We start from the raw sequence: 342,422 nt of genomic DNA on the forward strand, positions 1-342,422 counted from the left end.
GCAGATGAGAACCGGGTTCAACGGTCGCGTAGCTATTTCGTGGAAACAAACGGATATTGATGGGCTCGAGGCTGCACCTCTGGCCTATTTGGCTGTTGGAGCGGCATGGTCCTGGCGCGGTCAAGCTATGGTGCTGAGTGAAGCTTTGGAACACAAGCTTGAACAGACCGGGTATGCTGGTGGCGCTGCGTCTCGAATGGGCGGTCGTTTCCCAACGGTCAGACAAGTGCCGGGTCACGTCAGTGGAACAATAGTTTTGACCAACGGTGCTCAGAGCTTTGATGCGGATATTGTTGTCGATGACGACAACATCTACCCGACTTTGGTTTTCGAACATGGATGCCCCCCACGCGATCAGGAGTTCTGGATCAGCGAAGTGACCGAGCAGCCCCTGCCGCAATATGCAGACAAGATAGGCGGATCCGCTGTAATCTCTTTCCCATCCCAAGCCTAGCCTAACAAAAATGTCTTCGGAATTGGTCCCCGCATTTGGGTTGCTCGAATTCGCTATGACAACAGGCCCCTTGGTTTTCTCGATGTTTTTGCCACTACGCGGCTTGGCGTGTTGACTTTGCTGGAGCCGCAGATATAAGCGCCGCTTCATTGGTGTTGGTGGCCCCTGCAAGGGGATGCCTGTCATGAGGGAAACCTCAAGAGGACAACGCCCTTCATAGTTGCCCATTCGGGCTTCGATCAAAACGAAGGAGATCAGCCGTGACCAAACGCACGTCTGCCAAGCACAAAATTGACCGCCGGATGGGTGAAAACATCTGGGGTCGCCCGAAATCCCCAGTCAACCGTCGCGAATACGGACCCGGCCAGCATGGCCAGCGCCGCAAGGGCAAACTGTCAGATTTCGGCATTCAGTTGCGCGCCAAGCAGAAGCTGAAAGGCTACTACGGCGACCTGACTGAAAAGCAATTCCGCCGCATCTACGGCGAAGCCGAGCGTGTGAAGGGTGACACTGGTGAAAACCTGATCGGCCTGTTGGAGCGCCGTCTGGACGCTGTCGTTTACCGCGCCAAATTCGTTGCGACCGTATTTGCGGCTCGTCAGTTCGTGAACCACGGCCACGTCAAAGTAAACGGCAAGCGGGTCAACATCCCCAGCTACCGTGTCAAAGAAGGCGACGTGATCGAAGTGCGGGACAAGTCCAAGCAACTGGCTGTTGTTTTGGAAGCTGCGGCTCTGGCTGAGCGTGACGTGCCTGACTATATCGACGCCGACCATTCGAAAATGACCGCAACTTTCGTCCGCGCGCCGGGCCTGGGTGACGTGCCGTATCCGGTTGTCATGGAACCGAACCTGGTCGTTGAATTCTACGCGAAGAACTAATCTTCGCCGAACCAGTCTGAGTTCAGAGCCGCGCCTTCGAGCGCGGCTCTTTCTTTTTTAAGTACGAATCCGCGTCAGCCCAGCAGAGTGATATCTGATGCGCCAATGCTGTGGCGCAAGGCATGGATTTCAGTCAGTTCGGGATCGTTGATCCAACCAAGCGCGGCCTCCCGGTCTGGAAAAGACAATAGTGCTGCGACGTCCGGCAAATCCGGCGTCCCATCCAGTGGCGTCGGTTCGGCTGTGGCTGTTTCAACCTTGCCACCATGTTGTGCTAGCGCAGCGCCAGCTTTTTCGCGATACGCCGCCAGCGCGCCGGGGTCTTTTACCGTCAATTTCGCAAATGCGTAGATCATGTTCTCAGCTCCTTGGTTGTGCTGAACCAAGTTAGGCGCAGCGCGCTCGAGCAAAAACGCGTGTAAATGCATCTTAGATATGCGAAAACGCATATCATGTTGGCGCATTGGGATGATTATCGAGCGGTATTGGAAGTCGTGCGCGCACGCTCGTTGTCGTCAGCCTCTGACCGGCTTGGGATAAACTATACCACCGTTGCGCGGCGGATCGCGCGGGTCGAAGCGGTCGTTGGCCAAGCTCTGTTCGAGCGTCTGGCTGATGGATATCGCCCAACGGAAGCTGGACTGACAGTGGCCGAGCACGCGGCACATATGGAAAGCGCAGAACTTGCAATGCGCCGCGGGCTTTCAGGGCAGGACACTCGGCTTGAGGGGGCTATGACCCTGACCGCTCCGCAGCTGTTGATCGCTCATGTTCTGGCCCCGGTACTGGATGCATTTAACAGGAAACATCCGGCGATCGACCTGAAAGTACGGGCTGACAATGAGATGCTGGATCTGAACCGGCGAGAGGCTGATATTGCCATCCGTATCAGCCGCAATCCTGGCGACAGCCTCAAAGGGTTGCGCCTGACCGGGCAACACACTGCCAGCTTCGCGACCCAAGCCTGGGTGGAACGCATCAAAGCGGAGCCGCGGGGTGTCGTCGATTGGCTGGTGTATGAGAGATATTCGGAACTGCCGGCTACCGTGCGTCAATCTCTTCCAGGATCGCGAATTCGAATGCGATTTGACGATATGGTCGCATTGTCCGCCGCGGCGCAGGCTGGATTGGGCGTTGTCAGGATGCCGATGTTTTTGGGTCGGTCGCTGCCGGGTTTGGTGCAGATCCCGGGTGTGCCGCCTCAGCCCTACGCCGATATCTGGGTGGTGGCACATCCTGACGTCTGGCCCTCTGCCAAACTTGAAGCCTTCCGATCGATTGCCGTGCCTCATTTTCGCAAGCTGCGGTCGTTATTTCTGAAGTGATTAGATCGGCAGGGGCCGATTTTCAGCGATTGCTTCCATTGCGAAATACGACGTCACGCTGTCCAGTTCGACTTTTTCGATCAGTCGTTGATAGACCTTGTCGTAGCTGGCCATGTCCTGCGTCACCACTTTGAGTTGATAGTCGTAATCTCCACCGATCCGATGAAAATCCACGACCTCGGGGATCGTCAGTACATGACTGCGGAACGCTTGCAGCCAGTCGGCTGAATGGTGTCGTGTTCGCAGCATTACAAAGACCACAAGGGTCAACCCAAGTTTCTCGCGCGCGATCCGCGCATTTGATCCCAGCAACACCCCGTCATCATTCAGGGCCTTTAGCCGACGCCAGCACGCATTTTGAGACAGGCCGACCCGATCAGCCAATTCTCGTTGCGACAGTGTTGCTTCCTTTTGCAGCTCTCGAAGGATGCGCGTATCAATATGATCTAATTTTGAGTTCATATCTGATCATACGACACAAAATTTCGAACGTATACGCAGAAATTGACGAAGTTTCTGCGATCCAGGCCAATCATATTGGTTCTACAGTAAGGAGCCCATGCTATGACCCTGACCAATTTTCGTGCGGAAATCCAATCCACCACTCACAATTCCAGTCTGCGCGATGGGTTGATCGGAGAGAATGTCCTGATCCCGGGTCTGCATGGGGACGTGCCGCTTGTATATGCGGACTACGTCGCCTCGGGCCGCGCGTTGCGGCAGGTTGAAGATTTCGTAGCCGCGCATGTTTTGCCGTTCTATGCCAACAGCCACACCGAGGCCTCTTACTGCGGTTCGTATATGACGCGGCTTCGGCGCGAGGCGCGCGCAGAAATAGCCCGCATTGTTGGCGCACGGGAAGAAGATGCGGTGATATTTGCTGGATCTGGTGCCACTGCTGGGCTCAATCGGTTGGTCAGTCTGCTGGGAGTGCAGGAGGCTGACCAACCGATTGTTTTGATCGGTCCATACGAACACCACTCGAACATCCTGCCATGGCGCGAAAGCAAAGCGCAGGTGATAGAAATACCCGAGGCATCTGGCGGAGGTATTGATTTGCAGGTGTTAGAAGACACCTTGAGTGCAAATTCAGGCGCGGATCTGGTGATCGGGTCGTTTTCGGCCGCATCGAACGTGACTGGGATCATCACCGATCCCGACCCGGTGACACGGCTGCTGAAAGCGCATGGCGCGCTGGCCGTCTGGGATTATGCTGGTGGCGGTCCGTATTTGCCGATGGATATGGGGCCACATGATGCCCGTAAGGATGCAATCGTTGTGTCCCCTCATAAATTTCCAGGCGGGCCGGGTGCATCCGGCGTGCTGGTCGTAGACCGGTCTGTCGTTCAACGCACATGCCCCAGCTGGCCGGGCGGTGGGACCGTTAGCTTCGTCTCGCCCTGGCGGCACGATTACAGCGAAGATCTGTCTGCGCGGGAAGAGGCCGGAACGCCCAATGTCATTGGCGATATTCGTGCGGCACTTGCCTTTATTGTCAAAGACGTGGTTGGCACGGACGAGATCGCCAGGCGCGAAGCTTTGTACAACCGCATGGCGCTGGACGGCTGGAAGGACAATCCGAACCTGACTTTGCTGGGAACGGACAACCCGCATCGCTTGCCGATTTATTCTTTCCTTGTCCGTGACAATGCCGGACAGCCGGTGCATCAACAACTGTTCACACGGATGCTCAGCGATATCTACGGCATTCAGGCACGGGGAGGATGCGCCTGCGCGGGACCTTATGCCCACCGCCTTTTGGACATTGACCAGGCGACCTCGGAAAGATTGCACGCCGAGTTGTCGGCCGGGGAGGAAATGAAGAAACCCGGTTGGGTGCGGCTGAACTTCTCGTATTTGATGAGCGAGGAAACGGTCCAATTCATCATCGACAGTGTCAATGAGCTGTCGCACCGGACCGAAGAGTACGTGCCGTCTTACAATGCTGATCCGGCGACGGCCCGCTTCAAGGCCGCCTGACGGAATTGCCGCTTTTCTCAACGCCTTGAGACAGGTATGAGGGGCTCAATCAACGGAGCCTCTCATGACCCAAATTACCCCTCAACCCGGCATTATGGACATTGCGCTGTATCAGGGCGGCCAATCGCATGTTGCGGGGGTGGAACAGGTTATCAAGCTGAGTTCCAACGAAAACCCGTTCGGCCCCAGTCCCAAGGCGATTGAAGCCGCTCGCGACAGCGCGGCCACATTACATCGTTATCCCAACACAGACCACGCGAGCCTGCGCGCGGCCATCGGTGATGTGCACGGGCTTGACCCGGCACAGGTCATCTGCGGTGTCGGCAGCGACGAAGTGCTGCAATTTGTAGCCCAGGCCTATGCGGGACCGGGGGACGAGGTCATCTATACCGAGCACGGGTTTTCGATGTACCCAATCATCGCGCGTATGGCGAGCGCGACACCGGTTATGGTGGCTGAGCGCGACCGAAAGGTCGATGTCGATGCTATTTTGGATGCGGTGACGCCACAGACAAAAATCGTTTTTGTAACCAACCCCGGTAACCCGACTTCGACCATGATTTCCGAAGCAGAATTGGGGCGTCTGGCCCAGGGTTTGCCTGACCATTGCCTGATGGTGCTCGACGGTGCTTATACGGAATTCGTCGACGGGTTTGATGGCGGTGCGTCATTGGTTGACCGCTTTGAGAACGTGATCATGACGCGGACCTTTTCCAAAGTGTATGGCTTGGGCGGTATGCGGGTGGGTTGGGGATATGCGCGGAAGCCGATTATCGATGTGCTGAACCGGGTACGCCAGCCATTCAACCTGTCGCTGACCGCGCTTGCTGCAGCCGAAGCTGCGATTAACGATACCGAGTTCCTAGAGTTCTGCAAATCTGAGAACGCGCGCCTTAGGGTTTGGATGGCGGATGAACTGGCGAAGATTGGCGTGCCCTCTGATCCATCCAGCACCAATTTCATTCTCGCGCGCTTTGCAGATCAGGCCGAGGCCGAGGCTTGTGACGACCACTTCAAAACGCAGGGTTTGATCGTGCGACGTGTTGCGGGTTACAACCTGCCAAGCGCTTTACGGATCACTGTGGGCGATGAAGAGGCCTGTCGCCGTGTTGTCGCGGCTGTCACTGCGTTCAAAGGGGGCGCTGCATGAGCCAGATTTATGACCGCGTGGCGCTGATTGGTTTGGGCTTGATTGCTTCGTCCATGTACTGGGCGATCAAACGCGCAGGCCTTGCGAACGAGGTTACAGGCTTTGCCCGGTCCACGGCGACCCGGGACACCGCCCGCCGCATTGGGCTGTGCGACCGGGTATGCGACACTGCGCAGGAAGCTGTCCAGGGTGCCGATCTGGTTGTTCTATGCGTACCCGTGGGGGCAATGGCCGCAGTTGCGAAAGACATCGCGCCGGTTCTGAAGCCAGGCGCAACAGTGTCAGATGTAGGGTCTGTAAAGCGCCACGTCATAAAATCTGTGGCTCCGCACATCCCCGAAGGCGTGCATTTTATCCCGGCCCACCCGTTGGCGGGGACGGAACATTCGGGTCCGGAATCCGGCTTTGCCGAATTGTTCGACAACCGTTGGAGTTTGCTGGTTCCAGTCGATGGGTCCGACCCGGACGCCATCGTCCGATTGCGCGCGTTTTGGGAAGGTTTGGGATCAAACGTCGATGAGATGGACGCCGACCATCATGATCTCGTTTTGGCCGTGACCTCTCATGCGCCACACTTGATTGCTTACACGATGGTGGGTGTGGCCGATGATCTGCGGCGGGTGACCGATAGCGAGGTCATCAAGTACTCGGCAGCGGGCTTTCGTGATTTCACCCGTATTGCTGCCTCTGATCCGACCATGTGGCGCGATGTGTTTCTAACCAACAAGGACGCAACACTAGAGATCCTGGGGCGTTTCACCGAGGAGTTGTTTGCGTTGCAACGGGCAATTCGAACCGGCGACGGTGAGCAATTGTTTGACTATTTCACCCGTACCCGCGCCATTCGGCGCGGTATCATCGACGCGGGTCAGGATACCGATGCGCCGGATTTCGGTCGCGGAAAGGCAAGCTGATGAGAGTTTTGGGGGGAAGACTACTAATCGGAGTTGCAGTCATCTGGGCCTCAGCGCCTCAGGCGATGCCATTGGAACAGTCGTTGATACCGGTCGCACGACCGGCGATCTATTCAGGCGGAGCATCAATTGTCCCCGTCGCCGTCCAGAGCGCGTCGGTCCAAGTGATCGCCATCCCCAAATTGCGCCCTGAATTGCGACCAGCCTCGCCGCAGGTAGCGGCCTTTACCGCGCGGCCGTCGGATTTGCCCTTGTTGGCACCCGACACATCTCTGATGCCGTACATGCGGCCCAAGTCGCTGGAACAAGAGGTGCTGTTCAAGAAACGGAAATTGCGTAAGAGCTCGGTGTGTGGCGACATCGCTATTCAAGGCAAAGCCGTTGGAAGGGTTCCGGGGAAAATCAAGGCGTGCGGAGTTAAGGACGCTGTTCAGATCACCTCGATCTCGGGTGTGAAGCTAAGCCGCCCGTCGACAATGGATTGCGGAACGGCAATTGCGCTGAACAAGTGGGTGGATAAGTCAGTCAAGCCAACCTTCAAGCGGCGGGGTCCGGTCGTCCAGTTGCAGGTGGCTGCACATTATGCGTGTCGCACCCGCAACAACCGCAAAGGCGCCCGTGTTTCCGAGCATGGCAAAGGGCGCGCCATAGATATCTCGGGTTTTGTGATGGCAGATGGCGAAGTGGTGAGCGTGTATCAGGGATGGCGTAAGAACCCATCCCAAAAACAACTCAAGAAAGTCTGGCGCGGCGCGTGCGGACCCTTTGGTACTGTGTTGGGGCCGAACTCAGATCATTACCACCGCGACCATTTCCATCTGGACACAGCACGCTATCGCAGCGGTCCATACTGCCGCTAGCGCAGGATCAGGCGAGGGGCAGGCCCAAGTGGCAGCGGCCCCAACGCGACGAATCCATCGCGAAAGTTCAGCTGCAGATCCAGCGCATTGGGGTTGCCACCCAAGCCGGCCAGAAAATTCAGGGCGCGCGTCACTGGGTCAACGGCCTGATCGGGCAGGGCGCCCGCAGCATTCGCCATTGCGATCATATCGCGCCAGTTCTCTGCTTTGATCGCGATCTCGCCAGTTGGGATACCCTGGGTGTCGACATCAAGCTCTCCGGCCGCAAACAATCTTAACTCGCCCCACTTGATTTCAGCCAGATTCAGATCGATTTGCGTCGGCTGCGGGCGGCTCTGCTCTAGCGCGGAGCGGTCCCATGGCTTGTCGAACGTGGCGACCATATCCAACTCCAGCGTATCGAACGCCTGCGGTAGCGATGCGGCTGATTTCATCAGGTTGCGCAGGTCATCCCCGGGCGTGAAGCCGTCCACTTTCCCCGAAATCATATAGGCCTCGGGAACGGCCGTTTGCTCCATGATAAGCCCGAGTGTGCTTCCGGCGGCCAGCGTTTCTGTGTCTTCGGTGATCATCCATGGCCCGGCAGTCAGGGCCATTTTCTCAAGCATCAAGGCAACGCCGGGCTGCAATTGAAGCTCGGCCTGAAGTGCATTTGCCTCAATGGTTGAAGTCTGATCATAGTAGGACAAGCGCTGCGGCGTTTCGGCAAAGCGCAAAACCTGCCGTCCGGGCCAGATTGCGGGGCTTTGGAATTCGATCCAATCCGCGCTCCAGGCCGTGCCGTTCACCGGATCCGCCAGCGCAGGATTGTTCAACCGGGTGAGATGATGCGCGGGATATCCAGCGGTGGCGACATCCGAGAAATCGGCCTGCCAGCCCAGGTCTTGCTGTTGGTCGAACCAGCTTGTGATCGCATTGCGCAGGCCATACCCGGCAACGAACCAGTAGGCGCTCCATGCGAGAGCCGCAAAAATGATCACTCGTATCAGACGGCGCATGCGCATTGGCCCTTTTTCCTGCCTTGGATTTGATGTTTATAGGCCGAAACGGGCAAGGACCAGTGCAATGACGATGTGGGTTTTCGGTTATGGATCTCTGCTGTGGAATCCGGGCTTTCCGGTGGCCCGCAGCGAGCGCGCGACGTTGCACGGTTATGCGCGGTCATTTTGCATGAGCTCGATCCACCACCGCGGGACAGAAGAAAACCCGGGCCTTGTCTTGGCGTTGGACGAACAGGCCGAGGCCCAGTGCAAAGGGTTGGCTCTGGCGGTGGAATCCGGGCACGAAGACCGTACATTGCAAGAACTACGCGAACGCGAATTAATCTCGTCGGCCTATGTTGAACGAATGCTGGATGTTCATCTGGACAATGGCGAGGCTGTGAATGCCGTGACATATGTGATTGATGGCGATCATGTGCAGTATTGCGGCGGTATGCCGTTAGAGGATCAGGCCCAGATCATCGCCCACGCGGTTGGCGGGCGCGGCCCTAACACCGAATATCTGTACAATACAGCCGAACATCTGACCGAGATCGGCTTACACGATCCGGATCTTGAGTGGTTGTCGCAACGGGTGCGCAACCTTACCGCATAAACTCTTGGCGTCACCGGCGTAATTTCGCTAGATTCGGCCCAGAGCAGGCAAATATCGGGAACAACGCGCATGGCGCAGGCACATCAGGGCGCGAGACCCCATTTCTCGCATCCCATTCGGCAGATTGTGATGATGTTGATCGCAATCGGCCTTGCAGGGCTGGGGATATTCATGGCGCTGCCCTATGTGCTGCCGGTGTTTTTCGCGAACCCGTATCTGAACGGGTTTATTCTGTTGGTCTTTGTTATCGGTGTGTTCGCCTGTTTCTATCAGGTCACGCAGCTTATCGGCTCGGTCCGATGGATTGAGGCATTCGTTGGCGGGGTGGTCCGTGAAGACGCCCGCACGCCCCAACTGTTGGCACCGCTGGCGTCGCTTTTGCGGGAACGGGGCGCACGGTCTCAGATCAGTTCAACATCGACACGCTCGATCCTTGATTCCGTGGCGGAACGGGTCGAGGAAGAACGCGAGATTACGCGCTATATCACCAACGTCCTGATCTATCTGGGTCTTTTGGGAACGTTTTTCGGTCTGGCCACGACCGTGCCGGCCATTGTCGACACTATCCGCAGCCTTAATCCGCAAGAGGGCGAAGAAGGGCTGGCCGTATTCAACCGCCTCATGACCGGGCTTGAGGCGCAATTACAGGGTATGGGCGTCGCCTTTGGCTCGTCTTTGCTGGGTCTGGCCGGGTCACTGATTGTGGGCCTTCTTGAAGTGTTTGCCGGGCACGGCCAAAACCGTTTCTACCGTGAGCTGGAAGAATGGCTGTCTGGTATCACCCGCGTCGGATTTGCCTCGGGTGAGGATGGCGGTGCCGAGATTGCTGTGCTGACGCCGGTTCTTGATGCGATGTCAGAACAGATGGATGCGTTGCAGTCGATGTTTATTTCGCAGGAAACTGAGAGGGCAGACGTTTCAGCAAAGCTAAGCCAATTGGTCGATGTAATTGGTGATATGAACTTGCGTCAGGCAGATAGCGAAGGCGTGACTGCCGCGCTGGAACGGATCGCGTTGGGCCAGGACGCGTTGTTGGATCATTTGCGCGATCACGGGTCAGGCGAAGGGATTGATGCCGAAAGCCGCATGCGCTTGCGATCCATGGATGTCCAATTGCTGCGCATTCTGGAAGAGATTTCCGCCGGACGGCAGGAAAGCATGAACGAACTGCGCAAGGATCTTGAACTGTTGGTCAAAGCGATGACCCTGCCGCGCGGCGCGGTGCGCACCGCGCCGGAAGGGGAGTAACCCATGGCGCTCTCCCGCCGTACCGGCCAACGATTCCAAGGCTCTATCTGGCCCGGCTTCGTGGATGCGATGACGGGCTTGCTGATGGTGCTGATCTTCGTGCTGACCATCTTCATGGTGGTACAGTTTGTTCTGCGTGAAACCATCTCGGGGCAAGAAGATGAGTTGACGGCCCTGTCAGATGAAGTGGCTGCGCTAGCGGGCGCGCTTGGTCTGGAAGAACGCGAAAATAGTCGATTGGAAGCTCGACTCGGGGCGCTTACGACGACACTCTCGCAGGCCGAAGGTGACTTGGCGCAAGCGCAGTCACTGATCGCATCACTGACGACCGAGAGGGACCGGCAAGCGGCGGCATTGGATCAGGCACAAACCCGTATCACAGATTTCGAAGCGCAGGTCGCGGCCTTGTTGTCTGATCAGGAACGGGCGTTGGGTGATATTGCTGCTTTGGAAAACCAGCGTGAACAACTACTTAGCGCGCAAGAAGCGCTGAACCTTGCACTTGCCCAAAGCCGGGACGAGATTGACGCACAGGCTGAAGCAGCGCGTTTGGCGGCGTCGCGTCGCGAGGCACTGGAAGCACTGATTGCTGATCTAGAGCAATCCGAAGCGGAACGTGTGGCCCAGATTTCAGAACTGGAACAGAACCTGAGCGACGAAGAAGCGGCCCGCTTGGCGGAAGCTGCAGCTGCGGAAAACCTGCGCAATCGGTTACAGAACGCAGATGCTGAGTTGACGGCCATGACCCTTGCGCTGGAGGCGCAGCGGAAGGAGGCCGAGGAAACCCTGACCTTGTTGGCTGCCGCGCAAGCTGCCAGAGCTGAGCTTGAACGCCAGTTTGGGGAACTGAACAACGAGGAACTGCAAGCGCAGTTGGAGGCCGCTCTTGCGGCGCGGACAAAGGCGCAAGTCGACGCGGATGAGCAAAGATCATTAGCGGATCAACGAGAGGCCCTGCTGGCCGTCGCGCGCGAAACAATTTCGGCAGAGAAGACAATCTCTGCTAAAGCACAACGCGAGGCTGCCTTATTGAACCAACAGATCGCAGCTTTACGAGGACAGTTGGGGTCTTTGCAGGCCCTGCTGGACGACTTCGAAGAGCGCAATGCAGCCTCAGAAGTTCAAATTCAGACATTGGGTCAGGACCTGAACGCGGCATTGGCACGGGCCGCCTCGGAAGAGCGTCGCCGCCGATTGCTGGAAGAGGCCGAGCGTCTTCGACTTGAGGCGGAAGCGGAATCCCTTGCCGGTGAAAATCAGGAGCTGACGGCGCAGGCCGCAGACCTTGAACGCTATCGCTCCGAGTTTTTCGGCAGGTTGCGCGATGTTCTGGGCAATCAGGAGGGCGTCCGGATCGAGGGGGACCGGTTTGTCTTTTCCTCGGAAGTTCTGTTCGATACCGGCTCGGCGGTTTTGTCAGCGGAAGGGCGTCAGGAAGTCGCCAAAGTGGCCAACATCTTGCGTGGTGTGGCGGCCGAAATTCCATCCGGCCTGAACTGGGTCATTCGGGTCGACGGTCATACGGATAACGTGCCTTTGGGCGGTGGTGGTCGATATCGTGACAACTGGGAGCTTAGCCAGGGTCGTGCCTTGTCAGTGGTGCGCTACATGGTCGACGCGCTGGGCATACCGCCGAACCGATTGGCGGCCAACGGGTTCGGCGAGTTCCAACCCGTCAACCCGGCCAACACGCCCGAAGCCAGGGCGCAGAACCGTCGGATCGAACTGAAGCTCACCGAACGATGAAATCGTTGGTTTTCTGAGACTTCAGACTATTGACGCCCAAAACGGAAACTTTTGTCCGGTGTTCCGGCAAAGCACCTTGGGATCACCGGGTAGTTTTCGGTCAGGAAATAGGCATAGGTTCCAGATGGGTATTCGGCTGAAACAGTAAACGCGCCGTTACACTGATCCAATGTCCCGCTGCCCTGAACATAGGCATAGTCCTCGTTGAACGTGCCATCATATCGACCGTCCGGTTGGTTGCCCCCTGGCCGATTGCCGGATTTCAAACGGTAAGATGAGGTCATTTGGATCACCTGGCCGTCAATCACACCAGTCATGGCATAAATCGGATAGCCATCGGCAGCGTACCCAATCAGGGGCGAGTGCTTTACAGGTGACCAGTCATGCAGTTCGATCAATCCGGTCGGGACGCCGTGATAGTGATATTTTCCATTTGGCTGAACATGCGCATAGTTCGCGTCAAGACCCAGAGCAATCGCTCCACCCAAGGCATTGTAAGACCACCCTGAGCGTTGATCCCCGTGCCAGAATTCTGCTGCCAGTGGATCAAACGTCACTCCGGTCAGCGAGACGCCAAAATTCCAACCCATTTGTAACGGTGTTCTGGATCCGGTCGATTTTGGATTTGCCGGAATGTTCAGTTTTACATTCTGAGTGGAAATGCTGTGTGGATTTCCGCGGTTGGGAAACTGCCCAACAAGGTGGTCAGGAATGCCGTTGCCAGTCAGGCGCAGCTTAGATGCCGTTTCTTTGATTTCGGATTGATTGGTGCCTGGGTCGACCGTTGCAGGCACAAGGTTGATCGGTCTGGTTTCGGTTTCGTCATGATAGCGAAACCTATGCTGTGCCGTCGCTACGGCCGCGCTAACAGATGCCAAAATAGCGACACCCCAAATCATGGTTTTTTTCCTGTGCATTCCCAAACTCCTCAGATGACCGTGTACTAGGACTAAACGTATGGAGTTTCAGTTTCCGTCGCGCAGACAAGATACAGTGTCAGATTTGACCCAGACCAAAACGCAAAGCCGCCCGGCGCTGGTCAGCGGCCGGGCGGTTCTTGATAAATTTTGGTCGGTTAGATCAATCTGCCGTCAGCAATGGCGGCTTGTCGCCCGGGATACGCCGCTGATCGGGCCCCAGGATTTCTAGGTCCAGCTCACCTTTCTTGACCGATACCCGCACCACACCGCCTTTGGCCAGCTTCCCGAACAAAAGCTCTTCGGCGAGAGGTTTTTTGATATGCTCTTGAATGACGCGCCCAAGAGGCCGCGCGCCCATCTTGTCATCATATCCTTTGTCGGCCAGCCAGGCAGCCGCCTTGGTCGTCAGATCGATGGTCACACCGCGATCCAGCAATTGCGCTTCAAGCTGCAAGACGAATTTCTCGACCACTTGCAGAATGACCTCTTTCGGCAATGGTGCGAAGGAGATTACGGCATCCAGACGGTTGCGGAATTCCGGCGTGAACATGCGTTCGATCGCTGCGGTATCCTCACCCTCGCGACGATCACGGGCAAAGCCGATGGCGGCCTTGGCCTGTTCCTGCGCACCTGCGTTTGAAGTCATGATCAGGACAACGTTGCGGAAATTCACCGTACGGCCGTTGTGATCGGTCAATTCACCGTGGTCCATCACTTGCAACAGGATGTTGAACACATCCGGGTGCGCCTTTTCGATCTCGTCCAGAAGCAACACACAATGCGGGTGTTGATCGACACCGTCAGTCAGCAGGCCACCCTGATCGAAGCCTACATATCCCGGAGGTGCGCCGATCAGACGGCTGACCGCGTGTTTTTCCATGTACTCGGACATATCAAAGCGCAGCAGTTCGACACCCAAAGTATCGGCCAGTTGCTTTGCGACCTCTGTCTTCCCGACACCAGTTGGTCCCGCGAACAGGTAGTTGCCAATTGGTTTTTCGGGCTCACGCAGACCGGCGCGCGCCAGTTTGATCGCGCTTGAGAGCGCTTCGATGGCCAGATCCTGACCAAACACCACGCGTTTCAGAGATGCTTCCAGGTCTTTCAGAACCTCGGCATCGTCTTTGGTGACGTTCTTCGGCGGAATGCGCGCAATCTTGGCCACCACAGCTTCGATCTCCTTGACGCCGATGGTTTTGCGACGCTTGCTTTCTGCGACCAGATGCTGGGCGGCGCCAGCCTCGTCGATTACATCGATGGCTTTGTCCGGCAATTTGCGATCATTGATGTAGCGCGCAGACAGCTCAACCGCTGTCTTGATTGCATCTGCGGTATATTTGATCTCGTGATGCTTCTCAAAATAGGGCTTGAGGCCGCGCAGAATCTTTACGCTGTCTTCAACCGTAGGCTCGTTTACATCGATCTTCTGGAACCGGCGGGACAGGGCACGGTCTTTCTCAAAGTGCTGACGGAACTCTTTATACGTCGTCGACCCCATGGTCCGCAGCTTGCCGCCCTGAAGCGCAGGCTTCAGCAGGTTCGAGGCATCCATAGCACCGCCTGAGGTGGCGCCAGCGCCAATGACCGTGTGAATCTCATCAATGAACAGCACTGCGTCGGGGTGGTCTTCCAACTCGGTGACCACCGCCTTCAGGCGTTCTTCGAAATCACCGCGATAGCGGGTCCCGGCCAACAGCGCGCCCATGTCGAGCGAATAGATCGTTGTTTCGGAGAGCACGTCGGGTGCTTCGCCCTGTACAATCTTATAGGCCAGACCTTCGGCTATGGCTGTTTTGCCAACACCGGGGTCGCCAACCAGAAGCGGGTTGTTCTTGCGACGGCGGCAAAGCACCTGAATGCAACGTTCCACCTCGTCGGCCCGGCCGATCAAGGGGTCTACATCGCCAGCGCGGGATTTTGCATTCAGATCGACGCAGTATTTTCCCAGTGCGCTTTCTTTCTGTTCTGCCTCGCCGGAACCCGCCTGCGCCTCTTCTTCGACCTGATCCGCACCGGAGACGGACCGGCTTTCGCCATATGCTGGGTCCTTGGCAACACCATGGGCGATGAAATTGACCGCGTCGTAACGGGTCATGTCCTGTTCTTGAAGGAAATAGGCCGCGTTGCTTTCGCGCTCGGCAAAGATCGCAACCAGTACATTTGCTCCGGTAACTTCTGTTCGGCCAGAACTTTGGACATGGATGGCAGCGCGCTGAATAACACGTTGGAAAGCTGCCGTCGGGACGGCTTCGGATCCGTCGATATCCGTGACCAGATTGGACAGGTCCTCATCAATGAACTCGACCAGAGTGCTGCGCAGCTCGTCCAGATCAACGCTGCAAGCTTTCATGACACGGATGGCGTCAGGTTCTTCCAAAAGCGCCAGTAGCAGATGCTCTAGCGTTGCAAATTCGTGGCGCCGCTCATTCGCAGCTGCCAAGGCCGCGTGGATGGCTTGTTCTAATGTGCTCGAGAATGAAGGCACGCGGGTGCTCCTCTGTCTTGGGTCGGAAGGGGCGGGCTTCGGCCGGATCCCCATCCCAACCATGTCCTCATACTATTAGAGTTTGGTTGATCGTGGCCCGGCTTCAAGGGTTTTCTTTCACTTGACAGTCACATTTCCTGTGACCGTGGCCGTGAAGAGGGCGAAATAGGCACTAAAACCTGTCTTTTCTAGACCGGATCTCGGCAAAAACTTTGGCTGGGTCCGAGGTTTCCATGCCTAAATGCGCTTGAATCGCTGGATCTGCCGCCCGCAAGAAGGGATTTGTGGCCTTTTCCAAAGCCAGAATTGAAGGAACAGTGGGTATCCCTGTTGCACGCGCACGATCAATTTCGACTACCCGGTCCTGCAAAGCCAAATTGCCTGGATCGATTGTCAGGGCGAATCTGGCATTGGATTGGGTGTATTCATGCCCCGAACATACCAGCGTGTCGTCGGGCAGGGCGGCTAGTTTGCTTAGAGAGGACCACATTTGAGGGGCAGTGCCTTCAAAAAGACGCCCGCACCCAAGGGCCATCAGGCTGTCGGCTGTAAACACCGCTTTGCTTTTGGGTAGGTAAAAGGCCACATGGCCTACAGTGTGGCCTGAGACGTCCAGAACCTCGACCGGTTCGCCGCCGATTTCAAATCTATCCCCTTCAGCAACCTGCAAGTTCAGGGGCGGCAGGCGGTGGGCATCTGCCGTAGCGCCGACCACTTGTGCCGGATGGGCTTCAAGAATAGCAGCAAGGCCATCTACGTGATCCCAGTGGTGATGGGTCAGAAGAATGTGGCTCAACCGCCAGTTCCGCTCATTCAGCGCGGTAAGAATCGGTTCTGCCTGCGGCGCGTCGACAAGCGCTGTGTCGCCACTGACAGGGTCGTGGGCGAGAAAAGCGTAATTGTCGCTGAGGCACGGGATGGTGACGATCTCAAGAGGCATGGCCTTTTGCCCTTTCGTTGCTAGACTGCACTCAGCTAAGCCGATTGACCAGGTGTCCGCAATGCATCTTGATGTGCAGGATCTGAGGAATTTCTATTACCGCAGCACGTTAGGGCGTGCTGCGCAGGCGGCAATACGTGGCCGCCTGACAGATCTGTGGCCTGAGGCAAAAGGTCAGACTGTTGCTGGTTTTGGGTTTGCGGTGCCGCTACTGCGCCCCTACCTGAAGGAGGCGCGGCGTGTGATCGGCCTCATGCCCGGCCCGCAAGGTGTTATGCCGTGGCCAGCCGGGATGCCGAATGTTTCGGTTCTGACGGAAGAAACGCTCTGGCCCATCGAAACCGGTCATGTGGACAAGTTGGTGGTGATGCACGGGCTGGAAACCTCAGAACGACCTACTCAGCTGTTAGAAGAATGCTGGCGCGTTCTGGGCCCAGGCGGGCGGGCGCTGTTTATTGTGCCGAACCGGGCCGGGTTATGGTCACGATCGGACCGAACCCCGTTCGGCTACGGGCGACCTTATTCGGCCTCACAACTGGAAAACCAGTTAAAGGCCCATCATTTCCTGCCGGGGTCTCATTGTTCCGCCCTGTACATGCCGCCATCCTTCAAGCGCTACTGGCTGAAATCCGGCAGCCTGATCGAAAAAACAGGACAACGATTGCCGACGGTCATGGCAGGTGGCGTCCTGATGGTGGAAGCGACCAAACACATACGACCGCCAGGTGGCAACGTGACCAAAGACACCGAAAAACGACCGATAAAAGCACTCGATGGATTGCTGAAGCCTGCCTGATGAAGCGAGCCTTCATAAGGTCCGTTGAAGGCAAAATCATGAGGGAAAAAAGTCACAGGAATCGCAAAAACCTGCAATTTCGTAACATTTTTCAACTGGTGTGCCTGAACCAAAGGGTCGCACTTGCCTTAAGTGTATGAATTAAAACGTTTTGTGGATAACACTGTGATGGTTATAATATATTGCTAGCTTGGTTCGGCTCTGCTACATCCCCGTTGATTTTGATCCCCGGCCTTTTGGACGGGGTTTCTTCACGCCCCCGGGGTAGCTGCCGCAACGCGAATTCGGGGCCCAAAATATCGGAAGGGTGGACGTGTCCGAACCAGCTTCGATTTCCACAGGCATTGCCATGCGCTATGCCACCGCGATCTTCGAGATCGCCAAAGAGAATAAAGACCTCGCAGGTCTGGAAACCGGCATCAATGATCTGGCAGCAGCTTTGGGCGACAGTGCCGACTTGCGCGACCTGATTGCGTCGCCGCTGGTGTCCCGCGCAGAACAGGAATCAGCCATTACCGCGATTGCCGACAAGATGGGGCTGCATGCCATCCTGCGCAATACGCTGGGCCTGATGGCGCAGAAACGCCGTCTGTTCGTTGTACCGCAACTGGTGAACGTCCTGCGCGACATGCTGGCAGACGAACGCGGCGAAGTGACTGCCGATGTTGCCTCGGCCAAGGCGCTTACCAAGACGCAAATGGAAAAACTTTCCAAGACGCTGTCCGAGCGTGTTGGCAAAAACGTAACAATCAATGCGACCGTTGATGAAAGCCTCATCGGCGGTCTTGTCGTTAAAGTGGGCTCGAAGATGATCGATAGCTCGATCCGGTCGAAGCTCAACTCCCTACAGAATGCAATGAAAGAGGTCGGATAAATGGGAATCCAAGCTGCAGAGATTTCTGCAATCCTAAAGGACCAGATCAAAAGCTTTGGTCAGGAAGCCGAAGTGGCCGAAATTGGTCGCGTGCTGAGCGTCGGTGACGGGATTGCCCGTGTATATGGCCTCGATAACGTTCAGGCCGGTGAAATGGTCGAGTTCCCGGGTGGCATCATGGGGATGGCCCTGAACCTGGAAAGCGACAACGTTGGTGTCGTTATTTTTGGTTCTGACCGTGACATCAAAGAAGGTGACACTGTTAAGCGCACCAACTCGATCGTGGACGTGCCAATCGGCAACGGTCTGTTGGGTCGGGTCGTTGACGGTCTGGGTAACCCGCTGGACGGCAAAGGCCCCATCGAATCCACCGAGCGCGGCGTCGCAGACGTCAAAGCGCCGGGCATCATCCCGCGCAAGTCGGTGCACGAGCCGATGGCAACCGGCCTGAAATCGGTTGACGCGATGATCCCGATTGGCCGTGGCCAGCGAGAACTGATCATTGGTGACCGCCAGACCGGCAAAACCGCTGTTGCTCTGGACGCGATCCTGAACCAGAAGGTCTACAACGAAGCGGCTGGCGACGACGAGTCGAAGAAGCTGTACTGTGTTTACGTTGCTGTTGGGCAAAAGCGTTCGACTGTTGCTCAGTTGGTAAAGAAACTGGAAGAATCCGGTGCGATTGATTACTCGATCGTTGTGGCCGCGACCGCGTCCGATCCGGCGCCGATGCAGTTCCTTGCACCCTACGCGGCGACCGCGATGGCAGAATTCTTCCGTGACAATGGTCGCCACGCGCTGATCATCTATGATGACCTGTCAAAACAGGCTGTATCTTATCGTCAGATGTCGCTGCTGCTGCGCCGTCCGCCCGGACGTGAAGCCTATCCTGGTGACGTTTTCTACCTTCACTCCCGCCTGCTGGAACGCTCGGCGAAGCTGAACGAAGACTTCGGTGCGGGCTCGTTGACCGCTCTGCCGGTTATCGAAACCCAAGGTGGTGACGTTTCGGCGTTTATTCCAACCAACGTGATCTCGATCACCGACGGTCAGATCTTCCTTGAAACCGAACTGTTCTACCAGGGTATCCGCCCCGCTGTGAACACCGGTCTGTCGGTTTCGCGTGTGGGCTCCTCGGCTCAGACCAACTCGATGAAGTCGGTTGCCGGTCCGGTTAAGCTGGAGCTGGCTCAGTACCGCGAAATGGCTGCGTTTGCGCAGTTCGGTTCCGACCTCGACGCCGCGACCCAGCAGCTGCTGAACCGTGGTGCGCGCCTGACCGAGCTGATGAAACAGCCGCAGTACTCGCCGTTGACCAACGCCGAGATCGTCTGCGTTATCTTCGCCGGTACCAACGGCTACCTCGACAAGATCGACGTGTCCGATGTTGGCCGTTACGAAGCTGGCTTGCTGGCGCATCTGCGCGGCAAGCACGCCGACTTGCTCCAGTGGATCACCGACGAAGATCCCAAGATCAAGGGCGATGCTTCCGACAAGATCAAGGCTGCGATTGACGAATACGCCGCAACCTTCGCTTAAGGGAGAGGCGGGCATATGCCAAATCTTAAGGATCTTAAAAACAGGATCGAGTCGGTCAAGTCGACCCGCAAGATCACCAAGGCCATGCAAATGGTCGCGGCTGCAAAACTGCGCCGCGCCCAGGAATCTGCCGAAGCCTCGCGCCCCTATGCTGCACGGTTCAATGCCGTGATGGCGGGGCTGGCGGCATCGGTCGGGGGCAGCGACAGCGCCCCCAAGCTGCTCCGTGGGACGGGCAGTGATGATGTCCATCTGCTCGTCGTCATGACAGCTGAGCGCGGCCTGTGTGGCGGCTTCAACTCGAACATCGCCAAGCTGGCCCGCGCCAAAGCCTATGAGCTGCAAGCAAAGGGCAAGACGGTCAAAATTCTGACGGTCGGCAAGAAAGGTCGCGACGCGATCAAACGCGAATATGGCGATCTGTTCGTGGGCCATGTCGATCTGAGCGAGGTTAAGCGTCTGGGCTACACCAACGCGCAGGACATCGCAAAGGACGTCCTGTCTCGTTTCGACGGGGGTGAGTTCGACGTTGCCACGATCTTCTATTCGAAGTTCGTCAACGTTGTGACGCAGATCCCTACGGCACAGCAGATCATCCCTGCCTCGTTCGAGGATATCGAGGGTGACGACAGCGGCGCGGTGTTCGATTACGAGCCCAGCGAAGAAGCCATTCTGGCTGATTTGCTGCCTAAGGGGGTTGCGACTGCGATCTTCTCAGGCTTGCTCGAAAACGGGGCCTCGGAACAGGGTGCACGGATGTCTGCAATGGACAACGCGACACGCAACGCGGGTGAAATGATCGACAAGCTGACGATCCAGTTCAACCGTTCGCGTCAGGCCGTGATCACCAACGAGCTGATTGAAATCATTTCCGGCGCTGAGGCGCTGTAGAGACAAACCGGAGACGAAACATGGCGAATGCAAAAGGCAAAGTCACACAGATCATCGGGGCCGTCGTTGACGTGCACTTCGATGACGCACTGCCTGAAATTCTGAACGCGCTGGAAACCACCAACAACGGCAAGAAGCTGGTTTTGGAGGTTGCACAGCACCTGGGCGAAAACACTGTCCGCACCATCGCGATGGACGCGACCGAAGGTCTGGTCCGTGGCGAAGCCGTAACCGACACCGGCGCCCCGATCGCGGTTCCGGTCGGTAACGCGACCTTGGGACGGATCCTGAACGTTGTGGGTGAGCCCATCGACGAAAAAGGCCCAGTGGAAACCAAAGAAACCCGCGCCATCCACCAGGATGCGCCGGATTTCTCGGATCAGGCCACTGAATCCGAAGTTCTGGTCACAGGCATCAAGGTTGTGGATCTGCTGGCCCCTTACGCCAAAGGCGGTAAGATCGGCCTGTTCGGCGGTGCTGGCGTTGGTAAAACCGTTCTGATCATGGAACTGATCAACAACATCGCAAAAGTGCACTCGGGCGTGTCCGTGTTCGCGGGTGTTGGTGAACGGACGCGTGAAGGCAATGACCTGTACCACGAGATGATCGAATCCGGCGTTATCGTTCCTGATAAGCTGGAAGATTCGAAGATTGCACTGGTTTACGGCCAGATGAACGAGCCTCCGGGTGCGCGTATGCGGATCGCTCTGTCGGGTCTGACCTTGGCGGAACAATTCCGTGATGCGACCGGAACCGACGTTCTTTTCTTTGTCGACAACATCTTCCGCTTTACGCAGGCGGGTTCCGAGGTTTCGGCTCTTCTGGGTCGTATTCCTTCGGCTGTGGGCTATCAGCCGACACTGGCGACCGACATGGGCGCGATGCAGGAACGGATCACCTCGACCAAGTCGGGCTCAATCACCTCGGTGCAGGCCGTCTACGTCCCTGCGGATGACTTGACCGACCCCGCGCCGGCCACATCGTTCGCACACTTGGACGCGACCACGGTTCTGAACCGTGCGATTTCGGAAAAAGGTATCTACCCTGCGGTTGACCCGCTTGACTCGACCTCTCGTCTGCTTGACCCGGCCATCGTTGGTGAAGAGCACTATACGGTTGCGACCGACGTCCAGCAGATCCTTCAGCGCTACAAATCGCTGCAGGACATCATCGCCATTCTTGGCATGGACGAACTGTCGGAAGAAGACAAACTGACCGTGGCCCGTGCCCGTAAGATTGAACGCTTCCTGTCGCAGCCGTTCGATGTGGCTGAGGTCTTCACCGGTTCGCCCGGCGTTCAGGTCGCTCTCGATGTCACCATCGCGTCATTCAAAGCCGTCGTCGCCGGCGAATACGACCACCTGCCCGAGGCAGCCTTCCTGATGGTTGGCGGCATCGATGAAGTGATCGCAAAAGCCGAAAAGATGGCAGCAGAAGCCGCCTAAGGAGCACACCTGATGGCAAACACGATGCAATTCGACCTCGTCAGCCCCGAGCGGAGCCTTGCTTCGCTTGAGGTCAGCGCGGTCCAGCTTCCCGGCGCCGACGGGGATATGACGGCAATGCCTGATCATGCCGCCACTATCACTACGCTGCGCCCCGGTCTGCTGAAGGTTGAGGCGCCCGAAGGGTCCAGCGAATACCTGGTCACCGGCGGGTTTGCCCAGATCAACGGCGACAGCCTGTCGGTTCTGGCTGAAAAGGCCATTCCAGTGGCCGAAGTGACCCGGTCGCGTCTGGACGATCTGATCGCCGAGGCCCGCACCTCGCATGATGCTGCTAAAGAGGGGCAGGATCAGTCTGTTGTCGACGATGCGGCCAAGCTGCTGGCTGATATGGAAGCTCTTGGAACGCATATGAGCCTGTAAGCGTCTCTGTGCACTATGTTTTCTTTAGACGGCCCTGCATTTGCGGGGCCGTTTTTTGTCGTGCGTTCGCCATAAGGTCGGGGTAGGCTGCAAGAATTGAATGAAAATGATGCAAGAATGAAAACGTTTAAATCCCATCCCATTGGCATTGATCAGGGCGAAGAAGTTCTATTTTCGGAATTCGCCGATGGCGGACAGATGTGGACAGGCGATGGCCCGCGTGAACGTAGGACTGAAATTGCGTTCACCCAGCCTTTCCGGTCAGTTCCGGTCGTCCAGATTGGTGTGTCACTGTGGGACGTGGACACGTCCTCTGCCTTGCGCGCCGAAGTACAGGCCGAGGAGGTTACGGCCGAAGGATTCTATGCTGTATTCCGAACCTGGTCAGACACGCGCATCGCCCGCATCCGAGTCGCCTGGACTGCAATTGGCGAACTGGCAAATGAAGATGACTGGGACATTTCTTAGCTAGCATCTAGCACAAGTCCCGCTCAGCCTCGCAGAGCTGGATCTTTAGTGATGGCGAACGTCCGCCAGCGATCAAAGCAACCTTCACTTCAATTCCGACGTTCATGACAGACAAGAGCGATGCAGCAAACAGGCTGTTCGACACAGCGCAGTTTTGTTGCATCTAAGTCGGAAACAGTCTTTCGGCCAATCCTTTTGCGAAGGCGGACTTGCGATGTGAAATACCGGTCTTGCGAGTACCGGCATCTGCATCGAGCAATGGCAACAGCTTGATGTCGTCGCGCCCATCTCCGTGTGACTGCGGCACAAAAGCAATTCCCAACCCAGCCCCTATCAGTTCCAGTAGTTGCATGTCGTTTGTAGCGTGTGCCGCGACAGACAACCGAGAAGGCACAAGCTCGATGCGATCGGCATTCGGGCAATATGGCCGGTGGATCAGCGGGGCATCCTCGAGATCTGCCAAATGCACTCCTGGCAATGAAGCGAGCGGATGAAAGCGTGCGACGGCGATGCGATATGGTTCTTCTGCCAGCGTGGCAAATACGTGGCCTTCTGGAACACACTTATCAGACAGATAGGCAAGATCGCTGTCTCGGGCATTCTCAGTGAAGCTGAAGATCAGGGTAGGAGTACTTCTCCGCAGACTGCTCATCCCGGGCGCGATCCCTTGGATCAGAATGTCCGGGGCGCAATGAACTCGGACCGTTTGTTGTGGCTGGTCACATAGGCGGGTCTCCAATGTGGACAGATGAGTAACGCTTTGCTCTGCTTCGTAGTAGAGCCTGTGCGCCAGCGGTGTCGGCGTCAGTCCGCTCTTTGATCGCTTGAACAGAGGCGTGCTCAGCCTGTCTTCCAGCTTTTGGATTGCCGCAGAGACCGTTGGCTGGCTGACACCGTTTACACGCGCCGCTTGGCTAAACGTTCCTGTCTCAAACGCGCTCGTGAAGTAGCGCAGGGTGTTCAGATCAATCATAGTCTATGCCTATATCATAGATAGAAATAACGGCAATTTTCAAATACATTGAGCGGCGACAGATTGGCATGGCCACAACAAAGGGAATTTATGACCATGCAGTTGACCTCCGTTAAGCTGGAACAAACAGTCATTGGACAGGCGCTTACAAAATTTATCTTCGGCGATGCCTCGCTTTTTGACTTGATCTCGGATGACATTGATTTTCGCATCGAACATTTCCGCGACGAGACGGACACGAGTTGGCAACGGGCCAATTCTCGCGAAGCCTTGATGGCGGTGATCACGCAACTCGGTCAGGAAGTGTTCCCTAAAGGAACCGAAGCTCTTGGGCTTGAAGTTTTCGCGTTAGGAGATGGCTGGCATCTGACCCGTTTTGAACAGCAGTTTTTCTATGGCTTAAGGCAGCGCGACGTTGTCAGTCGCACAATTATTGTTTCACACGAAACGGATGGTTTGCTGGATTTCTTTCGAGAGACAGTCACAACTGTTACGAATGTTTGACTGACGTATGGCCTCTTGAACCACGAAGCCGACAATGACGATGTAAACGCATAGGTCCGCTTTGCAGGCAATCATTGTCTTATGAAGTCAGAATTTCATAGCGTTGGCGGCGAGGCTCGAAATACTCTGCCGCCCCGCCCGGTTAGTCCATGTGATACATCGACTCATAAATCGGAGTCAGCGTTTTGTCCTCGAACAAGGACGAAACGCTCGTCCCGTTCCAGATGTTCAGGATCGCTTGGGTAAAGATTGGGGCTGTTGGCACGATGCGGATGTTCTTCGCTTTGGTGATGTCTTTGGTCGGCTGGATCGAATCTGTCAGCACCAGCGATTTCATGACAGAATTCGTGACCCGCTCGACTGCGGGGCCGCTCATGACGCCGTGGGTGATGTAGGAATGAACTTCCTTGGCACCGTTATCCATTAGTACCTGTGCTGCCTTGCAGAGCGTTCCGGCTGTATCGCACATATCGTCGACGATCAGGCAGATCTTGTCTTTGACTTCCCCGATCACAGTCATTTCGGCTATTTCGCCCGCTTTTTCGCGGCGCTTGTCTACGATCGACAGCGGGGCGTTGATGCGTTTTGCCAGCTCACGGGCACGAGCCACGCCGCCAACGTCGGGCGAGACGACCATGATCTCGTCGAGTTGATCCTTGAACTGGGTCTTTACATCCAGCGCAAAAATGGGTGAGGCATAAAGGTTGTCTACCGGGATATCAAAGAAGCCCTGGATCTGGGCAGCGTGGAGATCCATGGTCAGAACCCGCTCGATTCCGGCACCGGTTAGCATGTTGGCAACAAGCTTGGCGCTGATCGGTGTACGGGCTTTGGTGCGGCGATCCTGACGGGCGTAACCGAAGTAAGGGATCACCGCAGTGATACGTGAGGCCGACGACCGACGCAGCGCGTCAGCTATGATCAGCAGTTCCATCAGATTGTCATTCGCCGGGTTCGAGGTTGGCTGGATAATGAACATATCCTCGCCGCGGACGTTCTCGAACACTTCGACAAAAATCTCTCCGTCGTTGAACCGTTCGACCCTCGCATCGACCAGACCTTGGTCAACACCGCGATACAGGCTCATGCGGCGGGCAATGGTTTCGGCAAGCGGAAGATTTGCGTTCCCAGCGATAAGCTTGGGTTCGTTGAGTGTCGGCATCGGCTGAAGTCCCCGGGCAGCGTTGGCAATGTGACAGATTCGTGATGTTGACACCGCTTAGCATGGCCTTACCGTTCCGCAAAGATAGCCCAGCGGAGAAAGTGAACATGACCCAGATTGACTACTTTTTTGCGACACTGTCGCCCTATTCCTATCTGGCAGGCCTGCGGTTGGAGGAGATCGCTGCCAAGCATGGTGCATCGATCAATTACAAGCCGCTCGACATCGTCACCCTGTTTGGCCGGACCGGCGGGGTCTCTCCCAAAGACAGGCACATCTCGCGCATCGAATACCGCGCGCAGGAGCTGCTGCGTCAGTCCGAGAGAGTTGGGATGGAGTTCAATCTTCAACCTGCTCACTGGCCAACAAATGCGGCACCGTCGTCTTATGCCGTTATCGCCGCGATCAAGGACGGCTCTGGGGATGTCGGTCAGCTATGCCATTCGGTTCTACGCGCCTGCTGGGCCGAAGAAAAAGACATCGCGCAAGATGAGGTGATCCGGGAATGCCTGTTGAACGCGGGGTTCAACCCGGACCTTGCTGATAGCGGCCTTCTGGTTGGCGCCGAAACCTATTCGGCCAATCTGGAAGAGGCGGTAGATCGCGGTGTCTTTGGCGCTCCGTTCTACATCACCGAAGACGATCAGCGGTTCTGGGGCCAGGATCGGTTGGACGACCTAGATCGACATCTCGCAGTACTGAGTAAGTGACGATCTAAGCTGTGCCGTGTCAGCCGGGACATGTCAGATCGATGGGCAAGGGCGAGCGCAATCTGCTCGCCCTTCACTGTACGATAGCCCATTCTGGCGCATGGTCTGGTCTGGCGTCTGCTCTGAAAGGGCATGTCAGGATTTTCGCTCCTGACATGCTGTCTCATGGCCGCAGTTCAGATTGGGATGGTACAGGTGACTATTTTGATCAGACCACGGCGATGGCAAGGGCGCAATTGAGCGAACCTATGGATGTGATCGGTCATTCGTTTGGGGCGATGATTGCGCTTCGTCTGGCTGTTGAGTACCCGGGCCTGGTACGCAGCGCCGTTTTGATCGAACCGGTGTTTTTTGTGGTGGCGCAACAAAACTCGCCTGCTCTGTTTCAACAATACGAAAACGATGCACAGCCCGTTGATGAGGCGTTGGTAGCTGGTGACAAACCACGCGCTGCCCGATTGTTCAATCGCATGTGGGCTTCCACGCCCAGCCCCAGATGGGCTGACTTGCCGGATCGCATGCGCGCGGCCATGATCCGGGGGATAGACGTTGTGCCAGCCGTGCGAACCGCGTTGTATGACGACAGTGCAGGGCTTCTTGCGCCCGCGTCGCTGCGCCAGGCGTCAATGCCAATCCTGCTGCTGAGCGGATCAAAAACCCATCCTGTCATGCCAACCATCTGCGACGGGCTTGCACAACATCTCGCTTCGGCAAGCCACGCAACGGTCGATGGGGCAGGGCACATGCTGCCGATCTCGCATCCACGCGAAACCGCTATTCTGGTTCAGGACTTCTGGCGTTCAAATGCCCCGCTGCCGGTCACAACAGATCAAGAAACCGATCGATCTCATCCGGCCCGATAGACCAATCGCAAACCAACCTGCAGGCCAGAGCTTCGTTTTCATCCGCCCCAACCAGTTCAGCACCCCACAGGTGATAAGTGGCACCTGCGTCGTGCAAAAGCTTATGTTTGGATCGCGGGAAGGATGCAAAAATCATGTTGGCCTGTGGCTCATGCAGAAACGAGGCGCCTTTCGCGCGCAGGCCATCCGCCAGACGGGCACAGTTCGCATTCGATTTCCGAGCAAGTTTCAGCCACAGATCGTCCTGCAGATAGGCCGCCATCTGGGCCGACAGAAAGCGATGTTTCGAAAACAGATGCGCCCCGCGTTTGCGGCGCAGTTCAAACTCCCAGGCTTTGCTCTCATCGAAAAAGACCACGGCTTCTACGCCCATTAGCCCGTTCTTAGTTCCGCCAAAACTGACAACATCCACACCTGCTTTCCACGTCATCTCGGCGGGCGAGCAATTCAGGGCAACAAGCGCATTGGCAAACCGGGCGCCGTCCAGATGAACCGGAAGGTCATACTCTTTGGCAACCGCACACACCGCTTGCAATTCTTCCAGAGAATAAACCGAACCGCGCTCAGTCACTTGCGTGATCGATACCGGCCCGCGCTGCGGACCGTGCACGCCGCGCGTTTCCTCAGCCAAAATGGAAGCCCGCAGAGCCGTAGGGTCCATTTTGTCGCCGCCGGGGACCAGCGTCAGCTTGGCGCCACTGTAGAATTCGGGTGCATTGCATTCGTCTTCGTGGATATGGGCGACCGGGGAACAAAACACGGTTTCCCAAGGCTGTGACAAGGTCGCCAGAGCCAGCGAGTTTGCTGCCGTGCCCGTTGCCACCAGATAGACGGCAGCCCCCGGAGCCTCAAAAACACCGCGGATGCGATCACGCACTTCATTCATAAGCACGTCTGCCCCATAGGCCATTTGATATCCCTGATTGGCCTCGGTCATTTTGGCCATGACCTGCGGATGAACAGGACCAGAATTGTCGGACGCGAAATGCATCAGGTCGGCTCCTCGATGATGTAGTCTTCCCACTCTTCCATGGGGGTTTCGAACTCTGAAACAGTGCGTCCTTGAACGGAAACACCAGCCGCGCGGACACTGTCTGGGGTACCTGACAACAAAGGGTGCCAATCGTAAAGAGGCTTACCTTCCCACAACAATCGATAGGCGCAGGTCTGTGGCAGCCAGTAGGCGTGTTGATCTATATTGCTGGGTGTCATCACGATGCATTCAGGTACAAATTGGTGCCGAATGTCGTATTGAGTGCAGCGACAACTTTCATCGTCCAATAGCCGACACGCAACACAGGTCAGGGCAACTTCGCCTGAGTCTTCGTCTTCCAACTTGTTCAGGCAACACTTCCCACAGCCGTCACACAGTGCCTCCCATTCGGGTTGGGTCATGTTGCGCAGGGGCTTGCGCTCCCAGAACCGCGCGGGCAGGCCTGCCCGATCAATAGGGTCTTCTGTTGTCATAGTGATGCCAGAATACCGCGCGCCTGGTCGCAATCCGCCTCCATCTGCGCAATCAGCCCATCCAGCCGGTCGAATTTCAGTTCCGGGCGCAGGAAATCGATCAGTCCAACCGAAAGGGTCGCTCCATAAAGATCACCTGAGAAATCGAACAGGAAGGTTTCAATGTTTGGCGTCTCACCTTGGAACATCGGTCGAACCCCGATTGACGCTGCCCCATGATAGCTGCCCTGATGCGGGCCATCCAACACGTCCACTAGTACCGCGTAGACGCCGAACCTTGGGGGATGAAGGCCCTCGATCGACATGTTTGCAGTGGGAAAACCCAGCTCGCGCCCACGCTGCTCACCGCCGATAACCTCGCCTTCGATCCTGTGCCAATGACCCAGCATGGCAGCGGCATCCCGTGGCCGCCCTTCGGTAAGAGCGGTGCGGATTGCGGTAGACGACACAACGTTTTCCGACCGTTCCATCAGCGGGGCGATTGTGACACCGAACCCCATGTCCTGACCAAACCCAACCATATCCTGTGCGGTTCCGCTCCGGCCTTTGCCGAAACAGAAATCAGCACCAACTACGACATGGGACAGCCCCAGCCCGCCGCAGATAACGTTGTGTGCAAATTCCTCGGGCGATAAACCGGCAAGCGCCGCGTTGAACGGCAGTTCATAGAGTTTTTGTACGCCCAGTTTTTGCAACCGATGCGCGCGTGCATTGCCACGCATCAGACGGAATGGGGGGGCTTCTGGCATGAAATACTCGCGCGGATGCGGCTCGAATGTCAGGATGCCCAGCGGCGCATCTGGCGCCGCAGTGCGCGCCAGTTCAATGACAGACTGATGCCCGACATGGACGCCATCAAAGTTTCCGATCGCCACACTGGCCCCGCGATCCTTTGGTTCGATAAACTGGAAATCCCGAATAATCTGCATGACGCGTGGGTACTGTCCAACGAGCCTATGTTCAAGCGTCTCGTTTCGACGTCTATCCAAAATTCCGAACGTCTGTGGTGTCTTGCCTTGCTGATCAAGGCGCATCAGGTCGTTCGCGACCAGAACCGACGCATACTTGCGGCCGATCCTTCCAGTGGAAATCTCTTGGTTAATTGCTTTGACGGGTGATCAGTCGAATTTGCGTGACGGTGCGAGAACCATGGCTTCGCCCACCAGCACCTTCTTGCCGTCGACGGAACAATGGCAGTCCAGCTTGACGCGTCGCTTTGCGACATCCATGTCGATCACCTTGACCTCGGCATAGACCATGTCACCAGGGCGCACAGGGGCCAGAAATTTCAGCGACTGGCCCATATAGACCGTACCATGGCCGGGCAGCTGCTCACCGATCACGGCCGAGATCAGGCCCGCCGTCAGCATTCCATGGGCGATACGCCCCTCAAAGATTGTATCGCGGGCGTAGTCATCATCCAGATGCACCGGGTTTCGGTCAGTGGAGATCTGCGCGAACATCTCGATATCTTCATCTGTCACCACTTTGCGCAGATGCCGGGTCATGCCCATTTCGATGTCTTCGATACAAATCGTTCCGCGTGGAAGATTGTCCAACATGTTGCCCTCACTCGATATCGACCGTGAAAGAAAAAACCATCATCAGGCCAAGGTTGGCAACTTTATTACTTCGCAACTGCAGAAAATCAAGTGAAAAATAACTACCTTAAACGACCGATTGTATAGGTGGGGTTGATATTTTCTTTTTGAATATAATCGGTTAGTGATTCTGCGTGTGGATGGTGCGATGTTTTTGTTTCCGCGGCAGCCAGACCGCCCGAAATAAAGAGGGTATCGATTCCCTCTCCCATTCCGCCCATGATGTCGGTGTGGGGGCCGTCCCCGATGGCCAGAATCTCCGCGTCCGCAACGTCGGTGCCCAGCTCCTGCAGCCGGCGGCGGGCCAGATCGTAGATCGGGGGGTGCGGTTTCCCGAAATAAAGGCTCTCACCACCCATTTCGGTGTACAGCCGTGCCAGTGCGCCAGCACACCATTCGCGAACCTCGCCCCGGTCGACGACGATGTCGGGGTTGGCACATAGCAGTTTGAGGCCCATCTGCTTTGCATACAGGAAATCAGGGCGGTTCACGTCAGGATCCGCCATAGGATCAAACGGCCCGCAACACACGATACCTTCCGCCTGATCCAAAGGAACACGTTCGATGTGGATGGGATGATGGAGCAATTTCAAAGGTTCAAAGAACCCTGCATCGCGTTCCCATTCTCCCATGAAATAGACCTTCTCGCCGACAGCGCTGCGAAACATCGCTGACCGGGCCGAGTCGCCGCTGGTTGCGATGGTGTCATAGGCATCTGGTGGGACATTGAATTGCCCCAACTGGGTCGCAACCCCGGCGCGCGGCTTTGGGGAATTGGTGACCAGCACAACCAACCCACCGCTGGCACGATAGGCCTGCAAGGCGGCGACGGCCTCGGGAAAGGCTGTAATCCCGTTGTGGACACAGCCCCAGAGATCCACAAACAAGGCCTTGTAGCGGTCTGAAATAGTGGCGAGGGAGGGGATGATCTGGGTCATATGTGGCCTCAAGCTGAAACTGCATACGCCTTATGACCGATTGGCAAAAGATTGGCCACTGATCGATACGCGGCGCTGCTCAGTTCGATCTGGCTTGCGGCGACATGGCGCACAGCTTGTTGTTTTACAACCCTATCCAGGTTTGTCTTGTTCCAGGATGGAGACATGAGTGAAAACGCCAAAACACCGATGAGCATTGCTTTGTGAAACAATGCTTAGTCGCCGTTCTTCCGAAAAATATTCGGCGGCACTCGCATCAGATTCAACACTGGGTACAACTGTTGTTGGAGGCCGTCGTTAGAACAGTGTTGCGGGGCTTGACTGCTGCACAGCGATAGGCCCCGCTTATTCTTTAGACTTTAAGGTTGGGGATGATCTGCTTCTTGCGACTCATCACGCCGGGGAGAACGACGCTGTCGCCTTCAACGGATGCCCCAAAGCTCTTTTCTGCGACGCCTTTGACCAGATCGTTGGGCACCAGCAGAGTGGCCTCTTCGTTCAGAATGTCGACGACGAAGAGCAGTACCTGATCAACGCCGTCTTCTTTCGAAACATCCACCATCGATTCAGCCAGGCTGGCTTTTCGGTCCAGCACAACGCCTGGTGCGGTTGTTTCCAGAACCGAGACACGGAACTTGGTGCCGTCGACCTCGTATTCCTTGCTGTCCATTCGGATCAACTCGGCATCCGAGAAGGATGAGACATCGGATTTTGCAGCGAACATGTCTGCGGCATAGGCGGAAACATCCAGTCCCAGATCGGCCGCCAGTTTCTCGGCCACAGCGCGGTCATGCGGGGTGGTCGTCGGTGAGCGGAATTCCAGAGTGTCCGACAGAATGCAGGTCAGTGCCGCGCCCTTGATAGCTTCGGGTATCTTGGCAACGTCATCGCCTATCAGGTCGATCATGATCGTCGCGGTGCAGGCCAGCGGGCGTACAGTGATGTCGATTGGGCCTTTGGTTTCCAGGCCACCAACCAGTTTGTGGTGGTCAATGATCGCTTGGATATCGGCGCTGTTGATGCTGGCGGGCAGCTCAGCAGGATTGTTGGTGTCAACGATGACAACCGCCGCGCCTTCGGCCACATCTTCGATGATCCGCGGCTTGGGCAGGTTCCAGCGGTCCAACATGAACGCTGCTTCGGTGTTCGGCTCGCCCAGCAAAACTGGCTCGGCCGCTTCGCCTTTGACTTCATTCAAGTACCAGGCCCACAGTATAGGAGAGCCGGTGGAATCGGTGTCGGGGGACTTATGGCCGAATACTTGGGTGGTCATGTCGGAATCCTAAAAAATGGGAATTTGCGCGCCTTATAGGGCGGTCCGCTTGGGTTGTCACCCGGCAGAGTTTTTGCTGCGACAGTTGGCCTAAATTTAGCCAGGTCCTGTCAAAACGCTGAGCGGGTCAGGGTGTACCCCGCCTGCTGCAATTGGTTCAACAGGCCGTGTTTGCCGCCAAGATGCGCTGCACCCACGGCTATCACGGCCGTTTGATCCTGAATGTTCAGGAGATGCGACATCCAGTTGTTGTTCCGCTCGATTAGCAAGTGTTGTTCGAATGCACTCCATTCCTCATCAAACACTTCGGGCGACATACCAGAATACTCACGCGCCATAATTCGACCGAGTTCGATGGACTGTGCGTGATTTTCCTCGAAATAAGCATTTGTCACAGTGGCCATCTGATCGTCGCTGTTTTCATACGAATTGACCCACCGCGCCAGCGATTCCGCCTGCTCTTCGATGGTGTAGATTTCGAACATGGCCATCAGTTCCTCAATGCTCTCCAATGAAAATTGGGGAATGCCTTGTTCTTTGGCCAGCTCGGTCAGACGCGCGTCCAGCCCATGATTGGCGTCCGGGTCCTGAACTAAGCACGCAGGCATAGTCAGCGTCATCTCCAAAAACCAGGGGCGCATTTTCGCCCCCATCCAGCTGGGTATGCCACGCTCGGCCAGCGCAGAAGACAGGGTTGTCCAAGCCTCTTCGGGCAGCAGGTCAATCAGGGTCGGGCCGGACGTGATCAAGATCTGGCTTGGGTCCATGGCCAGTTCCTGTTCCCAGGCGTTCATCTCCTCTTGAGTCACTTCGAAATAAAAAGCGTCGGCCTGACTGAGTGTTGGCGTCAGCCGCGCGACGGTCGCATCCATGCGCGGATCGTTCAGGTGCATCGTTCCAATCAGATGCAGCACCGTGTAACCCTTGGTGGCGACCCAATGGTTGCCTTCCGAAAAGGGCCAGTTGATCAGGGCCTGATCCAATTCTGCTTGCAGTTCGGGGGTAAAGTCTTCTCTCAGATCGCGGCCCTCGCAGGCGGCGCGAGCTGTCGCAGGCAGCAGCAGGCAGGTCAGAAACAGGAATAGGCGCATGTGTGGTATCCTGATGGGGTCATCTCTGCACAAGACCTTGCCCCGGCGCAGGGCGGTGTGCAAGGCGAACCAAGGGGTTGCACGCGGCCTCTGGCATTCCGCAGCAAATCGCATAGCATGCGATCATGGACCGCGAGCAGGATCTTTATCCACCCATCAAGGCTTTGTTGCAGCGTCAGGGTTATGACGTCAAAGGCGAGGTCGGCGCGGCCGACATTGTGGCCATTCGCGAAGGCTCTGACCCAGTCATAGTCGAGCTCAAGCTAAAATTCTCTTTGGCGTTGTTTCATCAGGCGATCACCAGATTGAAACTGACCGATCAGGTCTACATCGCGGTGTGCAAACCAAAGGGACGCAGTGCCCGGCGGATGTTGAAGGACAATCTCGTGCTGTGTCGCCGGTTGGGGCTGGGCCTTATCACGGTGCGGATGGATGGAGAGGTCGAGGTGCAGTGCGACCCAGGTCCTTACGCACCGCGTAAGGACAAGAAAAAGACCGCACGCTTGCTGCGGGAATTCGACCGCCTTGAAGGTGATCCAAACGCAGGGGGTGCGACACGGCACGGTATCGTCACGGCCTACCGTCAGGACGCATTGAAGTGTGCCAGCCATCTTGCTGAGTGCGGCGCGAGTAAAGGATCGGACGTGGCCATGGCCACCGGAGTGACCGAGGCTACGCGCCTGATGCGAGACAACCATTATGGATGGTTTGATAAGGTGGAGAAGGGCATCTACGGGTTGACTGATGCCGGGTATGACGGCCTGAAACACTGGGCCTATAGCTGGGAACAGACCGATTGAAGCCAATTCATTTCGGACGAACCAAAAAATCTCTCTCATCTTGTTGACTCGCTGCAATCGACCCCCTAGCTATGCGACGTTATCACTCGCAAGGGTCGAGTGATAACGCCTCGCCAACCGGCGGGGGGAGGAAAACAAACTTTGAGCCCAAGGAGCTGCAAAGATGGCATTGAAACCGCTTCATGACCGCGTGCTGGTTCGCCGTACCGAAAGCGACGAAAAAACCGCTGGTGGTCTGATCATTCCCGACAGCGCAAAAGAAAAGCCCAGCGAAGGCGAAGTCGTCTCGACTGGCGAAGGCGCACGTAAGGACAGTGGAGAGCTGATCGCGATGGCTGTGAAAGCTGGCGACAAAATCCTGTTCGGCAAATGGTCCGGCACAGAGGTTAACGTCGACGGCGAAGAGCTGCTGATGATGAAAGAAAGCGACATCATGGGGATCATCGAGTAAGCCCTGCGCTTTCTCTGATCTCTGGACGCTTATTCTTAAAACTATTTCTCAAGGAGAAAATACATGGCTGCTAAGGACGTCAAGTTTGACACCGATGCCCGTAACCGCATGCTGGCAGGTGTGAACATCCTGGCTGATGCTGTCAAAGTAACCCTGGGCCCCAAAGGCCGCAACGTGGTTCTGGACAAATCCTTCGGCGCACCGCGCATCACCAAAGACGGTGTTTCGGTTGCCAAGGAAATCGAACTGGAAGACAAGTTCGAAAACATGGGCGCGCAGATGGTGAAAGAAGTCGCCAGCCGCACCAATGACGAAGCCGGTGACGGCACCACCACCGCAACAGTTCTGGCTCAGTCCATCGTCAAAGAAGGCCTGAAGCAGGTTGCAGCGGGCCTGAACCCGATGGACCTGAAGCGCGGCATCGACCTGGCAACTGCCAAGGTTGTTGAGGGCATCAAAGACGCTTCGCGCGAAGTCAAAGACTCGGCAGAAGTTGCTCAGGTTGGCACCATCTCGGCCAACGGCGAAGCCGAAATCGGCCAGCAGATCGCGGACGCGATGCAGAAGGTTGGCAACGAAGGTGTTATCACCGTCGAAGAAAACAAAGGTCTGGAAACCGAGACTGACGTTGTCGAAGGCATGCAGTTCGACCGTGGCTACCTGTCGCCTTACTTCGTCACCAACGCAGACAAGATGATCGCAGACCTTGATGACTGCATGATCCTGCTGCACGAAAAGAAACTGTCCTCGCTGCAGCCGATGGTTCCGCTGCTGGAGCAGGTGATCCAGTCGCAAAAGCCGCTGCTGATCATTGCCGAGGATGTTGAAGGCGAAGCGCTGGCAACTCTGGTTGTCAACAAGCTGCGCGGCGGCCTGAAAATTGCTGCTGTCAAAGCACCGGGCTTCGGCGATCGTCGTAAGGCCATGCTGCAGGATATCGCTATCCTGACCGGTGGTCAGGTTATCTCTGAAGATCTGGGCATGAAGCTTGAGTCCGTCACCATGGACATGCTGGGCACCGCCAAGAAAATCGAGATCACGAAAGACGAGACAACCATCGTTGACGGTGCAGGCGAAAAGGCCGAGATCGAAGCCCGCGTTAGCCAGATCCGTACCCAGATCGAAGAAACCACCAGCGACTACGACCGTGAGAAGCTGCAAGAGCGCGTTGCCAAACTGGCAGGCGGTGTTGCCGTTATCCGCGTTGGCGGTATGACCGAAGTTGAAGTGAAAGAGCGTAAAGATCGTGTTGACGATGCTCTGAACGCGACCCGCGCTGCGGTTCAGGAGGGCGTTGTCGTTGGCGGTGGTGTTTCCCTGGTTCAGGCTGGTAAAGCACTGGACACTCTGAAAGGCGCAAACGCTGATCAGGACGCAGGCATCAACATCGTGCGCAAAGCAATCGAATCGCCACTGCGCCAGATTGCTGAAAACGCAGGCGTCGACGGTGCGGTTGTTGCCGGCAAGGTTCGCGAATCTTCAGAAGCAGCCTTTGGCTTCAACGCGCAGACCGAAGAGTATGGCGACATGTTCTCGTTCGGTGTCATCGACCCGGCCAAAGTTGTCCGGACCGCTCTGGAAGATGCAGCATCGGTTGCTGGCTTGCTGGTTACCACCGAAGCTATGGTTGCTGACAAGCCCGCCAAAGAAGGCGCGCCTGCCGGTGGCGGCATGCCCGACATGGGCGGCATGGGCGGCATGATGTAAGACGCCGAACTCGCCTCGGCGAGTTCTGATAGCCCTGGTGGCGCTTGGCCTTTTTGGCCAAGCTGCCAACCGGACACGCGTCAATGCTATTGAACGGGGTCGCCATTGTGCGGCCCCGTTTTTTTAAATTCCGAATTCAATTGGGAATGGTTGCGCCTAGAATCCCAAGTTTTGGCCGCAGATCAAAACGATCGCGAAAGTGAGTATCAATGTCGCGTGCAAGCGGCTATGCCGTTGATATGAGATTGTTTCTGCTAATAGCGCTGACAATGTGCGCCTTTGCGTCGAATTCCATCCTGAACCGTCTTGCAATTGATAGCGGTGCCAGCGATCCAGCCGGCTTTGCCGTTGTCCGGGTTCTTACGGGGGCTCTGGTCCTTGCTGGTTTGGTGAAATTGCGCGGTGGTCGTTTGACCCTGAGCAACCGTAGACGGATCGTCGGGGCTGGGTCTCTGTCGCTTTACATGATCGGGTTTTCCGTGGCCTATCTGACGCTTGACGCAGGGCTGGGTGCCTTGATCCTTTTCGGGGTGGTGCAGATCACGATGTTTGCCGCCACTTCTCTGACAGGAACAATACCGACACCCAAGCAGCTTGCGGGCGCCGGACTGGCGCTGGGCGGGTTGGCCTGGGTCTTGTGGCCATCCGGCGCGATCCAGGTGGATCTGGTCGGGGCGGTCTTGATGGTCATGGCAGGCGTCGGCTGGGCCATTTACTCGCTTGCCGGAAGATCCGAACCGGATGCGTTAGAAGGGACGGCTGCCAACTTTGTTGTGGCACTGCCCGTGACAGCCGTGGCTTTGCTGGCCCTTGGCGATGCTTGGCAAATGAGCGTGTTTGGATACGTCTTGGCCGCGCTGTCGGGTGGTGTGACCTCAGGGCTGGGCTATGCGCTTTGGTACCGCGTGCTGCCACAGCTTGTCCCGTCAACAGCGGCTGTTGTGCAACTTAGCGTTCCGGTTATTGCTATTGTCGCTGGTGTCATACTGCTTGGCGAAACAGCCGGACCACGTTTGGTCGTGGGGGCAGTGTTCGTCCTCGGCGGCATAGCATTGGCCGTCGCGCGACCACGACGTGGCTAGGTCTTTCATTGCCGAAGGATAGGCTTTATCTGGCGGATATGAGATTCCTGTTCGCCTTCCTCTTTTGTCTTTTCCCTGCCGCAGTTAGCGCGAAATGCGTGATCCTACTGCATGGTCTTGCGCGGACCGAGGCATCTTTTTCCGTCATGGAGCAATTGTTCAAAACCCATGGCTACACAGTTGTTCGCCCTGGTTATCCGTCAACCGATATGGGCATTCCCGATTTGGCAAACCAAACCTTGCCCGATGCGTTTGCAGCATGCGGTGAAGATACTGCGAATGTCGTGTCTCACTCCATGGGGGGGATATTGCTACGTTACTGGTTGCAGGACAATCGGCCGAGTAATCTGGGCCGTACCGTTATGCTGGGCCCGCCAAATCAGGGCAGTCAACTGGTTGATGAACTCAGCGCCTGGGAAGTGTTTGGCTATCTCAACGGGCCCGCAGGTTTGCAACTGGGAACAGGGCCAGAAGGTATACCGCGACAATTGCCGCCGGTTGATTTTGAACTGGGCGTGATCGCAGGCAAAAACTCATTAAACCCGGTGTTTTCATCGCTGATTGATGGTCCGGATGATGGCAAAGTGTCGATTGAAACCACCAAAGTAGAAGGGATGGCCGACTACATCATTCTGCCTGTGACCCACACCTTCATGATGAACAATCCACGTGTCATGGCGCAAGCGCTGCATTTCATCGAATTCGGGCAGTTTGACCCGCAAATCACCTGGCTTGACGGGGTGATGGACGTGATTGATGAGATCTGCATCGGAGAAGACTGCTCAGAACCGGACTCGGAGCCGACACAATGACGGCATTGGAGGTGACTTTATCAGGCGCGGATGTCTTGCTGCCAGATGTCGGATTGTCGCGCGCGAACCTGACCATCGCTGACGGGCAGGTGCAAAAGGATCCTGCGGGGCCGCAAGTGGATCTGTCCGGCTACACTGTCTTGCCTGGTATTGTCGATCTGCACGGCGACGGGTTCGAACGCCATATTGCGCCGCGCCGGGGTGCAATGAAGCAGATGGATGAAGGCATCCTTTCAGTTGAGGCCGAGTTGGCTGCCAATGGTATTACCACCGCTGTTCTGGCGCAGTTTTACAGCTGGGAGGGGGGCGTGCGTGGGCCTGAATTTGCCTCTCAAGTCTTTGACGCGATTGCTGCTGTGAAAGGCAGTGTGGTGACAGACCTGATCCCACAGCTGCGTTTTGAGACCCATATGCTGGATGATTATGCCGGATTGCCAGAACGGATCGCGAGATGGCAGGTGCCCTATGTAGTGTTCAACGACCACTTACCGCACGGCCGGTTGGCACAAAGCCGAACGCCACCACGTCTGACGGGACAAGCCCTGAAGGCCGGGCGTAGCCCGGAAACCCATCTTGAGATGTTGCAGACCATGCACGCGCGCAGGGGTGAAGTTCCGGCTGCGCTAGAGGTGCTTTGTTCCGACCTTGCTGATCTTGGCATTCGTCTGGGCAGCCATGATGATGCAACGGCTGAGGCGCGGGCCTGGTGGCGCGCGCGCGGTGTCTCCGTCGCTGAGTTTCCCGAAACGCTGGACGCCGCCGAAGCTGCACGCACAGCCGGGGACTACATCATACTAGGGTCGCCCAACGTGGTGCGGGGTGGCTCGCACAAAGGCAACGCGAGTGCTTTGGACCTGATCGCTATGGGCCTGTGTGATGCGCTTGCGTCGGATTACCACTATCCCAGTCCGCGTCGTGCCGCGCTGATGCTGACCAAAAGCGGTCTGCTGGATCTGGCCGGTGCGTGGGCTCTGATCTCATCCGGCCCGGCCAAGGTATTGGGTCTGACAGATCGCGGAGCGTTGGCACCCGGCAAACGTGCGGACCTTGTCATCTTGAACGCTGAAAATCACCGGGTGGTCGCCACGATGGCTGGTGGGCGTGTCAGCTACATGTCCGGAGACATCGCCGCCAGGTTCATAACCTAACGCCGCGCCAACTCTTCATCTTTTCGCAAATACTCCTGCCAGATGCCTCGCGCGGATGCGCGATTAACCCTAACGAACCATCCGGTTGAAGTGGCCCATCTTACGGCCCGCCTTAACCTCGGCTTTGCCGTAGAGATGCAACGCGACATCGCTCTCCCGTGCCAGCTCCGGCACTCGGTCCATGTCATGCCCGATCAGGTTCTCCATCACCACGTCCGAGTGGCGCTGCCCATCACCCAACGGCCAACCTGTGACGGCACGGATGTGTTGTTCGAACTGATCGACGGCACAGCCGTTCTGTGTCCAATGACCCGAATTATGCACACGCGGCGCAATCTCGTTCACAACTAATCCCTTCGGGGTCACAAACAACTCGACCCCCATGACACCCACATAGTCCAAGGCGTTCAGGATGTTGGCCGCTACTAGGATAGCATCGGTGCGCTGCGCAGGTGGCAGCCGGGCAGGGACGGTGGTCGTGTACAGGATACCATCTCGATGCACATTCTCGCCCGGATCGAAACAGGCGACCTGACCATCCAGACCCCGTGCCGCGATGATTGAGACCTCATGCGTGAACTCAACAAATCCTTCCAAAATGGCTGGTGCTCCGGCCATCTCGGACAATGCTGCTTCGGTGTCTTCTGGTGCGCGAAGCCGCGTTTGACCTTTGCCATCATAGCCAAAACGGCGGGTTTTAAGGATCGCTGGCGCTCCGATCGCATCAATTGCGGCGCGTAGGCTGTCTAGATCGGTGATGTCGGCAAAAGGCGCGGTATTCAATCCCAGCCCCTGAAGGAAGGCTTTCTCGGTCAACCTGTCCTGACTGACCCGCAGTGCTTCGCGTCCCGGGCGGATCGGGCGGTGCGCTTCCAGCACATTCAGCGCTTCGGTCGGGATATTTTCGAACTCGTAAGTGATCACATCGACCGAGGCGGCAAAGGCCGTTAACGCATCCGTGTCATCATAGCCCGCTGTCGTGACGTGATCTGCCACATGTCCGGCGGGTGGGTTCGCGCCCGGCTCGTAGATATGGCTGACAAATCCAAGCCGCGCCGCCGCGACCGACAACATGCGGCCCAGCTGGCCACCACCCAAGATTCCGATTCGTGCGCCGGGTGCCAGTGTTTCAGACATCTTTCGGCTCCTGCGGGATCGAGGCCGAGAGAGCCTCACGCCATGCTTCGAGCCGTTTGGCCAGCGCCTCATCCTGTAGGGCCAGAATGCCGGCGGCCATCAGACCGGCGTTGGCGCCGCCGGCAGATCCTATGGCCATAGTGGCAACCGGAAAGCCTTTGGGCATCTGCACGATGGAATAGAGTGAATCGACACCTGATAGTGCACGCGTCTGCACTGGCACGCCGATCACGGGTATCCAGGTCTTGGACGCCATCATGCCAGGCAGATGCGCAGCACCACCTGCACCTGCGATGATCACGTTCAACCCACGCTCGACCGCGGTTTTCCCATAGTCCCAGAGCCGATCAGGGGTGCGATGGGCCGAAACGATGCGCTTTTCATAAGCGACACCCAATTCATCCAGAATATCTGCGGCTTCCTTCATGGTCGGCCAGTCCGATTGGCTGCCCATGATGATCCCGACTTTGATCTCACCCATCCGCTCATATCCCTGGCTTTTCAAAGAGCGCGAACTATAGCCAAATCCGTCTTCGTGGCAATGCGTTACAGTCAGGCTGTTAGGCGTCAAGCAATGATATCTGGGGTCAGGCGATCCTCGATCAGGCGGATCAGGTCTTTCAGCTTCAGTTTCTGCTTTTTCAGCCGCTTGATTGTCAGCTGATCCGAGGTGCCAGTGGCCTGCAACGCTTCGATGGCTTCGTCCAGATCGCGGTGCTGGCGGCGGAAAACCTCCAGCTCTACGCGCAGAACTTCATCTGTTTTCATCGAAAGATCGGTAGGCGCGTTCATGGGCGACTCAATTTTGAAGGTGGTGCGTTCCACACAAGATAGTGTGTTCAAGTGAATCCGGCCAGACCTTGTGGACATCCTGATTTCTTCCCATATTCTATTATGTGCGGTTGCCGAAACTGGGGCCGCTCAAAACGTCGCTTTGGCAAAAAAGGACGAGAAAACGTGTCAAAACTTACTCTTGGCTCATACCCGCATCTTTTGGGGTTCGAGCAGTTGGAACGCCTTTTGGAACGGTCTGCCAAGGCCGGTAACGAAGGTTATCCGCCTTATAATATCGAACAGACCTCGGACTTTTCGTACCGCATTACCTTGGCCGTGGCCGGTTTTGCAGAAGAGGACCTGTCGATCACCATTGAGGATCGCCAACTGGTGATCCGGGGCCGTCAACGCGACGACAGCGAGGGGCGCATATTCCTGCACCGCGGGATCGCCGCACGCCAGTTCCAGCGCATGTACGTGCTGGCCGATGGGGTCGAAGTGGGCGAGGCAATCATGGAAAACGGTCTGCTTCATGTCGACCTGACCCGTGCCGTGCCCGAAACCGTGGTGCAAACAATCAATATAAAGAAGGGGTAAGAGCTATGAATACACCGGTTGAGATCAATACCGAAGGCGACCGGATCGTCTATGTGAAATCTGTGGATGTCGCTGACCTGCCGCGTGATTTGCGAGAACAGGCCGGCGATCTGGATCATCTGTATGCAGTGCACGACTCGGACGGTCAGCAACTGGCGCTTGTGGCCGACCGTAAGCTGGCCTTTGTCTTGGCGCGACAGCATGACCTTTCGCCCGTGGCCGTTCACTGACGCGACCCGATGGCCAATGATTTGACCGCTAAGATCCGAAAGAAGGTGCATGAGCTGGTTTGAGTTTGATTGGGTGGATGCCTTCAGTGATCGCGCCTTTGGGGGCAACGGGTGTGCTGTTGTCCATGGCGGCGCGGCGCTGACCGAGGATGTTTGCACCGCTTATGTCCGTGAAACCTCGCTGGTGGAGTGCACCTTCACGGGTCCGTCGGACATCGCCGATGTTCGGGTTCGATACTTCCTTGCCAGCCGCGAAATTCCATTTGCAGGCCATCCCACAATTGCCACGGTTGCGGCCATGAAATCTCGGGGGCTTTTTTCAGGTGATAGTCTGATACTGGAAACTGGGGCTGGGCTTGTTTCGATACAGCTGAACGGCGACGAGATTGAAATGACCCAGGTCGCGCCAAAATTTAGCGCACATGTCTCGGCTGACCTTGTTGCCTCTGCGATTGGGCTGAGTGAGGACGCGATCATTTCTCCGCCGCAGATGGTGTCAACCGGGTTGCCGTTCTGCATCACTGTTTTGCGTGATCATGAAGCATTGCGAGCAGCGCGTTTGGCTGAAGGTCCGCTGCGCGAAGTCGCTGCCGCCGCGGGCTATTCGGGCTCGGATATGGCCGAGCCGTTTCTGGTGACACTTCAGGGTGCAACGGCTGGGGGTGACACGTTCTCGCGTCTATTGCTGGCGCCACCTAGCCCGCCGGAGGATCCTTTTACCGGATCCGCGACGGGTGCCATGGCTGCTTATCTGTGGAAATACGGTCTGATGGACAAAGACACGTTCACCGCTGAACAAGGCCACGATATGGGTCGCCCCGGTCAGGCGACAGTAACCCGGGTTGGCCCGCCCGACGCAATGACAGGGATCAAGGTTGCAGGTCGCGGCCATGTCTTGATGCGCGGGCAGGTCAATCTGCCTAATCACTTCTGATGACTCAGGCAGATATGCCATTCTGGGCTATGGCGTGACGATGGTCCCGGGATGGGGCTAACTGTCGCTCGAAAGGACCAAGTTCTGTTCCTTGACCAACTCAGCGAAGCGGGATCTCGTGGGACATTAATTGCGTCATTCGGTCATCGAGTGGGTGTGCGAGAGGGACTATCTCTCACGAGAACTGACCAATGCGGTTCTGTATCTTTCCGTACCGATCTATTGGGAGGGCCCCAACATCGGTGATTTCTTTGACACTGCCTGCATGATTCTGCGCGAAACGCACGACGATATTCAAACAGCCATCAAAACCGCCAGCCCAAAGTATAATAAAATGCGTCTGACGGCGTAAAAAAATGCCCAAACGCAGGCCGTGGACTATTGAGAATTCGAAAGACGAGCGGTGAAAATACTTCGGGCCGAGATTTCATCCTGGCGTGCGACGGATGATTGTCCCTTGGTGCAAGCAATTGCAATGATTGAACGAACTGCAAGCACTGGCTGTTTTTTGCGCGGATAACTTATGAATCTATCGTTTCCACGCATTTCATGGTAACATTGTTTCGCGGTCGTCCCGGTATTTTGCGGGTTCGGGCGGCATTTTTGAGAACTAAATTTTATCAATTTTGCGCCCGATGAAGGGCCGTTTGAATAGTAACGAGTATTATTTTAGGAGCACTTTGATGAGCGTTTCGTCATCCAGGTATGGCATTACCAGCCTCCCCAGATCCAAGAACTACAAAGGTCCATTCGGAAGGTTGTTTCGTGAACTTCCACCGTGGCGGTCCCCCCATGGCGATGACGCCACAGCCGTCGCAGCGTTACGCGATTTTGCGACCAACGAGATGAGCGAAACGGCCGGGCAAGACAACCTGGACAATGCAAATCTGCCCGCGGGTTACACCTATTTTGGTCAGTTCGTGGATCACGACATCACGTTTGACCCAACCTCCTCCCTGATGCGTCAAAGCGATCCTGAGAAGCTTGAAAACTTTCGCACGCCACGCCTTGACCTGGATTGTCTCTATGGCGAAGGCCCGGCAGATGAACCTTTTATGTACGACAAGAATCGTGGTGGCGTGTTCCTGCTTGGGACAACTGAGAAGGACTGGACGGGCGACAAGGACATCGCGGGTTCGAAAGAACCGGACCTTCTGCGCAACCGGCAGGGGCGCGCCATTATTGGCGACATGCGTAACGATGAGAATGTGATCGTTTCCCAGTTCCAGTTGGCCATGTTGCGACTGCACAACCGGGTCATGCAGAAGCTGGCAACCGGTGATCCGGATGATGAGACGACCGAGTTCGGTTTTGACGGCGAAAGGTTTCAGGAAGCGCAGCGCAAAGTGCGTTGGTTCTATCAATACGTTGTGTGGAACGACTTCATTAAACGCCTGGTCAGCGATGCAATTTGGACCAGAGTTCTGGACAAGTCCGACAACCACAAATTCAACGGCACCGTTTATGATTGGAACTATCAGCCGTTTATGCCGGTCGAGTTTTCTGTGGCGGCCTATCGCTTTGGCCATTCGCTGATACGTCCAGGATATCAGGTCAACGTTAACGATGATAACGATACCGGGCTTGGATTTGGAAAAGAGCTGCCGATCTTCCACCCCGATGGCCCCGAGGATGACCAAGGAGATATCCGCCACGACCTACGCGGTTTCCGCTCCTTCCCGCATCGCCACACAGTGCAATGGGATTGGTTCTTCGACATCAATTCGGGCGGACCTTTCCCGCAGCCTGCCAGACGGATTGACACAAAGCTGTCGTCGGCGGTCTTTGCGTTGGATGAAGGCCCGGCACCCAAGCCCAACATGCTGGCCTTCCTGAATCTGTTACGCTCAATGCGTCTGGAGTTGCCAAAAGGCTCTGATGTCGCGCAACGGATGGGTTTGACACCGCATGCGATCAACGATCCTCATGAGGATATCTTGTGGCACTACATTCTGAAAGAAAGCCAAATTCTTCCGGCAAACAACTCGGGTCGCATGCTCGGCGCAGTCGGCGGTACGATCGTTGCTGAGGTGTTCGGAGGATTGCTGGACGGTGACCCGATGTCCTTTGTGCGCAACATGCCGAACTGGAAGCCAAATGATGACGCCGATCTGATGTCGCTGCTGGACAATCCGGCACCCGTGAACGGCGGGGACTGGGAGGTTGGCGATCTATTGCGGGCTTCTGGCGCGCCGATTGATGCCAACGATGTTGCGAATACAATCGCAAACGGCCGAAACTAAAAATGAGAAGGGCAGTGCTTTGTTCAAGCGCTGCCCTTTGATTTCCTCGTCGCGCGGGTCTACTAGCCTGCGATCAGGCCCATACTTTCGAGCTTCAGTAGAACCTGATGGGCGCAATTATCGACTTCGACATTTTCGGTCTCTACGCTCAGTTCGGGGTTGGCTGGAACGTCATAAGGGTCCGAGATGCCGGTGAATTCCTTGATCTTGCCCTCCCTTGCCAACTTGTACAAACCCTTACGGTCGCGGCGTTCGCATTCTTCGATGCTGGTTGCCACATGCACTTCACAAAACGCGCCGAACTGTTCGATGTCTTCACGTACCGCGCGGCGGGTCGTGGCATAGGGTGCAATCGGCGCGCAGATTGCGATACCACCATTCTTGGTGATCTCGCTGGCCACATAACCGATGCGGCGGATGTTCAGGTCACGATGCTCTTTCGAAAAGCCCAATTCCGACGACAGGTTTTTCCGGACGATGTCGCCGTCCAGCAAGGTGACAGGACGCCCACCCATCTCCATCAGTTTGACCATAAGCGCGTTGGCGATGGTCGACTTGCCTGAGCCCGAGAAGCCGGTAAAGAAGACGGTAAACCCTTGCTGGCTGCGCGGCGGTTTGGTCTTGCGCAGCTCGGTCACAACCTCGGGGAAGCTGAACCATTCGGGGATTTCCAGACCTTCAGACAAGCGGCGGCGCAGTTCGGTGCCCGAGATATTGAGGATCGTGACGTTTTCTTTGTCTTCGATCTCGTCATTAGGCTCGTACTGGGCACGTTCCTGCACATAGACCATGTGTTTGAAATCGACCATTTCAACGCCGATCTCATCCTGGAACTGGCGGAACAGGTCCTGCGCATCATATGGGCCATAAAAGTCCTCACCGGCCGAGTTCTTTCCGGGGCCGGCGTGGTCACGGCCAACGATGAAGTGAGTGCACCCGTGGTTGGCGCGGATCAGGCCGTGCCAGACCGCCTCACGCGGGCCCGCCATGCGCATCGCCAGGTTCAGCAGCGACATCGAGGTGGTCGAGGCTGGGTATTTGTCCAACACCGCCTCATAGCAACGTACGCGCGTGAAATGGTCCACGTCGCCGGGCTTGGTCATGCCGACAACCGGATGGATCAGAAGGTTGGCCTGAGCTTCTTTGGCGGCGCGGAAGGTCAGTTCCTGATGCGCACGGTGCAGCGGGTTGCGGGTTTGGAACGCCACGATGCGACGCCAGCCCAGCTTGCGGAAATAAGCACGCAGTTCGTTTGGTGTGTCGCGGCGCGCGCGGAAGTCATAGTGAACCGGTTGCTGGATGCCGACCACGGGGCCGCCCAGATAGACCTTGCCAGCATGGTTGTGCAGGTAGTTCACCGCCGGGTGTGCATCATCGTCGGCGCCAAAGACTTTTTCAGCCTCACGCGCCTTGTTCGGCGTCCAGCGGTCGGTGACGGTCATGGTGCCCAGAATGACACCTTCCTGATCGCGTAGGGCGATGTCCTGACCTAGCTCAATTTTTTCTGCAAAGTCTTCGCTGACGTCCAAAGTGATTGGCATCGGCCAAAGCGTGCCGTCTGCCAAACGCATGTTCTCGACCACGTTGTCGTAATCTGCTTCACCAAGGAACCCTTTGAGTGGGTTGAACCCACCGTTCATCAACAGCTCCAGATCGCAGATCTGGCGTGGGCTCAGGTCCCAACTGGTCAGGTCTGCGGCTTCGACTTTCAATTTCAGGGCCGAGTCATACGACACATAAAGTTCGGGGATTGGGGCCAAATTGCTTAACATCGTCATCAGAATACTCTTATAGCAGTTTTGTATTGCCGGTGATTCCAGGCGGTTTGCAGGGCATTTGCCCCGACTATTAAGCGGAGTCCACCGACGTCAATGAAACAAAGGACGATATGCGCTGATTTTCACCGGAAGGGAAGGAATTTCCGGTCAGGCGCCGAAAACGCGACTTTGGTTCCGCCAAGTGGCAACAATCCAATCAGCCTGAGTATATGTGTTCCATACCATGGACTGATTGGTCCAAGTCTGATGCGCGGGCCACTGGCAGGGCAGGAACAGGTTGCGTGACGCCGCGCAGCTGAAACAAGCGCATCTCATCCGGGTTGATTGCAACGTCTGCTGCCTGAATCAGCTCGTCTGAGACCAGTAACTCTACACCTAACGCCTTGGTTTCGCTCTCAAGGCGGCTCGCAACGTTCACTGCGTCGCCGATGATGGTCCGTGAGGCGTGGCCGGCCGCGCCAATCTCACCCAAGACCAGATCACCCAGATGCAACCCCATCCCGATGCGAATCCGGGGGCTACCTTCTGCTTCCAATTGCTCGTTGAACCTGTCCAGCGCCCGGCTGATGTCGATCGCAGCCTTCAACCCGGCGCGGGCTGAGCTGGAGGCATCACGTTTTTCAAAAACCGCGAGCAGCCCGTCACCCATGTATTTGTCCACAACTCCACCCTCGGCGGTGATCGCCGGGACAATCGCGTCAAAAAAACGGTTCAACAGAAAGACGATGTCATAGGGCAGCTGCCCAGTGGTGCGCGCAGTAAAACCGCGCATGTCCAGAAACAAAACAGCCAGTTGCCGTTCCTGTCCCTGACTTGCGTGCCCGCGATTGCGGCCACCATCGGGTCTGAAAACGCGAAAAACAGTGAGTGGTTCGGTTGGGCGAATTTGGCACGCCAGCCTTGTTTGTCCGGATGCGCCAACGGCAGCCAGGCTGCGCGCTTCGACATCGCCAGCCGGAGGCAAGCTGTCTGCCCCATCCTCGACAATGACGCGACAGGTGGTGCACCGCCCTTTGCCGCCGCATAGCGCGGTGTGTGGAACGCCGTTGGCTTGGGATATCTCCAACAGAGTCATGCCTTTTTCTGCCACGACTTCGGGCCCTCGTGCATAAGTGATACGCACCGAGTGTCTGCGCCGCCACAATTTGCGGCCAACATAGAACAAGGCCGTTGCACCCAACGCGAACCAAAACGCAATCAGAGCATTGTCTTTAATGCTGAACATGGTTTGGAACGCTTCGGGTGACGGCCAATTGTAGTGTTCAACATACTGTTCGCGCAGAAATTCGTCTGAAAAATCGGACCAGATGCGTCGACCCTCGGTCAGCAACCCGGCCAGGGCAAAGGACGGTATGAACACCGCCAACCCGATCAGATAAGGCACCGTGTTGCGCCACCAGTGGGTCAGTCGCAACCACATGTGCAGGCCGATGCAGCCATGTACCCAAACGATTAGTAACAAAAGGCTCTGCATCCATATCGCCGAGTTGGGCCACATCAGGACAATGATATAGCCCATCTCGTCATTGACATCGTAGACCTCATGAGCAACGCGCGTCTGGACGATGTGCGAGATCAATTGCAGCGGGATCAGTAGTCCGAGCACGATCTGCAAAGCGGAACCAATAGGCATGCGCAGGGTTCTGCGCTGAGCGATTGAAGCAAGGGCCAAGCCAGCATGTACGAACAATGCCGCGTAGAAAAGCGCGCTTATTAAGTTGTTGCGGGTGATCGCTTGCCGCCCGTCTTGCATGCCGTGAAGATAGTCGGTGTGAAAAAGGCCTAAGCCAATATTTATGAAATGAAAAAATGCGAAGGTGAATAGAACGAGGCCGCTGCCGATCCTAAGGCGGGTTGTCCACCCGCCGCGCCAAAGAGCGTTGTCCAATGCTGTCACCCGCATTCATCCTGTTCAGCGCAAGTTTGCTGGGCCTCTGCGCGGGGGTCAAGCCAAGCTGCGATTTCAGTCGATTGGAATCGACGCAAAATCATTGCTCATTATGTGAGGCGATGCCCCGTTTCCGATGCGCGGTATCGCTCGAAAGCTAAGCAGGGTTTCCGGACGCGCCCGAGGACCTTGCTGTTGTCTCAGTCTTGCTCAGCCAGGAAGCGTTCAGCATCGAGAGCTGCCATACAGCCCATTCCGGCACTTGTGACGGCCTGGCGATAGATGTGATCCGTCAGATCACCCGCCGCAAATACACCAGGGACCGAGGTCTCGGTCGAGCCGGGCTTGGTGACCACGTACCCGCCCATGTGGCTGTCCAGTTTGTCTTTGACCAACTCGTTGGCAGGCGCATGCCCGATCGCGACAAAAACACCCTTGCACGGGATCTCGGTGACCTCGCCGGTCTTGACGTTTTTCACGCGCACACCTTCGACGCCCAGTGGCGTGTCCGTGCCGACGACTTCATCCAGTTGGTGGAACCAGAGCGGTTCGATCTTGTCGTTCTTGAACAGGCGATCCTGCAAGATCTTTTCGGCGCGCAGCTCATCCCGGCGGTGAATCAGAGTGACCTTGCTGGCGAAATTTGTCAGGAATAATGCCTCTTCGACCGCGGTATTGCCTCCGCCGATCACAACGATTTCCTGTCCACGGTAAAAGAATCCGTCACAAGTGGCACAGGCCGAGACACCAAAACCTTTGAATTTTTCTTCTGACGGCAGGCCCAGCCATTTTGCGCGGGCACCGGTTGCCAGAATGACGGCGTCGGCGGTGTAGGTGGTTCCACTGTCGCCTTTTGCGACGAACGGGCGCTGGTTCAGATCAAGATCGCTGATGATGTCACCGATCACTTCGCACCCCATTGCTTTGACGTGATCCTGCATCCGAACCATCAGATCAGGGCCCTGAACCTCAGTATCGCCGGGCCAGTTCTCGACTTCGGTTGTGGTCGTCAATTGCCCACCGGGCTCGATCCCCTGCACCAGGATCGGTTCCAGCATCGCCCGGCTGGCGTAAACGCCGGCAGTGTATCCTGCAGGACCCGATCCGATGATCAGAACCTTGGTGTGTCGTGTGTCGGCCATGGTACCCCCGCTCGAACTGGCTGAATTGGGCCATTTGCCCGTCGCACCGATATAACGGCGGTCGCGCAGGGCTTAAAGCCCCTTCCTGCGCAACATCAGATATGCAGCTGGGGAATGGGGTCACAAAATCGAGCGTTTTGAAAACAAAGAAAATTGCGCAGATGCGAAACATTATTGCGCATAGGCGGGGTGCTGATATAAGAACCGAAAAATCAGGAGCATTTGATGGTCACGACTCGGCTGGATGAAATCGACCGCAAGATTCTGGCGGAGCTGCAGGCGGACGGTCGTATGACCAACGTCGAATTGGCCAAACGCGTCGGAATCTCGGCCCCACCATGCTTGCGACGTGTTCGTACTCTTGAAGAATCCGGTTATATTACCGGCTATCATGCCGAAGTGAATTCGCGAGAGCTGGGGTTCGAAGTTCAGGTCTTTGCGATGGTCGGGCTGGACAGTCAGGCCGAGACAGAACTGCGTGCCTTCGAAGACCGCTGCCGCGAGTGGCCGCTGGTCCGGGAATGTCATATGCTGAACGGCGAGGTCGACTTCATTCTGAAATGCGTTGCGCCTGATCTCAGCAGTTTTCAACAGTTTCTGACAGGCGAGCTGCTGACCACGCCAAACGTGGCCAGCGTTAAGACTTCGCTTGTTATCCGCGGCGCAAAAGACGAGCCCGGCGTGCCGTTCGACGTTCTGGAAGAACGAATGAACCGGACGGCGTAAACCGCATGCGCTTTGAATGTGCCTCGCAAGGCGGAAGAATAGCGACAACCGCCAATGATATGATCCAGGTTAGTAATAGCTGCATGATGCCCCCACACTTGCAGTAATCGTTAACAACTTACGCAGATATTGCGTCCACCTCTCCATCTCCGGCGCGCGGTATCAAAAGCGGCCCAAAATCGTTCAGTGACTCAATATGCGCGAACAGGTTCAGATAAATCGACCGAAGTGAATGGCTGATCATCCGAACTGCATTGATACCTGGGTGATAGGTTTCAAATTGTAAACCATCCACCCGTATAACGCTGTGCTTTTCCAGGCAAATGTGAAACAATTCGACTGGTGTTGGCGGCATTGTTTCGACAACGCCCATCCCATCCTGAAATTCGGACACAGGTGTCAGGATAGCCTCGTTTCCATGGATATGTCGCAGGTGCGCAGGCGTTCCCAGCAGTCGCGCAGCAGGACCGGCGATCACGCCAGACAACGGCTTTTGCATTCCGAACGTATCTGCCATGATTCGTGTTAGCGGCCGTGTACGGCCACGCGAATCCTCGCGCCCAGGGATCAAAGTGACCGACCCCTTCCACAGCACCTTTTGCGAAGTGCCGTCCTGAGTCAGGACACTGTCGCCAGGCATCAGATCTTCAATCGCAACTGGCCCCAGCTCTGTTTCTACCAGAGATCCTCGCGAAAATGCACAGAATGCATCCTCGAACATTGGCAAGGCGGGCGCGATATGGCGCATTTGCGAAACATCGCCGTTTTTCATCAAGCAGCTGACCTCATAGCGCCGCAGCTGTGCCTTCTGCGTTGTGGCTGGTCGTGGCGACTCTCTCAGTAATGCAGATGTTTTAACAGCGTGGCTGGCCGGGCTGACCAGTGAATTTGGAATAGTCATAATATTCCGTTCCCTTCAAAATTCCGTCAGGCGCGGCGTACCCCATAAAGGCCTGCCTGGCAGATAGGTTCTTTGTCTTGAAACAAGCGGGTAAGACCCGTGCCCCGGCCAATATGGCGCGGCACAGCGAAGCAATTTCGCGTTCCTTTGGTCAACATTATGACCCCCCAGACAAACTCGTACTTTGCAGGCCACAATTGCCTACACACACACTCCAAAAACATGCCGCGGAGTTGATCGCGACCTGTTACGCATCGGACCGGAGCAATTTCCGATGCGCGTTCTCTCCGTCAGGACCGGCAGCTTGGCCCCTCAGGGTTCCTACTTCAGCGTCGTGCGGCCAAACGGCGTGCGACCCTGACAGAATGGCTTGAAACCCGTTTCCAAGGCATTTCCAAATTCTGGTCCCGCGTGGCCGCGACCACTGCGCTGAGAAAGCGAGATTTCGTTTTCATTCCCTGATCCTGCTCTGCTTGGGGTCTGATGCCCCGAATTCCGTATTAACCTACTGTCATGCCCATTTGAGGCAGCGATAAGGCTTTAGCTGGATGATATGCAGGCAGAAAATGAAGTATGGCAGTCCTTCTTATTTTGGATGCCAGATTTCAAAGGTCGGATCGTCAGATAACGTCTGATCTACTGGCAAAAATTCAATACGATTCTTAATAAGATAGACACAATAAATATGGCGGAAAGGTGGCAAACCTGCCTTATTTTCGGCAACTTCTATAATTTAATGACGGAAATCAGGCGGCCATAATCCGCTTCTTTCGCGTGGGTTGAACGGCGATAAGAATAAAACCGTTCAGGGTCTGAATAAGTGCAGTGTCTTGTCCATTCAGCCTGACCGATTCCCGCTTGGCGAAGCCTGTGAAGGCCAAATGCAGGAAGGTCGAATTGCAGCCTATCATCCTGGCCATTTGCAAAAAAACGGGTGTTGTCCGGTGACTCGGCAATGAACTCGTCCATGAAGTCCGGGCCAACTTCGTAGGCCCGTTGCGAGATGGTTGGCCCGATGACCGCGCAGGTGTTCTCCCGTTTGGCACCTAGTGCTTCCATGGCGTCCAAAGTGGTCTCAAGCACCCCGTCCAAAGCACCACGCCAGCCCGCGTGGGCCGCTCCTATTACCTGAGCTTCGCGATCGGCAAAAAGGACCGGTTGGCAATCGGCTGTCAGGATTGTCAGGGCCAGCCCAGGGGTCGCCGTCACTATCGCATCCGCCCTGGGTTTTTCGCCGTTCTGAGGTCCTTCGACCGTCAAGGCGGTGGGAGAATGCACCTGATGCACGCCGATCATCGCATCGGGCGTCACTTCCATTGCGTCGGCAACCCTGCGGCGGTTCAGCGCCACGGCCTCGGTCTGGTCAGATGATCCATGGCCGCAATTCAAACCTGAGAATATCCCGGAAGACGCACCGCCACGACGGCTAAAGAAACCATGGCGAACAGGGGACAGAATATCTGATGTCAAGATTTCCAGTGTCATGAGTCCAGTCCCGGTGGTGGCGCCGATTGTGCCGGATACAGGCCCAGCACTTTAAACAGGTTTCCCATTTCCTCGGGGTGCGTCAACCTGCGATGTGCGGCAATCAACCCTTCCAGCTCAGATCCCTCTAGCGAATTGGCCAATGTCTGGGCCCTTGCCGTGATACCCAACCGTTCCAAAAACACACCCTGCGGCGTCAGACGCGTGTATGCACACCCTGCTGCCCGGGCGGCTCCGGCCAAAGCTTCAAAGTCGACATGTGACGTCAAATCAGCCTGGCCCGGGTTTTCCAGCGGGTCCGAATGTTTATGGTTTTGCATCGCTTGCAATGTATCGCCCAGAGAGCGCCAATCACCGTAGTCCACAATCAGAGCTGACCCGCCACATGTCGCGATTTTTTGGGCGACCGTCGTCAGAATAGGAGTTGCGGCGGAACATAGCTCGACCAGATCGCCATCCGTCGTGTCATCCATCCTGTGCTTGAGCCCGGACTGTTCTGTGCGAGGACCCAAGCCGAACGTCAGCGAGCCCGCTGACACGCCGACCAACCGTTCACACCAGCTGTCGCCATCCCTTAAAAACTGTCGGATCGGTAAGGCGTCAAAGAATTCGTTAGCGACCAAGTACAATGGCAGATCCGGAAACTCAGCGATGTTGCCCAGCCATTCCGGTGCGTATTCACGAAGGGTTTCGGCTTGCTTTTTCTTTAGTTCAGGCGACACTTCCAGCAGTACTACCTTTGCCGCCTGATGGAATCCGGGCACGCGCCGTGTTGCGCGCAAGATATCCGCCATCAGGGTGCCGCGCCCCGGACCAAGCTCACCAAGTATAAACCGAGAGGGTTGCCCCTGATCCATCCAGCTTTGCGCCAGGCACAATCCAATCACCTCACCGAACATCTGACTGATTTCAGGAGAGGTGATAAAGTCGCCCTGCGGGCCAAGCGGGTCGCGCGTGGTGTAATAGCCCAGCGTTGGATGCAGCAAGCACTCGGTCATGTAGGCGGCCACGCTTATCGGGCCATCCTGAAGAATGCGCGTAGTAAGATGGTCCAATAGGCTCATGTTTTCTGGCGTGCGCGCAATGCAAACCAAAGACCAAGCGCGATCATAGGCAGTGACAGCAACTGGCCCATGGTCAGGCCGTAGCCACTGACATGCCACGCCAGCCCCAGGGGGTTTCCTGGTGAGACGAATTGCGCATCCGGTTGGCGGAAGAACTCGACAATGAACCGCGACGCGCCGTAGCCGGCAAGAAACACACCCATGATCAGACCGGGCTTACGGAAGGCTCTGCTGCGATATACCAGAACCAGGAGCAGGGCACCCAGCAGCACGCCTTCCAGTGCTGCTTCGTACAGCTGTGAGGGGTGCCGGGCGCACATGCCCACAACAACGTCAGGGCAGTCCTGCGCGGCTATGCCCGGGAAGACCACTGCCCAGGGTAGCTCGCTTGGTCTGCCCCAAAGCTCGGCGTTAACGAAATTGGCCAAACGGCCTAGCAGCAGCCCAGGCGGCACAGTAAAGGCAACAAGATCGCCTAATGAAAGGGTCGGAATGTTGTGGCGGCGAGAGTACAGGAACGAGGCAATGACGACACCCAACAACCCGCCATGAAAAGCCATGCCGCCTTGCCAAACTTTCAAGATGTCCAAGGGGTTCGAAAGATAATAGGCCGGTTGGTAAAACAGCACAAAGCCTAGGCGTCCGCCCAGAATGACACCAAGAATGATCCAGGTGATCAGGTCATCTAGTTGCTCAGCGCGCATTGGTGGCGTGTCATCCGACCAAAGGGCAGGGCGCCTTAGCACCCTCACGGCCATGCGCCACGCTATCAAGATACCGGCAATGTAAGCCAGTGCGTACCACCTCAGGGCGAACTCGATCCCGAACAATGAGATCGAGAACAACTCGGGCGACAGATCGGGGAAATTCAGAACAGCCTGCATGTGCGCCTCATTGCCCGGGGTTTGCAGGGCAAGTCAACCTTGTGCCCGGGCCATTCTTTACCCATATAGAGACCAACTGCGATACCGGAGTAAAGCCATGCAAACCCGTAACAAGATCCTGGACGATGTCTCTCAGCTGATGACCAACGCCATGGGTGTGGCGCAAGGCGCGCGGGAAGAGGCCGAGAACGCAATGAAGTCAATGGTCGACCGTTGGTTGGCTGACCGTGATTTTGTAACGCGTGAAGAATTTGATGCCGTTCGGGCGATGGCGCAAAAAGCGCGCGAAGAAAATTCGGCACTGGAAGCCCGCATTGCGACGCTTGAGGCTAAACTGGATAAGTAAAGCCGTCGCGTTCCGTATCAATCAGGTTTTTCGGACAAGACTATTGCCGCGCAATCCAAATCTCGGGTTGTGCGATGCGGAGTAGTTTGACGCCTTGCGGAATTTAATCAAGACAAAGCTGCAAGTAATGCCAATATTTTGATCCGCGTTGCCAGCTATCCACAACTTATTGCTGTTATCCCCAAAAATGGGGGTTGCCAGAGTATCGGCCACATCGCACCATATTTAGTACAGGCCAACGGGGGAAGCCCGGCTTGTAGAGCAGGCAACTAGCGCTGGGGCGCTGCCAGCCCCTAAATGCTAGAGAAGAGTGAGGTGGCATTATGGCCCTTTCCGAGCAGTTTCTCGAAGAAGACCTTCATCCAATCGATATTGTTGAACATCTGGCCGAACACCACGACTGGGATTTTGACCGCATCGGCGACGATCAGATTGCAATGGCTGTCGAAGGACAGTGGCGCACATATTCGATCACGCTGGCCTGGTCTAACTATGACGAAACACTGCGGATGGTATGTTCCTTTGAGATGGAACCACCCGCGGACCGCGAAACCGAGCTTTATAAACTTCTAAACAAAATGAACGACCAGTGCTGGGCGGGGGCATTTACGTACTGGGCGAACCAGAAGCTTATGGTTTACCGGTACGGCCTGGTTCTAGCAGGCGGCCAAACGGCCAGCCCGGAACAGATCGATACGATGATCACTGCCGCAGTGCTAAGCGCTGAGCGTTACTATCCTGCGATCCAATTGGTCACCTGGGGCAACCGCGACCCCGAAGACGCGATGCAAGTCGCCATTGCAGAGGCCTATGGCCGCGCGTAAAGCTTTGCCCCGAACCGGCTAGTTAAGGGGAGGGGCAATCATGGACATGTCGCGTATCGCCGAGCAGGGGCTTGTGCTTCTGGGTTGCGGTAAGATGGGATCCGCCATGTTGGCGGGCTGGCTGGATCACGGCTTGCCCGCCGCTTCTGTTTGGGTGATTGACCCCAACCCGTCTAAGTGGTTGAGGGAGCAAGGCGTCAACATCAATACTCCGTTGCCCGAAGCACCGGCAGTTGTGTTGGTGGCTGTCAAACCGCAGATGATGGGTACCGCTTTGCCTGCGATCCAGGCACTTGGCGGCGGCGATAGCCTGTTCATTTCCGTTGCCGCGGGCACCTCTATCGCGACGTTTGAAGACGTCTTGGGTGATAACACCCCAATCGTGCGCGCCATGCCGAACACACCCGCTGCCATTCGCCAGGGGATTACGGCGGTGATCGGGAACTCTCATACGGCGGGCCCAGATCTGGAGTTGGCCGAAAACCTGCTGTCAGCAATTGGCGATACCGTGCGTTTGGATTCGGAATCGCAGATGGATGCTGTGACCGGCCTCAGCGGTTCTGGCCCGGCTTATGTCTTTCACCTGATCGAAACGCTTGCCGCAGCAGGTGAAGCACAGGGCCTGCCACACGCGTTGGCGATGCGATTAGCCAAATCCACTGTGGCCGGGGCAGGGGCGTTGGCGATGGCCTCGCATGAGGACCCGTCACAACTGCGAGTCAATGTGACGTCGCCCAAAGGCACTACCCATGCCGCACTGGAAGTATTGATGCACGAGGAGGAAGGTTTTCCGAACCTTCTGCACCGCGCTGTTAAGGCCGCAACTGATCGATCCAAGGAGTTGTCGCGTGAGTGAGATTTCTTTTGACGACTTTCTCAAAGTCGATATCCGCGTTGGCGAAGTGATCCGCGCCGAACCTTATCCCGAGGCCCGCAAACCGGCGATCAAGCTGTGGATTGATTTTGGTGAAGGGATTGGCGAACGCAAAACCTCGGCCCAGATCACCGCGCATTACGACCCGTCCAGTTTAGTTGGGAAGCAAGTGATGGCGGTAGTTAACTTTCCCCCCCGCCAAATCGGCAAGTTCATGTCCGAAGTTCTGGTTCTGGGACTTCCGGATGAAAACAACGAGATCGTCCTGATCGGCCCGGATGGGAAAGTTCCAATTGGTGGACGGATGCACTGATGAAGCTTTGGATTACCCGTCCGATGACACCAGCGGTTGAAGCCCGCGCGATTCAGGAGTTCAATGCCGAGATTCGCGAAACAACCACGCCTTTAACCCATGACGAGATGACACGTGCCTTGTCTGAATTCGACATGGTGGTCCCGACACTGGGGGATCAGTTTGGGGAGCAGCTCTTCAAAGATGTGCCCGCACCGCAGTGCAAATTGCTGGCGAATTTCGGTGTCGGTTACAACCATATCGATGTCAGCGCGGCGCAGGCCGTGGGAATCGAGGTTACCAACACGCCTGGCGCGGTGACAGATGCAACGGCGGACATCGCGATGACGCTGCTGCTGTCTACCGCTCGTCGCGCGGGTGAGGGCGAGCGTTTGGTCCGTTCGGGCAATTGGCAAGGCTGGCACCCAACTCAGATGTTGGGGCATCACGTCACCGGCAAGCGCGTGGGCATCGTTGGAATGGGTCGAATCGGTCAGGCAATTGCCCGTCGCTGCCATTTCGGATTCGGCATGCAGGTTGCCTATTTGGCACGCAGCGCCAAGCAGCTCGACTTTGCGGCGGATTTCGTGCCGGATATTCTGACGCTGGCATCTGCAGTGGATTTCCTTGTTGTGGCGGTTCCCGGTGGGGCCGACACACGCCACCTGATCAATGCGCAAGTTTTGGAGGCGATGAAAACTTCGGCGATTTTGGTTAACATCGCGCGAGGAGAAGTCGTGGACGAAGCCGCCTTGATATCTGGTCTGCAAGTCGGGCAAATCGCCGGTGCTGGCCTGGATGTCTACGAATTCGAACCAGTCGTTCCAAACTCATTGCAGGATATGGAGAACGTGACCCTGCTGCCTCATCTGGGCACAGCGACCGAAGAAGTGCGCACCAGCATGGGACATATGGCGTTGGATAATGTCGCGGCGTTTGTCCAGGGGCGTGCATTGCCCAGTCCGGTTTAGGCGCCCACAGCCTCACGCCAATGTTTGCGGCACAGCGAAACGTACGTCTCGTTCCCGCCAATCTGCACCTGTGCGCCTTCGGTAATGGCCTGCCCGTTTTCATCCCGGCGAATCACCATAGTGGCTTTGCGACCGCACTCGCAGATAGTTCGGACTTCACGCATTTCATCTGCAAGTGCCAGCAACGCGGCAGATCCCGGAAACAGCTTGCCCTGAAAATCTACGCGTAACCCATAGGTCAGCACCGGCACGTTAAGGTCATCCACCGCGCGTGCCAATTGCCAGGCCTGAACTTCGGACAGAAACTGCGCCTCATCAATGAACACGCAGGCCACTGCCCCGCGGTTCAAGCGATTCTCGATCATCGAAAACACGTCGTCTTCCGGGCGAAATTTGTCCGCCTGTTCCGAGATCCCGATACGCGATGCGATCCGCCCGTCTCCTGCGCGCCCATCGACGGCGGCCGTCATCAGGTAGGTGTCCATGCCCCGTTCTCGATAGTTGTGCGAGGCCTGCAACAAAACGGTCGATTTGCCCGCGTTCATGGTGGAATAGTTGAAATACAGTTTAGCCATGGCGCGGGTCTAAAACGCTTCGGGCATACGAACAAGGCGTCAATTCCCAAAGATAAGCGACGTCGCCATCGCGGTTGCAGAGGCCGAGCGTAAGCTCTTGGGGATGGAACCCCCGCGCTCGCAACAACGACGCCGTTGGCCATCATGCGGCCAAACCTTCGCGAAGCTAAAAAACTTGCCTCGCGTTCACTCTTTACCGGCAGAAACTGCCGCCACTCACTCACAAAATCCCCCGCTTATCTGAGGGATAGCCAATGTATGACATTTCAATTATGAATCGAGTATGGGAATTTTCCCCACGCTTTCCCCCGTATCTACCGTCGGGAAGGCGCGCGCAGGTAACAAAGGTAAAGCAATGGCAGATATCGGGGCCTATCTGAAGAAACATACAGAAGCACTCGTTAAAGATGTCGGAATCGAGGCCGCCTGTGAGATTACGGGCAAGTCCAAAGCAACGTTGGGACGATATTATTCTGACAATGCCGAGCATGCTGATCGATTTATGCCCGTGGATGCAGTGGCCCGGCTTGAAAACGCGGCAGCTTACCCCCACGTCACCTCGGCCTTGGCCGATCTGAAAAACATCACACTGTCTTATGATGGTCGAAATACCGATGCCCCTCGTACAGGTGGCGTGAATTCGGATGTCATCGCTTTGAGCCAAAGATTCGCGATGTTGATGACCGAATATCAGGCGGCAATCGAAGACGGCATCATAACAATGAACGAGGCCAAGCGGTTGTTGAGGGAAACTAGCCTTTTGCAACAGGTTCTAATCGAGATGAAGCTACATCTGGAAGAAGAAAGTGTGAGTTGATCGGGATCAACCTGTTCTGCGCAAGCAGGGCACTGTCGGCATTGGTCGGACCAAAATATTAGGCTGTGCCAACCAACTTGCATCACAAATTCACTGTGCGATGCATCGTCAATCTCCTGCCCTATTGTTGTCAGAAAAGTTGCAAAGACCTGAAGCCACGACACAAAGGGCAGAAAAACATGCAGGAATCGCAAGGATCTTACAACATCCTGGCTGACAGGCTGGTATGCTGGTCGTTCTGCGCGGCATTCCTGATGCTTGTCTGCTTCATGATCCTCATCGGCCCCACGCAAGGCCCGGATGACATCATGCGCTGGGTCTCAGTGTTGGACCTGCAAAACGGGCAGGGCTGGTTCGATCCCTATCAGCACCGTCTCGGGCCGGATGAGGGCACCCTGATGCACTGGTCTCGCATTGTCGATGTTCCGATCGCAGCAATTTACTGGGTGAGCAGCGCGTTTCTTCCTGCAAAAACGGCATTGAACGCAACTGCATTGATCTGGCCGTCGTTTCTGGCCGGGTTAACGCTTTGGGCATTTGCCGCCACGGGAGGGGCATTGGGGAACCGTGCGGGGGCGATCTCAGCTCTGGTCATGGGTGTGTTTGCGCTCATGAATTCCGGCAAGTTTGACCAGTTTTCATTCGATCATCATGGGCTGCAGGTTTTGCTGTTCGTCTACGCGGTGATGTTCTTTGTTCTTAGAAAAGACAAGCCGCATGCCGGGCTGTGGATGGGGTTTTGTCTTGCTCTGTCTGTGTCAATTGGTGCTGAATCCCTGCTACAGATAGGAATAATAGGTTTATTTGTCGCCATTGACTGGGTTTTGTCAGGTTTGGCTGCCCGCCGCCGCAGCATTGAATTCGGCACTGCAATTGTCTTGACGCTGCTAGTGGCGGTAATTGCAACAACAAGTCGCGACAGTTTTTATTATCCAGGGTGTGACGCACTAACTCTTAATGTTGTCTTGCCTGCTGGGCTTGCAGCGGCTGGTTTACCATTTGCGGCCCTTGTCGCTTCGAACCGTGCACTTACCGTGCGAGCAATTTGTCTAGTGGTTTTGGGTGGAAGTGTTGTTGTCGTCGCACAGATGTTTGCGCCGTATTGCCTGGAAAACCCCGTTAACCAAATGGCGCCCGATATCCGCGACTTTTGGCTGAGCCAGGTCACTGAAGCGCAAAACGTCACACTCGTTATCCAACGGTACGCGGGAGAGACCATTGCGCTGATCTGCATCGCCATTTTCTCGATTTTTGCTGCGGCACTTTTTGCATACAAAACCGAGGCAAAGATCGAGTATCTTCTGTTTCTATTTTTGATAGCAGCAGGGTTTGTCCTGTTTCTGTATCAATCCCGGATGATGACCTTTCTGACGGTGTCGCTTGTTGCTGTGCAAGCTCAAGTGCTGCGGGTCATGTACCGAAAGTACAAAGTTGAAGATCAGCGTAGTTTCGGCGTTCTTATGATCTTGTTTGTCGCGCTTATGTCGCCAAAAACAGGGGCTAGCCTGGAAAAAAGCTACAAGGCGATGACTGCGGTTAAGGAAGAAACAAATGGTCAGAGTCACGCTGCGCCCGTTCTTTCCTGCACAACCGAGAACGATTTTCTTCCTCTGAAAGAACTAGAACCGGGTTTGATCGTCGCTGATTTTGACTTCGCCTCGTATATTCTTCTCTACACGGACCACTCGGTTCTTGCTGGCAACTACCATCGCAACGAAGCAGGGATCATTGCCCAAATCGACCTGTTCAGATCAAAAGCATCTGAGATTGGCCCTCGCCTTGATGAACTTGGCGTTGACTACATTATGGTCTGCAAACCTCATCCCCGGGCAGCTTACTGGTCGTTCGTATCCGACGGTGACGGATTGCCGGCGGAGTTGCTGCGTGGAGATCTGCCAGACGGGATAGAGAAAATTCCCGGTAAACCGGACGCGGCGTTCCTGATTTTCCGCGTCAACGCATAGACCAGCAACGCGTTGACTGCTTCAAGAGTGTCTTCTGAGGATAACGGAACCAACCGAATAGCCAGCGCCGAAGGAGCAGATCAGGCCGACATCGCCATCCTCCAGATCATCAGAATACTTTGAAAATGCGATGATGGATCCGGCTGAGGACGTATTCGCATAGTCCTGAAGAATGTTGGGTTGTTCGCCCGCTTCAGGTTCTCGGCCGAGGACCTTTTTTCCGATGAAATCGTTCATCGTTTTGTTCGCTTGATGCAGCCATAGACGCTTTAGACCATCGCTGTTGATGCCTTCGGCACTCATATGATCGCTGATATGTTTGCTGACCATGGGCAGAACTTCTTTGAATACTTTGCGCCCGTTCTGCATGAATTGCATGTCGCGCCGGTCGATCACGCCATCAGGACGCGAGCGGCGCAGGAAACCGTTGTTATTTCTGATGTTGTTCGAGAACGCCGTGGCGCAGCGCGTCGAAAGAATCTCAAAATGAGGGCCCTGAGCGTCTTCCATACGCTCGATCAAAGTAGCAGTCGCCACATCACCGAAAATGAAGTGGCAATCCCTGTCGCGCCATTCCAGATGACCCGAGCAGATTTCCGGGTTCACCACAAGCGCGGCCCTGACTGATCCCGACCGAACCATGTCCGCGGCGGCCTGAATGCCAAACGTTGCCGACGAGCAGGCCACATTCATGTCAAACCCAAACCCGTCGATGCCCAAAGCCTGTTGGATCTCGATTGCAATCGCAGGGTACGCCCGTTCGTGGTTTGAAGCTGCGCAGATCACCAGGTCGACATCTGCGGCTGTACGCCCGGCCTGCGCCAGCGCTTTGGTGCACGCATCCACCGCCATCTCGGTCATTATGCCTGGCTCATCATCGCTACGCTGGCGGAGCGAGGGATGCATGACCCCGGGGTTCAGAATACCTGTCTTGTCCATCACATAGCGGTTCTCGATACCGGATGCCTTCAGAATGAACTCTTCAGACGAATGTTGCATCGGTTCCATCGTTCCGGCGGCGATTGCCTCGGCGTTTTCGGCGTTCTGCTTGTCGGCATAGGCGTTGAAAGCCTGAACAAGTTCGGCGTTCGTTATGATGTTCTCGGGTGTGAAAACACCTGTACCGGTGATGGCGGGCGTATACATGATAGGTCCTGGATGTTTCGGATTCGCCCAAAATGCAGTCACAACGGGATTTGATCAAGTGATCTTGACCCAAGGGAATGTTTGTGGCGCAATGCACTTCACATCTTGAATAGTTCGAAAATTGAAGTATATGGCAACGCAGACTCGCACGAGGGCTTTGAATGCCAGATGATATCCACTCCAGGCTTGGGCGCCTCAGCCCCGAGATCCAGGCGATCATGGGGGTCTATGCCCTGTACTGGAAGCTTGAAGAAACTTTCGATTGCATCGAAACGGACCTGAGCCATCCGGAATGCCATATGCTGATAAAGCTGAATGAACCCAAGCGGATGGGCGTTTTGGCTGCGGATATGTTAAGTGTTCCGTCCACGATCACCGCCACGGCGGATGCTTTGGAGAAGCAAGGATACCTGATCCGCGAACGAGACCCTGAAGACCGCCGCGCCTGGCTTCTTGTTCTGACAGAGCAGGGGCACGAGACGCGGAATATGCTCGTGGCTGAGGCCGGAGACCTGTTCCACAGGGCCTCTGGACTGAACGCAGAAGAAACTGTCGAATTCGCGCGAATGGCTTGCAAAATCCGTGACAACATTCTGAAAACGGGAATTCCCGAGGGATTGAAGAAATGAAACTCCTGACTTCACTGGGCCTTGCTCTGGCCGTTCTGGCGACACCGATTGTCGCACAAGATGTTCCCAAGCCAGTAAAACTGATGCAGGTGAGCGAAACGACACCCGGTTTTTCGCGCCAGTTTTTTGGCCGCGTCGCCGCACGCCAAACCGTTGACCTTGCCTTTCAGGTCGCAGGGCAAATTGTTGAAATGCCGGTGACCGAAGGTTTTGTGATCCCCAAAGAAGGTCTGATCGCCCGCCTTGATCAGGAGCCATTTGAGCTGAGTCTGGATCGTGCACGCCTGCAAAAAGAGCAAGCTGACCGGACCGAGGCCCGCTTGTCGCGTCTGCGCGGAACCACGGCCAGCCAGGTTGCGGTTGATGACGCCGAAACCGAAGCACAACTGGCGGCGCTTGCGCTGCGGGATGCGGAATACGAACTGGAACATGCCACGCTGACTGCGCCGTTTGATGCGCTGGTCTCCAGCCGAGCGGTCGAGGCCTTTACCACCGTTTCGGCGGGCACGCCGGTCGTGCGCATCCACGATATGTCTGAACTTCGGATCGAGGTTGATGTTCCAGAAATCCTGTTTCAGCGATCGGGGCAGAATGACGACCTGACTATCACCGCCAAATTTCCAGTCAGCGATGAAGTCTTTCCGCTGGAAATCCGGGAATTCGACGCGGAAACCTCAAGCGTAGGGCAGACTTTTCGCATTCAGTTTGGTCTGACCCCGCCCGAGGGCATGCAAATTCTGCCGGGGTCCTCCGTCACTGTTAACGTCAAGGTGCAGGATGATCGCAGTGGAATCGTCGTGCCGGCAACCGCCATCGTGGCTGGTGCAAACGGAGATCTGAGCGTGATGGTCTTTTCACCGGTTGGTGCGGATGACGGTACGGTACGATCTGTGCCGGTGACGATCGAACCGACCCAAACCGGCGATGTCCGTGTTTTGTCCGGCCTGTCTGATGGCGACGAGATCGTCGTCGCAGGTGGCGCTGTGCTGACCGACGGTCAGGCTGTGCGCCGTTTTACCGGCTTTGCGAACTGAGGCGCTGACAGATGAATATTGCACGCGCCTCTATCGACCGGCCGCTTTACACGTGGCTGATAATTCTGATTGCACTTTTCGGCGGCATCTGGGGATTTCTGTCGCTTGGACGCCTTGAAGATCCGGCGTTTACGATCAAAAACGCGGTCATTGCGACCCAATACCCGGGTGCCACAGCGGAACAGGTGGCCTTGGAAGTATCGGAACCTTTGGAATCCGCGATACAGCAGATGGGTGAAGTGGATGTGATCACTTCGGTCAATCAGCCGGGCCAGTCCCTGATCGAAGTGGAAATCAAATCAATCTACGACGGCACGGAATTGCCCGACGTTTGGACGCGCCTGCGTGCCAAAGTGCGCGACGCGGCGCGTGGCCTGCCATCGGGGGTCAGCGCCCCTTATGTCAATGATGGGTTTGGCGACGTATTCGGTCTTTTTTATGCGGTGACGGCCGAGGGGTTTTCGGACGCGGAAAAACACGAGCTTGCAACGTTCCTGCGCCGTGAATTGCTAACCGTTGACGGGGTCGCAGATGTTGAGGTGCAGGGCTTACCGGATGAGGCGATCTTTGTAGAACCCGACTTGGCGATTTCGGTTAACCAGAACGTTCCTTTACAAGCGATCAATGATGCGATTGCCAATGCGGACTCGGTCAATTCTTCGGGGTCCTTACGCTCGGAAAGTGAGCGAACCACCATTTTGACCGCTGAAGGCTCGGACAGCGTTTCGGCCATCGCCGGGCTATCCGTGGGCTCTCAGGGCCAGGTCATCAATCTGTTCGATATGTCCGATGTTTATCGCGCGCGGCAAACCGATCCCGACATCATCATCCGGTTCAATGGGACCGAGGCTTTCACCTTAGGGATTGCGGGGCTGGCGACCGAGAACATTGTCGAGGTTGGCAAACTTGCGGATGCAAAATTAGCTGAACTGGATGCGGAAATCCCTTTTGGTGTGGAAATCTTGCCCATCTACCAGCAACACGTTGTTGTCGAGCAGGCCTCGAACGACTTCCTTGTGAATCTTGCCATGTCAGTGGCTATCGTGGTTGCCGTTCTGGGCATCTTCATGGGCTGGCGGGCTGCGGTTGTTGTTGGTTCAACCCTGTTGCTGACCGTGGTCGGTACCTTGTTGTTCATGTCGCTGTTTTCCATCGAGATGGAGCGAATTTCGCTGGGCGCCCTGATTATCGCCATGGGGATGCTGGTAGACAATGCAATCGTGGTGGCTGAAGGGATGCAGATCTCGATGCTGCGGGGCAAATCTTCGCGCGATGCTGCCGAAGACGTGGCCGCCAAAACGCAGATCCCACTTCTTGGCGCAACGGTGATAGGCATCATGGCTTTTGCAGGGATCGGTCTCAGCCCGGATGCGACCGGAGAGTTCTTGTTCTCGCTGTTCGCCGTCATTGGCATCTCGCTGTTGCTGAGCTGGGTATTGGCCATCACGGTGACACCCATGCTGGGTCACTATTTCTTCAAGCAAGGCAAAGAGGGTGAGCTGGACGCCTACAGCGGCATTTTGTTCCGCGTCTATGGTGCAATCCTGCGCTGGGCGTTGCGGTTCCGCTGGCTGGTGGTTGCCGGATTGGTCGCGGTCACCGTGGTCTGCTATGCGGGCTTTGGTTTGATGAAGCAGCAGTTTTTCCCCAACTCGAACACACCTTTGTTCTTTGTTCACTATAAGCTGCCTCAGGGCACACCGATTGAACGCACATCGCAGGATATGGCGGTTTTTGAAGAATGGCTGGCGGCCCGGGACGATGTCGTTTCTGCGACCACTTTTGTGGGGCAGGGCGCAACCCGGTTCATGTTGACCTATTCGGCGGAAAAGCCAAATCCAAGCTATGGTCACATGATCATCCGCACTGAAACCCTAGAGGACATCCCAGCCCTTCAGGTGGACCTTGAGGCGTTTGGATCGGTCCAGTTCCCCGAAGGAGAGTTTGGCACCAAACGTCTGGTCTTCGGCCCAGGTGGCGGGGATCCGATCCAGGCGCGGTTCTCGGGCAGCGATCCGAAGGTTCTGCGTCAGCTGGCTGAGGAGGCCGTCCAACAAATGGCCGCAGCCTCACCCAACGCTCTTTTGGTTCACCACGACTGGCGCGAGCAAGAGTTGGCCGTGCAGCCGATCTATGCCACCGAACGCGCACAAACCGCAGGCGTGACGCGCGAAGATATTGCAGCGACATTGCAGTTTTCCACTGATGGTATCACCGGAGGGGTTTTACGCGAGCGTGACCGCTTGATCCCGATCATCCTGCGCCGACCGGCCGATGGCGAGTATTCGATCGTCGATCAGGTCGTGTACTCGGATCAGTCCGAAAGGTTTGTTCCGATCGAGCAAATGGTGGATGGGTTCGAATACACCTCGCTCAATACGCTGGTACATCGTCGCGACCGGGTTTTGACCATTACGGTTGGGGCCGATATCCCGCCCGAGCTGACAGCGGCGCAGGTTCACGCCGAAGTTCGCGACGCAATAGAAGCAATTGACCTGCCGCCCGGGTACAAGATGGAATGGGGTGGTGAGTTCGAAGACTCGGGCGATGCGCAGGCAAGTTTGGGCAGGCAGCTGCCCCTTAGCTTGCTGATCATGGTTCTGATTTCCGTGCTGCTGTTCAACGCAATCCGTCAGCCTGTGATCATCTGGCTGCTGGTACCAATGTCGGTAAACGGCGTGGTGATTGGCCTGCTTGGGACCGGTCTGCCTTTCACGTTCACCGCGCTTCTGGGTTTGCTCAGCTTATCCGGGATGCTGATCAAGAACGGTATTGTGCTGGTCGAGGAAATCGATCTGGTCCGTGCGACCGGCACACCGTTGCGCGAGGCGATCATCGAAGCCTCAGTCTCGCGTCTGCGCCCGGTCATGCTGGCCGCGATCACAACGATCCTTGGGATGGCACCATTGCTGACAGATGCGTTTTTCGTCTCGATGGCAGTAACCATCATGGGCGGTCTGGCCTTTGCAACGGTCCTGACCATGGTTGCAGCGCCGGTGTTTTACCAGCTGTTCTTTGCGCGGGATGAGAGGAAGCAACTGGCGGTTCAAACCGCCACTTAAGCGGTCACTAAAAGCAAAAAAAGCCCCCGGTTTGTCACCGGGGGCTTTTCGTTTCAAATCTATGGCTGCTCAGCCTTGCAGCGATTTGACCTCGACATCCCCTTCGGCCTGCGCCTTGATCGCCAGCGCCGCGGCGTGGCTGGCGGCGGCGGTCGTGAAGTAAGGGATTTTGTCGTAAAGAGCGATCGACCGGATGACTTTGCTGTCTTCAACAGCCTGTGCGCCTTCGGTCGTGTTCATCACCAATTGCACCTGACCATCTTTCAGCATATCGGCCACGTCCGGGCGGCCCTCGTAGACTTTGTTAACCAGATCACAGGCAACGGCCTGATCTGCCAGCCATGACTGTGTGCCGCGCGTGGCCACCAGCGTGAAGCCTTGCCCTGCCAACACTTGCGCAGTCTCTAGCATAGCCGGGGTTTTATCGGCGTCCTTGATCGAGATGAACGCCCGGCCCGACGATGGCAGGACCATGCCAGCCCCCATCTGCGCCTTGAGGAACGCACGCGGGAAATCCCGATCCCAACCCATGACTTCCCCGGTTGAACGCATTTCTGGGCCCAGGATCGTATCGACGCCCGGGAACCGAGCGAAAGGCAGTACGGCCTCTTTCACCGAGAACCAAGGCATATTGGGATCGGCCAAAGTCATTTGATCTGCGATCTTGGTGTCCTGACCCTCTTGATACGCGGGGCGTATTGGGAAGTTGGAAAGTTTCTCGCCCGCCATCACCCGCGCGGCGATCGAGGCAATTGCGCTGTCCGTGGCCTTAGCAACGAAGGGCACGGTGCGCGAGGCACGCGGATTGACCTCGATTAGGTAGATCTCGTCATCCTTGATAGCGAACTGCACATTCATCAGACCGACAACGTTCAAGGCTTTGGCCAGCTTGAAAGTCTGTTCCTTGATCCGACCAATGACCTCATCCGACAGCGAATATGGTGGCAGCGAACAGGCCGAGTCGCCGGAGTGAACACCTGCCTCTTCGATATGCTGCATGATGCCCGCTACATGCACGTCTGTGCCATCGCACAGCGCATCCACGTCCAACTCGACCGCACCGGCAAGATAGCTGTCCAGCAAAACGGGGCTGTCGCCCGACACGACGACGGCCTCATTGATGTAGCGCCGCAGCTGATCAATATCACGCACGATTTCCATCGCACGACCACCCAGAACGTAAGAGGGGCGGATTACCAATGGGAAACCGATATCTTCGGCAATCTCCAACGCCTGCTCGTCGGTCGAGGCGATGCCATTCTTGGGTTGTTTCAGGCCCAAATCGTTGACCAGAGCCTGGAACCGCTCACGGTCTTCCGCCAGATCAATGGCATCCGGCGTGGTGCCGAGGATCGGGATGCCTTCTTCTTCCAGTGCATTTGCCAGTTTAAGCGGAGTCTGGCCGCCGAACTGAACGATCACACCGTGCAAAGCGCCGTTTTCCTGTTCTTTCGTCAGGATTTCCATGACGTGTTCGAAGGTCAGCGGCTCGAAATACAACCGATCCGATGTGTCATAGTCTGTCGAGACCGTCTCGGGGTTGCAGTTGATCATAATGGTTTCGTACCCTGCGTCGGTAAGAGCGAAACAGGCATGGCAGCAGCAATAGTCAAACTCGATGCCTTGACCGATCCGGTTCGGACCACCGCCGAGGATGACAACCTTTTTGCGGTCTGATGGCCGTGCCTCGCACTCAACCTCTCCCATCATCGGGGCCTCGTAGGTCGAGTACATGTAGGGCGTTTGCGCTTCGAATTCGGCCGCACAGGTGTCGATGCGTTTGAAGACGGCGCTGACCCCCAGATTGCGGCGGGCGCGGCGGACGTTGTCTTCGTCGCGACCTGTCAGGTTTCCAAGGCGAGCATCGGTAAAGCCTAACATCTTGAGCCTGCGGATACCGGCCTCGGTCACCGGCAGGCCGGTTTTTATGATGTCACGCTCGGCTTCGATAATCTCGCGGATACGGGCCAAGAACCAGGGGTCGAACTTGGTGACGCCAAAGATTTCATCGTCAGACAGACCGTGACGCATGGCCTGCGCGATGGTGCGCAGACGGTCCGGGGTTTGCTTGCTGATGGCTTTGATCACCGCCGCTTTGTCAGGGGCTTCTTCCCAGACGCCAACGCTCAGGCCCGGGATTTCGACCTCATCAAAACCCGTCAGCCCAGATTCCATCGAGGCCAACGCTTTTTGCATCGACTCGTGGATGGTGCGGCCGATGGACATGGCCTCACCCACCGATTTCATCGCGGTGGTCAGGTACGGTTCCGAGCCGGGGAATTTCTCGAATGCGAACTTCGGGATTTTGGTGACGACATAGTCGATGGTGGGTTCGAAGCTGGCCGGGGTCACCTTGGTGATGTCATTGTCCAACTCGTCCAGAGTATAACCAACGGCCAGCTTGGCGGCGATCTTTGCGATCGGGAAGCCGGTCGCCTTGGACGCCAGCGCCGAGGATCGCGAAACGCGTGGGTTCATCTCGATCACGACCATACGGCCATCATCAGGGTTGATCGCCCATTGCACGTTTGACCCGCCGGTCTCGACCCCAATCTCGCGCAGAACGGCGATCGAGCCGTTGCGCATGATCTGGTATTCTTTGTCGGTCAGCGTCAGGGCAGGGGCGACAGTGATCGAATCACCAGTGTGCACGCCCATCGGATCAACGTTTTCAATGGAACATACGATTATGGCGTTGTCAGCGGTGTCGCGCACCACTTCCATTTCAAATTCTTTCCAACCCAGCAGGGATTCATCGACCAGAATTTGATTGACCGGCGAGGCATCCATGCCCGATCGGCAGAAATGGATATAATCCTCACGGTTATAAGCCACGCCACCGCCGGTACCGCCCAAGGTAAAGGCGGGGCGGATGATGGCTGGCAAGCCGATCTCTTCCAGCTCGTCCAACGCCATCTGCACGCCGGCGTCCAGATTAGCACTGCCGTTTTCGTTCTTTGGTGCGGTGATGATGGTGGCCTTGGGGTTTTCCAATCCCAGCCGGTCCATCGCCTCGCGAAACAGCTTGCGGTCTTCCGCCATTTCGATGGCGTCACGCTTGGCGCCGATCATCTCGACGCCGAACTTGTCCAGCACGCCCATCTCTTCCAGTGCAAGAGAAGTGTTCAGACCGGTTTGCCCACCCATGGTGGGCAGCAGCGCGTCGGGGCGCTCTTTTTCGATGATCCTGGCGACAACCTCGGGCGTGATCGGTTCGATATACGTCGCGTCTGCGAGACCGGGGTCTGTCATGATTGTCGCAGGGTTCGAATTCACCAGAATGACCCGGTAACCTTCTTCGCGCAGGGCCTTACAGGCCTGAGCGCCCGAGTAGTCGAATTCACAGGCCTGACCGATGACAATGGGGCCCGCCCCGATGATCATGATCGACTGAATGTCGGTTCTTCTCGGCATGGCCTACGTCCTTCGATGTTCGCGAGTCAGGGGCACCGCCCAAGCGCCCAAATTGTCCTGCGTTATAGGGACCGCGCCAAAAGGTTCAAGAGGTATCGGAAACAAGGGCGAAATTGCCGCTTTCCACTCTTCCCCTCGTCTGCGTATTCTCTATACCCCGTTGCACGGCAAATGAGGATGCAATTGCGTATTCGTTTTGATCAGGGGCCGGCCGGTCCGGGAACCCGTTTTGCCCGGCCTTCCCAGATAATCCGCGCTGACATGGCGGAGGACGTGCCCCAGGCAATGACGGCGCTGGATGAGGCACGCGCAAGTGGTGCCTGGGTGGCCGGGTATGCAAGCTATGAGCTTGGGTATGCGTTAGAGGCGCGCCTTCTGGCGCGCCTGCCGCAAGATCGCCGTTTGCCGTTGATGTGTTTTGGCGTTTACGATCATCCGACCCAAAGCGACCTACCAAAAGCGGATGCAGGAATTTCCGATCTCAGATCCAGGTGGGATGATCAAAGATACTCGCGGGCCTTTCAGACGGTTCACGATGCCATAGGCGCTGGGGATATCTATCAGGCTAACCTGACCTTCCCGATCGACATGACCACAAAGGGCGACAGTGCTTCGCTTTATGCCGCGCTGACAGCCCGCCAATCTGTCGGACACGGCGCCTTGGTCGAACAGGATGATCTGCCAGACCTGCTCAGCCGGTCGCCAGAATTGTTTTTTCGAACCGATGCAGCGGGTTGCATCGAAACGCGCCCCATGAAAGGCACGCAGCCCCGCAGCGAAGACATGGCCGAGGATGCGCGTCGGCGGAATTTCTTGTCGATTGACGAAAAGAACCGGGCCGAAAACCTGATGATCGTCGACCTGCTGCGCAATGACATAAGCCGGGTTGCCCTACCAGGATCGGTGCACGTGCCCGAATTGTTCAAGGTCGAAACTTACGCGACGGTGCACCAGATGGTGTCGCTCGTGCGGGCTCAGTTGCAGGTGGGTGCCGGGTTGTCTGATATCTTGTCTGCGCTGTTCCCGTGCGGTTCCATCACAGGCGCACCCAAAATACGCGCCATGGAAATACTGTCCGAGCTGGAGCCATGGGCGCGAGACATCTACTGCGGTGCCATCGGATGGGCGGCCCCGGATGGACGATCCGAATTCAACGTGGCCATTCGCACCCTGATGGTCGAAGATGGCGCGGCGACGCTGAACGTGGGCGGTGGAGTTGTCTGGGACAGCACAGCCCCGTCTGAATATGAGGAAGCGCTATGGAAGGCCCGCTTTGCGCACCAGTTGAGCCTGATTTCCGCCTGATCGAGACGTTGGCCCATCGTCCAGATCAGGGTTTTGTAAGGCGAGGCCGCCATCTGAGGCGCATGGCGCGGACCGCCGCTGCACTGGACTTGCCATTCATAGTAGACGAGGCTTTGGCAGCTCTGGCCGATGTGCCGAATGGCGTACCGTTGCGGTGTAGGCTGACGATGGACATCTTGGGAAAGTTCGAACTGACAACAGCGCCTCTGGCGAATAACCCGCCCCATTGGCGGTTTGCGCTGGCCGACACAAGGCTGAACGCGTCTGATCTTTGGCTGCGTTACAAAACAACGCGGCGCACGGTATATGACTCTGCCCGGGCGGCGATGGTGGACGATATTGACGAGTTGCTTTTCCTGAACGAGCACGATGAACTCTGTGAAGGTACGATCACCAATCTGTTTGTCGTGATGCCAGACGGCAAACGCCTTACTCCGGCGCTGTCGTGTGGGCTGTTGCCAGGCATTCTACGCGAAGAGCTTTTGGAAGGTCATGAGTTTACGGAGGCCAAATTGACCCTGACCGATCTCCAGAATGCGCAAACCGTGTATATGGGAAACTCGCTACGCGGGCTGATACCGGTAGAATTGGTGACCTGTTGACCCGGGCGATGCCGCAGGAGTTGCGGTTTCGGCTTGTTTTTGGCGAAACAACGCAATCCCGCCGGAAGGGCGTGGGGCACAACTGTTGAGCGCCGCCGTGACCGTCGCGGGCGGGCTGTCATACACCCGGGCCTATGATCAGCAAGGCTTGTTTTTACATGCTGCTCTGTTGCGACCAATCTTGGATAATATCATCGTTGCGGTGGGTTTGGGTGTGTATTTCTATTGCGGGAACCTGCAAAGGCCGGTTTGACGGCGCGACCTGCCTTGACTTTCTCAGTCTGACGCGGTGTACCGGCGCGACGAATTTTGCGCCCGAAGGGATATTTCATGCACGCCTATCGCAGCCACACCTGCGCCGCACTGACCGCCACCAATGTTGGCGAAACTGTTCGCCTGTCTGGCTGGGTGCATCGGGTCCGAGATCATGGCGGTGTGCTGTTCATCGACTTGCGCGACCATTTCGGAGTGACCCAGGTGTTGTGTGATGGCGACAGCGCTGCTTTTAGCGAGCTCGAAAAGGTGCGGTCCGAATGGTGCATCCGTATCGATGGCACGGTCAAAGCGCGTGCTCCCGAATTGGTGAACTCCAAACTGCCCACGGGTGAAATCGAGATTTACGTGCGCGAGCTGGAAGTGCTGGGTGCTGCCGACGAGCTGCCCTTGATGGTGTTCGGCGATCAGGAATACCCCGAGGAAACCCGCCTGCGCTATCGCTATCTGGACCTGCGCCGTGAGGCGATGCAGCAGAACATGACACTGCGGTCGGACGTCGTGTCCTCGATGCGCCGTCGCATGTGGGATCAGGGTTTTCGCGAATATCAAACGCCGATTATCACCGCGTCCTCGCCAGAAGGCGCGCGCGACTTCTTGGTGCCCTCGCGCCAGCATCCGGGCAAGTTCTACGCGCTGCCTCAGGCTCCGCAGCAGTTCAAACAGCTGATCATGGTGTCGGGCTTCGATAAGTACTTCCAGATCGCGCCTTGTTTCCGTGATGAAGACCCGCGCGCTGATCGTTCGCCGACTGATTTCTACCAGCTCGACCTCGAAATGTCGTTTGTCGAACAGCAGGACGTTTTCGACACGATCCAGCCTGTTCTGACCGGTGTGTTCGAGGAGTTTGGCGGTGGTCGCAAGGTCGACCAGGATTGGCCACAGATTTCCTACAAAGACGCGGCGCTGTGGTATGGCAGTGACAAGCCGGACCTTCGCAACCCGATCAAGATGCAGGTTGTTTCCGACCATTTCCGTGGCTCGGGTTTTGCGATCTTCGCCAAACTGTTGGAGCAAGAGGGCACCGAAATTCGCGCCATCCCCGCACCCACCGGTGGTAGCCGCAAGTTCTGTGACCGCATGAACGCCTTTGCTCAGAAAGAGGGCCTGCCTGGAATGGGTTACATCTTCTGGCGGGATCAGGGCGAAGGCATGGAGGCTGCAGGCCCGCTGGCCAAAAACATCGGCCCCGAGCGGACCGAGGCAATTCGCCAACAGCTGGGTCTGGGCGTCGGCGATGCCGCGTTCTTCCTGGGTGGCAAGCCAAAAGCCTTTGAAAAAGTTGCGGGCAAAGCCCGCGACGTGATCGGCGACGAGTTGAACCTGACCGAGAAAGACCGCTTTGCCTTTGCTTGGATCGTGGATTTCCCGATCTACGAGCAGGACGAAGAATCTGGCGCGATTGACTTTGAACACAACCCGTTCTCGATGCCGCAAGGCGGGATGGAGGCGTTGCAGGGTAACCCGTTGGATGTACGCGGCTATCAATATGATCTGGCGTGCAACGGGTACGAGCTGGTTTCAGGCGCAATCCGGAACCACAAGCCTGAGATCATGCTGAAAGCCTTTGAGCTGGCGGGTTATGGTGAAGATGAGGTTAAAAGCCGCTTTGGCGCACTCTTCAATGCCTTCCACTATGGCGCTCCTCCGCATGGTGGTTGCGCTGCAGGTATCGACCGGATCGTGATGTTGCTGGCGGATGAGGCCAATATCCGCGAAGTGATGATGTTCCCGATGAACCAGCGTGCTGAAGATTTGATGATGGATGCGCCATCTGATCCGACCTCTGATCAAATGATGGAACTGGGTTTGCGGATTATACCGCAAGACTAGTCATCCATCGCAACCTGAACTGCGTGTAAGGACAGTCTGGTCGTCTAATCGCGCCACTGTTTTGCCGGTGGCGCGGACACCGCTAGGCCCGAATGCCCGCGCTTCCCGAGTGTTGGACTGTTAGCTGAGGTCGAAAACCCCTAATCCAACGGGTTTTTCAGGTCGCTTCTGTTCGCCCGTATTGCTCGTGCAGTGTGGCGTGTCTGTCGGTAGACCCACAGGCACAAAAAGGTTGCTGTGATGAAATAGGCAGTGACCATTCTAGATTGCCTCCCGTTGTTCCAGGCGGTCTTGGACAATACCGGCAACCTTTGCGGCCTGCGCGGTAACCGGTGTGCCATGTGCACGCGACCTGGCCAACTGACGAGCGGCTTCCGCCAGTACATTGTCATCTGCTTCTTGCGCAACGCCGCACAAAAACTGTGCCGCATAGTCTAATGTCCGATGGTCATTCGGCCCCGCCAGCACGTCCGCGATATGGGCCATGTCATCCTGGTAAGCCATGGGATCTGGCCGGATCACCTCGTCGCGAACCGAGTGTAGGCCGCTGGGGCGTCGATCCTCAGGCAGCAATTTCAGGATGGATCTTTGAAAGAACGACATGGACTCTATCGGTTTAGCTAGAAACCCATCAGCCCCGGCGTCCAGAGCGGCGCTTTTAGTGCAATCGTCGCCCGACATCCCCAGAATGACACTGATGCGGGGGCTGGCATTCGAAAGCTCTGCAATCAGATCCGCGCCGGACCCATCCGGCAGTCCCATGTCGATAAGAATGACCGAGGGGCGGTAGATCTGTAGATGCCGACGCGCTGATTTCAGGCAATCGGCGCGCCTGATTCTGGCGCCGCTGTGCATGCACATGAGGCGTATCACATCGCAGGCATATCGGCTGTCCTCGACAACCAGAATGGTTTGCCCCAGCAAGGGCCGGGCCGCGGTTGGCGTAGCGACGGTGGTGGCGAAAGGACCCGAATCGTCCATGGCAGATCTCCTATTCAGCAGATGCCTCACGCTAGGAACTTCTGGCTAACACAGGGTTAACGGGCGATTTGGCGCACTTGTCCTTTAGCAGGTCTGCCCCCATAACCCATGCAACACAGGACTGAGGAGAATGACATGATTGGTCGTCTGAACCACGTCGCTATCGCCGTGCCCGATCTTGAGGCGGCGTCAGAGCAATATCGCAGCGCGCTGGGCGCCAAAGTCGGTGCGCCACAGGATGAACCCGATCATGGCGTAACCGTTGTGTTCATCGAATTGCCAAACACAAAGATCGAATTGCTGTACCCGCTGGGTGATGACAGCCCGATCAACGGATTTCTGGAAAAGAACCCCGCCGGTGGCATTCATCATGTGTGCTACGAGGTGGAAGACATTATCGCGGCGCGCGACCATCTGAAGGAAACAGGGGCTCGTGTTCTGGGATCGGGTGACCCAAAGATCGGTGCCCATGGCAAACCGGTCTTGTTCCTCCATCCCAAGGATTTCAACGGCTGCCTTGTTGAGCTAGAGCAGGTTTGAACCCCAGCCCGGAGGGCCTGAAATGACCATAACAGCCGGTTTGGTGTTGTTCGCCGTGATCTGGTTCATGACCTTGCTTGTCGTGCTGCCCATTCGCATCAAGACACAAGGCGATCTGGGTGAGATTGTGCCGGGCACCCATGCAGGTGCCCCCGAAGTGCATCACATGAAGAAAAAGCTGTGGATCACCACAGGTATCACGGTGATCTTGTGGGTTATCATTGCCGGGATCATTATTTCAGGTGTGATCTCGGTGCGGGACTTCGACTGGTTGAACAACCTCGAACCCCGGTAAGGCCCATCAGGAATTGAGACCGGACAACCGGTGGTAGATGTGGGTGAACGTGGCGACACCGATGATCGGAATCACCAGATTTACCAACGGAACAGATAGTGGAATTGCCATCAGAGTTCCCGCCAACCATATTGTTGGCGAATGCTTCGCCCGGAGTTTTCGGGCATTCTCGCGACCCAAACGGCGCATCGCTGCAAGCGTGAAGTACTCTCGGCCCAGCAGAAATCCGTTCATTCCCCAGAATATGAAGGGCGCAAACGGCGTGAATATTGCATAGAGGATCAGGGCCAGCAGGTTTGCCACGATCAACACACCCATAAAACTCAGACCGTCCAGCAGCGCCTCGCCAAAGGGGATTTTATGGGCACGGGGCAGGCTGGAATAGTGTTTGTCTTCCACAGCCTGCGCGACATCTTCCAGAAAGATCGATGTTATGGCCGAGGCCACAGGCATCATCAAAAACACTGGAAGCACTAGCACCAACAATATGCCCGAGTAGTTCAAAACATCGTTCAACCAGGGCACAGTACCGATGAAGGGCAGTGAAATCTCATTCCCGGACAGCATGTTTATGAACCAGATTGCAACGGCGCAGGCGACAATCAGTAGTAGGATCGTCAGGCCAATGCCGCGCAAAAGAACGGATCGGAACTTTGGATCACCAATTTGACCCAAAGCAGCAAAAAAGGCGTTCAGGATGATCATTCAGAAACCCATTTGGTCAGTGTCGTGACATCCGGGCGTGGACGTTCCGGTGGGGCAGCACTCTCTGTGGCAATGTGGATCATCCCTGCGACGCGCTCATTCTCCGACAGCCCCAGTGCTTTTTCACAGAATCCTCGATCATGAGTTTGCCACCCTGACAACCAGTTCGCGCCCCATCCTGCGGCCAGAGCGGCGTTCAATAGCGCCAGGCAAACGGCCCCCGCTGAGTAGGTCTGCTCGATCGCGGGTATCTTGGCCGAGGGTTTTTGTACTTCAACCACCGCAACGGCCAAATGGCCCAGGTCAAACTGGCTGCGCGCCTTCACGATTTCTTCCGGGCTTTTGTTCAAAGCGCGGCCGGTTTCTTCGGTCAGATTTGCCAGGCGCGGCATGGCGCCTTTCTCAAGAACAACAAACCGCCAGGGTTCCAGTTTTCCGTGATCAGGGCTGCGGGCTGCGGCCGTCAGCAGGGGGATCAGTTCATCCCGGTTAGGGGCCGGCGCGATCAACGTCTTGGCAGGTCGGGACCGACGCGAGTGCAGAAACTCCAGGGCGGCGGGGTTCTTCAAGGTCATATGTTAACTTTCTTTACATCGACGCTACGTATGTTGGTCAGCCGTGCCGCAGTTTCAAGGGTAAGAAGCTGAGTTCAGGCGATCAATTTCATCCCAGGGCAGGTAAAGCAAGATGGTTGGTGGAATACGATGATGCGTGCCGTTTCCAAACCGTGTAAATGGTCTGATTGATGCGAACTCATTGCCCATGCAGAGGCAGGGCACGATTGGAATACTACTTTGGCGCACTGCCCCAGATATCAAACAGGCTCAACGCAGTTGGGTTGTTGCGGTCGGCGTAAATAGCAACATCCATGGGTTCTTTCCCAAGCCGATTTTCCAATGAGATCACGTCTCCGCTTTGCAGTTCGTTGTGCACCATGCTGAATGGCAACCAGGCCACGCCTAGCCCTTTGAGGAGCATCTCACGAATCCCCGTCGAAAATGCCGTTTCGCAAATAGGATTTGTGCTGAAACCAGCGGTTCCGAACAATCTTTCCTTTTTTCGCAATACCTGACCGAAATAGCTGTTGTCTGGATAGACAACGGATGGAGAGTCCGCCGGTATGTTACCACCGTCTTTCACGGCAAAACGCATTGAGCCGCCGACCACGGGTATGAGATAGTCGCGACCCCACGATCCTCTTAACACGTTTGCTCCGAACTCCAGGGGTTCGGCAAGTTCAGACTCGTAGCACAAAAGCATGCTAGCATCCTTGCGCAAGAACATACTCACGCAATCGCTTAGGTTTGCGGGATGGAGGCGAAACTTTATGCCCGGCAGCTTTTTGCGCGCCTTGAGCGCCATATCCGGGAAACGAGAAAACACCTGGGCGTGCTGCGCCGCTATCCTGACCGTGTTTGCTTTGGGATCATGATGAACGATTTTCGTGCGCATCTCGCGTAGTTGTGAGAGAATTGCGCGGATCTCTGACTCGTTCGAAATCAACGCTTCGCCAATTTCGACGCGGTTTGTCTTCCGGTTCAAAACCGGGACACCCAGCCAATCCTCGAACGAACGTATGCGTCGGGAAAACGCAGGTTGTGTGATGTTTCGGCGTGCGGCAGCGCGGCTCAGATTACCTTCTTCCAAAAGAGCAAGGACGTCATCCAGCCATTGCGTATCCATTAATCTCACCTCCAGCCAAAGCAAAAGTATGAGCAGCCATAGAAAAAAGCACTGTTTTTCTGTGTTTCGATAGGAAACGCTTTGAGAAAACCCAAGTTGGAGGACCCCAGAGAATGGCCGAGACAGTAGACATCGCGGAACACGGCGCCGGTGATGCCTTGGATATGACTGTTAGTCTCTGCAAGGAGCTCTCGATCACGTTGGCAGGATTTCCCCGTGTTTCATTCGCACATCTGCCTACTCCGCTTGAGCCGATGGACCGACTGAGTGAGGTTCTGGGTGGTCCCCGTTTGTGGGTTAAGCGGGATGATTGCACCGGTCTTTCGACCGGCGGCAACAAGACACGAAAGCTTGAGTTTTTGATGGCGGATGCCGCAGGGCAGGGTGCTGACGCGATCATTACCCAAGGGGCGACCCAATCGAACCACGCACGCCAAACCGCTGCAGCCGCGGCGAAGCTGGGGATGGACTGTCATATTCTGCTCGAGGACCGAACCGGGTCAAATGATCCCGACTATACTCTGAATGGGAATGTATTGCTGGATCGTCTGCATGGGGCAACTGTGTCAAAACGCGGTGACGGCACAGACATGAACGCCGAGATGGAGGCCCTGTCGAAGCGTTTGCGTGACAAGGGTAAAACACCGTACATCATTCCAGGGGGTGGGTCTAATTCAGTTGGTGCCCTAGGGTACGTGAACTGCGCGAGGGAACTGATTGAGCAGGCCGCCAAGATGGGCCTTTCATTGGATGCGCTTGTACATGCCACCGGTAGTTCCGGTACTCAGGCGGGGCTTGTGGCGGGGTTATCTGCAATCAAAAGCACCACCCACCTACTGGGGATTGGCGTCAGGGCGCCTCGGGAAAAGCAAGAACAAATGGTCTTTGATCTTGCGACGCGCACGGCCGATCATTTGGGAACGGGTGTGGAAATTTTGCGCGGTGATGTGCGTGCAAACTGCGACTACGTCGGACCCGGCTATGGCAAACCAACCGACGGTATGGTCGAGGCCATCAAGTTGCTGGCGCGGACCGAGGGTCTTTTGTTTGACCCGGTGTATTCCGGCAAGGGGCTTGATGGGCTGATCGACCAAATCCGCAAAGGGTATTTTGACGGGATGAACAACGTGGTTTTCCTGCATACTGGCGGAAGCGCTGCCCTTTTTGGCTATTCTGATACCCTCGGGCTTCCCGGGTATGCTTCATAATAACAATAAACAAAAAACCACCAACAAGGAGATCTTTGTAATGACACTGAAGAAAACGTTAAGCGGTTTGGCATTCTTGAGCGCTTTTGGCGCTCCTGCGTTTGCTGAAGATGTCAAGATTGGTGTGCCTTCCTGGACCGGGGCACAAGCCATCGCCTATGTTCTGGGTGAGGTCGTCACCTCGCGGATCGGAGGCACAGTTGAATACGTGCCCGGCAACAATGCCACGATTTTTCAAGCGATGGATCAGGGTAAGGGCGATATCGACGTACACCCTGACGTCTGGCTGCCAAATCAGGAAAGTTTCACTAAGAAATATGTGGATGAAGCCGGCACCGTAACGCTGTCATCGAACCCATACGAGGGTAATCAGGGCTTTTGCGTTTCAAAGGATTTCGGGTCGGCTAACAATATCACCGACGTTACTGATCTGGGTCGCCCAGACGTTGCGGGACTGATGGATAGCGACGGTAATGGGAAGGGAGAGATGTGGATCGGCGCACCGGGCTGGGCCTCGGCAAATGTAAACGAGGTCAAAGTGCGGGATTACGGATTGCTGGACTTTATCGAACCGATCCGGGCCGAGGAAAGTGTGAAAACCGCGCGGATCAAGGACTCGATCGCCAAGGGTGAGGGTTACGCATTCTATTGCTACAAACCCCATGCTGTGTGGTTCATGTTCGACGTCGAAATGCTGACCGAGCCTACCTTTGATCCCGCGAAGTATGTCATGGTGCAGCCTTCAGATGACGCGGATTGGTACGAAAAGTCGAACGTTGCTACAAAGGACGCGCTGAAGCAGGTGCAAATTGCGTGGTCGAACTCGCTTGTAGATCGCTCGCCCGCAATTGCCGATTTCTTTGCCAATTTCGCGCTGACCGCAGATGATGTGAGCGCGCTGGCCTTTGAGATAAGTGCCAATGGGCGCGATCCAGCGGACGCCGCAAAGGATTGGGTAAGCGCCAATTCCGATCGCGTCGACTCGATGCTGGGGCTCTGAGCGCACCCGCAACAACGACAGCACCGGCGATGGCCGGTGCTGGAACCGACCAATCTTACATGCAGGCGCGAAATGACCCCAGAATCTGTCATTGAAATCTCGAACGTCTGGAAGATCTTTGGCGCTAAGCCACAAGTGGCGCTAAAGGCGATCCGCGACCGAAACCTAAGCAAGGCCGAGGTTTTGTCCGAGTACAATTGTGTGGTCGGTGTCGCGGATGTGAGCCTGTCAGTAAACCGGGGTGAAATATTCTGCATTATGGGGTTGTCGGGAAGTGGAAAGTCGACTTTGGTGCGCCATTTCAATCGATTACTGGAACCTACGGCTGGAAAGATTGAAATCGAAGGAACCGATGTCATGGCCCTTGGGGCCAGAGATCTTCAGCATTTTCGCAATCAGAAAATCGGGATGGTCTTTCAGAATTTCGCGCTCATGCCGCACCGGTCGGTGCTGGATAACGTCGCGATGCCGCTAGAGATCCGGCAAGTCGCCAAGAACGAGCGCATGCGACAGGCGGCAGCGATCCTTGATATTGTTGAGTTGGGCGCATGGGGCGCGAAGTTTGCGCATGAACTGTCTGGTGGTATGCAACAACGCGTCGGTCTGGCCCGCGCCCTGGCGGCAAACCCGGATGTGTTGTTGATGGACGAACCGTTTTCTGCACTCGATCCGCTGATCCGTCGCCAGTTGCAGGATGAGTTCATACGACTTTCCAAAATACTGAAGAAGACAACGATTTTCATCACGCATGATCTGGATGAAGCCGTACGGATCGGCGATCGCATCGCGATTATGCGCGATGGAAAGATGGTTCAGATGGGGACCGCAGAAGATATCGTGATGCATCCGGCAGACGACTATGTCGCCGATTTCGTGGCTGGGATTTCACGCCTGAAGGTGGTTCATGCAAAGGTGGTGATGCAGCCCATCGAGAGTTGGATCGAAACTCACGGCCCGTTGCCTGCCGATGTGTACCGCGTGGAACCCGACGAGACGTTGAGCAACCTTATCAACCTTGCCATTGACGACGACAAGCCGATCGTCGTGACCGACGCTGGCGCTGACGTCGGCGCAATTACCCGCGCTGATCTTTTGCGGACCGTTATTGAAGGGACAGAGGTGTCATGAAAGATCAGAACATCAATCCGCTGGAAGACACCGAAAGCGAGGCCGCGCTGGCCTATGCAGAAGAGCGCAAAGAAAACATCCGCGCTTTTGTCCGCACAAGCCCCGACTACTATATCGCAAATTTCGACAAGGTTGGTGCGTCGGCAAGGTTCACGGCAACCTTCAATTTTTTCGCCGGTCTTTTCGGCCCAATCTGGTTTGGCGCGCGGGGGCTATGGTCCTGGGCGTTGTGCTTTCTGATCGTCGAGGCGATTGCATTTGTGCAGATCGCGCGGGGTCTGTTTGGTGATCTGGCCTCGGACGCAATGGCGCGTATCGCCTCGATTGAAGGAACGCTGGAACTACGTCGACAACAATTGGTGGCAGCCATCGAAAGTGGCTCGGATAGGGTGGATGCGTTTCAACGTGCCGTGGATGGGCTGGAAGCCAATATCGGCGGTATTCGCGCCGAAGCCGAGGCGCTGGCCGAGCAGGGCCCGACAATTGCCTTAGCGGGCCTTGCAGTCCTTGTTGCGGTTAAGCTCGTCGAAGCGATAGTCGCCAATTGGGCGCTTGAAGCGCGGTTTTCCGAATGGCTTTCGAACCGTAGTCTCCGCTCGGGCATGCCGATATCCCAAATCGCTTTTAGTGCGATTTTCATGGTCCTGATCGTCGCTGTTGCCATGGTGAACTACAGTTTCCCCGGACGCTTCGAAATCCTGAGCAACTTCCCGACCAACCCGGAAATTCGTCTGGTCAGCATCGAAGGCGTAGAAGCCTTCTTTAACTGGGCGGTGTTGAACGGCGAGGCGTTGTTCGATGGGATCACCTATTGCATTCGGTTGATGCTGGACGCGCTGGAACTGATTTTCGTCAGCACGCCGTGGATCGTGATCGCTGCGCTGATCATACTGCTGACGTGGCTGACCGCAGGTGTCCGGATGGCGATCTATTCCGGGGCGTTTTTGGCCTATATGGGTCTGCTCGGCTTCTGGGAAAAAGCGATGACGACGCTTGCCCTGCTGGGCACCGCCGCCTGTTTGTCGATCATCATAGGCATTCCGTTGGGTATGTTTGCGGCGAGGCGTCCAAGGTTTTACGCGTTTATTCAGCCAATCATGGACTTTATGCAAACAATGCCTGCCTTTGTCTTCATGATCCCGGTGATCGCGTTCTTTGGAACAGGTAAACCCGCCGCCGTCGTCACCACAATGATTTTTGGCGGCACACCCGTCGTTCGCCTGACTGTTCTTGGCTTGCGCGGCGTACCGGAAAGTGTGCGAGAGGCAGCGATCAGTTTTGGAGCCAACAAATGGTACTTGCTGACAAAGGTCGATTTGCCTTTGGCCAGCCCCTCGATCCGGGCGGGGATCAACCAGACGATCATGTTGTCACTGGCGATGGTCGTGGTCGCCTCTCTAATTGGCGCCAAAGGACTGGGCGAAGATGTACTTGAGGCATTGCAATACGCCAACGTCGGGCAGGGCATCCTCGCCGGTTTTGCAATCCTGTTCTGTGCGATGATTTTGGATCGCATAGTTCAGGGTCAACGCAAATGACGCCGCTTGTCCTTGTCCATGGGTTGATGGGGGGAAGCGCACAATGGGATCTGCAACTCAAAGCTCTTTCAGACCATTTTGGCGTCACCGCCCTTGACCTGCCAGGATTCGGCCGCAACCGTCATTTGCCGGCCATAAGTCGCATCGATCAACTCGCTGATTGGGTTCTAAGTGCGCTTCGAGACAAGGGTATAGAACAGTATCACCTCTTGGGTCATTCAATGGGAGGGATGATCGTTCAGGAGATCGCGCGCATGGATCCCGGTGGTGTTCAACGTCTGATACTTTATGCGACTGGCGCGATCGGCGTCCTACCCGGCAGGTTCGAAACAATCGATGAAAGCAAAGCGCGGGTTCAAAGCAATGGTGTTAAAGATACGGCCAGTCGGATCGCTGCGACATGGTTCTGGAAAAACGAGCAGGCAACAAACTTCAAAGCTTGTGAACGTCTGGCGCAAATGGCGTCGATGGAGGCCATCCAAGCAGGTCTTGATGCGATGAAGAACTGGTCAGGTACCGAGAACCTTTCGGCACTGCCTCACGAGACACTCGTAATTTGTGGCGACCGGGACCGAACTTATTCGTGGGAGCAGACCAGCTTGCTCTGGTCGAGCATCCCCAACGCAAGCCTTTCGGTTATCCCAGGATGCGCACACGCAGTACATCTGGAAAAGCCTGAACTGTTTACCAGCGTGTTAGTTGACTATCTTCTGTGACCAGGTACCAGCATCAAAGGCCCGTACCCCAATGGACCCACTCCCAACCATGCAACAACTTTTAATATGGATTACTCGAGTGGGGCTGTTCAATGCCATTCTTCATCAAGGGGACGAGCAGTATGTTAGTGATATTGGACGCATCCACCATTGAAGGTACGACCGGACCGTAACCTTCTTCAGGTCGCTTTGGCCTATATCGTCAAAGACAATGTACGCCCATCCGCATTTGCCCTGTCTCGAATAGATCAATCGCCTCAGAAAACATCCCGATGCGCGATGCCAGTGTCTGAACTCATCTTCAGATGTCCCCGGAATTAGACCTGCCAGAGGGCATTGCGCAGCGCGCAGACGTTTCAGGATCGCATCAAAGACCGGTTTCTCGTCATCGTGATTGTGACTGATGACCTGCAGGACGTCGTGCCATGCGCGCCAGTCAAGTTTAAAGGACACGGAGCTGCGCGGCGGTTTCGATGGGGATCGCCGCCTGAGCGGTGAAGGCTTCAACCAAGGCAATGTCGTCTAAGGAGAAGGGTCTTTATACCCTGCGGTTCAGAATAAAGTTCCCGAACGCACCCCGATCCTGAATAAGCGGAACACTAAGATGCGTGCGAACGCCCTCGATACCCACCAATGTATGTCGCCCTTCATGGCCGCTTTGTAGGGTTCCGTTTCCTTCGAATCGTCGTAGTGAACGGCCCTTGCTTCGGTCACTGCAATGCACATGACCAGTGGAACGGCGAGTTCAAATTCCATCCCGATTGGCAATGAGCTATTGTCGTCCCACGATCCGATTGCGGAGTTGTACAAATGGGTGCCAGTTTGATTGAGCAATTGCAGGCTGCTGCCATTGGCGCCGCATAGATTCTCTACGTGTTTCAGGATTGTGTCGAATACAGGCCGTTTGTCATCGCGGGTTCACAATCCTGCGCAGGATCAAGTTCCAGCCGAAGATGTTGTGTATCTACATGGCTTGATTGTTTCCGCGTCGCTAAAATACTTGTCCGTCAATTCAAAACCACCTTCGAGAAGCTGTGCGTTGGCTGCCAGTATTGCTAAAACTGGCCTGTCTGCACACGGCAGTGCGCCCACGGCTTCACTGAACCTTGATAGCAATCTCAAAGAGTGGCGCGGATCAATTCGCTGGCTTTTTCACCTATCATAATCGCAGGTGCATTTGTGTTCCCACTGACGATCTCGGGCATTATCGAACAATCAGCAACCCGAAGATTACCAATTCCGTTTACTTTCAGGCTGGGATCAACCACCGAGTTTTCGGATGTGCCCATCGAACATGTCCCTGTGGGGTGATAAATCGAGACGGAATTCGATCTCGCCCAATCCAATGTACCCTCGTAGTCGTCGCATGACAGATCCGACGTTGGTCGGAACTCTTCGGATATTTTGGAAGTCAGTGGACTATGACGTGCGATCCCGCGCGCGATATTTACGCCATCGACAATGGTTCTACAGTCCGTTTCGGTCGACAGGTAATTGGGGATGATTTTGACATACTTTGTCGGGTCTGGGCCATCCAGGCGTAACTCCCCTCGGCTTTCCGGTCTCAACTGGCAAACGGACATGGTGAAGGCCGAAAACGGATGTACACCTTCACCTGGGCTATCGGCGGACCAAGGCTGGACGTGGAATTGGATGTCCGGTGTTTGGGCGTCCGGGCGGGTTTTAACGAATCCGGTCGCAAGGCTTGCCGCCATTGTCATGGGTCCGGCGCGGAATAGGGCGTATTTCAGTGCAATACGCGCCTGATTGAACAGGCTTCTCACCTCATCATTCAGGGTTGGTTCGTTGCACTTAAAGACAAGGCGGGCTTGCAGATGATCCTGCAGTCCCTTGCCAACCCCTGGCAGGGCGTGAATGGGCTCTAGCCCGTTGTCTTTCAAATGATCCGGATCTCCGATGCCGGACAGCATCAGAATCTGGGGAGAGTTGATCGCGCCGCCAGATAGTATGATCTCGCGACGCACCTTGAGCGTTTTCATCTGACCTGAGCGATCGCGATAGATCAGTCCGGTCGCACGTTTTCCGTCCAGTTCGATCCGGCTGACCAGAGCATGCGTGATGACGTTCAGGTTCTGCCGGTTCCGAATCGGTTTGAGGTAGGCGACGGCTGCGCTGCAGCGTCGGCCATTGCGGGTGGTCAGCTGAAAATACCCCACACCTTCCTGATTGGCGCCGTTATAGTCTGGATTGAACGGATAGCCCGCCGTCTGCGCCGCGGCGACCCAAGCATCGCATATGGGTCGTTGAATACGCATGTTCGAAACCGCAAGAGGCCCTCCGATTCCGTGGAATTCATCCTCGCCACGTTCCTGATCCTCGCTGCGCTTAAATAAGGGCAACACATCATCCCAGCCCCAGCCGACATTCCCCATTTGGCGCCAGCGGTCATAGTCCTCTTTCTGGCCACGTACATAAAGAAGGCCGTTCAGGGAAGACGATCCACCGAGTACTTTTCCACGTGGCCAGTCAATGGATCGGCCGTTCAGGCCAGGATCAGGCTCGGTGCGGTAACACCAGTCGACCGACGGGTTGTGCATCGTCTTGAAATAGCCAACGGGGATATGAATCCAGGGGTTCCTGTCGGGCCCGCCGGCCTCCAACAGCGCCACGGATGTCTTTGGATCTGCGCTTAGTCGATTGGCAATGACACAGCCCGAAGATCCGGCTCCGACAATCGCATAATCCACTTCCATATCCGGGTCCTCCCAACGTCGTTGAAAAAAACTCTATGCAAGATGGAAGAATTATACTAGCCTTTTTTGATACAAAATGTCTCAATAATTGCGATCAGGGAGGTAAGCAATGGAGATCGGTCGAAAACTAAGTGGTATTTCGCGTCGAGATTTTTTCCGTGTGGCAGGCCGGTATGGCATGAGCTCCACGTTGTTGGCTGCTGGCGGATTCGGTGGTGCCATGAGTATCGCCAATCTGGCGCAAGCTGCAGAATCCACCTATGAAAAGCGGTTCTCGAAAGAGCCGAAGCATACGTTGAAATTCGGTGCATCCGGGTTCAATACAAGAAACCTTTTGATCGAGCGGGCCGGGGCAATTGAATTTGCACGCGACTTGGAAGAACGCACAGACGGCGAGATTCGCATCGAGTTCATTGGCGACAATCAGATCTGTGGCCAGCTAAGTTGTGTCGAAAAAACACAGCAGGGAATCGTCGACATCTATGCGGCGTCGACCCAGAACTCGGCGGGTGGCGCGCCCTATCTGAACGTGTTGGACTATGCATACATGTTCCCAAGCCGCGCGGCGCAGTATCACTTCTTCTATAGCCCCGCGAGCCAGCGCATCCTGCGTGAACCGCTCGAGAAGCGGCACGGGTTGAAGTTCTTGTTTACGCATTGTGAACTGCGTGGCCTGCAGATGGGATCTACCTTTGCTGACAAGCCGACGGTTACGAAACTGGAAGAACTGTTTGGCACCAAAAACCGCGTCACGGGCACGCAGCTGGGCCGGATCGCGATGCAGCTTCTGAACCTGAACCCGGTTCCGGTGGCGTGGGAAGAAACCCTTGATGCGTTGAAAACAGGTCTGATCGATGGTGCAGAAACTTGGGCATCCGCTGTGGCATATGCCAATATGGCACCAGTGGTGTCGCAGTCTGTGAACCTCAAGTTCTTCTGCGGAACCGAGCATACGTCGATGTCTGCCAGCGTCTTCGATGGGCTGGGTGGCGAATTGCAGGATGCGGTCATGGAATCGTCCTACTTCACCCAAGCGCTTATTCAAGGGGCCAACGAAGCGGCCTTGCTGAACACAGTTGGGTTCTCGGATCCGCAATTGCCGAACACGATCTTTGCCGAAAACGGCGTGCGTGCGGCGTTCCTGGCCGACGATCAGATCAAACTGGCCGAAGAGATGTGCGCCCCGAACTACAATCCGGAACCCTGGGCTGAATGGCGCGAGCGCCTGAATAAATGGGCTGGTGGTATCGACACCTATCAAGAGATCTACGACATCGCGCGTGAGATCCCGGCTGATACTCTGCCAGAAAATGTTGAGCCACGCCGTTGGTGGAAGGGCGAGGCCTAATCTAAGCTCTGATGAACCGGCCCATACGGGCCGGTTCACCTAAACACCGACTGGGAGGACGGGGTTCATGTCGTTTTGGGCAGATGTCGGCGCTATTTTCAGCGCCTTGTTGAGCCAGGATTCGTTCGAGATTCAAAGTGCGTTGCGATCCGATGCGGCTTGGGTTGTTGGCACAGTTGTCGCCGCGATCGGCGGATTTCTCGTTATGCTGATCTATCGCAAGGTGCCGTTCATCGAGCGCCATTTTGAACGATCGGTCATGGTGTATTCATATCTTGCCATCGCGCTGATCATCTTTTGGGGCGTAATCGACCGATTTGTCTTTAACGATCAGGAACCTTGGTCCACAACCATTCCGCCGCTGCTGTTCATGGTCATGGCCTGGTTCGGGGCGTCCTACAATGTACGTCTGCGTACGCATCTGAGTTTCAGCGAATTTCGTAGCGCAATGCCGCGTGCCGGGCAGCTAGGCTGTCTGATTTTGGACGCAGTCTTGTGGTTTGTTTTTGCCGTCATCGTGATTGTGACAACCTCGCGACTTGTAGCGTTGTCCGCATCGAACTTCCAAATCGTCCTAGGAACCGACAACATCATGCAATGGTGGTTCCTGCTTGCGGCACCGCTTTCTTTTTTTCTGATGGTCGGCCGTGTGTTTCAGAATTTGGCTGACGATTTGCGCAATTGGAAAACAGGCGAGCCGCTGATCAAGCAGGCCGTGATTGGGGCAGACTGATGACTGACGGAACCATTGTCACACTGATCTCGCTGGGGGTCACGTTTCTATTCATGCTGGGCGTGCCGGTGCTGCTGGTCATCGGTTATTGGGTGATTGGCTGCTCTTTTGTGTTGGGCCTGACACTCGACAACATGGGCGCCGAATTGTTGAACGTCTTCAACAAAGGCTTTGCTCTGTTGGCGATGCCTCTGTTCATTCTGACCGGAGACCTAATCAACAAATCAGGTATCGCGCGACGATTGAGCGATTTTGCCTACTCGTGTCTGGGTTGGATACGCGGCGGGCTGGCGATGGCGTCATTGGGCGCTTGCGGGTTGTTTGCGGCGATTTCCGGGTCGAACTCGGCGACCACAGCAACAATTGGTTCGATGCTGCACCCCGAGATGGTCAAGGGCGGCTATGACGAGCGCTTCAGCGCCGCAACAGCTGCGGCTGGTGGCACCGTCGGCATTATTATCCCACCGTCGATTATCTTCATCGTCTATGGGTTCCTGATGAACCTGCCGATATCCGAGCTATTCTTGGCTGGAATCCTGCCCGGCGCCTTGATGGTCATTGGCATGCAATTTGCCTGTTGGATCATTTGCCGCATGAATGGCTGGGGCTATTTGATTCCGTTGCAACTGAACCGGATCCTTAAAACTGCGTTTGGCGCGTGGCTTGGGTTCTTTGCCATCGGTCTCGTCCTTTGGGGTATTTACACAGGCAAATTTTCCCCAACCGAAGCGGCGGGTGTTACGGTTGGTTTTTGCGTGATAGCGGGATTGGTCAGCTATCCAATCAACCGGATCATGGGCGCTCGCGACGACGTCTCACCTACCGACAAAAGCTTTGCTGAAATGCTGGTCGTCGAAGGCTTCACAATCCCCGAGATCCCTTCGATCGTCATCCGCTCGGCCCAGATTACAGGTATTCTTGCACCGCTGATCGCCATCTCGGTGGTCATGCAGCAAATTCTATCATTGCTGGGTGCACAGCAAACCATCGGCGATTTCGTGACGTCTATGGGCGGGTATTATGCGGTTTTGTTCACGTCTATGGTGATTGTCTTTTTCTCGGGCATGGTGTTGGAAAGCCTGCCGGTGACGATCATCCTTGCCCCGATCCTGGCACCGATTGCTGCGTCGGTTGGTGTTGATCCAATCCACTTCTCAGTGATCTTCCTGGTCGGTGCATCGATTGGCTTCATTACGCCGCCATACGGGCTGAACCTCTATGTCGCATCCAGCGTGACGGGCGTGCCCTATTTCCGGCTGTTGCGTTACACTGTGCCATATCTTGTGGCATTGCTGTCTGTTTGGATTTTGGTTTCACTCGTACCTGATCTGGCCTTGATCATGCTGCCAAACAACTAGAATGTAGCGGGATGGCCTACACGGACACACCAGCAAAAGATACCCAAATACCGACCAACCTGCGCTTGCTGCTGATCTTGGAAGAGGTCGCCAGGCGTGGGGTCGCGGTTAAACCGTCAGACCTGATCGAGGCATTGGGTCTGGCAAAACCAACGATCCATCGCTTGCTGCAAACAGCCGAGGCAGAAGGGTTCTTGCAGCGTGACTTGGATGGGCGGTCTTACGGACCTGGTCCACGGTTGCGGCAGCTCTCCGTGAACACGGTGTCGTCCGAACATTTGCGGACCGCGCGACTTGCGATTCTGCGCGGGGTTGCGGATGAAATCGGTGAAACCTGCAACCTGGCCATCCCAGACCGAGAGGGCATGATCTATCTGGATCGGGTCGAGACAAAGTGGCCACTGCGTATTCAACTACCTGTCGGAACACAAGTCCCTTTTCATTGTACGGCCAGTGGCAAAATGTACCTGTCTACCCTCCGACAAAATACACTTGAAGGATACCTGTCCGCCCGCAAGTTGCACCCACATACTGACCAGACTTTGACCGAAGCAACAGCACTACGCGAGGAGTTCAAACTTATTACGCAAAGAGGTTATTCGACTGACGACGAAGAATTCATGGCCGGAATGGCCGCTGTTGCGGTGCCAGTTTTGGATGAGAATAATAGGCTCGTAGCCACGCTGGCCGTTCATGCGCCAACCCAACGCCGTAACTTGGGCAGTTTAACTCAGTGCTTGGACACACTTCAGAACGGGGCAAGAAAACTCTCGGGTTTGCTCGCACCTTAGGCTCCAGATTCATTGATTTAAAGCTAGAATAACATGACAGCAGCAAGTGCGATCTAGGTTCGGGTGGCGACCCGACGCCAGCACTTCTGGCGCCGAACATGGTTTCGATCCAGATGAAACGGGTCTACACCGCGATTGGAAACAAGAATAGACTAGTGATCTCTGCTCAACACGCGCTCGCTAGCACAGATGTTGTGCTAGGCTCCGCTTCGGGTCTGCCAGCCAACGAGACTGAGAAAAGCAAATAAAACTGCGGCCACGCAGACGATCGACGGCCCCGCCGGTGTGTCAAAGACATAGGCCGCCCGCAGGCCAGCGACCGCTGAAACAGCTCCGATCGCGGCGGCAATCGCCGCCATTGATTCCGGCGACCGCGCCAGGTTTCGGGCGGCGGCGGCAGGAATGATCAACATGGCTGCGATCAGCAGGACACCCACCACCTTGATTGCAACTGCCACAGTGACGGCAAGGGACAAGGTCAACACTAGCTGCTCGCGTTTGGGATCGAACCCGCTGGCATAGGCCAGCTCTTCGTTCAAAGTTGCGGTCAAAAGCCGCGACCAGCGCCATGCGATCAGCGCCACGACCAAGGCTGCTCCTCCCCAGATTACCGCCAGATCCGCGCGCGACACAGCCAGAATGTCGCCAAACAAATACGCCATCAGGTCGATACGAACGCCCGACAGGAATGAGACGGCAACCAGGCCGAAAGCCAGTGCGGAATGCGCCATAACACCCAGAAGCGTGTCCATCGCATAGCCACGGCCAGCAAGCAGTGTCACGGCCAGCGCCATTATCAGAGCCACGGCGAGCGCGCCGGTAAAGATCGACATTTGAAATGTCAGTGACAGCGCCACACCAAGGATTGCAGCATGCGCCGTCGCATCGCCGAAATAGGCCATGCGGCGCCAAACGACAAAGCACCCCAACGGTGCAGCTGCAAAAGCAACGCCAACACCAGCAAGCGTTGCTCGCGTCATGAAGTCATCTAGCATTATTCCGCCGCTTCCTGTGCATTTGTGCTATGGTCGTGATCGTGATCGTGGTCATGGCGATAGAGCGCAAGTGCGCCCCCTGTCCCCGTTCCAAACAAGGCCCGGTATTCCGGGGCCGACGCCACCACTGCGGGCGAGCCCTCGCAACAGACATGACCGTTCAGGCAGATCACCCTGTGTGACGCGCTCATGACCACGTGCAACTCGTGGCTGATCATCAGAATTGCGCACCCCGTGTCACGACGCACGGCTTCGATCTGACGATAGAATGCGGCCGAGCCGGGCTGATCAAGACCCTGAGTTGCTTCATCGAGCAAAAGAACCTCGGGTTTGTTAATTAATGCCCTTGCCAAAAGAACGCGTTGAAACTGTCCGCCCGAAAGCTGTGACATCTGGCGTCTCAAGAGATCCGGCGCACCTGCAGCTACTAGCGCATCTTCGCACTTCCGCAGTGACACGCCATTTGCGAGGCGCATGAAACGCTCGACAGAAATCGGCAGCGTCGGGTCGATATGCAACTTTTGAGGCACATAGCCAATCCTTAGACCCGCCCTTTGCCTGATCCGCCCCTCAGCCGGCTTGGTCGCACCAATAATTGCCCGCAATAAACTGGTCTTGCCCGATCCGTTGGGCCCTACAATTGTAACGATCTCACCTGGGGCAATCGTTATGTTGACATGACGCAGAACGGTGCTTGCGCCATATCGCACCGTAAGATCTTCGACAGTGATGAGTTCCATTTCTACGCCTTTTCGGAGCAGTCGGGGCACAGGCCTTCTGCTTCGACAACTGTCCGTTCTATTTCAAAACCCACTGCGCGCGCGGCGGCCCCCAACGCACCTTTTGCGGGTGCGGAATGGGCTTCTGCCACGGCGTCGCAGCTTCTGCAAATCATGAAAGCAGGCGAATGCGTAGCGCCGGGATGTGAACAGGCGACAAACGCATTCAGGCGCTCGATCTTATGCACGAACCCATTCTCAACCAGAAAATCAAGGGCTCGGTAAGCTACAGGCGGTTGCGATCCGAACCCTTCGTCCCGCAGCCGGTCCAAGATGGCATAGGCTCCAAGCGCTCGATGCTCTTGAAGCAACAAGTCCAGGACTTTACGCCTGACCGGCGTCAATCGCAGTCCGTCTTCTTTGCATCGCGCCTCGGCCGTGGCCAAGCCGGTTTCAACGCAGTTTTCATGATTGTGCTTCTGAAACCCAACGAGAGCCGAGTCTTCGGCGGGCGCGGGTCGAGTCTCTCTTGTCATGTTATTCCATATCATGTATGCGGCTCGTAACGTTATAAAATCACACAGAGGGTCTGATGTCCAGAAAGCTCCTTCCAGTTTCGATCACCACCGCGTTGTTGGGTAGTGCAGCCATAGCAGATGTCCCGAACGTCGCGGTCGACATAGCGCCAGTTCATTCATTGGTGGCCAGGGTGATGGAGGGGGTCGGCACGCCTGATTTGATTGTGCCACCGGGTGCGTCTCCGCATGAATACAACCTGCGCCCGTCCGAGGCTGCGGCCCTGCAGAATGCGGATCTGGTGTTTTGGCTGGGCGAGGAACTGACGCCTTGGATGGCTGGCGCGGTAGAAACCCTCGCCGAAGGCGCGACTGTCACGACTTTGCTGGACTCTGACGGCACCGTCCTTTTGGACTTCCGTGAGGGAGCTTTGTTCGAAGCGCATGACCATGACGATGATCATGGCGACGAAGACCATGCAGGGCACGACAGCCACGATCACGAAGACGAGCATGGCGATGACGATCACACTGACCATGATCACGAGGAACATGCCAAGGACAAAGATCATGACCATGGCGATGACCACAGCAAAGACGAAGAACATGCTCATGACGACGGCCATGATGACCATGCGGATGGCGATGACCACGATCACGAAAAACATGCCGAGCATGAAGGCGGTGACGATCACGATGATCATGGTCATGGCGCACATGACCCGCATGCGTGGTTGTCGCCTGAAAACGCGGGTGTTTGGCTCAACCTGATTGCAGCGCAACTCTCGTCAGCCGATCCGGAAAATGCGGGCGCCTATTTTGCCAATGCTGCAACGGCTCGTGAGGAAATGGATGGGCTTTCGGCGGAAGTGTCGGCGATGCTCGAACCTGCTCGTGGTGGCAGTTTCATCGTGTTTCACGACGCCTATCAGTACTTTGAGAACACCTTTGACTTCCCAGCCTCCGGCGCAATCTCTCTTAGCGACGCTTCAGACCCCAGCCCCGCTCGTATTGCAGAAGTCCAAAGCCGTATTCGTGACGAAGGTATCGATTGTGTTCTGGCCGAGCCACAGTTCAATCAAGGTATTATCGCCACCGTGCTGGACGGGACAAAAGCCAATACCGGTGTGATTGACCCGCTTGGATCTGATCTGGAGCCGGGTCCGGCCCTTTACCCCCAACTCATCAGAAACATGGCTGAAACACTGGCCGGGTGCTTGTGACTCGCCTTGTCCTAAGGTGAACATAGATGAGATTGGCGTCCCTGAAGGCCCTTTACGAAGCAAGGCATGATGGGGCGCGTGGCCACACTAGTTCCGAATGTGAAAACAAATGGCCTGAATTGATCTATCGACACAAGCTTGAGCAAACGAAGCGGGTTCTAGTGCGAAGCTACGGCTATGCTCGCGCATCGAATTGCATGCATCCGCATTGCCAGTCCCGGCGGTACATACATGTCGGCCAATCTGTTCGAACAAGCGAAGCCAAGTTGGATCTCACAATTCAGGACTTGGGCACGCATGAGGCTAAAAACATCTCCGAGCCGGTGCGCGTGTTCGGCCCTGCCTTGGATGATAGAGCTGCAGCCATCGTGCCCCGAACGCGCCCGTCAGGGAATAGTTTGGGAAAAGCGGGCCGTTCATCGCAGCCAGCGTCGCGGCCGCCGTGGTCAAGTTGGTTACTGCGTGGTGGTAACCGTGGTGTTCGACGCGAAATCTTGCCTCAAAGGAGCAAATAGCGCCTGCGTCAGATGAATTCTCCACTGCAGTCATGGCGTTTTTGACCTTAACAATCACCCCAAATTCAGCATTCGTCCTGGCAGATTCCATTGACCCAGTGGTCTATGGCGGCAACCCGCCCCAGACCGTTGAGTGTATGAAACTAGCGATCCGGCTGAACCCGCACCACCAGCACTGGTATTTTTGGAATCTGGGTTGGGTCCGACATTTCGCTGCGAATTATGACGCAGCTAAAGCATCCATCGAACAGATGAACTAAATCCCTGACGGATTGAAACACACCTATACGCCGGTATTGCGGCGTCTCGGGCTCGCCAGTGAGGAGCAGAGGGTTGTCGACGAATTTTTTGGTGGTGAAACCTGATTTCACGATCCACGAGGTAAAAACTGCGCCGTTCGAGAGCGATGCGTATCTCACCCGATGGCCGGATGGTCTGAAAAAAATGGGCGTGCGTGATGTCAGGGAGTGAGCGGTTTCCGCGGATTTGATGCACGCGACACCACAACAAACAGGGCTTTGTATTAGTCGAGGAACACGATCGCTTTGGTCTCACTGCTGAGGCTATTGCGGCATGTCTATGTAAATTGGTAGGAAGGTCCCTTGCTTCTGCAAGCGCTTGTACGACCGCTGCTTGGTGGGGCACGGATGGCAAGCGCCATTCTGCCCGTCAGTTTCTGTATCACTGCATCAATTTACCACGATCCTCCGTAAAGGACCGTCTGGTGATATTGGCGGCAGCTGGCCCGGCCAGAAGTATTTACATCGCGACCATATCGGCGAACCGCATCGACCCGCCCAAGGCCTTTGCTGATGAGATTTGTCCAACCGATCTGCTCGGTCCGGTTTGCGCAGCGCGCTCAAGAACACGCAATTTACGACGGATCTCTCACTGGTCCTCTGTCATCGATTTCATCCTCCTTCTCCAAATTGGAGCTTAAAGAAGATGTCTCGCGGGTACGTACATATCTACAGACGCCGTTAGCGTTCCAACCTGTGCCCTTTGGTCGGATCAAAGAAATGCATATGAGTTGGTGACACCGAAAACCGTATTTTCACATGCTTGCCCTCTATTGGATGGACGCCAGGCAGACTGATGGTAATGGCTGTCTTGTTTGCCGTGAATTGACCATGCAACAGAGTGTTAGCGCCCAGCGGTTCGGATATTTGGATGGCGGCTTCGATCGGGCCATTGTCGTCCTGCACAAGGTGCTCAGGGCGAATACCCAGTTTTACAGCGCCATCCGCTACCGCTGCAGGACCGACTTCGACGTCACCAACCTTAAGCGTGCCGTCTTTGCATTCGGCGTCAAAGATGTTCATCGCTGGGCTGCCGATAAACTGGGCTGCAAACAGTGTTCGCGGTGTTTCATAGACATCCAACGGCGTTCCGATTTGTTCCGCGATGCCCCCGTTCATCACGATCATCCGGTCGGCCATCGTCATCGCTTCGACCTGATCGTGCGTTACGTAAAGGGATGTGATTCCAAGCTTTTCCTGAAGCTCTCGAATCTCCAGACGCATTTGCACACGCAGTTTGGCGTCCAGGTTCGACAGCGGTTCATCGAACAGAAACACGGCAGGCTCGCGTACGATCGCACGGCCCATGGCGACCCGCTGACGTTGACCACCAGACAGCTGCCTGGGTTTGCGGTCCAGCAAGGGTTCAAGTTGCAACAGCTTCGCGGCTTCAGTCACTTTTTGATCGATATCACCCTTAGGCAATCCGGCGATCTTAAGCCCATAGCCCATGTTCTGACGCACAGACATATGCGGGTAGAGCGCGTAGTTTTGGAACACCATGGCGATATCGCGATCCATGGGCTCTTTCTCGTTGGCGCGTTCGTCGCCAATCCTGATCTCTCCCGAACTTACGGTTTCAAGGCCAGCAACCATGCGCAACAGCGTGGATTTCCCGCAGCCGGACGGGCCGACGATGACGATGAATTCGCCATCCGCAATGTCCACATCAATTCCGTGGATGACGTCCGTTTCGCCAAAGCTCTTCTTGACGTTCTGAAGGGTTACTGTTGCCATTTCTTATTTCTCACTATCGACAAGACCACGGACAAAGAGCTTCTGCATTGACACCACCACGATGACCGGTGGGATCATTGCCAGAATGGAGGTCGCCATAATCACAGGCCAATCCGCGACATCATCACCCGATGGGAACATTTGCTTGATGCCCATGACGATGGTGTTCATGTCCGGATCGGTGGTGATCAGCAACGGCCAGAGGTATTGGTTCCAGCCGTAGATGAACAGGATGACGAACAGCGCGGCAATGTTCGTGCGGCTCATCGGTACGACGATATCGATGAAGAACCGCATTGGCCGCGCGCCGTCAACCCGTGCTGCCTCGGCCAATTCATCGGGGATGGTCAGGAAGAACTGGCGAAACAGGAATGTTGCAGTTGCCGAGGCGATCAAAGGAAAGATCAGGCCGTAGTAGCTGTTGAGCATGCCAAACCCGGCGACAACCTCGAATGTCGGCACAATCCGAACCTCGACTGGCAGCATGAGCGTGATGAAGATCAACCAGAAGAATGTTGTGCGGCCCGGAAAGCGAAAATAGACGATCGCGAAGGCTGACAAGAGCGAGATGATGATCTTGCCCACAGCAATGCCGATGGCCATGACGAGGCTGTTGAACAGCATGGTTGCGACAGGAACATTCACACCGGAAAACAGCGCAGCCGAATAGTTTTCCCAGAACCGATCCCCAGGCCAGATCGGCATGGGCGGAGACGTGATTTCCGGCTGCGAAACTGTCGAGGCGACGAATGCCAGCCAGATCGGAAAGAAGATCACAAGGACGCCAAGGATCATCATCACGTGGGTGAGCCAGATACCGGCGCCGCGCTTTTCGACCATTCCGTGTTGTTGGGACGCCATCAGTAATGCACCCTTTTTTCAACGTATTTGAACTGGATCACTGTCAGCAGGCCGACCACAATCAAAAGAATGACGGATTGTGCAGAAGACGATCCAAGGTCCTGGCCCACAAACCCGTCTGAAAAGACTTTGTAGACAAGGATCGTTGTGGCTTGCTGTGGTCCGCCGCCGGTGATCGTGTGGATCACGCCAAATGTTTCGAAGAATGCATAGACCACGTTGACGACAAGCAGGAAGAAGGCTGTAGGGGATAACAGCGGAAGGACGATAGTGAAGAACCTTCGCCAGAAATGGGCGCCATCAATCGCCGCAGCTTCGATCACGGATTTAGGCACCGATTGCAGAGCGGCAAAAAAGAACAGGAAGTTATAGCTGATGCGGCCCCAGGCAGATGCGACCACGACCAACCCCATTGCCTCGGTCCCGTTTAGCACATGGTTCCAGTCGTAGCCCAACTGGCTCAGATACCAGGACACAACGCCAACGCGGGTGTTGAACATGAACAGCCAAAGCACACCTGCAACGGCCGGGGCAACGGCGTAAGGCCAGATCAAAAGTGTTCGGTAGACACCAGATCCCTTGATCAAGCGGTCCGCGATGACCGCCAGAAACAACGCAGGAATCATCGAACAGAGAGTAACAAGGGTCGAGAAAATCGCCGTTGTGACGAACGAAGCGCGGTAGAACTTGTCACTAAGCAGGAATTCGAAATTGCCGAGGCCAACGAATTGTGAGGACAGGCCGAACGGATCAGGAATGAACAGCGATTGCCAGATGGCCTGCGCCGCCGGGTAGAAAAAGAAGACGGCCGAAATGACAACCTGCGGTGCAATCAGCAACAGCGGCAAAAGCCAACCGCGAAATGTGACGCGTTTTTCCATTTCGGCAACCCACCCAAAAGAAGATGTGGGCCGCTAAGGGCCCACATCGATTTCAACGCTATTGATTGGCAGATTCGAAACGGCGCAACAGGGCGTCACCGCGTTCCTTCGCACTGTCCATCGCTTCCTGAGCCGTCTTGTCGCCAGACCAGACGGCTTCCAGTTCTTCATCGATGATGCCGCGAATCTGGTCAAACGACCCAAGGCGCAAACCTTTCGAGTTTGCGGTTGGCTCCTTGGCCGTCATCTGGATCACAGCAATGTCCGTGCCGGGGTTCTCATCATAAAACCCAGCCGCCCGTGTCGCATCTCCAGCTTCGGCAGTGATTGGCAGGTATCCGGTGTTCTGATGCCACGCGGCCTGCACATCTGATGATGACAGGAAGCTCAGGAACTCGCCGACGCCTTTGTATTCATCAGCTTCATGACCTTCCATCACCCATAGGGATGCACCGCCGATAATGGTGTTCTGCGGCTCACTCGTGACAGCCTCCCAATACGGAAGCGGACGCACGTCGAATTCAAACTCGGCTTCCGAACTGATGCCCGCGTAACCAGCGGAGCTTTCGGTGAACAGTGCACATTCGCCCGCCCGGAAATTCGCACCGCCTTCATTTCTGCGGCCTGTATAGATGAACTTGCCGTCTTTGGCCCAATCGCCCATGGCGGTCAGGTGTGCCACCTGGGCAGGGCCGTTCAGCATCAGCTCGGTATCAAGGCCTGCAAACCCGTTATCCTGAGAGGCAAAGGGAACATCGTGATAGGCCGAGAAGTTTTCTAGGTGAATCCAGCTTTGCCAGGCGGTCACAAGCGGACACTCTTCCCCGCCAGCTTTGAGTTGATCCAGAACTACTCCGACATTTTCCCAGGTCGACAGATCAGTGTCAGGGTCAACACCCGCGGCCGTCATCGCATCGCGGTTGACCCACAATACAGGCGTGGAGGAGTTGAAGGGCAGCGAAAGCATATCGCCGTCCGTCGTGGTGTAGTACCCTTTTACAGAGCCGATATAGGCGTCCGGGTCGAATGAAGCGCCGCTTTCCGCCATCACCTCATAGACTGGTCTGACGGCGCCTGCGGCAGACATCATTGTTGCTGTTCCGACTTCGAACACCATCAGGATATGGGGCTGTTCGCTGGCGCGGAACGCGGCGATACCAGCATTCAATGTCTCAGAATAGTTACCCTTGTGACTTTCCACTACGACATAGTCGTTCTGGCTAGCGTTGAATTCCTCAACCTGTGCCGTCACCAGTTCGCCCAAACGCCCTGTAAAGGCGTGCCAGAACTGAACTTCGGTCTGCGCCAATGCCGCCACTGGCGACAACACAGTGGTTACGGCCAATGCGCCGAGTAGATTCTTAGTCATGATTCCTCCCATGCATCATTTTTGATGCGTCAGTTAACACCGTGCGCATCGCGTACACGGTGGACTTGATACTTTTACGACGTTACCGCCGGAAAATCATAATTCAAGTTTTGATTATTGGGTCGGAACATAACATTGCATTATACTATGGTGAAATGCGGCGGCCGACGGGATAGGGAATGCGACAAACACTGAGGGTCAGACAGCTTGAAGCACTTATGGCTGTGACAGTTAACGGTTCTATGACGGCTGCCGCTGCGGGCCTTGGTATCAGCCAGCCAGCTGTAAGTCGTCTTCTGGCCGATCTTGAGAAAACCCTAGGTTTTCAGCTTTTTGATCGCCGCGATGGGCGGTTGGTTCCGTCGCAAGAGGTCCGCTTTCTACAGCCAAGTGTCGAACGCGTTCTAGAGCTGATGACGCAGATCTCCGATGTCAGTCAGGATATCACCCAACGGAAAGCAGGCCATATCCGCGTTGCCTGCCTTCCGGGGTTTGCCACAAGCCACATGCCAAAGGTCATCGCAAACTTTCTGAAAGACCGGCCCGGCGTGACCATGACCATCGAACCCGACAGACCGGAGCGTATCTTGGAATGGATGATAGGCGAGCAATATGACTTTGGTGTCACCGATGGGTTCAACGGGCATCCCGCAGTCGAAAGCCGGGATGTGAACGTCCGAACTGTGTGCGTCTTCAAAAAAGGGCATGCCTTAGAGAATGCTGCCGAGGTTACGCCAGCCGATCTCGCGCATGAGAAGATTATTCACACGCGGCGCGACAGTGATTTCTTTGTTAGACTGTCAAAGGCGTTTCAAAACGCCGAAGTCCCGCTGAATTCTCACATTGAGGTACGCCAATTCACTGCGGCTTGCGAATTGGTGGTTCAGGGCGTCGGGGTTTCGATCGTCAGTGAACTGGATGCTGTCAAATACGTGGATTTGGGGCTCAGCTTTCGCCCCTTCAAACCCTTGCAGCCGCATACCTTGTCACTGGTTCGGCCGGTTCTGAAACAACCTTCCCTGATCACGCTTGAGTTTATTGAACATTTCAGTGAAAGCCTGCGCCCCTTTATGATGTCAGCCGGTGGGGCAAGATAATGCGTTGGTTCAAGCCCGATGTGGTTTTTGCGTTCCATCGCGGGCCAAGCATGTCAGCGGCGCTGCTTTACTCGGCTAAGAGAATGGTATCAAATTGATCCGGTAAGTCGTCTCAGCCCGACGTGCGTGGTGTTCTCCAGTTTTGTGTCACATCTCTGTTGTCAAAAGCATCCAGAAATCGCGTCGATCAAAACTCTGAAAGGTGCCAAATGCCCTACATCCATCCTTCCCCTATTTCGCGCCGTCAGTTTCTTGCAACAACGGCAACCGGCGCCGCTGTCATTGCCTTGCATCCATACTCTGCTTCTGCGGCGAACAATCAGGCGCACCTGCGGATCATGGAAACCACGGACATTCATGTTCACGTGTTTCCCTATGACTATTATGCAGACAAACCGCGTGACACTGTTGGCCTGTCTCGGGCAGCTTCGATCATCAATGAGATCCGGTCAGAAGCGACCAACTCGCTTTTGGTCGACAATGGCGATTTCCTGCAGGGTAACCCAATGGGCGACTACATCGCGTACGAGCGGGGCATGAACGAGGGCGACAGCCACCCGATTATTACCGCCTTCAACACTATCGGGTACGATGCGGCCACTTTGGGGAACCACGAATTCAACTACGGTCTGAGTTTCCTTGAGAAGTCGCTGGCCGGGGCCGAGTTCCCTGTGGTGCTGGCAAACGTCGCCAAGGAAAAGGGCGGAACTCCGCGTGAAGACAAGACACTGGTCAAGCCCTACGCGATTCTCGACCGCGAGATCGAGTTGGGTGACGGGTCCAAGCATCCGATCAAAATCGGTGTTATCGGATTTACGCCACCGCAGATCATGAACTGGGACCGCAAGCACCTGGAAGGCAATGTCGAAGCGCGCGACATTGTAGAAACCGCCAAAGCCTATGTACCGGAAATGCAAGAGCAGGGCTGTGATCTGATCATTGCTCTGTCGCATTCCGGGATCGGTGATGCCGATCATGCCGACGGGATGGAAAATGCGTCGGTTGTGCTCGCCGGCGTTGAAGGCATCGATGCGTTGGTGACCGGCCACAATCACTTGGTATTTCCGTCAGCCACTTTTGCGGATCTTCCTGGCATCGACGTCGACAAAGGCACATTGATGGGCAAACCAGCCGTCATGGGTGGGTTTTGGGGATCGCATCTGGGATTGTTGGATTTGTTGCTGGAACGAGATGGCAATGCGTGGCGCGTGGTCACAACCACGTCCGAGGCGCGCCCAATCTCGCGGCGCAACGAAGATCGCTCGATCACAGCACTGGTCGGAGATGATCAATCTGTATTGGACTCGGTGACCCCTGATCACGAAGAAACCCTGGCGTATGTGCGCCGCGCGGTCGGCAAAACATCCGCCCCGCTGCACAGCTATTTCGCCCTGGTGGCTGATGATCCGTCTGTACAGATCGTCTCCATCGCCCAGAAATGGTATATTGCAGAGATGCTGAAAGGTACCGAGCATGAGGGCTTGCCAATCCTGTCGGCGGCGGCCCCATTCAAGGCCGGAGGTCGCGGAGGCCCAGAATATTACACAGACGTACCGGTCGGCGATGTCGCGATCAAAAACGTGGCAGACCTGTATCTCTATCCCAACACAGTGCGCGCGGTGCGTGTAAACGGGGCACAGGTGCGTGGCTGGTTGGAACGTTCGGCTGGAATGTTCAATCAGATCGAAGCGGGCTCACAAGATGCCATCCTGCTGAATCCGGCCTTCCCGTCGTACAACTTCGACGTCATGGATGGTGTCACCTATCAGATCGACCTCTCACAACCGTCACGTTTTGACCCGGATGGCGAGGATCTGAACCCTGAAGCGGAGCGTATCGTCAACCTCACTTTTGACGGCGCGCCTGTGACGGATGACATGGAGTTCATCATCGCTACCAACAACTATCGCGCCTCCGGAGGAGGGTCATTCCCCGGAGCAAAAGGCGATACCGTGGTGTTCGAAGCTCCGGACACCAATCGCGACGTCATCGTGCGCTACATTGTTGAGCAAGGGACGATTGATCCAAAGGCCGACGGCAACTGGTCATTCGCTCCGCTTGGGGACACCACTGTCTTGTTTGAAACCGGCCCGAACGCGCGGGGGTACATGAGCGACGTTGGTGGCATAGAGATAGAAGATGCCGGTGACGGAGCGGACGGTTTTGCGGCATTCCGCATCAAGCTTTAGAAACGCTTATCTGGCGCGAACAAAGTGGTCGGTCTGAAGCCCTTCGAACTGGTATTCCGATTTCAACACAAAAACCACCTATCGAAGAAGGTGGTGTAGTTCTGTTGTGACTGCCAGCGCCTTCCAAGGCACGAGCTTGGACATTCGCAAGCCTTTCAGCTGTGTTGAAACTGCCGAGCAAGTCGCTGGTAGCGTTCCGCGCGCGATATTCGTATACTGTGGGCGCTTCAAAATCGGCGCCCACTTCGGCATCCCGCTGATGGAAGTACATCTACGCAAGGGGATCCCACTTGCCTAGCAGCCTGCATCGTCCAGCATAGGCTGCGTGAAGAGCTTCCCGAGCGCTTTCATATTCTCTTCCGGGCCAGTCAGTTTAGGCGGATAGTCTAAAGCTGGAACAGTGTCGCCTAACACCAAACCGTCAAGCCGATCCGCACAAGATGAACGCGTTGTGCCTAAGTAATGCCGTCAGTTCGGCCGCCTCGGATGCCGGGCGATCGAATGACGTATCCTCGTAGCCATCCGGTTTGTCTGAGCAGCCATTCCTGGAATGGTCACAGTAGACAACAGTGCATGTTGCGGACCACCAATCGATATAGGGGCGTAGGTACTCGTGGATTGGCCTATTTCGCCGTGTATAGTTAGGAGTGGTGGTCCGTCCCCGATGACCTAATGGTAGAAACTTGCGCCGTGTGCTTCGGCAATCTCTGCAACCGCTGAACTCGCAACTATTGCGGCGATGACGGTGGAGCCCGTTGGAAACCTATCCCCAGTCATGGTGATCCTCTTTTGGGTCTTATCTGGCATAATTAAATTTATTAGCCCAGTTAAGTTTTTGCATAAACTCATTTGGTAGCGGTTTGTGTTTTCACGCGGATTTCCAACTAATAAAACAATATCCCCGATTTTTGATCGCTGACGAGAAAATGGGTTTTGAGCCAAGTCATTTCCTTATCGGCGTCTCCTCGAGAACAAAATTTGGACGCAATGAGAAATTTTAACAATTTGGCCGGCTTTTTGTTTTGGGAACATAGATGTTCCTGTGGCTCAAAGCTGGAATGGGGGCTCCGCATGATGGGGCACATTCCCATCATGTTGTTAAGGTAAAAGGTGTCGATAGATGTTTAAATACAAAAGCCCACTGAGCCGAATTCTCGATGGAACCGGTACGCCCGCTGAAGCAGGCGAAGATGCAACCGGTCAGAAAAAAACGGTTGAAGTTTTCAAAGATACCGACGTTTTGCGTCGGACGCTGTCCGGGGAAGGCCTGGAACAACAGCCTCATGATGACGTCTCGGCTCCGGTGGCGGACGACAATGCGCCAGAAGATGAGGCTGACACGGTATCTGAACAGGCTAACGATGAAGCATACGCCACACCGGCTATCGAACTTGTAGAGGCTTCCGACGGCAGCCTTAAGCAAGAAGAAGTCGCATTCTCTTCTGAGGCCACAACCAACCCTGAACCACCAGTGTTATCCGAGGTTATGCCCGAGCCTGCCGCTGTACCCGAGGCCGCGCCAGCTGTTGCGGAAGCATCGGAATCTCTGGCTGCAAATCGGCGTAAACGGGTTAAAACCACGTTCATTGGATTTGGACAGACAGAAAACCGCGTTCAGGACTTGATGGACAGCGCTCCGGTTGCCAAATCGCAGGCGGCTCGTGCTAGTTTCCCGGTCGGGTGGCTTGTCATTTCCGATGGGCCTGGCCGCGGGACAAGTATTGCTTTGTCGGGCGGTCTCATGCAAATCGGCCGCAATGACGATCAATCCATTCAACTGGATTTCGGCGACAATGGCATTTCGCGTAGCAGCCACGCGGTGATTGCCTATGACCCCGAGGATCGCAAATGCTATTTGGGTCACGGTGGTAAGGCGAATCTTGTGCGATTGAACGATAGTCCAGTGTTGAGCACGGTGGCGCTTGCTAGCGGTGACAGCATTCGGATCAGCAAGACAACGATGCGATTTGCTGCATTCTGTGATGAGACATTTGACTGGCAGGACGAGTAATCGACGCATCCATTTCGAACTCTGGTGTGGACTGTTTGCCAACCTAAGGTAACGTATGTTGCACCAGAGTATTTCGTTGGCATGTTCCGCTGGGCTAGGCGATTTCCAAGACTTCTCCTGGACGACGACAACCCGTCTTTGCAGCGTAATTTCAGAGTAGCGGAGTGTCGAGGCGGCGACCCGATTGAGGGATGCCGCACCGGTTAATTTCAGATCCGTGTCAATTTCACTTTCGTTGTAAGTGGGCGTGAAGAAAACGCCCAGATTGCGCCGTCCAGAAGGCTGGGCGGTGCAACTAGATATTATAAAACAAAGCGTTACGACCAAACCACTGGGCGCACGCCAGTCCTAAAATCACCACATTTTCTTCTTGGGCGGACCACATTGGCGTACGAAATGTCGCAATAGGTAAAAGCGGTGGGTTAACGATTAAAAGGGTAAGGTTGACTGCTATGACACTAAACAGACGCGCGTTCATGAACAGCGCTGCACTAGCTGCGATTGCGACGTTACTGCCGGTTGGCGGGAACGCATTGGCAATGGCCGTTGGTCAGGTTGCGCACAGAATTTTGGCCGCTGACAAGCTGAGTTTTCTGACCGAGAAGGTTGCAAAGGCCGTTGTGCTTCTGAGCCTGGGTGCTGAGGTCGAAAAGGACCTTAAAGAACTGCAGTATGCGCACGATGAATTCGACAACATTCTGCTGGGCTTCAAAGAAGGTAAAGGTACGTCGGGCGTTGACCGTGAACGCTTTGTATCGGTGAACAACGCCTTGAAAGAAGTGGAAGCACTTTGGGCGCCCTACCGTAAAGCTATCGAGGAAATCATCGAGGCCGGCTCGGTCGATGATGAACACCTTCACCTTATCGTCGACAATGATGAGGTTCTGGAAAAAGCCTGCCATGAGGTCGTTCGCAAGCTGGAAGAGGCTTACGGCGACGTAGATATTGATCTTGCGTTGGCCTTGGCATTGGATTTTGCTGGCCGTCAGCGGATGTACACGCAGAAAATCTGCAAAGAGATTGCTCTTGCCGCGACAGGTAAAGAAACTGCCGAGCACCACAAGAAGTTCAAAAAGAACGCCAAGAAATTCGGCAAGATCATCGATGTGTTGATCGAAGGCAGCAGCAGCTCGATCACGATGGCAAAACCGCCTAGCAATGCCGCGCTTGAGGCTCTGACCGAAGTTAAGGTGCATTGGGCGAAATTGCAGCCGGTTGTAGAACAGCTTGACAGCCAGGAAGTGCCGAATATCGATGATGTTGTGCATTTCTGCGAAGAAATGGATGTTCTGGAACTCGAATCAGAAAAAGCCGCCTTGCTGTACGAAGAGGCGATCAAACTGGATTCCTAATTTCCGGCCCGATTTCGACTGTTTCAAGTCTCAGTCGAATACGTAACCGGTTTTCACTTGAGAGAGAAAACATCTTTCAACAGCCATAAATTACCCCTGAAAAACAAAGTGCAGGCTTCGTAATCTTTGGTGGTTAGAAACAGGTGAAGACCAACTTTGTGGTTTAGTCGCTTCATACATCGGAAAAGCAACGAAATCGAAACGATGCCACAATCCCGACCTTTTTGTTGCACAAATTTAGTGCATCAAAAATACATCAAATGAGTGCTGACTCGAGGAGTTAAGATGTTGAGTTCCAAGTTTTCACGGCTCTGTATGGCCGCATCAATCGTCTCAGGTTGCATCGCAACCGGGGCCTTCGCACAAGAGGTGCGACTGGTTGGTAAAGACAGCAATATTGACGTCATCGGCAATCTGCTTTCATCGAAAGATGGTAAGTTCCTAGTCGAGACGGACATCGGCGAATTTGTCATCAACCAAGATCTGGTGACATGTGAAGGCGAAGCCTGCCCAACCGAGCAGACCTACGTCTATGATATGGAGATTTCGGCCCCGGACGAAATCGCTGAGGTTTTGGTGCCAATTCTGGCTGAAGGCTACGCCGCGGCAGCCCTGGAAGCCGAAGCTCAGTTGTATGACGAAAATGGCGAGCCGGTTGATACCGAAACAGTGGATGTTGGCGACCATAAATATGGTGAAGAACACGACTTTGCGCTGGTTCTGACGGATCTCGAAGGCGACGACGTTGCCACCTTCGGAATTCACACGGCGAATGGTGCGCGGCTGTTTGAACGGCTGGCAAAGAATGACGCATCAATCATTTTCGCGGAAACAGCTGCACGAAAGGCGGATCGTTCGATCGTGTCCGAGGGGCAGGGTGGCAACTTGCGCGCCTTTGATCAGGAGCGGGTTATCGCCGTGGACGGTTTTGCAATGATTGTGAACCCGTTGAACCAGATCCCCAGCCTGACTACTAAGCAAGCGCGTGACATCATGGCAGGTGATATCACCAACTGGTCAGAAGTGGGCGGTTCAGATGCACCAATTCACGTGTATTCCTTCGACCCGCAAACTGAGGCATATCATCATATCGAAAAGCTTCTGTTCAAAAAATCCGACAAGACGCTCACGAACGAATCCAGCATCGTGCATGACAGAACCGAGCTTACGACAGCAATCATGGAAGACGTCGCCGGCTTTGGCATCGTAAACTACGCGGCCAAGCGTTCGGCTCGGGCTGTACCGTTGCGGACAACCTGTGGCATCATTCAGGATCCTACTAACTTCAACCTAAAGACCGAAGAGTACTATCTGCAGGAACGTGTTGTGGCTTACAACCGCTCGGATGTTGAAGGGTATGCACGAGAGCTTGTTGATTTCCTGGACGACAGCAGCCTTGACGGTTTGGTCGCCAAAGCTGGCTACATCGACCTGTCGATCGCAGCAGACAACCAGGAACGTGCTGCAGAACGACTGGCTGCAGAGCTTGAAGAAGGTGAGAACGAGTACGAGGCCGAATTGGTCGAGAGCCTTCTCAAGAACATGAACACGCATTCGCGTCTGTCCACGACGTTCCGTTTTGCACCGGGTTCCAAACGCTTTGATAACAAGGCCGAGCGAGATCTGATGCGTATGGTGCGTTACCTGAAAGAGAACAAGCCAAGCGAAGTTGTGGTCGTGGGTTTCACCGACAACAAAGGCCCGTTCGACTCGAACCTGCTGATCTCTCAGGAACGCGCAGAAGCCGCCCTGGAACACATCATCGAAGTTGCGACAGATGGTGAGCTCGATGGGATTGAGATGAAAGCGGCTGGCTTTGGTGAGCTTGAGCCGGTGGCGTGTAACGACAGCCCGCGTGGCCGTGCAATCAACCGCCGTGTCGAAGTTTGGATCGCGGAGTAAATGACGAATGGAAGCCACGGCGCGTATTGCCGTGGCTTCCTAATATCAAGTTCAATGTTTCCAAGGTGTAGTTCGAGTATGAAGACCTGGTTAAAATACACTGCAGTGATTGCTTTTGCCGGATTTGCGTCTGCGGGTCTTGCACAAGAGGTCACCCTGACGGCCAAGAAGGGCACCAGATCGGTTTCTGGTAAGCTTGTCGCCGCGCAGCCCGGAAAGTTCATTATTCGGTCCAATATCGGTGTGCTGTCTTTGGATGCGGATGCATTTGACTGTCAGGGCGCGGCATGCCCTAAGGCTCTGCCAACAAACACGGATCTGGTCGTTGCCGGGGCGGCAGGCCTTGCTGACATCCTGCTGCCGCTGGTTGTTGAAGGGTTTGCCGCTGAACAAGAACTTCTGTCTGATGTGTTTGATCTGCAAGGTTCGCCGCTTGGTGAACAGTATGAATTCAGCACACTAGGTGACCGTAACTCTACCGCTGACGAAAAGACCGCCTTTGACATCCTGATCACGGATGAAGATGCAAACCCTGTTCATAATGTGCTGGTCAAGGAAGCCTCTGGCCAGGGGCTGTTTGACACCCTGATTTCGCGCTCAGGCGATTTGATTATCAGCGAAGAGCCCGTTACGCCCGAGAATTTCGCGCAGGCCAGAAAAAACGGCCTTGGGGAACTGACCGCGTTTGAACAAGAGCATGTTCTGGCCGTCGACGGCTATACCGCCACTGTACATCCGAAGAACACCCTTGGAACTCTGACAATCGAACAGATTTCACAGGTCATGTCCGGTGAAGTTGGCAATTGGCAAGACCTGGGTGGCCCTGATCACAAGATCAACGTCTATACTTTGCCAAAGGCATCAGAAGCCTTTCATCGGATCGATGCTCTGATCCTGTCGCCGCAGGGGCGTCAGGCCCGCTCAGACACAAAAACGGTTAAATCTGTGCGTGAGCTGTCACGCGCTATTGAATCCGATCCATACGGTTTCGGCGTCATGCGGTTTTCCAGCATCCGCGACGCCCGTCCCGTCCCATTGCGCAGCGAATGCGGCATCGTTCATCTGCCGAACCAATTCGCCATGAAGACCGAGGAATATGGCCTGCAAAACCGGGTTACCGCGTACAACCGCCGTGATCTGAACGGTCTTAGCGCATCGTTTGTGAGTTTTCTCGACAGCCCCAAAATCGATGGGCTGGTATCGAAATCGGGTATCACAAGCCTGTCCGTTATCGAACAGGACGAGGTAGAGAAATACCATCAGCTGCAGGCGGACATCGAAACGATGTCGGCTTCGGCCAACGCGACAGAAGTCCGTTCTTTCGTCGCGGACAGGCTTACGACAACACGCCTGTCTACAACGTTCCGCTTTGCGCCCGGGTCCGCCAATTTGGACAACAAGGCCAAACGGGATATCGCCCGGATTGCCGATTACATTGCCGACGTCAAGCCAGACAGAATTGTGCTGGCCGGTTTCGCTGATGCAGGCGGCAGTTTTGGCAAGAACCGCAGCTTGTCGCTGGCACGTGCGAAAAAAGTGCTGAGCGAACTGAAAGACAACGTTGACCAAAACGGGGCAGAAGGCACCGTGATCGAAATCAGGGGCTATGGCGAAATGGCCCCTGTTGCCTGCAACACAAACGCGGCAGGTCGTGCGAAAAACCGACGTGTTGAGGTTTGGAGCGAAGTACAAAGACCCAATGCGGATGGGTTCGCATGGGAAGGTTAGGAATTAAAAGTCAGTGCCTTAACACACTCAGGTAGCGGCGCTGACAAAACAACGGCCAGTCACAGATTGATCTGGTCAAAGTAAGGTAACGATTATTCATGGTACAACCAGTTCACACTAGCCAGCAGTTCCAGGATGAACTTGCGCCGGGAACTCAACTGTTATCCGGTCAGTATACGATCATCCGTTTTCTAAACAGCGGCGGGTTCGGCATCACGTATCTTGCCAAGGACAGCCTAGAACGAACTGTTGTGATCAAGGAGTGCTTCCCCGAGGCAATTTGTCGGAGAAGCGAGACGGCGGTCCGCCCTCGCTCGCAATCGCATGTCTCATCCTATGAGGCACTTGTAAGGTCTTTCGAAAAAGAAGCCCGCAACCAGTCCAAGCTTGTTCATCCGAACATCGCAGGTGTTCATCAGGTCTTCCGGGACAACGAAACAGCTTACATGGCGATCGACTTTATCGAAGGCCAAGACTTGTTGGACACGATAGAAGAACGAGAGAACATCCCACCGGACGAAGTTGAAAGAATGCTACGCCAGACGCTTGAAGCGGTGGGTTTCATTCACAGCAACGGAATGCTTCACCGGGATATTTCTCCTGACAACATTCTGATCAACCAAAAAGGTGAACCTGTCGTTATCGATTTCGGCGCTGCTCGGGAAAGCGAAGCCAAATCTGACCGGGCCATGTCGATGCTGCGTGTCGTCAAAGAAGGTTACTCCCCGCAGGAGTTTTATCTTCAGGGGGGGGAGCAGGATCAATCCAGCGACCTGTATGCGCTGGCCGCCACTTTCTATCACGTCATCAAAGGGAATGCGCCGGATGACAGTCAGGCACGGTTGGCCGGCTTGGCTCAGAACGGAGCCGACACCTACAAGCCGCTGGAAGGCGCAATAGAAGGGTATCGCCCGTCTTTCCTAAGATCAATTGATCGGGCGCTGAGCATTCCACCCGCAGACAGGTTCCAGTCCGTTCAGGAATGGTTGGATGCGCTGAACGAAAAAATGCCGGTCGAAATGAAGGCTGTACCCGCGGATGTCAAAGAGGTCAGCGATACGGTTGAAGTGAACATGGGCCCCGAGCGCAGTGGCGGGTCCAAACCTGTTGCTCTCATCGCGCTCGTTGTTGCTGCGGTGATCGGCGGGGTTGGATTTTTTGTCATGCAAGGCGGCGCTCCAGCTCCGACTGAAACGAATGTGACCAATATTGCAACTTCAGAAGTGGAGCCTGTGGTCGAGGAAAGCGTTGTGGCGGCCGCGGCATCGGCTGAGGAACTTGCATCTGTCGCAGACGCCGCAGTTGTCGTTCAACCCGTGGCAGACGAAGCTGATACAGTGGAGGCTGCGGTTACGCCGGCTGCTCTGAAAACGAGTTGGATTGGGTGGTCGGGGCAGGCAGTTGACCTGCCGTTCACAACCGTTACCACGGCGCAGCCACAAGGCAGCTTTTCGATGGTCACCTTGGTCCGGTCAGACCTTGATCAAAACGCAACGGACTGGTTGAAATCCGGCACCATCATCTATTCGGTCAACGGCCATCTGGTCGTGGATGATGCATCAATCATTCGTGCGATCCAGTCAAAGTCCGATGTCTCTAGCACGGGTGAGAAGCTGGTCGAAATGAGGGTCAAAACCGAGAGAGACGGCCCCATTGTCGAACAGAGTTTGACTGTCCGCACCGGCAAGGCCACCGAACTGACAAATGGTGTGCAATTCATGACGGTTAGCATCGGCGACGACAAGTGGATCACAAAAGTGTCCCGGTCCCCATCCGCAATTTCATCTTTACGCGTTGGCGATGTTGTCGTCTCGGAAGCCGCTTCCAAAGTTACTTTTGAAGGTCAAAACGCTCTTGAAGAAACATTTGAAGCCTTGGGGAATACTGGAGTGGAAACGGCGCTGTTGACGATCGCGCGGAACGGCGAATTGAAGGCCGTCGAGCTTCCACTTGCGCCTTAGTGACTGAATTCAAATAGGAAACTACAGTCAGGCCAACGGTGGATAGGAGGTCGAATGACTTCAAAACGTGTTGATGAAGATCGCGAGAGACCTTTGGGTGCTGAGAGATATTCGAAACTAAGTAACGCGAAAGATCACGAACCCGACCCGTCAAATAGCCCTATGCTGTCGCGCAACGCGCGAGCGTATTCGGGGATTTTTAGAAGGGGCGTGATCCAAACCAGAAAGCCTCTAGGCAACTTCGTCGCAGGTAGCCAAATGAACTTGAAGAACTTATTGGATCCGTACTCAGAAAAGCTAATGGTACAATTTGAAAAAGTGAAACGGCCAAAAACCCGGGGTCAATCTGTCACCCAGCTTGATATTGCAACCGTCATCGACCCAGGAAAACGCGAGTATCAAGAGGACGCGATCCTGATGGATTGCCCCGTGGGTTCTGACATCGGTATCGTGGTTGTGTCTGACGGTATGGGTGGTCACGCGGCAGGGGATATCGCATCCAAGATTGTATCCACTGAAGTGTTCAACTACTGGAAGTTCTCCGGTTTGAATTGCCTATCCTCGGACGCGGAAGTGCGAGAATGCCTTATGAAAGCAGCCGAAGTAGCAAATGGCTGTTTACGCGAGGTTGCTAGTCGTTATTCCGAAACCAGGGGCATGGGCGCGACCCTTTTGGTCCTGGTGCTGATCGAATCTCGGGCCTTCTGGCTGTCCATTGGAGATTCGCCGCTTTATCGCCTACGTGACGGAGAGTTGTGTCAGATGAATGAGGATCATTCGATGGCACCTCAGATCGACATGATGGTCAAATTGGGCATTCTGGACCAGCAAAGCGCTTATGAACACCCCGACCGAAACACGCTGACGTCGGTGATCATGGGAGGCAACATTCCCAAAACAGATTGCCCGGAACACGCTTCCCATCTTGAGCCCGGCGATATCCTGATAGCAGCCAGTGATGGCTTGCAATTCTTGAGCGAAGAACAAATCCAATCCATCGTGGCTGGGAATAGGTCACATCAGAGCGAAGCGATAGCGGGAAGATTGGTTAAAGCTCTAAAGGAACTGGATTCGCCCGACCAGGACAACTTCGCCTTTTCCGTGATCAAGTTTGGCGGATGATGTTCTGCCGTCCAGTGACGTCAATTCCGATGCTTGGATTCAGTTGAAATGACCTTGAAATCAGGCCTCTACCAGATATTTCTCTGAAAGAGGTAAGCTCGCCGCCCCAAGCGAGCGCGCGTCTGGGCCAACAGATCCGGCGTGAATTACCGGTCGCTCAAGACCCGTCAGATTGATGCGGGACAACTGCGCTTCGATCCCTTCAATTAGGCGGGTTTTGATGTCCGGTGGCATCCAGCCGTCTATTTTCACGCAATTAAAATCAATAACACTGCAAGATGAGGCGATGGCATATGCCAGCCCGAGTGACGCTTGTTTCAACCAGTTGTTCAGATGGAGGTCTGGTACGTCCCATCGGCTTGTCGATTCCCACATCAAATTGGCTGCATCACCGCTGCATGCAATCGAACGTTCAAGAACGTAGAGGCTGGCAACGTCGATCAAAGGCTGCACCTGACCTGTTTCCGTTGGCACTGGCAGGGGCCCCAACGCTCCTGCATTTCCTCTCCCTGAAAAGATCGATCTGTTTAGAACCACCCCTCCGCCAATGAAGTAGCCGACATAGAAATACAGGAAATCTCGGGGGCCTTCGGCGGGACCAAAAACCAGTTCTGCCCCGCAGGCAGCTGTTGCGTCATTTTGCAGGAAAACCGGGAAGTCATAGGTCGCAGCCAGAGCCGCTTTGATATCTGTGGTGCGCCATGGGTCCATTTTTTCTTGTGGCACCCGCAGCGTTTGTGCCCAATCCCAAAGAAAGTAGGGCATTGCAATCCCCAGGCCTGAAACTCTGCCCCGCTCGACCGGGGGGAGATTGGACAGCATTTTGTCAAGCGCTTCGCGTGCGAAATCCAGCGTCGCAACAGGCGTGGGATAGTCATATGTCCGTCTTTCGCGCTGGCGGACACTGCCTAGAAAATCTGTCAAAACCAGTTCAGTGCTGCGGCGTCCAATTTTCAAACCCAGAAACAACGCACCTTCAGGGTTCAGTCGCATTGGAACTGAGGGTTGCCCGACTTTGCCGCGGATCGGCTCACCCCGGAGCAATAGCCCGTCTTGTTCGAGCTGGCGCATGATGACGGAAACCGTTTGCGCCGAAAGCCCCGTCATGCGCGCAATTTCGGATTTGGCCAATGCCTGGTGCCGTCTGACAAGGGACAAAACAAGCCGTTCATTGCGCGCGCGCATACCGCTTTGGTTGGTGCCGCGCACGTCTGAAACCCGATCTGACGGGGTGTCGTCTTGCTTCAAGTCCACAGGCAACGCGTTCCCTCCCTTGCCCAACAATGTGAGGATCGCCCTAACCTGTCAATAATAATTAAGAGTGATTTAATTATTGACAAAAATACCGAATCTCAAGATGATTTTTCCTGTGGGGTCGGGTCGTTATCCACCCGATCACCCATATGCCCTTGCGGGCATGGGAGAAACTGGGAGGATTACTAATGAAACTTGCAAATCTTGCGGGAGCTACGGCGCTGGCGGTAATTGCCATGGCCGGTAGCGCGATGGCAGCAGGCGAAACCGTTTGCCTGATCACCAAAACTGACACCAACCCCTTCTTCGTCAAAATGAAAGAAGGTGCCACAGCCAAGGCTGAGGAATTGGGAATGACGCTCAAGGCATTCGCAGGCAAGGTCGATGGCGACCACGAAACTCAGGTGCAGGCGATCGAAACCTGTATACTGGATGGCGCCAAGGGCATTCTGCTGACCGCTTCGGACACCTCGTCAATTGTTCCGGCTGTGCAACAGGCCCGCGACGCAGGCCTGCTTGTGATTGCACTGGATACACCGCTGGAGCCGATTGACTCGGCCGATGCGACATTTGCCACCGACAACTTCCTGGCCGGGCTGCTGATCGGTCAATGGGCAAAAGCGTCCCTCGGGGATGCCGCTAATGATGCCAAAATCGCCACGCTAGACCTTGCGGTCAGCCAACCCACCGTGGATGTGCTGCGCAACCAAGGCTTTCTGGAAGGGTTCGGAGTTGATCTAGCAGACCCGAATGTCATCGGGGATGAAGATGATCCACGCCTTGTCGGCAGTGACGTGACCGCAGGCAATGAAGAAGGCGGTCGCCGCGCGATGGAGAATCTTCTGGCCAAGGACCCGACGATCAACGTTGTTCACACGATCAACGAACCTGCGGCCGCGGGTGCGTATGAAGCGCTGAAAGCCATTGGGCGCGAGAACGATGTGCTGATCGTATCCGTCGACGGGGGCTGCCCAGGTGTGCAAAACGTGGCAGACGGTGTAATTGGGGCAACTTCACAACAGTACCCGCTTTTGATGGCGTCTCTGGGTGTTGAAGCGGTCAAGAAATGGGCGGACGAGGGCGTTAAGCCTGAAAACACGCCGGGAAAAGACTTCTATGATACTGGCGTTGCGCTTGTGACCGATCAGGCAGCTGAGGGCGTTGATTCCATTTCAGTGAAAGAAGGCATGGACCTCTGCTGGGGCTAAAGTAACCTGCAGGAGGCTGCAAATGCGGCCTCCTGACGCCAAACCACCCTCTCACCCAAAAACTTGCTAAAGTGGTCCGTAAACGGGCACTTGACGCTTGGGGGATTCTTAATGTCCGAGACTTCACGACAATCCGATGACTTCGAGGCCGCAGCAGCTGGCAGCCCGGAGCAAGTCGCCGAGTTTGATGACCATCACCGTGGTTTTGTCGGGACGGTTCAGCACTTTTTGCACGTGAACCCATCGTTGGTTCCGTTGATCGTTCTTGTCGCTGCTATTGTTGTGTTTGGGCTTTTGCTCGGCGCAAAATTCTTCTCGCCTTTCGCGCTGACCCTGATCCTGCAACAGGTTCAGATCGTTGGCATCGTGGCCGCAGCCCAAAGTCTTGTGATCCTGACGGCGGGCATCGACCTGAGCGTTGGTGCGATCATGGTGATGTCTTCCGTCGTCATGGGGCAATTCACATTCCGCTACGGGTTGCCGCCCTCTGTCGCGATCCTGTGCGGGCTTGCCGTTGGTACCGCGTTCGGGGCGGTGAACGGATTTCTCATCAGCCGCATCAAGCTGCCACCCTTTATCGTCACGCTTGGCATGTGGCAAATCGTGTTGGCCGCAAACTTTCTGTATTCGCAAAACGAAACGATCCGATCCCAGGACATCGAGACCAACGCACCCATATTGCAGCTGTTCGGAACCAAGTTTAATGTGGGTGGGGCGGTTTTCACTGTTGGCGTTTTGTTCATGCTTTTGCTCATCCTTGGGCTCTCCTATGCGCTGCGCCATACGGCCTGGGGACGGCATGTTTATGCGGTCGGCGATGACCCGGAAGCGGCTGAGTTGTCGGGGGTCAACGTCCATCGGACGCTGATGTCAGTTTACATGTTGTCGGGGCTGATTTGCGCTTTTGCGGGTTGGGCACTGATTGGGCGTATCGGGTCGGTATCCCCGACGTCAGGGCAGTTGGCCAATATCGAAAGCATTACGGCGGTTGTGATTGGTGGCATCTCGCTGTTTGGCGGTCGCGGGTCGATCCTCGGATCGCTGTTCGGAGCGCTGATTGTCGGGGTGTTTACGCTCGGCTTGCGCCTGCTCGGGGCTGATGCGCAATGGACCTTCTTGCTGATTGGCATTCTCATCATTGCAGCGGTCGCCGTTGACCAGTGGATCAGAAAGGTAGCAGCCTGATGGAACCCATTCTCAAAGGACGGAACCTGGTCAAGCGCTACGGCAAGGTAACCGCGCTGGATCAGTGCGACTTCGATCTGATGCCAGGGGAGATCCTGGCTGTGATCGGGGATAATGGTGCCGGTAAGTCGACGCTGATCAAGGCCGTTTCGGGCGCGGTGGCGCCTGACGAAGGTGAGGTCTGGCTTGAGGGCCAGAAGGTGAATTTTCATTCTCCGATTGATGCACGGGGAGCAGGGATCGAAACTGTGTATCAGACACTTGCCATGTCTCCGGCGCTTTCCATTGCCGACAACATGTTTATGGGCAGGGAAATTCGTCGAAAAGGCCCGTTGGGTTCGGTTTTCAGAATGCTTGACCGGCCTGCGATGGAAAAATTCGCCCGGGACAAATTAACGGAACTGGGTTTGATGACGATCCAAAATATCAATCAGGCCGTCGAGACCCTTTCAGGTGGTCAGCGTCAGGGTGTTGCGGTCGCACGCGCTGCTGCCTTCGGGTCTAAGGTGATCATTCTGGACGAACCAACTGCGGCTTTGGGCGTGAAAGAAAGCCGTCGGGTGTTAGAGCTGATAATTGATGTGAAGTCGCGCGGTATTCCGATCATCCTGATCAGCCACAACATGCCGCATGTCTTTGAGGTTGCCGACCGTATCCATGTTCACAGGTTGGGCAAACGGCTTTGTGTGATCAATCCCAAAGACTACACCATGTCTGATGCTGTGGCTTTTATGACAGGCGCGAAAGAACCACCGACCGCGCCTCGGGCGGCGTGAGGGCGTGAAGGGGCTTTAGCGAAGCACTTAGGGCCAACCAAGCAGCAGCAGTACCTGGGTGGTCGATCCTCGCTGACCAAAATAGAAAATGCCCGCATGATCAATGCGGGCATTCTTAGTTTAGCGCTTTTGGCGGCTTTACTGCGGGATTTCGCCTTCCAGCCCTTCAACGTAAAAGTTCATGCCCGCCAATGTGCCATCATCTGCGGTTTCACCGTCCGCCAGCCAGTCACTACCGTCCTGCTTTTTCAGCGGGCCGGTGAATGGGTGATAGCTTCCGTCAGCAAGCGCCGCCGTCATCGCCAGCGCTTCTTCTTTGATATCCGCTGGAACCGCGTCCGAGATTTCGCCAATCTCGACCATACCCGGGCCGATACCGTCCCAGGTGTTCGCCGTTGCCCAGCTGCCATCCATCACGGCCTGAGTGCGCGCGATATAGTAGGGGGCCCAGTTGTCGATGATCGAGCTGACGCGCGGCATCGGAGCGTATTCGCTCATGTCCGAGGCCTGACCAAAGGTGATCACGTTGCCGGCCTCTTGCGCAGCCGCTTGCGGCGCCGTCGAGTCGGTGTGCTGCAGGATCACGTCCGCGCCCTGTTCGATCAGAACCGAAGCTGCATCAGCCTCTTTTGCCGGGTCGAACCACGTGTAAGCCCAGATGATTTTGAACTCGACATCCGGGTTCACCTTTTTGGCGTGGATGTAGGCCGAGTTGATGCCACGGATCACTTCGGGGATCGGATAGGAACCGATGTAACCGATGATGTTCGACTCGGTCATTTTACCGGCGATATGCCCCTGAACGGCACGGCCTTCATAGAAGCGAGCCGAATAGACCGATACATTGTCAGCCGTTTTGTAGCCGGTCGCATGCTCGAACTTCACGTCCGGGAACTTTTGGGCCACGTTGATGGTCGGGTCCATATAGCCGAACGAGGTGGTAAAGATCAGGTCCGCGCCTTCCAGCGCCATCTGAGTCATCACGCGTTCTGCATCCGGGCCTTCGGGCACCGATTCAACAAACACCGTCTCAACCTTGTCGCCGAAATGTTCCTCGACGGCCAGGCGACCTTTGTTATGCTCATAGGTCCAGCCGCCATCGCCGACAGGACCGACATAGACAAAGCCGACCTTGGTTTTGTCTTCGGCCATGGCACCCGAGGCCAGACCCAGCGCCATGGCGGCGCTTGCCAGAAGTGATGTTAATTTCATGTAGTTACTCCCCAAGTTGGTTCAATTGGCCCCGTCTAGTGCGAGGCGTGGAAAATCCGGCCCAGTGAGGCAGGTGCGCTGCTCTTGTCGGCCGAAAGGATCACAAGCACAAGGATCGTGATGATATAGGGTGACATTGCCAGATACTCGACGGGAATGGCAACGCCCGCTGCCTGCAGATTAAGCTGCAAGACCGTGATTCCGCCAAACAAATAAGCACCCAAAAGCGCGCGCCATGGTTTCCAACTGGCAAAGACAACCAGTGCCAGCGCGATCCAGCCGACACCGGCCGTCATACCCTCGGTCCACTGTGGGACGCGGATCAGGCTGATATAGGCACCGCCGAGGCCCGCACAGGCACCGCCGAACAGGATCGCCATGATGCGGATCTTGATAACTTTGTATCCCAGAGCATGGGCGGCGTCGTGGTTTTCGCCCACTGCGCGCAGCACAAGGCCGGCGCGCGTGTATTTGAGAACGGCCCAGACTGCGGCGGTTAGGGCGATGCCAACGTAAAGGATCGGATCATGCTGGAACAGGATTGGTCCGATCACCGGGATATCGCTGATCACCGGGATATGGATTTCTCCCATACTTGGCGGTTTTACCCCAACGTAGCCTTGCCCAAGAAGGGCACTGAATCCCAACCCGAACAACGTAAGGGCCAACCCGCTGGCCACCTGATTGGCCAACGCAACCTGAGTTAGCAGAACGAACAGCAACGACAACACGGCGCCGCCGACCGCTGCTGCAAGGAATCCCAGCCAGGGCGAGCCGGTTTCGACGGATGTCGCAAAACCGCTGATCGCGCCAACGATCATCATGCCTTCGACACCGAGATTCAGCACACCAGCTTTCTCGACCACCAGCTCGCCGATGGCGGCCAGCAGCAGCGGGGTTGCAGCCACCATCAACGAGGCGACCAGAAGAACGGGATTGATTTCACCTAGATCCATGGCTCAGGCTACCTCGCTACGGGCCGCACGGATGCGGTAATTGGTCAAAAGATCAAAGGCCAAGAGGAAGAACAGAAGCATCCCCTGGAACACCTGAATGGCGGCGGCCGGCAAACCCAATTGGGATTGTGCAATTTCACCGCCAATATAGGTCAGCGCCATCAGCCCACCGGCCAGCAGGATACCCACCGGATGCAGACGGCCCAAAAACGCCACAATGATCGCGGTGAAACCATAGCCGACGTTGAAATCTATGCTGACCACACCAGAGGGGCCAGAGACCTCAAACATACCGGCCAACCCGGCCAGCGCGCCGGACAGGCCGAGGCAAAACAAGATTAAGCGGGCCGGGTTCACACCAGCAAATTTAGCGGCGCGCGGAGCCTCACCCGTAAGGCGGATGTGGAACCCCAACATGTGCCGGTTCAGCAGAACATAGGCAAAGATCACGGCAATCAACGCGGTCACGACACCCCAATGCATGCCAGATCCGGAGATCAGCTCGGCGTTATGGGCGGCGTCGTAGGATTGCAGGTTGCGCGAGCCGGGAAAGCCAAAACCCTCGGGGTTCTTCAATAACCCCAGTGAGACTGAGGCCAGCATCTGCTCAGCCACATAAACCAACATCAGCGAGACGAGGATTTCGTTGGTGCCAAACCGCACTTTCAAAAAGGCCGGAATAGATGCCCAAAGCCAGCCACCAAAGGCCCCGGCCAGCACCATGATCGGGAAAACATAGAACGCATCAATTGGATAAAACGCCAGACCGGCCCCCGCCCCAAAGATTGCACCCATGATGTATTGCCCTTCGGCACCGATGTTCCAGATGCCGGCGCGAAAGCCCAGCGACAGGCCGATCGCAATCAGCACCAATGGCGCGCCTTTCACCAGCAATTGCGGACGATAGTAGAACGCAAATTCGCCAAACAGGGGCTCCCAAAAAATGGTGCCAATGGCTTCGATCGGGTTCTTGCCCAGAATGGTGAACAAGATGCCCCCAAACACCATCGTTGCCAGCACAGCCACCAAAGGGGTCGCATAGGACCACGCCTTGGACGGCTGAGGCCGTTTCTCCAACACAATCACACGCTCATCCCCCCGCGTTCTTCATCTTTTTGTAAATACTCTCGCCGAAGGCGATCCCACGGGTCACACATGAGCAACCTCCATACCATGTGCACCGCCCATCATCAGGCCAATCTCTTCCACGGTCAGACCGGTCGTCTCGCGCGGAGCGCTTAACCGCCCTTCGTTCAACGCGGCAAAGCTGTCTGAGATTTCCATGAGCTCATCCAGGTCCTGACTGATGCACACAACCGCGGTGCCTTTGGCGGCCAGATCCAGAATGGCCTGTCGGATCGCGGCCGCCGCGGCCGCATCCACGCCCCAGGTTGGTTGGTTCACCACCAGCACGTCGGGATCTTGCAAAACCTCTCGCCCGATGACGAATTTCTGCAGGTTTCCGCCCGACAAGGACCGCGCCGCGTTCTCGGGGCCGGGTGTGCGAACGTCGAACGCGTTGATGATCTTCTCAGCAAAGCTTTGGGTTTCGGCCCACTTCAGGAAACCGTTGTTTTCCAGCCCTTCGCGGACCGATCCGGTCAGCAATGCGTTCTCGGTCAGGCTCATGTCAGGCGCCGCGGCATGGCCCAGCCGCTCCTCTGGCGCGGTCAGGACGCCCAGCTTGCGCCGCGCGGTGGGTCCAAGCTTGCCAATAGGCTGACCGGCGAATTTAATGGCATCAGCTGCGGTTGGAATTTCACCGGACAGTACGCCCAGCAATTCGTCTTGGCCGTTTCCGGCGACCCCACCGATGCCCAGAACCTCACCTTTGCTTACCGTCATATGCACATTGCGCAGTGCTGTACCGAATTCTGAGGGCGACGGCACCGACAAGCCGCTGACATCCAGTGCGACATCGCCAAACTCACGCCCGCTGCGCTCTGGTGTCTGCAAGGTCGATCCGACCATCATCTCGGCCATATCGCGCGCCGAGGTCTCAGACGGAACACATTCGCCGACGTTCTTGCCTAAACGCAGGATCGTGGCGTGGTCACACAGCGTCCGGATCTCTTCCAGCTTATGCGAGATATACAGGATCGAGGTCCCCTCGGACCGCAACTTGTTCAGGGTCTCGAACAGAATCTCAACCTCTTGCGGCGTCAGAACCGAGGTCGGTTCGTCCATGATCAGCAGCTTTGGATCTTGCAGCAGGCAGCGAATGATCTCAACCCGCTGCCGCTCACCGGCTGACAGGTCACCAACAGTTCGAAACGGGTCCAGCGGCAGGCCATAGGTCTCGGATACCTCCCGGATGCGCGAAGCCAAATCCCCCATCGCAGGTGGGTTCTCCATCCCCAACGCAATGTTTTCGGCCACGTTAAGCGCGTCAAACAGCGAGAAATGCTGGAACACCATCGCGATCCCATCGGCGCGCGCTGCGCGGGGCTCGGATGGTGTAAAGGACTGCCCCCGCAGCAGCATTGTGCCGCTGTCGGGTTTCACCAAGCCATAGATCATCTTAACAAGCGTGGATTTGCCCGCGCCGTTTTCGCCCAACAAGGCGTGAACCTCTCCCTCACCGATGTCAAAGGACACCTGATCATTGGCCACGACGCCGGGATAAGCTTTGGTCAGCCCTTGCAGGCTCAGAAGTGGAGTGGTCACGCGCTCAGGTCCTTCTTCAGTTCGTTCTGCCGGGCTGGGCGCAGGATCTGCGCCGCGGCACCAACGGCGATCATCTGCGGGTGCTTACCCAGTGATGGGTCACCAATTGGGCAGGTGATCCGCCCGATCCGCTCAGGCGAATGCCCAAGGGCCGCCAGTCGCGACCGAAACCGTGCCCATTTCGTAGCCGACCCAATCAGGCCCGCAAAGCGGAAATCGTGCAAAAGCAGCCTGTTGCACAGTTCTAGGTCCAGATTGTGTGAGTAAGTCAGCACAAGATGTTCGGCATCGTGCGGGGCGTGGCGGACAAGCTCGGCGGGTTTCGCCGCGGGCACGGTGGTTACGCCCGCTGGTACCATTTCGGGAAATCGCTCTGGTCCGGTGTCAACCCAGGTAATGGCCAAATCAGGGAGAGGTGCCAGAACATCAACCAACGCGCGACCAACGTGGCCAGCGCCCCAGATCCAAAGATGACGAGTTGGTTTATGCACCGGCTCCACCATCCAGCCATCGATGAGTTGCGGATCTGGCTGCGCACCCTGTCCACGGGCCTTTGCCAGCAAGCGCTTCACCGACAAAGGCATCTCACCACAAGATACCGAACGAGCAATAATGGCGTCGTCCAGGCAGTCTACAGCTGCTCGGTCATAGCTCTCGCTGAGCAGCGTCACCGCCCCTCCGCAGCATTGTCCCATATCTGGCCCAAGCGCGTGTTGAGTCAGGCGGGACTGCGCAGTTTGCAACCGCGCCGCCTCAGCTGCCTGAAATTCCAAAGTGCCGCCGCCGATTGTCCCGCTTTGACCCGTCTTCCAAACAAGCATCGAAGCCCCAACCTCGCGGGGGGACGATCCCTTGATCCCGGCGACCACAACGCGGACCACGGTGCCGTGGTTAATGACCGCCTCCCTCAAAGCCTCCCGATCAAATCCCATCAGGTATCTCCCCTTACCCGTTGGACGCCGTGCCAGATCTGTTCAGCCGTGGTAGGGGCGTCCAGCGCCGGATAACGAGTGCCGCAGGCTGCCACCGCATTCGACAGCGCCAGCCATGCCGATATGCCCAGCATGAACGGCGGTTCACCCACCGCCTTGGACCGATAGATCGTGTCCTCTCGGTTCTCCGCGTTCCAGAGCGCCACGTTGAATACGTCGGGCCGGTCAGAACAGGCCGGGATCTTGTAAGTCGACGGCGCGTGGGTACGAAGGTTGCCCTTGTCGTCCCAGATCAGTTCTTCCGTCGTCAACCAGCCCGCGCCCTGTACGTAGCCACCTTCTATCTGCCCGATATCCAATGCAGGGTTCAGCGACGCGCCTGCATCATGCAGGATATCCGTGCGCAGGATGCGGTTTTCGCCTGTCAGGATATCCACCGCAACCTCTGTGACCGAGGCTCCGTAAGCGAAGTAAAAGAACGGCCGACCGCGCCCCTTGATGCGGTCCCATTCGATCCTGGGGGTTTTGTAAAACCCGGTTGCGGAAAGGCTGACTCGCCCCTGATAGGCAAGCGCCGCTGCCTCGGCAAAACTGTAGCGCTCCTCGCCAACTTCCACATGGCCGTCGGTGAAACGAACGCTTGACGGATCGGCCTGATGGCGTTCGGCCAGATAGTCCGCCATGCGGTCCCGGATCGTATCGCAGGCGGCTTTGACCGCCATCCCGTTCAAGTCACTACCGGACGATGCCGCCGTGGCCGAGGTATTCGGCACCTTGGCCGTATCAGTTGCGGTGATCTTCACCATCTCCAAAGGGATGCCAAAACGCGACGCCGCAACCTGCGCCACTTTCTGGAATAGCCCTTGCCCCATCTCGGTGCCGCCATGGTTCAGATGGACCGAGCCATCCTGATAGACATGCACCAGCGCACCCGCCTGATTTAGATGTGTCAGCGTGAAAGAAATACCAAACTTGACCGGAGAAAACGCAATGCCTTTCTTGATCACGGAATTCTTGGCGTTCCATTGTGCGATGGCCGCTTTACGCGCTGCGTAGTCGCTGGAGGCCAGCAGGGCGGTCGTCATGCCATGCAATTCAAAGTCGCTAACTTCCATGCCGTAGGGCGTCGTGTTACCGCCTTCAGGTACCGGGCGGACCGGCGTGTTTGATGGGGCCATTTCAGCCGCGCCGCGGCTGGTCAGATCTTCGTGCGGATCCGGGTGTCCCAGTGGCTTCGGCGTTGGCGCGAGATCGGCAACCGCATGCGCAGGCTCATAGTAGTTCCGTTGCCGCAACTCGACCGGGTCAAGCTTCAGTTCATGGGCCGCGTGGTCCATGACGCGTTCGATGCCGACCATGCCCTGCGGGCCGCCGAACCCGCGATAAGCGGTGGCGGATTGGGTGTTGGTCTTCAGCCGATGGCTCTCGATCCGCGCATTCGGCAGCAGATAGGCATTGTCTGAATGCAACATGGCACGGTCCGCGACGGGCAGGGACAGGTCCTGCGCCCAGCCGCAGATCGCATAGTGCAAGAAAGAAACCCCCTGAATATGGCCGTGCTCGTCAAACCCGGCGCGGTACGAAATGCGGAACGCATGGCGCTTGCCAGTGATGATCATGTCGTCATCCCGATCATAGCGCATCTTGCAAGCCTTACCGGTCGCACGCGCCGCGATCGCGCAGGACACGGCCAAGGCGTTGCCCTGGCTTTCCTTGCCGCCAAACCCTCCGCCCATGCGGCGGGTCTCGACACGGACCGCGTGCATGGGAACGCCCAACGCATCCGCAACTTTGTGCTGAATCTCGGTGGGATGCTGGGTCGAGCTGTGCACCAGCATATCCGCACCCTCATTCGGCACCGCCAACGCGGCCTGACCCTCCAGATAGAAATGCTCCTGGCCACCAATCTCGAACGTGCCCTCGATCACATGGGTCGCGGTTGAAATGGCGGCCTCCGCATCGCCCTTGGCATAGATGCGTGGGCCATCTTCGAACCGGCTGTCGGTGGCCAATGCCTCTTCCACTGTCAGGATCGGCGTCTCTTCGGCATAGTCGATCTTGCCTAATCTTGCGGCTTTGCGCGCGGCTAGATGGCTGGTCGCGACCACAAGGAAAACAGGCTGACCGATGTAGTGAACGGTGCCGTTGGAAAGCAGGGGTTCATCATGGATAGAAGGGGAGACATCGTTGGCAAACGGCAGGTCTTCTGCTGTCATCACCATCAAAACGCCGTCTGCAGTCTTGACTGCAGACAGATCCATGGTCTTGATCGCACCCTTGGCAATCGGGCTGAGGCCAAAGGCAAGATGCAACGTTCCCTTGGGCGTTGGGATGTCATCCACATAGCGGGCAGTGCCAGACACATGCAGCGGCGCCGCGTCGTGAGGGAGGGGTTTGGTCACGCTCATGCCGACACCTCCAGCACATTGGTCGCTTCGCCCTGATCCTCAAGGAAATAGCGTTCAAGCAATGCCTTGGCCGTTTCAAGCCGATAGAGTGCCGAGGCGCGCATGTCCGTCATCGGGGTAAAGTCGTCGGCAAAGGCGGGGATAGCGGCCCGGATGGTTTCAAGGGTCCAGGGCTCTGCGACCAGCGCGGCCTCGACACATGCAGCCCGTTTCGGAATGCCCGCCATGCCGCCAAAGGCGATCCGTGCGTCGGCAACGACACCGTCCACGACCGAAATCTTGAAACATCCACACACCGCCGAGATATCCTGATCGAACCGTTTGCTCAGTTTGTAGCATTTCAACCGGTCTGTCTGACGCGGGAAGCTGATGGCTTCGACGAATTCGCCGGGAGCGCGGTCCTGCTTGCCATAGTCGATGAAGAAGCTTTCCATCGGGATCGAACGTCGCACGTCGCCCTTACGTAAATGGACGGCAGCACTCAGCGCAATCAGCGCAGGCGGGTTGTCTCCGATGGGGGAGCCGTTGGCGATGTTGCCACCTAGGGTAGCAGCGTGGCGCACCTGTACACTGGCATAGCGGCGGATCATCTCAGCATAAGACGGATGCAGATCCGCCAACGCCTCACCTATCCGGTTCATGTCGACCATGGCCCCAAACCGGATTTCGTCCTCTGTGATGGTGATTTCTTTCAGATCGTCACAGCCATTCAGGAAAATCACCGGATCCAGATCGCGTAGCTGCTTGGTGACCCACAGGCCCACATCGGTCGCACCGGCGACCAAGGTCGCGTCCGGGTATTGCGCGTAGATCCGGGCCAGTTCGTCCGACGATCCGGGCAGCAGGGAAGAAGTCACCTGCGTTGTTACGGGCGTGTCTTTCACCCAAACCGGTACAGGGTGCTTTTCGACGGCTTCGGCGGCGCGAATGATCGGCGCGTATCCCGTGCAGCGGCATAGGTTGCCCGCAAGTTGCGTGTCGTGATCCGTGGCGCCATTGATATGACTGGAGACCATCGACATCACGAAACCAGGCGTACAGAACCCGCATTGCGACCCGTGCAGGTCTACCATCGCCTGTTGAACCGGGTGCGCCTCTCCATTTGGGCCGCTGGCCCCTTCGACGGTGCGCACAGCCCTTCCATGCAACTGAGGCAGAAATAGAATGCAGGAATTCAGAGCTTTCGCGCCGCCCTCATCAGTCACCATGACGGTGCAAGCCCCGCAATCGCCTTCGTTGCAGCCCTCCTTGGTGCCGGTGAGGCCGCGATCTTCGCGCAGCCAGTCCAGCAAGGTCGCTGTCGGATTTACATCCGCCAGCTCCACTGTCTCTCCGTTCAGAAGAAACGTGATGTTCATTCGTGAAACCCGTCGCGTTACCCGGTTGCGCCCCTCGGTGCCCTCCTTCGATGCGACGTAGAAAGAGTGGCGGGCTGGTAGCTTGCCATAAGATGTTAGAAACAGCGTGCGTGATCTGGCAAGAAAAACTACCTGTAATATGCACCATTCCATCAATGCAGCGTAAGATCGTCGTGTGTGTGTAGTGTTTAATTGTTTGGAACTAAAGAATTTTATGCTGGGGGTCGGCGCCGCCTTGCGAAGCACCTTCTGAAAAAGCCGAATAATCAACGATGATTTTTTTGACAGTTGGTGGTTAAGGTTCCGGCTTTTGCGCGACCGCCGGCTGGGATAGCTTGCGTGGTATGAGCAGTATTCCCCGATTCATTCACCTCCGCGTTCACACCGAATATTCCCTGCTGGAAGGCGCCGTACGGCTGAAAAAGCTGCCGGGTCTTTGCGAGAAGATGGATATGCCGGCGGTCGCGGTGACCGACACCAACAGCATGTTCTCGGCGTTGGAGTTTTCGGTGTCCGCCAGCGATGCAGGTGTCCAGCCGATCATGGGATGCCAGGTTGACCTGACCTATGTGCAAGCTCAACCCGGTGAAAAGCCCAAGATCCCGGCACCGCTGGTGCTGCTGGCTCAGTCTGAGGTTGGGTATGAGAACCTGATGAAACTCAGCTCCTGTCTCTACGTGGACAAGGGCGGTCAGTTGCCGCAAGTCACGTTGGAGGAACTGGCAGAACGTTCCGACGGCCTTATCTGCCTGTCCGGCGGGCCGAACGGGCCGGTGGGGCGGCTGCTGCAACAAGGTCAGCGCCCAGCAGCCGAAGCCTTGGTGGATCAGTTGGCGTCGATGTTCCCCGACCGGCTTTACGTTGAGTTGCAACGTCACCCCGGCGAGGATGGTCAGCCCGAGGCCGAACGCTTGACTGAACGCGGTCATGTCGAGATGGCCTATGCAAAGAACTTACCACTGGTGGCCACAAATGACGTCTATTTCCCGACCTCGGACATGTATGAGGCGCATGACGCGCTGATCTGCATTTCTGAAGGGGCTTACGTGGACCAGCAGGCCGGTCGCCGGCGCCTGACCGCGCAGCATTATTTTAAGTCGCAGCAGGAAATGGTCACGTTGTTTGCGGACCTGCCTGAAGCTATCGAGAACACGATAGAGATTGCCAAACGCTGCGCCTTCATGGCCTATCGCCGCGATCCGATCTTGCCTAAATTCGCGGATGATGAGGTCGCCGAACTGCGCCGCATCGCCAATGAGGGTTTGCAAAAACGCCTTGCCGTGATCCCGCATGCGGTGACGCCTGAGGAATATCAGGAACGGCTGGATTTCGAACTCGATATCATCGAAGGCATGGGCTTTCCTGGCTATTTCCTGATCGTCGCGGATTTCATCCAATGGTCCAAGGATCAGGATATTCCTGTTGGTCCTGGGCGAGGCTCTGGCGCGGGCTCTCTGGTGGCCTATGCGCTAACGATTACGGACCTTGACCCGCTGCGCTATTCGCTCCTGTTCGAACGTTTCCTGAACCCCGAGCGTGTCTCGATGCCAGACTTCGACATCGATTTCTGCATGGACCGCCGGGAAGAGGTGATCCGTTACGTGCAGCAAAAATACGGGCGCGACAGGGTAGGGCAGATCATAACCTTTGGTGCGTTGCTGTCCAAAGCTGCCGTGCGCGATATCGGTCGGGTCCTGCAAATGCCCTACGGTCAGGTGGACCGCCTGTCCAAGATGATCCCTGTCGAGGGTGTGAAACCCGTCTCCATCGAAAAAGCACTGAAAGACGAACCCCGCCTGCGCGAAGAGGCTCGCAATGAAGAGGTCGTCGACCGCTTGCTCACCTACGGCCAACAGGTTGAAGGGTTGTTGCGGAACGCTTCGACCCACGCGGCAGGTGTTGTGATCGGGGACCGCCCTCTGGACGCGCTGGTGCCGCTGTATCAGGATCCGCGCTCCGATATGCCCGCGACCCAGTTCAATATGAAATGGGTGGAACAGGCCGGGCTGGTGAAGTTCGACTTTCTTGGTTTGAAGACGCTGACTGTGATCCAGAATGCGATGGATCTGATCTTCAAGTCCGGGCGCGATTTGCACATCGCCCCTGACGGCACCGAGCTTTATGAGCCCGCTGAAGGGGCGGTAAACCAGATCAACGCCATCCCGCTGGATGACGAGGCGACATACAAACTCTATTCCGCCGCCAAGACGGTGGCAGTGTTTCAGGTGGAATCCAGCGGCATGATGGATGCGCTCAAGCGCATGAAGCCGGACTGTATCGAAGACATCATTGCCCTCGTCGCGCTCTACCGTCCCGGCCCGATGGAGAACATCCCCAAGTTCTGCGAGGTCAAGAACAAGCTGAGCGAGCGGGACACGCTGCACCCTTCCATCGACCACATCCTGGACGAGACCCAGGGCATTATCGTCTATCAGGAACAGGTGATGCAGATCGCTCAGGAAATGGCGGGTTACAGCCTAGGCGGCGCGGACTTGTTGCGCCGCGCAATGGGTAAGAAAATCCAGGAGGCGATGGACGCCGAGCGGCCCAAATTCCTCAAAGGTGCGGCTGAAAACGACGTGGATGAAGCCAAGGCGACCGAGGTTTGGAACCTGCTCGACAAGTTCGCCAATTACGGCTTCAACAAATCGCACGCGGCGGCCTATGCGGTGGTCAGCTATCAGACCGGCTGGCTGAAAGCGAACCACCCGGTCGAGTTCATGGCGGGTGTCATGAATTGTGATATCCATCTGACCGACAAACTGGCTGTGTATTTCGAAGAGGTCCGCAAAGGGCTGGAACTGCTGTATGTGCCACCTTGCGTGAACCGATCTCATGCCAGTTTTGATGTTGCCGAGGGGCATCTTGTTTATGCGCTGGGCGCCCTTAAAAACGTCGGCGTCGAGGCGATGAACCTTGTGGTCGAGGGGCGTCGCGCTGGAGGCGCGCAGAACGATGATGCTGACAAGCCTTTCGTCAACCTGTTTGATTTCGCCCGGCGCGTCGACCTGAAGAAGGTCGGAAAACGTCCGCTTGAGATGCTGGCACGGGCAGGGGCCTTTGATGAGCTCGACAAGAACCGCCGCAGGGTTTTCGACAGCCTTGAACAGTTGGTACAATATTCCGCTGCCATTCACGAGCAGAAGAATTCGAACCAGGTGTCGCTGTTTGGTGAGGCAGGGGATGATTTGCCCGAACCGCGCCTGTCGCCGACGCCAGATTGGTTACCGGCCGAGCGCCTGAGCGAAGAGTTCAAGGCAATTGGCTTCTACCTGTCCGGCCATCCCCTGGATGACTACATGCCTGCGTTGAAACGCAAACAGGTTCTGACCTTGGACGAGGTGATGGAAAAGGCGCGATCCGGCCCGTTGATCGCAAAGATGGCGGGAGTGGTTGCGGGGCGTCAGGAACGGAAATCCGCCCGGGGTAACCGCTTTGCCTTTGCGCAATTGTCTGACCCAAGCGGTGCTTACGAGGTCACTCTGTTTTCCGAAACTCTGGAAAAATCGCGCGAGTTTTTGGAAACCGGTGCGCAGGTCGTGCTGACCGCCGAAGCAACGATGGAGGCCGATCAACTCAAATTGCTGGGACGCTCAGTTGGACCAATTGATTCGGTTGTTGCTGACGCAGGCGCCACCGGTCTTCGGATTTTCGTGGATCAGGCTCAGGCGGTGCCAACGCTCGCCAAAGTGTTGGAAGACGCTGCCAGCGCCGCACGCAGCGCGGCCAAAGGCCCAATCCAGCTTTGTCTGCTGGACCCGGGATTGCCCGGTGATGTTGAACTGGACCTCGGTCAGGATTTTCCCATCAATCCACAGATCAAAGGTGCGCTGAAGTCTCTGGAAGGTGTGATGTCAGTCGAAGAGATCTGACCGGCGACGGCTTTGTTGCCAGATAGTCCAGGCCTCGCTAGGCTGAATTCAGAATGTGTATTCAAGGGTCAGATCACAGGAGAGCGCCCAGATGAAAATTGCGGATACCGGTTTCAGAACACTCACTTTGGTCGCGACTGCGTCGCTGGTGCTGGTGTCAGCATCGGTGGGGCTTGCCGACAACAAAAAGAAGAAGAATACGATCGAAGGCGCGTTGATCGGCGCGGGGGTTGGCGCCCTGATCGGAGACGGCAAGGGCGCAGCCATTGGCGGTGTGGCCGGGGCATTTATTGGACACAACTGGAAGTGAATGCGATGCGTATGACCCCCTTAAGAGCCGTATTGGCAAGCGTTTGTGTAGCACTGCCAAGCGTGGCCTTTGCTGATGAGGCCGCCGAACAAATGGTTCAGGATGCGTTGCCCGTGATGTACCATACCTGTGTCTCAGTCGTAGAAGAGGCAGACGGGGATGAAGCCTTTATCTATGCTGTCGTCGAAAAGCTGACCGCCGTATCGATCTATAACCGTCAGATCGATATCAATGACCACGCGGCCTCTGACGAGGAAAAAGCCAAACTGCATCAGGCGTTTGTGGAAGCCCTGCGCGACGGATGCGCGGATGACAAAGACGCATTGCTGGCTGGTGTTGTTGACAATGCGGTGAAATCAACGCTGGGACTATGATGGGCTTATCGCCAGGTCTGTTGCGGCTTAGCTTCGTGACCTCCTAACAGTCCTGACGAAGCGCGGGCAGCCCGACGCCGGTGCTGTCAAACCCGCCATCGGATGCGATCACCTGTCCGGTCACATAGCTGGCCTTGTCCGAGCACAGAAAGCAGATCACCTCGGCGATCTCTTGTTCCGACCCATAGCGGTTCAAGGGGATCGCGTCGTGATAAGCTGCGATGATATCGGGCGTGTGCACGGCCATCGCCAGTTTGGTGCGGACCGGACCTGGACAGACACAGTTGGCCCGGACGCCATACTCACCCAGTTCCGCCGCCTGCTGTTTCGTCAGGTGGATGACCCCCGCCTTTGATGTGCCATATGCCACGCGCAAAGTGCTGGCGCGGAGCCCTGATATTGACGCGATATTGACGATTGCGCCTTTGCTGGTCTTCAAGGGCTGCACAGTCGCTTGACTGACCAGAAATACACCGTCGAGATTGGTTTCCATGACCCGTCGCCAGGTCGCAAAATCCGCCTCTTCGATAGGACCAAAATCCGCTACGCCGGCATTGTTCACAACCGCGTCGATCTGCCCGAAATGGTGGAGTACCGCCTCAACCATTTCGGATACTTGCTCTGGGACCGAGATGTCGTAGAAAAACGGCTGCGCACTGTCCAACCCCTCAGCGGCCAGCTTCAATTCATCCGCGTCCCGGTCTACCATTGCGACCTGCCACCCTTGTTGTAAAAACAGCTTTGTGGTGGCCAAGCCGATGCCACGGGCAGCCCCGGTCACAAGCGCAAGTTTTTGGGTCATCGGCTATCTCCGTCTTCTGCCTTTTGGGGCGGTTTGCGTCGTTCAGGGTGTTGTACAAGTCGTAACATCCACGCTCTGAGTGTTGTACAACTCCTTAAATTCACCGCATCTTCAGTAATGCGGTGGGCGTTCGTCCCCCAGGACGATGCCGCCTGTTCCTTCCTGAGCCCGTTCCCCTTCGCGTCGCATCAGCATCTCAACCCGGCGGGTCAGGTTATCAATCTCGTCTTGTTGCCGGGTGACAACTGCGTTCAAGTCTTCAACTGTGCGGGTCAGATGGGCGATCTGTTCTTCCAGATGCTGCATATCGGGTTCCTGTGGGGGCTTGTGTCTGTCTCGCTCATAGCGGCCCGGCAAGCGCATGACCAGTGAAACCGCGCCGTGCGGCCGCGCGTTGGCTTGCCCCGATCCCGGCCATGAGATAGACCGCGCGCGGAACGACTAACTCCCAAGGACGCCCCAAAATGGCCAAGCCCAAGAAACAGCCCCGCCCCAAGGCCATCACGCCAAAAGGGTTCCGCGACTATTTCGGCCAGGAAGTCACGCAGCGCACCGAGATGCTGCGGGCCATTGCGGACGTCTATCATCGCTACGGATTTGACGCGCTTGAAAGCAGCGCGGTTGAAACGGTTGAGGCGCTGGGCAAGTTTCTGCCCGACGTAGATCGCCCGAACGAGGGTGTGTTTGCGTGGCAGGAAGTTGACGAGAATGACAAGGGCGACTGGATGGCCCTGCGCTATGACCTGACCGCCCCTTTGGCGCGCGTTTATGCGCAGCACCGTAACGACCTGCCGACGCCTTATCGTCGCTATGCGATGGGCCCCGTCTGGCGCAACGAAAAACCCGGGCCAGGGCGGTATCGTCAGTTTTATCAATGTGATGCGGATACGGTAGGCACGGCCTCAATGGCGGCTGATGCCGAGATCTGTGCGATGCTGTCGGATACGCTGGAAACCGTGGGTATTCCGCGCGGCGACTATTTGGTGCGCGTCAACAACCGCAAGGTTTTGAACGGTGTAATTGAAGCAATGGGGCTGGGCGATGATGTCGCTGCCCGCGACAACGTACTACGCACCATCGACAAATTCGACAAAGTCGGAGAAGCCGGGGTGCGCGAGTTGCTGACCAAGGGTCGTCTGGATGCGTCGGGCGCGTTTATCGACGGTGTCGGCCTCAGCGATGATCAGGCGGAACCTGTGATTGCGTTCCTGACCTCCAAAGCTACGGATACTGCGGGAACACTGGCCAATCTGCAGGCTGCTGTGGGTGATAGTAAGATCGGCGCGGATGGTATTGCCGAGCTCGAACAGATTGGTGCGCTGTTGGCTGCGGGTGACTATGGCGCGGATCGGATTGAGATCGATCCATCGGTCGTCCGTGGCCTCGGCTACTACACCGGGCCTGTGTACGAAGCCGAGCTGACCTTTGAAATCTTCGACGAAAAAGGCCGCAAGCGGCAGTTTGGGTCCGTAGCAGGCGGCGGTCGCTATGATGATCTGGTGAAACGCTTTACCGGACAAGAAGTCCCGGCAACTGGTATTTCTATCGGAGTTGATCGGCTACTGGCCGCCCTGCGCGAAAAGGGTCGTATCAGTGCTCAAGCCACTGGACCTGTTGTCGTGACCGTCATGGATCGTGACCGTATGGCAGACTATCAGGCAATGGTGGCTGAACTGCGCAATGCTGGCATTCGCGCCGAGGTCTATCTGGGAAACCCCAAGAACTTTGGCAATCAGCTTAAATATGCAGACAAGCGCAATTCTCCGATCGCTGTGATCGAAGGTGGTGACGAAAAAGCGGGTGGCATCGTGCAGATCAAGGATTTGATCCTGGGTGCAAAGATTGCCGAAAGCGCCACGCTGGAGGAATGGAAAGAACGCCCCAGCCAGTTCGAAGTGCCGCGCGCCGATTTGGTCGCCAAAGTGCGCGAAATTCTGGACAATCAGGACTGAACGATGCCCAACCGTTCTCAGATACAGGCCCGTTCTGCGGCGATGCGCCTGCGGTTCGAGGCCGCCGGGGCGCGGGTTGTGGACCCTCCCTTGCTGCAACCAGCTGAGACGTTGCTGGACCTTTATGGTGAGGACATCCGCGCGCGCGCCTATGTCACCTCCGACGCTCTGCGGGGCGAACAGATGCTGCGCCCCGATTTCACCCTGCCCGTTGTTCAGATGCATATGAACGAAGGCGCAGAACCCGCGCGATATACCTATTCAGGTGAGGTCTTTCGGCGACAGGAACATGATCCCGACCGGGCGAACGAATACGTTCAGGTGGGCTACGAAGTCTTTGATCGCGACGATCCCGCTGGGGCCGATGCAGAAGTCTTTTCGCTTTTTGCCATGCAGTTGCGCGGACTACCTTTGCGCGCCGCCACAGGGGATATCGGCATACTGACGGCTGCGGTGCAAGGATTGCGCACAACGGATCGGCGCAAGGCCGCGTTGATGCGGCATCTTTGGCGCCCCCGCCGGTTTCGCACTCTGCTGGATCGGTTCGCAGGCCGGAAACCTGAACCGGAACACAGAGCAGGTCTTTTGGATGCGAAGGATCCGATGGCATATGAGATGCCAATGGTCGGCAAGCGGCGCGCCTCGGAAATTGAAGCGCGGATCGAAGCGCTGCGCGAGGATCGTGAGACCCCACCCATTTCTGACACCGAGCTTGCCGGTCTCGAGTCCTTGCTGGCCGTGCGTGAAACCATGCCGTTTGCGTTGGAACAATTGCGTGATGTAGCAGTGGATTTGCCGCAGATAACGCCAGCTCTGGACCGGTTGGAGCGTCGGATTGCAGCGCTTCAGGCGCGGGGTGTTGATGTCGAAAAGCTGGATTTCGAAGCGGCTTATGGCCGGACCTCCATGGAGTATTACGACGGGTTTGTCTTTGGGTTTTATGCCGAAGGTCGTCCCGACCTGCCTCCGATTGCAACGGGCGGGCGGTACGACGCCTTGACGCGCCAACTGGGCAAAGGGGCAGAAATCCCAGCGGTCGGTGGTGTGCTGCGACCGGACCTGATGCTTGAGATCGAGGGGGTCGCCTGATGAGCTTGAAACTTGGCGTGCCATCCAAGGGTCGTTTGATGGAAAAGACCTTCTCGTGGTTTGAAAAGCGTGGCATCACCTTGTCGCGCAGTGAATCCGAGCGGGAATATGCGGGCAAAGTCGATGGTATCGACGGAGTTTCTCTGGTTCTGATGTCTGCAGGTGAAATTCCGCGCGACTTGGCTTCCGGGCGCATCCACCTTGGGGTTACGGGCACAGATCTTGTGCAGGAAAAGCTGCCGCGTTGGGAACAGCAGGTCGAAGAGGTTTCTCCTTTGGGCTTTGGTCAGGCTGATCTGATTGTCGCGACGCCTGCCTGTTGGGTTGATGTGGATACACTGGATGATCTGGACGCTGTCGCAGCGGCGTTTCGCAAAACTCACGGACACCGATTGAGGATTGCGACAAAGTACCACCGCCTGGTTCGGGAATTTCTGTCTGACGCTGGGGTGTCTGATTTCACCCTTGTCGACAGTCAGGGCGCGACCGAAGGCACGGTAATGAACGAAACAGCTGAGGCGATCGCGGATATCACCTCGACCGGGGAAACCTTGCGGGCCAACCACCTGAAAATCCTGTCTGACGGGCTGATCCTAAAATCACAAGCAACGTTGTGGCGTAGTCGAATATCCAAATACAGCGCCGCAGAAAAACAAGTTCTGACAGACCTGCTGGATCGGCTTGGCTAAGGCTACAGCACGCCGATTTCAGCCAGCGCGCGGTTAAGGTCATCGGGCAAGGCATCGTCCTGAGATCGACCCTTGGGCAGATCCGGGGGAGTGTCTTCGGGTTTCAGATAGCGCCAGCCTTGAAACGGCCGTTTCTGTGCGTTCTGGGTGCGATGCACTTCGGGCTCCAATACAATGGCGCAGCGGCGGATACCGTCTTCGCCTATGACCTCATCCAGCCTCAGAATGCGCTGGCGGCATTGAACCACGCCTTTAATCACCCAATAGATTGATCCACCGTTCAGAATCTCGGTCTGTCGCTTGGGCCACATGCGTGTGACATGACGCGGCAATCCGTCCTCATAAAGCGGTTTACGGCTGTCTTGCCATTCGATCAGTGTGTCGACGCTTTCTGACCCAACTGAGAGTTTTATGAGGTTTACGTACTTATCCACAGCTTTCCCACAGAGTCGTCCCGAGACCCGTCTTCATATTGTAGCTCATGATCTGTCGTCATCAAGGTGTTGTGGTAAGCGTGCCAAATGAGCTACTCTGGATACCTCTTTCTAAACAGGGAATCACCAATGAGCCGCTTTGCCGCCCCCATCGCCGAGCAGATCTGGGACATGAAATACCGCTTCAAGCAAGCGGATGGCACGCCTATCGACCAGACGGTTGAAGACAGTTGGCGACGTATTGCGCGCGATCTGGCCCGGGTGGAACAAAACCCTGCGCATTGGGAAGAAAAGTTCTACGCGGCATTGGAAGACTTCAAATACCTGCCCGCCGGGCGCATCACTGCGGGCGCGGGTACCGCGCGGCAGGTAACGCTGTTCAACTGTTTTGTCATGGGCACGGTCCCGGACAGCATGGGCGGTATCTTCGACATGTTGAAAGAGGCCGCTTTGACTATGCAGCAGGGTGGGGGGATCGGATACGATTTCTCGACCATTCGCCCGCGTGGCGCTGACGTGCATGGGGTGGCCGCCGATGCGTCGGGTCCGTTGAGCTTTATGGACGTGTGGGACGCGATGTGCCGCACCATAATGTCCGCCGGGTCGCGCCGCGGTGCGATGATGGCGACGATGCGGTGCGATCATCCGGATATCGAGCATTTCATAACCGCCAAATCCGACCCGGCCCGCCTGCGCATGTTTAACATGTCGGTGCTGGTGACCGATGCGTTTATGGAAGCGGTCAAAGCCGATGGCCCTTGGGAACTGGTGTTTGGTGACAAGGTCTATCGCACCGTCCAAGCCCGTGACCTTTGGAACAAGATCATGCACGCGACTTATGACTACGCCGAGCCGGGCGTGATATTCATCGACCGCATCAATGCAGCCAACAACCTAAGCTATGTCGAAACCATTTCAGCGACGAACCCCTGTGGTGAGCAGCCATTGCCGCCTTACGGCGCTTGTCTGCTGGGGTCGATCAATATGGCACGTCTGGTTGCAGAGCCGTTTGAGCGCAGTGCGCATTTGGACGAGACCGCGATGCAGGACCTTGTCGCCACTGCCGTCAGGATGATGGACAACGTGGTGGACGCGTCGAAGTTTCCACTGCCTGAGCAAGCGGCTGAAGCTCAGGCCAAACGGCGCATCGGGCTCGGCGTGACCGGTCTGGCGGATGCGCTGTTGATGCTGGGACTGCGCTATGGGTCCGACGAAGCGGCGCGTCAGACCGAGCGCTGGTTGCACGCGATTGCTCGCGCCGCGTATCTGGCGTCGGTCGATTTGGCACGCGAAAAGGGGGCCTTCCCCCTGTTCGACGCCGAGAACTATCTGGCCAGCGGTACCATGCAGCAGATGGATGACGACGTGCGCGACGCGATCCGCGAACATGGCATTCGCAATGCTCTGCTGACTTCGATTGCGCCGACAGGGACCATTTCGTTGTACGCCGGGAACGTATCTTCCGGAATCGAACCTGTCTTTGCCTATGCCTACACGCGCAAGGTGCTGCAAAAGGACGGCTCGCGCACCGAAGAGGAAGTGGTCGACTATGCCGTGCAGATGTGGCGCGATAAGTTTGGTGAAGCGGAACTGCCAGACTACTTTGTGAATGCACAGACCTTGTCGCCGACGGATCACGTCAAAATGCAGGCGGCGGCGCAAAAATGGATAGACAGCTCGATCTCTAAGACGATCAATTGTCCCGAAGACATCAGTTTCGATGCGTTCAAAGACGTCTACATGCAGGCGTGGGATCAGGGCTGCAAAGGCTGCACCACCTATCGCCCGAATGACGTGACCGGATCGGTTCTGACCGTATCAGAGAGCGAAGACAAGGTGCCGGGCGAAAGTGCTGACGCGCCCCACCAGGTTGATGGCGGCGAAGTCGTTTATATGTCCGAACCGCTGGATCGCCCTCAATCACTGGAGGGGTCGACCTACAAGTTGAAATGGCCGGATAGTGAGCATGCGATCTATCTGACTATCAACGATATCGTCATCGGTGGGCGCCGACGCCCGTTTGAAGTGTTCATCAACTCGAAGAACATGGAGCACTATGCCTGGACGCTTGCGCTGACCCGTATGATTTCTGCTGTGTTCCGTCGTGGCGGGGATGTTTCTTTTGTTGTTGAAGAACTGAAGGCTGTTTTCGATCCGCGCGGTGGGGCTTGGGTCAAAGGCAAGTACATCCCTTCGATTCTGGCCGCGATTGGCGGGGTGATCGAACAGCACATGGTCAATATTGGCTTTCTTGAGGGCGAAGGCATGGGCCTCAAGTCTGACCCACAGGCGCAAGTGGTGAACATGGATGCGCCACGCGGCAAAGCATGCCCGTCGTGTGGTCAATTTGACATGGTTATGATTGAGGGCTGCATGACCTGCCGCAGTTGCGGGCACTCGAAATGTAGTTAGCCATTTGTTAATGTAACTTTTGTGTGGCGTTTCATGCGACATGACCTAAACGTTTCAATAGGTCATTTGACGGGTGATGCGAATGAGTGGTCTCGGGTATCATCTGAGGCCGTTCACAAGCTGCGCCATATTTTCCTAGTGATTGAAACTGCGGTCTGAACGAGCGCAGACAAGCGCGTATTGCTGAAGAGTACGACACCGTGAACGAAATCAGCGCACCCAATGTGACTATGTTCCCCGGACAAGACTCTGAACTGCCCGACACAGCGCTTGGGCGCGCCCAATTGAGAGACTTGCTTGAAACTACCGTTTCCGATCTGCCACCCCATCTGCGACCGCCGTTTCTGCTGTGCGAAGTAGAAGAAATGAGTATTCTCGCCATCGCAAGTCAGCTTCAGATCAACCCGATAACGGTAAGAACACGCATTTTTCACCCCCGCCGCAGGTTGCAAACTACAATTGAAAACCGGGTCCGGGGTGGCTTCGAAGCAATCTTCCCATTTAGCGGCACACGATGCGCCAACATGACCAGTCTCGTAATAGCGCGACTGCAAGCAGTCGGCGCTCTTTGACGCAGCTCTCTCGGCCCGTTGCTGCCGTAGACTGACGCCTGTCAATACTGCGGTTGCAGCCCGCATTTCGGACACTCGCCGCGCACTCGTCGGGTCCCAAATTCGTCTTTGTTTTCACTTTCGATCCACGTTTCATCGACTGGAGCCGAGTGCGCTTAAGCCATCACACCAACCCGACGAGTTTTGCAAACGGGTCCTCATGTGGATTTTGGTGCCATGAATACTCCGTCCCGACTGCAGTCGCCTCGGCCTTTTCGTCTCCATAGAGGTCCGCGAGGACAGCTAGAGCCATATCCATTCCTGCTGAGACACCAGAGGACGTAAAGAACTTCCCGTCTTCCACCCATCGCGCCTCTTTAACCCAATCAACCTTGGGCGCGTGATGGATGGTAGCGGTGAAGTCTTGCTTGTTGGTCGTTGCGCGTCTTTCATTGATGAGGCCGGTCATTCCCAAGACGATTGTGCCTGTGCAAACGGCCATCACACGTTCCGCGGACTCGGAGACATCCCTAATCCACTGAAGCATCTCAGCATTGGTACATTCTTCCAACGCAGCATCCCCACCGGGGATTAAGAGCAAGTCGTAGGTGGAACGTTCAGCTATTGTTGTGTCGGGCACGATCCTCTGACCGTGACGGCTGGTCACCGGGGCGTTCGTTTGTGCGACAGTTATGATCCGGATCTCGTATTTGGGGTCTCCAAGCATCTCCATTGGTCCAAAGAAATCCAGTGTTTGGAAGCCGGGGAAAACCAGCGCGGCGAGCGTTTTCATGGTGTGTCTCCATTACCTGTCGCTCACTGGATACATGATGCGGCCTGTGGCATGAATGACAACATGCCCCCTTTTCATGCCAACTCACCCAATCCCGCACCCGACAAACCGAACGTCGTGTTCGTTGTTTACCCAGGCATCGTCTTGCTCGACTTGGTTGGACCTTTGCATGTCTTCAGTCGAGCGTGCGAGGGTGACACCGGTGATCTTGCCTATAATACCCACGTCGCGTCCATAGCAGGAGGTCCGGTCCCGACCAACACAATCGTTCAGATTGACACCGTGCCGCTCGCCGGGCTTCGGGATGGTGCCAAAGTTGCGAAGATCGACACTTTGGTAGTTGTGGGTGGCGACGGGGCGCGGGTAGCCGAGACCGACACTCGGTTGGTTCGCGAAATCGGAGAATTGTCGAAAAGCGTCAGACGCACTTGCTCGATCTGCTGTGGCGCATTCGTTCTCGCTCAGGCGAGATTGCTCGATGGACGCAGAGCCGTGACGCATTGGGAGGATTGCAGCCAACTCGCAGACCGGTTTCCCAACGTGCAAGTCGAAGAAGACCCGATCTTCATCAAGGATGGTTCGATCTGGACTTCCGCTGGCATTACCGCTGGCATTGACATGGCCCTAGCGCTTGTCCGCGAAGACCTGGGTGCTGCGCCCGCCTTTCACTTGGCCAGATCTCTGGTGACGCCCATGATCCGGTCGGCCGGACAATCACAGTTCAGCTCCGATCTTGCCCGTCAAACGCGCGATGCAGAAGGCGAGTTTGCTCCGCTACATGATTGGCTACGGGGCAATCTGGCCCACTCCATCAGTGTCAGCGATATGGCCGAAAGATGCTCGATGAGTTCTCGCAGCTTTTCGCGTCGCTATGCAGCGAGCGTGGGTTTGACCCCGGCCAATTCGCTAGAGAAGATGAGGGTGGACGCCGCGCGAAACCTTCTGATTGAAACAACACTTAGTTTTAAAATCATCGCGAAGGCCTGCGGCTTTCGTGATCAGGAGAAGATGCGCAGAGCATTCCATAGACACCTTCGCACGTCACCGTCGAGCTATCAGTCGATGTTTCGAGAGGGCTGACACAAGTGACTAGCTTAGTTCGAGCCACTTAAGCTTGGCGCCGACCCTAGCCAGCGTGGCGGTACTTCACTTCCAACAGTAGCGGCGGACGGCCCATGAGAGACATCATGCAGACGGCTGGCATTCTGCATTTGCAAAACTCGGGTTCAGCCGAAGTTACACATCGCGCAAAAATGCTGACTTTTGTTAGTCAATCTCCTATGCCGACTTCGAAAACACTGCGTCACTGGTGCGGTGGATTGCGGCCCGCTTGATTTTCCTGAACTCGCTCAAGCCAAATGGAACTTATGTAGACGAGAATGTCCCAAATATTGTCGTTGGTGAGGGTATCACCAAATCCGGGCATGCCACTTACAAAGCCGTTGGCGCCGCCAGCGCCGCCGCGCCACCCAGCTGGGTGTATTCGAATAGAAGCCGGTTGTCGTGGTGCCATTCATGCCCGGTCTCGTCATGCGGCGGCGCAGGCAGAGTGCCGTTGTCATCGGGCGTCTGCCAATCCGGCTGCCCTTCGAGATTCACGCCATGGCAAGACACTCATTGTTCGGCGTATAGGGCTTGCCCATTGGCCAAATCCCGGTCGTGCAATTCGTGACCAGCGCTTGCGCCCGTTGCGAAGCTAAATAACATGATGATCAAAAAGTCACCCCTGTTCATGGGATACCTCAATTCGGTAGAGTCAAAACGCTAGTGAGCGTCGCGGTTGCTGCAAGCACTACCAGAACGACCGCAGATTCGATTTCAATGGAGCGTGCCAAGTGGCGCGCAGCTTCTCGTCCCGGCCTGCATAGCAGGAAAGAAGCGGAGTTTGTTTGCAACCGCCAACGTCAGGACCGCACCGACAAGTGCAAGCTTGATCAGCAGAGTTTGCCCGTAGCCAGTGGTCGTCAAAGCCCATAGATATCCCAGCGACATCCAAGCCATCAGCAGCTCCGCCACAATCAATGCAGGGATAATAACTGAGGCTGCCTGCCCAAACCGATGCTCCAACACAGCCGCGTTGCTCCGATATTCAGGCCGTTGCGACAGGGCACTCAACAGTCCAAGGACGCCGATCCAAAACGCAATGCCCAGAATGTGCAGGAGCAATAGCAAACGGACGCTCCGTAGTTCCAATTCAGGAACATGCCCGATCTGAACAAATGAGAACAAAGCGATCAATCCACCGACAAGTGCGATCCGTTGGCCGACTAAGGACATGAATACTCCGACGACTATCAGAACCGTGTCGGCAACCCGATAGACCAGAACGTTGCCAACCGGGGTCTGCTACAACAGGTCCAGCATTTCTGGATCGGTCAAACCATCGGCGCCGCCGCGTACGGGCCCGAACGCCACCCGTTCCAACGCCAGCGACATCAGGATCGCCGCAGCAATCGCGCCGCCGATGACGATGAAAGAGTTGCTAAGCGCCAGCGAACTCATTGGATAACGTATGCACAACACTCCCAAGCCCCATAATAAGGATCAGAAACACCGTTAGCACTGTGGGTTTTTTGGTCGAATGTACTTCACGAGGCGAACCCAGCCCGGGTTCAAACCCAATACAGCGCGCGTACCAGAGGGCCGCGCAACGCCCAAATTTCCACTACATGGAGCGGAGTTGAGAGAGCATTGGGCAGGAAACATTCCCACTGTCGCAATTGGCTGTGAGTTCAGTCAATGCCGCTTCCAGCCGCTTAAGCTCCTTTATCTTTTTGCGCACATTGAAGACGTGGTGTTCCGCCAACTCCTTAACAGATTGGCAATCTTCGTTGTCGCCTTCGGAGAGTTCGACGAGCGTCTTCGCATCGGCCAACGGAAAGCCTAGTTCACGGCACTTTTTTAGGAAGCGAAGCCTTCCAATATCCTGCGTGGAGTACATGCGTCTATTATTTGATGCCCGTTCTGGCTTGGGCACGATCTCTTCGCGTTCGTAGTAGCGGATCGTTTCAATGCCAACTCCGCTTTGCCGAGATGCTTCCCCAATCGCAAACATGTGAGATTTCCTACCTTGATCCTGTAGTGACTACAGAAGTTATATAAGACCGGATCGCTTAGACAACTCCTCACAAAAAGGGCCGTAAGAAACGGAAATGCAGAAGTACCTTAGCCTCAGTTACATAGGATCGCTGTCAGCACTTGGGGTCGCGACGTGCTGCATATTGCCCATGACGATGATGCTGATGGGAATAGGCGGCAGTTGGATGGCAATCTTTGGGCAGATAGCAGCGGCAAGCTTCTATGTATTGGCGATTTCAACCGCGCTCGTCATGGTATCTTGGCTGATGTCTTATCAGCGCGGTTCACTGCAAAAGTTGAAGTGGTGGCTTTTGGGCACGACCGCGATGACCGGATTGGCTTGGGTTGTCGTTTTCTATGAGGCTCGGATCAACGATTTCCTAATAATGCAGATGTGAGACAATGACGGACCAAACTGTGGTGCTTGAAAGCACACTGACGTGCCCAGCGTGTGGGCACAGCGAAGCGGAAGAAATGCCTACGGATGCTTGCCAGTGGTTCTACGAGTGCAAGTCATGCAGGACAGTTTTGAAACCCATGGAAGGCGACTGTTGTGTCTACTGCTCTTACGCCACCGTTCCTTGCCCACCAATTCAGTTGGGCGATGACTGCTGCGGATAGTGTGAAGGGGTTCCATGTTTTTTCACGCTGCGTGAACTTGTTACCCGAGAATTTCGACAAAATGTCCAACTGTAGCCCCGGACTATGACTGTGAGAAACCCGTCATTCAGGTTTGCGCAGTATCAAGTGGTTTGGGCATCAAACAGATCTCGTGTGCGCCGCAGCAGTAGTCGCTACTGCTGCCTGCATAGCGCCCTACAACGGCCCTGAGCCGCCATTTAGCCGGCTCCATTCTTGCGTCCGCTTCACGCTCCCAAGTCGGTCGTTCGCTAAGCAACTGAATGATACCAGTCGAAAATACCCGGGTAGCTTGCCCTTAATACGTGTCTTCATACAAACGGCAGCGAGCATCCGTGTCCAATTCTGCAGTTTTTTTAATCTCCGACTGTTTATGTGCGCGATAGACCTGCGCAAAGCCGTCCGAGAACCAGCCTGTCACCACCGGGTTGCTCACGAAACGGTCCAGCGCCTCTTCCAATGTTTGCGGGAGTCTCACGATGCCCCTTTCGGCCAACTCAGAGGCATCCAACAGTGACAAATCATCTTCGGTCGGGGTTGGGGCGGCCAGACCCTCTTCGATTCCTTGCGCCCCTGCGAAAACGACGGCCGCCAGCGAAAGATGGGGCGAGGCCGCCGCGTCTGCCGCGCGGTATTCGATGTTGAATTGCCGCGCGATTGAGGTCGGATCCTTGGCGGTAACGGGACAAATCCGTAAAGAGGCCTCACGGTCACGGAAACCGAGGTTGTTGAAGGCCGCCGACCACCGGTGCGGTGTTAGACGTTCATAAGAAATCACCGATGGTGCGGTCAGAGCCAGTATCGCGTCCAGATACTTGAGAACCCCAGCAGCGAAGGAGGCGGTCAGCGCGGACATGCCGCAGGGCCCGTTTGCATCATAAGTCAATGGGACGCCCTCGTCGTCCACAAAGCTCATGTGTATATGCACCCCGTTGCCGACACTCGCGACATCACGGATCGGGGTATAGGTAGCTTGTTCGCTATAGGCGCGCGCGGTGGCGTAGGTTAATTCGCGCACCATGATGGCAGCGTCGGCGGCCCGCACACCTTGTTCCGGACCGATGACCACTTCGTACTGGTTGGGGCCGTATTCCTTCATGATGGAATCCGGCTGTAATCCGACCTGGGCGATAACGTCGACCAAGGTCTCGCAAAAGTCGCGTTGCTGGCTAAAGCCACCATGACCATAGGCCTGGCCGACCGGTTGTGGCGCGCCTTTTAATTGGAACTCGTGTTCGAACGCGGCCACCAGATGCGCGCCTGCAACCGAGTGCAGCCGGTTTAGCGCTGCGCTGAGCAAACCGCGCGTGCAAAAGTCCCAAGGCTCACCTTCTAGCGTGACGATGTTCCCCATGATGAAATGAAGGCCCGAATCTTCGCCAAATTCAGCCTTCGCCTCAGCCCGCGCATCCGGGATCAGCAGCAGATCGCCCAAGGCGCCAAAGGGGCTTTCGGCGATCTCATCGAAGCAATTGATTTGCACGTTGGTCGGCGTCCACCCAACGCCGCGTTGCAAACGCTTATTGAGCTGCTCGGCTGGAAATGCCTTACCCCGCAGTTTACCGGCAAGGTCGGATGTGGCGACAAAAATCAGTGGCGTTTTAGGTATCGTCATGTCGGATCCTGATTGTGGGATCGCAGGGCATCCCAGGCTTCGATACGGGATTTTGTCTGGTCCCAATTGTCTTCGGCAATACGGGTTACCAGCGCTTCGGTTACGGCCAATGCCGCTGTGTAAGTGTCCCAGAGTGTGCCGCTTTCGATGGGCACTGGCAAGATTTCTGCGGCATGGCGTGATATGGGCGAAAGCCATTTGTCTGTCATCAACACGACACGCACCCCGCGGTCCTGCGCTGCGGAGGCTGCCAGCTGCGCCAGTGCCGGTTGGTAGCGACGAAAATCAATCAAAAACAAGATATCCGCGGGCTTCATCCGAAGCAGGTATTCAGGCCAGACCTCATGGTTTGCAGGCAGATGGTACACGCCTCTGCGGGTTTGACGCAGGTGAAAAGACAGGTGCTGCGCGATGGTGTCGCTGATCCGCCCACCAAGCGTGTAGACATCGCTTTTGGGCTGGCTCAGCAGGGTGCAGATGCGCTGAAACTGCGCCTCGGTGATGCCTTCTGCGGACAACGCCATCTGGGACGAGGCGCGCGCTATGAAATCCCGCAGAAACCCGCCATCGACGCTGCGCCCCTCACCGTGCAGATCGGTAGGCGAGCGTTCCCCTTCTTTCAGTTCGGACAGCAAGGCGCGCTGGAACTGCTGATAGCCGCTCAATCCTATCTTGATCACAAACCGCGATATGGATGGGGCCGAAACCTCGGCCCGGCGGGCCAATTCCTGGATCGATACCAGACCCGCATAGGGATAATCGCTCAGCAAGGCAGCGGCCAACTTGCGTTCACTCGCAGTCATGCTTTCAGCCTTCGCCTCAATTCTTTGCCTAATAAGCACACAGACACCTCCTGATCAAAACGGATCGCATGGAAAGAAAATTTCAGTCAATACATTTTTAATTGACTCTGAAAAAACTTGTTCTCTAACGTGGGGCGCATGACCACAACACTCGCATTCGAGAACCTGCTGACCACGGGGGACCCTGCCCCGGTGGAATGGGTTAATCGCGACAGCGCCGCGCCGGTCGTGTTGTTGTGCGAGCATGCCGGGCAGGCGATCCCGCAAAAGCTGGGCAATCTGGGTGTATCGAAAGAGGTGCGGGCCAGTCACCGCGGCTGGGACATTGGCGCCGAGACCGTGGCGCGGCAACTGGCCGACCGGTTGCAGGCCCCGCTGATTTTGCAGCGTTATTCCCGGCTTGTTATTGACTGCAACCGGCCCTTAGCTGCCCCAGATTCTATTCCGCCGCACAGCTTCGGAGAACAGATTCCGGCAAATCTGAACCTGACCGACCCCGAACGGATCGCACGCCAGAGAGAGATTGTGGCGCCGCTAAATGCCGCCATCGAAAACATGCTCGACCGAATTCCGCGGACGTTGGCCGTGTCGATCCATTCCTTCACCCCGCGTGTTGCAGATGAGTCCCGACCTTGGCACGCAGGATTCTTGACACGTGCGGACCAGGCAACGGGGCAGGCCGTCATCGACCATATCTTGACCAGCCGCCCGGATCTGCTCCTGGCACTGAACCAGCCCTACCAGATCGACAGCGACAGCGACTGGTTCATCCCGCATTTCGTCGAACCGCGCGGCCTGTCGCATTCTCTGGTCGAAATCCGCAACGACCTGATCCGCGATGAAACAGGCGCGGCAGACTGGGCGCAACTTCTGGCGGATGCCTTCACCGGGATATTGGAGACCAAGCCATGACCCTGACTCGCAACGTTCCTCTGATCCCGTCGCAATCCGCGCTTGTGTTTATCGATGTGCAGAATTTCTCGGCCCATCGGAGCGGAGCAGAGTTCAAGGACCTGCCAACGGCCGAGTTTCAGCAGAAATATGGCTGGTACTTCGATCAGTTGGACTCCCGTGTGATCCCCAACATGCAAGCCATTCAGGCCGCCTGCCGCACCGCCGGGGTCGAAGTCATGTATACCAATATCGAAAGCCTGACACTGGACGGGCGCGACCGGTCGCTGGACTACAAGATCACAGGCTTTCTTGTTCCCAAAGGCAGTTGGGACGGAAAAGTGATCGATCAGATTGCGCCCGTGGGGGATGAGATTGTACTGCCCAAATCGTCATCCTCGGTCTTTGTGTCCACGCATATCGATTACATCCTGCGCAATCTGGGCGTCCGGCAGGTGGTTCTGGCCGGGTTGATCACCGATCAATGCGTCGAAAGCGCGATCCGTGATGCCTGTGATCTGGGCTATCTGGTGACGCAGGTCACCGATGCGTGCCTGACTTACACTCCGGAGCGCCACGAAAACTCCCTGCGCACAATCAAGGGCTATTGCCGGCAGGTCACCGCAGCCGAACTGGTCGAGGAGCTGTCGCGTGCTTGACCTGAACGGCATCACCAAGACCTTTGGCGGGATTCACGCGGTCGAGGATGTGACCATGTCCGTCGCCTCGGGCGAGGTGCGCGGCCTGATCGGCCCAAACGGGGCGGGCAAGACGACGCTGGTGAACCTGATTTCGGGCTTGCTGGCCCATTCGGCGGGCAACCTGTCGTTGGATGGCGAACCTCTGGACCGGCTGTGCGCGCATCAACGCGCCGCGCTGGGAGTGGCGCGAACCTTTCAGAACCTTCGGGTCTTTCCCAGCCTCAGCGTGGCCCAGAATATCGACGTGGCCCGCTATTCCGGGCGGGGTTCTGCAATGGTAGACGCTGCAATCGCAGAGTTTGGCCTGTCGGACAAACTGAACCAGAGCGCAGGCTCGCTGGCCTACGGGCAGCTGCGGCGTCTTGAGATCGTGCGTGCACTGGCTCTGAATCCGCGCGTCCTGATGCTGGATGAACCCGCCGCCGGAATGAACGAACAGGAAACCGACGCTCTGGGCCGGTCGTTGAGCTGGGTTCGGTCGCATTCGGACTGCGCGATCCTGGTCATCGACCACGACCTGAAATTCATCATGTCGCTGTGCGACAGGATCACAGTTTTGAACATGGGCACCGTTATCGCCGAGGGCGCGCCCAAAGACATAACCAAGAACCAAGAGGTTATTGACGCTTATCTTGGCGAAACCGATGAACGGGCCGCGTGACGCAGGCGGCTTTCAACAGGAGAGAGAGTATGAAGAAGCTGACCCTTACCACTCTGACCGCCATGAGCCTGGCGCTTCCGGCCGTTGCCGAAGACACGATCAAGATCGGGCTGGGTGTGCCGATGACCGGCGATCTAGCGATTTACTCCGAATATCTGGGCGCGCGCTGCATGGCCGACATCATAAACGCCGAAGGCGGTGCAGGCGGCAAGAAGATCGAAGTGCTGGTGCAGGATTCTGCGGGCGATACGCAAGCGGCAATCTCGCTGGCGCAGAAGTTTCTGGACGAAGGAGTCGTGATGCTGGGCACCACACCGTTCTCGGATACGATGATCCCGGTAGCGCAGATAGCCCAGCCTTACGGCGTGTCGATCTTTCAGCCGCAATCCACGCAGGTCGAGATGCACGCGGGTATCGTCGACAACTTCTTTACCGGCGTGTCACCCGATCCGTTCACCGCAACGGCTGCCGCAAACTATGCGCTGAGCCAGGGCGTCAAGAACGTGGTCTTGCTGACTTCGGACGAAGGCGGTTCGTGGTCCGCGCGCACCCCCTTATGGTTCGGCGATGTGATCGAAGAAGGCGGTGGCAAAGTGCTTGCCAAGATGAATTTCAGCTTCGGAACATCTGACTGGTCTCCGCAGATCGCGGATATGAAAGCGCTGGGAGAAGGAATTGACGCGGTCTATATCTCTTCGATCATGCCGGATATCGGTGTTCTGGTGCGTCAGCTGCGCAGCGCAGGTATTGATGCCTGGGTCGTGGGGTCGGATGGGTTTGATGACCCATCATTGGATGCTGTGGCCGCGGATGATCCATCGATCCTTGACAAGGTGTTTTTCGCAACGCTGGCCCCCAGCCACGACGAAAGCGCGGTGGTAAAGTTTATGTCTGATTGCAAGGAAATCGGCCACGATGTGCCCGGCCTGTTCCCCGCAACCGGCGCTGACACGGTGAAGGCCGTTGCCTGGGCGGTCGAAACCTCAGGCAGCTCGGACCCGGCGGTCATTGCAGAAACGATCCGCAATGCCGAGTCCATCCCGGTCATGACGGTCGATAGTATTTCGTTCAAGGATACCAAGACCTATGCCCAACGCACGATCCCGGTGATTGGCTTCAAGGATGGCAAGCGGGTTCTGATCTCGAACGAGATCCCGGAAAACACGCCGCAGGATTGGAACTGAGCACACAGCCGGGTGCGTTTCCCGCGCCCGGCCCCGAACCGATGCTGAAAGTAGAAAACCTGATAGTAACCCACGGCCCGATCGAGGCCGTGCACGGCATCTCTTTTGCCGTGGACCAGGGCCGCTGTGTGTCCTTGCTGGGCCCGAACGGGGCGGGCAAGACCTCGACCATCTCGGCGCTGATGGGCGTGGCCCGATCGTCGGGGCAGATTGCGTTCGACGGGGCCGACATTTCGGACCTGCCGGTGGAATCACGCGTGCAGGCAGGCATGTCCGTGGCGCCCGAAGGGCGGCGGATCTTCTCAAACCTCAGTGTCGAAGAAAATCTGGTTCTGGGCGGTGCAACCCGCCCTGACCGCGATGGCAAGGACGCCGACATAAGCCGCTGGCTTGAAACCTTTCCGATCCTGGGTGAGCGTCGCGACCAGTTGGCGGGCACCTTGTCAGGCGGTGAACAGCAGATGCTGGCCATTTCCCGTGCGCTGATGACCCGACCCAAGATCCTGCTGCTGGACGAACCCAGCCTCGGGCTGGCCCCCAAGATCGTCACCCAGATCTTTCAGATGATCGAACAACTGAAGGCTGACGGCATGACAATCCTGCTGGTGGAACAGAACGCCACGCAGGCGCTGCGATTGTCGGATTACGCCTATCTTCTGAACAACGGGCGGATCGTGGCAGAAGGAACAAAAGAGACACTGGGCCAAAGCAGCGCGCTGATGGCAGAACTCACGGGGATCGCCTGATATGGAGTATGTGGCCCAGCAGGTTATGAACGCCCTTGCCTTTGGGGCGGAATACGCGCTGATCGCCCTGGGTCTGGCGATTGTCTTTTCGATCATGGGATTGGTGAATTTCGCCCATGGCGAAGTGATCGCGGTTGGCGGCTACACAATGGTGGCCTTTGCCGCGCTGGCGCTGAGCAACCCTTTCATCGTCATCGGCGGCGCGATTGCTGCGGCAGTCCTGATGTCGCTGACGCTGGAACGGGTGGCGTTCAGGCCCGTGCGCTATGCGGACCCAACCACGGGTTTGCTGACCGCCTTCGGCGTTTCGATCATCCTGCAAAACGTGTTTCTTTTGGTAGTGTCGCCCCGGCCGGTGGCTGTCACCTCACTTTATTTTCTGGACTGGCCGGTGCGGCTCATGGGCGTGCAGGTGTCGTCGCTTCAGGTGTTCGAGGCGGTGACGACCGTTCTGGTGATTATCGGCCTAATGCTGTTTCTGAAGCGCACGACGCTGGGTCTGGCAATGCGCGCCGCCTCGCTGGATTTTGAGATGGTCCGCATGGTCGGCGTCAGATCGAACCGGGTCTTTGCCATGGCCTTCATGGTGTCGGGCCTTCTGGCCGGTCTGGCGTGTATCTTTATCATGGCGCGACGCGGGTCGGTTGATCCGCATCTGGGATTCAACCCGGTGCTCAAGGCCTTTGTAGCCTGCGTGGTTGGTGGTTTTGGCAGCCTGCCCGGCGCGGTGCTGGGCGGCTTTCTTCTTGGTGCGATCGAGGTCGCCATGCTGGTCCTGCTGCCACAGGAATACGGCGGCATGAAAGATGCCTTTGTCTTTGGCATCATCGCTTTAGTTCTTGTCTGGAGACCGGACGGCATCCTGTCCCCCCGAACCGAGAAGGGGGACAAGATATGATCCTGAACCCCAGTCAGAAACGCGGGCTGGTCGGAGCCGCGATCCTTGCCGCCGTGCTGATCGCCATTGGCCTGATCGTGACCTATTTCGGCTCGCGTTATCAGTTGCGGTTGGTCTACAGCGCCTTTGTGAACCTGCTGGTCGTGCTGGCGATGCAGGTCTTCATGGGCAATGCGCGTCTGACCAATCTCAGCCACAGCGCGTTCATGGGCATCGGTGCCTATGTTGCCGCGATCTGTGTGACCCCAGTGACGGTCAAAGCCATTTCCCTGCCCGATGCGCCCTGGGGGCTGAATGCCTTTTCACTGGATCCGGTGAGCTCGGCTGTTCTGGCTATCGTGATCACGGCGGTGCTGGCCCTGATCATAGGGTTGTTCGTGGTGCGCTTGACAGGGTCGGGTGTGACCATCTTTTCCCTCGCCGTTCTGGTCATCGTGCATTCGGTTTTTTTGTACCGCACCGATATATTCAAGGGAAATCAGGCGTTTTTCGGCATCCCGCAGGTGTTTTCACTGACCTCCATCGTGGTCCTTTCGGTGATTGTTGTCTTCTTGGTCCGCCTGTTCCGAGAAAGCCGTTGGGGCATCCAGCTGCGCGCCTGCGCCGATGATGAAGTCGGAGCTGCAGCGATGGGCGTGAACATCCGCAGGCTGCGCCTGATCGCCTGGGTCCTGTCGGCGGTCCTACTGGCGGTAGCCGGGATTGCCTATGCGTTTTTCCTCGGCACGATCAGCGCGCGGCCATTCTATTTCAACCACGTCTTCCTGACCCTCGCCATGCTGATCCTTGGGGGCATGCGGACGGTCACAGGGGCGGTGCTGGGCACTTTGCTTATATCCTTCGGTTTGGAATGCGTACGCTGGCTGGAAACCGGTCCAGTTCTGCTGGGCGTTGACCTGCCCGAGGTGTTGGGCCTGTCGGGTATCGCCCTTGGAGTTGTGATCGTGCTGACAATGGCGCTGCGCCCTGGCGGCATCATGGGCGACCACGAAATCGAAGATTTCTTACTGAAAGGACAGGAGTGAGTCATGGGCTGCAACCACACCATCCACAAACACAATCACCATTTCGGTTGGGACAACTCTATCGACCCCGTGCTGAGTGTCGATCCTGGCGAAACGGTCGAGGTCGAGACCATCGACAGCTCGGGCGGTCAGCTGAACGCGTCCTCGACTATGGCTGATCTGGGCAAGCTGTCTTTTGACGAGGTCAACCCGGTTACCGGGCCGATCCACATCAAAGGGGCCGAGCCTGGTGACACGGTCGCTGTTTCTTTTCTGGACTTCAAGCCGTCGGGCTGGGGTTGGACCGCCAACATTCCCGGATTTGGCCTGCTAACCGACCAGTTTCCCGATGCCGCGCTTCATATCTGGAAATATGATGCCTTGGCGATGGACCCAGCCCTGTTCGGCCCCGGTGGCAAGGTACCGCTCAAGCCGTTTGTGGGTACAATCGGGTTGGCACTGGCGGAACTTGGCCTGCATTCGGTCGTGCCTCCGCGACGGGTCGGTGGTAATCTGGATATCCGCGACAATAGCGTGGGCACAACGCTCTATCTGCCGGTTGAGGTTGCAGGCGGGATGCTGTCGTTGGGAGATACCCATGCCGCGCAGGGTGATGGAGAGATTTGCGGCACTGCCATCGAAAGCCCAATGGACGTGGCCATTAAGGTCGACCTGATCAGAGGCGAAAACCTACCCTTCCCGAGGTTCGAGACTAACGGCCCCGTTACCCGCCATTTCGATACCGCCGGGTACAAGGCTACAACCGGTATCGGCGAGGACCTGATGCAGGCTGCCCGCGATGCGGTCTCGGGCATGGTTGATTGGATATCATTGACAACAGGCATGACCGCGCTTGAAGCCTATATGCTGTGTTCGGTCTGCGGAGACCTGCGGATCAGTGAAATCGTGGATATGCCGAATTGGACAGTGTCGTTCTACTTTCCGAAATCCGTGCTGGACTAGAGAAAGAAACAGCGGCCGTATCCTGCTCCAGATCCATACTTGTACAAAATAGGTGCATGGAATACCGGTCTCGGTGAAAGCCTTGGCGTGCGTGTTTCGATCGAGGATCGCGATAATTGCCCTGACCATAAGCTCTGGCTTCGTTGACGAGGTGCGTGTCCTGACTAGACAAGTGCATAGACACTGTTGAACTACGCAATGCCAGTTTTTGAAGTGTTCGAGAAGCGACGACGTTGCTAATGCGGCAGCGTTAGAATAAGCAGATCAGCTGCTTGGGGCTGTGAAGCTATCAAACTTGTGTTTCGCATTGATCTCGGGGCACGGGGCTTTCGAACACTGATCCGCCTGATTGCGGCCGGAGTTCTGGAGCGCGTCGGCCATTAGGTGATTTCTCCTTAGTCCCTTGTGTGGGTAGGGCGCGTTCAATGATTGCAAAAAGACAAGGAGAACTCGGCGGTAAAGTTTTTTGGGACCCTCATGATCGCGTTCGCATCGGCAGTGCTTCTTTCCAAGTCGTGAACGGAAGTTCAGAGGGTCACCTTCTGATCTCAGGGAATGAGAACGCTCTCGCCCAACTATTCACTAGTCGAGACCTTCAGGCGCATAGCGCCGTTGGAAACATCCTTGTTGAAACCGACTTTTTCGCTCTAGCACTCGCTGAGAAAAATAAAGCTAACGTTGAGATGAAAATCGGGTTTTTGAAGCCAGAATACAAAGAGAAACGGGGGGATGACGCAAGTATCGAAGATCATTTCAGTTGCTATGAAGAGGCTGAGCGAAGGAGAGCAGCCAATATTGAGGCCTTCACCGCGTACAAGTCTGCTTGGCGTCCTGTGCATTGCTGCAGCGAGGATGTCGACCGATTACAAGGTACACATATGACGTCGAGAGAATTGATCAGAAGCACTTGGCTTCATCGTACTCACGTTCTCAAACGACTGCTCAACAAAGGTGTTGGACCTGTTCGAGACCCAGACAAAACCAAAATACACGTCTTGGAACGGGCAGCTGCCACAGAGGCGCTACAAAACTAATAAATCACTGAAATGAAGCCGCGCTTAGCTCGGCTTTTTTGTGGCCGTAGTTTTCATAGTTACAACCTTTTGCTGGTTAAAAATGCAAGGTAGTTCGCAATTCTGGAGTCGTGACTTTTGTAAGCGATTGATTTTGTGTGATGTGACTTTCCTGAGTTGCAAACTGATGCTGGTTTTCACATGTGTGTTTGTTTCAGGGCGCATAAAGAACCCAAATTGGCGATTTCGTCGCCCATTTGCCAAGTGATTATCGCCCGCGATCAAGTCAGCCTTTGAGTTTTTGTAAGGGTCTGTTTCACGCTGTTGTGGGCAGGCTGGGCAAGTGAACGACAATCACCTGCTAAACGCGAGATCTATGTCTAAACCTCGGTTCTGATCTTTTGATAGAGCGAACGGAACTTGTGCAGCCGGTCAATCAGGGCAGGCGTTGCTTCAGGTTCAAAAGCCCCTATCTCCGGGGGGGGCTCTCCCAGATCGGCGATGCATAGCGTTTTACCACCGCAAGCCGCCAGCTTTGCCGCCCCCATCGCCGGTCCCGAATCTGCCCCATCAGGCCGAATGATGGATTTCTCGGTGACAGTGGCGATCAGGCTCAGCAGCAGGTCGCTTCGACTGCCGCCGCCAATTGAGGCCAGTTCGGACAGGTTTGACAGAGTATCGCCAAAACTCTCGGCCGCGTCGGCGAAACAGAAAGCAACAGCTTCCACAACCGAACGACAGATTTCTGCGCGCGTCGTCGCATCTTCGAGGTCAAAAAAACAGGCTCGGATATGTGGGTCCCCATGAGGGCTGCGCTCGCCAGTCAGATAAGGGAGAAAAATAGGCACGCGATCGGTTGTGACAGTTTCCGCCAGAGCCACAACCTCGGCCGCCGACAGGCCTAGCTGACCTCCGATCCACGATATAGGTCTCGCGCCGTTCAGCATCGCAGCCATCTGATACCAACGGTCTGGCAGGGTATGCGCAAAAGCGTGCACAAATCTTGCGGGGTTGGGTTTGTATGCCCGACCGGCAACAAAGAGCTGGCCCGATGTCCCTAGTGAGATGAAACCCCGCCCCGGTTCTGTCGCGCCCAGCGATACAGCGCCGGTGGCCGCATCGCCGCCGCCCGCGACGACGGGTACACCAACCCGAAATCCACTTTTCGCAGCGGCTTGAGGGGTTACCGCGCCGACGATGTCGTGACCGTCAAATATTTGCGGAAGCCAACTTGTATTCACGTCCGCGGCCTCGGCGATCTCGCTGCTCCAAGCGCGCGCGGCCTGATCCAGCCATAAGGTTCCGGCGGCATCTGATGTGTCTGTCGCCAACTCGCTGTGAAGACGCAAACCAACATAGTCCTTGGGCAACAGTATCGACGCAATGCGGTTGTAGTTTTCAGGCTCGTTTTGCTTCAGCCACATGATCTTGGGCGCCGTAAAGCCGGGCAGCGGGAGGACACCTGCTATTTGACCGATATCCTGCACTGCTCCGCGGAGTTGCTCGCACGCGTTCGCAGCGCGGCTGTCATTCCACAATATCGCAGGCCTGATAGGCCGTTGATCGGTGTCGAGCAGAACTGCGCCATGCATTTGGCCAGATAGCCCAATGGCTTTCACGTCAGACAGATTGATTTTGCCGCCCAACTGTCGCAACGCATCGCACGTCGCCTGCCACCAGATGTCGGGGTGCTGCTCGGACCAACCCGGCTTGGGCGAAGATGTGTCCAGATCAGCGGATGCCGCGGCCAGGATCTTCACCCCGTCAGTACAGACAACTTTTACGGCTGATGTGCCGATATCAATACCTGCGTACATATGAAACCTGTAGTCTTGCGAAGTTTCTGCGACAAGGGTCCCACTGTTGATTTTTTTGTCGCGCGCAAAGAATATGTAAAAAGTGGTAAGATCGCGACGGTGCGAATCCGCAGGTTAGAGAGCATGACAAAAATTAGAAACATGGAAGAATTTGCTGCGGTCAGTGGTCTCTCTCGACCTACGGTGTCGAAATACTTCCACGACCCAGACAGCGTTCGGGCGACAACCCGGGCTCGTATCGAGGAAGCGCTGGAACGGTTCGACTATCGTCCGAACATCTACGCAGTGAACCAAAACAGAAAGCTGACAAAGAATATTGGGATCGTGGTGCCCTATCTCGCAGACCCGTTCTTTGCAGAAATCGCGCGGTACCTTGAGCAAAGCTGTATCGCGGCGGGCTATCGCCCCTCACTTTTCAGCTCGCATGGCGAACACAAACTCGAAAATGAAATTCTGGACAGCTTGCGATCATTGAAACCCGCAGGCGTACTGCTTGCGCCCTTAGGCAGGGCATCGGACCGCTCAGCGATTGAGAAATTTTGCGAAAACGTTCCTACGGTCTTGTTTGACAGCAATCTTGAAGGGCTTGGCGCGGCCTTCATTGGGTCTGACAACTTCAGTTTTGTATCGCAAACGGTCGAATACATGACCCGAACGGGCGAACCACCCTCTTTCTTCGAAATGCGCACCCCTGCAAACCCGAACGCCAATAAGCGGCGCAAGGCATACATTGAGGTGATGGAGCGGCTTGGGTTCGAGCCGCATGTAATCAAGATCGATGGCGAAGGTTGGGCCTTTGAAGAGATCGGGCGCAAAGGAGCGGCCAAGGTTCTGGGTCGTCAGGAGCTGAAGACAAACTCGGTTCTTTGCAGCAATGATCGTCTGGCGATTGGCTTTCTTTCGGCTTGCTATGAGATGGGGATTCGGGTGGGCCGCCGTGAAGATTGCGCGTTGCGGGTGGCATCAAACGATAACCATCCCTTCTCGCGATTCACCTGCCCGTCGCTGACAACCGCTGCACATGACTATGACAATGTGGCCGGTCGCAGTGTGGAAACCCTCTTTGAACTCATTGAAAACGGAGGGAAACTTGGAAATCGGACAGAAACCTTGTTTCCTGCACGGCTGGTTTTACGGGAGTCTGCATAGGAAAAATTTAACGCGCGTAAAGTTTTTATTGACGGCGCGGCAACTTCTCAACTACGATTGCTGTACGACATCCAAGCTCAGGGAGGACAGGGATGTATTTGAGAAACGCACTTCGTGCGGCGACTGCAATGACACTCGTCGCGACGGCAGCAGCTCATGCGGATACCTTAACAATAGCGACCGTGAACAACGGCGACATGATCCGGATGCAGGGCTACACAGACAATTTCACCGAAGCGACCGGTATCGACGTCGAATGGGTGACACTGGAAGAAAACGTGCTGCGTCAGCGCGTAACCACCGATATTACCACCAAGGGTGGTCAGTTCGACATCATGACCATCGGCATGTACGAGACGCCGATCTGGGGCGCGAATGGTTGGCTGGTGCCGCTGGATGGCCTGTCGGCAGAATACGATGTGGGTGACATCCTGCCAGCCATGTCAGGCGGTCTAAGCCATGAGGGAACGCTGTACGCGGCTCCGTTCTACGGCGAAAGCTCGATGATCATGTACCGCACCGACCTAATGGAAAAAGCGGGTATGGAAATGCCGGATGCTCCAACTTGGGAATTCATCCGCGAAGCTGCTGCGGCGATGACCGATCGCGACGCTGACATCAACGGCATCTGCCTACGCGGTAAGGCCGGTTGGGGTGAGGGCGGTGCCTTCATAACTGCGATGTCCAATTCCTTTGGTGCGCGCTGGTTTGATGAAGATTGGAAGCCGCAGTTCGATCAGCCCGAATGGGCCGACACGCTGAATTTCTACGTGGGTATGATGAACGAATCCGGCCCTGCAGGTTACGCCACTAACGGATTTAACGAAAACCTGTCGTTGTTCCAGCAGGGCAAATGCGGCATGTGGATCGACGCAACAGTTGCGGCATCTTTCGTGACCAATCCGACTGACTCGACAGTCGCGGATAGCGTGGGTTTTGCACTTGCACCTGACACCGGGCTCGGCAAGCGTTCGAATTGGTTGTGGGCGTGGGCTCTGGCAATTCCGGCTGGTACGGAGCAGGCAGACTCGGCCAAACAGTTTATCGAGTGGGCTACTTCGAAAGACTACATCGAGCTGGTGGCCGAAAACGAAGGCTGGGCCAACGTGCCTCCGGGCGCACGTACCTCGCTGTACGAGAATCCGGATTATCAGGCCGTTCCGTTCGCCAAGATGACGTTGGAATCGATCCTGTCAGCTGATCCGAACAATCCGACTGTAAAGCCAGTGCCTTACGTTGGTATTCAGTTCGCTGCGATCCCTGAGTTTGCGGGCATCGCAACACAGGTAAGCCAAGAGTTCTCGGCAGTTTATGCCGGACAACAGACGGTAGAAGAAGCACTTGCCAAAGCGCAGGCCTTCACCTCCGAAGAAATGGAAGCCGCAGGGTACTGAGGCTTTCTCCCAGGCGGGTGGGCAGCTCTCTGCTCACCCGCTCCCAACACACTACTTCCACAACTCGCGTTTTTCTCGCAGGCTGACACGCGCCTGAACAGAGAGGTCTTGCGTCATGGCTACTCAACATTCCCGATCCGTTGCTCGCCTGATGATGGCACCCGCAGTGGTCCTGCTGCTTGGCTGGATGCTCGTGCCGCTGACGATGACACTGTACTTTTCCTTCAAGAAATACCTGCCGCTTCGCGGTGGTGATCTGGGCTGGGTTGGTTTCGACAACTACGTTCGGTTCGTATCCTCCAGTTCCTTCTGGCCCGCGGTTCAAGCGACATTGGTGATCGTTGGCGGCGTGCTGGCGATTACGGTCGTCCTGGGCATTCTTCTGGCGATGCTGCTGGATCAACCCATGTGGGGACAGGGCGTTGTCCGTATCCTTGTTATTGCGCCGTTCTTTGTCATGCCGACTGTCTCAGCCTTGGTCTGGAAGAACATGTTCATGGACCCTGTGAACGGGTTGTTTGCCCATCTCTGGCGCTTTTTCGGGGCGGAACCCATTTCATGGCTGTCCGAAGCTTCCATGCCCTCAATCGTGATGATCGTATCGTGGCAATGGTTGCCTTTCGCGACGCTGATCCTGCTAACTGCAATCCAATCCCTGGATAGCGAACAGCTTGAAGCTGCTGAGATGGACGGTGCACCACCGCTAAAGCGCTTTTATCACATCATTCTGCCGCATCTCGGTCGCGCCATCACGATTGTGATCTTGATCCAGACGATCTTCCTACTGTCGATCTTCGCCGAGATTTTCGTGACCACCGGCGGCGCTTTCGGCACCCGCACACTCACCTACCTGATCTTCCAACGTGTTTTGGAAAGCCAGAACGTTGGCCTTGGATCAGCCGGAGGTGTCTACGCAATCATCTTAGCCAACATCGTTGCGATCTTCCTGATGCGCATCGTCGGCAAGAACCTGGACGCGTGAGGAGACAAAACCATGGCCCGCACCGTCACGACACAACGCAAGACCTTTAACACAGCCTTAGCCTGGATTGTCGGTCTACTGATCTTCTTCCCAATCCTCTGGACCATACTGACCAGTTTCAAGACTGAGGCGCAGGCAATTGCCAGCCCACCGATCTTCTTGAACTTCGACTGGACGCTTGAAAACTACGCCATCGTGCAGGAACGCTCTGACTATATGCGGTTCCTTTGGAACTCGGTAATTATCGCAGGCGGTTCGACGATCCTAGGTGTGATCATCGCCGTGCCTGCTGCGTGGGCAATGGCTTTCGTGCCTTCCAAGCGCACTAAGGACATTCTGCTGTGGATGCTGTCCACTAAGATGCTACCTGCGGTGGGCGTGCTCTACCCGATCTATCTGCTGTTCATCCGGTTGGGGTTGCTGGACAGCCGCGCGGGGCTGGTGGTTGTGCTGATGCTCATCAACCTGCCGATCATCGTATGGATGCTTTACACCTACTTCCGCGAAATTCCTGGTGAAATTCTGGAAGCTGCACGGATGGACGGGGCGACACTGAAAGAGGAAATCCTCTACGTCCTGACACCTATGGCCATTCCCGGCATTGCCTCGACGGTTTTGTTGAATTTCATCCTTGCTTGGAACGAAGCGTTCTGGACGCTCAATCTGACGGCTGTCAATGCGGCACCCCTTACAGCTTTTATCGCCAGCTATTCCAGCCCCGAAGGTCTGTTCTTTGCCAAGCTTAGCGCGGCCTCGACTATGGCGATTGCACCAATCCTGATCCTTGGCTGGTTTAGCCAGAAACAACTTGTCCGAGGCCTGACCTTCGGCGCTGTGAAATAAGGAACACGACACATGGGACGTATTCAACTCAAGTCCGTGACCAAAAGCTTCGGCGACGTACAGGTCATCCCACCGCTGGATCTAACCATCGAAGATGGCGAGTTTACAGTCTTCGTCGGCCCTTCTGGCTGTGGCAAGTCCACATTGCTGCGTCTGATCGCGGGGCTTGAGGACATGACCTCAGGTTCGATGGAGATCGATGGGACGGATGCTACAGATGTGCCACCCGCGAAGCGTGGCCTCGCCATGGTGTTCCAGTCCTACGCGCTGTATCCGCATATGACCGTACGCAAGAACATCGCCTTCCCGCTGCGCATGGCCAAGTTGGAGCAGGCCGAGATCGATCGTCGTGTAGACGGCGCCGCAAGTGTTCTGAACCTGACCGACTATCTGGATCGTCGCCCCGGGCAACTGTCCGGGGGGCAGCGCCAGCGTGTTGCGATCGGACGCGCGATTGTCCGCGAACCAGCGGCTTTTCTGTTCGACGAGCCTCTGTCGAACCTGGATGCAGCCTTACGTGTTGGTATGCGGCTGGAAATCAGCGAACTGCACGAGCGTCTAGCCACCACGATGATCTACGTGACCCATGATCAGGTTGAAGCGATGACAATGGCCGACAAGATCGTGGTTCTGCATGCAGGTGTGATCGAACAAGTTGGCAGTCCGCTGGACCTGTACCGTGCGCCGCGGAACCTATTCGTCGCGGGGTTCATCGGCTCACCCAAGATGAACTTCATCGAAGGGGAAGAGGCTGCGAAGCATGGCGCTCATACGATAGGAGTGCGTCCTGAGCATATTGCGGTGTCCGACAGCGAAGGTTCCTGGTCTGGAAAGGTCAGCGTGTCCGAGCATCTGGGTTCAGATACATTCTTTCACGTGCATGAAACCGGTTTGGCCGAAACGATCACCGTAAGGGCAGATGGCGAAGTGGCCTTTAAGCACGGGGATCGCATCCATCTGACGCCGCGCTCAGACGTAATCCATCGATTTGACGCGAAAGGGCTGCGGATCGAATGACACGGTTGGCAGGTAAGACTGCGCTGATCACTGGCGCCGCGCGAGGGATCGGGCTGGCGTTCGCCAAGACCTACGTTTCTGAAGGCGCGCGCGTGGCCATTGCGGATGTCGATGTCGTTCGCGCGCGCGAGGCTGCAGCCGAGATTGGTGAGGCTGCGATGGCTGTCGAAATGAATGTCGCCGATAAGCAAAGCATTGACGCCGCAATCGCGAACACCGCTAGACAGTTTGGCGCAATCGATATCTTGGTAAATAACGCGGCCATCTTTACAGCCGCGCCATTTGTCGAAATCGACCGCGCCGACTACGACCGGGTTTTTGACATCAATGTCGCGGGTACTTTGTTCACGATGCAAGCCGTGGCGCGGCATATGATTGAACACCATGTAAAAGGCCGGATCATCAATATGGCCTCGCAGGCCGGACGCCGCGGAGAGCCCTTGGTCGCTGTCTATTGCGCAAGCAAAGCGGCTGTCATCTCGTTAACGCAGTCGGCAGGTCTGAACCTCATTTCTCATGGAATCAACGTGAATGCGATTGCACCCGGCGTTGTGGATGGTGAGCATTGGGACGGCGTGGACGCGTTCTTTGCAAAACATGAAGGTAAAGCGCCTGGTGAGAAAAAGCGCGAAGTCGCAGCGGCGGTCCCATACGGGCGCATGGGCCGCGCGGAAGATTTGACGGGCATAGCGGTGTTTCTCGCATCTGATGAGGCAAATTACATTGTGGCACAGACATACAATGTCGATGGCGGAAACTGGATGAGCTAATGGGATCTCTGGCACATGCATCTGTCCAGCTGCGGCGTGATCGACTTGCTGATCTGCCGGCATCCATCGCACGCCCGTCGTATAACCGGTCCGACTTGAAACCTGGCATTGTCCATATCGGAGTAGGGAATTTCCATCGCGCGCATCAGTCATGGTATTTGCATCGCTTAATGCAGCGGGGGGCTGCTCATGACTGGGCAATTATCGGTGCAGGTGTACGTAGCTATGACGCTGCTATGCGCGAAAAGCTCCGCCGGCAGGACTACCTTACGACACTCATTGAGCTTGATCCATCAGGCGTTTCTGCAGAAGTGGTCGGTCCAATGACGGACTACCTGCCAATTGAGGCAGGCAATGCGCCCTTGATCCGACAAATGTCTGATCCCGCGATCCGCATCGTGTCTTTGACGGTGACAGAAGGCGGGTACTTTCTGGATCCCAACACCGGCGCGTTTGATGTGCAGGATGATGATATCCGACATGACGCACAGAATCCGTCCGACCCAAGAACTGTCTTTGGTGCCATCGTTGCCGCTTTTCGTCAGCGCAGGGCGGCCGGGGTGGCCCCTTTTACCGCGCTGAGCTGTGATAACCTGCAGGGTAATGGGAGTATCCTACGCAACTGCGTAGTGGGTTTGGCGCGCCTGTCTGACGCCGATCTGGCAAACTGGATCGATCAGAACGGGGCTTTCCCGAATTCTATGGTGGATTGCATCGTCCCGGCCACCACGGATCAGGTTGTCTCCCAGTGCAGAGAGTTGGGTATCGACGATCTTGCTCCGGTTACGCATGAAAACTTTCGCCAATGGGTGATTGAAGACGATTTTTGTGCAGGACGACCTGCTTGGGAAGATGTCGGCGTGACGATGACGAACAACGTTCATGTCTATGAGGCCATGAAGTTGAGGATTCTGAATGGGGGTCACCAGCTTCTTGCCAATGTTGGGGAAATTCTAAACATCCCGACGATATCTGATTGCATGCAAGACGCCGGTGTGCTGGAATTTTTCCGGAAAGTTCAAGTTGAAGAAATCGTACCGCATGTCGCGGCTGTATCAGGAACAAGACCTGACGAATACCTTAAGCTAGTTGAACGTCGATTTGCGAATTCTACGATTTATGACACAACCCGCCGCGTCGCCTTTGACGGGTCCTCGCGCCATCCGGGATTTTTGCTTCCATCCCTTCGAGACGCGCTCGGAGCTGGTTCGTCTGTTACAGGACTCGCTTTGGCAGCCGCTTTTTGGGCGCGGATGTGCGCCGGCGTTCGTGAAGACGGCACAGAAATCGAAGCGAATGATCCGTTGTGGGCGGAGTTGAAGGCAGCGGCTCTGGCCGCCAAAGATGATCCGCAGGCATGGGTCGGTCAGACCAACCTGTACGGCGAAACCGGGCTCGACGACCGCTTTACGCAAGAGTTTTCCAACTGGTTGTCCTTGATCTGGCAAGAAGGGTGTCGGGAAGCAATCGACATCTACCTGAGATAAGGCTTTTGCAACCGTCTTCAGTTCCCGGATGACCTATCACAAATCATTGCTTCTTTTTTCAGAAGCATCAGGGCAAATTAACCTGGTCGAGATAGCACGCTTTCGTAGTGCTGGGATGTCAGATGAGACTCGCGGCAGTAACAAGGCTAAACGCGCCTGAAAAGGTATTTCTCATGACTCGTGACGTTGAGTTTCCCGAATCTGGTAAACCCCCTCCGGCAGGTCCAACGCAGCAGCCAGATCGCGGACCTGTTCGGGCGATAGGGTTATCTTATGGACTTGCTCTGTGCGCGGGTCCAATTGCTCTAAAGTTACGCACTCAGCGAAACTGTTGATCACGACATCCTCTTGCAAAGGCTTTGGGCCTTCGTCCACCAGAGTAATGACGGTCGAGTCGAATTCATGCTCAATCGAAAACATATTGGCAGAGTGCAGCCGGTTGACGCCCAATGCAAGCCGTTGTGCATTGATCTGTGAGTGGCGACCCCGCATAGGTAACGTTATGCTGGCCCAGCGGCCGGGCGCGCCCAAAGGAAATGTAATGCACCGTGTAATACTCTTCCTGTTTTTCCTGCTGTTGGCGGCTTGTGAAACAGATACTTTTCGTGTTGTGCCGGCTGAAGAATGGGATCAACCCACGTCTGGCACGCCCATCACAGCCGCGACGTTTCGCGAAGTAAGCCGCGCAGTCGGAAGCGAAGCACGAACGCAGTGTTTACGTGAGACACGAAAGCAGAATTGCGATTTCAGGATCATGGTCGACGTGAACCCGCGCGCGCCTGCTAACGCCTTTCAAACCTTGGACGAAAACAACCAACCCCTGATCATTTTTACACGCTCAATGATCCGTTCCGCACAAAACGAAGATGAGTTGGCTTTTGTCATGGGGCACGAAGCGGCGCACCATGTTTTGGGTCACATTGCCCGGCAGTCTAAAAACGCCAGTGACGCGGCAACGAAGTTCGGTGATCAGGAACGACGGCGAGGTGGAAGCGATGCAGAAATCGAAGAGGCGCAAAAGCTGGGCGCCAAGGTTGGCGTCCAAGCCTATGTGAAGGAATTCGAGCTGGAAGCAGACGAACTGGGTACGGTTATTACGTATAAGGCGGGGTACAACCCTTTGATTGGGGCTGAGTTCTTTGACCGCATTCCGGACCCGGGCGATCGGTTTCTTGGATCGCACCCGCCCAATGCGCAACGGGTTCAGAGGGTGCTTGAGACATCCCAAAAACTCGGCTTAACGCAATGACCGACCTGGTCAGGCTTGGGGTGGTCCTGACGGATAGGGGATCGAAATACGCGGTCTCGGGCGCGCGTGTTGCGTCCAGAGCCGAAATCGATGCCGTTTTGAATGAGCTGAAATCAGACAAAACCTTTGCGAAAGCCACGCATAATACCTGGGCTGCGACACTGCCGACCGGGGCACTGAAAGCGGATGATGGGGAAGGCGGTGCCGGGATGGTGATCCTTCGAATGATGCAGCGGGCCGGTCTTGAGAACCATGTGATCATTGTCACCCGCTGGTATGGCGGCAAAAAGCTGGGTGGAGACCGGTTTCGCAGGGTGCAGGACGCAACACGCACCTATCTCGATCAGATCGATGTCGCACATTGACCTGTGTCAAAGGTTTCAGTTTAGGCAGACGGTATTCTTTGGGCAATTCGCTTTAGGGAAAGGACCCAGCATGCCCAGCCGAGAGACCTTGCGACTGCACGCCGGACTGGTGGACGAGATGGCAAAAATGCTCGACGTTGATCTGGAAGAGGCCGCCATTGGCGGTTCCGTTTCTATCGATCAAATCTCTGACGCTGTTGTGCGGTGCACAGAATGCCCAAACCCTGCGCACTGCCAGAGCACGATAAGTGATACGGCTTTTCTGAACCACACGCCCGAGTATTGTCGCAACAGGGATCTTCTTCACAAGCTGATGTCTTAGCTCAGGAGAGGGTTAAATGTCGCGATTGGGGGAGATCATGACCCATCTCCGGCTTGTGTTGCGAATGGCTCAGGTAACCGGAACAGATATTGTGTCGGCCCATCAGCATGGGCACCTGAGCCAAGACAATTGGGCTGACATGGTCCAGTTATGCCGCGGTTGTGCGTGGGCGCCTGACTGCCCGGATTGGTTGGATCTTCACCGCTCTGATGCAAAGGTCCCCGCGCATTGTCTAAACCGGGAACGGTTTGCAGTGCTGCAAGCCAAACTGTTACGAGGATCTGATGTCGCAAGATCTACTCGGGGACATTGACAAGCACTTCTGGCTTACGCGATCTGCCGCCCGTTGCGTGGGTGTTTCGTTGACCGAAGCTTTGGCCGATGGGCAGCTGTCGCCTGAAGGCTACGCTGAGTTAATCACGCGTTGTCGGACGTGCCCCAGCAGTCGGCGCTGCGAGGTTTGGCTGGCGACGCAACAGGAATGGGCGGAAGCGGTGCCCGACTTTTGCGCCAACGCAAGTGCTCTGAATGCGTTGAACGGTGGGTTAAAGGCCCGAATGGGACCCGTCGCAAAGCGGTGGCTTTGAAGTCTGCTTACATCCGCAGAAGAACAATTTTTTGCTGGCATCGGCTGTGTATTTCACAGGTTCCAAATCTGTCCCCTTGTGAGATCCATCACAAAACGGTTGGCGCTTGGACCGGCCGCATGCACACCAAAAATAACTTTTCCCTTCGGTCACCTCGACTGGGAATGGTGATTTCTGGGCTACGATTCGCGGTTCAGACATGTGGCTCCTCCGATTTCGGCTGATGTCGTCAAATCAGTTTAAAGCAACACGGCAAAAAAGACAGCGACGCGCATTTTCCTGCGACAATCGCCGCTGTCCAAGCGTGGTTCCGCCAGCGATCACGGCCAAGTGATCGATTCTGTTGCCAGATTGTCGTTCAGATCGTATTCTGGTTGCGGCCCCGAAAAATTGGGCAATATCAGAAAAGTAATAGAGGACTGATGGACATGAAACTCAAATTTGCTGCTGTTGGCGCATTTGCCCTGATCCTGACCGCGTGCGCGCAGCAGGAAGAACCGACACCGGTTTACACCCAGCCCAGCTATGACAAGTCCGGCTCACCCAGCTGCCCAGGCGGGTATGATCTGGCGACAACCGAAGCAGGCCAAACCGTCTGTAACCCAGTTGGTCAGTAAATTATTCGCAGACGGTCCCAATTTGGGGCCGTCTGCATTCTTTTGACCGTCGTGCCGCCTTCAGGGCGGTTTCTTTATGCTTAGATGTTCAACGGGCGGATTTACGCCGACCCGAGATTAGGCTCAAAGGCAGTTCAGGGCCTTAGACGACCCCAGAGGTCATATTCCCCTGCTTCATCCACCTCAACCGTCGCAATGTCCCCGGGTTTGAGGTCTTCGTAACTGTCATCAATGAACAGGTTCCCATCAATCTCTGGTGCATCGGCTTTGGTCCGGCACGTCGCTGCCTCATCGTCGACTTCATCCACGATCACATCTATGGTCTGGCCTACTTTCGCCTGAAGTTTGGCTTCGGAAATTGTCTGGGCTTTTTCCATAAAACGTTCCCAGCGGTCTTGCTTGATCTCGGCGGGCACGTGATCCGGCAGATCGTTGGATCTTGCGCCTTCGACATTTTCGTACTGAAAACACCCGACGCGATCCAATTGCGCCTCATCCATCCAATCCAGCAGCGTCTGGAATTCATCATCGGTTTCCCCCGGGTATCCGACGATGAAGGTTGAACGCAGGGTGATGTCGGGGCAAATCTCCCGCCACGCCTGAACTTCTTCCAGGGTCTTTGCGGCGGCGGCCGGTCGGGCCATACGCCTCAGGACGTCCGGGTGGGCGTGCTGGAACGGGATGTCCAGATACGGCAATATGTTGCACCCTGCATCCGCCATCAGCGGGATCAGGTCACGGACATGCGGGTAGGGATAGACGTAGTGCAGTCGAACCCACGCATCAAGCTGCCCCAACTCGCGGGCGAGGTCAGCAATATGGCTACGAACCTCGCGGTCTTTCCATGGGTTCACATCGTATTTGCGGTCCAAACCGTAGGCCGAGGTATCTTGGGAAATCACCAATAGTTCGCGCACGCCATTGTCGACCAGCTTTTCTGCCTCGCGCAGCACCGCGTGAGCAGGTCGGCTGGCCAGTCTTCCGCGCATGTCGGGAATGATGCAGAATTTGCACTTGTGGTTACAGCCCTCGGATATCTTGAGATAGCTGTAGTGGCGCGGGGTCAACTGAACGCTGCGGGCGGGTAGCAAATCGACAAAGGGGTTTGGGTCAGCTGGTACGGCGGAATGCACTGCATCCAGAACCTGTTCGTATTGATGGGGCCCGGTTACGGCCATGATGCGCGGATGATGCGCGCGGATATAGTCCGGTTCGGCCCCCAAACATCCAGTGACAATGACCTTGCCGTTTTCAACCAGAGCTTCGCCAATTGCGTCCAGAGACTCGGCCTTGGCGCTGTCGAGGAACCCGCACGTGTTCACAATCACGGCATCGGCTCCCGCATAGTCGGGCGAAATCCCATATCCTTCGGCACGCAGCCGGGTCAGGATACGTTCGCTATCGACCAAAGCCTTTGGGCATCCCAGCGAAACCATCCCGATTGTCGGTTGGTTGCTGCGGGGCGTCTCGGTGATCCGGGCGGCTGGCGCTAGGTCGGGGCGGAGGTTTGGTGGGTTCGTGGTCATTGCGCGGCGTATAGTGGGGAAAGCTTCCCCTTGCAAATGCCGCGCGTCGTTTGAATGATCGTAACGAAGGAAAGCCAAAAAGGCGGAGAGCAGAAAATGAAATGGCTGATACGCATTCTGTTTATTCTGGTGGTGGCGTTTGGGCTGGTCATAGGCGCATTACTTTTGATGCCGGGCGACAAGCTGGCCGCGATTCTGTCTGAACAGGTTCGGGCCCAGACCGGGCGTGAATTGACACTTTCCGGTGATGTTAACCTGTCCTTCTGGCCCATTCTGGGAATGGAGACTGGGCCGGTGACATTCGGCAATGCCAGCTGGGCCGGGCCAGACCCCATGTTGAGCGCCGAGAGCCTTTCCGTTGGCGTCGACGCTGCGGCCTTGATCAAGGGTGACCTGCGGATTAAGCGTGTTTTCGCTAACAATCCAGTGCTGCGGCTTGAGCTGTCTGATGGGCGCGGCAATTGGGAGCTCAGCGCTCCGGCACAGTCCACGTCTACGGGGACTACCCCGGCAAGCTCTGCCACGGCAGAAGCTCCCGGTGCGGTTACTCTGGACGGCCTAGAACTGACAAACGCGCGCCTTGTCTATGTTGAGAACGGTGCGGTTGCACTGGACTTTGCCCAGGTCAATCTGTCCGCCAGCTGGCCGGACGTCACAGCACCTATGGTGATGGAGGCTGATATGGCCGTGCCTGGAGGTACAGTACAGGTCGATCTGAAGATCCCGGATTTGCCCGCCTTTGCATCCGGCACCGTGACCCCACTGGATTTGGCGTTGAAAGCTCCAGGTGGCGAAATTAGTTTCGATGGGCGCGTGAATCTTGTCGGTGAAATGGACGGCAAAGTTCAAGTTATCACAAAGGACACCGAAAAGATGCTGGCTGCGTTTGGTCAATCCGGAGTCGCAGTTCCATTGGGTCTGGGGCGAGCGGCAGATGTTTCCGGCCAGATGACCTATACCCGAGACGGACGTATTTCATTGCGCGACATGGTGGCGAAGCTGGATGCTAATATGTTTACCGGAGAAGCCGATGTGACGATCGCTGATCCACCTCAGATTACCGCGCGCCTGGACGCCGGCAATCTTGATTTGTCGAATTTTGCCGAAAGCGAAGGCGGTTCTGGACAAGGGTCAGGTCAGGCGCCTGCGGTCGATGAAGGATGGTCAAACGACCGGATTGATGCGTCGGCGCTGTCCTTGGCCAATGGTAAGATTCGGCTTACGGCCAAGTCGATCGCGGTGCCGGGCATGACCCTTGGCCCCAGTGACCTCACGCTGAGTCTGGATCGGTCGCGGGCGGTGCTGCAAATGCACCCGGCCACTTTGTTTTCCGGTCAATTGAACGGTCAGGTCGTCGCCAATAACCGCAACGGGCTGTCGGTTGGGGGAAACTTGCAGGTCAGCGGGATCGATGTTCAGCAAGCGCTGACGACTTTGGGCGGGATCGAACGCCTTTCGGGAACAGGCGCGGGCACATTTGAATTTCTGGGTGTCGGCCAGACTGAGGACCAGATCATGCGCTCGCTCAGTGGCAAGGGAAATGTAGAAATCGGCAATGGCGTGATCTCGGGATTTGATCTTGACCGTTTAATGGGGCGCGGTACCGGGTCGGGCGGCACAACAGTTTTCAACAGCTTGACTGCCAGCTACGTCATGGACAGCGGTGTGCTGACCAACAACGACTTGCTGATGACCCTGAAAAACTTCCGTGCGGATGGTGAGGGTATCGTCGATCTGGGTGCGCGTAGCATCGACTATTTGTTCACACCGGTTGCATTGCGCGCGAACTCGGGCGCGGGGATTTCAGTTCCGGTTCGCATCGTAGGGCCATGGAGCGATCCTTCGATCAAGCCAGACCTGACCAAGGTCATCGAAGCAGCGGCGGATGTGAAGGTGAAAGAACTGGAAGACGACGCCAAGCAAAAGGTCTTTGACAAGGTCGGCGATGAGTTGAACACAACAATCACGGATAGCGACCAGATAGAAGACGCCGTCAAAAACAAACTTGAAGAGGAGGCGAAGAAAGGCCTTCTGAAACTTTTTGGTGCCGATTGAAACGCATCGGCACCAGAGTTGGGGCGCGTTGAGCGCCCCGAAACTCAGATCGTCTGGTCGTAGTCACCGACATCAGGTTCGGTTCTGATGACCGCGTCAATATCGGCAAAGATCGCACGCATTTCTTCTTCGCTTTCGCTGCTTTCGCAAACCACAACCAGATTTGGCGTATTTGACGATGCCCGCACCAGACCCCAGCTGCCATTGTCCAGAATGACCCGCGCCCCGTTGACTGTAACAACTTCCTTGATCGCGCGACCTGCGAAACTGTCACCCGCGTCGGCCTTGGCGACCAGCTTGTCGACTAGCCGCTGAAGGATGTCATACTTCTCGGTGTCGGCAGCATAGGGCGACATCGTGGGGGTGGACCAAGTCTTGGGCAGAGCTTTGCGCAGATCGGACATGCTTTGATCCGGATTGCGATCCATCAATTTGCAAATCTCGACCGCAACGCGCATCCCGCAGTCGTAACCACGCCCAATTGGCTCGGCCAGAAAATAGTGTCCGGACTTCTCAAACCCTGCGAGAGCGCCGATTTCCTTCACCCGCCGTTTCATATGGCTGTGGCCGGTTTTCCAATAATCCGCCTTTACGCCGAGGGCCTGCAATTCGGGATCACTGGCAAACAGACCGGTGGATTTCACATCTGCGACGAAGGTCGAGCCTGGGTGAAGTTTGGCCAGATCACGCGCCATGATGACGCCGACCTTGTCGGCAAAGACTTCCTCGCCCTCATCATCCACAACGCCGCAGCGGTCGCCATCTCCGTCAAACCCCAGCGCAAAATCTGCACCACTGGATTTCACGGAATCAGCCATGTCGTGCAACATCTCCATGGCTTCCGGGTTTGGATTATAATGAGGGAAGGTGTAGTCTAGGGCGTTGTGGCTGGGAACAATCTCAACACCGATCCGCTCGAATATCTCGGGGGCAAAGGCCGAGGCCGTCCCATTACCCGTCGCACAGACAACCTTGAGCGGGCGGGACATTTTGAAATCGCCGACCAAATCGTCGATATATGCCTCTTTCACGCCATCAACGAATTCATACGATCCGCCGGCGTGGCCGGTACCTTCACCGTTCAGGACGATGTCGCGCAGTTCCGACATCTCGTCCGGGCCGTGGGTGAGGGGGCGCTCAAAGCCCATCTTCACCCCAGTCCAACCGTTGGGGTTGTGGCTGGCCGTGACCATGGCCACTGCAGGCACATCCAGATGAAACTGCGCGAAATACGCCATCGGACTTAGCGCGGGGCCGATGTCCATCACTTTGATGCCAGCCTGCATCAACCCGAGGATCAGCGCGTTCTTAATGGCCAGTGAGTAGTCGCGATAGTCATTGCCAACAGCGATAACGGGTTCGATGCCTCGCCTGCGTATCTGTGTTCCAAGACCCGCACCAAGGGCTGTCATGCCCGGCAGGTTGATCTCTTCTGGATACTTCCAACGCGCGTCGTACTCCCGGAATCCGGTCGGTTTGATCATCGCGTCGCGCAGAAAGCTCCAGGTGTTTGGTGTCACCTCGGGGTTCGGTTTGGTCATGACAAGTCTCAATCGTTAAATCTGAATAGGATTAGCTTTGGCCAGCGCATCAAAGCGCATCAATGTGTCAATAAGTTGAGGCATTTGGTCCAGATAAATCATGTTCGGTCCATCGCAGGGCGCGTTATCCGGGTCTTGGTGCGTCTCCATAAAGACAGCTGCCGTGCCGACTGCAACGGCCGCCCGCGCCATCACAGGAGCGAATTCGCGCTGCCCACCCGAAGATCCGCCCATGCCACCGGGTTGTTGTACGGAGTGTGTTGCATCCATCACGACCGGATACCCTGTTTGGGCCATCTGGGGCAGGGACCGCATGTCGGCAACCAGGGTATTATATCCAAACGAGGAGCCACGTTCGGTCAGCAGGATGTTCTGATTTCCCGTGCTCTCAATTTTGGCAACGATATTTGGCATCTCCCAAGGTGCCAGAAACTGCCCTTTCTTGACATTGATCACGGCACCGGAATGACCCGCTGCAAGCAGCATATCGGTCTGACGGCACAGAAAGGCAGGGATTTGTAGAACGTCGACCGCCTCGGCCGCGATGGCGCATTGTGCTTCGGTATGGACATCGGTCAGGACAGGGATGCCCATTGTTTTGCGGATATCGTCCAGAACCTTAAGCCCGCCGTCGATCCCCATGCCGCGTTTGCCAGACAACGACGTGCGGTTGGCCTTGTCGTAGGAGGCTTTGAATACATACCGCGCCCCGGCAGCATCACAGGCTTCTTTCATTTTGCCCGCAATCATTTGGGCGTGGTCTGCTGTCTCAAGCTGGCAGGGGCCGGCGATGATGGTCAGCGGAAGATCGTTGCCGACCGTCAGGTCGGAGATTTTTACATGTTTCATTTGTCTTACGAGGATACCTGTTCACGAAGGACCGACGCGGTAAGCGAGATCATCAGGTAGATACCAGCAAACAACAGGAAAGCCAAAATCGTATTTTCGAACTTGCGCGGATAACTGGGTTCCTGGCTTGGGACGGGGTTTACCGACACCGTCAGATAACGCACCTTCCGGTTCGCTTCTGTTCGGGTGGCTTCCATTTGCTGCATTGCCGTTTGCAGCATCATATCCCGTGCCACCAGATCAGCCTGAGCCATCTGGATTCGAACACTCAATCGCGCCAGCGAGTTTTCGCCGGCAGAGGCGTCCAACATCTCTGCGTTCAATTCTTCAAGCACTTTCTCCAACCGGGTAATGTCGGCGCTGACCCCGTCGACCTTGGCCTTGTTGGGCCGTAAATTGTCGAGCAAAGCGGCTAACTCAAGTTCTTTGTCTTGCAGGAGGATTTCAAGCTCGTTGATACGGCCACGCAATCCTGCGATTACGTTTTCCGGGTCCAGAACGGCGCCCTGAAGTTGCAGCTCGATCAAGTCTTCTTGCGCCAACCTGCGTGATTCTTGTGCCGCCTCAAAACTCTGACGGGCTTCGCGCATCTGGTCTTCGCGTTTTTTCCCCGACAGTGTATTCACCCGATCCTCGGCGTAAGAGATCAGACGCTCAGAAAACTCGGTGGATGTCTGCGCGTCGGGCGCCGCGACTTCCATTCGGATAATCCCGTCCGTTGGATCGTAGCCGATCGTAATCATGCGAGTGTAAAGCTTGTACGCGTCTTCCAGTGTCGCATTGGCCTCCAATCTCTGGATTGGGTCGATCCAGTCCTGCTTAAAGACATCGGCAAAACCAGCGTCACGATCCAGCAGCAGCATGGCCTCTTTGGATTCCAGGAAATCCTGAACCGATATGGAATCCTGCGCCGTTGCAAATTGTGTGCCGGACAGCAAACCGCCGATCGAGCCTGCGGCGCCATCGGCCTGCAGTATCGAAAAAGACGAGTCACTGGCGTACATGGGCGTCGCTACACGGTAGAAATAGTAGCCAACGACAAATGTCGGTAAGATCACGAAAGCCGCCAACCGTGCAAAAAGCGCGAACAGTTTGCGCCGCCGCCGCCGTGCGATGTCTTTCTGAATCTCACCGATTTCAAAGTTGCGGCGCTCAGACGGGCTCAGTTCCGGACCCGGCAGATTTTGAGGTCCTTCACGAACCGTCTGCGGCAATTGAATTTGGATCTTGTCTTTCGGTTTGGCCTTCTTGTCGTCATTGGGTTTTGACACGGATGCCAGATCAAGCAGATTTGTGCGCTCGAACGGATCAATGCCCTTTTTGCGCAACAAACGTACAGCGTCATAGTCTGATGTCGCGGCCAACCCGTTTTTCTGGGCCAGTCGTCGCGCGATGCGCAGTTGACGGCCCGTCAAACCTTCGCGCTTGATTTCGTCCAGCTCTGTTCCGGGTTGCGGTTCGTTCACGGCGGCGGGGGATTGCGTTGCGTTGCGGATGCGCGAAATCGCATCCGACCGCGCATCGGCCGTACCCTCGCCCTGACGTTTGCGGCGCCAGTTGTATTTCTTAACCTTGGGTTTCGTAGTCATATAACTGCTTTGCCTCTTCCAAGGTTTCAAACACGTAAAGCTGCCCGTCCAGCAGAACGGCGGCTTGCTGCGCAAATTTCTCAAGGATCGATGGGCTGTGCGACACAATCACGATGGTCGTCGTACGCAGTCTTTCCTGCAAAATCGCACCTGCTTTTTTGTTGAACTCAACGTCGGTCGTTGATGGCATCCCCTCGTCAATCAGGTACATGTCGAAATCCAGTGCCAGCATCAGGGAAAACGTAAACCTTGCGCGCATTCCCGAAGAATAGGTCGCAAGCGGTTGGTTGAAGTACTCTCCTAGACCGCACAGCCAACTGCAATATGCTTCGACGTAATCGGGGTCCATTCCGTAGATCTTGGCGATGTATCGTGCGTTTTCGAGTGCAGACATCTTGCCGGACACGCCGCCCGTGAAACCCATCGGGAACGATACCCTGCACTCGCGCCGTATCACTCCTTCATCTGGCTTTTCCAAGCCAGCCATCATATTGATTAGAGTGGTTTTTCCAGTCCCGTTTGGGGCCAGAATGCCAATAGATTTCCCGAGTTCAATCCGGAATGAGACCTGATCCAGGATCACCTTGCGGCTTGTCCCGGTCCAGAAGGATTTGCTGACATTTTCGAATTCTAGCATTCGCGGCCTGCTGCTCATTCCGTTTGTTTGTCGCTCTTGTAGGGTGGCGATGAAACGTGTTTCCTAGTGTCTCATGTTGGCTACATTATGTCGAATTATGAAACAAATGATCAATGCATACCAACAGTGGCGGGGATCACGTGATGTTTGGTTGCTGCTTAGGACGGAGCGTTAGATCATGTTTCGACGATAAAATCTTTTTGTGCGGATGTGCATAGAAACCAGCTGGGGACGCTTTGCAGTCAAATGAAAAGCTTGGCAGACGAAATCAACGCATGCCGGATTTGCGCTGACACATTTGCGCAAACGGAAACAGCGCATGAGCCGCGCCCGGTCGTGTGGTTTCAGCCGGGAACACCTATTCTGATTGCCGGTCAGGCACCCGGCGTCCGCGTTCATGAATCGGGGCGACCTTTCACTGATCCGTCAGGGGACCGTTTGCGCGACTGGTTGGGGATAGATCAGACAGTATTTTATGACCGGGCGCGTGTTTCCATCGTGCCGATGGCGTTCTGTTTCCCAGGCTATGACGCGCGGAAGGCGGATTTGCCGCCGCCTGCCATTTGTGGCTCTACCTGGCATGATCGGGTGATGCGGGCGTTGGGACAGGTTCCCTTGACCGTGCTGGTCGGAGGGCATGCGCATAAATACCATCTCGGCGTGCGCAGTTCGGTGACTGAAACGGTTCGAAATTGGCAGGACCATGCGCCGCAGGTCTTTGCCTTGCCTCATCCGTCGTGGCGCAATACGGCATGGCTGAAAAAAAACCCATGGTTCGAGGCTGATCTGCTGCCGGTCTTGCGCGCTACGGTTCAAGAGGTGTTGAATGACTGAGACCACGGCGTTGGACGCCGCCCATGCCGCGATGCAGGCTGCCCCGCAGGATGATGCCAGCAGGCTGAAGTTCTTTGAACGGTTGTCGGATAGCGAGCTGTTCCTGATGCTGACCGAAGAAGCGCGGGATGAAAACATCTCGCCCGAAGTGTTTGATGTTGCGGATGGGCGTTTCGTGCTGGCTTTTAACCGCGAGGAACGATTGGCGCAATTCGCGGGTCGTCCCGTACCCTATGTGGCGTTGTCTGGCCGGGTGTTATCGTCAATGCTGGCAGGGCAGGGGATCGGCATGGGGCTAAACCTCGAAACCGCTTCCTCTTCAATGTTGATCCCGGCAGAGGCGCTGGTCTGGTTGGCAACAACGTTGCAGCACGCCCCTGAGGAAGTGCAGGAAAAACTGGCAGAGTTTTTGCCGCCGTCCGGACTGCCGGGCAACTTGTTGACTGCGCTGGACGCCAAGTTGGCGACGGCCGGAGGGTTTGCACAGGCCGCTTTTTTGGTGGCAACGAAATCCGATGAAGGGGTCATGGGACATCTTCTGGGATTTGTTGGCGCAATTGAAGGCGCTGAAACCGCGCTGGCCAAGGCTGCCTCCGAAGCACTGACATTTTCAGGAATAGAAGCGGGCGCAATGGATGTCGGGTTTTTTGCACCCGAAGACGCGGCGGCGGCACAGCTGGCAAAAACGGGCTTAAGATTTGATCTACCGCAGCCGGAAGTGGTTAACCCGGTGCGACAGGTCCCAGGTAGCAACCCCGACAAACCGCCGATCCTGAAGTAACCAAGCTGTAGGTCAGCACATCACGCAGCACCTGCGCGCTGCGTGATGAGGTGTGCGTGATATTACTCGACGCTGGCTTCCAGCTTGTCCTGGGTGCGCGTTTCGAAATCACTGGCTTCGTGACGCTCGTGAAGCTGCGTATGCGGCTCGCCAAAGGGATGATTGACCATTCGGCCGCGTTTTACGGCAGGGCGATCATCAATCAGTTTGGCCCATCGCATGACGTTTTTGTAGGAGTTCACATCGAGAAACTCAGCCGCGCTGTAAAGACGTCCCAGCACCAATTGACCGTACCACGGCCAGATCGCCATATCGGCAATCGTGTAGTCCTCGCCTGCGATATAGGTCTTGTCGGCCAGTTCCCGGTCCAGAACATCCAGTTGGCGCTTAGCTTCCATTGCAAACCGGTTGATTGGGTACTCCCACTTCTCAGGCGCATAAGCATAGAAATGCCCAAAACCACCACCCAGATACGGCGCGCTGCCCATCTGCCAGAATACCCAGTTCATGACCTCGGTGCGCTCGGGGCCGGACTTGGGAAGGAATTCGTCAAATTTTTCAGCCAAATGAAATAGGATCGACGCGCTTTCAAACACACGCAAGGGTTCTTCGCCTGACCGATCCCAAAGCGCCGGGATCTTGGAATTCGGGTTGGCGTCGACAAAACCTGAACCGAACTGATCCCCCTCGCCGATATTGATCAGCCAGGCATTGTACTCGGCACCTTCATGGCCGAGAGCCAACAACTCTTCGAGCATGATGGTCACTTTGACACCATTGGGGGTCGCCAGAGAATACAATTGCAGAGGATGGCGCCCAACAGACAAGTCTTTGTCATGGGTGGCTCCGGCGATTGGTCGGTTTATGTTGGCGAATTGTCCGCCGCTTTCGCTGTCCCAGGTCCAGACGCTTGGAGGAGTGTAAGTGGATTGGTCGCTCATCTTTTGCCTTTCTTGACATTTTCGGGGCCGCGATCCCGACGCATCTACAGCTAGTGTTGCAACTTTCATGTTCCAACCCCGAACATGGGACATAACCTGTAATAATCAGCAGGCAACTTCTCACGTTTTTTCGTCCGTGGTCACAGCGGCGCGAGCAGGACTACGAAGTTGGGAAGAATCGCTTATTGTCTCCGTGATCGCGCCAACACGGCACCCCTGATGCAGATGACATGAAAAGGATTGTCCTTATGAAACGTTTTGCCCTTTCAATCGCAGCGGCCGTTGCCCTTGCCGTTCCGGCTTTTGCCGGTCCGCAATATGTTGATGGAACTGGATTTGCCGTTTCTGGCTATGACGTGGTTGCCTACCGCAGCCTGGATCAGGTTGCCGTTGGCCAGTCTCAGCCTGAACCTGTGCGTGGGCAAGCTGACATCACCGCAGACTATAACGGCGCTACCTGGGCTTTTGCCTCGGAAGAAAACCGCGATAAGTTTCTGGAGAACCCTGCTTACTATGCGCCACAGTATGATGGCCACTGCGCCTATGGCGTGTCGCGCGGCGGCAAAGTTCCGGCGAACCCGAACCTGTGGCGTATCGTTGATGACAAGCTGTACCTCAACATCACTGATGTTGTTGTCGGTTTCTGGGAAGAAGACGTCCCTGGCAATATCAACCTGGCCGAAGGCAATTGGCCCGGCATCGAGCCTGCGGATGCGTCGTCCAGCGTTATTCCCAAGTTCACTTCGGAAGGTCCCGTCACAAACTAAAAGTTTGTAATATGTAATAAGCAAGCCCGGCTCCTCACGAGCCGGGTTTTTCTTTGCGACCTAACTGGCCAACCAGAATTCGTTACGCATGTCTTGATTGGCTTCAAATCTGATCCGAACACTTTTGGCGCCCGGAAATTTGCTTTCGCAGATGGTGTCGGGAACGACGACTTCACCAGCGCCTATGTCTTTTGATTGAAAGCTTAGCACTTCCGTTTCCATATGCCGGTTGTTGGTTAGAACACTTGTTGGCAAAGCCACGCGGTTTGCACCTTCACATACCGAAGTGGTTACGAAATAGGTCAGATTGCGCCCATAGCATCCTATGGCTTCCGGGACGTGATCCGATGCCTTGAAGTGTTCTCTGTCCGGCACGGTCTCACGTAACCCTGAGTCGTGTGAGAGCGCCTGTTCCGGGTTCAGCAGTGCCCGGCAAGACGTGATGTCTTGCTGGGCCAATTCGATCATGCGCTTTTTTAGACGCGGGCGCCGGGGCCGTCGCGCTGCTGAATTCGCGGCACCTTTGACGGTGAGCCCCTGTTTGCGCAGAAAGTCATAGGCAACTTTAGCGCGCGAAAAGTCGGCACAATCACCGCCCGTGTGGTCTGGATGGGCATGGAAGGCAATCTGCCGCCATGCGTTTCGAATGTCATCCGGGCTGGCATTTGCGGCCAGTCCCAAATCCGCCAGCGCGTCAGTGCGCGCATTTATCTTATCTACAGGCTCCATACTCAAATCACTCATTAAACTAAAAACAACTACACATCCTCAGTGTGAGCAGCGCCACATTTTTGTCAATTTTTCCAGAGTTTTGAGGGCAGTTGCCGCTACAATTTAGATGCGATGACCGGATTGTTCCGTCTTTGGAATTCGGCGAAACGCTGAGCTGTGAAATGGATCACACAAATATGGTCGCAAAACACACCCGGGCCGTTTTGTGTCCCGGGCGTTTTGCAGGCAGGCGTGGGAATCAAGCGACGTTTTGCAATTCCGTTTTGGGCGTGATGCCCAACGCAAAGCAGACGTCGCGCGTCAGTTCCGGACGATTGAGCGTGTAGAAATGCAGCTTGTCGACGCCGCCGTCGATTAGGTCCGAGCACAGTTCCGTACACAGGGCGGTCGCCAGCAGGTCCTCACGATCATCGCGGAGGGCCTTGTCGAATGCCTGGTCCAGCCAGTTCGGAATGTGGGCACCACAGCGCTGGGCAAATTTACGCGCGCCTTTCCAGTTCTCGATCGGCAATACTCCCGGAACGATCGGCTTGTCGATACCAGCCTTGGCACACGCATCCCGAAAGCGGAAAAAGGTTTCGGCCTCAAAAAAGAACTGGGTCAGAGCTTCGTCGGCCCCAGCGTCCAGTTTGGCCTTGAGCCAGTCAATCCCGGCACCGACGCTTTGGGCCTCGGGGTGAGTGTCCGGATAGGCGCCGACACGAATGCAGAACATCTCGGTCTCAGCCAGCGCGGAAATCAACTCGACCGAGTTGGCAAACCCTTCCGGATGCGGTTCGAACCGGTCTTGACCTTTGGGGGGGTCGCCTCTCAGCGCAACGATGTCCTGAACACCCGCGCGGGCGAAGGTGTCTGCGATGTCCAATGTCTCCTGCCGAGAGGCATCGACACAGGTCAAATGCGCAGCCACGGGCAGCCCCGAGGATTTGTGCAGAGTTGAAACAGCATCCCGCGTCAATTCTCGGGTCGTGCCACCAGCACCGTATGTGACCGAGACGAACCGCGGGTCTAGTGGGGCCAGCGTTTGCACGGTGTCCCAAAGGCGGAATGACGCTTCCAGAGATTTTGGAGGGAAGAACTCGAATGAAATTTCAGGTTTGGTCATAACGGCCTCATTGGATCAATTAGGCCACTTGTGCCATGTGACGCATTGTGAGACAAACTCATATTGTTCAAGAACAACATGAGCGCAGTAAATTATGCATATTGAATTTCGGCATTTGCGGACAGTTAAAGCGATCCATGAATGTGGTGGGCTTGCGCGGGCGGCAGATCAGCTGAATATCACCCAGTCAGCGTTGAGCCACCAGATCAAAGGCCTGGAAGATCAGGCCGGGGTCGAGTTGTTTCTGCGTCGCTCAAAACCTATGAAACTGTCTGCTGCAGGCTTACGTCTGTTGCGCCTTGCCGAGCAGATTTTGCCGCAGGTTGAGGCCACGCAGCACGAGTTTTCATCGCTCAGGGATGGCCGCACTGGCCGAATGCATATCGCAATTGAATGCCATGCTTGTTTTGAGTGGTTGTTCCCGGTGCTTGAGGCGTTTCGAAAGTCCTGGGGTGACGTGGATGTCGACATTCGTCCGGGTTTGGCCTTCGACGCACTGCCTGCGTTGCAAAAGGAAGAGGTCGATCTGGTTGTATCCTCGGATCCCGAGGATTTGCAAGGTGTCGAGTTTGTCGAACTGTTCGACTATAACGCGGTATTCGTGGCAGCCTCTTCGCATCCGTTGGCGCAAAAGGAATTCATCGAAGCCGAAGATTTCCGTGGCCAGACCCTGATTACCTATCCGGTGGAACGAACACGGCTGGACGTGTTCAGCCAGTTGCTAATCCCTGCACGGGTCGAACCGGCAACGATCCGACAGGTCGAACTAACGGCAGTCATACTGCTGTTGGTCGCATCCAATCGCGGGATTTCGGTCCTGCCGGATTGGGTCGTACGAGAGGTCAAATACAACTCGGACTATGTTACGCGGCCACTGACAAAAGAAGGTATCACCCGCCGCCTGTATGCTGCCGTTCGCTCCGAGGATTTGGAAAAACCCTTTGTGCAAGAGCTGGTGAAACTGGCGCGTGACGAGGCACGTAAGCTGCAGGCTCAGTAGCGGCGTTTCTTGCGGGGCAGCTATGCGCATCATTCCTCTTGGCAAGGGCGCCTAGCGTCAGTATACGCGCGGTTTGACCGGACAGGAGCCTTTGGACAATGGTTGGCAGTGCAAATCTCAACATCATGATCAAGGCCGCGCGCAAGGCGGGTCGTTCTTTGGTCAAGGATTTTCGTGAAGTCGAGAACTTGCAGGTGTCGATGAAGGGCGCGGGTGATTTTGTCTCCAAGGCTGATATCGCTGCTGAAGCAATTCTCAAGGAAGAACTTCTGGGTGCGCGCCCGACTTACGGCTGGCTGGCCGAAGAGGGCGGGTCGATCGACGGTGAAGATCCAACCCGCCGCTGGATTGTCGACCCCCTGGATGGCACGACCAACTTCCTGCATGGCTTGCCGCATTGGGCCGTTTCAATTGCCCTTGAGCACAAAGGCAATATCGTCGCTGGTGTGATCTACGACGCTGCTAAGGACGAGATGTTCTTTGCCGAAAAAGGTGAAGGCGCTTGGATGAACGACATGCGAATTCGCGTGTCTGGACGGCATCGCATGATCGAGTCCATCTTCTCGACAGGGTTGCCATTCGGCGGCCGTTCAGACCTGCCCGCTACACTGCAAGATCTCGCGCGTCTGATGCCCGTTTGCGCCGGTGTCCGCCGTTGGGGTGCTGCCGCGCTCGACATGGCCTATGTCGCCGCCGGTCGCTACGAAGGGTTTTGGGAACGCCGGTTGAACGCATGGGATATTGCGGCAGGGATCATCATCGTGAAAGAAGCGGGCGGTTTTGTGCAGCCTCTGAATCCCGAAGGTGATATTCTGACTGACGGTGAAGTCATTTGTGCGAACGAACCGATCTTTGACACGTTCGCCAAAGTGATCCGAGACTAATCTCGTTACTTGGGCTGGCCACAGTCACTTGCGCGGAATCTTTGGAATTCTCGAACGGGACAAGGGGTATTTTGCCTCTGGATGTGGTGGGTGCCCGTGGGTTTGACTCCAAAACGCCATGCCCCCTCGCTTAAGCCACAGCGGAACGCATAGAAGCAACCCGACGACAAACCCGCCGGTATGTGCCCAATAGGCGACGCCGCCTTCGTCCGGGTTGCTGGACAGGCTGCCAAGAAACTGCATGCCCAGCCAGACGCCAAGCATCACAAAGGCTGGTATCGTGAACACGCGAAAATAGACGATCAGGATCAGCAAGATATCCACACGCGCCTTCGGGAACAGCAGCAGATAGCCGCCCATGACACCAGCAATCGCGCCAGAGGCCCCTATTGTCGGCACAACCGACTCGGGTGCGGTGATCACATGGATCAGACCGGCTCCGATGCCTGCGACGAGGTAAAAGACAAGAAACAGGACATGGCCCATTTCGTCCTCGAGGTTGTCGCCAAAGATCCACAGGAACAGCATGTTGCCCGCCAGATGCATCCAGCCTCCATGCAGGAACATTGACGTCACGAAGGTCTCGAAGGCCACCCCGTCGCTGATCCGCGCCGGGATGATCGCGTAATCGAAATAGAACCTGTTGATCAGTGGCGCGTCATTCATGATCCCGACATAGCTGAGGAAGATCAGAATGTTCGCCGCCATCAGGGCATAGACGACGTAAGGGGTACGCCCCGAAGGGTTATGGTCGCGAATAGGAAACATGGCGCGACGCTGGGCTTTTCCGCGCCCAGCGTCAAGGCAAGGTTATGCCGCACCACCCAACAAGGCGGCGTTGCCACCCGCTGCTGTGGTATCGACGCAAACATGACGTTCGCCCAGTACACGCGTCCGGTCTGGCTTCCCCGGGATCAGGGGCAGGATAGGGCCATCCCGCCGGGCCAGAGACAGCTCGATCTGACGTGCAGTCTCATCATCACCCCACCACAAGACGCCTGAGATTTCGGTCAGGTCTTCCAACCGATGCAGGTCCAGCATGCCCGTCGCTTGAATTGCAGTCCCACCAAGGTTCATCACAGACTCCGCTTGCGCGCGCGCCGCGGTTTCTCCGGGACCCATGCATAACAACGGTGGGCGAGGGTATTCGCTCAGGCGGTTGGACTCGCCGGTTGGACCTGGCAGAGATTGGGTTTTGACCGCGGCAGGTTGCGCCTGCGACGCGGGCAGATCTGCCTTGGCGTCCCAAGTACCCGTCGCAGCTTGGCGATCCGGTGCACAGAACCGGGCCATATAGTTGGGTCCGCCTGCCTTCGGCCCGGTGCCGGAAAGACCTTCCCCACCAAACGGTTGCGATCCGACAATGGCTCCGATCTGGTTGCGGTTCACATAGATGTTGCCCGCGTGGATCGCTTCGGTGACGTGCTGCACCCGGTCATCAATCCGGGTATGGAGGCCAAAGGTGAGCCCGTAGCCGGTAGCGTTGATATCGGCGATGACCTTGTCGATTTCCTGAGCTTTGAAGCGTGCAACGTGCAAGACGGGACCAAAGATCTCGCGTTCCATGGCCGAGATACCCGAGACCTTGATCAATGTGGGGGCAACAAATATTCCTTTGTTAGGTGCGTCAAGTTCCTTGAGAACCCGCCCCTCGCTGCGCGCCTGTGCGACATGATCCGCGATGCCCTGACGTGCCAGTTCGTCAATGACCGGACCGCAATCGGTTGAGATCATCCATGGGTTCCCAACCGACAAGGCGTCCATCGCGCCTTTGAGCATCGTCAGTACATCCTCGGCGATGTCTTCCTGCAGATACAGGCAGCGCAGCGCTGAGCATCGCTGACCTGCCGACTGAAACGCGCTCTCAATGATGGACTGAACGGCCTGCTCGGGCAGGGCCGTGCTGTCGACGATCATTGCGTTAAGACCACCGGTTTCCGCAATCAGCGGCGTTCCGGGGCGCATGTTCTCGGCCATTGCCGTTCTGATTTTCAGCGCCGTGACGGTTGATCCAGTAAAGGCCACACCGGACACGCGCGCATCCGAGGTCAATGCCGCGCCAACAGCCGGGCCACCCGGCAGCAGTTGCAACACATCGCGGGGCACTCCGGCCTCATGTAAAAGCTGAACTGCACGGTGTGCGATCAGAGGTGTTTGTGGCGCAGGCTTTGCCAAAACTGCATTGCCCGTGGCCAAGGCTGCCGCGATCTGACCGGAAAAGATGGCCAATGGGAAGTTCCATGGGCTGATACAAGTGAACGTACCAGCTGGATCGGAATCCGGGATATTGGCGGCGTAGTAGCGTAGAAAATCGACCGCTTCGCGCAGTTCCGCAACCGCATCGGGCAGAGATTTTCCCGCTTCACGTGCCAAAAGGGCAAAGAGTTCACCGTAATGCGTTTCGTACAGATCCGCTGCAGCGTTCAGGATACGGGCGCGTTCGGTGGCCTGAACCCGCCATTGGCTTGCCGACGCAAGCGCCAGCTCGACATCTTCAGCGCTCGCCTGCGAAACAGTACCAGGCACGTCTTGGGGATCGGCTGGGTTGACGATGGGTTCATCTGACACCGGCTTGGCTTTGTCTGACAATAGCGGTCGAGCATGCCAATCAGAGCTTCGGAACTGGTCCCGCGCGGTGTCGATCATGTCAAGCGTCGGGGTGTGATTCAGATCGAAGCCGTTTGAGTTTGGTCGTTCAGGCTGGTACAATTCTGGTCCGGTCGGCAAAGGGGCAGGCGGTGTCTGAATGGTGCTAAAGGGATCTGCAGCGACCTCCTCTGGCGGCACGTTCTCGTCTACGATTTGATTGACGAAGGACGAATTTGCCCCGTTTTCCAACAGCCGTCGGACCAGATAGGCCAGCAGGTCACGGTGTGCGCCAACCGGAGCGTAAATGCGGCAGCGCGTACCCCGTTGGTCCTTCACAATCTGATGCAGTGTCTCACCCATGCCATGCAGGCGCTGGAATTCATACTGTTGATCCTCGGCCATGTGTGCGATCGCGCTGACGGTATGCGCATTGTGCGTGGCGAATTGAGGATAGATGCGGTCGGTCATACCCAAAAGCTTACGGGCGTTGGCGATGTAGGACACATCGGTTGCAGCCTTGTGGGTAAACACCGGAAAGCCGTCGACACCTTCGACCTGCGCGCGTTTGATTTCGGTGTCCCAATAGGCACCTTTGACCAGACGGACCATGAGTTTGCGGTCGTGTCTTTGGGCCATCTCGTAAAGCGTATCCAGAACCAGCCCGGCACGCGGGCCGTAAGCCTGAACAACAATGCCGAAGCCATCCCAACCGGCCAGCGCCGGTTCGGCCATCACCGTTTCGATCACCTGCATTGACAGCGACAGGCGATCAGCTTCTTCGGCGTCAACGTTCAAGCCCATTCCGGCCGATTTCGCCAGCAGTGCAAGAGAGCGCAGGCGCGGGACCAAATCCTTCATCACCCGTTCTTCCTGGGCCAATTCGTATCTTGGGTGCAGTGCCGACAGCTTGACCGAGATACCGGGATTGGCACGGATGTCGTCATGTGTGCAAGCTTCGGCAATCGCGGCGATGGCCCGGGAATATGACAGATGATACCGCGCCGCATCCGCGTCTGTCCGCGCAGCCTCGCCCAGCATATCATAGGAGTAGGTATAACCTTTCTCCTCCATCCCGCTGGCCCGTTTCATGGCGGACTGGATCGTTTCGCCCAGCACAAACTGGCGTCCCATCTCTTTCATGGCGCGTCCGACGGCGGTTCGGATCACCGGCTCGCCCAGACGCTTGATCGCGCCCCGCAATGCACCGACCGGCGATGCCTTGCCTTCATCCAGGACTTTGCCCGTCAGCATCAACGCCCAAGTTGATGCGTTAACTAAAGATGATGAGGACTGTCCCAGATGTTTACCCCAGTCCGATGGCGCGATTTTATCTTCGATCAGCGCGTCGATCGTATCCGCATCGGGAACGCGGAGCAGCGCTTCGGCAAGGCACATCAAGGCGATGCCTTCGTCTGTGGACAGGCCATACTCGGCCAGAAAGACCTCCATCATACCGGGTGATGTGTTCGATCGGATGTCTCGAACAAGCTGCGCGGCTGCATCGCAAACTGCGCTGCGATCTGCGTCCGTAAGGGCCGCCTGATGGATCAGGGCATCAAGAATTGCGGTCTGGTCCGCATAGGTCAGGGTATCGATACGGGTACTCAGGTTATGTGACATGGTTTCTCCGGGCTTTTTGTTAGTATATTCGCTAAATGACAGGACAACGGACCGAGTTTTGCTGTATTGTGGTCCAATCGCCTGAAGATTTAGGGGGCTGAGATGCAAAAAGACTTTCCAACGTTGGATCGGTTTGACCGCTCTATCGTTAAGGTGCTTGCCGAAGACGGACGTATTTCAGTTGCGGATCTCGCCCGAAAGATTGGGCTGTCCAAATCGCCCACGCAGGCACGTCTGAAACGGTTGGAAGCCGATGGAATCATCACCGGTTATCGCGCCATGTTGGACCCGATCCGTCTTGGGTTGGATCACGTTGCCTTTGTCGAGGTGCGTTTGGCAGACACGCGTGAAAAGGCGCTGGCTGAGTTCAATGCGGCGGTTCGAAAGGTAGCTGAAATAGAACAGGCGCATATGATCGCCTCGAATTTCGACTACCTATTGAAAATTCGCACCGGTTCGATGTCAGAGTATCGCGCTGTGCTAGCTGAGAAGGTCTCTTCCCTGCCGCATGTCGCCAGTACATCCACATTTGTCGCGATGGAGGCGGTCAAAGAAACCGGAATGTTGGGCGCGCTGAACAGTACGGGCTGAACGGCGCCCGTCGACTGAGACTGTGACCTGATCCGGGGTACGACCCAGCAAAAGGTAAAGCCAAGCCGATGCTGAAATGGCTTTTTGCAATAGTCTTTGGCAGCCAAAACTCGTTGACTCGTTTAGGCCGTGCTACTCCGATCAGACGTGATTTGAATTCTCTTATTGCTAAATTTGGAACGTTCCAGTAATGAATTGGAACGTTCTAATTGAGGGGGTCTGAAATGGACTGGGTTTTTGTTGGAGCAAGTACAATCGCTGCCCAACACATGCTGAACGCAGTACGCCAACAACCAGGGCACAATGTGACCTGGATCGTTAGCAATTCTCCTGAACGGGTTCAGTTATGGGCCGATGATCATGGAATTGCGTGCGCGACGACCAACCTGTCCGAGGCGCTTTCTGATCCCAAGGTAAAGGCTGTCTACATTTCATCCACCAACGAAAAGCATCATGCGCAGGCCATGGCCGCCATTTCGGCAGGCAAACACGTGTTGTGCGAAAAGCCATTGGGGATGACCCAGGAAGAGGCAATTGAGATGGTGCGCGCAGCCGAGGCAGCGGATGCCGTCTTTGGCACCAATCACCACCTGCGCTGCTCGGGCAGCCATCGCGCGATCCGTGATCTGATTGCTGCAGGGCGCGTGGGGCAGGTACTGTCGTTGCGCATTCATCATGCCGTTCACTTACCGGGCAATCTACAAGGGTGGCGGATAAACGATGCAGGTGCCGGGGGCGGCGTGATTCCTGACATTGTGGTGCATGACGCAGATGTTACGCGCTTCCTGCTGCAGGAGGACCCGGCCTCTATCGTGGCTCAGATGGCTAGCTCGGGCATGGGGCAGGGGGTCGAGGATTCTTGCATGTCTGTCTGGACCATGCCCTCCGGTGCGATGGTCATGACACATGAGAGCTTTACGCACCCTTTTGCCGGATCAGGTTTGGAGGTGCACGGAACGCACGGATCGATTTTTGCAAAGGGCATTATGACCCAAAGCCCGATTGGCGACATCACCTTGGTGACCGAGGCCGGTCAGGAAAACATCTCGTACTCGGATCATGACCTGTATGTTCAAGGCGTTTCCGAGTTTGTTGCCGCCACCACAGGACAGGGTCGGCCTGCCGCCGATGGCCCAGATGGGGTAAAATCCCTGTCTGTGGCACTTTGCGTGCGTAAAGCCGCCGCAACCGGGCAGCGGGTTGATGTCGATTACGGTGGGTTCTGATGACCAAGCTTGTATCCGCATCCCAGGCTGTTTCTCGCATCCCAGACGATGCAGTGGTGACGGTGTCGTCATCTTCCGCTTTGGGATGCCCCGATCTGGTGCTCGAAGCCATCGGTCAGCGGTTTCAGGCCGAAGGGCATCCGCGCAACATCACAACGCTTCACCCCATCGCGGCAGGGGACATGTACGGGGTAAAGGGTATGGAGCATCTGGCCCAAGACGGGCTGCTGAGCCGCGTTTTGGCCGGATCGTACCCTTCGGGCCCTTCAAGCCTTGAGATGCCTGAAATCTGGAAGATGATCGTCGAGGATCGGGTGGCAGCCTATAACGTTCCCTCGGGCATTCTGTACGATATGCACCGCGAGGCTGCTGCAAGGCGGCCCGGCGTGTTAACCCAAGTCGGATTGGATACCTTTGTTGATCCGGTCCGAGAAGGCTGTGCGATGAATGCGCGCGGTGCGGATGCACCGATCGTGGCTCGGGCAGAATTCGATGGTCAGACCTGGTTACACTTTCCCAACATCGTTCCGAACGTTTGTATTATGCGCGCCACCACTGCGGATGAATTCGGAAATCTGACATACGAACATGAAGGTGCGTATCTGGGCGGGTTGGAACAGGCAATCTGCGTGCGCAACCACGGTGGGCTGGTGATCGCACAGGTTAAGCGAGTCACTGCTGCGGGCAGTCTGCGGCCCCATGATGTGCGTGTCCCGGGTCATCTGGTTGACCTGATTGTTGAGGACCCGCTTCAGAAACAGACCACTGAGACACCCTATGATCCGGCGATATCAGGACAGGTCATGCGTCCCTGGGATAGTTTTTCTCTAGCAGAACACGGTGTCGAGAAGGTCATCGCGCGCCGGGCCGCTTTGGAGTTGCGCAAGGGGATGAGTGCGAATCTGGGCTTTGGGATCAGCGCAATGGTCCCGCGTATTCTACTGGAAGAGGGCCACCCGCAGGCAGTGACCTGGGCCATTGAGCAAGGTGCCGTGGGTGGTGTGCCCCTGACTGGATTTGCGTTTGGATGCGCGTCCAATGCCCATGCCTACGTACCGTCGCCACAACAGTTCATCTACTTTCAGGGCGGTGGGTTCGATATGTCTTTCCTGTCGTTCCTCGAGGTGGATGTCGAAGGCAATGTGAACGTCTCCAAGCTAGGCAAAAAACCTTACCTGACAGCGGGATGCGGTGGTTTTGTTGATATCACAGCGCGGGCGAAGAAAATCGTGTTTTCCGGTTGGTTCGAGGCAGGCGCCAAGATCGATCTGGGATCAGATGGTATCAAAGTCACAGCGCCCGGAAAATTCACCAAGATGGTGGACCAGGTTGAACATGTCACCTTCTCGGGGCGCCGTGCGCGCGAGACGGGTCAAGACGTTCTATATGTCACCGAACGCTGCGTGATCTGCTTGACTGAGGGCGGTTTGGTCGCGACCGAGATCATGCCCGGTATTGATCCGAAGCGCGATATCGTCGACGCGTCCGGCGGGCGTATATCCGTGGCAGAAAACGCCAAACTCATGCCCGGTACGCTTTTTGCCGAAGGCTCCATGGGGATGACCCCATGAGCGGGATTGGTTTCCATATCGATGGGTCAACGGCAGTCTTAACGTTGGACAACGCGGCCAAACTGAATGCTTTGACGACGCAGATGTTGGATGCGCTGGAAGCGCGGGTTCAGGAAGTTGAGCGCGACAGCTCACTACGAAGCTTGATCGTAACCGGTGCGGGCCACAAGGCTTTTTGCTGCGGCGCCGACATTGGCGCATGGGGTGACTTAAGCCCGGCTGAGTTTTCGCGCCATTGGGTGCGGGACGGACATCGGATTTTTGACCGATTGGCGCGGCTGGGCAAGCCGACGATTGCCGCGATTAACGGCCATGCATTTGGCGGAGGGCTGGAATTGGCCAGTTGTTGTGATCTGCGGCTTGTGGCCCCCCGTGCGACGCTGGCCTTGCCAGAGGCACGCGTCGGGATTGTGCCTGGTTGGTCAGGAACGCAGCGGCTGACCCGGCTGATCCCGGAAGGCGCTGTGAAAGAGATGGCGCTGTTTGGCCGTCGTATTGGGGCGGAACGCGCTGTTGAACTAGGTTTCGCGGCCGAGGTGGCAGACGATCCACTGGCCCGCGCGCTTGAGATGGTGGCTGACATACAAGGCTTGTCCCCGCGTGCCGTGGAAATCTCAAAAAACATGATCCATGCAGCGGTTGGCGAAGACACGCAGGCCGTCGTCGAAGCCCTCGGTAGCGCTGCGGCTGCGGCTTCAGCGGATCGCGACGAAGGTGTTGCGGCCTTTAAGGAAAAACGAAACCCTCAGTTTTCAGGCCTTTGACAAGATGAAAGATCTTTCGATCAACTCCGCAATTTCTTTCGATCTGCCCGAACCTTTCGAAGGTCGGCACCTGATCAACGGTGTTTTTTGTGACAGCGCATCTGGTGAGACCTTCGAACGCCACTCCCCGTCGCATGGGCACATCGTCAGCCGATCCGCATTGGGCGGAGAGGCTGAGGCTGAGAAAGCGATTGAAGCGGCCCGCGCGGCTTTTGACAGCGGGGTCTGGAGCCGGGCATCTGGCAAACACCGCGCATTGATCTTACTCAAAGTTGCGGACTTGATTGAGTGCAATGTCGACCGCATCGCGTTGATGGAAACACTGGAAAGCGGTAAGCCGATCAGCCAGTCCCAGGCAGAAGTCGGCGGTGCTGCAGATTTGTGGCGCTATGCGGCCTCGCTGGCACGCAGCACACATGGGGACAGTCACAACACGCTGGGTGAAGACATAGTAGGCATGGTTCTGAAAGAGCCTATCGGCGTAGTGTCGATCATCACGCCGTGGAACTTCCCATTCTGGATTCTCAGCCAGAAACTGCCCTTTGCACTGGCGGCGGGCTGCACCGTCGTGGTGAAACCGTCAGAGATGACGCCTTCGACAACCCTGATGCTGGGTGAGCTGCTGGTCGAGGCAGGTCTACCAGCTGGTGTCTGCAATATTGTGCTTGGGTACGGTGTGCCGGTTGGTAGCTTGATGTCCAGCCACCCGGCCGTAGATATGGTGAGCTTCACGGGGTCGACGGGGGTTGGCAAAACCATTAGCGCAACAGCGTCGGACACGCTTAAGAAAGTGGCTCTGGAACTAGGCGGCAAGAACCCCCAAGTGATCTTCCCGGATGCCGATTTGGATGCTGCTGCGGATGCGGTTGTTTTTGGTGTCTATTTCAACGTAGGGCAGTGCTGCAACTCAAGCAGTCGGATTATCGTGCATGAAGATATTGCAGAAGATTTCCGCGACCGTGTTGTTGACCTGTCTCGCAAGGTTAAGTTCGGCGATCCGCTTGATCCAACTACGCAAGTGGGCGCAATCGTAACCCCGCAGCACAACTTGAAAATTGATGCTTATGTCAAGGAAGCCGAGGCCAATGGCGCGACTGTTGTGCTTGGCGGTGCCCCGTTGAACGTCGAAGGTCTGGGCAATCAGTTCTATCAGCCAACAGTGATAGACGAGGTCACGCCCGACATGCCCATCGCACGGGACGAAGTGTTTGGCCCGGTTCTTTCCATCCTGACGTTCAAAACACTGGACGAGGCCGTTACACTGACCAATGATAGCGCTTACGGTCTGTCCGCGGGCGCGTGGAGTGAGAGTGTTCACACCTGCCTTGAATTCGCCCGCCGTGCAGAAACGGGAACGGTCTGGACCAACACCTGGATGGATGGATTCCCCGAAGTTGCCTTCGGTGGGTTCAAGCAATCAGGGCAGGGACGAGAGATTGGACGATATGGGTTCGAGGAATTCTTTGAAGTGAAATCTGTGGTTATGCGGATCGGCAACAGCCGGACGCGATGGGTGCAGGAAAGCTAACAACAGGCACCTACAAAAGGTGCTCAACGAACGACGATCGCATTTAGGGAGGAAATATAATGCGCAAACTACTCAAGACGAAATCGGCCATTGTGGCTGGCCTGCTGTGCACGTCCAGCCTTGCCCATGCCGAAGAGGTCGAAGTTCTGCATTGGTGGACGTCAGGCGGCGAAGCCGCAGCGCTGAACGTCCTGAAGGACGATTTGTCAGGACAGGGCGTTGGCTGGACCGATATGCCTGTTGCAGGCGGCGGTGGTGAACAGGCGATGACCGTTTTGCGGGCGCGTGTCACTGCTGGTAACGCACCAACAGCTGTACAGGGTTTGGGCTTTGATATTCAGGACTGGGCCGCACAGGGTGCGCTGGCTGACTTGAATGACGTTGCTGCCAAAGAAGGCTGGGACGACGTTGTACCTGACGCGTTGAAAGCGTTTGCCAAGCATGACGGTAAGTGGGTGTCTGCGCCTGTCAACGTCCACTCGACCAACTGGGTTTGGGCGAACAAGGCCGTGCTGGACGCAAATGGCATCGCGCAACCAGCCAGCTGGGACGAATTTGTTGCAGCCGTCGAGGCGTTGAAAGCCGCGGGTATTACGCCGATCGCACATGGTGGTCAGGCATGGCAGGACGCGACCATATTTGATGCGGTTGCGATGTCGACCCTGGGTCCGGATGGTTACAAGGCGGCGTTTGTTGATCTGGACGAAGGCACACTTGGCGGAGACGCAATGAAAGAAGCCTTCGACCGCATGGCCTTTATCCGTGACAACGTTGACGAAAACTTCTCGGGCCGCGACTGGAACCTCGCCACGGCGATGGTCATCAATGGTGAAGCCGGTTTCCAGATGATGGGCGACTGGGCAAAAGGCGAGTTTCTGAATGCGGACAAAGCTCCGGGTGAAGACTTCCTGTGCTTCCGCTTCCCGGGAACGGCCGATCAGGTCACGTTCAACGCCGACCAGTTCATGATGTTCGATCAGGGCGGTTCGGTTTCGGCAGAACAAGCCGCACTTGCCAGTGCCATCCTGTCGCCCGCATTCCAGTCGGCATTCAATGTCGTGAAGGGATCGGTCCCGGCCCGTACAGATGTCAGCGACGCAGATTTTGACGCCTGCGGTAAGCAAGGCATGAAAGATCTGGCCGCAGCAGCGGCATCGGGTAACCTGTTTGGTTCGATGGCTCATGGCCACGCAGCGCCCGCGTCGGTCAAGAATGCGGTCTATGACGTCGTGACGGCGCATTTCAACGGTGAGTACGACAGCGAAACAGCTGTGGTCGAGCTGGTTGACGCCGTATCGATCGCCAAGTGATCGAAAAGTGATCCTCCCGATGGGGCGGTCATTCGACCGCCCTGTCCCAAGAGGGCAATCCAAGCCTTAGAACACCACCACTTTAGGAGGGCGCGCCATGGCTGTTTCAGCCGACGCGGATTTCAAGACACGCCTTCAAAACTGGATCCCGAAACTGGTCCTGTCGCCTTCGTTGGCGATGATGCTGGTCTTTGTTTACGGGTTCATCCTGTTTTCGGTCTACCTGTCCTTTACCGACAGCCGCATCCTGCCGTCATTTGGATGGGTTGGTTGGGAAAACTACGACAAACTTTGGCGGCTTAGCCATTGGGAAACGTCCCTGATCAATATGGGCATCTTTGCGGGTCTTTATATCGTGATCTGCACCTGTATCGGGCTTGGCCTAGCGATCTTCCTTGATCAGAAAATCCGCGGTGAAGGTTTGCTGCGCCCGATTTACCTATATCCCATGGCACTCAGCTTTATCGTGACAGGTACCGCTTGGAAGTGGTTTTTGGACCCCGGTATCGGGTTGGAAAACGTGATGCACAGCTGGGGTTGGGAAAGTTTCGAGTTTGACTGGATCAAAAACCGAGACTACGCAATTTACACGGTTGTTCTGGCCGCCGTATGGCAGACCAGCGGTTTCGTTATGGCGATGTTTCTTGCTGGTCTGCGGGGGATCGACAACGAAATACTGCGTGCCGCACAGATGGATGGTGCGTCGAACTGGAACCTCTACCGTCGCATCATTATTCCGCAATTGCGACCTGCATTCCTGTCTGCGTTTGTTATCCTCAGCCATCTGGCCATCAAGACATTTGACCTTGTGATCGCCTTGACCGGAGGCGGCCCAGGCCGCGCGACCGAGCTGCCCGCAACCTTCATGTATTCTTACACCTTCACCCGAAATCAGATGGGGATTGGTGCTGCATCGGCGACGATTATGCTGATGACTATCGCAGCGATCATGATCCCCTATCTTTATGCTGAATTGCGGGAGAAACGCTGATGGCTCAGGCGACTCAGGATACCGCGATCCGCACCGGGCGCATCACGCGCACGCTGATCTATCTGGTGCTATTACTGTTCTCACTGTTCTATCTTCTGCCGCTTTACGTGATGCTGGCAAACTCACTGAAACCGCTGGAAGAGATTACCGGCGGCGGCATGATGAACTTGCCGCAGGTCTTTACCTTTGAGCCCTGGATCAAAGCCTGGTCGTCGGCTCAGATCGGGGTCGAGCCGACAGGCCTGCGCCCGTATTTCTGGAATTCCATCAAGATGGTGGTTCCGGCTGTCATAGTCTCGACCGTTCTGGGTGCGCTGAATGGGTATGTGCTGACAAAGTGGCGGTTCAAATACGACACTATCTTGTTTGGCTTGATGCTTTTCGCCTGTTTCATCCCGTTCCAGATCGTGTTGATCCCTATGGCACGCATGCTGGGTCTGATGGGGTTGGCCGGAACGACTTGGGGCCTGGCCCTGGTGCATGTGGTGTACGGTATCGGATTCACGACGCTTTACTTCCGCAACTACTATGCTGTCTTCCCAACCGAACTGATCCGGGCCGCGCAAATTGATGGGGCCGGGTTCTTTCAGATCTTCTGGCGCATTCTTCTGCCCAGCTCCGGGCCAATCGCAGTGGTCTCAATCATCTGGCAGTTCACAAACATCTGGAATGACTTCCTGTTTGGCGCCTCCTTTGCGGATGCCAACAGCCAACCGATGACGGTCGCGCTTAACAACCTGGTGCAATCGTCAACCGGTGTGAAGGAATACAACGTTCATTTTGCAGGCGCCATTCTTGCCGCCTTGCCAACTCTGCTCGTCTACATCGTGGCTGGTCGATACTTCGTCCGTGGCCTGATGGCGGGTTCCGTGAAAGGATAAGGCCTTATGGGTTTTCTGGACATAGACAACGCGACCAAATCCTATGGCTCGGTCGAGGTTTTGCACAAGGTTGATATCTCGGTGGAGGAAGGCGAGTTTCTGGTTCTCGTCGGCCCATCCGGGTGCGGTAAGTCAACCTTGTTGAACATGATCGCCGGGCTGGAAGAGATCACCAGTGGTGAGGTTCGGATCAAGGACAAGGTGATGAACGGGGTCCACCCATCGAACCGCAACATCGCCATGGTGTTCCAAAGCTACGCGCTCTATCCGAATATGACGGTTGGACAGAACATCACGTTTGGTCTGGAAATGCATGGCGTTCCCAAAGCGGATCGCGACAAGGCCATGATCGAAGTCGCCCGTCTGCTTCAGATCGAACAATTGCTGGACCGTAAGCCCGGGCAGCTTTCTGGCGGTCAGCGTCAGCGGGTTGCAATGGGACGCGCGTTGGTGCGCGAACCTGACGTGTTCCTGTTTGACGAACCTCTGTCAAACCTCGATGCAAAACTGCGTGTGGATATGAGGACCGAGATCAAGAAGCTGCACCAAAATCTTGGCACTACCATTGTCTATGTAACGCATGATCAGATCGAAGCCATGACGCTGTCCAGCCGGATCGCTGTCATGAATGGCGGATACGTTCAGCAGCTTGGTACGCCACAGGATATCTACGACACCCCGGCCAATATCTTTGTGGCCACCTTCATGGGGTCGCCTGCAATGAACGTGTTGCCTGCGCGCGTGGAGGTGTTGAACGGTCGCCCGCATGCCGAAGTAGCGCTGCACGATGGATCGACGGCGCATTTGCCCTTTAGCCAGGACAATCTAGCGACGTGGGCCGGGCGCGACATCCTGCTGGGGGTCCGACCGGAAACGATTACCGATATGGATGGCGCCGACCGAAAATCTTCGAACATTGCGAATATGACCAACCGTATCGTTGTGACCGAACCTGCGGGTTCAGACACGTTTGTGTCGATGCAATTGGGCGGGCGCGATGTCATCGCCCGGATGCGTTCGGATGCGGAGGTTGCAGCAGGTCAGGATTTCAACTTTGCCATCAACATGGAAAAGGCAGTGGCCTTTGATCCTGAAAGCGAGATGCGGATCGTTCCGTGACACGTGCCGACGTCATAATCATTGGGTCCGGCATAGGCGGGGCGACATTGGCTGCGGTGCTTGCGCCGAGCGGGCGCCGAATCCTGATCCTTGAACGGGGCGAACGTCTGACCCCGTCATCTTGGGATCGAGATCCAAACGCGATATTCGCTGACGGGCGTTTTCGACCCCATGAGACATGGCAGGATGGCGAAGGTAAACTCTTCAGCCCGGGCAACTATTATTGTGTGGGCGGGAATTCCAAATTCTACGGTGCGGCGCTGATACGGTACCGGGCCGAGGATTTTGAACCGCGCCAACATATGGGCGGGCAATCACCCGGTTGGCCGATCCGATATGAAGAACTCGAGGCTGATTATCAGGCGGCCGAGACCCTTTACAATGTACGCGGTGTCACCAGCGAGGATCCAACCGAGCCGCCCCACAGCGGTGACTATCCATATCCTCCAGTTCCGGATGAGCCCGATATTGCGGATCTCAGACTTCGTCTGCAGCGCACTGGCCTGACCCCTTCGTCAGTCCCGCTCGGGGTCGATATCGACAGATGGCTGGCACACGGACAAACCACGTGGGATGCCTATCCGAACACCTGCGGTGGCAAGATGGATGCGGAAACCAATGCGCTGGCCCAAGCTTTGTTGCATTCAAATGTGGAACTGCAGACCGGTGCGGCTGTGCAGAGGTTGATAACCAGTGATGAAGGTCGCGTTTCAGGCGTTGAAGTCGAAGGGCGAGGCACTTTTGAAGCCCCTTTGATTGCTCTGGCGGCCGGGGCAGTTCAATCCACAGTGTTGTTGCTCAAGTCCGCGAACGAAAATTGTCCAACTGGTCTTGCCAATCGGTCAGATCAGGTAGGCCGGAACTTCATGAACCACAATTGCTCGGCAGTGCTGGCTATTCACCCGCTGCGCCGAAACCGGTCCGTATATCAGAAGACTCTGATGTTTAACGACTATTACAACGCTGCCGGCAACGGAGTTCTGCCCTTGGGCAACATCCAGATGCTAGGCAAGATCACTGGTCCAATCCTTGCTTCACAAACCAACCTGCCGGGCCCCATCGCGGCGCTTATCGCCAATCGAAGTTTTGACTTCTACGCGATGTCCGAGGATTTACCGAACCGCGACAGCCGCGTGACCGTCCAAGGCCAGCAAATTTGTCTGGATTGGAAGCGTTCGAACTGGCAAGCGCACGAAGCACTGGTCGCGCGTTTGAAAAAGCATCTGCGGCAAGCTGGGTTTCCGATCGTTCTTTCTCGTCCGTTTGATCGGCGCACCCCGTCGCATCAGTGTGGCACGGCGCGTATGGGTGCCGATCCATCACTCAGCGTGGTCGACACCCATTGCCGCAGCCACGACTATCGGAACCTGTTCATTGTTGATGCGTCGGTCTTACCGACTTCGGCTGCCGTAAACCCGGCGCTGACCGTCGCCGCCCTCGCTTTGCGAGCGGGTCGCCACATTATCGAAACGGAGTTTGCAGCATGAGCGGAACGGCTTTGGTCACCGGCGGGCAGAAAGGCATTGGTCTGGGCATTTCCCGTGCCCTGATCGCTGCCGGTTATAAGGTGGCATTGGCATCGCGCTCGGCCCCTGACACACCCGCGGTGAAGGCGGCATTGACCGAACTTGGCCCTGCCGCCATCCATGTGCAGCACGATGTATCAGATATCGCTCATGTCCCAACGCTGTTGGATCAGGTCGAGGCTGAGTTGGGTCCGATCACTGCTTTGATCAACAACGCAGGCGTGGGTGCGCCCGTGCGCGGAGATATGCTGGATCTAACGCCCGAGAACTGGGATTCCGTACAGAATATCAACCTGCGCGGGGCGTTCTTTCTGGCTCAGCACGTAGCGCGACGCATGGAGGCGCAGCCTCGGGACAGCTATCGGTCGATAACCTTTGTCACCTCTGTCAGCGCAACGATGGTGTCGATTGAACGTGCAGAATATTGCGTGTCCAAAGCGGCCGCCGCGATGATGGCGCAGCTTTTTGCCGTGCGTATGGCACCGCTTGGCATTGGCGTCTTTGAGTTGCGCCCGGGCATTATTGCCACCGACATGACGGTAGGGGTGCGCGACAAGTACACGGATCGGATCGAGGGTGGCCTTGTCCCGGCGGCGCGCTGGGGGGAGCCGAAGGATATCGGGGATGTCATTCTGCCGATTGTTGGAGGCCAGATGCAATTCGCCACCGGCGCCGTGATCCCAGTGGATGGCGGCCTGTCAATCTCGCGGCTTTGAACACTAAGGATCTGAGGGCAAAACAGAATGTCTGAAGGGTATGATTTCATTGTGATTGGTGGCGGGTCAGCGGGCTCGGTCATTGCCGCGCGTTTGTCCGAAGACCCCTCGGCCAGTGTACTGTTGCTCGAGGCCGGATCAACCGATCGGCATCCGTTTTTCCATCTGCCTGCCGGATTTGCCAAAATGACCAAGGGCATTGGCAGCTGGGGATGGTCGACCGTTCCGCAGAAGCACATGCAAGATAAGATCTTCACCTATACCCAAGCCAAGGTGATTGGCGGTGGATCAGCGATCAACGCACAGATTTACACGCGCGGCGCCGCGCAGGATTACGATGACTGGCGGCAGATGGGGTGCGACGGTTGGAGCTATGCCGACGTGCTGCCCTATTTCAAGAAATCTGAAGACAACGACACGTATGACAACACATTCCACGGAAGGGGCGGGCCTATGGGGGTTTCAATGCCTGCCGCACCCCTGCCGATTTGCGACGCCTACATTCAGGCGGCTGGCCAGGTCGGAATTCCCGAAACACGTGACGTAAACGGCGAAAAACAGGACGGGGCCGGATATTACCAGCTGACCCAGCGAAATGCGCGTCGGTCGTCAGCTGCCATGGCGTTTTTAACTCCAAACCGGGGCCGTTCGAACCTCACCGTTCAGACTGGAGCCCAGGTCCGCCGCATCCTTGTGGATCGTGGCCGGACAACGGGCGTGGAGTTGATCAACGGTAATAAAATCAGCGCATCGAATGAGGTCATCCTTTGTTCTGGCGCGATTGGCTCTCCACGTTTGTTGCAGTTGTCTGGGGTTGGCCCGGCGGATCATCTGGAAGACCTTGGCATCAAGACGGTCTTTGATCAGCCGCAAGTTGGTGAAAACCTGCAGGATCACCTAGATTTGTACTCGATTTGTGAGGTCTCGGGACCACACACCTACGACCGTTTTGCTAAGTTGCATCTCTCAGCCTTTGCCGGCCTGCAATACTTGTTCACCCGAAAAGGTCCTGTGGCCTCTAGCCTGTTTGAAACTGGAGGGTTCTGGTACGCCGATCCAGACGCGCGTTCGCCGGATCTTCAGATGCATCTGGGGCTTGGAACCGGTATCGAAGCGGGTGTCGAGGCGATGCCGAATGGAGGCGTAACCCTTAACGCTTGTTTCTTACGACCTCGATCGCGTGGCAGCGTTCGATTACAAAGTGCTGATCCCGCAGCGATGCCGTTGATCGACCCGAACTATCTGGCCGATCCGTATGATCGAGAGATGTCGATCCGCGGGCTGAAACTGGTCCAGAACATCCTCGCGCAAGATGCCTTGAAAACCTTCATCCTCGCCGAACGTTTGCCAGGGCCAGGTGTTCGCACTGAGCAAGAGTATTTCAACTTTATCTGCATGCATTCCAAGACGTCTCACCACTGTGCGGGCACTTGTCGGATGGGCGGCGATGCCGAAGCGGTTTTGGACTCGCGCCTGCGATTCAACGGGATCGAGGGGCTTCGCGTCGCTGATGCTTCGATCATGCCAACGGTCAATTCATCAAACACAAACGCACCTACCATCATGATCGGTGAAAAAGCCGCTGACATGATCAAACAAGATCAGGGGTTAACACAATGATCCGCCATATCGTTCTAACCAAGTTTCGCCCGGATGTGACCGAGCAGGCCATATCGAAAATCTACGCAGGGCTTTCTGATCTGTCCGAGACGCTGCCCGGGGCAGGTGGGTTTACCGGGGGTCGCAGCGAAAGCCCCGAACAGATTGAGCGTGGCTATATGCACGGGTTTGTCATTGATTTCGATGATTGGTCCGCGCTTGAGGCATATGCGACCAACGAAACCCACAAGGCACTGGGCGGGCAGCTTGTCGAGAACGCAATAGGCGGGATCGACGGGATTTTGGTCCTGGATCTGGAGGTCTGAGGAGATGGCCCTGACCTTGCCAGGACTCGATGGCCAATTGGCACCGTACAAGTTGTCTGGAACACCGTTGGTGCCGCGCGCACCGAAAGTGCCCTTGACCCGCACGGCATTCGCCGCTGCGCACGTGGTCTCGGACCCGCTGGCCGAGCGAGGCCCATGGGACGGACGTCCGGCTGTGGATTGGGATGCAACGCTACAATTTAGGCAAGGGCTGTGGGATCAAGGGCTTGGCCTGGCAGAAGCAATGGATACGGCACAGCGTGGCATGGGTGTGGATTGGGACACTGCGTTAGAGTTGATCCAGCGCACGATGGCCGCCGCCAAATCTCATCCATTGTCTCCTAGGGTCGCATGTGGGGCAGGGACGGATCATATGCGCCTTGAAGACCTCAAAACCGCGAATAGTATTCTGTCAGCCTACCAGATGCAGGCAGAACAGATCGAGGGGGCAGGCGGACAGCTGATCCTGATGGCATCTCGCGCTTTTCCAGCAATCGAGGCTGGGCCAGATGTCTATCATCACGTCTATCGTTCATTGATTGATGGGGCGAAGGATCCTGTCATCCTGCATTGGTTGGGCGATGTGTTTGACCCTGCGCTGACCGGTTACTGGGGCAGTGCCGATGTCGAGAAGGCCAGTGACTTTGTTCTGTCTCTGATCGCCGAGAACCCGGGCAAGGTTGACGGCATCAAGATCTCTTTGCTGGATCAGGCGCATGAAGAGGCGTTTCGCGCCCGCCTCCCGGACGGGGTTCGCCTGTATACTGGGGATGATTTCAACTACGCCGACCTAATTGCCGGGGATGGATCGAGGTATTCTCACGCCTTGTTGGGAATTTTCGCTGCAATTGCCCCGGCCGCAAGTCAAGCGCTTGAAGCGCTCGCCCAGAACGACATGGATCGTTACAACTCCTTGTTCGCACCAACCGTCCCTCTCAGTCGTGAGATTTTCAGGGCGCCAACTCGGTACTACAAGGCAGGGATTGCGTATTTGGCGTGGTTGAACGACGCGCAGTCTCATTTTGTTATGCCCGGTGGTTTCCAATCCAGCCGCGACATCTGCCATTATGCCGAAGTGTTCCGGCTTGCGGATCAGGCCGGATTGCTTCTGGATCCGGATATGGCCAAAAAGCGGATGATCACACTTTTGAACCTTCATGGGGTTGAGCAATAAGCTGAATGCGCAGACCGACGATCATAGATGTCGCCACCAAGGCGGGCGTTTCCAAATCTACGGTAAGCCTTGTTCTGCAGGGCAGTGAGCAGGTGAAGCCCGCGACGCGCCAATTGGTGCACACTGCGATGAAAGAGATCGGCTACGTCTACAACCGGTCTGCGGCAAATCTCAGATCTTCCGGTACTGCACTGATAGGGTTGGTCATCAACGACCTTAACAACCCGTTCTTCACAGAATTTGCTACGTCCCTGCAGATGGCCTTGGGATCTCGTGGATATGCTGTCGTTGTGGCAAACACGAATGAAGATACGGAAATCCAGGATCAGGTTATTGGAGCGATGCTAGAACATGGTGTGTCGGCGCTGATCCTATCGCCCGCTTATGGCGACGTGGCAAATTCGATTGCCGCGATCGAACGTTCTGGCGTGCCAACGATACAAGTGATGCGTCAGATCAGCAGTGACTACGCCAAGTTTCCGTTCCTGGCGCCTGACTATTTGACCGGTGGCCGTATGGCGACGCGGGTTCTTTTGCAAGCAGGAGCACGGCGTATTGCGTTTGTTGGCGGGCTCGAAGGTCGTCCTGTTACGCATGAACGTGTTTCAGGATATCTCGAGGTTATGGCCGAACAGGACCTTCCGCCCCTGGTTCTGACGGGCCGTAGCAGCCGTTCATTCGGTCAAACCACCGCAGCTTCTTTGTTCACAGACCATCCGGAATACGATGCGGCTGTGTGTTTTAACGATCTTGTCGCATTTGGAATGATCAATGCGTGTCACAAGGCCCAAAAAACCATTGGCGAAGAGTTTCAGATTATCGGCTGCGACGACATCAAAGAGGCTGCGGAATGCTGGCCTGCATTGTCCACAATTTGTTGCGGTGTCGATGACTTTGGTCGACAGGTTGCAGAAACCGTTTTGGATTGGCTGGAGAACTCTATTGAGCCATTGGAGGTCAAACGCACGCAAGTGCGATTGATCGAGCGTCAAACTACAAAACCGGTTGGCTCTTCTTAGTTTATTTGGCTCGGATGCAATCCGATGCCCGTGACCGATAGCCATTTCCTGTCAGCGGTTTTGTTCCCGCTTTCCGAGACGTCGAGCCGCCGTTCCGCGTTTCAAGACAAAGCACCAGCTGTTCTTGCAAATTGGGCAGGGCAACCCCGCTCAAAACCAGGAAATAGTGGCCGTCTACGGGAATCCCCCAATTTCGCGCGCCAACAAGAGTCGGTAAACAAGACTCAACCACTAGGTCTTCCCAGACCACACCACTTTTCCCCGATGAGGGGTCGGCCTCTACCCCCTCGGTCGGCCCCTCAATAATTTTAAGGCCTTCCATTCAGTTTTTATTGCTCCTGAGACAGGCGCTCCACCAACGCTGGCAGTTCCGCTGCGGACCTATAGCTGACTTGGTTCGGGATCTCGGCAACAGGCGACTTTCGGTATCCTTCGGTAAACAACAAAAACGGTATCTCCGCACGAACTGAGGTTTCCGCATCGACTTCGCTGTCGCCGACGAACAGGCGTTTGTTATGGCGCGGAAGTGCTTCGAAACTTGCGATCAGGTGGGCCGGGTCGGGCTTTCGTGTGTTCAACGTGTCACCTCCCAGCACGGCATCGAAGTATTGGGACAGATTCAGTGCATCCAATACATGGCGGGCTGGTGCTTCCGGTTTGTTGGTGCAAACGCCCAAAACACAACCGCTGGCCAGCAGGTAAGACAGGGCCTCTGGGACGCCTGGGTATGGCACGGTCGTGTCGCTGGCCGCGGTATTGTAGTGCGACAGTGTGAGTTGGGTGAGTTCGTTGTGGCGGTCCATTGGCAGGTCGCAATGCTGAAGAACCCGTTCGACCAGCTTGGGCAGGCCGTTGCCGACGAATCGTTTGATAACGTCCAGCTGCAGAGGATCTCGGCCCGCGTCTGCCAGCATTCTGTTCGCTGCCCCGGCCAAGTCACCAATGCTGTCCACCAGCGTCCCATCGAGATCGAATACGATTGCTGTGTTCATTGAAAACTTGCCCATATCACGCGTTTTCCAAGACCTATCGCGCAATGAGATGCACCGCAATCATGCCGGTTTCAGGTTCTTTCGAACCGGCACTTGACATACCTTACTAAATTAATCAGATTAAACGCAGGAACCATCAGCCAACCTGATTTTAGGTCAGCCAGATCGTTAGAAACGCGAACAGATTAGGCCGTTTGCCTTAAAACCTCTGGAGTTGTCCGATGAACGCGCAGACCCCAAACCCCAGCCAGTCCTATGCAGTCTCGATGCTTCCCGCGCATAAAGCTGAAGAGCTGACAAAAGGTGGCAACCTGGCCCATATCGAACTGGGCGATCAGCTTTACACACTGCGCATCACCCGCGCCGGCAAATTGATCCTCACAAAATGAGCGGATCTGCGTCTCGGGGTGGGGCGGCCGTCGGTCGCCTGTCTGACCTCAGCCCGGTCGAAGCCGGTGCCGTGATGTACCTGCGCCTTTGGGGCGAAGGCAAAAGCGGTCGCGCTGATGCCGCCAGTGATTTTGACATCGCGTTGGGTCGCGACCACGGACGAGCGGTGATGCTGACACTGGATCGTCTGTGCTCGCTTTGCGCCCATCATGGCCGCCGTCCATTGGTTCGTCACGGGCTGGCATGTGCGTGCCTCGGTGCAGATGAGAATTGTTTTGCCCAGATGATTGCAGCAGCGTCTGAGGGCGCGCGCGAAGACGCGATGATGATGGCGTCGCTGATTGTGCGCCCTGATTTCGCACCTGCATTGGCTTCGTTGTCGGAAGAGCTGGGGCTGGCGCTGCGTCGCATGACAGCCGCCGTGCCGATGCCAACAACAGGTCACAAAGTTCACTCGGCTGTATTGCACTAGATTGATATGTCTGACAGCGAAACCCTGGTGGAAGCCGGGGTTTTTTGAGTCAGCAGCACCCACATCCTGCGTGATGATGATCATGGTCACACACAGGGGCAGGGGCAAATTCGCCAACTTCTGACAGGACCTCTCGCAAGGCCCAGAGTATCATGTCCACATCCTCGGCCTCGACGGTCAAAGGTGGACGGATTTTCAGGGTATTGTCTTTTGGACCTTCGCTGCCGATCAGGATACGGTGATCGCGCATTCTGTTCTTGACGTATTTGCAGATTTTCGTGCCCTCGGTTCCATCCGGGTTGACCAATTCCACACCCAGAAACAGACCCACCCCCCGCACATCGCCGACGCACCCGAATTGAGCTGCGATCTGGCGCAACCCGTCCATCAGACGTGATCCCATGTGTAGGGCGTTATCCTGTAGACCTTCGTCATCGACAATATCCAGAACCTCTTTGCCGATCCGGCAAGACAGGGTTGAACCGCCGAAGGTCGAAAAAAACTCGATCCCGTTGTCAAAGCTTTCGGCGATCTCTCGGGTCGTCACCAGAACGCCCAATGGATGGCCGTTGCCGATGGGCTTGCCCAAGACCACGATATCCGGCACGGCGCCTTGGTGTTCAAAGCCAAAGTAGTGCTTTCCCAACCGTCCAAGGCCGGTTTGAACTTCGTCTGCGATGCAAACGCCGCCCGCGGCATGGATTTTTTCGTAAACGGCAGGCAGGTAACCTTTGGGCGGAATGATCTGCCCACCGACCGAGGGGAACGTCTCCGCGATAAAACCCGCAACCCCGTGCCCTTTTTCCTGCAGAGCGGTGATTGCCGGGTCCACCAAATCTGCGAATTTTTCAGCACGATCCGGATCATCCCGCTTGAAAGACCCGCGAAAATCATCGGCAACCTCGACCAGTTCAACCCAATCCGCCTGGCCGACGCCGCCTGGTTTGTTGAACTTATAGGCCGAGATAGCCACAGCCGCGTTGGTGTTGCCGTGATAGCCATGGTCTGGCGTCACGATCCCCTTAGCCCCGGTATGTGCACGCGCCAGTCTCAAGGCCAGTTCGTTGGCTTCGGTGCCGGAATTGACGAAAAAGCAAACCTCTAACTGACCTGGCAGCTTGGAGAGTATCTTGTCGGCGAATGCCGTCTGCGCCGGGTGCAGGTACCGCGTGTTCGAGTTCATCCGCTTCAACTGATCTGCCGCAACGGCTTGAATGCGCGGATGGGCATGGCCCACATGGGGGACGTTGTTGTAGGCGTCCAGATAGGGGCGGCCCCATTCGTCGAACAGGTGATGTTTCCATCCGCGAACCAGCATAACGGGGTCATCATAGGTCAGACTGAGGTTGCCGCCAAAATGGTCGTGTCGCCCTTGCAGGATCGCTTGCCTGTCTGTGGGGCGGTAGAACACCTTGTCATCTGGTAAATTCAGCAGGGCTGCGGGATTGGGACAAACGGCATGCCACAATTCCATTTCGTCCGGGTCGCCGACGCCGGGCCAGTCGGCCTCCATCCCATCTGTTGTCAGTGCCAGTTGGAAATGCACATGCGGAGCCCAGCCGCCGTTTTGACTGGCATCGCCAAGACGGGCAAAGGCGGCACCCTGCGCCACCGGGTCACCGGGTTTTAGGCGATCGCAAACCTCGGGGTCCAAATGACCATAAAGCGTATAGAACGGATCACCTTCGGGTGTTTCATGATGGAGAATGACTACGCCGCCATAGTCGAGTTGGCTGTCCCGGTTTTCGAGCGCTTCGACCCGCGCGCTCATCGGCGCATGCAGGACGGTTCCGGTGGGTGCGAAGACATCCACAGCCAGATGCACTGTACGGCGGTCGGATGCTTTCCACGGCCCCTTTCTGAATCCGGATTCGGTGTAGATCAGGCGGGGTTCGTTATAGTAACCAAGCCATAGGTCTTCGCCGAATTCTTCGCCAACCCTCGCGGCCTCTTCCAATGGCATGTGAAACGGATTTTGCGGCCAAACCGAGTTTTCGACGGAAAGGGATCCCATTGGCACATCACCTAGGTCCTGATCGAAAATATGAGCAAAATGCCCCCTATGTTCCGACAGATAGGCGTGGATGCGTTCCGCCCCATCGGTGACAGGCAGCCCACACGCCGCGCGCAGCCGTGCCGGCATCAAGCCCCCATTGATCGAGGTGTTTTCCAAGAACCTCCATGCCGGGTTCTGAGAGATGGTGACATACGGATCATCCGGGTTTTCCATCGCCATCAGGGTGGAATTCACCACAGACACCGCCAGTCGCATCCGCAGCAATGGCCAGATCAGGTCAACCTCGGCCGGGCTCAGGCGATTGGCAGCGTTATAGCCGCGGACCAAAGCGGTCAGGGCGCGCTCGGGTTTGGGATGATCCAGTACGATGTATGCCCCGGCGATAGCCAGATCACAGATACGCGGCGCGGCGCACATGTCGCCCAGATCGATCATGCCCGATACTGTTTGGCGTTGGCCCAACTCACCTTCGACCAGAATGTTGTAGTCATTGGCGTCGTTGTGAATGGCCTGTTTCGGCAGGGCGCTCAGCTGGCCCGCGATGCTATCAAATTCTATTGCGATTCCGGCCAGCAAAGCGCGCCGGTCAGGATTGGAAACCACCTCTAACTTGTCGGCGACCCAACCCGCCTGTGTCAGATCCCACTTGAAACCGACCCGATTAAGACTGTCATGTTCGAACTGCTCGAAAGCACGATCCGTTGCACCCAGAACGCGGCCGAGTTTAAGGATCAGTTCTTCGCTTTTGGGGGCGGCCTTGGCGTAGCACTGTCCGGGCAGCCGTTCCAGCAACCAGGCCAGCCTTTGCTCGCCAGTCTCGTCCTGAATGTCGACAAGCAACGCACCCTTCAGATCCGGCAACACTTTGGGAAATGGCAGTCCCGGAGCTTCAGTAGCGATGTGTTCGAGCGCTTTGATCTGCAAATCGACCAATTCACGCGCGCAGCCTGCCCGCATGACCTTGAGAACATAGTCCTGCCCATTTTTGGCCTCGACCAGGAAGTTCAGATCGTATTCGCCATCGAGGCGCGAGAGCTTGACCTCCAACCCCCAATGCGCCCGCAACGCGTGTGCCCAAAATGCAGTCAAATCGGTCATCGTTGTCAGGTTCCCTAGTCCAGTGCCCGAAGCCGTTTGATCAGTGAGGATGTATCCCATCGACCACCGCCCAGTTTTTGAACATCTTTATAGAACTGATCGACCAAAGCGGTCACGGGCAGGGACGCTCCGGTCTCATTCGCGGTGTCCAGACAAATGCCCAGATCCTTGCGCATCCAGTCGACGGCAAAACCGTGGTCAAAATGATCTTCCAGCATGGTTTCGTATCGGTTCGCCATCTGCCAGCTACCTGCGGCACCTTGACTGATAACCTCGACAACTGCGCGGCCATCCAGCCCTGCTTTTTCGGCGAAATGCAGGGCTTCGCTGAGGCCCTGAACCAGCCCGGCGATAGCGATCTGGTTGCACATCTTCGTCATCTGTCCCGCGCCACTGTCGCCTAAGCGTCGGCAGATCTTCGAATAGACCTGCATCACTGGTTCTGCCGCATCATAAGCCGATTGATCGCCGCCGCACATGATGGACAGCGCGCCATTCTCTGCTCCAGCCTGACCACCGGAAATCGGAGCATCGACGAATGCATTTCCTTGCGCTTTGGCCGCGTCATACAGCTCGAAGGTGACCTTGGCCGATACGGTTGTGTGATCCACAAAAACAGCGCCCGCGCTCAACCCATGGAACGCGCCATCATCACCAGTGCAGACATTGCGCAAATCGTCGTCATTGCCGACGCAAGCCATGACAAAATCTGCTCCTTGAACTGCTTCTTTGGGTGTCTTGCCCAATGCGCCACCGTGTTCAGCCACCCAGGCCTCGGCCTTTGAGGTGGTACGGTTAAAAACAGTGACTTGGTGACCCGCGGCCTGTAGGTGGCCAGCCATGGGATAGCCCATAACGCCAAGGCCAAGGAAAGCAACTTTTGCCATTTGGTGATCCTCTCCGCTGACCGGTCCCTCCGCCTGCCGAGCAGCGGACCGGATTGTTCAGCAGAGACAAAGCAAAGCTGCGCCGAAAGGGCAACCCCGCGTTACGATTTGCCACCCAGATCGTGCAGGATCGGGCAATCTGGGCGGTCATCGCCTGCGCAGGCGTCGATCAGGTGGCCAAGCGTGTCGCGCATGGAATTCAGGTCCGCTATCTTGGCCTCGATCTGTGTAAGATGATCTCGCGCGATCCGTTTGACGTCGGCGCTGACCCGTGTTTCGTCTTCATAGAGGGCCAGCAAGGTGCGACAGTCTTCGATTGTGAACCCCAATGCACGGGCACGTCCCAAAAAGCTAAGCTTATGCACGTCCTGTTCGCGAAACCGACGATATCCGTTGTCGTCGCGCATCGGTTTGATCAGGTTGATATCCTCGTAATACCGGATGGTTTTGGCTGGAAGACCGGTGCGGTTTGAGACATCTCCGATATTCATGCATGGGCCTCCTTAGGTGTGGCTAACGTGGTTTCCGCTGCACTGGCGCGGACACGGCGCAGGCGCAGCGCGTTCGAGACGACAAAGACGCTCGACAATGCCATAGCGCCTGCCGCTAGTGCAGGCGACTAAAGGTGCCCTCCGAACGGGTACAAAACGCCGGCCGCCACCGGGATCAAAAGAATGCTGTAGCCAAACGCCCATCCTAGGTTCTGGCGGATGTTGCGCATAGTTCGGCGGCTCATTTCCATGGCATTTGTCACGCCGCGCAGATCGCCCGACATTAAAACGACGTCTGCTGTTTCGATCGCTACATCTGTACCGGTGCCGATCGCGATGCCTATGTCGGCAGCCGCTAGTGCTGGGGCGTCATTGATGCCATCCCCAACGAATGCCAGCGTTCCATACTGATTTCGTAGCGCGTTTATCGCGTTCAATTTGCCGTCTGGCAGCACCTCGGCGGTGATATGATCGATCCCCAGCCGATCTGCTAGAGCTTGCGCTGTTCGTGCGTTGTCGCCGGTGACCATAGCCAAAGTAAGGCCCATCTCGTGTAACTGCGCCAGTGCTTCCGGGGTGCCCGGTTTGATCGGGTCCGAGACGGTTAGGCTTGCCGCCGCCTGACCATCAATCGCCATAAACAACGGAGTGGCCCCTTGCGCTTGTTCGACCATCCGTATGACCTGTGCCGGCACGGTATCCGCACCGACACGGCTGGACCGCACACGCAGCGCACCCGCGCCATTCACTGTACCTCCGACAGCTTGATCCTTTGCGGATTTTCCGACTGGCACCGGTTCGCCCGTGATCATGCTTTCATCGACATAAGAAGTGCCGTCCAGAACCTCGGCGTCCACAGGCACACGCTCACCCGGCCGGATTTGCAGGATGTCTCCAACAGTAATTTCCGCGATTGGACGATCCACAGTGGTACCGTTCTGTTCGACCCGCGCGGTTTTGGGCTGCAATCCTACCAGCTTGCGGATTGCCGCACCGGTCTTGCCCTTGGCGCGTGCCTCCAAAAGGCGACCCAACAGGATCAGAACGACGATTACCGCAGCGGCTTCGAAATACACATTCGCAGTGCCTTGGGGCAGCACTTGTGGCGCAAAAGTGGCTGTGACCGAATACAGATAGGCAGCACCGGTGCCCAAGGCGACCAGTGCATTCATATCCGGCGCGGCACGTATCAATGACGGGATGCCTTTCAAATAGAACACCCGCCCCGGCCCGATCAGCAGGGCAGATGTCAATGCAAACTGGATCAACTGGCTGGTTTGTGCGCCAAGGGTTGCGTGGACCCAATGGTGAAAAGCAGGGATCATATGACCGCCCATTTCCAGAATAAAAACTGGCAGCGCCAGCACGGCGGCAACAATAGTTGTATGAGTCAGCTTTTGAATTTCTTCGGTTTTCGCGTCAGGTGTCGCTTCGTTGTCTTGAATCGAACTCGGCCGCGCAGGGTAACCTAAGCCGGTTGGAACCTGGGACAGCGCCTCCGGGCTGGTTGATCCTTCGAGATAGGTAATCGTCGCGCCTTCGGTCGCGAGGTTCACCTGAGCCGCAACAACTCCAGCAGCGGATTCTAAGGCGCGCTCGATTTTGGATACGCAAGACGCGCAGCTCATTCCATCGATACGAAGTTCAACTTGCCGTGTCGCCGCCGGATATCCTGCGGTGTCCAAGGCTTTCGCAATGTCCAACATCGGGCCCGCGAAGGTGACTTGCGCTGTTTCGGACGCGAAATTGACCGATGCATCTTCGACGCCAGGTACTTCGCGCAACGCTGTTTCGACGCGACCAACACATGATGCACATCCCATTCCGATAATGTTCAGCTGAACTGTTCGAACGTCTGACATCCGACTCATCCCGTAGTTTGTCTGCCTTTCACATGGGGCTTCCAGTGACGGGAAGGTCAAGGGGTCGGCTTGCGATTTTCTGGATTAAGTCAGGATCCACTGATCTTTCGTTCCATCAATCGCTGGTACAGCCGCGGAGAAATACGGTTGAGCCACCATGCGAGGCGCGCCACGCGACCCACAGGAATTGTAGGCTGCGATCTATCAAGGCCGCGCAAGATTATCTCAGCTGCCTCAGAGGGGCTCATTTCATCCATCCCGTCCCGCGCCGAACCCGGTCTGGCAGTGCCATCAGTCCGTGTTTCCGCGTTTCCCGTGTTGGTCGCCACAAAAGACGGGGCCGCCATGTGTACCGTCACACCGTAGGATTTCTCTTCTGAGCGGAGCGACTTGAAGAAGCCTTCCAGCGCATGTTTGGAAGCCGCATATGCTGTACGATGATACAGCGGCGTGAACCCTGCGACGGATGACATCACCAGATGTGCGCCACCGGATTTTCGCACTTCGGGAAGTAACGCACGTGCCATTTCAACGGCCGCGAAATAGTTGATCTCGAACAGTTTGCGATGGCTGGCCTCATCGGATCGATCAAACCCGCGAATTTGGGTGATCCCGGCATTGTAGATGACCAGATCGATGCTATCGCTGGTGGCGATGATGTCAGAGACGGCGCTGCTCAATTGCTCGGGCTGCGTCAGATCGCAGGCGATGGGCAGTAGGTTCGGGGTGGGCGCAAGGTCTGAGACATTCAGGTCCAACACCACAACCCGCCAGCCACGTGTCAACAAGGCCTTGGACAGTGCCTGACCCAGCCCACCTGCGCCGCCCGATATCACAGCGGTTTTCATAGGTCAGCCTGCTGCTTCCAGAGGTCAAAAACCTCGGCGCTGGTTTTTTCGGGCGTATAGCCGAACTCTGACTTGAGCGCTGAATTGTCCAATACAGGTCGGTATTGCAGAAAGCGAACCTGCTCGGGCCCGTATTGCGACAAACCCAACGGCCGCGCCAACCATAATGACGTCTTTAGCGCCCATGCGGGTAACCGCAGAACTGGCTTTCCCATTGCTTTGGCAAGGTCAGTGATACCCAAAGCGCCGTCTCCGGTGACGTTGAAGATACCAGGCGGGCCATCTGTGGCGGCGCGCTTTAAGACGCGGGCCAGGTCACGGGTCCAGATAAAGACAAACGGGCTTTCACTCCCGAACACAGCCAGCAAGCGCGGTTTGCGGAACAGAGCGGTAATCTGGTTTTCCGTGCCCTCCCCCAGCACCGTGCCGACACGCAGAACAACCTGTTCCAGTTCCGGGGCGTACTTTCGTGTTTCGGCGAGCAATTCTTCAACCTGCCGTTTGTGGTTCGAATACGGAAATTCAGGATTTCCACGCAAAGGGTCGCACTCGCGTAGAGGCACGCGGTTATCTGCGTGATAACCGTATGCAGCACCAGAAGACGTGACCACCAAACGGCGCACGCCATTGGCGATGGCGGCATCTACAACGTTGCGCGTGCCCTCGACATCGACTGCATAAGCGGCCTCGCGTCCCATTTTAGGCGGTGGCGTAACGATCGAGGCCAGGTGAACAACGACATCAGGCTTGACCTCAGCAATGACCCGTGCGGGGTCCTCTGTGGTGACATCCATACGTAGGAAACTGATCATTTTGGGCATATCGTCCAGGCGATGTAAATCGGTGGCGAAGACCTCATGATCATGCAGTTCGGCCAAAAGAGCGCGCCCAACCATGCCTGAAGCACCGGTGATGAGGATCCGGGTCATCGTGTGGCCTCGGTTTTGGACAGGACCGAGGCGAGCGCGAGGCCCGAGATGGCGTGCCATATCCCCCAGAACGCAGCGACCACGGCCATCCCGCCCAACCCATGAAAGAACGCAAAAATCAGAACTAAGCCAAGGCCCGAATTCTGAATGCCTGTTTCGATTGTGATTGCCCGTCGGTCAAAGGGGGACAAGCGGGTGATAGTGGCAGCAACCCAACCGCCGCCCAGAGCCAGAGCGTTGTGAAGGATCACAAGCCCTGCGACGGCTCCGGCGTAGCTTAGGAAGAACCCCCAGTTGGCGGCCAGAGCGAGTATGATGAAGGTGATGAAAATGCCCATCGACAGGTATTGCAGTGGCGCGCGCAGGCGCGCCGTTAGCGTTGGTTGGCGCTGATTCAATGTGACGCCCAGCACAAGCGGCAGGATCAGCATCAGCCCGACAATGATGGCGATCTGAACCGGGTCGATCTCGGTTTGCTGTAGGATCGAGCGGGTTGGGGGGTACAACCCACCCCACAAAGCGATGTTCAGCGGCGTTAGAAAGATCGCCCCAATCGTGGCAAATGCAGTCATGGACACAGACAGGGCGGCATTTCCGCCAGCACGATGCGTGATGAAGTTCGATATGTTACCACCCGGGCAAGCGGCCACGAGGATCAGACCCAATGCAATCGAAGGAGGCGGAGCCACTACCCAGACCATCGCAAAGGTCAGCGCGGGTAAAATGATGAACTGGGAAGCCAACCCAACGATAACCGGCTTCGGGGCCCTGCGCAGGCGATCGAAATCTCTGGGCGCCAGGTCAATGGCTATCGAGAACATGACAATCGCCAGGATTGCGTTCAGCAATGTCAGCGAACCCGGACTGAAATTCAGCGTAATCTCGTCAACACCACTCATCCGGTGGCTTTCCTGAGACGTGCGATCCAACCGGTAACCGCTTTGCGATAGGTGGCTTTGTCGACGTAATAGGCCATGCGGGCGAGGTTAAGGTAATTCATGCCTCCGGTGGCGCGCCCGTAAGCCTGTTGTTTTTGCGCGGTCAGTTCGGAGGCCACAGGGCAATCATGTTGAAGGCCTTTGATGTATCGGGCCACCATCTCGGCCTGTTCATGCCGCCCCTGCCAGCCCAGCCCAGTGGCCTCGATCATCCCTAGAACAAATAGATCGTCCCGTTCAGGATGCATGGTATTGAGATAAAGGTGCGGAGCATCGCCTTGCCAGTTCAGAAGGTCTTTGTCGATGAAGGGGTAGTGCAGTTTGTACCCTGTTGCTGCAAGGATCATGTCGTAATCTTCGCGGCTGCCATCCTTGAAATGAACGGTCTTTCCTTCCAGCCTTTCAATGTCCGGTTGGACGCGCAGATCGCCGTGACCTGCGTGATACAGGACCAGAGAGTTCACGATTGGATGGCTCTCGTAGAGCTTGTAATCGGGTTTTGGAAAGCCGTATTTCTGTGGGTCGCCAACAAACCAGCTGAGGATCAGACTGTCCACTTTGCGCTTCAGCCACATCGGCAGGCGGATCTTGCCGCCCATCGTGTCTGCGGGCTTGCCAAACACGTATTTTGGCACAAAGTAATAGCCCCGTCGCATCGACAGATCACAGCGTTGCGCATGGTGGATTGCATCCACCGCGATGTCGCAACCGGAGTTTCCTGCGCCCACGACAAGGACACGTTTGCCATCGAACTGGCTGGGATAGCGGTATTGCGAAGCGTGGATCAACTCGCCGTCGAAGGTGCCGGGGAATGCGGGCATGTTGGGTTCTGACAGGGTGCCATTTGCAATCAGAACCCCGGCGAATTCGGCCCCATGTTCACCATCCTGATCTCGCCAAGAGAGACGCCAGCCGTCGCCCGATTTACCGAACGGCGAGATCTGGGTAACTTCGGCATTGAACAGATACTTATCACGCAATCCGTAGTGATCGGCGAAGTCCCTGAAGTAATCGCACATTGCACTGTGTGAAGGGTATTCGGCGACCGCATCCTTCATCGGGAAGTCGGTGAATTCAGTCATCCGTTTGGATGAAATCAGGTGGGCGGATTCATACATCGTCGACCTGGGGGCGTCGATGTCCCACAGACCGCCGACATCCGAATGCAGATCGAACCCCTGAAAGGCGATACCCTGTTCTGTCAGCACTTTGGCCGCAGCCAAACCCATTGGGCCCGCCCCGATCAGGGCGAATGTGTCGCGCGTCTCCGTCATGAACCCTCCCCAAGTTCGTGACGCTTAACTTGAACGACGACCAAAATAAGGCAAGATGAATCTCATGACGATCAAAAGTGCTGAAAAACCAAGGCAAAGAGCGCCTTCCAAGCGGTCCCTGCAGACCAAGGCACGCATTTTGGATGCGGCGGAATCCATTTTTGCCGAACGAGGATTCGAAGGGGCTTCGATCCGGGATATCGCTGCTAAGGCAGGCGTTCAGATTGGGTTGGTGCATCACCACGGTGGCGGTAAGGAAGAGCTATTTTATCGCACAGTTGCCCGCCGCGCGAACTCACTGGCTCACCGTAGGATCGAGGCGCTGGAAATGGTCAAAGCAAAGGATGCGCTATCACTGCGGGCCATTTTGGACTGTTTTATCCGCCCCTATGTGATGCTTGCACAAACGGGAGGACCGGGATGGTTAGCCTATGGGCGTCTGGTCGCCCATGTCTCGGTCGATCCGCGCTGGCGCGACATTGCGGCCGAGTGTTTTGACCCAACTGCGCACCGTTTTATTGCTGAGATCGCGGCGCTTTATCCCGATACCAATCCAGCGCTATTGGCCAGCGGACAGGTCTATTCGGTTTCAGCGATGCTTGCACATCTCAATAGTGCGTGGCGCGTCGAGGCATTGGCGCAAGGCGGAGATTTGACCGATGTCGATCATCTGATCGAGTTCTGCGCCGCGGGCATCGAAGCAATGGTAAAGGCTGCGCGGACTTGATTGGGGGATGTTTTGTAACTTCCGTGACGCCAAAATTGATCAAAGAAAAGCCAACCTAGGCGCAATAAGGCGTTTGCTGCCTGAACTCACGTTTGGAAAAGGTTCTTGTGACGGTTGAGGACCTCAACCTGAATTGGCGACTTCCTGTTTCAACCGCTCGTTTTCTGCCTTTAGCTCGGCCAGCTGCCGCCCCAGCGTGTTCAAATGCGGGCGCAGCTCAGCCTCGGTAAACCGGGGCGTGATGTGGCGAGGGCAGTTCCAGTCCAGTGCCTCAACGCGAATTATGACGGCACGCTCTGCGGGGACCTCGGACCCATCTGGATACAGGCTGGCCGCCGCATCTTCGCCTTCGGTGAATTTAACCCGACCGAGGATTTTGAGGCGGCGCTGATTGGCATAATCCATCAGGATCAGCGCAATACGGTCATTGCCGTCCAAGTTCCCGCGCGAGATATATTGTTTGTTGCCCGAGAAATCCGCGTAGCCGATGGATTGCGGCCCCAACACTTTCAGGAACCCGGTGGGGCCACCGCGATACTGAACATAGGGCCACCCGGTTTCGGACACCGTGGATTGATAGAACCCATCCCGTGCCTCGATGAACGCTTTTTCTGCGTCTCCGATCAGATGTCCCTGCTGCGGTCCGCTTTCGATGAATTTTGCGTAGGTTTTTGCTGACCCCATTCGTTCCTGATGGGCGCGAACGGTGGGGGTGAAGGTCAGTTCAGAAAAGGCACGTGGCATCACAAGTCCTCTTAAAGTCCAAGATCGGACAACCCGGGGTGATCATCGGGGCGTTGGCCGAGCGGCCAGTGAAACAACCGCTGATCTTCTGATATGGGAAGGTCATTCAGCGATGCGTGGCGATGCGACATTCTTCCATCTGCGGCAAACGCCCAGTTTTCATTTCCATAAGAACGGAACCATTGTCCGCTGTTATCATGCCATTCATAGGCATAGCGGACAGCGATACGGTGGCCTGAAAAAGCCCAAAGCTCTTTGACTAGCCGGTAGTCCAGCTCTTTGTGCCATTTGCGGGTCAAAAAGGCATGGATGTCAGTATGGCCCGACAGGAACTCAGCCCGGTTCCGCCATTGGCTGTCGTCTGTGTATGCCGGCGTTACAATATCCGCATCTCGGCTGTTCCATGCATTTTCCGCCATCCGAACCTTTTGAGTGGCGGTTTCCTGACTGAAGGGTGGTAGAGGGGGTCGGCCCATTCTTTTGTCTTTCAGGTCAGTGCGGCGGCAATAAGGGCAAGTGTCAACATGAAGGGGACGTATTGCGGGGAAAATGGGCTGGCATGGCGTTTCATTGGGTAAATCCTAAGGTGTACAGATCGGTAAACTATATTGACAATGTACAGATCGGTAACTTTTTTCAAGCAAAAAACAGGCAAGGTGCGAAAGTGCAGTAACGTCCGTGACGTACTGCATTGATAAAATGTATGAAATATCGTGATGTTGCGCCCGATGGTTCGATTATATATGTACAGATCGGTACATATAGGAGCCGAATCATGCGCCCAAACAAGAGGGATGAGCTGGTCAGAAAGGCCCTGCAGGTCTTTTACAGAGACGGGTTTCACGCCACCGGCATGGACAAGCTTGTAGTGGAAACTGGTGTGTCCAAAACCTCCATGTACAAGCATTTCCGCACCAAGGAAGACCTGATCCTGGCGGCTCTGCGACTGCGGGATGAGAGCTTTCGCAACTGGCTGCTGCGTCGGATCGAAGAGGTGGCGGATACACCTGCTGAACAACTGATCGCCAGCTTTGATGCGCTGAGAGAATGGTTCGAGGAAGACGGCTTTCGCGGATGCATGTTCATCAAAGCGGGGGCCGAGTATCAGGATGCCGACCACCCGATTCATGTGCAAGCTGCTGAACACAAGCGCCTGCTGTTGGAGCATTTCACCCGATTGGCGCGCGACGCTGGGGTAGGCGACCCGGCAAAGCTGGCCAGTCAGATCGTCTTGTTGCAAGAGGGCGCAATCGTGTCTGCTGTACTTTTGAAGAACACCAGCCCCGCCAAAGATGCAAAAGAGGCCGCGCAACAACTGCTCAAGATTGCGCAGGGCTGATCGCTTGAAATTTCCGGTTTTGCGCAATGTGAAAGTCCCGACATAGGCAGCTGCGAACGTTGCGTTGCGCCGGTTTGCGACGCGGCGTCATACGGATTGGCAGAGGGCTTCGCAAAATATAGCCTTTCTGTAACCACTGATCGGAGAGTTTGAGATGTCGCTGTTTTCCTCCACCGCCGCATGGGTCACTGACGAACACCGGATGTTTGCTGAAATGGCAGGCAGATTCATGGATGATGAGCTTAGCCCAAATGTCGAAACCTGGGCCGCCAACGGCGTCGTTGATCGTGAGTTCTGGAAAAAAGCAGGCGACACCGGCCTGATGGCGGGGGCGATCGCCGAGGAATACGGCGGTGTCGGTGGCGGAATGGGATTCGATTCAGTCACCATCTACGAACAGGCCGCGCGTGGGGATGCAGGGTGGGGGTACGGTATCCAATCCATTGTCACCCATTACATCACCGCCTATGGCAGCGAAGATCAAAAACAGAAATGGCTGCCTAAGCTGGCCTCGGGCGAGATGGTTGGCGCACTTGCGATGACCGAACCCGGTACAGGGTCAGATGTGCAAGCCGTTCGGACGACAGCTGAGAAGGATGGGAACTCCTATCGTATCAACGGATCCAAGATCTTCATCACCAATGGACAGACTGCGGACCTGATAATCATTGCGGCCAAAACAGACAAATCCCTCGGGGCCAAAGGCGTATCGCTGGTTGCCGTGGAAACCGACGGGGCCGATGGTTTTCGCCGCGGGCGCAACCTCAAAAAACTTGGAATGAAGGGCAACGACACCGCCGAGCTGTTCTTTGAAGACGTCAAGGTTCCCATGACCAACCTTTTAGGACCCGAAGAAGGTCAGGGGTTCTATCAGTTGATGAAGCAACTGCCTTGGGAGCGTTTGACCATTGGCCTGATGGCGCTGGGCGCAATCGACTTTGCCATCGCTGAGACGGTGAAATACGTTCAGGAGAGGAAAGCATTCGGTCAGCGTGTCATGGATTTCCAGAACACGCGGTTCAAGCTGGCTGAATGCAAGACCAAGGCCGAAGTGCTGCGCAGCTTTGTCAATGATTGCATCGGCAAGCTTGAGGCAGGCGAGTTGGATGCCGCCACCGCATCAATGGTCAAATACTGGGGCTCGGAGGTGCAGAATGAAGTCATGCACGAATGTCTGCAGTTATTTGGTGGCTATGGGTTCATGATGGAGTACCCGATTGCCCGCTTGTATGCGGATGCGCGGGTACAGATGATCTATGGCGGCACCAACGAAGTCATGAAAGAGCTGATCGCGCGATCTCTGGACGTGTAGTGGCGAAAGGGCGGTCTTCTGCCTGTCAGCTATGTTTAGGTGCCTGGTCAAGTTGCGTTTGCAGCCACTTGCGGAAGGATTTCAATGGCTCTGACTCGGCCTTTCCCTTTGGCCAGACCAGATAATAATCGCCCAGGCTAACCTCGGGCCCGTCCCAGGCCTGCGCGAGGCGGCCATTCTTCAGGTCTTCGGCCACTAGATAGCTGGGAAACAGCCCGACGCCTAAACCATGAATAGTTGCTTGAATCATGGTAGAAAACTGATCGAACACCATGCCCTGCAATCCCTTGATCGGATGACCTTGCGCGGTGAACCACCGTTCCCAACCGTCGGGTCGTGTTTCGATGTGCAGCAGGGGGGCATTGGTCAGCCAGTCGATGCTTTCTGCGCGTTCCGGTAGCAACGTCGGGGCGCAAACCGGCAAGACCTCTTCATGCATGATCTGCATGTAGTTCACCCCGCTCCAGTTTTGTTGGCCAAAATGGAAAGCGGCGTCAAAGGGCTCGGTGTCGAAATCGAACCGCCGCAGGCGCGTGTTCAGGTTTACTGTTACTTCCGGGTGGCGGCGGGCGAAGTCCTGAAGCTTTGGGGCCAGCCAGTGCATACCAAAGGCGGGAAGGATCGACAGGTGTAGCGATCCGCCGGTCGGGTTTGCCTTTAGCTTCAGGGATGCCTGCGCCAGTTGGTGCAAGGATGCCCGCGCTGTCTGAACATAGTCTTTGGCGGCAGGGGTGAGGTTCAGCCGCATCTGGGTGCGCTGGATCAACTCGACCCCCAGCTGTTCTTCCATCGCCTTGAGTTGCCGACTAATGGCGCTTTGGGTCAGCGACAACTCCTCGGCCGCTGCCGAGGCGCTGCCGAGACGGTCCACAGCCTCTAATGCCAGCAGCGACGAAATTGATGGTAGAAAGCGGCGGGGCGCGATCATATGACAAATCCTCATACCTTTGCGTCTGAATATCACTGGAGTTTTACCGGGGCCAGCGAGATACAGGAATTGTGTGATTTGTTGGGGATTTCCCAGCCGGCGCATCGAAAACCGGGGTCGCCCCACTTAGACTGAAAAGGCCAAAGCATGGACCGCGCTCAGATTGTTCATGAGAATTTCCTGTCTCGGGTTGCCAAGGGCGATCTGCCCGACGGCGCGCCGCCTCAGGCGGGTTTGAGCGTGACAGACGCGGTTTCGCTGTTCCGCTCGCAGGTGCTCAGCCGTGCGTTGGACCGTACCAGTCGTGCGATGCAAAAGGCCGGGCAGGGGTTTTATACGATTGGGTCGTCGGGGCATGAAGGCATGGCGGCGGTTGCCCATGCTTTGCGTCCGACGGATATCGCGTTTTTGCATTATCGCGATGCGGCCTTTCAGATCGCACGGGCCGAACAGGTGGCCGGACAGCAGATCGCCTGGGATATGCTGCTCAGCTTTGCTTGTTCCAAGGAGGACCCGACATCCGGAGGTCGTCACAAGGTTTTGGGATCCAAGGCGCTATACATCCCGCCACAGACCTCGACCATCGCCAGCCACCTGCCAAAGGCAGTTGGTGCGGCCTATTCGCTGGGTGCAGCGCGGCGTCATGATCCCGAGCATCGGGAATTGCCCGAGGACGGAATTGCGATGTGTTCCTTTGGCGACGCTTCTGCCAACCATTCGACAGCGCAGGGCGCGATCAACACAGCTGGTTGGACCAGTGTGCAATCTACCCCTTTGCCTTTGCTCTTTGTGTGCGAAGACAATGGCATTGGCATTTCGGTCAAAACACCGAAGGGTTGGATTCAGGCGTCGATGGAGCATCGGCCGGGAATCAAGTATTTTCAGGCCAATGGTCTCGATCTCTACGAAACTTACGCGATTGCGCGGCAGGCTGCCGACTATGTGCGCACGCGCCGCAAACCTGCGTTCCTGCATCTGAAGACTGTGCGCCTTTATGGCCACGCCGGGGCAGACGTTCCGACTACTTACCTGCGAAAGTCCGAGGTTGAGGCGGATGAGGCCAATGATCCGCTTTTGCATTCCGTGCGCCTTCTGGATCAGGCAGCTGCCCTGTCCCCAGATCAGGCGCTGAAGATCTACGAACAAACCTGCGCCCGCACTGATCGCATAGCAGCCGAGGCCGCGACCCGCCCACACCTGACCGCTGCGCAAGACGTCATGGCCAGTCTCGTTCCGCCAAAACGCGATTGCGCAACCACCAATGGACCCAGCGCCGAGGCCCGCGCCATGGCGTTTGGTGGTGATTTACGTGCGATGGATGATCCCCAACCCATGAGCCGCCTGATCAACTGGGCGCTCACCGATCTGATGCTGGAACACGGCGAGATCGTCTGCATGGGCGAGGACGTTGGTCGTAAAGGCGGGGTCTACGGCGTAACGCAAAAGTTGCAGCAGCGGTTCGGGCCGGACCGGGTGGTCGACACGCTGCTGGACGAACAGTCTATCCTGGGCTTGGCAATCGGTATGGCGCATAACGGTTTCATTCCGATCCCCGAAATCCAGTTTCTGGCCTATTTGCACAATGCCGAAGATCAGATCCGGGGCGAAGCTGCGACCCTGCCGTTCTTTTCGAACGGGCAGTTTACCAACCCAATGGTTCTACGGATCGCCGGGTTGGGATACCAAAAGGGTTTTGGGGGCCATTTCCACAACGACAACTCACTGGCCGTCCTGCGCGATATTCCCGGCGTGATCATTGCCTGCCCCTCGACCGGATCAGACGCGGCGCAGATGTTGCGCGAATGTGTTCGACTGGCCCGGGAAGAACAGCGGGTTGTGGTGTTTCTTGAACCCATCGCGCTCTACCCCATGCGGGATTTGCACCAGCCGCAGGATGGTGGCTGGATGACAACCTACCCATCACCCGATCAACGTGTCGCGTTGGGCGAGGTCGGGGTACACGGCGACGGCACAGATCTGGCCATCGTGACCTATGGCAATGGGCACTACCTGTCGCAACAGGCGCTGCAACAGTTGCACGCCGCTGGACTAAACACTCGGATCATCGATATGCGTTGGTTGGCCCCGCTGCCGGTCGACGCGCTGAGACAGGCGACGGAAGGCTGTAAACACGTTCTGATCGTTGATGAATGCCGCCAGACTGGCAGTCAATCCGAGGCTTTGATGACGTTTTTCTGTGAAGAAGAAGATGCGCGCAAATCTGTCGCGCGCGTCGTGGCCGAAGACAGTTTCATCGCCACCGGCCCGGCCTATGCCGCGCCTCTGCCATCGAAAGACGATATCGTTTCGGCGGCGATCGCACTGACCGGAGCCAAGACATGACCCGCACTGCCGTTGTGATCTGCCCCGGTCGGGGCACCTATAACAAACCCGAACTGGGCTATCTGCACCGGCACCATGCCGAACGCTTGCCAATGTTCCAAAAGTTTGATGCCATTCGGGCTGAGGCCGGTCAAGAAGTGGTCACTGCATTGGACCGCGCCAAGCGCTTTACGGTTGGCAAATACTCCCGTGGCGACGTGGCCTCGCCTTTGATCTACGCTGCTTCGTTGGCTGATGCGCAATCACTCGCCGGCGATATCGAGGTTGTGGCGGTTACAGGTAATTCCATGGGTTGGTACATCGCGCTCGCCGCCGCAGGTGCATTGAGTGATGAGAACGGGTTTCGCGTCGTCAACACCATGGGGACCTTGATGCAGGAGCATCTGATCGGCGGCCAACTGGTCTATCCCTTTACGGATGACAGTTGGACCAATGATCCGGATCAAAAAGCTGCTCTGATCGAAGATGTCGCACGGATTGATGCGCTGGACCACCATGATCTGGCACTGTCGATTGATCTGGGTGGGATGCTGGTGCTGGCAGGGAACGAGGCCGGATTGGCGGCCTTTGCAGCGTCCCAACCTTCGGTTCAGGAACGCTTTCCAATGCGTTTGCCGAACCACGCCGCGTTTCACACCCGACTGCAGGCACCCGTTGCAGCAGAAGGTCGGGCGCGGTTGGGCGCAGATCTGTTCGAACAACCAAAGCACCCCCTGATTGACGGGCGCGGCAAGATCTGGTGGCCGGGCGCAAGCGATACCGCGGCGTTGTGGGATTACACCCTGGGCCATCAGGTGACCGGGGTCTATGATTTCACCCGCGCTGTGCAAACGGCTGCGCGCGAGTTCGCGCCGGACTTGTTTATCGTGACCGGTCCTGGGGCAACGCTGAGTGGCGCGGTGGCGCAATCGCTGGTTCATGCCGAGTGGCGGGGTATGGCGAATAAATCTGCCTTTCTCGCAGAACAAGAGGGGTCACCTGTTGTGATCGCCATGGGCCGCGACGATCAAAGGTTTCTTGCAACGGCATAGAAGCGGGCTAGTGATCCCGCCGAAAATGCACCGAGGTTCACAGTCAACACCCACGAACACTCGTTGTGGCGCGACACTTGCAGAGCAGCATTGAAGACGGCGCACTTGTCAGCCGACCTGACGGTTGATCTGGCTGCCATTGGCGGCGGCTATACGGGCTGCTCGGCTGCGCTTACGGCGGCAAAGGAAGGGGCATCTGTCTGCCTGCTCGAGGCGCATGACATCGGGTATGGTGGATCGGGTCGCAATGTCGGGCTGGTGAATGCAGGGCCTTGGCTGCCCCCTGACGAGATTCGATCGCATCTGGGGCAAAACGTTGGGGATCGCTTGATCGATTTGCTGGCCAAAGCACCTTGGGATGTTTTTGCGTTGATCGATGCGCATAAGATCGCGTGCGAACCTGTCCAAAACGGGACCCTGCATTGTGCGCATTCCGCGTCCCGCTTTCGCGACATTCAAACCCGGCACGCCCAACTCAGCACTGCGGGCGCGCCGGTAGAGCTTTTGTCGGCCGAAGCTGCGCTTGCCCGAACTGGCAATAAAACCTTTCACGGTGCGCTGTTCGACCCGCGCGCCGGGACAATTCAACCCCTGGCCTACGTGGTCGGTCTGGCCCGGGCCGCATCAGAAGCAGGAGCGCTTTTATTCATGCAAAGCCCGGTTCAGACCATTCAGTATCGGAATGGGTGCTGGGTTCTGACTATGCCCGGCGGTACGGTTCAGGCCAGATCGATCATTCAGGCCACAAACGCCTATCATCAGAGGTTAAAGGACACGGCACCCGCCTATGTACCGGTTTACTACTTTCGATATGCCACTGCGCCCCTGTCGCATAGTCTGCGCGCAAGCATCCTGCCACAGGGCGAGGGATGTTGGGACACCGGTTTAATCATGACCTCATTCCGGTTAGATCAGGATGGGCGCATGATCATTGGGGGTATGGGTGATCTGGGCAACGCGGGGCGTGGGGCGCATTTTGCCTGGGCCAAACGGAAACTGGCTGCGCTTTATCCTCAATTGTCGGACCAGCCTTTGGAGCAAGGGTGGCATGGGCGCATTGCCATGACGTCGGACCACCTTCCAAAGATCACCCAGATTGGACCAAATGCATTGTCGGTGCACGGGTTTTCCGGGCGCGGCATCGGACCCGGAACGGTGTTCGGGCGGCTGGTGGCGGAAAGCTTGCTGAAAGATGATCCGTCCTGCCTGCCGGTGCCTGTGGTTCCAGAACATCGCGAAAGCTGGACAGGTTTGCGCCGCGCCTATTTCGAAACAGGCGCGGCACTGACGCATTTTATCAAGGCGCGAACCTGATGGCTTAAACAGACCGGGTGATACCACCATCCACGCGGATGTTCTGCCCGGTGATGTAACCGCCACCTTCGGACGCAAGCATAGAAATGACTGAAGCGATCTCATCATAGCTGCGCCCATAGCGCCCCATGGGGATGCGCGACCGGAACTCTTCTTTCTCGGGCAGGCTGTCGATGAAGCCGGGCAGCACGTTGTTCATCCGGATATTCTCGGCGGCATACTTGTCCGAAAACAGCTTGGTGAATGCGGCCAACCCGGCGCGAAACACGCCCGACGTCGGGAACACAGGGTCAGGTTCGAACGCCGCAAAGGTCGAGATGTTGATGATCGCGCCGCCGCCCTGTGCCTTCATGATCGGCGTCACCAGACGGGTTGGGCGGACTGCATTCAGGAAGTAGACGTCCATGCCCTGATGCCAATCCTCATCCGTCAGCTCCAAAACGCCTGCGCGCGGCCCATGACCTGCCGAGTTGACCAGCACGTCGATCCGTCCCCAATGCGCCATGGTCGTATCCACCAGCTTTTGCAGATCATCATTGGATTGGTTCGATCCTGTCACACCCACGCCGCCCAGCTCATGTGCAAGTGCCTCGCCTTTGCCCGAGGAAGACAGAATGCCCACTTTGAATCCGTCAGCTGCCAACCGCCGTGCAGCGTCTGCCCCCATGCCGCTGCCGCCTGCTGTAATCAGGGCCACTTTGTCTGTCATCATTTCGCTCCATTTCTTGTCTGACTGCAGCATGGGCCTTGTGGACAGATTTGACCAATCAGTTCTTCTGCCCTAATGCTGTAGAAAATCTACAGTGTGGTGCCATGCCAGCCCTTCCTCCACTCAATGCCCTGCGCGCGTTCGAGGCTTCGGCCCGACATCTGAACTTTCGCCTTGCCGCAGAAGAGCTTGGCGTTACCCAAGGGGCGGTTGCACAACAGGTGCGCGGACTTGAAGCGCGACTGGGCGAGCAGCTGTTCGACCGCCTGCCACGTGGGTTGAACTTGACCGAGGCCGGGCGGCGTTTTCACTCTCCCTTGCGTCGTGCCTTTCGATTGATCGAGGGCGCGGTTGATGAATTTTCACCCTATGGGCAGGTAACAATATCGGTTACGCCCAGCTTTGCGTCCAAGTGGTTGGTGCCGCGGCTGAATGATTTCACAGCACGGCACCCTGATATTCAGGTTCAGGTTGATGCGCGTGAGAAACTAGCCGATTTCAACAGGGATAGTGTTGATATTGCTGTCCGTCAAAGCCGCAAACCGTTGGGCAAAGAATTGCAAGCAGTGCCACTTTTTTCCACCGAGTTTATGGTCGTCTGTTCCCCAGAATTGGCGCAACGAGTGACAAATGCCTCCGATCTGACCCGGCAGGTGCTGCTCAGCGATTCTCACGGTCTCTGGCCGCTGTTTCTTGAACGTGCAGGACTGCAGGGCAAACCACGGATGATGAATTTCAGTCAAACCAGCCTTGCGATTGATGCAGCTGTATCGGGTCAGGGTCTTGCGCTTGCAAATGCGGCCCTTGTGGCGTCCGAGATTGCGTTGGGACGGTTGGTCTGCCCGCTTGATCAAGTATTGGTCGATGACCTCAGTTTCTACGTCGTAACGCCTCAAAAGCCGCGCCAACCCGATTTGGTGGCCAAGATGCGAGATTGGTTGATCTCGCAAGTCTAAAGGGTTGCAATGATGTCTTCGATCTGCGCGCGCAGCCACCGATGCGCCGGGTCGTTGGCCGAGCGCTGATGCCAGATCATGTAAATCGAAACCGGATCGCATTCAAACGGCAGCGGCGCAGCATCCAGCGACGCGAGCGGGCCTTTCTTCATCAGTGCGGTGTCGGTCGAAATCAGCGTGCTGTTTTTCACGAAGGACGGTATCGCATTGAAATGAGGCAGGGTGACAATTGGCGCTCGGATCTGGCTTTGATCCACACCGCGCATCACAGCACGTGCGTTACGCCCGTCCGGAAACTGAACTTCGACATGGTCGCATTGACAGTAAGACTGCCAGCTGTCCGGCGGCACCCGCTTGGCGCTATCGTAGAACACCATCAGCGGGCTGGTAAGCAATCGCTTTTGCAGGATGTCAGGTCCATCCGGCGGCAAGGGCGTCAGCATCAACTGGCAACGATCACTGCGCAGCAAATCGGGGTCCGGGACACCAGAAGGCATGAACTCCAGTCGCAACTGAATGCCTTTCGCACGGTTGACCCGCAGCAACTTGGGAAAGATCAGCTCTCGTGGCATATCATTGGTCGCGATTCTAATGGCAATCTCTTCTGCCAGCGGGTCAAAAGGGCGCTCTTGTGTCAGGGTCCGCATTCCGTCCAGAACGCTTTGAACTGGATCCTTTAACGACAGCGCACGCTCGGTCGGAGTTAATCCCTGACCCGACCGGACAAACAGCGGATCACCTAGAACCTGCCGGAGTTTTCCAAGCGTGTGGCTGATCGCTGATTGCGTCACCCCCAACCGGTCAGCCGCCTTCGAGACGGAGCTTTCTTCGAGGATTGTCAGAAATGTGCGCAGGACTTTTCCGTCCAAGTCAGTGAAATCAGTTTTGTTCATATCGTCTATGATTATTCATGAATGGATTTGCTGTCCATGGCGGGATAGGTGATCCTAAAGAACTGGAGGCGCACGATGGGGATCCGCTTTTTCTCGGACAAAGACCGACCCGTGCATATGGGGTCCTACCCGCTGGAGCGGTTGGCGCGGCAAGACCAATTGCCCGACCTGTCCGGGGTTCAACCCATGCCGGTGCTCAGCTTTCATCGGCCCAATCAACCCGACAACATCGTCAACGCGATGGGTGAGTTTCAGGCCATGATGGACGCGATCCGGAATGGGTTGATCAATCCGTCTATGGCAGACATCCCGGTTGACCCACAGGCGCGGGCCAATCATCTGAAAGCATTTGGGTATTTCAATGATGCTTCGATGATGGGGTGCGGCCCACTGCCACCCGCAGCTTTGCTGGATGAGCCTCGGCACAACCCGGATATCAACCGGCTGGCCCATGCCTTGCGCACGCGGCAAACCAAGACACTGGCGTCAGGCATCGACGTCATAATGGCCGACCTGAAGGACAGCATGGAGGCGACGCCGGGGCCGATCGATAGCCACCGTCATGCCATCGTGTTTTTGTACGAGCACAACCGCGACCCGGAACCGGACGAGCCAGGCGCGGATTGGATCATGGACGCGCAGCATCATCGCAGCTGTTTGTTGGCCACTGAAAATGCGATTGTGATCGCCAATTACATCCGCTTGCTGGGTTTTGATGCGCGGGCACATACCGCCATGTCTGCTGAGGTCGATCTGGGAAAGCTTGCGGTGGCGGCCGGGTTGGCCTCGGTCGAAGATGGTGAGGTCGTTGTGCCTTGGCTTGGGAAGCGGTTCGGTCTGGCCGCAGTCACCGCCGAGATGGAGATCGCGCATGACCGGCCCCTGCAACCGATGTCGCAGCAGCCGTGGTTTCGCACGCAAGGACCGGCCTGGTGGCTGGGCGCCGGGTTTGCCAAGAACGCATTGAACCGAGACGCATATGCCAAGCGGCGCTATGCCGATGGCGCGCATCCCTTCGAAAAGCTTAAGCGTGTGGACGATCCCACCACCTATATCGACGAACAGAATGTTGCCCGTGTCCCCAAGCGGGCCGACATGTTCGCCCGCGCGCAGTTCGGCGATATGGGCAAACCTCTGCAGGATGCGGCCAAAGGCGGTCATTATGTCCGGAAATCCGCGCCAAGTTTTGCGCAACGCCGCGCTTTGGGGGCGTTTGTCTTGTTGCAGGATGGCGACAGCGCCGAGGGTCCAAAACCCACCGACGCTGAACGCAACGCTGCGAATATCAAAGCCGCAAGCTATTTTCTGGGGGTCGATGCCGTCGGTCTCAGCCGCTGCCCGGAATGGACCTGGTATTCCCATGACGCCACTGGGGAAGAAATCGTTCCGCCCCATGATCAGGCCGTCAGCATGATCATCGATCAGGGCTATGAGACGATGGAAGGCGCCAGCGGGGATGACTGGATCAGCGTCGCCCAATCCATGCGCGCGTATCTGAGGTTTTCTCTGTTGGGCGGCGTGATCGCACAGCAGATCCGGAACCTCGGCTACAAAGCCAAGGCGCATACGGTGATGGATGGCGAGGTCTTGCAGCCTCCGTTGTTGCTGTTGTCCGGGTTGGGTGAGGTCAGCCGGATCGGTGAGGTTATTCTCAACCCTTATCTGGGGCCGCGCCTGAAATCAGGTGTAGTGACGACCGACATGCCGATTGGGCATGACAAACCCATCGATTTTGGTCTGCAGACCTTCTGCGAAAGCTGCAATAAATGCGCGCGGGAATGCCCTTCTGGGGCGATCACGGCCGGTCCGAAGCTGATGTTCAACGGCTATGAAATCTGGAAGTCCGACAGCCAGAAATGCGCCACCTATCGGATCACCACGCCCGGGGGATCAATGTGCGGGCGGTGCATGAAAACCTGCCCGTGGAATCTGGAAGGTATCTTCAAGGAACGCCCGTTCCGGTGGGCCGCGATGAATATCCCCCAAGCCGCGCTGGCCTTGGCTAAACTGGACGATGCCGTGGGAAATGGTGGCTTGAACGACACCAAGAAGTGGTGGTGGGATATCGAGTTGCAGTCGGACGGGGCCTATCGTCCCTCGGTTCACCCTTTGAATCGGCGCGATCTGCAAAGAGACTTGGACCTGAAATACGAGGACCAGACGCTTGCTGTGTATCCGGCCTATCTGGCCCCGCACCCGTGGCCCTATCCATTCGCGATGGACCGCGAGGCCGGGATTGCCGCCTATGAGGCGATGGTTTCTGCCGATGACTACAAGGCCCGCAAGGCCGCAGGTGATATGTCTGTTGTACACCGCTATCAGATTTCCGGGGATGCCCCGGTGATCCGGGTCAAGCTGTCAAAAGTTGACAAGATGACGGCAGATGTTTCGAAGTACGAGTTCTCAACCATGGACGGTACACCGCTGCCTGAATGGAGTGCCGGGGCGCATCTGGATGTGCTCGTGGCGCCCGAATTTCTGCGCCAGTACTCCATGTCCGGGGATCCGTCGGAGCGGATGTCCTACCAGATCGGTGTGCTGCGCGAGGATGAAGGACGTGGTGGATCGGCCCTGCTGCACCGGATTTTTAGCGAAGGCCGCAAGGTCTTCATCTCAAAACCCATCAATCATTTTGAGCTTGAGGAAGCGGCGACCAAGACCTTTCTGATGGGCGGCGGGATCGGCATCACACCGATGATTGCTTTTGCCCACCGCTTGCACGCGCTGGGCAAGGATTTTGAGCTGCACTATTCTGCGAGCACCCGTTCTGCGGCAGCGTATCTGCAAGATCTGGCGATGACCCCGTGGGCAGATCGTGTAAACTATCACTTCTCTGATGAAGGAACCCGCGCCGATCTGCGGGCGATTTTGGCGGGCTACCAGGACGGGTGGCACGTCTATACCTGCGGTCCAGATCGCTATATGGACGGCGTGATTCAGGCAGCCGAGGCACAGGGATTTCCGGAAGAGGCGCGGCATCTGGAGTATTTCTCGGTTCCCGAACAACCGGAATACGAAAATCACCCGTTTACCCTGAGGCTGACCAACTCGGGCCGGGAAATGTCGGTGCCCGCTGACAAAGATGCGGCCCAGGTGCTGAACGAGGCTGGCATTCACATAGATGTAAAATGCTCGGACGGGATTTGCGGTGTCTGTAAATGTGGCGTGATTTCGGGCGCGGTTGATCACCGCGATTTCGTTCTGTCAAAAAAGCAACGCGAAGGCGCGATGATCTTGTGCCAGAGTCGCGCCGCAGAACCGGATGGGATTGTGGAAATCGATCTTTAGCCGTAGTCAGGAAACGACATTCATCGATGAAAAAATAGGTCGCCCCAGCCATGGACGCGGCCAGGTTGCTGCACTAACGTCCCCTGCGAACCCCAGTGAATCCTGATCAACAGGTGCGAGGTATTTTCATGGATTATCACAGCCCTGCCAGCTTTGCCGAAGCCTCGGCTCTGGCCGCAAATGCGACGGGCATCACACGGTTTCTGGCTGGCGGCACCGATGTTTTGGTGCAACTGCGCTCGGAATTGGTAACGCCTGATACGCTGATCGACATTAAGAAAATCAACGGTGTGCACGACATTACCCGCAATGCTGATGGCGGCTGGACGTTGGGCGTCGCTGCCACCGGCGCCGAGATGAGCGAGTATGCCGAACTTGGCAAAGACTGGCCAGGCGTGGTCGAGGCGATGGATCTGATCGGCTCGACCCAGGTGCAGGGGCGGGCGACGCTGACGGGCAATCTGTGCAACGGGTCTCCGGCGGCCGATTCCGTACCGGCGATGGTCGCGGCGGGTGTCACTGTTACGGTGACCGGACCCGATGGAGATCGCGTCGTTCCGGTCGCTGATATTCCGACCGGGCCTGGCAAGACCTCGCTTACCAAGGGAGAGGTGGTTTCTGCTGTGCATATTCCTGCTCGTGGCGACAATGGCGGTGACGCGTACCTGCGGTTCATTCCGCGCACGGAAATGGACATTGCCGTTGTCGGTGTGGGTGTGAACCTGCGTCTGGACGGCGATACCATCACCGAGGCGCGCGTATCATTGGGCGCCGTCGCACCGACTATTTTGCTGGTCGAGGATTGCGCCAAGGCTATCATCGGCACGACACTGGATGAAGATGCTTTGGACGCGCTGGCCACGGCCGCGTCTGCCGCCTGTAACCCGATCGATGACAAGCGCGGCACAATCGCATTCCGTACCGAAGTTGCCGGCGTTCTGGCCAAGCGCGCTGCAAAAATCGCCTATGCCCGCGCAAAGGGAGAACACGTATGAGTAAGTTTCACGTATCCACCACCGTGAACGGAGACACGGTAGAATACCTCTGCGATCCGCGCGAGACTCTGCTGGATTGTCTGCGCGACAAATTGAACCTGACCGGCGCCAAAGAAGGCTGTGGAACCGGCGATTGCGGAGCGTGTTCGGTCACCGTTGACGGTCGTCTGGTGTGTTCCTGCCTGATGTTGGGCGTTGAAGCAGACGGCAAACAGGTTGAAACCGTTGAAGGCATAGCCGAAGGTGACATTCTGCATCCGCTACAGAAGAAGTTCATCGAATATGCTGCCCTGCAATGCGGCATCTGCACTCCGGGGATTCTGGTTGCTGCCAAGTCGCTGCTGGAAAAGAACCCCAATCCCACCGAGGAAGAGACGCGGTATTGGCTGGCAGGCAACCTTTGTCGCTGTACCGGATATGACAAGATCATTCGCGCCGTAATGGATACGGCGGCTGACCTACGGGAGGCTTCGTAATGGCACTCGACGATCGCAAATCAGAATTCAGCTTTGTGGGCACGCGACCGGATCGTCCGGACGGGTTGGATAAGGTTACGGGCCGAGCCAAGTTTGGCGCCGACATTTCCGCACCGGGCATGCTGCATGGCGCGATCTTGCGCTCGCCCCACGCCCACGCGCGGATCATCAAAATCGATACGTCCAAAGCTGACGCGCATAAGGATGTCAAAGCCGTTGTAACGCGTGCGGATTTTGCCGATGTGCCATTCAAGCCAGGTCTGGAAGGCGAATTCTGGAACGTCCTTGAAAATGTCATGGCAGGCGATAAGGCGCTGTATGACGGCCATGCGGTGGCGGCTGTGGCGGCTACCTCGGCACTTGCGGCGCGCGATGCGCTGAAGTTGATCGAGGTTGAATACGAAGTGCTGCCACATGTCACTGATGTCGATAAAGCGATGGCACCGGACGCACCGGTCATCCGCGAAGGTGCTGCGGATTATTCCGTGCCGGAAGGGATGCACCCGAACGTCGTACGCTATCACGAAAGTGGCCATGGAGACATCGAAGCTGGCTTTGCCGAGGCTGATCTGGTCATCGAAGACAGCTTTGTGACCGAAGCGACCCATCAGGGCTATATCGAACCGCATGCCTGCCTGGGCATGCTGGGCAGTGACGGCAAGGGTGAGCTTTGGTGCACCACCCAAGGCCATTGGATCGCGCAAAAAACCTGTGCAGCATTGCTGGGGATCGAAACCTCGCAATTGCGTGTGACAGCGTCCGAAATTGGCGGCGGTTTTGGTGGCAAGACCACCGTCTTTATTGAACCGGTCGCACTGGCGCTGAGTCGCAAGGCCAACCGCCCGGTCAAAGTGGTGATGACCCGGTCCGAGGTGTTCCGTGCAACTGGCCCGACCTCATCGGCGTCGATGGACATCAAGATCGGGATGAAGAAAGACGGCACCATTACCGGTGCGCAGGGCATCTTCCGTCTGCAAGGCGGGGCGTTCCCCGGTGCGCCGGGGGACATGACCGCAATGTGCGGTTTTGCGCCCTACAACCTGACCAATGTGCATCAAGTTGGGTATGACGTGATGACCAACCGTCCGAAACAGGCCGCCTATCGCGCGCCGGGCGCGCCGATGGGGGCCTTTGCGGTCGAATCCGTCATTGACGAGTTGTGCAATCAACTGAGCCTTGATCCAATTGATGTACGCCTGAAAAACGCAGCTTATGAAGGCACCAAAGCCAGCTATGGCCCACGCTACGAACGCATCGGTCTGGTCGAAACGCTGGAGGCCGCCAAGGCGCACCCGCATTACGCGGCCCCGCTGAAACCGGGGCAGGGGCGTGGGGTCTCCTGCGGTTTCTGGTTCAACCATGGCGGAGAGACGTCGGTGTCGCTTGCCTTGTCCGAAGACGGCTCAGCCCAGTTGATGGTGGGTACGCCCGACATCGGCGGCTCGCGCGCGTCGATGGCGCTGATGGCGGCCGAGGTTCTGGGCATCCCCTATGAAAACATACGGGTGACCATCGCGGACACTGCCACACTTGGTTACAACGACGTGTCACACGGATCTCGCGTCACCTATGCCAGCGGTCTTGCGACTATCAAAGCGGCGCATCACGCGGTCGACAAGCTGTGCGAACGGGCGGCGGCCAAATGGGGCATCCCGGTTGATGCGGTGAAATGGGAAAATGGTTGCGCAGTGCCTTCCGGTCCAAACGCGGGCGATTTTGACCCGATGCCTTTGGCGGACATCACAGCGGATATGGGGTCAACCGGTGGCCCTATATCTGGCCATTTCGAAGCGACGCCCGAAGGCGCAGGCGTTTCCTTTGGCACCCATATTGTAGATGCAGAGGTGGATCCGGAAACCGGCAAAACCGCGATCACGCGGTATACTGTCATTCAGGACGCCGGCAAAGCGATCCATCCAACTTACGTGGAAGGCCAGTATCAAGGGGGTGCCGCGCAGGGTATCGGCTGGGCCCTGAACGAGGAATACATTTACGGCGACGATGGCCGTCTGCAGAACTCGATCTTCCTTGACTACCGCATCCCTGTGGCCAGTGACCTGCCAATGATCGACACGGTGATTGTCGAAGTGCCCAACCCCGGCCACCCGTTTGGTGTGCGCGGCGTTGGCGAAACCGGCATCGTGCCACCTCTGGCCGCCATCGCAAATGCGGTGTCCAACGCGGCAGGTGTTAGAATGCGCCAACTGCCAATGTCACCGCCCCGTATTCTGGCGGCTCTTAAGGACAATGGTTGAGGTTCACCTTTGGTCCGGCCTCCGGTCTCTGACCGGGGGGCTGGAAGTGGTTGAGGTCAAGGCAGCGACCACAGGCGAATTGTTGCGCGAACTTGTTCGGGTCCATCCGCAATTGCAGGGCCCGATTGATGCCGGAGTGTCTGTTGCAATCGACGGCCGTGTCATTGCCAGCGGTCTGACCGAACCCATTCCCGAAGGCAGCGAAGTCTACCTGATGCAGCGCCTCAGGGGCGGTTAGGGCTGGGGTGACCAGGGCTCTCGCCCGACCATCCGGTCAGCTTCGGCGGTGATGTCATTCATGTGTTGTTCCAGATCAAGCCTCAGGGCTTCAATCTGTTCTTCGCTGGCTTTGCGCGGCACAGTTTCCTTCCATTCCCGGCACAGAAACACACCATCATTGCGCCACACGCGAGGCATCAAAAGACGGTCCCATGTCCCGGCTTCTCGTCCATGTCGGGCAGAATAGGTAATGCCGAACACACGTTTTCCGGATGCGCGAGCCCAGATCAGCGGCACAGTTGACAGAACACGCTCTGGTCCACGTGGGCCGTCGGCGGCAATTCCAATGGAAATCCCCTGTTTCATCTTGCCCAGAACTTCGCGCGACAGCGCGACGTGACGCTTGTGGCTGGACATGGCAATTGTGTCCATCCCGAACAATTGTTGCACCCGCCCAACCATGCTTCCTGCCCGCGCCGACGAGGTGATCGAACAGATGCGCCCCTTGTCTAGCGGAAAAAAATATGGCGATTGCGCCAGTCGCTGATGCCACAGCACCACGATGACGGGCTCCCCTTGTTCGGCCAGTTGATCCAGCGCTTCGTACCCGATGCGCTGCCAACGCGTGTTGCGATGCACCAACCGAATATAGCTGGCAATCCGCCGTGCGACCCAGTTCAGAACGGCTTCGCTGTCTGCAATCTCTTTGCGGATATTCACGCGGGGTTCCTTTTCCTGACCGGATCTTGTCTTACCCAACTGCACGTCATGCGCAACTTGTTTGTCCGATCGCGAAGTGTATCCGAATCTGAAAAAGCCTCTTGAGTCCGCCGCGCGGCTGTCATATCTGGGGCGCACGATAGGGGTATAGCTCAGTTGGTAGAGCGACGGTCTCCAAAACCGTAGGTCGCGGGTTCGAACCCTGCTGCCCCTGCCATTCTCAGTAGTTTTTTGACATCTGTGCGGCAACGTCGCCGATGGTCGTGCAAATCCAGAGCGTCAATCTCGGTTTCCTCTGTCCGGCGAATGGCTTATGGTCGCCGCAATTTAGATGCACCTGAGTGAGGATACATGTCGCGTTTCGATGGCTACTTCCTGCGACAACTGCTGGTCCTGTTCGGCTTTTTCACTTTGGTTCTGGTCGGAGTATTCTGGATTACTAGATCAGTCAGCCTGTTTGACAGGGTGATCAGCGGTGGGCAGTCGGCGATGGTGTTTCTCGAATTCACGGCCCTGACCCTGCCCACGCTAATCAGGACAGTCATGCCTATGGCCGTGTTTGCAGCCGCTGTTTACGCCACCAACCGTCTGAGTCGGGAAAGCGAGTTGACGGTGATGTTGGCCACCGGATCCAGCCCGTGGCGTCTGGCGCGGGCAGTTTTTCTGTTTGGCTTGACGACTGGCTTGATGATGGCGGTTATCAGCGTGTTTCTGCGCCCAGCCTCGGTCGAGCAGCTGGAAGTGCGGCAAGCCGAAGTGGCTGGGGATGTAACCGCACAGTTGTTGAACGAAGGTGAGTTTTTGCACCCTGCCGAGGGTGTAACGGTTTATATCGGTCGGATCGATCTTGATGGAACCCTGCACGAGGTGTTCGTGTCGGATCGGCGCGATGCCGAAGATGCCGTTAGTTATTCCAGCGCAACGGCCTATCTGGTCAATAGCGACATGGGCATTCATCTGGTGATGGTGGACGGCGTCGCTCTGCGTCTTGATAAGCAGGGAAGAACTCTTTCCTCCACCCTGTTTGAGGACGCGTCATATGACATATCAGAACTGACCAGCACCGGAGCAATGGCCCGGCGCAGCCTCGAAGCCATCCCAACCATCGAGTTGATACAGGATCGCGAAACCATCGCGGCGATTGAGGAATTCTCTCTCGGACAGTTGGTCGAAGAATTGCATCAGCGGTTTTCATGGATCGCCATTTGCATTGCCGTGTCGTTGGCCGGGTACTCGACCCTGATGCTGGGCAGCTTTTCGCGGTTCGGACTATGGCCTCAGATCCTTGGCGCTTTTACCATTCTGGTCTTACTGGAAGGGGTTCGAGGATTTGTATCACCGGTGGTGATCGATGACCCAAGGCTTTGGGGGTTGCTATACCTGCCTGCCGTTATGGGTGTTTTCATATCCTGTGTGTTTTTGATTTTCGCAGGCCGACCGCTGTTTCGAAAACGCGATCCGGTCGGAAGGGCCGAACCCTCGCCTGCCTGACCCAACAGGCTGGGTTTGACAGGTAGCGTGGAACTTCGTTTTCTGCGCGTCAGGTGATAACCGAAAGGACAAGCGATGCTGGACAAAAGCCACAAGCCTACTTGGACCAGTTTTGAAGAGGCAACCAAGGCTGATTGGGATGCGGTCATGGAGTATGAAGAGGCTTATAATGCCGCTTTGCCAGACCGAATTCTCGATGCAATCCGATCCTTAGATGAGGATTCGACGCCGTATCCGGTCAATCGCTACCAACACAGTCTGCAAGCGGCGACTCGGGCTTATGAGGATGGCGCGGAAGAAGAACTCGTAGTCGCGGCATTGATCCATGATACCGGCGATATCTTGTCGCCCTACAATCACGGTGAGCTGTCAGCAGCGATGATGAAGCCCTATGTCAGCGAGAAAACTCATTGGATCCTCAAGCATCACTGCGTGTTTCAGGGCTACTACTACAACCACCATCTGGGCGGTGACCGCAATGCCCGCGACAAGTATCGCGACAGCCCGTATTGGGAAGACTGTCGCTACTTCTGCCATGAGTATGATCAGAAAGCGTTTGACCCAAATTATTCGACGAAGCCGCTAGAATTCTTTGAACCCATGCTGCGCCGCGTGTTGAACAAGGGCGAAGGGCATATGGAACTGAACGAAACGGCTGAGGATTAACAGGCTGCCATCAGGCGATAGACGATCTGCGCGGCGGTGAAGTCCCAAGCCGTATTGTCGTCAGGGGCCAATTCGACCACATCGAACCCGACGCATCTGCGGCCTTTCAATGCGTGTTCGACCAGTCGTAGCGCCTGATAGTATCCCAACCCACCGGGCACAGGCGTGCCGGTGGCAGGCATTTGCGACGGGTCCAACCCGTCTACGTCAAAGCTGACGTAGATCAGTTCCGGAAAGTCATCGGGCAAGTCGACCGCATGGATGTTGCCAGTCACCAGTTCCTCGGCGTCGGCATGGAAGACATGGTTTTTCAAACGACTTTGTGCCTCTTCGGTTGAAAAGGCCCGGACGCCGAACTGCGCCAGTCGGATACCTTCTTCGGCCAACAGGTGCATGACTGAGGCGTGGGAGTGTTTCTCGCCCTGATAAGCGTTGCGCAGGTCGGCATGGGCGTCGATCTGGACGATGCCGATTGGCTGGTTCAGGGCGCGCGCTACGCCCATCACAGCGCCATAGCTGAGCGAATGCTCTCCGCCCAGCGTAACTGGCACTTTGCCAGCGCGGATGGCGGCTTCGGTGCGCTGGGCGATGCGTTCCATGATCTCAGATAGAGAGGCATCGCAATCGACGGGCGCTTCGGTAAAGATGCCCTCGACGCAGGGTTCGGCGTGGCCGGTGATGCGTTCCAGTTCATTGCTGGCCTCGATGATGGCGTCGGGGCCTTTGGCGGTGCCAGACCCGTAGGAGACCGTGCGCTCAAGCGGCACCGGAATAACGCGGAAACGCGCGCCTTCGGTGCGTTCGGCCTCGGTCAGTTCGCTGTCGAGGAAAATGCTCATGAGAGTCTCTCTTTGAAGTCGTCATAGTTGAACTGCTTGATGATTTTCAGCGCGTCCGTTTCGCTATTCCACAGGGCGATGGTGGGCAGGGGCACGCCGTTGAACGTGTTGGTCTTGACCATCGAATAATGGGCCTGATCGAGGAAGGCAAAGCGCTGGCCGATCTCCAGCGGTTTGTCCCACTTATAGTCGCCGATCACGTCACCGGCCAAACAGGACGGGCCACCCAGACGGTAGGTATGGCCTGCCTCGACCTCGTTCATCAGGGCGGGGCGATAGGGGGCTTCGATCACATCGGGCATGTGGCAGGTGGCCGAGATATCGGTGATCGCCAGGTTCATACCATTTGTTGGTAGATCGAGGATTTCGCCAACGAGAATGCCCGCGTCCAACGCCACGGCTTCGCCGGGTTCAAGATAGACGTCGACGCCAAGGTTTTCTCGGATGTCCTTGATGAACGCGATCAGCCCTTCGCGATCATAGTCGTCGCGGGTGATATGGTGGCCGCCGCCGAAATTCAGCCATTTGAGCTGACCCAGGAACGGTTTGAGTTTTGGCTCGACCGCCTCCCATGTGCGCCGCAAAGGTTCAAACCCCTGTTCGCAGAGCGTGTGCATGTGGAGGCCATCGACACCGTGAAGGGCCTCTGCGGTTAGCTGGCTGACCGGCGTACCGAGGCGCGAACAGGGTGCACAGGGGTCGTATTTCGGGACTTCACCTTCGGAATGTTCGGGGTTGATGCGCAAGCCGGCTTGCACGTTTGCGGCCTGCGCCTTAGCCAGAAACCGGTCCTTTTGCACCGGGGAATTGAAGATGATGTGGTCGGACAGCGATAGGATCTCGTCGATGTCTGCGTCTTTGTAGCCAGCGCAGAAGGTGGCGACTTCTCCACCATATTCTTCGCGGCCGAGACGGGCCTCAAAGATGCCGCTGGCGCAGGTGCCACCGAGGTATTGGCGCACCAGCGGGGCAAGCGAGAACATCGAAAACGCCTTCAGTGCGCTGAAGACATGGGCACCGGACCTTGTGCCGATGTCGGACAGGATTCGCAGGTTCCGTTCAACGGCTTTTTCGTCGACCACGAAACACGGGCTGGGCACACGGCTTAGGTCGAAGGCGCGAAACGCGCCCGGATCACCGGCTTGCGTGGTCATCATGTCGGACATAGTCGGCGTCTCCGTTGGAGGAGAGGCCGGGGGCTCTGCCCCCGGACCCCCGGGATATTTTTAGCCAGATGAAGCTTGCGAATCAGAACTCGACCGGGCCGTCCAGTTCGTGGACCTGCCACGGCAGGCCGTGGGTGTTCAGCATGTCCATGAAGTCATCCGGATCCAGCTGTTCCATGTTCCACACGCCGGGTTGGGCCCAGTTGCCCTTCAGCACCTGCGCTGCGCCGATCATGGCGGGGACGCCGGTGGTGTAGCTGACGGCCTGGCTACCGACCTCGGCGTAGCATTCCTCATGGTCGCAAATGTTGTAGATGTAATAGGTTTTTTCTCCTGAACCGTCCTTGGCCTGACCTGTGGCGATGTCGCCGATGCAGGCTTTGCCTTTGGTTTCCGCTCCCAGATCACCGGGATCGGGCAGCAGGGTTTTCAGGAACTGGATCGGGATGACTTCCTTGCCGTCATGCATTACCGGGTCGATGCGGGTCATGCCAACGTTTTCCAGCACCTTGGCGTGGGTGATATAGGCGTCTCCGAAGGTCATCCAGAAGCGGGCGCGCTCGATCTCGGGGAAGTGGGTCGAGAGCGACTCCAGTTCCTCGTGATACATCAGGTACATGTTCTTGGGGCCGATGGCGGGAAAGTCAAACTCGACCTTATGGGTCATGGCGGGGGAATGCTTCCACTCGCCGCCTTCCCAGTGGCGCACTTCGGCCAGCACTTCGCGCAGGTTGATCTCGGGATTGAAGTTTGTGGCGAATTCCTGATCGTTGGAGCCGCCGTTGGCGTCCAGCACGTCTATCTGGCGGATCGTGTCCAGCTTGTGTTTCTTTAGCCAGGTGGCGAAGACGCTGGTCACGCCCGGATCGAAGCCCGAGCCGAGGATGGCGGTCAGGCCCGCCGCTTTGAACCGTTCCTGATAGGCCCATTGCCAGTGGTATTCAAACCTGGCCTCATCTTCGGGCTCATAATTCGCGGTGTCGAGGTAGTGGATGCCCGCCTCAAGACATGCATCCATTAGTACAAGATCCTGGTACGGCAGGGCGAGGTTCACCAGCAGCTCAGCTCCGGTTTCCTTGATCAGTTTGACCGTGTCTTCGACCTTGTAGGCGTCCAACTCGGCGGTATCGATATCAACACCGACGCGATCCTTCACGGCTGCGGCGATGGCGTCGCACTTTGATTTAGTCCGGCTAGCCAGAGTGATTTCGGTGAAAATATCCGAATTCATCGCCATCTTGTGCACGGCTGCGTGGGATACGCCGCCTGCGCCAACAACCAGTGTTTTGCCACTCAAAGTTCCCATGGGGGTGATCTCCTCTCAGGGGGTTATTCGTAATAGGTGTAGCCGTTGATCGAGTCGCGATAGGCGCTCATCAGGGTTTTGCGTTCGCTGGCTTTCAGAGTACCGGTCGAGATCGCCTGGTCCACCATTTTGCGAAACGCGGCAACACAGTCGTTTGGGTCGAATTCTACATAGGACAGAACCTGGCTGATCGTGTCGCCCTCTTGTTCGTGTAGCAGGTCAAAGCCGCCGTCTGTGCGGAGGTCAATGGTGACGACGTTGGTATCGCCGAACAGGTTGTGCAGATCGCCCAGCGTTTCCTGATAGGCCCCGACAAAGAAAACACCCATGAGATATTCCTGATCTTCGGGTAGTGAGTGCACGGGCAGACTGGGCGAGACACCGTCGGCCAGGATGAACCGGTCGATCTTCCCGTCGCTGTCGCAAGTAATGTCCGACAGCACCGCGCGACGATCAGGCGTTTGGTTCAGGCCCTGCAATGGTACGATCGGGTGAAGTTGGTCGATCGCCCAGACATCAGGCAGCGACTGGAACAGCGAGAAGTTGCAGTGGTAGATGTCCGCCACCTTCTCAAGTTGATCGTCCACATCAGTTTCCAGATCGTCGCTGGCTGCGAGCGTCTTGAGGCGGGCCATCAGCGACAGGTAGATGCGTTCGGCGCGGGCCATCTGGCGCAGGTCGACATAGCCGCGGCGGAACAGCGCGCGCAGCTCATTGCGATAGAAATTCGCGTCGTTCCAGCATTCCTGCAAGCGGTCGCTTCTCAGATAGCCGTTGATCGCCGCAAGATCTGAGACCAGATGGTGATCGTCCGCTTCGACCTTTGGTCCGTTGGGTGCGTCATACAAAGTGCTTTCCAGCACGTTGAATACCAGCATCGACGATGTTGCCACCACTGCGCGGCCGCTTTCGGTGACCAGCGTAGGATGATCCACCTCGGCCTCGTCCATGGCATAGGCCACAGTTTCGACCACGTTGGCGCAGTATTCCTCGACCGTATAGTTGATCGAGTTCTCAGCAGCTTTCTTCTCGCCCGTATAGTCCACGCCCATGCCTCCACCGAGGTCCAGATGAGTCAGCGGCACGCCTTCGCGCGTGAGTTCGGTGTAATAGCGGCAGGCCTCGCCTACGGCGCGGCGCACATCGTTCACGTCCTGAACCTGCGACCCCAGATGCGAGTGCTGTAGTTTCAGGCAATGCAGCAAACCGGCTGCTTTCAGCTTGTCCACCACAGCGACCAGCTGATCAGTGTTCATGCCAAAGGCAGATCGATCACCCGAGCTTTCTTCCCACTTCCCGCTGATCTGGTTGGTCAGTTTCACCCGCACGCCGATCAGGGGCTCGATGCCCAGCTCATTGTAGACCTCGATCACCGTGTCGGCCTCTTTCGGGCTTTCCAATACGATGACTGTGTTGAACCCGATCTTGCGGCTGAGGATGGCCAGTTGGATGAACTCGGCATCTTTGACGCCATTGCAGACAATCAGCGCCTCGCCAGCCAACCGATGGGCCAGGGCCACAACCAGTTCCGGCTTTGATCCGGCCTCAAGCCCGTAATTGTATTTCTTGCCGAACTCGACGATCCGGTCGATGACCTGTGCTTGCTGGTTCACTTTGATCGGGAAAACGCCGCGATATCTGCCACTATATCCGGTGCGTTCAATTGCATTGCGAAAGCTCTCGTTGATATGGACAATCTCGTGTTCCAGATAAGAACTGACGCGCAGGATCATCGGCGCTTTGATGCCGCGTTCGTCCAGATCTTGCAGAATGCCCGGTAGGCTGATCGCTGCGGCCTCGGGCGCCATCGGGTTGCGCAGGCCGATTTCGCCCTGCTCCGTCACCTCAATGAGGTCCTTACCCCATTTCTCAACCCCGTAGACGGAATGCGGTGCGGCGGGCGTCTGTTTCAATCAGATCAGTCCTTGCTGTTCGGGTGGCAGTTACGCACCGCCCATACGGCAGCAGTTCGATTCTTCCAAGTGTAAACTATGCGACCGAGATTGCCGAATTTCACACGTGCCGGCGGATCGGGATCAGGTGGTTATCCCACTGGCAATCCGCGCGCGCCGAGATTGCAGGTTGCGTGCCAGTCAGTGTGCCGAAAACACCTGTCCCGGTGGTAAACACCACCCCCCCGTCCGCGCCGCTACCCAAACCGCAGACGTCTTCGAGCGCAAACTCGTCTTCAAACGTTCCGCTGGCCACGTCAAATCGATGCAGCGCATTACCGCGCGGACAGGTGATCGCGATTGCCTGGCCATCGGTCGAAAACGCGACACTGCCCGCATACCCTTGCAGAGCGGCCTGATCAGCCTCGGGCGCGGTTAACAGGCGTGGGTTTTCACCGCGCCAGTGCAGGCCTAAGAGGGGCGGATGGTCGGTCTGAGGGCCTTGCCACTGCATGGCAAACGCGATCAAACCGTCGCCTCGGACTGCCAGATGGCGGATCGAGTTTTTGCGCAAAGCGCTGGGCAGCTCCATCTGTGCAAGCGGGGTGCCTGACAGGTTAGCATAGGTCAGATTGGGCCGCATTGTCGGCAGGTTCAATTTGGTGCGTCCGGTGTCCGGGTGGGTTTCTATCCCACCATTTGCGATGACCAGTGTTTTTTCATCTGGCATCAGCCGCATGTCATGCGGGCCTATGCCGCCCGAGGAAAACTCACCCAGTCGAACAAAACTGTTGGCATCCCAGATGCTGACCCGACCTTCCGCGGCCTCATAATCATTCTCGGTTGCATAGAACCGTTCACCATCCGCTGAGAACGCTCCATGGCCATAGAAATGGCGTCCGACGGGCGCTTGAAGCACGGCTAATTCTGATCCAGTTGCGCAATTGATGACCAACGCAAAGGTCCCCGGTCGCCGCGCAAAGGCGACGGCCTGCGCTTTGAACGGGTGGGCGGCGGCGGCATGGCCGCGAGCGGGTAAGGGCAGTGAGAACAGGATTGCGCCTTGCGCGTCCAATCCGGCCAACCGGTAAGAACCATCAGGGAAAAGACCTGCCGCCAGAAAATCGGGTGCGCCTACCGATGCCCAACCCCGAATGGGCGACAGGGTTGCAGCGGCGAGCCCGGCCAGAAAATGGCGGCGGCTGGTCATGGATCAATCCCCGTCCAGTGAGTTGAATCCAGCACTGATGCCCAATGTCGGACCAAGCTCGGACGCTGTGATCATGCGAATATCGTTGATCGATTGCTGTAGGGCCTCAACCCTAAAACGACCCTGAGGTGTTGCAAGCCCGGCCAAAGCCGGATCGTCGATGGACTGGGCGTCGCCAATCGCGATCCCAAAGGACATGTCCAGATCTTCAGCGATTTCCGGGTGGTCAACGGACAGGCGCACGGCAAGGTCTCGCAATGCGATCAGCGACAGTTCAACATGCCGCAAGGATCGCTCGGACCTGCGCGCTTCGGCCCGTTTGGGGCGAGGGCGGTCAAACGTTCCCAACGGCCGGCCGAGCCGCGTGTCTGCAGTAAACTGAAGACCGGTGGACAGCGATTTGAACAGCTCTTGCATTGCTTCGTCCTGTGTGCGGTAGCGGCTGTTCGCGCCGGGCTGTGTCAGCGTCGGAGCATAGCTTTGCCAATCATTGTCAATCGCATCGGCATTTGCATCAATATCCGCCGCAATCGCCTGGATCAGTGCACAGCGATACGCAGCAGTCCCCTGTTCCACTAACGCGGGATCGTAGATCATACGTTCCAAGGCGAAAAACCCACGGCCTGCAACGGATATGTGCGAAAAGGCTTCGGCATTGGTCACGGCCGGGTCTTCATCAGCAATAAGCTGCGACAACGCCTTGGGTGTGAAGCCTTTCGTGTCGGGCCAAAATGCCATAGCAAAAGCCCGATCTTCGGTTTCAGTGGGGCCGAACCGCAGGTGGCTGACAGAAATCCAGTTATCAAAAGCACTGCCATATGCGGCCCGCAGGTTTGCTGAGGCCGGGTCGCAGTCTGTTCGGGCAGTTGTCGTCAACACCTCTGTCGCTTCAGCCAGTGTCGAAAAGCGGGGTAATATGTGGGCTTCGGCCACATCCGTCAGGATTGGAGTGCGATCCTGGGATGCGGCAGAAAAAGGCAACAAAAGAAGGGGGATCAGGGCTAGGGCGCGCATGGTCAAAGGCTCTCCAGAAAACGGATCAGGGCGTCACGATCAGCTTTGGGCATGGTCACAACAGTATCGCGGGATGATTGTGCCTCGCCCCCATGCCAAAGAATCGCTTCGAGCGGGTTGCGCGCCCGCCCGTCATGCAGGAACTGAGTGTGCCCCGACACACGTTCGGTCATACCAATGCCCCACAGCGGCGCCGTGCGCCACTCCCGCCCCGTGGCGCGGGCTTCGGGGCGGTTATCGGCCAGACCGTCGCCCATGTCATGCAACAGCAGGTCGGTGTAGGGCCAGATCAGCTGAAAGCTGTGTTCAGCGCGGTCTTCCATGCGGTGGGTGACATGGGCAGGCGTATGGCAAGCGACGCAACCAGAGGTGTGGAACACTTCTTTGCCGCGCAACACCTGCGGATCATCCGCGTCCCGACGTCCGGGAACGCCCAGATTGCGACTGTAAAACGCCACCAGATCCATACCCTGTTGATCGATTTCAAACACGCGCACATCCTGATCCCCATGCGGGGCGGCGACACACTTGATCTGAGCCTCGGTGCAGTCCCCGTGCGGGTCCGGAAAGAGCGGGCTGGAAATGCCGATATCGCCGGCAAAGGCCGCCGCTGATTGCTCCATCACGGTGGGCATCCCGGCCTTGTGCCCAAATCGACCCATCATCGGTTCGCCAAACTCGACCGACCAAACGATATTGGGTCGACCTGAAATGCCATCCCCATCCAGATCATCCGGATCGGCTTTGGACAGCAAATCCTCGACCGGAATCGCCTCGAGCAGGCCCAGCCCGATCATCTGGGGTGCCACCCGAGGGCTGAGCATTGCCTGCGGGTGTAGCGGTCCATATCCCAGATCAGCAGCCTTGTAGGTGGGGCGACGCAGCGATGCAGTTTCACCTTCGGACAGTTCGACCGGAACTTCCTGATACGTGATGTCCAGCCGGTACTCGGCTGGATAGCCCGCCAGCGCGAAATCCTGCATTTGGCCGCCGTAATTCGGATCAGGCCGGGTGGCGATATAGTCCTCAATCTCGGCATAACCGGCATCGACATTTCCCGGAATGGACACCCGCAGAAACATCGAAATGGCGTTGTCATCCGGCCCGTTTGGCGTATGCCCGCGCCCGTCCTTTATGTGGCACCTCTGGCAGGAACGCGCATTATAGAGCGGTCCCAACCCATCCGACGCAAGCGTCGATGACGGCGACGAGACCCAGATTTTCTTGAACAATCCGTTGCCAACTTTGAAATCCAGCTCTTGCTCGAATTCCAAGTTGCCGGAAGACTGCGAAAACGCATCGGCGTTGTTGCGCGCGCGCACTGTCGCGGCCCCGGCTGACAGCTCCTCGAACTTCTGGGGCTGATGAAAGTCATCGGGCACGCTAGTGACCGCAGAAATGCGGGCGCGTTCGGCGTCAGTCCGGGGGATAACCTTGAGATGAGAATCCTGCAGCTCAGCTGACAGAGAAGGAGTGGCCAACAAGGTGGCCACCGACACAGCGAGAAGGTTACTCGCTTTCGTCCATTGTCGACGCGTTAAGTTGCGCATAGTTGGCTTCGCCGATCCTTTCATGCAGGTCGAGCTGCGTTTCGAGAAAGTCGATATGTCCCTCTTCATCGGACATCAACTCTTCGAACAGGGCCATCGACACATAGTCTCCGACGCTCTGACAGTGTTCGCGGGCTTCTTTGTAAAGCGCCCGTGCATCGATTTCGGCAGCAAGGTCGCATTCCAGTGTTTCTTTCGGAGTCTGACCGATCCGCAGAGGATCAAGCTTCTGCAGGTTGGGGTGTCCTTCCAGGAACAAGATGCGCTCGATCAGCTTGTCGGCGTGCTGCATCTCTTCGATGCTTTCCTCGCGGCTTTTCTTGGCCATACCGCTCAGGCCCCAGTCATCTTGCAATCTGTAATGCAGCCAATATTGGCTGACCGCCGTCAATTCATGCCGCAGTGATTTGTTTAGGTAGTCGATGACTTTTGGGTCGCCCTTCATCTGCACTCTCCTGTGTTACTCCGGTGCGTAGCGCACGAAGTTGCATGGGTACTTCAAGATTATCGTTTGACCGCATTGTGTCTAGGAAAAGGGGCATGCACCCGCCACAATCCGCCGATTTTCCAAGGGCATGGTAGATTTTTCCGGGCGTGATAATTGTCTGAGCATCTGACGTCCGCATCCAATCAATGGCGGAACGAATGTCATGGTCAGAGATATTTGTGCAGTGGCATACGATCATGGCGACTCGACCGATTTCAGGTATCTTACTTAAATAGTAAGTTAATGTTTTTGGATCTGCTTGCAATAACAATAAGGCGTGACACAAGCGCCGGGAAACACGGTTTCAAGCATGTTTCCCGACAGTTTTATGAGTTACTGAAAGACAGCGTCAGGGTTGTCCAGGCTATCCGATCCCTCAAATTCGATCTGATCCAATTCCAGGGCGGTTACGATGCGCTCGATCGTCTTGGTCTGGTCGACCAGACCATTGACGCCACCCATGATCAGCGCTTCGCCACCGGCGTTGCCGCGTTCCAGCATCTGATCATAGGCGAAACCTGCCTCGGCGGTCGACTTGAGGCGACCCAGAGCCTGCATCGTGTTCGACAGCTTGACCTTCATTTCGGCGTCCAGCGCGGGGTCGGTTGCAATCACCAGGTCCGCCAGCGACGCGCCGGAGACAGGTGTACCGTCGATACGCGTATAGCTGCCCAGATAAACGTTCTGCACACCAAGACCGTCGTAGTAGTGGCTATTATGCGTGTTGTCCGAGAAGCAATCATGCTCCTCTTCCGGATCGTTCAGCATCAGGCCAAGACGCATCCGCTCACCGGCCTGTTCGCCATAGGACAGCGACCCCATGCCGGTCAAAATTGCACTGACACCAGCTGCTTCGTTCTCGGTCAGGGCCGCACGGGCATCGCCACCCTCAGCCCACTGGGCCGCCATCCATTCCAGATCGCTGACCAGCAGGTCGGTCGCCGCGCTCAGGTATTGGGCACGACGGTCACAGTTGCCGCCGGTGCAATCGTCGCCTTGGGTATAATCGGTCGCTGGGCGGTTGCCCGCACCAGTGCCGTGGCCGTTCAGGTCCTGGCCCCACAGCAGGAACTCGATGGCGTGATAGCCCGTTGCTACATTGGCTTCGATTCCGTCTGCTTCATGTAGGGTTTCGCCCAACAGTTTCGGAGTGATTCCGGTTGCGTCAATGGTTTCACCAGACAGCTCGAAGCTGGGGTTGGCAACAACATTCAGGACGGCAAACTCGTTTTCATCGGTTGCGCCGCCATAAGCCGCGTCAACGTAATCGATCAGGCCTTCATCCAGCGGCCACGCATTCACTTTACCTTCCCAGTCATCGACGATTGGGTTGCCAAAACGGTAGACTTCGGTCTGTTGGTAAGGAACGCGTGCTGCAATCCAGGCCGCGCGCGCTGCGTTCAGGGTCGCCTCTGAGGGATCGGCGATCAGAGCGTTGACAGCGGCCTGCAGAGATTTAGCAGCAATCAGGCTGTCATCATACTTGGCTTCGGCAATGTTGGCATAAGTGTTCAACACGTCTGCCTTTGCAGGCGCATCACCGGCAACGGCAGCGGTTGCGACACAAAGAGTCAGAGCGCTGGCGGCAACTAATAACTTGTTCATGGGGTTCGTATCTTTCCTGTCAGACATCTCTAGCGCGCGCTGGTGGCACACAGTTTTCACGGACATTTAACTGAGTGATTTAGTCAGCAATGTCAACCTGAGTTTTATTGTCGGGATTGCCATAATCTCTGTAATAAGGGCCTAAACTACCCGTATCTGGCGAAGTCCGGACGTAAGGGGAGCATTGCGTACCCCTTGATTCGGGTTAGACTGATCGCCGTGATTCTGATTGTGGTGGTATTTGGTTAATGAAGCGCGCTGTTCTTGCACTGTCCCTTTGCCCGGCGGCTGTGGCGGCCCAGGCAACGCAACTGGATTTTCGGCACCAGCACGGTTCCGGATCGTTGGACATGGCTTTTGCGGGCGCCGAGTTCACTCTTTCACTTGCAGTCCCTAGCTTTGATATTATCGGGTTCGAAAGACCCGCCGACAGTGATGATGACCGCGCATTGGTTGCCGTCGCCATTTCTGATTTATCTAAGCCATTAGAATTGTTTGTCATTTCCGAAGACGCCGGGTGTATTACGACATCGGCCAACGTGATATTGACAAACGAAGGCTTCGGAAAGAAGGATGAAGATGAGGCGGGCGAGGCTGATACCAGAGCGGATGAGTATCATGCTGAATTCCAAGCCGACTATGCCATTCAGTGCCAGGATATGAACGCGCTCGGCGCGATCGAATTTGCGTTTTTTAACCGTTTTGAGAACGTGGAAGAACTCAGGGTACGGGTTGAACTATCAGACAAGATTCGCGCGTTCGACGTCACGCCAGCAACACCAATTCTGGATATTTCGGCCATTCAGTGAATGCTTGGCAACAATTGACGCATCTGAATTTCTGAAAACTCACGGCACTCGGCGCCGGAAAGGCTGCTTTCGCATTTTCGTAGCTTGCTTGATGCGAGTGATTTGGTAGCGGAGGAGGGACTTGAACCCCCGACACGCGGATTATGATTCCGCTGCTCTAACCAACTGAGCTACTCCGCCACGAGTGAGAGGCGATTTAAGGGAGGCACCGGGGAGGGTCAAGGGGGAAAAGCCTGAACCAGGTGGATTCTTTCAGGCGTTTTCGGGGCCTGTTTCCAGAGCGGAGACCTCTGGCAATTCGGCGGCCCCTGCGATCTTGCGGATAAACGCGGTACAGGCATCCGGTTTGGTGATCAGGATCATATGACCCAGCCCCTCAATCTCTTCGTCGGTCAGTCCGAATTTGGTCATCGGTGCTCCGTGCTGAGACGGTGACAGGATTGCATCCTGTGACCCGTATAAGATGCCGCCCGGTATCCGAAGCTCGGGGTAGCGCGCGTTTTGTGCGCCGATGCTGTCATCCACCCCGACAACGTCCTGCGATGCCGTGATGAAGGCAGAAGGACGCAGGCCAAGCGCACCGCCGGCGCGATCCAAAAAATCTTCGGGCGGGACTTCGGGATCAAACACGGCGCCTAAGGTATGTGGTGCCATTTTGGCGGCCAAAGGCACGGCCAACGTGTGACCGATCAGATTGCGCAGCCATTCAGTGCGAATTTCCAGTGGTTTAAATACGGCGGGCGTTGCATCCAGCTTATGCGTCAAGGGCGCCAAAAGCGCTAAGGCTGAAACCCGTCTGGGATTGTCCAGCGCTAGGGCCAAAGACACCGCGCCGCCCAGCGAATGACCCACCAATACAGCGCTGGACACCGCCTTGGCTTCAAGGAACTCATCGACCATCCGAGCCTGTTCAGGCAGGCGCGCCAGATCAGCCGTGTCTCGGGTCGAATACCCGCATCCCGGGCGATCCAAGGCAATGACGTGATAATCCTCGGCCAGATCATCCATTAAAGCGTACGTGAAGTGCTGCAATTGACCGGCCAACCCGTGGATCATGACAATTGTCTGGGCTTTAGGATCCCCCTTTTCGACATAGTGAATTGCACCACCGTTGATCGGAAGGATCTTGCCCATCTGAGGCACCGTTTCATGGCCTTCGCGCGTCAACCGACGGGTCCAGAGGTTCATGCCAATCAGGAAGGCAGCGAAAACCGTGATGAGGATCAGGATCGTCGTCATATCATGTTTCTCCGTGGCTGACCGGGCCGGTCACGTACTGTTCTAATCCCGATTGTGCCATGCGCTTTTGATATTCACCAACAGTTCCGGGCCACAGCGTTGTATTGCGCCCGGCAGCATCCTGATACCAAGAGGTACAGCCGCCAACCTGCCAGACGCTTTCGGTGTGACGGTCTTGCATTTCCCGCGTGAAGGCAGCTTGTTTTGCGGCGTCCGGCGTAATAACCGTCAACCCGTCACGGGCCATTTCGGCCAGCACACGCCCGATATGCGCGACCTGTGCCTCGATCATCAGAACAACCGAGTTATGGCCCAATCCCGTGTGCGGCCCCAACAGGATGAAGAAATTTGGAAAGCCCGCAATCGCGGTTCCCAGATTGGCCTGCATCCCGTTTGCCCACGCGTCGCGCAAAGTCAGATTGTCTGTGCCGGTAATGTCCAACCCGTCCGTCGCATCGGTCACGTGAAAGCCTGTGCCCCAGACCAAAATGTCAGCCTGCGTTTCGGTGCCCCCCGCCGCTTTGATCCGGCTTCCGTCAATCGATGCCACGCCATTGGGGACAATGCTGACATTGTCACGGGCCAGTGCTGGGTACCAGTCGTTCGAACTTAGAATGCGTTTGCAACCAATTCGATAGTCCGGGGTCAGCCGCACTTGATCCTCTGGATCTGGAAAGGCGTCTTCCAGCGACTTGCGCCACATCTTCATCGCAAAATTTACCATCCGCTCTTCACCTCGAAAAACACGATGGCGGAATTCAAACACCCTGAAAATCAGCTGGCGTCGCAGCCGGGGAAGCAGCGGTATGCGCGCATAAAGACGTCTGGTCCAGGGGCTAATCGGGCCATCGGGGCGCGGCAATACGTAAGGCGCGCTGCGTTGAAAGACAGTGACATGTTCGGCGGTCTTCGCAATTTCAGGCACAAATTGCACCGCCGAGGCGCCGGTGCCCACTACGGCAACCCGTTTGCCAGCGATATCTACGTCGTGGTCCCAATCAGCCGAATGAAAACACGGGCCCGGAAAGCTATCGGCCCCCGGGATATCCGGAATGCTGGGGATGTGCAGCGCGCCGATGGCCGAGACCAAAAAACGGGCGGACCAGCGCTGTCCGTTCTGTGTTTCCACCTGCCAGCGCGCGCCATCCCATTTGGCGGATTTCAACTGCTGTTGAAAGTGGCACAGATCGTACAAGCGTTCGTCTTGCGTAATCTTTTTCAGGTAGGCCAGAATTTCGGCGCCGCCAGCATAGGCGCGGCTCCAGTCTGGATTCAGGTGGGTGGCCATCGAATACAAGTGAGACGGGATATCGCAAGCCACACCGGGATACGTATTCTCGCGCCACGTACCGCCGATGTCGTCTGCTTTCTCAAGGATCGCAATATCTTTGATGCCGCGTTTCCTGGCCTCGATCGCCATGGTCAAACCCGAGAAACCGGCGCCAACGATCAGCATTTCTGTGCTGTGATCCATCTGCCTGTTCCTTTCAAACGACCCGTTGCTATGTCCCGAGACTATAGGCGGATGTTGACATGTGAACAGGGTCTCGTGGGGGAATGCGACCGTTCAGTGGCGGCTCGAGTGCCTGCGTACAAAGTCAGAACGTCAGTCTTTCGGCTCGCCCGTGTTCAGCCAACCTTGCGTTCAAAGCGTCGGCCTCAGGTGCACCGGCCTCAAGTGCAAAGACAAAGGCATGGGTCAGATAGAAACAGGCTGCATCAATGTCACCTGTCGCTTCACTCTCGTCCGCCGCCAACCCGTAGTAGCGGACCAGATCCTTGCGGTCGTTTCTGGAATGCGCGTCCAGCAGCAGCTTGTCCAAGGCGCCTTTGTCCATTGTTAAATTGGTCCTTCAAGCCCTCAGCGCATTGCAGCCCCAATCACTCGGCGCGGCCGTTCTCGATCTGAGTTGCCACCCAGTGGTGGAAGTTATGGGTCGGTCCGTCCATCGCCGGAGAGAACCGCCCGCCGTCAAACAACATGCCATGGCGCCCTTTCTGCATGCCCTCGACAACGAAAATATCTTCTTCGAACACAGTCTTCCACAATTGCGCGTTTGAGGCGCGCAACGCGTCATGTTCGGGCGTGTCGCCTTCGCTATTGGCGTAGTACAGCTCGATATGTTCGACAGTGTTTTCGTGATCCACCGGCTCCAAGATGATCGCAAAGCTGTGGTCGCGCTGTATGCCCAGTAATACGTTGGGATAAAGGGCAATATATTCCGCGCCTTCATCCCATTGGCTGCCGAGACCGGGGAAGTCAGGCAGTTTTGCACCGTTTTGGTCGGTCAACTGGCGATAGACCAAAGTGCCTTGCCCGGAATAATGACCACGCTCTTCGATATTATAGTGATCTTCCAATCGGGAGTAACTGTTGAGGCCCGGGTGAACCCAGGGCAGGTGATAGCTTTCGCAGTAGTTTTCTACGGCCAGCTTCCAGTTCGTTTTGACTTCAAGCTTGAATGACGATTCATCACCGCCATGGAAGATAGGCGTATCGAATTCCTTCCAACGCTCCAACAAAGCGCCATGCGCGTCTTCAAACGCCGGGGCATTGCCGTCAATACTCACAAAGATCACGTCGCGCCAGATATGCGACCGAATGCGCACCAAACCCAGATCCTTGGTGTTTACGTCTTCGTGCTTGTTCTGGCCTGGGCCGCCCACATGGGGGGTCGCACGCAATTCACCTTTCAGGCTGTAGCACCAGCTGTGATACGGGCACCGAATGGCGCCGCCGATCCTTTTGGGCGCATCCACAAGGATCATGCCACGGTGACGGCAAGTGTTCTGAAACACGCCGACCTCGCCATCGCGGTCCCTGACGATCAGTAGTGGCATGCCCAGAAAATCGACAGGCTTTGCGTCGCCTGCTTCGGGAACGTCCTTGCCAAACCCAATGCCGGACCAGTTCGCAAACAGGACCGAGCGCTTTTCTTCGGCGAACGTTTCCGGGTCAATGTAGTGCTCGTTGGGCAGGCCGTTGGCCGTGTTTACGTCGGTCAGAACGGACGACAGCGGGCTGTGCTTGTTCATCGAACTCTCCTGAGGCTGGGATAAACCTGACCCTCTCGTATTGGCGGAGACTATGGGTCGGCCTCAATATCAGAAAAGCTCATCAAAGGTTTAGTTGATCTAAACCGAGCTTGAGTGAACCTCCTGAACGATCCAATTCTTAAGCGCGCGGGCGCTTTCCGAGAGCTCTTCCTCGGGGCGCCCCACAAGGTAAAACTGGTTGGGCGCGGTCAGGTTATGCGGCCCGATGGCCACCAGTTTCCCAGACTGCAGCATGGGATGAATCAACCGCTGCCATCCAAGCACCAATCCAGCGCCTTTGCGTGCAAGCTGCAACGCAACAGAGTAGCTGTTGACGCTGGATTCGATTGGGATTTTGCTTTGATACCCAAGTTGCTGGAACCATTCTGGCCAGGTCGTCCAGCTGCGATCCTCGGAATCCAGATGGATCAGGCGTTGGCTGGCCAGCTCTTCCAGGCTTACACCCGCCAGGTTTTCGGCCACTTGCGGGCTGCCAACGGGGACAAGATGATCCCTAAACAAGGGCGTGTGGGACAGGTTTGAATCCCGGTCGCGCCCATATCTGATGAAAAAATCCAGATCCGGCCGATCCTTGAAGGGCCTGTCCTGGGATATCTGATCCACGTTCACATCCGGCATTTCGCGCCAGAACCGAATGACCGCTGGCGATAGCCAAAGCGCTGCCACGGCCGTTGTGGAGCCTATCGTGACCTTTTCTGCTGACGACCGATCCCGGATGGTAGACAGGGTTTGTGAAATTCGACGAAAAGAGGTCGACAGCACTTCGTACAGTGCCTTACCGTCATCGGTCAGATCGACGCTTCGATGTTTGCGCTGAAACAGAACTGTCTCAAGATACCCTTCCAGCGCCTTGATCTGATGACTGACTGCTCCGGGCGTCACCGAAAGCTCTTCTGCGGCATTTTTAAAGCTCTGATGTCGTGCGGCGGCCTCGAAAGCGGACAAGGTGGTCAAGGGGGGCAGATTGTAATGGCGTCGGGACATTCGGGTCTTGTCACTGGCTTCGGATTAGTTTGCTTCGCTTGAGTATGAAATTTTTTATCCTTGAAGACCAGCAGATGATGCGCTGAAGGTGCATTTGACGCTTATGTTTGCTGAATAGGTCGTCGAACCGACAGAAAGGGTCGGTGACAGTCCGATGATAAGATATGCAAGCCGCCATACTTACATATGAGTGCCGCATTCTTACCGGCAGCGGCTTTACATCGCGCGTTACTCTTCCGACGCCACCGCGCCGGCTGTTTATTATCGCTCGTCCGACGAAACCTATGGGTGTTCTGTCGTATCAGAGCCCCAAAAGCTAACAAAGGATGGCATGAGGTTCCGGCTTATTGTTCTGCGGCTTCGAAGGGAAGAACCATGATGTTCAGCCATTTTTGCCCCGGGCCGAGCCATGTGAGGATTATTCGACAGAAGGTGTGGCCAGCTGCGGAATCGCCCCCGGAGAGTCGCTCGCTAACAGCGATGCGTCATTCGGCAATTCGAAGGATCAGCGAATGGCTGGGAAACGGGTAGAGCCCGAAGAGATTGTATCGAAGCTTCGACAGGGCGAAGTTCACTAAGGACAAGGGATGACGATTGTGGATACGGTGCGCCAGATCGGCGTGAGCGAACAAACCTATTATCGTTGGCGTAAGCTGTATGACTGCCTGACTGCGCTTTGCGCGGCTGTTTGCAACGGTTGTCAAACAACTTTGCAATTCCGCCGGGCGTGCTCTTGGCAATCAAGTCAAAAGTTTGCGGCGAAGGCACCTGAGCGGCTATCCGTCCGTTATCCCATGATCAACTTGGCAAATCTTCCGATATGGCAGCTATACAACACGAGCCGCCCGGCTTCATGTTTTCTGAAATCAGTTAAAGTTATTTGAGTTTGACTGATATCGTCCTCCAACTCCATTCTGTCCCAATCCGAAATTGCCGAATTTGGTGTCTTACGTGGCCATCACTGAACTTGATCGCGTCCTTTCATTCACAAGACAGTGCGCCTGCCGGACATAAACTGCTGGGAGTTCCGCGAGTATTCCGCACCAAAGCCGAGGCCGTATACACTACGCCGCTTGAAGGGGTCCGAATAGAAGGCGCGGCGGGCGCATCAACCCAATGCCAATTGGCCTGAGCGGCCCCATAAAGAGAAAGTGACAACAGGGAGGAACCTTATGTCAATTAGAGAACCATTTACGGACCTAGAGATAGAAACGGCTGATGCCGGATTCTATGAAAATTACAGCGTTCCGATCGCGCTGATCAGCAAAGGTATCATGGTTGCCCTGGTACTCTGGGCACTGGTTTTTCCTGCGAATGCAAACAGTACATTGGGCAGCTTGAACGGCAGGTTGTTGGAGGTTTTCAACAGTTTCTACGTCATCATTGTGGGCCTGTTTTTCCTGTTCCTGGCAATTGTCGCAATCATCCCGTCCACCGGTAAGCGGATCATGGGTACCCCGGGTGAAAAGCCCGAGTTCTCCAATTTCTCTTGGTTCTCGATGATGTTTGGTGCGGGCTTGGGCGTTGGCCTAATGGTTTTCGCAACGGCTGAACCGCTGGGCCTTTGGGGATCAAACCCCGAGGTAGTATCGGGTGCAGTTGCCGGCAATGAACCAGAAGCGATCCAGTCTGCGTACCGCTACACATTCTTGCATTATGGCTTCCACGCCTGGGCAATCTATGTGGTAACGGGCCTGTCTCTGGCTTACTACGCCTATACGCGCAATATGCCACTGACCATTCGCGCAGCGCTTACGCCTCTGTTTGGCCGTCTGATGAACGGCTTCCTTGGCCATGTCGTTGACGTTCTGGGCGTGGTTGCAACCATCCTCGGTGTGTCTGTGACCATTGGGTTTGGTGTCAGCCAATTCATCGACGGTGTTTATGCCATTACCGGTATGGGATGGATCATGGACCTGACGGGCGAAGTGCCGACCCCCAGCAAAGTAGGTCTGATCGCGGGCCTTGTAGTCATCATGACCTTGTCTATCATCTCGGCTGTGTCGGGTGTTGGCCGCGGCGTTAAATACCTGTCGAACCTGAACCTGGTTCTGTCGATTATCCTGCTGGGTACATTTGTCGTGTTTGGCTCGTTCGTTTTCGCGCTGACCACTTACGGCGCGGCGATGGTCGACTATATCTTGAACTTCCTGTCACTCAGCTTTGGTGCCTATGGTCCGTTGTCGGCGGATGCGTTTGCAGCGGGTCTGCCTGAGGCGGCACAAGCGCATGCAGATGACTTGATCGGTGGTGCAACCAACGCATGGGGCAGCTTTGATGGCTTCAAGAGCGGTCTTGAAGGTGCGGCAGCTGAATTGGACGAGGAAACACTGGCTGCTGTTTATGCAGCGGGTGAACAAGGTCGTCAGTTTGGTTGGCAGTCGGGTTGGACCACGTTCTACTGGGCCTGGTGGATTGCGTTCTCGCCATTTGTGGGCCTCTTCCTGGCACGCATCTCCAAAGGTCGGACCGTGCGTGAGTTCATCCTGGGCTGCGTGTTCGCACCGGCGCTGGTATGCTTTGCATGGATGACCGTTCTGGGTGGTACTGCGATTGATCTGGAACTGGCCGGAGCCGCCGAAGGCGCGATCATTGGCGCATCGAACACAAACAAGCTGTTCGTGACCCTGTCTTACATGATCGATGGTGGATTGCTGTCCATGCTGAACGTTATGTGCGTGATCCTTATCATGACCTTTCTGGTCACGTCTGCTGACTCGGGCATTCTGGTGATGAATACCATCATGTCCGGTGGCAGCCAGGAAACCGGGGTCAAGCACCGCATCATCTGGGGTGTCATCCTGACGGCTGTGATCGGCGCACTGATCCTGGCGGCAGGCGACAACAACCCTATGGATGCCTTGCGCAACGCCATGATCATCGGCGCGCTGCCGTTTACGATTGTGATGGGCTTGATGTGTGTCTCGCTGGGCAAAGCCCTGTTCCGGGACGGTCAGCGTGACAAGCACACCGGGCAAAGCGCGCAGGCTGCTGAATAAAGCCAAGGCCTGACAAGAAAATGACCGAAGCGCCGCCCTTTTGGGCGGCGCTTTTCGCATTGGCGACCCTCTGTAACGTCGTGTCGCTTCTTGCAAACACATATCGCAATCAGAGAGGTGGTCGAGCTTCGAATCCTTCACAGTTAATCATAAGATGGAGGATCGCCTTGTGAATATCCGCACACCAACCAGATCAGGTGGACGTTCCGCCCGCCGCGCTATGCGCACCGCACCGAACTTTGACATGCTGCCGGGCCTGACCCGCGCAATACCGCTGTGCGAAGTGATGGACGGAAGCCAGGTTGAGCGGATTGACAACGCCTCGATGGACATTCTCGAAAATGTGGGCGTCCAGTTCCGCGATGCGATCGCCTTGGAAGATTGGAAACGGGCCGGGGCTAAGGTAGAGGGTGAGCTGGTGTATCTCGATCGTGGCATGGTGCGGGAACTGATCGCCACGATTCCTTCGGACTTCACCTATCATGCGCGCAATCCGAAAAAGAACCTGCGGCTGGGTGGCAAACACTCGATCTTCGTGCCGATGACTGGTGCGCCTTTCCTGCGGGATCTGGACGATGTGCGTCGCAATCCGACGTTGGATGATCTGGCCATGTTCCACAAGCTTAGCCACATGATGCCAGCCTTGCATTCTTCGGCGCACCACATCGTGGAACCTTATGATCATCCGATCAGCCAGCGCCACCTGCGGATCACCTATTCGTCGATGAAACATTCGGACAAGACCTTCATGGGCATGACTACCTCGCCGAAGAATGCCGAGGACGTGTTGGACATGTGCGCAATACTGTTTGGTGCGGACTTCCTTGAAAATCATGCCGTCACAACCGGCAATTGCAATGGCAATTCGCCCCTGGTGTGGGACGAGACCATGCTGGGCGCAATGCGGGCCTTCTGCCGCCGCAACCAACCGGTCCTCTGCTCGCCCTTCGTGTTGGGCGGTGCCAATACACCGGCCAGCGTGCCAGCCACCGTTGCCCAACTGAATGCCGAAGCGCTGAGCGCGCTGGCCTACACGCAAGTGATCCGCAAAGGCGCCCCTGCGATCTATGGTCATTACCTGTCTACCGTGTCGATGAAATCCGGCGCACCCATGGCGGGCACGCCCGAGATCAACCTGATGAATTTCATGATCGGGCAGATGGCGCGGTACTACCAAGTGCCCTGGCGCACATCAAACACGCTGGGCGGGGCCAAAACCTTTGACGCTCAGGCGGGCTATGAGTCGGCGACAACGCTGCAGGCTGTGATCCATTCCGGTGCGAACTACATATGGCACTCTGCTGGCTGGAACGAGGCCGGAATGCACTGCTCGGTCGCCAAATTCATCGTCGATGCCGAGCAATGCGCCATGGCATATCGCATGGCTGAAGGACCGAAATGGGGTGATTTCGATCAGGCTCTGGCCGCGGTGCCGGATGTCGGGCCGGGTGGGCATTATCTGGGCCATCCGCACACTCAGGACAATTTCCAGTCCGCGTTCTTCATGCCCGAGATGTTCGACAATAACTCCATAGAACAATGGGCGGCCGAGGGCGAGGTCGAGATCACAGAACGTGCACTGAACCACGCGCGCAAACTTCTGGCTGAATATGAAGAACCCAAGCTGGACGAAGCGAAAAACGAAGAGCTTCTGGATTATGTCGCGCGCCGGGAACGGGAAATTCCGGCCGCAGATGAGTTGAATCAGGCATATTAGGGCACGCGCCCGGCCTTGCGCCACCGGCAATTTAGGTGACGTTTTGGCGCAAAAGGACCAGGGATCAAAGATTGAAAATCGCAGAAATTCACATCTACAGCCATGACTTACCTGTGAAGAATGGCCCCTACACGATGGCGAAGGCAGAAGTCTGGGCGCTGGACACCACCTTGGTCAAGCTGGTTGCGGATAACGGCCTAGTAGGATGGGGCGAAACCTGTCCTGTGGGTCCGACCTACGCCGAGGCGCATGCGGCAGGTGCCCGGTCCGCTTTGTCACAGATGGCGCGCGGTCTGATCGGGGTCGAGGTTCTGCCGCTGACCCTGCATCGCCACATGGATGGGCTGCTGAACGGGCACAACTATGCCAAAGCTGCAATCGACATTGCGGCGCATGACCTGTTGGGCAAGCATCTGGGCGTCAGTGTTTCTGCATTGCTCGGCGGCGCTGCTACGAACTCAGTGCCGTCCTACTATGCCACAGGTGTTGGTGCTCCTGACGATATCGCCCGTCTCGCGGCTGAGAAGCGGGACGAGGGCTACCCCCGTCTGCAGGTGAAAGTTGGTGGGCGTCCGGTCGAGCTGGACATCGAAACTATCCACAAAGTGTGGCAGGTTATCCGCGGCTCGGGCATGCGTCTGGCTGTGGATGGCAATCGGGACTGGACAACACGCGATGCGCTGCGGGTCAGCCGAGAGTGTCCGGAAGTACCGTTTGTCATGGAACAACCTTGCAACACGGTTGAGGATCTCCAAAAAATCCGACCTCAGGTGAATCACGCCATCTACATGGATGAGAACAGCACCAGCCTGAACACGGTGATCTCGGCGGCGGGAACCGGGCTGGTCGATGGGTTTGGTATGAAAGTCACCCGGATCGGCGGGCTGCACCCGATGCGTGCATTCCGTGATCTGTGCGAGGCGCGAAATTTGCCTCACACCTGCGATGACAGCTGGGGTGGCGATGTCATCGCTGCAGCCTGTACGCATATCGGGGCCACAGTTCGCCCGGATTTGCTTGAAGGCGTTTGGCTGGCCGCGCCGTATATCGACGGCAACTACGACGTCGAGAACGGAATTCGGATCGAAAAGGGCCATATCGTGGTGCCGACGGGCCCGGGTTTGGGCGTCTTGCCGGATGAAAGCGTGTTTGGCGCGCCTGCCGCGTCTTTCTGAAAGGGGGGCTAGATGGAATTGACGGGAAAGGCGGCCTTGGTGACCGGCGCCGCAGGTGGCATTGGCGCATCGATTGTGCAGCGATTGCGCGCAGCTGGTGCGCGCGTCGCGGTCGCAGATCGGTCTGTCGATGGGATAGAGGCCGAGGCCCACTTGCCCGGCGATCTTTTGGATGCCGACTACGCCAATACCTTGCCGCAGAGTGCTGCCACGCATCTGGGTGGCCTGGATATTGTGATCAACAATGCCGGCGTCATTACTCGAGGGTCGGTAGCCGACACATCGGACGCAGATTGGTCGCTGTCCGTCGGCGTGAATGTCGAAGCCCCGTTTCGCATTTGCCGCGCCGCGATCCCGATTTTAGCCGACACTGGCGGAGGGATTATCGTCAATACGGCATCCTGCTGGGGTCTTCGCCCCGGCCCAAATCACGCGCTCTATTGCATGACAAAGGCTGCGATTGCGTCACTGACCCAATGCATGGGAATGGACCACGCGCATCAGGGTATTCGCATCAACGCCGTCTGCCCAAATGAAGTGAACACACCGATGTTGCGTTCGGGGTTTGAAAACCGCGGGTTTGACCCGGGTTCAGCCATCGCATCGCTCGGGGAAACCGTTCCACTTGGGCGTATTGCCGAGCCTGAGGACATCGCGGATGTCGTGATGTTTCTGGTCTCGGATGCATCCCGCTATGTCTGTGGCGCTCTGATTGAGGTCAATGGCGGAAAACCTGTGTCATGATGCGGTTCGAGGGCAAAACGGCGCTGGTCACCGGCGGACGCAGCGGCATCGGGCGGGCCATAGCCGAGCGGTTGCAACACGAAGGCGCGCGCGTCTTCACCGCCCAACGCGGGGCAGACCCGAGGTTCGAAGGGATCGAGGCTGACCTCGGTGATCCGGACAGCCCGGATCAGATCGTCTCAAGTGTAGTCGACAGGGCAGGGCATCTGGACATTCTGGTCAATAACGCTGGCATGATGCAGGAGGCGCTGGTCGAAGACATCGGTCTTGAAGACTGGCAGCGCAATCTGACGGTCAACCTGACGGCGCCTTTTTTGCTAACCAAAGCCGCGCTGCCTCACCTGCGGCAAACCCGAGGAAACATTGTCAATATAGGCTCGATCGAAGGGCTGGGCAGCAACCCCAGACATGCGGCCTATTGCGCCTCCAAAGCAGGGTTGCACGGGTTTACCCGCGCAGTTGCAGTGGATCACGGTGCGGAAGGTATCCGGTGTAACGCGGTCGCCCCTGGGTGGATCGACACCGAACTCAATATGGAATTCATTGCGTCAATGCCGGACCCTGACGCATTCCGCCAAGAAATTGGACGCATCCATCCCGTCACCCGTACCGGCTCGCCCGACGATGTCGCGGCACTGGTGGCCTTTCTGTCGTCAGATGATGCGGCGTTCATCACCGGCCAGATTTACACGGTTGATGGCGGACGTATGGCAAAGCTCAGCCTGCCCTGAATGGCAGCTTCACTCTTTGCCGGATCGCCATTCCTTCCAGATCAGATAGCTGTTCGCCCCAAGCGAGGCGAAGGGCTCGGGCGGCAGTCGCGGCAGGTCAGGCTGTGCCAGAAAGTGATCGGCAATCTCAGACCCGCCTTTTTGGATCAACTCTGCAATCCCCATACCCTGTAAGGTACCCCGCGCGATCCCCAGACCGTTCTGGCAACAAGCGGAATAGACGCCGCTTTCAAGTTCCCCGAACGCCGAAGAGCCATTGCGGCTGAGGCAAAGCATCCCGGCCCAGCGATGTTCCATCTGAACCCCTGGCAGGTTCGGGAACCGTTCACGGAACTTGCGATCATGCACCCAGCCTGCGTTGCGCAGGCGCATCTGGCTGGTTTCAATCGTTGGGTGAAAGCTGGAACAGGTGCGGATCAGAATGCGGTCACCGTAACTGCCTGAGACACGCCGCACAGACGTTCCCATCGGATCAGCAGGCGTTACCGCCCAACGCGGTTGTCCCCCCAGCGCCTTGATCTGATCCGCCCTTAGGGGTTCGCTGAGCGAGGCATACAAGCAGATATGCATCAACTGCCTGGGGAAGAATCCAAAGCTTTCGACATGACCGTTATTGGCCAGAACGACCCGCCCCGTGGCAACGCGCGCTTTGGGTGTGTTGACCAACCATCCGGTGCCTTGCTGTTCAAACCCGGTGACGGGCGACTGTTCGAACAAGTTGACCTGTCCGGCCAGACGTGACGACAGCGCCCGAGTATAGGCCGCAGGTTGGATCATGACCGTGCCGGGCGCATATAGGCCTGAGGTGTAGTGCGGGCTGCCCGTGATCTGTTGCATTTGTTGCCGGTCATACAGGGTATGCGGTTCACCCAAGCGGTTCAGATGTGCGGCAAAGTCACGGTTATGGGCGTCTCCGCCCCGTGTGGCAGCGGCATTGAACTTGCCGCAGGGATCGAACGCTTCCTGTGGAAGCTCGCACTCGGCGGCGATGTCGGTTGCAAAGGCAATGGCTCGCCGGTTCAGGGCGATCGTCGCCCGATCCGCGTCAAGCCCATCACCTGCATAATTGTCGGATGCCAGATCATGCGGCAGGTCAATCATGAAGCCAGAGTTGCGACCGGCAGATCCCTCGGCAAAGCGACCCGCCTCTAGCAAGACAATCTTCAGGGACGGATCAAGTTGATGCAATCGCCGTGCCGCTGAAAGCCCCGCAAATCCACCGCCGACGATTGTGATATCGGCTGTCAGGTCCCGGTCCAGCTCTGTCAGTGGCGTCTGCGGCGGCAGGATGGCGTTCCACCCTGCTGGACCGGTTTGCCGGGGCAGGCGTTTGGCGGTGAATCGTGTCAATCCACTGCCTCATCCGCATCATCCGCCAGATCGATCCAGATGGTTTTCTGCTGGGTGTACTGATCGTGCGCGTGAAGCGAATTGTCCCGCCCGCCAAAACCTGATTGTTTGTAGCCCCCAAAGGGCGTAGTGATGTCACCTTCGCCAAAGCTGTTGACCGTAACCGTTCCTGCGCGGATTGCACGGGCCCCACGGATTGCGCGCTTTGCATTTTCCGTGAAGATCGAGGCGCAAAGCCCATAGTCAGTGTCATTCGCGATTTTAATGGCCTCATCAAATCCCGACACTTCGATCACCGACAAGACAGGGCCAAAGATCTCTTCGCGCGCAAGCTTGGAGTCGTTGCTCGGTACTTCGACCACCGTTGCCTCGACAAATCCCCTTTCCGCCTTGCCGCCGATCACCACGTTTTCGGCCTGCTCAAGATAGCCGCAAACCTTGTTGTAATGACCGTCGCTGACCAGCGCGCCCATGCGGGTTTCCGGGTCCAGTGGGTCGCCTATATTCCACTGCTTTGTATGGTGCACGATCCGTTGTAGCAGCTCGGCCTTCACATCTTTATGGACGATCAAGCGCGATGAGGCCGAGCAGTTTTCGCCCATGTTCCAGAACGCCCCATTCACCACATGCTGCGCGACACGATCCAGGTTCTCTGCATCCTCCATAACGATGGCCGGGTTTTTGCCGCCCATCTCAAGCACAACTTCCTTGGCATTGCTTTCCGCCGAATAGCTGAGGAACCTCTTGCCGGTTACGGTCGAGCCAGTGAACGACACCATGTCGATATCCATATGCCGACCGATGGGTTCGCCCACCTCAGCACCGCCACCTGGCACGATGTTCAATACGCCGCGCGGCAGGCCCGCTTCCATTGCCAGTTCAGCCACCCGCAGGGCCGTTAGCGAGGTTTCCGTCGCAGGTTTCACCACGACGGAACATCCGGCGGCCAGTGCTGGCCCGATTTTCCAGGCCAGCATCAGCAGCGGAAAGTTCCACGGCAGCACCAGCCCCACGACACCAATGGGTTCGCGAACCACCATGGCGATATGATCATCGCTTGCAGGCGAAACCTGATCATAGATCTTGTCGATCGCTTCAGCGTGCCATTTCAGACAATGAATGGTCTCGGGCACATCCACGGTCTCGCAGTCATAGATGGTCTTACCGCTGTCGATGCTCTCCATCACCGCCAGTTCGCGGGCATTGCGGGTTATCAGTTTGCACAGCCGGATCAGCACGTCCTTGCGATCAGATGGGTGCAACTTCGACCAACGCCCATCGTCAAATGCCGCGCGCGCCTTTTCGACCGCGGAATCTACATCCGCCGCACCGCAGGATGCGATATCGGCCAGCTTATCGCCGGTTGCAGGGTTTACTGTTTCAAAAACCTGCCCCGAGATCGCCGGGCGGTACGCCCCGTCAATGAAGGCTCCGGTCGGCAATTCAAGGCCCGCGGCGATGGATTTGTATTCGTCCTGTGTCAGCAGATCCATGTCTCTTACCCCCCAATCCTATTTTTCAGCCACGATGTCAGCGATTGTCTTTTTCAGCACGCGCGTCACCTGTTCCAGCGCGCGCTTGTCGTCCTTGTTCAGGCCTTTCAGCGGAGGTCGCATTGCGCCTGCGTCGATCCCGTTCATGGTCACGCCATGCTTGATCGTCTGGATGAACTTGCCGCCCTGTTCCAACACCCGCATCAGCGGCATCATCGCAGACATGATCCGACGGCCCTTGGCAAAGTTGCCCTCGATCACGCAGGCCTGATACAGCGCCACATGTTCGGCGGGCAGAAAGTTTGATCCGCCGCAGACCCAGAATGGTGCGCCCCAAGCAAAGAACTCCAAGGCTTGATCGTCCATGCCGCAGCCCAGTTGGATATGCGGATAGTCTCGCGCCAGCAGATGCACCCGATTGATGTCGCCCGAGCTTTCCTTGATGCCGCAGAAATTTCGACTGCGCCCAACGCGGTCAAGGAATTCCTCACCCATCATTGTGCCGGTGCGATGCGGATAGTTGTACAGCATCACCGGCAGGTCTGCGGCCTTGTCGATGGCCAGTGCATTCAGGGCGTTTTCCCGGTCAGTTGGTACCGAATAGGGCGGGCTGGCCAACAAGATCGCATCAGCACCGATTTCGCGCGCGCCTGCGGCCAGTGCGATTGAATCCGGCGTCAGCATCGCTCCGGTCCCAACCACCAAAGGCAAACGCCCCTGCAGATGATCATAGGTGAACCGGGCCAGTTCCAGACGCTCAACCACGGTTTGGGCATAGTTCTCACCGGTGGACCCGCCTGAGATCATCCCATGGACACCGTTTTCAATCAGGTACTCGATTACCTCGGACAGGGCGTCCCAGTTGACACTGCCGTCCCCGTGATACGGCGTTACGATGGGGGTGTAGATCCCCTCAAATCTGAATATCGGGTTCATTCCGTCCTCATGCAGGTTTCGACAGGGGCGGGGCGCCCATCGGTACATCCAGTGCGTCTGGCATCACGAAAAGCTCGATCTGATCGCGCGACAGGTTCCAATGATCTTCGGCAAGTTGCGCCGCTGCTGCGTCATCGCGCGCCTCGATTGCGGCGATGATGGCCTCGTGCTGCTGACTGGCCACCGACAGGTTTTCAGACATCTGAGCACCTTGCGGGCGATAGAATGTCATGCCTATCCGGGCATGGTCGATCAGCAACCGGTTGAACGAGGGCAGCAGGTAGACATTGCCCGACATCTCACCGGTGACTTCGTGAAAACGATTATTGGCCAGCGCCCGGTCCGCGCCAGACCCGGATCGCAATGCCGCCTTGAACGTCTCCTGTGCGGCTTTGAGGTCCGCAATCTGCGCGGGCGTCGCATTAAGGGCCGCCAACCGCAAAATCGCGCCATAGATCATCGGTGCCGCCAGAAAGAAATCGCGCAGCGTGGTGTAGGACATCTCGGACACGCGGGCGCTGCGGTTGGTTCGCAGGTCCAGGTAGCCCTCACCTGCCAACTGGCGGAATACTTCGCGTAAGGGGGTGCGGGACAATCCAAACGCATCAGACAAATCCGCCTCGTCCAGATCTGCGCCGGGCCGCAAGCTTAGAGTTAAGATTGAGACCTTCAGATGATCCCTCAACCGGTCTTTGCGTGATTTGGCGTCGTCCTTCATTCCTGACCTTTGCGCGGCTCAGTCGGGCCGAATCGCGATCTGACCGACATTTCGCCAATGTGTATGCGAAATAAATACAACTTGTATACAGAAAAAAATCGTGCAGCATAGGGGACCTGGAAAACACCCTGGGCTTTTGGGCCCTGAATCGTAAATCGGTACCATACATGCGCCAAACCGGGCACATCACCTTCGTCCTGATCGAGGAGTTCTCGCACCTCGCCTTTTCCTGCGCGGTTGAGCCTTTGCGCATTGCGAACCTTGTCAGCGGCAAAGACCTGTATGAATGGTCTTTTGTGTCAGAGGATGGCGAACACGCGGTGTGCTCGAACGGCTCGGTCACGCTGGTTCATTCCGGTCTCGACGGGCTGCCAAAATGTGACCAGCTGTTTGTCCTGTCAGGTATTCACATGCGCGACCATGTCACGCGTCCGTTATTGGCCACACTGCGGCGCGAGCGCGCGCGGGGTACATCGATTGGCGCATTATGCTCGGGGGCGTGGTTGTTGGCCGAGGCAGGTTTTCTGGATGGAATGCAGGCGGCGATTCACTGGGAGTACCACGATGCTTTCATGGAGGCCTTTCCAGAGGTCAATCTGGTGCGAAGCGTTTTTGTTGCTGACGAAAAACACATCACCGCATCGGGTGGGACGGCGACGGCGGATCTGATGTTGCATCTGATCGAACAGGACCATGGCGAAGAGCTGGCAATCGATGTCGCCGATCAGATGGTTTATAACGCGGTCCGAAACGCAACCGCCAAGCAACGCGTTTCCCTGCAATCGCGCAATGGCATGCGAAACGCACATTTGGCCAAAGCGATCCATATAATGCAGGACAGCATCGATGCGCCGGCGTCTCCGTCCCACATTGCCAACCAATTGGGGATTTCCACCCGTCAATTGGAGCGGTTGTTCGGGAAGTATCTGAATACGTCGCCCAAGAAGTACTTTATGGAAATGCGCCTTGAGCGGGCGCAAAAGCTTCTGTTGCAGACAGAGGCCTCGGTCACCGAGGTCGCAATGGCCTGCGGGTTCGAGAACCCCGGACATTTCTCCCGAGTCTATCGTTCAAATTTTGGCATAACGCCGCATGCACAAAAGAGCAAAATCGACTGATATGCAGGGCGCTTTAATGTGTGCTTGCCATCCACTTGGCTCCGACTACAAATGCGGGGTGAGCAGCAAAACTGAATTGCCAAGTAACTGGTCTTGCGCTCACCCCACTCACCTCGCCGAAAGACCCCCTCGTTAAAACTGGACTTGTAAACACATCGGCAGGGTTGAGCAGAGATACATGCAAACATTGGCATAATTATTGCCAGAACATGTCCGTTGTGAGTTGGCTGCTGCCATAATGATTAACATTGCGAAGGCGCGCCTGGCTCTAAAACTGGCTTCACGCCCTTACAGAGCCAGCCGCCGGAGGGATACAACAGGAACTTGCAGCGGGTTCCGTTGTCAAGATTGGTGGCAGCACCACTAACATCGTGCCTTTCGCCTTAGGTAGGATAACGGGCATTTTCCTTCTGTGCTATTGGCCCCGATCTGCGCCTCCCGAATCTAGCGCAGTGGTCGGGCTTTCCGGCTTTTCAAACTTCGGCAAGACCCCGGCTTGGAGGCAGATGTATTTGGAGCAAGCTATCAGAACAGACCTCAAAATGCTCAATGATCGGGATACGATCTTCGGTGATCACTTGGTGTTTCACATTTGATCCTAAGAAGTCGCCATAGCCCCTGATTACCGCGAGCATTTGACTCAGTGTAGCTCCCTGCGAGACATATAAATGTCTCCCCATTTCCGATCTGTTGCAGACAGGTATTCAATACAACTTGATGCATCTATCGGCTCCAAACCCTTGCCTCTGTTTCTTATCAGGTAGATGTGGTCAAAGGAGTCGAGAACTGCGCGGAAGGCATTTGTATCAAAGGTAGGTTTTGGGATCCGCCATCCTTCGAAAACGGCTAAGTCTACGCGTTGCCAGAACCGTAACGGCAGTTCACTCATCAATACCTCATCCAGACCTTGGGTATCGGATTTCCATATCAATCGTCGATCGGTGGCGAGTTGCCCCATGCATTCATCTAGCAAATTCTCTGTAATTCTTCTGACCGGGGCTTTGATCACATGATGTTTTCGCCCAGTGACGGCATTCTCATTAAAGGAGAAATTTCCACCGTTTATTTCATCAATGTAAAAGGTCAACTCGCCATCTGAGGTGCCCAGGGCGAAGTCGAATACTGATGCAGTTGGTATTGCTTTCAGATTTCGCTTTAGGTGCTCAACATTGTCCGGGCTCGGCTCGAAACACGATGCCGACTTGATTTTTGGATAGTTGATCAGTGCCTGTCTCGAATACAGTCCTACATTCGCACCGACATCAATCAGGTGATACTCTCCTTCAACGCAGGCTTGTTGAATAAACCGTGTCTCGCCAAAATTCCATTCTTGGTGTTTTGCCACATGGGGAAAAATAGAGCCATCTGTGCGAAGGGATACCTCGCTGCCACCTTCGAATGAACCGTTCAACGGGCTGCTCTCTGAAAGCAGCAACTGAATCGAAGCGCATTTGGTGCGCAACATCTGAATCTGATCATTGTTCATTGTTTAGCCAGACTGTTATCTCATTAGAGCACACTGTTTTGGAACCGGAATATGGAGCCAAGTCTTTTTCGGCTCAAGCCCATAACTGATGGCGGGCTGTGGAGTCACCGGTTCTGCCTTTCCTTTCAGTCTGTTGAAGGAAATCGCGGATCTAAAAAGTAAGGTGGTGCTGCTGGAGAGAATTGAACTCTCGACCTCTCCCTTACCAAGGGAGTGCTCTACCTCTGAGCTACAGCAGCGCTGTGGGCGGGTGATTAGACTTAAACGAAACGCGGCGCAAGGGTGTCTGGACGCTTTTTTTCGCCTCCTGTAGAGAAAGGGAATGGCAGATAAAACTTCACCTAAAAAACACGGCAAATCCGGCGAAACGCGCGAGGACAGGCTGAAGGCTTCGCTCAAGGCCAACCTTGCACGGCGCAAGGCTCAGGCTAAGGCGCGCGCGACTTCGGATGACAAGGTCGGCAAAGACGAGGGATAAGAGCAGATGGATTCGATTCTGGTGACGGGCAACGGGCCGCTGAACGGTCAGATACCGATTGCGGGGGCAAAAAACGCGTGTCTGACGCTGATGCCCGCGACTCTGCTCAGCGAAGAACCGCTGACGCTGACCAACGCGCCGCGCCTCAGTGACATCAAAACAATGACGGCCTTGCTGCAATCGCTGGGGGCCGAGGTGTCTTCGCTGCAAGATGGCCAGGTTCAGGCGATGTCCAGTCACGATTTGACCAGTCAGACGGCCGACTACGAAATCGTGCGCAAGATGCGCGCCTCAAATCTGGTGTTGGGTCCTTTGCTGGCGCGCTTTGGGCATGCGGTTGTCTCACTGCCGGGGGGATGCGCAATTGGCGCGCGCCCGATGGATTTACACGTCGAAGGTCTTGAGGCCCTGGGGGCCGAGATTGAACTGAAGGATGGATACCTCTACGCCAAGGCCGCTGGCGGGTTGAAAGGTGCCATGCATGAAATGCGCTTTGCCTCGGTCGGGGCGACGGAAAACATCGTCATGGCCGCGACGCTGGCCAAGGGCACAACAGTCCTGAAAAACGCCGCACGCGAGCCCGAGATTGTCGATTTGGTCGAATGCCTGCGCAAGATGGGCGCGCAGATTGCGGGCGAGGGGACTTCGACGATCGAAATTCAGGGTGTCGACCGTCTGCACGGCGCGACCCATCAGGTAGTGACGGACCGGATTGAGCTGGGCACCTATATGCTGGCTCCGGCCATTTGCGGTGGTGAGGTAGAGCTGCTGGGCGGACGCATGCGGCTGGTTGAATCCTTCGCAGCCAAACTGGATGCGGCGGGTGTCAGTGTTGAAGAAACCGACAAGGGACTGAAAGTGACGCGCAAGAATGGTCGTGTGGCTGCGGTTGATGTAGTGACAGAACCTTTCCCGGGCTTCCCGACCGACCTGCAGGCGCAGATGATGGCGCTGATGTGTACAGCCGAGGGTACCTCGGTGCTGGAAGAGCGCATCTTCGAGAACCGGTTCATGCATGCTCCGGAACTGGTCCGTATGGGCGCGGATATCGAGGTACATGGCGGGACGGCTACTGTGAAGGGTGTCGAGCGTCTGAAAGGTGCGCCTGTGATGGCGACGGATCTGCGCGCGTCGGTCTCGTTGATCCTTGCCGGACTGGCCGCCGAGGGCGAAACAACAGTCAGTCGGGTCTATCATCTTGATCGCGGATATGAGCATGTGGTGCGCAAGCTGGAAGGCGTGGGCGCAAAGATTGAACGGATCAAAGGTCAATGACAGACGCAAGTTTTGAAGACGGGCGCGAGGCGCCGCTGAACCTTGGCGCCGAAGATGGCGATGACCTGCAGGTGATATCGACTCTGGCGCAGGACGCGATCTTTCCGGTCACCGAGATGACATGGAAGCCATCGCAGCGTCGCTTTGCCCTGCTGTTGAATCGCTTTCGATGGGAAGACAGGGACGCGGCGGCGCGGCGGAACCGGTCGTTCGAGCGGGTTCAGTCCGTTTTGATGTTCGATTCTGTTCTGTCTGTTGCCAGTCAGGGCATCGACCGGAGTGATCAGGACATGATCTTGTCTTTGTTGTCGGTCGATTTTGAACCCGGCGAAGATGGCGCGGGTCATGTTTTGTTGACCTTGGCAGGTGACGGTGCAATCCGGCTAGCGGTTGAGGCGCTGGATGCTACGCTCAAGGACGTGACCCGCCCTTACAAAGCCCCGTCAGGTCACGCGCCACATCATCCCGAGTAGATGGGAAACAAGCGCGGTATCCCACAAGCGTTCAACAAGCAGCCCGACGGGTTAGAGCTGCGACGGGCGACTGTGTTTGATGTGTTTGAAATGAGCGATGTGCTTATACGCTCAATCACGCGCCTATGCGCTGCGGATCATGAAGACGATCCGCAGGTACTGGCAGAATGGACGGCCAACAAAACCCCTGAAACACTCCGAGATTGGGTTCAGTCTGGGTCTGTACTCTGGGTTGCCGACTATGGCGGACAGGTCGCAGCGGTCGGTGGCCTGCGAATGGACGAGATCACTTTACTTTACGTTGATCCCAACCGCACTGGTCGCGGCCTCGGTTTGGCTATGCTAAACCAGCTTGAGCAAGAAATCACTTCAGCCGGGCATCCCGAGGCTCATCTGGAGGCCACACGGACCGCGCAGGATTTCTATCGGAAGAACGGATGGGTGGCCACGGGTCAGTGCAGCGAACGCAATGACCTGTCGTGTTTTGCGATGCGCAAATCGCTGCACCCCACGGACTGAGGGTTGAGGCTGGCCCATCCCGGCGATATGTCCCGTTGAAACGCCCGGAGTGACAGATCATGCCCGTTTTCCTTGAGACCATATCGCCCGATTTCGAGGCCGCCTTTCAAGCGCTGCTAACTGCCAAGCGCGAAGACAGCCCCGACGTCGACGCGGTTGTTGCGCAAATCATCGAAGACGTACGCAGCCGAGGCGATGCGGCCGTGATCGAATTGACGGCGAAGTTCGACCGGCTGGAACTGACCCCGGACATGCTGGCCTTCAGCAAGTCCGAGATTGCCGACGCGGTCGCCACAGTCACGACACAAGATCGCGTCGCGCTGGAACTGGCTGCGGATCGCATCCGTGCTTATCACGAAAAACAAATGCCGGAGGATCGCGAGTGGGCGGATGATGCCGGCGCAACTTTGGGCTGGCGTTGGTCAGCTGTTTCCGCTGCCGGGCTCTATGTGCCGGGTGGGCTGGCGTCTTATCCGTCGTCTGTTCTTATGAACGCAATCCCTGCCAAGGTGGCTGGTGTTTCGCGTTTGGCGATCGCTGTGCCAACCCCGGACGGGCAGGTGAACCCGCTTGTCCTGCTTGCGGCGAAATTGTCAGGCGTTGATGAGATTTACCGCATCGGCGGGGCGCAGGCGATTGCCGCACTGGCCTATGGAACCGAAACGATTCCGCCGGTGGACAAGATCACCGGTCCGGGCAATGCCTATGTTGCAGCAGCGAAACGGCGGGTTTTCGGCAAGGTCGGCATCGACATGATCGCTGGTCCTTCCGAAATCCTGGTGATCGCGGATAAGGACAATGATCCCGACTGGATCGCGCTGGACCTGCTCAGCCAGGCCGAGCATGACGAAAGCGCTCAGTCGATTCTGATCACTGATGACGCTGCTTTTGGGCGATCTGTGACGCAGGCGGTGGAAAAACGTCTGGAAACGCTGCAACGCCGTGCCATCGCAGGCGCCAGCTGGCGCGATTACGGTGCCGTCATCACCGTTCGCAATCTGGACGAGGCCGCGATGCTGTCCAATCGCATCGCGCCCGAGCATCTGGAGCTTTGCGTAGCCGACCCGGCGGGTCTTTGCGACAAAACCATTCACGCCGGTGCAATTTTTCTGGGCCAGTACACGCCCGAAGCGATTGGCGATTACGTTGGTGGCCCCAATCATGTGCTGCCAACGGCGCGGTCGGCACGGTTTTCATCCGGGCTCAGCGTGATGGACTTTCTCAAGCGGACCACGCTCAGCCGGATGACACCGCAAGCCTTGCGCATCATTGGTCCTGCCGCCGCGAAATTGGCGCAATCCGAAAGCCTCGAGGCGCACGGGCTATCCGTTCAGGCGCGGCTGGACAGATTGAACGATTGAAGGCGCGCAACGTCTTTTGGGTGGTTGCCGATCGCGGCGTTGCCCCCTCGGCGCGCTTGGGTTAGGTCTGTTCTGATCTGAATGGACCGCACGAAAATGACCCGAATTACGCATATCGAACTGGACGACCGAAACCTGCCCCCGCCGACCCCCGAGATCGAGCAGGAGCGCAAGGTCGCCATCTTTGACTTGCTGGAAGACAACACCTTTGCGCTGCCCGCGCGGGACGACCGTGCCGTGCCCGATGGTCCTTACCATGTGCAGCTATCAATCCGCGACAAGCGTTTGGTGTTCGACATCGCGACGGAAGCAAGCGAAAAAGCGGCGGAATTCCATTTGTCGTTGGGTCCGTTTCGACAGGTGGTCAAAGACTATTTTCAGATCTGCGAAAGCTACTTTGACGCGGTCAAAACCCTACCGCCCAGTCAGATTGAAACCATCGACATGGCGCGGCGCGGTATCCATAACGAAGGCAGCCGGGTGTTGCAGGAACGGTTGGAGGGTAAGGCCAGCATCGACACCGACACGGCCCGCCGCCTGTTCACGCTGATCTGCGTGCTGCATTTCGGAGGCTGACGCGTGAAGTCGTTGCCACAGTCCATTCTGTTCTGTTGCGATCACAATTCGGTTCGGTCCCCGATGGCCGAAGGCATCATGAAAAAATTCTATGGCACCGGCACATATGTCCAATCCGCAGGCGTGCATAACGATCTCGAGATTGATGGTTTCTGCATCGCGGTCTGTCAGGAAATGGGGGTGGAACTGTCGCGCCACCGCTCGCGGTCGTTTGACGAGATGCAGGAATGGGGCGACGACCTCAGTTCGTTTGATCTGATCGTTTCTCTGTCCCCCGCCAGCCAACGAAAAGCGCTGGAACTGACCCGTATTTTTCACCTGGATGTCGATTATTGGCCAATAATGGACCCTACCGGGATGGGCGAGACCCGCGAACAGAAGTTACATCACTACCGACAGACCCGCGATCAGATCGTACAGCATCTGAAAGGCCGCTGGGGCGAACCAACGGAGTGAGAATGAACCAGACCGTCAAAACCTATTTCGAGGCCTTCAATGCCAGTGATGTCGATGGCATGCTGGCTTGTCTGTCCGATGACGTGGCCCATCACGTAAACGAAGGGCAGATCCGTGTGGGCAAAGAGAAATTTGCCGCCTTCTGCGCCCATATGAACCGCTGCTATCGCGAAAATCTGACCGATATCGTGATTTTCGAAGCTCAGGACCGCACCCGCGCCGCTGCCGAATTCACTGTTAATGGTACCTATCTGGAAACCGACGAAGGCCTGCCACAGGCGCGCGGCCAGACCTACCGCTTGCCCGCCGGATCGTTCTTTGACCTCAAAGACGGCAAGATCACTCGCGTCACCACTTTCTACAATCTCGCCGACTGGACCAAACAGGTCTCTGATGGCTAAGGTCACCGATGTTCGCGCCCTGACGGGCGACGCGCTGGGCGAGGCGCTGGACCACGTTGCTCTCCTGCGGATCGAGGTGTTTCGCGCCTGGCCTTATCTCTATGACGGCGATCTGGAGTACGAACGCAACTACCTGCAGGCCTACCGAGACAGCAACAAAGCGATCGTCGTCGGCGCCTTTGACGGCGAAACGCTGATTGGCGCATCAACCGGAGCACCCCTGACCGATCACGCCGATGACTTCGCGGCTGCCTTCGACGGCAGCGGACTGGATATCAACGACATCTTCTATTGCGCTGAATCCGTTCTGCTGCCCACCTATCGCGGGCAAGGCATAGGCCACAAATTCTTCGACCTGCGCGAGGCGCACGCCCGCGCACTGGGCTACCTCAAATGCGCCTTTTGCGGTGTCGAACGTCCTACTGATCACCCAATGCGGCCTGCGAACCATCGCCCGCTGGACGCATTCTGGAGGGCGCGAGGATATAAACCTCTGCCAGGAGTCGTCGCGCAGTTTTCCTGGAAGGATATTGGGGATGAAGGAGAAACACTGAAGCCGCTGCAGTTCTGGATTCGGGACTTGTGAGTGTTTGCTATGTTGGATGCTTAGCGGACCTTGGTCTTCGCAATACCAATGGCTCCTTTTAGATGGCCGACTTTCGCTGCATGTGAGGACACTCTCAGCGCTTCATGAAATGGGAGAGCTAGCGCGACATGCGATGTGTCCAAAAATTTAATTGCTGTCAGAAAGTTGCCAGATGGTTTGATTTCCAAATCCACGGATTGCCTTTTCTCCGATGCTCTTAAGATCAAACGTGTCCTTGAGAACGTTTGCTACATCATCTTGCACCGTGATCTGCATGGGATCTGCAAATTCTTGAAGACGAGAGGCGAGATTAACAGCTGGGCCGAAAATGTCATAAACGTACTTCTGGATACCCACAACGGAACCAACAACTGAACCGGTAGACAGACCAATACGACACTGCCACTGATGTGGATGGCTTAGGTTGCGTCGCGTTAAATATCGCACAAAGCGGATGGCCGTGTTGGCGATTGCTTTGGCGTGATCTGGCGTTGGATCGGGCAAACCTGCGACAGTAATATAGGCATCTCCAATGGTTTTGATGCGCTCACAACCGAATTGTTCGCCGATGCGGTCAAACGCGCTGTAAATGTCGTTCAGCTCGGTGACGGTCACACTAGGGTCTTGGGACGCGACCATGTCAGTAAAACCAACAAAGTCGAGCATCAGGACAGACACAGGGTCATACATCTGCGGCGTTACCACACCGAAAGTTTTGAACTCCTCATAAACGGAACGGGGCATGATGTTGAGCAGCAGTTTTTCAACCTGCTCTTTCTCCCGCTTGATCTCGCGCGTGTTGCGTTCAACCATCATCGAGTAGGAATCAATCATTGATTCCAGCTCTTTAATGCGGGTGATGTTCTGACAGACCAGAACAAGCAGGTCTTCTTCCGCCGCCGTAAAATCAAGAGCAACCACCAGCGTTCGACGCTTCTTTTTGAATCTGATTTCGGACGTAAATCGCCCGGCATTTGTCAGGTCCGCTTGCATCGCATTTACGTCAAGATCGGGAAAAAGTTGCTGGAGTTGGGTCTGCTGTGCATCGCCACCGAACCATTCATCAAACGTATCGTTTCGGAAACCGAATTGGAGCGTTTGACGGTCCAGCAATGCAACACCAACACCAATGGCACGGAGAAGTTGTTCGTTTATTGCTTCAATAGTCATAGGTCACCTAACAATGAGTGGGCGGCGTTTCTCAAACTCTGCAATCACTACTTCGATGTCCTCGCCTGTCATGCCATGCTGAGACAGAGTGCCTCTAAGCACCTCTTCAAGTTCATCGAAATGCGCGTCGGTGATGGAGAGATGAGAATGCAATTGGCGCAGTTGATTGTCCGTGTAAGACGCAGGACCACCCAGTAGCGATGCCATAAACTTGGTTTGATGATCGACAATCCGAGACATATCAACGTCATCAAAAAAAGGGCCGATCTCATCATTGTCCAGAAGCGTGTCGTAAAAGGAAAGTACGATCCTACTGATCTGCGAAAACCCTCCGTACTTTTCGTAGAGTGTGCCTTCAGCCATCTTCATTTCCTTTCGACCAGAGTTAGAGCAAAGATGCGCCCCCTCAGTTTGAGACTACAAACCCTCTCTGGACAAGTTAAGCCTATCTATCGCCAACAGCTTAGTCGCCCTTCCGGCTGGGAAGCCAGAAGGGATTAAGGATACGTATCAGCAACTTAGTGGCGTTTAATTATCACTTCGACATATTCAGAAGAGATGCTCAGGGAACCATTGGTTGAGGTGTCGAATTTTTCAACAAGCGCCAAGATGTCGCTGCGCAATGCGGCTTGTCCGACTTCATCCAACGCATCAAAAGCCTTTTGCATCGGGCCATAGAAGGTGCGGAAGTAGTCCAAGAAGTGTTCAGCAGACCGGTAGCGGAACAGAAAGTTCTTGGGCTGGAACGAAGCGACATCGCCCATGGTGCCAAATGTCTCATCCACCCACTCCCGGCTGCCCCACAATGCTGGAGAGCTGACCCCGGCAGGCGGTGGCACATGCCTTGCGATAGTTTTAAAAAGCTGTCCGATGAAGCTTTCTGGTGTCCAGTTGGTCATCCCGATCTTGCCACCAGGCTTTACCACGCGTTGCAGTTCCCCAGCCGATTGCTGTTGGTTTGGCGTGAACATAACCCCGAAAGTGGACACGACCGCGTCAAACGACTGATCTTCGAACGGCAGGTTCTCTGCGTCAGCGACCTTGTAGTTCACAAACAGACCTTCTGCTTTGGCCCGATTGCCACTGGCTTCAAGCAATTCGGCGACATAGTCCGTCGATGTCACGTTGCTAAAGCGCCGTGCAAAAGCCAGCGTCGCGTTGCCGTTTCCGGCTGCCACATCAAGGATTGTGGCGTCAGCAGGCATATCCATGGCTTCGGCAAGCTCTTCGCCCGTAATTTGCAGGGTTACTCCCACTTTGCTGTAGTCCCCGGACCCCCAGGCGACGTTCTGTTTTGCCTTGATCGCTGTGTAGTCGGTTACCGGATTGATTGTTGTATGCGCGCCCATGATATTTCTCCTTTGGGTGTTTTGCTGGTCCATCACCAGCGGTTTCGTAGAGTGTTGCATTCAAGGAATGCGGTCGTGTTATGCAGCCACCAGACTTGGCCAGCTACAGGTTGCGGTTGGCCGCTCAGCGCTGGCCACATGCTCGAAAATGCGCGAGTTGACCCACTCTGGCTGGAAGATCGGCGCCATATGACCGAGCTCAGGCAGCAGTGCGATACGCGCCGCAGGGAGTGCTTTTGCTATAGCGACAGCTACGTGCTGGGTCAGTTCCGGGGATTCCAGACCTGTCATCACCAGTGCAGGCATCTTCAATATAGAGAGATCAGCCAACTCCCAAGTTTCCGCGAACCCGTTGGCAAAGTCAGCCCGGATTGAAGAGATCGCACCGGCAAACGTCTGTTTGGAGGCAAGTAAGAGACGATCCCAAAACCCTGCACCATTCCAGAAGTCCAGGAAGCGCTCTAGGCCCGCAGATGCATCATCGTCCTCTGCGGCCGCTGTCACCAGCGCTGCAACCTTCTGGATCTGTTGAAACAGAGATTTATCCGTACTGTCCCCGTTCTCCAGAAAATGGAACGTCGCGGGTTCGTAGACTGCCAGGCTTTTGACAAGGTCAGGGCGCATCAGTGCGACCTTTATTGCAACTCCACCGCCGTTTGAGTGGCCCACGAGATGAACAGCGCGCCCAAACTTTTCGATCTCCCGGATCACCGGGGCTGCGGAACATGCAGCACCGTTCAGAGAGGCGTCACCGGTCAAAGGTGCGCCGCCACAGCCCGGCAGATCAAATGCGTAGACATCAAATCGACCATCAAAGTCCGCTTTCAATTGGCTCCATTGGCCACTGTTTGATACAGAGGAGTGCAAGGCGACAATCGGTGCATTGCTGTGTTCTGTTGGTCGAGATGAAAAAGTCATTGTGCTAATCCAAAGTGCGTTGGCGATGAACAATAACTGACCCTTCATTGTTTCAGCGGGATGTCGGATTCGGGTGCACAGTGTTTCAGTTGTTGCGCAGCGTGTTTCCGCCTCGGTTTCTGCTAACCGCCTTCCAGACATGACAATTTTCAGTTGTGTCTGGCTTGAGGCATGCGCCTGTGAAACAATTGAAACACAAGAAGGCGATTTTGAAATGGCATTGAAACAATGCTGCCTTAGACAATCGGGATGACGATGGACATGGCCAACGATCGTGAAGAAATCAAACGAGCGCAGGACCTCCTGCGTGATGCAATTGAATCTCTCAAAGAAGGGTTCGCCCTATACGATGACAACCGCTGCCTTGTAATGTTCAATCAAAAATACGCTGAAATGAACAAAAGCGTTGCCCATCTTCTGAAACCTGGTCTGGATTGGGAAATCCTAATGCGCGAAACCGCGCGCAAGGGCCTATATGCCGACGCTGTGGGTAACGAAGAAAAGTGGGTGTCTGACAGGTTGGCTGGAGGCATCGAGTTCATTCAGGATTTTGAACTGACCGAAACAGACGGCCGCACCTACTTGATTTCTGTTCATCCCACACGATTGGGTGGCTTTGTCGTTACCCGAGAAGACATCACAGCCAAGAAACAAGCGGAGGTGGAAGAACGCGACGGAGACCTTCTCATTAGAAAGGTGCTGGATGCCAGTGCCGCCATTGTGACTATGGCCCGGATTGGGGATGGCCAAATACTCTACCGAACCCCTGCGGCACTTCAGATGTTTGGACCCGCAAAATCTGCGCGAGAGCATTATGTCAATCCAGAACAGCGCGCGGATTTCATCACGCAGCTTTTGGTCGATGGGCGCGTAGATGATTTCAAAGTCGATCTTCTCAATGCCGACGCGAAAGTCTTTCCAGCATCCATCTCTTCGCAACTGATCGATTTTAAGGGCGAGGAAGTCATCGTCACCAGTATAATTGACCTGACCGTCCAAAAGGAAGCTGACGCCCTGATTAGACAGGTCATGGAAGCGTACCCGGCGGCTATTAACATGACCAAAGCAGACACCGGGGAAGTTCTTTTTGCAACGCCAGACCTTGAAGCGCTGTTTGGCCCTGCAAAAAATTCTGGATCGTACTACGCGAACCCGGCGGATCGCGAACGCTATTTGGCGGACCTTCGACAAGCCGGGGCTCTCAAAGATCGACGCATTGAATTTGTTGATGCGAAGGGACGGAAATTCTGGGGGGCGGATTCGTCACGCCTTATCGAATTTAATGGTGAAGAAGTCATTGTTTCCAACACCCGCGATTTGACTGAGGAATTGGCGCTCTCTGAGGAGTTGGCCAAACAAAAGGAACTGCTGTTTCAGAATGAAAAAATGTCAGCACTTGGGGAACTGCTTGCTGGCGTAGCCCATGAACTCAACAACCCGCTCTCTGTTGTTGTCGGTCATTCGCTGATGCTGAAAGAAGAGATCGCAGATCCTGACGTGATGGTTCGGATTGACAAGATCAGCGCCGCTGCAGAGCGATGTGCCAAGATCGTCAAGACATTCCTAGCGATGGCACGGCAACAACCCAGTAAGATTGAACAGGTCGATGTTGCCAGCGTAATTGAAACAGCGGCAGATGTTGTGGGCTATGGCAGTAAGTCAGGGGACATCAGCATCATGCAGGATATTCCTGACAATATGCCGCTCATTGCCGCTGACGCAGATCAAATCACGCAGGTCATCATCAATTTGATCATCAATGCCGAGCAGGCGCTAACGTCGTCTGGTTGTGGCGACCATATCAAAGTGTCGGCCAGATCACAGCCTGACGCAGGGATGGTTGAAATCACCATCCAAGACAACGGTCCTGGTATTCCCGCCGCCATTCGCCCCCGCATTTTTGAACCGTTCTTCACGACCAAGGAAGTAGGTGAAGGCACCGGGATTGGTCTCGCATTCTGCCACCGGATCGTTCTTTCGCATGGCGGACAGATCCGCCTCGATCAGACTGATGGTTCCGGCACATGTTTTCGCATCACGCTACCCAGTGCTCTCGGTCAGCGATCAGAACAGGACGAGCCCACTCAACCGGTCAGTACGCCTGAAAGCCACAGAGCGTTGATTGTGGATAATGAGGTAGAGGTCGGCGAATTGAACGCAGAAATTCTTAGAAAAGAAGGCTTTGAAGTTGATTTCGTCACCTCAGGGGAAGAAGCTATCAGCCGTCTCGGCTCAATCAACTACGATGTTTTTCTCAGCGATCTTAACATGCCGGGTGTCGATGGGCGCCAAATATACGACGCTTTGGTGACTCACTTCCCAAAGATGTTGAACAGGACCGCCTACATTACTGGTGACACGATGGGACAAAGCTCTCTGGGGTTGCTCAGCGAGTCCGGCCTTCCTTATCTCGAAAAACCGGTTTCACCAGCAGAACTCAGAGATCTTGTAGGCAAGCTGCTCGCCGACCAGAAGGAACGATCAGATGGATAGTCAGAATGCTCACATCTTGGTGTGCGATGATGAAGTCGACCTCCGCGAGATGCTGCAGGAGTATCTGGGCAAACGAGGGTACAAGGTATCGGGCGCTTCTGGCGGCAACGAACTTCGCGAAATTCTGACAGCCCATAGCGTCGATGTCATCATTATGGACATCAATATGCCAAAGGAAGATGGTCTTTCAATTCTAAGGTCCCTTCGTCCAGAAGACACGACACCTGTCATAATGCTCACCGCAGCCGGTGACGTCGTTGATCGGATCATTGGCCTTGAAATGGGGGCCGATGACTATCTTGGCAAACCTGTCGACTTGCGAGAGCTCGAAGCTAGGATAAAGGCAATTCTTCGGCGCGAAGCAATCAGCGGTTCGACGAAGGTAGAAAAAAATACTACGAACCGCGCTTTGTTTGGCGACTTCGTTTTGGACAAAGACGCAGCAAAGCTATTTGCGGCTGATGGATCCGAAGTCCAATTGACGGCCATGGAATACAGCCTGCTTAAGGTTTTTTCAGAAAACAAAGGGCGCGTCCTGAACAGGGACCAACTTTTAGAGCAGGCGCACGACCGGTCTTGGGACCCATTCGACCGTAGTATCGATATCAGAATCTCCCGATTGCGCCGGAAACTTGAAGCCAATCCTGGAAAGCCGGAAATCATCAGAACAGTGCGTGGCATCGGTTACTTGTACGATCCAGCTTAAAGTAATTTCAGATGGCTAAATCGTGCAAAGGTGGCAGCTCTCCTCATCGCGAGTAGGCATCAACAAATGTCCACTAAAGGCCGCGATTTCTGGGCACTGCCCTCCCGCTTCCCAAAAACGGACATTCGCTGCGGGACAGAGTGTCGGGAAATTGGGCTCGATCCGAACCACCGCTGCGCCGCGGAGGTGGGTCCAGTCCGGACGGGCGAACGGCAGGTGCCGGCCGCCATCATGGTTCAAATGTCGATTCTCAGCGCCTCTTCAAGTTTGACGTCAAGGTATCGCACGGTGCTGTCGACCTTTGTGACTCTGAGCCCGACTGCCAGATGCTTAACCATGCACAAATTCCACAAATCCGCTCAGAGCTGACGCAGGAGTGTCTCCTTCAAAACTTTACAGTTTCGACAAAAACCGTTGGAGCTCCGTTCGTCCACAAGACCGACATTGTGTTTCCTCACTAACCCGAAGTTCTGCCCGGTGATATTGGCCCTTACTTCTATGCCGTCGTTCCAATCTTCGTCATTCGGTTTCAACACCGGTGCGCCGGATCAGTGACCAGCAGAGTTCACCAACATGTTAATGCGACCCCAATGGTCCATTACCCGTCGACTAACTTCTTAGTCTTCTTCGGAGTTGTTGGTGCCTGGAATGCCGACGCTGCCGTGATCTTTCGCAAGGGCTTTGCCTTTACAAGAGGACGAAAGAATCCGGAATTGAAGCCGTCTGCAGCCAAGGCGCCTGCGCTCTTTGCACCCATACCGGAGCCATCGGCAGTTATCAACGTAACGTCGGTGCGATCAATCTTTTGCCGTGTCGTCGGCGTCGAGGTTCAAATGCGCCATGCCGCTGTGTCCGAGCTCTACGGCCGCGAAGGGGCCTCCGTGATGGTTGTTGGCTGGATCGTGGGGGTCCAGCGGGCCATCATTGGTGTAAATCTGTTCGGCGAATTGTTCGGCATTGTCTTTCGGACGATAGCCCAAGTGCTGTGCCTTGGCATTGTCGACTGGCGCGCGGTCGTTGTTGGATACGCCATAGACCACGCTGAACCCTGTGATCGGCGTGCTGATCGCGCGTTCAACCATGTGGATTAGATCGTCGTAGCTGAGCCAGGTGCCCACGGCGCGTGAATTGGTCGGCTGCGCGCAGGACAGAATACGCATGCAGACCGACTCGAGCCCGCGCTTGTCCCAGTAAAGCGAGGCGAGATCCTCGGCAAAACATTTGGCCAGCCCATAAAACGTGTCCGGCTTGTGTGGCGCATCGATGCCGATGAAGTCGGTCTTCTTGTGCATCCCCACGGCGTGGATGGACGACGCATAGATGACGCGGCGCAGTTTGTTGCGGTGGGCGGCCTCCCACACGGTATAGGCACCGTAGAAGTTCGGTCCCCAAAGTACCTCCAAAGGGGCTTCATCGCCCACGGCCCCGAAATGCACTACCATATCTGCGCCCTTCAATAGCGCGACCATGGCGTTGAGATCGGAGATGTCCGCCTTCACATATGTCTCATTCGGTGCGAGGTTTGATACAGTGTCAGCAATGTCCGAGGAGACAAATTCCTCGCAAAGTTTGGATAGAGGTTCGCGCAGATACGAGCCAAGGCGACCGGCAGCGCCGGTGAGTATGATTTTTTTCATGGGCGAAGTCCTTTCAGGTCGGCGACGGCCTTTGCAATGCCGTCAAGCGCTTTGATCAGCGTCTCTTCGGACGCGGCTGTCGAGATGCGGAAGAAAGGCGAGAGATCATAGGCGCTGCCAGGCACAGCAGCAACGCCTGCGGCTTTCAGAAGATAAGTCGTGACATCCGCGTCAGAGGCAAGGGTATCACCATCATGCGTCGTGCTGCCGATCAGCGCTTCACAGCCAATGAGCCCGTAAAATGCACCGCCGGGCGGATCAAGTGTCAGGCCTGGAATATCTGCAACCCGTGCCACAACAAGGTCCCTGCGACGCTCAAAGGCAGCGCGGAAACGACGCACCTCATTCTGTGGGCCGTTCAGAGCAGCAGCTGCGGCAGCCTGGGCGATGGAACAGGCTCCGGATGAAATCTGGCTCTGGACCTTGGTCATGGCGGCAATCAAGCCCATTGGTCCTGCTCCATAGCCGATACGCCAACCCGTCATAGCATAGGATTTTGAGACGCCGTTTATCGTCAGCGTTCGGTCTTTCAGATGCGGACAGAGCGCCGCAAACGAACGGAAGATACGTCCATCAAATAGGATATGCTCGTAAATCTCGTCCGACAGAACCAAAACACGTTCATGATCTGCCAGCACAGATCCAAGCGATACGATTTCGGCGTCTGAGTACACCGCACCGGAAGGGTTCGATGGCTGGTTCAAGAGCAGCCAACGGGTCTTGGGCGTGATCGCTTCGGAAAGCTGTTCTGGCTTCAGGCGAAAACCCGCGCCCGCCGGGCATTCCAGAGGCACAGGCACACCGCCCAGGATCAACACGATGTCTTTGTATTGTCCGAAATAGGGAGCGCAGAGCAACACTTCGTCGCCTGGCTCCAGCGTTGCCATGAGGGCACTGAAGAGCACTTGTTTGGCGCCGTTTGAGACGATCACTTCGTCCAGCGCATAGTCGAGATTGTTTTCGCGTTTCAGCTTGTCTAGGACTGCTTGCCGCATCTCCAGGGTGCCGTTTGTGGGTGGGTATTTAGTCTCGCCCCTTAGCGCGGCTTGATGCGCTGCTTCTTTGATATGATTGGGCGTATCAAAATCCGGCTCACCCAGCCCGAGGTCGATCACATCTTCGCCTCGCGCTTTGGCCGCTTTTGCAGTTTGGCTGACCCAGGCGGATGCCGACGGCTTGACCAATGCGAGACGCGATGAGGCAAAACTCATGCCAGCGCACCCTTTGCCTGCGCCAATGCAATGTCAGCGGCCCGCGCCAAAAGTCCGGTATCAGTGGCAATCGCCACAAATGTGAAGCCTTCGTTCAGCAGATCGGCGGCAAAAGAAGGGTCTGTAACCAAAGTGCCGACAGGCATGCCCTTCGCAATCAGCTTCTGTGCTGCGGGTTTGATCAAGGCCCACACATCAGGGTCCATCGGTTTGCCAACTTTGCCGATATCGGCGGCGATGTCGGCGGGCCCAAAGAAGATACCGCTGACACCTTCTACCGCGCCAATGGCCTCGGCCTGTTCCACGGCGGCACAAGTTTCGAGCTGTAAAAGCACCGTGGTTTCATCCTCGATACGTGCCACGTAGTCCGGAATGCGGCCAAATGCGGTCGCTCTTGTTGAGCCAGAGACACCGCGACTGCCACGCGGCGGATAGCGGGTCGCGGCAACGGCCTGCTCGGCCTCTTCCACCGATTGGATCATCGGAAACAAAAGGCCCGGCGCGCCAAGATCCAACAGCCGCTTGACTGCTATCGCGTCATTCCATTCCACGCGAACCAAGGCTGTGGTCGGAGACGCCGCAAAAACCTGCAATTGGCCCAGCACACTGAAGTAGTCGTTGGCGCTGTGCTCCATGTCGATCAGCGCCCAGTCATAGCCCGCCGTCGATACCACCTCGGCCGCGAAGTTGCTGCACAGGCTGATCCAGAGGCCGACTTGCTTTTCACCAGCTGTGATCGCGCTGGTGAATCGATTTTCTGGGAGCTCCATTAAATGATGGCTTTCTCAATGATTGGTCGGTCTGCAGCGATACGTTCATAGTTGAAAGGCGTCATATCGAGCACTCGGTATTCGCCATGCGTCAGCCATTCAGCTGTGCCGCGCCCCATGGCAGGTGATTGTTGCAACCCATGGCCGGAAAACCCGTTGAGAAAGATGAAGTTCGACAGCTCTGTATGCGGTCCCATGATCGCGTTGTGATCAAATGTGTTCATCGCATAATGGCCGCCCCATTCACTTTGAACTTTTATTGCCTCGAATTGCGGAATTCTGGTCGCGAGGATCGGCCAAATGTGGTTCTCCCATATGGAGTGATCCATCGCGAAATCGTCGTAATCCACGGCTGGGTCAACGTCGGAATGCCCGCCACACTGATACGTCCCTCCGCCGTTTTCGCGCACGTGGACGCCAGACGGGTCAATTGTGAGCGGCAGATCCCGATCGAGCGGTTGCTCGGCCTTGAAGATCCATGAGTAACGCTTGCGTGGTTCAACCGGGACGTCGATGCCGACCATTTTCGCAGTTCGCGCTGCGCGAGGGCCAGAGGCATTGACAACCTGACCGCAGGCGATCACTTCGCCCGACGCAAGGGTCACGCTTTCCACTTTAGTCCCTGCGGCGTTGCGGGTCATGGCAACAACCTCGTTTTGGACCCATTCCACTCCGCGCTCACGGCTTTGGCGACGCCACCAGTCATTTACAGCCGCCCCGTCCCAGTAACCTTCGTCGACAAGGTTGATTGATCCCAGCACAATGTCATCTACGTTGTAGAATGGGTAAGCCTTTTTGATTTGCTTCGGCGTCATCAACTGTGTCGCCGCGCCTGCCGCCAACTGAACCTGCTGGCTTTCGCGCAATACATCAGCAAATCTGTCGTTGTCGGCGAAGTACATGTAACCAAAGGAGCGGATACCAAGCTCAGGCACACGTTCATCGCCCCCCATATAGCTGCGAATGTTCTTCACGAAGTCGGCGGCAAACTGGCTAATCCGAACGTTCAACTCCGTCGAAAACTGTTGCCGCATACAAGAGTTGGTATGCGCTGTGGAACAGGCTGTAAGGGTCATGTCCCGCTCGATGACCAGGACCGAACCATTGAAATCCTTGTTGTCAGACAGAAACCACGCGGTAGAGGCCCCCATAATGGCGCCTCCGACGATGACCACGTCATAGCTCTGCTGGTTTGGGCTTTGGTTGCTCATATCTGTTCTCCCCTTGCGACTGCTGACTGGATCGCCGTTATTTCTTGATCAGACAGGCCATAGTCCCGCTGTGCTGTATCCGTCGAGATATACCCACGCGCCAAATCACGCTTGACCAGCTCCTTTGGGCGCTCGGCAGGATCTCCGTAACCAGCGCCACCGGGGAACGCCATGACTACTTTGCGACCATGCGGTACGAACTGCTTGCCTTTCACCTGCATGACCGACCCGTCGTCTTGCGCAATCGTCGTGGGCGCTCCGGTTTGTCCACCTCTGCGGCCCCGTGCGGGGTGCTGGCTGCGGTCGAACATGGCCTGAATGTCGAACTCATGCCCCTCTTGTGCGCCGACCACCATGTACTGTCCCAAACCGCCACGCGTCTTGCCCGCACCGCCGCTGTCGGGGCGCAATTCCTTGCGCCAGATGATGACGGGACCTGCGTGTTCAGTCGCTTCTATGGGCATGGTCATGACCCCCGACGGGAAGGCGGTGGCGTTCAAACCATCATGCTCAGGCCGCGCGCCGGAGCCTCCTGAATTGAAAGTCAAAACTTCGGACCGTCGTGCATCTGCTGGTGCGGGCGCATCGCTTCGAGGACGCAAGCTGACTTGGAAATTACATAGACATCCGGCGCCTTCGGCGGGCGCCAGACCCGGCACAATCTTGTCAAAGGCGTCATAGACCGCGTCCGGCACAAAATGCCCCACGATATGGCGCAAGGCCACAGGTGCGGGATGAAGTGCATTCACGATGGAGTTTTTCGGCGCAGTGATCTCGAACGGTGCGAGTGAGGCCGCGTTGTTCGGGATTTCCGGTGCAATCGCGACCTTGAGCGCGTAGCAGGCATAGGCTTTGGTATAGACAAGTGGGCAGTTGATTCCCTTTTTGTCCAAGCCGGAGGTGCCGGTGAAGTCGGTGACGATCCGATTCCCCTCGACACTGATCTTGACCTTTAACGTGATCGGCACGTCAAAACCGTCCATCGTCATTTCGCCAACAGCAGAGGTCTGCGGCAGGGCCGCAATGGCCTCGATCGTGGCACGACGAGAGTTCTCCAGGATAAAGTCAGCAACGCTGTTCAATTGGTCGAGTGTGAATTCCTCCATCATTTCGATCAGGCGGCGGTGGCCGATTTCGTTGCACGTGGCAAGAGCGTAGATGTCACCGATGAGTTGGTCAGGTTCTCGAACGTTTCCGCGGATGATCCGCACAAGGGTCTCGTCTACCTCACCGCGATCCGCAAATTTCATGATTGGGATATAGAGTCCTTCCTCATAGACGCTTTGCGCATCCGCGCCAAAGCCACGACCACCGATATCCACGATATGCGCTGTGCAGGCGAAATAGCCGACCAGAACACCTTTGTGAAAGGACGGGGTAACCATGGTGATATCATGCAGATGGCCCGTACCTTCCCACGGATCGTTCGTGATGTAGACGTCACCTTCAAACATGTTGTCACGGCCAATCCGACGGATGAAATGCGCCACAGCGTCAGCCATCGCGTTCACATGCCCAGGCGTACCGGTCACGGCTTGAGCCAGCATGTTGCCATGGGTGTCGTATACGCCCGCTGACAGGTCTCCGGCCTCGCGGACAGATGTTGAAAACGCCGTACGCACAAGCGCTTGCGCCTGTTCTTCCACGACCGAAATCAGGCGGTTCCACATAACCTGATAGGCGACTTTGGAATGCTCCTGCGTCATTGGGCTGCTCCCTTCTTCACCAAATCAATACACCCATCCGGCTGTCGGATGGCATCACGGCTGGCAGGCACGATGATGGTAGTCTCAGCCTCGGTCAACGCTGCCGGGCCTGAAGCCCGTTGCCCTGTTTTCATCGTTGCCCGATCAATCACGTGCGCGTCGAGATAGCTGCCTATGCTGGCATCAAAGAGTTTCCGCGTCCCGTTCAAGGCGACCGGTGCGCTGCCATCGGTTTCTGCAATCTGCGTCACTTGCTCAGGTGGTGTAGTGGCGTTCACCGACCAAACGGTGATCTCGATATCAATGCCAGCAACCGGGCGACCAAAGAGCTTTGCGTAATCTTCTTCGAACCGCGCTTCGAACGTGGCGGCATCGGGGTTCATCGCCTGGCTCTCGGTCAAATCGATCGGGATTTCCCAGCCCTGACCTGTATATCGCATGTAAACCTTGAACTCAGACAGGATCGGGCTGACCTCATCGCAGGTGCGCACGAAACCGGTGGCCTCTGCCTTCAGATCGGACAGAAGGTGCTTGATTTTATCTGCATCAAAATCGCTCAGTTTCATATAAACAGATCGATTGGCCTCAAAGCTGAAGGGTGCGCGCAGAAATCCGATGGCCGAACCAACACCAGCCCCAGGTGGAACCAGAAGGCGCTCCACCCCCAATTTCTCGCAAAGACGACCGGCATGCAGCGGGGCAGCACCACCAAAGGCGATCATCGTGTATTCGCTAAGATCTTCGCCGTTCTCGACCGCATGGACACGCGCGGCGTTCGCCATGTTCTCATCCACCACTTCGGCCACACCGAAAGCAGCCTCAACCGCATCCATTTCTAGCGTATCGCCCACATGAGCTGTGAGTGCCGCTTTAGAGTTGTCCGGATGCAGGGTGATCGACCCACCTGCGAAGTTATCCGGGTCCAGTTTGCCCAGCACCAGATCGGCGTCCGTCACTCCCGGCCGTTCGCCGCCGCGGCCATAGCAGGCAGGTCCCGGTTCTGATCCCGCGCTTTCAGGGCCGACGCGGATCTGCCGCATTCCGTCCACATGGGCGAGGCTGCCGCCGCCCGCGCCAATTTCAACCATGTCGATCACGGGGATCGAGATGGGCATCCCAGAGCCCTTTTTGAACCGATAGGTCCGCGCAACTTCGAACACGCGACTAGTTTTAGGCGTCTGGTTCTTGATGAGACAAATCTTGGCAGTGGTCCCGCCCATGTCAAAACTCAGCACCTTGTCGAGGCCATAGCGCGCAGCGATGTGCGCCGCGAAAACCGCGCCGCCAGCCGGTCCACTTTCCACGAGTCGCACAGGAAAATCAGCGGCATTCTGGATCGAGATGATCCCGCCACCTGAGTGCATCAGAAAGATGCGGCACTGAACACCTTCGCCGTGCAACCGGTCCTCAAGCCGTCCTAGGTAAGACGCCATCAGCGGTTTGATGTAGGCGTTGGCAACGACTGTATTAAACCGCTCGTACTCGCGCATCTGAGGCGAGACCTCGGAAGAGATCGAAATCGAAACATCCGGTAGCCGTTCGGCCAGAACCTCGCGCACCAAAAGTTCGTGCTTTGGATTGAGGTACGAATGGATCAGACCAACCGCGACACTTTCAAAGCCGGCTTCTGCGATGCGATCGACCAAGGCTTCGACATCAGAGCGTTCAAGTTCGACCAGAATTTCGCCCTTGGCGTTCACGCGACCTGGCACCGTGAACCGCATCTGCCGCGGCAAAAGGGGGTCAGGCAAATTGAGGTTGAGGTCGTATTGCTCAAACCGACTTTCGGTGCGCATCTCGATCACATCGCGGAACCCTTCGGTTGTGACTAATGCAGTCTTGGCGCCACGCCGCTCAATCAATGCATTGGTGGCCAGCGTGGTGCCGTGAATGATTTGCTCGATCTTCGAGGGGGCAACGCCTGCTTTGGCACAGACCTGGTGCATCCCATCGATGATTGCATTTTCGGGGGCAGCATAAGTCGTCAGCACCTTGACAGAGTGTTGCTCTCCATTCTTCTCAAGCACAACATCCGTGAAGGTGCCACCGATATCGACGCCCAATCGAATAGATCCAGCCTTCATGTGTATCTCCACAGCCACAAGCATTTCGCTCGTTCAAATGGGACCACAGTGCATCAGAAATCAAATCAATTGATTTTCTACACCCGATAGATTTTAGTTATCGTTGGTAACGGCTGGCCGAATGCTTGCTGCTATATCGCTCGCTTTTTCAACATAGCGTGGTGACTGATCAGCGTTGAAGCGCGCAAAAAACTCCAGAGGTGGTGCAGTCCAATCGGCATCCAGTGTTCTCAAGTGCCCCTTATCGAGTTCGTCTTTGACAAGAGACCTTGGCAGGAGCGCCGCGCCCATCCCTTCACTGACCATGGGAAGACACGCGGATAAAGCGCTGGAATGAACAATCTTCCCAACATCGTAGCCGCGTTCAGTCGCCAAGTCATGCAAGGCCCGTCCAGCGGCGGTATGGCGGGCGTGGGTCAAAACAGCCCTTTCAAAAAAGCGTGCTACAGAGTTTCCTCCGACAAGACCCTTCGCTATTTCTTCATTCGAAACCCAGATATACGTTTCGCTGGATAGCATTCGCTCGCCTGTTGCTTGATAAGCGAAGGGGCCGTTTTGCAATGCGAGATCAAGCTGTCCTTCCCGCAGACGCTCTTCAATTTTGCGAGACAAATCAACCTCAAGCTCAACCCTAAGGTTGGGATAGTCTCGCCGCAAAAGACGCAAGAATTGTTGTAGCCAAGTACAAGCGACGAGTTCTGTCACGCCCAATCGCAGCCGTTCTACGATAAGCTCCTGACGACCCGCCGCTTCCAGCAACGCTTCGCCCGCACGAAGGATGTCCCGCGTGCGTTCAAGGAGTTCCGAACCTTTTGTTGTCAAACGCACCGAGCCAGCATCGCGATATAGAAGCGTGACATCCAAAGCAGCTTCCAGGGCTGAAATACGAGATGAGATATTCGGCTGAGTTGTTCCAAGTGCGATGGCGGCGGCTCTAAAAGTTCCGGTATCAACAACAAACGAAAAGGCTTCGAGCTGCTTGAATGTGATCTGACTTTTAATCATTTTTGCTCACACGATAAGTTTTCCTGATCATGCACGACGTTGTCTTTTTAGCAACGTATATGAGAAGAAGAACCTTACTCTTCCAACATTTCGCTGTCGCAATGTACGCTACACGGACATTGGTTTCATCGGCAATAAAGTAGGTTTTGTCCGCAAACTGTGAAACCGGGATCCAGAAACTCTGCGCCATGCACGAATTGCCAGAAAAATCGACACCGCGAGCGCACGCAGCATAAAGTCGAGAGTTCCAGTGAGGGCTCAAAGCAGAACTCGACGTTTAATCCTTAGCGATTGTTTGATTGCTCTGTACACGCGACGACGCTGCCTTTTAGTGTCTCGGCAAACCGTCCCAAGGAATGCTCTGATGAAAGTCGCGACCGCTGCATACAACCTCGACTGGCTCGATAGCTGGGCACAGTATGAGGACAAGCTCGAGGCTTGGGTGTCTGGGGCGGCGGGGAAGGGGGCCGAGCTATTGGTCTTTCCCGAATACGGCGCGATGGAATTGTCGACGTTGGACGGGGTCGTTGCGGCGTCAGACCTGGAGCGCTCGATCCGGGCGGTTTCCGAACGTATGGAAGTTGTACAACACATACATGCCCGCCTCGCAAAGACTTACAACACATACATTTTAGGCGCTTCCGCCCCGGTTTTGGCCGGGGCGGGGCGTCCGGTGAACCGCGCGGTGCTTTATGCTCCGACCGGAGCGCTCGATCATCAGGACAAGCAGATCATGACCCGGTTCGAGCGCGAGATTTGGGACATCGCCCCCGGCGGGCCGCTTAAAATATTCGATACTGCGCTGGGTAAAATCGGCGTGCTGATCTGCTATGACAGCGAGTTCCCTTTGCTCGGTCGGGCGTTGAGCGAAGCTGACTTGATCCTGGCTCCGTCCTGCACCGAGGCCTTGTCGGGTTATTGGCGGGTACGTATCGGCGCTATGGCTAGAGCCCTGGAAAATCAATGTGTTACAGTGATGGCATCGCTGGTCGGGGCGAATGATTGGTCCGAAGCCGTAGACATGAATACCGGCACAGGTGGCATCTTTGGACCACCAGACAAGGGCTTTCCGCAAACGGGTGTTTTGTCCGAGGGTGTTCTGAACCAACCCGGCTGGACCTATGCTCAGGTAAACCTCACGGAGATTGCCGATGTCCGCGCCGATGGTAACGTGTTGAACCGAGCCCATTGGGCGGAACAAAATCCCCGAGTCGATTCAGTCACATTATGTTCCCTTTAGGCGAATCCGCCCTTGAAATAAGGCGGAAATAGGCTCATTTAGGCGCACATCCCCGCAGATTCTGCGGGTGCAACGTAAGTATGGAGACAACATGGCCAAGGAAGATACGCTCGAATTTCCCGGTGTCGTGAAGGAACTCCTGCCTAATGCGACGTTTCGGGTCGAGCTGGAAAACGGCCATGAGATCATCGCACATACGGCAGGCAAGATGCGCAAAAACCGCATCCGTGTTCTGGCTGGCGACAAAGTTCAGGTCGAAATGACCCCGTATGATCTGACAAAGGGTCGGATCAACTACCGCTTTAAGTAACGCACTGTTCAATGGCGTTTATTCTTGGATCGGGCAGCCCAAGGAGGCTGGACCTGCTGGCCCAGCTTGGCGTGCAGCCCGATGCCATTCGCCCCCCGGACATCGACGAAGCGCCTGTGAAGGGTGAGCTGCCGGTTCCCTATTGCAACCGCATCGCGCGTGAAAAAGTTCAGGCTGTTCAGGCGGATGACGAAGATGTCGTCTTGTGCGCGGACACGACTGTGGCATTGGGGCGACGCATTCTGGGAAAACCTGAAAACGCTGAGCAAGCCGCCGAGTTCCTTCACGCTTTATCCGGGCGTCGGCATAGGGTTGTGACCTCGGTCGCCGCCCGGCGCGGGGATCGCCTATTGCAACGCGACGTGGTTTCCCAAGTCAAAGTCAAGCGCTTATCGGATGTCGAAGTAAATGCCTATCTGGCCACGGACGATTGGCAAGGCAAGGCCGGAGCCTATGCAATTCAGGGACCCGCTGGTGCCTTCATCCCTTGGATTTCAGGATCGTTCACTGGCATAGTTGGGTTGCCACTCTCCGAAACCGCAGCGTTGCTTCAAGGCATCGGTTATCCGTTATACAGTGAGGCGCTATGAAAGGCCGTACCATCATTCTCGACCAGATCGAAGGGAGCCAAGCCGCTGCCTTGATGGTTGACGGTAAGTTGGACGATTTTCTGATCGACGGTGACAGACCAAGGCCCGGAACCATTTACCGCGCGCGCGCGGACCGGCCTGTCAAAGGGCAGGGCGGTATGTTCGTCACAACGCCGGATGGCCCGGCGTTTTTACGGCAGGTTAAGGGGTTGGCCCCTGGTGCTCAATTGCTGGTACAAGTGACGGGCTTCGCAGAACCCGGAAAGGCCTTACCGATCACCGATCGGATACTGTTCAAAAGCCGCTATGCAATCGTGACACCGGATGCACCGGGTCTAAACATCTCGCGAAGCATTCGCGACGAGGATGAGCGCGATCGCTTGCTGGAGATCGCACATGAGCAAATGGAAGACAGCTCCTATGGTCTGATTTTGCGTTCATGCTGCTCCGGTGCAGATATCGTGGACATTGAAGAAGACATTAGTGCCATGCGGGCTCTGGCTGACCAGATTCTAAACGATTCAGGTACCGAACCCGAAACCCTGTGCGAAGGCGATGGTCCTCATATTCTAGCCTGGAGAGACTGGACCGATCCTGCAGAAGTCATCACCGAACCCGGTGGGTTCGAAGCGCAAGGTGTCTTGGACGCGCTGGATACAGCACGCGGTATTGCTGAGCCTCTGCCTGGCGGAGGACATTTGTTCATCGAAGCCACCCGCGCTTTGGTGGCGGTTGATGTGAACACAGGTAAGGATAGCTCTCTGGCAGCGGGCACCAAAGCCAATTTTGCTTGCGCAAAACAGCTTGCACGTGCATTGCGCGTGCGAGGGCTTGGCGGACAGATTACGTTGGACCTTGCCCCAATGCCCAAGAAAGACCGCCGAGGGTTTGAACAGGTTCTTCGCGCAACGCTCAAGGCGGATTCCGTAGAAACAACACTAGCTGGCTGGACCCCTTTGGGGCATTACGAGTTGCAACGAAAACGTGGGCGTATTCCTTTGGCCGAGGTGCTGAAATGAGCTGCCCTATCTGCGGCGAAGACATCATGATTCAGTTTCGTCCATTTTGTTCTAAGCGCTGCGCAGATATTGATCTGGCCAAGTGGCTGAACGGGTCATACGCGGTCCCGTCGCAGCGGGAAGAGGATGAGGAAATCAGCATTTCGGATGCGGAAGACACCGTTCCACGGCCCCACTGAAAAAATGTCAAAAAGCCTCTGGACACTGGATGGTGCAAGTCATAGAACGCCTCCACCCAGCGGCCAATGCCGTTCCCGTGCCCGGGTAGCTCAGGGGTAGAGCAGTGGATTGAAAATCCTCGTGTCGGTGGTTCGATTCCGCCCCCGGGCACCACTAATTTTAACAAGCAGCGGATTATAAGTAAAAGTTCGGGATGAGAAAACTTCAGACCCCCGTCTATTCCACCCGTTAAGTTGCGAATGTATGTGCCCAAATGTTCCGGCGTGCTCAGATCGTTGAAACAATCGCCCTTTCACACTAGCCTAAACACCTCTCGGGAGACTTGTCGAAACTGATGGCATCGCGTTGCTCTCCAATCATGGAGACTTCGTGATGTGGATACACGACAGGATGGGAATTGCCGCTTCAGGTCTAGCCAGATACCACCTTTGCGACACATGGGCACGACAATCGGGACAAGTCTGGCCCGAAGGCGGGCTACGGAGCAGCCGTTCGCTGCTAGTACGGCACTAAGCCTCAGCGACGGCGGCAATGCGCTGAAAGCGGGCTTTGCAAAGTCTAGCTAGCGGCCCAAGGGAGACAGCTGGTAACCCACCACAATGCTGCAACCGCAGCTCGCTTTGCGGACCCTCGCTGTTGCCGCAAACTTAATATGACTACGAACTCACAGATCGCGGACTTTTCTAACCTTCGCCGGGATCGTTTGAGATGCCGCTCGCGCCTGCGACCAACCAATCATGCGACCCGCAAGGAAGGTCAATACTGAGCCTAAAGTGCCTCAACTTGCGGATGCATAAAGGTCAACTTTCAGGCTCGGCGAGAACGGATCTGACATATTTTTCAATGTCGCTTTCGAGATCCGCGTCGCTAAAGCCAGCGCGCGCTCGAAACACCATACCTTGCCGTAGATCAAACATCAGCTTGGCACGATCTGCACTCGGAAAGCCCTGAGGAAGTGACCGTTTGGCGACCTCCTGGTCAAAGCGCACTTTTATGCGTTTATCCGTTGTTGCGATTGCATCGCGCAACAACTCTGCAGTTCCTTCAACGTGTCCCGCACTTGTCGCAACGCAGGAGACGAGGAAACAACCCTTCGCCCCGCTCACGTGGTGCGTTGAGTAGTCAATAACTGCTTCGAAGAACGCTCTGACTGCTTCGCGAATATCCGGCACAGTTTCCAACGCAACCAAAGGCGTACAGGCATCATTCGTTGCATAGCTGTTGATCGCTTCAAGATACAGGCCGTGCTTATCGCCGAACTCGGCATAGAGGCTTGGGCTGTTGATCCCCATCGAATCAGTCAGCAGCTTCATCGACGCCCCTTCGTAACCTTTATTCCAGAACACCCCGATAGCTTTGTTGAGGGCTTCGTCGCGGTCAAACGTTTTAGGGCGGCCGACTTTTTTTGTGACGTTCATTACAAAAATCCTTGACGTCTGGGTTTGAGTGTATTTTATAATGATCATCACAAAACGCAAGGACTGAAAAAATGTTATCCCAAAAAACTCCTGCAGGAGCCCAATTTCCGGAAATCAGCATCGCCAAACTTGGCGGCGGAAACCTGACTCTTGGTGTGCCGCAAGGAGGTCGTGACTGGCAACTGGTCGTCGTGTATCGCGGCAAACACTGCCCGATGTGCACCACCTATCTGAAAAAGCTGGAAACACTTCTGCCAGAGTTTTATGCGCTTGGGGTTGATGTTGTGGCTGTTTCCGCTGATCCAGAAGGCAAAGCTAGCGATCAGATCGCTCTGGTACAGCCAAGCTTCCCGGTGGGGTTTGACCTGAGCCTCGATCAAATGCACGAACTTGGTCTTTATGTCTCTGACCCGCGGTCAGCTGAAGAGCATGATCGCCCCTTTGCAGAGCCTGGCATCTTTGTCGTGAATGCAGACGGACAAGTTCAGGTGACTGACATCTCGAATGCACCATTTGCGCGCCCTGATCTGAAGACCCTGCTGGGCGGCCTTCGCTTCATTCGCAATCCCGAAAACAACTATCCTATTCGGGGAACCCGCGCCGCATAAGGCGCGCGCCTCCCCCACAACTCTCTGAAATCAATAATCTAACCTGAAAGGACAAGCTCATGCGCTTGAAATCCTTACTCTCCACTGTTGCCGTCGTCGCTTCTCTGGCATTGCCCGCTTTTGCTGAAACCACTGCACAGAGCGCAGCGCGTGAGAGCCTGATCGCCTTCAACGACCACTTCAACGAACTCGCTGCTACACATGACGCAGCTGGTCTCATCGCCCTTTATGACGAAGATACATTCTGGATTGCCCCAGCAACCCGCCCGGCCCAAGGGCGTGATGGCGCTCCACGCCAGACAATCACCTTCATGAGCGAGAACAAGGGCCAGCTGTCTCACACAATTGAAGACTTGTTCATCTCTGATGATGGCACACAGGCCGTCATGAAAGGTGTGACACAGGCTTCGGTCGACAGCCAGGGATTCCAGCTTGAAGGGACGTACATCTACGTCCTTGAGCGTGAGAACGAAGAGGCACCGTGGCATATCGTGCTGGATATGTTCAGCAACTACGCCACTGAGTGATCCTCGCTCTCACCACTTCCAACAGGAAAATTACAATGGCAATGACTGAAAATCACCCCAGTGCATCCGCCGTCAAAGAGACACTGGATGGTTTGATCCATGGCGTTTCAGGACACTCTTTTGAGGTGCTGGACAAGCTCTATCACCGCGACATGCAGACCTATGTTCTGCTCAATGACGGCACCCTGATGCGTAACGATAAAAATGGGTTCATGGCGTTCATCAAGGACAACATGTGCGCGCTGAAGGACGAAAACCCTTGGGTCAAGTATCACTTGGTCGAGGCCGACGACACACATGGGCATATTGTGGTCAGTCGCAAGAACAACGCGACCGGGCGCTATCAGCTCATCTCGCTCAGCATCGACTTCGTGCTTGAAGATGGCAGGTGGCAGATCACCCGCGAGATCATCATGACACGTGATCAGGCAACTGAAGCATGAGAGGTGCGTCGCGATGTTGTTCGTTAAAAGGCAACGCGGCGCCTCAAAGACACAAAGGAACAGAACATAACAACCTGAAATCCCGTTTCCCGGATCGACCATCTGCTCTTTGCGGACAATTATTTTGGGAAGCTAGTGTTAAGGCACTCACTCATATGAACGGGTTGTTCGATATCTTGCGCGGGATACTTTCGAGTGACGAAAAGTACATATTTGTATCGGCTCCGCGGCAAATCGCCATCTCCGATGTGGTGCGCAGGAAGAAGGGCCGTTCGTCTCACAAATTGCTACGGAACTTCCCGCGCTGCGCGGGGGCTATTGGGATCGTAAGTCTCTGGGAAGCGGACATTTCTTAACCAGCGAAAGTGCCAGTACCAAAGACATCGGTATACAACACAACGAAAACCACATAACCAATCCTGCCGAGGCTAGTCGGTAGTGGTTCAGGCAAAAAGCTTCGCTACGGCTGAAATGCGCAAATACCGGACTGTGCAAGTTGGGCGGAATGCCCATTCCCGCAATTTGGTCTGGAGCGGAAGGAAAGATAGCACAAAAGGAAAAAGACCGGGCAGTGAATTGCCCGGTAGTGCGAACAGTCATGGAGAACTGCTCAAGGGGTCCCTCAGGGAGGTTCGGGATCAGCCTTTTCCTTTCCAAGGAACAAGCCACCGTTCGGCCCACCGCATTAGCATGTCGATGCCGAACCCAATCACGCCAATCAGTGTGATGCCCAGGATGACGATGTCAGTGTTCTGAAACCTTGAGGCGACCATTATCATCATCCCTGCGCCTTGCTCAGCGGCAACAAGTTCGGCAGCAACAACGGTCCCCCAGCAGACACCCATCGCGACACGGGCGCCGGTAAAAATTTCCGGGAGTGAATTGGGGACAATCACGTAGCGCATGATTTGCCATTTGTTGGCGCCAAGGGAGTAGGCCGCATGAACTTTAGAAATGTTTACTCCTGAAACACCAGATCGCGCCGCTATCGCCATGATCCAAAGTGCCGCCAGGAACAGCAGAATGATTTTACCCGTTTCTCCGATGCCGAACCAAATGATAACCAGTGGGATCAATGCGAGCGGCGGAACTGGGCGCATGAACTCCACAATCGGATCGAACCAACCTCTGAACCAATCGCTGAGGCCCATGGCATATCCCAAAGGAATACCCACAAGGGCGCCCAAAATGAAGCCCGCAATAACGCGGAACAGTGAATACCCCAAGTGCTCCGCAAGTGTGTAGTTCCGAAAGCCTTCACCGATTATTTTGACCGTCCGACTCCAGACTTCTTCTGGTGGCGGCAAATATAGAGGCTCCATTTGCCAACCGCGACTGGGTGCATAATTCGGCGTGCCCTTGTCAGACAGAGTTACGGTCCCGCTTTCAATTCTAACAGTTTCACCACGTTTGATGGGCTGGCCGTTAATCGCGACGACTTCGGCGCCCTCTTTCTTAGTGACTTCGTCGTTGGAATCGACCCGGATCAAACTTGTTCGCCACTGTGCCAGCGCGGAGGAATCGTTCTTGGCAAAGCCATCGCCAGGAGCAACTTCGGGTGCTTCGGTTTCTTCCTCACGTGGGTAGACTACGACTGTTACTGTTGCGTCATCCCGTTTGCCATCTGCCTCGACCGTATACGTGAACTCGGCAGTGCCCTGAAACGGTGCCGGTGCATGCAGGAATTTTGGAAGCAAGCTGGAACCGGTGAACATAGCCCAGATGAAAAAGATGGTGATGATTGAGATGATCCCTGCGGTTCGATTGGGCCGCACCGCACTTTCATCTCCAAACGTCACGGTTTTTAGTGAGGTAAAGTCCCGGACAGTCGCGTGATGAACGACCTTGGTGACAATGAAGTAAGAGCCAACGAAAATGCCGACATAGATGAAGAGAACGAAGATTCCGGTCATGCTGCGTCCTCCGTCCGGCCCATGATTTCTTCTTCCATGTCCCAGATCATCGAAAGGATCTCTTCGCGTTTGGGTCCGAAATCCGGATGTTTTTTCACCTCTCGTAGATCGGCACCCACACCCAGTTCAGCAAAGGGCAGTCGGTATTCCTTGTGGATCCTGCCTGGCCGTGGAGCCATGACAATCAGACGCTCTCCAAGGAGCAGGGCCTCTTCGACCGAGTGAGTGATCAAAATGATTGTCTTGCCGGTCTCTTTCCAAAGCTTCAGAACCAAGCTCTGCATTTTTTCACGTGTCAGAGCATCCAATGCCCCCAAGGGTTCGTCCATCAGGATCACATCGGGATCATTCGCAAGACAGCGTGCAAGCGCAACGCGTTGCTGCATGCCGCCAGATAGCTCATAAACTGCCTTTTCCTTGAAATCCTGAAGTCCAACGACGTCGAGCAGGTGATCAACGGTTTTGTCTTTTTCAGCCTTTGGTGTTCCCTTCATCGATGGGCCGAATCCCACGTTCTCGCGTACGGACATCCACTCGAAAAGTGCGCCTTTCTGGAAAACCATTCCGCGTTCAGCATCGGGCCCGGTAATCCTATGCCCATTCATTGTCAGTTCACCGCCGGTTGGTGCCAGAAAGCCCGCAACGATGTTCAGAAGTGTTGTCTTGCCGCAGCCGGAAGGCCCCAAGACACTCATCAATTCGCCTTCCTTGAGGTGAAGCGAAACGTTCTCTAGAGCCTGAATCGCGCTACCATTGGGTAACTCGAAGCGCATTGAGAGATTTTCAATCGAAAGTCCGGTCATGATTCCTCCACGTTGTGCCGGAGTTCCGGCAGATTGGGCGAAGTTTTCCCCGCCTCATTTGTCTGCGGTGCGGCTGGCGTGGAACGTTGATCACGCCAGCCGAAACGGTCCTACATATCTTTTGCAGCTTGCAACGGTCCTGTATTTACAGAGTCCTGATAGCTGTCGAGCGCAGAATCGATTGAACCTGCGTTGACGAAGACGTCGGCCACACCTTTCATGAATGTCGCAGCGTTTCCGCCTAGCCACTTGTCAGACAGAGCTTCGTCAATCGAGAGCATTTTCATGGTCGAAAGGGCGCTAGTGGCAGCATCCAGGTCCATTCCGGATTGTTCTGCAAGCACGGCCATCATTTCGTCGCCACCAGCCCCAGAATTCCAACGCTCGTTTTCTTTGGCGGTTACAGCCAGAAACCTGGCTACGATGTCGCCATTTTCAGCGATGAAAGACGCAGGGGCTGAAATCACATCAAAAACGAGGATACCCAAGTCTTCCTTCTCAGCACCCGTCAGCAATACGTTTCCGTATTCCTTCATGCTGGTAAGACCGCCACCATAACCGCAGGCGAAGTCCACGGCCTTTTGACCCAGGGCGTTGGCTCCTTCAGGTGGAGGCATGTCAACGATCTTAAGGCTATCAAGTGGTACCCCGAAGTGGTCCATCTGACGTAAGAAGCCATAGTGCGCGGCTGTACCAAGCGGCACAGCTACTTTCTTACCAGCCAGTTCGCTTGCAGAATCCTTGTCGATTTCCAGATCTGAATGCACAACACAATTGTCATTTTCAGAATAGCTGACCGCGACATCCACGACCTGCAAGTCCTGGCCACCGGACGCGGCGACAACAAAGGGAGGAACACCCTGGGACACGGCAATTTGCACATCTCCCGAAGCCATCGCCGCCGACATTGCGGTCCCGGTTTCGAAAGACACCCAGTTTACTTTCATCCCAAGCTCTTCCTCGAACGCGCCTGAAGCCTTGGCGGCCAGGATTGGCATTGGCCATTCAAGGAAATAGGCGACGGTAAGCTCACCATCTTCTTGGGCCAGCGCAACAGATCCGCTTGTCACCAAAGCCAAACTTGCGGCCGCTCCAAGCAAAAAGCTTTTGAGTTTCATTCTATTCTCCCTTGTTGTTTGATGTGATAATTTCACAATACAAAACTTTTATTTTGCATAATGAGAATAAGTTGCGAATCGGGACTCAGTCAACGTTTTTCCAAATGAACAAATCCGAAGCTGTTTTCGCGATGCCAACAAATAGGCATCCAAGCCTAAGTCATAAGTCCTATTGACCCGCATAAAAGCAATCACTATGTTTCTTTATATGGAAATAAAGTTTTGTATTACAAAACAAAGAGAGATTCAAATATGCCAATCCCTGCCGCGATAGATGAGGTTCATTGGTCACGGACGGCTGCACCCGCCCCCGAAGCGTTGCTGCTGGAAGGCGACATCACCGCTGACGTCATAGTTGTGGGGGGTGGTCTATCCGGGACACGTACGGCTTTAGGTTTGGCAGAAAGTGGTGCCAAAGTTGCATTGCTGGAAGCCAAGAGGATTGGATGGGGTGCTTCTGGACGTAGCGGGGGCCAGTGTAATCCTATTTGGCGAGCAACGCCGCAGGATTTGGCGGGTCGCTTGGGCGACGCGTGCGCTAACCGACTAGTTCGAGCAACCCTGACATCTGCCGATGATCTGTTCGCCGACATCAGGCGATATGACATCGACTGTGACGCAGAGCAAAACGGCTGGGTTCAGGCCGCGCACTGCAAGTCTGAAGCAGCTTCACTGATTGAGCTGGCAGAGGCATGGAATGCTGTTGGCGGAGAAATTGGTGTTCTCGAAGGCCCAGAAGTCGCGAAAGTGAGCGGATCTGACGCTTACAGATTTGCGCTGTTTCACAAGCGTGGCGGTCATGTACAGCCTCTTTCTCTGACACGGGGTTTCGCTCGAGCTGCCGAAAAACACGGCGCGCAACTCTACGAAAACGCCTCTGTTCGGAGCATGTCGAGGGTTAACGGAAAGTGGAAGGTCGCGACCTCAACAGGCAGCGTTACTGCCCGGCAGGTGATTTTGACCACCAATGCTTACACCAACGGTCTTTGGCCTGGATTGCAACAAACGTTCTTTCCAATGGTTAGTATTTCGCTCGCAACAGCGCCGCTCAGCGATAGCTTACAGCAATCGGTATTGCCAGCAGGTGTGACCATCTCCGACAGTCGGCGTGCGATCTACTACGCGCGCTACGACCGAGATAAACGGCTGATCTTTGGTTGCGTTGGTAGCAACGACAGTGTGGAAACACTGGGCGGGATCAAACGATTGCAACGCGGGCTCGACACTGTGTTTCCACAACTCAAGAATACTCCCATCGAAACCGTTTGGGCTGGACGTATAGCCGTCACGCCCGAAATGATGCCTCACCTCCATGAACCTGACGAGGGCGTGCTCGCGGCTCTCGGTTTTAGTGGTCGCGGCATTGCGATGACTTCTGTCATGGCCAAGGGGCTGGTGCATAAGACTATGGGTGGAAGTGAAGAAGACCTTCCATTTCCGGTGACGCCGATTAAGCGAATTCCATTTCATTGGGCGGCAACCAAGGTGCTGCCACTTGCTGCTCCGGCCATGACCATACGCGACTCCTTGGATGGCATTCTCGGTCGCAAATAACAACGCAATCCAGGAAGGGATCAGGTTTATGGCTATTGTGCTATTCGGGGATCAATCTCCAGAGAAAGTCGAAAAAGACATCACTGCGGAAATCGTTTTGGGGGCGCCGCGTCAGTTTGTTGAACTCATGTATTCAGGCAATAATGACACCTTGAAGTCTGGGATCTGGGAAAGCTCAGAGGGCGTGTTCCGAGCCAACTATCACGGAATAGTTGAGTTCTGCCACATCCTTGAAGGCGGGGCGGTAATAACAACCAGCGATGGACAATCGGTCATGGTGAAGGGAGGCGACGGGTTTGTCCTAGAAGAAGGGCTGGAGACCGAGTGGGTTGTCGGCGACTACATCAAGAAGCACTTCTTTATATGTAACGTTTGAAAGCTCAAGTTGAACGCAATGTCGCTAAATCGGGTCGAACTCCTCCTACCAACTTAGTGACTCGATTCGCTGAAGCCATGAGTTCATCGGCCCAGCCCACCATTTCTGACATGGGGTGCTGGGCCTGGACGCACCAGATATTCAAAACCGCAATCGGTTCGCCAAGGTAATTGAAGATCGGAGCGGATATGCCGCCGAAATAGTCATACTCTTCACGATCATTCTGGGCAAAGCCCGCCTCGCGCACGGTTTCCAGTTCTGATTTGAAGGTTTCAGCGTCGGTGATTGTCCGTTCGGTATACCGTTCAAAGCCATACTCGGCCAATTTTGCATCAATGATTTTGTTTGGCATAAACGCAAACAGGGCTTTCCCGGACGCAGAGCAGTGGATTGGCTCTCGCATACCGGGTTTCTGTGTTGGGCTGGTAGCGGATTTTGCTTCGATAATGCGCAGATAAACAACTTCCAGCCCACTCGGTATGCCTATGGTGACATTCCCGTCAAAGAGGCTGTGAAGTCGCAACATCTCATCCAACGCCACGGCTTGAATATCATAGCCACTATAAGCGTTACGAACCAGGTCGAACACCTTGGGACCTAACAGATAGGCTTTTCGAGACTTGTCATACTGGACCAACTGTTCCTCAGAGCAGATGCCCAGCAATCGGTGAATTGTGCTTTTGTTCATTCCGCTGAAATTGACTAATTCCGAAAATGTCATCGGTTTCTGTGACTCGCTGATTATTGTCAGCAGTTTCAACAATTTGGCGACGATAGAGCTTTGCATGTCTTCCTCATAATTTGTTTTGCAATTCGGAACAAGGGTTCTGCGTTCACTATTAAGATGCTTGATCTTCACTTCAAGTTTGTAATATAATACTTTTGTTTCATATTACAAAATTCGAGAGCCAAATGAAGAAGTTGATGAATGACCCGGTGAACTACGTTGACGAAGTTCTGGATGGCTTAAGCTTGGCTCACCCGGCAACATTCACTGTTGACGGTTCGACCGGGCGAATGCTGCGCAAAACCAAGTCGGGTGAGAACAAGGTCGGCGTTGTTTCGGGTGGAGGGTTTGGACATCTGCCGATTTTCGCGGGCTATGTCGGCGATGGCCTGCTCGATGCATGCGCGGTTGGCGATGTCTTCGCATCTCCCGATATGATCCCGATGCTGGAAGCTATTCAACATGCTGATAGGGGTCACGGTGTTGTTTGCGTCATCGGCAACTACGGCGGTGATAAAATGAACTTCGCAATGGCCTGTGAAATGGCCGAGATGGAAGATATTGCCGCACAACAGGTCATCGTTTGTGATGATGTGGCAAGTGCGCCGCCGGAAGAGGCTGAAAAGCGGCGCGGTGTGGCCGGGTTAGTTTACGTTATGAAAATCGCTGGTGCCGCTGCCGCCTCCGGCATCTCGTTAGATGGCGTCGTTGGCGTAACCAAACGGGCAGCCTCCAACTGTCGCTCAATAGGAGTGGCCTTGGGGTCTTGCACTGTACCACAGGCCGGAAAGCCAACCTTTGAAATTGCTGATGACGAAATGGAAATCGGCATGGGGATTCATGGCGAACCGGGAGTGTCTCGCGGCAAACTCAAGACTGCGGACGCACTGGTTGCCGAACTGATGGACTTCGTACTGCCGGAGCTGACGCTTACGGCAGGCGACAAGGTCTCAATGCTGGTCAACGGGTTAGGAGCGACCCCCAACGAGGAACTGTACATTCTGTTTCGGGCGGCAAAGACCATTCTCAAACAAAAGGATATCAACCTCATCCAGCCGCTGGTTGGCAACTATGCCACTTCAATGGAAATGGCAGGCGCATCGATCACCGTGATGAAACTGGATGATGAGTTGGAAAACCTGCTTTCCGCCCCTGCAAATAACCCGTTCTGGAGGAATTGAAATATGGGCCTGACCACCAATAACCTGCGTCATGCCATCATCGCTATTTCCGAGAACATTGATGTAACCGGGGAGCTATTGAATGAGCTTGATGGAAAGCTCGGCGATGGCGATCTGGGCGTCACCATGATCAATGGCTTTAATAATATGCGCGCCATCGCTGACGAGCTGCCTACTGATGTTGGACAGGCCTGCATGCAAGCCGCTAGGGCGATGACCAAGGTTTCCGGCTCATCTTTTGGAACACTTATGGGCATCGCGCTGATGGCGGTCGCCAAGCAGACAAAGGGTGAGACGAGTGTGGGCTGGTCGCATATGTCGGACCTGGTGAAAGCAGCACTTGAAGCGATGATAAGCAGAGGTGGCGCGTCACTGGGCGACAAGACGGTATTGGATTCACTCGAGGCTATCCGAACTGCGTGTGCCGATCTTGATACGCCAGAGGCGCTGCTACGGTCAGCCCGGGATGCCAGCGCCGCGGCGCTAGCCGAATTCAGAGACAAGCAATGCAAAATCGGGCGCGCTCGGATTTTCGGTGGCCAAACCGTCGGCTTGGATGACCCGGGCATGGTCGCGGTGAATGAAATGCTGGGCGCCCTGTAGGCGTTTCCAGGTCTGCTTGGCCAATGCAATTGAAGAATGTTCATGGAAAGCAAGGTGATGTCGGCACATGATGAAAAGACTGTAGTCAAAATTCCAGCAGGCAAATCGCGTGAGTGGAATTTTCACCCGGAACTGCCCATTGCGATGTCTCCGGTATTCGACATACCGCCAAAACCGAAGGCTGCTTTTGACTGGCTGATAGGGACTTGGCTCAAGCTAACGCCGCCGGTGAGCCATTTGCTGTTTGCTCTGACAACGGTCACATTTTTTCTACCAGTGTTCAGCGATATGCAGGGCGTGTCCATAGATTGGATGATCCAGATTGCCGCGATCTACTTTGGAGCCGTGATCCTTCTGGGGACTATCTTGCACCTATATCTATATGTGTTTGCAGGCCAAAAGACGCGCCAGAAATTCGACGTGCGACCTATGGAAAAAAGCTCGCGGTTTACCTTCGGTGATCAGGTTTGGGACAATGTTTTCTGGACACTTGTATCGGCGGTCGTCTGCTCGTCTGGCTGGTCCATTCTCTATTTCTTTCTTGCCTCCAACGGCTGGGTGCCAACGTTGAACGGCTTTAGCGCGTCACCTGTTTGGTTCATCTTGTTCTTCTTTGTGCTCCGTTTTTGGCAGTCATTTCACTTCTATTGGGTTCATCGGCTGATCCATATCCCTTGGCTGTTCAAGAATGTGCATCACTTGCATCATCGAAACGTCAATGTCGGGCCCTGGTCGGGGCTGGCAATGCACCCTGTCGAGAGCTTCTGTTACTTTTCAAGCATCCTCATACATTTCGTACTGCCATCGGACCCACTTCATGTGATTTTCCACATGTATTCACTTAGCTTGGGGGCGCTGTTTTCCCATGCAGGCTTTGACAAACTGTTCGTCAAAGACAAACAGGCGATAAAAGCAGGGTCCTTCCACCATCAACTGCATCATCGGTATTTTGAGTGCAACTACGGATCCGAAGAGATCCCGCTCGACCGCTGGTTTGGCAGTTTTCACGACGGCACACCTGAGGCCACGAAACGCATTCGAGCGCGAAAAAAACTGATTTTTGCGCCGAAATGACTAGCCCGCACAGGACGAACACCCGATGAAAAATATCTACACTTACGGCGGCCAACCTGCTCAGCGTCACCTAACGGTCGAGTGCATGTTCACTAACAAGGCAGCCTGCAAAAAGATGACGCAAGTCACCGCCTCTGATGCTGAAGAGGCCAAAGCCGCCGCAGCTCAAGAGATCGATAGCGTGACAATAAGTTGCGACAACACCGCAGGCATCCGAACTGCCGCCCCTCATATCTTCATAACTGCCGCGCAATACATGAGCCAGTACGTGACAGAAGATGAGGCACTTGGCGGAGCGATTGACGCCATGGCCAGTGGAGCAGATGCGATTTATTCCCCGCGAGGATTGCGGACGATAGAAAGGATCGCGCGTGAAGGTATCAGTGTTCAGGGGCATACAGGGCTCTTCCCTGCACGTGCCACTCAATTTGGTGGGTTGCGTACGGTTGGAAAGACCGCAGAAGAAGCAATGAGCCTCATGCAGGACTTTCGCAGGCTTGAAGAGGCAGGTGCGTATTGCTGCGAAGTGGAATGTGTCGCGCACGAAGCGCTTGTCGAAATTCAGAAGCGCTCGAAGCTGATTACTGTCACAATTGGTGCAGGGTCGTCTGGCGATATTGTTTTGTCTTACATGTCGGATCTTTGCGGGGACACCGAAAGTCCACCACGTCATGCAAAAGCCTATGGAGATGTCCGCGCCATCCGCAAGCAGTTGGCCGCTGAGCGACTGAAAGCACTTTCTCGATATCGAGCGGCAGTTTTAGATGGGTCCTATCCTGATGATGCAACCACAGTTTCCATGCCCGGGGCCGAACTGGAAAAACTGAAGGACGGTCTGGAAAGAATGCAGCCGATCCATCAATGAGGAGTCTGGGCTATGTCGCTTATCAACGTCAAAGTCGTCAAGATAGCAAGTGAAGGTGAAGGTATTCGTTCGTTTCTGCTTAGGAGAACAGGCTTTTTCAAGTTACCTGCTTATGAACCGGGCGCTCACATAGACGTGCACTGCGGAGAAGGGATCATCCGCCAGTATTCGTTATGCGGCGATCAGAATGATCGGCATCACTACATGATTGCTGTCAAACAAGTGGAGCTTTCGCGAGGCGGATCCGATCTGATGCACCTGTCGGTACAGGAAGGGGATCGCTTGGAAATAGGAAGCCCGCGCAACAACTTTTCATTGTATGAATCCGCCCCGCACGCCGTGTTGCTGGCTGGCGGCATTGGCATTACACCAATCATTGCCATGGCGGATCGTCTCAACGCTTTGGGTCGTTCGTTCGAGCTCCACTACTTCTCGCGCGGCCCGGAACATACTGCCTTTCAGAACCGACTGCTTAGGGGCAGCTTTGCGACCAGAGTTTCGCTTCACGAAGGATTGGATGTGGCTGCGACGAAGGCGAGACTGAAGGCTGTTTTTGCAAGTCCTCAGCCTAGAACGCAGGTTTACATTTGTGGCCCGGGTTTATTTATGGCCTCAGCAGAAATTACAGCGCTGAAAACGATCCCTGCTGCTGACATCAAGCTGGAGCGTTTTGCAGCTAATCCAGCTACAAATATTGGTCCGACTGCACCCTTCCAAATTGAGCTTGCCCAAAGTGAAACGACCCTAGAAGTTGGTGCGAAAGAAACGATTCTGGATGTACTTCAAGCGCACGGAATTGACGCCGCGTTTTCCTGTGAACAAGGCGTTTGCGGGACTTGCGTGACGAGAGTGCTTGAAGGTGAACCCGATCACCGTGATAGTTTTCTCTCTCCAAAGCAGCGTCGGGCAAACCAGCAAATTTGCTTGTGCGTGTCTCGTTCAAAGTCGTCCAAGCTGGTGCTAGAGCTCTAGTATTTGACACAATGAATGTCCGTTTTGGGCTTTGAACCGTCGTTGGAGATTTCGCGCCAAAGGGCGGTATCGTCACTGCGAAAGTCTGAAGCGGCTCTTAAACTTACTAACATCCTCTGCTCACATGCTTGAACCAGTTCAAGGTTCCAGTCTTGTTCATTGAGCGTATCTTGTGCCCAAATCCATGAGCTTCCAGACGTTTTCCCGATATAGCCCACCTTTTCGAGAAACGGTTTTCTCGCCATCTTTGTGTTAGTCCGTCCCGAGACCAGCAAAAGATTCCCAATGCGATTAGAGTCATCCTGCCAAATGCCCTGAGGGAAAGCAGAGTTTTTGGGCGCAAGTCCCCATCGAAATTGAGTACGTCGGGGGTTGTGGAATAGCCGATGGGATGTCAAATGTTCCTTATATGTTCCACTTTTAGATGAGGCGTACAATGTCCCTAAATTATGTGATGATCGGTTCCAACGATGTAACAATGGCAAGGGCCTATTTTGATGCCGTCTTACCCCTAGTTGGCGGCAAGGTGGTAATGGAATTCATGCCCCATGGTTTTTGCTATGGCCTGCGCGGCGGTGGCCGGATTTGGGTAACGCCACCGTTTAATAAGGAAGTAGCAACGCCAGGAAATGGTAATATGGTAGGTTTGCTATGCGAAAATGAGGCTGAAGTTAAAGCGGCCCATGCAGCGGCACTCTCTGCTGGTGGCACCAATGAGGGGGAGCCGGGGCCGCGCCCGCAATATGGGCCTGATTTTTACGGAGCTTATGTCCGTGATCTTGATGGCAACAAGATGAGCTTCGTTTATTTTGGCGAAACGGACTGAATCTAACCAACGGCATTTGGCACGCTCACCTGCTAATTGCCACCTGGTTCTGAACGTCCGGAATGTGCGGTTTGCGCCTTGCCGCACATGCAATGGACCTTAGCGTGTCCAACAGCCGCAATTGGCTCATCCTACCCTCTATGCTTGCCGCAGAGAACGGCCGCTGCGAGCCCAAATGGCCATATTGCTGTATCACAGCTTATGCCGGCTTTGGTGGAACTTGATCAGTTCTGTTCGCGCCGAAGAATTTCCAGGAGGATGAGCGCGTGGTTGTGACGATCATCTTTCGCGGCGAAGAGAAGAGTGAGAGTGCCGGTCAAACCCCTCTCCTTCAACTCACTGACACAGGCGTTCCGTACGGCCCCTTTCAGTTCAAAGAGATACTGTAATTTAAACTCCAGCGGCCGCTTTGGATCATGGTCGAACCATATACGTAACTTGGGGCTTGGAGTGACATCTTTCATCCAGTCATCCAGTTTTGCGACTTCTTTAGAGGCCACGCGCGGCCAAACTCGATCAACGAACACCCGGTGGCCGTCATCCGCTGATGGAGGTTCACAAATTCGCTTTATCTCGATCATCGGCTTCAATTTCTGTCCTGATCGCGTGGCCCATCACAATACAAGGAACCCACCGTACTACGGTATAGCCAAACGTTCCAAAAGCTGTGCAGATCGTTCACAGCCCTGTACATTCGCAACTAGCTGCTTAGACAGAAGGAATGCTTGATCTTCTAAGCCACATACTGACCAGCCTGTCCATGCGCGGGACGCTGTACTTCCGTACATCGTTCACCAAGCCCTGGGGCGTCGCCGTACCGGGTTATGAGAACGTGGCCCGATTTCACTTTGCCCATCGCGGTAGCTGCCTTGTGCGCGTCGAAGGTACCGAAACGGTTATAGATCTGGCGCAGGGCGATCTTGTTATCATTCCGCATGGGGCGTCGCATTCGCTCTATTGCGGTCATGAGCCAGAGAAGACGGTACTGCCGCTTGACGCCGTTTTGGAAAAGTCGGGCTACGATGGGTCAGGCGTACTAGTTTTTGGTGGTGACGAGCCGCAGAGCGAAACACAACTTGTTTGCGGGCATTTCTCATTTGACCCAAGCTCAAAGCACATTCTGCTCGACCGCCTGCCATCGTATATCCACCTCAAAAACTACGGTGAAAGCGCCGGTCGCTGGATGGAAGCCACGCTTCGTATGATTGGTGAAGAGGCCGGTGGGACAAAACTGGGTGGAGACCTGATCGCGCTGAAAATGTCAGAAGCGATACTGGCGCAGGCCATTCGCAGCTTCATTGATGGTGACGAGGCCACGGAATGGGGTTTGGGTGCGTTTTCGGACAAGAATCTAAGCCGTGCTCTTGATGCGTTTCACAAATCTCCGACCAATAGCTGGACCGTGGAAACACTTGCCCAGGCCGCAGGGATGTCGCGTACCAGCTTTGCCGTGCAGTTTCAGAAAACGATGAGCATGACGCCCATGGAATACGTCACGAGATGGCGTATGGAACTTGCCAAGAAAGTTCTGCAAGAGCCTGGCACCTCTCTCACAGAAGCCGCTGAAAATGCCGGATATGCCTCGGACTCGTCGTTCACACGAGTTTTCAAAAAAGAGACCGGGATGACGCCAGCAGAGTTCCGAAAATCACGAAACCTCGTTCGTTCGTAAGTCTGAACGATCTGTGCAGTATTCCAAACTTTCGGACATGGTTTGACCTCTGTCGAAGGCCTAACTTGGCCTCATCAATGCTGCGCCGCAGTTTAAAACAAGAGGAAAACCACCATGTCTCTACGCTTTGTCACCAAAACCATCCACGCATATCTCGACTATCCTGTCGCCGTTGGCCTCATTGTCATGCCATTTGTTTTCGGGCTGGGAGCGGAAAACCCACTGGCGCTTTGGCTCTCGGTTGCCACCGGGGTCGCGGCCTTCGGGCTAACGGTCCTGACGGATCATCACCTCGGTATTATTCGAGTGCTGCCATACAGCTTGCACCTCACGGTCGACTCTCTTGTCGGTGTGACCTTTGTTGCCGCACCGTTCCTGCTCGGCTTTACGGGTCTTGATTTCTGGTACTATGCACTGCTCGGCGGGACGGTCCTCTTGGTTGTTGGACTACATCAACCAGAAGACGCGGCGTTGAGCGCTTGAGGCACAGTGACGTTGCTAGGGGTCGCTCATTTGATGCGGCCCCTTTTGCGTTTCATGACATGGCTACTCGTCCCAACCCGCAGTTCCGTTTCAATAAGCGAATAATCCGCCCCGCCACAAAATAGTCAGATCGTTCGAAATACGATACTATCTGTTCATAAATTCGGCTGTCTAGTTGATTGATAGTTCTTAGGAGATAATCTTTTTAGCACAAGGCGAGTGCTCGGCGGTCGAGCCTCGCAGTCAAAAAAAGGAATTCCAAATGATTAAGAAACTTGCAATAGCCTCCGCTCTTTTGACCGGTCTCGCTTTCAGCGGCACAGCTGCCATGGCAGCTGACGAATACAACGTATCGCGTGGAATTACCGCAGCCGGTGCGCCTTTGGGCCTGCATGGGGTGGATCCGGTTGAGTTCATCGCAACTGCGAACCCGGTTGAGGGCTCCGCTGCATTCACCGCCGTCCATGATGACGTGGCTTACTACTTCACCTCAGAAGCCAACATGAAAGCCTTTGAAGCAAATCCTGCGGCGTACCTGCCCCAGAACGGTGGCTACTGTACCTTCGGTGTTTCCGTAGGTAAAAAGTTCGACGGTGACCCCGAGTTCCACGCCGTCATCGACGACAAGCTCTACGTGTTCCTGAATCGAGCAATCTTTGATGAATTCAACAAAGACCGCGCGGGCACGATCTCAAAAGCCGAAAACCAGTGGCAAGACATCCGCAGCACAGCTGTGGGAGCCCTGTAAGTCTTGCAATCACATTTTAAGTCAAGGGGGCGGCCGTCGTGTCGCCCCTTCTGTTAACAGGAGCAGACCTTAAGGAACTTTCCGTAAAGGTACGCTTTTGTCCGCGATGCGGCTATCCGGGCTTCTTGGGGCGAAGCTCCGGATCGAGCCTATTCTACCGAATGCTGCGATACGCACCAATGAACGCTTAGCGTGTGGCGTGGCCTACTTAAGTTTTGGCTCTGTTTGAGGTTCTTCTTCTTTTCGGTTTATCGGATACTCGCTGGCCTGACCAAGAAGCGGTTGAATGAGCATCTGATCAAGCCAAAGGCTGCGCCGATTTCGAAATTGCTCTATTCCAATTGTCATGTCTTCATGCCCGGATTTGGGTTGCGCCAGATAGGTTCCCAAAATCCGATCCCACCAAGGCACGTTGAACCCGAAGTTACTGTTGGTCTCTGATGGCAGAATTGAATGATGGATGCGGTGCATGTCCGGCGTGACGATGAACAGCCGCAACACAGCATCGATCTTGACCGGAAGGCGTATGTTGGAGTGGTTAAACAGCGAGCTGGCATTCAACAGGACTTCAAAGATCAGGACCGCTATTGCAGGTGGTCCAAGTGCCAATACGACGCCTAGCTTGATCAGCATTGAAAGAAGGATTTCGATGGGATGAAACCGTAGACCCGTTGTCACGTCAAACTCAAGATCAGCATGGTGCATGCGGTGCAGACGCCAAAGTGCTGGCACGGCATGGAACAGGACATGTTGAAAATAGATCGCTAGATCAAGCGCCAAAATCGCAATGAGAATGGCCAACCAGTAAGGTATACCAATCTGGTTTAGGAGACCCCAGCCACTTTCTTGAGCGATCACAGCAAGTCCGACTGCGACCACTGGGAACACAAGCCGAACGAGGAGTGTGTCGATAGCGACCAAGGCAAGATTATTTGACCAGCGCAAAAGCCGAGGAATTTCAACTCTCCGTCGCGGAACTGCGACCTCCCAAGCCGCCATGCTAATGAGGACAACAAGGAACACCGCGAGGCGGATCTCTGATTCCTGCTCTAGAATGGCTTGCGGCATTTTTTTCACTGATGCGTCTAATGAGAGTCTTTGATAGCAGCATAGAGTTGTTAGCGGCCATTGGCTAAGAATATCGCATCAGCGGCTTCGTCCGCTGACCGGCTCTAGCCCAGCCCGAAGCCAACGTCTGCTTCGGGCTGCGATTAGTCATTTACTTGGGGTGCTGATATGGATGGTTCTGAGCCCCGGGGGTAAAATGCTAGCTATCCCTCTGCGGTTTCGATTTTCCACGCCTCAAGTAGCCTGGGAAGAGCCACATCCCAATCCATGACGCCAGTTGCTTTTGCCCAGTTATCGTATTGACCAATCAGGTCTGCCTCCAATTTAAAGTTGCGGCCTCTCAAATCAGTCAATTCAGTGCGATCTGCTTCGATGTCATAGAGTTCCCAATCTTGCCCATGCTGCCTGACAAGTTTGAATTGACCCAGCCGTACTGCCGAGTTTCCTTCATGTTCGAAAAAGATAGGTCTTTCTCGCGCCCAGACTTTACCACGGAATAGCTCCATCAATGACTGCCCTTGCAAAGGTTGAATTTCGTGCCCGCCAACCTCGCCTTGGTACTGGCTTCCCGTCGCCTCCAAAATAGTCGGTAGAATATCGACGACGTGGCAAGCCGCGTGCGCATTTGCGCCCGGTGCGAGCCCATTGGGCCAATGCGCTATGAGCGGTGTCGAGATGCCACCCTCATGGACGTAGTGTTTGAACAAACGAAACGGTGCGTTTGAGACATTTGCCCATGGTTTGTCGTAGCTTTGATAAGTCTGCGCATCGCCCGGCATCACGTCGGGGCAGTTTCCCATTTTGATATGACGACCATCATTCGTGGTATCGGGAAAGAACTTTGCCCAGCCGTCTTCGGCCATGAATTCAGCGCATCCGCCATTGTCAGAAAGAAACATGATCAGCGTGTTTTCAAACTGTCCCATGCGCTTCAGTTCAGAGATAAGCCTCCCAATCGATTGATCCATCCGGTCCACCATCGCAGCGTACGTGGCCATCTTGCGCGCTTCCCAATCTGTGTTCTTCTCTGCGTCCCAAGGTTGAACATCGGCATCGCGTGGTGAAATATCCCAGTTGGTCTGGAATAGATTTATGCCATTCATTGTCTCATGCCGCGCAGTACGGATGGCGTCCCAGCCTGTTGTATATACTCCGTCATAGCGAGCGATATCCTCGGGATGGGCATGCAGGGGCCAGTGCGGCGCAGTATGAGCGAGATAGAGGAAAAAGGGCTGATCGTCGGGGGTTTCCTCGATCATTCCAATCGCTTTGTCCGTGATTGAATCTGTGAAATAGAAATCATCCGGGAATGTCATCACACGGCTGTCGTCTTCGAGCATGTAATGCGGCGAGAAGAAGTGTGTGACGCCGTCTACAATGCCGTAAAAGCGATCAAAACCACGCTGTCGCGGCGTAGGATGCTCAACATCTCCAACCCGCCAGCTGTCAACTTCGCGCGCCATGAAGTCTCCCGCGACATGCCATTTGCCGGACATCAGGGTCCTATAGCCATTTGCCCTCAGATGCTCTGCAATCGTGGCGCTGTCATTACGCAAAAAACCTTGGTATGCAGGCGTTCCCAGGTTGGCTCCCATGTGACCCACGCCAGCGTTGTGCGGGTACAACCCGGTCAAAAGAGACGCTCGTGTAGGACAACAACGGGCGCAGTTATACATTGCCGAAAGCAGCACGCCGTCGCGCGCAAGAGCATCAATGTTCGGAGTTAGGATTTCAGATCCGGTTGCACCTAAATCAGCAAAGCCCAGGTCATCGGCCAAGATCAGTATCACATTTGGTCGTATTGCTGTCGGCATTCTAAGGCTCCATTGCTGCGCTTATGAGCTTACCTCACTAGCGACGATGATCTTGTCTCGAAGCGACACGGCCATAGTGGGGCAGCCATGTATCCCATTGGCGGCGATCAGGCGAAGTCCAGGATGAGAACAACGAGGTTGGTTGTTTTGCTGTTATGCGGTTTTGTTGCTGGGGCGGCTATGGCGTTACCTCCCAGTTTGAATGCGATATCGCAACCCATTGCTTCAGCCCAAACCGCCCTTGGGTGCTGATTCCAGAGCCTCCAGACCTCATGTCCGTGGCAGTTCTTGGAAACTAGGCAACCAGCTAACTGGGCTGAGAACCAACTGCAAAACCGCCAGTTTTGGTAAAAGTTGCGCTCTTACCCGACAAAACTTGCGTTTCAAGTCGGACAAGTTCCGATTCATACCAGACGACACAAAGGGAAAATCATGGCTGGGGTGGTAGGATTCGAACCTACGATACACAGTACCAAAAACTGCTGCCTTACCACTTGGCTACACCCCAACGGTGAGCGGCTATCTACGACTGTTGTTGGCAGGGTTCAAGAGCTTTTGGATAAAAAATTTGAACACCCGACTCTTAGTTTCTCATGCCCTCAGATTGTCTCGATCAGTACTGCGCCGGTCCGGTTGCCAGCCTGTACCAGTTCGTGCGCCCTTGCGCAGTCTTGCAATGGCAGAACCTTTTGGATTGGGCAAACCAACGCACCGGCTGCCAAGGCGCTATGGAGCTTTTCAATGGCGGTTGCTCGGGCGTTCTCGGGCAGAAGGTAGATCAAAACCACCTCAAGGGTTACTGCTTTGAACATCAAGGGATAGAAAGGCAAGATGGGCGTCATGTGCTGAGCTGAGCCATACGCGTTTATTCGGCCATTCTCGGATATGACAGTCGTGTTTGTTTCGACGTTCTGGCCAAACTCAACGTCAATGATTCGGTCAACCGTTTGCCCTTTGTTGGCATCGAGTATTTGGTCGGCAAGGTCATCGGCGGAATAGTCGATCACAAAGTCTGCACCGGCGTCGCAAACGCGTTCAAAGTCGCGCGGGCTGGCTGTTGCGATGACGCTTGCTCCCGCCCATTTGGCCAGCTGCACTGCCAGATAGCCCACTGTGCCTGCACCCCCATGAATCAGAATCGTCTGGTCTGTGGGGTCTCCGCCGGAAGACACCGCATGGCAGGCTGTCAGCCCCGGAATTCCAAGAACGGCTCCGGCTTCCAGCGAGACTGGATCTGGCATTTGGACGGCTTGCGCCTCGGGCAAAGCGATCTGCGTTGCGGCTGTTCCAAACGCACGCTTCCATTGGCCGTTCCAAACCCAGACACGCTGACCAATCCGCGAAGCAGGGACGCCCTCCCCAACGGCCGAGATCACCCCAGACCCGTCGCTATGGGGAATTATCACGGGAAAAGGTGGTTTTGTAATGCCCGGTCTAGATCCGGCGCGTGCCTTGATGTCAGAGGGGTTCACGCCTGAAAAGGCCAGATCAACGGTGACCTCACCAGGCCTAGGTGTTTGCAGCAGCATGTCTTGAAGCTGCAATACATCTGCAGCGTCGCCGAAGGTGGTATACGTGACGGCTTTCATGAATGATCCTCTGATCCTGACGCGTCACAATAACTACGCCAGTGGTCAGGGCAAGCCTATGAGATGACAGGAAGCGAACCATTGTCGGATGCGATTGAAAGGCAAAAAGTCTATTCCCGGATCTCAGACGGGTCCACACCCCAGAGGTTCGATTTCATCGTCCAGCCACGGTGACCTCCGGCTGACACCTTGCACCAGTCCAGCGAGCAGGACCCAAGGCGCGCCACGACACCTGTTTCGAAATGAGCACTAACCGGCGCGCTAGGATCAGGGCGAGAATAGACGGGTAGCATTTCGGATTCGATCAATACCGTACGGACACCTGACAGCAACGCGTAGTGAACCCAGCCGCCAGCCCCGTCGCGGTCCTGAACTTTGCGCCAATTGCCGTATTCGGCTGTGATCTGCAATGGCATGCCGCGACGCTTGAACACCCAATCGATTCGATGGGTCAAAGACGGCCCGCGGCGCACGTTCCCTTCGGCGGCTTTCATCGAGACATAGCGCGGCAGCGGCAAGTTCGTCACCGGGCCACGTTTGTCCTGTGCGTGAGCCGCAATCGGGACCAACGCAAACAAGGAAATGGAAAGGACCGCCCAGAAAAGGCGTTTCACCGATAGAAGGCCGTTCACTGACTAACTGCTCTTGTGCCTGTTGATCTGCTTTCGAAAAAAGGTCGACTCAATGCCTATGGGGTTCTTGTGCCCCGCCTTATCCTGCGCCACGATGCCATGGAGCGCGCGCGTTTGCAAAGCAGTGGGAGGGCTAAAGTGCCACGAGAACGTCTGAGTGTTGTTGTAACGCGACGGTTGCCTGAGGCGGTCGAAACCCGGCTAAGTGAGCTTTTTGATGTCCGATTGCGCGACAATGATGTGCCCATGACGCGTGAAGAATTGGTCGAGGCGGTCAACGAAGCAGATGTATTGGTGCCAACGGTCACGGATTCGATTGACGGAGGTTTGCTGGGACAGGCGGGCGAAAGGCTGCGGTTGATCGCAAATTACGGTGCAGGTGTCGACAACATCGATGTGGCGACGGCCCGCCAGCGCGGAATTCTGGTGTCGAATACACCCGGTGTCCTGACAGACGACACTGCCGATATGACTATGGCCCTTATCCTTGCGGTCACCCGTCGTATTCCCGAAGGTCTGGGCGTGATGCAGCAGGGCGATTGGTCGGGCTGGGCGCCAACGGCTTTCCTTGGAGGTCGGATCGGCGGGCGACGTTTGGGCATACTCGGTATGGGGCGGATCGGGCAGGCGGTCGCCCGCCGCGCCAGCGCGTTTGGGATGCAGGTGCATTACCACAATCGCCGTCGTTTACGCCCCGAGGTCGAGCAGGAGCTGGAAGCCACATATTGGGAAAGCCTCGACCAGATGGTGGCACGGATGGACGTGATATCGGTCAATTGCCCCTCGACCCCTTCGACCTTCCACCTGATGAACGCGCGCCGATTAAAGCTGATGAAGACATCGGCGGTGATCGTGAATACCTCACGCGGCGAAGTCGTCGACGAAAACGCCCTGACCCGAATGATCCGATCCGGTGATATCGCAGGGGCGGGCTTGGATGTTTATGAACATGGCACCGATGTGAACCCGCGGCTGCGACAATTACCGAACGTGGTTTTGCTACCTCATATGGGGTCTGCCACTTTGGAGGGGCGGATCGAAATGGGTGAGAAGGTTATCATCAACATCAAAACCTTCGAAGATGGACACCGTCCACCGGATCAGGTCGTGCCCGCCATGCTGTAACGCAACGGGAAGGAGGCAATGTCGGCTGTGCGGACATTGCCGCCGTCCAGTGCAACTCAACGAAGGTCCGCTTTTTGGCTCGCACCTGTCGAGGGTGACATCCAAGCTGGAGATTTGTCTAAGAGGGTAGTATTTGCCTTGGCATGGATTCAACTAACGGCAAATATCACTTCTACTGGTCTGGCCCTTTCAGCCAGTGGCAGCGCTCCGAAATTGAGATGGACGGTCGTAGTTTCGAGACGGCTGAACAAGCCATGATGTATTTCAAGGCGCTGCTTTTTGAAGATAGAGAAACTGCGGAGCTAATCTTGGAAGCTGCTGAGCCTGGGCGACAAAAGGCTTTGGGAAGGCGCGTTAAAAGTTTCAGTGACACCGTGTGGGACGCAAACAAGTACGAGATTGTGTACCGGATCAATCTGGAGAAGTTTCGGCAGAACAAAGGGCTTCGACGGAAATTATTCCAAACCGGTGAACGGAAACTCGTGGAAGCGAGTCCTGTTGACACTATTTGGGGTATCGGACTCGAAGCTTCTGTTGCCGATGGCACACCGGAAGCGCTGTGGCCAGGACGGAACCTACTTGGAGAAATTCTCACCAAAGTTCGAGAAGAGTTGAGGGCAGCTTTTCCTGATGAAGTCGTGCAAGTTTCATCACCGACTTGATCACGTGATCGGACGATGTGCGCTTAATCAAAGCGGACCTTAGTGCAAGGCGCAGCATCGGTAGGTCTGGGCTCAAAGCGGTCATCTGACGGTTTCAGTAGGACGTTGAGCCGGTTCTGAGGGCTTAAGGGTCTGCTGAGCGGACAAAGCGTCAATTCGCTGCAGTTGCTCCAACGGCCGCTTTCGGAATTGCCATCGGTTACACCCATATCTCTGCCGTTGGAGACAAAAAGACAGCCTTGCGCAAATCATCATCAGCCATGAACTCTCGTGGTCTCTTTGTGCCCTCCAGTATCGGCCGATCCTCCGCGGCCTCATCAATGACCAACGACATACCGTTGGAAAAAGATATCCGCATATATTTTTGCATTAATTCTAGAGAATTTACCTTTGAGTCGACTAACTTGGGGCTAGGGTTATCGGCATCCTCGGTAATCCATGGACGTGGTCTGCCATAATTTTCGAAAAAGTGGCCTTGGATCAGAATACCATCAGCTACTATCCATTCGCTGGCACCCCAAATTGCTATAACCAGCCACTCTTCTCCAAGCCGTAAGCCAAAATAGCCTGGGCCGCCCATGCCGTAAGTTCCGACATGCGTCAGTACCTCATTGACCTCGCGCCCCGTAACTTGTTCAGCCGAAAGTACACTTGGAAAAAATGGCATCAGTTGACCGCTTGGACCAACCATTCCGCGCTCGTCTTCCAGAATAGACCTAGATGGGTCGGGTATCTCAAAATCGCTGCCCAGTGAGGACGTCGGTTCCATATTCGCAAGCTGGCGTTTCGAATTCCAAGTCAAGAATTGTCTCGAAAATGGTAGTCTTCCGCCCAAGGCGAGTCGGAGAAACAGCTTTTTGAGACGTGACGCCTGATCGCTCCAATCAACTACAAGCAGACATTCCTACGTCGTGCAGCAATTGTCAAAATGGGCTCTTTCCCAATCGGGGCTGATTGTAGAGAACGGCCGTAAGCGAGCCATCCTACCAGATGCTGCACTCACCCCGAATGGCTGCTTTTCGATCATATTTGCAATTCGCTATATGGGCAGACGTCGTCTTCAAACGGAACGTTTCTGCGTCGAAAACTGCTGTAAGCGACGGTTTCCGGAGTGGTGATACGGTCCATACGGAAGTGGCGGAAATCCTCGCGCGTTGGGTCCCAAGCGACGAGATACCAAAGCGGCGGCAGGATCAGCATGGCTTGCGGCTCCACTTCGCGCTTCGTACGTTGACCTTTCGCATCGCGATAGTCAAAGCGGATCAGGTGTCGCCCCAAAAACGCTGCTTCAAACGCAGGCAGAAGTTCGGGATCCATTTCGCCCATATCGGACAGATCCTGCAGCGGAGACAACTGACCGATATGCAGACAATCAAGGAACGCGCGCAGATCGCGCACCTTATCTCGGGGTAAAGCCTTTTCGATCTTGGCAAGCCCGGCATCCGCCAATTCCGAAAACGGAAGGTTCCCTGCTGCGCGCATCGTCGCGACACTGATCAGCAAGGCCAAGACCTCTGGCACAGACAGCTTGGCCGTCGTTTGTATCGATTGCGGGTCAAGCTGTAACCCGCCACCGCGCCCGACATCGGAATGGATAACATAGCCCTCGTCCCTCAGCTTGCTGATATCGCGCAACACTGTCCTGCGGGATGCCCCTACCTCATCGGCGAGGGCGTCAATGGTGGATGTGCTGTTGCGGCGGAGGGTCCGCACGATGGAGTCATGTCTGAGTCGAATGTTCATATTGGCACGATATCATAAATAGTGCCAGTTTCTGGCACTATTTTGATCTACACCGATTCCAGCAACGCAACACAAGGAGATTGCAACATGGAACGGACCGCAGTGAACCCATGGGAATGGTCAATCAAGCTGGGCTACAATCAGGCAGAGGTGATCGATGGTGCGACCCGTCAAGTCATTTGCGCAGGTCAAACTGCTGTGGACGAAAATGGCGTACCACAGCACCCGGACGATATGCGCGCACAAATCCAATTGGCCTTGGACAACCTGGAAACGGTGATCAGAAAAGCAGGAATGGATCTGAGCAATGTGACCAAACTCGGCATCTACGTCACCGATGTGGATGAGGCCTTAAAGAATTTTGACCTGATGGGGATGCGCTTTGGCCCGTATCAGGTAGCCCCGCCTATGACCTTGCTGGGTGTGACGCGCCTCGCAATCCCCGGGCTGATGTTCGAGATCGAAGCGACGGCAATAGCCTAAACCGAAGCACAGTGGTCATTTGTTTCGAAACCCAAACGGGCGTTTTTTGGTCTGCATTGCCATCAAACGTCTAAGGGGATCGAACATTCGGCAACACTGAACCGGCCGTTCGTTCAGGATGCTCAGAATGCTCGGTTCGATCCCAATTTTACGGATTCTGCACGAGGCACCAACGACCGCTTTTTTTTGCCTGCGGTTACTCCACTAATATCTCTGTGCTATCCCGCAGCTCGAAAAAACCATCTTGAGGTTCATTTAGTTCAAAGACCAAATTTTGGGAGAGGTCAGAATAAATTCCTCGAAGAACTCGAGAGGTCAGACCGTGACAAACAACTAAGTTGGTTTCCGCTAATGATGCCTCTTCGCACCATGCAGATACCCGTGCATGTACATCTGCGTAGGGCTCGCCAGAAGGTGCCGGGACGTTCCATTTGTCCTTCGAACGCGCTCGCCACTCTTCGGGGTAACGAGCTTTGATCTCAGAGGTGGTCAATCCCTCCCAAATTCCGAAGCTGCATTCAATCAATCGAGGCTCAAAGACGATAGTCTGCTCAGGAATTCCAAGGTCCTTAGCCATTATCAAAGCCGTTTGCCGTGCTCGCCCGAGCGGGCTTGCAAAAAACGCGACTTCTCTGTCGAGAGACATTCGCTTCCGCAACCGCATTGCGTTTTTTTCAGCCTGAAATTCACCTCTCTGTGTAAGAGGCGAGTCGAGGTGACCCTGCCTTCTACCTTGTATGTTCCAGTCAGTTTCGCTGTGACGAAGCAGATAGATAGCGGTGTTCGAATTCATACCAGATTGGGCCTCAGTGCGTTTGCCCACAGGATTATTCTTTCTTCAGCTCATCAATACAAAGCTGCCATTGGCGCAGGTGTAGCGAATTGTCGCTTTCTCCTCGCATTTTTTAGGGGACTGCTACTACTGCGCAGCTCACGGTTTTGCCTTCCATTGCACTGTTTCGACCTTGAACGGGCATTTGCTAAAATCCAAGCTTCTCTCTCAGGCGCAATAGATGCTGTATCGCGTTATACTGCCAACCCGGTTGATAGTTTTGGCGGAACGCGGCTCCACCTGACAACTCAAGGAAGGGACGCGCCTGCATTGCAAAAAAGTGTTCACCAGACCCGTCCAGAGCGTGGCTCTTGTGAAGATTTAGCCAAGTCAAGTTTTTGATTTGTGTAACAGGCAGCAACGTTTCAAGTTGTGTTTTGCCGATATCAAGGCGTTCAAGTGATGGTATCGTTGAGAGGGGCGATACATCAGAAACCCAGGTGTCGTGAAGGTAAATCAGTTTCAAATTCGGCAAGCCCTGAAGCGGTTTGAGATCTGAAACCTGTGTCATGTTCACGTCAAGCTGCTCGAGTGTTGCGTTACCTTCCAGCCCAGACAAATCACTTAAGTTGGTTTCTCGTGCTTTCAGGTATTTAAGGTTTGGAATGTCACCTATGTTGGCCGGAAGGCTCCTTAGTTCAGTGAGATCGTTGAAATTAAGACTATTGGTTCCGGCAGAGACTACTTCCGCAACCCGCTGTTCAGCTATCAAAAGCTGTTGGTTTGCAGTTCTCAGCAATTTGTACTGCCAGCCGGCCAAGGCAGCTAGGGCAACAACAAGTATTAAGACTGTCTTTCTCATGCTATGGGCGGCTATCGCGCCACTGTGGTCAAATTGTGACTACCGCGTGCTGTGATAAAAGCAGGTTTTCATGCAAGCCGCAGCATTCAGTACTTTGGCCCCATATGACCCGTCCGAACTGGCCGCAGAGAGGGGCCGCTGCGAGCCCAAACCTACACACTTCGTTTGTCTAAATTCCCGCTGGAGCGCCTCCTGTTACGGGTAAATTGATGCCGGTCACATAGTTGGCCTGTGGTCCGGCGAGATAAGCTACAGCATTCGCAACATCCATCGGTAAACCGGCGTCGCGCAGCGCTACACTCTCATACCTTTTGGATTTCACGTCCTCGATCGTCATCCCGTGCTCTGACGCCAGTCTATTGTTCGCCGCCATGTGCATGTCAGTTGAGATATAGCCTGGGCAGACCGTGTTGCAGAGTATTCCGTTCACACCAAATTCTGCCGCTATGGTTTTCGTAAGGCCGACCAGACCATGTTTCATTGCAGTGTATGCGCCAAAGCCGGGCTCTGCGCCCAGACTTCCGGTCGAGCCGATGTTGATAATCCTGCCGCCACCGGACTTTTGCATAATCGGTATGACAGCCTGAGCCATCATCATCGGGCCTAAGATATTGACCTGAAAGCTGGTTTCCCATTGAATAGGTGTGGTCGAAAGGAAGTTATCCGATCCTGCAAGCGACCCCGCATTGTTCACAAGAACATCTACCGTATCAAACGCAGCAAGAGTAGCAGCAATGCAGTTATTGACATCGGATTGTATTGTCACATCCAGCTTGATCGCAATTGCTTTGCCCTGACCTGAGGAGATTGTGGAAGCTAAATTCTCAAGCAGGTCTATTCTGGATTGGTTTTCACCATCTATGGCCAACACTCCGTCGATATCTGCGACAACCAAATTTGCTCCATCCTGAGCAAGCCTGAGCGCAATCGCACGGCCAATGCCATTGGGAGCAGATGCTCCTGTAACGATTGCGGTTTTTCCCGAAAGGACGCTCATAATACCTAACTCACGAAAGCTGATTACCCGAAGACATAGGCTCATGAAGGGATCGAAGACGCAACCAATTAGCGAACGTTGGCTTAGTTGCGTCTCTCGCTTTTCTAACCTGGAAAATCCAACGTCCGATTGGTGCAGCTTGCAACTTGCCGCACAAGCGAAATGTTGAAGCATAAGAAATGGCAGCAATCGGCTCTTTTGAACCGTCCGAACTCGTCGCAGAGAATAACCGCAAGGAGCCCAGTACCGACGTTTCTTCGCAACTCTACAAAGACCATTTCGATGCGGAGGAACAAGCTGCTTCGGAAAACACTGGCGCGGTGCGAATAGCAGTTTCAATGCTGGTGAACGGTCAGTTAGCGTACCGTCACTTTGATTTTGGTTCCTGCAACTTCAATCGTCTCTCGACCTTTCTTTTTCGCGGTAAATATGACCTCAACCGCTGGAGTCCATCCGCCACACGTTCGACTTTTCGTCACGCCCCACTTTCCGTTGCTTAAGATACCAAGCTTTGTGTTTCGTGTTCGGTTTGGATCGACGTTGTTTGGTCGGCTACCGCACTCCCCTCTGTATCCATTCACTACAACAGATTGCCCGACTTTCAGGTCAACTGATCTATGCGTGGGAATTTTATTGTTCGGATCGGCGCTAACAACTGAACCAAGTATTACGCAAATTAAGACAATAGTGCGGAACATGAACCTTCCTCCAATTAGCCAGTTCACAGTAAGAAGGCTCGTCATTCGGTCAAACATAAAGGCTAGCGGCTGAGTAGTCCGCACAGCACACAATATGCTGCCTATAGTCGAACGTCAGCTTACAACGGTTTGCGACTTGCTGCACAAGCGAAATCTTCAGTGGTGGTAGAGGTCTGGTAAGCGCTTTTATCACCAATCGATAAGACTCGCAGAGAAAGTAGGTTTTGTGGCCTTAATCCTTTGCCCTGCCTGAAAGACTGCAAACGTGGCGATTGTCGGCAAGGTCCGCCTAGTTGACCTTGTATCCGCCGGAACCGGCTCAATGTCCTACTTAAAACGCCAGATGACTGGTGTGAGCCCAATATGCAAGTTCCTACACCCTGAACGAATGGGGGCTATTTGACCTGACCGTATACGTGGCTTCATAGCCACATGGCGACATCACGTTTTGCTAGATCAAGAAAGTCGACAGGCGTGGAGCGTAGCTAAGAAGAATTAACACTCCAGTTACGGCAATCAAGAAAGGCCAAAGCGATCTCAGAATAGCTCCGGGCGTCGTGCCGCTCATTGACGAAGCGATGTAAAGGCCGATGCCAACAGGAGGTGTCAGCAAGCCGAGCACTAGATTCAGGCACACCACAACGCCGAACTGATAGGGGCTAATATCGTAGGAGCCGATGGCAATCGGCAGCAGTATTGGCGTGATCAGAATGATGGCGGCGATACCGTCAATCACCATGCCCACCAGAAGCAGAGCGGCATTAACGATCAGCAGAAACATGAACGGATTAGATGTGATCGACGTGATCAGCCCCGCCAGTTGCTGCGGTATTTCTTCGTAAATGATCACCCACCCAAAAACGCTGGCCGCCGCAATCATGAACAGGATCATCGATGCGTTTGCGGCTGTTCGCTTGAACATCTCGCCCAGATGTCGCGGCTTTAGCTCTCCGTAAATGAGCCACCCGACCAGAAATGCGATCAGCGAAGCGATGGCTGCGGATTCTGTCGGCGTAGCGATGCCAAACAGAATACCACCTATGATCGAAACCGGGATAAGCATCGCGGGCAGGGCGGCGATCAGGGCTTGCATGGCATCGCGGCGGGACATCCAGACGCCCTTTGGGAATTGCTGAAACCAACCGACAAGCGTGATCACCAAAGCAAAGGCTCCTGCCAGCAGCAGGCCGGGTATGATCCCGGCGATGAACATGTCGCCGATGGGAATCTGCGCCAAAACGCCAAAGATAACGAACATCATTGACGGCGGGATGACCGGTGCCAACAGGCCCCCGGCTGCTGTCGTGGCGGCGGCGAAGCCCTTGCTATAACCCTCTTCCTCCATCGCGGGGACCATGGCGCGGGACATCACAGCGATCTGTGCGGTTGCCGAGCCGATGATGGCGGCCATGAACATATTGGCCAGCAGGTTGATATAGGCGAGCCCGCCCCGGAATCCGCCCACGAATACACGCGCCAAAGCGACCAGGCGGCGTGTCATGCCGCCTTCATTCATCAGTTCTCCGGTCAGCATGAACAGCGGGATTGCCAGCAGGCCGTAGTTTTCCAACCCGCCAAACATTTTCTGCGCGAAACTGTCGTACAGAACCGTGTTCCCGCTTTCCCAGATGTACCAGATTGCAGTGATCGCCAACACGATGGCAACGGGCACCGACAACAGCAGGGTGGCTAGAAAGACAATCGGGCTCATGCCGGTGACCCTTGTCCGGGACGCGTCAGAAGATGCATCGTAGAATGTAGCGTTGCCCCCAAAGCAAACAGCCACATCACGAGCCAAAACAGAAACTTCGGAAGCCCGAGGGTTGAGGTCGGTTCGGCATAGATGAAGTTGAACGTATTGCCTTGAAAAACCACGACATCGAACCCTGTACGAGCGATGTCCAGTGGCAAAAACCACCGCCAGCAGAACCACAGCATCGCGATTGCAAACGCGAAGACAACGATGTCGACTGCTTTTCGGATTATTGCCCGGATATGAGGTGGAACCAGATCGGCAAGGATCGTGATCGAGACCGAATTGCGGTGGTGCAACGCGGCTGACGCGCCAAGGAATGTCATCCAAACCATGGCATAGATCGCCAATTCATCCACCCAGAACAAGGCGTTACCCGCCGTGCGTGTCACGACATTCAACAAGATCAATAGGGTGACGCAAACGGCCAGTGCTGCGGCACACCATAACTCAACCCACGCCCACGCTGCAGACAGCCGGTATAACATAGCCGATCCCCTATGAAAAAGGGCGCAGGATTGACCTGCGCCCTTTCCCTGAAACGTTCAACTTTATTTGGTTTCTGCCGCAGTCTCGCGCAGCGCGTCAAGGGACGAGGTTTTTTCAGACCAGATGCCGTTCCATTCCTCAATCGCATCGCCAAAGAATGAGGCATCGACTTTCTTGTAGGCCTTGCCGGTTCCCTCTATCTGTTCCAGCCACTTCGCTTCGTTGGCAACATAGGCATCGATGGTGCTGTCGACATGCTTGGCCATCAGTTCACCGATCATCGCGCGGTCTTCTTCGGACAGTCCCGCCCAGACTTTGGCCGAGACCAGCCCGACCATCGGGAACATCATGTGGTCGGATTGAACGATCGTGTCGGCGTGATCATAGTATTTCAGCACCCAGATCAGTTCTGCATCCATATCAATGGCATCGACCTGCCCATTGGCCAGCGCGTCATAGACAGCAGGCAGCGGCATTGGTGTTGGTGCAGCTCCGACCGCGTTGTAGAAATCCAAAATCGGCGTGAACGGCGTGATCCGCAGTTTCAGACCAGACAGGTCCTCTGCCGAAGACACATCGCCCCGGCTGACGATCTGGCGCAGCCCGGCCATACCGTAACCTAAGCCTACAACGCCAACCTGACCAGGCAGGGGTTCCAGCATCGATTTTGCGGTATCCGAACGTAGGATGCGCCCCGCGTGGCCGATATCATCCGCGAGATACGGTGCATAAAACGCACCCAGATCAGGTGCGCGGTTCGACACTTCGGCCACGGTCATGAATGCCATATCCAGCGCGCCAGTCTGCAATTGTTGCAGCATCTCTGCCTCGTTGCCCAACTGACGGGCGGGGAATACAGATACGGTATGGGCACCACCGCTGGCTTCGTTCAGCTCGGCCCCAAAGGACTCGGCCGCCTTGGTCCAGATATGCGGAGGTGGCGTGATCAGGCCCAGACGGAATTCATCTGCATGGGCAGCTAGCGATGTCACAGAAAGCGCTGCAGCCGAAGCGGCGATCTTAGCAAAATGTTTCATGTTCTTCCCTGTTGTTTGTTCATCTCAGAGTGTGACCCAGCCCTCTGGCGGCTCTTTTCCCGGATGCACGGTCTGGCAGTTCGGGCATGTTCTGTCTTCTTCTGATGAATAGAATTTTTCGTAGACCGGCGGCAAGTCCTTGACGATAGACTGCAATTGCATCTCGGCCCGATGAACGCGGGTGCCGCATTCAAAGCAATACCATTCGATCGCGTCCAGCTCGCCTGTTTGCCGTTTGGGTTCGATCACCAATCCGATTGAGCCTTCCTGCGGTCTTTGTGGTGAATGGCGCACATGCGGCGGCAGCAAGAAGATCTCACCTTCGCGGATCGGAACGTCATAGAATTCCTCTCCGTCATACAGCTTCAGCACCATGTCGCCTTCCAGCTGATAGAAGAACTCTTCAACTGGATCGTCGTGATAGTCGGTTCGCTTGTTCGGCCCGCCGACGACGGTGACCATCAGGTCGGCATCCTCCCACACCTGTTGATTGCCGACCGGCGGCTTCAGCAGGTGACGGTGTTCGTCGATCCATTTCTGAAAGTTGAATGCACTTAACTTCGACATGTCCCACTCCCTGTTAGTAGGAGTTTGGCCGGTTTTTTCATAACCGCAAAGAAATTATCCGCATCTAGATATCCGATTTGCTTATATCGATGTGGCTATGGCTTCAGGCCGCATTCCGCGAACCCTTTGCGGATGATCTCTTTTTCCGCCTCGGTCAGTTCCAGCATTGGGGGCCGTACGCGCCCTCCGACCTGTCCCAGCAGCTCTTGCCAGTATTTTCCAAAAGCGGTGGGTTTGCCTGCAGGTTTGGTTCGCTTCATCGCGTCCCGCACCGGGTTCAGGCTGTCAAACACCTTGCGCGCCTCATCCGCTTTGCCGGCAAAAGCCAGCCGCGTGTATTCGTTCATGCGCTGATCGTTTTTTGTCTGTATCTGGTAGGGTGGTGACGAACACAGGTACAGTTTCCAATCCAGTTCCAGAATATTGCCCAGCCACTCATGTTCGGCCGATGTGGAAACATGGATTTTGTCGCCCACCATATGCGTCAGTTTCACATACATCTCACGCGGGACAGAGTATTTGATGGCCACGATGTTAGGCAGATCCGCAATCCGCGCGCATTCTTCGGGCTGCATCAGGTATCCGCTGTCCGGGTGGCTCCACATCGCGATCCCGATATCCAGCTCATCGCAGAACCGCTTGTAGTACTGATATAAAACCTCTCCACGATCCTGAACAAAGCTTAGAACAGGGGCATGCAAGACGATGTAATCGGCCCCACAATTCTGTGCATGACGGGCCAGTTCCAGCGCAGTGTCCATGTTCTGGTCTGAGACCGAGACAATCACACCGGCTTTGCCCGCGCATTCATCAACCGCAATCTCAAAGTTCCGCTTGCGCTCATCCAGGCTCATCGAAAAGAACTCGCCCTGTTTGCCCGCCACGAACAGACCTTGAATATCCAGATCGTCAATCCAGTGCCGGATGTTTGACCGCAAACCCGTCTCGTCCAGTGAAAGATCATCATTGAAAGGGTTAAGGGCAGCCGCCCAAATCCCGGTCATGTGTTTGCGCGCATAGGTTTTTGCATCTTGTTTGGAGTATTTCATTTGGAACAAGCTTTCCGATTTACACGCAATTCTGGCGTATCCATGAAAGCCTGATCGTACCGGTTGATCCAATGCGAAAGCCGGGAACTGGATATCAGAAAATTGCATACCCAAGGATTATCAATTTAGAAATGTTTGGCGCTGGTCTAGGTTTGTCGCATGAAGATAGGATTGATTGGTAAAGGCGCAATTGCGCGACACGTCTCGAACGCTATGCAGGCGCGGGGCCATTTGGTACATGCGGTTCTGGTGCGACCAGAAAACATTTCACAAGACCCGAACCTGTTCGTGGGCTCAGTACAGGACCTTACTACCGAGGCGGATTTGGTGATTGAATGTGCGGGTCATCAGGCATTGGCGGCCTATGGCCCTCAGGTTCTGGCGCAGGGCACTGACATGGTCACCGTATCCGTCGGCGGATTGGCGGATCCGACAGTTGCGGACACGCTGGAAAGCGCCGCCCGTGATGGTCGGGCGAAGCTACACTTAGCCAGCGGCGCAATTGGGGCCCTTGATTGCCTTGGTGCTGCTGCGACCGGAAAACTGGATCAGGTCACCTATATCGGGCGCAAGCCACCGCTGGGTTGGAAGGGCTCTAGGGCAGAAGACACGCTGGACCTTGAAGCGCTGACAGGGGCCGAAGCGCATTTCATCGGAACAGCCCGACAGGCGTCCTTGGCCTACCCCAAGAACGCGAACGTGGCGGCGGCAGTGGCTTTGGCCGGGATGGGGTTTGATGAAACGCGGGTTCAATTGGTCGCTGACCCGTCGATTACCCGAAACATCCATGAGATTGAGGCCGAGGGCGAGTTTGGGCAATTTCATTTCCGGATCAGCGGCAATTCTCTGCCAGACAATCCACGCAGCTCGGCTCTGGCCGCGATGAGCGTGGTGGCCAAGCTCGAACATCTTTCAGAACCGATTGTGTTCTAGCCATGGTAGGACGTCATTCACGCATCGTCGACCGCGCGCTGACTCGGTTAAAATTGCGCCAGCTGCGCCTGCTGGTAGCCGTGGGTGCCCATGGCAATATCCAGAACGCGGCGCGCGAGTTGGGCATCTCGCAACCCGCAGCCACCAAAATGATACAGGATCTGGAACTGGACTTTGAAGTCAAGCTGTTCAGCCGGACCAATCGAGGTGTCATCCCGACCGTGTTTGGAGAAACCCTGATCCGGCACGGAAAGCTGATCTTTGCGCAGGTCTCGAATGCCGCGCAGGAACTAGATGATCTGAATGAAGGAAACGCGGGGCGTGTGGTGGTAGGTACGCTGCTGGCGGCCTCAACCAGCTTGTTGCCAGCGGCGATTGAAATCCTGCTGGCCGACCGCCCGAACGTGGCGATCAAGATCAATGAGGGCACGAACGAGGTGTTGATGCCCAGATTACTGTCGGGCGAAATAGACATGGTGGTTGGTCGGCTTCCTTCGCACCGGCACCGCGACAAGATCAGGCAGGAAAAGCTGTTTGAAGACCACATTCTGGCAATCGTCGGCAATCTGCATCCTCTGGCCGGACGTCGGAACATCTCATTCGCGCAAACCAAACCTTTTGGCTGGATTGTGCCGCCGCTGGAAACCACGCTTCGGCGTCAGCTTGATCATTTCTTTGTTGGTCAACAGCAATATGTACCATCGGTGATGATCGAATCCGTGTCTTATCTGACCAACCGCGAGTTGTTGCAATCGCGCGATCTGATCGGGCTGATGCCCGCCGAGGTTGTCTCGCAGGACATCGCCCACGGTTATCTGGCACCACTGGATTGGGACGTGCCATTCGGTCAGGGGCCAATCGGCGTCTCGTTTCGGGCGGATGCCGACCTTTCCCCCGCTGGCCGGGCTTTCAAGTCGGCGCTGCATCAAGCGGCGCGGCAGAAATAGGGTCAGGTATTCGCCAAATTGATACCAGTATTCATCCAATTCACTTGAAGTAATGCCAGCCATTGCGTGAGTTGAAATGATCCAAATTCGGAGGCATCGGTTTCATGTATCCTGAGCTAAAGTTGTTTATCGCAGGCGAATGGCGCACAAGCAGCCGGGACATACCGGTTGTGAACCCGGCGACCGAAGAAGAAATCGCCCGCCTTCCCCGCGCCTCAATACGTGATCTGGATGACGCCTTGGACTCGGCTATAAACGGGTTCCGCATCTGGAGCCGCACCTCTCCTCGCGAACGGGCAGACACCATCCTGCGTGCCGCCGCTTTGATGCGGGATCGTCAGGAAGAGATTGCCCACGCCATCACCCTGGAACATGGCAAACCTCTGAAGCAGGCCCGTCTCGAAGTGATCCGAGGTGCCGAGTTCTTTGAATGGGATGCGGGCGAGGCGATGCGAACCTATGGGCGCGTCATCCCCGCCGCACCGGGTCACAAATTCTCAGTCCATCACCAACCTATCGGCGTGGTCGCAGCGTTTTCGCCCTGGAACTTTCCGATGAGCCAACCGGCGCGCAAAATCGCTGGCGCACTGGCCTCGGGTTGTTCGATCATCCTGAAGGCGGCTGAGGAAACACCCGCCGGTGCTGTGCATATTGCGAAGGCCTTCGAAGATGCCGGACTGCCGCCGGGCGTTCTGAACCTGGTGTTCGGAGAACCGGCTGAGATTTCCGGCCACCTCATCCCGCAGGACCCGATCCGGTTGGTGGCCTTTACTGGCTCAACCGCTGTGGGGCGCCACCTGACCACGCTGGCCTCGGAACACATGACTTCGGTTCTGATGGAATTGGGGGGCCATGCCCCCGTCATTGTGTGCGAAGACACCGATGTGCGTACGGCAGGGGTGACCAGCGCGGTGCGAAAGATGCGCAATGCAGGGCAGGTCTGTACGTCGCCGACCCGTTTTTTTGCGCATGAAAGCATCTTTGAAGACTACGCTGCCGCCTTTGTTGAGCGGGCCGCCGTGACCGTTGTCGGCAACGGGCTGGACGCGAATGTTGAAATGGGCCCGCTTGCCAATGATCGCCGCGTGCCTGCGCTGACCGATCTGGTGGAAGATGCCCGCGCCAAAGGCGCGACGGTCGCTACAGGTGGGGCCAGACACGGGGAGAAAGGATACTTCTTTCAACCCACGGTCCTGCTGAACGTGCCGGAAAACGCCCGGATCATGCAGGAAGAACCCTTTGGCCCGGTCGCCGTGGTCAACCCTGTGTCCTCGCTGGATCACGCCATCGAACAGGCCAACGGGGTGCCCTATGGTCTGGCCGGTTACGCGTTCACCAACCGTGCCGACTACATTGATCGGCTGGTGGACGAGGTGGCGGTAGGCAATCTGTCGATCAACACGCTCGAAGCGTCGATGCCCGAAACACCCTTTGGCGGCGTCAAATCCAGCGGCTATGGCCGCGAGGGCGGGACCGAGGGCTTGGACAACTACATGATTGTAAAAAACATATGGCTATCCGCAAAAATTACCTAAGAAGGGGAAACTCACAATAGCTGCGCTCTCCGAAGCGGATATTCGAGCGAACAAAGCGAAAGCCCGCTTCGTGCTGCCACCGGCCAAACGAACAGATTGCAAAGAATGGCAGCTCCGAGCCCTTTGCGGACTTTGCTCCGGATTCGCGTATTTGCATGCGCAGCATGTTGGCTCGGCCCCTACCTGCCGTTCACCGGGTTGACCGATCGCTGCGACGTAACCCGTCAAAGCGGACCTTCCCAAACAAATCTAGCATGGCATCGCCAAAGCTTTTACATTCAGCGAAGCTACTGAGAGCGTTTGTTGGTCCAAACCGTATGGAGTGTTTCAAATGAACTACGACTACCTTCTTGGGGTGATTGCCAATTGGGCGGCAATATTGACAGCCGTTGTGGCTACAACGGCCTACGGAGGGTATGTTTATAATCAAGTTGCCCAGAGACGCGCGCTCGAGAATTACCTCCGTAGTGAAAAAGCTGATGGACATGACTCTGGGATGCGAACAGTCCTGAATCTGATGGCACAGCTATCGCTTACTGAATCGGAAGTACTTAGTGCTGCGTTTCGAAGCGCAAAGGTTAATCCAGCGGTGAGCGTCGATGAAAAAGGCCGCGCTGACATTCTCATGTTCGAGTACACAGGCTCCGATTTGCCGCTTCCAAATAAGTTTTGACCGGCCCTAACCGGACCTTGGACATTGTAAGCAAATGCTGCGCTTGCTGCCCGGAAAGCAGACATTGGGATGGAATATCAACCGTTGACCAAACTGATGACAAAAACCTGCCAAAACTGCAAAGATTTTGCCGGGGGTATTTGTCTTTGCCAAACGTTTGGAGCTGTGTGCGGCAGAATGCTCCGCCAAAAACGACCCATTTTGGCACACAGGCATTGGCCTAGGGTACTTGTCCAGCGTGAGATGTAAGTAGACCCCATATCAGAGTTGATTGGTTGGTCATCGAGCGCGACGACGAGGAATTCAGGGGGGCCGGCGCTCCAGCCGCAGCAAGACGAACAACGCAAAGCGTGCATTTAGTCCAATGTATGTGTCAAAATGCGATACGGGTAATCTAACTGAGAGGTTCGCATTGCTGTTTAGTTTTGGAGCATTACTCACCATCGTGAGCCTTGCGTGCGGTGTAGCAGTAGGTTTGTTCTTTGGGTTTCGCAGGTATTGGCTCGGTGGTGGGTTACTCCTACTGGGAATTATCGCATCGGCAATCATCGGCTTGATCGACCAAGGCCAGCAGACCGACCAAATTCAGATTGCTGAAGACCGCGCGGCATTGGTGGAGAAAGAGCTGAGCGAGTCGAAGGGCCGCGAAGCCCGATTGCAAACAGACCTGAGCGATCTTGCACTCAAGCTTGATACCTCTCGCGACGAACTTGCCAGCGTGTCACAAGTTTTGGCGGCTTCTAAAGCGCGCGAAGAACGACTTGAGGGCTCGGTCTCGTCCCTGAGTGCATCGCTTTCAGAATCGCGAGATCGCGAGGTCCTCCTCGGCGAAGACATTGCAAGGCTAAGGGCAGACAATTCGGAACTGAGAGACGATCTAGCTTTCGCACAAAGCCAAATAGCCGAGCTTCTGGAAAAAGTTGAAGCGGGCAACGCTGAGAGTGCTGTCATCCGCGAAACTGTCGATAACCAGCGACGGGCACAACAACAAAGCGAACTACGTCGGCGAAGGCAAGAATACTGTGCAACAACCTACAGCCACAAAGTCAACCCAGATGGCTCAACTAGCACTAGTTTCCAGCTTTCATTTGACCGTTCAATCGTCGGCAACGGCACCTGTAAGTGTGGGCGCTACTACGGACCAAGCGAAGAGCTCCCAATGATTTGCTAGTAGTTGGCCGACATTGCATGCAGCTGGCTGAGGCGCTAGGCCGGAAGCTCAAAACTCACACGTTTATGACACAGGCATAAACGACCGTTTTTGCCTGTGTCCAAGCGGACTCCCCCAAAAAATCGATACTTCCAACGAAGGTCGTGGTTGGAAGTTTTTACTTGCGGTCGAGCCACTTAGCGATGAAGTGCCAGACGGCACTCGCTAAAAGGCTACCGAGAAAACCAAGTATGAGGGTTTCGGCCATTTTCTTGAAGTAGGGTGGAGTTGGGAGCTAGAGAGAAGAGTCTCATCCGATCAATCGAAGTCGCACTTCTGTGCGTTCGCGGTGATAAGTAAACCCGATCTGGCAAGACTGCCATTAGCGGCTAATATGACCAAGCTGTGAGGCTACATGGTGAAAGAAAGCTTCACCGTTAAGTGGGTCAGACCTATCGAACGCGTTAGGTCAGCTTCATCGGTCGGACACTGCAGTTCTTCTACATCTCATCATCTACACCCCAATAGTCGGGGTTACGTCTGTAGACGATTGAGTTTTTGCTTCTTGATCCTTCGGTGTGTTGCCCATTGAAAGGTCCATCATCGTCTTTGCGAACGATGTTTTCATGACGCCATTCGGAGCATAAATTGCAAAGCCTTTGTGCTTGAATTCTAGTTCTGCCTCAAATTTTCCTATGCCATAACAATAATTTAAATTGATCTTTAATTTATCAACCACGCTGCTCTCCAAATGATACGTTTGCCACTGAACGGGTTAATCGCCACCAGATTCCTCTGTGCTCAATCCCTTAACTTCGGGGGAAAAAACGGCATGTAGTTGGTTAATCTTCTGGCAAAGCCATTCGTGCTGCCTGTCCCAATCCTCTCTTTGATCGGCATCGGCATCCCGCAAATACACAGCTGCCCGACAATCCGTTCGATCCGGAAGTGGCTCCCATTCCAACGGAAATCCGAGTTCATTTTCTATCGTTTCCCGTCTCGACAGCAGTATATCAAAGTACTTTTTTGCGTCCCGGCCAGAGATATACAGCTCTGTCCTCACATATTTTTTGATCCGATTCATGTTGGCGCTCAAATGAAAGCCTGTTCGCCCGACCCCGTAGTTCATCCAGGATTGCGGCTGGGCTTTTCGGTTGCCGGAAACCGGGCCGCCAAAACTCTGCAACCGCGCATGGAACGCATCCCAGTATTCGCGTTGGCCGACACGGGTTTCTGTCAACTCAGCATCATCAATTGAACGGGCAGCCCGTGCGACAGAACGCGACCAGTTATTTGGTTTACTCACAGCATTGAATTTGGGCGCCGCAAGAGATTGGCCGATCCGCCAGAGCTCAACTTCCAAACCAAAAAACCGGAATTTGTCGTCAGTTATCTCATTTAGCCAATCGAGTGTTGCTCGATGCTCGTCGGTGAACTGAGCTGCAATCCAGACAATAGTGACCGCCTGGAGACCAGATGCATAGGTAAGCAACTGCCCCAAATGCGTATGGTTAGTTCTCTCAAGCTGGTTTTCGACCAGAACCCAGTTGTCGGTGCCGATATCCTTACACAGAATATCGGCCCGAAATGGGCCGACTGATCGTTCCTGGGCCTCCAGTTCCAAATCAATGCCGAGCGTTTCGGACAAGATGGACAGATTTTCGGACTTGGCTATCCAGGGCGTGAAGTCAGCCGACTCGCTTTGCCAGATTTCTCTCAAATCGACTTTTTCAAGCTGCCCTAATTCAACCATTGTCATCTCCGAATGCCCTACTACAAAATGGGGAAAGTACTAAACTCTCCGGCAGGTTAGCGAATTTCAGGTCAGAATCCATAGACAAGCAAACCTATGTTCAGGTTATTCCTTTGCCCGCTATTTCTTCTGTTGTCCTGCGCTTGACCGTTAGCAATTCAAAGGCTGTGTCTTTCTCCACGATCCATGCCCCTGTCGATGCTCTTTTCCGGCTCATGCTCGTCACCGTGCTCCTGTTCTAGGTCGCGTCCATCATCCCACTCCAATGTCTCACATGGCTTGTTCAACACACCTTCCAGCCGTTCACGGATCGACGGCTTGTCCGCGCCATCATCGCCCTCATCCAGTCCAACCTCTTCCGACCGGCCCAGGGTTTCACGCAGCCGCACATTGAGTTGCCGCAGGTCAGAGGGTTCTTCGACACTCTGCCCACCGGATTCTGGCTCTTCCCTCCCGACGATCTGCGCCAGTCGGTCCCGAAGGTCGCCGTCACCGAGATCCGTACCCCGGTCTTTGCTGGCCGCCGCCCTGAGCGCGGCCAGACCGGCCGACACACGCCCCTGCCCGGCCTCGCGCTCGGCCCCATGGGTGTCCCGCGCCAGCTCCAGCCGTTCCCGCATGTCGACAAAGAGCGCCCGCGCCTGGCGGGCCGCATGTACTGAGCCTCCCCAACTGAACTGGTCCACCGTTATGTTTAGGAAACGGAGGACTACGAATGGCAAACAAGAGACCGAAGCCCGAAGAGATTGTCTCGAAGTTACGGCAGGTTGAAGTTCTGATGGGGCAAGGCATGTCCCGTCTTGATGCGATCAGGCAGATTGGAGTTGTTGAGCAAACCTATTTCCGCTGGCGGAAGAAGTACGGTGGAATGGGTGTTGATCAATTGAAGGAACTGAAACGGCTTCAGAAAGAGAACGAGCGGCTGAGACGCGCGGTTTCAGATCTGACGTTGGACAAACTGATCCTGACGGAAGCCACAAAGGGAAACTACTGAGCCCCGCTCGTCGTCGTGCTTGTATTACACATATACGCAACCAGCTGAACGTTTCCGAGAGACGCGCCTGCCGCGTGCTGGGACAACATCGATCCACTCAACGACGCATCCCAAGAGGCCGCGCGGACGAAGACCGATTGGTGGCCGACATGATCGGTCTGACCCGTCAATACGGGCGATATGGCTATCGCAGGATCGCAGCGCTGCTGAGAGAGGCTGGCTGGTCTGTTAGCGACGGACGGATTGAACGGCTTTGGCGACGAGAGGGGCTGAAAGTGCCAGTGAAACAACCGAAGAAAGGACGGCTCTGGCTGAATGACGGATCATGTGTCCGGCTTCGACCAGAGCATCGCAACCACGTGTGGAGCTATGACTTCGTTCATTGTCGAACCGATGATGGCAAAGCCTTTCGGACGCTGAACATCCTTGATGAGTACAGTCGGGAATTGTAGCGACCTGCTTGGGTGTGCCTGCCAATGTTCAATGACATGGAATCTCAAGTCGCCCCTAAAGCCACGAAAGAAAGTGGTCTCTCGTCGAATTGGTGCCTTGGTTACATAGACGATGCCCGAGCCAAATGTCCGCTGTTACGCTCCTCGTGAGTCCCTGTCGTAACCGCAGCGAACTTCCGCTTCCCGCCCTCCCGAAGGGTCGTATTGCGTGTGCAGCACGATTTTCGCGTTTGCGGCGAACGGCGGCTTGGTGGCGTGCGAGTGCAGAATTCGGCCGGGGCGCGCAATGTCGGGATTGGGCCGTCCGCGAGATCAGTTATTAGCTGGGGTAGGGCGCTTTGCTGCATCGGCGCTGAGGTCTGGTTCGAGCCCAAAGTTACAAATGCTGCGAACAGTTCGAATGTCTGGATGTGCTTGCGGCACTGCTCCAATGCTCTTCCAATAGCACCGTCGAACCCAAACGGCTTTACAGATCAATATGCTGATTGATATGTGTCAACGCTTGCCTGCCGCACCACTGTTAAGCTCGGTTTAAGAACAGGGAACTAAACGCATCGAATCGAGGGGGATATGATTATGTCACCGATGCTCTTTATCTGCCTCTTCTTTGCCGGTTTCGGAATCTTCCTGATTGGAGCAGGTGTGATCTGGTGGGTCTCCTTACAGGCCAGAAAACTTGCCCAAGAAAGCACAAAGTAAACCTGCGACCGTGGCTTTATTTCGGAGTTCGTTCTTTGGCTGTTAATGCCGAACCCATCCTCAAGGAAAAACCGTGACACGTTATTACCTAGACGATAACGCAACCGATCTGATCGATTTGCAGAAACGGCTGGAAATCTCCGATCTGATTCCAAGCCAGAAGCCTTTGCTTGATGAACTCGACGCCAAACTTACCGCTCTTCGCACCACAGGTATAGCGTCGCTTGCGGGTCTTCGCGCCGCGCTCAAGTCACCAAACTCGCTGGCATCTTTGTCAGAAGCATCCGGTGTCCATTCAGGTTACCTTCGGTTGCTCAAACGAACGGTCGGTGGATTCTTCCCGAAACCAAGATCCCTGAATGAGATCGACTGGCTGGAAGGGGGCTTTGCCTTGCGTCTGGAAGAGGCGGGCCTCACGAACACCAAAAAGCTATTCGATGCTGCGCAAGATGGGGTAGGCGTGCTGGCAACCAAAATCGGCGTGAACGTCGCCGAATTGACGGACCTCGTCGCAATCTCTGATCTGTGCCGGATTCAGTGGGTCAGCCCGAAATTTGCGAGGGCATTGCTGGCCACCGGCCACGTCAGCGCTGCATCCGTTGCCAAGACCGACCCTGAGAGCCTTTGCAACGCAATCTTGGAAGCGAACAAGGACAGCAAATTCTACAAGGGTAAGGTGGGCTTGAGAGACGTCAGGCGACTGGTGACGGCAGCTGCATATGTTCCCAGGAACTGAACTACGGGGGTGATCGCTGATGCCCCGGCGCATTCTTGGCTCGACTCGGTCTTCGACCATCTTCGCCAGGATCGACCGTTAAGGGGAACGTTTCAAACGCTCGTCACATATGGAGAAAGACCTTGGAAACCAATCAACTTCATCGTGGTAGGCTTATCGACCACCTGCAACTTGTTGTGCGCGACTTGCAGGCAAGCCGTACCTTCTACACGGCGGCTCTGGCGGTGTTGGATATCGCTATCGTCAACACGAACAAGGATTTTTTCTGGGCGGACGAACTCGTCGTCTCCTCGGCTGAGAGCCCTACAGCTCTTGGTGTACTGACCGGGCGTCACCATCTTGCCTTTCAAGCAGAGAACCGTACGACGGTAGATGCGTTTTACCGAGCGGCCATGGATCATGGTGGCCGTGACAATGGTGCGCCCGGTGAGCGCGCTTATCACCCAGGCTACTATGCTGCTTTCGTGCTCGACCCCGACGGCAACAACATCGAAGCCGTGTACCATGGTGAGGCATGGAGAAGCGCACCGTCAGTGGCGATCGAATTTCAATGAGCAGACGTTGAACTCTGCGGGCAGATGCCAGCTTTGGTCCGCCCAACAGTCCTAAGGCATCTGTTAAGGCAATGACGGATGAGCGGGACTACGACCGCAGCATCTTGAATGCCGGTTCAAAGTCCGGAATGGGCCGTCCGTGCGGTCCATTTGAGTTGCGGCAGGTGCAATGCTGCGCATTGCTCAAAAGGCAGTTTCCGGAGGAGCTGTTGCACCGGTTGTGCACGAGGCAATCAAGAAGGCCGAATGATAAAGCGCCGCCATCTGCAGCCGTTCAGCTGAAGAGCAAATGACCGAGACAACGTCCGCGCATCACAGCCTCAACACGCCTTCCAACCAGCGCTCATACATCAAATCCCGATGCCCAAGCAATTCACTTGCGGTTTCGAGCGTTTCGTCATCCACATCAGAAAATGCCGCCCGCGTGGTTGCGCGCATGGCGCATACCTCATCTGGCAATGGTTGTAACAAACCGGCAAAGGTCGCGACATATATGT

The 342,422-nt window shown here is 55.9% G+C and carries 331 protein-coding genes, 5 tRNA genes and 2 pseudogenes; 191 read left to right on the forward strand and 147 right to left on the reverse strand.

Going from position 1 to position 342,422, the window contains the following annotated elements; all coding sequences use genetic code 11:
* The first annotated feature begins 4 nt into the window (after positions 1 to 4).
* Both ACR0BU_RS03750 and rpsD read left to right on the forward strand, forming a co-directional pair.
* On the forward strand, positions 5 to 454 hold the full coding sequence (locus ACR0BU_RS03750) for a hypothetical protein (protein WP_300071690.1): 450 nt from the start codon (positions 5 to 7) through the stop codon (positions 452 to 454).
* 260 nt (positions 455 to 714) lie between these two features.
* Complete coding sequence (gene rpsD, locus ACR0BU_RS03755; protein WP_120631987.1) at positions 715 to 1,335, forward strand: 30S ribosomal protein S4; 621 nt, start codon at positions 715 to 717, stop codon at positions 1,333 to 1,335.
* A 74-nt stretch (positions 1,336 to 1,409) separates the two neighbouring features.
* Here the strand turns inward: rpsD and ACR0BU_RS03760 are convergent, their stop codons facing one another.
* Positions 1,410 to 1,691 carry a DUF1330 domain-containing protein gene (locus ACR0BU_RS03760; RefSeq protein WP_299077370.1) on the reverse strand — a complete coding sequence of 94 codons (282 nt, stop codon included), beginning with the start codon at positions 1,689 to 1,691 and terminating at the stop codon, positions 1,410 to 1,412.
* A gap of 66 nt (positions 1,692 to 1,757) precedes the next feature.
* Between ACR0BU_RS03760 and ACR0BU_RS03765 the strand changes: the two genes are divergently transcribed.
* Positions 1,758 to 2,660 carry a LysR family transcriptional regulator gene (locus tag ACR0BU_RS03765; protein ID WP_480736162.1) on the forward strand — a complete coding sequence of 301 codons (903 nt, stop codon included), beginning with the start codon at positions 1,758 to 1,760 and terminating at the stop codon, positions 2,658 to 2,660.
* Here the strand turns inward: ACR0BU_RS03765 and ACR0BU_RS03770 are convergent, their stop codons facing one another.
* On the reverse strand, positions 2,661 to 3,122 hold the full coding sequence (locus ACR0BU_RS03770; RefSeq protein ID WP_480736161.1) for an Lrp/AsnC family transcriptional regulator: 462 nt from the start codon (positions 3,120 to 3,122) through the stop codon (positions 2,661 to 2,663).
* A 102-nt stretch (positions 3,123 to 3,224) separates the two neighbouring features.
* On the opposite strand from ACR0BU_RS03770, the gene ACR0BU_RS03775 reads away from it, so the two are divergent.
* The 4 genes from ACR0BU_RS03775 to ACR0BU_RS03790 all read left to right on the forward strand — a co-directional run bounded on the left by ACR0BU_RS03775 (position 3,225) and on the right by ACR0BU_RS03790 (position 7,564).
* Positions 3,225 to 4,640, forward strand: a complete 1,416-nt coding sequence (locus ACR0BU_RS03775) for an aminotransferase class V-fold PLP-dependent enzyme (RefSeq protein WP_480736160.1) — start codon at positions 3,225 to 3,227, stop codon at positions 4,638 to 4,640.
* A 64-nt stretch (positions 4,641 to 4,704) separates the two neighbouring features.
* A complete protein-coding gene (hisC, locus tag ACR0BU_RS03780) occupies positions 4,705 to 5,790 on the forward strand; it encodes a histidinol-phosphate transaminase (RefSeq protein WP_480736159.1) in 1,086 nt (361 codons plus the stop codon).
* Complete coding sequence (locus ACR0BU_RS03785; RefSeq protein ID WP_480736157.1) at positions 5,787 to 6,704, forward strand: prephenate/arogenate dehydrogenase family protein; 918 nt, start codon at positions 5,787 to 5,789, stop codon at positions 6,702 to 6,704. Before hisC ends, ACR0BU_RS03785 begins: the two co-directional genes overlap by 4 nt.
* Positions 6,704 to 7,564 (forward strand): extensin-like domain-containing protein, encoded by an 861-nt coding sequence (locus ACR0BU_RS03790; RefSeq protein WP_480736155.1) that lies wholly within the window; start codon positions 6,704 to 6,706, stop codon positions 7,562 to 7,564. The genes ACR0BU_RS03785 and ACR0BU_RS03790 overlap by 1 nt, the downstream gene beginning before the upstream one ends.
* Here the strand turns inward: ACR0BU_RS03790 and ACR0BU_RS03795 are convergent.
* On the reverse strand, positions 7,561 to 8,568 hold the full coding sequence (locus ACR0BU_RS03795; protein WP_480736154.1) for a DUF2125 domain-containing protein: 1,008 nt from the start codon (positions 8,566 to 8,568) through the stop codon (positions 7,561 to 7,563). The genes ACR0BU_RS03790 and ACR0BU_RS03795 overlap by 4 nt on opposite strands.
* Positions 8,569 to 8,629: 61 nt before the next feature.
* Between ACR0BU_RS03795 and ACR0BU_RS03800 the strand changes: the two genes are divergently transcribed.
* The 3 genes from ACR0BU_RS03800 (at position 8,630) to ACR0BU_RS03810 (ending at position 12,154) form a co-directional block, all read left to right on the forward strand.
* A complete protein-coding gene (locus ACR0BU_RS03800; RefSeq protein ID WP_480736153.1) occupies positions 8,630 to 9,160 on the forward strand; it encodes a gamma-glutamylcyclotransferase in 531 nt (176 codons plus the stop codon).
* A gap of 69 nt (positions 9,161 to 9,229) precedes the next feature.
* Positions 9,230 to 10,408: a biopolymer transporter ExbB gene (locus ACR0BU_RS03805; protein ID WP_298933923.1), complete on the forward strand. Its 1,179-nt coding sequence runs from the start codon at positions 9,230 to 9,232 to the stop codon at positions 10,406 to 10,408.
* A gap of 3 nt (positions 10,409 to 10,411) precedes the next feature.
* A complete protein-coding gene (locus tag ACR0BU_RS03810; RefSeq protein ID WP_480736152.1) occupies positions 10,412 to 12,154 on the forward strand; it encodes a peptidoglycan -binding protein in 1,743 nt (580 codons plus the stop codon).
* Positions 12,155 to 12,180: 26 nt separating this feature from the next.
* Here ACR0BU_RS03810 and ACR0BU_RS03815 read toward each other — a convergent pair whose 3' ends face one another.
* The 3 genes from ACR0BU_RS03815 to gloB form a co-directional block, all read right to left on the reverse strand.
* Positions 12,181 to 13,071 carry a YHYH protein gene (locus ACR0BU_RS03815; protein WP_299886529.1) on the reverse strand — a complete coding sequence of 297 codons (891 nt, stop codon included), beginning with the start codon at positions 13,069 to 13,071 and terminating at the stop codon, positions 12,181 to 12,183.
* A 163-nt stretch (positions 13,072 to 13,234) separates the two neighbouring features.
* Entirely contained in the window at positions 13,235 to 15,559 is a 2,325-nt protein-coding gene (clpA, locus tag ACR0BU_RS03820) for an ATP-dependent Clp protease ATP-binding subunit ClpA (RefSeq protein ID WP_298933916.1), read from the reverse strand.
* A gap of 172 nt (positions 15,560 to 15,731) precedes the next feature.
* Positions 15,732 to 16,499, reverse strand: coding sequence for a hydroxyacylglutathione hydrolase (gloB, locus tag ACR0BU_RS03825; protein WP_480736151.1), 768 nt, complete (start codon positions 16,497 to 16,499; stop codon positions 15,732 to 15,734).
* Between the two features lie 61 nt (positions 16,500 to 16,560).
* On the opposite strand from gloB, the gene ACR0BU_RS03830 reads away from it, so the two are divergent.
* The 7 genes from ACR0BU_RS03830 to ACR0BU_RS03860 all read left to right on the forward strand — a co-directional run bounded on the left by ACR0BU_RS03830 (position 16,561) and on the right by ACR0BU_RS03860 (position 22,935).
* Positions 16,561 to 17,295: a class I SAM-dependent methyltransferase gene (locus ACR0BU_RS03830; protein WP_298934067.1), complete on the forward strand. Its 735-nt coding sequence runs from the start codon at positions 16,561 to 16,563 to the stop codon at positions 17,293 to 17,295.
* Positions 17,296 to 17,608: 313 nt separating this feature from the next.
* The gene (locus ACR0BU_RS03835; RefSeq protein WP_299886519.1) at positions 17,609 to 18,169 is read left to right on the forward strand and encodes a F0F1 ATP synthase subunit delta; all 561 of its coding nucleotides are present in this window, start codon (positions 17,609 to 17,611) and stop codon (positions 18,167 to 18,169) included.
* Positions 18,170 to 19,708, forward strand: coding sequence for a F0F1 ATP synthase subunit alpha (atpA, locus tag ACR0BU_RS03840; RefSeq protein ID WP_298933910.1), 1,539 nt, complete (start codon positions 18,170 to 18,172; stop codon positions 19,706 to 19,708). It abuts the gene before it with no gap.
* Between the two features lie 15 nt (positions 19,709 to 19,723).
* Entirely contained in the window at positions 19,724 to 20,599 is an 876-nt protein-coding gene (locus tag ACR0BU_RS03845; RefSeq protein ID WP_298933908.1) for a F0F1 ATP synthase subunit gamma, read from the forward strand.
* Positions 20,600 to 20,619: 20 nt separating this feature from the next.
* Entirely contained in the window at positions 20,620 to 22,044 is a 1,425-nt protein-coding gene (gene atpD / locus ACR0BU_RS03850; RefSeq protein WP_298933907.1) for a F0F1 ATP synthase subunit beta, read from the forward strand.
* A 12-nt stretch (positions 22,045 to 22,056) separates the two neighbouring features.
* Positions 22,057 to 22,467 (forward strand): F0F1 ATP synthase subunit epsilon, encoded by a 411-nt coding sequence (locus tag ACR0BU_RS03855; protein ID WP_480736149.1) that lies wholly within the window; start codon positions 22,057 to 22,059, stop codon positions 22,465 to 22,467.
* A gap of 117 nt (positions 22,468 to 22,584) precedes the next feature.
* On the forward strand, positions 22,585 to 22,935 hold the full coding sequence (locus ACR0BU_RS03860) for an H-type lectin domain-containing protein (protein WP_480736147.1): 351 nt from the start codon (positions 22,585 to 22,587) through the stop codon (positions 22,933 to 22,935).
* 163 nt (positions 22,936 to 23,098) lie between these two features.
* On the opposite strand, the gene ACR0BU_RS03865 is transcribed toward ACR0BU_RS03860, so the two are convergent.
* Positions 23,099 to 23,908, reverse strand: coding sequence for a LysR family transcriptional regulator (locus tag ACR0BU_RS03865; protein ID WP_480736146.1), 810 nt, complete (start codon positions 23,906 to 23,908; stop codon positions 23,099 to 23,101).
* Positions 23,909 to 23,998: 90 nt separating this feature from the next.
* Between ACR0BU_RS03865 and ACR0BU_RS03870 the strand changes: the two genes are divergently transcribed.
* Positions 23,999 to 24,412 (forward strand): hypothetical protein, encoded by a 414-nt coding sequence (locus tag ACR0BU_RS03870; protein ID WP_480736144.1) that lies wholly within the window; start codon positions 23,999 to 24,001, stop codon positions 24,410 to 24,412.
* A 142-nt stretch (positions 24,413 to 24,554) separates the two neighbouring features.
* Here ACR0BU_RS03870 and ACR0BU_RS03875 read toward each other — a convergent pair whose 3' ends face one another.
* Entirely contained in the window at positions 24,555 to 25,574 is a 1,020-nt protein-coding gene (locus tag ACR0BU_RS03875) for a ribose-phosphate pyrophosphokinase (protein WP_298933896.1), read from the reverse strand.
* Positions 25,575 to 25,681: 107 nt separating this feature from the next.
* Between ACR0BU_RS03875 and ACR0BU_RS03880 the strand changes: the two genes are divergently transcribed.
* Positions 25,682 to 26,284, forward strand: a complete 603-nt coding sequence (locus tag ACR0BU_RS03880; RefSeq protein ID WP_480736142.1) for a DsbA family protein — start codon at positions 25,682 to 25,684, stop codon at positions 26,282 to 26,284.
* 41 nt (positions 26,285 to 26,325) lie between these two features.
* Positions 26,326 to 27,147 carry an alpha/beta fold hydrolase gene (locus tag ACR0BU_RS03885; protein ID WP_480736141.1) on the forward strand — a complete coding sequence of 274 codons (822 nt, stop codon included), beginning with the start codon at positions 26,326 to 26,328 and terminating at the stop codon, positions 27,145 to 27,147.
* Here the strand turns inward: ACR0BU_RS03885 and ACR0BU_RS03890 are convergent.
* The 7 genes from ACR0BU_RS03890 to ACR0BU_RS03920 all read right to left on the reverse strand — a co-directional run bounded on the left by ACR0BU_RS03890 (position 27,104) and on the right by ACR0BU_RS03920 (position 33,517).
* Positions 27,104 to 28,138 (reverse strand): threonine aldolase family protein, encoded by a 1,035-nt coding sequence (locus ACR0BU_RS03890; RefSeq protein WP_480736139.1) that lies wholly within the window; start codon positions 28,136 to 28,138, stop codon positions 27,104 to 27,106. The genes ACR0BU_RS03885 and ACR0BU_RS03890 overlap by 44 nt on opposite strands.
* Positions 28,138 to 28,614 (reverse strand): YcgN family cysteine cluster protein, encoded by a 477-nt coding sequence (locus ACR0BU_RS03895; protein WP_480736138.1) that lies wholly within the window; start codon positions 28,612 to 28,614, stop codon positions 28,138 to 28,140. The genes ACR0BU_RS03890 and ACR0BU_RS03895 overlap by 1 nt, the downstream gene beginning before the upstream one ends.
* Positions 28,611 to 29,543, reverse strand: a complete 933-nt coding sequence (locus ACR0BU_RS03900; protein WP_480736136.1) for a bifunctional riboflavin kinase/FAD synthetase — start codon at positions 29,541 to 29,543, stop codon at positions 28,611 to 28,613. The genes ACR0BU_RS03895 and ACR0BU_RS03900 overlap by 4 nt, the downstream gene beginning before the upstream one ends.
* A 189-nt stretch (positions 29,544 to 29,732) precedes the next feature.
* A complete protein-coding gene (locus ACR0BU_RS03905) occupies positions 29,733 to 30,176 on the reverse strand; it encodes a MaoC family dehydratase (protein ID WP_120632010.1) in 444 nt (147 codons plus the stop codon).
* A 101-nt stretch (positions 30,177 to 30,277) separates the two neighbouring features.
* On the reverse strand, positions 30,278 to 31,153 hold the full coding sequence (locus tag ACR0BU_RS03910) for a TIGR01459 family HAD-type hydrolase (RefSeq protein WP_480736135.1): 876 nt from the start codon (positions 31,151 to 31,153) through the stop codon (positions 30,278 to 30,280).
* A gap of 352 nt (positions 31,154 to 31,505) precedes the next feature.
* On the reverse strand, positions 31,506 to 32,426 hold the full coding sequence (locus ACR0BU_RS03915; RefSeq protein WP_298933881.1) for a manganese-dependent inorganic pyrophosphatase: 921 nt from the start codon (positions 32,424 to 32,426) through the stop codon (positions 31,506 to 31,508).
* Positions 32,427 to 32,536: 110 nt separating this feature from the next.
* A complete protein-coding gene (locus tag ACR0BU_RS03920; protein WP_480736133.1) occupies positions 32,537 to 33,517 on the reverse strand; it encodes a TraB/GumN family protein in 981 nt (326 codons plus the stop codon).
* A 125-nt stretch (positions 33,518 to 33,642) separates the two neighbouring features.
* On the opposite strand from ACR0BU_RS03920, the gene ACR0BU_RS03925 reads away from it, so the two are divergent.
* From ACR0BU_RS03925 to ACR0BU_RS03950, 6 genes are all read left to right on the forward strand, one after another.
* A complete protein-coding gene (locus tag ACR0BU_RS03925; protein WP_299077304.1) occupies positions 33,643 to 34,317 on the forward strand; it encodes a DUF2161 domain-containing phosphodiesterase in 675 nt (224 codons plus the stop codon).
* Between the two features lie 163 nt (positions 34,318 to 34,480).
* The gene (locus ACR0BU_RS03930) at positions 34,481 to 34,768 is read left to right on the forward strand and encodes a co-chaperone GroES (RefSeq protein WP_298933877.1); all 288 of its coding nucleotides are present in this window, start codon (positions 34,481 to 34,483) and stop codon (positions 34,766 to 34,768) included.
* Between the two features lie 63 nt (positions 34,769 to 34,831).
* Positions 34,832 to 36,475, forward strand: a complete 1,644-nt coding sequence (gene groL, locus ACR0BU_RS03935) for a chaperonin GroEL (protein WP_298933875.1) — start codon at positions 34,832 to 34,834, stop codon at positions 36,473 to 36,475.
* Positions 36,476 to 36,714: 239 nt separating this feature from the next.
* Positions 36,715 to 37,557, forward strand: coding sequence for a DMT family transporter (locus ACR0BU_RS03940; RefSeq protein ID WP_480736313.1), 843 nt, complete (start codon positions 36,715 to 36,717; stop codon positions 37,555 to 37,557).
* A 38-nt stretch (positions 37,558 to 37,595) separates the two neighbouring features.
* Entirely contained in the window at positions 37,596 to 38,369 is a 774-nt protein-coding gene (locus ACR0BU_RS03945; RefSeq protein ID WP_299077297.1) for a lipase family protein, read from the forward strand.
* The gene (locus tag ACR0BU_RS03950; RefSeq protein WP_299077294.1) at positions 38,366 to 39,517 is read left to right on the forward strand and encodes an alpha-D-ribose 1-methylphosphonate 5-triphosphate diphosphatase; all 1,152 of its coding nucleotides are present in this window, start codon (positions 38,366 to 38,368) and stop codon (positions 39,515 to 39,517) included. Before ACR0BU_RS03945 ends, ACR0BU_RS03950 begins: the two co-directional genes overlap by 4 nt.
* 69 nt (positions 39,518 to 39,586) lie before the next feature.
* On the opposite strand, the gene ACR0BU_RS03955 is transcribed toward ACR0BU_RS03950, so the two are convergent.
* The 3 genes from ACR0BU_RS03955 to ACR0BU_RS03965 all read right to left on the reverse strand — a co-directional run bounded on the left by ACR0BU_RS03955 (position 39,587) and on the right by ACR0BU_RS03965 (position 41,446).
* A complete protein-coding gene (locus tag ACR0BU_RS03955; protein WP_480736130.1) occupies positions 39,587 to 40,654 on the reverse strand; it encodes a 5-(carboxyamino)imidazole ribonucleotide synthase in 1,068 nt (355 codons plus the stop codon).
* Positions 40,647 to 41,135 (reverse strand): 5-(carboxyamino)imidazole ribonucleotide mutase, encoded by a 489-nt coding sequence (gene purE / locus ACR0BU_RS03960; RefSeq protein ID WP_298933868.1) that lies wholly within the window; start codon positions 41,133 to 41,135, stop codon positions 40,647 to 40,649. The genes ACR0BU_RS03955 and purE overlap by 8 nt, the downstream gene beginning before the upstream one ends.
* A gap of 86 nt (positions 41,136 to 41,221) precedes the next feature.
* On the reverse strand, positions 41,222 to 41,446 hold the full coding sequence (locus ACR0BU_RS03965) for a YdcH family protein (RefSeq protein WP_120632106.1): 225 nt from the start codon (positions 41,444 to 41,446) through the stop codon (positions 41,222 to 41,224).
* A 165-nt stretch (positions 41,447 to 41,611) separates the two neighbouring features.
* Here ACR0BU_RS03965 and ACR0BU_RS03970 point away from each other — a divergent pair, with 165 nt between their 5' ends.
* From ACR0BU_RS03970 to ACR0BU_RS03990, 5 genes are all read left to right on the forward strand, one after another.
* On the forward strand, positions 41,612 to 42,025 hold the full coding sequence (locus ACR0BU_RS03970) for an Hsp20 family protein (RefSeq protein ID WP_298933865.1): 414 nt from the start codon (positions 41,612 to 41,614) through the stop codon (positions 42,023 to 42,025).
* Between the two features lie 5 nt (positions 42,026 to 42,030).
* Positions 42,031 to 42,255 (forward strand): DUF1150 family protein, encoded by a 225-nt coding sequence (locus ACR0BU_RS03975; protein WP_480736128.1) that lies wholly within the window; start codon positions 42,031 to 42,033, stop codon positions 42,253 to 42,255.
* Between the two features lie 49 nt (positions 42,256 to 42,304).
* The gene (locus ACR0BU_RS03980; protein WP_480736126.1) at positions 42,305 to 43,189 is read left to right on the forward strand and encodes a PhzF family phenazine biosynthesis protein; all 885 of its coding nucleotides are present in this window, start codon (positions 42,305 to 42,307) and stop codon (positions 43,187 to 43,189) included.
* 130 nt (positions 43,190 to 43,319) lie between these two features.
* The gene (locus ACR0BU_RS03985) at positions 43,320 to 43,541 is read left to right on the forward strand and encodes a hypothetical protein (RefSeq protein WP_480736124.1); all 222 of its coding nucleotides are present in this window, start codon (positions 43,320 to 43,322) and stop codon (positions 43,539 to 43,541) included.
* Between the two features lie 331 nt (positions 43,542 to 43,872).
* Positions 43,873 to 45,432 carry a peroxidase family protein gene (locus tag ACR0BU_RS03990; protein ID WP_480736123.1) on the forward strand — a complete coding sequence of 520 codons (1,560 nt, stop codon included), beginning with the start codon at positions 43,873 to 43,875 and terminating at the stop codon, positions 45,430 to 45,432.
* 62 nt (positions 45,433 to 45,494) lie between these two features.
* Here the strand turns inward: ACR0BU_RS03990 and ACR0BU_RS03995 are convergent, their stop codons facing one another.
* The 3 genes from ACR0BU_RS03995 to trxB form a co-directional block, all read right to left on the reverse strand.
* A complete protein-coding gene (locus ACR0BU_RS03995; RefSeq protein WP_300071735.1) occupies positions 45,495 to 47,210 on the reverse strand; it encodes a bifunctional sulfate adenylyltransferase/adenylylsulfate kinase in 1,716 nt (571 codons plus the stop codon).
* Positions 47,211 to 47,406: 196 nt separating this feature from the next.
* A complete protein-coding gene (locus tag ACR0BU_RS04000; protein ID WP_480736311.1) occupies positions 47,407 to 49,098 on the reverse strand; it encodes an adenylate/guanylate cyclase domain-containing protein in 1,692 nt (563 codons plus the stop codon).
* A 200-nt stretch (positions 49,099 to 49,298) separates the two neighbouring features.
* Entirely contained in the window at positions 49,299 to 50,240 is a 942-nt protein-coding gene (gene trxB / locus ACR0BU_RS04005) for a thioredoxin-disulfide reductase (RefSeq protein WP_299077273.1), read from the reverse strand.
* 225 nt (positions 50,241 to 50,465) lie between these two features.
* On the opposite strand from trxB, the gene ACR0BU_RS04010 reads away from it, so the two are divergent.
* Positions 50,466 to 50,966: an Lrp/AsnC family transcriptional regulator gene (locus ACR0BU_RS04010; RefSeq protein ID WP_298933852.1), complete on the forward strand. Its 501-nt coding sequence runs from the start codon at positions 50,466 to 50,468 to the stop codon at positions 50,964 to 50,966.
* Positions 50,967 to 51,084: 118 nt separating this feature from the next.
* Here ACR0BU_RS04010 and ACR0BU_RS04015 read toward each other — a convergent pair whose 3' ends face one another.
* The 5 genes from ACR0BU_RS04015 to lgt all read right to left on the reverse strand — a co-directional run bounded on the left by ACR0BU_RS04015 (position 51,085) and on the right by lgt (position 55,300).
* Positions 51,085 to 51,867 carry a Hint domain-containing protein gene (locus ACR0BU_RS04015; RefSeq protein WP_480736121.1) on the reverse strand — a complete coding sequence of 261 codons (783 nt, stop codon included), beginning with the start codon at positions 51,865 to 51,867 and terminating at the stop codon, positions 51,085 to 51,087.
* A 326-nt stretch (positions 51,868 to 52,193) separates the two neighbouring features.
* Positions 52,194 to 52,322: a hypothetical protein gene (locus tag ACR0BU_RS04020; protein ID WP_298933848.1), complete on the reverse strand. Its 129-nt coding sequence runs from the start codon at positions 52,320 to 52,322 to the stop codon at positions 52,194 to 52,196.
* 271 nt (positions 52,323 to 52,593) lie between these two features.
* Positions 52,594 to 53,352 carry a peptidoglycan editing factor PgeF gene (gene pgeF, locus ACR0BU_RS04025; RefSeq protein WP_480736119.1) on the reverse strand — a complete coding sequence of 253 codons (759 nt, stop codon included), beginning with the start codon at positions 53,350 to 53,352 and terminating at the stop codon, positions 52,594 to 52,596.
* Positions 53,349 to 54,416, reverse strand: a complete 1,068-nt coding sequence (locus ACR0BU_RS04030) for a class I SAM-dependent methyltransferase (protein ID WP_480736117.1) — start codon at positions 54,414 to 54,416, stop codon at positions 53,349 to 53,351. The genes pgeF and ACR0BU_RS04030 overlap by 4 nt, the downstream gene beginning before the upstream one ends.
* On the reverse strand, positions 54,413 to 55,300 hold the full coding sequence (lgt, locus tag ACR0BU_RS04035) for a prolipoprotein diacylglyceryl transferase (protein ID WP_480736116.1): 888 nt from the start codon (positions 55,298 to 55,300) through the stop codon (positions 54,413 to 54,415). Before lgt ends, ACR0BU_RS04030 begins: the two co-directional genes overlap by 4 nt.
* Before the next feature lie 97 nt (positions 55,301 to 55,397).
* Here lgt and ACR0BU_RS04040 point away from each other — a divergent pair, with 97 nt between their 5' ends.
* From ACR0BU_RS04040 to ACR0BU_RS04060, 5 genes are all read left to right on the forward strand, one after another.
* Positions 55,398 to 55,646 (forward strand): accessory factor UbiK family protein, encoded by a 249-nt coding sequence (locus ACR0BU_RS04040; protein WP_480736113.1) that lies wholly within the window; start codon positions 55,398 to 55,400, stop codon positions 55,644 to 55,646.
* 323 nt (positions 55,647 to 55,969) lie between these two features.
* Entirely contained in the window at positions 55,970 to 56,470 is a 501-nt protein-coding gene (locus ACR0BU_RS04045; RefSeq protein ID WP_298933836.1) for a type III secretion system chaperone family protein, read from the forward strand.
* Between the two features lie 40 nt (positions 56,471 to 56,510).
* Positions 56,511 to 57,326: a pyrroline-5-carboxylate reductase gene (gene proC / locus ACR0BU_RS04050; RefSeq protein WP_480736111.1), complete on the forward strand. Its 816-nt coding sequence runs from the start codon at positions 56,511 to 56,513 to the stop codon at positions 57,324 to 57,326.
* The gene (locus tag ACR0BU_RS04055) at positions 57,319 to 57,657 is read left to right on the forward strand and encodes a tRNA-binding protein (protein ID WP_299886431.1); all 339 of its coding nucleotides are present in this window, start codon (positions 57,319 to 57,321) and stop codon (positions 57,655 to 57,657) included. Before proC ends, ACR0BU_RS04055 begins: the two co-directional genes overlap by 8 nt.
* A complete protein-coding gene (locus ACR0BU_RS04060; RefSeq protein WP_480736109.1) occupies positions 57,657 to 58,607 on the forward strand; it encodes a 2-hydroxyacid dehydrogenase in 951 nt (316 codons plus the stop codon). Before ACR0BU_RS04055 ends, ACR0BU_RS04060 begins: the two co-directional genes overlap by 1 nt.
* Here the strand turns inward: ACR0BU_RS04060 and ACR0BU_RS04065 are convergent.
* On the reverse strand, positions 58,604 to 59,182 hold the full coding sequence (locus ACR0BU_RS04065) for a thymidine kinase (RefSeq protein ID WP_299886426.1): 579 nt from the start codon (positions 59,180 to 59,182) through the stop codon (positions 58,604 to 58,606). The genes ACR0BU_RS04060 and ACR0BU_RS04065 overlap by 4 nt on opposite strands.
* A 355-nt stretch (positions 59,183 to 59,537) precedes the next feature.
* Here ACR0BU_RS04065 and ACR0BU_RS04070 point away from each other — a divergent pair, with 355 nt between their 5' ends.
* The gene (locus tag ACR0BU_RS04070) at positions 59,538 to 59,999 is read left to right on the forward strand and encodes a hypothetical protein (protein ID WP_298934065.1); all 462 of its coding nucleotides are present in this window, start codon (positions 59,538 to 59,540) and stop codon (positions 59,997 to 59,999) included.
* Positions 60,000 to 60,178: 179 nt separating this feature from the next.
* On the forward strand, positions 60,179 to 61,963 hold the full coding sequence (locus ACR0BU_RS04075; RefSeq protein ID WP_480736107.1) for a hypothetical protein: 1,785 nt from the start codon (positions 60,179 to 60,181) through the stop codon (positions 61,961 to 61,963).
* Positions 61,964 to 61,984: 21 nt separating this feature from the next.
* On the opposite strand, the gene ACR0BU_RS04080 is transcribed toward ACR0BU_RS04075, so the two are convergent.
* Entirely contained in the window at positions 61,985 to 63,109 is a 1,125-nt protein-coding gene (locus ACR0BU_RS04080; RefSeq protein ID WP_480736106.1) for a beta-ketoacyl-ACP synthase III, read from the reverse strand.
* A 161-nt stretch (positions 63,110 to 63,270) separates the two neighbouring features.
* Between ACR0BU_RS04080 and ACR0BU_RS04085 the strand changes: the two genes are divergently transcribed.
* Genes ACR0BU_RS04085 through ACR0BU_RS04095 form a run of 3 tightly spaced genes read left to right on the forward strand, consistent with a single transcriptional unit; the run spans position 63,271 to position 67,834 of the window.
* The gene (locus ACR0BU_RS04085; protein WP_298933822.1) at positions 63,271 to 63,738 is read left to right on the forward strand and encodes a MarR family winged helix-turn-helix transcriptional regulator; all 468 of its coding nucleotides are present in this window, start codon (positions 63,271 to 63,273) and stop codon (positions 63,736 to 63,738) included.
* Positions 63,735 to 64,772, forward strand: a complete 1,038-nt coding sequence (locus ACR0BU_RS04090; protein ID WP_480736105.1) for an efflux RND transporter periplasmic adaptor subunit — start codon at positions 63,735 to 63,737, stop codon at positions 64,770 to 64,772. The genes ACR0BU_RS04085 and ACR0BU_RS04090 overlap by 4 nt, the downstream gene beginning before the upstream one ends.
* 11 nt (positions 64,773 to 64,783) lie before the next feature.
* Entirely contained in the window at positions 64,784 to 67,834 is a 3,051-nt protein-coding gene (locus tag ACR0BU_RS04095; RefSeq protein WP_480736103.1) for an efflux RND transporter permease subunit, read from the forward strand.
* Positions 67,835 to 67,903: 69 nt separating this feature from the next.
* On the opposite strand, the gene carB is transcribed toward ACR0BU_RS04095, so the two are convergent.
* Entirely contained in the window at positions 67,904 to 71,248 is a 3,345-nt protein-coding gene (gene carB / locus ACR0BU_RS04100; protein ID WP_480736102.1) for a carbamoyl-phosphate synthase large subunit, read from the reverse strand.
* Between the two features lie 177 nt (positions 71,249 to 71,425).
* On the opposite strand from carB, the gene ACR0BU_RS04105 reads away from it, so the two are divergent.
* From ACR0BU_RS04105 to aspS, 3 genes are all read left to right on the forward strand, one after another.
* A complete protein-coding gene (locus ACR0BU_RS04105; RefSeq protein ID WP_480736100.1) occupies positions 71,426 to 72,553 on the forward strand; it encodes an aminodeoxychorismate synthase component I in 1,128 nt (375 codons plus the stop codon).
* Positions 72,508 to 73,155: an aminotransferase class IV family protein gene (locus tag ACR0BU_RS04110; RefSeq protein ID WP_480736098.1), complete on the forward strand. Its 648-nt coding sequence runs from the start codon at positions 72,508 to 72,510 to the stop codon at positions 73,153 to 73,155. Before ACR0BU_RS04105 ends, ACR0BU_RS04110 begins: the two co-directional genes overlap by 46 nt.
* Before the next feature lie 330 nt (positions 73,156 to 73,485).
* Positions 73,486 to 75,261: an aspartate--tRNA ligase gene (gene aspS / locus ACR0BU_RS04115; RefSeq protein WP_480736096.1), complete on the forward strand. Its 1,776-nt coding sequence runs from the start codon at positions 73,486 to 73,488 to the stop codon at positions 75,259 to 75,261.
* 261 nt (positions 75,262 to 75,522) lie between these two features.
* On the opposite strand, the gene ACR0BU_RS04120 is transcribed toward aspS, so the two are convergent.
* Entirely contained in the window at positions 75,523 to 76,242 is a 720-nt protein-coding gene (locus ACR0BU_RS04120) for a response regulator (RefSeq protein ID WP_298933810.1), read from the reverse strand.
* Positions 76,243 to 76,377: 135 nt separating this feature from the next.
* Between ACR0BU_RS04120 and mce the strand changes: the two genes are divergently transcribed.
* Together mce and ACR0BU_RS04130 are read left to right on the forward strand one after the other, a co-directional pair.
* Entirely contained in the window at positions 76,378 to 76,782 is a 405-nt protein-coding gene (mce, locus tag ACR0BU_RS04125; RefSeq protein ID WP_299077222.1) for a methylmalonyl-CoA epimerase, read from the forward strand.
* A gap of 22 nt (positions 76,783 to 76,804) precedes the next feature.
* On the forward strand, positions 76,805 to 77,077 hold the full coding sequence (locus tag ACR0BU_RS04130) for a DUF1467 family protein (RefSeq protein WP_298933806.1): 273 nt from the start codon (positions 76,805 to 76,807) through the stop codon (positions 77,075 to 77,077).
* Positions 77,078 to 77,083: 6 nt separating this feature from the next.
* On the opposite strand, the gene ACR0BU_RS04135 is transcribed toward ACR0BU_RS04130, so the two are convergent.
* The 3 genes from ACR0BU_RS04135 to ACR0BU_RS04145 form a co-directional block, all read right to left on the reverse strand.
* Positions 77,084 to 77,782 carry an EI24 domain-containing protein gene (locus ACR0BU_RS04135; RefSeq protein WP_480736095.1) on the reverse strand — a complete coding sequence of 233 codons (699 nt, stop codon included), beginning with the start codon at positions 77,780 to 77,782 and terminating at the stop codon, positions 77,084 to 77,086.
* A complete protein-coding gene (locus tag ACR0BU_RS04140) occupies positions 77,779 to 78,357 on the reverse strand; it encodes a nitroreductase family protein (protein WP_299077217.1) in 579 nt (192 codons plus the stop codon). The genes ACR0BU_RS04135 and ACR0BU_RS04140 overlap by 4 nt, the downstream gene beginning before the upstream one ends.
* Positions 78,358 to 78,571: 214 nt before the next feature.
* Complete coding sequence (locus ACR0BU_RS04145; RefSeq protein ID WP_480736093.1) at positions 78,572 to 79,465, reverse strand: LysR family transcriptional regulator; 894 nt, start codon at positions 79,463 to 79,465, stop codon at positions 78,572 to 78,574.
* Positions 79,466 to 79,659: 194 nt separating this feature from the next.
* Between ACR0BU_RS04145 and cuyA the strand changes: the two genes are divergently transcribed.
* The 5 genes from cuyA to ACR0BU_RS04170 all read left to right on the forward strand — a co-directional run bounded on the left by cuyA (position 79,660) and on the right by ACR0BU_RS04170 (position 85,055).
* Positions 79,660 to 80,673 carry a D-cysteate sulfo-lyase gene (gene cuyA, locus ACR0BU_RS04150; RefSeq protein ID WP_480736310.1) on the forward strand — a complete coding sequence of 338 codons (1,014 nt, stop codon included), beginning with the start codon at positions 79,660 to 79,662 and terminating at the stop codon, positions 80,671 to 80,673.
* A 40-nt stretch (positions 80,674 to 80,713) separates the two neighbouring features.
* A complete protein-coding gene (locus tag ACR0BU_RS04155) occupies positions 80,714 to 81,673 on the forward strand; it encodes an ABC transporter substrate-binding protein (protein WP_480736091.1) in 960 nt (319 codons plus the stop codon).
* 72 nt (positions 81,674 to 81,745) lie between these two features.
* Positions 81,746 to 82,801 carry a quaternary amine ABC transporter ATP-binding protein gene (locus ACR0BU_RS04160; protein ID WP_299077206.1) on the forward strand — a complete coding sequence of 352 codons (1,056 nt, stop codon included), beginning with the start codon at positions 81,746 to 81,748 and terminating at the stop codon, positions 82,799 to 82,801.
* Positions 82,798 to 84,339 (forward strand): ABC transporter permease, encoded by a 1,542-nt coding sequence (locus ACR0BU_RS04165; protein WP_480736089.1) that lies wholly within the window; start codon positions 82,798 to 82,800, stop codon positions 84,337 to 84,339. Before ACR0BU_RS04160 ends, ACR0BU_RS04165 begins: the two co-directional genes overlap by 4 nt.
* Positions 84,336 to 85,055, forward strand: coding sequence for an alpha/beta fold hydrolase (locus tag ACR0BU_RS04170; RefSeq protein WP_480736088.1), 720 nt, complete (start codon positions 84,336 to 84,338; stop codon positions 85,053 to 85,055). Before ACR0BU_RS04165 ends, ACR0BU_RS04170 begins: the two co-directional genes overlap by 4 nt.
* Before the next feature lie 1,118 nt (positions 85,056 to 86,173).
* On the opposite strand, the gene ACR0BU_RS04175 is transcribed toward ACR0BU_RS04170, so the two are convergent.
* Positions 86,174 to 87,769 (reverse strand): GMC family oxidoreductase, encoded by a 1,596-nt coding sequence (locus ACR0BU_RS04175; RefSeq protein WP_480736086.1) that lies wholly within the window; start codon positions 87,767 to 87,769, stop codon positions 86,174 to 86,176.
* A 109-nt stretch (positions 87,770 to 87,878) separates the two neighbouring features.
* On the opposite strand from ACR0BU_RS04175, the gene ACR0BU_RS04180 reads away from it, so the two are divergent.
* The 4 genes from ACR0BU_RS04180 to ACR0BU_RS04195 all read left to right on the forward strand — a co-directional run bounded on the left by ACR0BU_RS04180 (position 87,879) and on the right by ACR0BU_RS04195 (position 91,999).
* Positions 87,879 to 89,117: a TRAP transporter substrate-binding protein gene (locus ACR0BU_RS04180; protein WP_298933790.1), complete on the forward strand. Its 1,239-nt coding sequence runs from the start codon at positions 87,879 to 87,881 to the stop codon at positions 89,115 to 89,117.
* Between the two features lie 67 nt (positions 89,118 to 89,184).
* Positions 89,185 to 89,850: a TRAP transporter small permease gene (locus ACR0BU_RS04185; protein WP_298933788.1), complete on the forward strand. Its 666-nt coding sequence runs from the start codon at positions 89,185 to 89,187 to the stop codon at positions 89,848 to 89,850.
* Positions 89,850 to 91,208 (forward strand): TRAP transporter large permease, encoded by a 1,359-nt coding sequence (locus ACR0BU_RS04190; protein ID WP_298933786.1) that lies wholly within the window; start codon positions 89,850 to 89,852, stop codon positions 91,206 to 91,208. The genes ACR0BU_RS04185 and ACR0BU_RS04190 overlap by 1 nt, the downstream gene beginning before the upstream one ends.
* Positions 91,209 to 91,219: 11 nt before the next feature.
* A complete protein-coding gene (locus ACR0BU_RS04195) occupies positions 91,220 to 91,999 on the forward strand; it encodes an IclR family transcriptional regulator (protein ID WP_480736084.1) in 780 nt (259 codons plus the stop codon).
* Between the two features lie 197 nt (positions 92,000 to 92,196).
* Here the strand turns inward: ACR0BU_RS04195 and ACR0BU_RS04200 are convergent, their stop codons facing one another.
* From ACR0BU_RS04200 to ACR0BU_RS04210, 3 genes are read right to left on the reverse strand one after another with little or no spacing between them, the layout of a single operon-like run.
* Entirely contained in the window at positions 92,197 to 92,994 is a 798-nt protein-coding gene (locus ACR0BU_RS04200) for a metal ABC transporter permease (RefSeq protein WP_299886375.1), read from the reverse strand.
* Positions 92,994 to 93,734, reverse strand: coding sequence for a metal ABC transporter ATP-binding protein (locus ACR0BU_RS04205; protein WP_480736083.1), 741 nt, complete (start codon positions 93,732 to 93,734; stop codon positions 92,994 to 92,996). The genes ACR0BU_RS04200 and ACR0BU_RS04205 overlap by 1 nt, the downstream gene beginning before the upstream one ends.
* A gap of 2 nt (positions 93,735 to 93,736) precedes the next feature.
* Positions 93,737 to 94,249, reverse strand: a complete 513-nt coding sequence (locus ACR0BU_RS04210; RefSeq protein WP_299886369.1) for a Fur family transcriptional regulator — start codon at positions 94,247 to 94,249, stop codon at positions 93,737 to 93,739.
* A gap of 56 nt (positions 94,250 to 94,305) precedes the next feature.
* Between ACR0BU_RS04210 and ACR0BU_RS04215 the strand changes: the two genes are divergently transcribed.
* Complete coding sequence (locus tag ACR0BU_RS04215; RefSeq protein ID WP_480736081.1) at positions 94,306 to 95,451, forward strand: zinc ABC transporter substrate-binding protein; 1,146 nt, start codon at positions 94,306 to 94,308, stop codon at positions 95,449 to 95,451.
* Positions 95,452 to 96,299: 848 nt separating this feature from the next.
* A complete protein-coding gene (locus ACR0BU_RS04220; RefSeq protein ID WP_299077181.1) occupies positions 96,300 to 96,437 on the forward strand; it encodes a hypothetical protein in 138 nt (45 codons plus the stop codon).
* Positions 96,438 to 96,946: 509 nt separating this feature from the next.
* On the opposite strand, the gene ACR0BU_RS04225 is transcribed toward ACR0BU_RS04220, so the two are convergent.
* Genes ACR0BU_RS04225 through ugpB form a run of 4 tightly spaced genes read right to left on the reverse strand, consistent with a single transcriptional unit; the run spans position 96,947 to position 101,113 of the window.
* A complete protein-coding gene (locus ACR0BU_RS04225) occupies positions 96,947 to 98,002 on the reverse strand; it encodes a sn-glycerol-3-phosphate import ATP-binding protein UgpC (RefSeq protein WP_480736080.1) in 1,056 nt (351 codons plus the stop codon).
* Positions 98,003 to 98,005: 3 nt separating this feature from the next.
* On the reverse strand, positions 98,006 to 98,842 hold the full coding sequence (gene ugpE / locus ACR0BU_RS04230) for a sn-glycerol-3-phosphate ABC transporter permease UgpE (RefSeq protein ID WP_298934063.1): 837 nt from the start codon (positions 98,840 to 98,842) through the stop codon (positions 98,006 to 98,008).
* 20 nt (positions 98,843 to 98,862) lie between these two features.
* Positions 98,863 to 99,744, reverse strand: coding sequence for a sn-glycerol-3-phosphate ABC transporter permease UgpA (gene ugpA / locus ACR0BU_RS04235; protein WP_298933748.1), 882 nt, complete (start codon positions 99,742 to 99,744; stop codon positions 98,863 to 98,865).
* A gap of 58 nt (positions 99,745 to 99,802) precedes the next feature.
* Complete coding sequence (gene ugpB / locus ACR0BU_RS04240) at positions 99,803 to 101,113, reverse strand: sn-glycerol-3-phosphate ABC transporter substrate-binding protein UgpB (protein WP_480736079.1); 1,311 nt, start codon at positions 101,111 to 101,113, stop codon at positions 99,803 to 99,805.
* A 179-nt stretch (positions 101,114 to 101,292) separates the two neighbouring features.
* On the opposite strand from ugpB, the gene ACR0BU_RS04245 reads away from it, so the two are divergent.
* Positions 101,293 to 102,210 carry a LysR substrate-binding domain-containing protein gene (locus ACR0BU_RS04245; RefSeq protein ID WP_480736077.1) on the forward strand — a complete coding sequence of 306 codons (918 nt, stop codon included), beginning with the start codon at positions 101,293 to 101,295 and terminating at the stop codon, positions 102,208 to 102,210.
* Positions 102,211 to 102,419: 209 nt separating this feature from the next.
* Complete coding sequence (locus ACR0BU_RS04250) at positions 102,420 to 104,399, forward strand: bifunctional 2',3'-cyclic-nucleotide 2'-phosphodiesterase/3'-nucleotidase (RefSeq protein ID WP_480736075.1); 1,980 nt, start codon at positions 102,420 to 102,422, stop codon at positions 104,397 to 104,399.
* A gap of 669 nt (positions 104,400 to 105,068) precedes the next feature.
* Here ACR0BU_RS04250 and ACR0BU_RS04255 read toward each other — a convergent pair.
* A complete protein-coding gene (locus tag ACR0BU_RS04255; RefSeq protein ID WP_480736074.1) occupies positions 105,069 to 105,341 on the reverse strand; it encodes a hypothetical protein in 273 nt (90 codons plus the stop codon).
* A gap of 178 nt (positions 105,342 to 105,519) precedes the next feature.
* Between ACR0BU_RS04255 and ACR0BU_RS04260 the strand changes: the two genes are divergently transcribed.
* The 6 genes from ACR0BU_RS04260 to ACR0BU_RS04285 all read left to right on the forward strand — a co-directional run bounded on the left by ACR0BU_RS04260 (position 105,520) and on the right by ACR0BU_RS04285 (position 114,475).
* Positions 105,520 to 106,410 (forward strand): FHA domain-containing protein, encoded by an 891-nt coding sequence (locus ACR0BU_RS04260; RefSeq protein WP_480736073.1) that lies wholly within the window; start codon positions 105,520 to 105,522, stop codon positions 106,408 to 106,410.
* Between the two features lie 452 nt (positions 106,411 to 106,862).
* Positions 106,863 to 107,762, forward strand: a complete 900-nt coding sequence (locus ACR0BU_RS04265) for a type IV pili methyl-accepting chemotaxis transducer N-terminal domain-containing protein (RefSeq protein ID WP_298933737.1) — start codon at positions 106,863 to 106,865, stop codon at positions 107,760 to 107,762.
* Between the two features lie 285 nt (positions 107,763 to 108,047).
* Entirely contained in the window at positions 108,048 to 109,664 is a 1,617-nt protein-coding gene (locus ACR0BU_RS04270; RefSeq protein WP_480736072.1) for a phosphate ABC transporter substrate-binding/OmpA family protein, read from the forward strand.
* Positions 109,665 to 109,742: 78 nt separating this feature from the next.
* On the forward strand, positions 109,743 to 111,392 hold the full coding sequence (locus ACR0BU_RS04275; protein ID WP_298933733.1) for a phosphate ABC transporter substrate-binding/OmpA family protein: 1,650 nt from the start codon (positions 109,743 to 109,745) through the stop codon (positions 111,390 to 111,392).
* Between the two features lie 98 nt (positions 111,393 to 111,490).
* Positions 111,491 to 113,353, forward strand: coding sequence for a serine/threonine protein kinase (locus ACR0BU_RS04280; RefSeq protein ID WP_480736070.1), 1,863 nt, complete (start codon positions 111,491 to 111,493; stop codon positions 113,351 to 113,353).
* Positions 113,354 to 113,653: 300 nt separating this feature from the next.
* Positions 113,654 to 114,475: a PP2C family protein-serine/threonine phosphatase gene (locus ACR0BU_RS04285; protein WP_480736068.1), complete on the forward strand. Its 822-nt coding sequence runs from the start codon at positions 113,654 to 113,656 to the stop codon at positions 114,473 to 114,475.
* A gap of 60 nt (positions 114,476 to 114,535) precedes the next feature.
* On the opposite strand, the gene ACR0BU_RS04290 is transcribed toward ACR0BU_RS04285, so the two are convergent.
* Complete coding sequence (locus ACR0BU_RS04290) at positions 114,536 to 115,660, reverse strand: ROK family transcriptional regulator (protein WP_480736309.1); 1,125 nt, start codon at positions 115,658 to 115,660, stop codon at positions 114,536 to 114,538.
* 257 nt (positions 115,661 to 115,917) lie between these two features.
* On the opposite strand from ACR0BU_RS04290, the gene ACR0BU_RS04295 reads away from it, so the two are divergent.
* From ACR0BU_RS04295 to ACR0BU_RS04305, 3 genes are all read left to right on the forward strand, one after another.
* Positions 115,918 to 116,937, forward strand: coding sequence for a sugar ABC transporter substrate-binding protein (locus ACR0BU_RS04295; RefSeq protein WP_298933725.1), 1,020 nt, complete (start codon positions 115,918 to 115,920; stop codon positions 116,935 to 116,937).
* 111 nt (positions 116,938 to 117,048) lie between these two features.
* The gene (locus tag ACR0BU_RS04300; RefSeq protein WP_480736067.1) at positions 117,049 to 118,122 is read left to right on the forward strand and encodes an ABC transporter permease; all 1,074 of its coding nucleotides are present in this window, start codon (positions 117,049 to 117,051) and stop codon (positions 118,120 to 118,122) included.
* Positions 118,122 to 118,898 carry an ATP-binding cassette domain-containing protein gene (locus ACR0BU_RS04305; protein WP_480736066.1) on the forward strand — a complete coding sequence of 259 codons (777 nt, stop codon included), beginning with the start codon at positions 118,122 to 118,124 and terminating at the stop codon, positions 118,896 to 118,898. Before ACR0BU_RS04300 ends, ACR0BU_RS04305 begins: the two co-directional genes overlap by 1 nt.
* Before the next feature lie 138 nt (positions 118,899 to 119,036).
* On the opposite strand, the gene ACR0BU_RS04310 is transcribed toward ACR0BU_RS04305, so the two are convergent.
* The 7 genes from ACR0BU_RS04310 to xdhA form a co-directional block, all read right to left on the reverse strand.
* Positions 119,037 to 120,110: a BMP family ABC transporter substrate-binding protein gene (locus ACR0BU_RS04310; RefSeq protein ID WP_480736064.1), complete on the reverse strand. Its 1,074-nt coding sequence runs from the start codon at positions 120,108 to 120,110 to the stop codon at positions 119,037 to 119,039.
* Positions 120,111 to 120,145: 35 nt separating this feature from the next.
* Complete coding sequence (locus tag ACR0BU_RS04315; protein WP_480736062.1) at positions 120,146 to 121,066, reverse strand: ABC transporter permease; 921 nt, start codon at positions 121,064 to 121,066, stop codon at positions 120,146 to 120,148.
* A gap of 3 nt (positions 121,067 to 121,069) precedes the next feature.
* Positions 121,070 to 122,152 (reverse strand): ABC transporter permease, encoded by a 1,083-nt coding sequence (locus tag ACR0BU_RS04320; protein ID WP_299077149.1) that lies wholly within the window; start codon positions 122,150 to 122,152, stop codon positions 121,070 to 121,072.
* 63 nt (positions 122,153 to 122,215) lie between these two features.
* Complete coding sequence (locus tag ACR0BU_RS04325) at positions 122,216 to 123,733, reverse strand: ABC transporter ATP-binding protein (protein WP_480736060.1); 1,518 nt, start codon at positions 123,731 to 123,733, stop codon at positions 122,216 to 122,218.
* Positions 123,730 to 124,665 carry a xanthine dehydrogenase accessory protein XdhC gene (xdhC, locus tag ACR0BU_RS04330; protein ID WP_480736059.1) on the reverse strand — a complete coding sequence of 312 codons (936 nt, stop codon included), beginning with the start codon at positions 124,663 to 124,665 and terminating at the stop codon, positions 123,730 to 123,732. The genes ACR0BU_RS04325 and xdhC overlap by 4 nt, the downstream gene beginning before the upstream one ends.
* Positions 124,665 to 127,073 (reverse strand): xanthine dehydrogenase molybdopterin binding subunit, encoded by a 2,409-nt coding sequence (gene xdhB / locus ACR0BU_RS04335; protein WP_480736057.1) that lies wholly within the window; start codon positions 127,071 to 127,073, stop codon positions 124,665 to 124,667. The genes xdhC and xdhB overlap by 1 nt, the downstream gene beginning before the upstream one ends.
* Positions 127,070 to 128,431, reverse strand: a complete 1,362-nt coding sequence (gene xdhA, locus ACR0BU_RS04340; protein WP_480736056.1) for a xanthine dehydrogenase small subunit — start codon at positions 128,429 to 128,431, stop codon at positions 127,070 to 127,072. Before xdhA ends, xdhB begins: the two co-directional genes overlap by 4 nt.
* Before the next feature lie 344 nt (positions 128,432 to 128,775).
* On the opposite strand from xdhA, the gene dnaE reads away from it, so the two are divergent.
* The 3 genes from dnaE to ACR0BU_RS04355 all read left to right on the forward strand — a co-directional run bounded on the left by dnaE (position 128,776) and on the right by ACR0BU_RS04355 (position 132,987).
* Complete coding sequence (dnaE, locus tag ACR0BU_RS04345) at positions 128,776 to 132,303, forward strand: DNA polymerase III subunit alpha (protein ID WP_480736054.1); 3,528 nt, start codon at positions 128,776 to 128,778, stop codon at positions 132,301 to 132,303.
* Positions 132,304 to 132,394: 91 nt separating this feature from the next.
* Complete coding sequence (locus ACR0BU_RS04350) at positions 132,395 to 132,613, forward strand: glycine zipper 2TM domain-containing protein (protein WP_480736053.1); 219 nt, start codon at positions 132,395 to 132,397, stop codon at positions 132,611 to 132,613.
* Positions 132,614 to 132,618: 5 nt separating this feature from the next.
* Positions 132,619 to 132,987, forward strand: coding sequence for a hypothetical protein (locus ACR0BU_RS04355; RefSeq protein ID WP_299077132.1), 369 nt, complete (start codon positions 132,619 to 132,621; stop codon positions 132,985 to 132,987).
* Between the two features lie 43 nt (positions 132,988 to 133,030).
* Here the strand turns inward: ACR0BU_RS04355 and ACR0BU_RS04360 are convergent, their stop codons facing one another.
* Together ACR0BU_RS04360 and ACR0BU_RS04365 are read right to left on the reverse strand one after the other, a co-directional pair.
* Entirely contained in the window at positions 133,031 to 133,789 is a 759-nt protein-coding gene (locus ACR0BU_RS04360; RefSeq protein WP_298933700.1) for an SDR family NAD(P)-dependent oxidoreductase, read from the reverse strand.
* A 111-nt stretch (positions 133,790 to 133,900) separates the two neighbouring features.
* Positions 133,901 to 134,095, reverse strand: coding sequence for a SlyX family protein (locus tag ACR0BU_RS04365; RefSeq protein ID WP_298933698.1), 195 nt, complete (start codon positions 134,093 to 134,095; stop codon positions 133,901 to 133,903).
* Positions 134,096 to 134,253: 158 nt separating this feature from the next.
* Between ACR0BU_RS04365 and hisS the strand changes: the two genes are divergently transcribed.
* The 3 genes from hisS to hisG are packed head-to-tail and all read left to right on the forward strand — an operon-like array spanning position 134,254 to position 137,519.
* Complete coding sequence (gene hisS, locus ACR0BU_RS04370; RefSeq protein ID WP_480736051.1) at positions 134,254 to 135,741, forward strand: histidine--tRNA ligase; 1,488 nt, start codon at positions 134,254 to 134,256, stop codon at positions 135,739 to 135,741.
* A gap of 3 nt (positions 135,742 to 135,744) precedes the next feature.
* Positions 135,745 to 136,830, forward strand: coding sequence for an ATP phosphoribosyltransferase regulatory subunit (locus tag ACR0BU_RS04375; RefSeq protein ID WP_480736050.1), 1,086 nt, complete (start codon positions 135,745 to 135,747; stop codon positions 136,828 to 136,830).
* Positions 136,830 to 137,519: an ATP phosphoribosyltransferase gene (gene hisG, locus ACR0BU_RS04380; RefSeq protein WP_480736049.1), complete on the forward strand. Its 690-nt coding sequence runs from the start codon at positions 136,830 to 136,832 to the stop codon at positions 137,517 to 137,519. The genes ACR0BU_RS04375 and hisG overlap by 1 nt, the downstream gene beginning before the upstream one ends.
* 2 nt (positions 137,520 to 137,521) lie before the next feature.
* On the opposite strand, the gene ACR0BU_RS04385 is transcribed toward hisG, so the two are convergent.
* Positions 137,522 to 137,953, reverse strand: a complete 432-nt coding sequence (locus tag ACR0BU_RS04385) for a DUF1489 family protein (protein ID WP_480736047.1) — start codon at positions 137,951 to 137,953, stop codon at positions 137,522 to 137,524.
* A gap of 129 nt (positions 137,954 to 138,082) precedes the next feature.
* On the opposite strand from ACR0BU_RS04385, the gene ACR0BU_RS04390 reads away from it, so the two are divergent.
* Together ACR0BU_RS04390 and ACR0BU_RS04395 are read left to right on the forward strand one after the other, a co-directional pair.
* Positions 138,083 to 140,365 (forward strand): adenosylcobalamin-dependent ribonucleoside-diphosphate reductase, encoded by a 2,283-nt coding sequence (locus ACR0BU_RS04390; protein WP_480736045.1) that lies wholly within the window; start codon positions 138,083 to 138,085, stop codon positions 140,363 to 140,365.
* A 230-nt stretch (positions 140,366 to 140,595) separates the two neighbouring features.
* Positions 140,596 to 140,937, forward strand: a complete 342-nt coding sequence (locus ACR0BU_RS04395) for a sigma factor-like helix-turn-helix DNA-binding protein (protein WP_480736307.1) — start codon at positions 140,596 to 140,598, stop codon at positions 140,935 to 140,937.
* 163 nt (positions 140,938 to 141,100) lie between these two features.
* Here ACR0BU_RS04395 and ACR0BU_RS04400 read toward each other — a convergent pair whose 3' ends face one another.
* Entirely contained in the window at positions 141,101 to 141,709 is a 609-nt protein-coding gene (locus tag ACR0BU_RS04400) for a DJ-1/PfpI family protein (RefSeq protein ID WP_299077111.1), read from the reverse strand.
* Positions 141,710 to 141,772: 63 nt separating this feature from the next.
* Between ACR0BU_RS04400 and ACR0BU_RS04405 the strand changes: the two genes are divergently transcribed.
* Positions 141,773 to 142,789, forward strand: a complete 1,017-nt coding sequence (locus ACR0BU_RS04405; protein WP_480736044.1) for a GlxA family transcriptional regulator — start codon at positions 141,773 to 141,775, stop codon at positions 142,787 to 142,789.
* Positions 142,790 to 143,140: 351 nt separating this feature from the next.
* On the opposite strand, the gene ACR0BU_RS04410 is transcribed toward ACR0BU_RS04405, so the two are convergent.
* From ACR0BU_RS04410 to ACR0BU_RS04425, 4 genes are all read right to left on the reverse strand, one after another.
* The gene (locus ACR0BU_RS04410; RefSeq protein ID WP_480755729.1) at positions 143,141 to 143,323 is read right to left on the reverse strand and encodes a hypothetical protein; all 183 of its coding nucleotides are present in this window, start codon (positions 143,321 to 143,323) and stop codon (positions 143,141 to 143,143) included.
* 204 nt (positions 143,324 to 143,527) lie between these two features.
* Positions 143,528 to 143,986 (reverse strand): CopD family protein, encoded by a 459-nt coding sequence (locus ACR0BU_RS04415; protein ID WP_480736040.1) that lies wholly within the window; start codon positions 143,984 to 143,986, stop codon positions 143,528 to 143,530.
* 69 nt (positions 143,987 to 144,055) lie between these two features.
* The gene (locus ACR0BU_RS04420) at positions 144,056 to 144,211 is read right to left on the reverse strand and encodes a hypothetical protein (protein WP_480736039.1); all 156 of its coding nucleotides are present in this window, start codon (positions 144,209 to 144,211) and stop codon (positions 144,056 to 144,058) included.
* Positions 144,212 to 144,374: 163 nt separating this feature from the next.
* Entirely contained in the window at positions 144,375 to 144,764 is a 390-nt protein-coding gene (locus ACR0BU_RS04425) for a MerR family transcriptional regulator (RefSeq protein ID WP_480736037.1), read from the reverse strand.
* Between the two features lie 97 nt (positions 144,765 to 144,861).
* Between ACR0BU_RS04425 and ACR0BU_RS04430 the strand changes: the two genes are divergently transcribed.
* Both ACR0BU_RS04430 and ACR0BU_RS04435 read left to right on the forward strand, forming a co-directional pair.
* Positions 144,862 to 145,185, forward strand: a complete 324-nt coding sequence (locus ACR0BU_RS04430; RefSeq protein WP_480736036.1) for a hypothetical protein — start codon at positions 144,862 to 144,864, stop codon at positions 145,183 to 145,185.
* A gap of 4 nt (positions 145,186 to 145,189) precedes the next feature.
* Complete coding sequence (locus tag ACR0BU_RS04435) at positions 145,190 to 145,408, forward strand: GDCCVxC domain-containing (seleno)protein (RefSeq protein ID WP_480736034.1); 219 nt, start codon at positions 145,190 to 145,192, stop codon at positions 145,406 to 145,408.
* 316 nt (positions 145,409 to 145,724) lie between these two features.
* Here ACR0BU_RS04435 and ACR0BU_RS04440 read toward each other — a convergent pair whose 3' ends face one another.
* A complete protein-coding gene (locus ACR0BU_RS04440; RefSeq protein ID WP_480736033.1) occupies positions 145,725 to 147,041 on the reverse strand; it encodes a type I glutamate--ammonia ligase in 1,317 nt (438 codons plus the stop codon).
* A complete protein-coding gene (locus ACR0BU_RS04445) occupies positions 147,038 to 147,883 on the reverse strand; it encodes a MurR/RpiR family transcriptional regulator (protein WP_298933674.1) in 846 nt (281 codons plus the stop codon). Before ACR0BU_RS04445 ends, ACR0BU_RS04440 begins: the two co-directional genes overlap by 4 nt.
* A gap of 99 nt (positions 147,884 to 147,982) precedes the next feature.
* Here ACR0BU_RS04445 and ACR0BU_RS04450 point away from each other — a divergent pair, with 99 nt between their 5' ends.
* The 9 genes from ACR0BU_RS04450 to ACR0BU_RS04490 all read left to right on the forward strand — a co-directional run bounded on the left by ACR0BU_RS04450 (position 147,983) and on the right by ACR0BU_RS04490 (position 155,926).
* Complete coding sequence (locus ACR0BU_RS04450) at positions 147,983 to 148,756, forward strand: N-formylglutamate amidohydrolase (protein WP_480736032.1); 774 nt, start codon at positions 147,983 to 147,985, stop codon at positions 148,754 to 148,756.
* Positions 148,753 to 149,394: a cysteine hydrolase family protein gene (locus ACR0BU_RS04455; RefSeq protein ID WP_298933671.1), complete on the forward strand. Its 642-nt coding sequence runs from the start codon at positions 148,753 to 148,755 to the stop codon at positions 149,392 to 149,394. Before ACR0BU_RS04450 ends, ACR0BU_RS04455 begins: the two co-directional genes overlap by 4 nt.
* The gene (locus ACR0BU_RS04460; protein WP_298933669.1) at positions 149,387 to 150,097 is read left to right on the forward strand and encodes an ABC transporter ATP-binding protein; all 711 of its coding nucleotides are present in this window, start codon (positions 149,387 to 149,389) and stop codon (positions 150,095 to 150,097) included. The genes ACR0BU_RS04455 and ACR0BU_RS04460 overlap by 8 nt, the downstream gene beginning before the upstream one ends.
* Before the next feature lie 29 nt (positions 150,098 to 150,126).
* Positions 150,127 to 151,281 (forward strand): ABC transporter substrate-binding protein, encoded by a 1,155-nt coding sequence (locus tag ACR0BU_RS04465; RefSeq protein ID WP_299892429.1) that lies wholly within the window; start codon positions 150,127 to 150,129, stop codon positions 151,279 to 151,281.
* 41 nt (positions 151,282 to 151,322) lie between these two features.
* Positions 151,323 to 152,027 carry an ABC transporter ATP-binding protein gene (locus ACR0BU_RS04470; RefSeq protein ID WP_480736306.1) on the forward strand — a complete coding sequence of 235 codons (705 nt, stop codon included), beginning with the start codon at positions 151,323 to 151,325 and terminating at the stop codon, positions 152,025 to 152,027.
* 1 nt (position 152,028) lies between these two features.
* On the forward strand, positions 152,029 to 152,925 hold the full coding sequence (locus tag ACR0BU_RS04475) for a branched-chain amino acid ABC transporter permease (protein ID WP_299077073.1): 897 nt from the start codon (positions 152,029 to 152,031) through the stop codon (positions 152,923 to 152,925).
* Positions 152,922 to 153,950 carry a branched-chain amino acid ABC transporter permease gene (locus ACR0BU_RS04480; RefSeq protein ID WP_480736030.1) on the forward strand — a complete coding sequence of 343 codons (1,029 nt, stop codon included), beginning with the start codon at positions 152,922 to 152,924 and terminating at the stop codon, positions 153,948 to 153,950. The genes ACR0BU_RS04475 and ACR0BU_RS04480 overlap by 4 nt, the downstream gene beginning before the upstream one ends.
* 3 nt (positions 153,951 to 153,953) lie before the next feature.
* Complete coding sequence (locus ACR0BU_RS04485) at positions 153,954 to 154,892, forward strand: acetamidase/formamidase family protein (RefSeq protein WP_480736029.1); 939 nt, start codon at positions 153,954 to 153,956, stop codon at positions 154,890 to 154,892.
* A 425-nt stretch (positions 154,893 to 155,317) separates the two neighbouring features.
* Entirely contained in the window at positions 155,318 to 155,926 is a 609-nt protein-coding gene (locus ACR0BU_RS04490) for a hypothetical protein (RefSeq protein WP_480736027.1), read from the forward strand.
* A gap of 359 nt (positions 155,927 to 156,285) precedes the next feature.
* Here the strand turns inward: ACR0BU_RS04490 and xylB are convergent, their stop codons facing one another.
* Complete coding sequence (gene xylB / locus ACR0BU_RS04495; protein ID WP_480736026.1) at positions 156,286 to 157,722, reverse strand: xylulokinase; 1,437 nt, start codon at positions 157,720 to 157,722, stop codon at positions 156,286 to 156,288.
* Between the two features lie 123 nt (positions 157,723 to 157,845).
* Between xylB and ACR0BU_RS04500 the strand changes: the two genes are divergently transcribed.
* From ACR0BU_RS04500 to ACR0BU_RS04530, 7 genes are all read left to right on the forward strand, one after another.
* Positions 157,846 to 158,871 carry a LacI family DNA-binding transcriptional regulator gene (locus tag ACR0BU_RS04500; protein WP_298933657.1) on the forward strand — a complete coding sequence of 342 codons (1,026 nt, stop codon included), beginning with the start codon at positions 157,846 to 157,848 and terminating at the stop codon, positions 158,869 to 158,871.
* Positions 158,872 to 158,963: 92 nt separating this feature from the next.
* Positions 158,964 to 160,265, forward strand: a complete 1,302-nt coding sequence (locus tag ACR0BU_RS04505; protein WP_299077057.1) for an ABC transporter substrate-binding protein — start codon at positions 158,964 to 158,966, stop codon at positions 160,263 to 160,265.
* A gap of 115 nt (positions 160,266 to 160,380) precedes the next feature.
* Positions 160,381 to 161,247: a carbohydrate ABC transporter permease gene (locus ACR0BU_RS04510; RefSeq protein ID WP_298933653.1), complete on the forward strand. Its 867-nt coding sequence runs from the start codon at positions 160,381 to 160,383 to the stop codon at positions 161,245 to 161,247.
* Positions 161,248 to 161,259: 12 nt separating this feature from the next.
* Positions 161,260 to 162,090 carry a carbohydrate ABC transporter permease gene (locus tag ACR0BU_RS04515; RefSeq protein WP_298933651.1) on the forward strand — a complete coding sequence of 277 codons (831 nt, stop codon included), beginning with the start codon at positions 161,260 to 161,262 and terminating at the stop codon, positions 162,088 to 162,090.
* Positions 162,091 to 162,102: 12 nt separating this feature from the next.
* A complete protein-coding gene (locus tag ACR0BU_RS04520) occupies positions 162,103 to 163,107 on the forward strand; it encodes an ABC transporter ATP-binding protein (RefSeq protein ID WP_480736023.1) in 1,005 nt (334 codons plus the stop codon).
* Positions 163,104 to 163,877 (forward strand): L-iditol 2-dehydrogenase, encoded by a 774-nt coding sequence (locus ACR0BU_RS04525; protein ID WP_299886275.1) that lies wholly within the window; start codon positions 163,104 to 163,106, stop codon positions 163,875 to 163,877. Before ACR0BU_RS04520 ends, ACR0BU_RS04525 begins: the two co-directional genes overlap by 4 nt.
* Entirely contained in the window at positions 163,877 to 165,364 is a 1,488-nt protein-coding gene (locus ACR0BU_RS04530) for a mannitol dehydrogenase family protein (protein WP_480736021.1), read from the forward strand. Before ACR0BU_RS04525 ends, ACR0BU_RS04530 begins: the two co-directional genes overlap by 1 nt.
* Before the next feature lie 171 nt (positions 165,365 to 165,535).
* Here ACR0BU_RS04530 and ACR0BU_RS04535 read toward each other — a convergent pair whose 3' ends face one another.
* Positions 165,536 to 165,784 (reverse strand): hypothetical protein, encoded by a 249-nt coding sequence (locus ACR0BU_RS04535; protein ID WP_299077899.1) that lies wholly within the window; start codon positions 165,782 to 165,784, stop codon positions 165,536 to 165,538.
* 121 nt (positions 165,785 to 165,905) lie between these two features.
* On the opposite strand from ACR0BU_RS04535, the gene ACR0BU_RS04540 reads away from it, so the two are divergent.
* The 5 genes from ACR0BU_RS04540 (at position 165,906) to ACR0BU_RS04560 (ending at position 167,887) form a co-directional block, all read left to right on the forward strand.
* On the forward strand, positions 165,906 to 166,613 hold the full coding sequence (locus ACR0BU_RS04540) for a M48 family metallopeptidase (protein WP_480736019.1): 708 nt from the start codon (positions 165,906 to 165,908) through the stop codon (positions 166,611 to 166,613).
* A complete protein-coding gene (locus tag ACR0BU_RS04545) occupies positions 166,610 to 166,978 on the forward strand; it encodes a YigZ family protein (protein WP_480736017.1) in 369 nt (122 codons plus the stop codon). The genes ACR0BU_RS04540 and ACR0BU_RS04545 overlap by 4 nt, the downstream gene beginning before the upstream one ends.
* 70 nt (positions 166,979 to 167,048) lie before the next feature.
* A complete protein-coding gene (locus ACR0BU_RS04550) occupies positions 167,049 to 167,300 on the forward strand; it encodes a DUF6455 family protein (RefSeq protein ID WP_299886262.1) in 252 nt (83 codons plus the stop codon).
* A gap of 16 nt (positions 167,301 to 167,316) precedes the next feature.
* Positions 167,317 to 167,613 carry a DUF6455 family protein gene (locus tag ACR0BU_RS04555; RefSeq protein WP_480736016.1) on the forward strand — a complete coding sequence of 99 codons (297 nt, stop codon included), beginning with the start codon at positions 167,317 to 167,319 and terminating at the stop codon, positions 167,611 to 167,613.
* Complete coding sequence (locus ACR0BU_RS04560) at positions 167,585 to 167,887, forward strand: DUF6455 family protein (protein ID WP_480736015.1); 303 nt, start codon at positions 167,585 to 167,587, stop codon at positions 167,885 to 167,887. The genes ACR0BU_RS04555 and ACR0BU_RS04560 overlap by 29 nt, the downstream gene beginning before the upstream one ends.
* On the opposite strand, the gene ACR0BU_RS04565 is transcribed toward ACR0BU_RS04560, so the two are convergent.
* The gene (locus ACR0BU_RS04565; protein WP_298933632.1) at positions 167,846 to 168,088 is read right to left on the reverse strand and encodes a CDGSH iron-sulfur domain-containing protein; all 243 of its coding nucleotides are present in this window, start codon (positions 168,086 to 168,088) and stop codon (positions 167,846 to 167,848) included. The genes ACR0BU_RS04560 and ACR0BU_RS04565 overlap by 42 nt on opposite strands.
* Positions 168,089 to 168,315: 227 nt before the next feature.
* Here ACR0BU_RS04565 and ACR0BU_RS04570 point away from each other — a divergent pair, with 227 nt between their 5' ends.
* Positions 168,316 to 168,504, forward strand: coding sequence for a hypothetical protein (locus ACR0BU_RS04570; RefSeq protein WP_298933630.1), 189 nt, complete (start codon positions 168,316 to 168,318; stop codon positions 168,502 to 168,504).
* 134 nt (positions 168,505 to 168,638) lie between these two features.
* Here the strand turns inward: ACR0BU_RS04570 and rimO are convergent, their stop codons facing one another.
* A complete protein-coding gene (rimO, locus tag ACR0BU_RS04575) occupies positions 168,639 to 170,030 on the reverse strand; it encodes a 30S ribosomal protein S12 methylthiotransferase RimO (protein WP_480736013.1) in 1,392 nt (463 codons plus the stop codon).
* A 96-nt stretch (positions 170,031 to 170,126) separates the two neighbouring features.
* On the opposite strand from rimO, the gene ACR0BU_RS04580 reads away from it, so the two are divergent.
* Positions 170,127 to 172,085 carry an AsmA family protein gene (locus tag ACR0BU_RS04580; protein ID WP_480736012.1) on the forward strand — a complete coding sequence of 653 codons (1,959 nt, stop codon included), beginning with the start codon at positions 170,127 to 170,129 and terminating at the stop codon, positions 172,083 to 172,085.
* Between the two features lie 44 nt (positions 172,086 to 172,129).
* On the opposite strand, the gene ACR0BU_RS04585 is transcribed toward ACR0BU_RS04580, so the two are convergent.
* From ACR0BU_RS04585 to ACR0BU_RS04600, 4 genes are read right to left on the reverse strand one after another with little or no spacing between them, the layout of a single operon-like run.
* Positions 172,130 to 173,626 carry a phosphomannomutase/phosphoglucomutase gene (locus tag ACR0BU_RS04585; protein WP_480736011.1) on the reverse strand — a complete coding sequence of 499 codons (1,497 nt, stop codon included), beginning with the start codon at positions 173,624 to 173,626 and terminating at the stop codon, positions 172,130 to 172,132.
* Between the two features lie 15 nt (positions 173,627 to 173,641).
* Positions 173,642 to 174,475 (reverse strand): 3-deoxy-8-phosphooctulonate synthase, encoded by an 834-nt coding sequence (gene kdsA / locus ACR0BU_RS04590; RefSeq protein ID WP_480736010.1) that lies wholly within the window; start codon positions 174,473 to 174,475, stop codon positions 173,642 to 173,644.
* Between the two features lie 5 nt (positions 174,476 to 174,480).
* A complete protein-coding gene (locus ACR0BU_RS04595) occupies positions 174,481 to 176,064 on the reverse strand; it encodes a KpsE/RkpR family capsule polysaccharide export protein (protein ID WP_298933623.1) in 1,584 nt (527 codons plus the stop codon).
* Entirely contained in the window at positions 176,042 to 176,701 is a 660-nt protein-coding gene (locus ACR0BU_RS04600) for an ABC transporter ATP-binding protein (RefSeq protein ID WP_299077020.1), read from the reverse strand. The genes ACR0BU_RS04595 and ACR0BU_RS04600 overlap by 23 nt, the downstream gene beginning before the upstream one ends.
* Before the next feature lie 246 nt (positions 176,702 to 176,947).
* Between ACR0BU_RS04600 and ACR0BU_RS04605 the strand changes: the two genes are divergently transcribed.
* Both ACR0BU_RS04605 and ACR0BU_RS04610 read left to right on the forward strand, forming a co-directional pair.
* On the forward strand, positions 176,948 to 177,535 hold the full coding sequence (locus tag ACR0BU_RS04605; RefSeq protein ID WP_480736009.1) for a uracil-DNA glycosylase family protein: 588 nt from the start codon (positions 176,948 to 176,950) through the stop codon (positions 177,533 to 177,535).
* Complete coding sequence (locus tag ACR0BU_RS04610) at positions 177,528 to 178,316, forward strand: SseB family protein (RefSeq protein WP_480736007.1); 789 nt, start codon at positions 177,528 to 177,530, stop codon at positions 178,314 to 178,316. The genes ACR0BU_RS04605 and ACR0BU_RS04610 overlap by 8 nt, the downstream gene beginning before the upstream one ends.
* A gap of 62 nt (positions 178,317 to 178,378) precedes the next feature.
* On the opposite strand, the gene yghU is transcribed toward ACR0BU_RS04610, so the two are convergent.
* Complete coding sequence (gene yghU / locus ACR0BU_RS04615; RefSeq protein WP_480736006.1) at positions 178,379 to 179,257, reverse strand: glutathione-dependent disulfide-bond oxidoreductase; 879 nt, start codon at positions 179,255 to 179,257, stop codon at positions 178,379 to 178,381.
* A gap of 248 nt (positions 179,258 to 179,505) precedes the next feature.
* On the opposite strand from yghU, the gene ACR0BU_RS04620 reads away from it, so the two are divergent.
* Entirely contained in the window at positions 179,506 to 180,024 is a 519-nt protein-coding gene (locus tag ACR0BU_RS04620; protein WP_480736005.1) for a YHS domain-containing (seleno)protein, read from the forward strand.
* A gap of 60 nt (positions 180,025 to 180,084) precedes the next feature.
* Here ACR0BU_RS04620 and ACR0BU_RS04625 read toward each other — a convergent pair whose 3' ends face one another.
* Entirely contained in the window at positions 180,085 to 180,753 is a 669-nt protein-coding gene (locus ACR0BU_RS04625) for a J domain-containing protein (RefSeq protein WP_480736003.1), read from the reverse strand.
* A gap of 241 nt (positions 180,754 to 180,994) precedes the next feature.
* The gene (gene metF, locus ACR0BU_RS04630; protein WP_480736001.1) at positions 180,995 to 181,861 is read right to left on the reverse strand and encodes a methylenetetrahydrofolate reductase [NAD(P)H]; all 867 of its coding nucleotides are present in this window, start codon (positions 181,859 to 181,861) and stop codon (positions 180,995 to 180,997) included.
* A 94-nt stretch (positions 181,862 to 181,955) separates the two neighbouring features.
* On the opposite strand from metF, the gene ACR0BU_RS04635 reads away from it, so the two are divergent.
* Together ACR0BU_RS04635 and ACR0BU_RS04640 are read left to right on the forward strand one after the other, a co-directional pair.
* Positions 181,956 to 182,861, forward strand: coding sequence for a LysR family transcriptional regulator (locus ACR0BU_RS04635; protein ID WP_480735999.1), 906 nt, complete (start codon positions 181,956 to 181,958; stop codon positions 182,859 to 182,861).
* A gap of 98 nt (positions 182,862 to 182,959) precedes the next feature.
* The gene (locus tag ACR0BU_RS04640) at positions 182,960 to 183,745 is read left to right on the forward strand and encodes an inositol monophosphatase family protein (protein ID WP_480735997.1); all 786 of its coding nucleotides are present in this window, start codon (positions 182,960 to 182,962) and stop codon (positions 183,743 to 183,745) included.
* A 24-nt stretch (positions 183,746 to 183,769) separates the two neighbouring features.
* Here the strand turns inward: ACR0BU_RS04640 and ACR0BU_RS04645 are convergent, their stop codons facing one another.
* Positions 183,770 to 184,513 (reverse strand): rhomboid family intramembrane serine protease, encoded by a 744-nt coding sequence (locus ACR0BU_RS04645; RefSeq protein ID WP_480735995.1) that lies wholly within the window; start codon positions 184,511 to 184,513, stop codon positions 183,770 to 183,772.
* A gap of 42 nt (positions 184,514 to 184,555) precedes the next feature.
* Positions 184,556 to 187,954: a bifunctional proline dehydrogenase/L-glutamate gamma-semialdehyde dehydrogenase PutA gene (gene putA / locus ACR0BU_RS04650; RefSeq protein WP_480735993.1), complete on the reverse strand. Its 3,399-nt coding sequence runs from the start codon at positions 187,952 to 187,954 to the stop codon at positions 184,556 to 184,558.
* Between the two features lie 102 nt (positions 187,955 to 188,056).
* Here putA and ACR0BU_RS04655 point away from each other — a divergent pair, with 102 nt between their 5' ends.
* The 15 genes from ACR0BU_RS04655 (at position 188,057) to ACR0BU_RS04725 (ending at position 204,295) form a co-directional block, all read left to right on the forward strand.
* Positions 188,057 to 188,545 (forward strand): Lrp/AsnC family transcriptional regulator, encoded by a 489-nt coding sequence (locus ACR0BU_RS04655; protein WP_298933600.1) that lies wholly within the window; start codon positions 188,057 to 188,059, stop codon positions 188,543 to 188,545.
* Positions 188,546 to 188,769: 224 nt separating this feature from the next.
* Entirely contained in the window at positions 188,770 to 189,771 is a 1,002-nt protein-coding gene (locus ACR0BU_RS04660) for a Gfo/Idh/MocA family protein (protein WP_480735992.1), read from the forward strand.
* Positions 189,771 to 191,342 carry an acyl CoA:acetate/3-ketoacid CoA transferase gene (locus ACR0BU_RS04665; protein ID WP_480735990.1) on the forward strand — a complete coding sequence of 524 codons (1,572 nt, stop codon included), beginning with the start codon at positions 189,771 to 189,773 and terminating at the stop codon, positions 191,340 to 191,342. The genes ACR0BU_RS04660 and ACR0BU_RS04665 overlap by 1 nt, the downstream gene beginning before the upstream one ends.
* Positions 191,339 to 192,106 carry an enoyl-CoA hydratase/isomerase family protein gene (locus tag ACR0BU_RS04670; protein ID WP_480735988.1) on the forward strand — a complete coding sequence of 256 codons (768 nt, stop codon included), beginning with the start codon at positions 191,339 to 191,341 and terminating at the stop codon, positions 192,104 to 192,106. The genes ACR0BU_RS04665 and ACR0BU_RS04670 overlap by 4 nt, the downstream gene beginning before the upstream one ends.
* A gap of 4 nt (positions 192,107 to 192,110) precedes the next feature.
* The gene (locus ACR0BU_RS04675) at positions 192,111 to 193,634 is read left to right on the forward strand and encodes an aldehyde dehydrogenase family protein (RefSeq protein ID WP_480735987.1); all 1,524 of its coding nucleotides are present in this window, start codon (positions 192,111 to 192,113) and stop codon (positions 193,632 to 193,634) included.
* A 59-nt stretch (positions 193,635 to 193,693) separates the two neighbouring features.
* Positions 193,694 to 194,944 (forward strand): ABC transporter substrate-binding protein, encoded by a 1,251-nt coding sequence (locus ACR0BU_RS04680; RefSeq protein WP_480735986.1) that lies wholly within the window; start codon positions 193,694 to 193,696, stop codon positions 194,942 to 194,944.
* A 97-nt stretch (positions 194,945 to 195,041) separates the two neighbouring features.
* A complete protein-coding gene (locus ACR0BU_RS04685; protein ID WP_120631896.1) occupies positions 195,042 to 195,935 on the forward strand; it encodes a carbohydrate ABC transporter permease in 894 nt (297 codons plus the stop codon).
* The gene (locus ACR0BU_RS04690; RefSeq protein ID WP_480735984.1) at positions 195,935 to 196,816 is read left to right on the forward strand and encodes a carbohydrate ABC transporter permease; all 882 of its coding nucleotides are present in this window, start codon (positions 195,935 to 195,937) and stop codon (positions 196,814 to 196,816) included. Before ACR0BU_RS04685 ends, ACR0BU_RS04690 begins: the two co-directional genes overlap by 1 nt.
* Positions 196,817 to 196,822: 6 nt before the next feature.
* On the forward strand, positions 196,823 to 197,935 hold the full coding sequence (locus ACR0BU_RS04695) for an ABC transporter ATP-binding protein (RefSeq protein WP_480735982.1): 1,113 nt from the start codon (positions 196,823 to 196,825) through the stop codon (positions 197,933 to 197,935).
* Entirely contained in the window at positions 197,932 to 199,422 is a 1,491-nt protein-coding gene (locus tag ACR0BU_RS04700) for a GMC oxidoreductase (protein WP_480735981.1), read from the forward strand. Before ACR0BU_RS04695 ends, ACR0BU_RS04700 begins: the two co-directional genes overlap by 4 nt.
* The gene (locus ACR0BU_RS04705; RefSeq protein WP_480735979.1) at positions 199,419 to 200,177 is read left to right on the forward strand and encodes a 3-ketoacyl-ACP reductase; all 759 of its coding nucleotides are present in this window, start codon (positions 199,419 to 199,421) and stop codon (positions 200,175 to 200,177) included. Before ACR0BU_RS04700 ends, ACR0BU_RS04705 begins: the two co-directional genes overlap by 4 nt.
* 27 nt (positions 200,178 to 200,204) lie before the next feature.
* On the forward strand, positions 200,205 to 201,797 hold the full coding sequence (locus ACR0BU_RS04710; protein WP_480735978.1) for a GMC family oxidoreductase: 1,593 nt from the start codon (positions 200,205 to 200,207) through the stop codon (positions 201,795 to 201,797).
* A complete protein-coding gene (locus ACR0BU_RS04715; protein ID WP_298933573.1) occupies positions 201,794 to 202,102 on the forward strand; it encodes a Dabb family protein in 309 nt (102 codons plus the stop codon). The genes ACR0BU_RS04710 and ACR0BU_RS04715 overlap by 4 nt, the downstream gene beginning before the upstream one ends.
* A gap of 4 nt (positions 202,103 to 202,106) precedes the next feature.
* Positions 202,107 to 203,276, forward strand: coding sequence for a dihydrodipicolinate synthase family protein (locus ACR0BU_RS04720; protein ID WP_480735976.1), 1,170 nt, complete (start codon positions 202,107 to 202,109; stop codon positions 203,274 to 203,276).
* 5 nt (positions 203,277 to 203,281) lie between these two features.
* Positions 203,282 to 204,295 (forward strand): LacI family DNA-binding transcriptional regulator, encoded by a 1,014-nt coding sequence (locus tag ACR0BU_RS04725; RefSeq protein WP_480735974.1) that lies wholly within the window; start codon positions 203,282 to 203,284, stop codon positions 204,293 to 204,295.
* A gap of 329 nt (positions 204,296 to 204,624) precedes the next feature.
* On the opposite strand, the gene gph is transcribed toward ACR0BU_RS04725, so the two are convergent.
* Positions 204,625 to 205,287: a phosphoglycolate phosphatase gene (gph, locus tag ACR0BU_RS04730; protein ID WP_480735972.1), complete on the reverse strand. Its 663-nt coding sequence runs from the start codon at positions 205,285 to 205,287 to the stop codon at positions 204,625 to 204,627.
* A gap of 221 nt (positions 205,288 to 205,508) precedes the next feature.
* On the opposite strand from gph, the gene hemP reads away from it, so the two are divergent.
* Together hemP and ACR0BU_RS04740 are read left to right on the forward strand one after the other, a co-directional pair.
* Positions 205,509 to 205,676, forward strand: coding sequence for a hemin uptake protein HemP (gene hemP / locus ACR0BU_RS04735; RefSeq protein ID WP_120631905.1), 168 nt, complete (start codon positions 205,509 to 205,511; stop codon positions 205,674 to 205,676).
* A complete protein-coding gene (locus ACR0BU_RS04740; protein WP_480735970.1) occupies positions 205,673 to 206,149 on the forward strand; it encodes a hypothetical protein in 477 nt (158 codons plus the stop codon). Before hemP ends, ACR0BU_RS04740 begins: the two co-directional genes overlap by 4 nt.
* A gap of 49 nt (positions 206,150 to 206,198) precedes the next feature.
* Here ACR0BU_RS04740 and ACR0BU_RS04745 read toward each other — a convergent pair whose 3' ends face one another.
* The 8 genes from ACR0BU_RS04745 to ACR0BU_RS04780 form a co-directional block, all read right to left on the reverse strand.
* Entirely contained in the window at positions 206,199 to 209,264 is a 3,066-nt protein-coding gene (locus ACR0BU_RS04745) for an aminotransferase class III-fold pyridoxal phosphate-dependent enzyme (protein ID WP_480736304.1), read from the reverse strand.
* A 14-nt stretch (positions 209,265 to 209,278) separates the two neighbouring features.
* Positions 209,279 to 210,151: an NAD(P)-dependent oxidoreductase gene (locus ACR0BU_RS04750; protein ID WP_480735969.1), complete on the reverse strand. Its 873-nt coding sequence runs from the start codon at positions 210,149 to 210,151 to the stop codon at positions 209,279 to 209,281.
* Positions 210,152 to 210,252: 101 nt separating this feature from the next.
* Entirely contained in the window at positions 210,253 to 210,642 is a 390-nt protein-coding gene (gene cueR, locus ACR0BU_RS04755) for a Cu(I)-responsive transcriptional regulator (protein WP_298933559.1), read from the reverse strand.
* Positions 210,643 to 210,770: 128 nt separating this feature from the next.
* Positions 210,771 to 212,504, reverse strand: a complete 1,734-nt coding sequence (locus tag ACR0BU_RS04760; protein WP_480735967.1) for a heavy metal translocating P-type ATPase — start codon at positions 212,502 to 212,504, stop codon at positions 210,771 to 210,773.
* Positions 212,505 to 212,593: 89 nt separating this feature from the next.
* Positions 212,594 to 213,352, reverse strand: coding sequence for an SDR family NAD(P)-dependent oxidoreductase (locus tag ACR0BU_RS04765; protein ID WP_480735966.1), 759 nt, complete (start codon positions 213,350 to 213,352; stop codon positions 212,594 to 212,596).
* Entirely contained in the window at positions 213,349 to 214,281 is a 933-nt protein-coding gene (locus ACR0BU_RS04770) for an SDR family oxidoreductase (RefSeq protein WP_480735964.1), read from the reverse strand. The genes ACR0BU_RS04765 and ACR0BU_RS04770 overlap by 4 nt, the downstream gene beginning before the upstream one ends.
* Positions 214,278 to 215,180, reverse strand: a complete 903-nt coding sequence (locus ACR0BU_RS04775; RefSeq protein WP_480735963.1) for a bile acid:sodium symporter family protein — start codon at positions 215,178 to 215,180, stop codon at positions 214,278 to 214,280. Before ACR0BU_RS04775 ends, ACR0BU_RS04770 begins: the two co-directional genes overlap by 4 nt.
* The gene (locus tag ACR0BU_RS04780) at positions 215,177 to 216,493 is read right to left on the reverse strand and encodes a flavin-containing monooxygenase (protein WP_480735961.1); all 1,317 of its coding nucleotides are present in this window, start codon (positions 216,491 to 216,493) and stop codon (positions 215,177 to 215,179) included. Before ACR0BU_RS04780 ends, ACR0BU_RS04775 begins: the two co-directional genes overlap by 4 nt.
* Positions 216,494 to 216,557: 64 nt before the next feature.
* Between ACR0BU_RS04780 and ACR0BU_RS04785 the strand changes: the two genes are divergently transcribed.
* On the forward strand, positions 216,558 to 217,220 hold the full coding sequence (locus tag ACR0BU_RS04785; protein WP_480735960.1) for a TetR/AcrR family transcriptional regulator: 663 nt from the start codon (positions 216,558 to 216,560) through the stop codon (positions 217,218 to 217,220).
* 123 nt (positions 217,221 to 217,343) lie between these two features.
* On the opposite strand, the gene ACR0BU_RS04790 is transcribed toward ACR0BU_RS04785, so the two are convergent.
* Complete coding sequence (locus ACR0BU_RS04790) at positions 217,344 to 217,964, reverse strand: pyridoxamine 5'-phosphate oxidase family protein (protein WP_480735958.1); 621 nt, start codon at positions 217,962 to 217,964, stop codon at positions 217,344 to 217,346.
* An 11-nt stretch (positions 217,965 to 217,975) separates the two neighbouring features.
* On the reverse strand, positions 217,976 to 218,440 hold the full coding sequence (locus ACR0BU_RS04795; RefSeq protein ID WP_480735957.1) for a nuclear transport factor 2 family protein: 465 nt from the start codon (positions 218,438 to 218,440) through the stop codon (positions 217,976 to 217,978).
* 299 nt (positions 218,441 to 218,739) lie between these two features.
* Between ACR0BU_RS04795 and ACR0BU_RS04800 the strand changes: the two genes are divergently transcribed.
* Complete coding sequence (locus tag ACR0BU_RS04800) at positions 218,740 to 219,303, forward strand: TetR/AcrR family transcriptional regulator (RefSeq protein WP_480735955.1); 564 nt, start codon at positions 218,740 to 218,742, stop codon at positions 219,301 to 219,303.
* A gap of 154 nt (positions 219,304 to 219,457) precedes the next feature.
* The gene (locus tag ACR0BU_RS04805; RefSeq protein ID WP_299076924.1) at positions 219,458 to 220,615 is read left to right on the forward strand and encodes an acyl-CoA dehydrogenase family protein; all 1,158 of its coding nucleotides are present in this window, start codon (positions 219,458 to 219,460) and stop codon (positions 220,613 to 220,615) included.
* 25 nt (positions 220,616 to 220,640) lie between these two features.
* Here ACR0BU_RS04805 and ACR0BU_RS04810 read toward each other — a convergent pair whose 3' ends face one another.
* A complete protein-coding gene (locus ACR0BU_RS04810) occupies positions 220,641 to 221,543 on the reverse strand; it encodes a LysR substrate-binding domain-containing protein (protein WP_299076921.1) in 903 nt (300 codons plus the stop codon).
* A 147-nt stretch (positions 221,544 to 221,690) separates the two neighbouring features.
* Here ACR0BU_RS04810 and ACR0BU_RS04815 point away from each other — a divergent pair, with 147 nt between their 5' ends.
* From ACR0BU_RS04815 to ACR0BU_RS04825, 3 genes are all read left to right on the forward strand, one after another.
* Positions 221,691 to 223,886 (forward strand): thiamine pyrophosphate-dependent enzyme, encoded by a 2,196-nt coding sequence (locus ACR0BU_RS04815; protein WP_480735952.1) that lies wholly within the window; start codon positions 221,691 to 221,693, stop codon positions 223,884 to 223,886.
* A complete protein-coding gene (locus ACR0BU_RS04820; RefSeq protein WP_480735951.1) occupies positions 223,883 to 224,917 on the forward strand; it encodes an ACP S-malonyltransferase in 1,035 nt (344 codons plus the stop codon). The genes ACR0BU_RS04815 and ACR0BU_RS04820 overlap by 4 nt, the downstream gene beginning before the upstream one ends.
* A gap of 90 nt (positions 224,918 to 225,007) precedes the next feature.
* Entirely contained in the window at positions 225,008 to 226,231 is a 1,224-nt protein-coding gene (locus ACR0BU_RS04825) for an NAD(P)/FAD-dependent oxidoreductase (protein WP_480735950.1), read from the forward strand.
* A 4-nt stretch (positions 226,232 to 226,235) separates the two neighbouring features.
* Here the strand turns inward: ACR0BU_RS04825 and ACR0BU_RS04830 are convergent, their stop codons facing one another.
* The gene (locus ACR0BU_RS04830; RefSeq protein ID WP_300070356.1) at positions 226,236 to 226,943 is read right to left on the reverse strand and encodes an SDR family oxidoreductase; all 708 of its coding nucleotides are present in this window, start codon (positions 226,941 to 226,943) and stop codon (positions 226,236 to 226,238) included.
* Between the two features lie 101 nt (positions 226,944 to 227,044).
* Between ACR0BU_RS04830 and ACR0BU_RS04835 the strand changes: the two genes are divergently transcribed.
* Complete coding sequence (locus ACR0BU_RS04835) at positions 227,045 to 227,896, forward strand: LysR substrate-binding domain-containing protein (protein ID WP_480735948.1); 852 nt, start codon at positions 227,045 to 227,047, stop codon at positions 227,894 to 227,896.
* Here ACR0BU_RS04835 and ACR0BU_RS04840 read toward each other — a convergent pair.
* A complete protein-coding gene (locus ACR0BU_RS04840; protein WP_298933532.1) occupies positions 227,893 to 228,789 on the reverse strand; it encodes a LysR family transcriptional regulator in 897 nt (298 codons plus the stop codon). The two genes, ACR0BU_RS04835 and ACR0BU_RS04840, sit on opposite strands and share 4 nt — an antisense overlap.
* Positions 228,790 to 228,864: 75 nt before the next feature.
* Between ACR0BU_RS04840 and ACR0BU_RS04845 the strand changes: the two genes are divergently transcribed.
* From ACR0BU_RS04845 to ACR0BU_RS04865, 5 genes are all read left to right on the forward strand, one after another.
* Positions 228,865 to 232,077, forward strand: coding sequence for a reductive dehalogenase (locus tag ACR0BU_RS04845; RefSeq protein WP_480735946.1), 3,213 nt, complete (start codon positions 228,865 to 228,867; stop codon positions 232,075 to 232,077).
* 128 nt (positions 232,078 to 232,205) lie between these two features.
* Positions 232,206 to 233,072: an FAD binding domain-containing protein gene (locus tag ACR0BU_RS04850; RefSeq protein ID WP_480735945.1), complete on the forward strand. Its 867-nt coding sequence runs from the start codon at positions 232,206 to 232,208 to the stop codon at positions 233,070 to 233,072.
* The gene (locus ACR0BU_RS04855; protein WP_298933527.1) at positions 233,069 to 233,548 is read left to right on the forward strand and encodes a (2Fe-2S)-binding protein; all 480 of its coding nucleotides are present in this window, start codon (positions 233,069 to 233,071) and stop codon (positions 233,546 to 233,548) included. The genes ACR0BU_RS04850 and ACR0BU_RS04855 overlap by 4 nt, the downstream gene beginning before the upstream one ends.
* On the forward strand, positions 233,548 to 235,803 hold the full coding sequence (locus ACR0BU_RS04860) for a xanthine dehydrogenase family protein molybdopterin-binding subunit (protein WP_480735944.1): 2,256 nt from the start codon (positions 233,548 to 233,550) through the stop codon (positions 235,801 to 235,803). Before ACR0BU_RS04855 ends, ACR0BU_RS04860 begins: the two co-directional genes overlap by 1 nt.
* Complete coding sequence (locus ACR0BU_RS04865) at positions 235,796 to 236,041, forward strand: MoaD/ThiS family protein (protein ID WP_120631929.1); 246 nt, start codon at positions 235,796 to 235,798, stop codon at positions 236,039 to 236,041. The genes ACR0BU_RS04860 and ACR0BU_RS04865 overlap by 8 nt, the downstream gene beginning before the upstream one ends.
* On the opposite strand, the gene ACR0BU_RS04870 is transcribed toward ACR0BU_RS04865, so the two are convergent.
* Positions 236,038 to 236,742 carry a lysophospholipid acyltransferase family protein gene (locus tag ACR0BU_RS04870; RefSeq protein ID WP_480755730.1) on the reverse strand — a complete coding sequence of 235 codons (705 nt, stop codon included), beginning with the start codon at positions 236,740 to 236,742 and terminating at the stop codon, positions 236,038 to 236,040. The two genes, ACR0BU_RS04865 and ACR0BU_RS04870, sit on opposite strands and share 4 nt — an antisense overlap.
* 141 nt (positions 236,743 to 236,883) lie before the next feature.
* Between ACR0BU_RS04870 and ACR0BU_RS04875 the strand changes: the two genes are divergently transcribed.
* From ACR0BU_RS04875 to ACR0BU_RS04885, 3 genes are all read left to right on the forward strand, one after another.
* Positions 236,884 to 236,959, forward strand: a tRNA-Trp gene (locus ACR0BU_RS04875).
* 134 nt (positions 236,960 to 237,093) lie between these two features.
* Positions 237,094 to 238,233 (forward strand): LPS export ABC transporter permease LptF, encoded by a 1,140-nt coding sequence (lptF, locus tag ACR0BU_RS04880; RefSeq protein WP_299886092.1) that lies wholly within the window; start codon positions 237,094 to 237,096, stop codon positions 238,231 to 238,233.
* A 75-nt stretch (positions 238,234 to 238,308) separates the two neighbouring features.
* Entirely contained in the window at positions 238,309 to 238,899 is a 591-nt protein-coding gene (locus ACR0BU_RS04885; protein WP_298933517.1) for an HD domain-containing protein, read from the forward strand.
* Here ACR0BU_RS04885 and speB read toward each other — a convergent pair.
* From speB to ACR0BU_RS04935, 10 genes are all read right to left on the reverse strand, one after another.
* Positions 238,896 to 239,738, reverse strand: a complete 843-nt coding sequence (gene speB / locus ACR0BU_RS04890; protein ID WP_480735939.1) for an agmatinase — start codon at positions 239,736 to 239,738, stop codon at positions 238,896 to 238,898. The two genes, ACR0BU_RS04885 and speB, sit on opposite strands and share 4 nt — an antisense overlap.
* Positions 239,735 to 240,904 (reverse strand): carboxynorspermidine decarboxylase, encoded by a 1,170-nt coding sequence (gene nspC / locus ACR0BU_RS04895; RefSeq protein ID WP_480735938.1) that lies wholly within the window; start codon positions 240,902 to 240,904, stop codon positions 239,735 to 239,737. The genes speB and nspC overlap by 4 nt, the downstream gene beginning before the upstream one ends.
* An 82-nt stretch (positions 240,905 to 240,986) precedes the next feature.
* Entirely contained in the window at positions 240,987 to 242,210 is a 1,224-nt protein-coding gene (locus tag ACR0BU_RS04900; RefSeq protein ID WP_480735937.1) for a saccharopine dehydrogenase family protein, read from the reverse strand.
* A 23-nt stretch (positions 242,211 to 242,233) separates the two neighbouring features.
* Complete coding sequence (speA, locus tag ACR0BU_RS04905) at positions 242,234 to 244,123, reverse strand: biosynthetic arginine decarboxylase (protein ID WP_480735936.1); 1,890 nt, start codon at positions 244,121 to 244,123, stop codon at positions 242,234 to 242,236.
* A gap of 100 nt (positions 244,124 to 244,223) precedes the next feature.
* The gene (locus ACR0BU_RS04910; RefSeq protein ID WP_480735934.1) at positions 244,224 to 245,312 is read right to left on the reverse strand and encodes a DUF1513 domain-containing protein; all 1,089 of its coding nucleotides are present in this window, start codon (positions 245,310 to 245,312) and stop codon (positions 244,224 to 244,226) included.
* A 3-nt stretch (positions 245,313 to 245,315) separates the two neighbouring features.
* On the reverse strand, positions 245,316 to 246,326 hold the full coding sequence (locus tag ACR0BU_RS04915; protein ID WP_480735932.1) for an imelysin family protein: 1,011 nt from the start codon (positions 246,324 to 246,326) through the stop codon (positions 245,316 to 245,318).
* Between the two features lie 2 nt (positions 246,327 to 246,328).
* Positions 246,329 to 247,876 (reverse strand): di-heme oxidoreductase family protein, encoded by a 1,548-nt coding sequence (locus ACR0BU_RS04920; protein WP_480755731.1) that lies wholly within the window; start codon positions 247,874 to 247,876, stop codon positions 246,329 to 246,331.
* Positions 247,836 to 248,321: a bacterioferritin gene (gene bfr, locus ACR0BU_RS04925; RefSeq protein ID WP_120632217.1), complete on the reverse strand. Its 486-nt coding sequence runs from the start codon at positions 248,319 to 248,321 to the stop codon at positions 247,836 to 247,838. Before bfr ends, ACR0BU_RS04920 begins: the two co-directional genes overlap by 41 nt.
* A complete protein-coding gene (locus tag ACR0BU_RS04930; RefSeq protein ID WP_299077892.1) occupies positions 248,269 to 248,562 on the reverse strand; it encodes a (2Fe-2S)-binding protein in 294 nt (97 codons plus the stop codon). Before ACR0BU_RS04930 ends, bfr begins: the two co-directional genes overlap by 53 nt.
* A 134-nt stretch (positions 248,563 to 248,696) precedes the next feature.
* Entirely contained in the window at positions 248,697 to 249,968 is a 1,272-nt protein-coding gene (locus tag ACR0BU_RS04935) for an imelysin family protein (protein ID WP_480735931.1), read from the reverse strand.
* 248 nt (positions 249,969 to 250,216) lie between these two features.
* On the opposite strand from ACR0BU_RS04935, the gene ACR0BU_RS04940 reads away from it, so the two are divergent.
* Positions 250,217 to 250,777 carry a ZrgA family zinc uptake protein gene (locus ACR0BU_RS04940; protein ID WP_480735929.1) on the forward strand — a complete coding sequence of 187 codons (561 nt, stop codon included), beginning with the start codon at positions 250,217 to 250,219 and terminating at the stop codon, positions 250,775 to 250,777.
* A gap of 103 nt (positions 250,778 to 250,880) precedes the next feature.
* On the opposite strand, the gene ACR0BU_RS04945 is transcribed toward ACR0BU_RS04940, so the two are convergent.
* From ACR0BU_RS04945 to ACR0BU_RS04970, 6 genes are all read right to left on the reverse strand, one after another.
* A tRNA-Met gene (locus ACR0BU_RS04945) sits at positions 250,881 to 250,957 on the reverse strand.
* A gap of 72 nt (positions 250,958 to 251,029) precedes the next feature.
* Positions 251,030 to 252,016 (reverse strand): alpha/beta fold hydrolase, encoded by a 987-nt coding sequence (locus ACR0BU_RS04950; RefSeq protein WP_480735928.1) that lies wholly within the window; start codon positions 252,014 to 252,016, stop codon positions 251,030 to 251,032.
* Between the two features lies 1 nt (position 252,017).
* Complete coding sequence (locus tag ACR0BU_RS04955; RefSeq protein WP_480735926.1) at positions 252,018 to 253,490, reverse strand: flavin-containing monooxygenase; 1,473 nt, start codon at positions 253,488 to 253,490, stop codon at positions 252,018 to 252,020.
* 124 nt (positions 253,491 to 253,614) lie between these two features.
* Positions 253,615 to 253,854 (reverse strand): hypothetical protein, encoded by a 240-nt coding sequence (locus tag ACR0BU_RS04960; RefSeq protein ID WP_480735924.1) that lies wholly within the window; start codon positions 253,852 to 253,854, stop codon positions 253,615 to 253,617.
* A 43-nt stretch (positions 253,855 to 253,897) separates the two neighbouring features.
* Positions 253,898 to 255,052 carry an aromatic ring-hydroxylating oxygenase subunit alpha gene (locus tag ACR0BU_RS04965; protein WP_480735923.1) on the reverse strand — a complete coding sequence of 385 codons (1,155 nt, stop codon included), beginning with the start codon at positions 255,050 to 255,052 and terminating at the stop codon, positions 253,898 to 253,900.
* 99 nt (positions 255,053 to 255,151) lie between these two features.
* Positions 255,152 to 256,057, reverse strand: coding sequence for a LysR substrate-binding domain-containing protein (locus ACR0BU_RS04970; protein WP_480735922.1), 906 nt, complete (start codon positions 256,055 to 256,057; stop codon positions 255,152 to 255,154).
* A gap of 512 nt (positions 256,058 to 256,569) precedes the next feature.
* Here ACR0BU_RS04970 and ACR0BU_RS04975 point away from each other — a divergent pair.
* The 6 genes and pseudogenes from ACR0BU_RS04975 to ACR0BU_RS05000 form a co-directional block, all read left to right on the forward strand.
* Positions 256,570 to 256,716 (forward strand): annotated as a pseudogene (locus ACR0BU_RS04975) (helix-turn-helix domain-containing protein); the annotation flags it as partial.
* Positions 256,717 to 257,229: 513 nt separating this feature from the next.
* Positions 257,230 to 259,056, forward strand: a complete 1,827-nt coding sequence (locus ACR0BU_RS04980; protein ID WP_299076848.1) for a BCCT family transporter — start codon at positions 257,230 to 257,232, stop codon at positions 259,054 to 259,056.
* Positions 259,057 to 259,225: 169 nt separating this feature from the next.
* On the forward strand, positions 259,226 to 260,773 hold the full coding sequence (locus tag ACR0BU_RS04985) for a trimethylamine methyltransferase family protein (protein WP_480735920.1): 1,548 nt from the start codon (positions 259,226 to 259,228) through the stop codon (positions 260,771 to 260,773).
* Between the two features lie 71 nt (positions 260,774 to 260,844).
* Positions 260,845 to 261,948 carry a mandelate racemase/muconate lactonizing enzyme family protein gene (locus ACR0BU_RS04990; RefSeq protein ID WP_480735919.1) on the forward strand — a complete coding sequence of 368 codons (1,104 nt, stop codon included), beginning with the start codon at positions 260,845 to 260,847 and terminating at the stop codon, positions 261,946 to 261,948.
* 12 nt (positions 261,949 to 261,960) lie between these two features.
* Positions 261,961 to 262,692: an SDR family NAD(P)-dependent oxidoreductase gene (locus ACR0BU_RS04995; protein WP_480735917.1), complete on the forward strand. Its 732-nt coding sequence runs from the start codon at positions 261,961 to 261,963 to the stop codon at positions 262,690 to 262,692.
* Entirely contained in the window at positions 262,689 to 263,423 is a 735-nt protein-coding gene (locus ACR0BU_RS05000; RefSeq protein ID WP_480735916.1) for an SDR family NAD(P)-dependent oxidoreductase, read from the forward strand. Before ACR0BU_RS04995 ends, ACR0BU_RS05000 begins: the two co-directional genes overlap by 4 nt.
* A gap of 9 nt (positions 263,424 to 263,432) precedes the next feature.
* Here the strand turns inward: ACR0BU_RS05000 and ACR0BU_RS05005 are convergent, their stop codons facing one another.
* The 4 genes from ACR0BU_RS05005 to ACR0BU_RS05020 are packed head-to-tail and all read right to left on the reverse strand — an operon-like array spanning position 263,433 to position 267,920.
* Positions 263,433 to 264,773 (reverse strand): NAD(P)/FAD-dependent oxidoreductase, encoded by a 1,341-nt coding sequence (locus ACR0BU_RS05005; protein WP_480735914.1) that lies wholly within the window; start codon positions 264,771 to 264,773, stop codon positions 263,433 to 263,435.
* A complete protein-coding gene (locus ACR0BU_RS05010) occupies positions 264,770 to 266,266 on the reverse strand; it encodes an aldehyde dehydrogenase (RefSeq protein WP_480735913.1) in 1,497 nt (498 codons plus the stop codon). The genes ACR0BU_RS05005 and ACR0BU_RS05010 overlap by 4 nt, the downstream gene beginning before the upstream one ends.
* A gap of 18 nt (positions 266,267 to 266,284) precedes the next feature.
* The gene (locus ACR0BU_RS05015; RefSeq protein WP_298936915.1) at positions 266,285 to 267,202 is read right to left on the reverse strand and encodes a dihydrodipicolinate synthase family protein; all 918 of its coding nucleotides are present in this window, start codon (positions 267,200 to 267,202) and stop codon (positions 266,285 to 266,287) included.
* 7 nt (positions 267,203 to 267,209) lie between these two features.
* Positions 267,210 to 267,920 (reverse strand): GntR family transcriptional regulator, encoded by a 711-nt coding sequence (locus ACR0BU_RS05020; protein ID WP_300070285.1) that lies wholly within the window; start codon positions 267,918 to 267,920, stop codon positions 267,210 to 267,212.
* A 167-nt stretch (positions 267,921 to 268,087) separates the two neighbouring features.
* Here ACR0BU_RS05020 and ACR0BU_RS05025 point away from each other — a divergent pair, with 167 nt between their 5' ends.
* Positions 268,088 to 269,038, forward strand: coding sequence for a GlxA family transcriptional regulator (locus ACR0BU_RS05025; protein ID WP_480735911.1), 951 nt, complete (start codon positions 268,088 to 268,090; stop codon positions 269,036 to 269,038).
* 640 nt (positions 269,039 to 269,678) lie between these two features.
* Here the strand turns inward: ACR0BU_RS05025 and ACR0BU_RS05030 are convergent.
* Positions 269,679 to 270,524 (reverse strand): FkbM family methyltransferase, encoded by an 846-nt coding sequence (locus ACR0BU_RS05030; RefSeq protein ID WP_480735909.1) that lies wholly within the window; start codon positions 270,522 to 270,524, stop codon positions 269,679 to 269,681.
* A 164-nt stretch (positions 270,525 to 270,688) separates the two neighbouring features.
* Positions 270,689 to 270,763 (reverse strand) — tRNA-Thr (locus ACR0BU_RS05035).
* A gap of 83 nt (positions 270,764 to 270,846) precedes the next feature.
* On the opposite strand from ACR0BU_RS05035, the gene ACR0BU_RS05040 reads away from it, so the two are divergent.
* From ACR0BU_RS05040 to ACR0BU_RS05080, 9 genes are all read left to right on the forward strand, one after another.
* Positions 270,847 to 271,002, forward strand: a complete 156-nt coding sequence (locus ACR0BU_RS05040) for a hypothetical protein (RefSeq protein WP_298936911.1) — start codon at positions 270,847 to 270,849, stop codon at positions 271,000 to 271,002.
* A gap of 6 nt (positions 271,003 to 271,008) precedes the next feature.
* Entirely contained in the window at positions 271,009 to 272,277 is a 1,269-nt protein-coding gene (gene murA / locus ACR0BU_RS05045) for a UDP-N-acetylglucosamine 1-carboxyvinyltransferase (protein ID WP_480735907.1), read from the forward strand.
* Positions 272,274 to 272,750: a DUF2948 family protein gene (locus ACR0BU_RS05050; protein ID WP_480735906.1), complete on the forward strand. Its 477-nt coding sequence runs from the start codon at positions 272,274 to 272,276 to the stop codon at positions 272,748 to 272,750. The genes murA and ACR0BU_RS05050 overlap by 4 nt, the downstream gene beginning before the upstream one ends.
* On the forward strand, positions 272,751 to 273,269 hold the full coding sequence (locus ACR0BU_RS05055; RefSeq protein WP_480735905.1) for a GNAT family N-acetyltransferase: 519 nt from the start codon (positions 272,751 to 272,753) through the stop codon (positions 273,267 to 273,269).
* Between the two features lie 59 nt (positions 273,270 to 273,328).
* A complete protein-coding gene (hisD, locus tag ACR0BU_RS05060; protein ID WP_480735904.1) occupies positions 273,329 to 274,630 on the forward strand; it encodes a histidinol dehydrogenase in 1,302 nt (433 codons plus the stop codon).
* A 96-nt stretch (positions 274,631 to 274,726) separates the two neighbouring features.
* Entirely contained in the window at positions 274,727 to 275,206 is a 480-nt protein-coding gene (locus tag ACR0BU_RS05065; RefSeq protein WP_299076808.1) for a UPF0262 family protein, read from the forward strand.
* A 3-nt stretch (positions 275,207 to 275,209) separates the two neighbouring features.
* On the forward strand, positions 275,210 to 275,662 hold the full coding sequence (locus tag ACR0BU_RS05070; protein ID WP_298936906.1) for an arsenate-mycothiol transferase ArsC: 453 nt from the start codon (positions 275,210 to 275,212) through the stop codon (positions 275,660 to 275,662).
* A 2-nt stretch (positions 275,663 to 275,664) separates the two neighbouring features.
* Positions 275,665 to 276,063 (forward strand): ketosteroid isomerase-related protein, encoded by a 399-nt coding sequence (locus ACR0BU_RS05075; RefSeq protein ID WP_299076805.1) that lies wholly within the window; start codon positions 275,665 to 275,667, stop codon positions 276,061 to 276,063.
* Positions 276,056 to 276,649, forward strand: coding sequence for a GNAT family N-acetyltransferase (locus ACR0BU_RS05080; RefSeq protein ID WP_300070263.1), 594 nt, complete (start codon positions 276,056 to 276,058; stop codon positions 276,647 to 276,649). Before ACR0BU_RS05075 ends, ACR0BU_RS05080 begins: the two co-directional genes overlap by 8 nt.
* A gap of 147 nt (positions 276,650 to 276,796) precedes the next feature.
* On the opposite strand, the gene ACR0BU_RS05085 is transcribed toward ACR0BU_RS05080, so the two are convergent.
* From ACR0BU_RS05085 to ACR0BU_RS05100, 4 genes are all read right to left on the reverse strand, one after another.
* The gene (locus ACR0BU_RS05085; protein ID WP_299076802.1) at positions 276,797 to 277,819 is read right to left on the reverse strand and encodes an adenylate/guanylate cyclase domain-containing protein; all 1,023 of its coding nucleotides are present in this window, start codon (positions 277,817 to 277,819) and stop codon (positions 276,797 to 276,799) included.
* A gap of 3 nt (positions 277,820 to 277,822) precedes the next feature.
* The gene (locus tag ACR0BU_RS05090; protein ID WP_298936902.1) at positions 277,823 to 278,182 is read right to left on the reverse strand and encodes a group I truncated hemoglobin; all 360 of its coding nucleotides are present in this window, start codon (positions 278,180 to 278,182) and stop codon (positions 277,823 to 277,825) included.
* Between the two features lie 155 nt (positions 278,183 to 278,337).
* The gene (locus tag ACR0BU_RS05095) at positions 278,338 to 279,168 is read right to left on the reverse strand and encodes a class I SAM-dependent methyltransferase (RefSeq protein ID WP_480735901.1); all 831 of its coding nucleotides are present in this window, start codon (positions 279,166 to 279,168) and stop codon (positions 278,338 to 278,340) included.
* 78 nt (positions 279,169 to 279,246) lie between these two features.
* A complete protein-coding gene (locus ACR0BU_RS05100; protein ID WP_480735899.1) occupies positions 279,247 to 280,086 on the reverse strand; it encodes an alpha/beta fold hydrolase in 840 nt (279 codons plus the stop codon).
* A 261-nt stretch (positions 280,087 to 280,347) separates the two neighbouring features.
* Between ACR0BU_RS05100 and ACR0BU_RS05105 the strand changes: the two genes are divergently transcribed.
* Together ACR0BU_RS05105 and ACR0BU_RS05110 are read left to right on the forward strand one after the other, a co-directional pair.
* Entirely contained in the window at positions 280,348 to 282,579 is a 2,232-nt protein-coding gene (locus tag ACR0BU_RS05105) for an ATP-binding protein (protein ID WP_480755733.1), read from the forward strand.
* Positions 282,572 to 283,285, forward strand: a complete 714-nt coding sequence (locus ACR0BU_RS05110; protein ID WP_480735896.1) for a response regulator — start codon at positions 282,572 to 282,574, stop codon at positions 283,283 to 283,285. Before ACR0BU_RS05105 ends, ACR0BU_RS05110 begins: the two co-directional genes overlap by 8 nt.
* A 797-nt stretch (positions 283,286 to 284,082) precedes the next feature.
* Here the strand turns inward: ACR0BU_RS05110 and ACR0BU_RS05115 are convergent.
* The 7 genes from ACR0BU_RS05115 to ACR0BU_RS05145 form a co-directional block, all read right to left on the reverse strand.
* A complete protein-coding gene (locus ACR0BU_RS05115; RefSeq protein WP_298936898.1) occupies positions 284,083 to 284,922 on the reverse strand; it encodes an NAD-dependent epimerase/dehydratase family protein in 840 nt (279 codons plus the stop codon).
* On the reverse strand, positions 284,919 to 286,133 hold the full coding sequence (locus ACR0BU_RS05120; protein WP_480735894.1) for a pyridoxal phosphate-dependent aminotransferase: 1,215 nt from the start codon (positions 286,131 to 286,133) through the stop codon (positions 284,919 to 284,921). The genes ACR0BU_RS05115 and ACR0BU_RS05120 overlap by 4 nt, the downstream gene beginning before the upstream one ends.
* Positions 286,130 to 286,903, reverse strand: coding sequence for an HpcH/HpaI aldolase family protein (locus ACR0BU_RS05125; RefSeq protein WP_480735893.1), 774 nt, complete (start codon positions 286,901 to 286,903; stop codon positions 286,130 to 286,132). Before ACR0BU_RS05125 ends, ACR0BU_RS05120 begins: the two co-directional genes overlap by 4 nt.
* Positions 286,903 to 288,114, reverse strand: coding sequence for an NAD(P)/FAD-dependent oxidoreductase (locus tag ACR0BU_RS05130; protein WP_298936894.1), 1,212 nt, complete (start codon positions 288,112 to 288,114; stop codon positions 286,903 to 286,905). Before ACR0BU_RS05130 ends, ACR0BU_RS05125 begins: the two co-directional genes overlap by 1 nt.
* Positions 288,111 to 289,820, reverse strand: coding sequence for a hydantoinase B/oxoprolinase family protein (locus ACR0BU_RS05135; protein ID WP_299076774.1), 1,710 nt, complete (start codon positions 289,818 to 289,820; stop codon positions 288,111 to 288,113). Before ACR0BU_RS05135 ends, ACR0BU_RS05130 begins: the two co-directional genes overlap by 4 nt.
* On the reverse strand, positions 289,817 to 291,904 hold the full coding sequence (locus ACR0BU_RS05140; protein WP_480735891.1) for a hydantoinase/oxoprolinase family protein: 2,088 nt from the start codon (positions 291,902 to 291,904) through the stop codon (positions 289,817 to 289,819). The genes ACR0BU_RS05135 and ACR0BU_RS05140 overlap by 4 nt, the downstream gene beginning before the upstream one ends.
* Before the next feature lie 93 nt (positions 291,905 to 291,997).
* Positions 291,998 to 292,909 (reverse strand): LysR family transcriptional regulator, encoded by a 912-nt coding sequence (locus ACR0BU_RS05145; RefSeq protein ID WP_480735889.1) that lies wholly within the window; start codon positions 292,907 to 292,909, stop codon positions 291,998 to 292,000.
* 364 nt (positions 292,910 to 293,273) lie between these two features.
* On the opposite strand from ACR0BU_RS05145, the gene ACR0BU_RS05150 reads away from it, so the two are divergent.
* The 6 genes from ACR0BU_RS05150 (at position 293,274) to ACR0BU_RS05175 (ending at position 296,401) form a co-directional block, all read left to right on the forward strand.
* The gene (locus ACR0BU_RS05150; RefSeq protein ID WP_480735888.1) at positions 293,274 to 294,149 is read left to right on the forward strand and encodes a carbon-nitrogen hydrolase family protein; all 876 of its coding nucleotides are present in this window, start codon (positions 293,274 to 293,276) and stop codon (positions 294,147 to 294,149) included.
* Between the two features lie 91 nt (positions 294,150 to 294,240).
* Positions 294,241 to 294,459, forward strand: a complete 219-nt coding sequence (gene infA / locus ACR0BU_RS05155; protein ID WP_005978431.1) for a translation initiation factor IF-1 — start codon at positions 294,241 to 294,243, stop codon at positions 294,457 to 294,459.
* Between the two features lie 11 nt (positions 294,460 to 294,470).
* Complete coding sequence (locus tag ACR0BU_RS05160; protein WP_480735886.1) at positions 294,471 to 295,049, forward strand: Maf family protein; 579 nt, start codon at positions 294,471 to 294,473, stop codon at positions 295,047 to 295,049.
* A complete protein-coding gene (locus tag ACR0BU_RS05165) occupies positions 295,046 to 296,068 on the forward strand; it encodes a ribonuclease E/G (protein ID WP_480735884.1) in 1,023 nt (340 codons plus the stop codon). The genes ACR0BU_RS05160 and ACR0BU_RS05165 overlap by 4 nt, the downstream gene beginning before the upstream one ends.
* Positions 296,065 to 296,247, forward strand: a complete 183-nt coding sequence (locus ACR0BU_RS05170; RefSeq protein WP_480735882.1) for a DNA gyrase inhibitor YacG — start codon at positions 296,065 to 296,067, stop codon at positions 296,245 to 296,247. Before ACR0BU_RS05165 ends, ACR0BU_RS05170 begins: the two co-directional genes overlap by 4 nt.
* 79 nt (positions 296,248 to 296,326) lie before the next feature.
* Positions 296,327 to 296,401: transfer RNA gene (locus ACR0BU_RS05175), tRNA-Phe, on the forward strand.
* A 647-nt stretch (positions 296,402 to 297,048) separates the two neighbouring features.
* Here the strand turns inward: ACR0BU_RS05175 and ACR0BU_RS05180 are convergent.
* Positions 297,049 to 297,666 carry a TetR/AcrR family transcriptional regulator gene (locus tag ACR0BU_RS05180; RefSeq protein WP_480735881.1) on the reverse strand — a complete coding sequence of 206 codons (618 nt, stop codon included), beginning with the start codon at positions 297,664 to 297,666 and terminating at the stop codon, positions 297,049 to 297,051.
* Positions 297,667 to 297,737: 71 nt separating this feature from the next.
* Here ACR0BU_RS05180 and ACR0BU_RS05185 point away from each other — a divergent pair, with 71 nt between their 5' ends.
* Genes ACR0BU_RS05185 through ACR0BU_RS05195 form a run of 3 tightly spaced genes read left to right on the forward strand, consistent with a single transcriptional unit; the run spans position 297,738 to position 299,244 of the window.
* On the forward strand, positions 297,738 to 298,274 hold the full coding sequence (locus ACR0BU_RS05185) for a redoxin domain-containing protein (RefSeq protein WP_480735880.1): 537 nt from the start codon (positions 297,738 to 297,740) through the stop codon (positions 298,272 to 298,274).
* Between the two features lie 59 nt (positions 298,275 to 298,333).
* Positions 298,334 to 298,801, forward strand: coding sequence for a YybH family protein (locus ACR0BU_RS05190; RefSeq protein ID WP_480735879.1), 468 nt, complete (start codon positions 298,334 to 298,336; stop codon positions 298,799 to 298,801).
* Between the two features lie 35 nt (positions 298,802 to 298,836).
* Positions 298,837 to 299,244, forward strand: coding sequence for a hypothetical protein (locus tag ACR0BU_RS05195; protein WP_299076743.1), 408 nt, complete (start codon positions 298,837 to 298,839; stop codon positions 299,242 to 299,244).
* Between the two features lie 638 nt (positions 299,245 to 299,882).
* Here the strand turns inward: ACR0BU_RS05195 and ACR0BU_RS05200 are convergent.
* From ACR0BU_RS05200 to ACR0BU_RS05210, 3 genes are all read right to left on the reverse strand, one after another.
* Positions 299,883 to 301,148: an ABC transporter permease gene (locus tag ACR0BU_RS05200; RefSeq protein ID WP_480736300.1), complete on the reverse strand. Its 1,266-nt coding sequence runs from the start codon at positions 301,146 to 301,148 to the stop codon at positions 299,883 to 299,885.
* Between the two features lie 5 nt (positions 301,149 to 301,153).
* Positions 301,154 to 301,960: a taurine ABC transporter ATP-binding protein gene (locus ACR0BU_RS05205; protein ID WP_298936848.1), complete on the reverse strand. Its 807-nt coding sequence runs from the start codon at positions 301,958 to 301,960 to the stop codon at positions 301,154 to 301,156.
* Positions 301,961 to 302,070: 110 nt separating this feature from the next.
* The gene (locus ACR0BU_RS05210; protein ID WP_480735877.1) at positions 302,071 to 303,078 is read right to left on the reverse strand and encodes a taurine ABC transporter substrate-binding protein; all 1,008 of its coding nucleotides are present in this window, start codon (positions 303,076 to 303,078) and stop codon (positions 302,071 to 302,073) included.
* A gap of 318 nt (positions 303,079 to 303,396) precedes the next feature.
* Here ACR0BU_RS05210 and ACR0BU_RS05215 point away from each other — a divergent pair, with 318 nt between their 5' ends.
* Both ACR0BU_RS05215 and ACR0BU_RS05220 read left to right on the forward strand, forming a co-directional pair.
* The gene (locus ACR0BU_RS05215; protein WP_480735876.1) at positions 303,397 to 304,632 is read left to right on the forward strand and encodes an NAD(P)/FAD-dependent oxidoreductase; all 1,236 of its coding nucleotides are present in this window, start codon (positions 303,397 to 303,399) and stop codon (positions 304,630 to 304,632) included.
* A gap of 28 nt (positions 304,633 to 304,660) precedes the next feature.
* A complete protein-coding gene (locus ACR0BU_RS05220) occupies positions 304,661 to 305,008 on the forward strand; it encodes a cupin domain-containing protein (protein ID WP_299076736.1) in 348 nt (115 codons plus the stop codon).
* A 4-nt stretch (positions 305,009 to 305,012) separates the two neighbouring features.
* Here ACR0BU_RS05220 and ACR0BU_RS05225 read toward each other — a convergent pair whose 3' ends face one another.
* Positions 305,013 to 305,795, reverse strand: a complete 783-nt coding sequence (locus tag ACR0BU_RS05225) for an IclR family transcriptional regulator (protein WP_299076733.1) — start codon at positions 305,793 to 305,795, stop codon at positions 305,013 to 305,015.
* Positions 305,796 to 305,920: 125 nt separating this feature from the next.
* Between ACR0BU_RS05225 and ACR0BU_RS05230 the strand changes: the two genes are divergently transcribed.
* The 5 genes from ACR0BU_RS05230 to ACR0BU_RS05250 are packed head-to-tail and all read left to right on the forward strand — an operon-like array spanning position 305,921 to position 310,430.
* The gene (locus ACR0BU_RS05230; protein WP_480735874.1) at positions 305,921 to 306,916 is read left to right on the forward strand and encodes a dihydroxyacetone kinase subunit DhaK; all 996 of its coding nucleotides are present in this window, start codon (positions 305,921 to 305,923) and stop codon (positions 306,914 to 306,916) included.
* 3 nt (positions 306,917 to 306,919) lie between these two features.
* Positions 306,920 to 307,519, forward strand: coding sequence for a dihydroxyacetone kinase subunit L (locus ACR0BU_RS05235; protein WP_298936842.1), 600 nt, complete (start codon positions 306,920 to 306,922; stop codon positions 307,517 to 307,519).
* 42 nt (positions 307,520 to 307,561) lie between these two features.
* Positions 307,562 to 308,593 (forward strand): sterol desaturase family protein, encoded by a 1,032-nt coding sequence (locus tag ACR0BU_RS05240; RefSeq protein ID WP_480735873.1) that lies wholly within the window; start codon positions 307,562 to 307,564, stop codon positions 308,591 to 308,593.
* Between the two features lie 25 nt (positions 308,594 to 308,618).
* Positions 308,619 to 309,458: a 3-methyl-2-oxobutanoate hydroxymethyltransferase gene (locus tag ACR0BU_RS05245; RefSeq protein WP_480735871.1), complete on the forward strand. Its 840-nt coding sequence runs from the start codon at positions 308,619 to 308,621 to the stop codon at positions 309,456 to 309,458.
* Positions 309,459 to 309,470: 12 nt separating this feature from the next.
* Positions 309,471 to 310,430: a PDR/VanB family oxidoreductase gene (locus ACR0BU_RS05250; RefSeq protein WP_480735869.1), complete on the forward strand. Its 960-nt coding sequence runs from the start codon at positions 309,471 to 309,473 to the stop codon at positions 310,428 to 310,430.
* On the opposite strand, the gene ACR0BU_RS05255 is transcribed toward ACR0BU_RS05250, so the two are convergent.
* Positions 310,427 to 310,915: a GmrSD restriction endonuclease domain-containing protein gene (locus ACR0BU_RS05255; protein WP_480755734.1), complete on the reverse strand. Its 489-nt coding sequence runs from the start codon at positions 310,913 to 310,915 to the stop codon at positions 310,427 to 310,429. The genes ACR0BU_RS05250 and ACR0BU_RS05255 overlap by 4 nt on opposite strands.
* Here ACR0BU_RS05255 and ACR0BU_RS05260 point away from each other — a divergent pair.
* Positions 310,867 to 311,256, forward strand: a complete 390-nt coding sequence (locus ACR0BU_RS05260; protein ID WP_480735866.1) for a VOC family protein — start codon at positions 310,867 to 310,869, stop codon at positions 311,254 to 311,256. The genes ACR0BU_RS05255 and ACR0BU_RS05260 overlap by 49 nt on opposite strands.
* A gap of 224 nt (positions 311,257 to 311,480) precedes the next feature.
* Here the strand turns inward: ACR0BU_RS05260 and ACR0BU_RS05265 are convergent, their stop codons facing one another.
* Entirely contained in the window at positions 311,481 to 311,837 is a 357-nt protein-coding gene (locus ACR0BU_RS05265; protein WP_480736299.1) for a DUF488 domain-containing protein, read from the reverse strand.
* 140 nt (positions 311,838 to 311,977) lie between these two features.
* On the opposite strand from ACR0BU_RS05265, the gene ACR0BU_RS05270 reads away from it, so the two are divergent.
* From ACR0BU_RS05270 to ACR0BU_RS05280, 3 genes are all read left to right on the forward strand, one after another.
* Positions 311,978 to 312,928, forward strand: a complete 951-nt coding sequence (locus tag ACR0BU_RS05270; RefSeq protein WP_480735865.1) for an AraC family transcriptional regulator — start codon at positions 311,978 to 311,980, stop codon at positions 312,926 to 312,928.
* Positions 312,929 to 313,042: 114 nt separating this feature from the next.
* Positions 313,043 to 313,411, forward strand: a complete 369-nt coding sequence (locus tag ACR0BU_RS05275) for an SPW repeat domain-containing protein (RefSeq protein WP_298936839.1) — start codon at positions 313,043 to 313,045, stop codon at positions 313,409 to 313,411.
* A gap of 262 nt (positions 313,412 to 313,673) precedes the next feature.
* Positions 313,674 to 314,159 (forward strand): YHS domain-containing (seleno)protein, encoded by a 486-nt coding sequence (locus ACR0BU_RS05280; protein WP_298936838.1) that lies wholly within the window; start codon positions 313,674 to 313,676, stop codon positions 314,157 to 314,159.
* Positions 314,160 to 314,363: 204 nt separating this feature from the next.
* On the opposite strand, the gene ACR0BU_RS05285 is transcribed toward ACR0BU_RS05280, so the two are convergent.
* The 5 genes from ACR0BU_RS05285 to ACR0BU_RS05305 form a co-directional block, all read right to left on the reverse strand.
* Positions 314,364 to 315,227, reverse strand: coding sequence for a sterol desaturase family protein (locus ACR0BU_RS05285; RefSeq protein WP_480735863.1), 864 nt, complete (start codon positions 315,225 to 315,227; stop codon positions 314,364 to 314,366).
* A 203-nt stretch (positions 315,228 to 315,430) separates the two neighbouring features.
* Positions 315,431 to 317,041: an arylsulfatase gene (locus ACR0BU_RS05290; RefSeq protein ID WP_480735861.1), complete on the reverse strand. Its 1,611-nt coding sequence runs from the start codon at positions 317,039 to 317,041 to the stop codon at positions 315,431 to 315,433.
* A 433-nt stretch (positions 317,042 to 317,474) separates the two neighbouring features.
* Positions 317,475 to 317,549: transfer RNA gene (locus ACR0BU_RS05295), tRNA-Gln, on the reverse strand.
* A 91-nt stretch (positions 317,550 to 317,640) separates the two neighbouring features.
* Positions 317,641 to 318,630 carry an NADPH:quinone reductase gene (locus ACR0BU_RS05300; protein WP_480735860.1) on the reverse strand — a complete coding sequence of 330 codons (990 nt, stop codon included), beginning with the start codon at positions 318,628 to 318,630 and terminating at the stop codon, positions 317,641 to 317,643.
* A 110-nt stretch (positions 318,631 to 318,740) separates the two neighbouring features.
* The gene (locus ACR0BU_RS05305) at positions 318,741 to 319,214 is read right to left on the reverse strand and encodes an SH3 domain-containing protein (RefSeq protein WP_298936923.1); all 474 of its coding nucleotides are present in this window, start codon (positions 319,212 to 319,214) and stop codon (positions 318,741 to 318,743) included.
* 186 nt (positions 319,215 to 319,400) lie between these two features.
* Between ACR0BU_RS05305 and ACR0BU_RS05310 the strand changes: the two genes are divergently transcribed.
* The gene (locus ACR0BU_RS05310; protein ID WP_480735858.1) at positions 319,401 to 320,387 is read left to right on the forward strand and encodes a 2-hydroxyacid dehydrogenase; all 987 of its coding nucleotides are present in this window, start codon (positions 319,401 to 319,403) and stop codon (positions 320,385 to 320,387) included.
* A gap of 143 nt (positions 320,388 to 320,530) precedes the next feature.
* Positions 320,531 to 321,049 (forward strand): NADAR family protein, encoded by a 519-nt coding sequence (locus ACR0BU_RS05315; RefSeq protein ID WP_480735857.1) that lies wholly within the window; start codon positions 320,531 to 320,533, stop codon positions 321,047 to 321,049.
* 199 nt (positions 321,050 to 321,248) lie between these two features.
* Here ACR0BU_RS05315 and ACR0BU_RS05320 read toward each other — a convergent pair whose 3' ends face one another.
* Both ACR0BU_RS05320 and ACR0BU_RS05325 read right to left on the reverse strand, forming a co-directional pair.
* Positions 321,249 to 321,851, reverse strand: a complete 603-nt coding sequence (locus ACR0BU_RS05320; protein ID WP_480735855.1) for a hypothetical protein — start codon at positions 321,849 to 321,851, stop codon at positions 321,249 to 321,251.
* A gap of 221 nt (positions 321,852 to 322,072) precedes the next feature.
* Positions 322,073 to 322,792, reverse strand: coding sequence for a helix-turn-helix transcriptional regulator (locus ACR0BU_RS05325; protein ID WP_299085583.1), 720 nt, complete (start codon positions 322,790 to 322,792; stop codon positions 322,073 to 322,075).
* An 87-nt stretch (positions 322,793 to 322,879) separates the two neighbouring features.
* Between ACR0BU_RS05325 and ACR0BU_RS05330 the strand changes: the two genes are divergently transcribed.
* Complete coding sequence (locus ACR0BU_RS05330) at positions 322,880 to 323,275, forward strand: RidA family protein (protein WP_298936832.1); 396 nt, start codon at positions 322,880 to 322,882, stop codon at positions 323,273 to 323,275.
* Between the two features lie 196 nt (positions 323,276 to 323,471).
* Here ACR0BU_RS05330 and ACR0BU_RS05335 read toward each other — a convergent pair whose 3' ends face one another.
* The 3 genes from ACR0BU_RS05335 to ACR0BU_RS05345 form a co-directional block, all read right to left on the reverse strand.
* Positions 323,472 to 324,068 carry a histidine phosphatase family protein gene (locus ACR0BU_RS05335; RefSeq protein ID WP_480736298.1) on the reverse strand — a complete coding sequence of 199 codons (597 nt, stop codon included), beginning with the start codon at positions 324,066 to 324,068 and terminating at the stop codon, positions 323,472 to 323,474.
* A 187-nt stretch (positions 324,069 to 324,255) separates the two neighbouring features.
* Entirely contained in the window at positions 324,256 to 324,909 is a 654-nt protein-coding gene (locus ACR0BU_RS05340) for a leucine-rich repeat domain-containing protein (protein WP_480735852.1), read from the reverse strand.
* A 169-nt stretch (positions 324,910 to 325,078) separates the two neighbouring features.
* Complete coding sequence (locus ACR0BU_RS05345; RefSeq protein WP_480735851.1) at positions 325,079 to 326,095, reverse strand: SDR family NAD(P)-dependent oxidoreductase; 1,017 nt, start codon at positions 326,093 to 326,095, stop codon at positions 325,079 to 325,081.
* On the opposite strand from ACR0BU_RS05345, the gene ACR0BU_RS05350 reads away from it, so the two are divergent.
* Positions 326,086 to 326,406, forward strand: a complete 321-nt coding sequence (locus ACR0BU_RS05350) for a hypothetical protein (RefSeq protein WP_480735849.1) — start codon at positions 326,086 to 326,088, stop codon at positions 326,404 to 326,406. The genes ACR0BU_RS05345 and ACR0BU_RS05350 overlap by 10 nt on opposite strands.
* Positions 326,407 to 327,055: 649 nt before the next feature.
* Here the strand turns inward: ACR0BU_RS05350 and ACR0BU_RS05355 are convergent.
* The 5 genes from ACR0BU_RS05355 to ACR0BU_RS05375 form a co-directional block, all read right to left on the reverse strand.
* Positions 327,056 to 328,315 (reverse strand): TRAP transporter large permease, encoded by a 1,260-nt coding sequence (locus ACR0BU_RS05355; RefSeq protein ID WP_480735847.1) that lies wholly within the window; start codon positions 328,313 to 328,315, stop codon positions 327,056 to 327,058.
* Positions 328,312 to 328,845, reverse strand: coding sequence for a TRAP transporter small permease (locus tag ACR0BU_RS05360; RefSeq protein WP_480735846.1), 534 nt, complete (start codon positions 328,843 to 328,845; stop codon positions 328,312 to 328,314). The genes ACR0BU_RS05355 and ACR0BU_RS05360 overlap by 4 nt, the downstream gene beginning before the upstream one ends.
* Before the next feature lie 63 nt (positions 328,846 to 328,908).
* On the reverse strand, positions 328,909 to 329,883 hold the full coding sequence (locus tag ACR0BU_RS05365; protein WP_480735845.1) for a TRAP transporter substrate-binding protein: 975 nt from the start codon (positions 329,881 to 329,883) through the stop codon (positions 328,909 to 328,911).
* Between the two features lie 24 nt (positions 329,884 to 329,907).
* Positions 329,908 to 330,450 carry a 3-hydroxyanthranilate 3,4-dioxygenase gene (locus ACR0BU_RS05370; protein WP_058273852.1) on the reverse strand — a complete coding sequence of 181 codons (543 nt, stop codon included), beginning with the start codon at positions 330,448 to 330,450 and terminating at the stop codon, positions 329,908 to 329,910.
* 95 nt (positions 330,451 to 330,545) lie between these two features.
* Positions 330,546 to 331,499, reverse strand: coding sequence for a dihydrodipicolinate synthase family protein (locus ACR0BU_RS05375; RefSeq protein WP_480735844.1), 954 nt, complete (start codon positions 331,497 to 331,499; stop codon positions 330,546 to 330,548).
* A gap of 159 nt (positions 331,500 to 331,658) precedes the next feature.
* Here ACR0BU_RS05375 and ACR0BU_RS05380 point away from each other — a divergent pair, with 159 nt between their 5' ends.
* The 5 genes from ACR0BU_RS05380 (at position 331,659) to ACR0BU_RS05400 (ending at position 336,758) form a co-directional block, all read left to right on the forward strand.
* Complete coding sequence (locus ACR0BU_RS05380) at positions 331,659 to 332,432, forward strand: aspartate dehydrogenase (protein WP_480735842.1); 774 nt, start codon at positions 331,659 to 331,661, stop codon at positions 332,430 to 332,432.
* A 2-nt stretch (positions 332,433 to 332,434) separates the two neighbouring features.
* On the forward strand, positions 332,435 to 333,379 hold the full coding sequence (locus ACR0BU_RS05385) for a LysR family transcriptional regulator (RefSeq protein ID WP_298936822.1): 945 nt from the start codon (positions 332,435 to 332,437) through the stop codon (positions 333,377 to 333,379).
* A gap of 104 nt (positions 333,380 to 333,483) precedes the next feature.
* Complete coding sequence (locus ACR0BU_RS05390) at positions 333,484 to 334,914, forward strand: NAD-dependent succinate-semialdehyde dehydrogenase (protein WP_480735840.1); 1,431 nt, start codon at positions 333,484 to 333,486, stop codon at positions 334,912 to 334,914.
* Between the two features lie 331 nt (positions 334,915 to 335,245).
* Positions 335,246 to 335,587, forward strand: coding sequence for a hypothetical protein (locus ACR0BU_RS05395; protein WP_480735838.1), 342 nt, complete (start codon positions 335,246 to 335,248; stop codon positions 335,585 to 335,587).
* A 412-nt stretch (positions 335,588 to 335,999) separates the two neighbouring features.
* Positions 336,000 to 336,758, forward strand: coding sequence for a hypothetical protein (locus tag ACR0BU_RS05400; RefSeq protein ID WP_480735837.1), 759 nt, complete (start codon positions 336,000 to 336,002; stop codon positions 336,756 to 336,758).
* Between the two features lie 493 nt (positions 336,759 to 337,251).
* Here the strand turns inward: ACR0BU_RS05400 and ACR0BU_RS05405 are convergent, their stop codons facing one another.
* The 3 genes from ACR0BU_RS05405 to ACR0BU_RS05415 form a co-directional block, all read right to left on the reverse strand.
* Positions 337,252 to 337,476 carry a hypothetical protein gene (locus tag ACR0BU_RS05405; protein ID WP_480735835.1) on the reverse strand — a complete coding sequence of 75 codons (225 nt, stop codon included), beginning with the start codon at positions 337,474 to 337,476 and terminating at the stop codon, positions 337,252 to 337,254.
* 36 nt (positions 337,477 to 337,512) lie between these two features.
* Positions 337,513 to 338,490 (reverse strand): DUF4268 domain-containing protein, encoded by a 978-nt coding sequence (locus ACR0BU_RS05410; RefSeq protein ID WP_480735834.1) that lies wholly within the window; start codon positions 338,488 to 338,490, stop codon positions 337,513 to 337,515.
* Between the two features lie 158 nt (positions 338,491 to 338,648).
* Complete coding sequence (locus ACR0BU_RS05415; RefSeq protein WP_480735832.1) at positions 338,649 to 339,176, reverse strand: hypothetical protein; 528 nt, start codon at positions 339,174 to 339,176, stop codon at positions 338,649 to 338,651.
* Between the two features lie 29 nt (positions 339,177 to 339,205).
* On the opposite strand from ACR0BU_RS05415, the pseudogene ACR0BU_RS05420 reads away from it, so the two are divergent.
* The 3 genes and pseudogenes from ACR0BU_RS05420 to ACR0BU_RS05430 all read left to right on the forward strand — a co-directional run.
* A pseudogene (locus ACR0BU_RS05420) lies at positions 339,206 to 339,930 on the forward strand (transposase); the annotation flags it as partial.
* Between the two features lie 778 nt (positions 339,931 to 340,708).
* Complete coding sequence (locus ACR0BU_RS05425) at positions 340,709 to 341,371, forward strand: DUF4332 domain-containing protein (protein ID WP_480735830.1); 663 nt, start codon at positions 340,709 to 340,711, stop codon at positions 341,369 to 341,371.
* Positions 341,372 to 341,493: 122 nt separating this feature from the next.
* On the forward strand, positions 341,494 to 341,925 hold the full coding sequence (locus ACR0BU_RS05430; RefSeq protein WP_480735829.1) for a VOC family protein: 432 nt from the start codon (positions 341,494 to 341,496) through the stop codon (positions 341,923 to 341,925).
* Between the two features lie 312 nt (positions 341,926 to 342,237).
* On the opposite strand, the gene ACR0BU_RS05435 is transcribed toward ACR0BU_RS05430, so the two are convergent.
* A partial coding sequence (locus ACR0BU_RS05435) for a hypothetical protein (protein ID WP_480735827.1) occupies positions 342,238 to 342,422 on the reverse strand: 185 nt, incomplete at its 5' end.

This window comes from Ruegeria sp. CK2, from assembly GCF_056536585.1.

Excerpts from the sequence above, each read along its gene's own strand:
- ACR0BU_RS05055 (WP_480735905.1), top strand. The coding sequence starts at position 272,751 with ATGGGAAACAAGCGCGGTATCCCACAAGCGTTCAACAAGCAGCCCGAC.
- ACR0BU_RS05115 (WP_298936898.1), bottom strand. The coding sequence starts at position 284,922 with ATGAAAAAAATCATACTCACCGGCGCTGCCGGTCGCCTTGGCTCGTAT.
- ACR0BU_RS04855 (WP_298933527.1), top strand. The coding sequence starts at position 233,069 with ATGAGTAAGTTTCACGTATCCACCACCGTGAACGGAGACACGGTAGAA.
- ACR0BU_RS04555 (WP_480736016.1), top strand. The coding sequence starts at position 167,317 with ATGTCGCGATTGGGGGAGATCATGACCCATCTCCGGCTTGTGTTGCGA.
- ACR0BU_RS04180 (WP_298933790.1), top strand. The coding sequence starts at position 87,879 with ATGGAGATCGGTCGAAAACTAAGTGGTATTTCGCGTCGAGATTTTTTC.
- ACR0BU_RS05230 (WP_480735874.1), top strand. The coding sequence starts at position 305,921 with ATGAAGAAGTTGATGAATGACCCGGTGAACTACGTTGACGAAGTTCTG.
- ACR0BU_RS04305 (WP_480736066.1), top strand. The coding sequence starts at position 118,122 with ATGGAACCCATTCTCAAAGGACGGAACCTGGTCAAGCGCTACGGCAAG.
- ACR0BU_RS04415 (WP_480736040.1), bottom strand. The coding sequence starts at position 143,986 with ATGTCCTTAGTCGGCCAACGGATCGCACTTGTCGGTGGATTGATCGCT.
- ACR0BU_RS04655 (WP_298933600.1), top strand. The coding sequence starts at position 188,057 with ATGCAAAAAGACTTTCCAACGTTGGATCGGTTTGACCGCTCTATCGTT.
- ACR0BU_RS05080 (WP_300070263.1), top strand. The coding sequence starts at position 276,056 with ATGGCTAAGGTCACCGATGTTCGCGCCCTGACGGGCGACGCGCTGGGC.
- trxB (WP_299077273.1), bottom strand. The coding sequence starts at position 50,240 with ATGGCCGACACACGACACACCAAGGTTCTGATCATCGGATCGGGTCCT.
- ACR0BU_RS04955 (WP_480735926.1), bottom strand. The coding sequence starts at position 253,490 with ATGGATCACAGCACAGAAATGCTGATCGTTGGCGCCGGTTTCTCGGGT.
- ACR0BU_RS04690 (WP_480735984.1), top strand. The coding sequence starts at position 195,935 with ATGGCTCAGGCGACTCAGGATACCGCGATCCGCACCGGGCGCATCACG.
- ACR0BU_RS04580 (WP_480736012.1), top strand. The coding sequence starts at position 170,127 with ATGAAATGGCTGATACGCATTCTGTTTATTCTGGTGGTGGCGTTTGGG.
- ACR0BU_RS04260 (WP_480736073.1), top strand. The coding sequence starts at position 105,520 with ATGTTTAAATACAAAAGCCCACTGAGCCGAATTCTCGATGGAACCGGT.
- mce (WP_299077222.1), top strand. The coding sequence starts at position 76,378 with ATGATTGGTCGTCTGAACCACGTCGCTATCGCCGTGCCCGATCTTGAG.
- ACR0BU_RS04970 (WP_480735922.1), bottom strand. The coding sequence starts at position 256,057 with ATGTCCCGACGCCATTACAATCTGCCCCCCTTGACCACCTTGTCCGCT.
- ACR0BU_RS05370 (WP_058273852.1), bottom strand. The coding sequence starts at position 330,450 with ATGTCGAAGTTAAGTGCATTCAACTTTCAGAAATGGATCGACGAACAC.
- cueR (WP_298933559.1), bottom strand. The coding sequence starts at position 210,642 with ATGAATATCGGAGATGTCTCAAACCGCACCGGTCTTCCAGCCAAAACC.
- ACR0BU_RS05280 (WP_298936838.1), top strand. The coding sequence starts at position 313,674 with ATGATTAAGAAACTTGCAATAGCCTCCGCTCTTTTGACCGGTCTCGCT.
- ACR0BU_RS04010 (WP_298933852.1), top strand. The coding sequence starts at position 50,466 with ATGGTCACGACTCGGCTGGATGAAATCGACCGCAAGATTCTGGCGGAG.
- lptF (WP_299886092.1), top strand. The coding sequence starts at position 237,094 with ATGTCGCGTTTCGATGGCTACTTCCTGCGACAACTGCTGGTCCTGTTC.
- ACR0BU_RS04065 (WP_299886426.1), bottom strand. The coding sequence starts at position 59,182 with ATGGCTAAACTGTATTTCAACTATTCCACCATGAACGCGGGCAAATCG.
- ACR0BU_RS03895 (WP_480736138.1), bottom strand. The coding sequence starts at position 28,614 with ATGACAACAGAAGACCCTATTGATCGGGCAGGCCTGCCCGCGCGGTTC.
- proC (WP_480736111.1), top strand. The coding sequence starts at position 56,511 with ATGGACATGTCGCGTATCGCCGAGCAGGGGCTTGTGCTTCTGGGTTGC.
- ACR0BU_RS04695 (WP_480735982.1), top strand. The coding sequence starts at position 196,823 with ATGGGTTTTCTGGACATAGACAACGCGACCAAATCCTATGGCTCGGTC.
- ACR0BU_RS04490 (WP_480736027.1), top strand. The coding sequence starts at position 155,318 with ATGATTGCAAAAAGACAAGGAGAACTCGGCGGTAAAGTTTTTTGGGAC.
- ACR0BU_RS04185 (WP_298933788.1), top strand. The coding sequence starts at position 89,185 with ATGTCGTTTTGGGCAGATGTCGGCGCTATTTTCAGCGCCTTGTTGAGC.
- ACR0BU_RS05050 (WP_480735906.1), top strand. The coding sequence starts at position 272,274 with ATGACAGACGCAAGTTTTGAAGACGGGCGCGAGGCGCCGCTGAACCTT.
- ACR0BU_RS05170 (WP_480735882.1), top strand. The coding sequence starts at position 296,065 with ATGAGCTGCCCTATCTGCGGCGAAGACATCATGATTCAGTTTCGTCCA.
- ACR0BU_RS04070 (WP_298934065.1), top strand. The coding sequence starts at position 59,538 with ATGGCAGATATCGGGGCCTATCTGAAGAAACATACAGAAGCACTCGTT.
- ACR0BU_RS04270 (WP_480736072.1), top strand. The coding sequence starts at position 108,048 with ATGTTGAGTTCCAAGTTTTCACGGCTCTGTATGGCCGCATCAATCGTC.
- ACR0BU_RS04545 (WP_480736017.1), top strand. The coding sequence starts at position 166,610 with ATGACCGACCTGGTCAGGCTTGGGGTGGTCCTGACGGATAGGGGATCG.
- ACR0BU_RS04850 (WP_480735945.1), top strand. The coding sequence starts at position 232,206 with ATGGATTATCACAGCCCTGCCAGCTTTGCCGAAGCCTCGGCTCTGGCC.
- lgt (WP_480736116.1), bottom strand. The coding sequence starts at position 55,300 with ATGCAGGCTGTTCTGAATTTCCCCGATCTGTCGCCCGAGTTGTTCTCG.
- ACR0BU_RS04600 (WP_299077020.1), bottom strand. The coding sequence starts at position 176,701 with ATGCTAGAATTCGAAAATGTCAGCAAATCCTTCTGGACCGGGACAAGC.
- ACR0BU_RS04165 (WP_480736089.1), top strand. The coding sequence starts at position 82,798 with ATGAAAGATCAGAACATCAATCCGCTGGAAGACACCGAAAGCGAGGCC.
- ACR0BU_RS05160 (WP_480735886.1), top strand. The coding sequence starts at position 294,471 with ATGGCGTTTATTCTTGGATCGGGCAGCCCAAGGAGGCTGGACCTGCTG.
- ACR0BU_RS04785 (WP_480735960.1), top strand. The coding sequence starts at position 216,558 with ATGACGATCAAAAGTGCTGAAAAACCAAGGCAAAGAGCGCCTTCCAAG.
- ACR0BU_RS04960 (WP_480735924.1), bottom strand. The coding sequence starts at position 253,854 with ATGGACAAAGGCGCCTTGGACAAGCTGCTGCTGGACGCGCATTCCAGA.
- ACR0BU_RS04280 (WP_480736070.1), top strand. The coding sequence starts at position 111,491 with ATGGTACAACCAGTTCACACTAGCCAGCAGTTCCAGGATGAACTTGCG.
- ACR0BU_RS04215 (WP_480736081.1), top strand. The coding sequence starts at position 94,306 with ATGTCCAGAAAGCTCCTTCCAGTTTCGATCACCACCGCGTTGTTGGGT.
- ACR0BU_RS04550 (WP_299886262.1), top strand. The coding sequence starts at position 167,049 with ATGCCCAGCCGAGAGACCTTGCGACTGCACGCCGGACTGGTGGACGAG.
- ACR0BU_RS04505 (WP_299077057.1), top strand. The coding sequence starts at position 158,964 with ATGTATTTGAGAAACGCACTTCGTGCGGCGACTGCAATGACACTCGTC.
- ACR0BU_RS05165 (WP_480735884.1), top strand. The coding sequence starts at position 295,046 with ATGAAAGGCCGTACCATCATTCTCGACCAGATCGAAGGGAGCCAAGCC.
- ACR0BU_RS03940 (WP_480736313.1), top strand. The coding sequence starts at position 36,715 with ATGAGATTGTTTCTGCTAATAGCGCTGACAATGTGCGCCTTTGCGTCG.
- ACR0BU_RS04245 (WP_480736077.1), top strand. The coding sequence starts at position 101,293 with ATGCGACAAACACTGAGGGTCAGACAGCTTGAAGCACTTATGGCTGTG.
- ACR0BU_RS04440 (WP_480736033.1), bottom strand. The coding sequence starts at position 147,041 with ATGACGATACCTAAAACGCCACTGATTTTTGTCGCCACATCCGACCTT.
- ACR0BU_RS04350 (WP_480736053.1), top strand. The coding sequence starts at position 132,395 with ATGAAAATTGCGGATACCGGTTTCAGAACACTCACTTTGGTCGCGACT.
- ACR0BU_RS04195 (WP_480736084.1), top strand. The coding sequence starts at position 91,220 with ATGGCCTACACGGACACACCAGCAAAAGATACCCAAATACCGACCAAC.
- ACR0BU_RS04135 (WP_480736095.1), bottom strand. The coding sequence starts at position 77,782 with ATGATCATCCTGAACGCCTTTTTTGCTGCTTTGGGTCAAATTGGTGAT.
- ACR0BU_RS05150 (WP_480735888.1), top strand. The coding sequence starts at position 293,274 with ATGAAAGTCGCGACCGCTGCATACAACCTCGACTGGCTCGATAGCTGG.
- ACR0BU_RS04450 (WP_480736032.1), top strand. The coding sequence starts at position 147,983 with ATGACCACAACACTCGCATTCGAGAACCTGCTGACCACGGGGGACCCT.
- ACR0BU_RS04455 (WP_298933671.1), top strand. The coding sequence starts at position 148,753 with ATGACCCTGACTCGCAACGTTCCTCTGATCCCGTCGCAATCCGCGCTT.
- ACR0BU_RS04095 (WP_480736103.1), top strand. The coding sequence starts at position 64,784 with ATGAATATTGCACGCGCCTCTATCGACCGGCCGCTTTACACGTGGCTG.
- xdhB (WP_480736057.1), bottom strand. The coding sequence starts at position 127,073 with ATGAGCGTGACCAAACCCCTCCCTCACGACGCGGCGCCGCTGCATGTG.
- ACR0BU_RS03800 (WP_480736153.1), top strand. The coding sequence starts at position 8,630 with ATGACGATGTGGGTTTTCGGTTATGGATCTCTGCTGTGGAATCCGGGC.
- ACR0BU_RS05350 (WP_480735849.1), top strand. The coding sequence starts at position 326,086 with ATGGCAGCAATCGGCTCTTTTGAACCGTCCGAACTCGTCGCAGAGAAT.
- rimO (WP_480736013.1), bottom strand. The coding sequence starts at position 170,030 with ATGACCACGAACCCACCAAACCTCCGCCCCGACCTAGCGCCAGCCGCC.
- ACR0BU_RS04500 (WP_298933657.1), top strand. The coding sequence starts at position 157,846 with ATGACAAAAATTAGAAACATGGAAGAATTTGCTGCGGTCAGTGGTCTC.
- xdhA (WP_480736056.1), bottom strand. The coding sequence starts at position 128,431 with ATGAACATCACGTTTCTTCTGAACGGAGAGACAGTGGAGCTGGCGGAT.
- ACR0BU_RS05130 (WP_298936894.1), bottom strand. The coding sequence starts at position 288,114 with ATGAGCAACCAAAGCCCAAACCAGCAGAGCTATGACGTGGTCATCGTC.
- ACR0BU_RS04840 (WP_298933532.1), bottom strand. The coding sequence starts at position 228,789 with ATGAACAAAACTGATTTCACTGACTTGGACGGAAAAGTCCTGCGCACA.
- ACR0BU_RS04780 (WP_480735961.1), bottom strand. The coding sequence starts at position 216,493 with ATGACGGAGACGCGCGACACATTCGCCCTGATCGGGGCGGGCCCAATG.
- purE (WP_298933868.1), bottom strand. The coding sequence starts at position 41,135 with ATGGGTGAGATCAAAGTCGGGATCATCATGGGCAGCCAATCGGACTGG.
- ACR0BU_RS03920 (WP_480736133.1), bottom strand. The coding sequence starts at position 33,517 with ATGCGCCTATTCCTGTTTCTGACCTGCCTGCTGCTGCCTGCGACAGCT.
- ACR0BU_RS05065 (WP_299076808.1), top strand. The coding sequence starts at position 274,727 with ATGACCCGAATTACGCATATCGAACTGGACGACCGAAACCTGCCCCCG.
- ACR0BU_RS04405 (WP_480736044.1), top strand. The coding sequence starts at position 141,773 with ATGCCCCCTTTTCATGCCAACTCACCCAATCCCGCACCCGACAAACCG.
- ACR0BU_RS04265 (WP_298933737.1), top strand. The coding sequence starts at position 106,863 with ATGACACTAAACAGACGCGCGTTCATGAACAGCGCTGCACTAGCTGCG.
- ACR0BU_RS05225 (WP_299076733.1), bottom strand. The coding sequence starts at position 305,795 with ATGCAAAGCTCTATCGTCGCCAAATTGTTGAAACTGCTGACAATAATC.
- ACR0BU_RS05245 (WP_480735871.1), top strand. The coding sequence starts at position 308,619 with ATGAAAAATATCTACACTTACGGCGGCCAACCTGCTCAGCGTCACCTA.
- ACR0BU_RS04775 (WP_480735963.1), bottom strand. The coding sequence starts at position 215,180 with ATGAGTGGTGTTGACGAGATTACGCTGAATTTCAGTCCGGGTTCGCTG.
- ACR0BU_RS05360 (WP_480735846.1), bottom strand. The coding sequence starts at position 328,845 with ATGTTATACCGGCTGTCTGCAGCGTGGGCGTGGGTTGAGTTATGGTGT.
- ACR0BU_RS04765 (WP_480735966.1), bottom strand. The coding sequence starts at position 213,352 with ATGAAAACCGCTGTGATATCGGGCGGCGCAGGTGGGCTGGGTCAGGCA.
- ACR0BU_RS03890 (WP_480736139.1), bottom strand. The coding sequence starts at position 28,138 with ATGCATTTCGCGTCCGACAATTCTGGTCCTGTTCATCCGCAGGTCATG.
- ACR0BU_RS03860 (WP_480736147.1), top strand. The coding sequence starts at position 22,585 with ATGAAAACGTTTAAATCCCATCCCATTGGCATTGATCAGGGCGAAGAA.
- ACR0BU_RS05195 (WP_299076743.1), top strand. The coding sequence starts at position 298,837 with ATGGCAATGACTGAAAATCACCCCAGTGCATCCGCCGTCAAAGAGACA.
- ACR0BU_RS05205 (WP_298936848.1), bottom strand. The coding sequence starts at position 301,960 with ATGACCGGACTTTCGATTGAAAATCTCTCAATGCGCTTCGAGTTACCC.
- ACR0BU_RS04640 (WP_480735997.1), top strand. The coding sequence starts at position 182,960 with ATGGTTGGCAGTGCAAATCTCAACATCATGATCAAGGCCGCGCGCAAG.
- ACR0BU_RS05385 (WP_298936822.1), top strand. The coding sequence starts at position 332,435 with ATGGTAGGACGTCATTCACGCATCGTCGACCGCGCGCTGACTCGGTTA.
- ACR0BU_RS05375 (WP_480735844.1), bottom strand. The coding sequence starts at position 331,499 with ATGAAATACTCCAAACAAGATGCAAAAACCTATGCGCGCAAACACATG.
- ACR0BU_RS04470 (WP_480736306.1), top strand. The coding sequence starts at position 151,323 with ATGCTGAAAGTAGAAAACCTGATAGTAACCCACGGCCCGATCGAGGCC.
- ACR0BU_RS05095 (WP_480735901.1), bottom strand. The coding sequence starts at position 279,168 with ATGGGCGCGCATACAACAATCAATCCGGTAACCGACTACACAGCGATC.
- ACR0BU_RS05030 (WP_480735909.1), bottom strand. The coding sequence starts at position 270,524 with ATGAACAATGATCAGATTCAGATGTTGCGCACCAAATGCGCTTCGATT.
- ACR0BU_RS04845 (WP_480735946.1), top strand. The coding sequence starts at position 228,865 with ATGGGGATCCGCTTTTTCTCGGACAAAGACCGACCCGTGCATATGGGG.
- ACR0BU_RS05015 (WP_298936915.1), bottom strand. The coding sequence starts at position 267,202 with ATGAACCCGATATTCAGATTTGAGGGGATCTACACCCCCATCGTAACG.
- ACR0BU_RS04660 (WP_480735992.1), top strand. The coding sequence starts at position 188,770 with ATGGACTGGGTTTTTGTTGGAGCAAGTACAATCGCTGCCCAACACATG.
- ACR0BU_RS05185 (WP_480735880.1), top strand. The coding sequence starts at position 297,738 with ATGTTATCCCAAAAAACTCCTGCAGGAGCCCAATTTCCGGAAATCAGC.
- ACR0BU_RS04435 (WP_480736034.1), top strand. The coding sequence starts at position 145,190 with ATGACGGACCAAACTGTGGTGCTTGAAAGCACACTGACGTGCCCAGCG.
- ACR0BU_RS03885 (WP_480736141.1), top strand. The coding sequence starts at position 26,326 with ATGGGCAAGGGCGAGCGCAATCTGCTCGCCCTTCACTGTACGATAGCC.
- ACR0BU_RS04770 (WP_480735964.1), bottom strand. The coding sequence starts at position 214,281 with ATGACCCGGATCCTCATCACCGGTGCTTCAGGCATGGTTGGGCGCGCT.
- ACR0BU_RS05100 (WP_480735899.1), bottom strand. The coding sequence starts at position 280,086 with ATGACTTTTTCATCTCGACCAACAGAACACAGCAATGCACCGATTGTC.
- yghU (WP_480736006.1), bottom strand. The coding sequence starts at position 179,257 with ATGAGCGACCAATCCACTTACACTCCTCCAAGCGTCTGGACCTGGGAC.
- ACR0BU_RS04510 (WP_298933653.1), top strand. The coding sequence starts at position 160,381 with ATGGCTACTCAACATTCCCGATCCGTTGCTCGCCTGATGATGGCACCC.
- ACR0BU_RS05235 (WP_298936842.1), top strand. The coding sequence starts at position 306,920 with ATGGGCCTGACCACCAATAACCTGCGTCATGCCATCATCGCTATTTCC.
- ACR0BU_RS03775 (WP_480736160.1), top strand. The coding sequence starts at position 3,225 with ATGACCCTGACCAATTTTCGTGCGGAAATCCAATCCACCACTCACAAT.
- ACR0BU_RS05395 (WP_480735838.1), top strand. The coding sequence starts at position 335,246 with ATGAACTACGACTACCTTCTTGGGGTGATTGCCAATTGGGCGGCAATA.
- ACR0BU_RS04950 (WP_480735928.1), bottom strand. The coding sequence starts at position 252,016 with ATGACGACGATCCTGATCCTCATCACGGTTTTCGCTGCCTTCCTGATT.
- ACR0BU_RS04030 (WP_480736117.1), bottom strand. The coding sequence starts at position 54,416 with ATGAGCCTATTGGACCATCTTACTACGCGCATTCTTCAGGATGGCCCG.
- putA (WP_480735993.1), bottom strand. The coding sequence starts at position 187,954 with ATGTCACATAACCTGAGTACCCGTATCGATACCCTGACCTATGCGGAC.
- ACR0BU_RS03855 (WP_480736149.1), top strand. The coding sequence starts at position 22,057 with ATGGCAAACACGATGCAATTCGACCTCGTCAGCCCCGAGCGGAGCCTT.
- ACR0BU_RS04635 (WP_480735999.1), top strand. The coding sequence starts at position 181,956 with ATGCATATTGAATTTCGGCATTTGCGGACAGTTAAAGCGATCCATGAA.
- ACR0BU_RS04740 (WP_480735970.1), top strand. The coding sequence starts at position 205,673 with ATGAGCGGATCTGCGTCTCGGGGTGGGGCGGCCGTCGGTCGCCTGTCT.
- ACR0BU_RS05110 (WP_480735896.1), top strand. The coding sequence starts at position 282,572 with ATGGATAGTCAGAATGCTCACATCTTGGTGTGCGATGATGAAGTCGAC.
- ACR0BU_RS05000 (WP_480735916.1), top strand. The coding sequence starts at position 262,689 with ATGATGCGGTTCGAGGGCAAAACGGCGCTGGTCACCGGCGGACGCAGC.
- ACR0BU_RS05120 (WP_480735894.1), bottom strand. The coding sequence starts at position 286,133 with ATGAGTTTTGCCTCATCGCGTCTCGCATTGGTCAAGCCGTCGGCATCC.
- ACR0BU_RS05365 (WP_480735845.1), bottom strand. The coding sequence starts at position 329,883 with ATGAAACATTTTGCTAAGATCGCCGCTTCGGCTGCAGCGCTTTCTGTG.
- ACR0BU_RS03770 (WP_480736161.1), bottom strand. The coding sequence starts at position 3,122 with ATGAACTCAAAATTAGATCATATTGATACGCGCATCCTTCGAGAGCTG.
- ACR0BU_RS04620 (WP_480736005.1), top strand. The coding sequence starts at position 179,506 with ATGAAACGTTTTGCCCTTTCAATCGCAGCGGCCGTTGCCCTTGCCGTT.
- ACR0BU_RS04355 (WP_299077132.1), top strand. The coding sequence starts at position 132,619 with ATGCGTATGACCCCCTTAAGAGCCGTATTGGCAAGCGTTTGTGTAGCA.
- ACR0BU_RS04720 (WP_480735976.1), top strand. The coding sequence starts at position 202,107 with ATGGCCCTGACCTTGCCAGGACTCGATGGCCAATTGGCACCGTACAAG.
- ACR0BU_RS05290 (WP_480735861.1), bottom strand. The coding sequence starts at position 317,041 with ATGCCGACAGCAATACGACCAAATGTGATACTGATCTTGGCCGATGAC.
- ACR0BU_RS04625 (WP_480736003.1), bottom strand. The coding sequence starts at position 180,753 with ATGGAGCCTGTAGATAAGATAAATGCGCGCACTGACGCGCTGGCGGAT.
- hemP (WP_120631905.1), top strand. The coding sequence starts at position 205,509 with ATGAACGCGCAGACCCCAAACCCCAGCCAGTCCTATGCAGTCTCGATG.
- ACR0BU_RS04420 (WP_480736039.1), bottom strand. The coding sequence starts at position 144,211 with ATGAGTTCGCTGGCGCTTAGCAACTCTTTCATCGTCATCGGCGGCGCG.
- ACR0BU_RS04830 (WP_300070356.1), bottom strand. The coding sequence starts at position 226,943 with ATGATGACAGACAAAGTGGCCCTGATTACAGCAGGCGGCAGCGGCATG.
- ACR0BU_RS04760 (WP_480735967.1), bottom strand. The coding sequence starts at position 212,504 with ATGTCAGACGTTCGAACAGTTCAGCTGAACATTATCGGAATGGGATGT.
- ACR0BU_RS05220 (WP_299076736.1), top strand. The coding sequence starts at position 304,661 with ATGGCTATTGTGCTATTCGGGGATCAATCTCCAGAGAAAGTCGAAAAA.
- ACR0BU_RS04515 (WP_298933651.1), top strand. The coding sequence starts at position 161,260 with ATGGCCCGCACCGTCACGACACAACGCAAGACCTTTAACACAGCCTTA.
- ACR0BU_RS03765 (WP_480736162.1), top strand. The coding sequence starts at position 1,758 with ATGCATCTTAGATATGCGAAAACGCATATCATGTTGGCGCATTGGGAT.
- ACR0BU_RS05085 (WP_299076802.1), bottom strand. The coding sequence starts at position 277,819 with ATGACTATTGAAGCAATAAACGAACAACTTCTCCGTGCCATTGGTGTT.
- ACR0BU_RS05140 (WP_480735891.1), bottom strand. The coding sequence starts at position 291,904 with ATGAAGGCTGGATCTATTCGATTGGGCGTCGATATCGGTGGCACCTTC.
- ACR0BU_RS05025 (WP_480735911.1), top strand. The coding sequence starts at position 268,088 with ATGCGCCAAACCGGGCACATCACCTTCGTCCTGATCGAGGAGTTCTCG.
- ACR0BU_RS03955 (WP_480736130.1), bottom strand. The coding sequence starts at position 40,654 with ATGTCTGAAACACTGGCACCCGGCGCACGAATCGGAATCTTGGGTGGT.
- ACR0BU_RS04020 (WP_298933848.1), bottom strand. The coding sequence starts at position 52,322 with ATGAAAACGAAATCTCGCTTTCTCAGCGCAGTGGTCGCGGCCACGCGG.
- hisC (WP_480736159.1), top strand. The coding sequence starts at position 4,705 with ATGACCCAAATTACCCCTCAACCCGGCATTATGGACATTGCGCTGTAT.
- ACR0BU_RS04665 (WP_480735990.1), top strand. The coding sequence starts at position 189,771 with ATGACCAAGCTTGTATCCGCATCCCAGGCTGTTTCTCGCATCCCAGAC.
- ACR0BU_RS04120 (WP_298933810.1), bottom strand. The coding sequence starts at position 76,242 with ATGGACGATTCGGGTCCTTTCGCCACCACCGTCGCTACGCCAACCGCG.
- ACR0BU_RS04155 (WP_480736091.1), top strand. The coding sequence starts at position 80,714 with ATGACACTGAAGAAAACGTTAAGCGGTTTGGCATTCTTGAGCGCTTTT.
- ACR0BU_RS04200 (WP_299886375.1), bottom strand. The coding sequence starts at position 92,994 with ATGCTAGATGACTTCATGACGCGAGCAACGCTTGCTGGTGTTGGCGTT.
- ACR0BU_RS05355 (WP_480735847.1), bottom strand. The coding sequence starts at position 328,315 with ATGAGCCCGATTGTCTTTCTAGCCACCCTGCTGTTGTCGGTGCCCGTT.
- ACR0BU_RS04105 (WP_480736100.1), top strand. The coding sequence starts at position 71,426 with ATGCAATTGCGTATTCGTTTTGATCAGGGGCCGGCCGGTCCGGGAACC.
- ACR0BU_RS04530 (WP_480736021.1), top strand. The coding sequence starts at position 163,877 with ATGGGATCTCTGGCACATGCATCTGTCCAGCTGCGGCGTGATCGACTT.
- bfr (WP_120632217.1), bottom strand. The coding sequence starts at position 248,321 with ATGAAGGGCGACCCAAAAGTCATCGACTACCTAAACAAATCACTGCGG.
- murA (WP_480735907.1), top strand. The coding sequence starts at position 271,009 with ATGGATTCGATTCTGGTGACGGGCAACGGGCCGCTGAACGGTCAGATA.
- metF (WP_480736001.1), bottom strand. The coding sequence starts at position 181,861 with ATGACCAAACCTGAAATTTCATTCGAGTTCTTCCCTCCAAAATCTCTG.
- ACR0BU_RS04015 (WP_480736121.1), bottom strand. The coding sequence starts at position 51,867 with ATGACTATTCCAAATTCACTGGTCAGCCCGGCCAGCCACGCTGTTAAA.
- ACR0BU_RS05145 (WP_480735889.1), bottom strand. The coding sequence starts at position 292,909 with ATGATTAAAAGTCAGATCACATTCAAGCAGCTCGAAGCCTTTTCGTTT.
- ACR0BU_RS04900 (WP_480735937.1), bottom strand. The coding sequence starts at position 242,210 with ATGGGAACTTTGAGTGGCAAAACACTGGTTGTTGGCGCAGGCGGCGTA.
- ACR0BU_RS05315 (WP_480735857.1), top strand. The coding sequence starts at position 320,531 with ATGGATTCAACTAACGGCAAATATCACTTCTACTGGTCTGGCCCTTTC.
- ACR0BU_RS04865 (WP_120631929.1), top strand. The coding sequence starts at position 235,796 with ATGGTTGAGGTTCACCTTTGGTCCGGCCTCCGGTCTCTGACCGGGGGG.
- ACR0BU_RS04995 (WP_480735917.1), top strand. The coding sequence starts at position 261,961 with ATGGAATTGACGGGAAAGGCGGCCTTGGTGACCGGCGCCGCAGGTGGC.
- ACR0BU_RS04160 (WP_299077206.1), top strand. The coding sequence starts at position 81,746 with ATGACCCCAGAATCTGTCATTGAAATCTCGAACGTCTGGAAGATCTTT.
- ACR0BU_RS05270 (WP_480735865.1), top strand. The coding sequence starts at position 311,978 with ATGCTTGATCTTCTAAGCCACATACTGACCAGCCTGTCCATGCGCGGG.
- ACR0BU_RS04375 (WP_480736050.1), top strand. The coding sequence starts at position 135,745 with ATGCCCAACCGTTCTCAGATACAGGCCCGTTCTGCGGCGATGCGCCTG.
- ACR0BU_RS03795 (WP_480736154.1), bottom strand. The coding sequence starts at position 8,568 with ATGCGCATGCGCCGTCTGATACGAGTGATCATTTTTGCGGCTCTCGCA.
- ACR0BU_RS05380 (WP_480735842.1), top strand. The coding sequence starts at position 331,659 with ATGAAGATAGGATTGATTGGTAAAGGCGCAATTGCGCGACACGTCTCG.
- ACR0BU_RS04525 (WP_299886275.1), top strand. The coding sequence starts at position 163,104 with ATGACACGGTTGGCAGGTAAGACTGCGCTGATCACTGGCGCCGCGCGA.
- ACR0BU_RS04915 (WP_480735932.1), bottom strand. The coding sequence starts at position 246,326 with ATGCGCGCCCTAGCCCTGATCCCCCTTCTTTTGTTGCCTTTTTCTGCC.
- ugpE (WP_298934063.1), bottom strand. The coding sequence starts at position 98,842 with ATGGTCGAAAAGCGCGGCGCCGGTATCTGGCTCACCCACGTGATGATG.
- ACR0BU_RS05275 (WP_298936839.1), top strand. The coding sequence starts at position 313,043 with ATGTCTCTACGCTTTGTCACCAAAACCATCCACGCATATCTCGACTAT.
- ACR0BU_RS03915 (WP_298933881.1), bottom strand. The coding sequence starts at position 32,426 with ATGACCACCCAAGTATTCGGCCATAAGTCCCCCGACACCGATTCCACC.
- ACR0BU_RS03810 (WP_480736152.1), top strand. The coding sequence starts at position 10,412 with ATGGCGCTCTCCCGCCGTACCGGCCAACGATTCCAAGGCTCTATCTGG.
- ACR0BU_RS03760 (WP_299077370.1), bottom strand. The coding sequence starts at position 1,691 with ATGATCTACGCATTTGCGAAATTGACGGTAAAAGACCCCGGCGCGCTG.
- ACR0BU_RS04430 (WP_480736036.1), top strand. The coding sequence starts at position 144,862 with ATGCAGAAGTACCTTAGCCTCAGTTACATAGGATCGCTGTCAGCACTT.
- ACR0BU_RS03905 (WP_120632010.1), bottom strand. The coding sequence starts at position 30,176 with ATGTTGGACAATCTTCCACGCGGAACGATTTGTATCGAAGACATCGAA.
- ACR0BU_RS04810 (WP_299076921.1), bottom strand. The coding sequence starts at position 221,543 with ATGATCGCGCCCCGCCGCTTTCTACCATCAATTTCGTCGCTGCTGGCA.
- infA (WP_005978431.1), top strand. The coding sequence starts at position 294,241 with ATGGCCAAGGAAGATACGCTCGAATTTCCCGGTGTCGTGAAGGAACTC.
- ACR0BU_RS03785 (WP_480736157.1), top strand. The coding sequence starts at position 5,787 with ATGAGCCAGATTTATGACCGCGTGGCGCTGATTGGTTTGGGCTTGATT.
- ACR0BU_RS04360 (WP_298933700.1), bottom strand. The coding sequence starts at position 133,789 with ATGACCCAAAAACTTGCGCTTGTGACCGGGGCTGCCCGTGGCATCGGC.
- ACR0BU_RS05125 (WP_480735893.1), bottom strand. The coding sequence starts at position 286,903 with ATGGAGCTCCCAGAAAATCGATTCACCAGCGCGATCACAGCTGGTGAA.
- dnaE (WP_480736054.1), top strand. The coding sequence starts at position 128,776 with ATGAGCAGTATTCCCCGATTCATTCACCTCCGCGTTCACACCGAATAT.
- atpD (WP_298933907.1), top strand. The coding sequence starts at position 20,620 with ATGGCGAATGCAAAAGGCAAAGTCACACAGATCATCGGGGCCGTCGTT.
- ACR0BU_RS04790 (WP_480735958.1), bottom strand. The coding sequence starts at position 217,964 with ATGCCACGTGCCTTTTCTGAACTGACCTTCACCCCCACCGTTCGCGCC.
- ACR0BU_RS04190 (WP_298933786.1), top strand. The coding sequence starts at position 89,850 with ATGACTGACGGAACCATTGTCACACTGATCTCGCTGGGGGTCACGTTT.
- ACR0BU_RS04805 (WP_299076924.1), top strand. The coding sequence starts at position 219,458 with ATGTCGCTGTTTTCCTCCACCGCCGCATGGGTCACTGACGAACACCGG.
- ACR0BU_RS05325 (WP_299085583.1), bottom strand. The coding sequence starts at position 322,792 with ATGAACATTCGACTCAGACATGACTCCATCGTGCGGACCCTCCGCCGC.
- ACR0BU_RS03975 (WP_480736128.1), top strand. The coding sequence starts at position 42,031 with ATGAATACACCGGTTGAGATCAATACCGAAGGCGACCGGATCGTCTAT.
- ugpB (WP_480736079.1), bottom strand. The coding sequence starts at position 101,113 with ATGACTAAGAATCTACTCGGCGCATTGGCCGTAACCACTGTGTTGTCG.
- ACR0BU_RS04205 (WP_480736083.1), bottom strand. The coding sequence starts at position 93,734 with ATGGAACTCATCACTGTCGAAGATCTTACGGTGCGATATGGCGCAAGC.
- ACR0BU_RS05040 (WP_298936911.1), top strand. The coding sequence starts at position 270,847 with ATGGCAGATAAAACTTCACCTAAAAAACACGGCAAATCCGGCGAAACG.
- ACR0BU_RS04715 (WP_298933573.1), top strand. The coding sequence starts at position 201,794 with ATGATCCGCCATATCGTTCTAACCAAGTTTCGCCCGGATGTGACCGAG.
- ACR0BU_RS05330 (WP_298936832.1), top strand. The coding sequence starts at position 322,880 with ATGGAACGGACCGCAGTGAACCCATGGGAATGGTCAATCAAGCTGGGC.
- gph (WP_480735972.1), bottom strand. The coding sequence starts at position 205,287 with ATGAACACAGCAATCGTATTCGATCTCGATGGGACGCTGGTGGACAGC.
- ACR0BU_RS04750 (WP_480735969.1), bottom strand. The coding sequence starts at position 210,151 with ATGGCAAAAGTTGCTTTCCTTGGCCTTGGCGTTATGGGCTATCCCATG.
- ACR0BU_RS04815 (WP_480735952.1), top strand. The coding sequence starts at position 221,691 with ATGGACCGCGCTCAGATTGTTCATGAGAATTTCCTGTCTCGGGTTGCC.
- ACR0BU_RS04520 (WP_480736023.1), top strand. The coding sequence starts at position 162,103 with ATGGGACGTATTCAACTCAAGTCCGTGACCAAAAGCTTCGGCGACGTA.
- ACR0BU_RS04475 (WP_299077073.1), top strand. The coding sequence starts at position 152,029 with ATGGAGTATGTGGCCCAGCAGGTTATGAACGCCCTTGCCTTTGGGGCG.
- groL (WP_298933875.1), top strand. The coding sequence starts at position 34,832 with ATGGCTGCTAAGGACGTCAAGTTTGACACCGATGCCCGTAACCGCATG.
- ACR0BU_RS03875 (WP_298933896.1), bottom strand. The coding sequence starts at position 25,574 with ATGCCGACACTCAACGAACCCAAGCTTATCGCTGGGAACGCAAATCTT.
- ACR0BU_RS04935 (WP_480735931.1), bottom strand. The coding sequence starts at position 249,968 with ATGAACAAGTTATTAGTTGCCGCCAGCGCTCTGACTCTTTGTGTCGCA.
- ACR0BU_RS03965 (WP_120632106.1), bottom strand. The coding sequence starts at position 41,446 with ATGAACGCGCCTACCGATCTTTCGATGAAAACAGATGAAGTTCTGCGC.
- ACR0BU_RS03945 (WP_299077297.1), top strand. The coding sequence starts at position 37,596 with ATGAGATTCCTGTTCGCCTTCCTCTTTTGTCTTTTCCCTGCCGCAGTT.
- ACR0BU_RS04310 (WP_480736064.1), bottom strand. The coding sequence starts at position 120,110 with ATGAAATTAACATCACTTCTGGCAAGCGCCGCCATGGCGCTGGGTCTG.
- ACR0BU_RS05335 (WP_480736298.1), bottom strand. The coding sequence starts at position 324,068 with ATGAATTCGAACACCGCTATCTATCTGCTTCGTCACAGCGAAACTGAC.
- ACR0BU_RS04595 (WP_298933623.1), bottom strand. The coding sequence starts at position 176,064 with ATGACTACGAAACCCAAGGTTAAGAAATACAACTGGCGCCGCAAACGT.
- ACR0BU_RS03925 (WP_299077304.1), top strand. The coding sequence starts at position 33,643 with ATGGACCGCGAGCAGGATCTTTATCCACCCATCAAGGCTTTGTTGCAG.
- ACR0BU_RS04315 (WP_480736062.1), bottom strand. The coding sequence starts at position 121,066 with ATGGATCTAGGTGAAATCAATCCCGTTCTTCTGGTCGCCTCGTTGATG.
- ACR0BU_RS05340 (WP_480735852.1), bottom strand. The coding sequence starts at position 324,909 with ATGAGAAAGACAGTCTTAATACTTGTTGTTGCCCTAGCTGCCTTGGCC.
- ACR0BU_RS03950 (WP_299077294.1), top strand. The coding sequence starts at position 38,366 with ATGACGGCATTGGAGGTGACTTTATCAGGCGCGGATGTCTTGCTGCCA.
- ACR0BU_RS04080 (WP_480736106.1), bottom strand. The coding sequence starts at position 63,109 with ATGTATACGCCCGCCATCACCGGTACAGGTGTTTTCACACCCGAGAAC.
- hisG (WP_480736049.1), top strand. The coding sequence starts at position 136,830 with ATGAGCTTGAAACTTGGCGTGCCATCCAAGGGTCGTTTGATGGAAAAG.
- ACR0BU_RS03750 (WP_300071690.1), top strand. The coding sequence starts at position 5 with ATGAGAACCGGGTTCAACGGTCGCGTAGCTATTTCGTGGAAACAAACG.
- ACR0BU_RS04885 (WP_298933517.1), top strand. The coding sequence starts at position 238,309 with ATGCTGGACAAAAGCCACAAGCCTACTTGGACCAGTTTTGAAGAGGCA.
- ACR0BU_RS04250 (WP_480736075.1), top strand. The coding sequence starts at position 102,420 with ATGCCCTACATCCATCCTTCCCCTATTTCGCGCCGTCAGTTTCTTGCA.
- ACR0BU_RS05135 (WP_299076774.1), bottom strand. The coding sequence starts at position 289,820 with ATGACGCAGGAGCATTCCAAAGTCGCCTATCAGGTTATGTGGAACCGC.
- ACR0BU_RS04045 (WP_298933836.1), top strand. The coding sequence starts at position 55,970 with ATGGCCCTTTCCGAGCAGTTTCTCGAAGAAGACCTTCATCCAATCGAT.
- ACR0BU_RS04040 (WP_480736113.1), top strand. The coding sequence starts at position 55,398 with ATGCAAACCCGTAACAAGATCCTGGACGATGTCTCTCAGCTGATGACC.
- ACR0BU_RS04605 (WP_480736009.1), top strand. The coding sequence starts at position 176,948 with ATGAAAAGCTTGGCAGACGAAATCAACGCATGCCGGATTTGCGCTGAC.
- atpA (WP_298933910.1), top strand. The coding sequence starts at position 18,170 with ATGGGAATCCAAGCTGCAGAGATTTCTGCAATCCTAAAGGACCAGATC.
- ACR0BU_RS04940 (WP_480735929.1), top strand. The coding sequence starts at position 250,217 with ATGAAGCGCGCTGTTCTTGCACTGTCCCTTTGCCCGGCGGCTGTGGCG.
- ACR0BU_RS04075 (WP_480736107.1), top strand. The coding sequence starts at position 60,179 with ATGCAGGAATCGCAAGGATCTTACAACATCCTGGCTGACAGGCTGGTA.
- ugpA (WP_298933748.1), bottom strand. The coding sequence starts at position 99,744 with ATGGAAAAACGCGTCACATTTCGCGGTTGGCTTTTGCCGCTGTTGCTG.
- aspS (WP_480736096.1), top strand. The coding sequence starts at position 73,486 with ATGCACGCCTATCGCAGCCACACCTGCGCCGCACTGACCGCCACCAAT.
- ACR0BU_RS04965 (WP_480735923.1), bottom strand. The coding sequence starts at position 255,052 with ATGAACAAGCACAGCCCGCTGTCGTCCGTTCTGACCGACGTAAACACG.
- ACR0BU_RS04860 (WP_480735944.1), top strand. The coding sequence starts at position 233,548 with ATGGCACTCGACGATCGCAAATCAGAATTCAGCTTTGTGGGCACGCGA.
- ACR0BU_RS04535 (WP_299077899.1), bottom strand. The coding sequence starts at position 165,784 with ATGTTTTCGATTGAGCATGAATTCGACTCGACCGTCATTACTCTGGTG.
- ACR0BU_RS04175 (WP_480736086.1), bottom strand. The coding sequence starts at position 87,769 with ATGGAAGTGGATTATGCGATTGTCGGAGCCGGATCTTCGGGCTGTGTC.
- ACR0BU_RS04820 (WP_480735951.1), top strand. The coding sequence starts at position 223,883 with ATGACCCGCACTGCCGTTGTGATCTGCCCCGGTCGGGGCACCTATAAC.
- ACR0BU_RS03930 (WP_298933877.1), top strand. The coding sequence starts at position 34,481 with ATGGCATTGAAACCGCTTCATGACCGCGTGCTGGTTCGCCGTACCGAA.
- ACR0BU_RS05210 (WP_480735877.1), bottom strand. The coding sequence starts at position 303,078 with ATGAAACTCAAAAGCTTTTTGCTTGGAGCGGCCGCAAGTTTGGCTTTG.
- ACR0BU_RS03805 (WP_298933923.1), top strand. The coding sequence starts at position 9,230 with ATGGCGCAGGCACATCAGGGCGCGAGACCCCATTTCTCGCATCCCATT.
- ACR0BU_RS04060 (WP_480736109.1), top strand. The coding sequence starts at position 57,657 with ATGAAGCTTTGGATTACCCGTCCGATGACACCAGCGGTTGAAGCCCGC.
- ACR0BU_RS04145 (WP_480736093.1), bottom strand. The coding sequence starts at position 79,465 with ATGGATACGCAATGGCTGGATGACGTCCTTGCTCTTTTGGAAGAAGGT.
- ACR0BU_RS05240 (WP_480735873.1), top strand. The coding sequence starts at position 307,562 with ATGGAAAGCAAGGTGATGTCGGCACATGATGAAAAGACTGTAGTCAAA.
- ACR0BU_RS04920 (WP_480755731.1), bottom strand. The coding sequence starts at position 247,876 with ATGCGCAACTTAACGCGTCGACAATGGACGAAAGCGAGTAACCTTCTC.
- ACR0BU_RS04395 (WP_480736307.1), top strand. The coding sequence starts at position 140,596 with ATGTTCCCCGGACAAGACTCTGAACTGCCCGACACAGCGCTTGGGCGC.
- ACR0BU_RS04680 (WP_480735986.1), top strand. The coding sequence starts at position 193,694 with ATGCGCAAACTACTCAAGACGAAATCGGCCATTGTGGCTGGCCTGCTG.
- ACR0BU_RS04400 (WP_299077111.1), bottom strand. The coding sequence starts at position 141,709 with ATGAAAACGCTCGCCGCGCTGGTTTTCCCCGGCTTCCAAACACTGGAT.
- ACR0BU_RS03830 (WP_298934067.1), top strand. The coding sequence starts at position 16,561 with ATGCATCTTGATGTGCAGGATCTGAGGAATTTCTATTACCGCAGCACG.
- ACR0BU_RS03980 (WP_480736126.1), top strand. The coding sequence starts at position 42,305 with ATGAGCTGGTTTGAGTTTGATTGGGTGGATGCCTTCAGTGATCGCGCC.
- ACR0BU_RS05090 (WP_298936902.1), bottom strand. The coding sequence starts at position 278,182 with ATGGCTGAAGGCACACTCTACGAAAAGTACGGAGGGTTTTCGCAGATC.
- xdhC (WP_480736059.1), bottom strand. The coding sequence starts at position 124,665 with ATGGGATTTGATCGGGAGGCTTTGAGGGAGGCGGTCATTAACCACGGC.
- ACR0BU_RS04675 (WP_480735987.1), top strand. The coding sequence starts at position 192,111 with ATGAAAGATCTTTCGATCAACTCCGCAATTTCTTTCGATCTGCCCGAA.
- ACR0BU_RS03815 (WP_299886529.1), bottom strand. The coding sequence starts at position 13,071 with ATGCACAGGAAAAAAACCATGATTTGGGGTGTCGCTATTTTGGCATCT.
- ACR0BU_RS04480 (WP_480736030.1), top strand. The coding sequence starts at position 152,922 with ATGATCCTGAACCCCAGTCAGAAACGCGGGCTGGTCGGAGCCGCGATC.
- ACR0BU_RS03865 (WP_480736146.1), bottom strand. The coding sequence starts at position 23,908 with ATGATTGATCTGAACACCCTGCGCTACTTCACGAGCGCGTTTGAGACA.
- ACR0BU_RS04485 (WP_480736029.1), top strand. The coding sequence starts at position 153,954 with ATGGGCTGCAACCACACCATCCACAAACACAATCACCATTTCGGTTGG.
- ACR0BU_RS04365 (WP_298933698.1), bottom strand. The coding sequence starts at position 134,095 with ATGCAGCATCTGGAAGAACAGATCGCCCATCTGACCCGCACAGTTGAA.
- ACR0BU_RS04285 (WP_480736068.1), top strand. The coding sequence starts at position 113,654 with ATGGTACAATTTGAAAAAGTGAAACGGCCAAAAACCCGGGGTCAATCT.
- ACR0BU_RS04300 (WP_480736067.1), top strand. The coding sequence starts at position 117,049 with ATGTCCGAGACTTCACGACAATCCGATGACTTCGAGGCCGCAGCAGCT.
- ACR0BU_RS04585 (WP_480736011.1), bottom strand. The coding sequence starts at position 173,626 with ATGACCAAACCGAACCCCGAGGTGACACCAAACACCTGGAGCTTTCTG.
- ACR0BU_RS04670 (WP_480735988.1), top strand. The coding sequence starts at position 191,339 with ATGAGCGGGATTGGTTTCCATATCGATGGGTCAACGGCAGTCTTAACG.
- ACR0BU_RS03910 (WP_480736135.1), bottom strand. The coding sequence starts at position 31,153 with ATGACCCAGATCATCCCCTCCCTCGCCACTATTTCAGACCGCTACAAG.
- ACR0BU_RS04390 (WP_480736045.1), top strand. The coding sequence starts at position 138,083 with ATGAGCCGCTTTGCCGCCCCCATCGCCGAGCAGATCTGGGACATGAAA.
- gloB (WP_480736151.1), bottom strand. The coding sequence starts at position 16,499 with ATGCCTCTTGAGATCGTCACCATCCCGTGCCTCAGCGACAATTACGCT.
- ACR0BU_RS04645 (WP_480735995.1), bottom strand. The coding sequence starts at position 184,513 with ATGTTTCCTATTCGCGACCATAACCCTTCGGGGCGTACCCCTTACGTC.
- ACR0BU_RS03880 (WP_480736142.1), top strand. The coding sequence starts at position 25,682 with ATGACCCAGATTGACTACTTTTTTGCGACACTGTCGCCCTATTCCTAT.
- hisS (WP_480736051.1), top strand. The coding sequence starts at position 134,254 with ATGGCCAAGCCCAAGAAACAGCCCCGCCCCAAGGCCATCACGCCAAAA.
- xylB (WP_480736026.1), bottom strand. The coding sequence starts at position 157,722 with ATGTACGCAGGTATTGATATCGGCACATCAGCCGTAAAAGTTGTCTGT.
- ACR0BU_RS04140 (WP_299077217.1), bottom strand. The coding sequence starts at position 78,357 with ATGACCTTGAAGAACCCCGCCGCCCTGGAGTTTCTGCACTCGCGTCGG.
- ACR0BU_RS04710 (WP_480735978.1), top strand. The coding sequence starts at position 200,205 with ATGTCTGAAGGGTATGATTTCATTGTGATTGGTGGCGGGTCAGCGGGC.
- ACR0BU_RS04130 (WP_298933806.1), top strand. The coding sequence starts at position 76,805 with ATGACCATAACAGCCGGTTTGGTGTTGTTCGCCGTGATCTGGTTCATG.
- ACR0BU_RS04835 (WP_480735948.1), top strand. The coding sequence starts at position 227,045 with ATGCCAGCCCTTCCTCCACTCAATGCCCTGCGCGCGTTCGAGGCTTCG.
- ACR0BU_RS04465 (WP_299892429.1), top strand. The coding sequence starts at position 150,127 with ATGAAGAAGCTGACCCTTACCACTCTGACCGCCATGAGCCTGGCGCTT.
- ACR0BU_RS03870 (WP_480736144.1), top strand. The coding sequence starts at position 23,999 with ATGACCATGCAGTTGACCTCCGTTAAGCTGGAACAAACAGTCATTGGA.
- ACR0BU_RS04210 (WP_299886369.1), bottom strand. The coding sequence starts at position 94,249 with ATGACAAGAGAGACTCGACCCGCGCCCGCCGAAGACTCGGCTCTCGTT.
- ACR0BU_RS04540 (WP_480736019.1), top strand. The coding sequence starts at position 165,906 with ATGCACCGTGTAATACTCTTCCTGTTTTTCCTGCTGTTGGCGGCTTGT.
- ACR0BU_RS04560 (WP_480736015.1), top strand. The coding sequence starts at position 167,585 with ATGTCGCAAGATCTACTCGGGGACATTGACAAGCACTTCTGGCTTACG.
- ACR0BU_RS04910 (WP_480735934.1), bottom strand. The coding sequence starts at position 245,312 with ATGACCAGCCGCCGCCATTTTCTGGCCGGGCTCGCCGCTGCAACCCTG.
- ACR0BU_RS04085 (WP_298933822.1), top strand. The coding sequence starts at position 63,271 with ATGCCAGATGATATCCACTCCAGGCTTGGGCGCCTCAGCCCCGAGATC.
- ACR0BU_RS04425 (WP_480736037.1), bottom strand. The coding sequence starts at position 144,764 with ATGTTTGCGATTGGGGAAGCATCTCGGCAAAGCGGAGTTGGCATTGAA.
- ACR0BU_RS04290 (WP_480736309.1), bottom strand. The coding sequence starts at position 115,660 with ATGCGCGCGCGCAATGAACGGCTTGTTTTGTCCCTTGTCAGACGGCAC.
- ACR0BU_RS05390 (WP_480735840.1), top strand. The coding sequence starts at position 333,484 with ATGTATCCTGAGCTAAAGTTGTTTATCGCAGGCGAATGGCGCACAAGC.
- ACR0BU_RS04170 (WP_480736088.1), top strand. The coding sequence starts at position 84,336 with ATGACGCCGCTTGTCCTTGTCCATGGGTTGATGGGGGGAAGCGCACAA.
- ACR0BU_RS04275 (WP_298933733.1), top strand. The coding sequence starts at position 109,743 with ATGAAGACCTGGTTAAAATACACTGCAGTGATTGCTTTTGCCGGATTT.
- ACR0BU_RS03790 (WP_480736155.1), top strand. The coding sequence starts at position 6,704 with ATGAGAGTTTTGGGGGGAAGACTACTAATCGGAGTTGCAGTCATCTGG.
- ACR0BU_RS05075 (WP_299076805.1), top strand. The coding sequence starts at position 275,665 with ATGAACCAGACCGTCAAAACCTATTTCGAGGCCTTCAATGCCAGTGAT.
- ACR0BU_RS04795 (WP_480735957.1), bottom strand. The coding sequence starts at position 218,440 with ATGGGCCGACCCCCTCTACCACCCTTCAGTCAGGAAACCGCCACTCAA.
- ACR0BU_RS05260 (WP_480735866.1), top strand. The coding sequence starts at position 310,867 with ATGTCCCTAAATTATGTGATGATCGGTTCCAACGATGTAACAATGGCA.
- ACR0BU_RS05250 (WP_480735869.1), top strand. The coding sequence starts at position 309,471 with ATGTCGCTTATCAACGTCAAAGTCGTCAAGATAGCAAGTGAAGGTGAA.
- ACR0BU_RS04705 (WP_480735979.1), top strand. The coding sequence starts at position 199,419 with ATGAGCGGAACGGCTTTGGTCACCGGCGGGCAGAAAGGCATTGGTCTG.
- ACR0BU_RS04685 (WP_120631896.1), top strand. The coding sequence starts at position 195,042 with ATGGCTGTTTCAGCCGACGCGGATTTCAAGACACGCCTTCAAAACTGG.
- ACR0BU_RS04930 (WP_299077892.1), bottom strand. The coding sequence starts at position 248,562 with ATGATCGTATGCCACTGCACAAATATCTCTGACCATGACATTCGTTCC.
- ACR0BU_RS05300 (WP_480735860.1), bottom strand. The coding sequence starts at position 318,630 with ATGAAAGCCGTCACGTATACCACCTTCGGCGACGCTGCAGATGTATTG.
- ACR0BU_RS04570 (WP_298933630.1), top strand. The coding sequence starts at position 168,316 with ATGAAACTCAAATTTGCTGCTGTTGGCGCATTTGCCCTGATCCTGACC.
- ACR0BU_RS05265 (WP_480736299.1), bottom strand. The coding sequence starts at position 311,837 with ATGATCGAGATAAAGCGAATTTGTGAACCTCCATCAGCGGATGACGGC.
- ACR0BU_RS05105 (WP_480755733.1), top strand. The coding sequence starts at position 280,348 with ATGGCCAACGATCGTGAAGAAATCAAACGAGCGCAGGACCTCCTGCGT.
- ACR0BU_RS04610 (WP_480736007.1), top strand. The coding sequence starts at position 177,528 with ATGACTGAGACCACGGCGTTGGACGCCGCCCATGCCGCGATGCAGGCT.
- ACR0BU_RS04225 (WP_480736080.1), bottom strand. The coding sequence starts at position 98,002 with ATGGCAACAGTAACCCTTCAGAACGTCAAGAAGAGCTTTGGCGAAACG.
- hisD (WP_480735904.1), top strand. The coding sequence starts at position 273,329 with ATGCCCGTTTTCCTTGAGACCATATCGCCCGATTTCGAGGCCGCCTTT.
- ACR0BU_RS04800 (WP_480735955.1), top strand. The coding sequence starts at position 218,740 with ATGCGCCCAAACAAGAGGGATGAGCTGGTCAGAAAGGCCCTGCAGGTC.
- ACR0BU_RS03900 (WP_480736136.1), bottom strand. The coding sequence starts at position 29,543 with ATGCAGATTATTCGGGATTTCCAGTTTATCGAACCAAAGGATCGCGGG.
- ACR0BU_RS04980 (WP_299076848.1), top strand. The coding sequence starts at position 257,230 with ATGTCAATTAGAGAACCATTTACGGACCTAGAGATAGAAACGGCTGAT.
- ACR0BU_RS05010 (WP_480735913.1), bottom strand. The coding sequence starts at position 266,266 with ATGGATCTGCTGACACAGGACGAATACAAATCCATCGCCGCGGGCCTT.
- ACR0BU_RS03995 (WP_300071735.1), bottom strand. The coding sequence starts at position 47,210 with ATGACGATGTTAAGCAATTTGGCCCCAATCCCCGAACTTTATGTGTCG.
- pgeF (WP_480736119.1), bottom strand. The coding sequence starts at position 53,352 with ATGACACTGGAAATCTTGACATCAGATATTCTGTCCCCTGTTCGCCAT.
- ACR0BU_RS04090 (WP_480736105.1), top strand. The coding sequence starts at position 63,735 with ATGAAACTCCTGACTTCACTGGGCCTTGCTCTGGCCGTTCTGGCGACA.
- ACR0BU_RS05180 (WP_480735881.1), bottom strand. The coding sequence starts at position 297,666 with ATGAACGTCACAAAAAAAGTCGGCCGCCCTAAAACGTTTGACCGCGAC.
- carB (WP_480736102.1), bottom strand. The coding sequence starts at position 71,248 with ATGCCGAGAAGAACCGACATTCAGTCGATCATGATCATCGGGGCGGGC.
- ACR0BU_RS05410 (WP_480735834.1), bottom strand. The coding sequence starts at position 338,490 with ATGGTTGAATTAGGGCAGCTTGAAAAAGTCGATTTGAGAGAAATCTGG.
- ACR0BU_RS04565 (WP_298933632.1), bottom strand. The coding sequence starts at position 168,088 with ATGTCTGAACCGCGAATCGTAGCCCAGAAATCACCATTCCCAGTCGAG.
- ACR0BU_RS05285 (WP_480735863.1), bottom strand. The coding sequence starts at position 315,227 with ATGCCGCAAGCCATTCTAGAGCAGGAATCAGAGATCCGCCTCGCGGTG.
- ACR0BU_RS03990 (WP_480736123.1), top strand. The coding sequence starts at position 43,873 with ATGAGCGTTTCGTCATCCAGGTATGGCATTACCAGCCTCCCCAGATCC.
- kdsA (WP_480736010.1), bottom strand. The coding sequence starts at position 174,475 with ATGAAACATGTAAAAATCTCCGACCTGACGGTCGGCAACGATCTTCCG.
- ACR0BU_RS04110 (WP_480736098.1), top strand. The coding sequence starts at position 72,508 with ATGGAAGGCCCGCTTTGCGCACCAGTTGAGCCTGATTTCCGCCTGATC.
- ACR0BU_RS03845 (WP_298933908.1), top strand. The coding sequence starts at position 19,724 with ATGCCAAATCTTAAGGATCTTAAAAACAGGATCGAGTCGGTCAAGTCG.
- nspC (WP_480735938.1), bottom strand. The coding sequence starts at position 240,904 with ATGTCCGACATGATGACCACGCAAGCCGGTGATCCGGGCGCGTTTCGC.
- ACR0BU_RS04745 (WP_480736304.1), bottom strand. The coding sequence starts at position 209,264 with ATGACCGATTTGACTGCATTTTGGGCACACGCGTTGCGGGCGCATTGG.
- ACR0BU_RS05020 (WP_300070285.1), bottom strand. The coding sequence starts at position 267,920 with ATGAAGGACGACGCCAAATCACGCAAAGACCGGTTGAGGGATCATCTG.
- ACR0BU_RS05190 (WP_480735879.1), top strand. The coding sequence starts at position 298,334 with ATGCGCTTGAAATCCTTACTCTCCACTGTTGCCGTCGTCGCTTCTCTG.
- ACR0BU_RS04295 (WP_298933725.1), top strand. The coding sequence starts at position 115,918 with ATGAAACTTGCAAATCTTGCGGGAGCTACGGCGCTGGCGGTAATTGCC.
- speB (WP_480735939.1), bottom strand. The coding sequence starts at position 239,738 with ATGAGCATTTTCCTCGACAGCGAACTGACCGAGGCCGAACGCACCGAA.
- ACR0BU_RS04725 (WP_480735974.1), top strand. The coding sequence starts at position 203,282 with ATGCGCAGACCGACGATCATAGATGTCGCCACCAAGGCGGGCGTTTCC.